Origin of the sequence: Cystobacter fuscus DSM 2262, from assembly GCF_000335475.2 — a bacterium.
GTDB classification, from domain to species: Bacteria; Myxococcota; Myxococcia; order Myxococcales; family Myxococcaceae; genus Cystobacter; species Cystobacter fuscus.
On the sequence record NZ_ANAH02000001.1, the window covers coordinates 633412 to 1016131 of the forward strand.

Below are 382720 nucleotides of genomic sequence, written 5' to 3' on the forward strand. Positions count from 1 at the left end.
TTCACCTACCTGTCCACGGATGATCAGCTGCGCACCCTCACCTTCTGGCAGCTCGGCTCGCTCTCGGGAGCGAGGTGGGAGACGGTGTCCACGCTGGCACCGCTCGTGCTGGTGTGCGCCGTGGGCGTGACGCTGCTGTCCAACCCGCTCAACGCCTTGATGCTGGGCGAGTCGAACGCGAGCCACCTGGGCATCTCCGTGGAGCGGCTCAAGTGGCAGCTCGTGACGCTCGTGGCCCTGGGCGTGGGCGGGGCGGTGGCCTTCTCCGGGATGATCGGCTTCGCGGGGCTCGTGGTGCCGCACCTCATCCGCATCTGCCTGGGACCCAACCACCGGGTGCTCCTGCCCCTGTCGGCGCTGCTCGGCGCGACGCTCCTGGTGCTCTCGGACCTGGTCGCGCGCACCGTCGTCATCCCCTCCGAGCTGCCCATCGGCATCGTGACCGCGCTCACCGGCGCCCCCTTCTTCCTCTACCTGATCCTGAGACAGCGGAGGCTCCCCGTCGCATGACCGCGGCCCTCGAAGTCCATCAACTGCACTGCCAGCTCGGCACCACCCCGCTGCTCACCGGAATCGACCTGGCCCTGGAACCGGGCGAGTTCCTGGCCATCATCGGGCGCAATGGCGCGGGCAAGAGCACGCTGCTCAACCACCTGACGGGGGAGATGGTCGGCCAGCGGGGCGAGGTGCGCGTCTTCGGCGCGCCCCTGGTGAGCCAGCCGCGCGAGGAGCTGGCCCGGCGGCGGGCGGTGGTCCCGCAGAGCACGACCCTCCCCTTCGCCTCCGAGGTGCTGGAGGTGGTGATGCTGGGAAGGATTCCCCACCTGCGCCACCGGCCGGAGTCGCGCGAGGACGTGCGCATCGCGCGCGACTGTCTGGCGCGGGTCGGACTGGGCGGCTACGAGGGGCGCGACTACCTGACGCTGTCCGGAGGAGAGCAGCAGCGCGTCCACCTGGCGCGCGCGCTCGCCCAGCTCCACGGCTCACCCGGCCAGCGGCTCATCCTCCTGGACGAGCCCACGAGCGCCCTGGACGTCGCCCACCAGCACCGCACCCTGCAACTGGTGAAGGAGCTGACCCGGGAAGGCGTGGCGGCGCTGCTCATCCTCCACGACTTGAACCTCGTCTCGCAGTACGCGGACAAGGTGCTCGTGCTCGCCGAGCGGCGTGTGCTCGCCTTCGGCACGCCGCACGAGGTGATGACGACGGAGGTGCTCACCCGGGCGTTCGGCTACCCCATGACGGCCCTGCCCCACCCCTGGCTCGAGTGCCCGCTCATCATCTCCGGAGAGCAGCACGCGCACGCCCCGCGCGCGCACGTCCCGAGGGCCTAGAGACTCGCGAGGGCCACGCGGTAGAGCGCGCGGTAGCCCATGCGGGGCGCCGGCTCGAAGCGATCCGCGGCGAAGAGACCCTCCAGCAGGCTCCGGCCCTCCTCGCGCTCGTGCAGCCCCAGGAAGGCGCGCTCCAGCAGCCCCACGAGCTCGGGCGCCACGCCCATGCCCACGGACACCCCGTCATTGGGCGCTTCCTCCGTGTAGGCGAGCAGCGAGAAGGCCCCGCCGTGGCCCGGCAACACCACCTCCACGCCATCCGCGTGCGTGAGGCCGGTGGACTCCGGCGGGCAGAACACACTCGCCACGTCCGCGTGGCCCTCGCGCACCGCCTCCAGCGCCGCCCGGTACGAGCCGGTGAAGAGCTGCGAGGAGAACACCTTGGCGGGCTCCAGGCCCCGGGCCTTCAGGTACGCCGCCGGCAGCAGATAGCCGCCCACCGAGTCCCGGTCCACCCACGCCACGCGCTTGCCCCGCAGCCCCTCCATCGTGAGCCCCGCGTCCGCGCGCGCCACCAGCGCCGAGCGGTAGGAGGAACGGCCGCGCCGCACGCCCCGCGCCAGCACCCGCACGCCCAGGGCCTCCACGCGCGCGCACACGAAGGGCGGCGCCCAGATGGCATCCGCCCGGCCCGCGAGCAGATCCTTGGCGAGCGCCTCGTAGCTGGCCGCCACGCCCACCTCCACCTTGCGGCCCAGCGCGCGCGCGAGGAACGCGCCGAGGGGCTCGGCCCGCTCGAGGGCGGGCGCGTTGCCCAGCGAGGGAGGCAGACCGAACCGGAAGGCAACGCGGCTGTGCGCGGGAGGCGGAACGGGCATGTCGGGCGGGGCTCCTCGCTCAGGCCTGCCGGTCCAGCCGTGCCACCTCGTCGTCCGCCAGCCCGAAGGTCGCCTGGAGGATGTGGAGGATGCGCTGCTCGGCCGCCGTGGGCTCCTGCCCACCCGCGTGCGCGATCTTCGTCGCCAGCCGGTAGGCCTTGAGCCGCTGGGCGTGCGTCGTCAGCCCGTGCGCGAGCACGTGCAGCCGCTGCGGCAGCCCCTCGGCCACCAGCGCCGACACCGCCTCGCTCACGAAGTCCTGCGCCCGCTCGGGGCTCACGTTGTGGAAGAGCGGATCCGACGCGAAGCTCTCCACCAGCTCGCGCGCCTCCGCCTCCTTGAGCTTGCCGTCCGCGGCGCTCACCAGCACCATCACCTCGGCATACAGACGCTCGAGCGGCTCACCCAGCGCCTCGGACAGGCTGCCGCCGCCCTCGATGACGTCGATGATCTGCGCCACCTCGTCCTCGGAGATGCCGAGCGCGGCCTGGAAGAGCTTGAGCAGGCCCAGCTCCGCGCGCGTGGCCCGGTGGTCCGCGAACGCGATGGACGCCGCCAACCCGAAGCCGAGCATCCGCGACTTGTGGCCCACCAGGCGCTCGCGCAGCGAGGTGAGGATCTCCTCCAGGTCATGCGCCTTGGACAGCCGCTTGGCGCTCGCCTCCACCAGGGCGTTGAGCTCCTCGGGTTTGGTGCCCTCGAACTCGGGGCGCTCGATGACGCGGCGGAGCAGCGTCTGCAGCTCCAGCTGCGTCACCTTTCCATCGGCCATGGCCGCCAGCAACATCACTTCCACCAGAGCCGCGTTGCGCTCCTTGCGCGTCTTCACTGCCTGTTCTCGAGGCATCCGCCCACCCTCCCTTCGTTCGTGCCACCGTCGTGTTGTTCCCGCGCGTCCACGGGCGAAACACCCTCGGACGCGAGCGCCGAGAAATCGAAGAGCTCCCGGTCCATCAAGTGGCTCGGGCGCACGTTGCTCATGGCCGACAGCACGCTCTGGCGCACGTTGGGGATGTCGCGGCCCAGCTCCTCCACCAGCTTCTGCATGCGCTTGCGCTGCAGGTTCTCCTGCGAGCCGCACAGGTCGCACGGGATGATGGGGAACTGCTTGAGCGCGGCGTACGCGGCGATGTCCTTCTCCGGCGCGTAGCACAGCGGGCGGATGACGGTGTTGCGGCCATCATCGCTCTTGAGCACCGGCGGCATCGCCTTGAGCGAGCCGGCGAAGAAGAGGTTGAGCAGGAGCGTGTGGACGAGGTCGTCGCGGTGGTGGCCGAGGGCAATCTTGTTGCAGCCCAGCTCCACCGCCGCCGTGTAGAGGATGCCGCGGCGCAGGCGCGAGCACACCGTGCACTGCGTCTTGCCCGGCGGCGTCTTCTCGAGGACGACCGAATAGGTGTCCTCCTTGAGCATCTTGTAGGCGAAGCCCTCGCTCTGGAACCACCCCTCCAGCACGTGCGCCGGGAAACCCGGGTGGCCCTGATCCAGGTTCACCGCGAGCAATTCGAATTTCACTGGGGCGCGGCGCTGCAGTTCGCGCAGCAGGTAGAGCAGGGTGTAGGAATCCTTGCCTCCCGACACCCCCACCATGATGCGGTCTCCCTCGGAGACGAGGGAGTAGTCCGAAATGGCACGGCCCATGTGGCCGAGCAGGTTCTTTTCCAGGCGGAGCACATCGGGATTCATTGGGTGTCATCCTAGCGGCGATGGCGGAAAAAACACCCTCCACGTGGAGGGCCGGTCCGCTAGCCTGCTTTCCGCCATGCCGACCTTTCCCACGGGAGCACAGGACATCGAGGACGCCGAGGCGGCGCAAGCGGCCGCCCGCACGCTGGAGCAGGCGCGCGAGCTGTCGGTGGACGTGGAGACGGACGCGATGCACTCCTTTCGCGCCCGCCTGTGTTTCCTCCAGCTCGCCACGGACACGGACGTCTTCCTGTTCGACACGCTCCAGCCCGGCGTGCACCCCTCCCTGCTCGCGCGGGTGATGGAGGACCCCGAGCGCACCAAGTTCTTCCACGCCGCCTCCGGAGACCTGCCCTTCCTGGCCGAGGCGGGCGTGCGCGTGCGCGGCCTCTTCGACACGCACCGCGCCGCCACGCTCTTGGGCTGGCCCAAGGTGGGCCTGGCGGATCTCGCGCGCGAGCGGCTGGGCGTGGAGCTGCCCAAGGAGCACCAACAGTCGGACTTCGCCCTGCGGCCCCTGCCCCCGGGGATGCGCGACTACATCGCCAACGACGTGCGCTACCTCGTGGAGCTCGGCCGTCAGGTGCGCGAGGAGTGCCGCAAGGCGGACGTGCTCGAGGAGGTGCTGCTCGACTGCCAGCGCATGTGCGACGAGGCCGCGGCCCGTCCCGACGTGGGCGCGGAGTTCAAGCCCAAACTGCCCAAGGGCGGACTGACCCCGGCGCAGTTGCTGCTCGCCAACACCATCGCCCAGGCCCTGCACAAGAAGCGCCTGGAGTGGGCCGAGGCGGAGAACGTCCCCATGGGGCGCACGCTCTCCAACATGGCCATCACCGACATCGCGATCAAACCTCCCGGCAACCCCAAGGAGCTGGCCCGGGCCGCCGGCGTGCGCGGGGCCTTCGTGCGCGCGCACGGCGAGGAGGTGATCTCCCTGGTGCGCGAGCTGCTCGAGAAGTCCCGCCAGGGCGAGCTCAAGCCGGACGTGGAGGAGCGGGGCCCGCGCGACGCCAACCGGCGCAAGCGCGAGGACGCGCTCAAGGCCTGGCGCTCGGAGCAGGCGACGGCGCGCAAGGTCACCCCCTCCGTGGTGTTGCCCAACGCACTCTTCGATGCCCTCGTGTCCCGTCCCCCGGCGAGCCTCGACGAGCTGCGCGCCCTGCCCTACCTGGGCGACAAACGCGTGGGTCTCTATGGCGAGGGCATCCTCGCGGTGCTATCGCAGTACCCCGTCCAGGCGTGACTCCCCCGGGTACGCGGATGTGTGCTCCCAATGGACGGGCCGAGGGCGCGGCGGCGGTGTGTGTGAAGGAAAGCGGACATGTCGGTCGCTGAACGTCGGACCGGTTGCGGCCTCGGGGAACGTGCGTAGCTTGGGAGCGGTCGTGGAGGTGGCGGGCATGTCTGGAGTGCGACTCGGTGGCGCGACGGTGGACATCAATCAATGCATCGTGGCGAGCCAGAGCTGTCAGGCATCCTGCGAGGCGGCGATGAAGCAGTTGGTGGCGAGCGGCATGCGCGCCGACAGTGAGCCCATGCGCCTGCTGCGCCAGTGCGCGGAGCTGTGCGATCTGAACGTGCGGGCGCTGCGCAAGGACAGCCAGTTGTCCCGGCGCACGGCGACGCTGTGCTTCGAGCTGAGCAACCAGGTGGCGCGCGCCGCCTGGCTGGACGGGAACGTGGCCAGTCACGGCCTCGCCCGTGACGCGCTGCGATTGGCCCGGGCCTGCCGGCCGCTATTGTTCACCTGAGGAAGTTCTCCCTTCCGCGAGGCCGCGCCCGGGCACCATGATGGCCCGGCGGAGGGGAGGACCCACCCACGAGGGCGAGCATGGCGGAGGAAGAGGCGCGGAACCTGGCGGAGGTGGTGCGGCGGCTGGAAGAGACGGTGTCCCGGCTGGAGAACCGCATCGCCCACCTGGAAGCGACGGCCGCGCCCCCGCCGCCCCTCGTGCCTGAAACACCTCTACCCGCTGCCGAATCCGGCTCCGCGCCGGAGACGCGTGATCTAGAAGCGCACCTGGGCACGTACTGGCTGAGCCGGGCGGGCATCGTGGCGCTGATCCTCGGCTTCTCCTTCCTCATCATCTACCACTTCGGGGACCTGGGCGTGCTCGCACGCGTGGGAGCGGGCTACCTGCTGAGCGCGGGACTGTCCGCGCTGGGGCTGTGGCTGTCACGGCGCCACGAGCTCTTCGGGCGCATCGTCTTCGGTGGGGGGCTCGCGCTCGCCTACTTCGTCACGTACGCGTTGCACTTCGTGCCCGCGGTGCGCGTCATCGACAGCGAGGTGCTGGCGCTGGTGCTGCTGGCGCTCAACACCGTGGCCATCGTGGTGATCGCCCAGCGCATGCACTCGGAGACGGTGGCGGGCATCGCGCTCTTCCTCGGGCTGCACACGGGGATGCTCAGCGACATCACCCTCTTCACCCTGATGTCCACCAGCCTGCTGGCGGCCGGCGCGCTCTTCTTCCTGGTGAAGAACCGCTGGGTGATCGTCCCCCTGTCGAGCCTGGTGGCCGTCTACTCCACGCACGTCGTGTGGGCCATGCGCACGGAGGCCATCGCCCCGGGACAGCCCACCCACGAGCGGCTGGCGTTGAGCCTCGCCTTCCTGGTGCTCTACTACGTGCTCTTCTCCGTGGCGCTGCTGCTCTACCCGCGGGAGTTGTCGCGCAGGGCCGGGCTCGCCTTCGCGCTGCTCAACTGGGTGGGGCTGCTCACCCTGGGCGCCGTGGAGGTGGAGCGCTGGGACCGGCCCCGCCTCTTCGCCTTCTTCGTCGCGGTGGCGCTCGCCCAAGGCGTGGGCGGCATGGCGGCCCGGTGGCGCGGCGCCTCCTCCGCGCTCTTCCAGGCCTACCTCGCCACGGGGGTGCTCACCCTCGCGATGGGCGTCCCCACGGAATTCGAGGACGCCACGCTCGTGCACACGTGGACGGCGGTGGGGCTCGCGGCGGGGCTCGCCGGACGCGCGCTGGGCGCGGGGGCCTTGCAGGCGGTGGCGGTGGCCCTGCTCTACGTGGCCCTGGGCGCCACGTGGCTGCCGCCCTCGGGCCGCGCGCTCCTGGATGCCGCGCTGATCGTGAGCTTCACGCTCGTCGAGCGCGCCACCGTGGTGCCCCTGGACGGCCGTCTGCCCGCGCCGGTGACGGGAAGGGGCCGCACCGCGCTCCAGGCCCTGTGCGCCGTGGGCGCGGGACTCGCCGGAGTGTGGCTGCTGGGCGAGGTGATGCCGGGGGAGCTCACCACGCTCGGCTGGGGCGTGGCCGCCTCGGGCTTGTTCCTCCTGGGCTTCGCCGTGCGCGAGCGCTGGTACCGCTTCGTGGGCCTCGGCGTGCTGGCCTTCACCCTCGGCCGGCTGATGTTCGTGGACCTGTCGGGACTGCCGCCCGACCAGCGCATCCTCACCTTCCTGATGCTCGGGGTGATGCTGCTGGCCGTCTCGTACGTCTACACCCGGGTGCGCGCCCCGCGCGGCTGAGTTCCCTCCGGCTACTGGGTCAGGTCGTCCAGCACCTCGGAGAGGGTGGTGGCTTTCAGGGAGAGATCGAGCCAACGGTCGAGGGTGGCCATATCCGAGCACGAAAGAATTCGCTGCCGGGCAGCCTCGTCGACCTGCACGCCTCGCATGGTGAGAATCCGCAGGATGTCCTCGGCACGCCCTTGGCGCAGGCCCTCTTCCCGGCCCCTGACCAGGCCCTGCTGGAGTCCCCGTTCGATGAGTTGCTCGCCATAGCTGCGCATCAGCTCCTCCGTCCTTTGCCTGCCCAGCACCGAATGTAACACCTGCCCAGCGGCCTCATGCACGGGCTCGCCCCCCACCCAGAGCAGGTAACGGATGACCACCACCAGATGCTCGGACCCTTCGTTGTCCGCATGCACCTGGGCGAAGAGCTCCTCCCACTCCAGCAGCCTCCGGGCCAGCTCCCCGCTCCGCCCATGGCGCAGCACCAACCACGCCAACCGTGCCAGCGGTGGGCCGGAGCGCGCCTTCAGTGCTTCTTCCCGCTCGGCCGTCAGGTCATCGAGCAGATACTCGAAGCGCGGCAACAACGCCCGCCAGCGCGCCCGCTCCTCCTCTCCTTCCGGCAAGATGAAGAGTTCTTCCACCCGACGTGGCGCCGTCCAGGCGCCCTCGGGCCCGTGGTACATGACGAGCGGGAGGACGAGGGGCAGCCCCGTGCTGTCCGGGTGCTCCTGGCGCCAGCGCTCCATGTGGCGAACCACGTAGCGCAGCATTCTCAGCGCCATCCACCCATCCACCGACGACTGGTGCTCCAGCAGCACGTACAGCAACAGGGGCTGACCCGTGCGCAAGCGCGCCGTGAAGAGCAGATCGCTCTCGGTCTCCCGCAGCTCCGGGTCCACGACGGAGCCAGGCTCCCGCCTCAGGGATGACCAGTCCACCTCGGAGACGACATGCGCGGGCAGCACCGCGCGCAGTTCGGCGGCGGCTCGCTCGGGGTGGCCGAAGGTGTAGCGGGCGAAGAGGTCATGCGGTCCGGACATGGTGAGCCGCGCCCCAAGCACGCGACGGGCCAGGGAGGCAGAACGACCCCTCGGAACGAGTCCTCTGACACCTTTCCTGGGACTACACTCGCGCCCATGATGAGCCAGGATCTCCAAGCGCTCCTGCTGTCCTATGGCTACGTGGGCGCGTGCGTGCTGGTGGGCGAGGTGGCCGCGCGCCGGGGTGTTCCCCGCGAGCTGGCGCGCAAGTTCATCCATGTGGGCGTGGGCCTGTGGATCTTCGGCATCCTCGCCCTCTTCGAGCACCGGGAGTGGGCCGTGCTGCCCTCGCTGACGGCGGCGGTGGGCAACTACGTCATCCACCGCAAGCGTCTGCTCCAGGCGGTGGAGGCTCCGGCGGACAACCTGGGCACGGTCTGGTTCGCCCTGTCCTTCTCCGCGCTGGTGTGGGGGGCCTGGGATCGGCCCGCCGTGGCGGTGGGCGGCGTGCTGGCCATGACCATCGGGGACGCGCTGGCCTCGCTGGTGGGTCGGCGTTTCGGGCGCCACCGCTATGAAACGCTGGGAGGGGAGTTCAAGAGCCTGGAGGGCTCGCTGGCCCTGTGCGCGAGCACCTTCCTCTGCGTGCTGGCCGCGCTCACGTGGCTGCCCGGGCTCCCCCCCGACATGCCCCGGGTGACCCTGGCCCTGCTGGCGGCGGTGGTGGCCACCTGCGTCGAGGCGCTCGGCATCCGGGGACTGGACAACCTCTGGGTGCCGCTGGCCACCGGCGGAGTGCTCGCGTGGACCCCCGCCGCGAACGCCTGGGGACTGGGCATGGGCGCGGGCATCGCCCTGTTCATCGGCGTGGCGGCCTGGGCCCGAGGCTCTCTCAGTCCGAGTGGCGTCCTCGGCGCGATCCTCATCGGCACGCCCGTCTTCGGTCTGGGAGGCCCGGCGGGAACCGTGGCCCTGCTCGGCTTCTTCTTCTCCTCCAGTGCCCTGTCCAAGATGTTCCGCGCGCGCAAGGCCGACGTGGAGGCCGAGTACGCCAAGACAGGGACGCGTGACCTGGGGCAGGCCCTGGCCAACGGGGGCGTGGCGGCCGTGGCCGCCGTGCTCCTGGCCGCTACCGGCGACTCGCGCTACCTCCTGGCGATGCTGGGCGCCCTGGCCGCCGCCAACGCGGACACGTGGGCCACCGAGCTGGGGGTCCTCTCCCGCTCGCCTCCCCGGCGGATCACCACCCTGCGGCCCGTGCCGCCCGGCACGTCCGGTGCCGTGTCGGCGATGGGGCTGCTCGCCTCCACCGCGGGTGCCGCCTTCGTCGCCCTCATCGCCCTGCCCACTGGCCTGTCGTGGAGGCTCGTGCCGTGGCTCGTCCTCGCGGGAGTCGTGGGCTCGTTGAGCGACAGTCTCCTGGGCGCCACCGTGCAGGACGTGCGCTGGTGCGAGGCCTGTGCCCGGGAAACAGAGCGCCGCGTCCACCGCTGTGGCCGTCCCACCCGGAGCCTGCGGGGCCTCGGATGGTTGGGAAATGACACCGTCAACGTGCTCGCCACCGTCACGGGTGCCGCGCTCGCCTTCTGGGCGTAAACCTCCAGGGAGGACTCCACCCCCCCCCGGAGCGACTCACATCCACCGCGGTCCCAGCGAGGAGACGAACATGACGCCCCCCGACGCCCCCCCTGCCATCCCCTGGTGGAAGGACGCCGTCGTCTACCAGATCTATCCGCGCAGCTTCCAGGACAGCAACGGGGACGGCATCGGCGACCTGCGCGGCATCATCCGGCGGCTCGACTACCTCAAGCGCCTCGGCGTGGACGTGCTCTGGCTGTCGCCGATCTTCGCCTCCCCCAACGACGACAACGGCTACGACATCTCCGACTACCGCGCCATCATGCCCGAGTTCGGCACCATGGCCGACTTCGAGGAGCTGCTCCGGGAAGCCCACGCGCGCGGCCTGAAGATCATGCTCGACCTCGTCGTGAATCACACCAGCGACGAGCACCCCTGGTTCATCGAATCCCGAACGGACCCGCGCTCCGCCAGGCGCGACTACTACATCTGGAAGAAGGGCCGGGACGGCCAGCCGCCTACCCGCTGGCAGTCCTTCTTCAGCGGTCCCGTGTGGGAGAAGGACGAGAAGAGCGGGGAGTTCTACCTGCACCTCTTCAGCCGCAAGCAGCCCGACCTGAACTGGGAGAACCCCGCGGTGCGGCGCGAAGTCCACGACCTGGTGCGCTTCTGGCTCGACAAGGGCGTGGACGGCTGGCGCATGGACACCATCAACATGCTCAGCAAGCACCCCGACTACCCCGAGGGCCGGCCCATCCCCGGAGCCACGCTCACCGACGGCGGGCCGTACTTCCTCAACGGCCCGCGCATCCACGAGTTCATCCAGGAGTTGCACCGCGAGGTGCTCGCCCACTACGACGTGATGACCGTCGGCGAGACGCCTGGTGTGACGCCCGCCGAGGGCGCCCTGTACTGCGGCGCCGAGCGGGGCGAGCTGAACATGATCTTCCACTTCGAGCACGTGTTCCTCGGCGACGACACCGTCGAGCACGGCAAGTGGAGCAACCCTCCGCTGACGCTGCCGGGCATCAAGCGCGTGCTGGCGCGCTGGCAGACGGAGCTGCACGGCCGCGGCTGGAACAGCCTGTACTGGGACAACCACGACCAGCCCCGCGCCGTGTCCCGCTTCGGCAATGACCGGGAGTACCGCGTGGAGAGCGCCAAGATGCTCTGCACCGTGCTGCTGTTCATGCAGGGCACGCCCTACATCTACCAGGGCCAGGAACTCGGCATGACCAACGTGTCCTTCGAGAGCATCGAGCACTACAAGGACATCGAGACCCTCAACGCCTACAAGGTGCTGCGCGACGAGCACGGCTGGGACACCGCGCGCATCCTCGCGGGCGTGTACGCCCGAGGGAGGGACAACGCCCGCACGCCCATGCATTGGTCCAGGGAGAAGAACGCGGGGTTCACCGAGGGCACGCCCTGGCTCGCCCTGAACCCCAACTACCCGGACATCAACGCCGAAGCGGCCGAGGCGGACCCCCGCTCCGTCTGGCACCACTACCGGGACGTCATCGCGTTGCGCAAGGCACTGCCCGTCGTCCGCGACGGCACCTTCACGCTCCTGGACGCCGAGCACCCCACCGTCTTCAGCTACATCCGGAACGACGGACACACCCGCCTGCTCGTCGTCGGACACTTCAGCGGTCAGCCCGAGACGTACCGGCTTCCCGAGGAGTTCGTCGGAGGTGAGGTGCTCAGCAACAACTACCCGTCCCTGGAGGGCACGCGGGAGTTGCAGCTGCGGCCCTACCAGGCGCTCGTCCTCCGCGCCCGCTGACCCGCGGCACCGCGGAAGGAGGGAGCGAGGACACTCGTCAGTGGACGGCGGGTGGGCACGACTCCTTGTCCGTCTCCTGGTTGCGCCCGGGCGGGGCCGGAACCCGAAGGGGCAACAGGACGGTGAAGCTCGCCCCCTCGCCCAGTCGGCTCTCGACGGAGACGCGACCCCCGTGCGCCTCCACCACGCGCCGGACGATCCACAACCCCACCCCATACCCGTTGACGTCCCGGTCGAGCCGCACGCGCTCGAAGCGCTCGAAGAGCCGCTCCTGGTCCTCGGGCGCGATGCCCACGCCCTGGTCCCGCACCACGAGCTTCGCCGTGGTGCCGTCCGTGCACACCGTCAGGTCCACGGGCTGGCCCTTGCCATACTTCACCGCGTTGGACAGCAGGTTGTCGATGACCTGCTCGAGCCGCAGTCGATCCCACGATCCCTCGACCCGGCCTTGCGCGTGGACCCGCATCCGCACCCCGCTCTGACGCAGCTCCTCGTCGAGCGTGCCCACGGCGCCGCGCACCAGCTCGACGATATCCACCGTCTGGCGCTTCAGCTCGAGCCGGCCCGCCGTCATCTGGCGTGCGCGGCGGCCCGTACCGCCAGCCCATCCGCTCCCTGGACGGCCACCGAGCACCAGTCCGCCATGCCGCGCACGGCGAGGCGAACCACCTCCTGCAGGGTCTTCTCGTATTCGAGCGAGCCGGTCAGCACCTCACCCGCCTCGGCGAGAAAGGCCTGGGCCTTCTCCACCCTCCTGCGCTCGGAGAGATCCCGCGCGATGTTGGAGAAACCACGCAGCCGCCCGTCCTGGTCGCGCATGGCGCTGAGCACCACGGTGCCCCAGAAGCGAGAATTGTCCTTGCGGATGAGCCACCCCTCGTACTCGGAGCGCCCATCCATCTCCGCCCGCTTGAGGATCCGCTCCGGCACCCGCTCCGCGTTCTCCTCCTCCGGGAAGAAGCGCGAGAGGTGCAAGCCGATGGCCTCCTGTGTCGAGAACCCCTTGAGGCGCTCGGCGCCGAGGTTCCAGTTGCTCACCCGTCCCTCCACCGACAGGGGAAAGACGGAGTAGTCCCGCAGGCTGTCGATGAGGAGCCGGAAGCGCTCCTCGCTCTCGCGCAGCGCGACCTTGGACTCCGGCTCCTCCTTTCGCTCACTGTCCGCGGACATGCATGTCCCCCATGGCTCACGAAGCCCCAGGACCAAGGTATGCCCGCCCCCGACACCGCTCGTGATGGCCTGCTCCCTCCCTCGCCGACGAGTCACCAGAGCACGCACGCCCGCCGCCGCCCAGGTGAGCCCTGTCTCCGAAGGCGAGGAAACAGGCGGGTGGCTGGCATGTCGGCAGCCTGACGGCCGGACCAGGCCCGACCTGGAAACGCCCCGGCGGGAGCGTCCTCCTCACTTCGAGTGGACGTCGCGAAAGGCGAGCATGTCGGTCAATCGCTGCTCACGGGCGTCATCGAAGCCACAGGCGGCCTCCCACGTGGGCGGGTTGTCGTAGGTGCCAAAGAGCATGTCCCACCAGACGATGTCGCCGTAGTTGTTGCGGTGCTTGCCGTACTCATGATGGATGCGGTGCATCTCCGGGCGCTGGAAGATGAAGCCCACCCAGCGGGGCGTACGCACGTTGGTGTGGTAGAAGAACTCGCCCAGCGCGGTGCAGGCGGTGTAGACGGCGCCCGCCGCCGGGCTCAATCCCAGCACGGTGTAGACGAGCAGTCCACCGATGAGCGAGTTGGCCACCATCTCCAGCGGGTGCTTGTAGAAGCTGGTGATGACCTCCAGTCGCTGGGGGCTGTGGTGAATCTGATGGAAGAGGCGCCAGAGCAGATCGCTCTCGTGCCGGGCCCGGTGCCACCAATAGAAGACGAAGGTGGCGATGACGTAGGCCAGCACTCCCCCGGGCAGCGGGGACAGGTGGCGCGACAGGTGGAAGAGAGAGGACGCCGACAGCCAGCGCTCCCAGGTGAAGCCCGCGAGCACGACGACCCCCACCTGCACCAGATTGATGACCACGACCCTCAGATGCCAGGAGCGCACGCGCGGCAAGCGCCAGCCACGGAAGAGGTGTTCGATGGCGAAACAGACAACGGCGATACCGAGGAGCAGCGGAAGCATTGAGGACCTCGATTGAGTGATGTGAGGTGTACGCGGAAAGGGCCCGCCGCTTCACGCCCCGCGTACAGACAATGTCACCTCGGTGCGGAAGGGTTAACCTGCCGCGATATGACCCGGACTCCCTCCCTCGCGGATCGCCTCGGACACGTCACGGCGCAGGCCACCTTCGTCCAGGCGGCGCTCCTGGCCGCGCATGGCGCTGGCGCCCGATCGGGCGGCTTCCGTGCCTCCGACGTGCGCTTCTTCTTCCTGCTCTTCACCAACTGGGCGGAGCACGACGTCACCCGGCCCTCGCAGGACATCGACCTCACCCAGGTACGCCGGACCCTGGAACGGTTGTGCCGGAGCCGGTGGGCCGAGCCCATGGACGGTGGAGGCCGCGGCGGCAAGGCGCCCCGGGGCCAGCGCTACGTCCTGACGGAGCTGGGAGTGGTGTCCCTCGCGGAGGAGCTGGCGGACCTGGACCGGGCTCCGCTCGACGAGGCGCTCTTCGTGGCCTGCTTCGCGTCCAGCTACCTGGAGGCCGTCCTCGCCCGTGTCCGGGGACAGGCTCCCGCGCTGAGCACCCCGGCACGGCGACGCGTGGCGCGGATGCTCGACCCCAAGCGGATCCTCCGTGAGGCGCGGCGGAGCACCGCAGCCGTCCTCGCGGATCTGGAGGAGCGCGTCCACGCCAGCCGTGTCATGGATGAGGCGGCACGCAACGCCCTGGCGAACGCGGCCTCCGCGGAAGAGGTGGCGCGGCGGTGGGAATCCCTCGGTTCCTACCAACTGCACCGGGTGCGCCCCCTGACGGAGGTGCTGCTCGGGCTGCCGGACGACCTGAAGCGCTTCGAGCTGGAGAAAGGCATGGAGGTGCGTGCGCGCCTGCTGTTCGTCCCCCTGGCCGAGCGCGCCCGCGCGGACCTGGCGCTGCTCGAGCGGCTCGAGCGGCAACTGCTCTCGGGAGAACCCGCCTGGAGATAAGGTTGTCCCGACGCGACCACGCCCGCGATCTCCGACCTCGAGGTCGCTCGGGTGGTCAACGCGGAGCGTCCTCGTCCTCACACTGGAGGATGGCGGCATTCAAGGCCTCCAAGGAGAGGCCTTGCTCGATTCGCGCCGGCCCCTTGATGGGTTCCAGGTTGAGCTCCGGGCTGAAGTTCAGCACCGCTCGGGGCCCGATCTCCAGGCGCAGCAGGTCCCTCGACTCCCTCCAGGGAAGATACGAATCCTGCGGGTAGGCCGCCCCCCCATACCAGGGATAAAGTGGACAGGAAAAAGGGAATATCATCTGATACTCACAGATACAGCAGGGTCTCAGCATGAGAGGTTCGCCCCCCCGTACATCATCCCGCGAGCCGGACTTCGTGTGAGAGATTCGAGTCTTCATGTCCGGCTTATTGACGTTCCAATATTCCACATAGCACTCAGAGCGAGGGGTTGTCTCCTTGGAAGAGGTAGGGTTCGGCTCATCGGCGCGCGCATAGCCGCCCCCTTGCCCTCCCATCGCAGTGGCCATCACCACAGCCCACAATCGCTCTCTCCAGCTGGCTCCCCACATGAGCATCTTCCCTGGACCTGACCGTGGGTCCGGAATCTGGGTGACGATCCAACATCCGTCAAACACGTATCACCGAGCCAGGGTTGACTGTCCCATGGCGCGGTGGATCTAATCTGAGTGACTACGTCCCAGACGGATGTCTTTTTCGATGTGGAGGTACCACGGGCTACCTGCCACGGCGGAAAGGGAGCGCACGAGCCGACCTTGAACACGCAAGGAGGCATCTTGCTCGTGGAAGCGAAAGCCAGTCCGCCCGAGGCCACGATGCCACTGGCTGGAGCGCGGGCTCGCTCCCTCTTCCATACAAGTCGCGCATGGCCTCTCTATCCTTCATGAACGCGCGCGCGGGGGCGTCTTCCTTGTGGAGGCGGAGGCCAGTCTGGCTGATGACCCTGTTATGCCTCTCGGTGGTGTGCGGGCAGGCACGAAACTCCATCGCGGCCAGCCTGAGTGGCAGCCCCATCTGGCCCGTTCCGATAGCGACCTCGCCGGCCACGCTCGTTCCCTGGGGAGATGAGCAACACGTCTGGGTAGTGGATGAGCACGGCGCCCGCGTCGTGGATCGACAAGGCAATACCACCCACGAACATGGCTCCTGGCTGGCGGACGGGTTCCGTGTCGTCGCATGGATTCAGACTCCGATTCCCGGGAGGGCCTGGGTCCTCACGAGCGCCCATCCGACGGGAGGCCCTACCGAACAAGCCCGACTCTACCTGGTGGAGGCGGGCCAGGGCTCGGTGACGGGGCGTGTCATCCTCGAGGCGGAGAAGCTCATGCAGCTCCGGCAGCAGCTCTTTCAATCACCCATCGATGTGTATCCCAATCATCTCCTCCCGGAACCACTGGAGCCGCATCAGCAAATCTGGGTGGTCATGGACCGCTCCGGCTCGGCGCGCATCTGCGTGATCGATGCGGAGGGCAATGTCACGCGTGTCATCCCTCTCTCGGCCCTGGATTCGTCAGGCGAGAATCCGTACGTCTGGTGGCAAGTGCTCCCGACAGGAAAGGAGCCCAGCGCCTGGCTCAAGGCAGGTCCACGACTCTTCTTCCTGGACACCAGGACTCGCTCCGAACGATGGCGGCCGCTGCTCAGCGGGGAGGGTCATAAGTTCTGGGTTGTTCCGGGCCCAGACGGACTGCGGTCCTGGGTGACGGCGGAGGTATACCCTCCAGGAAGCAACATCTCGAGACGACAGCTCTACACCCTCGACCCGCGAGCGACTCCTGGCACCCCTCCCAACCTCCTGCTTCGGGGAGCGTCCATCCAACAGCTCGTTGCCAGCGCGGATGGGACCAGAGCATGGGTCGCCGGCTCCTTGAGGGCCGCCGGAGAAGGCGGGCTCCATCTCATCGACATCAACGGCAAGTCCCTCTTGCCTGGGGGACCGCTCTTCAAGGGACAACGGCTGCTCATCTATAGGACGCCCACCGATCGGCTCTGGGCCCTGACCGAATCAGGGGGCGTTTTCCTGTTGGATGCGAATGGCAGGCTCCTCGCCGCGCAGGAGGGACTGCTCTCGTGGCTCATGCAGGAGGAGGGAGGTTTGAGCAGGCTCGTCACCTACCCCTTGGGAGCGGAAGACCTCCTGGTGAAAGCAACGAGCGAGGTCGTTCACGTGAAGCACCGGGCAGAGCGGGTAGAGGCCGTGCCACTGCTGGATGGTACACAGGTTTCCGTACGGGGAGTCGAGCCCGACGGCACGGGCGCGTGGCTCCAGAGCGAACGGGACGGCACACTGTCCTTCGTCTCCTTGGAGGAGCCGCACGACCCGGCGGCCCATCCCGTCATGAAGAGCACCGAGGTGTCGATCGTCATTCCCTCGGGTGAGCGGATGGGGGGATGGATCCAGATGGGCTCCGCCAGCTTCGTCACTGTTCCCCGGGAGAAGATGGGCGCCACCCTGAAGCTTCGCGACGGCACGCTGCTCGTCGAACCGGGAGGGCACGTCACGCTCGAGGGAAGACTCGACCTGAGGGCCCCGCTCCGCAAGGACGACGCGGGGAGTGTGGACCTGCGGTGGCCTGTTTCCTTTCCCGCCGACAAGATCGCGGGACGCCTGGAAGTCACGCTGTGGGACAGCACCAGGGCGGACCCCCTCGTGGCCTCGGTCACCCGCCAATATGCCCCGGGCACGCCTCCACCCAAGCTCAACTGGTACATGGACGAGCACTCCTTCGGAGGACGTCCCATCAAGGTCGTCTTCCTGTACCAGGACATGGCGGGAACGCAGGCGAAGCTGGAAGTGAGCGACGTGCTCTTTCATGCACCGCTCATCGAACAGACGTGGTTCCGCACGACGTTGGCCTGCCTCCTCGCGACGCTGCTCTTCGTCCTTCCCCTGATGCTCCTCCCCCGCCAGCGTCTGGCCCAGCGCTGGCTTCCCTTCCTGGGCTGGAGTGCGAACGTCCTGGGTGGCAGTGGGCTGTTCCTGGCCGGCATGGCCAACACCTGGAGGATTCATTTCCCCATCTTCGTGGGAGTGCTCTTCCTCGAGCTGCTCCTGGGGCTCGTCCTGGGACTCGTCTCGCCCGCGGCCTTCAGGCTGCTGGCCTCCACCCGGCCGTTCTGGTGGATGGTCCCCGTGGCGCTCGGACTGCCTTCCACGCGCAGGAACATCCAGGCCGAGTACGTGGCGCATGTGGGCCGCAAGGTGGAAGCCTGGCGCCACCAGGCCAATCACGAGCAATACATCTCCCTGCCCGCCCTCTTCCGCGAGGGAATGACGCCCGCGTCGCCCGCGGGGACACCGGCCCCCTCCTCTGCGACGTACCTGACCCGGGAACCACCGGAGGAGCGCATCGTCCGATTCCTCACCCAGCCGGCCGGAGGCCATGTCCTCATCGAATCCCCGGGAGGGCGCGGCAAGAGCGCGCTGCTGCGCGAGGTGGTGCGACGGATGCTCTCGGACTTCCTGGAGGATCCCTCCAAGCCCCTGCCCGTGCTGTGTGACGGGCGCGGACCCACGCTGGAGGGACTTGTCTTCCAGGCGCTGGCGTCCAATCCCCTTTCGAAAGACATCCACGAGTTCCTGTTGCTGCGCGGGGACTACGTCCTGGTGGTGGATGGCCTGACGGAATCAGCACTGAGCACCGAGTCCTTGAAGGCGTTCCTGGATGGAAGATATGGGCACTGCGTGAGGCTGCTGCTCACCTCGAGGCCCCACCTCGGTTTTCGACAGGCCGTGGAAGGCTCCAGTCACTGGATGATCGCGGAGCCCAGACGCCTGGATGACGAAACCCTGGGCCGCTTCGTCGCCGCCTACGCCCCCGAGGGACATCCCCAGGCCGAGAAGCGGCTGGAGGCCTGCCGGGGAGCCGATGGAACCTACCTGCCCATCCTGGTCCGGCTGGCGCTGCTGTTCGGTCACGGCTCGGAAGAGGGCATCGCCGCGCTCTACGAAGCGGCCTTCCGGGGTCTTCTGCGCCGGCAGGGCGTCTCGGGGGAAGAAGACACGGAACTGCTGGCCTGGGCGGGGGAGTTCTGTCTGCGGACGTACTGGATCCAAGGCATTCGCTCGCTGCGCTACCGGAATGCACCGGAGCAGGGACAGATGCAGAAACTACTCCACGCCGGACTCCTCGTCCCGGAGGACGCCAGCGTCACGCCAGGGCAGCCACCAGGACAGGTCCGCTTCTTCCACGACTCCATGCAGAGCTACCTCACGGCCCGCGGGCTCTTCACCCGGGTGCATGCGGAGCTGACCTGGGACATTCTCTGGCGCGCCGCCGCCGATCCCCTCTTCCGCACGGACCCTTCCGAACTCGACTCCGGGGCGGATTCGGAGCTGTTCCAGCTGTGTCTGCAAGTATTCGGCCCCGAGGAAAAACTCCGGCGGGAACTGCGCAGGCAGCTCCTGGAATGGGCGACACTCCATGACGATGACCTTTCCAAGCGGGACATCCTGAACACCGTGCCAGAGCACAAGCGGACCCACCTGGAAGCGCTGCTCCACACGGACGCCGAGCTGTCTCCACGAAGCGTCCTGCGGGCAGCCGTCTCCGTCTGCCAGGAGGACCTCGCCAGTCTGGGGACGCTCTACATGCGACTGGCCCAGCGGCTCTGGCCCTGGCATCACCCAGAGCCGGAAGAGACGTGGAGCATGGACTCCGGACAGGGCGCGCGGCCCCGAGCCCATTGACGAAGACGGCCTACTCCACGGCGGCGGGAGGCGGCGCGTTGCTCTTGCGCAGGGGAAGCTCCGGCAGCGCGAGGACGACGAGGAACGCCAGCGCGGCGAGCAGCAGGGTCACCAGGTAGAGGATGCGGACGGCCTCGGTGAAGGCCGTCTTGAAGGCCCGGGCCACCTGGTCCACGGCGGACTCGGCGGACTCACGCGCCCGTGCCAGGCCCTCGAGCTGACCCCGCGCCTGGGCGTCACCCTCCCCTACCGCCCGGGTGAGTGCCTCGCGCCGCCGGTCGAAGTCCACGGCCAGACGCGCCTTGAGGGCCGCCGCGTCGAACATCCGCCCTCCCACCGCGCCCTCCCCTCCCGCCTGCCCGCCCGCGTCCGAGGACGGAGCGAACTCCCGGCGCCACTCGGCCGGGACGTTCCGGGTGGCCTCGGTCATGTGCGTGGCCATGGAGGAGGCGAGTACCCCGCCGAACACCGTGCCCAACAGGGCCACGCCCATGGTGGAGCCCATCTGCCGGAAGAAGGTGGCGCTCGCGGTGGCCACGCCCATCTGCTGGGGCGCCACCCCGTTCTGGATGGCCAGCGTGAAGAGGGGAATCGAGGGCCCCAGTCCCAGGCCCACGAGGATCATCTTCAACGTCAGCTCGCCCTGGGTGGAGTCCGGCGAGAGGGTGAAGGCCATGATGCCAAAGCCCGTCATGAGCACGACCTGGGCGGAGAGCATCAAGGGCTTGTAGCGGCCCCAGCGCGACACGAGCTGGCCCGAGACGACGTTGCCCGTGACCACGCCCAGCGTCAGGGGTGTGAGGGTGAAGCCCGAGCGCGTGGCCGACAGCCCCACCACGTTCACCATGAAGAGCGGCAGGAAGACGATGGCGCCCAGGAACACCCCACCGTTGAGGAACGTGGCCAGGTTGCCCACGGCGAACACCCGGTTGCGGAAGAGCGACAGGTCGACCAGGGGCTCGCGCACGGAGCGCTCGACGAGGAGGAAGGCGATGAGTCCCACGACGGAGACGGCCAGCATGCCCAGGATTTGAGGCGAGCCCCACGCGTAGCCCACCTCGTCCGCGCTGGAGGCGGCGCGGCCCAGCGACAACGCCACGAGCAGGGGCACGGTGAACAGCGCCAGGGTGAGCGCCCCGCCCACGTCCACGGAAGGCCGTGCTCCCGGGCGGCGCAGGGGCGGCATGCGCGTGAGGATGAAGACGAGCGCCACCGCGCCCAGGGGCAGATTGACGAAGAACACCCAATGCCAGCTCAGGTGGTCCGTGAGGAAGCCGCCCACCAGGGGACCCACCACGCTGGACAGCCCGAACACGGCGCCGAAGAGGCCCTGGTACTTGCCGCGCTCGGCGGGCGGGAAGATGTCCGCGACGATGGCGAACGCGCTGGTGAAGAGCGATGCGGACCCGGCCCCCTGCACCGCCCGGGAGAGGATGAGCTGGAGGGTGGTGCGCGACAGGCCGCACAGCGCCGAGCCCCCCAGGAAGATGAGGATGCCGATGACGAGGATGCGCCGCCGGCCGAACCCGTCCGACAGCTTGCCGTACACGGGCACCAGCACGGTGGAGGCCACGAGATAGGACGTGGTGAGCCACGCGTAGAGCGAGGCGGGGATGTGCAGGTCACGCTGGATGGAGGGGCCCGCGGTGGACACGATCGTCTGGTCGAGCGCGGCCAGCAGCATGCCGAGCATCACCCCGGCGAGGGTGAAGAACTTCTGGGGTCGCGTCATCTCGAAGGTCTGCGAGGCGGCCATGCACCACGGCTTCTCACGAAGGGGGCACTCGCCACAACGCGAAGCGAGGTAGGGTCCCAGTGGGAGGCATCGTGAGTTCTCTAGTGGATCCCTTCGTGCGCGTGGCCTATCGCGGTGCCTACAATCTGGCACTCGTCTGGTGGTTCGTCCGACGTCCAACGACCGAGGGAACCCTCGTGGGGGTGTGGCGGGGCCGCGAGGTGTTGTTGTTGCAGAACTCCTACCGGCGCGACTTCAGCCTGCCGGGCGGTGGCCAGGACCCGGGGGAGAGCTCCGCGGAGACGGGCTCGCGCGAGCTGCGCGAGGAGGTGGGGCTGCACGTGCCACCCGAGCGGCTGCGTCCCGTCTTCGTGAGCCAGAACCGCTACGTGTACAAACACGACACCTGCCACTTCGTGGAGCTGGAGGTCGAGACCGAGCCCCCGCTGGTGCTCGACCACCGCGAGGTGGTGTGGGCCCGGTTCATCGACGTGGACACCGCGCTGCGCCTGCCCCTCGTGCGAGTCGTCCGCGAGTACCTGGAGGACGCCGCGCGGCGGCGTCAGAGCGTCACGCCGTAGAGGGCGCCGAACTTGGACTGGAGGTAGGCGAGGAAGTCCACGTCGGTGAGGCCCTGGCCCGTCACCTTGCGCACGAGCTCCTCCGCGGGCAGGCGGTAGCCCTCGGCGTGCACGTGGTCGCGCAGCCAGTCGCGCAGGGGCCGCAACTCGCCCCGGGCAATTCCCTCCTCCAGCCCCGGCAGGGCCCGCCGCGCCGCGGCGTAGAGGGACGCCGAGTAGAGGTTGCCCAGGGAGTACGTGGGGAAGTAGCCGAACTCGCCCCAGGCCCAGTGGATGTCCTGGAGCACGCCCTGCAGGTCATCCGGCGGGGTGATGCCCAGGAAGCGCCGCATGCGCTCGTTCCACGCCGCGGGCAGCTCGTCCAGGGGCAGCTCGTCGCGGATGAGCAGCAGCTCCAGCTCGTAGCGCAGCACGATGTGCAGGTTGTACGTCACCTCGTCCGCGGCCGTGCGGATGAACGAGGGCGTGACACGGTTGATGGCCGCGAGGAAGCCCTCCAGTGCCACGCCCGCGAGCCCCTCGGAGAAGGTGTCGCGCATGAGCGGGAAGTAGTGCGTCCAGAAGGGCCGGCCGCGCCCCACGAGGTTCTCCCACAGGCGCGACTGGGACTCGTGCAGGCCCATGGAGGGCGCGTTCGCCAGGGGCGTGCGGTGGTGGGCGGGCTGGAAGCCCTGCTCGTACAAGCCGTGCCCGCCCTCGTGCAGCGTGCTGAAGAGGCCCTCCAGCGAGTGCTCGTCCAGGTCCGTGGTGAGGCGCACGTCCGTGGGGTGCAGGCCGCTGGAGAAGGGGTGGATGCTCTTGTCCTGTCGTCCCGCGTCCAGCTCGAAGCCCATGTCCCCGAGCATCCGCAACGACACCCGCCACTGGGCCTCGGTGTCGAAGCGCCGGCCCTGGAAGAGCTCCGGCACCTGGCGCGGCGCGGCCTGGAGCGCCCCCACCAGGCGGATGAGCGTGTCACGCAGCGAGGCCAGCACCGGGCCCAGGCGCGCCACGCGCATACCGGGCTCGTACTCGTCGAGCAGGGCGTCATAGCGCTCGCCGCCATGGCCATACGCGTCCGCCTGCTCCCGGCGCAGGGCGAGCAGCCGGGAGAGGGCGGGCTGGAAGCGGGCGAAGCGGCGCTCCTCACGGGCCTCGCGCCAGGCGTGGAGGCCCTGGCTCTGGGCCTCGGCGAGCGCCTTCACCAGCGTCCGCGGCAGCTTCACCGCCCGATTCCGCTCGTGGGTCAGCACGCGCGCCATGGCGCGCTGGTCCGGGGTGAGCCCTGGAGCCTCCGAGGCCCAGGCGAGCAGCTCGCCCAGCCGGGGGTCCACCAGGCGCTCGTGTTGGATGCCGTGCAGGGTGGAGAGCTGGTGGGAGCGGGCCTCATGGGCGCGGGTGGGCAGGTAGGTCTCCCGGTCCCAAGAGGCCAGGCCGATGACCCCTCCCAGGTCGCGGAGTTCGTGCATCCGGGCGAGCAGCGCGTCGAAGGTCTTGTCCATGAAGGGAATCCTTAGGGGAATCCTTGGTCCAGCCCGGCTCGGACTTCCGCGCGGCCCGGCATTCGGTTAATGGGCCAACGCATGGCCACCCAGGTTCAGTTCTTCATGTCCCCCGACGACGAGGTCGCCTTCTTCCGCCACCTCGAGCGCTTCGAGCTGGAGGTATACCCCCGGCGCGTGCCACCCGACTGGGAGACCTTCCGGGCCTCGCAGGCGAACGTGCCCCGACTGCCCGAGGAGGACCTGTACCTCGTGGTGCTCGCCGCGGGCCCGGCCATCGTGGACAAGGTGAAGCGCGGCCCGGACAAGGGCTTCTGGCGCATCGACGAGGTGCGCTCGCCCGTCATCTTCTTCGAGCGCTGCCGGCTCAACGAGGAGGGCGAGCTGCTCAGCGGCCAGATGTGGGCGGAGATGGACGTCACGCCCCAGACGGGCCGCAAGGAAGCGGCCGCGGATATCTTCATGCGCACCTACCGCGAGGTGGAGGAGTACCTGAAGAAGACCTTCCGCAAGGGCGACCCCAAGCCCTTCCTCGTCGGCCCCAAGGCGGCGCGCCTCTACAAGGAGACGCGCCTGGTGCTGCGCGACTCGGCGCACCGGGGCGGCACGGTGGTGCCGTACAAGTAGCCCGCCCCGGGCGGCTCCGGTGCTTCAGCTCCCGGTCGCGGCGAGCTGGCGCAGCTGCGGCGCCGCCGAGAGGAACTTCAGCTCCGGGTGCTTCTCCTCGGCGTGCTGCAGCGCCCAGTCGTCCCGGAAGAGCACCAGGGGCAGGCCGTCGCGGTCCTGCACCGTCTGGCGATTGCCCTCCCAGTCGAAGGTCTTCGGATCGAAGTTCGGCCCCACCACCCAGCGGGCGTGGCTGAAGGGCAGCCGGTCCAGCATGATACGCGCCCCGTACTCGTGCTCCACGCGGAACTGGAGCACCTCGAACTGCAGGGCGCCCACCACGCCGACGATGGGATCCTTCATGCCCATGCCGAGCTGCTGGAAGATCTGCACCGTGCCCTCCTCGGAGAGCTGCTCCAGGCCCTTCTCCATCTGCTTGCGGCGCAGCGGATCCTTCGAGCGCACGATGGCGAAGTACTCCGGGCTGAAGCGCGGCACGCTCTCGAAGAGCAGATCCTCGCCCTCGGCCAGGGTGTCGCCGATGCGGAACATGCCGGGGTCGAACAGACCGATGACGTCTCCCGGCCACGCGTCCTCGATGGCCGTGCGCTCGGCGGCGAGGAACTGGCTGGGCTTGGCCAGCCGCACGTCCTTGCCCAGGCGCGAGTGGAACGCCGTCATCCCCTTCACGTAGCGGCCCGACACCACGCGCATGAACGCGATGCGGTCGCGGTGCGCGGGGTCCATGTTCGCCTGGATCTTGAACACGAAGCCGGCGAACTTCGGGTAGGTGGGCTCGCGCGGCCCGTCCTTCGTCGGACGCGAGGTGGGCGGCGGCGCCAGCTCCAGGAACGCGTCCAGGAAGGGCCGCACGCCGAAGTTGGTCATCGCGCTGCCGAAGAACATGGGCGTGAGCTGTCCCTCGGTCACCTTCTCCCGGGTGAACTCGTCCCCGCCGATGTCCAGAAGCTCGATCTCCTCCTTGAGCGTGGCCAGCTCACGCTCACTGAGCACCGAGTGGATTTCCTCGGAGTCGAGCGGCACCGAGCGCTCGGCCACCTCGGACTCGCCGTGGCGCCCTTCCGCGGAGAAGACGTGCACCACCTTGTGCTGCCGGTCATACACGCCCCGGAACTCGGGCCCCATGCCGATGGGCCAGTTCATCGGGTAGGCGCGCAGGCCCAGCACCTGCTCCAGCTCGTCCATGAGCTCCAGGGGCGCGCGGCCGAAGCGGTCCAGCTTGTTCACGAAGGTGAAGATGGGGATGCCGCGCATGCGGCAGACCTTGAAGAGCTTCTTGGTCTGGGGCTCCACGCCCTTGGCCGCGTCGATGAGCATCACCGCCGCGTCCGCCGCCGCCAGGGTGCGGTAGGTGTCCTCGGAGAAGTCCTGGTGGCCCGGGGTGTCCAGCAGGTTCACCGCGTGGCCCCGGTAGGGGAACTGCAACACCGAGGAGGTCACGGAGATACCGCGCTGCTTCTCCAGCTCCATCCAGTCGCTCGTCGCGTGGCGGCTGGCTCGGCGGGCCTTCACGCTACCGGCCAGGTGGATGGCGCCGCCGTAGAGCAGCAGCTTCTCGGTGAGGGTCGTCTTGCCCGCGTCGGGGTGGGAGATGATCGCGAAGGTGCGCCGACGGGCGACCTCCTGGTCGAGCTCGGATGCCATGGAGAGTGCAACTATCACGCGGCGTGTATTTTTTCGCGGGGCACAGATTGCGACATCGCCTTGCTGGAAGGCGTGCGGGGCTTCAAGCGTTCGGGTATGCCCCCGGGTACACTCACCGTGCACCCCTCTTCGCCAGGAGGCGGGGATCCGGGGCCACGACAGGAGCCGCCATGCAACGCAGCACGTTTTCGACGGGAACTCCTTGGGAAACGCAGGTGGGCTACTCCCGCGCGGTCCGGGTCGGACCGTTCATCTTCGTCTCGGGGACGACGGCCACGGACGGCTCGGGGCAGGTGGTAGGGGGTGGGGACGCCTATGCGCAGGCCCAGCAGGCGCTGCGCAACATCCAGGCGGCGCTCGAGGGCATGGGGGCCGGGCTGGAGCACGTGGTGCGCACCCGGATGTACGTGACGGACATCGCCCACTGGCAGGAGGTGGGACGGGCCCACGGCGCCGTCTTCGGCGCCATCCGCCCCGCCACCAGCATGGTGGAGGTCAAGCGGCTCATCGACCCGGCCATGCTGGTGGAGATCGAAGCGGACGCGCTGGTGCCCTGAAGCCGCGAGCGCCGGTGAGGCCGTGGAGCATCGCGGGAGACTTGAGCACCGGGGACTGTGGCGTGGACATGTCGCTGGCCCTACCACAGCGGTCACATGCGCCTCAAACGATCCATCCAGAAAGCATGGGGCTTCTCGCGCCGGTAGCTCCAGCCTTTGAGATGGAAGTGGAGGGCGTGGGGCGGCGGAGCGGCCTGCAGTTCCCACGAGCCGTACCAACCTCAAGGGGCTGCGCGCCCGCCGATCTCCGGGAAACGCTCGTAGGCCCGCTTGAGCGCGTCCAGGTGCGTGGAATCGTCCAGGTCGAGCGGCGCCTCCGTGAGCTGCACAACCCACCCACCGGTCGCGGTACACCGTGAGCGCGAGAGCAGTTCCGCGTCGTGGGCCGGGTCCGGGAACCCGATGGCTCGTGCGGCGGCAGCCGACCAGTAGTTCAGCCACCCGAGGCGACGCGGAATCTCAGGCGAACGAATGTAGTTTGGGAACCTGAGCGCGGGCAGCCCCCGTGGCGGAACTCCTGGCTTACGCACCGGATCGACCGTCTGCCGCGAAATTTCCACGGTCGCGTTGAAAGGCGTAGCGTGTCCCCAATACGCGCGTGCGCCCTCCCCAATCGCCGCGAGCACATCCGCTGCCGCCGCGATACCGGCTGCGTCGAATGGCAGTTGCGCATGAATTTCAAAATGCGGCGCTCCATCCGCGGCAAGACCATTCGGGTTTTCCCAACCGGAAATCGTCACCAAATGGGCATCGTCATCATTGCAGAGGAACGGAAACCCTCCGCCTGCCTTATTGGACGCGACCCATTCATCGCGGTGAGGCAGCGAGATGAGGTCTTCCTTCTCCGAAGTCGTCCACCCCAAGCGCAATCCAGGAAGTGCACGCTCCATTCCATGAACGATGGCAAGCGGGCGCCCATCGTCGCTCGTAAGCACAGGGGCGTATACGCTGATATTCATCTCATTTCGACCAAACGCCATGTCAGCACCAGTTCATGAGGACGACGGTGAGGGTATCATCCAAACTCTCCAGTATCGCCTGGTGTGCGGCGCTTTTGACGCCAACGGCGAAGTTGTATCCACATGCTTCCGCGAGTTTTTTCTCGCGCTGTATTTCCGGCAGTTTCATTCTGACAAGGAACTGCTGCGAGCGAGGCGGTTGTTTTTCAAAATCATCCGTTTTGACCTCCCACAGCGTGCGCGTGGCGAGTTGCAGCGCGTCGAAGTTCTTCCCATTCACGTACACATCCCCACCGGGGAAGCTGTTGTTCGGCATCTTGTCCGCGCACTCGTTGTGCGGGTCATGCCCGCCCAGGTGGCGCGGCAATGGGATGGGCTTGCATCTCGTGTCGTCTTCCTCGGTGAGGGCGGTCGCGGGCTGCTTCTGCGGCGAGGGCTCCCGGGCCGGTGCTTTCGCCGCACGAGGCTGGGCCTCGAGTTCCACCATGAGCTGCCGCGAGGCCTCCGACACGTCTCGCAGCCGTGCCTCGAACTCCCGTTGAGCATCGACCCAGGGTGGGCGGCTGTCGGACTCCAGCCCGGCGGTGCTGGAGGGCCAGAGCAGGACGAGGCCCACGAGCAACGGGCCCACCCGGGAGAGCGCCCCGGCGAACGTCCTGGCACGGCCCGTCTGAGCAAAACCCTCTGCGCCCCTCACCACCTCGGCGGCTTGCTCGCTCGTTTTCGCGGCTGTGGAAAAGCGCTCGAAGGCCCGTTCCGCCGCGGTCAGCTTGCGATCCAACGCCTCCCACTGACGCGGCTCCAAGTCATTACGCGCCCGAGACAGCAACGCCCGGACCCGGTCCAGGTCCGCCCTTCCAATCCGCGCCCCTTGCTGCACCGGCTCCATCGGCGAGGACACGAGACGGATGCTCGGGCCTGGGGGAAGAGTCGGGACGAAGACGTGAGGCCGAGGCATCGACGGTGAAGGGGGCGCGCTCGCGCAGGCGGAGAGAAAGAGCAGCAGTGAGAAGCAAGCGCATAGACGCATGGCCACGTTCTATCCCCCTGACCCTCACCTTGCGCAGGACGGCGCCGGTGAGGCCGTGGAGCATCGCGGGAAACTCGAGCACCGGGGGACTGTAGCACTCCGAAGGCGTGAACCCGTGCCTCAGCGCGCCGGGCAGGGATAGGCGGAGACGATGGAAGCGCGAATCAGGCCCGTCGTCTGGGGGTCGTCGGGGCCCACGGTGTTGTTGGTGAAGGCGCACCCGTACGAGGAGCTCGAGACCACGGCGGGGTCGAGCACCTCGTCCCCCTGGGGCTTGAGGCCCCGCTGCTCCCACTGGACCATGGCATCGAAGGCGGCGACCTGTTCGGCGGTGGTGAAATCGCAGTGGCTGACGCCGCGGATGGCGCGCTGGACGAGCCACTGGGAGGTGCCCTGGGCATCCGCGCGGCGCTTGAAGATCTGCTCCATGCTGAAGGGGACGAACAGATCGCCCAGCGTGTGGAGGCTGACCACGGGAACCGAGATGCGGGCATTCGTCTTGGGAATCCATCGGAGCCCATCGCGGCGGAGCCTGTTGGCCTCGGGGTCTCCGCGCACGCGGTAGATGGAGGCATTGAACGCCTGCTCCTCGGCGGAGAGGCTCGCGTCGGCATCGAACTGGAACTGGATGTCCACGGTGGAGATGCCGTCCCGGTTGAGGATGCCGTCCAAGGTGCCGGAGCCGCCGAAGGTGCCCCAGAGCAGGTCCTGGATGCTCCTGGCCAGGGGGCCACTGAAGCCGGGGTCGAACAGGGGCCGCTCGCCACCGGTCAGGTGCTTGACGACCTGCTTCACTTTGTCGCCCTGGGGAGTCACCTCGGTGGGGTAGGTCTTGAAGAGCGCGGCCTTCACGCCAGGTTGGATCAGCGCCCAGTCCTCCACCGGCCAGCCCGAGGCGGGGTAGCCCGCGAGCTGCTGGGCGGCGAGCCCGTAGGCGGCGAAGTAATTGAACAGCTCCGAGTCGCCCAGCACGCCGCACATGGGGACGGCGCCGTCGTAGCGGACCTTGTGGTTGGCGGTCTCGAGGGTCTCCGCGTCGATGGCGGCGGCGGCGACATGTCCGCCCATGGAGTGACCGATGATGTACGTCTTGCGAGGGGCCTCGAGCGGGCGGCCCCGCTCGGAGGCGATGCGCGTGAAGGCGAGCGCGAGGGCGTTGGTGTCCTCGATTCCCGCGCGCACGTCATAGGAGTTCTTCGAGTAGCTCGAAGCGGCCCAGGCGTACCCGTTCTCGAGGAGGTGGCGCCGGATGCTGGGGGTGCTGACGTTGAGGGTGCTCGCGGTGCCGGCGTACCCGTGCGCGTACATCACGAGCATGCCATTCCAGTTCTTGGGGACCTCGATGCGATAGCCGCTGCCCTCGAGGGTGCCCCACCAGCGGTCGCTCTCGGGGGCGTTGGACAGGGCGGTGAAGGGCAGGGCCGCCTCGTCGACCGTATAGGTGCGCGAGTCCTGGCCGCGAGTCTCCTCGGGATCCACGGGGGGTGGATTCTGCCCATCTGGCGGGTTGTCCGGGTGCTCACAGCCGTGCAGGACCAGACCGGCGAGCGCGAGCGCCGCCGTCATGCGAAGGGTTCTTCTCATCGTGTTGTCTCCAGCGAGTACTTCGGGGTCATCTGGCTCACGTCCCGCGATTCGCACTCTTTGACACCGCAGCCGGGAGGATCAGAAAACCCGTTCCGCTCCCTCGCCTCCTACGAGTCGTCCGCCTCCCTGGTTGGGCGAGCGCTCGGGTCGTCCCGCGGTGGGCACTGCGCGCCCAGGACGTTGTCGGAGAAGGTGTTGCCGTACTCGGCGCGGGTGAAGTCCGTGGTCACCTCGAGCGCGCGGAGGAGGCCGCAGCCGGAGGAGTGGGTGAACTCGCTCCGGGTCACGAAGGCGCCCAGCTCCTGGCGGACGGTCAATGCCGCCGGGCCGGCATGGGAGACGGAGACATGCTCGAGCCTGCTGCCCCCGGCATCGCCGAAGGTCAGACCCTTCCAGAAACCCGGTGAGGGCGTGGATGAGTGCGCCACGAAGCGGATGGGCCGCGTGGCGGTGCCCTGGGCCACGAGACTCCCTTGTTCGTCAACCCAGACTTCCTTGTCCGGGGCCATCCGGATCTCGGTCCCCGGGACCAGGGTGAGCACCGGCCTGGATTGGAGGTCCATTACGTAGAGGTCACTTCGCATGACATACGGCACCCCCAGGTTCGGCCACGTCTGACTGTGCTTGACGGAGCCCGAGACGAAGACCGCGTTGGACTGGTTGCCCGTGAATTCGCTGTCCGTGGGAATGGAGCCCACCGCATCGGCCCGGCTCGAGAGCGGATGGCCACACCCATTCACCCGGAGCTTCGTGGAGCCGGGGGCGAACGTGCCACCATCGAGCAGATAAGCACCTCCGAGACACCGGCGCACGGTGACGTTGTCGGCGAGGAGGGAGCCATTCACGTACAAGGCGCCACCCAGCGAATTCCCATTCACGCCTTCGATGACGGCGTGATGGAGGCGGAGGGAGGAGTGTTCGTTCACCAGGATCCCCGCCCAGGAGCGGGATTCAGAGGCGGTGTCTGGGTCATCGGAGGTGAGCAGTACGGGGCTCGCCTCGGTTCCTTCCACGGAGAGGATCCCGGTTTCCGTGCCACCCACATCCAGTGTCGCGAGGGGCTGGAAGCGGACCACGACGCCGGCTTCCAAAGTCAGTTGGGGAGCGTTGGCGCCAGCCACCGTCAGGAAGGTGCGCACCACGTGGGGGTTGTCCGCTGCCCGCCACGTTTCAGAGGCAGTGATGTTCCCCGAATGGATGAGGCCCTGGACGTTCAGCGTGGCCTCACCGGGGAGGACGTCATACCTGGTCGAGAAGGCCGTCGCCCGGATGGTGACAGTGCCCCTGGCGCGGGCCTCCACCCGCCCCGTCGAATCCACTCCCGCCAGCTCCCCATCGCTGCTGCTCCAGCTCAGGGAACCGACATCCGCGGGGCGTCCGTCCGGATCCGTCGCGTTCGCCGAACATTGGGTGCTTTTCATGACGTCCAAAGTGGCCGCCGCGCAGGTCACCGTGATTCGGACCTGCTCCTCGCTTCTTTCCTCCTCACAAGCGGACAGAACGAGCAGGAAGCAGGCAGACAGGCATCGATTCGTTTCTTTGATGTTCATGGGATTGTGGAGCGAGAGCATGCCGCCCCACTCCGAGGGTGGAAGGAGAAGCGGGAAACGGGCAGGTGGCGCGAACCTGGAGCCGGACCAGCGTTCTCTTGTGCGGCGAGGTCCTGATAAGCTGAGCGCCGTTGATTCGCGCCCTTTCGATCCATTTCCTGCCGGGCCTGGCCCTTGTGCTCTGTGCGGCGGTGTGCCCGCTGTCCGCCCACGCGGGCCCGCGGTCTCTTCTGGCGGGCTGTACGGCGGAGCCGTTCGGCGGTGAGGGGTGGAGCTACGAGTGCGGTGACTTCAGTGCCGTCCTCTCGGACCACGCGGGCGTCTCCGCCCAGAGGCTATGGCAGCGCAGCCGCCGCACCTTCCAGAAACAGGCCGCGGGGGGAGTGACCTTCAAGGAGGTGAAGGCCACGCTGGCGGGCCGCAAGGTGCGCCTCCTGAGCATGCGCCCGAAGGTGACCGAGGCGCAGGAGTCCTCGGTGTTCGCCGTCGTGCCGGTGAAGGGAAAGGGGGCGCGGCGGCTCCTCTGCAAGGCCCGTGGCACGCCGGAGCCTCAGGCCCGCTGTGGGCGGGTGCTGGAGCAGCTCGCGTCGCAACCGTGGAGGGCCCTCCCCGAGGAGGGGGTGGCCGTGGCGCAATCGGATGCCGCGCTCGCGGGCCGGGAGCTCGTCGCGCCCGACGGGTGCAACCTCACGGCGGAGAATGGCAGCGGCCGGATCGAGTGCGGCGACGGCTCACGGCTCGACTGGACCCGGCTCCCCGATGCCTCCCGCCTGCGAGACTCCGTGCGGGTGGGCATGCTGACGTTCAAGGACGTCCCCCGGGCGAGCTTCCTGGAGTCGCGCCTTCCCTGCGCCATCGACGGCGCCAGGACGGAGTGCACGTACCTGCGCATGCTCGGCCCGAGTGAACGGCGGGAAGCGTACTTCGCGGGTGCGGTGGTGCGCGGGATGCCGACGGTCATCTCGTGCATCGCGGGAAGGTCCTCGCGGCTGTTGCCCCAGGCGTGCCAGCAGGTACTCCGCATCCATTGAGATGGACGGGCGCCTCTTGCCGGGGTGTCCGGGAGCGGAGGGCGACGGTATAAGGTGCGCGGAAAACATGTCCCGAGAGCCGCTGGCCGCACCCATCCCCTCCGACGAGCCCTGGAAGACCGTCCTCCTGCTGGTGGCCTGGGGGGGCTTCGCCGCCTGGTGCGTGAGTGGCATTCCTCCCTCCGTGGATCTGCCCGCCCACGCGGCCCAGATGCAGACGCTCGCGGAGCTCGTCCGGGGTAATCCCCAGGTGTCCGCCGACTACGAGGCGCACCTCCCGCTCGGCTACGGGCTGCCCATCTGGCTCTTCCTGCCAGTGACGCTGCTGACGAATGGTGCCTTCGCGGCGCGGCTGGCCGCCTGGACGGCGCTGATGCTCCTTCCCCTGTCCCACCTGGCACTCGCGCGGGTCCTGCGCCGGCCCACGTGGACGGTGGTGTTCGGGTTGCCGCTCGCCTTCAACATCTCCTACTGGTACGGCTTCCTCCCGAGCTTCTTCTCGCTGCCGCTCGCCCTGCTCTCGCTCGCGCTCTACCTGCACGCCCTGCGCGGCCCGGGGCGCGCCGTGGGCGCGGTGGTGGGGCTCGCGCTCTTCTCCACGGCGACGATGCTCTCGCACCTCGTCGCCTTCGGGGCCCTCTGTGTCGGCGTGGCCGCGCTCGCGCTCACCTCCGAGTCCCGGCGCCGGGCGGTGGGGCTCGCCGCCGCGGGCCTCGCGCTCCCCCTGGCCCTCTGCGCGACCCGCGTGGTGACGCTCGCCTCCAGGGCCGTCACCGCCGGCGACCACATGGCCACGGACTACGGGTGGGGCTCGCACTTCAACTGGCTCCTGCGCAACTACCGCCCCGAGGGCCGTCTCGCCGTCGTGGGCCCGCTGCTGGTGACCCTGGTCTTCGTGGTGGCGTACCTGCGCCATCGGCGCGAGGAGCCCCGGGCGCCCTGGGTGCTCTTCCTCGCGCTGGGCGCGCTCTTCCTGGTGACGCCCAAGGCGCTCTCGGGCGCGTGGCTCATCCACGTGCGGCTGCCGGTGCTCGCGGGCGTCGTCGCCCTCGTGCTGGTGGACCCGGCATACATCGCCCGGCGGTTGCGGCTGCTGCTGATGCTCGTGGTGGTGGCCTCGCTCGCCGAGACGGCCCGCTACCACTGGCGCTTCAAGCAGGAGGTGGCGGGACTCGAGACACTGGTGGCGAGTCCTCCGCCCCAAGGGGTGCACGGCTACCTTTCGCTCGTCGGGAACCGGGCCCGGGACAGCCGCCTCGTCTACCTGGAGCACCTCGGCCAGTGGTGGACGGCCACCCAGGGCGGAGTGGGGCACCACTTCTTCGCCGATGCGGACCACCAGCCCGTGCGCTTCCGCCCGGGCCACTCGCTGCCGCAGGCGTTGGACGCGAATTCCGCGCGGCAGCTGGCTCCCTTCAACACCCTGCTGGTGTACGGGGATGCGCCGCTGCCCGGAACCCTCACGGACTTCGAGGAGACCGCACGCGCGGGCTCATGGCGCCGCCTGGAGCGGCGCTGACGAAGGTTCGCGTGCGGCCGGTTACGGGTTGAAGAGCTTCGACGCGTCGACGTATGCGTTGTACTCGGCCAGCTTGCCGCCTTCGAAGCGGGAGATGGTCGCCCACGGCACCGTGAGCTTGCTCCCATCCTTGCGCACGTAGGTCACCAGCCCGTTGGCGAAGGCGCGGTCCTCCAGAGTCCAGCAGTTCTGGAACTGGTGGCTGATGCCGCCGATGGCCGAGAAGAACCCGGCGATGAAGTCCTCGATGCGGCCGCGGCCCGAAACCGGCTCGTTGTTGCCAAAACGGAAGACGCCCCCCTCGGTGAAGAACGACGAGAAGCCGCGGGCGTCGAGCGCATCCACGTGCGCGAACATCTCGTCGAAGAATCGCTTGTGCTCCATGAGTGCATTCTCCTGGTGCGGCATCGTGGACAGGGGGGCCGCGCATGCCGACCCGAAGGTTACGTGGTCCCTCCCGGCAACGACAGCACCTCCTCGAGGGCGCTCTTCCAGCCACCGGCCTGCTTGCCCACGAGGGTGCCCTCGTCCGGATGGGCCTTGCCCCGGTGACGTGGGGCAGGCTCACTCTCGAACACCTCTCTCGGGATTTGTCGGGAGCGCAACTTGCTGGAAGATTTCATCCCAACCGGGTCGGGGATTGGTGAACGCTGAGGGCTCGGGGGAGCACTCTCGGCCATGCCGTCCCTTGCGGAACTCATCGAGCGGAATCGAGAGTCGCTGCTCCTGCGATACCTCGAGGAGGCCAGTCGGCTTCCGTCCGCCAGGGCCGTGAGCCCCCAGGATGTCATCGACAACCTCCCCGAGTATCTCGCTACCCTGCGCACATCCTCCCGCGATCAGCGCGAGGACCCTGGCTACACACGGCGGAGTCTGGAAGAGGCTCACCTCCGGCGGCGTCTGAGGTTGGGCTACACGCAGGAGGACGTGAAGGCCGAGTTCGCCCTCCTCGGGCGGCTCCTCTCGAGCCTCGGGACGTCCCTCCCTCCCAGCCAGCAGCCCCCTGCCGAGGACACCCAACGGCTCCACGACTGGCTGCGAGCCGCCCTGGAGCACACGGAGTCCGTCTTCGGCGAGCGCTCACCCGAAGCCAGCCACCGCATCCCACCCGGTCTCGGAGCACCGCAGCTGCGTGAGGCGCACCTGCGACTGGCGATCGAGGCCACTGGCCTGGGGACGTGGGACTACGACCCCCTCACCGACGTGGTGCACGCCGACGAGCGCTGCCTGCACCTGCTCGGCCTGCCTCCGGATGCCACCTTGGACTATTCCGTCCACCTCTCCGCGCTGCACCCGGAAGACCGTGAGCGCGTGCATCAGGTGGTGCAGCACTCCTTGAGTCCGACCGGCAGTGGCTCCCATCAAATCGAGTTCCGCACCGTGGGCCTGAGGGACGGTATCGAGCGATGGTTGTCCGGCAACGGGCGGGCCCTCTTCGATGAGAACGGACGGGCGGTGCGCCTCGTCGGCACGGTGCTCGACATCACCGAGCGTGTGCGCGAGCGCGAGGCCACCGAGCGAGAGAGGAAGCGGCTCACGGCCATTCTGGAGAGCATGTCCGAGGCCTTCCTCTCCTTCGATCAGGATTGGCGCTTCACCTATGTCAACCGCGAGGCGGAGCGCTTCATGGGAATGTCGCGCGAGCAGCTGCTGGGCCGCGACCACTGGGAAGTCTTCCCCGCTGCCCGGGGAACGAACGTGGAGCGCTACTACCAGCGCGTGGCCGCCGAGCGCATCCCGCTCTCCTTCGAGAACTTCTACATCCCCTGGCAGCGCTGGTTCGAGGTCCACGTCTACCCCATCGACGAGGGGATCGCCGCCTTCTTCCAGGACATCACCGAACGCAAGCACCGCGAGGAGGAGCGCGAGCAACTGCTACGTGAGCAGACCCGTCTGCGCGAGCAGGCCGAGCAGGCGCTGCTCCAGAGTCAGCGCGCGGCGGAGGTGCTGGAGCATGGGGATCCCTTCGTCCTGCTCGACAGGGACTTCCGCATCACCCAGGTGAACAAGAATCAGGAGCTCATCAGCCAGAAGAGACGCGAGGAGGAGCTCGGCCGTATCCTCTGGGATGTCTTCCCCGCCATCGACAATCCCGAGTCCGCGTACTGGCGTGAGTACCACCGCGCGATGAATGAGCGGGTACCCGTGCACTTCGAGGAGTACTACCCCCCGCAGGATCTCTGGGCGAGCGTGAACGCCTACCCCACCGCGGAGGGCGGGCTGGCCGTGTTCTTCCGGGACACCACCGAGAGCAAGCGCGCCGAGCAGTTCCGCGAGCGGTTGATGGGCATCGTCAGTCACGATCTGCGCAGCCCGCTCCACGCCATCACCCTGGCCGCCGAGACGCTGCTGCGCCGGGAGAGCCTCTCCGAGTCCGCGCTCGCCCGGGTGCGACGCATCGTCCAGAGCGGGGAGCGCATGTCGAGGATGATCACCGACCTGCTCGACTTCACCCGCGCCCGGATGGGCGGAGGCATTCCCCTGCAGCGCCGGCCCGGAGAGATGGTGGGGTTGGTTCGCACCACGCTCGAGGAGTTCGACATCACGCACCCGGGCCGCATCGTGTTCTCCCCTGGCCAGGGTCCCTACACCGGAGAGTGGGATCTGGATCGGCTCGCCCAGGTCATCTCCAACCTCGTGAGCAACGCGTTGAAGCACGGGGCCGGGAACACCCCGGTGACGGTGGACCTCCGCGAAGAGGGCCAGGAGATCGTCCTCGTGGTGAGCAACCAGGGCACGCCCATCCCCGAGTCGCTGCTGCCCCATGTCTTCGATCCCTTCCGCCGCTCCGCGGACAGCTCGCGCCAGGGGTTGGGCTTGGGGCTCTACATCGCGCAGCAGATCGTCCTGGCCCACGGGGGCTCCATCACCGCGAGCTCCAGCTCGGTCGCGGGCACGACCTTCTCCGTGCGGCTGCCCCGCGGCTCCGCCCCGTCCTGAAGCAGCCCGCCTTGCCAGGGGCGTCAGCGCCCGACGAGACCGTCCAGCAGGCGCCTGGCGAGGACCATCACGGTATCGCGGCGGGTCCCGTCGAGCCGTTCCCACCCGAGGAAAGCGAGCGACACGGGCTCTGTCGCCGTGAAGGCGGAGAGCGAGGTGATCAGCATCACCGCGCCCGCGCGCTCCTCCTCCCTCCCGGGGCGGCGCTGGCGAGCGATGGCCAGCAGGTCGGCGACGAGGCCGATGCCGGGGCTCCACAGCCCCTCGAACAGCAACGCATAGCCCGGGCCCTGCTCGCTCATCTCGCGCAGCACGAAATCGGTGGTGAGCCGTTGCTCGGCATCCGCTGCTCAAGGCCTGTCGGCCAGCATCCACGAACTTCCCTTGGAGGATTCATGTCTCAAGTCATGTCTCAAGACGTTGCCGTGGCACGCCCCAGTCTCCTGAGGACCCTTGCGCGCATCTGGCTGGGAGCCTCCTTGCTCCTCGCGGGTGCGGGCCACCTCACGTGGGCCCGCACCGAGTTCCTGGCCCAGGGAAGTGACACATCCCCACACCCGCGATGGGCTTTCCCCTTGCCCTATGCGTTGAAGGTGGGCGGGGTGGTCTCGGTCAGGGAGGGGACCGGCTTGTCGCTGGACATCGCCAGGAGTCCCTTGAGGCATTGGGCGGCGAGGAGCCAGTTCTTCGGTTGCTTCATGTCGAGGCCGCCGACGAGCTGCTTGAGGATGCTGAGGGTGTCGAAGTAGACGCGCTCGCAGACCAGCGTCTCGGTCGCGTCGAAGATGAAGTACGCCGTCATGCGCACCCGGAACGAGTTCCCGGTGGCGGGAATCTGGCCCAGCGGACCCAGGTGGGTGCCCATCAACCAGAATTCGACGATGACGGCGTCGTCGCTGTGCCGCAGCGCGATGATCTCGTGGTGCTGATCTGGGAACGCGATGCGGGTGTCGCGGTAGTACCTGCGCACCATGCTGTCGCCGTCGTGCACCGTCAGGGTGGGGATCAGCTCGTAACGGGGGTTCGGGAAGGTCGACAGGACGTCATCCCAGTTCTGCTTCACCTCGTCGTGGAAGTGGTTCAACACCAGCTTCTGCCGTGCCTCGCGGACTTGCTCGGTGGGCATGCGTACCTCTTTTCTTGGGGGGAAGGACTTCAGGGAATGGGGCGGTCAGCCCCGGTGATGGATGGCCCGGTGGCTGAACGTGGGGGCCGTGCCGGGTTGGGTCCATGACGCGGTGAGCTCGCTGGAGGGGAAGAACTGAAGGAACCGTTCGTCCGCCAGGGAGCGATCGACCAGCGTCTTCTCGAGGATCAGCGAGTTGTACTGGTCCGCGGTGGTCTCCAGGGTATTGGCATTGAGGATGACCTCCTGCCCCCAGGTGCGCGCCCACCGCGCGAGCCCTGGCATGCGCGAGTGCTCCGGGGTCAGGCACTCCGCGGCGATGGCATTCTCACTGCTGGCCCAGATGCCAGTGGACGTGTTCAGCACGAGGGACTGGTTGCCGAAGACGTGACCCGGCGTGGCGACCACGGCGACACCGGGCCCGAGGACGTGCCCTCCCTCGATGGCGAGGAAGACGTCGGGCCGGAGGTCCGCGAACGTCGCCGCCTGGTACCACGGCTGCTGCAGGGGATGCAGATCCGCCATGGCGGCGAGTTCATCGCGTTGAACGATGACCCGGGCATTGGGAAGGAGAGGCTTCACGACGCCGCCCAGGTCCTCCTGCGGGGCGGTCGTCCCCACCCAGCGCCTCAGGTCCTGGGTGTGCAGGTGGTCGAACATCAGGTAGTCGACCTCCTCCGGAGCGATCCGCAGGCGCGCCAGATGGTCCAGCACCGTGCCGTGTTCCTTCACGAGGAGGGAATGCAGAGGCCTGGGGACGCGCTCACCCAGCGCCGCGAAGTACGGCGTCTTGCGGCCGAGTTCGACGTCGCTCGGCTCGAAGAGCAGCACGCGCCGCCGGCCATCGGACTCGCGCCAGCGGATGACCAGCATGCGATTGGTGATGGACAGGAAGGGAGACAGCGCCGTGCTGGCGCGGAACAGTCCAAACGCCGTGGGGTACGGCATCGTGACCAGGTCACAGGTGTCCACGCTGTCAGGCGTTCCCGTCGACACGAACTCCGAGCGGAACCGGGCGGCCCGCGTCCGGGCCCAACGCAGCCTGGCTCCGGAGCCTCCCGGCACGCTCTCCATGCCGTCGAAGGTGTCGATGCGCGCGCCCATCCTGGACATGTCCGCGACATTGGAATCCAGCCACTCACGCCGCATCGGGCACCTCCCGCGTTTACCTACGCTGTAGACTGGAAATAATCCTACGACGTAGGTATTGTCAATGTCATGAAGCGTTCCGACGGGCGTGAACCCGACATGGAGCCGGAGGGCGCGGCGCCGCGGCGCGGACGGCCGAGGGGAGGTCCCCGGCTCACGCGGGAGAAGGTCCTCGAGGCCGCCTTGACGCTCGTGGACCGTGGCGGGACCGAGGCGCTGAGCATGCGGAGCCTCGCCGCGGAACTCGGCGTGGACGCGATGAGCCTCTACAACCATGTCGCCAACAAGGATGCGGTCCTCGACGGAATCGCGGAGCTGTTCCTGGGACGCATCGGCCTGCCCGAGCCTACCGGTGACTGGCGCACGGATGTCCGCGCGCTCGCGGCGGCCTTCCGCCACGCGGCGGCCCAGCACCCCCAGGCCGCCCCGCTGGTGCTCACACGTCAGCTCGAGTCCTTCAAGGGCCTCGTGGGCACGGAGTCAACGCTCGGACTGCTGCATGCGGCCGGTTTTCCACCGGAAGAGGCCGTCCATGCCCTGAGGACCGTCCTCGCCTTCCTGGTCGGGACGCTCCTGCGCGAGGTGTCCTCCGGGCCGACCTTCAGCGGCCAGAACCTCGAGGGCCTGGTGGAGCGCCGTGCGGAACTCGAGAATTCCGGCTTCCCCCACGTGGCCCGGGCCGCGCCCCACCTGGCCGCGTGCAATCACGAGGCGGAGTTCGACTTCGGCATGGACTTGCTGGTGGCCGCGCTCGAACAGCGGGCGCGCGCCCGACGACCCACCGCGACGAGCGCGGACCGCCGAACGCGGAAACCACGGTAGGCGTCTGGAGATAACGTCGGCTCAGGGGGTGAGAACCAGCCCATCCGCCACGCAGCGCTCCACCGCTGCGCGGATGTCGGATTCCGCCACTCCCGTGGCCACGGCCACCTCGGCCGGAGCCAGCCCCTCCACCGCTATCTTCAGGGCCAGCAACGCCACGTCATCCGCGGCCATATACAGGGACACCAGGTCTCGCGGGTGGCGCCACAGCAGCGCCAGCTCCTCGCCCGACCGCGGCTCGCCTTGCGCGCCACCTCGGACGAAGGCACATAGCCGACAGGAGTGCCGCAGCACCGCGAGCGTGGGATTGGGCGAGAGCCGCTCCACCGTCACTGGCACCCGCTCCTCCGAGGTGTACACCGCGAAGTCCGTCCACTCGAAGCGCGCCAGCTCCGGCACCCACGCGGGCAGCCCACGTTCCGGCGCCTTGTCCGAGAGGAAGTCCGGGAAGTGCTCTCCCAGGCGATTGAGTTCGTAGTGCCGTGCGGGCCCGGTGACGAAGTAACCCCGCACCAGTTCTTCCCAGGCGGCCTCGCCCACGCATCGCCGCACCAGTGGGAAGAGTTTCTCCACTCCATCCGCCACGTGGTGGCGCACGAAGCGCCCATACAAAGCCACCCGCGCGCGCGGTGCCTCCCACCCGGGGTGCGCCGCGTACAGCCGCTCCAGTCCCGTCGCACCGGGCTCCGCCAGGTATGTCCTCATGGACTCGAAGAAATGCTGGAGGCCCGGCATCACCGTTCTCCCAGGGCTCCGAGCACCGCACGCGCCCGGTCCGCCTCGTCCAGCACGGCCTCCAGCGACGGGATGTCCTGGTCCCACTCGATGAGCGTCGACACCGGGCCGGTGCGTGCCAGGAGATACTGGTAGAGCGACCACACCTCGTCGCGGACGGTGTCTCCGTGGCTGTCGATGAGCATGTCTGGCAATTCCGTGTGGCCGGCCAGATGGACCTGCACCACCCGCTCCAGTGGCAGTGCGTCCAGGAAGGCCCTCGGGTCGTAGCCGTGGTTGCGCGCGTTCACGTACACGTTGTTCACATCGAGCAGCAGGCCGCAGTCGGCCTCCTCGACCACTGCCCGGAGGAAGGCGGCCTCGGACAGGGTGCGCCCGGGCATGTGTGCGTAGTAGGTGATGTTCTCCAGCAGGAAGGGTCGCTCCACCCTCGCCATCACCTCGCGGACTCGTGGCACCACGTGCTCCACCGCCTCCTCGGAGAAGGGCAGCGGCAGCAGGTCGTGCAGGTACACCCCGCCCAGGCGCGCGTAGCACAGGTGGTCGGAGAAGAAGGGGGAGTCCACCCGCTCCACCAGCGCCGCGAGCCGGGTCATGTAATCCTCGTTCAGGGGCTCGGGCCCGCCGATGTCGAGTCCCACCCCGTGGGGAATCACTGGCCAGCGCTCGGCGCAGGCATCCAGCGCCCGTTGCGCGCGGCCGCCCAAGGTGAGGAAGCTCTCGGAGACGAACTCCACCCAGTCCAGTGCCCGCGCGGTGCGGGGGAGTAGCTCATGGAATTCCCGCCGCAGCCCGATACCGGCTCCCAGCGGCGTCAATCCATGTCTTCGTGCATGGCTCGTGGTCATGGGTGGAGTCTCCTGAGAGAGGGCTCTCCGCCATCAGCGCTGGCGCTACCTGCCACCACCGCAACCGCTCTCGCCGCAGCTCGCGTGGGAGCCCTTCTCCGGAGCCGTGGCCTTCTGGCCGCCGCTACAGGTGCCCTCCCCGCACGAGGCCTCGCCGCCCTTCTGGGTGGCCTTGCCGCTACAGGTGCCCTCCCCGCACGAGGCCTCTCCGCCCCGGGTGCTCCCAGCGCCCTGGGTGCCTTTCTCCGTGCCGGGCTCCGCCGAGCGGTGGGTGGTTGCACATCCCGCCGCGAGCGAGCCGAGGGACAGGGTGCCGACGAGTGCTGCCAGGGTCTTGACGTTCATGGAGTGTTTTCCTTGTCGTGTGAATTCTTGCTTTGCGTCATGTTCATCTTCCGGCCGTGAGCTGCATGGCGAGGGCTGCTAGCGCGGGGGGCTTATGCGGAATCGTTGATTGTCCTGGCCGGTGCACGCGGCCTGGATGAGCTTGGAGTCCTTGCCGGGTGAGGCCACCAGACATTTGCCGCTGAACTCGTTGCGAAGCTCCCGGTGCCCATCCGCGCCCCTGTCGCTCACGCGGAACACCTGGCAGTCCGCGCCATTGCACGGCTTCTGGATGATCGCGGCTCCGTCCTCACGGCTTCCGTTCTCGACGTCCACGCACAGTTGGTTCGCCTGGGAGACGATGTTGAACGTCTTGTCCTCGGGCTTCCCGACCGGCTTGAGCCAGAAGCCCTGGCCGGGCTGGGCCTTGTTGGGGGTCAGCACGACGGCCGCTCCCTCCTTCCCCTCCGGGCCACCGCCAAGGGTCACCACCTGGGGGCTGTCCTTCAGGGTGATGACGAGGGGAGTGGACTCGGCTCGTGCCGAGGTGCTGAGTCCCAGGGTCGTCATGGCGGCAACCACCGCCACCGACAGCATCCGGCTCATCATGTGTCTTCCTTTGGTGTGAAGGGTTGAGGCGCTCCACGGATTGGAGTGCGCTCTCCGCTCATGTGATGGTGTGTCAGGAACCACCGCCTCCTCGGAGCCAGCTCTGGAGCCATCCAGGGGGTTGCTCCCCTGCTTGTCGTTCCTGCTCCGCGGGCCTGTCCGCGCTGGCCTCCGGTCCAGGTCCCCTCGAGTCCTGCTCCGCGGGCTGTCCCTGCTCCAGGGGCCATCCCCGCTCGAAGAGCACCCGGCGGGTGAGCTTGCCTTCCTCATAGAGCTCGAGCGGACCCTCGGGCCTGTCCTCCTCGAGGGTGTGCTTCATCAGCGGCTGGCCATCCCGCCAGGCGAGCAGCTCGCCGTGCGTCCTGCCCTCATGGAATCCGAGCTGCATGCGGAAGCGCCCCTGCTCGTCCTGGAGTTCCGCCGGCCCGTGGAGCTGGCCGTCCGCGAACATGACCCGCTGCACCACCTGGCCGTCGGAGCCGTAGAGGCTCGTGGGCCCGTGCAGCAGGCCCGCGCGCCAGTGCGATTCCTGGACGAGCCGGCCGTCCTCGTCATAGGTGGCCGCCACTCCCTCCAGCCGGCCCTCGTCGTCCTCGAAGTAGCGCTCGCGCACCCGCCCCCGCTCGTCCTTCTCGATGAATTCCGTTGGCACGGGCTCATCCCTCCGCTCAGGGGGTGGGCGGAATCGGCGGGAGCGGAGGCCCTCCCATCGGAAGCGGAATCATCGGGCCCAGGATCATCAGGGGCGTCGCCTTGAGCATGTGCATGAGCTTGACGTTGCTGATCAACGTCTGGGCATCGGCCATCATCATGAGCTTGGAGCTGTGCCGCAGCAGCGTGCCCGCCGAGCTCTCCAGGGCCAGCTTCGCCTTCTGGGTGAGGTTCATCCCCGCGATGCTCTTGAGCGACATCTTCGCTTCCTGCGTGAGGTTCCTTCCCGCCTTGACGTCGATGGAGCCCCGCACGTCCAGGGTGAGGTTGCCCCGGACCCGGATGGTGCAGTTGCCCTGGATCTCCGTCACGCTGTCGCGCTCCACGGACACGTCCATGTCCCGGCGGGCGTGCAGATAGAGCTCCTCCGCGCCCTTCTTGTCCTCGAAACGCAACTCATTGGGCTGTCCCCCGCCGGAGGCATCCCCGCGTACGGTGCTCCGGGTCTGCCCGGCGGGCAACGGATAGGGCACCACCTGCTCGGCGTTGTAGACGGAGCCGGTGACGATGGGCCGATCCGGATCCCCATCCAGGAAGGTGACCAGCACCTCCTGGCCCACGTGTGGCAGGAAGAAGTGGCCCCAGCCCTTGCCCGCCTGGCCCTGCGCCACCCTCATCCAACACGAGCTGCGCTCGTCCTTCTGGCCCTCCCGATCCCAGTGGAACTGGACCTTCACGCGGCCGAACCGGTCCGTCCAGATCTCCTCGCCCGCCTTGCCCACCACCCGGGCGCTCTGCACGCCGTGAACCACCGGCCGCGGCGTGACGCGAGGCGGACGGTAGGGCGTGGCGGCGGGGATGGCCTCGAAGCTGTTGCTATAGGCCTCCACCGTCGCCAGGTGAGACACCCAGCACAGCACGTACGCTCCATTGATGTCCTGGCGCTCGTGCTCGGCGAGGGTGAAGCGGTAGCCAGGGATGAACCAGCGCACGTGACCCTGGCCTCGCAGCGTCCGGGCCTGCGCCTCGTGCGCCTCCAGGCGGATCCGGCCGCGCTGCTCGCCCACGTCCCGGCGGGTGAAGGCGCCGGGGTATTCGTACTGCTCCTGGCGCCCCTCCTTGCCCTTCACCCTGCCCTTCACCTGCGCTTGCAGCCGGGTGGACGGCGTCTCGAAGAAGTAGTCCCCCAGGGCGTAGCGTCCGGGTACCACCTGCTGCTCCAGCTCGCACCCGGTGATGGCGTCCTCCGTCCGCGCCTCACCCAGGTGCCCCTGGACCTTCGCCATCCCGGGACCCGGGCAGGGCTCATGGGCCGCCACATCGTCCGCCAGCACCAGCGTGTGCCGGTCCTTCGTGTGCTCGAAGAAGTAGAAGATGCCCTCGTCCTCCATCAGCCGTGAGGCGAAGTCGAAGGCGGACTCCTGGTGCTGCACGCAGTACTCGCGAGGCGTGTACGTGCGCCGCAACGCCAGCCGGAAGTCGGTGAAGCCCTGCTCCTGGAAGAGCTGCTGGAGGAGTTGCGGCACCGTCAGGTTCTGGAAGATGCGGCTGTCACGGTTGAGGGTGAGCAGCCAGAACCAGGGGCGCAGCTCGGCGATGTACCGGGTGAAGTCCCCGAAGGTGCCGGCCTGGACGAAGCGGGTGATGATGCCGTGGAAGAACCGCTCGCCGCCCGTGCGTTGCGCCAGGGAGATGGCGGCGCCCTTGCCCACCACCCGCGAGAAGTCCACGTCGAGCCGCTCGGAATGCAGCTCCAGCGTGAAGTGGAAGGGACGGGAGAGGGCCTCCTCGCCCTGGAAGCCGTGCAGCAGCAGCACGTCCTTGCCCAGGGGCGTGGTGACGGAGAGGTAGACGTTGTCCTGCGTGTATCCCGACCTCATGTTCCATCCTCCCGCGCGCCGTGCGCGGACATGTGACGGGGCGAAAGCGCCACCGCCTGGGTTCCCTGCCGGCCGGGCCTTGCCCTCAGCCAGGACGTCCACCCCAGGCGCGAGCCGCTCGGAGCGCCCAGGGGTTGCTCGGGGATGTCTCCGGAGCGCACCGCCAGCACCAGCCGCACCTCGGGCCCCGGGCCCAGCGCGAAGCGGGTGAGCGAGCGCAAGGTGCCCAGTCCCCGGCCACCGGGCAGCAGATCCACATAGCGGCGCCAGGAGAGAGGGCCCAGCTCCAGCTCCAGGCCCGCCTGCTCCAGCCAGGCGCGCCCGCCGAGCACCGCGCCCTGGCCGAGCCGCTGGTTGCGTCCGGTGGGGCCCAGGCGCGTGCGCTGCTCCTCCTCCAGTTCCATCCACGCGCCCCGAGGCGCCCGCGGCCTCACCCCCACGCCCAGCGCGTCCGAGAGCATCGCCCGCAGGGCCTCGAGGGACACGGGCCGGTGCGCCAGCAGACCCGCGTAGCGCAGCAGCCGCCGATCCTCCACCTCCAGCCGTCCGCGCGTGCCCCGGGTGCCCAGGCCCATGAGCGCATACAGATAGCGGGCCACGTCATGGGCCTCGGGCACGCCCGGCTCCAGCCACACCCGGCGCCGCACCCGCCCCTGGTACAGCAGCGACAGCAGCCGGTGGTGGAAGATGTCCAGGAAGTCGCGCAGGCCCGTGTCCCCCACGCGCGTCCTGTCCCGGAGCTGCTGGGCAAAGGGCCTCGGCAGCGGCCCCTGCACCCCGCCCAGGCCGAGGAAGGCCACCGTCATCTCCGGCGCGCCCCCGGGACTCGCGGGCGGCATCACCTGGACGATGTCGCTGGCGGGGAAGGCCAGCTCCACCGAGGCGCGCAGCCGCACCGGCTCCCTCGGGCGGAGCAGGCGCAGCAGGCGCATCGCCTGGAAGAAGTCGAAGCGGTGGCCAGACTCGAAGAGCTCCTGGGCTACACCAGGGGCGCGTCGCCGGCCATGGGGGGCCATCTCTTCCATGTGTCCTCCCGCTGCTCGCTCCTCGCGACGAGCTGGGTGAAGGAATCCACCGGGGCGTACAGGCCGAAGAAGTGGTGGAGCACCGCCGCGAGCAGCAGCGCACTGCCGCCCACGTAGAGGGACTCGTCGAAGGTGAGGGTGATCTCCTGGCCACGGCAGAAGCCCCGCCAGGCATCCCAGCCGCGCTGGCGCACCACCGGGCGGCACGCCAGCCCCGTCAGCCCCTGGAGCTGCTGCTCGCACACCTGGCCGCCGGAGAAGTCATGCAGCCGCAACAGCTCCTCGAGCGCCTCCAGCGCCTGGGGGCCGTTGGCGAGCGAGAGGTGGTTGAGCGACAGCAACGAGACGAGCTGCCAGAGCATGGCGCCCCGCTCCGGGGGCGCGCGGGGCGGCGTGGGACGGCGCAGGCAGCGGATGGCGCCCACGGGGACGCGCTCCTCCACCTGGAGCTCCGCACCGGGCCCGAGTTGCACGGGCAGCTCCCCATTGGTGCACAGCGTGTGCACGTGCAGCGTCTGCTCCGCCGGCAGGTGCGGGTCGAGCTCCAGGTCCACGAAGGACAGCAGCATCTGGGAGCCCGGTCCCTGCGCGCGGCCGGTGGGCTGACGTCGGGCGTACCAGAAGGCGCGCGGCTCCTGCCCGTCATCCCGGTGGCGCCAGGAGAAGAGCGGCTCCACCCCCCGCGTATGCCCGGCCCCCTCCGTGGCGGCGGTGACGGAGAGGATGGAGTGCAGCTCCAGCTCCTGCTGGCGACGGTAGTCGGGCACCAGCGGGTACTCGGTGCGGCGCTGATCCAACCGGATGGGCTCGGCCAGCTTGGGAAAGAGATTGATGATGGGGGTGCAGCCCAGCCGGAACGTCTCCGGCGTGAGCGCGAGCTGCTCCTCGGGCATGGCATCCAGCAGCACGAACACCTCGAGCGCCTGCTGCGACGCCTGGATGCACGCGCGCTCCAGCGCCAGCTCGAAGAAGAGGAACTTCTCGGGGAAGGCGAAGTACTCCTGCAGGAGGCGATAGCCGCGGTGCTGGTGGGGCAGCGAGGGCAGCACCGCCTCCTCGGGGCCGAAGCCGAGCTGCCGCAAGCTGTCCGCGGGTTGGAAGCGGGGCTCGCCCGGCGAGCCATCCGGCACGAGCGCCACGCTCCGGGCATGGCAGGTGAGCAGCTCGTAGAGGCGGAAGGTCAGCTCGGAAGGTCCGTCGAGGAAGAACTGGAGCCGCTCCAACTGGAGGTCCGCCAGCCGGGCCTCGCGGGCCGCCAGCCGCAGCCGGAGCACCGCCGACACGTCCCGCCTCCCGCGCAGCCAGCCGATGGAGAGTGGAGACTCCAGGCTCGCATCCGTCACCTGGATCGGCCAGAGCGTCACCGGGGCGCAGGTGCGGAAGCGGCAGGTCTGCCCCGGGCGTGGCTCGGCCAGGAGCTGTGTACCGCGCTCGATGCGGCTGCCGGCCAGGGGCAGGCCAGCCGCCGTATCCACCTCGAAGCAGGCGATGGACAGCGAGGGAAGGGACTCCACCAGGTGGGGGGCCAGCAGACCCAGCAGGGTGGTGGAGAGCTCCGGCAGATCGCTGTCGAAGGCATGCTGGACGCGCGCGGTGAGGAAGGCGAACGACTCGATGAGGCGCTCCACGTGGGGGTCTCCCACCTCGCTCGCGCCCAGCCGGAGCCTCGCGGCCAGCTTGGGGTAGCTGGCCGCGAACTCCGCTCCCGCTCCGCGCAGCCATGCCAGCTCCCGCTGGTAGGCCTGGAGCAACTCGTCCTGACTGCTGCCCATCGCTTGCCTCCACTCATCCGCCACTGCCGTGAACGTGTCTGTCTTCTGACTCAGGCCGACTTGTTGGTCTTGCGATCCCACTTCGTCGAGTTGCTGTCCCCTTCCTTCCAGGTGATGCTGGCGTAATCGAGCTTCACCGTTTCGACGGGGTCGCCCTTTCCCCCGGCCGAAACCGAGACACCGGTGACGACGACATCCGTCATCTCGTAGGTGAAGATCTTGCTGTCCTCGCTGCCAGCCACGGTGAGGGTGGCCGTGCCAACGCTCTCTCCCTTGCTGCAGGACAGGTAGAGATTGGGCGAGGCTTTATCCACCAACTTGGTGACGACGAGCTCTCCGTGGCTGGGCCGGCCCTGCCTCTTGACCTCACCATCGTTGGACCGCTCGTTGAGGCTCATGGGAAAGGAGATCTCGTAGCGGTAGGAGAGGACCTCGATCTGGCCCGTGTACGTCTGTACCTTCGAGCTGCCCTGCGCCTTGGCGATCTTGAGGTAGATACTTTCTGGCATGTCTGTCTATGCCTCGTGTGATGAGGGGGGGGTATTTCGCTCTCGGTTTGGGTGGAGATGGGCGCGGAGGAATGTGACAGGTGTCCGCGGTTTTTTCCGGCGCCCTCGTCACATCCTGGACCCGTCCCATCCAAGGCCAGGGTGGCTGAATTCAAAAAGAGATTGGAGACAGAATGCTCATCATCTGTACGAGGGACAACAGGGTTCGGAATTACCCCAACAGCGCGAACACCTGGGGCACGGTCGTCGCCATGAATAACGCGAACGGTCCACAGGCCGCGACGCAGGAGTTGCAGACGTTGATCGGTCAGCTCGGCCCGAACGAGCCCCTGTGCCTGTCAGCGCATGGCAATGACGAGGAGATCGGCGATGAACAGTCTGGAGGGAACAACTGGGGATGGTCGGTCAATGACATCGCGGGCATTTTGAGAAACTCTGCCCCGGCTGGGTACTCGGGTCCCATTCTCATCCATGCCTGCATGGAGAAGGTGGAGAACTTCACAGCTCGGCTGGCGCTGGCGCTCGAGGGGCAGAACGTCCTGAACGGTGTATGGATCTATGGCACCAACCGTGACATGGATTGTTCCGAGGGGTATCCACGCCCGACCAAACTGGATGACAACGCCGCGCTGCAGAGCACCCGGGTCGGTTCGCAGAGCACCCGGGGCAGTTGACACGTGCCGGCGGGGGTCTCTTAGCGGCCCCCGCCTCCTGCTTCACGCCGCGCCCCGGGAAGGCACGCGCTTCCCGTGCCATCCCGAAGCGTCTGGCTTTCCGGCCTACGTGGCCGCCTGGGGCAGATCGGACACCAGGCGAATGGAGGCAGTCAGTTCGTTGAGCTGGAAGTGGGGGCGGAGGAACACCACCGCGCGGTAGTTGCCAGGGTGACCCGGTACCTCGGTGACGTCCACCCGCGCCTCGCGCAGCGGCTGGCGGGCCTTGATGGAGAAGGACGCGTTCTCATTGATCTGCACGTACTGGCTGATCCACCGGTTGAGGTAGTCGGAGATCTCCTGCCGAGAGGCGAAACCGCCAATCTTGTCGCGCATGATGACCTTGAGGTAGTGCGCGAAGCGCGAGGCGGACAGGAGATAGGGAAGCTGGGAAGACAGCTCCGCGTTGGCGTTGGCCTGGGGCGTGTCGTAGCGGCGGGGCTTGTTGGCCGTCTGCGAACCGAAGAAGGCCGCGTAGTCGGTTCCCTTGCAATGACACAGGGTGATGAAGCCCAGGTCGCTCAATTCCTTCTCACGCCGGTCGGTGATGGCCACCTCGGTGGGGCATTTCTGGGCGATGTCTCCCTCGTCGGTGCGGAACGTATGGGTGGGCAGCCCCTGGACGATGCCACCTCCCTCCACCCCGCGGATGTTGGCGCACCACTGGTGCTGGGCGAAGGCGGAGGTGATGCGCAGGCCCAGGGCGTATGCCGCGTTGCCCCACAGATACTTGCGGTGATCGCGGCCATCCACGTCTTCCCGGTAGCCGAAGCCGTCCACGGGCACCGTGTCCTCACCATAGGGCAGCCGCGCCAGGATATGGGGCAGCACCAGCGCCACGTAGCGGGCGTCCTCCGAGTCCCGGAAGCTGCGCCAGCGGATGAGCTCGGTGCTCTCGAAGATGCGCGCCAGGTCTCTCGGGGCACCGATGTCCGTGAAGCTGTCCAGGTCGAACAGTGAGGGACTGGCCGCGGTGATGAAGGGTGCGTGGGCGGCGGCGGCCACGCGGGAGATGGACTCCAGCAGCGCCACGTCCCGCGGAACGCGGCCGAACTCATAGTCGCCGATGAGCACCCCATAGGGCTGTCCGCCGAAGGTGCCGTACTCCTCCTCGTAGACCTTCTTGAAGAGGGCGCTCTGGTCGAACTCGGGCGCCCGCTCCAGGTCATCCAGCAGCTCCTTCTTGGTGGCGTGCAGGACCCGCAGCTTCAGGTTCGTCCCTGTCTCGGTGCCATGGACCAGCATGTGCAGCCCCCGCCAGGAGGCCTCCAGCCGCTGGAAGGACTCGGTATGGAGCACCTCGTCGAGCTGCGCACCCAGCAGCTCGTCGATGCGGGCGATGCGCTGGTTGATGAGCGCGACCAGGTCCACGTCGCTCGGGATGGACTCGGTGGTGAGTGCCTGGTCCACGAGCTCGCTCACCAGCTCGCGGGCGCGGGGCTGCTGGCTGTCATCGCGCGCCAGCCTGCCCTCCTCGATGATGCGCGCCAGCAGTCCCTGCTCCGGCTCCGCCACCGCGGCCTGTACTCCCTGCGTCGCTTCTTGCGTTTCTTCCTCGAACATCTCTCTCTCCGTGTGGGATATGGGTGGATGGATGGGACCGGGTGCTCACGGCTCGCGCTTCGTCGCCAGCTCGGACTGGAGCGCCTGGAGCCGGGCCCTGTCGGCCAGCGAGGACCGCAGCACGTCCGCCAGCGCGTCATTGCCGTCCAGCTTGGCGATCAAGTCCACCAGCCGCTGGCGCGACTCCAGGAGCTTGCGCAGGGGCTCGATCTGCTCGACGAGCTGGCGAGGGTGGAAGGAGTCGATGCTCTTGAAGCGCAGCTCCACGGCCATGCGGCTGTCACCGTCACGGAGCTTGTCCGGCACGGACAGCCGCAGCAGAGGGCCGATAGCGGCCATGACATGGTCGAAGTTGTCGCGGTCGACCTCCACGAACTTGCGCTCCTTCAAGCGCGGGAGCTCCTTCTGCTGGCCAGCCAGGTCCGCGAGGACGCCAACCACCAGCGGAAGCTCCTTCTGCTCCACCGCGTCACCAATCTCCACGTCATAGGTGATCTGCACTCGCGGCGGCCGGACCCGGTCCAGGACGTGCTGGATACTTTCCTTTGCAGGCATGTCTTTCCTTCCTCTTGGCTATGTCTGGTTTTTGCTACGCACTGCGAGGATGGAGAGGGACGCGGAGAGATGTGATAGGCGTTGACTACTCGTCCACCTCCACCAGCCTTCCGCTCCGGTCCAGCCGCAGAGGAAGGGAGATGGGTTCGGTGATGGGGCCCTGCACCAGCCGGGCGGTGATCACCGCGATGGGGGAGCCTTCCTCCTCGGGAGGAAGCTGAACGGAGACCTGGAGTTGTCGCAGGCGCGGCTCATAGGCCTCCACCGCGCGGGCGATGAGCCGCTCCAGGAGCCGGGCATCCGCGGCGCTCGGGCCGAGAGGCCGCAGGTCCGGCAACCCGTAGTCCAGGGCCGAGCGCTCGTGCGGCTCGAGCGAGCTGGCCTGCTCCAGGGAGAGCGTGCAGCGGGTGTTCAGCGCGTGGGCCACCTCTCGCTTCACCGAGGCGAGCAATTCCTGCTCATCCATCCATGGGAAGCTCTCCACGTCCACCAGCCGGTCCAGCAGCGGTGCCGGGAATCCGTGTGTCTGCCTGTTCCATGACATGTCATTGCCTCACGAGGAGGGGTAGGCCTCACTGCTTCTCCGGCTTCATGCCGAGCAGGGACTGGATGGTTTCCAGGTTGGAGGAATCGGGGACGAGCTCCGCGAGGAGCTGGTGGAGTGGCATCTGGCCCCAGCTCACGGCGCGTTTGACCAGGTAGGCGACGGGACTGTGGGGCTCGGTGCGCCGCAGGTAGTCGGAGGCGAGGGTCAGGAGCTGGTACGCCTCCTCCCGGCTGCGGATGGCGCGCGGCGGCCGCCCGGTGCCCGAAGCCGCCGCGAGGGCCTCCGTGTCGGGCAGGGCCCCGGTCATTTCTCCAGGCTCCTCCCGCGAGGAATCCGCGCGCAGCGTGGCGGCCAGCGCCTGGATGTCACCGAGGACGGAGCGGGTGCGGTGGAGCACCGCGCTGGTGCGTCCCAGCCGCGAGTCGAGCGACTGCTCCAGCGCGTTGCTGGCCTCGAGCGCGGCGGCCACCTGCCGTGCGAGCGCGTCGACGGCGGAGGTGGGCATCTGGGCGGCGGTCCCCAGGAAGACGTCTCGAGTCAATGGACTGCTCGTGGCTTCGTTGGCGTTCGCTTCTCCCTCGGCCGGCGCCTCCTCGCGGGTACCCCGTTGTTTCTCGTGGTGGAGGATCCGCTGCCAGTCCGCGAAGTCATGACTCACGGCGCCGGGGGCTCGAGTCTTGACGAACGGCACCCTGGCGAGGACGAGGGGAAGCTTGTCGTCGAGCCACGCCAGGGGAGCGAGCCGGGCCTCTTCGTCACCTTCCTCGAGAGCGGGCCAGAGCGAGTCCCAGAAGCGCTCGACCAGCGCGGTGGTCAGCCGCAGTCCCCGCTCCACGCCCGGGAAGCCATGCTGTATCCCCCAGGCCTCGGTGAGCCAGGCGGCGAGCTGCAGGTCCTTTGATTCGTGTGCCAGAGCCTGTTGGCAGAGCTCGGCCACCTGGGCCCAGTTGGCGCGCTTGAGGGAGGTCTGCCAGACCCCCTGGGGCAGCGTGGGGTCATCCTCGCGGCGTGCCTCACGGATCTGATCGTAGAGCGGCTCGTAGCGCAGGCTGCGTCCCGAGGGCGCGTCGGGGGAGATCGGCCGCAGGAGCGGCTCGAGGTCCGGCGGAGCGGCGGAGAGCATGTCGTCCATGGCTAGGGGCTCGGGGAGGAAGGTGGGGGCGGAGGGTCGTCATCGAAGGGGGAGTCGCCCGCCCGGGTGGATTGGGGCGGAGGGGCATCGTCGAAGACGGTGGGCTGGGCCGGCCTGGGTGCCGGGCGGCGCCGGGCGGGAGCCTCCTTCCTCGGAGGAGGCGCCTCGGGCGGCGGTTCCGCCACCGGTTCCGCCACCGGTTCCACCACCGCCACCGGAGGCGGGACGGGAGGTTGCTCGCGGCCTCGCGCTCCCTTCCACAGCACGCCCAGGAAGAGCACCGCGAGCAGCACGCTGACGGCGAGCGCGCCCTGGAGCAGGCCGATGCCTCTCCGGTTGATGCGCGCGGCCTCTGCGTCCGGGCTGGCCAGTCCGCTCTCGGGGAAGGCCTTGCGCTCCAGCAGGTGGGTGATGAAGGCCGGCGAGCGCGGACTTCCTCCGGGACCCGTGGCGCCTTCCGCCTCGGGGTCCCCGCAGAAGTAGAGGCCGCGCAGCAGCGAGGGCTGGGTGAAGACGGAGGACTGGAAGAGGACGTCGAGCAGCCGCCGCACGGGCCCGGCCAGCGCACGCAACTCGGACGGGAAGAGGAATGCGGACTCCCGGTCCGGTTGCTTGCCGCGCCCGTCCGCGAGCAGCTCGAGCTGGAGTCCACACAACTCCCGGTGGATGACCTGGAAGGCCTCGTCCACCCAGGCGGGGGTGTAGGGCTCCTGGGGGGAGTACGGGCTGGACCACCCGAGCATCTCGTCCCGCCTGCGTGGCGGCAGCGACCGGCAGAAGGCGGTGAAGCCGGGGATGACGTCCGAGCGGGTGATGACGACGAAGACGGGCACGCGCACGCCCAGCTCGCGGCGCAGGGCCCGCAGTCCCTGGAAGAGGCCCTGGGCCATGCGCTCCAATCCGACGTCATCCAAGGCCTTGGGCCCGGTGAGGTGCGTGGCGGACACAGTCAGCATCAGCCCGTCGATGGGCCGCTGGCCGCGGACGCGTTTCAAGCGCTGGAGGACGGCCCGCCACTCCTCCGTGGGCTGTTCCGTCATGCCGGGCATGTCGAGCACGACGCCCTGATCGAAGAGCCAGACGCCCCAGCCGCCCGCCTCCATCTCCCCGCGGGTGGGCGAGCCGTAGGGTCGGCGAAGGTTGGCACCCGCGGCCAGCGAGGTGCGTCCCGAGCCGGGCTCTCCCACCATCATCAACCAGGGCACCTGGTAGCGCCGCTCCCGGTGCCGCCCGGTGGCGCCCAGCCGGTGAAGTGCCGTGTGGAGGGTCGAGGAAGGGTCGCTCATGGCCGGGTCTCCAGGTGAGAGGGAGTGATGACGGCGGGGGGAGTGGGAGGAGAGGGCCGCAGGAGGACGAGGCTGGTGGAGAGGGTGCTCACGAGCACGGCGGCGATGGCGGCACCCCAGGGCCAGCGGCGCGCGAAGCGACGATCCATCCGCTCGTCCCGGGTGTGGGCGTAGGCATCGTCCACCAGGCGGCGGGCGATGGTGTCCGGCTCCGCAGGCCGCTGGAAGACGAACAGGAAGAGCTGGCGTTGCAGATCCTGGAGCAGGGTCCCGGCCCCGAGTCCCCGGTAGCGGCCCTCGAAGCCGAGCGAGAGCGCCATCAGGTACACGAGGGCGAGTTCGGCGTGCGCTGGGTTGCGCTCGCGCAACAGCCGCTCCACGTCCGCGAAGATGCGGTCCCCGGCCTCGTGGGTGCCGAAGAGCTCGTCCTCCAGCAGGTTCGCCTGCCAGGCCTCGCGGCCGTACCAGGACGTGTGGACGAGCAGCTCATCGGCGAAGGAGGTGAGCACGTAGCGGCACTCCTCGAGGTCGCGCTCGAGGAGCGAGCCACGCGGGGTGCCCTCGGTACTGGTCTGCTGTTGGATGCGCTCGAGCAGCCGCCGCCAGATCTCCTCGACGGTGGGGCCCGGCGGGTCCTTCGCGGCGAAGCGGCTGGGGAGGGAGAGGGCCTGGAGCTGCTGGCGGAGCATGAGGAGCTCCGCGAAGAGGACGCGTGCCCTCTCGAGCAGGGGGGAGCCTCCGAGCATTTCGGAATCGGTGGGAAGGGCTGGATGTCGCATGGGAGTCAGGTGTCGTTGCGGATGAGAAGGAAGACCTCGGCGGGGGCATGCACCTCGCCCGGCTCGAGGAGGTTCTCCAGGAGAAGCCGCTCATGGGGGCGGATGAAGGTGGAGCTGGACTCCAGGGAGAACAGGAGCGAGCCGGAGCGGGGCACCAGGCCCGGGCGGCTGTCGATGAGCTCGCGGCGGGCCCCGAGCGTGCGCGTCTCGCGCATCACCCGGTGGCGGCTCTCCGAGCCGATGCGGCAGCCCGCCATCCATCCCAGCACCTGCTGGCGGGTGGTCCCGGGCCGGCCGCGCACCTCGAGCACCAGCTCCCGGTCCATCCATTTCGGGAGGAAGTGCGTGGTGAAGCCGCCCCCCTCGGACTGGAGCTGGACGCGGGTGTAGGCCTCGGAGACGCCTTGCTCCAGTGTGCTCTCGATGAAGGAGAAGACCGCCTGGAAGGAGAGCCAGGGCTCCAGGTGCTCGTAGGCGGGGAAGGCGGGAGGGATCTTGCCCTCGCCCAGGGGAGCAAGGTGGCCGGCCAGCGTGCACAGCGCCAGGTAGAGGCCGAAGGGATGGGGCATGCCCGAGCGCAGCATGGCCTCGAAGGCGGGGAGCCCGGCGACGAGCCAGCGCAGCAGTTGCTGACTCTCGGCGTGCTGCGTGGGCTCGGCGGTCCGGGCGCGCAGCTCCTCCACCACACTGGCGGCCTTCTGCCGGATGCGCAGGGTCAGCCGATCGCACCGCTCTCCGAGTGGAGAGTCGAAGGGCACCGCCAGCAGGGGTGGAAGATATTCCTCCACGAGGAAGGATTCATGGTCGCGGCGCAACTCGAGCAACGGGAGCGCGCTATAGCCGGCGGGGGGAGGGCCCGCGAACAGCTCGAGTCGTGGTTGGAGCTGGGCGATGCGCAGAGGCATGTCGCCGGTGCTCTCGTCGGCGAGCGGCTCGCTCGTGGTGGAGATGAAGCGGCTGGGGCCAGGGCCGCCTCCCGGCCCGGAGGCCACGGCCACATGCAGGCGCACCGGGCGTTGCCAGTCCACACCGTGCGGACTTCCGAGCGCGAGTTGCAGCTCGCTTCCCCTACCCGCCTGGTGGGAGACGATGAGCCCATCGGGGAGAATGGCCTCCAGCTCCAGCACCCGGAGCGTGCCCGCGAGCAACAGCGAGCGATCGTACTGGAATTGGCTCACGCCCCAGTGGAAGGGCATGGACAGGCCGAGATGGAGCTGGAGGAGCGCCTCGTAGCGGCGGTCCTGTTGTTGGAAGTGCTGAGGGGCGAGCAGCATTCCCTCGTGCCACTGCACGGCGGCGGGAAGATCGTGTGCGCGAGACATGAATGTATCCATTGGGGTCACTCGCAGTGAGTGGCGCCCATCGTGAGCGATGGAGATGGAAGCGGCAGGTTGTGACGGGTCGTGCCCGGCCCCTCGGCGTCCCCGAGCCGACTCACGGGGGATTGCGCGCCGCGCCATCCGGACAAAGAACCGTCAAATCGTCAAAACACGTCAGAACTGAAAGGGTCGATCATGATAAAATATTGCCTCCCCTACCCCAGGATCTCTCCATGTCGAAGCGGCTATTCGCAGGCGCCCCCCATGCACTTCTCACCCTGTCGTTGCTTGGCTGCGGAGGCGAGCCCCCGCCCGCGGAGGAGACACCCGTGGGGCAGGTGAACAGCGCGTTGACGCAGGTGACGAGCTTCGGCAGCAACCCCGGCAACCTGAAGATGTGGAAGCACGTGCCCGCCGACATGCCCGCCAACGCGCCCCTGGTGGTGGCCATGCACGGCTGTACCCAGACGGCCGCGGCCTACACCAACGCCGGCTGGAACGCCCTGGCCGATCAGCTCAAGTTCTACGTGATCTATCCCGAGCAACAGAGCGCCAACAACCAGAACGCCTGCTTCAACTGGTTCGAGCCGGGAGACATCGCGCGGGGCTCGGGCGAGGCGCTCTCCATCAAGCAGATGGTGGACAAGATGAAGGCGGACGTCTCCATTGATCCGAGCCGCGTCTTCGTCACCGGCCTGTCGGCGGGCGCGGCGATGTCGCACGTCATGGCCGCCACCTACCCGGACGTCTTCTCGGGGGCCGCCATCATGGCGGGCATTCCCTACAAGTGCGCCACCACGATGACCGACGCCTTCTCCTGCATGAGCCCGGGCGTGGGCAAGACACCGGACCAGTGGGCGAGCCTGGTGCGCGGCGCCTACTCCGGCTACACCGGCGCCTACCCGAAGATCTCCCTCTGGCACGGCACCTCCGACTACACCGTGAAGAACACCAACCAGGTGGAGGCCCTGGAGCAGTGGACGGCGGTGCACGGCATCGACATGACGGCGGACGTCTCGGACACGGTCGCCACCTACCCCCACAAGGTCTACAAGAACAGCGCGGGCAAGGCCCTCGTGGAGACGTATGACCTGACCGGCATGGGGCACGGCACCGCCATCGATCCGGCCACCCGGTTCCCCGGTACCTCCGTCGCGTGCGGCACCGCGGGCGCCTACATCCTGGACACCAACATCTGCTCCACGCTGGAGGTGGCGAAGTTCTTCGGGCTCGACAACTCCGACACGACCGCCCCCACGGTCAGCCTCTCCTCGCCCGCCAACGGCGCCACCGTGAGCGGCACGGTGACGCTGAGCGCCCAGGCCTCGGACAACGTGGGCATCACCGAGGTGGCGTTCCTCATCGACGGCGCCGTGGTGGGCACCGACTCCACCCCTCCCTTCACCTTCGCGTGGAACGCCACCGCCGCGGCCAACGGCATCCACACCCTGGCGGCCCGGGCCTCCGATGCCGCGAGCAATGCCACCACGTCCAGTTCCATCACCGTCACCGTCACCGGCGGCGTCTCCGACACCACCGCGCCAAGCGTGGCCCTCACCTCTCCGGCCGCCAATGCCACCCTGGCCGGCACCGTCTCCCTCACCGCCACCGCCACCGACAACGTGGGCATCACCCGGGTGGAGTTCCTCGTGGACGGCGCCGTGGTGGGCGTGGGCACGGCCTCGGGTAGCACCTACTCCTCCTCGTGGAACACCACCACGGCCACCCCTGGCGCCCACACCGTGCGCGTCCGGGCCTCCGATGCCTCGGGCAACACCACCACCTCCGCCGCCATCACCGTCACCGTGGACCAGAACTCGGCGCGCTTCACCGAGACCTTCTCCACCAACGGCCCCGACAAGACGGGCTGGACCCTGACCGAGTGGGCCCTGGACACCAGCGATCAGACGGGAGTGAGCGGGAGCAAATCCATCCTCGGCTCCGCCACGCCCTCCTTCAACACCGTCACCCGCACCGCCAGCGTCACCGTGGCCCTGTCCAGCGCTCCCACGCTCACCTACTGGCGCAAGCTGGATCTCTCCGGGGCCAATACCCTGGCATCGGTGTCCTTCAAGGTCGTCGTCAACGCCGGCAGTGACGTGGTGGTGGACTCCGTCACCAAGGGCCTCGGCACCGTCACCGAGTCCACCTGGACGCAGCGCGCCAATATCGATCTGTCCGCCTACGCCAACCGCACCGTCACCCTGAAGTTCATCGTCTCGGCCACGGACACCGCCTCCACGGTCAGCCGCGCCAGGGCCTGGGTGGACGGCATCTCGATCTCGCGAGCTGGCACGCAGTGATTCGGCTCCACCTGTCGCCTCCCTTCGCCGCCTGAGCTCGAGCACCGAAGGGAGGACCTGTCGGAGCAACCCTCTGCCCCGGGGGCTTCGCGGACACCGGGCCGCCGTCTATCCTCGGCGGCATGTCGAACTCCCCGCAGGTCCGTGTCGCCGTCGTCCAGGCGGCTCCCGTGCTCTTCAATCTCGAGGGAACGCTCGAGCGCGTCGCCTCGTGGACCGCCCGCGCCGCCAACACCGGCGCGCGCCTCGTGCTCTTCCCGGAAGCGTTCATCCCGGCCTATCCCCGCGGACTCGGCTTCGGCTTCATCGTGGGCAGCCGGAGCGATGCCGGCCGCCGACTCTGGCAGCTCTACAACGAGCAGTCCGTGGAGCTCCCCGGTCCGGCCATCGAGCGCCTCGGAGGCATCGCCCGCGCGCACGGCGTCTTCCTTTCCATCGGCGTCATCGAGCGGGATCGCCTCACGCGCGGCACGCTCTACTGCACGCAGCTCTACTTCGGGCCCGAGGGCGCGCTGCTCGCCAAACACCGCAAGCTCAAGCCCACCGGCTCCGAGCGCCTCATCTGGGGCGAGGGCGATGGCAGCACGCTCTCGACGGTGGACACGCCCTTCGGCCGCATCGGTGGGCTCATCTGCTGGGAGAACTACATGCCGCTCGCGCGGGCGGCCATGTACGCCAAGGGCGTCGACATCTACCTCGCCCCGACCGCGGACAGCCGCGACACGTGGCAGGCCACCATGCGCCACATCGGCAACGAGGGCCGGTGCTTCGTGCTCGGGTGCAACCAGTTCGTCACCCGCGACATGTACCCGCCCGAGGTCCTCCGCGAAGAGGCCCTCCCCGCCGAGACCCCGCACATCATGTCCCGGGGCGGCAGCGTCATCATCTCCCCGTTCGGTGAGGTACTCGCGGGCCCGCTCTGGGGCGAGGAGGGCGTGCTGACGGCCGACCTGGACCTCGGGATGCTGACGCGGGCGCGGCTCGACTTCGACCCCTGTGGCCACTACGGCCGACCCGACATCTTCCGCCTGGAGGTGGACGAGCGCGAGCGGCCCGGTGCGACGTTCCTCCGGCAGGAGGCTCCCGGGGACGCGGTCTCCCCCCTGCCCGCGCGCAGCAGATAGAGAGTGGATATCCGCCACCGTAAATACAACACCGCCCGGAGTGGGTCCGTGACGGCACTCCTCGAGGGAGATACCTGCGTCAAATAACAGTCGTGGGCTGGTGAGCCTGCCCCTGGCGTTCTAGTGACGCGGTGGCCGCGGCGCCCGTTTGCTCCGCGCTCCCATCGCTCCAGACGCGGCGGCCCGCAGGATGCGGCGGAAGGTGGGGCATTCCACGTGGCTCGGCGCGGGGCAGGCAGCGGCGTGCCGTAGGCCGTCGCGCATGGCGCTGAGTTCTCGGATCGTCCTGTCGAGTTCCTCCGCCTTGGCCGCGAGCATCTGTCGGTCGATGCGCGGCCGCCCGTCCGGAGCGAACATCAGCGCGATCTCATCGAGAGAGAAGCCGGCGGCGCGCCCCAGTGCGATCAGCGCCAGCCGTTCCAGCACACCGGGCTCGAACAGACGGCGCAGGCCCCGCCTGCCGATAGAGGCGATCAGCCCCTTTTCCTCATAGAACCGCAGCGTCGAGGCGGGAACGCCGGACCGCCGCGCCACCTCGGTGATGTCCAGGTCTCTCACGCTCTTGACCTCAAGTCGACTTGAACTGGCACAGTACTGCTATTCGATTCTCGAAGGCACTCGAAAGGAGCTGATCATGAATGTCGCGCACCAGGGCGATGACGGGCAGACGACGCTTTGGAATGGCCCCGCCGGACGCGCCTGGGTCGAGACGCAGGAGTTGCTCGACCAGATGTTCAAGCCGCTAGAAGACCTGCTCGTCGAAGCGGCCCTGGCCGGCGCCGGGCACCAGGTGCTCGACGTCGGCTGCGGTACGGGCGGCACGACGCTCGCCGTCGCGCGGCTGCTCGGCGCGAAGGGCCGCTGCACCGGCATCGACATTTCGGAGCCGATGATCACCGCCGCCCGGGCCCGCGCCGAACGGGAAAGCACGCCAGCGAGCTTCATCCGCGCCAACGCGCAAAACCACGCCTTCGAGCCCGCCAGCTTCGACATGATCATTTCGCGCTTCGGCGTCATGTTCTTCGACGACTTCGTCCGGGCCTTCGCGAACCTGAGGCAGGCCGCGAAGGATGGCGCCGAATTGCGGTTCGTCGCCTGGCGGAGTCCCTCGGAAAATCCGTTCATGACGACGGCCGAGCGCGCCGCGGCACCGCTGCTGCCGAACATCCCCGCCCGCCAGCCAGACGCGCCGGGGCAGTTCGCCTTCGCGGACCAGCGCCGGGTCCACCGCATTCTGGAGGAAAGTGGCTGGGCCGAGCTCGACATCCGGCCGATCGATGTGACCTGCACCCTGCCCGAGAAGGAGTTGGTCCGTTACCTGACCCGGCTCGGCCCCCTCGGTCTGATTCTTCACGAGGCGGACGATCGGACTCGCACCCAGGTCATCGAAACGGTCCGCGCCGCGTTTGAGCCCTATGTGCACGGAGCGGAAGTCCGCTTCAGTGCTGCCTGCTGGATGGTCGGCGCCCGAGCGCCGTCCGCGTTGCTCGGCAGGTAGGAGCCGTCTCCGAGGCGAACGGTTACCCGACCGTGCGCCCTGAACCATCGACGCCGGTTCCGGGGGTCCCGGCGAGCAGGAGCCGGGCCCTTCGTGCCTTCCGCCACCCGCGAACCACGGCCTCGGCAGCATACTCGCCCTTCCTGAAAACCCTTTCGGAGAAGGCGCGGAAAAATCCGATTCCAGGGAACAGCGCCCCGACAACCAGGCACCGAGCCATCCTCCGTGCACGGGAAGATGGGACAAGCTGCGGGTGTCTGTCTGGAGGATGTCCCTTGCAATAGCGCACACATCACGAGAGGCGTGCATGAAGAGAAATCTGGTTTCGGGCGGTGCGGGTCTGAGCGGATGGCGGAGCCTGTGTATGGCGGTCCTCTACCTCACGCTCCTCGGCGGATGCGGTGGCATGGAGGAGTCGTACCCTCCCGAGGAGCCCTCCATGACCGGGGAGACCGAAGCCACCACGCCGGAGGTGGAGAGTGTGGAGGCGCCGCTGGCCTCGCCCGTGGCCACGAATGGCAAGCTTCAGGTGGTGGGCAATCAGATTCGGAACCAGAATGGCGTGGCCATCCAGCTCAAGGGGATGAGCCTCTTCTGGAGCCAGTGGGGCGGCACGTTCTACAACGCCTCCGTCGTCAACTCGCTCGCGGACAACTGGAAGACCACCGTGGTGCGCGCCGCCATGGGGGTGGAGAGCGGCGGCTACCTCACCAACCCCGCGGCGGAGAAGGCCCGGGTGAAGACCGTCGTCGACGCGGCCATCGCCAAGGGCATCTACGTCATCATCGACTGGCATGATCACAACGCCACGCAGCACACCGCGCAGGCCAAGGCATTCTTCACGGAGATGGCGCAGCTCTACAAGAACACCCCCAACGTCATCTTCGAGATCTTCAACGAGCCAGATGGCGAGTCCTGGAGCGAGGTGCGAGCCTACGCCGTGGAAATCATTGGAGCCATCCGCGGCGCCGGTGCCCCCAACCTCGTGGTGGTGGGCACGCCAACGTGGTCGCAGGACGTGGACGTGGCCGCTGGCAACCCCATCACCCAGTACCCCAACGTGGCCTATTCGCTGCACTTCTACGCGGGTACGCACAAGCAGTTCCTGCGTGACAAGGCGGCCACGGCGCTGAACAAGGGCATCGCCCTGTTCGTGACGGAGTTCGGCACCTGCGACGCGTCCGGCAACGGCAACCTCAACCTCGCCGAGACCCAGCTGTGGATCGACTTCATGAACAGCCGCAAGCTGAGCTGGGCCAACTGGTCGCTCAACGACAAGGCCGAGACCGCCTCCGCGCTCGTCACCGGCTCGAGCACCACTGGGAACTGGCCCAGCTCGGCCCTCACGCAATCCGGCGCCTTCATCAAGCAGAAGCTGTTGCAGTAACCCGAGACGGGCGGGGGCGGGACTCCTCGAACCGGCCACCGCGGCCGACGAAGCGCTTCGCCCCCGCCCGTCCATCCAGCTCCAGCACGCTCGGAGGTGGTGAACGGACCCACTGCCATCTTTCCTATACTCCCGGAAAGCGGAAGGCCTTCTTCGAGGCGATTCGCCGTGGAGTTCCGGTATCCTCTGGGCCATGTCCGATCTCGAAAATCGCGCGCGTCATGCCCGCACGCTTCTCTTGAGCCAGCGCCATGGCGTGCTCGCGACCATGAGCCTCGAGCTGCCTGGCTATCCCTTCGGGTCGATTACCCCCTACACTCTCGACCATGCCGGCGCGCCGCTGATTCTCATCAGCACCCTGGCCCAGCACACGAAGAACATCCAGGCGGACGCGAAGGTCTCCTTGACGATTCACGATGCGACGAATCCAGACCCGCAGGCCGCCCAGCGCCTGACCTGGGTCGCGGATGCCAAGCCCGTACCGCTCGACGAAACCACCGCTCACGCCCGGTACCGTGCTTATTTCCCCCGATCGGCGGACTACCTCGACACCCACGACTTCGAGCTGTACCGACTCGTTCTGGTACGCGCCCGCTTCATTGGCGGGTTCGGGCGGATCTACTGGCTGGAGCGCGATGAATTGCTCGTCGCCAATCCCTTCGCCCAGAGCGAAGCCGACATCGTCGGGCACATGAACGAGGACCACGCCCACAACCTCAAGGCCTACTGTCAGGCCTTCAAGGGGGTCTCGGCGGAAAAGGTCGCCATGCAAGGCATTGATGCCGATGGCTTCGATGTGCTGGCGGATGAGCACCCCCTGCGCTTTACCTTCGACCAACCGATCGCGACACCGGATGAAGCGCGTGCCGCCATGGTGCGCCTGGCGAAAGCAGCCCGACAGTCCCTGAAGGGCTGACCCGGGACATCGCGAAGGGGTGTCCCGCGAAAGGGGAGAATCGAGGGGGGAGCCCGTGCCCCCCGCCGTTACACCACTCGAGGCAGTGCGAGCGGGATGAGCGCGGAGGGCGGGTCCACCATGTGGAGGACGCGCATCGTGCGCTGATGCGCGTCTGGATCGAAGGTGGCCCGGAACATGACCCTGTCTCCCAGGAGGCTGTTGAGCCTCATGGTCAGACGCTCCATGGCGCTCACGTTCTCCAGGGTGCACCCGGGCACGCGCAGGTCCTCGCCGGCCGCCGTGAGCCAGGGGCCCATGACGAGCTCGTCGAACCGCTTCTGCGAGGTCTTGCCCTCCTGGGCCATCTGCCGCCCAAGCTCGAGCGCCGACAGCAGGCTCACCGTCATTCCCTGCCCGTAGACGGGATTCAAGGCACACAGCGCATCACCCATCGTCACCAGGTTGTCGGCCTGGAACGCGGGCCGCAACACACGCGTGCCCGCCATCCTTCGGAAGCAGCGGATGGGGCCCACGAACTCGGCCTGGGACAGCACCTGGGCCACACAGGGATCTCGCAGGGAGCGCGCGTACTCCAGGAAGCCCTCCCTGTCTCCTGGAGGCATCTCGTGGCCGGCGCCAACCATCATCGCCAGGTGGAACCCATCCTCGATGGGATTGATGCCACCTCCGCGCAGGTGATGGGGCGCACACACCTGCACGTAGGCCTGCCGGAATGGCAGACGCTCCGCGTGGGGGATGCGCACCACGCACGTGGCATAGCTCGCCCGCGCATCCACCTTCTCGAGCACCGCCCGCGAGCGGAAGGGACCGTTGCGCCCCGAGGCATCCACGAAGAGCGAGGCCTCCACCTCTCGCCCATCACTCGCCTTCACCGCCAGGATGCGGCGCCGCGAGGAGTCCCACCGGAACGTCCCGGCCTCGAAACGCTCGATGAGCTCGATTCTCGGATTGCCCGCCAGGCGGGCGCGGACCGTCTTCTCCAGGAGCCTGCGGCTGCACAGACGCGAGGTGATGTCCGAAGGGGGGCGCGGGAAGGCCCCGAAGCGTCCCACCCAGTAGCAGTTCGCACCCCAGTCGACCTCCACGGCCCCGGCCCGGATGAGCGCCTCGCCAATGCCCGGGAAGAGCTCATTGAACGCCAACCAACCGCGCCGCATCAGCACGTGGAGGTGATCCACCTGCGGCACGCCCTCGCGCTCGTGTGCCACGTCCTGGCCATCCCTATCCACGAGCAGGACGCGCTCGAAGTGCTGGGACAGGACGTGCGCCGCCGACAAACCCGCGATACCACCGCCAATCACTACCGCTCTCGACATGACAAAGGCTCCTTGGGCTCGTTCGTCTGTATCCAGACCCCGCGCCAGCGTCATCACCCGGGAGGGGGAGAGCGCACTCCCCTCCCAGGGTTCCTCCATGTGCCAGATTCCCTCCATGTCCACGGCGCTCCCTGGGGAGTGCCTTGACCAGTCTACCCCCCGTTACGAGGAGCGCGCTGGCGCCCAGATGGCGCCGTGGGCATCCGGCGCGTCCGAGGACGCTTGCGCCGTATAGAAGTAGGCCGCGACCGCGGCTCGACCACGTCCCTCCGGACACGCCAGCGGGGATGGGTGGCCATGCCAGTGGTCATCGCCATGGGCCATCACCACCAGCCGATCGAGGAGCGGAGCGATTCGGGTCTCGCACCTGGAGAGCTCGGCATTCCACAGCTCGAGGTCGCCACCCCAGGCGGGTTCCCAATCGGGGTTGAGGTAGTAGAGGACGGTGAGCCGCCGCGAGAGCCCACGGTAGCGATCACGGTTGAAGTCCGCGTGAAGTGCCAGATGACCCCCACGAAGCGTGAGGTGCAGCCCGGCACCCCGGAAATGAGGATCCGCGATGAGCCCCTGAACTCCGGTGAGTGACTCCAGGAAGTCGAGGAACGACATGCTCGAGAACTCCGAGAGCAGGTGTCGCAGCGCTCCGTGCACACCTTCGAACGCCTTGCGCTGAAGCTGTCCCAGGCGCGCCGCCTGTTCCTGGTAATCGCGCCGCATCCAGTTGGCCTCGGATGCGCCCGGGAAGACCCCTGCCAGTCCGGACGCGAGTCGCGCGCCCAGGAAGCCATCGATGACGACGTGAGGATAGGGCCGTGCGGCGCCGTAGGTGTCACGATGGGCCAGCGCGAGCGAGCGGAGCGCCGTACGGGAAAGGAAGAAGCTCGGACCCGACAAGGGGCCTTCTTCGAAGGTCGCGACGCTCACTAGAGGCCTCTCTCCGCTTGAAGTTGCTGACCTTCAATGATGCGCGCGCCACGGAGCGAGTTGCTGGAGGATGTTCACCGTGGCCACCGCAGCGGTGGAAGGGGTGAGCGCCGTGTCCGCGATACCGGACACTACGCGGGTGATGTCGTGGTCCACCAGACCCTCTCGCGCCCAGGTGCCCACCGTGGGCGCGGTGATGTAGACGGAGTAGGCATGGTGCCCCGACCCGGGCCGCTCTCCGATGAGGTGCAGGAGGGCCCGGTGCGAACGCTTGTCCGGCAGCGAGCCGAACAGCACCTCGCCAATGTGGTAGCCGGCGCGTACCCGTCCCCGCGTCACCACGATGGGCTGGGGCGCCACCTTGTAGCCCGCGGCCGTCAGCTCCGTGCGCACCCGCTCCAGGTAGGGCGCGAGGTGCCCCTCGTCCGTGAGCGCCCAGGCGTTGAGCCCATCCGAGATGACGAGTTGCACGTCGTACTGGCCCGCCTGCGCGTCCCGTAGCGCCCGCAGCGAGGCCAGTGAGGACTTGGAGAGCTGCTCTCCCGAGGGCGGGTGGAGGATGTAGTCCACGCGATCCTTGGAGCGGGTGGCCACCGCCACCGCACCGGGCAGGGTATCGGTGAAGGTTCCAGGCAACTCGGCGAAGAGGCTCTTCTTCGCGTCCTCGTAGAGGGCGCGGATTTCGTGCTCCAGTGGAGGGTTGAGTTCCCACGCGCTGGCGCCGTGGCCCTCGGCGAGCCACACACCCCGCGCGCGCACCTCCACCATCCGCGCCCGACCCTCCGCGAGGATGTCCTCGTTCGAGCGCACGTCGCCCTTGTGCCTCCGGTACTGGAGGTACACCCAGGTGGGGTCGCCGAAGTGCTCGGTGGGTCTGCCGCCCTCGTCGATGACGCCGAGCCGCTGGAAGAAGGCCCACATCCGGTCATCCACCTTGTAGCCGAACCGCTCGCGCAGGCGGACGTGGTCCTGGAACGCCGTGGTCAGGTAGTTGAGCATCGGGTCGTTCTTGGTGGGCAGCGCCATGAGGTAGGCCGGGTTGGCCGGCATGAGCTGCTCCAGGCACCAGTCGAGGTCATCCAGGTCGACCTCCATGTGCAGGGTGGAGCAGACGTCGAGGCCAATCGTCAGGCCATGCAGCTTGCCCATGACGAGATCCTCGAGGCAGCAGCGCACGAGCTGCTCGCGGGTGCGGAACACCTCGGGGCCGATGAAGCCGGCGACGTCGTTGAGGTGCACCCAGGGCGCGGCGGGTTCACCAGCCCCGCGCCGCGCCCGGGCCACGCACTGCTGGAGCACACGCGCGAAGCCGTACTTGCGCGACTCGTGCACCACCATGTCGAAGCCCTCGCCGTGGCCGTTGGTGCCGTCGGCGCCCTGGCCCGTCTCGAAGTACAGGCCATACCTGCCGGTGCGCTTCGCCGCGTGCGCCAGCATCTTGGCCAGGGTGATGTCGAACGTCTGGTTGGCGCCCTCGGTGCCGCCGAGGCTCTGGAACCACAGAGCCGTGGAGCCGGGCTCCCGCTTCTCCACCTCGGCCTGGATGTCGATGTGGGACAGCACGCAGTGGGGCATCACCTCCGCGAGGCCGAACGTCTCCAGGGTGTCGCGCAGCACGTTCTCCACCGTGCGCACGGACTCCACCTCGCTGGAGACGGGGTTGGTGCCCAGCACCACGTCCCCCACGGCGAAGGCCCAGCCGTTGAAGACCTGCCAGCGAATGTCGTCCGGGTGGTCCGTGGGCGAGTTGGGTTGGAGGCGCGCGCCCAGGTAGCCCCTGGCGCCCACCTTGCTGCCTGGCAGCGGGTTGAAGACCTTGCGGCTGACGGCGATGAGCGCCTCGTTGCTCAGCAGCTTCACCACGCAGGCGATGAGGTCGCTGCTCAGCCCGGTCATGCAGGACTTGATGGCCTCCTCCGGTTGGTCGAGGAGGAAGTCCACGAGGTCGCTCATCTTCCAGCCGTCGAGGGTGGCGGCCCTCGCCGGGTCCACGCCCTGCTCGATGAGCGTGAAGAGACCATCCGCGAAGAGCGGGTGGGCGCGCAGCTCGCCGAGGCGGGTAGCGCGCAGCAGGAGTCGTGCATTGGCGCGCGAGGTGGCATCCGCGGCGGCCAGTCCCGCGGCCTCGTCGCCCTCCTTGTGCTCGTTGGCCGCGCCGATGAGCTGCCGGTAGAGGGGCAAGTCGAAGCCACCTCGGGTGCGCGCGAGGTAGCCGAAAACGCTCTCCCCCGCATCCACCGAGGGGATGTATACGCCCGGCGGGGGCGCGGACGGGTGGTCCTCCTCCTGACTCCCCAGGAGAGCGATTGGCGGGCCGCGTCGTCCCTCGAGCGCCAGAGCGAGGACTCGTGGCGGCGCACGCCGAGGCTCCATCCGATACATCGTCTTCATAGGGCCACCCCTCTGTGGACCAGAACGGGCCGCTGGGGTGCCGGTGCGGAGAGCCGCTCCAGCACGACCTCGCCACTCCCGGCCAGGATGCACACCTCTTCAACAGGGCCCCCACGCGGCCTATTCGCTGGTGCTCAATCACTCGCCTGGCCAACACCTCGGGCGTGCGCGCGGCGAAACCCCAGTGGTGTCAATGGCTACCACCCCGCTCAACCCCTGACTCAGGGGTGAGGCTTGCAGTGGCCGAGGAAGCGGACCAGCTCCGTGTGGAACCACTGGGGCGAGTCCAGCATCAGGAAGTGACTCGCGTGCGGCAGCACGGAGCGGGAGAGCGTGGGCCGCTGGGCCACCAGCGTCTCCGGGCCGGTGGCCGCCACCAGCGCGTGGGTGGGTCCCGTGAAGCGCTCGAAGGCCTCGTTCGGGTCGTGGCTGTAGAGCGACGCCAGGTTACCGGCGATGGCCTCCCGGCGCGAGGTACGTAGCGTCTTCATCACCAGCCCGCGCGTCGTCTCCTTCGCATTGAGGAGCAGCGGCGTGAGCCAGTGCTCGTGGAAGGCGCCATACTTCGCTCCGCTGAAGTTCTCGAGCCAGGCGTCCGCGTCGGCCTTCGGGACGCGGCGGAGATCTCCCGCCGCCTCGACGTAGAGGAGCCCGGCGAGCCGCTCGGGGTAGTACGCGGAGAAGGCGCCGGCCACCGCGGCGCCGAAGCCGTGGCCCACCAGGACGAACTTCTGGGGGAGGAGCGCGTCGGCGACGGCGGCGACATCCTCCACCGCCGCTTCCACGCCAAAGGGGCCATGGGCGCCGCCGCTCTCGCCCAGCCCGCGCAGATCGAAAGAGACGCTGCGGGTCGCCAGGCCGTGCTGCGTCTCCGCCCAGTGCGTCCGGTCGGCGGCGAGGTCATGCACGAAGAGGACGGGGATGCCGCCGTCTCCTTCGGTTGTCGCCATCAATCGTCCCACCGGTCCGGGGACGGTCACCATCGTCGGGTCCTTGTGCTTCATTCGCTCCGCTCCCGGCCCCCGTACGGGCACTGCCCGTCCGCCCCTCCGCGCTGTTCGCAGCGCCAGGGCCTTCCCCCGAGTCTGCGCTACTTCCAGGGACGGCGTGGGGCGGCCGGTTGCTGGCGTCCAGCAAACGTTCAGTGGCGTGGAAAGCCCCCGTCGGGCCCAGACGCTGTCGGAGAACGGCACCGGGAGACGTTCGCCGTGCTGGTGGAGCGCTACCTGACACGGCGCACCAGCTTCTGCGGGGTAACCGTTCACCGGCTCAGACAGGAAGAGAAGCCTGAGTGCTGGTGGCGAATGGGAGGAGGGAAGGCAAAGGCAGCCCGCGGCGATGTGCGTAGAGGAGGTCAGAGAGGTACTCCAACACATTGCGTCGTTGCAGGCCGAGAGTTGTCACGGCCGTCAAAATCCGCTCCACGAAGCGGCTACCTTCGGGCGACTGCGTCCCGAAGCTCGTCTTCCTGTACAGGACGCAAGGGCGGATAAGCCTCTCCGCGAAATTGTTGGTCGGCTCCAGGCCTTCCACGTGGACGAATGTCCACATGGCCTCCTCGAGCCGGAGAATCTGCTTCGCGATGCCGGCCGTCTTCTCCTCGGCACCCACCTCGGCCTCACGGAGCAGACGTCCCACCTTCTGCTCTACCTCTTTCATCCGGCGCTCGAATGCTTCACGTGCCAGCGTCCCATCCCGCACGCGGTGCCACCACTTGAACATCCGGTTGCGCTCGTCCATGAGTTCCTGGCCGATTCGGGCCCCCTCACCACCCCTGTCGATGAAGCCCTGGAAGTCCCTGGTGAGGTGGCTCCAGCACAGCTGTCGCAGGGCGGTGTCGTACCAGTTGTACGCGCTCCAGCGGTCGGTGGTGAGGAAGCCCGCGAAGTCCGTCCCCAGCAGCGCCTTGGCCACTTCACTGCCCCGGCTGGAGGTGATTCGGAATACCGCGACGAGCGCGGTGGCCGCCACCCACAGCCAGGCGCGGTGGTGGCTCCCCTCTCCCTTGCCCTCGTACCAGCCTGTTTCGTCCAGGTTGGCAGCGTCCTGGTCGCGCACGTACTCCTCCGCCTGTGCGACTGGGGCTGACAAGGCATCGCTCATTTCCTGCTCACGGTCGCGGATGGCGCCCAGCGACAGCTTCACTCCCAACAGGTCCGAGAGCGCCTCGCGAACCAGCCGCTTGGAGAGTCTGTACTTGCCCACCAGCAGGCACAGCATCGCCGACAAGCGCTCGCCAAACACAGGGCCGGCGGCTTCGGGCGTGAGCAGGGCCTTGTTCAGCGTGCCGCAATGCGCGCACTCCAGCGCAGGGCACCGCAACTCGCAGTGAGCGGTGGTATCTCCACCAACTGGTGCCGGAACACTTGCTGCTGCCCGCCCTCCAGCTTCTCGTCGCACCTGGCGCACCGCTCCGGGGCGGGCACGTCGATGAATCGGTTGACTTGCTCCGGCGGCAGCAGCTCCCGCTTGTGGTACTCGTGGCCGGGTTGGCCACCTGGACGGCGCCCCGTGGGCTTTCTGGGCGTCCGTCTTACTCCAGCAGGGTCCGACGACGGAGGCTTGGAGGAGTTGGTGGAATTCCGCTTCCACGATGCGGGCGTCCCGCGCGGCCACCTGCGCTTCCAGCTCCGCGATACGAATGCGGGCGTTTGTGGGGACCACTTCCATCATGGTACTGATACACTACGCCTCACGTCATGACGTCCAGCCCCACTTCTGCGGTCGTACCCATCCTATCCACGCCTCAACCCATCCCACCGCATCCTTCTCCTTGGTCGGCATCAACAACGTCGCGCCCCCGACACAGGCCCGCCATCCTTCGAACTGCGCATACCCGTCCGGATGCATCAACCCGGTGAACGGTTACTCCAAGATTTGTCGGGAGAGCGGCTCCGCTGGAAGATTCTACCCCAAATGGGTCAGGGATTGGTGAACGCTCAGGGCTCGGGGGACTCTCTCGGCCATGCAATCCCTTGCGGAACTCATCGAGCGGAATCGAGAGTCGCTGCTCCTGCGCTACCGCGAGGAGGCCAGCCAGCTCCCGTCCGCCAGGGAGGTGCGCCCCGAGGATGTCCTCGACAACCTCCCCGAGTATCTCGCGACCCTGAGCGCTCCCTGCCGAGGCGCGGGGACCCTGGCTACACCCGCCGGTGTCTGGAAGAAGCTCACCTCCGACAGTCCGTCTTCGGAGAGCGCTCACCCGAGCACATCCCGCCCGGTCTCAGGGCACCGCAGCTGCGTGAGGCGCACTTCCGCCTGGCGATCGAGACCACTGGACTGGGGACGTGGGACTACGACCCCATCACCGGAATGGTGCACGCGGACGAGCGCTGCCTGCACCTGCTCGGCCTGCCTCCGGATGCCACCTTGGACTACGCCGTCCACCTCTCCGCGCGGCACCCGGAAGACCGTGAGCGAGTGCATCACGTGGTGCAGCACTCCGTGAGTCCGGCCGGTGGCGGTGGACCTCCACGAGGAGGAGCAGGAGATCGTCCTCGTGGTGACGAACCAGGGCACGCCCATCCCCGAGTCGCTGCTGCCCCATGTCTTCGATCCCTTCCGCCGCGCCGCGGACAGCTCGCGCCAGGGGTTGGGCTTGGGGCTCTACATCGCGCAGCAGATCGTCCTGGCCCACGGCGGCTCCATCACCGCGAGCTCCAGCCCGGACGCGGGCACGACCTCCTCCGTGCGGCTGCCCCGCGGCTCCGTCCCGTCCTGAAGCCCGGGCCTGATGTCACGGGTGCTTGCCGTGCCCGCCTGGGCCAAGGCGCCCCCACCCCTGTGGCCAGGAGCCGTAAAGAATCCATGATATTCCTGTCATTCATGGCTCTAATGGACTATCATCCGCGCTTTCTCGGGGCTTGAGCGGCAAGCAAGGAAAACTGAAGGGCTTGCATGAAGAGGTCTGTCCTCCGGGGCGCTTCGGCCCTGGGTGTCAGCTCAATCGCCAGGGGGAGGGGAATATCCAAATGAGAGACACTCGAGTTCGCGCAATCAGCCCGGGAGCCTGGATGGGTCTGCTGGGTTTATGTCTGATGATGGGGTGCATCCCTCCAGAGGAGTGGGGCACGGAGGACGCGGGGCCTTCGAGGATTGAAGCCGCGTTGACTCCGCCGCCGCTCGGGCACGAGCAGGTCGCGGCCGGCGCCGCCCATTCGCTGATGTTGCGCTCCGACGGCACGGTGTGGGCCTGGGGCGACAACACCTATGGCCAGTTGGGCGATGGCACGGGCATCACCCAGCGCCTCCCCGTGCGGGTGCAGTCCCTCGACAGCGTGGTGGCCCTGGCGGTCGGCTACCAGCACTCGTTGGCCCTGCGCTCCGACGGCACGGTGTGGGCATGGGGCGACAACTTCTTCGGCCAGTTGGGGGATGGCTCGGATGCCCAGAGCCAGGTACCCATCCAGGTGTGGAGCTTGAACGGCGTGGTGGCCATCGCCGCTGGTGACCATCACTCGCTGGCCCTGCTCTCCGATGGCTCCGTGTGGGCCTGGGGCTACAACGCCCATGGCCAGCTGGGCGATGACACCACCGTGGCGAGCCCGCTGCCCGTGCAGGTCCAGGGCCTCTCCGGTGTCGTGGCCCTCTCCGCCGGCAGCACCCACTCCCTGGCCGTGCTCTCCGACGGGAAGGTCAAGGCCTGGGGCGACAACTACTACGGCCAACTGGGCGACGGCTCCAGCACCGAGCGTTGGACGCCCGTGCTCGTGTCGAGCCTCACCGGGGTGAAGTCCGTCGTCGCTGGCACCTTCCACTCGCTGGCCCTGTGCTCCGACGGCACGGTGCGTGCCTGGGGAGAGAATGGCTCCGGCCAGCTGGGAATCAGCTCCACCACCCGGCGTCCGGTGCCCGTCGTGGTGCCCGGGCTCACCAACGTCCAAGCCCTCGCGGCCGGCAGTGCCCACTCGCTGGCCCTGCGCTCCGACGGCACGGTGCGCGCATGGGGCAACAACGACCATGGCCAGGTGGGCAATGGCACCATCAGCCAGCAACTGACACCGGTCCAGGTGCCGGGAGTGGGCCGCATGAAGAGCATCGCGGCGGGAGGAGCCCACTCACTGGCCATGCGCGCTGACGGAATCACGTGGGCATGGGGTGATGACTCCCAGGGCCAGCTCGGCGATGGCCAGTCGAGCCAGCAGCTCAGGCCGGCGCGCGTGCTGGGCCAGCGGATCCGAATGCCCCTGGGGACCGGAAACCGCCACTCCCTGGCGTTGCACGCGGACGGCACGGTGTGGGCCTGGGGCGTCAACACCGCGGGCCAGTTGGGGGATGGGACGGACCTGCCACGCACCTTGCCCGTCCAGGTGCCCGGCCTGGCGGGCGTGCACACCCTGTCCGCGACCACGAGCCACTCACTGGCGGCGCGCGCGGACGGCACAGTGTGGGCCTGGGGTGACAACGCCTTCGGACAACTGGGCGATGGGACCACCACCCAGCGCCTGCTGCCCGTCCAGGTGCCGGGCCTGGCCGGAGTGGATACCGTGTCCTCCATGCACCAGCACTCGCTGGCCGTAAGCAGGGACGGCACGGTGTGGGCCTGGGGCTTCAACGGCTCTGGCCGGCTCGGGGATGGGACGACCCTCTCGCGTCTGACTCCAGTCCAGGTCCCGGGGCTGAGCAGCATGGTGGCCGTCGCGGCGGGGAGCACCCACTCGCTGGCGCTGCGCGCGGATGGAACGGTGTGGGCCTGGGGTGACAACTCCAACGGCGCGCTGGGAGATGGAACGACCCTCCGGCGGCTGTCTCCTGTCCAGGTGCCGGGCCTGAGCGGCGTCGTGGCCCTCGCGGCGGGCAATGGCTACTCGCTGGCCGTGGACGCGCAGGGGAGCGTGTGGGCCTGGGGCTACAACGGCATGGGCCAGCTGGGTGATGGGACGACGACGCCCCGCGTGACGCCGACCCAGGCGCCGGCCCTGAGCGGCGTCGTGGCCCTCGCGGCGGGCGACTCCCACTCGCTGGCGTTGCGCGCGGACGGAGTGGCGTGGGCGTGGGGCGGCAACGACCAGGGGCAGCTCGGCGATGCCACCACCCTCGAGCGCTCGACGCCCGCCGCGGTGCCGGGCCTGGCCCACGTGGTGGCCCTCGCGGCCGGAAACGCCCACTCCCTGGTGCTGCACGCCGATGGCACCTCCTCCTCATGGGGCAACAACGCGTACGGCCAGCTGGGGGATGGGACGTCCACGCTTCACCCGGTGCCCGTCCAGGTGCCGGGCCCGAGCGCGATGAAAGGCGTCGCGGCCGGGGGCTCCCACTCCCTGGCGGTGCGCTCGGACGGAACGGTGTGGGCCTGGGGCAACAACGGCTCCGGTGAGCTCGGGGATGGAACGGGCCTTCAACGCCCGCGGCCCGTCCAGGTGCAGGGCCTAGGTTCCGCGGTGGCTGTCTCGGCGGGAACCAACCACAGCCTGGCGGTGCAGTCGGACGGGACGGTGTGGGCCTGGGGCGGCAACTCCCAGGGCCAGCTCGGCGATGGGACGGGAATCACCCGCTACGTCCCGGTCCGGGTGTCGGGCCTGAACGGCGTCATGGCCGTCTCCGCTGGGAGCGCCCACAGTCTGGCCTTGCGCTCGGATGGGACGGTGTGGGCCTGGGGCTACAACTTCTATGGCCAGCTGGGCGATGCGACGTCCACCCAGCGCCTGGTGCCCATCCAGGTGCCGGGCCTGACCGGCGTGGTGTCCATCGCGGCGGGCACCCACCACTCCCTGGCGGTGCGCTCGGACGGGACGGTGTGGGCTTGGGGCTACAACTTCTATGGCCAGCTGGGCGATGGGACGAAGATCCAACGCTCGCCGCCCGTCCAGGTGCCGGGCCTGGCTGGCATGGTGTCCGTCGCGGCGGGCACCTACCACTCCCTGGCGGTGCACTCGAACGGGACGGTGTGGGCCTGGGGTTACAACAACCACGGCCAGCTGGGCGATGGGACCACCACCCAGCGCCTGCTGCCCGTGCCCATCTCCAGCTCCAGCGGCGTGATCGCCGCCGCCGCGAACTGGCACTCCCTGGTGGTGCGCACGGACGGGACGGTGTGGGGCTGGGGGAGCAACAACGCCAGCCAGCTGGGGGATGGAAGCACCAGCGATCGCAAGATGCCCACCCCGTCGTCCGTCCCGAACGGCGTGAGGTCCATCTCCTCCGGCGCCAACCACTCCCTGGCGTTGCGCTCGGATGGAACGGTGTGGGCCTGGGGCTTCGGCAACTCCGGCCAGCTCGGGGATGGAGTCATGTCCATGCGCCTGGTGCCAGCGGGTGTGTCCGGCTTCTGAGCGGCGGGGAGCGACCAGGACGCGCCCCGCGCCCCCTGTTCCCCTAGGGCTGGCCCAGCAGCGCGCGGCAGCCCGGATCGTTCAGGTTCCAGGTCACGCGCCCCTGCTCGAACCCCCCCAGGAGGCAGGCGACGTTGAGCGTGGTGGCGGCGTTCACGCTGGGCGCGCCCGGGTTGTAGGTGATGTAGACCAGCTCATTCTTGCCCAGGGTGAGCTTGTCGTAGTTGGCGCGAGGGGTGAAGGAAGCCGTCCGCTCGTCGGAGACCTGGCCGTTCACCGGCGGGGTGTACTTGCGCACCTCGTTGAACAGCTCCTCCTGGAGCCTGCGCTGGACGGCGCTCACCACGTTGGCGAAGGAGGCTTCACCGGGTGCCTGCGGGCCCCAGGTGCCGTTGGCCTGCGGGTACTCGATGCGAATACCGCACGTGTTTTCCGCGGCGCACGGCACCAGCTGCTCGAAGAAGGCGCGCACCTCGGCGTCCACGCACGAGTCGAAGCAGGTGGCGGCATGGGCGCCGGCCCGCTCGAGCAGCGTCTGCCAGTTCACGGAGAAGCGGGCCTGGCGGGAGAGCTCACTGGTCTTGATCTCCCAGTCGATCTTCGCCGTCAGCAGGTGGTCCCACTGGCCGCCGGTGGCCATCAGGAGCCGGAGCGCATCGGCCCATCCGGGCAGGGTGGTTGCCTGGAAGGAGATGTCTTGGGCCACCACGCTCCCACTGGAGGCGTTGGCGCTCGTGAACCTGTACATCACGTTGGTGTCCAGACCATACGGCTGGGTCGGATCCTGCCGGGTGTAACACTTCGGGACGGCCACCCGCCTGACACCGGTGGACGTCGTGACTTGGATGAACTCCCGCGTGCACGCCACGTCGATGCGCCCCTGCGTCACCTCGTAACCGGAGACGAGGAACCGGGTCCTGGCCTTCGCGGCCGGAGCCGGGGTGACATAGAAGCCCTGGGCGGTGGCCTCGTCCTGGAGCTGCTGGAGCACGCCCAGATGGCTGAGGGTGGAGAGCGTCCCGCTCATGTTGGTCAGCTCCGCCCCCGCGAAGAAACCCGAGGCCGGAGTGTAGGCGCCCACCTGGAAGCGCGGGGAGGGAGAGGTGCTCAGCGGGTACTGGACGGCCACGCCACCGCGGCGTGGGACGTAATAGATGAGCAGCGGATCCTCCGTGTCCGCCAGGAGGGTAAAGGCATCCTGGACGGTGGCCGAGAAGTGCTGTGCCACGGGGTTCGCGGAGGGGGACATCGGCGCGGCGGCCACCTGGCCGGAGGACGCCACGGAGACCACGGCCAACACTGCGGGCAGCAGCGACTTCTTCATGGTGTTTCCCTTTCAAACAGCGGAGCCCTGGGAACAGGCGTCGAGGACCTCTCTCCAGGTGTTCCGCGCCGCATCCATGGAGATACCACGGATTGAAGCAGACATCTCCCGGTGAGACCTCGTCAACTCTTCGTGACCCAGGTGCGTCTGCGTTCGGGTTGGCGCCTCCTCCTGAAGGTGGGGTTTCACTGAAGTGCTGCCCTCGCGGCTCTTTTTCTCACCTTCACATAGAGTATTGGTGTATAAAGAATCACGGTGCTGACTGGCGGCCGGCTTCCAACGCAGGGAAGGCCGTCACACCCATTCCCCGAAACCGGACTACCAGACGTCGCCGCGGTCGTTGCCGTGAAGGCCAGCAGACTCCACTGCGCTCGATCGAGACAGCCGGAGTGTGCCCACTGATTGGGAGGGAGTTCGACATGATGCCGTCCTGGAGAAAGCTGTTGTTGAGCGCGGTCGCGGGGGTGGTGGCGGGCTGCGGAGGTGAGAGCGCCTCACGTGAGCCGCGGGGCCCGAGCGAACTCGGCTCGCTCAGCCAGGGACTGCTCGCGAGCTGTCCCTTCACCTCTCCGGCCATCAACATGGACAAGGAGCTGGTGGTCCGCAACCTCTCCGTCGTGAATGACCCCTGCCGCACCCAGTTCAACGGCACGGGCTGCGCTTCCCCCAACTCCCGGGGCAAGTGGTCCTTCGGCTATCTGATGTCGCAGATCGCCGGTGGCAAGGATGCGGCGGGGACCTCGGAGTTCGTGTTGAACTGGCTGGGAACCTGGCAGACCGACCAGAACATCAACGGCCATCTGGTGGCCGCCCGAGCGGGGGTGTCCTCCGCGGGAGCACCCCTGGGGATGAACAAGTTCATCAATACCTGGAGGACGAAGAGCAACTGCCCGGCGACGGGTGCGTGCACGCTCGACTTCAACCAGGCTCCCTTCCGGCTGCTCGCCATCATCAACCGCGTCGACCTGAGCGGGAACGCGTATGGCTCCGCCAGTCCTGGCGAGCTGCGCTTCGTCTTCGGCTTCGTCGACCTCAACAAGCTTGGCGATGCGAGCAGCAACAACGGCGCCATGAAGGGCACGGTCATCTTCGAGTACAAGCTCACCCAGCACCTGGACACGTTCGGCTGGGCCGAGGAGTGGCATCGGCTGGCGACCTACGAGTTCAGTGAGGCCTACAACAGCAGGCTGGAGCAGCTCACGAACCTGGTGGCCACCTATAATCCGTCGTGGATTCCCGGGGGTTCCGCCATCAGCCAGATTCGCACCAACGAGATCGAGTTCGACACGGCGGCGCTGTCCAACCGGGTGTGGGAGCTGCGTGAGCAGACGCGAGACTGCTCGCAGGGGACCTGCAGGCTGCGGCCGGACACCGTGAAGCTGACTCCCGACAGCCGGTACAACAAGGGCGGCGAGGATCAGACGGATCCCACCTACAAGGGCAGCGACCTGGACAGCTACCTGTTGAACAACGCGCCCCTCATCGACGCGGAAGATCTCAGCACCCTGCCGCCGCACATGATTGGCGGAGCCTCGCGCTCCAAGTCGGCACTGGGACAGCAGCTCGTCTGGGACCTGTCTACCGAAAGCCAGAGCAGCTACGAGCAGAATGGCGGCGCCTTCAGGACGTCGACCCGGCACGTGTTCGCCCTGCAGACCTGCGGAGGCTGCCACTACGCCGAGACGGGGACGAGCAACTTCCACGTCGCCCCGCGTGGCATCAACCAGATGGCCCAGCTCTCGGGGTTCCTCGCCCCCTCCGGCTCGGAGTCGCTCCTGCCCAATACCGGGGATCCGACGCAGCCCTACTACTACACCTCGCCCACGGATCCGGTGGACTTCGAGACGCGGCAGTACAACGACCTGTGGCGCCGCAAGTGCGAGATGCAGCGGCTGCTCCACTTCGTGGAGACGCCGCTCTTCAAGCCAAGCGGCGCCCACTGAACGTGATGGGCCCGGCCAGCCGCCCGCACGGGTGGCTGGCCCTTCGGACGTGAAGGAAGGAGCACCATCATGATGGAGCGCATTCGCATGGGGCACGTGGCAACAGCGGCGGGCCTCGTGGGACTGGCCACGCTGGTCCTGCTGCTGCCAGGGTGTGAGCGGTCACCCGGAGGTGCTCCCCGGGAGCCCGTGCACCCGGAGATGTCCGTGGAGCGTGGGTATGTGGAGGGGGAGCTCCTGGTCCGGTTCCGGGAGCCAGCCCAGGCGGGCGCGTTGGCCGCGCTCGAGGCCGCCCCGGGTGCGCGGATCGTCCATTCCTACGAGTCCCTGCCAGGCCTGCGGGTCATCCGCCTGCCCAGGGGCGCGGACATGGAGCAGGCCCTCGCCGCCTACCAGCGGGATCCCCGCGTGCTCTACGCCGGGCGCAATGCCATCTACTCCATCGACAGCACGCCACGGACGCCGGGGGATCCACTCTTCGGTGGACTCTGGGGAATGAACAACACGGGTCAGGACGGAGGCTCCGCGGGCGCGGACATCGGAGCCCCCCAGGCCTGGGGTCTCACGACCGGCAGCAGCGAGGTCGTCCTGGCGTTGATCGACAGCGGCATGGACTACACCCACCCGGATCTGGCCGCCAACGTGTGGTGGAATCCCGGGGAAATCCCTGGCAACGGCCGCGATGATGACGCCAATGGCTATGTCGACGACGTGCATGGCATCAACGCCATCACGGGCACGGGCGATCCCCTGGATGATGGCAACCACGGGACGCACGTGGCGGGCATCCTGGGCGCGGCGGGCGACAACGGTCTGGGCGTCACGGGAGTCAACTGGAACGTCAAGCTCATCGCCTGCAAGTTCCTCGACAAGACGGGCAACGGGGCGGAGTCGGACGCGCTCAAGTGCATGGACTATCTCTGGCGCCTGAAGACACGCGCGCAGCATCCGGTCCACATCGTGGCGACCAACAACTCCTGGAGCTGCCGGTCGCAATCCTGCAACTCGGACCCCATGCGCCAGGCCATCCAGAAGCATCTGGGCGCGGGGATGTTGTTCGTGGCGGCCGCCGGCAACGTGAACGCCAACATCGACGTCGCCGAGAGCTGGCCCGCCAAGCACCAGCTGCCGAACATGCTCGTGGTCGCGGCCACCGACCGGAAGGACGCCCGGTGGAACCTGTCGAGCTACGGCCGACACACCGTGCACCTGGGCGCCCCGGGCGTGGACATCCTCAGCACCGTCCCTGGCAATGCCTACCAGAGCTTCAATGGCACCTCGATGGCCGCCCCTCACGTCACGGGGGTCGCGGGCCTGCTCGCGACCCAGGACCCCACCCGGGACTGGAAGGCCATCCGCAATCTCCTGCTCGCCGGGGGCCGCGCGATACCGGGCCTGTCGGGTGTCACCCTGACGGGCCGACGTCTGCGCGCCTGGGGCCCGGAGGGCAGTGGTGCGCTCAACTGCGAGGGTCAGAGCGTCACGCAGCGGATGAAGCCGGTGGTGAGCGCCGGCCGCATCGCGACCGTCGTCGGGTTCCCGATCTCCCTCGCCGTGCTGAACATCCGCTGCGCCGAGCCCGCCGGAGCCGTCTCCGTGGATGTCTCGGGCAGCGCGGAGACGACCCTCCCCCTCGGGGATGAGGGCGAGGCCGAGGACCTGGCCGCCGGGGATGGCATCTACTCAGGACGTTTCACCCCGACCACGCCGGGCACCTACACGCTCACCTTCCCGGGTGGAGAGTCGATCGCCGTCGACGTGTTCAATCACTATGGCCCCGCGCGGCAGCAGCCCTCCACCTACGAGGTCATGACCGAGGCGAACACCCATGTGGTGGGAGCCTCGGATGAGACGACCAGCATCCTCTCCACGCCCTTTCCCATCCGGTTCGCCGGGATGACTCCGGGCTTCTCCACCCTGTACGTGAACAGCAACGGGTACATCACCTTCGCGCCCGTGCCGTCGGCCTCGGGCAATACCCCCCTGCCCTCCACGTTCTTCCCGTCGGCGCTCCTTCCCCTCTGGCAGAACCTGGAGGTGCCGGGAGTCGAGCCCTCGGGTCTGTACCACGAGACCCTGGGCACCTCGCCCCACCGCAAGTTCGTAATCGAGTGGCGCGACGTGGCGATCTCTCCCATCTTCCCGACCCAGCCCCTGAAGTTCCAGGTGGTGTTCTTCGAGGACAGCTCGGACATCGCGTTCAACTACGCCAATGTCTTCTACGGCGACGAGGAGTTCCCGGAGCTGGACAACGGGGCCAGCGCCACGGTGGGCATCCAGTTGCTGCCCACGGTGGTCCAGCAGTACAGCTACCTGGAGCCCAAGCTGAACAACGGCACCTCGCTGCTGTTCAGGACGCTCGCGTCGTCGAACGTGCTGGAGGTCACCGCCCCGGTCCTCACGACCAGTTCCCCGAAGGAAGGCACCCCCGTCACCCTCCAGGCCTCCTTCAGCACGCCCAACGCATCAGACGGACCGTGGACGGTCGAGTGGAACTGCCAGCATCAGGGAGGAGTCTTCGTGGCCGAGTCGGAGCAGTCCCATCCCGAGCCGGGTCCCGTCACCCAGAGCTGCCACTACTCCGCCCAGGGAACCTACACCGTGGCCCTCAGGGTCACGAGCCGCTCCGGGGAGCACTCGGAGGTCCAGTCGACGACCTTCGACGTCGCCGACGTGAGCCCGAGAATCCTCTCGTTCACGGCCACTCCGCAGAGCGGAGCCGAGTCCCTGGAGGTGCGGTTCACGGTCGAGGCCACGACGGGCGCCGCGAACGGGCAGGTCGACGCGGTGGTCGACTATCAGTGGGACTTCGATGGAGACGGGACCTTCGACACGGTCACGACGGCGCCCCAGGCCCAGCACCTGTATGACGACAACCCCGCGACGGGGAGCACCTTCCGCGCCAAGGTCCGGGTCCGGGATCCGGACAGCGCCACCGACGCGGTGCTGCCGGTGACCGTGACGAACGCGCCGCCCGTGATCACCCCGATCACCAGCCAGAAGGCGGTCTGCGGGACGGAGTACACGCTTCAGCTCTCCGCATCGGACCCCGGCCGGGACACGCTCTCCTTCGCGTTGAATCAGTCTCCCTCGGGCATGACGATCACCCCCACGGGGCTGATCCGGTGGACTCCCAACTTGAGCCAGAACCAATGCGGGTGGTGGCAAAAGAGCCAGTCCCATGACGTGAAGGTCGATGTCTCGGATGGAGACGGTGCCACGACCCGCGCGGAGTTCAAGGTCCAGGCCTTCAAGCCAGCCTCCAGCTTCTAGTCAACTGCTCGCGGAGGTGTAGCGGCCGATGGAGTGCAACCACACCCGGCGCGAGAAGAACGCGAAGAGGAGCGAGGACTCGAGGCCCCGCTTCCAGCTCGGCATCATCAACTCCACCGGCGGGCCGATCTGGTAGCGGAAGGGCCACCAGTCCAACAGGCCGCGCAGTACGGGGAGAGCACGTTGGCCAGGAAGGTGATGAGCCGCGCTCAGGGAGCGAGTTCGACGTCTCCCCAGAAGCCAATCCAGTGGTCGACCCGCTTCATCGACGCCTGGGGCGCCTCGTAGGACCAGGCCGCGCGCTCGCTCCGGCCGCTCGCGTCCGAGACATCGTAGAACTGGACGCCATGCGGACACGCCCGGTCGCTGTCCGTCTTCGGCGCGGGCCGAAGCAGTTCCATCTGGACAGACGCACGCGGAAAGTAGTGGTAGCCGCCAACCTCGACGGTGTCGGCGCTCTCCGCGATCACCCTGCCTCGTAATGTCGCTCTCATGTCCCGTGTACCCTAACGCCTCGAGAGAAGACTCACCGATGAAACACCCGATTCGCTGTTGGCTGCCCCTGTGGGCCTGATGGCGCTGGTGCTCGCCGTGTCCGCCTGGGCCAAGGCGCCCCCACCAGGGCGGTGCTCGCGGAGAAGGTGCCCCCGAACAAGAACAGCGCCATGTTATGCGGCATGATGGCGCCCCAGGAGAACAGTTCGCCAGCGAGGAGGCGTACAAGCGGGAGGCAGCAGGGGCGTGGGCTACCACCTCGGGCGCACCCGGCACTGGCTCCGCGCCGAGCAGGTGGCATCCACATCCATCTGGATCTGCGCCTGCTTCGGTCGCCCCGTTGCAGGCAATCATCGTCGCGGGCGAGCGCCTCACTCGTAGGATGGCGGTAGCGACCACGGTGCTCCCCGCCCCGAATGCGAAGATCAACATGGCCCTGTTGCGTTTGCTCGCTTTGAGCGCATCCCATGCGTCAATGGATTCGCTGTGAGGGTAGCCGCCGCCTTGAGGGCTGGCAGCTTCCGGCGGTTTCCGGCGCCTGCCGCCTTTTGCAGCCTGGAAGTTACGGCCGCACTGGGGGCAGAACCTGGCATCGGCATGAAGAGGGCTGCACCGCCTCTCCACCGGCCCGGCGCACAGCTTCCGTCAGCTGCTCGCGGAGGTATAGCGGCCGATGGAGTGCAGCCACACCCGGCGCGAGAAGAACGCGAAGAGGAGCGAGCCGAGCAGCGCCCACACCAGCGCCGTCCACGGCAGCCGGCCGAGCATCGCCTCCGCGGGGAAGGTGGTCATCACCGCCAGGGGAATGACGAAGGTGAAGACGAAGGCGAGCACCCCGCGGAACACCGGCGCCGGCCAGCGTGCCGCGTCGAAGATGGACGAGAAGAGGTAGGTGAGGTTGTCCACCTTCACCACGTAGAAGGCGGCGCACACCGTGAGGATCCACAGCGAGTAGAGCAGGAGCACGCTCGTGCCCAGCAGCACGAGCGAGATGGCCACGCCCAACAGGGACGGTCCGCGCCCGATCAGGTGGAAGCCGTAGCCGAAGATGATCAGCGCGGCGACGAGGTTGATGGCGCGCCACGGCAGGAAGTTCTCGGTGGACACCAGGAACTGCGCATCCGCGGGCTTGAGCAACACGAAGTCCAGCGTCCCCTTGCGGATGTGCTCCACCACGCCCTGGAGGCTCGGGTTGATGGCCCCCTCGAGAATCCCCTGCAACAGGGTGAACCAGCCGATGACCAGCAGCGACTCGCCGAAGCTCCACCCCTCGATCTGGCGCTGCGCGCTCTGGAAGACGACGAACAGGGGCACCAGCGCGGAGGCCATCCAGAAGAGGGAGATGAGTCCATCGAGCAGGAAGTCCGCCTGGTACTGCATGGCGAGCAGGCTGGACGCCCGGAGGCGAACCTTCAACAAACGCAGATAGCGGCGGAACATGCCCCTAGCCTCCATAGGCGGCGAAGCGCTTGAGGCCCCGCTTCCAACTCAGGATGGACAAGCCCAGGAGCAGTGCCACCCACGACCACTGGAGGCCCAGCAATCCCAGCGCCTCGGTGAAACCGTGCGCGTTCGTCATCAACTCCGCCGGCAGGCCAACCTGGTAGCGGAAGGGCAACCAGCCCAACAGGCCGCGCAGCAGCGGGGGGAAGAGCTCCACCGGGTACAGGTAGCCGGAGCAGATCATGAAGAAAGCGAACCACAGGTCCATCAGCCGGTTGCTGCTCTCGATGTACAGGCTCAGGCTCCCGATGAGCACGTTGGCCAGGAAGGTGATGAGCCAGCCGCCCACGAGCGCCAACAGGAAGAACCCCCAGCCCCACGCGGTGCCAGGCACCGAGCGGGTGCCCAGGGTGAACACGGAGAAGAGCGTCAGCGGCACCACCAGCAGCAGACGCAGGGGGAAGGTGCCCAGGTTCTCCGCCGCGTAGCTCCACAGGGGCGAGATGGGACGCAGCAGGCGCATGGCCAGCGTGCCCTGGCGCACCTCGTAGTTGATCTGCCAGGCCGCGTACGCCCCCGTCATCTGCCGCACCACGAAGATGGCCAGGAAGTAGCGCACGAAGTCGTGGGAGTCATAGCGCCCCACGGGCTCGTAGCGGGCCACCGCCGTCCACAGCGCCATGGAGATGAAGGGCATGGTGGTGCCCAGCACCCAGACGAGCATCTCCGCCCGGTAGGCCACCGCCTCGGACACGCCCACCCGCAGCAGCGTGGGCAGGGCACGCAGCGTGCCGCGCACACTCATGTGCCCGCCTCCTGGCGCCGCGCCTTGCTCTCGGCGAACAGCTCGCTCATGACCTCTTCCAGGGGCGCGTTCTCCACCGTCAGGTCCATCACCGGCAGGGTGGAGAGCACCCGGCTCACGGTGGCGTTGACGGCCTCCTGTGACACCTGCAGGACCGCCGACAGCGCGTCGTGCGTCACCACCTTGCCCAGGGTCGCCAGGTCCGGCGCGTCCACCGGCTGGGACAGGCGCAACACCACCCGCTTCTCCGGCCGCACCCTCTTCACCAGCGCGTCGAGCCCCCCGTCATACGACACGATGCCCTTGTCGATGACGATGATGCGCGGGCAGAGCGCCGCCACGTCGTCCATGTAGTGGCTGGTGAGGATGAGCGTGGCGCCGTGCCGCTCGTTGTAGGCCTTGATGAAGGCGCGCATCGTGGCCTGCATGGACACGTCCAGCCCGATGGTGGGCTCGTCCAGGAAGAGCACCTTGGGACGGTGGATGAGCGCCACCGCCAGCTCGCACTTCATCCGCTCGCCGAGCGACAACTGCCGCGTCGGCTTGCCGAGGAGCTCGCCCAGGTCCAGCAGCGTCACCAGCTCGTCCAACGTCTGCTTGTACTGAGCGGTGGGAACGTCGTAGATGGCGCGGTTGAGCTCGAGCGTCTCCGACGGGGGCAGGTCCCAGATGAGCTGCTGCTTCTGCCCCGTCACCAGCATGATCTTCTTGAGGAAGGCCTCCTCGCGATGACGCGGGACATGACCGTCCACGCGCACCTCGCCGCTCGAGGGGTGCAGGAGCCCCGAGAGCACCTTGAGGGTGGTGGTCTTCCCCGCCCCGTTGGGACCCAGGAAGCCCACGCGCTCGCCGGGCTGGATGTCGAAGGAGATGCCATCCACCGCCTTGACGGAGGTGTAGGTCCGATGAAAGACCGAGCGGAGGGCGGCCTTGAGGCCGGGCGGACGCTTGTGGACCTGATAGTGCTTGCGCAGGTCGCGGACGGAAATCATTGAGTCGGGGTTTAACGCGGTTGCCCGTCAGAGGCGACCCTTCTATCGCGAAGGCAGGGTGGGGATGAGTGGCCCGTACGGCAAGGACTTGGAGCGTTGGATTCCGCGGCTCATCGCCGTCTGGAGGCAGGCGCGCGGCAGGGCGGACGGGCCCGAGACGCGCCTGACGCCACAGGAAGTGAAGGAGGTGGGCGCGGGAGTGAAACAGCTCTCGCTGGGACTCACGCGCGAGCGCAAACTCGCCGGGGCCCGCTACATGGACGACCCCAAGCTGCTCGGCGCCTACCTGCTCTTCTACTGGCCTGTCTCCTATGCGCAGGCCCGCGAGGCCCTGGGCGAGCTGTCCGCGAGGCCCCGCTCGGTGCTCGACCTGGGAAGCGGCCCCGCCCCGGTGGCCTTCGCCGCGCTGGACGCGGGCGCCGCCGAGGTGACGGCCGCGGACCGCAGCAAGCCCGCGCTGGCGCTCGCGCGCGCCCTCGCGACGGAGGCCGGTGAGGCGCTCGCCACCCGGGAGTGGGATCCGCTGCGCAAGGCGCCCCCTCCCGAGGGCAAATACGATCTCATCACCATGGGCCACGTGCTCAACGAGCTGTATGGCGCGGGGACGAGGCGGTGAAGCCGCGCGCGGCGTTGCTCGAGCAGGTGCTGGCGCAGGTGAAGCCCGGGGGCAGCCTGGTGGTGCTGGAGCCCGCGCTGCGCGAGACGTCGCGGCTCTTGCTCAAGGTGCGCGACGTCATGGTGGAGAAGGGCTACGCCATCCGCGCGCCCTGCATGTACCGGGGTGCCTGTCCCGCGCTGGTGAAGGAGAGCGACTGGTGTCACGCCGAGCGCACCTGGACGATGCCCCGGGTGGTGGAGGAGATCGCCCGCGCGGCGGGGCTGCACAAGGAAGCGCTGAAGATGAGCTACCTGGTGCTCGCGCCCGCGGGCGAGGGCTGGCCCGAGCCCCGGCCGGAGCGGCTCTTCCGCATCGTGTCCGAGTCGCTCGAGGGCAAGGGGCGCCAGCGCTTCATCGGCTGTGGGGCCGAGGGCCGCATGGGCCTGGCGATGCAGGACAAGCACCGCACGGAGAAGAACGAGCGCTTCTTCAAGCTGCACCGCGGCGACGTCGTCTCGGTGACGAACACCGAGGCCAAGGGAGACGGGCTCGCGCTGGATGACCGCTCGGAGGTGAAGGTGGTGGCCTACGCGGGCCAGGGCGTGCCCCCGGCCCCGAAGACGCCCGCGCCGCCCCCCGACGAGGGCCAGCGCGAGCCGACGTGATCAGTCGTGGTCGTGCCCGTGCTCGCCATGGGCGTGACCGTGCTCCAGCTCTTCCTTCGTCGCGGCGCGCACGTTGTGCACCTTGACCTCGAAGTGGAGCGTCTTGCCGGCGAAGGGGTGGTTGAAGTCGACGATGATCGTGTCGCCCTTCACTTCCTTCACCAGGAAGTCCACCTCGTCGCCCTCATGGTCGGTGGCGCTGAGGATGGCGCCCGGCTTGATCTCCATCTCCGCCGGGAACTCGCTGCGCGGAACCTCCTCCACGCCGTCCGGATCGATCTCCCCGTAGCCCTCCTCCGGCGAGACGACGACCTTCAGGGACTCGCCCTTGGTCTTGCCCTCCAGCGCCTTCTCCAGGCCCGGGACGATCTCATCGTGCCCGTGCAGGTACTCGAGCGGCTCTCCCGGCTCGCTCTCATCCACCACTTCTCCATCCCCCAGATGCAGCCGGTACTCGATGGAAACGACGCTGTCCTTGGCGATTTTCATGAAGCCCTCATAACAAGCGAAACGTCCCGGACGCTACTTCACGACTTCAGTACGACTTCAGTGCCTGGGCCAGCTCGGCGTACAGGTGGATGGCGCTGCGCACCGCCTTGTCCCAGTCACCCAGGTGCAGGCTCTCGTTCTCGGAGTGGGCATTGGTGTACGGATCCTCCACGCCGATGAGCAGCGCGGGCACCCCGCCCAGTTCCCGGGCGAACGGCTCCACGAAGGGAATGGACGCGCCACACCCGATGGCCACGGGCTCGGTGCCATAGCCCAGGCGCAGCGCGCGGAAGGCGGCCTGGAAGGCCGGATGCGACGTCTCCGTGAACCAGGGCCCCGCGGGCGCGTCCTGCTTGATGTGCAGTTCCAGCCCCCAGGGCACGCGCTGCTTCAGGTGCTCCACCAGCCGCCGCTGCACGTCCGCCGCGTCCAGGTCCGGCACGACGCGGATGCCCACGCGAGCCCACGCCACGTCGCAGATGATGTTGCGCGCGTCCTTGCGGCTGCTCGCCTGGATGGCATTGATGGCGAGCGCCGGCTGGCGCCAGTTCGTCTCCCACGGATGACGCCCACCGAGCAGCTCGGCGCCGGGCACCAGGCCCGCCTGCTGCTTGAAGTACGCCTCATCGCCCGGCAGCGACTGGATGCCGCGCCGCTCGTCCTCGGTGAGCGGACGCACGTGCTCGTGGATGCCCTCGATGGCGATGCTGCCGTCGGGGTGGGTCAGCGAGGCGAGCATCCGGCACAGCGCCATCACCGGATCCGGCACCGGCCCGCCCCACATGCCCGAGTGCACCGCCTGCCGCAGCGCGCGCACCTCCACGTCCACCGTCACCAGGCCGCGCAGCGCGGTGGTGATGGAGGGCAGCCCCGTGTCGAAGTTCGTCGTGTCCGTGAGCACGATGGCATCCGCCTGGAGCAGCGCCTTGTGCCGTTGCAGGAAGGTGCCCAGGTGCTCGCTGCCCACTTCCTCCTCGCCCTCGATGAGCACCTTCACGTTGAGCGGCAGCTCCCCGCCGCCCTTCAACCACGCGTCCACCGCCGAGGTGTGCACCACGATGCCCGCCTTGTCGTCCGCCGCGCCCCGCCCATAGAGGCGCCCGTCGCGCACCTGCGGCTCGAACGGCGGGCTCTTCCACGCCCCCTCGTCCCCCGCCGGCTGTACGTCATGGTGGGCGTACAGCAGGAGCGTGGGTTTGCCAGGAGCCTTCAACCGCTCGCCGTACACGTACGGATGGGCACCCTCCAACTCCAGCAAGCGCACGTTTTCGAACCCACGCGACTTCAACAGTGCCGCTGTGGCGTGCGCGCTCGCGCGCACGTGCGCGGGATCGAAGCCGTCGAAAGACACACTGGGAATGCGGATCAGCTGCTTCAAATCTTCGAGGTAGCTGTTCTTCTGGACGTCGAAGTGGGCGAGGGCCTGATCGGTGGACATGGCGCGTGCTTAGCCCACTTCCCGGGGTCTCCGCGCGAGTGATGAAAGCAATGAGAAAGCACGTCGAGACCATGGGCAATCCAGGGGTGGGCGCCTTATCATGGCGGGGACATGCCCCCCCCCACGCTTCTGCTGGTCGATGACGATCGCTTCGTGCGCCACCTCCTCAAGGATGCCATCCAGGAAAGTGGCCTCGAGGTGCGGATGCTCGAGGCGGCGGACGGGCGCGAGGGGCTGGAGGTCGCCGCGCGAGAGCAGCCGGCGTTGATGCTGTTGGATCTCTTCATGCCCCGGTGCAGCGGGCTGGAGGTGCTCGCACACATCAAGCAGTCCTCACCGGACACGCGGGTGCTCATCATCAGCAGCATGGATGCCGCTCCGGTGGTGCAGCAGGCCCTGTCCGCCGGGGCGGTGGGCTTCGTGGGCAAGCCCTTCCATCCGTTGGAAATCTCCCTGGCCATCCGCCAGGCCCTGGCCCACTGAACACAACCCGAGGAGAGCCCATGTCGAATTACTGGATTGGAGACTCCGTCGGACGCGTGTTGGGACCCCTGACGCTCCAGTCGCTGCGGGAACTGGTGAGCTCGGGACGTCTCAAGGCCGTCACCCGCGCTTCCCGCGATGGCGAAGCCTGGGAGCCCATCGCGCAGTTCAACGAAGTGAAGGATCTGTTCAACACCTTGCGGCCCGGCTCCGCCGACGAGTCCGGACAGGCCGCGCGCCTGCGCACGCAGTTGGGGCAGATGCAGTCGATGAGCGCGTGGCAGCTCTTCGGGCTGAAGCCGGAGGCGCCGCTGGAGGAGGTGCGCAGCGCCTTCTTCCGGATGGCGCGGCGCTTCGCCCCCGAGAACATGGCCCCGGACACCAGCCCCGAGCTGCGCAAGGTGCACGCGGACATCTTCGAGTTGCTCGCGCGCCGCATGCGCGAGGCGGAGGCCCAGCGCGCCACGGCCACGGCTCCAGCGGCGCCCGTGCCCGCGGGGCCCCGCCCGGTGACTCCCGCCGGCGGACGCCCCGCCGTGCAGGGCTCGGCCTACACCTACTCGGCCGAGGAGTTCGTGGGCCTGCGCACGCAGAACGACCGGACCCAGGTGGAAGTCCAGGTGAACGCGCGCAACATGGGCATCTTCACCGACCACCGCATCATCAACCTGCAGTCCGGAGCGCTCTTCATTCCCGCGTCCAACCCCTTGCGGTTGGGCACCCGGGTGGAACTGGTGTTGAATTTCGAGCAGCCTCCGCGGCAGCTCAAGCTGCGCAGCTCCGTCATCTGGGAATACACGCTCGACGATGGTAAGCAGCCGCGCGGCTATGGCCTCGGTCTGGCGGACTTGAGGCCCGAGGAGCGCACCTTCCTCGACGACTTCCTGCGCACGCACCGCATCCAGGCGCCCACGACCGCGGGCTGAGCCACATGGCGGTCCGCGTCCATCTCGGCCGCAGTCCCCCACCCCTCCGCCGGAAGGAGCAGGACGTGTCCGATCCGGCCGAGTACCAGGCCCTCGATGGACTGCCGGCGCCGGTGTTGGTGGTGCGTGGAGAGCGGACCGTCTACGCCAACCCGGCGTTGTTGAAGTTGTTGGGCATCGGTCTGCCCGAGGTGCTCGACACGCCCGTGCTGATGCTGCTCGCGCGCTTCTCGCCCGAGTATCAGCGCTGGCTGGAGCCGATGCACACCGAGTACACCCGTGGAAAGCAGACACCCGACAAGCTGTGGGTGCGCGTGCGGGTGGCGGAAGAGCAAGAATGGACCTACTGCATGAGTCGGGGAGAGGGAGTGCGGGCGGAGGACACCCTGTTGATGTTGGTGGACGCGGAGGGAGAGGCGAGTACGCGGCGGCTCACCGAGTCCCTCGTGGAAGCCGCGGGCGAGCTGTTACACTGCCGTGACGAGCAGAGCGTGCTGGAAATGGCGGTCGAGGCCATCCACCGGCACGGCTTCTCGGTGATGGTGCTGCTGCTCGAGGGCGACAGCCTGCGCTACGGGCCCCTGCGGCAGGACGCGGCGCAGGTGACCACGTGCGAGGTGCTCTACGGCAAGCCCCTGCAGGACATCCGCTTTCCGCGCTCCAGCATGCCGCACATCGACGAGGTGCTGGCGCGGCACAAGGCGGCCTTCCACTCGGACTTCCTCCAGGTGCTGGAGAACGTGCGCACCATGGAGCCGCTCGCGTGGCTGCGGCGCGCCTCCCCGAGCGTGCGCGCCCTGGACGCGCCCATCTTCGTGCAGGGCAAACCCTACGGAATCCTGTCCGTGCAGGGCGAGACGCTGACGCCCACGAGCGCGGCCACGTTGGAGCTGTTCGCACGGCAGATAGGAGGGGCGCTGGAGAACGTGCGCCACCACCGGCTGGCGGCCTCACGGCTGGCGGAGCTGTCGCGGCTGCAGTCGGAGCTGGTGGCGCAGGAGCGGCTCACCGTGCTGGGCGAGGCCGCGGGCGTGGTGGCCCACGAGGTGCGCAATCCCCTGGGCGCCATCCTCAACGCGGTGGCGGTGCTCAAGCGCGACCGGCTGGGCCCGGTGAGCACGAGCGCGGTGCGGATGCTGGAGGAAGAAGCCACGCGCCTGGACGCGATGGTGAGGGACTTGCTGGACGTGGTGCGGCCGATGGAGCCCCGGCCCCGCGCGCTACACCCGGGCGAGCTGGCCCGGCGCACCCTGGAGCTTTTGCGCCAGCGCCACCAGCTGGGCACGCTCCAGGTGGTCATGAACGAGGCGCCGGACCTGCCCCTGCTCCAGGGCGACGAGATGTTGTTGCAGCTCGCGCTGGAGAACCTGCTGCGCAACGCCGTGCAGGCCTCGCCCCCGGAGAGCCGGGTGACCGTGTCGGTGTCGCGCGTGCCCGAGGGTGTGCTGCTCGCCGTGGAGGACGAGGGCTCGGGCATCTCTCCGGCCGACATCCACCGCATCTTCGAGCCCTTCTTCACCACGCGCGCCACGGGCACCGGCCTGGGGCTGGCGGTGGTGCGGCGCGTGGTGCTCGCTCACGGCGGCACGGTGTCCGCGGGGCAGCGGCCGGGAGGCGGCGCGCGCTTCGAGCTGCGGCTGCCGCTCGCTCCCCCCGAGCCCCTGCCGGGCTGAAGCACGGGGGCCGCCTCAGGGAAGGGCGCTCAGGAGCAGCCGGCAGCGCAGCCCTCCATTGCGCACCGGCAGCTCGCGCGCTCCGGGCAGGGCGAGCGCGCGGATGAGGCCCGGCTCCTCGGGAACGAGCACCGCGGCGCGCCAACCCGCGAAGGCCCGCCGCAAGGTGGCCCCGAGCGCCCGGTACAACCCCGGCAGGTCCTCCCCCTCTCCCACCCGCTTGCCATAGGGCGGATTGGCCACCACCCACCCGGGCCCGAGCCCCGAGGGCAGCGTCAGCGTGCGCACGTCCTGGCGCTCCAGCGTGAGCGTCACGCCCGCCCGCCGCGCGTTGCGTCTGGCCGTCCCCAACGAGCCCGCGTTGAGATCATGCCCCCGCAGCACCGCGCGCGGGGCCGGCAGGGCCTGGGCCTCCGCGCGGGCCCGGCGCTCCGCCCAGGCCCCCGCGTCGAAGCCGGGAAAGCGCTCGAAGGCGAAGGGCCGTGCGAGCCCCGGCGCCCGCTGTTGGGACATCCACGCGCCCTCGATGAGGAAGGTGCCCGAGCCACACATGGGGTCCACCAACGGCGCCACGCCGTCGTACCCGGCCAGCACCAGGATGCCCGCGGCGAGCGTCTCGCGCAGCGGCGCCCGGCTCACCTCCTGGCGGTAGCCCCGGCGGTGCAGCGGCTCGCCACTGGTGTCCGCGCTCACCGTGCACGTGTCCCCCTCCACGCGCACGAGCAGGGTGAGGCCCTCGCCCGGCTCCTCGTCCAGGAGGCCCGCGCGCTCCACCGAGGGCAGCCCCCAGGCCCGGGCCGCGGCGGCCAGCACCGCGTCCGGCCCCTTGAAGCGCGCGCCATGCAGGACCACCGAGAGCCGGGGCACCGTCCGCCCGTCCCACACCGGCCGCAGGGGCAGGGCCGCGAGCCCCTTGGCGAGCGCCGCCGCGTCCGGCGCGGGAAAGCGTCCCAGGCGCAGCCACACCCGGCTCGCCGTGCGCAGGCGCAGGTTGGCCTCCTGGTGCAGCCCCGGGGCCCCCTCGAGCTCCACCCCCCCCTCCACGCGCCGGGGCGACAGGCCCAGGGCCTCCGCCTCGGCCGCCACGGCGGGCTCCAGGCCGGGCAGCGCCGGGATGAAGAGCCATTCCCTCTGTTGGACGTTGGTCACCTGGAGCGGCATTGTCCGCGCCCGACGCCCGGCCGCAATGCTTTCCTCACGGGAACGTCCACCCGGACGAAGGAGAGCACGCCATGAGCGACGTCGCGAGGAACGCCCGCGAGCGGCCACGGGAGTACGAGGTGACGGTGGACAGCGTGCGCTGGGACACGCCCGACACCGTCACGCTCCAGTTGGACTTCGGCCCCGAGCGCCCCGACTACCGCGCCGGCCAGTTCCTCAACCTGGACCCGCATCAGTTCCGCGCCCTCGGCCACCTCATCGCCTACTTCCAGCAGCACAAGGGGCGCAAGGAACCAGCGCGCGCCTACTCGCTCGCCTCCGCGCCGCACGAGAAGCTCGTGGCCATCACCGTGAAGGACGAGGAGTTCATCCCCGGCCTCACCCCCTACCCCCCCCTGCTCTCGCCCTACCTCGTGCACGCGCCCCTCACGGGCTCGCGCATGAAGGTGCTCGGCTTCATGGGCCCCTACGTGCTGCCGGACGACGTGGAGGAGCGCACGGACCACCTCGTCCATGTCGTCGCCGGCTCCGGCGCGGTGCCCAACTTCTCCATCCTCAAGGACGCGCTGCACCGGGGCCTCCGGCTGCGGCACACCCTGCTGTGCTCCAACAAGACGTGGGCGGACATCCTCTACCGCGAGGAGCTGGACGCGCTCGCGCGCGCGCACCCGGACCGGCTGCGCGTGGTGCACACCCTCACCCGCGAGACGGACGAGACGCGCTTCGGCCCCACCGTGCGCAAGGGCCGCATCGGAGAGGCCCTCCTGGAGGAGCTGCTCCCCGAGCGCGGCTCCTGCCTCGTCTACGTGTGCGGCCCGGCCATCACCCCGTGGGCCCGCAAGAAGGCCCTGGAGACGCGCACGCCCGCCACCCCGCGCTTCCTGGAGACGGTCATCGGCCACCTGCACACGCTCGGCGTCGACGACAAGCGAATCAAACGGGAGTCGTACGGGTGATGTCGGCGGCCGGGGGGGCCGGGGTGGAGCTCGCGGGCTCCACGCCGAGCAGCCGCGTGAGCTTGGGTCGCACCCCGTAGGCGCCCAGCATCGCCTCCAGCTTCGCGCGCGCCTGCCGGTTCTCCCGGTGCACGCGCCGGCCGAGGATCAGCTCGTTCTTGAGCGAGTGCTCCCAACCCGTCAGCTCCGTCACCGTCACCTGGTAGCCGAAGGACTCCAGCGTCAGCGCGCGCAGCACGTTGGTCAGGTGGCTGCCGAACTCGCGGCGGTGCCAGGGGTGCTGGTAGAGCAGCGAGAGCGTCGGCTCCACCGCGGCCCGGCCCTCCTTGAGCTGCGTGGCCACCTCCGCCTGGCAGCACGGCACCACCGCCACGTAGTCCGCGCCCTTCTGGATGGCCACCGCCAGCGCGTCATCCGTCGCCGTGTCGCAGGCATGCAGGGCCATGAGCAGGTGGATGCGCTCGGGCCACTGCGCGCTCTCCAGGTGCGCCGTCTGGAACTCCATCCGGGAGAAGCCCAGCCGCCCGGCGCGCTCCTTGGCCCGCTGCGTCAACTCCGGCCGGCCCTCCACGTTGAGCAGCACGCCGCCCTCGGCGTCCTTGAGGAACAGCTCGTAGAGGATGAAGCCCAGGTAGGCGTTGCCGCTGCCCGCGTCCACCACCACGGGCGAGGCGTGACGGCCCTGGATGTCCTCCAGCGCCGGCCGCAACAACCCCACCAGGTGGTTGACCTGCTTGAGCTTGCGCAGCGTGTCCGCGTTGAGGTTGCCCTCGCGCGTGAGCAGGTGCAGCTCACGCAGCAGCTCCCGGGACTGGTCCGGCAGGAGCTCGCGCTTGACCCGCGCGCCTTTGACCTGCCGCCTCAGACGGACACCACCTCGGTGACCTCGGGGACGAGCTCGCGCAGCCGCGTCTCGATGCCCATCTTCAAGGTCGCCGTGGAAGAGGGGCACCCCGCGCACGAGCCCTTCATGTGCAGGTAGACGATGCCTTCCTCGAAGCGGTCCAGGGTGATGTCGCCACCATCCTGCGCCACCGCCGGGCGGATCTCCGCGTCGAGGATCTCCTGGATGCGCGTCTCCACCGAGCCGCCCGCCGTGCCCGCCGCCGTGCGCGCCGCCGCGATCGCCTCCTCGTTCACCGCGGGCAGGCCCGCGCCGAGGTGCTCGTCCAGCGTGCCCATCACCGCGTCGTTCAGCTCGTCCCACTCGCCCGCGTCACCCTTGGTGACGGTGACGAAGTTGCTGCCCACCATCACCGCCGTCACGCCCTGGATGCCCATGAGCTTGGCGGCCAGCGGCGACTTCTCCTCCGCCGCCTGCGTACTGGTGATGCTCACCGCTCCCGACGACACGAGCCGCCGATCCACCACGTACTTCAGGGTGCTGGGGTTGGGGGTCCACTCGAGCTGGATGTTCACCGACATGTCGAAATCTCTCCGTTCCCTCTTCCTCTAAGCCCTTGGCTCCCGCCTGGCAACCACGTGCTCGCCCCAGGGCCCACCCCAGAAGTTGTTCTATCTGACAATGATAACTTTACCTGAATTCAATGAATCCCCGTAGAGGCGTGCTAGGCTTGGAGGACGGAGACGGAACAATGGGGAGAACGTCCATGGAAAGCACCAGCCTGCAGGCGAGGACCCCCACCTATGCCGCACCGCTCCGCATCCCCTCCTGTGTCTTCGAGGGGCTGTTCGTCCGGGGCATGCAGCCACACGCGGCCCTCGCCAAGGCCCTGGCCCTGGAGGGGTACGATCCCCGCTGCCCCGAGGTCGACTACCCCATCCAGGTGTGGAAGCGCTGCGTGTCCCAGGCGAGGTACCTAGCGTATGGGACGCTGAGCGATGACGAGGCCTATCGCGCGCTCGGACGCCAGCTCAGCGAGGGCTTCGCCAAGACGCCGCTGGGCCGGATCGCCGCGGTGGGGCTGCCGATGATGGGCCCCGCGCGCGCCCTGGAGCGGCTGCCGCGCTACCTGGGGATGATGGGCCGCGCGGAGGTCCAGGTGCAGTCCGTCAGCCTGGGCGAGCGCGCGCGGCGCGTCTCCATCGCCGACGTGCACAATCCCCCGGAACTCTTCGTCGGCGCGCTCGAGGTGGTGCTGGAATACGCCCACGCGCAGCCCATCATCCACGTAGACGATCGCTCACCGCAGGGCTTCCGCCTGCTCGTGCGCTGGTAGAACGCCGCATGGCCTACCCTCCCCGCCTGGCGCACCTGGCCACGCTCTCCGTCGTCGTGGCGAAGCTCGTGCCCACCTATTCGCGTGCCCACCACCTCGATGAGGAGGAGGCGGCGCAGCGCCTCTCCCAGGCGCTGCGCGGCCGGATGCTGCCGTCGCTGCTGGAAGAGGCGTGGACGGCCATGCGCGGCAAGAGCAAGCGGCTCGACGACGAGGGGCTCCTGGAGAAGGTGGCCACCACGCTGCGCGACCGGCCCCAGCGCCCCGGACGGGTGGTGGAGGTGACGGCCGCGTGGAGCGCCTTCCTCGTGCTCGCGGACCTGGAAGCGGGCACCGCCAGCGAGGCCGCGCGCCGGGTGATGGAGTCACCCGAGGGACAGCGGCGCGCCCAGGAGGGGCTCGCGGAGGTCGGCCGCTTCCTGGCCGCCGAACTCACCCGGGGGCGCTAGGCCGCCCGAAGCCGCCCGCACGGTTGGCGAGCGCCTCCTCCAGACGTTATAGGCTGGTGCCCGCCGTGATCTCCGCCCTCCAGCCGCCCACCTGCTCCGTGCCTTCCAGCGCCCCCACCTCCGGGCCGCGAGGCGGCCAGGCGGCGCGCGCCGAGGGCTCATCCACGGCACTCGCCGCTGGCTGGCCTGCTCCGTTAGCGGGCCTCCTCCCGTTCCAAGCGGGAGCCGTCCGCACCCCCTAATCATTAGAGAAAGCGCATGCCTCGAGAGAAGTCCGATCCGGATTCCAACGTCGTCACGGAGACGGTGCCGCAGAAGAAGCTCAAGCGGCCCACGCTCTACAAGGTGCTGTTGCACAACGACAACTACACGACGCGCGAGTTCGTGGTGGCCGTTCTCAAGGAGGTCTTCCACAAATCGGAGACGGATGCCGTGCAGATCATGCTGCACATCCATTACAACGGCATCGGCGTGGCCGGCGTTTATACGTACGAGGTCGCAGAGACGAAGGTACGCACCGTGGAGGCCGCGGCGCGGGAGAATGGCTTCCCGCTGCGCCTCTCGATGGAACCAGAGGAAGGTTGAGACCGTGGCAGGACCGCTGATTGCCAAGGCATTACAGGACAGCTTCCGCAACGCGCTGGAGGAGGCGCGACGGATGCGTCACGAGTACCTGACGCTCGAGCATCTGTTGCTCGCGCTCACCAAGGACACCCGCACCCGGGAAGTGCTCAAGAGCTGTGGCGCGCAGGTCAAGCGGCTCCAGGAACGCCTGGAGTCCTTCCTGGAGGAGACGGTCGAGCGTCTGCCCGAGGGGGTAGAGGCCGAGCCGCAGCAGACCATCGGCGTGGAGCGCGTGCTGCACCGCGCCGCCATGCACGCCCTGTCCGCCGAGCAGAAGTTCATCGATGGCGGCGACGTGCTCGTGGCCCTCTTCCGCGAGGAGGAGAGCCACGCGCTCTACCTGCTGCAGCAGGAGGGCATCACCCGGCTGGATCTGCTCAACTTCATCTCCCACGGCATCTCCAAGGACGCCTCGGATTCGGGAGACGAAGGGCCGAGCGGCGAGGCGCACCCGGGCGTGCCCGTGGGCGAGGACGAGGAGGGCGAGGGCAACACGCGCAAGAGCCCCCTGGAGGCCTACACCACCAACCTCAACGAGGAGGCCAAGGCGGGCCGCATCGATCCGCTCATCGGGCGGCAGAAGGAGCTCGAGCGCACCATCCAGGTGCTCTGCCGGCGGCGCAAGAACAACCCGCTCTACGTGGGCGAGACGGGCGTGGGCAAGACGGCCATCGCCGAGGGGCTCGCGCTGCACATCCACGAGGGCCGCGTGCCCGAGGTGCTCAAGAACTCCATCGTCTTCTCGCTCGACATGGGCGCGCTCCTGGCGGGCACCAAGTTCCGCGGCCAGTTCGAGGAGCGGCTCAAGGGCGTGCTCAAGGCGCTCAAGGAGCACCCGGACGCCATCCTCTTCATCGACGAGATCCACACCATCGTCGGCGCGGGCGCCACCAGTGGCGGCTCCATGGATGCCTCCAACCTGCTCAAGCCGGCGCTGGCCAGCGGCAGGCTGCGCTGCATCGGCTCGACGACGTACCAGGAGTTCAAGGCGTCCTTCGAGCGCGACCGGGCCCTGTCCCGGCGCTTCCAGAAGATTGAAGTGGGCGAGCCGAGCGTGGAGGACACCCTGCTCATCCTCGAGGGGCTCAAGAGCCGCTACGAGGAGCACCACGGGGTGAAGTACGCGCCGGAGGCCCTGCGGGCCGCCGCGGAGCTGAGCGCCAAGCACATCAACGACCGCTTCCTGCCGGACAAGGCCATCGACGTGGTGGACGAGGCGGGCGCGGCCGAGCGGCTCAAGCCCGAGGGCCAGCGCACCGGCCACGTGACGATGACCGACGTGGAGGCCGTGGTCGCCAAGATGGCGAAGATTCCGGCCAAGAGCGTGTCCGCCAGCGAGGGCGTGCAACTGCAGAAGCTCGAGCCCGAGCTCAAGCGGGTCATCTTCGGCCAGGACCCGGCCATCAAGTCCGTGGTGGACGCCATCAAGCTGGCACGCAGCGGTCTGCGCGCGCCGGAGAAGCCCATCGGCAGCTTCCTCTTCTCGGGCCCCACGGGCGTGGGCAAGACGGAGCTGGCCAAGCAGCTCGCCCAGGTGCTCGGCGTGGAGTTCCTGCGCTTCGACATGAGCGAGTACTCGGAGAAGCACACGGTGAGCCGGCTCATCGGCGCGCCGCCGGGCTACGTGGGCTTCGATCAGGGCGGTCTGCTCACCGACGCCGTGCGCAAGCACCCCTACGCGGTGCTGGTGCTGGACGAGATTGAAAAGGCCCACCCGGACCTCTTCAACATCCTCCTGCAGGTGATGGACCATGCGACGTTGACGGACAACAACGGCCGCAAGGCGGACTTCCGCAACATCATCCTCATCCTCACCACCAACGCGGGCGCCCGGGAGATGAGCACCAAGTCCATGGGCTTCGGCGACAAGCAGGCCCCGGTGGACACCCTGCGCGCGAAGAAGGCCATCGAGAACACCTTCACCCCCGAGTTCCGCAACCGCCTGGACGGCTGGGTGCTCTTCTCCGGCCTGCCCGCGGACATCATCCTCAAGGTGGTGGACAAGGAAGTGGGCCTGCTCCAGAAGATGCTGGAGGAGAAGCGCGTGAAGCTGGAGCTGACCCCGGCGGCGCGCGCGTGGCTCGCCGCCAACGGGTACGACCCGGCCTTCGGTGCGCGGCCCATGGCGCGGCTGGTGGACAACGCGCTCAAGAAGCCGCTCGCCGAGGCCGTGCTCTTCGGTGACCTGAAGGACGGCGGCACCGCGCGCTTCGACGTGGAGGGCGACGGCCTGAAGCTCCAGTCCGCCACCGCTCCGCAGCCCGCGCCCGCGGCCTGAGCACCCGGGCCCTCCCCCTCGAGGAAGCAAGAGGGGGAGAGCCCAGAAACGACGAGGGCCAGGTGGAGGGTTTCCCCCTCCCCTGGCCCTTCGTGCATTCAGCGGCTCGCGCGGACGACTACACGCGGTAGGCCTTCACCGCGCTGCTGAGCTGCTCGGAGATGACCTGCAGCGTGGTGGCCGCCTCGCCGGTGGCGCTGATACGGGCCACCGTCTCCTCCATCATCTTGGAGAGATCACCCACGGCGGTGCTGATCTGGCTGATGCCCACGTTCTGCTGACCCACGGCGGCGGCGATCTGCCGCACGGCGGCGGCGTTGTCCTGGTTGATGGTGGACAGCTCGCGCAGGCTCTTGCCGTAGGAGCGCACCTGCTCCAGGCCCATCTCCATGCGCTGCGAGCCGCGCTCGGTGGCGCGCACCGCGGTGGCCACCGAGTTGCCGATATCGTCCAGCAGCTCGCGCACGCGGTCCGTGGACTCGATGGACTGGTCGGCCAGGGCGCGGATTTCACGCGCCACCACGCCGAAGCCCTTGCCGTGCTCGCCCGAGCGCACCGCCTCGATGGCGGCGTTGAGCGCGAGCATGTTGGACTGGTCCGCCAGGTCCTTCACCGTCTGGGTGATGCTGCCGATCTGCACGGTGCGCTCGCCCAGCTCGAGGATCTTCTGGGCGATCTCCTGCACCTGGGCGCGGATGTCGTTGAGGCCCGCGAGCGTCTGCTCCAGGGAGGCCTCGCCCGTGCGGCTCAGCTCGTCGGCGCGCTCGGCCACGGAGAGCACCGCGTCGGCCTTCTGGGCGGCGAGGAGACTCGTCTGGCGGATCTCCTGGGCGGTGACCTGCGTCTCCTGGAGCGCGGAGGCCTGCCGGGCCACCGTCTGCGACTGCTCGGCGGCGGAGGCGTTGAGCTGCTCGGTGGAGGCGTTGAGGGCCTCGCTGGCCTGCTGGAGGTTCTGCGTCACCGAGCGCAGCCGCTCCACCATCTGAGAGAACGACACGGCCAGCTGGCCCAGCTCGCCGCCCGCGATGGCGGGGATGGGACGGGTGAGGTCGCCCGACTGGACGATGTGCGCGGCCGCGTTGGTGAGCTCGCGCAGCGGCCCCACGATGGAGCGGCTCAGCACGTACACCCCGAGCACGCCCACGGCCACGATGAGCAGGCCCAGCATCAGCATCTTGAGCCACAGCTGGCCCACCAGGACGCTCACGCTGTCGTGCATCATGCCCACGTGCAGCACACCCCGCGTCGCGCCCGACAGGGGCGCGGCCACGTCGGCGACGGCCACCCGCTTGTTGTCGACCGTCATCTCCACCATTTCCCGCGTCTGCGTGCGCTCACCATTGGCGAGGCCGTTGTCGGACAGGGGGTTGGCGGTGAGCAGCTCCACGGGCACATCGCCCGGGAAGGAGTGGGCGAGCACCGTGTTGCTCTCGTCCACCACGTAGAGGTAGCCCAGGCCCTGGGCATCCCGGAACGCGTCCACCAGGGGCTGCAGCGACGAGGTGCCGCCGGCGCGCTCGGCGGCGGCCGAGAAGCCCAGCGCGATCGCCTTGCCCTCGTTCAAGGTGCTCGACATGAGGCTGTCGCGCAGCTGCTGGGCCGCCATCATGGACAGCAGGATGGCGATGGCGACGCTGACGGCCGCGGTGGCGAAGACGAACTGGGCACCGATGCCTATGGATTTACGGGCGGGGCTCACGAAAGCACCTCAGTGAGGATGGAAAAGGGGTTCAAACCACGCCCTCCGGACCGGGAGGACGGTTCGGCATGGGACCGCGGCGGCAGCTCATGCGGATGATGTCGGGAATGGAGGACAGGGGAACGCCCCGGTCCGCCGCTTTCAGTTCCAGCGCCACCCGGGGCATGCCGAAGACGACGCACGTGGCCTCGTCCTGGGCGAAGGTGACGCCTCCCGCCTTGCGGATGTCCAGCAGGCCGCGGGCGCCGTCCTCTCCCATGCCGGTGAGGCCACCTCCGCCGGCGCGGCTGCCATAGGTGCGCGCCAGGGAGGACAACAGGAGATCTCCCGAGGGACAGGGGCCGCCACGCGTGCGCGTCATGCGCACCACGCCGTTGCCCTCGATGGTCAGGTCGTGACCGTCCGCCGGGAAGTACACCTTGCCCGCCTCCACGCGCTCACCCTCCCGGGCGATGACCACCTTGAGCGAGGTCACCTGGGAGAGCCAGCGCACCATGCCGGGGGTGAAGCCCTCGGTGATGTGCTGGGCGATGACGATGGGCACGGGCAGATCCGGAGGCAGGCGCGAGAGCACCTCGGACAGGGCCGGCGGCCCGCCGGTGGAGGCGGCGATGCCCATGATGTCCACCCGGGCGCCCGACACGGGCGGCGGCGGGCTGGAGACGCGCAGGCGCCGGGAGATGACGGGCACCTCCGCCATCAGACACACCGACTCGGCCAGCTGCCGGCCCCAACGCCGCAGCTCCTCGCCGCTGATGACGCTCGGCTTGCCGATGAGCTCCAGGGCGCCCGCGCTCATCGCCTGGAAGCACACCTCCAGGTTGCGCTGGTCCGCCACGGCGCTCACCACCAGGACGCGCGCGGGCGCCTCGGCCATGATCGCCGCGATGGCCGCCGGGCCATCCAGGTCCGGCATGAGCAGATCCATGGTGATGACGTCCGGGCGCAACAGGCGCGCCAGCGTCACCGCCCGGCTTCCCGTGTTGGCGCGCCCCACCACCTCGATGCGCGGATCATCCGTCAGCAGGGCGCTGACGGCATCCGCCATGGTGGGCGAGTCATCCACCACGAGCACACGGATGGGCTCCTTCCCACCACTCATGCCCGGGCCCCCCTGCGGCTCATCACGTCGAGCACCTCGGAGAGCAGACGGCCCGCCGCGCACTCGCGCTTGCTGAGGTAGCCATCCGCTCCCGCCGCCAGACCGCGGGAACGGGCGCTCGCACTGTCGTTGGCCGACACGAGGATGACGGGGATGTCCCGCGTGTCTGGCTGCCCGCGCAGGCGGGCGATGACCTCGGTGCCGTTCATCTCTTCCATCTCAAGGTCGCAGATGATCACGTCGTATTCTTCCGCCTGCAAACGCTCCAAGGCGCGTGCTCCACTGGCTGCCAGGTGGACGGTGAAGCCACCAGCCTCCAGCATGGCACGGTGCAGGGCGCGAGCGGTGAGAGAGTCGTCCACCACGAGCGCCCGGCGGCTCGTCGGCATGGCGACCGTCTGGGGGGCACTGTCGGTCACCACCCAGCCGGGGCGAAGGATGAGCAGCAGCTCACCACGGCTGAGGATGGCGGCGCCCTGGTAGGAGGGCACGTCACGCACCTCGGCGGGCAGCGGACGGATGACCAGGTCCCGGTCTCCGACCACCGCGTCCACGGCGAGTGCCATGCGCTTGCCGCCGCTCTGCACGATGATGAGGGGCTGGCCCTCGGAGGGAGGCGCCGCGGCGCGCAGGCCCATGCGGGCGCCCAGGTCGGTCACCGGCACGAGCTGGCCGTTGTAGTCCAGCTGCGTCTTGCTGCGGCCGATGCGCAGGTTGTCCGCGGTGGCCAGCTGGGTGGACTCCACCGCCAGCATGGGCAGACCCACCGAGGCGTCGATGGCGCGCACCGTGAGCACCGGCGAGCTGCCCAGCTCCATGGGGATGGTGAGCACGAAGCGCGTGCCGCTGCCCTTGGTGCTGAGCACCTCGATGCGGCCCTGCATGGACTCCACCGCGGCGCGCACCGCGTCCAGGCCCACGCCGCGGCCCGACGTGTCCGTCACGTCCGTGCGGGTGCTGAAGCCGGGGCGGAAGATGAGGTCGCGGATCTGCGTCTCGTGCATGCGCGCGCCCTCCTCCGCGGTGATGAGGCCCTTGCGCTCGGCCGACGCGCGCACCGCCACCACGTCGATGCCGCGCCCGTCGTCGATGAGCTCCAGGAAGAGGATGTTGCCCTGCTGCTCCACGCGCAGCGTGAGGGCGCCCTCGTGGTGCTTGCCCGCGCGCTCGCGCTCCTCGGGCATCTCGATGCCGTGGTCCACCGCGTTGCGCAACAGGTGCACCATGGCGCCCCGGAGCTTCTCGAGCAGCCGCCGGTCCAGCGACACCTCCGCGCCCACCACCGACAGGCGCGAGGACTTGCCCAGCTGGCGCGACAGGTCGCGCACCATGCGCTGCAAGGGCTCGAGGATGGTGCGCACCGGACGCGTGGTGATGGACTTGAGGCCCTCCTCCAGGCTGTCCACGATGTCCGACGCCTCGTGCCCGTCCGCGCGCACGCCCGCCGTCACCGACGCCAGCGTCGCGCGCGCCCGGGCCGTGGGCGCCAGCAGCTCGCGCGCCGACAGGAGCTCCACCACCTTGCCGATGTCGCGCAACCGGTCTTCCAGACGCATGCGGAACTCGCGCAGACGCTCCACCTCGCGCATGAGCGCCGTCACCTGGTGCGCGGCCACGCGCCAGCCCGCGTCCACGTCCTCGTCCGCCATGGCCGCGCTGGCGGCGGCGGCGGCGGCGTTCGCGGCGGAAGCGCTGGAGGGCGCGCTCGCCGGCGCGGGGCCCCCCGACGCGACCGCCGCGGCCTCCTCCGGGGGCGGGGCATCCGCCACGAGCTGGGCCAGGGCAGCCGCGGGATCCGGCAGCGCGTCGCCCCGGCCGTCCGCGTGGGCCTGGGCCCGCAGGAGGAAGAGATCCAACCCGTGCAGCAGCAGGTCCACCAGCGGCCGCGGCATGGGCTTGATGTCCTTGCGCAGCGGCGCGAGGGCATCTTCCAGCTTGTGCGCGATGGAGCTCAGGTCCTGCAGCCCGAGGCTGGCGGCGCTGCCCTTGAGGGTGTGCAGGTGGCGCGCCAGGCGCGTGTACACCTTGCCGAGGGCCTCGTTGTCCAGGCCTTCCCGCTCCAGCTCGAGCAGGTCCAGGGTGACCTTTTGACAGACTTCCTGCGCCTCGGACGAGAAGCCCGCCACGAGGCTCTGCAGCATGGGGTCAACCGACATTGCGTGTCCCGGAAGTGCTCGCGAACAGGCGCGGCAGATCGATGAGGTGGATGACTTGACGCGAGCCGCTCATGAGCACCTGCGTCACCGGGCCCTCGGTTTGCGCGCGCGCCGCCTCCACCGCCACGGTGGGCATGCTCAACGGACGGGGGATGGCCTCACAGTCCAGGGCGCACAGCTCTCCGTCACCCCGCTCCACCACGAGCAACACGGCGGGGTCCTGGCGCCAGCCGTGGCCACCCAGGAGCGCGGCGAGGCTGAGCGCGGCGAGCACCTGGCCCTGGTAGCGCAGCACGCCGATGACGTGCGGCTGGGACAGGGGCACCGGCGTCACCAGGCGCAGGGGCAGTGCCGCGCGCAGCGAGTCCAGGGGGATCGCGTAGCGCTCCTCGCCCAGGGGGAACTCCGCCACCATGAGCACGGATTCGTCGGTGGTGTTGTCGGAGCGTCCGCGCAGACGGTTCGCGCGCTCGTCCAGGAGGGTACGGACCTCCTGGTCCTGAACCTCCTCGGGGCCTCGGGGGGTGGATGTCATTCGATGGATCCCAACGTGAGGAAGGCGTCGGCGGACGCCCTGTAGAAGCGGGCAGGCAGCGGCTCAGGTCCCTCGATGACCTGATCCGGAGGGAGGCGGGAGGCGCAATCGCGCACACTGTGCATGAGCGCGAAGGCCGCTTCTCGCGCCCCGGCCCGCTCACGCAGCAGAGCCAACTCCAACATGCCCGGCAGATAGTCCCGGAACTGTTTCAGCAGGGCCTCCAGGGTGCTGGCCGCGCCGGACTCGTCGCCGCCCTCGATGCGCTGAAGCGCCTCGGTGTGCAGGCTCACGGGCGTGGGAGGCGGCGGCGCGGGCGCCGGGGCGGGCGGCGGCACGCGCAGGGCGATCCTGGGAGGCTCGGGAGGCGGAGGCTTGGGGGGAGGCGCCAGTTCCTGGGGCGTCGGGCGGCGGAAGGCCTGCAGCTCGGGAGGCCCCACCCGCACCAGCCCCGCGGGCGCGTTGTCCATCTCCACCGTGCCCAGCAACAGGTAGCCGCCCGGCACGAGCACCCGCGCCAGATGACGCACGGCCTGCTGCACCGCATCGGGCGAGAAGTACGTGAGCACGTTGCGGCAGAAGATGACGTCGAACTGGCCGTGCTTCTCGGCCAGGGGCTCCAACAGGTTCGCCTGGGCGAAGTGGGTGACGGCGCGCACCGAATCGATGACGCTCACCCGGCCCTCCGCCGTCTCCTGATAGACGGGATACAGCAGCGGCCCCGACTCGCGGCGCGACCAGTTGCCGTACACGCCCCGGCGGGCGAACGCCAGACGGCCCTCGTGCAGATCCGTGCCAAGCACCTCGACCTGCACGCCTGGCGTCACCATGTTCAGGAGACACGCGGCGATCGAATACGATTCCTCGCCCGAGGCGCATCCGGCGCTCCAGGCCCGCATCGTCGTGGTGCCCCGGCGCATCGCCGCGGACACCGTCTCGGTCGCCAGGAAGCGGAACTGCTCCGGGTGGCGGAAGAAGTACGTCTCGCCCACCAGCACCGCGTCCAGCAGCGCCCGCTCCAACGCGGAGCCCGGACGATGCATCTCCGCCATCAACTCCGAGGGCGAGCGGCCCCGAGACAGCTCCATGCGCACGACGCGATCCACCGCCGCGGGAGAGATCGCCGTGTCGCGGAAGCCCGTGCACGACGCGACGAACTCCCGCGCCCGCTCGAACACCAGCTGAGATTCCACCCCCACACCTCCACTCATGCGCTACGCGCCGGACGAAGCACGTCCACCGCCTCGCGCAAGAGTTCCTGCGTGGCGAATGCCTTGGGATCGAAGATGGGAACCGAGCGCTCTCCGCTGCGCAGCATGCCCATGAGGGCATCGCGCAGCTCGCCGTGGCCGACACCGCCCACGCGATCGCGCCGCTCGATGTCCGTGGCCGGGTACTCCTCGGGGTCCTGCACCGCGTCCACGCTCAGCGCCAGCTGCACCCCGCTGATCTCCAGGATGACCAGCTTGCGCTCCTCGACGGGCTCGCGGTGCTCGACCTCGAGCCGGCGCGCCAGGTCCAGCACGCACACCGGCTGGCCCCGCAGCTCGAAGAACTCGGAGATGTAGCCCGGCCCCAGCGGCAGGGGACGCGTGCTCGGCTGGAGGAGGACCTGACGCACGCCCTCCAGGGGGATGGCGAACTCCAGGCCGCCCACCGCCAGCCGCAACAGGGCCAGCGAACCCGCTCGCGCCCGGCGCCGCGCGTTCTCCAGCGCGTTCTCCACCGCGCTCAAGAGCTCGTCGGCCCGGAAGGGCTTGGACAGGAACAACTCCGCGCCCAGCGCCAGGCACGACTCCGCCCGGCTCGTCTCCGAGGAGATGATGATGACCGGAATGTCGGCGGTGGTGGGATCCGCCTTCACCCGCTTGAGCACCTCGTCCCCGTCCATCTCCGGCATGGACAAGTCCAACAGGATGGCGGCCGGCTGGACCCGGACCACCTTCTCCAGCGCCTCCCGGCCATTGCTCGCCGTGTTCAGCGCGTAATGGCCGGAGAGGATGGCGCGCTCGAGCGCGAGGATGGCATCACTGTCATCGACAAGGAGCAGGGACGGAAGACTCACGGCTCGACACTCAATTCTGGGTGAGGAATTTGCGCACGGTTTCCGTCAGGTCGTGATGGGAAACCGGCTTGTTGATGAAGGCATTGGCTCCGGCTTCGACACCGCGCTGACGCAGGTCGCCGCCGCGCTCACCCGTGAGGAGGATGACGGGCACATCGCGAACCTGAGACAGCGGGCTCGCTCGGACCTGCTTCACGAAGGTGATGCCGTCCATACCAGGCATATTGATATCGGCGATGACGAGCTTGACCGGCACCAGCCGGAGGAGCTGCAACGCCCGTGTCGCGTCTTCCGCTTCGACGAACCCCATCTTCAAATTCATGAGGTAGATCTTGAGGATGTTGCGAACGGTCGGGCTGTCATCCACGAGGAGGATGTTGGCGCTCAAACCCAGGGCTCCGCCCGGGCCACGAAGTTCGGGACCCGGTTGAAGGAAACGTTGGAGACTGTACCGTGACCTCGCCTCCCAGCAAAAGCCGGGGGGGGTCGAAACATGGAATTCGGGGGGAGGAGTGAGCTTCTCCCGCCGCACAGCAATCGACCAACCGAGGGTGTTCAGCCCGGCTGGCCGCTCTCCTCCTTTTCGTCCTCATGAGGGTCCACCGGCGGAGCACCGATCGCATGATAGCCGCCGTCCACATGAATCATCTCCCCCGTGGTGGAGGGCATCCAATCGGATAGGAGCGCACACGCCGTCCGCGTCACCGCATCATGGCTGTTGCGCGCATCCCACCCCAGAGGAGCCTGGCGACCCCACCCCTGCTGGAGGGATTTGAACCCGGGAATGCCCTTGGCCGCCACCGTGGCCAGCGGCCCGGCCGCCAGAGCGTTGACCCGGATACCCTTGGGCCCCAGATCCCGGGCCAGGTAGCGCACCGTGGCCTCCAGGCCCGCCTTGCACACGCCCATCCAGTCGTAGATGGGCCAGGCCACCCGGTTGTCGAAGTCCAGCGCCACGATGGAGCCGCCCTTGGGCATCAGGGGCAGCACCGCCACCGCCAGCTCCTTCAGGGAGAAGGTCGAGACGCGGAACGCCGTCTGGACGCTCTCCCAGGGAGTGTGGAGGAAGTTTCCACCCAGGGCGTTCTCGGGAGCGAAGGCGATGGCGTGGAGCACGCCGTCCACCCGGCCCCAGCGCTGGCGCAGCGCCTCGGTGAGGGCGGGGAAGTGCTCGGGATTGGACACGTCCAACTCCAGCACCTCGGTGCCCTCCTTGAGGCGTTTGGCGCTGCGCTCGGTGAGCGAGCGCGCCCGGCCGAAGCCGGTGAGGATGATCTCCGCGCCCTGCTCCAGCGCGTGCTCGGCGACCCCGTAGGCGATGGACTGGGGAGTGAGAACTCCGGTGATGAGGAGCTTCTTGCCCTGCAGCAACATGCGAAGGCCTTTCTGACGAAAGAAAGTGAGAGTGCCAGGGGGTTTACCACTCCCCGAGCCCCGGGTAAGCCAGGAACACGTCCGAATCCGGCGACCCCCGGGCCCTCCCGAGGTGAAGTTGTGCTCACGCCGCGCATGAAACCTGCTGTTCCCCGGAAACTCAATCGTAGGCGCGGGCGGGGGCACTCCCAATAAATCTTGCCGAAAACCCCCCAACGGGGCGGCCTTCCAGTAAAAGGCAGCACGCCATGGCGAATTTCCAGGACTCGTATCTTTCTGGCGGAAACATCGACTTCATCGAGGGGCTCTACGCGCGCTACCTCGAGGACGCTTCCAGTGTGGACGCGAGCTGGCGCGAGGTGTTCGAGCGCACCAACGGCGCCGGCCGTCCCATCTTCAACCCCACTCCCATCGAACCCCCCGCCCCCGCGGTGCCGGGCAAGGACGCCAAGGCCGGCAAGGCGGCTCCCGCCGCCGCCCAGGCGCTCGCCCCGCAGACGAGGCCCACGGTGGCCTTCGAGCAGGACATGAAGCTGCAGTCCCGGGTGGATCAGGCGATCTCCGCCTTCCGCCTGCGTGGCCACCTGCGCGCCAACCTGGATCCGCTCGGCCGTCCGCTCCCGCCCATGGAGCACATGGCCGACGTGGGCATGGCGGATGACAAGCACTTCTCCGCCGCCGAGCTCGAGCAGATGGTGGAGAGCTCCAACGTCTTCCCCGAGGCGCGCGTCAAACTCAAGGATCTGCTCGGGCGGCTGCGCCGCACGTACACGGGCTCCATCGGCGTGGAGTTCATGCAGATGCTCGACAGCGAGCGGCGCCGCTGGCTGATGAAGCGCATGGAGTACACCGAGAACCGCACCGACTTCCCGGTGGAGGAGCAGCGCCACATCCTCACCAAGCTGTCCTACGCCGAGGGCTTCGAGAACTTCCTGCACACCAAGTACATCGGCGCCAAGCGCTTCGCGCTCGATGGCGGCGAGGCGCTCGTGCCCATGATGGACGCGCTGCTCGAGGTGGGTGGTGGCATGGGTCTCAAGGAGGTCGTCATCGGCATGGCCCACCGCGGCCGCCTCAACGTGCTGACGAACATCCTGGGCAAGAAGCCGGATCAGATCTTCAGCGAGTTCGACGGTCCGCAGGATCCCAAGAAGCACATGGGCCGGGGCGACGTGAAGTACCACATGGGCTTCAGCTCGGACCACACCACGCGCAGCGGCCAGGGCATCCACCTGTCGCTGGCCTTCAACCCCAGCCACCTCGAGGCGGTCAACCCGGTGGTGGAGGGGCGCGTGCGCGCCAAGCAGGACCGCAGCGGAGATGGCTCGCGCACCCGGGTGATGCCGGTGCTCATCCACGGCGACGCGGCCTTCATCGGCCAGGGCGTGGTGGCCGAGACGCTCAACCTCTCGCGGCTGCAGGGCTACGAGACGGGCGGCACCGTGCACCTGGTCATCAACAACCAGGTGGGCTTCACGACCGACCCCGAGGAGTCGCGCAGCTCCATCTACTCCACCGCGCTCGCGCAGATGCTCGACGTGCCCGTCTTCCACGTGAACGGGGACGACCCCGAGGCGTGCGTCCACATCGGGCGGCTGGCGGCCGAGTACCGGCAGACGTTCAAGAGCGACGTGGTCGTCGACCTCGTGTGCTACCGGCGCTACGGGCACAACGAGGGCGATGAGCCGTCGTTCACCCAGCCGGAGATGTACGAGATCATCCGCAAGCACCCGACCGTGCGCACGCTCTACGCGCAGCAGCTCGCCAGCCAGGGCCGGGTGTCCGCCGAGGAGGCCGACACCCTCAAGCAGCGCTGCCTGCAGGAGTTCGACGCGGCGCTCACCCGCGCCCGCGCGGAGAGCCAGTTCAAGGAGCCCAACGCGCTCGACGGCCTGTGGAAGCCCTACAAGGGCGGACTCGAGGCGAGCGTGCCCGAGGTGCGCACCGCGGTGGACAAGGAGACCCTGCGCGGCATGCTCGGCAAGCTGGCCCACGTCCCCGAGGGCTTCAACATCCACCGCGACGTGGAGCGCACGGTCATCAAGAAGCGCCAGACCATGGTGCAGACCGAGGAGCTGCAGTGGAGCGAGGGCGAGTCGCTCGCCTACGCCACCCTGCTGTCCGAGGGCTACGTCGTCCGGCTGAGCGGCCAGGACGTGGAGCGCGGCACCTTCAGCCACCGCCACGCCGTGCTCCACGACGTGCAGACGGGCAAGGAGTTCGTGCCGCTGAGCCAGTTCCCCACCGGCAAGGCCCGCTTCGACATCCACAACAGCCCGCTGTCGGAGATGGGCGTGCTGGGCTTCGAGTACGGCTACAGCCTGGACGTGCCGGACGGCCTCACCATCTGGGAGGCCCAGTTCGGTGACTTCGCCAACGGCGCGCAGATCATCATCGACCAGTTCATCGCCGCGGGTGAGAGCAAGTGGCGGCGGCTCAGCGGCATCACGCTGCTGTTGCCCCACGGCTACGAGGGCCAGGGCCCCGAGCACTCCAGCGCCCGGCTCGAGCGCTTCCTGAACCTGTCGGCCGAGGACAACATCCAGGTCGTCTACCCCACCACGCCCGCGCAGATCTTCCACCTGCTGCGCCGCCAGGTGCTGCGCCCCCTGCGCAAGCCGCTCGTGATCATGTCGCCCAAGAGCATGCTGCGTCTGCCCGAGGCGACCAGCAAGCTGGACGAGCTCGCCACGGGCTCCTTCCAGGAGGTCATCGCGGACAAGGTGGACCCCGCGGGCGTGACGCGGCTGCTGTTGTGCTCGGGCAAGGTCTACTACGACCTCGTCAAGGAGCGCGACGCGCGCAAGGACACCTCCATCGCCATCGTGCGCGTGGAGCAGCTCTACCCCTTCCCCTTCGACGAACTGTCGGGCCTGCTGGCGAAGATGCCCAAGCTCACCGAGCTGTTCTGGGTCCAGGAGGAGCCACGCAACTCGGGTGCCTGGCACTTCATCTTCCCCCGCCTGCACGACCTCGTCGCCACCCGGGGACAGAACCCGGTGAAGTTGGGCTACATCGGCCGCGCGGAGGCCGCCAGCCCCGCCACCGGCTTCACCCAGACGCACAAACTTGAGCAGCAGCTCATCGTGGAGGAAGCCATCCTCCGAGGAACCAAGAATGGCCGTTGAATTGAAAGTCCCGCCCCTGGGCGAGTCCATCACGGAAGCCGTCGTCGGCAAGTGGAACAAGAAGAAGGGTGAGTCCGTCTCCGTGGACGAGCCCCTCGTCGTCCTGGAGACCGACAAGGTCACCATCGACGTGCCCGCCCCCGCCGCCGGCGCCATCGCCACCATCGCCTTCAAGGAAGGCGACAAGGTGCGCGTGGGTGATGTGCTCGGCACCATCGAGGCCGGTGGCGCCAGCGCCTCGGCTCCCGCGCCGCAGCAGGCCGCCGCTCCCGCTCCCGCTCCCGCCGCCGCGCCGGCCCCGAGCGCCGCCGCCGACACGCGCATCACGCCCACCGCCCGGAAGATCGTCGAGGAGAACAACCTCGACGTCGCCCAGCTCAAGGGCAGCGGCACCGGTGGCCGCATCATGAAGGAGGACGCGCTCGGTCAGCTCAGCCGTCCGGCCTCCGAGGCCCCCGCGCCCGCGCGCGCTCCGGCCCCCGCCGCTCCCTCCGGCCCCCGCCCCCGCGCGGACCGCGAGGAGCGCGTGAAGATGACGCCCCTGCGCCGCCGCGTCGCCGAGCGCCTGCTCCAGGCCCAGTCCAACGCCGCCATCCTCACCACCTTCAACGAGGTGGACATGGGCGAGGTGATGGACCTGCGCAAGCAGTACAACGAGAAGTTCCAGGCCAAGCACGGCGTGAAGCTCGGCTTCATGAGCTTCTTCGTGCGCGCCGCCATCGAGGCGCTCAAGACCTTCCCCCAGGTCAACGCGGAGATCGAGGGCGAGGACGTCGTCTTCAAGCGCTACTACGACATCGGCGTGGCGGTGAGCGGCGCGCGCGGACTCGTGGTCCCCGTGCTGCGCGACGCCGACACCCTGTCGCTCGCCGACATGGAGAAGAAGATCGGTGACTTCGGCGTCCGCGCCAAGAACGACAAGCTCACCCTGAGCGATCTGCAGGGCGGCACCTTCACCATCTCCAACGGGGGCACCTTCGGCTCCATGCTCTCCACCCCCATCCTCAACCCGCCCCAGACGGGCATCCTGGGGATGCACAACATCGTGGAGCGCCCCGTGGCCCGCAACGGCCAGGTCGTCATCCGGCCCATCATGTACCTCGCCCTCTCCTACGACCATCGCCTCATCGATGGCCGCGAGGCGGTGCAGTTCCTCGTGCGCATCAAGGACTGCATCGAGGATCCCACTCGGCTCCTGCTGGAAATTTGAAACAACGTCAGACGCCACTAGTCTGGAAAACGGGGCAACCGACTAGACAGCCCTTCGGCTGCCCGCCAAAAATATCCAGAGTCACCCGACGGACGGGGGACGGGCAACGAACCGGTCTCGATGGGACCGGTTCCTGACGAGGAAGCATCCATGGCAACTGGCACCGTGAAGTGGTTCAACGACGCGAAGGGTTTCGGATTCATCGTGCAGGACGCGGGGGGTGAGGACGTGTTCTGTCACCACACCGCGATCAACATGGATGGCTTCCGCACCCTCGCCGAGGGGCAGAAGGTGGAGTTCGAGGTGTCGCGCGGCCCCAAGGGCCTGCAGGCGCAGAACGTGCGCGCCGCCACCTGAAAGCCCTCAGCCACTGCTCACGGCAGGTGGCCTGAAGACAGAAGGCCCGGCCCCTCGAGAGAGGAGCCGGGCCTTCTGCTTTCCACGCGCGAGGGGAGGCGGCCGCCTAGCGCTGGAGGTGGCGCTTGAAGTGGCCCATCACCCACTCGTACTGGCGCTGGGTGACGAGCGGATCCGGCACCATGTGCGTCAGCCCGCTGAGCGGAAGCAGCTCGTGGTACTTGCCCGCGCGGAAGAGCGCGTCGGACAGCTTGAGCGTGTGGAAGAAGTACACGTTGTCATCCGCGGTGCCGTGGATGAGCAGCAGCGGGGAGATGGGCTTGTCCTCGGCGCGCGCGTAGGTGAGCAGCGAGCTCTTCTCGTAGGCCTCGGGGTGCTGCTGCGGCAGCCCCAGGTAGCGCTCGGTGTAGTGGGTGTCGTAGTCGAGCCAGTCCACCACGGGCGCCCCGGACACGGCCGCCTTGAAGACGTCCGGACGCTTGAGCGCGGCGAGCGCGGCCATGTAGCCACCGAAGCTCCAGCCCTCGATGCCCACGCGCGCCTCGTCCACCTCGGGCACCGCGGCGGCGAGCGCGTGGACGGCACTGGCCTGGTCCTCCAGCGTCACGGCGGAGAAGTCCAGGTGCACCGCGCGCTGCCACTGCGCGCCCCTGAGCGGCGTGCCCCGGCCATCGAAGCGGGCGATGAGGAAGCCCTGGTCCGCCATCCACTGCGACAGCAGGTGCGGCGCCATGCTCTTGTGGACGACGGTGACGGTGGGGCCCGCGTACACCTCGACGATGACGGGCAGCTTCTCCCCCGGCTTCGCGTCCCGCGGGCGCACCAGCGAGGACTGGAACATCAACGGGCCCAGCTCGCGGAACTCCACGCGCGGCGTGAAGGGCGGCTCCACGGCCACCGAGGGCAGCTCCCCCACCCGCGAGCCGTCCGCGCGCGCCACGTAGGTGCGCGGCATGGACGTGGGGCTCGAGTGGGTGAAGAGCAGCAGCGCGCCCGACTTGGACACCGTCCCCGTCTCCACGGCCTCGCCCGTGGTGCCCGGGCGCACCTGCTCCGGGGCCCCGCCGTCCTTCACGCGCCACAGGTAGCTCTCCGAGGGGTTGGGCCCGCCGTTGAAGTAGAGCGCGCCCTCCTTCTCCACGTAGCGCACGAACTCGCGCAGGCCCGCCTCCGGCTTCACGAGCGAGCGCGTGAGGGCGCCGTCCGCGCCGCGCAGCTCCACCTCGGGACCACCGTTGCGCTCCGTGTACCAGAGGAAGCCCGAGCCATCCTCGAGCCACTGCGGGAACGACTGATCCAGCTCGAGCCAGGCGTCATCCTTCTCCGTGAGCAGCTCGCGCGTGGTGCCGTTGGCCGGATCCACCGCGAGCAGCTTCTGCTCCGTCTGGGTGCGGTTCTGCACGAGCAGCGTGAGCGGCCCCTTCTTCGGCCACACCACCGTGGCGAGGTACGGGTAGGCCTGCGCGTCCCACTTCACCCAGACCGTGTTGCCCCCCCCGACGGGGATGACGCCCAGGCGCACCTTGGCGTTCTCCTTGCCCGGACGGGGATAGGCCGGGGTGTCCGCGCCCCGCTCGGGGTGCATCACGTCGATGAGCGAGAGCTTCTCCACGCCCGAGGTGTCCGACTCCGTATAGGCGATGAAGCGCGCGTCCGGGCTCCACCACCAGCCGGAGTAGCGGCGCATCTCCTCCTGGGCGACGAACTCGGCCAGGCCATGGGTGAGCAGGGGCGTGCCCCCCTTGGTGACCCGGCGCTCCGTGTTGGAGGCCAGCTCCAGGCGGTACACGTCGTTGTCGCGCACGTACGCCACGTGCTTGCCGTCCGGGGAGAAGCGCGGATCCACGACGCCCGCGCCCGTCTTGAGCTCCAGGGACTTTCCGCTCGCGCGCTCCACCAGGTAGAGCTTGCCGGACAGCGGCACGAGGATGTTCGAGCCGTCCTCGGACAGCTGGTACGAGGTGAAGCCCCGGGCGCTCACGCGCATGCGCTCGCGGCGGGCCTTCTCCTCGGGGGACAGGGTCTCCTCGGCCCCATTGAGGATGGACTCGGGGGTGAGCACCTCCCGGGCCTCGCCGCTCGCCACGTCGAAGGCGAACAGCGTCTGGATGGGCGCGCGGGGCTGGCCGCGCAGGAAGAGCACGGTCTTCTCGTCGGGGGTGATGCGGGCGGCCAGCGGACGGCCACTCATGAAGCGGCGCGTCTCGGCGTAGTCACGCAGGAAGGTGTCGGGGACGGAGGGCATGGGCTTGGTCGGGGGGTGCTGGGTCAGTGCGGGAGCACAGGAGACGAGCAACGCGGCGGCGAGCAGGAGTCGCATGGGAGCAAGGCGCATGGGAAGCAGGGCCATTCTTCCTTTGGGGGGAAAGGCGCGCGCAGCCTACACTCCCGTCGGCTCATGGACGATTCCCAGCGACACCTGCGTCTGGCGGGCATCATCCGGCTGGCGCTCGGTGGCGGGCGGGGGCCGAGAGATGCCTACGTGTTCGATCCGCACCGGCTGGCGCTCCCCGCCTGGGCCTGTGCCCTGGGCGAGGACGGACCCCCGGCGCTGCTCGTGACGTTGGACCGGCACCTGGACCTCGTGGTGCCGGCGGCGCCCGCGGCGGTGCCGGATCGCTCCGCGGGACTGCGCGCGCTGGATGAACACGCGCGCTGGCACCTCGACGTGCGCAACTACGATCACGTGCTGGCGGCCATGGAGGCGGGACTCGTGGGTGACGTCCTGGTGCTCGCGCGGGCGACCCCCCGCGGCGCGTCCACGGCGGAGCACTACGTCGACACGCGGGGGCGCTCGCACCGCCTGGTGGTGGTGCCCACGGTGGACCGGGCGGCGGAGGCCTGGGCCTCGCCCGCGCCGGGAGACCGCGTGCGCGAGGTGCTCGAGGCCGCCGAGCGGGTGCTGCTGGACGTGGACCTGGACTGCTTCACGAGCCTGAGCGACGCGGACCCCACCACCGTGCTGCCCTGGCCCCGGGACATCATCCGGGAGTACCTGCTCCCACCCGACTCGGAGCCCTTCTGGGAGGCCGTCCTGGGCCGCTGCGTCGCGCTGACCCTGGCGCGGGAGCCCCATCACTGTGGGGGACTGCTCGCCTCCGGCAGGCTCTTCCAGGACGTGGCCGAGGTGCTCTTCCGCGAGTTGCTGCGCACCGAGCCCCCCTGACCCCCGCGGCTCCGAGCCCACTTGCAGAAGCCCTCCTTTCGAAGCCCCCGACCCAGCTGGCGACCAAGTCGGGACTTCCCGATTAACATCCGCCCAGCAGGAGAGTATTCAAGCAGCCACGGGCGGCTCCGGGCGCGTCCCTGTCTTCCCCGCCCCTCTCTCTGGGAGAATGACCCGGTCTCATGAACGGCTCACACCCGCAGACGGTCATCCCTCCGCAGCTTCCTCACCGGGTGTTCCTCGTCATGGCGACGTGGAGCGCCCTCTTCTCGCCCGTCACCGCCTACCTGTTCGCGCTGGCGCTCGGGTTGTCGGCCGAGGAGATGTCCTGGAGCCTGCGCTACCTGCTGCCCCTCTTCATCCTGCTGGGCGCCGTGGGCGTGCCCTGGCTCATCGCGTTTCCGCAGCTCCAGCGCAACCTGGGCGCGCGCCCCGGAGAGGAGCCCCACCACTACCTCGTGCGCCTGTACAAGCTGCCCTGGAAGCTGGCGTTGCTGTGCGGCCAGGGCAGTCAGTTGTTCGGCGGTCTGCTCTTCAGCCTGATCCTCCTGGTGCGCTTCCACAAGGATCCGCTCCTGCTCGGGGCCGAGTGCCTCATCGCCGTCACCCTGGGGTACGCGATGGCCCTGCCCGCCGCCCTGCAGATCGAGGCGCTGTTGATGCCCTCGCTGCTCGAGGAGAGGGATCGGCTGCGCCTGCGCACCCAGAGCAAGGGCTTCTCCTGGATGCGCCAGAGCTGGCATCTGCCCTTCACGATCGGCTCCGTCGTGGTGAGCGCCCTGCTCATCATGGGCCTGCTGCTCGTCACGCAGACCGTCGCGCTGCGCGATGCCCGGATGAATGCGCTGCTGAACGACCCGACCCTCTCCGCGGCCCAGGCCGAGCGGATCGCCCAACACCTGGGAAGCTTCGTCGACAGCCAGACGTCCACGCTGGGGCCGCCCCTGATCGCGCTGGGACTGTTCGCCCTGATCATGTCCGTGTTCACCACCTGGATGCTCGCCAGGCGCCAGTCCCGGGCCACCACCGCGCTCCGGGCGGCCATCCAGGGACTGGCCAATGGGGCCCCGGTGGCGCCCGCCTGGGCCTCCACCGATGAGCTGGGCGATGTCGCCACCGAGATGGCCATCGCCCTGGACAAGCTCCAGGAGATCCCCACGCGCCTGCAGGCCTCGGCCAGCCTGCTGCTCGCCGCGAGCACCGGGCTCGGCTCCGCGAGCAACCAGCAGCGCCAGCGCCTGTCGGAACAGGCCGCCGTGCTCCAGCAGGCCCAGCTCACCTCCGAGGAGATCCGCACCACCTCCGAGCTCGCCTCCCACAAGGCCGAGAGCGTGCTCAGCGTCGCCGGCCACGCCGAACAGCTCGGCCAGTACGGGGAACAGGCCCTCGAGCGCACCTTGATGGGGTTGAGCACCATCGGCGACTTCGTGGATGGCATCCGCGGCAAGGTGCTGCGCCTGCAGGAGAGCGCCACGCAGATCGCCCACATCGCCGTCACCGTGAAGGACCTGGCCGACCAGTCGCACCTGCTCGCGCTCAACGCCTCCATCGAGGCGGCACGCGCGGGAGACCAGGGCGCGGGCTTCGCCGTGGTCGCCAGTGAGATCCGCAAGCTGGCCGATCAGACCATCCGGGAGAACGCCCTCATCCGCAAGAGCCTCCTGGACATCGGCACCGCCATCCGGGACGTGGTCTCCATGAGCGAGCAGGGCGCGCTCCAGGTCGAAGGTGGCCTCGAGCGCGTGAAGACCTCGGGCAACAACCTGCGCGAGATGTCGCTCATCATCCAGGAGAACGCCGCGGCCGTGCGGCAGATCGCCGCCGCGGTGAACCAGCAGAACGCGGGCATCACCCACATCTTCAACGCCATCGCCCACCTGTCCTCCGGCATGGACGAGACGATGAAGCGCCTGGACACGACGCTCCAGGCCACCGAGACGCTCCAGGCCGTCACCCGGGAAGTGACGGAGATCGCCCGCCGCTACCAGCTCAACCGCTAAGCCCTCCCAACTCATGGGGCGGGACCTATGACGAAGCGCCCGAGCAAGATGCCCAGGACGGTCGGCTCGAAGAAAGTCGCAGCGCCGCTGCGACAATCGCCAAGCACCGCCATCGAGAAGGCCGCCCCTGTGTCCGGCGCCCAGATCGAGGCCGACGTGGTGGGGCTCGTGCGCGACATCGGTGCGATGATCGACGCCGCGCGCAAGCAGGTGTCGGTCACCGCGAACGCCGCGCTGATGGGGCTCTACTGGCAGATCGGCCAGCGCGTCCACACGGAGGTACTCGAAGAGCGCCGCGCGGAGTACGGGGCCCAGATTGTCTCCGCGGTGGGGAGACAATTGGAGGCGCGCTACGGACGCGGCTTCGGCGAGAAGAGCCTTCGGCACATGATCCGGTTCGCGCAGGCACCCGCGCGGGCCTTCCGCGGGGGGGAGGTTCCATGATCGCCGCACCCGCCGTCCCAGAGGTACTCCCGCCACCCTCGCTCTACGCCCAACTGCTGGGCCCGGACTGGCAGCGGCTGCTCCCCCGGGTGCGCCAGCTCCACTCCGAGGGCATCGCCCACGGACGATTCCACGTGCGCCGGGCGCCGGGCCTGCTCGCCGCCCTGATGGGATGGCTCCTACGGCTTCCCCCGGCGGGCGAGGACGTGCCCACCCGGCTCGTGGTCCGGCGCGAGGGCGCCACTCAATTCTGGGAGCGCGCCTTCGGTGGCCATGCGCTCGTCACGAGCCAACACGTCTGGCCCGGGGGACTGCTCGCGGAGCGGCTCGGCGCCGTGGCGTGCGTCTTCCGCCTGCGCGTCGAGGGCCGGGGTCTGCGCTACGAGCAGGTAGGCGCCTGGGTGTGCCTCGGGGCCTGGCGCCTGCGGCTGCCCCGCCTGCTCTCGCCCCGCATCGAGGCCGAGGCCCTCGACGCCCCGGAGGCAATGCGCGTGCACGTGCGCATCGGAGCGCCGCTGCTGGGCCCGCTGCTGTCCTACGAAGGTTGGGTATGCCCCGAGGAGACCCCATGAGCACGGCGCTGTGGCTGCTCGCCATCCAGGGCGTGCTGGGCGCGTTCGACACGCTCTACTACCACGAGTGGAAGGCCCGGCTGCCCGCGCACGTCCCCGGCACCCGCCCCGAGCTGCTCCTGCACGCCGCGCGCGACTTCTTCTACGCGCTCCTCTTCGGCACCCTGCCCTGGCTCGCGTGGCGGGGCCTCTGGGCCGCCGTGCTCGCGCTCATCATCGCCGCGGAGATCCTCATCACGCTCGCGGACTTCGTGGTGGAGGACCGGGTGCGCCGGCCGCTCGGAGGAATCCTCCCCGGCGAGCGCTGCACCCACGCGGTGATGGGCATCCTCTACGGCGCGGTGCTCGCCCACCTCCTGCCCGCGCTGCTCGATGCCTGGCACCTGCCCACCCAGCTCGCCTTCGCCCCCCTCCCCCTCCCCGAGCCCCTGCGCGCCCTGCTCGGACTCATGGCGGTGGGCGTGTTCGGCTCGGGCGTGCGAGATCTCGCCGCCGCGCTCGGAGTGCCGGGCAGCCACTGGCCCTGGCCCGCCCAACCCCAGGTCCGGCCGTGAAGCGGCGCGCCTTCCACCGCGCCGTGTTCCTCCTCGCGGCCGTCTACAACGTCTTCTGGGGACTGCTCGCGGCGGTGGATCCCCAGTGGCTCTTCCGCTTCGCGGACATGCCGCCGCTCAACCAGCCCGCCCTCTTCGCCTGCCTGGGCATGGTCATCGGCGTGTACGGCCTGCTCTACGCCGAGGTGGCCCGGCGGCCCGAGCACGGCTTCGCGCTCGCGGCGGTGGGCCTGCTGGGCAAGGTGCTCGGGCCCATCGGACTCGCGGGGCTCATCCTGCGCGGAGAGTGGCCCCCGGCGACGCTCGTGCTCTGCCTCACCAACGACTTCATCTGGTGGGTGCCCTTCTCGCTCTACCTCTGGGACGCGTGGCCCGGCTACCGCCGCACCTTCGCCCCCGGAGCACGCGAAGGTTAGAGGGGTGAGTCCAGGAACGAGGGGCGGAACTCCGTCACCTGACCACCGCTGAAGGAGAAGCGCCCGCCGACGGGAGGACGCTCGCCATTGAGCACGTAGCCGAAGTCCAGGCGGAACGGGAAGGTGTTGAACTGGGGGAAGAGCAGCCGCACGCCCAGCCCCACCGTGTGCACGACGCTCGGCGCCTCGTCGAACGCCGTGCCCGCGTCGTAGAAGAGCACGCCGCCCAGGTGCACCGTGTAGAGCACGAGCGGCCGCGTGCGGTACTCCAGGTTGAGCAGCGCCATGCGCTTGCCCGAGTACGCCTCGGGGGACGCCCCGCGCAGGCCATTGCCCCCCCCGAGCAGCAGCACGCGCTCGTTCAGGTCATCGCGGTTCACGTCCAGCAGGGCCCGCGCCACGAAGCGTCCCCCGAGCACCTTGGGCGACACCTGCTGCACCTCCGTGGCCCAGCGGCGGTTGGCCCACTCGCCCCCGGCCTCCCCGCCGAGCCAGCGACGGATGGAGGCGGCGGTGGCCACGCTGGTGAGCGCGTCCCCCAGGCGCACGCGGTAGCGCGCGGTGACACCCACCTCGGCGAAGCTGCTGGACGAGGCCAGGAGCGCGGGCGCGTAGCGCGCCGTGGCCGTGACGTAGGGGCCCACCTGGAAGTCCTCGGAGAGGGCGTAGGTGTCCACGTCGCGCAGCACCTCGTAGCGCGTCTCCCACACGCGCGCGTAGGCGAGCACGTACGTCGCGTCCTCGCTGCGCGGCAGCAGCGTGTCGCGCAGCCACGTCCGCCGCGCCTCGTCCAGGTCCGCGTCCGCCGGAGCCCCATAGCGCCGGTGGTACACGCCCAGCCCTCCGCCCGCGTCCAGCTTGAAGCGCGTGCCCCAGGAGCGCAGGTACAGCGTGCTGCCGCTCAGCTCGCGGGCATCGTAGATGTAGGGCACCGTGCCGCCCTCGGGATAGGGCAACTGCCACACGTCCGCGCCCCGGAAGACGCGCACCGGCTGCACGCGCCACACCACCTGCGCCTGGAAGCTCCACGGCGTGCTCAACGAGTACAGGGGCCGCGACAGGAGCACGCTGCCCCGGGAGCCCTCGGGCTGGCCCGAGCGCGCGAGGATGACGGCGGCGCTCTCGGTGAGCGACCAGCGGCTGCCCCCCAGGCGAGGGTCCACGTACGTCTGCCCCAGGCTCAGCGAGTCGCGGCGCAGTTGGAAATCCAGCGCGACCTTCTTGTTGAGCCCGAGGAAGTTCTGCTCCGTGGCCTGCAGGCGCAGGGACTGCACGAGCGCGCCCACCAGTTGGAAGTCCTGGTTGAGCCGCAGCGACCACAAGTCCTTGGTGATGATGAGCAGGGACACACCGTCGGGAGCGCTGCCTCGCACGGGCACCACCCGCACCACCGCGAAGATGCCCAGGCGGCGCAGGTTGCGCGCCGTCTCCAGGGCCAGCGTGGGCGAGTACGGCTCGCCCGGCGTGAGGAGCACCTCGCGCCGGATGACCTGATCGCGCGTGCGCACGTGGAACACGTTGAGCAGGGACGGATACGGATCGCTCGGGGCGACGACGTCCTCGCTCGCCACCTCCACGGACTCCAGGCGCTTGCCCTCGGGCTCCGGCTCCAGCGTCCACCCGTGCTGCTCCAACCCCCAGCGCACGAGCTCGTCCTCGTAGCCCTCTCCCCCCACGGCGGGGTCCGCCAGCAGCAGGGACGCGGCGATCAGGGCGGGCCAGACGGACGGCATGTTCTCATCCTGTCACGCTCCCTCTTCACCGAATACGGTAGTGAACAGCTCCAGGCCCCGGGGGGGTGGGGGGGGATTCCCCCGTACGTCCAGAATGGAGACAGTGGGCCCGCCGAGAGTGGGTCTCCGCAAGGTCCGGACGCAAAGTGAAGATTCTCCTGGTAGAGGACAACGAGGACATCCGCGAGGGATTGACCGACCTACTGGAGAGCGAGGGCTACTCCGTTGTCGGCACTGCCTCGGCGGAAGACGGGTTGGAGCGTCTTCGCTCCGAGATGTTCCACCTCGTCATCACCGACTACATGCTGCCCGGCGAGAACGGCGGGTGGATGCTGGAACAGGCCGAGCGCGAGCAGCGGCTGCGTGACACACCCGCGGTGATGATCACCGCTCACCCTCGCGTCAAACCGCCCCAGGGCGTCACCCTGATGCACAAGCCCCTGGACATCGACGACTTCCTGCGGCTGGTGGACCACTGCGTGCGCCCGCCTCCGCGCGCCGTCGGCGCCTAGCGCGGCACCCGGCGCAGCTCGCCCGGGCTGGGAGCCGGAAGCGGCTCACCCCGGGCAATCGCCGCCACGATGCGCGCCAGTTCGTCCACCCCATCCGTCAGGGCCGCCGGCCCCGGCTGGAGGATGATCGGGCTCTTCACCTCGTAGAGTTGATCCTCCACCACCGCCGTCACGCGCTCCCAGCCGGGCCGGGAGACGATCTTCTCGCGCTTCGCCTTGCGGCCACACCAGCTCGCGATGACGCCCTCGGGATCCCTCCGGGCCACCTCGGCGGGCTCGAAGATGCGGCCCCTGGCGTCCTGGCGCTGACGCGACTCGCGGCACACGTCCTCTCCGCCCACCAGCTCCACCAGCTCCGAGCACCAGCGGATGCCGGAGATGAGCGGCTCGTGCCACTCCTCGAAGAAGACGCGGGGCCTGCGGGGCAGCCGCTCGGCGGCCTCGGCGTGGCGCGCGAGGTTGGCCTCGAGCTCCTCCGCCAGCCGCTCGGCCCGCTCGGCCAGTCCCACGAGCGCGCCCACCACGCGCACCGTCTGGAGGATCTCCGCGAGGGAGCGCTGGTTGAAGAGCACCACCGGCACCCCGCGCTTGCACAGCTCGCGGCCGATGTCCGCCTGGAGGTCCGAGAAGCCCAGCACCAGGTCCGGCTTCAGCTCGAGGATGCGCTCGAAGTTGGCGTCCAGGAAGGAGCTGACGCGCGGCTTCTTGCGCGCCTCGGGGGGGCGCACGGTGAAGCCGGAGACGCCCACCACCCGGTCTCCCGCGCCGATGCGGTAGAGCGTCTCCACGGTCTCCTCCGTCATGCACACGATGCGCTCGGGGTAGCGCGGCGCGGAGGAGAGCAGGGCCTTGAGCCGATCCGTCATGGGGCCGAGTGTAGCCCGGCCCCCCCAAGGCTCACGAGGTGTATGCGGCCTCGCCGTGCTGCGTGGAGTCCAGACCCATGCGCTCCTCCTCCTCGGTGACGCGCAGGCCCACCAGCTTGTCCACCAGCTTGAGCAGCACGAGCGTCACCACCGCCGTGTAGGCGCCCACCGCCAGCACCGCCAGCGCCTGCTTGCCGAGCAGCGCGGGGTTGCCCTGGAGGAGCCCGTCGGCGCCCGCGGGGTTGAGCGCCTGCTGGGAGAACACGCCCACCAGGAGCGCGCCGAGCAGACCGCCCACGCCGTGCACGCCCCACGCATCCAGCGAGTCGTCGTAGTGCAGCTTCTCCTTGACGAGCACCGCGCCGTAGCACACCACGCCCGCGATGATGCCAATGGCGAGCGAGCCGCCCGGCGACACGAAGCCCGCCGCCGGGGTGATGGCCACCAGCCCCGCCACCAGGCCCGACACGAAGCCCAGCAGCGTGGGGCGCTTGCGGAAGAACCACTCGGCCGTCGTCCACGAGAGCGCCGCCGCGCCCGCCGCCACGTGCGTGGTGACGAACGCCAGCGCCGCCAACGGCCCCGCCGACAGCGAGCTGCCCGCGTTGAAGCCGAACCAGCCGAACCACAACAGCCCCGCGCCCATGACGGTCATGGGCAGGTCATGCGGGATGAAGCGCTCGCGCCCGTAGCCCAGGCGCTTGCCCACGTAGAGGGCGCAGATGAGCGCGCTCAGGCCCGCCGTCCAGTGCACCACCGTGCCGCCCGCGAAGTCGAGCACGCCCAGCTTGAAGAGCCAGCCGCCCTCGGCCCACGTCCAGTGCGCCACCGGGTCGTACACGAGCGTGGTCCACAGGAGCGTGAAGATGACGTAGGCGCTGAAGCGCATGCGCTCCACGAACGCGCCGGAGATGAGCGCCGGGGTGATGATGGCGAACTTGAGCTGGAAGGCCATGAAGACCAGGTGCGGAATGCTGCCCTTGGGCTCCAGCGACACGTTGTTGAGCAGCAGGTAGTCGAAGCCCCCGATGAAGCCCCCGTGCGTCTTGCCGAAGGCCAGCGAGTAGCCGAACAGCACCCACTGCACCGTCACCAGCGCCAGGGCGAAGAACGAGTACATGAACGTGGCCAGCACGTTCTTGCGCCGCACCATGCCGCCGTAGAAGAGCGCGAGCCCGGGCGTCATGAGCAGCACCAGCGCCGAGGCCACCAGCATCCACGCCGTGTCTCCCGAGTTGGCCACGGGCTCGGCCGCCTGGGCATGCGCCAGCCCGGACGCCAGCACACCGACCACCGGCACGAGCGGCCGGATTCCTCTCACTCCTGAAGCATTCGCCATGGAGGGACAGCGTGCCGTGACGCAACGCGCAAGTCCATTCTCCCGTGCATGAATCCGCGAAGCGCAACTCATGACGCGCCGCAACAGGCGTGGGGGTGGAACCGATAATCTCCCGAAGCGCCGGGTTTTCGAGCGGTTCGCTTCTAGTGCTAGCATCCGGTACAACACACGTTTTCAGGTTTACACCCACCCCGTACCCCCGTCGGCGGAGGGCATCGCGCATGATCCACGGTAGCACCCAGGCGCAGAGCGCACCGACCGACCCCGGAGATCCCCTGCTGGGGCGGGTGCTCAACGACAAGTTCCGCATCCTGGAAGTGCTCGGCTCGGGAGGCATGGGCCGGGTGTACAAGGCCATGCAGTCACCGCTCGAGCGCCTGGTGGCGCTCAAGGTGCTCAACCCCCAGTACAGCGAGGGCAAGGATCCCGGCTTCCAGAAGCGCTTCTTCATGGAGGCGGCCGTCACCTCCAAGCTGCGCCACCCCAACACCGTCACCATCATCGACTACGGCAAGACGGACGACGGGGTGCTGTACATCGCCATGGAGTACCTGGAGGGACAGACGCTCGCGCATCTGTCCGCCCAGGTGGGCGCGCTGCCGTGGATGCGCGTGCTCAACATCGCCCAGCAGGTGGCGCGCTCGCTGCGCGAGGCCCATCGCGTCGGCCTCATCCACCGCGACCTCAAGCCCGCCAACATCATGGTCCTCAACCAGGAGGACGATCATGACGTGGTGAAGGTGCTCGACTTCGGCCTGGTGAAGTCCTTCCTGCCCGAGCGCGAGCGCCCACCCAACGCGGAAATCACCCAGGCGGGCGTCATCCTCGGCTCGCCGCTGTACATGGCGCCCGAGCAGGCGCGCAACGTGTCGGATCCGCGCAGCGACGTGTACTCGCTGGGCGTGGTGATGTTCCAACTGCTCGTCGGGCGGCCCCCCTTCCACGCCCCGCAGAGCATCGACGTCATCTTCAAGCACCTCAACGAGGCCCCGCCCACCTTCGCCTCCGTCTGGCCCATGCACGACGTGCCCCCGGAGGTGGAGGCCCTGGTGATGCGCTGCCTGAGCAAGCGCCCCGAGGAGCGCTTCCAGTCCATGGACGAGGTGCTCGAGGGCATCCGCCGCGCCGCCTCGGCCGCGGGCTTCAGCGGCGCCTTCTCCTCCTCCTCTCCGTCCCTGCTCACCGGCAACGGCATGAGCGCCGTGCCCAACACGGGCAGTGGTTCCTTCAGCGGACCGCGCACCGGGCCCCTGCCCGTGCCGAGCACCTCGGGCGCCAACACCCTGTCGCTGGGCGGCTCCACACCCGCGACCACGGCGAGCCCCCGGCGCACCCTTCCCCTCGCCCTCTTCGCCATCTCGCTGCTGCTGGGTCTGGGCGTGGTGGCGGCGGTGAGTCTGCGCTCGCCCGGACCGGACCCGGTCCCCGCCACCGTGGCCCGCGCTCCCGAGCCCGCGCCCGCCGCCCCGGAACAGGCCGCGGAAGAAGATGAGCTCGCACCGCTCGTGCCCACCAGCGACACCCCCGCCCGCGCGTCCATCCAGTTGCTGCTCGGCAGCGTGCCGGAGGGCGCGACGGTGACCTACGAGGGCGAGGTGGTGGGACGCACGCCGCTGGAGCTGTCCGTGCCACCCGATGCCCAGGGCCACGCGAGCGCCCACGTCACGTTCTCTCTCGAGGGCTACCAGCGCGCCTCCGCCTTCATTGGCGGTGAAGGGCCGGTGGTCCGTTTCAACCAGAAGCTGCAGAAGCAACAGCAGAAGAAGAGGAGCGGCTCCCGTTCGTCGGCGGGCAAGGACTCCTCCGGGTACAAGGACGACCCCTACTGAAAATGGTGAAGAACCCGACCGCCCTGAAGCGAGCCGGCACGCTGGCGCTGTTGTTGTGCGCGGGCACGGCCTTCGGCGACCCCCGCCTGGAGGCCCGCCGCCACTTCCGCAACGGAATGAGCCTCATCTCCCAGGGCAAGTACGACCCGGGCATCGCCGAGCTGCTGGAAGCCTACGCCATCAAGCCCCACGCCAACGTCCTCTACAACATCGCCCGCGCCTACCAGGACGCGGGCCGGGTGCCCGAGGCCGTGGAGTACTACCGGCGCTATATCGACGCCTCGCCCCCGGACGCCGCCCGCGTGCGCACCACGCTCGCGAAGCTCGAGCAGTCGCTCCAGGACCCCGAGGCCAGCGCGCAGGCCGGCGCGGCGGGCCCCTCCACGGGGAAGCCCGGGCTGCCTCCCATGCCCATCGCCCCCGGCCCCGAGGCGGCCCGGTCGCTCGCCGCGCTGGTGGAGCGCCTGGAGAAGGCCATCGCCCGCGCCGAGGCCCTGCCGGATGCCTCCGGGGCCGCCCCTTCCGCGCGGCCCTCGTCGGAGACGCCCTCCGCGGGTGACGCGGCCATGGCCTCCACCGACGACGAGGGCGCGGTGCCCTACGAGGAGCGCGTGGTGACGGCCAGCCGCCGTGCCCAGTCCTCGCTCGAGGCGCCCAACGCCACCACCGTCATCACCGCCGACGACATCCGCTTGTCGGGCGCCACCACCGTGCAGGACCTGTTGCGCCGCGTGCCGGGGGCCGAGGTGATGACGATGGGGGCGGGCAGCGCCAACGTGTCGCTGCGTGGCTTCAACCAGCGCCTGGCCAACAAGGTGCTCGTGCTGGTGGACGGACGCACCGAGTACCAGGACTTCCTCGGCATGACGCTCTGGTCCTCGCTCCCGGTGGAGCTGGACGACATCGAGCGCATCGAGGTCATCCGCGGCCCGGGCAGCGCGCTGTACGGCGCCAACGCCATGCTCGGCGTGGTCAACATCATCACCCGCGCGCCGGGCACCGGTCCCCGCGCGCGCTTCCAGGGCTACACCGGCACCGGCAACATGGCCGGCGGCCACTTCGTCACCCATGGCGGCGCGGGCGCGCTGCACTACCGCGCCTCGGCGGGCTACTCGCAGGCGGACAAGTGGAGCCGGGACTTCGCCGAGGATCGTCCCGACATCGTCATCCAGGACCCCGAGAAGGACCTGGGCGTGCGCAGCGCGCGCGCCACCCTGGCCACCGTCTACCAGTTCAAGCCGGGCACCGAGCTGGGCCTGTCCGGCGGCGTCAACCGCCTCTACACGGAGGCCTACCCACCGGGCGCCCTGCGCAACTTCTACGTGGACGGGGTGACGGGCTTCGTCAAGGCGGACGCGAACCTGGGCCCCCTGAAGGTGAAGGCCTTCTGGAACACGCTGTCGGCCGACGCGGGGCCGCAGTACCAGGCCCACGGCCAGCGCCCGCTCGCCACGCGCATCGACTCCAACATCTTCAACGCCGAGCTGCTCTACAGCCACAACTTCTCGCTGCTGGGCGAGCACCAGGTGAACGTGGGCGTGGAGGGGCGGCTCAAGCGCGTGGCGTGGGACTACCTGGTGACGCTGCGCGAGGAGCTGCACGGTGCCGCCTTCATCCAGGACGAGTGGAGGATCGCCCAGCCCTTCCGCATCATGGCCTCCTACCGCGCGGACCGGCACCCGCTGCTGGACAATGGCAAGCCGGGCCTGGCGCACTCCCCCCGCATCTCCGCGCTCTACATGATCCGCGAGGGCCATGCGCTGCGCGCCAGCGCCGCCTCCGCCTTCCGCGAGCCCACCTTCCTGGAGAGCTACGCCGCGCTCGCCTTCCCCGTGCCCGGAGTCAACGGCGCCAACCTGCTCACCCAGGGCAGCCGCACGCTCAAGCCCGAGCGGCTGCTGGCCTTCGAGCTGGGCTACCGCGGCGAGGCGCCCCGGCTCGGCATCGACTGGGACGTGGCCCTCTACCAGAACACCGTGTACGACCTCATCCAGCTGTCCGCCGTGCAGTCGGCGACGGCGAATGACTCGTGGGACACGACCACCGGCTCCTACCTGCTGGGCCGCTCGTACTTCCAGAACGAGGCGGCCGTCTACACCGCGCGCGGCGCCGAGGCCGGCGTGACGCTCGCCCCGGTGGACGGCCTGGGCATCAAGGTCACCGCCGCCTTCCAGAACCTGACGGCCGAGGGCGAGGACGGCCTGTGCGGCCCCTGCACCCAGGCGCCCCAGGTGAAGCTCTACGGCGGCGTCACCTACCGCACGCGGCAGAACCTGGAGCTGGGCATGGAAGTGGCCTGGTCGTCCGCCACCCAGTGGGTGGAGCGCGAGCCCGCGGCGGACGAGCCCACCCGCATCGACGCCATCGCCAATGCCCTGCCCTCCTACGCCGTCATCAGCGCCCGCGTGGGCTACATGCCGGTGAAGGACAAGGTCTCGGTGGCCCTCGTGGGCACCAACCTGGGCCCCCCCCATACCGAGCACCCCTTCGGCAACCGCATCCAGCGCCGCGTGCTCGCCCTCCTGACGGTGACTCCATGAGCGCCCTTCGCCCCACCCTCCGCTGGGGGCTCGTCCTCGCGGGCCTGCTGTCCCTCCACTGCGATCCCCCCCCCGTCGAGGCCACCGCGGATCACCGCCAGCGCCAGAACCTGTCGCGCATCGAGGGCCAGGTGGTGGTGCAGGGCCGCGTGCGCGGCAACGCCATCGTCCTGCTCTATGACGCCGCCCGGCCGCCGCCGCCCCAGGGCACGGGCCGCCCGCTGAGCTTCGCCGTCATCCCCCAGGAGCGGCTCTTCGGCCCGGCGGACGACACCTCCGCGGGCCCCTTCACCGCGCCCTACACCTTCAGCCTCGTGGCCCCGGGGCGCTACCTCGTGCGCGGCTTCATCGACGCGGACACGTGCCGCACCCTCCCCCAGCCCTGCCACACCCCGGACTTCATCCCCTGGTACACCGTCACCGGCGAGCCCAACGCCGGGGACATGGGCGGCGCCGCGGTGGACCCCGTCACGCGCGCGCCCCGCGTGCTGGAGATCGCCGCGCACGCGGACGGCACGCTCCCGGCCCTCACCGGCGTCAACGTGCTCTTCGGCGAGACGAGCACCGTGCCCGTGGATCGCCCCGCCTTCTGGGTGGACAGCTCCCCGCGCTTCGGCACGGCGAGCATCAAGCTGCTGGATCTCAAGCCGCTGCAGATCCACCAGGGCGCGGTGGACCAGCGGCCCACCGCCATGCTCGTGCGCTTCGTGGACGAGAACACGGACGGCCAGCCCGACGACGCCAACGGCGACGGCACGCCCGACCTCTGGCCCCGCGTCGTGGTGCGCAAGCTCGCCGAGGGCGAGTCGCTCACCGACGCGCAGCGGCTCGCCGACGAGAACGACCTGGACCGCAATGGCATCCTCGATGCCGAGGGCGTGGAGTACCCGCGGTTGGAGGGGCTGGGCGATGGACAGCCGGACCTGGTCGTGCTCGCCGCGGGCTTGGACACCGCGGTGCTCAACTCCATGCGCAAGCCCGACGGCGCCTGGAACATGGGCCCCGTGTTCGTGGACTCCCTGCGCCTCGTCGTCCAGGCCCGGGCGTTCGACGCGCGCAACCCCCAGCAGCCCCAGCCCCTGCGCGCCGTGCCCCCCGGACGCTACGCCATCACCCTCATCCACTTCACCGGCCAGACGTGGCGCGTGCCCAACGATCTCTCCCCGTCCGTGGCCACCACCCATGGCCTGCCCGAGGTGAGGAACCAGTCCTTCGCGCTCGAAGTTCCCTGAGAACTCGGATTCCCCACACCTCCCACCTCACAGGACTTTGACTTCGGGGTGTCCGTGGGCGAACATGGTCACCTGGTCTGGAGGTGTGTGTGGGGGGGGGACATTGCACGGAGATTCCCAATGAAGTCGGCCACCGTTGTGCCTGAAGTGATGGCGACGTCCACGTCACGTTCCACGTCGATCGCTCCCGAGTCGGCGCGTCCCACGGGTGTGTCCGCGGGCGCGGTGACCCGTCCCGGCCTGATGCCCGAGACGCCGCGGCCCTTTGGCACGCTCAACGCCGAGACGGCGCGCGCCTTCGCCGTGGCGGCCCACGAGACCCGCCCCTTCGCCCGTATCGAGCCGGGCGTGAAGCCCCAGCGCGTGCTGCTGGTGGACGACAGCCGCTCCATCCGCACGCTGCTGAAGATCTACCTGATGGCGCGCGCCTTCGAGTACATCGAGGCGGAGTCGGCCGAGGCGGCGCTGGCGGAGCTGGAGAAGCAGCCGGTGGACCTCATCCTCACCGACTTCCACATGGACGGGATGAACGGGGCGGACTTCGCCGCCGCGGTGCGCGCGCACAAGGACACGAAGGTGACGCGCATCCCCATCCTGATGATGACGGGCGACGCGAACGCGGCCGAGGTGCGCAACAAGGGCCAGAAGGCGGGCATCAACGCCTTCGTGCGCAAGCCGGTGAGCTGCGCCCAGCTCATGACGCTGGTGGACACCATCCTCCCGGCGCCGAAGAAGGAGTAGCCGGAGTTCCTCAGGTGGCCGACAGAGCCGCGCGAGCCCGGCGCTTGCGGACGGCCTCGGCCAGGCGGATGGCGAAGAGCAGCGCGAGCACCCCGCCATAGACGAGCGGCTCGGTCACGTCCTGCTTCACCCGCCACACGAAGTGCACCACCCCGAGCGACACCGCCACGTAGGCGAGCCGGTGCAAGCGCTGCCAGCGGGGAAAGCCCAGGCGGCGCACCATGCCCTGGGTGCTGGTGACGGCCAGGGGCACGAGCAGCACCAGTGCCAGCAAGCCCACGGTGATGAAGGGCCGCTTCGTGATGTCCTCGAGGAGCGCCCCCATGCGCAGGCCCTGATCCACCCCCACGTAGACGAGGAAGTGCAGCAGCGCGTAGCCAAAGCCGAGCAGGCCCAGCAGCTTGCGCACGCGCGGGGGCCACGTCCACCCGGTGACGAGCTTGAGCGGCGTGCACGCGAGCGAGGCCACCAGGACGAGCAGGGCGAGCATCCCCGTCTGGTTGAGCACGCGCTCGATGGGGTTGGCGCCCAGGGTGCCGCGCGCGAGCTCGAGCAGCAGCAGGGCCAGGGGGGACAGGCCTCCCACGAGGAAGGCCGGCTTGAGCCAGGGCAGCGGGGGCGAGGAGGCCATGGGCGTCAGAAGTACTTTCGCAGGTCCATGCCCGTGTAGAGGCTCGCCACCTGCTCGGCGTAGCCATTGAAGGGCAGCGTGGGACGGCGGCGCAGCTCGCCGATGCGGCGCTCGGTGGCCTGGCTCCAGCGGGGGTGCGCCACCTGGGGATTCACGTTCGCGAAGAAGCCGTACTCGCGCTCGTTGGCCAGGTTCCACGTGGTGGGCGGCTCCTTCTCCGTGAGCGAGATGCGGACAATCGATTTGATGCCCTTGAAGCCGTACTTCCACGGCACCACGAGCCGCAACGGCGCGCCGTTCTGGTTGGGCAGCACCTTGCCGTACATGCCCACCGCCAGCATCGTGAGCGGGTGCAGGGCCTCGTCCAGGCGCAGCCCCTCGACATAGGGCCACTCGAGCGTGTCCGTGCGCTGGCCGGGCATCTGCGTGGGATCCTTCAAGGTGGTGAAGGCCACGTACTTCGCCTTGCTCGTGGGCTCCACGCGCCGCAGGAGCCCCGCCAGCGGAAAGCCCAGCCACGGAATCACCATGGACCAGGCCTCCACGCAGCGCATCCGGTAGACACGATCCTCCAGGGGGAACCAGGCCTGCATCGTGTCCAGGTCCACCCGCTGCGGCTTGGCCACCTCGCCGTCGATGACGATCGTCCACGGGCGCGGCTTGAGCGTGTGCGCGTTCTCGGCCGGGTCGCCCTTGGCGGCGCCGAACTCGAAGAAGTTGTTGTAGGTGGTGGCGTCCTCGTAGGGCGTGGGCGTCTCGTCGGTGTCGTAGGGACCGCGGGGCCGCTTCGGCTTGGGCACCTCGCCCGCGACCGTGGGAGTCGAGCCCTCGAGTCCGCCCCCGCCCCCTCCGCCACCGCTCCCGGTAGGCCGTCGGCTGAGCAGTTGGAGACCCGTGCCCACGGCGGCGGCCGTCCCCGTGAAGAGCGCGGCGCCCTTGATGAACTCGCGACGGCGCAGATACAGCGACTCGGAGGTGATCTCGGAACCAAGGGGCTCGGGAGGCAGGTGGCGCATGGTGCCTTCCATAACGCCTCAACCCCCCCTCCGGTTACAAGCCCACGGCGCGCTCGGGGGGCGCCGCCGCGGCGCGAGCCCGGGCGTCCCGCATCCTCCACAACGCCCACCAGGGGGTGGAGGGAGATTCATGGTGCTCCCAGTGGTAGCCGAAGAAGTAGCAGGAGAGCATCGCCCACAGGTGGTTGCGCGGCAGGGAGCGCGCGTGGTGGGGCCGCATCTCCGGGGTGTCCGGGCGCCGGTGGGGCAGGTAGGTGCCGAAGTAGAAGAGCTGCACCGTGCCCATCACCGCGGGCGCCACCCAGAAGGCCCAGATGCGCCACGGCTCCACGCCCACCCACAGCAGCACGTTGAACTTGGCCGCCATGACGAGGAACTGCGGCCACGTCATGTAGCGCACCATGAAGGTGGTGAACCAGGGCCAGAAGGACTGGGTGCGGGTGGAGAAGTCCGGATCGTCCGGGCCCGTGGGGTCGCCGTGGTGGGCGCGGTGGTTGACCACCAGGCGCCGGTACGACAGCCCCGCGAAGAGGAAACAGGCGAGCGTGCCCACGGTCTCATTGAGCCACCGGTGGCGACTCACCGTGCCGTGCATGGCGTCATGGCCGGTGATGAACAGGCCCGTGCACAGGTAGGCCTGCAGCGCGATGTGCAGCCAGGCGAGCGGTGAGGCGAGCGACAGCCGCGTCCCCACGAGCAACCAGACGAGGTGACCCAACCACGCCCCGATGACGGTGAGCGCGATGAGGACACCCCAGGGACCGCGAGGAACGTGGCTGCGCATGGGACTCATGTCTCATCATGGCTCCACCCTCCGTGCACGGGAAAGTGCACACGGAGGGTAGGCAGCCAACACGACCAGCGGCCAGCCACGGCGGTGTTGCCCCACCCGACCGCGCTCCCCTCACGGCGCTCGCGCCGAGGCCCTGAGTCCGGACTCCAGAACGACACTCACGTGGGTGTGGCACGCATTGGCCGAGGGCTTCCAGACATCCAGTTGATGTCCTGATGTCAATCCAGGCACACGCGAACCTTCCCCGGAAAACGCGAACAAAATTTGTGCCAGAAATACTTTCTGTTGAACTTCCAGTCGGCCCTCCCTCACTATTCTTGAGAATGTTGGAAGGTAGGAATTACAGGGAGAGGCATGCTGAATGGTTCGTCGACTCTCCGAAGACCGTCGTTCCCGACCAGCCAACGAGGCCGGCCGCACTTCGCGCCTGGCCGCGCCCCGCGCGTCGTCGACGGCCCTGAAGACAATGACGACCGTGCTTCTCGCGCTGTCCGCGCGGGCCAGTGCGCAGACGGAAACGCCCGCGCGTCTCGATGACATGCTCAAGAGCATGACCGCGGCGAGGATCGCCTCGCCGCCAGCGATTGACGGACGGTTGGATGACGAGGCCTGGAAGACGCTCGTCGAGGACGAGCGGTTCACGCAGGCATTTCCCCAGGAGGGCGCGCCTCCCAGCGAGCGAACCTCGGTGCGCATCGGCTACGATGACCACGCGCTCTACATTGGCATCCGGGTGTACGAGTCCGACCCCGGGCAGATCGTCTCCCGCCTGGCACACCGGGATCGCGAGACCGAGACCGACTGGGTCAAGGTGTTGATCGACAGCCGTCATGATCGCACGACGGGATATTCGTTTGGCCTGAGCGCCGCGGGTGGCCAGCTCGACGGGATGATCTTCGATGACACGGAGTTCACCTCGGACTGGGACGCGGTATGGAATGGCGCGGTCGCGCACGACCCGTGGGGGTGGAGCGCTGAATTCCAGATTCCCTTTCAGGTCCTGCGCTTCTCCGAGGCCGCGAGCATGGATTGGGGCTTGCAGGTCGAGCGCTATGTCTCGCGCAACAAGGAGCGCGTTCAGTGGGCGCTCGTGCCCAGCACCGTTCGCGGCAAGGTGTCCCGCCTTGGGACGCTGCGGGGGCTCTCGAGCATCCAGCCCCATCGCTCCTTCGAGTTCAGACCCTTCCTGGTGACCCGGTTCGAGCCCGCCACGGAGACGGAGGGGCTGACGCTCCGCGAGTTCGCCACCCCCTCCCTGCGGCGACTCGCCATCAATGCCGGGGTGGACCTCAAGGTGGGACTCGCCCGGTCGCTCACGCTGGACGCCACCATCAACCCGGACTTCGCTCAACTCGAGGCCGATCAAGCCGTCCTCAATCTCGGCCCCAACGAGACATACTTCCCCGAGAAGCGTCCGTTCTTCCTGGAGGGGCTCGATCTCTTCGACAGTCCCTTGACGCTGTTCTACTCGCGGCGCATCGGCCGCGCCGTCTCCGGCTTGTCGCCCGGCGACCCGATCGAGGCCGCCGACGGCGGTCTGTCGAGGCTCCAGCGCACCTCCCCCACCGTCCCCATCTGGGGCGCGGCCAAGCTGACGGGCCAGATTTCAGAAAACCTGTCGATCGCGGCACTGGGAGCCATCACGGGCGCCGAGGAGGCGACGCTCCTCGGAGCGAACGGCACCCCCTCACGGCTGTCACTCGTCTCCGCGCGAAGCCACGGCGTGCTGCGCGGGCGCTACTCCACCGGGAACGCCACCTACCTGGGGTGGTTCCTGACCGCCGTCAATCGTCTGCAGGGGACGACCTATCTCGCGGATCTCGCTCACGACGCCTACGCCCAGGGCGTGGACGGCCAATGGCAGTCGGTGGATGGACGGTGGCGCCTGGGGGGCCAGCTGGCCCTCTCGCAGCGCGTCGGGGGGCCGAGTCATCGAACCGCGCTCGGGCGCGGCTGTTCCGACACCTCGCTCGAGGGCTGCATCCCCATCACCCGGGACGACGGCACCCGTGTCGGTCCCGGGGACCTGGGCGGCGCGGGACTGCTCTCGGCTGAGTACGAGGGGACCCACTGGCTCGCGGAGCTGTCCTATCAAGTGTTCTCCCCCCGGTTCGACATCCGGGCGATGGGCTTCCAGAACGACTTCGATGCCCACCGCCTCGTGCAAGCCACCGGCTACCGCGAGACACGACCCGGAGCCCTCTTCCAGAACTTCGAGATGGAACTCCAGCACGAGGCCACCATCACCTTCGCGGGCGTTCCAAGCTGGCTCACGAGCGAACTGACCTTCCAGGGCCAGTACCGCAATTTCATGCAGCAGTCCCTCTCTCTCGGAGTGGGTTACCCTTCCTGGAGGACCCGGGAGACGCACGGCGACGGGGGGCGGCTCCAGCGCCCCGCCTACACGTACGCCACCGCGAAGTTCCAGAGTGACACGCGAAAAGTATTGGAACTCAGCACCAGTCTCCTCGGGTACGTGGATGAGCAGAGGGGCTGGGGAGGAAGCCTGGAAGGACGGGTGTCGGCGCGAGTGCTACCTCAACTCGAACTCGAACTGGCGCCCATCCTCGGCTGGGATGCCAATGACATCCGATTCTTCGACTGCCGTGATGACGCGGGCGGCAACTGCAACATAGAGACCATCACGCGTCACTATCGGATTGGACGGCTGGATTCCGGTTCCCTGTCCTTCTTGATGCGTCTGGCCTACACCATCTCGCCCCGGCTCTCGTTGCAGGCCTACGCTCAACTCTTCATGTCCCAGGCTGAATTTTCGCGTTACAGCGAAGCGACGACGACGAGAGAGCACCCGGCCATTTCCTTTGGCCTCCTGAGGAGCTCGAGCTTCAACGGCGATCTCGATGGAGATGGCCTGCAGGACGATGATTTCGAGAATGCGCTGCTGAATGCGAATGTTGTCCTGCGTTGGGAGTTCATCCCCGGGTCGACGCTGATGGGTGTTTATTCGCGCACACAATCAGCGTCGCGGGACCTGCGCGGCGGTCCACCCCACTTCCGCGCGAGCACGCTGGAAAAAGCATCCCCCGAAGACAGGTTTTTCTTGAAAGTGGCTTTCTATAAAGGTTAGTAATCACATCCATAAAACGGCATCTCCTGACAGGGCGGGGAGTCCCCCACCCACCCGATCCACGCTCGTGCACGCGCACGAGTGAGCGGGAGTGCCATGGCTGTCGTACCGAGCAGTAGCAAGCAGTAGCAGTAGAGAGCATGCAGTGTCGTCGTCTTGCTGTTCCCGCCCCGAACACCCTGGAGTCGAACGCCATGATGAACAACGTTGCCGAGTTCTACGCCGCTCCCCAGATGGTCTCCGAGAACGCCTTCAACGACGCGGCCAAGGCACTGCGTGAGAAGGGCGTGCAGGAGAGCGAGGTCTCCGGATTCCTGATTGGCGATCAGACCGTGGAGGAGAAGCTCTCCTTCGTGGCCGGTATCAAGCAGGGTCCGGCGATGGACATCTTCAAGGTGCTCCCGACCGACGACATGACGGCGCTCATCTCCGCCGCGCGCGCGGCCGGCTACGACGTCGAGGTGAGCGAGCTGTAATTCCGCGCCATCGCTCTCCGTAGACATCAAGCCCGACCGCGGAGCCGGTAGTTGTCCGGCTCCGCGGTCGGGGCAGCCGCCACGTGCCCACCACCGCAGATGCGCGAGGTTCCAGACCCGTCATGAACTCCGAGCCCATGTCCATCCCGTTGAACAGCACCGAAGCGCTGCCCATCAAGGGCTTGCACTGGCAGCCACGCTGGCGCATGAACAACGGCCAGGACGACAGCTTCGTCGTTCCCTTCCCGACCAACAATCCGGCCAACATCGTCTTCCACGGCCACAAGAACTTCGACTACGGGCACTTCGGCATCCATCTGGGACAGGAAGATCGCCTCACCTTCATGGGTCCGGAGAACAAGCTCGTCCGCGCCGACTTCGTCGACTGCCGTGCCGGCTCCGAAACGCTGCACCGCCGTCTGAGCATCACGTTCCAGCCTGGGACCCACCGCACGCTGATCATCCCGCCGGGGGTGGCCCACACGTTCTTCGGACTGGAGGACGTCTACACCATCAACGAGTATGGTCTGTTCCTGCCTGATCCCCGGGCCTGGGTGAACCAGCAGACGAGCTGGACCATTGGCAACGACATCATGAACTTCGGGCTGGAGACGCCCGATGACAAGCTGCCCGTCGTCACGCCCAACACCTTCCCCGCCTCGGAGAAGTTCTACACCGAGGTCTTGCGGCGCCAGCAGGCCGCCATCCCGGCGCTCGACACCGAGTTCCCGATGACGCGCGATCTGGACACCGAGGGAAAGAAGGTGCGAGTCGTCCTGCGCAAGCGGGTGGAGAAGAAGGCTTCTCCGTTCCCCGAGTGGGAAGAGATCCAGGGCATCGAGGGCGTGGGCTGGCAGCGACACCTCACCGTGCTGACGGGAGACGAGAGCGGGATCGTTCCCCTGGCGGGTCCGGCCGCCCTGTACGTCGTGGATCACGGCGAGAAGAACTTCACCCACGACTCGTTCGGCATCCACCTGGGCCAGGAGGATCGCCTCACCTTCGTCGGTCCGAAGGATCAGCTCGTCACCCTGCACCTGCTCGATTGCCGCAGTGGCTCCAAGACGCTGCACAAGGCCGTGGACATCACCTTCCTGCCCGATCCCCGGCGATTCCTGCTCATTCCCCCGGGCGTGGCACATGCCTTCCGGCGGCTGGAAAACGTCTTCACCATCAACCGCCCGCGCAACTTCCTCAAGGCCGACGGCAGCTACCGGCCGGGCAGCGATGTGATCGACTGGCCCGTGGAGCGCACTCCGTATCCCGTCCTCGAGGCCAATACGATTCCCGCGGACGAGGCCTTCTACCGGCAACAAGCCATTGCCCAGAAGGATCTCTCCAAGGAGAAGGTCCGCTACGACACGCCCAAGGTCCAGGTGATCACCGATCCCAAGACCGGCAAGCAGTTCCGCGTCGCGCTGCGCCGCCGCGTGGACGCCGAGGAGGGTCCGACGTCGATGTACAACTGAGTCACGCCTCCTGTAGACTGCCACGGCGCCACACCCCGTGAAACCATGAGCACTCGTGCATTCCCGTTCGCCAAGCTTTGGCTGGGCCTCTTCAGTGTCTATCTTGGCGATCAGATCCTGCTCTTCGCCGTTCCACTCATCATCTGGAACATGACCGGCAGCATCGCACAAGCCGGGGTGGCCTATTTCATTGAATGGCTTCCCCGGGTGCTCTTCCTCCCCTATGGGGGCGTGCTGATTGATCGCTTCGGCGTGAGGAGGGTGCTCCTCAAGACGGACGCGGCGAAGGTCGTGAGTTGTCTGGTCGCGTTCTTCCTCGTGAAGGAGGAGGCCGGCTACCTCGCCCTGCTGCTGGGAATCTTCAACGCGGTGCTCTCCATTGGCAACGCGCAGACCGTCGTCGCGGCGGATGCCATCCTGGCGCAGACCTACTCGGGAGACGAGTTCTCACGCCGCCAGGCCTCGATCTCCAAGGCCGATCAGTGCTCCATGGTGCTCGGCCCGGCGTTCGCGGCGGGGCTGTCCCTGGTGATTGGCATCAAGCAGTTGCTGCTCGCCGCCGCGGTCTTCTACTTCTTCAACTACATCAACATCCGGTTCATCCTCAGGCACGTGCAGGAGGAGACCCGGCCGGAGTCGTCCCGCTCCGTGCTCGGAGATCTCCAGGTGGGCATCTCCGTCCTGGCGGAGCACAAGTTCCTGCTGCTGCTCACGTGCGTGGCCGCGCTGAACAACATGCTCATCGGCATGCTGGAAGCCGCCGGAGCGGCGATCATCACGGGCAGGCTGAACAAGCCAGACAGCTTCTTCAGCCTGATGAACGTCATCGCGGGATTGAACGGGGTCTTCGCCCTGTCGCTCGTGCCCCTGCTGCTCAAGCGGATGACGGTCCGTACCCTGGGAACCCTGTCGTTCTGCCTGCTCTGTCTCTCCGGAGTCATCGCCAACGTGGCCGACGGCTTCTGGTTCTTCCTGGTCGGCTTCGGGCTGATGATCGGCTCCTCGCTGCTGCTCGGGGTGTATTTCCGGACCGTCCGGGCCACCCTGATCCCACGAGAACACATGGGCAAGGCGGTCGGGCTCATCACCTGCCTGAACCAGGCCTCGCTCCCCCTGACCGGGCTGCTGTTGACGGCGTATGGGGACAGCGTCGGACCACAGCCCCTGGGGCTCATCATCACGGGAGTGCTCGTGCTCGTCGGCGGCGCGGTGCTGTCCCGGGATGCGACCAAGAAGGTGGAGATCGCCCCCGAAGGGGCGTGAATCACGCCTCGGGCCCTCGGCCCGAGGCGGCGCCAGAAGCCCCGGTCGTACTAGCGAGCGAGCGTGTCGGCGGTGACGTAGCGCGGCTCGATGTCCACGGGGACATTCTCCAGCTTGTCCAGCACGCGCTTCACCTCGGGACGCACCACGCCCCTGGTTTCGAGCAGCGACTCGGCGGCGGCGCGGTTGCCCGCGGCCTGCAGCTCCATGATCTGCTTCGTCAGCGCGGTGACGGACTCGCGGATCTTCTCCTTGACCACGGAGAAGGTGCCATCCTTGTTCACCACCACGGCGCCGGTGTCGAGGAAGTGGTTGAGCAGCACCGCGATGCCCTTGCCATGCGCCTCGCTGGTGCCGAAGCGGATGGAGCGGAACATGGACGCGAGGAACGTCGTGTACATGGTGCGCTCCATTTCCTTGCCAATCACCCCCTTGTCCACCAGGCGCTGGAGGGCCCACAGACCGGAGACATCCGCCTTGGCCTCCTCGAGGGGGCTGGAGGCCGCCTGGAGTGCCTGACGCACCGTGGTCTGCTTTCCCTCCACGGTGATGTTGTGGGGACCCAGGCCGTGCATCAGCTCGTGCATGAGGATGTGGGTGAAGAAGGCATCGAAGGAGACGTCCTTGCGATCCTTCGGCGTGAGCGCCACCTGGGCGATGGGCAGGAGCACGCGCTGGAACTTCGCCTCCTGGATGTTCTTGAGCATCACGCGCTTGGTGCCCTTCTCCGCCGCCACGCGCTCGTCATTGGGCAGGTTGTAGGCCGCCGTCTGCACGCCCCGGTTGCCATCTCCCGAGGAGAAGAGGCTGTTGACGACGCGGATGGGCGCGAGCGCGCCGAGCCGCGGATTGCGCAGCTTCGGCTCGATGGGGAGCGCGTTCTCCAACTCCTGCAGCTCGCCGCTGAACTTCGCGAGCTTCTGCGTCTCGGTGTCATCGCGCACGGTGATGAAGGCCTCGAAGGCGGCCTTGTAGTTGAACCACTCGTCCTCGTAGACCTCGTAGGGCCCGATGGTCGGCTCGATGCTCGCGTCGAGGTCCATCCACGCCACTTCGCTCGGGTAGTAGTCGTTGTTCAGGAAGCTGGCGGCGCGCTGGGTGAGGAACGCGCGGAGCGTGGGCTGGGTGGTGAGCTCGGCGGCCTCGAGCAGCAGGCGCGCGGCCTGGGAGAGTTCCCCCTGGTACTCGACGCTGTAGGGCACGGAGATGAAATTGCCGTCCGGACCCCGGCGCACGGTGGTGAAGAAACCCGTGGCCTGCCGCTGCTGGGCCTCGGGCAGGGACCTCACCCACGTCTCCACCTCGGCCTGGGTGGCGCCGGCCGGGTAGAAGTTGCCCTCGAGCGGCTTGGCGGGCACCCCGGGCACGAAGGGCGCGTTGTGGTCGAGCCGCGACCAGGGACCCTTGTTGAGCAGGAAGGCGTGCAGCCGCTCCTTGCCCAGCGCGGAGGTGTCCTGGAGCAGGGAGAGCAGCAGCGTCTCGTTGCCCGCCCAGGCCTGGCGCATGAAGAGCGGATCCATGATGCGGGCGGCCTGGAGGATCTTCGCGAGCGCACGCCGCTCGCTCTCCGGAAGCTTGGAGACATCCACCTGGATGTCGACGGGGGCGAAGCGCGCCGTCATGCGCTTGAGCTCGGCGGCCGTGGGCAGGCGGGCGGGAGCCGAGGCGGGCTCGGCGGCACCGGCGACTCCCGACAGGAGCAGCGCCGTGGTGGCGAGGGTGCGGAGGGTACGTTTCATGGCCGCCCTTTTACCCTCCCGCGCGCCGGAGTGGACAGCGGAGCTCCCGCCGTCATGAGGCGAACTTCACGGTACGGGACGGTAGGTGCCGAAGCTCCAGACATGGCCCTCGCAGTCGCGCGCCGCGTAATCCCGCGAGCCATAGTCGGTGTCGAAGGGCTCCCTCACGATGACGGCCCCCGCCGCCCGGGCCCGGGCACAGTGGGCGTCGATGTCGCGCACGTAGACGTACGGAGCCATGCCGGCGTTGCCGTAGATGTCGTCCTTCTGGCTGCCCAGCATGAAGATGCCCGTGCCGAAGCGCAGCTCGGCGTGGGCCACGGTGTCGTTGGGCCCGGGCACCACCAGGTGCTCCTCGAAGCCGAAGGCGGCCGCCAGCCACTTGATGGCCGCGGGCGCGTTCTTGTAGCGCAGCATGGGGTAGAAGGTCGGGGCGGCGGCGCTGGCGGTGGGCTGGCTCATGGCGATTCCCTCTCGAGGACGCGGGGTTGTGTCAGACGACTGGCAACAGCACGATGATGAGCACATCCCAGAGCGCGTGGCTCACCCACGGGGCCAGCAGGCCACGGCGCCACTCGGCGAGCAGGCCCCAGGCGAGCGAGGTGGGAAACGCCGCGAGCGCCAGCAGGGGCTCCTTGAAGAAGAGCAGCAGGAGGCTCGACAGGGCGGCGGCCACCACGACGCAGCCCCGGGCGCCCATCCTCGGCCGCAGGGCGCCCTGCACCACCCCACGCCAGAACACCTCCTCGGCGGGGGCGATGAGCAGCGCCAGCGTCACCGCGGAGAGCCACCCGCCCCGGCCAAAGCCCGTATAAACATCCAGCAGGGGCTCGCAGAGCACCCGCGAGAAGCCTCCGCACAGCGCCCACAACACGCCGCGCGAGCCCACGTACAGCACGCCCGCGAACGTCACGCCCCACAGCACGTCCTCGCCCCGGGGCACCAGCCGCGCCCGCCCCTCCCGGCCGAGCGCCAGCACCGAGACGGCCATCCAGAGCGCGCAGTAGAGCGCGGCCCACGCGAAGAAGTGGGGAGGGTTCCAGCGCACCAGGGCGGTCCACCCCACCACGCCCACCGCCGAGGCCACGAGCCAGCCCGGATGCGCACCCCGCGTCGGTTCATTCATCGTCATGGCGGGTCCAGCTCCCAGTCGCGCAGCAGGGCCTCGGCCGCGCGCCGTCCCGACGTCATCGCCCCGTCGATGGAGCCATTCTCCCGGTAGTCCCCACAGGCATACAGCCCGGGCGACAGCCGCACCCGCCGAGGGGAGTCCTCCCACGACTCGGGCGACTGCTCCGGCAGGGCCTGGGGAAGCTCATACGTGCGCAGATGCCGCCACCCCTTCACGCCTCCGCCAAACCACTCCGTGAGCTGCTCGCGCACGCGCGCCTCCAGGGACGCCGCGTCCTCCACCGGCTCCAGCACCGACACCGAGACGAGGGCCTGCCCGGCGGGGGCGTACTCGGGTGCCACCTCGCTCATCACCGCGAGGTTGTTCACCGGCCCACGCCCCTCCCCGTTGAGCACCAGGTAGGGCCCGCGCACGGGCGGCTCGGGGGCGGAGAAGTACAGGCACGTCACCGCGTTCATCCGCCGCGAGGGCATGCCGGGCAGGAGCTCCGCCGCCGCGGGCGCGTCCGTGGCCACCACCACCGCGTCACAGTCCTCGCGCGCCCCCGACGCCAGCCGCACCCGGTGCCCGAAGACCTCCTCCACCGGCGTGTTCAGCTTCAACGTGCCCTCGGGCAGCTTCGCGGCGAGCTGCGCGGAGAGCGCCCCCATGCCCCGCGCGGGCACCACCGTGGCCCCGGTGGCGAACATCCGGAAGACGAACTCCAGCATGCGGCTCGAGGTGCTCAGCGCCTTCTCCAGGAAGATGCCGCCGAAGAAGGGCTGGAGGAAACCCTCCAGCATCGCGTCGGAGAAGCCCACGTCGCGCAGGTACTCCCGCGACGTCTTCTGCGGGCGCTGGAACACCTCCTCCACCGAGCCGGCCTGCGCCTGCTTCCACAAGTCGAGAACGTGCAACTTGTCGGTGAACGAGCCCACGGGATTGAAGGCATGCAGCGCGGCGTGCAGCGGCCGGCGGAAGGGATCCGCCACCAGGTGCATTCCTCCCTTGCGCCAGACCCGCGCCCCGGGGAAGAAGCGCCGCAGCTCGAGTGCCCGGTAGTCCAACCACCGGGGAGGCTCCGGGTAGGCGGTGAGGAACACCTGGAAGCCTCGATCCAGCAGGAAGCCGTCCACCGCGTCCGTGCGCACCCGGCCCCCCACCCCATCCCCCGCCTCCAGCACGCGCACCTTCACTTTCGCCTGGTGAAGCAGCCGCGCACACGTCAACCCCGCCAGCCCCGCCCCCACCACGATGACGTCCGGCTTGCCCACGGCTCGAGCCTCCCTCGAAGTCCCCATTTCCCGTCCTACATTGATTCCCTGATTCGTCCCAGTCAGACTCGCCGGAAATCTGGAGACCAGCGGACACGTTCCTCACATCCGAGGCACTCCGCGTCCATCCAGATGACCCGCGGTCCCCAATCACCGGCACCTCTTTCCCAGGTGGCGGCACATCGGAGAATCACCAGCCATGTTGATCGTGATGCGACCAGACGCGACGGCCCAGGACATCGAGCGTGTAAACGACGAGATCCGCCGTCATGGCTGGCGACCGCACGCGATCTCCGGTGAGACCCGCACGACGGGCGTCCTGGGCCGTGACGTGGCGCGACTGGAGTAACCAGACATGACGCTCAAGGAAGCGCTGAGCCGGGTCGCCCACCGACGCGACCTGACGCGCGAGGAAATGGCCTCGGTGATGGGTCAGATGCTCGCGGGAGAAGCAACGCCCGCCCAGGTGGGCGGCCTCGCGGTCGCGTTGCGCATGAAGGGTGAGACGGAAGACGAGCTGCTCGGGGCGGCCGAGGCCATGCGCGCGTGCGCCACGCGCATCCATCCGCGCTCCGAGGTGGTGCTCGACACCTGCGGCACGGGTGGCGATGGCGCCAACACCTTCAACATCTCCACCGCCGTGGCCCTCGTGGCCGCGGGAGCGGGGGTGACGGTGGCCAAGCACGGCAACCGGGCGGTGTCCTCGCGCTGTGGCAGCTCGGACGTGCTCGCGGCCCTGGGCGTCCCCATGGACCGCTCGCACGAGCAGGTGACGCATGACATCGACGCGCACGGGGTGGGCTTTCTCTTCGCGCCCTCGCACCACAGCGCCCTGCGCCACGTGGCGCCGAGCCGGCGTGAACTCGGCCTGCACACCATCTTCAACCTGCTGGGCCCGCTGACCAACCCCGCGGGCGCGCGCTATCAGCTGCTCGGCACCTTCGCCGGGGAGCGCCTGGAGCAGACGGCGCGCGTGCTCTCGCGGCTGGGCAGCCGCAGGGCCTGGGTGGTGCACGGCCGCGACGGGCTGGACGAGCTATCGCCGTGCACGGCCTCGGACGTGGCGGAACTGCGCGAGGACGGCTCGGTGCGCCTGTTCACCCTCCACCCCGAGGACGCGGGGCTCGAGCGCGTGCCGCCCGAGTCCATCATCGGCGGAGACGTGGAGGACAACGCCCGGCGCTTCCAGGCGCTGCTCGCGGGAGAGCGCTCCGGAGTGCGCACCGCCGTGGTGCTCAACACCGCGGCGGCGCTCGTGGTGGTGGGCAAGGCGGCCAACCTGAAGGAAGGCGCCATGCGGGCGGTGGAGTCGCTCGACTCCGGTGCCGCGGCTTCCAAGCTGGCGTCGCTCGTGAAGGGCGGTGCGGCATGAGCGCGCCCGTGCCTCCCACCGACAAGCTCGAGGCCATCTTCGCGCGCAAGCGCCGGGAGCTCGCCGCGCGCGGGCCCCGAGTGGCCGAGCATCCCCGTCCCCCCGGGCGGGACTTCGCCGCCGCCCTCACCCGGCACCGTCCGGGCCTGCCCATCAACGTCATCGCCGAGGTGAAGCGCCGCAGCCCCTCGGGCGGTGACTTCCCGCACACGGACCTGGTCTCCGTGGCACGGGGCTACGAGGCCGCGGGCGCCTGCGCCATCAGCGTGCTCACCGACGACGTGGACTTCGGCGGGAGCCTCGAGGATCTGCTCCAGGTGCGCGCGGCCGTGTCCGTGCCCGTGCTGCGCAAGGACTTCCTCGTGGCGCCCCAGGAGATCGAGGAGAGCGCGGCGCTGGGCGCGGACGCGATCCTGCTCATCGCGGACGCGCTGGAGGATGGCGCCCTCGCGGAGATGGTGGCCACGGCCAGGGCGTGCCGGGTGGCGGCGCTCGTCGAGGCCCACACCCAGGAGCACGCCGAGCGAGCGCTCCAGGCGGGCGCGGAGCTGGTGGGCATCAACAACCGCAACCTCGCCACGCTGCGCACGGACATCGCCACCGCCCTGCGGGTCATCCCGCTCTTGCGCGGCCGGGCCAAGACATTCGTGGCCGAGAGTGGCCTCAAGACGCACGAGGACTTCGTGGCGGCCCGGTCGGCGGGCGCGGACGCGGTGCTCGTGGGGGAATCCCTCCTGCGCGCGCCCCATCCGGGTGAGGCGCTGGCGCGGCTGCTGACGCCTGGGAAGACGACATGAGCACACGGGTGAAGATCTGCGGGCTCACCCGCGTGGAGGACGCGCGCATGGCGTGGGCCGCGGGCGCGGACGCGCTGGGGCTCAACTTCTACGCGCGCTCGCCCCGGTACGTGACGCCCGAGGTGGCGGCGGCCCTGGCGCGCACCCGGCCCGCGTTGGGCGCGGTGGTGGGCGTCTTCGTCAACGAGTCCCCCGACGTCATCCGCGCCCGGGTGCGTGACTGCGGGCTCACGGCGGTGCAGCTGCACGGAGACGAGCCACCCGAGGCCTGCTCGGGCTACGGCGTGCCCGTCATCAAGGCCCTGCGCATCCGGGGCCCCGAGGACGTGGAGCGGGCGCGCGCCTACGTGGGCGTGGGCGACGTGGCGACGCTGCTCCTGGACGGAGCGGCGCCGGGCTACGGCGGAGGCGGCGTGGGCTTCGACTGGTCGCTGGTGGCGAGGCTGACGGACGCGGGCGTGCCGGTGCTGGTGGCCGGCGGGCTGAATCCGGGCAACGTGCGCGACGCCGTGCGCGCCACGCGGGCCTACGGAGTGGATGTGGCGAGCGGGGTGGAGTCGAGCCCCGGTATCAAGGACGCGGACGCGGTGCGTGCCTTCGTGCGCGCCGTGAAGAGCACCTTTTCGGAGTGAGGAAGACGACCATGGACACGAAAACCGCCCCGGGCCGCTTTGGCCGTTACGGCGGCCGTTACGTGCCGGAGACGTTGGTGCCGGCGCATCAGGAGTTGGAGCTCGCCTACGCCGAGGCCCAGAAGGATCCGTCCTTTGGCGAGCAGGTGGCGCAGGTGCTGCGCGAGTTCGTCGGGCGCGAGACGCCGCTGACGCCCGCGCGCCGGCTCACCGCGCTGTGGGGCGGCGCCGAGGTGTGGCTCAAGCGCGAGGACCTGGCGCACACGGGCGCGCACAAAATCAACAACACCATCGGCCAGGTGCTGCTGGCCAAGCGCATGGGCAAGAAGCGCATCATCGCGGAGACGGGCGCGGGCCAGCACGGCGTGGCCACCGCCACCGCGTGTGCCCTCTTCGGCCTGCCCTGCGAGGTGTACATGGGCGCGCTGGACGTGGAGCGCCAGTCGCTCAACGTCTTCCGCATGAAGGCCCTGGGCGCCACGGTGCACCCGGTGGAGTCGGGCTCGCGCACCCTCAAGGACGCGATGAACGAGGCCATGCGCGTGTGGGTGGCGCAGATTCATGACACCCACTACGTCATCGGCAGCGCGGCCGGGCCCCACCCCTACCCCACCATCGTCCGCGACTTCCAATCCGTCATCGGCAAGGAAGTGCGCACCCAGTCGATCGTCGCCTTCGGCCAGCTTCCCGACGCCATCATCGCGTGCATCGGCGGCGGCTCGAACGCCATCGGCATCCTCCACCCCTTCATCGGCGACAAGAACGTGCGGCTCGTCGGCGTGGAGGCCGGTGGCCACGGGCTCGACTCGGGCCAGCATGGCGCGTCCCTGACGCTGGGCACCGAGGGCGTGCTGCATGGCTCGCGCTCGCTGGTGCTCCAGGACGAGCACGGGCAGATCATCGAAGCGCACTCCATCTCCGCGGGCCTGGACTACCCGGGCGTGGGGCCGGAGCTGGCGTACCTGGCGAAGACGGGGCGGGTGGAGGTGCGCACCGCCACGGACGACGAGGCGCTCAAGGCCTTCTACGAGGTGTGCCGCAACGAGGGCATCCTCCCCGCGCTCGAGTCCTCGCACGCCTTCGCGCGCGCGGGGGAGCTGGCGCGCGAGCTGGGCAAGGGCAAGTACCTGGTCATCAATTGTTCGGGCCGCGGAGACAAGGACGTGGCCACCATCGCGGCGCGGGGCGTGCCTCCGGCCATCCGTCTGGAGGGAGCATGAGCGGGGCAATCGCGGACGCATTCGCCCGGGCCAAGGCCCGTGGAGAGGGCGCGCTGGTGGCGTACGCCATGGCGGGAGACCCGGACCTTCCCCGCTCGGTGGACGTGTTCGCCGCGTGCGTGGAGGGCGGCGCGGACATCCTGGAGATTGGCGTGGCGTTCAGCGACCCAATCGCCGACGGCCCCGTCATCCAGGGCGCCTCCGAGCGCGCGCTCAAGGCTGGCTCCACGCTGCGGCGCGTGCTGGACGAGGTGGTGCCCGCCGTGCGCGAGCGCTGCCCCCAGACGCCGCTCGTGGTGATGACCTACGTCAACGTCATCATGGCCCTGGGCGAGGAGCGCTACGCGAAGCTCGCCCGGGAGCGCGGCGTGTCGGGCACCATCCTGCCAGACCTGCCGCCCGAGGAGAGCGTCGACCTCCGCCAGGCGTTCGACCGCGAGGGAGTGGAGCTCATCCCCCTGTGCGCGCCCACCACGTCGCCCAAGCGGGCGGAGAGCATCGCCAAGGACGCGCGGGGCTTCGTCTACTGCGTGTCGGTGGCGGGCGTGACGGGCATGCGCTCGCAGCTCCCGGCGGACCTGTCCGAGCGCCTGGAGCTGGTGCGCCGCGTGTCCCCGGTGCCGGTGGTGGCCGGCTTCGGCATCTCCTCGGCCGAGCAGGCCCGGGTGGTGGGCGCCCACGCGGATGGCGTCGTGGTGGGCAGCGCCATCGTGCGCGCCGCCCAGGCGGATGGGCCCTCCGCGGCCCGTCAGGTGTGCGCCGACATCAAGCGCGGCCTCAAGCGCTGAGCGCGCTCACGGGGGCGACCCAAGCAGGTTTTGAGCCTGCCCTGGTTGCGATGGCGCACCGCTTGCCGGCTGACAACAGTCGGCCAGCGGCCTTTGCTGCACGCCGGCCTCGCTGCGCCAGCGAATCGAGCGGTCCAGACGCTCATCGCAAGCGTCGAACAGGCCGGCGTCGGTCGTCGCACCGAAGGGGTTGATTTCGATCAGCACCGCGCGCGCCGCCAGAGGGCTGGGCAAGGGCAAGCAGGCGTCGAAGACAAAGGAAGGCAGCGGCAGCCGCTGCAGCAATTGCGCGGCCAGTTGCAGCAGCGATGCGATGCCGGTGCGCTGCAACTGCGCGCAAGCGCCGCTGTCCAGCGCCTGCGCATGCCAGTACTGCGTAATGCCCAGCAACTGGCGTTCATGCACAAAGCAGCGCCATTCCTGCGCCGACGACATCGGCTGCCATTCACGTAGGAAGATCGAGGGCGTCCAGTGGTTCTGCATGCAGCGCCGGTAGTCGACGAACATCCGGCGTGAACCCGCGCTCAGCAGCGCGATCGCCTCGGCGCCGCTGTCGGCGCGCCCGCCGCTGAGCACAAAGCGCTCGGTGTCCTTGGGACTGCGCGAACCGAGACGCACGAAGGCGCCGGCAGGAAACTGTTGCAGCAGGCCGTCCAGTTGAGCCTGCAATGCCGTCAACGGCGCCGTCCCCACCGCATCGAACAAGCTGGCGGCGATGCCGTTGCGGCGCGCCAGCGCATGCAGTTGCGCCCGCGTCAACTCGATGCCTTGTTGCCGAAACGACAACGCCTGCACCTGTGGCGGCCAGCACTCGATCCACGTGCTTCGCTCGACATCAGCTTCAGTGCAGACGGTTGGCAAGAAAGTCATCGAAGCTGTCGGCGACAAAGCCGACGTTGTCCTCGGTCGGTGTTGTGCCTTCCTCGGCTTCCATTTCGCGCAGCCAGTAAAGCACCTCACCCACCCGCGAACCAGTCGTGCGCAGCAATAGCAGATTGCCACCCGGGTCGCGTCCGATCGCGACGGTGCCGGACGGCAAGCGGCCGCGAAAATCGACGCGGTTCGCCACCAGAAGGTTCTCCTCCCGTTCCTCATAAATAGAAAAGAACCAGGACAACAGCGAACTCTTGCCGGCCGCGGCAGCGGCTTGGCTCGCTTGCCAGCTGATGTCGAAGCGGTCCGGCTCCGGGCGGCCGCCGTTGTGTTGCAGCATGAAGGCGCGATAATCGGCTGGCAGGCGCACACCGAGCTGCTGCTCGGCGTCATCGAGCGCCGAAGTGGCCAAAGGCCCCAGGTCATCAAGAATCCGTGTGCTCATTGAGGAACTCCTGTGTTCAATAGCCTGGGTCGCGCGCCAGTGCGGCGCCGCCGCTGTGCGGCACATTGTTGTGCAAGGACGAGGGAATCAACTCCATCGTCACGCCGTCCGGATGGTGATGCCAGGTGTAGCCACGCGGTTCATTGAACTTCTCCACACCGAGACGCTCGGCCATCGCCTGTCGTGCGGCCGGGAAGTCGACGCCGTTGTCGCCCTTCATCGGAATCTCCACCCGCGCCGGCAGCTTGTTGCCAGCCGCATCGGTCAGTTGGTGAGTGTAGTCGGAAAAGTCCGGGTAGCCCTTCTCGAACGGGATGGGCTTGCCACCGGTCACCGATTCGATCGCTTTCAGACGATCCGCGTCCATGCCGGATGTGGCGGGATCCCAGGCGCTGTCGCCACGCTCGCCGGCCCAGCCATTGCGCGGTGATTGGGTGCCAAACCGGTTGCCACCAACCGGGCAGCCGTTGACCAAGCCATCCTCGATGCGCTCCGCTTTGGCCAGAGCCTTGTTCGCGCGTATCGAGGCGGCGTCGCTCTTCAGCGCATTGGTGACGACCTGCTTGGCGCGCACGAGGTTGTCGGCGATACGCTCCTTCAGCCTGGCCATCTTGGCGAGCAACTCGGCGCCCTTGGCCGTCTTGCCGATTGCATCTCCGGCGTAGGGAATCATCGAGACCAGCGACATGCCGGCGCCGAACCAGTCACCGCGGGCGGCGCTGAGCAGTGCGCCCGCGGCATCGCTAATCGGCGTCGGGTCGACCAGGCCCGCGGCATCGAGCGCCGCTTGCGCGATGTCGAGCTGCAACTCACGGCTAGCCGCCTTGGCATCGGCCTGAATTTCGTCGAGCTGTTGTTTGACCTGCGGGCTGTTGAGACTGGCTCCCATGAAGCTCAGTCCCCTTCGAACCAGCGCTGCTTGTGCAGCGTCGCTTCAACCGCGCGCCACACCGGCTCGGCCGTGTTCCTGGCGACGGCCTGCAGCCGCTGATGAGCGGGCAGCGACGTCTCGGTGAGCACAGCATGAATCGCCGGGTGCTCATGAAACTGGGGGCCAAACTCGAACATCAGCATCACGAACCCGGCGATGTCGGGCGGGTCGGCCATGCCGTAGCGTTTGGCCGCCGCGCAGGCCTGCCGCAACATCTCTTGCAGCAGCTCGGCTGGCAGGTCGGCCACCACCGCGGCATGCTCGCTGCGGACCAACCGCTCCAGCGCGGTCAAGAACATCGCCTCGCTGTTCTGCACCATCGCCTGCATCTGCTCGCGCGAAATCTTCAAACTCATGCGAGTGAGCCCCCAGCACCGCCGCCGGTCGAGCCCGCCAGCGCGCGAGCCGATCTGGCCACCGACTGAGGGCGCAGCACGGTCGCGGCATTGCGATGGCTCAGCAGCGGCGTCATGTCGGATTCGAGCATCGCTTGCGCCACCGGTTTGGAGTCACCGATCAACAGCAGCCGCATAGCGGCGGGCGCGGGGCTTGGCCTTGTCGCTGAACGGCCGAAGCCCAACTCGAAGTCCGAGCATCCTGACATGTTCTCCCCCCTGGTTCAGATGCACATGCCGCCTGACCACGAGGTTCCATCGCAGGCGGACAAGAAGAACACGGCCCATACGCGAAGGGCCTGATTCACGGAAAGTCAGGGTATGGGACGCACTAAAATCCGTCAACACGCGCACGATGCTCTGAACATCCCCCCGCCACGCCCGATGAGTTCGAGCGGCGAGTGGGCTGGAAACTCGATCCGGACCTGCGGGCCTTCCTTACCTGCACTGCAACAGTGCCGAGTTTTTGATCGACCCTGTCAGGTCGAGGAAGGCCGGACGTCTTCCTCCGGCTCCACCCCCTCGGGCAGCGGCAGGGACGAGAGCACGCCCTCGTCCTCCGCCACGGCGGCCGGCACACGGCGCTCCAGCAGCGCGAGCAGCGAGGGGAAGAGCACCGTCGTCCCCAGGAACGAGCAGCCCACGCCCAACAGCGCCAGCTCTCCGATGGAGTGCAGCCCCGGGTGGCGCGCCGTGAGCAGCGCGCCGTAGCCCGCCGCGTTGGAGAGCGTGGCCACCACCGCCGCCACGCCCGTGGTGCGCACCACGTGGGACAGCGAGCCCGGCCCCTCCTCGCGGTAGCGGTGGTAGAGGTGCACCGCGTTGTCCACGGCGATGGCCAGCAGGTTGGGCAGCACCACGGCGTTGATGAAGTTGAGCTTGAGCCCGTACAGGTGCATCGCCGCCGGCAGGCACGCGAGCCCCAGGTACAACGGCCCCGCCACCAACCCCGCCCGGCGCAGGCTGCGCAGGCTCAGGGTGATCATCGCGAACACCGCCAGGCTCGCCGCCAGCAGCAGCCAGGGGCCGTCCTTCTCCACCAGATCGAAGATGCGGTAGGCGATGAGGTTCGAGTCGAGCACCTGCACCTCCAGGCCCCGCGCCCGCGCCACCTCGCGCAACTCCTCCATCTGCGCGCCGAAGCGGTGCAGCGCGTCCGTGTCGGAGAGCGACTCGTTCTTGAAGGCCATCACGAAGCTGCCCTCGCCATCCAGCGCGGTGAAGCGGCGGCGCACCTCCGCGGGCAACGCCTCCACCCCATAGGGCTTCGCCGCGAGCAGCGCCTCCAGCCGCTCGAGCGCGGGACGCACCTTCTCCGATTCCCGAGCGGCCTCGGGCAGGCGGTCCACGAAGGCGCGCAGGGTGGCGCGCTCGGCCTCCACGTCCGCGCCCGTGCGCGGCAGGAAGTCGCTGAGCGACGCCACCTCCGAGAAGATGCGGTCCTCGCCGTGGCGGGCCTCCAGCTCGCGCAGCGCGCTCGCGAGCCGCTCCGCCTGCGCCACGTCCGGCGTGAGGAACACCGTGGGCGCGTGGCGCCGTCCGAGCTGGGCGATGATGTGGTCGTCCAGCCGGGTGGCGGCAAACTCCCCGCGCAGCTTGCGCATGTCGGGCTCGAAGCCGAGGGACCCCGCCACCGACGCCGAGTAGGCCACGAGCGCGCATACCCCGACGACCACGGCCACCAGCAGGGACCGGGGCACGGGCCCCCGCGGCGGACGCGGAGGCCGGGCCGGCAGGGGCTGTGCCGCGCGCAGGGGCCGCAGCCGCTCGGCCAGCGCGATGAGCGAGGGGCCCACCAGGTACGTGGCCAGCACCGTGGACAGCACGCCCGCGGCGGCGATCCACCCGAACTGGGCGAAGGCCTGGAACTCGGCGAGCGTGAGCGCGGCGAAGGCGGCGGCGTTGGTGCTGGCCGACGTCAGCGCGCCCGCCCACGTGCCCTGCACCGCCTCGCGCAGGGCCGCCTCGGCGGGCAGGCCCCGGCGCTCCTCGGCGTAGCGCATCGCCAGGTGCAGGCCGTACTCGATGCCCAGGCCGATGAGGATGGCCACGAGGAAGCCGGTGATGATGTTGAGGTAGCCGATGGTCACCTGCACCATCGCGAACGTGACGAGCAGGCCCACGCCCACGGGCGCTCCCACCACCAGCAGCGCCGTGAGGCGCCGGCACGACACCGCGACGATGAGCGCCGCGATGATGCCCGACAAGAGCGAGGCGCGCGTGAGGTCCTCGCGCATCCGCCGGTCCTCCTCCAGCCGCAACACGTGCGCGCCCGTCGCGTCCGTCTTCACCCCGGCGAAGCCACGCGCCACCTCGGCGCTCGTCTCCCGCACGCGCGTCACCAGCCGCTGGGCGAAGACCAGGTCTCCCGCGAGCCCCGCCGGCTTCACGAACAGGTACAGCTCCCGCCCATCCGGAGAGCTCAGGTACTCGCTCACCCCGAGCTTCGGCGCGTGCCGACGGGCAACCTCCTCGAACGACAGGGGCGGCGTGGTCTCCGCCCCCAGGTCCACGTAGAGCGGGTTGGCGGCGCGCTTGTGCTGCCGCACGGCCTCCTCCAGGTCCTTGCGCAGCGCCTGGAGCTTCGGCGCGGAGAGCAACAGGAGGGCCCGGTCCGAGAAGAAGCGCGTGTCATAGCGGTACTCGACGTAGCGCACCTCCTCCAGCGCCTCGAGCCGGGGCGCCAGCGCCTGGGCGAAGCGGCGCAGCTCCTCGGGGGAGGCCCCCATGGCGCGCAGGACGAGGTACCCATCGCCTCCGGCCTTCCGGGACACGGCCTCCAGGTCGCGCACCTCCACGGTGTTCGCCGGGAGCAGCTCCACGAACGAGCCATGGAAGCCCAGGCGCGAGGCCAGCAGCCCCGCCAGCAGCGCCACGGCCAGGACTCCCGCCAGGACCCGCCCGGGGTGGCGGTAGGACAACCGGGTGAAGTGCTCCATCCCCTTGCCGACATCCACTCGAAAGCGCACGACTCCTCACAGATGATGGGGTGGGCCCCGGCTCTGGCACACGGCTGCTACCGCGTTGTGTCATGAATGACTCCGCCCCCCAAGAGTCCTGGTCTTCCGTTAATACTTCTTAAAACCCCGAGCCTGCCTGCTTGCTCCTCCCCCCGGAGCACTCCCCCCGAGGTCCGCCGATGAATCAGTCCCTGCCGCTCGTCGTTCTCGTCCGCCACGGAGAAACCGCGTGGAGCCGCACCGGCCACCACACGGGCCGCACGGACCTGCCCCTGCTGGAAGAAGGGCGGCAAATGGCGCTCAAGCTGCGCGAGCCCCTGCGCCAGTGGGACTTCGCCGCCGTGTGGACCAGTCCCCTGCGCCGGGCGATCGACACGTGCGAATTGGCCAACCAGGGCCACGGCGCCGAGCAGCGCGCGGACCTGACGGAGTGGGACTACGGCACCTTCGAGGGCAAGACCAAGGCGGAGATCCGCGCCCTGGATCCGGACTGGGTCATCTGGAAGAAGGGCGTGCCGGGCGGAGAGAAGATCAAGGACGTGGGCCTGCGCGCCGACCGCATCATCGCCGGCATCTACAAGGCCAAGGGCCCCGTGCTCCTCTTCTCCCACGGCCACCTGCTGCGCGTGCTCACCGCGCGCTGGCTGGGCCTGGCGCCCACCGACGGACGCCTCTTCGTGCTGGGCACCGGCTCCATCAGCGTGCTCACCGTCCACCAGGATGACGCCAACCAGCCCGTCATCCAGCGCTGGAACGACACGCACCACCTCAACAAGTGACCTCCGGGACGGCCCCCCGTCCCCTTGCGCCCCGAAGACGCGCCCTGTTACAAGCGCGCCCACATGTCGATATTGCGAGTCAATTTCAACTCCCGCCCCTTCCCCCTCCTGCTGCTGGCGCTGCTGGGGGCGTGTGGAACGAGGGAGGAGGACCCGCCGGAGACAGACACGCAAGCGCCTCGCATCACGCTCACCACGCCAGGGGACGCGTCGCGCGTGGCGCTCGCGCGCTTCCAGGTGGCGGGCACGGTGGAGGATGACTCGGGGCTCGCGGAGCTGAGCTGGCGGCTCAACGAGGGCGAGCCGGTGGCGCTCGGCGCGGAGGGCGGGCAGCGGCGGGCACTGGACTTCGAGCTCCAGCCGCGTCCGGGCCGCAACGTCCTGGTGGTGCACGCGCGCGACACGCGGGGCAACGAGGCGACGTCCTCGGTGGGCTTCACCTTCGGCAACCAGACGGGCGCGGGAGCGCTGCACGGGGGCGCGGTGCGCGACGGCGTCCTCTACAGCTGGGGACGCAACAACCGGGGGCAGCTCGGGCTCGGGAGCACCACGAACAGCAAGAGCCCGGTGAAGGTGGAGGGGCTGACGGACGTGGCCGCCATCGCCTTCGCCCAGAACGACTCCCTGGCGATTCAGCGGGACGGCTCGGTGTGGACGTGGGGAGACAACGCGAGCGGCCAGCTCGGCCAGGCGGCGCCCGGCGCGTCCGACACGACGGTGCGCCTGGTGCCCACGCGCGTGCCCGGCATCTCCGACGCGGTGGCCGCCGCGGTGGGCTACAGGCACATGCTGGTGCTGCACCGGGACGGGCACGTGTCCGCCTTCGGCGAGAACGGCAACGGCCAGCTCGGCGACGGCACCACCACGGATCGGCACTTCCCCGTGCCCGTCTCCGGGCTCACCGACGTCGTCCGGGTCATCGGCGGCTCGCAGCACTCGGCCGCGGTGCGCGCCGACGGCACCGTCTGGGTGTGGGGCAACAATGGCTATGGCAACCTCGGCCTCGGCACCCACGACGACGAGCCCCACGCCACGCCCACGCGCGTGCCCGGCCTCACCGGCGTGGTGGACCTCGCCAACGGGCGCGACCACCTGCTCGCCCTGCACGAGGACGGCACGGTGTCCGCCTGGGGCCTCAACGCCAGCGGCCAGCTCGGCGATGGGCAGCCAGGCGCGGAGGACCAGCGCGACAGTCCCGTCCAGGTCCAGGGCCTCACGGAGGCCACCGCCGTCTTCGCCCAGGGCACCATGAGCTTCGCCCTCCGGCGCGACGGCACGCTGTGGGGCTGGGGCGAGAACGTCAATGGACAGCTCGGCACGGGAGACACCACCCGGGCCTCCGTGCCCACCACCCCGGTGCTGCTGCGCGTGGAGCCCCCCGAGCCCCTCACCGGCCTGGACGACGTGAGCCCCGGCGCCACCCATGTCATCGCCCACCACCGGGACGGGCTGCTGTTCGCCTGGGGCTGGAGCGTGGGAGGCTCGCTGGGCGGTGGCTCGGACCAGTTGGAGCAGTGGGCCTATCCCCTGCCCCAGCAGGTGGTGTTGCCATGAGCCCGAGAGCCGCCCTCCGCGCCGCGAGCCCGCTGCTCGCGCTGTGCGCCCTCGCCTGTGGCCACGAGCCCCCGCCCCCGGCTCCGCCCGCGCCCGACACCCAGGCCCCCCACGTGCGCCTCCTCTCCCCCGCCGAGGGGCAGGACGTCGCCGCCTTCCAGGTGCATGTCCGGGGAGCGCTCGAGGACGACCAGGGCGTGGTGCGCGCCTCCTGGTCCCTCAATGGCACGCCGTCCGTGGACTTCACGCCCTCGGCGACCTTCACCCTCGAGGGCCGCCCCCTCCCGGGCACCAACCACCTGCGCGTGGAGGCCGTGGACGCGGCGGGCAACACGGGCGTGGCCGAGGTGCGCTTCCGGTGGGGCACCTCGCTCGCCGCGGGGCTGTCGCACTCGGCGGCCCTGCGCGACGGCCAGCTCTTCACCTGGGGCGGCAACGACGCGGGACAACTGGGACGCCCGGACGCCGGGAACACGCCCCACCCCCTTCCCGTCCCGGGGCTCGCCCCAGTGCGCGCGGTGGTGGCCGGTCCCTCCTCGACCCTCGTCCTCCTGGAGGAGGGCGGCGCATGGGCCTGGGGCACGCTGCCCCGGGGACTCGTCCCGGCGCGGAAGGAGCCCTCCACGCCCACCCGGGTGGAGAGTCCCGGCCCGGTGGTGGACGTGGCGCTCGGCGCGAGCCATGCCCTGCTGCTGCTCGCCGACGGCACGGTGCTCGCGGTGGGAAGCAACACGAAGGGACAACTGGGGCTCGGCTCGACCGCGCCCGTGGAGGCCCCCACGCGCGTGCCCGGCCTGTCGGACATCGTCCGCGTGGCCGTGGGCACCGCGCACTCCGTGGCGCTGCGCCGCGATGGCACCGTCTTCACCTGGGGCGACAACGGCGATGGCCAGCTCGGCAACGGAGAGCTGGATGCCACGCCCCACCCCGAGCCCCTGGAAGTGGCGCACCTCGGCCAGGTGGTGGACATCGCGACGGGACGAGGCCATGTGCTGGCGCTCGGCGCGGACGGCCGCGTGCGGGCATGGGGCCTGGGCATGTCGGGACAGCTCGGCCATGGCAAGAGTGGGATGCTCGGAAGCCGGGCCCAACCCGTGGACGTGCTGGACGTGACGGACGCGGTGGCCGTGTCCGCCCTCAACAACGTCGGCTTCGCGCTCTCGGCCTCGGGGACGCTCTGGGCGTGGGGGCAGAACTCCAACGCGCAGCTCGGAGATGGCAGCCTCGCGGAGCGGCCAAGGCCCATCCAGGTCCAGGGGCTCGGGCCCGTGCGCGCCGTGGCGGCGGGCTCCCTGCACACGCTCGCCTGCACCCGGGACGGGGACTGCCTCGCCTGGGGCGCCAACCACGACGGGCAGCTCGGCGCGAGCACGCCCTCCGAGGGCTCTCCCCGCTCTCCGACTCCCCTCCCGGTGGTGTTCCCATGAAGCCCGCGCACGCGCTCGTCACCATCGGCTGGGGCCTGCTCGCCGCATGTGGCCCGACCACGCGGGCACCGGACGACGACTCCCACCCGAGCCATGCGGTGGTGGAAGTCGGCGAGGAGCGGCCCGGAGGCGGAGCCACGGTCCAGGACACGAGCGCACAGGCCTTCTCGCGTCCCGCGCCCTCGCTTCCCCTCTCGCGGCTGTCCGCGTTCGGCACGGGGGAGGCCCTGTTCGAGGCGGACTGGTTCGCGGCGCCCGACTCACGAGAAGATCGCGATGGCCTCGGCCCGCTCTTCAACTCCGTGTCCTGCGAGGCGTGCCACTTCCAGAACGGACGCGGCGCTCCACCCCAGGGCGCCGATCAGCCCACGGTCTCGCTGCTGCTGCGCCTGAGCGTGCCCGGCGAGGGCGAGCATGGGGGGCCCCGGCCCGAGCCCACCTATGGAGAACAACTCCAGACACGGGCCATTTCCGGAGTACCCGTCGAGGGACGCGCCACGCTCACCTGGGAGGAGCGCTCGGGCACCTTCGCGGATGGAGAGCCCTGGACGCTGCGCGCGCCCATCTATGTCCTCTCGCGGCTCGCCCACGGGCCGCTGTCGCCGGACGTGCGCCTGTCTCCGCGGGTGGCGCAGCCGCTGGTGGGACCGGGGCTGCTCGCGGCCGTGCCCGAGGAGCGTCTCCTCGAATGGGCGGATCCCGAGGACGCGGATGGAGACGGCATCTCCGGGCGGCCCAACCGGGTGTGGAGCGTGCGCCGGGGGCGGTGGGAGCTGGGGCGCTTCGGCTGGAAGGCCAACCAGCCCGACCTGGAGCAGCAGAACGCCGCGGCCATGAAGGGGGACCTCGGCATCACCTCGCCGCTCTTCCCCACCGAGTCCTGCACCGCCGCGCAGGCCACCTGCCTCTCGGCCTCCTCCGGCGGAGCCCCCGAGCTGGACGAGGGCAAGCTGGCCGCCCTCACCGCCTACACCGCCGCGCTCGCCGTCCCCGCCCGCCGTGGGCACGACCAGCCCCAGGTGCTCCAGGGCAAGGACGTCTTCCACCGCGTGGGCTGCGCCCGCTGCCACCGGCCCTCGCTCGAGACGGGAGAGGTAGAAGGCCGCCCGGAGCTGTCCCACCAGCGGCTGTGGCCCTACTCGGACCTGCTGCTGCATGACCTGGGGGAGGCGCTCGCCGACGGCTACGACGACTTCCTCGCCACCGGCAATGAATGGCGCACGCCCCCGCTGTGGGGCCTCGGCCTGACGCGCACCGTCAGCGGCCACACGCGCCTGCTCCATGATGGCCGGGCCCGCACGGTGCTCGAGGCCATCCTCTGGCACGGCGGCGAGGCCCAAGCCGCCCGCGACGCGGTGCTCCGCCTGTCCCGCACCGAGCGCGACGCCCTCCTCGCCTTCCTCGACTCGCTCTGAGCGGCTCCGGCGTCGCCTCCCCCGGATTCTTGGGGACCCACGTTTTGACAATGATTAGCAAATTCATTACGAAAGCACACTCGACGAGGGGGTTGGTCATGACGAAGCAGGGTTGGCTGGCATTGATGGCGGCGGGCACGCTGTTCACCGCGGGCTGTGGCACGAACGCGCTGGAGGAGTCGCGCGCGCGGCCGGTGGTGGAGCGCTACGCGGCGCTGACGTACGAGAACTACACGGATGTGGTGAAGCAGGCCGAGGCACTGCGCACGGCGGTGGAGGTCTTCGTGGCCAATCCGACCGAGGCGCGACTGGCGGAGGCGCGCAATGCGTGGCTCTCCGCCCGCACTTCCTATGGCCAGAGCGAGGCCTTCCGCTTCTACGGCGGCCCCATCGACGACGAGGACACCGGCCCCGAGGGGCAGATCAACGCCTGGCCGCTGGACGAGGCGTACATCGACGGCATCATCAATAGCCAGGAGCCGCTGACCCAGGAGCTGATCACCTCGATGAACGAGCGCGATGGAGAGACGAACATCTCCTCGGGCTACCACGCCATCGAGTTCCTGCTGTGGGGCAAGGACGAGAGCGACACGGGCCCGGGCAACCGGCCCGCTACGGACTTCGCCGACGAGGGCACGGCGCCCAACGCCGAGCGGCGCCGGCAGTACCTGAGCCTCGTGACGAAGCAGTTGGTGGAGGACCTGGAGTCGGTGCGGGACGCGTGGGCCCCCGGCCAGGACAACTACCGCAAGACGTTCGTGGCCGAGGCCCCCAAGGAGGCCGTGCTGAAGATTCTCACCGGCCTGGGCAGCCTGAGCGGCGCGGAGCTGGCGGGCGAGCGCATGACGGTGGCCTACGACAACAAGGACCAGGAGGACGAGCACTCCTGCTTCAGCGACAACACGCTCGCGGACCTGTACGGCAACGCGGTGGGCATCCAGAACGTGTACCTCGGGCGCTATGGCGGCACGGACGGCGCGGGTCTGGACGAGCTGGTGGCCGCGGTGGATCCGAAGCTGAACGACGAGATGAAGCAGCGGCTGCAAGCCAGCCTCGACGCCATCCAGGCAATCCCCGGCCCGTTCGATCAGGCTATCCTCGGCAATGACAGCAGCCCGGGGCGGCAGAAGGTGAAGGCCGCCATCGACGCGCTGCGGGCGCAGACGGAGACGCTCGTCGAGGTGGCCACCGCGCTCGGCATCCAACTCAACCTGGAGTAACCCGACATGCGGCGCGCGCTCATCCCCCTTCTGTGTCTGCTCGCCAGCGGCTGTGGTGACGACGACGCCCCCACGCCGGAGGAGGCATTGCCGGGCGGAGCGACGACGGTCCACGACACCACGCGCAACGCCTTCGCCCTGGCGGCCCGAAACCTCCAGGGCGAGCGGCGTGACGCCTTCTTCGTGGGCAACGCCCTGTTCAACCGCAACTGGGTGACGGCGCCCGCCTCCACCGAGGGCCTGGACGGGTTGGGGCCGACGTTCAACGCCTCCTCGTGCGCCGCATGTCATTTCAAGGATGGCCGGGGCAAGCCCCCGACCGAGCCGGGAGAGAAGCCCCTGTCGCTGCTCTTCCGGCTGAGCATCCCCGGCGTGGACGCGTCCGGGGGACCCCTGGCGGACCCCGTCTATGGCGGGCAGCTCCAGCCGCTCTCCATCCTCGGCGTCCCCGCCGAGGGGCAGGTGGCGCTCTCGTACAGCACCCACGAGGGCCAGTACGCGGACGGCACGCCCTGGTCTTTGGAAGAGCCCCACTACACCCTGGAGAACCTGGCCTTCGGCGCGCCCCACCCCGAGCTGAGGGTGAGCCCGCGCGTGGCGCCGGTGATGATCGGCCTGGGCCTGCTCGAGGCCATTCCGGACGCGGCGCTGGAGAAGCTCGCGGATCCCGAGGACCGGGATGGAGATGGCATCTCGGGCCGCGTCAACCATGTCTGGGATGTGCAGGCCCAGGCGGTGCGCGTGGGGCGCTTCGGCTGGAAGGCCAACCAGCCCAGCTTGAGCCAGCAGAACACGAGCGCCTTCCGGGGCGACATCGGCATCACCTCGGCGCTGTTCCCCGACGAGGATTGCCCCCCGGTCCAGACGGCCTGCCAGCAGGCGCCCAAAGGGGGCACGCCCGAGGTGGACGAGCAGAAGCTGGAGCAGGTGACGTTCTACTCGCGGATGCTGGCGGTGCCCGCGCGCCGGGACGCGGACGTGCCCGACGTGCTGCGCGGCCGGAGCCTCTTTCGCGAGGTGGGCTGCGCGAGCTGCCACGTGCCGCGCCACGAGACGGACACCCTGGAGGACGCTCCCGAGCTGTCCGGGCAGATCATCTTCCCGTACACGGATCTGCTGCTGCACGACATGGGCGAGGCGCTCTCCGACCACCGTCCCGACTTCGAGGCCACGGGCAGCGAGTGGCGCACGCCGCCGCTGTGGGGCATCGGGCTCGTGAAGACGGTCAACCGCCACACGCGCTTCCTGCACGATGGCCGTGCCCGCTCGCTGGAGGAGGCCATCCTCTGGCACGGAGGCGAGGGCGAGAAGGCCCGGGAACGCTTCCGCAACCTCTCCGCCACCGAGCGCGCCCAACTGCTGCGCTTCCTGGAGTCCCTGTGAACCGACTCTCGCGCCGTCTGTTGTCCGTTCCGCTCCTGCTGTCGCTCGCCCTCACGGGGTGTGGGGACTCGCAGGGCACTACCTTGCGCTCGGCCTTCCTCGGAGAGCTGGGCGAGAAGACCATCCTGCCCACCTACCGGGACTTCGACACGCGCACGGGCACGCTCGCCACCGCGCTCACGGAGTTGGAGCGCACGCCCACCGAGGCCACGCTCGCCACGGCCCAGGCCGCGTGGCGCGCCGTGCGCGAGCCCTGGGGCATCCAGGAGGCGCTCCACATCGGCCCCTCCGAGGAGTTGCACACGGGCGCCGCGGTGGATCAGGTGCCGTCGACGAGCGGCATCGACACCCTGCTCGCGGGCACGGCGCCGCTGACCGAGCAGAACGTCGCGGAGCTGGGCGCCAACCGCAAGGGCATGATGGCCATGGAGTACGTGCTCTTCGACTCGCAGGCGGGCAACGCGGCGGTGCTCGAGAGGCTCACCGCCCAGGGCGACGCCGGAGCGCGCCGCCGGGCCTACCTGCGGGCGCTCGGGGCCGTGCTGCACACCAACGCGGTGGAGGTCCACACCGCGTGGGAGCCGGACCAGGGCAACTACGTCGCGCAGCTGGCGAACGCGGGCACCAGCGGCAGCAAGTACGCCACCCAGAAGGAGGCGGTGGACGAGATCGTCAATCGCCTCATCGGCTCGGTGGAGGTGGCGGAGCTCAAGCTGTCCAAGCCGCTCGGGTTCGAGACCGGTGGCACCGTGCGCCCCGAGGAGGAGGAGGCACGACGCAGCGACAACTCGCTCGCGGACCTGACGCACGCGCTGGTGGGCATGGAGCGGCTGTGGACGGGGCCGGAGGGCAACGGAGGGCTCGCGCGCGTGGTGGCCGCCACCAACAAGAACCTGGACACGACGGTGCGCGAGGAGCTCGCGGCGGTGCGCTCGGCGCTCGAGTCCATTCCGCCCCCGCTGCGCACGGCCCTGCTGCAGAACCGCGAGTCGGTGGAGGCCGCCCGCGCCGCCCTCTCCAACCTGCGCGCCACGCTCGCCTCGGAGGTGGTGGCCAACCTGGGCGTGACGCTCAAGTTCAACGACAACGATGGGGATTGAGGCCGCGCCTGGTGTGCGAGAGCGGCTCGGTGCGGCGCTCTTCGCGCCCGTGGATCGCGCCTCGCTCGTGGCGTGGCGCGTCCTCTTCGGGCTGTTGATGACCCTCGCCGTCGCGCGCTTCTTCGCGTACGGGTGGATTCAGGAGCACTACCTCGCGCCCCGGGTGCTCTTCCCCTTCGCGGGGCTGGAGTGGATCCGCCCCTGGCCGGGCGTGGGCATGTACGTCCACTTCGTGCTGATGGGCCTGGGGGCACTGGGGATTGCCTTCGGCGTCGCGTACCGATTGAGCGCGCTCACGTTCGTGCTCACCTTCACGTACGCGCACCTGATCGACCGGACGTACTACCTCAACCACTACTACTTCATCTCGCTGGTGGGGCTGGTGATGGTGCTGCTGCCCCTGGATCGCCAGGGCCCCGTGCCCGCGTGGTGGCTGTGGCTGCTGCGGGCGCAGGTGGGCCTCGTGTATGTCTTTGGCGGGGTGGCCAAGCTCAAGCCGGACTGGCTCGTGCATGCCCAGCCGTTGAAGATCTGGCTCGCGGCGAGCACGGATCTGCCGGTGCTCGGGCGGTTCTTCGAGCTGCCCTGGGCCCCGCATGCCTTCAGCATCGCCGGCGCGGTGTTCGACCTGGGCGTGGTGCCCGCGCTGCTGTGGCGGCGCACGCGCGGGCCGGCCTTCGCGGCGGTGGTCGTCTTCCATGTCATCACCCGGCTGCTCTTCCCCATCGGCATGTTCCCGTGGGTGATGATCTCCGGTGCGCTGCTCTTCTTCCCTCCGGACTGGCCCCGGCGGCTCGGAGCCTGGCTGCGGCGGCTGCCCGCGTCGCTCCCGCCCCCGGCGGCACGCCCCTCCTTCCGCGCGTCGTGGACGGGCCCCGTGCTGGCCGCGGTGTTCCTCGGCGTGCAGGTGCTGCTGCCGCTGCGCCACCTGCTCTACCCGGGCGAGGTGATGTGGACGGAGGAGGGCTTCCGCTTCTCGTGGAACGTGATGCTGATGGAGAAGGACGGCATGGCGGAGTTCCGCGTCAGCGAGCCCGCCACGGGCCAGTGGTGGGTGGTGTCCCCGAGCAGGTACCTCGCGCCCTACCAGGTGAAGATGATGGCCACGCAGCCGGACATGCTGCTGACGTTCGCGCACTACCTGGCGCGCGACTTCGCCGAGCGGGGCCACCCGGACGTGGAGGTACGGGTCAACGCCTTCGCGAGCCTCAATGGCAGACCCCGGCAGCGGCTCGTGGACCCCACGGTGGACCTGACCCGGGTGGGCCCCTGGGACAGCGTGAGCGCGTGGGTGCTGCCCTTCCAGGACGTGGAGCCGCCCTGAGCGGATGACCCGCCGCGTCACCGAGGGTATTGCCGACGCGGAGGCGGTCATGCGAAGAGGCCCGGCATGACTTCTACGCGCCGCGTCATCATCCCCCTGCCGGACCGAGACTTCGATGTGACCGAGGTGGCCGTGCCCTGGCGCCTGCTGGTGGACGCGGGCCACGAGGTGGTGTTCGCCACCGAGCGGGGACAGACGCCCGCCGCGGATCCGCTGCTGCTCACGGGAGTGCTCTTCGGGAAGCTCGGCGCGGAGCCCGAGCCCAAGCGCTTCTACGAGCAGATGATCCAGAGCCCCGCCTTCCAGAAGCCCATCACCTGGGAAGCCATCGAGCCCGAGTCGTATGACGGGATGGTGCTGCCCGGGGGACATGCGCCCGGCATGCGGCAGTACCTGGGCAGCGAGGCGCTCCAGGCAAAGGTAGCGGCGTTCTGGAAGCTCGGGAGGCCGGTGGGGGCCATCTGTCACGGGGTGCTGGTGCTCGCGCGGGCGAAGGACGCGTCCACCGGCAAGAGCCTGCTGGAGGGCCGGCGCACCACGTGCCTGCCCAAGTACATGGAGCGCGCGGCGTACTTCCTCACCGCGTGGAAGCTGGGGCGCTACTACCGCACGTACCCCGCCTACGTGGAGGAGGAGGTCCGCGAGGCCCTGGCGCCCTCGGGCCAGTTCGAGCGGGGGCCGCGCGAGTACTCCCGGCGCGGCACGGCCACGGACCATGGGCCGGCCTTCGTGGTGGAGGATGGCGACTACGTCTCCGCGCGCTGGCCCGGGGACGCCTACCTCTTCACCGAGCGCTTCCTGGCGAAGCTCGCGGCCCGTACGGCCCGGGGTTGAAGTCCGCGGACGCGGGTAGCAGCCTGACGGTTGGGGAGTTCCCCGAGGGGGCTCTCCGGGCAGGCACGGCGTGTCGCGAGAACGAGGAGGGCAACGGATGAAGAACAAATACGGTTCGAGTTCCCTGGCCGGCTGGCAGCCCGCCAAGCCCAAGAAGCAGGGCAACCCCGTCTCGAAGATGACGCTGGTGGCGGGACGCCGCATCGGCGGGGCGCTCCGGGCGGAGCAGGCCCGTCAGCAGAAGCGGCGCGACACGAAGCGCTGAGCGGGCGGACGAGCGGGCCCCGGATTCGTTGGTTCGCTCGCACCAGGGGTATCATCCTGCGAGGGGCTCTCCCCTCCCGCCTATGCTCCGTTACGCCGCGACCCTCTTCCTCAGCTCGTTCCTGCTGTTTGGCGTGCAACCGCTGGCGGGCAAGTACTCCCTGCCCTGGTTTGGCGGCACTCCAGCGGCGTGGACGACCTGCATGCTGTTCTTCCAGGTCATGCTGCTGGGCGGCTACGCCTATTCTCACGCGAGCGCCCGGTGGCTCTCGTCGCGGCGGCAGGCGCGGGTGCACCTCGTGCTGCTGGGGGTGACGGTGGCGGTGCTGGGCGTGCGGGCCGTGGTGTGGGGCTCGCCAGTGGCTCCCGGGCCCGAGTGGCGCCCCACGGCGGAGGGCATCTCCAGCGCGCGGCTGCTGGCCATGCTCGCCTCCACGCTCGGCCTGCCCTTCTTCACCCTGTCCACGTCCGCGCCCCTGTTGCAGAGCTGGTTCAGCCGCGTGCGTCCGGGGACCTCGCCCTACCGGCTCTATGCCCTGTCCAACACCGGCTCGCTGCTGGCCCTGCTCACCTATCCCGTGCTCGTCGAGCCCTGGCTGGCCCGAGGCGTCCAGGCCTGGGTCTGGGCCGGAGGCTTCCTGGTGTTCTGCGTGGGCGGCGCGGCGTGTGCCTGGAGCGTGCTGCGCCTCGAGGACGTGCCCGCGCGGCCGCGCGAGGAGAGCGCTTCCGAGCCCGCTCCGGGCGTGGCGCGCACCCTGGCGTGGCTGGGGTTGAGCGCGTGCGCCTCGGTGTTGTTGCTGGCCACGACGAACCAGTTGTCGCACGACGTGTCGGCGGGCCCCTTCGTCTGGGTGCTGCCGCTGGCGCTCTACCTGCTGACCTTCATCATCGCCTTCGAGCGCGAGGCGCTCTACTCACGCCCCCTCACCGCGATCGCGCTCCTGGTCGCCGCGGCGGGGGTGGGCTACGTCACCTATCAGGGCTCGCTCGCGTCGCTGTCCTCGCTGCTGTTCTTCCGCGGCCTGGCGCTGCTGGCCGGTGCCCTGCTGTGCCACGGCGAGCTCTACCGGCTGCGGCCCGGTCCGCGCCACCTGGGTGCCTTCTATCTCTGGGTCTCCGTGGGCGGAGTGCTCGGAGCGGTCTTCGTCCACCTGGTGGCGCCCCGCATCTTCCACTTCTATCTGGAGTACCCGCTCACCCTGAGCGTGTGCTGCCTGCTCGCGGCGATGCTGCTGCTGCGCCGCGCTCCCGAGGAGACGCTCTCACGGGCCGCTCCGCGCTACGTCCCGGCCCTGCTGCTGCTGCTCATGTCGTTCGTGGTCACCCGGTCGTTCCTCGACGAGCGTCAGGCGCTCCAGTACTGGCGGGGCTTCTTCGGGGTGGTGCAGGTGTCGGAGGCGAGGAGCCGTGGCGACGTGGACCACGCCTTCATGCTGCACCACGGCGGCATCCTCCATGGCTTCCAGTACACCCGGCCCGAGCGGCGCGGGAGCCCCACGGCGTATTACACCGCCGACAGCGGGCTGGGGCTGGCGCTCGCCGAGCAGCGGCGGTTGCGGGAAGCCGCGGGCAAGCCCAGCGCGCTGCGAGTGGGAGTGCTGGGATTGGGCGTGGGAACGACGGCCGCGCTGGGGCGGGCCGGGGACACGCTGCGCTTCTATGAAATCGACCCCCAGGTCATCGCCCTCGCGCGAGGCCTGGGCGGCTACTTCTCGTACCTGGGTGACTCACCGGCCCGGGTGGAGGTGGTGGAGGGGGACGCGCGCATCATGCTGGAGCAGGAGCTGGCGCGGGGAGAGGCGCAGGGCTTCGACGTGCTCGCGCTGGACGTGTTCAGCTCGGACTCCATCCCGGTCCACCTGCTCACCGAGGAGGCGGTGGCCGTCTACCAGCGGCACCTGGCGCCGGGAGGCGTGCTGGCGATGCACATCAGCAACCTGCACCTGAACCTGTTGCCCATCGCCGTGGCACACGCCTGGGTCACCGGCCTGCACGCCACCCTGGTGAGTACCGAGACGAAGGGGGAGGCGCGCAACAGCAGCTGGATGCTCCTGAGCGCGGACGCCCACTTCTCCCGGGGAGACACCTTCCTGCGCGCGGGCGAGCGGGTGGAACGGCTCGCCTATGGCGGAGCGCCACCCACGCGGTGGACGGACGAGCGGAGCAGTGTGCTGCCCGTGCTCCGGGTGCTCGGCGGGAGCGAGGAAGGCATCTTCGAGGAGCCCGCGGGGCCACCCGCTCCGGTGGCGGCCCCCGCGAGCCCCTGAGCCCGTCAGAAGTGGCCGTCGAGGAAGTTGCGCACGAGCCTGGGCCCCTCGGGCGTGAGCACGCTCTCGGGGTGGAACTGCACGCCCACCACGGGCCGCTCGCGGTGGCGCAGCCCCATGATGAGGCCCTCGGGAGACCACGCCGTGGCCTCCAGTTCCGCGGGCAGGCTCGGCGCATCCACCACCAGCGAGTGGTAGCGCGCCGCCTGGAAGCCCACGGGCATGCCCGTGAAGATGCTCTGGCCCGAGTGGCGCACGACCACCGTCTTGCCGTGCACGGGCTCGGGGGCGCGCACCACCTGGCCGCCGAAGACGGCGCCGATGGACTGGTGTCCCAGACAGACGCCGAGCACGGGCACCTTGGCGCCGCGGATGGCCGCCATGCTCACCCCGGCCTCGGTGGGCGTGCAGGGCCCGGGCGACACCACCAGGTGCGAGGCGCCCGAGGCCGCCACGCCCTCGGCGTCGATTTCGTCGTTGCGAGCCACCTTCACCTCGGCGCCCAGCGTGTAGAGCAGCTGCACGAGGTTGAAGGTGAACGAGTCGTAGTTGTCGATGACGAGGATCACCGCACACCTCCCTCACGGGCCTGCTTCAGGGCCGTGGCGAGCACACGCGCCTTGGCCTCGGTCTCATCCGCTTCCTTCGAGGGCACCGAGTCGGCCACGAGTCCCGCGCCGGCCTGCCACATGGTGCGATCGCCATCGATGTAGAAGGTGCGCAGGGCGATGGCCAGGTCCAGCGCGCCGCAGAAGGACAGGTAGCCCACGGCGCCCGCGTAGGGGCCGCGGCGCATGGGCTCCAGCTCGTCGATGATCTGCATGGCGCGGATCTTCGGCGCGCCGGACACGGTGCCCGCGGGGAACGTCCACGCGAGCGCGTCGAGCGCGTCGTACTTCGCGTCGAGCCGGCCGCGCACCTGCGAGACGATGTGCATGACGTGGCTGTAGCGCTCGATGACCATGAGATCCTCGACGCGCACGGAGCCCGGAGCGGCCACGCGGCCCACGTCATTGCGGCCCAGGTCCACGAGCATCATGTGCTCGGCGCGCTCCTTCTCGTCGGCGAGCAGCTCCTTCTCGAGCGCCTGGTCCTCGGCCTCGGTGGCGCCGCGGCGGCGGGTGCCGGCGATGGGGCGCACCACCACGTCCCCGTCGCGCACCTGCACGAGCAGCTCCGGCGAGGCGCCCACGAGGGCCCGTGCCTCACCCATCTCGATGTGGAAGAGGTAGGGCGAGGGGTTGATGCGGCGCAGGGCGCGATAGAGGGAGAGGGGCGGCGGGGCGCCGCGGGCCTCGAAGCGGCGGGCGAGCACCACCTGCATGCAGTCACCGGCGCGGATGTATTCCTTCACGCGCTCGACGGCGGCCTCGTAGCCGGCGCGATCCCAGCCGACCTTCACGTCCAACTCGCCGCGCATGGGCGGAGAGGGGGCGTAGGCATCCGCGGAGATGGGCCGCAGCAGGCGCTGGGCGATCGCCTCGGCGCGGGCCTCGGCGTCCTGGAGGGCCTGGGCGACGCTGCCATGGCGCGAGGGCCGGGCGATGGCGGTGGCCTGGAGCGTCTGGGAGCGCGAGTCGAGGGTGACGAAGTCATCGCACACGAGCCACTCGGAGTCGGGGAAGGAGACGTCCGAGGGGTGGCGGTCGGGCACATGGCGCTCGAACCAGGACATGCAGTTGTAGCCGAGGTAGCCCACGAGGCCGCCGACGAAGGGAGGCTCACCGGGGAGCTTGGCCACGGCGTGCTCGCGCCACACGGAGCGCAGGACGTCGAGCGGCTTGCCCTCGAGACGCTGCGACTGTTCGCCGCGCCAGAGGGTGCCGCCGCGGGAGTCGAGCCTCAACCGGCCGCTGGGCGCGGTGGCGACGTGGCTGTAGCGGCCGAAGCGCTCGCCACCGTGGCAGGACTCGAGGATGAAACCGCGTGCGCCACCGAGCTTGAGGTAGGCGGAGAGCGGCGTGTCGAGGTCGGCGGGGAGCACGACGGAGACGGGGACCGCCTCGCCCTTCTCCGCGCGCTGGCGGTAGGCCGCCTTGCGCTCCTGAGCGTTCATCACATGCCTCTGGGTTGGGAGCCCCCGCTCATGACGAGGGTCCGCCCAGTTTATCTCCCGTCCCGGAAATCCGCGAAAGGGGGGGGTTGGTCGCCCTCCCCGGGAGGGAGTCCCCCCTCAGCGCGCGAGCGCCTCGCGCACGGGACGCCAGGCGATGAGCCCCAGCACGGCGGCGATGGCCCAGCGGCCCCAGTGCGAGCGCTCCGGCGCCAGGTGGTTGCGGGGTGCGTACTCGGCGAAGAGCGACACCATGCCCTTGATGAAGTGGCGCATGTCTTGAGGTCCACGGCTGGTGAACCACCGCCCGTCGAGGACCCCGGACTCATCGCGCCACTCGGCGCCCGCGTTGCGGATGTCATCCTTGATGCCCGGCCAGGACGACAGCCGGCGCCCGTTGGCGAGGCCCGCCGACACGAGCACCCAGGGCCCATGGCACAGCGTGGCGATGGGCCGGCCGAGCCGATCGATTTCCCGGACGAAGTCCAGCACCTCCTCGCTCTGACGGAGCGAGTCCGGATTCTGGAAGCCGCCGGGGATGAGCAGGGCGTCGAAGTCCCTGGGCCGCACGGTGTCCACCGTCTCGTCCACGGGGACCTTCTTGCCCGGCCACATCAGGTTGATGCCGCGAATCTTCCCCTTGCGGAGGGAGACGATGTCCACCTGGGCGCCGCGCTTGCGCAGGGCCTTCACGGGAATCGTGAGCTCCACCTGCTCGAAGCCATCGGTCGCCAGCACCCCCACGCGGATGCCCTTCAGTACCTTCCGTGCCATGTCGTATCTCCCGGGTGTTTTCCCTCCGGGGAAGATCGGCGCCCTTCCCCACTCCGCCACCCCCCGCTTCCCGGAGCGGGGGGGAAGCGGGGGAGCACGAGCTCCATCCAAAGGAAGGGCCTGCCCGGTTGCCTGTAGCTTCCTGGGAACTCCGGTCCTCGGAGAGAAGACGAATCATTATTGTAGGGAGGAAGACACCCGCGGCCTGGGAGCCGGAGCGGCGAGCCGGACAGGCGGCCAACCACGGAGGGAGCACATGTCGAAGGCTTTCACCAAGGAAGACGCGGGCGGAGAAGACGTCGTCCTGCCACCCCGCCCCCGCCCGGCATCGGGAGAGAAGCGCTACATCACCGCCGAGGGCTACCGGGCGATGCAGGAGGAGCTCGCGGCGCTCTCGGTCCCCCTGGCCCCGGAGGAGAAGGAAGCCCTGGCGCTCGGGGGAGAAGGACAGGCGAGGGAGCGGGCCCGCCGGGCACGGCAGCTCGCCGCCATCCTGGAAGAGGTGCAGGTGACCGAGGTGCCCGACGAGACGCGGGTCTTCTTCGGCGCCTGGGTGACGCTCGAGGACGAGGAAGGCGAGGAGACGACGTATCGCATCGTGGGTCCCGACGAGGCGGACGTGAAGGCGGGGCGGCTCAGCGTCGAGTCCCCCCTGGCGCGGGCCCTGCTCGGCAAGGAGGAGGGAGAGTCCGTCCGGGTGGAGCGCCCCCGTGGCGCCATCGACTACACCGTGACGCAGGTGTCCTACCGGCCCCCCACCTCCTGAGCGCGACGAGCGCCGTCAGGTGTTGTTGCCCGCGGCGTCGCTCTTGGTGTTCAATGAACACCAACCTGGGAGTGCAGCCGATGGATACCGTGCGCGGTGGGTTCACGTTCTTCTGGCGGTCGGAGTCACCGTTCTCGCAGTGGCATGACTCGGAGTTCGTGGTGGACGCAGAACGGTTCATCTGCGCCGAGCAGTACATGATGTACGGCAAGGCGCGGCTCTTCGGAGATGGGGAGACGGCGGCGAGGATCCTCGCGGCGCGCACGCCCAAGGAGCACAAGGCGCTCGGACGAGAGGTGCGTGGCTTCGAGGGCGCGCTGTGGGAGCGGGAGCGCGAGCGCATCGTGTACGAGGGCAACCACGCCAAGTTCACCCAGAACGCCGGGTTGCGCTCGGCGCTGCTGGCCACCCGGGGGACGCTCCTGGTGGAGGCCAGTCCGTTGGATCGCATCTGGGGCGTGGGGCTGTCGGCGGAGGATCCCCGTATCCAGGATCCGGCGAAGTGGCGGGGCCTGAACCTGCTGGGCAAGGTCCTCACGCGCCTCCGGGAGGACCTGCTCGCCGCGGCCTGACGGAGACGCGGCCGGGGCTCAGGGCGGAGCGTTCTTGATCTTCCACGCGGCCAACCGGTCGATCAACCCCGGCGCGAGCGCCTTGAGGGCCAGTATCACCCTCGGCACGGGCATCATCACCCACTCGCGATCCCGGCGCTCCATGGCGCGGAGGATGAAGCGCGCGCACGTGCGGGCGTCCATCACCCGCGCGCCCTTCTCCTCCGCGGCGTCCGCGTGCCCCGTCTTGCCGTCCGGGCCGAGCGCCCGGGCACGGATGGGGGTGGCGACGAAGCCGGGGGAGGCGACGAGCACGTCCACGCCGGTGCCGAGCAATTCGATGCGCAGGGAGTCGAAGAAGCCCTGCATGGCGTGCTTGCTCCCGGCATAGCCGGTGCGGCCGGGCACGCCGCTCTTGCCCGTCAGGGAGGACACGGCGACGATGAGGCCCCTGCGCGCCTTGAGGGAGGCGAGCGCGTGGTGGGTGCAGTAGACGGCGCCCAGGTAGTTCACCCGGAGGAGCCGCTCGAAGACGGACAGGTCCGTCACCTCCTCGAAGCGCCCGCGCATGGTGAGGCCGGCGTTGTTGACCAGGACGTCGATTCCGCCGAAGGCCTCCACGGCGCGAGCCATGAGGCGGCGGCAGGACTCGGGGTCGCTCACGTCGGTGGGCACGGCGAGCGCGTGGCCCCCGGCCTGTTCACACCGCTGCTTCACCCGGGCGAGCGCCACCTCGTCCCGCGCCGCCAGCACCACCCGTGCTCCTTTTTCCGCCAGAAGTACTGCCAGCTCCTCGCCAATGCCCGAGGAGGCCCCCGTGACGACCACTGTTTTGTCCTTCATGGACCGCCACTCTAACCGACCGGCCACCGGGCGCCTCGAGCCCGCTGGCACGTAGCGCTACATCTCTCTATAGAGATGAAGGTGAGCTTCGCCAGGCGCCGCCGCATCCTCGACATCGTGGCCACCGACGCCACCTTCGAGCGGACCGAGCACCGGGGCCAGGAGGTGTGGCTGGGCAAGTGCCTGCACTGCAATGCCTACCTCGTCATCGGCCTGGACGGCGAGCCCATCAGCCGCGCCACCATCGAGCACATCGTCCCCCAGGTCCATGGGGGGACGGATGACCTGGGCAACCTGGGCCTGGCGTGTGCGCGCTGCAATCAGGGAAAAGGCACCCGCCACGATCGTCACTTCCGCCGGGACGCCCGGGTGCGTGACATCGTGGATCGGCTGCTGGCGCGCCGCCGGGAGCGCTGGCGCGACCCGGACGAGGCCTGACCCTCGCACGGTTTCAACCTCCCTACCAACTTCCAGAAGAGATCATCATCGCCCGCGCTTTCTGATCGCGCCACGGCGCCGGAGTCGTGCTATCCCGCGCGCCAGCCCTATTCCCGGTGCGGAACGAGAAAGGTTGACAGTCTGATAATGATGCCCGATGGTCACGCGCCGCGTTGGACTGGGACGAGGAGGAGCGACCCTGTCCACGGCATCTCTTCATTCGGTCGGGGTCGGGTTTCTTCGCGAGTCTCCTGTCTGGGCAGGAGCCGCCGTAGCCATAGCAACGCCGTGAATGCGCATCTTGTCCCAATCTCCCCATACCCGTCTCCGGTCCGGTCGCACTGTGCTCCCGGTTGCGACCTCCGGAGCCATCCACTGATCAGCCCCTCGGTCCTGGTATGAGCGGTCCTCTCTTCCCACGTTGGACGAACACGGTGTCGCGCGCTTCGGTCGCGGCGCTCCTCGCATTCCCCGCGCTCGCGCTCGGCGGACTGATGGCGTACGTACGGTCTCCGTTCGTCACCAATCAGAACCGTCCGATCGAGCAGCCGATTGAGTTCGACCACCGGCACCACGCCGGTGACGAGCAGATCGACTGCCGCTACTGCCACTTCTCCGTGGAGAAGTCGCCGTCGGCCGGAATCCCCTCCACCACGGTCTGCATGTCCTGCCACGCGCAGGTGTGGAACCAGAGTCCGTACCTGGCGCTCGTGCGTCAGGCGTACTTCACGGACCAGCCGATCCCCTGGATCCGCGTCCACAACCTGCCGGACTTCGTCTACTTCAACCACGCCATCCACGTCGCCAAGGGCGTGGGCTGCGTGACCTGCCACGGGCGGGTGGACGAGATGGGCGCCATCGAGCAGGTAGCTCCGCTCACCATGGAGTGGTGCCTCGACTGCCACCGTGACCCCGGGCCCAAGCTGCGTCCGCAGGAGTTCATCACCAGCATGACCTGGAAGCCGCCCGCGGATCACGCCGAGGCGGAGAAGCTCGCGGAAACGCTGATGACAGAGAACGACGTTCACGGTCGCACGAGCTGCTCGACATGCCATCGCTGAAGCCCAAGCTCGACGGAGATTCTATGAAGGACACCCCCGCCTCCTTCGCCCTGCCGGTCGTCTCGGACACGGCCGCCCCGGCGCATGAGCATGACCACGACGCCGTCGGCGAGGCCCTCGAGCACGCCGCCACCCTGAGCGCCCACACCAAGGCCGCCGAGGGTGCCTATGGCAAGACCTATTGGCGCAGCCTCGAGGAGAAGCTCGGCCAGCCCGAGTACCTCGAGTCCGTGCGTCCCGAGTTCCCCGAGGGCGCGGACCTGCCGCCCACGGGCGTCGCCCGCCGCCAGTTCATGCAGCTGCTCGGCGCGTCGCTCGCGATGGCCGGCGCCACCGCCTGCTCCACCCGTCCGGTGGACGAGCGCATGGTGCCCTACACCCGCACGCCGCCCGAGATGGTTCCGGGCAACCCGCTGCACTACGCCTCGGGCATGACGTTCGGGGGCCACACCTCCGGCATCCTCGTCACCGCGCGCGAGGGCCGTCCGGTGAAGATCGAGGGCAACCCGCAGCACCCGGTGAACCTGGGCGCCGCTGGTGTCTTCGAGCAGGCCTTCCTGATGTCCTTGTATGATCCGCAGCGCGCCCGCGTGCTGCGCTACCGCAAGGAGCCGCGCTCGCTGCGCACCTTCGGCGAGGAGATCAGCAACACGCTCACCCGCTCCATCCAGGCCGATGGCGGCGCTCGCGTGCGCTTCCTTACCGAGCCGAACACCTCGCCGGTGCTCGGCCATCTGCGCTCGCGCATCCAGGAGCGCCTGCCCAAGGCCCGCTTCCAGAGCTACACCGCGCTCTCGCAGGATCCAGTCACCGAGGGCACCAACGCGGTGTTCGGCCAGGCGGCCCACCCGCTGTACGACTTCTCCAACGCGGACGTCGTCCTCTCCCTGGACGCGGACTTCCTGGAGAGCCGTCCCTCCAACCTGGCCCATGCCCGCGCCTTCGCGCGCCGGCGCGACCCGGCCGAGGGCAACCTCAACCGTCTCTACGCCTGCGAGCCGCGCTTCACCATCACCGGTGGCATGGCGGACCATCGCCTGCGCGTGAAGTCGCGCGACATCTTCGGCATCGCCGCCGCGCTCGCCATGCGCGTGGGTGGTGACGCGGCGGCGCTGGGTGCCGCCGGCAGCCAGAAGGCGCAGCTCGGCGCCGACCACCAGAAGTGGGTGGACGCCGTCGCCGCCGACCTGAGCGCCCACCAGGGCCGCTCGCTGGTGGTGGCCGGTGAGCGTCAGCCCGCCGCGGTGCACGCCCTGGCCGCCGCCATCAACGCGGCGCTCGGCAACGTGGGCCAGACGGTGCGCTACGTGGCCTCCGCGGTGAACGAGACCACCAGCGACGCCGGCCTGCGTCCGCTCGTGGAGGAGTTGAAGAACGGCGCGGTGGACGTGCTGGTCATCACCGCCTGGAACCCCGTCTACCGCGCGCCGGCGGACCTGGGCCTCCAGGAGCTGCTGGATCCGGCCAAGAACCCCAACCGCGCCAAGCTCACCGTCATCTACACCTCGCTCTTCGAGGACGAGACGAGCGCGTTCAGCGACTGGTTCATCCCGGCCGCGCACGAGCTCGAGGCGTGGGGAGATGGCCGGTCGATCGACGGCACGGTGTCCATCGTGCAGCCGCTCATCCAGCCGCTCTTCAACGGCGTGCCCACCTCGGAGCTGCTCGCGCTGTTCCTCGGTGAGCCGTACCGCGGCAGCTACCAGATCCTCCGGGACTTCTGGAGCCGCAGCAACCTGGCGGGCGCGGACTTCGAGACGGCGTGGGAGACGTGGGTGTCCGTGGGCATCGTGCCCGGCACCGCCACGACGGCCCTGACGGCGGCCCCCAACGCGGGCGCGGCCCGTGCGCTGGTGGACGCCTGGCAGCCGCCCTCCGCGGACGGCCTCGAGGTGAACTTCGTCCCGGACTACAAGGTCTACGACGGCCAGTTCGCCAACATCTCCTGGCTGCAGGAGCTGCCGGATCCCGTCTCGAAGATGACGTGGGACAACGCGGCCTACATCAGCCCCGAGACGGCCAGGAATCAGAACAATCTCCAGCCGGGCGACGTGGCCACGCTGACCTACGGTGGCAAGACGCTGGAAGTGCCGGTGTGGATCCTCCCGGGCATCGCCGACGGCGTGGTGGTGCTGCCCCTGGGCTACGGCCGCACGGGTCTGTTCGAGACGGTGGCCAAGGAAGTGGGCTTCAACGCCAACCGGGTGCGCAGCGTGAACGCGCCCTGGTTCGACGGCGGGGCCAGGCTGGACAAGACGCCCCGGACGCACAAGTTCTCCCTGACCCAGCAGCACTGGAGCATGGAGGGCCGCCCGCTCGCGCTCGACATGACCGTCGAGCAGTTCCGCAAGGAGCTCGAGGACGAGAAGCACGAGAAGAGCTCGGTGTTCGCCCGCGTGCGCGGCGAGCAGGCCAGCTTGATCGGGGAGTTCGAGTACAAGGACTACAAGTGGGCGATGGCCATCGACCTGGCGCGCTGCACGGGCTGCTCGGCGTGCGTGGTGGCCTGCCAGTCGGAGAACAACATCCCCGTCGTGGGCAAGGAGCAGGTGGCGCGCAGCCGCGAGATGCAGTGGCTGCGCATCGACCGGTACTTCACCGGCGATGACCTGCACGACCCGGAGATGGTGATGCAGCCCATCGCGTGCGTGCACTGCGAGAAGGCGCCGTGCGAGTACGTGTGCCCGGTGAACGCCACCGTCCACTCGGACGAGGGCCTCAACGACATGGTGTACAACCGCTGCGTCGGCACGCGTTACTGCTCGAACAACTGCCCCTACAAGGTCCGCCGCTTCAACTACCTGCACTACACCGCGGACAAGACGCCCACGCAGAAGATGCTGATGAACCCGGACGTCACGGTGCGCAACCGCGGCGTCATGGAGAAGTGCACCTACTGCGTGCAGCGCATCGAGCGCGTGCGCATCAAGGCGCGGGTGGAGAAGCGGCCCATCTTCGAGAAGGAGCTGCAGACCGCCTGCCAGCAGACGTGCCCCACCGAGGCCATCGTGTTCGGCACCCTGAACGATCCGAACGCCCAGGTGACCAAGCACCACCAGGACGAGCGCGCGTACAAGCTGCTCAAGGAACTGGGCACCTCGCCGCGCACCGCCCACCTCATCCGCCTGCGCAACCCCAATCCCGCCCTCGCGTCCGCCAAGCCCGCCGCTGCGAAGCCCGAAGGAGGCCACTGAGTCATGGCCGAGACCGCAATCCATCACCCACCTGGCGTCGATCCGCTCGAGCCGCGGATGCTCGTTCCGCCGCACCACGATGACGCCTCGCTCAACGAGACCCTGCTCGACCACGTCTGGGCCAAGCCGGGAAAGGGCTGGTTCCTGCTGTTCGGAATCGCCCTGGTCGGCCTGGGCATGTTCCTGGTCGCCGTGACGGTGACGCTCGCGCGCGGCATCGGCGTGTGGGGCAACAACCAGCCCAACGGCTGGGCGTTCGACATCGTCAACTTCGTGTGGTGGGTGGGTATCGGCCACGCCGGTACCCTCATCTCCGCCATCCTCCTGCTCTTCCAGCAGAAGTGGCGCACGAGCATCAACCGCTTCGCCGAGGCGATGACCATCTTCGCGGTCATCTGCGCGGGCATGTTCCCGATCCTGCACACGGGCCGTCCCTGGTTCGCCTTCTGGCTCTTGCCCTACCCCAGCACGCTGGGCGCCTGGCCCCAGTTCCGCTCCCCGCTGGACTGGGACGTGTTCGCCATCTCCACGTACTTCACCGTGTCGTTGCTGTTCTGGTACATCGGCCTGATTCCGGACCTGGCGGCGCTGCGTGACTCGTCCAAGAGCAAGCTGCAGCGCATCATCTACGGCCTGTTCTCCCTCGGCTGGCGCGGCTCCGGTCGTCACTGGCACAACTACAAGATCGGCTACCTGCTGCTGGCGGGTCTCTCCACCCCGCTCGTGCTCAGCGTGCACACGATCGTGTCCTTCGACTTCGCCACGGGCCTCATCCCCGGCTGGCACGCCACCATCTTCCCGCCCTACTTCGTCGCCGGCGCCGTGTTCAGCGGCTTCGCGATGGTGATCACCCTCATCGTTCCGGCGCGCAAGTACCTCAAGCTCCGGGACGTGATCACCGATCGCCACCTGGAGAACATGAACAAGGTCATCCTCGCGACGGGCCTCATCGTGTCCTACGGGTACATGATGGAGCACTTCATCGCTTGGTACTCCGGCAACGAGTACGAGATCTGGACCTTCTACGTGAACCGCGCGCGGGGTCCCTACGCGGGCGTGTACTGGCTGATGATCGCCTGCAACGTCATCACGCCGAACATCTTCTGGTTCAAGAAGTGCCGCACGAGCATCCCCATCATGTGGGTGGCCTCCATCGTCGTGAACATCGGCATGTGGTGCGAGCGCTTCATCATCATCGTGACGTCGCTGACGCAGGACTTCCTGCCCTCGTCGTGGGACCTGTACAGCCCGACGTGGGTGGACTGGTGCCTCTACATCGGCACGCTGGGCCTGTTCGGCACGCTCTTCCTGCTGTTCCTCAAGTTCGTCCCCGCGGTGGCCATCAGCGAGGTGAAGGAGCTCCAGCTGGAGCTCAAGCACGCCGCCCACCACGCCGCGCATGGCGCCGACACGGGCGCCGCCGGGACCCTCACCCACGGAGCGCACTGAACCATGTCCGCCGAAACCAAGGTCCTGGAAACCCTGGTCCTCGCCGAGTTCGCCACTCCCGAGGCCCTGGTGGATGCCACCCGGCAGATGCGGGAGAAGGGCTATGAGGGGATGGACACCTACTCGCCCTACCCGCTGCATGGCGGCTCCGAGGCGCTGGGTCTGCCCCCCTCGCGCGTGCCCTTCATCGCCCTGTGCGCGGGCCTCACCGGCACCGCCACCGCCATCTCGTTCATGGCGTACATGAACGGCTTCGACTACCCGCTCAACGTGGGTGGTCGCCCCATCTTCAGCCTGCCCGCCTACGTGCCCATCACCTTCGAGTTGACGGTGCTCCTGGCGGCCTTCGGCATCTTCTTCGGAGTCCTGGGGCTCGCCCGCCTGCCGCAGCCGTACCACCCGGCCTACGAGCATGAGGCGTTCCGCAGCGCCACCACGCACGGCTACTGGCTGAGCGTGCCGCAGTTCGCGACGCTCCAGGCGGATGCGATCATGGATCAGCTCAAGTCCCTGGGCGCGACCCAGGTGACCGTGGTGACGGGAGAGAAGGAATGAGGCGGCTCATCCCCCTGGCCGGGCTCGCCCTGGCCGCCTGCAACGTGCCCTCGGAGTTCCTCCAGCGCATGGAGGCCCAGGCCAAGTACGAGTACTACGAGACGAACGAGTTCTGGGCGGATGGCAAGGCCATGCGCACGCCCCCCGAGGGCACCGTTCCGCGCGAGCGCCTGGTGGGTGCTCCCGGTCTGACGACCGGCCGGGTCAATGGCGAGTTCGTCAGCGCCAACCCGCTCAAGCTCGACCGGGCCGTGCTGGAAGAGGGCCACAAGAAGTACAACATCGTCTGCGCCCAGTGCCACGGTCGGCTCGGCGACGGCAACAGCGTGGTCGCCGAGAACATGGCGCTGCGTCTGCCCCCGTCTCTTCAGGACATCGCCAACAAGCCGGACGGCCACTTCTACGCCGCCATCACCGAGGGCTACGGCGTGATGCCGTCCTTCTCGGGCGAACTCAACATCCAGGAGCGCTGGGCCGTGGTGGCCTACGTTCGCGCGCTGCAGACGGCTCGCGCCCCCAAGGCCGGCGGCCAGCAGCCCCTTCCGCAGGAGAACCGATGATTGCCGTGGATCGTTTCACGGGCGGCTCGAAGGCGATGACGGTGGCCGGAGCGCTGGGCGTGCTCGGCCTCGTGCTGACCATCGTCGGCTTCGTGCTCGACCCCCAGAAGGCCCTGTTCAGCTACCTGTTCGGCTTCAGCTACTGGCTGGGCATCGCGGTGGCCTCCATCATCATGGTGGCCATCTTCCACACCGCCAAGGTCAAGTGGATCACCGTGCTGCGCCGCACCATGGAGACCATGGGCTCGAGCGTGATCTTCTTCGCCGTGCTCGTGCTGCCCATCCTCGCGGGGGCCAAGTACCTCTTCCCCTGGGTGGACGCGCCCAACTGGGTGTTCCCCGGCACCGACGGGGTGAAGTTCACCGAGGTGGAGCTGCACCACCTGCACCACAAGCACCCCTACCTCAACCTCACCTTCTTCTACATCCGCCAGGCCATCTACTTCTTCACGTGGATCTTCGTGTCCTCGCGGCTGCGCGGCTGGAGCCTGCAGCAGGACACGTCGGGTGAGCTCGAGTTGACGGCCAAGCAGCGCCGGTTCGCCCCGGGCTCGCTCCCCTTCCTTGCGCTGACGATTACTTTTGCTGCTTTCGACTGGCTGATGACGCTCACGCCGCTCTGGCAGTCCACCATCTTCGGCGTCTATTACTTCTGCGGCAGCTTCCTGAGCGCGTTCTGCGTGGTGACGATCGCCACGGTGAACGCGCAGGGCAAGGACGGATACGGGTCGCTGGTGACGACGGCGCACTACCACAACCTGGGCAAGCTCATGTTCGCCTTCACGGCGTTCTGGGCCTACATCGCCTTCTCCCAGTTCTTCCTCATCTGGGCCGCCAACCTGCCGGAAGAGGCGGGCTGGTACCGGCTGCGCATCACGGGGCCGTGGCTGCCCGTGTCGCTCTCGCTGCTCATCGGCCAGTTCCTGCTGCCCTTCTTCACGCTGCTATCGCGCAAGCTGAAGCTCCAGCCCCGCCGACTGGCCGTGATCGCCGTCTACATCCTGGTCATGCACGCGGTGGACATGTACTGGCTCATCTGGCCGGCCGTCTCGCCCCAGGGCCCCTCGTTCCACTGGACGCTCCTCACCGCCTTCGTCGGCGTGGGGGGGATCGCGGTGGCGGGAGCTCTGTGGCAGACCCGCGGCCGGTATACGGTGCCGGTGAAGGACCCCTACATCTCCGAGTCGCTGAGGTACGTGCAGCCATGAGCAACAAGAGCAAGGTGGAGGTCGAGTCGCGCGTCGTCCACGGTGCGCATGGCGTGTCGTCCGAGGAAGACCACATCGACACCGGCAAGGTGATTCAGGTGGGAGTGGGCTCCATCATCATCTTCATCGTGGGCGGAATCTGGGCCTGGCGCCTGCAGGTGGCGACCACGCACGAGTTCGTCCCCGAGGGAGCCGCGCCCATCCCGGCTCTGATCACCCCGGACAAGGATCACCGCACGGCGTACGAGATCGGCATCGTCAACCAGCGCCTGTTCCAGCAGGACACGCACGCCGAGGAGAAGATCCGCTCCCAGCAGGAGGCGCTGGACAAGGGCTACGCGGAAGATCGTAACGTGGTATCCCGCACCCCGTTGAATCAGGCGATGGACCAGGTCATCGCCCAGCAGGCGGCCGCGCGCCAGCAGCCCGCGGCGCCCGCGCCCACCCCCGAGCCGCAGCCCACGCCGGCTCCCCAGCCGTAGTGTCTCGGCAGTAGAGGAAGAAGCACGATGTACACCCCCTCTTCGTCCATGCCCCTGCGCGCCGCCACGGCGGCGCTCGTCCTGGCGCTCGGCGTCGCGGCCCCCGCGTCCGCGCTGCCGGGCGGCGGTCGCACGCCCCAGAGCATCATTGATGCGCAGTCCGACGCTCCGCCGCAACTCAAAGGCGTGGACGTGCAGGAGCACCTGGGCGAGCTGGCGGCGCTGGAAACGGCGTTCACCGACTCGTCGGGCAGGCCGGTGCAACTGCGCGACGTGTTGCCGCGCACGCGCCCGGTGCTGCTCACGCTCGTGTATTACAACTGCCCGCTGCTCTGTAACCTCGTCATCAACGAGCAGATCCGCACCATGCGCGAGCTGGGCCTGGTGCTGGGCAAGGACTACGAGGCGGTGACGGTGAGCATCGATCCGCAGGACACGCCCGCGCAGAGCCTCGAGCGGCGCCGGCGCCACCTGCAGTCCATGGGCCTGCCGGAGACGGCCCCCTGGCACTTCCTCACGGGCACCCAGGAGAACATCCAGCAGCTCGCGGACGCGGTGGGATATAAGTACACCTATGACGCGTCGACGCGGCAGTATGTGCACCCGGCCGTGGTGATGGTGCTCACCCCCGAGGGAGCCATCTCGCGCTACCTCTACGGCACGTCCTTCCAGCCCAAGGACATGAAGCTCGCCCTGCTCGAGGCCGCGGGGGGCCGGGTCGGCACCAGTTTTGATCGCATCGTCCTGACCTGCTTCAAGTATGACACCGCCACCCGGCGGTACGGCTTCTACATCTTTGGATTCCTCCGGATAGGCGCGCTCATGGTGTTCGGCGCGCTCGCGAGCATGCTCGCCTACTACTGGAGGCGTGAGCTGAAGAAAGGCACAGCAGCATGAACGAGTTGCTGAACAACATCCTGTTCCTGCCGGAGCAGGCCTCGACCTTCGCGGAGCGTGTGGACAGTCTCCACATCTTCGTCGTCACCGTGACGATGCTCAGTTCGTTCGCGGTGGGCACGGCGGCGCTCTACTTCTTCTTCCGCTACCGGCGCCGCACGCCGGAGCAGCTGACGGAGTACGTCATCCCGTCGGTGAAGACGGAGTTCCTCTTCGTCTCGCTGCCGCTCATCTTCTTCCTCACCTGGTTCGTCATCGGCTTCCGGGACTTCGTCTTCGTCACCACGCCGCCCAAGGACGCGATGGACGTCTACGTCATGGGCAAGCAGTGGATGTGGAAGTTCGCCTACCCGGAGGGCCCCAACGGGGTGAACGTGCTGCACGTGCCGGCCAACCGTCCGGTGCGTCTGCTCATCACCTCGCGTGACGTCCTCCACTCCTTCTTCGTGCCGGCCTTCCGCATCAAGATGGACGCGGTGCCGGGGCGCTACACGCAGACCTGGTTCGAGGCCACCAAGCCCGGCACGTACCAGATCCTCTGCACGGAGTACTGCGGCCTGTCGCACTCGAAGATGCTCGGCGAGGTCGTGGTTCTCTCGCCCGAGGAGTGGGACGCGTGGCTGAAGGAGCAGCGCCGCGGCGACCTGGCCAACCGCCAGGACGCGCTGGCGGACCTGAGCCTGGCGCCGCAGCCGGCGCGCATGGCCGAGCAGGGCCAGAAGGTGGCCGCCGAGGTGGGGTGCTTCAAGTGCCACACCGTCAATGGCGAGCCGCACATCGGACCGACGTTCCTGGGGCTGTACGGCCGTCAGTCGACGCTGCAGGACGGCGGCGCCATCCGCGCGGACGAGGCGTACATCACCCAGTCCATGATGGACCCGGGAGCCCACCTGGTGACGGGCTACGCCAACGCCATGCCCACCTTCCAGGGCAAGCTGACGGGGCCGCAGACCGCGGCGATCGTCGAATACATCAAGACTTTGCGCACTCCGGACATCCGCACCACCGGCGCTTCTCAAGGACCTGTCTATGAGCCCATCCAGCAGTAGCATCGCAGCCGAACCGGGCGCCGTGCCCGCGCCGGGTGGTGAGCATCACGATCACCACCCGAGCTACCTCGTCGATGGCACCACGGTGAAGTCGTGGCTGCTGACGCTCGACCACAAGCGCATCGGGGTGATGTACCTCATCTGGGTCCTGCTCTTCTTCCTCGTGGGCGGCATCTACGCGATGGTGGTCCGCCTGGAGCTGTTGACGCCGGGGCCGACCATCGTCGACGCGATGACGTACAACCGCGCCTTCACCATGCACGGCGTGGTGATGATCTTCCTGTTCATGATTCCGGCCATCCCCGGCGCCTTCGGCAACTTCATGCTGCCCTTGATGCTGGGCGCCAAGGACGTGGCCTTCCCGCGGCTCAACCTGCTGTCGCTCTACCTGCTACTGTCCGGCGCGGCGATCGCCATCTGGGGCATGCTCAACGGCGGCATGGACACGGGCTGGACGTTCTACACGCCCTACAGCACGCACACGACGACGACGGTGGCGCCCATCCTGTTCGGCGCGTTCATCATCGGCTTCAGCTCCATCGCCACGGGCCTCAACTTCATCGTCACCACGCACACCATGCGCGCCCCGGGCATCACCTGGTTCCGCATGCCGCTGTTCGTGTGGGCCATGTACGCCACCGCGTGCATCCAGGTGCTGGCGACGCCGGTGCTCGGCCTCGTGCTGCTGCTGGTGGTGGGTGAGCAGCTCTTCCAGTTCGGCATCTTCGATCCGGCGCGCGGCGGAGACCCGGTGCTCTTCCAGCACCTGTTCTGGTTCTACTCGCACCCGGCCGTGTACATCATGGTGCTGCCTGCCTTCGGCGTGATGAGCGAGATCGTGGCCGCCTACAGCCGCAAGAACATCTTCGGCTACCGCGCGGTGGCGTTCTCGTCGCTGGGCATCGCCTTCGTGGGCTTCTTCGCCTGGGGCCACCACATGTTCGTGTCGGGCCAGTCCACGTTCAACGCGGGCGTGTTCGCGGTGCTGACGATGCTGGTGGGCGTGTTCACCGCCATCAAGGTCTTCAACTGGGTGGGCACCGTCTACAAGGGCGCGGTCGACTTCAAGACGCCCTTCGCCTACTTCTGCGGCTTCCTCTACTTCACCGTGTTCGGCGGCATGACGGGCGTGGCGTTCGCCACGGCATCCCTGGACGTGCCCTGGCACGACACCTACTTCGTGGTGGCGCACTTCCACTTCATCATGGTGGGCGCGACCATCATGGCCTTCATGGCGGCGCTCCACTACTGGTTCCCGAAGATGTTCGGGAAGACGTACCACGAGGGGTGGGGCCTGGTGTCTGCGGCGCTCATCATCCTGGGCTTCAACGCCACGTTCATCCCCCAGTTCCTCCTGGGCAACGCGGGCATGCCGCGGCGCTACTACGAGTACCCGGAGCGCTTCCAGACGCTCAACGTGGCCTCCACGACGGGTGCGTCGCTCCTGGCGCTCGGCTTCCTCATCACGGCCATCTACCTCACCTACTCCCTGGTGTACGGTGAGAAGGCCTCCGCCAATCCGTGGAACAGCCGCGGCTACGAGTGGCTGACCGAGTCCCCTCCCCCCACCCACAACTTCATTGGTCCGCAGCCCGTCTACACGGAAGAGCCGCACTTCTACGTGGACCGCGAGAAGGCCGAGGTGCCCGATGCAGTCTAGTTCCACCGCCCCGGCGCACTCCGCGCCCGGGGTGCCCCCCGTGCCGACCGTCGCCGCCCACTTCGCCTCGCTCGACGTGCAGCAGCACGCGGCGCGGCTGGGCATGTGGCTGTTCCTCGCCACGGAAATCCTGCTCTTCGCCGGTCTGTTCGTGTGCTACGCGAACTACCGCTTCATGTTCCCCGACGGGTTCGCGGCGGCCAGCCGTCACCTGAACCTCACGCTGGGCACCGTCAACACCCTGGTGCTCATCACCTCGTCGTTCACCGCCGCCATGGCGGTGCACTACGCCAAGGAGGCGAAGAACAAGCAGGTGGTGGTGATGTTCATCCTCACCATCCTCATGGCGCTCGGCTTCCTCGTCATCAAGTACTTCGAGTACTCGCACAAGATCCACGTGGGGCAGCTGCCCGGGCCGTACTTCACGGATACGGAGCCGTCGCTGCAGGTGCCCGGCGTGCCGATGTACTTCACCATCTACTTCCTCTCGACGGGCCTGCACGGCTTCCACGTCATCATCGGAATGATCGTGCTGGCGTGGGTGGGCTTCAAGGCGAACCGCAACGAGTTCAGCGCCCGGAACTACACCGCCGTCGAGCTGGGCAGCATGTACTGGCACCTCGTCGACCTGGTGTGGATCTTCCTCTTCCCCATGCTGTACCTCATCTAAGGGAGGCTTCCGCTCATGTCCTCGATAGCCAATGAGTCATCCAAGGAAGCGCAGAACATGCATGAGGAGCACCACGGTGGCGCGGCCAAGTACGCCATCATCTGGCTGGCGCTCATGGTGCTCACCGTCGTCACCGTCGTCACCGGCAAGATCCACCTGCCCAACTGGGGTCTGGCGCTCGCGCTCATCATCGCCTCGGTGAAGGGCGCGCTCGTGGCGCTGTACTTCATGCACCTGGCGGATCACCAGGGCGCCAACCGGGTCGTGTTCGTCACGTCCATGGTGTTCGTGGTGCTGCTGCTGCTCTTCACCCTCTTCGACATCGGCACGCGCTTCCGGCCCACGCTGGCCGCCAGCGGCACGCCGGTGGCCTGGCCGGTGCAAACGGGCCAGTCCATGCCCTACAACACCACGGGCACGAACGAGGCCCCCGAGCGGCGCTCGCACGAGTAGTCGCCCGCCCACCGTCTTCCCCGAACGCGGCGCCGTGGACCCCGTCCCCGGTGCCGCGTTTTTCTTTGTCCGGGGTTATCCTCCCCCCTTCATGGACTGCACCCGCTGTGGCGCCTGCTGCGTGGCGCCCGACATCGCCGCGCTCGACAAGCCCCTGGGCCTGCGCTGCCCGCACCTCGGCGCCGACAACCTGTGCACCGTCTACGAGCGGCGCCCCCAGGTGTGCCGCGACTACCAGCCCGACGCGGTGTGCCGCCTCATCGAGGCCCCCACGCTCGAGGAGCGCGTGCACAAATACCTCGCCCTCTTCGAGCTGACGGCCGAGGCCGACGACGTGCGCCAGCGCGGTTGTTACTCGATGCGTCACGCCCGCCGCGGGTGATATCTGCCCGTCCGTGTCCTTCCAACCCACCGAGCCCTTCGCTCCCGCGCGCTTCCTCGCGTCCCCCCACGCGCAGACCATCTACGCCTCGCTCGTGCGCCCCACGCACGCCCCGCCCCTCAAGCGCGAGCGCTGGGAGCTGCCCGATGGGGACTTCGTCAACCTCGACTCCTTCGACGGGCCCCCGGGCGCCCCCCACCTCGTGGCCCTGCATGGCCTGGAGGGCTCCTCGCGCTCGGGCTACATGAACGTCACCCTCACCGGTGCCCAGCAGCTCGGTTGGGGCGCCACCGCCCTCAACTTCCGCTCCTGCGGCGGGGAGACCAACCGGCTCGCGCGCTCCTACCACTCGGGTGACATCGAGGACGCGCTGTCGGTGATGCGGCACCTGCGCCAGCGCCACACCGGCCCGCTCTACGCGGTGGGCTTCTCGCTCGGCGCCAACGTGCTCTTGCGGCTGCTCGAGGACACCGGGGACGACGCGCCCGTGGACGCCGCCGCCGCCGTGAGCGCGCCCTACGACTTGAGCATCTGCTCGAAGGCGATCGACGGGCCCGGGCCCTTCCAGAAGCTCTACCGCGACCGCTTCCTGCGCACCCTCAAGCAGAAGGCCCGCGAGAAGCTGCGCCTGTTCCCCGGCGCCTTCGACGGCGAGGCCCTGGAGCGCGCCCTCACCCTGCGCGCCTTCGACGACGCCGTCACCGCGCCGCTGCATGGCTTCCGCGACGCGGCCCACTACTACGAGGTGTCCTCTTCCGGCCCCCAGCTCCACGCCATCCGCCGCCCCACCCTGCTCTTGAGCGCCGAGGATGATCCCATCATCCCCGCCTCGACGATTCCCAAGGACGTGTCCGGCAACCCCCACCTGCACCGCGTGGTGACCGCCCAGGGCGGCCACGTCGGCTTCGTCGCCGGCGGCGCCCTCACCCCCCGCTTCTGGGGTGAAGCCCAGGTGCTGGCCTTCCTGTCCGCGCGAAAATGAAGCAGCCCGACCGGCCCCCACCGGTCGAGCTCCCCCTCGGGCCCCCCTCCCTCCCGACCCCCCTTCTTCCCCCCCGTGACGGCCTGGTCCCCCCTTCCAGGCCCTCCCGTCACGAGCTCCCCTCCCGGGGCCGCGTCCCCCTACCCGCGCGGCCCCGTCCCCCCGCTCGCGACAGGAAGCCTTAGCAGCCGCCGTGCCGAGCCCACGCGGCGGGCGCGCCCTCGACTTTTCAAGGGGTTGGCGCCACGGCCTCGAGGACGAGGGAACGCGTCGGCCCTCGGAGGGAAAACTTCTTCCCTCTTCGGAGCGCGGCCTTCTCCCCGTCTCGCGTCAGGCGGCGGGCTCAGGCCTCGCCGGTGGGAGGACGGAGGACACGCAGCAGGTGCTGGGCGAGCAGGTCGCGCGTGGCGCGTTGCAGCTCCCCGAGCAGGACGTGGAGTCCCTCGGCCGAGCCGTCCTGCTGCACGTCACGCACGCGCTCCTCGTGGCCGTCGAAGACCCGCAGGCGCCCGGGCACCAGGGTGATGAGGGGCTGACGCGGGTAGCGCCGCTTGAGCAGGCCCAGCATCAGCGGATGGTCCTCGTCCGGCCGGCGCGCGTCCACCACCACCAGGGCCGGCTCCTCCTCGGCGAGGGTGTCCAGCACCTCGTCCGCGTCCGACAGGGCGGTCACCCGCAGGTCGGGCTCCGCCAGGAGGCGGGACAGCAACTCCCGGGAGGGCCGATGGGGGCTGAGGATGACGAGGCGGCGCATGAAGGCGCGCAGGCTAGAGGCTTCCGGGCATGAAGAGGAGCCTCTCGACGCCTTCGTTCCGCCGTCGACCTCCGGTGTACACTCCCCTCCTCGCCCGGCGGGCGAGCCTGCGTGGGCCCTGGAGCCACCCCACCCTACATCGTCCCGCCAGAGGGAGGCGCGTCCGCGCTCCCCGAGCAGCCAGCACGCGACTTGGAAGGTCCTATGCTGGCGTGGGTTCGTAAATCGGGTTACTCCGAACTTCCCCCCTCTGCCGATGGCGACCGAACTCCACTTCGACTGCGGCACCCTGGTGGCGCCCACCCTGCCGGACGATGGCGCCCTGCGCGCCCTGTTCCAGCGGGATGCGCGCACGGGTGTGTACCGGAGCGAGGCGCGGCACTACCGGCGGGTGGTGTTGCGGCTGCGCGAGCTGGGCGAGGCGTACGAGGACCGGGCCCGGCGCTTCGAGCCGCTGGAGGTGGACCTGACGGCCCCGGTAGAGCCGTTCCCCCACCAGAAGGCCGCGCTGGAGGCCTGGCTGAAGGCCGGAGGGCGCGGACTGGTGGAGCTGCCCACCGGGGCGGGCAAGACGCTGCTGGCGGTGCTCGCCATCGTCCAGGTGAAGCGGCCCACGCTGGTGGTCGTCCCCACGTTGGATTTGATGACGCAGTGGCAGGGGGTGCTGTCGCGGCACCTGGGCCAGACGGTGGGCATGCTGGGCGGCGGGGTGAGTGATCGGCAACCGCTCACGGTGACGACGTACGACTCCGCGGCGATGCAGACGGAGTTCCACGGCAACCGCTTCGGGCTGCTCGTGTGCGACGAGTGCCACCACCTGCCCGCGCCGAGCTACCGCTTCATCGCCGAGGGCTCGCTCGCGCCCTACCGGCTGGGCCTCACCGCCACCCTGGAGCGCACCGATGGGGGCGAGCGCGTGTGCGAGGAGCTGCTCGGGCCGCTGGTGCACCGCACCGACATCCGCGAGCTGCAGGGGCGATTCCTCGCCCCCTACGAGGTGCGCCGGATTGAAGTCCCCCTCACGCCCGAGGAGCAGACGCGGCACGACGAGGCGCGCAAGCTCTACCTCGGCTTCATCCGCCAGCGCGGCATCCGCTTCGACGTGCCCGAGGGCTGGGCGCGCTTCCTCGCGGAGAGCCAGCGCACCGAGGAGGGCCGCGCCGCCTACCGGGCCTACCGCGAGCAGCGCCGCATCGCGCTCACCTCCAGCGCGAAGCTGGACGTGCTCTGGCGCGTGCTGCTCGAGCACCGCGAGGATCGCACGCTCGTCTTCACCGACGACAACGAGACCGTGTACACGCTGGCGCGGCGGCTGCTGCTGCCCGCGCTCACGCACCACACGCCCGTGCCCGAGCGCAAGGCGCTGCTCGCCGCGTTCTCGAGCGGAGAGCTGCCCGTGCTGCTCACCTCGCGCGTGCTCAACGAGGGCGTGGACGTCCCGGAGGCGCGCGTGGGCGTGGTGCTCAGCGGCAGTGGCAGCGTGCGCGAGCACGTGCAGCGCCTGGGCCGCATCCTGCGCCAGCGCCCCGGCAAGCGCGCCCTGCTGTACGAGGTGTGCTCGGCGCAGACGGCCGAGTCCTCCATCAGCGAGCGGCGGCGCCAGCACCGCGCCTACCAGGAGGAAGGGGGCGAGGCATGCTGACGCGCGAGCTGCTCCTCTTCCGCACGAGGGACGCGAAGCTGCGGCCTACCTTCGTCCGGCGCGACGAGCCGGCGCTGCTCGCGCTCGCGGACGAGCTCATCGCCAGCGTGGAGGCGGGGCGGGGCCACTCGCGCGACGAGGTGGAGGAGACCCTGGCGCTGCGGGCCGGCGCCCATGCGCGCCCCAAGGTGGCGCGGGGACTCGTGAAGCTGCTGGTGGACCGGATGCGCTTCGACGAGCCCGCCGAGGGGGCCGTGGAGGCGCGCGCGGCGGCCTTCCGGGAAGCGGCCCGGGTGCGGCTCGCCCTGCCCGCGGGCGCCTCCGTGGAGCACTACGAGGAGCGGCTCGCCGCGCTGCTGCCCAAGCCCCTGCCCGAGCTGCGCGAGGCCCTCTATGCCGACCTCCCAGGTCACCGCGCCCTGCTGGACTGGGAGGCGCTCGGCCCCGCGGAGCTGTTGGATCGCTACAACCTCGCGCTCGCCCAGGGCCCGCTGTTCGACGCGCGGCGGCTGACACTGCGGGCGCGGGCGCCGGAGCTGCTGCGGGTGCGCAAGGTGCTGCGCTGGCTCAAGTTCTGCCGGCTCGTGGCCGAGGTGCGGCGCGAGGGCGAGGACTGGATATTGGAGGTGGAGGGCCCAGGTGCCATGCTGTCGCTGCAGAAGAAGTACGGACTGCAGCTGGCGAGCTTCCTGTCGGTGGTGCCGGTGCTCACCCGCTGGCAGCTCACCGCCGCCCTTGAAACGCCCCGGCGCCGGGTGACGCTCGTGCTCGACGAGAAGGACCCCCTCGTGTCACCTCATGGGTCCGCGCTCGGACACATCCCCCCGGAGGTGGCATCGCTCGCCGAGGGCTTCGAGGACGCGGAGTGGGAGTTGGACCTGCTGCCCCTGCCACGCAACGTGGGAGCCACGGGCCTGTGTGTACCGGATGTCACCTTCCGCCACCGCCAGACGCGGCGCGAGGTGGCGCTGGAACTCTTCCATGCCTGGCACGCGGGCCCGCTGGCGCGGAGGTTGGAGGAGTTGCGCTCGCGGCCAGATGAGGGATTGTTGCTGGGAGTAGACCGAGCGCTCGCCAAGGGAACCCAGGAGCGCGAGACACTGGAGGCACACCCACAGGTGGTGCTCTTCCATGGTTTTCCATCGGCGAAGAAACTGCGCGCGAGGCTCTCCCCGTGAGACGACGCTGCTGCCTACCCGTGCTTCTGCCCCAGGTGCGCGGCCACCAGGCTCAGCACGCGCAGCGAGTTGCGATCCAACTGGCGGGCACGCCGCATGAGGCGGCGCAGCTCCGCGGGCTCACTGGCCTCGGGAGGCGGCGCGGGAGGTGTCCAGGAGGCGGGACCCTCGGCGGAGGCCAAGCCCAGGGCCTCGTCGGCGGACAGGGACAGCACGGCACACAGCTTGCGGAAGGTGGGGACGCTCGGAAGCATGTTTCCCCGCTCCAGGCGCCCGTACACCTCCGTGGCGATGCCGACTCGCTCCGCCACGTCTTCCTGTGTGAGGTTGAGGCGCTGCCGGGCTGCGCGCGCGCACTCTCCCAGCCTGGTTGCCAGCTTTTTTGCCATTGTCCCGGGACCCGAGTGGTTCACCGGTGGCAATATGACTCGGGAGGTTGGTTTCCCAGGACGACTGGGGTAGTATGTCCGTCCGAGGACCCATCACGTTACATGCCCAGCCCGGGAGGTCCTGGATGACCGCGGACGCCACGCCCTCCTATCTCTTCGTCGACGAGGATCCGCTCCAGCTCTCCGCGCTGCGCCGGCTCCTGCGGGACGTGCCCGGCACCAAGCGCTCGGCGACGAGCGCGGAGGAGGCGCTGCGCATGGCGGAGGAGGAGCCTCCCTCGGTCGTCATCGCCGCGTACATCCTGCCCGGTATGGATGGGTTGTCATTGATCGCGGCCTTGAGGAGCCGCACGCCTGGGGTGCTCTGCGGTCTGCACACCACGCAGCTGCCGGGACGCGACATCATTCCGCCCGGCATCACCATCCTGCTCAAGCCCTGTCCTCCGGAGCGCCTGCGGGCCTTCCTGTTGTCGGGCTCGGGCGGCACGCCGAAGTGAAGGGCCCCGGAGAGCCGCCTCAGGACTTCTTGGCCGCCTCTTCCATCTTCTTGCGCAGGCTCAAGGGGCGCATGTCCGTCCACACCTCCTTGATGTACTCGAGGCACTCGGCCTTCTGCCCCTGCTTGCCGGCCTCCTTCCAACCCAGGGGAAGCTCGCGGTCCGCGGGCCAGATGGAGTACTGCTCCTCGTGGTTGACCACGACCTTGTAGACGGTGGTGTCTTCGGTGTCGCTCATGCGATGCATTCCACCCCGCCGGACCGGCGGGGGTCAATGGCCACGTGAACCGCGCCGTGAAGTGGTGGGCACAACCTGTGGAGTCGGAAGGCGGGACTCGCGGGAGAGGGCCCGCGCGTACGCCAGGGCCACCCGGGTGAAGCGCGCGCCGGACAGGCCCGTCACGTACTGGCGGACCATGGCGCGCGTGGCGCCCACGTAGAAGAGGGCGCGGCGCGTGCGCTCGAGTTCCCGCTCCTGGCGTCCCGGCCGGCCCTCCATCCACGCCATGTCGTCCAGCGCGTCCACGCCGCAGAAGAACACCACCGGGCTCTCGTGCCCCTTGCACGAGAAGGCCGTCGTCACCCGGAGGTAGTCCACCTTGCCCACGCTGAAGCCCGCCACGTCCTCGCCGCCCCGGCCTCCGAAGGCCACCGCCTTGAGGCCCTCGCGCTCGAGCGCCTCGGCCAGCCGCGCGGGCCGCACCGGCGCCACCACCAGCACGTCCGCGGGCCGCACGCCCTCGTGGGCTCGCAGCCGCTTCACCTCGCGCACCAGCCACGCCTCCTCCGCCTGGGGCGAGTCGAAGGCACGCACCACCGGCACCAGCCCCTCGCGCTCGCTGCTCTGCAGCCGGTACAGCCCGTCCACCCCCGCCACCGGCTCCTCCAACAGGCCCTGCTCGCGCAGCTCGCTGGCGCGCATGAACTCGCGCATGCCGGGGTTGCCCACCCGGTGCAGCCCGAGCGGATCCAACACCACGTTGAAGGCCAGCTCGGACACCTGGCGCGTGGAGCGGAACGTCTCGCGCAGCACGCGCACCCGGCCGGTGAAGTCGAGCCCGTCCGGCAACTGCTGGCGCAGGGCCTCCACGGGGCTGTGGCCGTAGACGTTCTGCGAGTCGTCCGCGAAGAGCAGGAAGGCCTTGAGGGGAGCCCCGCCCTCGCGGGACAAGGGACGGGCGAGCCCGTAGAGGTGGGCGAGCTCCTGGGCGCTCAGGTCCTGCGCCTCGTCCACGAACACGGCGTCGAAGCTCTCCGGGGCATAGCCGCCCGTGCCCGTCATGTGCATGAGCGTCACACGGTGGAGCATGAACGAGGCACGCCGCCCGAGCCGCCGCCGCAGCGCCGCGTCCACCAGCCGCGTGAGCAGCGTGGTGAGCGCCTTGTTGAAGAAGGACACCAGCACGCGCGCCTCGGGGTGCTCGGCGAGGTAGCGCGCCACCCAGTGCGCCAGCACGTACGTCTTGCCGCTGCCCGCCACGCCCCGCACCAGGTGGTGCCCCTCGTCGAAGCGGCGCTCGAAGAGCGACACCTGCTCCTGCGTGAACAGGGGCCCCATCTCCTTGAGCGAGTCGATCTCCTGGCCCAGCGCCTCGGGCCGCCGCGCCGCGCGCGCGCGCACCCCCGGCATCACCAGCAGGGGCTGCAGCGCGAAGCGCGGCTCCAGGCGCGGCGCCACCGGGGTGAGCAGCTCCAGCAACTGCGAGGGAATGGCCGCCTCGGACTCGGCGCGCGAGGACAGGACGAAGAGGTACTCGCGCGCGCGGCTGGCCGCCACGTTGAGCATGGGTGTGAGCTCGCTCGGGGCGAAGGGGCGCCCGGCCGCCACCGTGTCCACCACCACCACGTCGTACTCGGTGCCCTGCTGCCGGTGGATGGTGGACGCCTGGAAGCGCGACTCGTGCCACCCCTTCTCCTCGGCCATCGCGCGCAGGAGCGCCGCCTGGGCCCGGTAGGGCGTCACCGCCAGCACCTTGAGGCCCGCCTTGAGCGCCGGCGCGGCGATGGCCATCACCAGCTCCGCCGAGAAGGGCCGCCGGTAGCCATGCCCCGAGTCCCCGCGCTCGTGGCACACCCGGCGCGCATCCCGCGTGGCCTCGTCCAGCACCACCCAGCACGCGCGCGCCGCCGGGAAGGCCTCCACCTTCTTGGGCTCCCGGGTGCGTGGCCCCTCGCCATCCTCCAACATGCCCGCGTAGCTGAAGTGGCTCACCACCGCGCCAATCTGCGGGTGCATGCGGTGCTGCGTGCGCAAGAGCAGCACGTGGGGCAGCTCCGCCGCCGCGCGCGCGTCCTCCAGGTGCGACAGGGGCGAGCTGCGCATCCACGTCTGCACCGGCCGCTCCACCCCCTCCAGCGCCCGGCTCACCGGGCCAATCTGCTTGGGATCTCCCCCCAGCAACACCTTGCGCGCCAGCGGCGCGAGCAGCCCCACCGCCGCGCGCGACACCATGCCCGCCTCGTCCACCACCAGCCTGTCGAAGCGCTCGGCGCCCTCCAGCTCGGAGACGAGCCGCAGCGCCCGGTGCACGGTGAGCACCATGAGGGTGGCATAGCCCTCGCGCGCGACGAAGAGCGTCTCGTCGGTGAGCCCGTCGCGCACCTTGCGCAGCTCCGCCTTCACCACCGCCAGGCGCGAGGACGAGGCCCCCTGGAGGTACTCCTCGCGCACGCGCTCCTCCATGTGCGCGATGCGCGCCGCGTGCTTCTGGTAGCTCGAGTCATGGAGCACGGCGGGAAAGGCCCGGGTGAGCTCCTGGCCCACGCCCAGGCCCCCGCGGAAGACGCGGCAGGTGGTGTCCGGCGCATGCAGGGCCCCGGCCTTGGACAGCATGCGCGCCACGCGCAGCGCGAGCGTGTCGGCGGCGCGGTTGGTGGGCGCCACCGCGAGGATGCGCTCGCCGGGATTGTTCTGCACGGCCTGGGCGAGCAGCCGCGCCATCGTCTCCGTCTTGCCCGTGCCCGGGGGGCCCCAGAGCAGGGCCCAGGGCTTGTCCCACAGGTGCTCGGGGCCCTGGCTGGGGCCGGTGCCATCGTCCGGAACGAGGCCGCGCACCCTCTCCAGGGCCTCGCGCACCCGGGGGCCCCGCGCGTCGTAGGCCTTCGAGGCCGCCAGCAGCGCCTCGGAGAAGTCATAGGGCTGGAAGGCCCAGCGCTCCGCGGAGAGCACCTCGGGCTTGATGTGGCCCAGCGAGCGCGTGGAGAGGAAGACGCGCCCCGTGGTCGGATCCAGGTGGACGATCTCCCCCACGAAGCGGCGCTCGTCCGGGAGGAAGCCGATGAGCTGACCGCCGCTCCAGCTCGGGTCCGCCGCGGGCAGGGGCGTCAGGCCGAGCATCGACTCGTCCTCCAGCCGCACGTCCACGGCGCCCTTGAGCATCACCCACCGGTACTGCGCGCGCTCGCTCTCCAGGGCGGACAGCAGCTCCTCCGGCAACACCGAGCGCACGACGAGATCGCCGGATTCGGCAGCGGCCGCCGGAGCGCGGGCCGGCGAGGTCTGTGCGGACTCTTTCCCCATCATGCGGGCCGGACGAGAAGGGGCCTCATGCTGCCTGGAGCAGGCGCGAAGGAAAAGCCACCTCGCCCGTCCTTCCCGGCGCATGGCTGGTTGCTTCCACCCCCCACGAGAAACGGACCCCGGGCCGGAGCGTCCGTTACAGTGGATGGTACGGCCCCCCATGAAGCTCTACGCCCTCAGTGTTCTCCATCTCCGCCACGAGCACAACCGGAGGGCGCTCGAGTCGCTCCCCCCCCATCCCGAGGACTGGCTCATCGTCGCGGGCGACGTGGGGGAGCGACTGGAGGAGCTCGACTTCGCCTGGCGCACGCTGACGGCGCGCTTCCGCCAGGTGCTGTGGGTGCCCGGCAACCACGAGCTGTGGACGGTGTCACGCGAGCCTTCCGCCCTCCGGGGCGAGGCGCGCTACCAGCAACTGGTGGCGCTGTGCCGCGCCCACGGCGTGCTCACTCCGGAGGACCCCTACCCGCGCTGGCCGGGAGAGGGGCCTGCCCGCATCCTGGCGCCGCTCTTCCTGCTCTACGACTACTCGTTCCGGCCGGACGACGTCTCCGAGGAGGGCGCCGTGCAGTGGGCCATGGACAGCAACGTGCTGTGCACCGACGAGGCCCTGCTCCACCCGGACCCCTACCCGTCGCGCGCCGCCTGGTGCGCCGCGCGCGTGGAGCACACCCGCGCCCGCCTGGAGGCCCTGCCAGGCGACTGCGCCACGGTGCTCATCAACCACTTCCCGCTGCGCTACGAGCACGTGCGCCTGCCGCGCATCCCCCGCTTCTCCCTGTGGTGCGGCACGAAGAAGACGGAGGACTGGCACACGCGCTTTCGCGCCGAGGTGGTCGTCACCGGCCACCTGCACATGCCCGCCACCCTGTGGCGCGATGGCGTGCGCTTCGAGGAGGTGTCGCTCGGCTACCCACAACAGTGGACGTGGCGCGGCGACATCTCGCGCTGCCTCCGGGAGATCCTCCCCGGCACTCCGCCCTGATTCGGGTGCTATACCCGGCGGGCAATGGCCCTCCTTCCGCCCCGGGCTCCCGCCCGCTTCTTCGCTCCCGGCGTGTTGCTGCTCGCGTCCCTGGCCCTCTTCGGCGAGGGGCTGCTGCCAGGCCGGGCGTTCTTCTTCCGCGACGTGCTGCACTACTACTGGCCCATGCAGGCCACGCACTGGCGGCTCGGGGTGGTGCCGCAGTGGAACCCCTTCCACCAGGGCGGACTGCCCTTCCTCGCGGACATCCACTCGGGCGTGCTCTACCCGCCCAACCTCCTCTTCGCCGTCCTCTCCTTTCCCACCGCCTACGCGCTGCTGCTCGTGCTCCACCACTTCGTGGGGCAGCTCGGGCTGTACGCCTTCCTCCGGGGCAAGGGCTTCGAGCGCCCCGCCGCGCTCACCGGCGCGCTCGCCTTCGGCCTGTCCGGCTACGTCGCCGGCCTGTGCAACGCCGGCCCGCTGATGCTCGGACTGGCCTGGATGCCATGGGTGCTCGTCGTGCTCCAGTCCGGGCTCGTGCCCCTGCGCAAGCTCGCGGTGCTCGCGGTGCTCATCGCCCTCCAGCTCCTCTCGGGAGATCCCCAGTCCGCGCTCTACTCGGCCATCGCGTCCGCGGCGCACGTCGCCTGGTTCGCCGAGCGCCGGCCCCAGCTGGTGGCGCTCTCGGGAGCCGGCGCGCTCGGCCTGCTGCTCGCCGGAGTCCAGGTGTTCCCCACGCTCTGGCTGCTGACGGAGTCGACGCGGGGCACCGACGCCCCCACCTACCTGGCGAGCTGGAACCTGCCTCCGCCGCGGCTGCTCGAGTTCGCCTTCCCCTACCCCTTCGGTGAGTACCTGGGGCAGCCCCAGTTCTGGGCCTGGGGGATGATCCGCGGGCCCAGCACCGTGCCCTTCGCGCTGAGCGTCTACCTGGGCATCACCGTGCTCGTGCTCGCCGCGCTGGGCGTGCGGCGCGAGCGCTTCAGCGGCTTCGCGCTCACCCTGTGCGCGGTGGGCGTGCTGCTCGCCCTGGGGCAGAAGTCCCCGCTGTCCTTCCTGCTCGCCGCGCCCCCGCTGAGCTTCTTCCGCTACCCGGAGAAGTACGTCGTCCTGGTGGCGCTCGGGTGCGCGGGGCTCGCCGCGTCCGGGGCGAGGGCCGTGCTCGCCGGAGTCTCGCGGCGCTGGCTGGCCGGGCTCGGCGCGGGGGCCCTGCTGCTCGTGGGCCTGCTCGGGTTCACCTGGGCCCAACCCTCCACCGCCGTGACCTGGGCCACCGGTCTGATGGGGCTGGCCACCGGGGACGGCTCGCACCATGCGGTCATCGCCGGGCTCGCGGCCCGCTCCCTGGGCACCTCGCTGTGCTTCCTGACCGGCATGCTCGCGCTCGCGGCGCTGGCATCGCGCCACCCCACCCACCCGGCCCTCCCCGCGGCCCTGCTCCTGCTGGTGGCGGGGGATCTGCTCTGGACGGCGCGGGCGACGGTGTTCGTGGGCCCCACCTCGCTCTACCGCGAGCCGGAGATTATCGGGCGGCTGCGCGAGGAGGTGGGCTCGCCGCCCACGCGGCTGTTCCGCCAGGACAAGCCGCTCAAGGCCAACGCCCCGCCGAGCCGCTCGCTCGAGGGACTCATCAACCTGCGCCACTACGAGCTGGCGACGCTCAAGAGCAACCTGGCCGGTGTCTTCGGCCTGGAGGAGGTGACGAGCTACGGCGCGGTGGAGCTGTGGCGCTATCGGGCCTTCATGGACGTGCTCGCCGCGCGCCCCGAGCTGGCGGCACGGCTGTATGGGGCGTGCTTGTGGACGACCTCGTCCGCGCCAGGGTCCACCCCCGGCGAGGGCCTGGTGAGTGTCCTCCAGGGGCCGAACCGGCTCGACGTGAAGCGGCTGAGCGACTGTCCCCCGCGCCTGCGCACGGCCTCGCGCACCACCGCCGTGCCCGACCAGAGCGAGGCCCTCCGGGCGCTGAGCACGGGAAGCGTCGACGGGCTTGAGAACGTGGCCGTGGAGGGAGGAACGTCGAGGAGCTACGCGCCCGCCCAGGTGGACGCGGTGGAGCTCGGCGCCCGGGACGCGCGGGCGCGGGTGGTGGCGGGCGCGGGTGGCACCTTCCTCGTCTTCGCGACCACGAGCTACCCGGGGTGGGCCGCCACGGTGGATGGAGAGGAGACGCCCGTGCTGACCGTCGATGGCGCGCTCATGGGCATCGAGGTGCCCGAGGGCACCCACCAGGTCGACTTCGAGTTCACCGACCCCGGCCTGTCCTCGGGAATCCAGGCGAGTGTCGCGGCGGCCCTGGTGCTCGCGCTGCTCCTGGTCCTCTCCCGGCGTTCGACCGGGGTGGCGGATCAGGCGGAGGCCACCCCCCGGCCGGTGGAGCCCTGAAACGACGAGGCCGCCCGGGAGTCAGTGCTCCCGAGCGGCCTCGCTCACGGACTCGGTGGACTAATCAGTTGAGCTCGATCTTGCAGATGCTGCTGCAGCCGTCGCCGCTCTTGTTGTTGCCATCGTCGCACGTCTCGCCCTGGTCCTTCTGGATGGTCTTGTCGCCGCAGCGGGGACCCCAGACGCACCCGCGGGCGCACTGGTTGTAGCCACCAGCGTTGACCCCGTCATCGCACTCCTCGCCCTGGTCGACGACCTTGTTGCCGCAGGTGGCGCGGCACTCGTTGCGCTTGGTGTTGAAGCCGTTGAGCGTGAGCCGGTAGTTGGAGCCCGTGGTGTGGCGCTCGGCCTGGAGCACCACCACCTCGTAGATGCGGCCCTTCACCAGCTTGAGGTTGGTGGCCGCGGTGGTGTCCAGGGTGATGGACTGCTCCTCGGGCCCATGCACGCCGCCGATGTCGAGCGCCAGACGGCCATTGATGTACACCCACACGTCGTCGTCACCGCGGAAGGTGAGCTTCTCGCCGCCCTTGTACTCGAACCAGTAGCGCGCCTCGCTCGTGAAGTTGAAGTTGTGGCCGCTGCGCACGGGCTCGTACTGGCTCCCCTTGCCCACCCACCCCAGGTTGTCGAGGTGGAAGAACGCGGTGGAGTCGAGTTCGTAGGCGCCGGAGCCGTCCGTCTTCTTCGGCAGGGACAGGGTCTTGACCACCGTGATGTTGACGTTGAGCGTGTCGCGGTACCACTGATCGAACGCGGCCTTGCCATGGGTGGTGGAGCTGCTCACACCCTCCTTCGCGTACACGGGCTTGCCATTGCTGTCGAGCTGGCTGGTGTACAGGGCGCCCAGGATTCCCTTCTCACTGCCGTTGGCGTTCTCGAAGTCCTCGTGGCCCCTCGGCAGACCGAGGCTGGTGTTGGCCTGCAGATCCCAGCCGCGGAAGTCACGGAAGACGAAGGGGATTTCCACCTTCGCCGGCGGAGTGGTCTCGATGGTCGAGCAGACGAAGCCCGGCTCGAACTTGCACTCCGCCGAGCAGCCATCGTTGGAGCGGGTATTGCCGTCATCGCACTGCTCGTTGGTCCCGGGGAGGATCACGCCATCACCACACACCGCCTGGCAGAGGCCCTCGCGATTGCAGTTGGGCTCACGCACGCACAGGGGCGAGCACCCATCGCCCATGTCGTTGTTGCCATCGTCACACTGCTCGGTGCCCTCACGAACCTTGTCGCCACAGACGGTCTTCGTGCAGGGCTTGTTGATGGTGTCGCACTTGTACCCGGCCTCCAGACGGCAGACCTCGCTGCAGCCATCGCCCTTGGCGGAGTTGCCATCCTCGCACTCCTCGTCACCGGCGATGATGAGATCACCGCACTTGGCGGCCTGGCAGCGCCCGCCGCTCTGCGGGCAGTTCCAGCCATCCTCCACCGTGCAATTGGCATTGCAGCCATCGCCGCCCGTGGCGTTCCGATCGTCGCACGTCTCACCGCCCTCGACCTTGCCATCACCGCAGACCACCGCCCGGACACAAGGAGCGCCCGGGGTCTCGCACACGTAGCCCGACTCGATGTTCGCGCAGTTGGCGACGCAACCGTCTCCGCTCACCGTGTTGCCATCGTCACATGCCTCGGTGCCCGTCTTCTGCCCATCTCCACACCGGCCACCAGGGCCCGGGTCGACGGGGCAAGAACCACCGTCGCAGTTCGTGGGCGGCGTGCCAGAGTCCGGATCCGAGGGCTCGATAACACCGGGACAGGCCGTGAGAGACAACACAAGCGAAGCGAGGGCGAGGCCCGCGAATCGCGATCGAATTGGAGTATTAACCATTTGGGGTAGACCGAGCATGAAGAGGGGAGTTCAACAAACCAATTGTACCTCGTCCGCTGACGGCGGGTGACCTTCCATGCTCAAAGGAAGAAAACAGCCCTACCGTCAGGGTTCGACAGGCCTCCTGCTCTCGCGGTGAATGTCGTTCAGACACACAGGCGAGTCACTCCCAAACTGTTTGTCGTTCATGATGGCGCCCTCCATGGCTCACCCCCACCCCGCTGTCGCCTCGCTGTTCGGGAAGACTCTCGCCGATTTATTTTATCAAAACATGCGAAAGCCGAATGGAGTGCCGCCGCGCTGCCCATCACGTTCGACCCGCACGCCCCCCTGACGGCGTTGTCCGACACCGAGGTCCCCACCCATCCGAGTGGGCAAACCTCCTGGGACACCAGCACATGGCGGGCCCCCACTTCACTCGGAGCGTATCCCAGGGCGCACGCAAGGCCCGCTGCGTGGTGACACGCTTCATTCCGGCGCCCCGCGTCCAGGGGAAGTAGGCAGCCGCCCATGACTGGAGAAGTGGGGCCGGGGATTCGCCTTGGCGCGCGTGCTGCAAGACAATGGGGCGGTCCATGCTCTCCTCCAACCGCTCAGGACACGTCGCGCCCCTCGGCAGCAAGCTGCTCGCCGAGCACTTCCGGACGGATGCCGCCGCCCGGGAAACCTCCGTGGCGCAATTCAACAGCGTGGTGACCCTGGTCTTCCTGGTCTCGGGGCTGGGACTCGGCAATCTGCTCGGCTGGCCGCGGGCCATGTGCGTCGTGGTCATGTGCGCGAGCTACTCCGGCTACTACGCGCTGCTCTACCGGGTGCTGCGCCGAGGCTGGTTCCATCCGGCCATCTGCTGGTTCAACGTCTGCCTGGAGAACACCGCCGTCGGGGCCCTCTTCGTCTTCGACATCATCTTCGCGGACGCCGAGCAGGCCCTGTCCAACCCGTCGGCGGTGCTGTGGAGCGCCATCATCGTGCTCGCGGCGTTGCGCTCCAACCTCAAGCTGGCGCTCTTCGCGGGCGGGCTGGTGGCCGCGGAGATGCTGGCGCTCTACTTCTTCGTCGCCCTGCCCCGGCTGAGCGAGCCCATTCCGCTGATGTTCACGCCGGCGCTCATGGGGCAGCGCGCCGCCTACTACTTCATCACCGGGTGGATGGCGGCGCTCGTGGCCAGCCACCTGATGCGCAAGGCCGAGGAGGCCCTGCGCGCCATCCGCGCCAAGGATCTGCTGGGCAAGTACTTCCTGCACGAGCGCATCGGCGTGGGCGGCATGGCGGAGGTGTTCCGCGCCACCTACAGCCCGGAGGGCGGCTTCGAGAAGGTGGTGGCCATCAAGCGCATCCTCCCGGCCTATGCCGAGGACAAGGACTTCGTGACGCTGTTCCGGCGGGAGGCGGAGCTGGTGTCGCTGCTCAACCACCCCAACATCGTCCAGGTGCTCGACGTGGGCCGCTTCGAGGACACCTACTTCATGGCCATGGAGTACATCGAAGGGGTATCCCTGCGCGAGCTGCTCAAGCTGTGCGGCCCCCTGCCGCCCGCCGCGGTGGCCCTCATCGGAGCGGAGATGGGCCAGGCGCTCGACTACGTGCACCGGCGCACCGCGAGCGACGGCACCCCGCTCAACCTCGTGCACCGGGACGTGAATCCGCCCAACATCCTGCTGTCGCGCATCGGCGAGGTGAAGCTGGGGGACTTCGGCGTGGCCCGCGCGGCCATCCACGTGCGCCTCACCCGGGCGGATCGCGTCCGAGGCAAGCTGGGCTACCTGGCCCCGGAGCAGGCCCGCGGGGAGTCCTTCGATGGGCGCGCGGATCTCTTCGCGCTCGGCCTGTCGCTGCACGAGGCCCTCACGGGCCGACGCGTCTTCGCGGGGGAGGATGCCTCCGACACGATGCGCAGCGAGCCGCCCGTCTTCCTCCTGCCCCCCTCGGGCTACCGCCCGGACATCCCCCCCGCGCTGGACGCCGCCATCATGGGGCTGCTCGATTGGAAGGTGGCGCGGCGCACGCCCCGGGGGCTGAGGTTGCGCGAGCAGCTGTGTGAACTGACCGGGCCCTTCGCCCCCTATCCGCAAGGCCAGGAGGCGCTGGCCCGGCTGGTCCAGGAGGCGATGGCGCGCAAGCGCGAGCTGCTTCCGGTGGAGCCCTCGGAACGGGGCACCGAGCGGGAGGGCACCCTCTTCGCGAGGAGCGAGGAGCCCACGGCGGTGCTGTCGGGAGACCTGTCGGGAGGGGGGAGGTCGAGCCCCACCGGCAGGCGCACCGGCGAGGGCTGACGGAAGTCCGCGGGCTACGGCTTCGTCGGAGTGGCCGGAGGCGTGGTCGTGGCCGGAGCCGTGGTGGCCTCCTTCTTGTTGAAGGCCGAGGCGCCCTTGGACACGCCTCCCGCCGCCGCGCTCGCCGCCCCGAAGTAGTCCCCCTCCTGGAGGCTCTTGGCCGTGTTGGCGCCCGCCCCCATGAGGTCCGCGCCGAGCGCCACGTTGTTCCAGCGGCCGGCCGAGGCATTGGCCTGGTTCTGCGCGGTGCTGCCCTGCGGAGCCGCGTTCGCCCGGGCCGTCCGCCGCTCTCCCATGGCCGAGGCGCCCTTGGACACGCCTCCCGCCGCCGCGCCCGCCGCCCCGAAGTAGTCCCCCTCCTGGAGGCTCTTGGCCGTGTTGGCGCCCGCCCCCACGAGGTCCGCGCCGAGCGCCACGTTGTTATAGCGGCCAGCCGAGGCATTGGCCTGGGTCTGCGCGGTGCTGCCCTGCGGAGCCGCGTCCGCCCGGGCCTTGCGCCGATCCCCCATGGCCGAGGCGCCCTTGGACACGCCTCCCGCCGCCGAGCCCACGGCTCCGAAATAGTCGCCCTCCTGGATGCCCTTCGCCGTGTTGGCACCCGCCTCCACGAGCCCCGCGCCAAGCGCCACGTTCTCCCAGCGCGAGGCCGCGGCACCACCAGCCGCCGTGTTACCCGCCGCCGCCGTGCCACCCGCCGCCGGTGCGCTTCGGGCCGCCGCCGAGCCGCTCGCCGCGGCCGCACCACCCGCCGCGGGTGCGCTTCGGGCCGCCGCGCCTCCCGCCGCCGCCGCCCCACCACTCGCCGCCGGCGCGCTTCGAGCCGCCGCGCTTCCCGCCGTGGCCGCGCCCGAGGCGCCTCGGGCCGCCATGGCGCCCGCGCCACCCGCCACACCGCCCGCCAGCGAGGCCACGACGCCCAAGGTATCCCCGCGCTGACCCGCTTCCACCGCGCCCTTCACCGAGGAGGCGACGGCGAGGGGGATGGCGATGGGCTGGAGGCCCGGCACGAAGGCCGCCGCGGTGGCGATGAGGGGCAGACCGTCATTGACCGTCTTGAAGCCCGTCTCCGCGGCGTTCTTCACGCCCTTGCCCACCTCGCCGAAGGCCCCGGCCACGTCGCCCTTGAGCAGCTTCCCGGCGCCGTTGGCGAGCCCCTGGGGAATGGACGTCACGGTGTCGAAGGCTCCCTTGGCCAGGTTGCCCACGCCATCGACCAGACCGGTGGTGAACCCGTTGATCTTCTCCCCCAGCTTGGGGCTCACGAAGGAGACCAGGTTGCCGAGGTTGGACACGGTCGCCTTGGCCCCATCCACCAGGTTGCCGATGCCCTTCTTGACGCCCCCGAACGCGGAACTGAAGGCCCCGCCGATGTCGCCCTTGAACAGCTTGCCGACGCCCTCGGCGACGCCCTTGACCACGTTGCCGATGGCCTTGAAGGGCGCCGCGATCGCCTTGCCGATGCCCTTGAAGAAGTTGCCGACCTTCTCGAAGAAGCCGACCTTGCGGAAGGAGTTCCAGAGGGTGTCGCTCTGGGACTTCAACATGTCCTTCTGCTGGTCGTAGAGGCCATCGGCGCCCTTCTTCTGCGCCTCCAGCGCCTTGACCTGGGGACTGTCCTTTCCGTAGACCTCCTTGGCCTGCTTGATCTGCCCATCGAGCTGCTTCATGTGGGACTTCTGGAGGTCCCCCACACGGTCCTTGCTCTCGCTGGTCTTCGTGGACAGATGGCGGGTCATCGTGTCCATGGACATCGAGCCGCCGTGCTCCGGCAGGTCGTACTTCTTGCGGATGTCGTCCAGCTTTCCCTTGCGATCCTTTTCGGGAATCTGGGGATCGTTCATCACCGCGTCGATCTCGGAGGTGATCTTCGCCGGGTCGAACGGGGGCTTGAGCTCGCCCGCGACCTTCGTGCGCTCCTCCTCCATCTTCTTGAGCTTCTTGCTGTCCCCTCCGCCCGCGCGCTCCGCGGCGATGTCCGCGTCCAGCTTCGTCAGCTTCTCCTGGACCTTGGCGTTCTTCTCGCCCAGCTTCTGGTTGTGTTCAACGGCCCCCTCCTTGATATGGGGAGGGAAGTCGTACTTCTCGCGCTGCAGACGCTGCTGCTCCTGGGCGAGCGCCCCCTGGGCCTGGCCCATGGGAGTCGCCGCGAGCCCGGCATCCGCTCCACCCGGAGCCGAAGCACCCCGCACACCCGAGGCGGCCGACACGGTGCCTGGAGCGGACGTGGGCGCGAAGCTCGACACGCCGGCCTGGGCCTCTCCCGCCGGCCCCTGCGGCACCGCCGGGCCTTGTCCCCCAGCCGGAGGCAGGGCCCCCAGCGCCGTCTTGAGCGTCTCCATCGCCACCGCCAGCGCGGTCAGCTGGGCACTGGCCGAGGACGGGGGGGCCGTTGTCGAGGACGACGAGGCGGTGGGCGTCGTGGGGTAGTTGGGCGAGGGAGGCGTTCGGACGTTCACGGACATGGGGCAGGCCTCTTCAACCGGGAGACGGAGACTTCCAGAATATCCCCTGTTGCGTCTGGCGTGCCAAACACCCCCGCCCCCACCTCGCGCGCTCACCCCAACGCGCGAACCCCATGCACACATGCCCCCTGGTGACAACAGTCACCGCCTCCTGGTGACAACAGTCACCAGGGGGCGAGGGCGGGACGTCCCCGTTACTGCGCGCGCAGCGCGACCTCGAGCGTCTCCATCCTGCGGATGACCGGATGGGGAGCGAACGTGGGCGGGCTCACCAGCTGCATGTCCGGGTAGCGCCGCAGGAGCGTGTCCACGGCGAGCTGCACTTCCAGCCGCGCCAGGTTCGCGCCGAGGCAGTAGTGCACGCCGTGGCCGAAGGCGATGCTCGCGTTCGTGTTGCGGCGCACGTCGAAGGTATCGGCCTTGGGGAAGACGGCCTCGTCGCGCAGCGCGCTGTTGAGCAGGATGAGCACCATCTGCCCCTTCTTGATGGTCTGCCCGCTCAGCTCCACGTCCTCGAGTGCGTAGCGCGCGACGCCGACCTTCCCGAAGTTGTCGAAGCGCAGCACCTCCTCGATGACGTTCTTGAGCAGCTCCGGCTCGGTCTTGAGCTGGGCGCGCAGCTCGGGCCGCTGCAGCACGTTGTACGTCGTGAAGCCGATGAGGTGCACCGTCGTCTCGAAGCCGCCCACGATGAGCGCGGCCACCAGCGACAGCAGCTCGTTGGTGCTCAGCCGGTCCCCCTGCTCCTCCGTCTGGATGAGCGTGGTGAGGATGTCGTCCGGCAGGGGATTCTTGCGCCGGTCCTCGATCGTCTCTCGCACCAGGTCGATGCCCTCGCGGATGTCGGCGCGCAATCCCTCGACCTCCTCCGGGCGCAGCAGGCCGGGCAGGAAGTTCTTGATCGACGCCTCCGTGAAGCGCTGGAACAGCGTCTCGCGCCCCTTGGGAATCTTCAGCATGGAGCCAATCACCCGGGCGGGGATGCGGTCCGAGATGTCGCTGACCACGTTGATGGTGCCCTTGACCGCCGCCTCGTCGATCACCTCGTCGATGAGCGCCTGGACCTCCGGCTTCAGCCGCTCGATGGCGCGCGGGGTGAGCGCCGGGCTGACGAGCTTGCGCACCCGGGCATGGTCCGAGCCGGAGAGCGCGAACAGCCCCGTCCTGCTCAGCTCCACCAGCTCGGGGATCATCGCCGCGTTGCCCAGCACCGAGGCGAACTCCCACATGTCCCTGTTGGGGGTGAAGCGCTTGGCGTCGCGCAGCACGGCGATGGCGTCCTCGTACCGGGACAGCAGCCAGCCACGGCCCTGCTCCCAATAGACGAGCGGCGTCTTCGTGCGCAGCTCGTCGAGCATGGGGTAGGGATTGGCGTCGTAGCCGGGGGCCTGGGGGTTGAACGGCACGGCGGGAGAATTCTGCTTCGTTGTCTCGAGCGACATGGACTGCCTCCTGAAACACGGGGGTACGGATGGGGTTGCGGACGGAACTCCGGGCTCAGTCCTCGCTCAGCGACAGCGCCTGCTTCGGGCACTCGCGCACGGCCTGCTCCACCTGGGCGCGCCGCTCGGGGGTCACCGTCTCCGCGAGCACGTGCAGCTGATCCTTCTCATCCAATGAGAAAGACGTCGGCGCCGCGCGCACGCACACCCCGTTGGCCTCACAGCGATCCCAATCCACCACGATCTTCATGCGCTTCTCCTCGTGCTCCCCGGGACGAGAACAGGGGAGCCCGGAACTTTGATTGATTATCCTATCAACCCATAAATCCCTGGAAAACGCTACTTGTTCCGCCCCCCGGGTGACGGGCGTTTCACGGGAAAACCGGGACCTGGAGAGGCGCGACGTGAAGACCCGGGTACAATGGGTTCATGGACTTTTCCGCCTGGCTGGCGAACTTCCGCGACCTGCATGAGCGCGCGCGCCGCAAGCTCCTCACGAGCGAGGAGTACACGCGTTACCTGGAAGACCGGGAGCAACTGGCGCGCACGCTCCTCAAGGCGCAGGGACAGACGGCCGTGAAGGGCATCAGCGCCCGGCGCACCTTCCGGGTCCCCAAGGGCCTGCCCGTGGACGTGTGCTTCCGCGAGGCGGCCCTGCGCAGCCGCACCCTGGATCTCTCCTCGGGGGGCTTCTCCTGCACGCTCAACCAGCCGCCGGACGCGGGAGGCCAGGGGGGATTCGTGCTGTGGCTGCCAGGCGAGAACGAGGCGCCCGTGGTGGGGCGCGCGCGCATCGTCGCCCGGGCGCCCGGCGAGAAGGATCCCCGGCGCGTCTCCTTCTCCTTCGAGGACGTGAGCGAGGAGGATCGCGAGCGGCTGGAGATGATGATCTTCGATCTGGCGCTCGGCTACATCCGCGCCTGAGCGGCTCGCTCCTCCCAGGTTTCGGGAAAAAGCGCACCCCTCACGCAACAGCGCGTGAGAGTTCCCGATAACTTAGAAAACGCTTCTCAAAGGAGTACCTCGGTGCGCATCGACAACGGAAATACCCGGGCCACCCGGTCCTCCCGCTCCCCGTCGACGACCCACTCCACGCCCCCCGTGCCCACGCCCCGGCCCGAGCCGCGGCCGACCCAGGCCACCGCGCAGCGCCGGGACAGCTTCGAGTCGCAGGCGCGGAACACCTCCCGCTTCAGCTCGGGCGCGGGCAACGACATGCGGCGCCTGGCCCGCTCGCCCAGGGCGACGATCGCCACCAACCGGGACGGCTCGGTGACGCGCTCGCAGTCGAACACGCGCGGGCAGACCACGCGGACCCAGGAGCTCACCACCGCCCAGGGCCGGTTCAGCGGCACGCAGCTCAAGTTCACCACGAACTCGAAGACGGGCGGCCGGGAGACGACGAACACGTACTCGGCGCGCACCGACGTGTTCGGCCGCACGCAGTCCTCCCACCAGCGCGAGTCGTCCTTCGAGCGCGGCGACGTGAAGCAGACCCGGTCGCGCACGACGACCGTCGACTCCCGCGGCAACCAGAAGGACACGCGCGCCGAGAGCCGCCAGGTGACCCAGGGCGAGCGCTCCGAGACGACGTCCCACTCGACCACCACCGACTCGCGCGGCAACCGCGCCTGGACCCAGGGGAGCTCGACGGCCACCACGTCCGGCAACACGACCACCACCCGGTCCACCACGCGCTCCGGTGGCACCGAGCGCACGACGCGGGACAACCAGTCGTTCACGGCCGATGCGTTCTCCCTGGGCCGGACGACGGAGCGCAAGAACACCCCCTTCAACACCCAGCACAACGTCACCCGTGAGCGGCAGATCCGGCCGGGCACCGCGGACGACGGCTTCACCCAGGCCAACAAGAAGGACCGGCTGGGCACGGCGCAGAAGGGGGGAGATCTGCTGGCCCAGGCGGGCGCCAAGAAGGAGTGGAAGAACGAGTTCAACCACGTCACCGAGCACAACACCTCGACGGATCCCAACTCCTTCGTGGGCTCGCGCGTGGGCACCTCGGGCTCCGAGAGCTTCAGCGTCGGCACCGATGGCCTGAACGCCTCCTACAAGCGCGAGGCCAAGGCGGGCGTCTACGCCGAGACGAAGGGCGAGACGAAGGGCAAGTACGGCGAGGCGTCCTACACCGCCGGCGCCAAGGCGGAGGCCAAGGCCGGCGTGGATGGCAGCGCCAAGCTCAACCTCAATGGCCTGGAGGCGACGGGGCGTGTCGGCGCGAGCGCCTCGGTCGAGGCGTCCGCCACCGGCAAGCTGGCGACGAAGAGCGTGAAGGTGGCGGGCGTGGACGTGAACGCCGCCGTCGAGGGCAAGGTGCGCGCCTCCGCCGAGGTCTCCGCCGAGGCCGAGGGCACGGTGAAGGTGACGCGCAACCCGCCCACGGCCATCGCCGAGGGCAGCGCGGGCGCCTCCGCCGTCGCCAAGGCCGAGGCCGAGATCAAGGCCTCCGCGGGCCCCTTCTCCGTGAAGGTGGACGCGTACGCCAGCGCGGGCGCCGAGGCCAAGGCCACCGGCGTCATCGGCTACGAGGACGGCAAGCTCAAGATTGGCGGCGGCCTGGGTGCGGCGGTGGGCCTCGGCGCGGGCGCCTCCGGTACGGTGGAGGTCGACGTCAAGCAGCTCGGCAACATGGCCAAGAACACGGCCGTCAAGGTGGCCGATGCCAACGGCGACGGCAAGCTCGGCCTGGATGACGCGAAGACCGTCGTGGACGGCGCCAAGAACGCCGTGAACGACGCGAAGGACAAGGTCGCCGACTTCTTCGGCTTCTGATTCAGCCCCATTCAGAGGGAGCATTCCGCCCCATGACCCAGAGCGATCTCCAGCAACGTGGGTATGAGCAACTGAGGGCGGGCAACTACGAGGAGGCGAAGCAGCTGTTCCGCGAGCACGAGGAGCGCGCGGGCACCGCCGCCGGGACGAGGACCCAGTTGCGGCAGGCGGAGGCGCGCCTGGCCGCGGGAGACTTGAAGGACGCGGCCGAGCGCTTCGAGCAGGTGCTCGAGCGCAATCCATGCCTCGCCGATGTCTACCTGGGCCTCGCGCGCATCAGCCTGCTCACCGGGCAGCTCGACAGCGCGCGCGTCCACGCCACCGCGGCCATGCGCCTGGGGCCGAACCTGGGCCTCGCCTGGGCCCTGCTGGGGCTGGTGCACGAGGCGCAGGGCGACGAGGAGATGGCGCTGGACCACCTGCGCGAGGCCGTGGCCCTGTCACCCTCGGTCTTCCTGTGCCAGTACAACTACGGGCGGCTGCTCGCCGTGTCGGGCCGCCCCGCCGAGGCGCTCGCGCCGCTCCTCCAGGCCACCGAGCTCGAGCCGCGCAACCCCGACGGCTTCTCCGCGCTGGGCATCGCCTACAAACAGGCGGGCCAGTACGCGAACGCGCTCCGGGCGCTCGAGCGGGCCACGTCCCTGGCCCCACGCTCGCTGGATGCCTGGGCCACGCTCGCCGACGTGCGCTTCGCGGCCGGGGAGTACAAGCCGGCGCGCGAGGTGCTCGATCAGGCACTCGCGGCCTGCGGCGACCACCCCGCGTTGCTGGAGAAGGCGCTCGCGGCGGCGATGATGCTCTCGGACACCCCGGGCGCCATCGCCTACGTGGAGCGCGAGCTGCGGCTCGTGCCGGATCACGCGCAGGGCTGGCTCAACCTGGCCCACCTGGCGCTCCAGGCGAGGGACTTCGAGAAGAGCGAGTCCGCGGCGCGCGAGCTGCTGCGGCGCGATCCGAAGAACTGGCAGGCGTGGTTCCACCTGGGCAACCTCTTCGACGCGGTGCCCCTCGAGCAGGACGCCGAGCAGGCCTATCGCGAGGCCATCGCGCTCGCCCCGACGCAATGGAAGCCCCTGGCCAACCTCGCGGGGCTGCTGCTGCAGATGAAGGCGCGGGACAAGAACGCCGAGGCCCTCCCGCTGCTGGAGAAGGCGCTCACGCTGGTGCCGCCGGGTGAGTGGCTCGTGCACTACAACCTGGCGCTCGCCCACACGAGGCTCGGCCACCCGGAGCGCGCCCTCGAGCTGGCGCGCCGCATCCAGCGCGAGGCCCCTCCGGCGGACCCCATGGTCGCGCAGGCCCGGAAGCTCGAGTCCAACCTCCAGGAAGCGGCGACACGCCGGAATTGAGCCCGACCCCCCGCCCACCAGGCGGAACGAGCCCCGCGTGTTCGTGAAGACAAGGGGCCACACTGTCCTGGGGTACAGTGGACGGACACAGCTCAGGGGGGGCTCCCCCCCAGGGGTTCCGCCTGCCTTCCAGGAACCCCGCCCCATGACAGCCCCGTCCGCATCCGCTCCCCGCCCCAGCCAGTGGCAGGAGAAACTCGGCGTCGTCCTCTTCTTCCTCCTCTGCGCGCTGCTCACGCGGCGCGTGGGGCTCGCGATGGGCGCACAGACCTTCTGGGTGCTGGGAGTGAGCGGGGTGCTGGGCTTCGTCACCTCCGATCTCGTGTCCGGACTGGTGCACTGGCTGTTCGATACGTGGTTCAGCCGGACCACGCCCGTGCTGGGCAAGACCTTCGTCACGCCCTTCCGGGTGCACCATGAGGATCCGCTCGACATCACCCGGCATGGCTTCATCGCCACCAATGGACACAACTGCCTGGTGAGCGTGCCCGTGCTGGGGCTCGCGCTCCTGCTGCCCTCGGGGCCGGAAGCGCCGCTGGCCTCGGCCGCGCTCATCTTCGTGCTCACCCTGTGCCTGGGCGTCTTCGGGACCAACCAGTTCCACAAGTGGGCCCACTCGGCGAGCACCCCCCCCGGAGTGGCCTGGCTGCAGGCCCGGGGCCTCATCCTCGGCCGGGAGCACCACGACGTGCACCACACCGAGCCCTATACCCGGCACTACTGCATCACCACCGGCTGGCTCAACCGGCCCCTGGCGGCCCTGGACTTCTTCCGCCGCCTGGAGCACCTCATCACCGCGCTCACCGGGCAGCGACCCCGCGAGGAAGCATTGCACGCCGTGAGCACGGAACAGCAGGCGCCCCCCGTGCCCACCCTCGCGACCCCGTGAGCCCGGGCCCGAGCCAGGCGCCCCCCGAACAGCCCCGCTCCTGAAGGCGCGGCGGGCGCCTCCCACGTCCCGCCTGGCTCGTCCGGTGAATGGATTACTGCAGCCGCACCAGCGTCGCGTACACCTTCACGTGGATCTCTGACTTCTCGAAGAGACCACCGTTCGCGGTCACCTGCAGGTGCACGGTGTTCTTGTTCGCCGAGAGCGCCAGGGTGCGCTCCATGTGCCGCTGGTAGTCGATCTGGAGCTTCTTCTGGACCTCGATGTCGGCGGCCTTCGCGGCCAGCTCGAGGGCGACATTCCACTTGTCGCCGATCTCCTGGACGTTGAAGTTGAACTGCCCGCCCTCCGCCAGCGTGTTGTACGTGTAGCTGCCGCGCCCGTTGCGGTTCTGGAGCACCTCCAACCGGACGCTCTCGATGCCCCAGCCGTACTCGGTCGCCTGGTAGACGCAGTCGCGCGTCACGCCGCTGTTGAAGGTCCCCGCGCCCTGCGACACGTAGGTGTCACACGCGACGATTTCCTTCGTCGTCCGCAGCTCGCTCGGGTTGGTGAAGCCCGCCTGTGACAGGTAGTTGAGGTAGCGAGCCCGCTGCTCGAGTTCCTCGGGCGTGGGGAAGGGGAAGGGCCAGGCCAGTTCCTGCTCCGCGGTGGCCGTGCTCGTGGTCACCGCCTCCGGCATTCCCTCTCCACAACCCGTGAGGGCGGCGCAGGTCAGCGACATCAGGCCAAGGGTCTTCAGGGTGAGATTGCTCATGGGTCTCTCTTTGGAAGGGATTGATGGGGAAAGTGATTGAGAGCCGCGAGGACTCGCGGAAATATGTCTACCATGCGCGGCCCCAATGTCAATCCATCCAAGGAAAACGAGCAACAGCCAACATCACGTCATTTCACTCTCAAGCCGTGAAGATTTCACCCAAAACCTGACGTCCGAATCATGACCAGAGCATGACTGGGAAATGACTGCTCATGATTGGAAGATGACTGGAGAATGACTGCATCGTGACTGGAGCGGGATCGAGGGAGGACCACATCGGCCCATCACCCGGAGCCCGCTCCGCCGCCCGGCGGGCGGGGAGCCAGACATGACTCCGCGGGCGAGGCCTCACCCCGGCGTGGAGGAGCGGGCCTCGAGCTCCCGCGCGAAGTCCATGAGCGCCCGGACGATGTCCTCCCGGGAGTCGGTGAGCAGCAGGTAGCGCGCGTATTCATGCCCCTCGGCGAGCTGCGCCAGCAGGGGGTAGACGGGCCGGGTGCGGGTCCAGAACTCGCGGCCCAGGAAGATCATCGGGCTGATGACGCCCACGGTGTTGTAGTGGTTCTGACAAGCGTCCTGGAAGATCTCCTGGACGGTGCCCGCGCTGCCGGGCGAGTAGATGACGCCTCCTCGCGCGATGGTGAGCAGCCCCTCTTCCCGCACGCTGTTGGCGAAGTACTTGGCGACGCGCGTGGCGAAGGGGTTGGGGGGCTCATGGCCATAGAGCCAGGTGGGAATGCCCAGGCTGTCGGCCCGGAGGCGATCCTCGTCCCGCAGCGGCCAGGTGGCGCGCACCTCGAAGGCCCGGGAGAGCCACTCGCGGTGGGTGTAGGACGGCGCGAGGGCGAGCACCTCGAGCGCGGCGTCCAACTCCGCGTCGCTCCGTCCGGAGAACCACGCGCCCAGGTGCGTGGCTTCCATGGCGCCCGGACCGCCGCCGCTCACCAGGAAGAAGCCCTGACGCGCCAGCTCGCGCGCCAGTTCCGCCACCGCGCGGTAGTCGGGCTGTCCCCGGAGCATGGAGTGTCCGCCCATGATGGCCACCACCCGGCGGGGATTGCCCTCGTGGACGAGCACCTCCTCCAGCGCATCGGTGATGGCCTGATCATGCAGCCGCTGCGCCAGCGCATCCAGCATCGACGTGGGGTGGGCGCCGCCCCCCGAGTGCCAGTGGGCGTAGATGCGCGCATCCGGCGTGTCCGCGTAGCTCTCCGGGCGCGACGGATCGAAGCCCGCGTACAGTTCCTCCGGGGTGTAGAGCTGTGGCCGGTAGGGGAAGTAGGGCAGACCCGAGAAGGGCGGGAAGATGATGGCACCCCGCGAGCCCACCGCCGCCAGGGTGTCCTTGTCGAGCAGACAGCCCAGGAAGACGGTGCCGGTCAGGTCCGCGCTCAACAGCGCGCGACCCTGGCCCGACAGATCCAGCCCCTGGAGGATGACGTTGGAGAGGCCCTTGCCAGCCGCCAGGTGCTGCTCGAATGCCACGATGCTCTCGATCTCGATCAACGGGACCTCCGCGGGGGACGCATGCGCCGGGGAGCATGCCGGAGCGTCCCCTCCCCCGTCACGGACCGATGGGGAGATTGCTCAGGGTGTGGCCGCCGCTCCACTCCCGGTTGAGGGTGATCCACACCCGCTTCGTGACGTCATCGTAGGACGCGAAGTAGTCCACGTCCGCCCTCAGGGCCACGCCATCCAACGTGAGGCGCGAGAGCGGCGCATACATGTCGCGGATGAGGAAGATGGGGTTGTGCAGCGCGCCGCCCGCGGCGTTCAGACCCACGGAGAAGCTGCCATCCGTATCCGCCTTGAACTCGTGGACGCCGTAGACGCCGTTGTAGCCGGGCACGGCGTACTTCTCGCTGTCGGAGCGGGCCACTCCACCCGGCCCATACGCCACCACCTGGCCACGGCTCGCGGACGGCTGCGCCTTGAGCGCGCGTTCCACTTCGGAGATCTGCGCCTGGACCGTCCCCTCGCTGGGCCGTCCGAGCACCGTGAAGACGGAGTAGCTGTGGTAGGGCAGGCTCGACCACTGCTTCTCATAGCCATAGCCCCAGTAGGTGGCGCGTCCCACGGCGCCGGACATCAATCCCCAGGCGACACGCTTGCTGGTCGTCGGCTGGTTGAGCTTCATTTCGTATTGGCAGAGCTGGTAGGGCCAATTCCAGTTGGGCGGCATCACCCACTTGTCGGCCGTATCGCCGTCGATCTGGTTCTCGGAGTCCTTGCCCCAGTTGTTGTTGAGCCAGGTCCCTCCCGTGTTGTGTTGCAGCCAGGACAGGGTTTGCACGATGCCCATCTCCGCGTCGGCGGTCCGGGAATACGTCGAGGCATAGGGCACCACGTTGGGCGTCTTGTAATCCCACCTGCTCGCGGACGTGAAGGGCTCGTCCCGGGTGTAGAACTGATACTTGTCTCCCCACTTCACGCCATCCACCGTGGCCAGGGTGCCATCCCCATCCCAGGCGATGTCCCCGTAGGGGGTACGGGAATCCGGCTGGGTGCTCAACCCCTGCGGGAGCGCCGCGCTGCTGTCGAAGGTGATGGCATAGACCGGATGGTCACGTCCCGTGGCGAAGAACCACTGCACCGTGGCCTTGATGGGAACCCATTTGGGCACCTGCGCGGTGCCGTCGTTGAAGAGCAGGTTCCAGGAGAACTCGTGGAGGGCGTGATGCCGGCCCATCAGGGCCTGACGGTACTGGCCCGTGACGTCCGCGGAACGGGCCACCAGGGAGTTGCCGCTCCCGTAGTGGCTCACCACGTAGCCCCACCCATTGTATTTCACGGCGCCGCTGCTGGCGCCCGTGCCGGTGGCGACCCGCGCCTTCGCCCCCGAGCCGTAGCGGAACTGCCGCAGCATGCCGCCGTTGGTTCCACCGGGATCCCTGGCGTCGTTGCGGGTGAGCACCGCCGTCCGCTGCTCGCCCTTGGAATCCAACCACCGGTAGACGTCCGAGTTGTACCCACCCGGCAGCTCGTTCCCCCAGCTCATGGAAGCCCAGGCCGGCTCGATCACCCCCACCGTCACCGTCGCCGTGGCGCTTCCCCCCTCGCCCAGGGCCGTCAGCCGATAGGTCGTCGTCGCGAAGGGCCGCACGGAGAGCGAGGAGCCCGTCACGACGCCGAGGTCCGGTTCAATCCGCACCTCCGTCGCGACCGCGACCTCCCACTCCAACACCGCGCTCTGCCCCCTCTCGATTTGCGACGGAGTGGCGAGAAAGCGCGTGATCACCGGCGGCGGCGGAGGCGATCCGGCGTCCACCCCGGTGCCGGCGTCCTCGATGGGCCCCGCGTCCGGGAACACCAGCTCCTCTTCGGAACCGGCATCCTCGACAACGCCCGCGTCCTCGGCGGTAACGCCCGCATCCTCGACAACGCCCGCGTCCGCGACAACGCCCGCGTCCGCGACAACGCCCGCGTCCTCGACAACGCCCGCGTCCTCGACAACCCCCGCGTCCTCGACAACGCCCGCATCCTCGGCCCCGCCCGCGGCTTGCCGCACGGGGTCATCGTTGATGCCGCAACCTGGCGAAAGCACCAGACACAACGTCAACCACGCTGCCAGCAGAGTCCAGCGCATCATTTGTCTCCAAACTTCTCGGAAGCCGGGGAAGGGAAATTGACAGGGTGTGTCATGTTTCGATGCCGAGGCCAGACAGCGGGGCCGCGAGCACGAAGACGCGCTTGTCTTCAACCATTCGAGCTGGAAACTCAAACACGAGGCGCTCGGAGCCTCTCTCGAAGAGCAAGCTGTCCAGTGGCCCCACAGGGGGTGCGCAGTCAGACTCCGTCAGGATACCGCATTCCGGGGGCTCGTGAATGCCACCCCCTCCGCCCTGGATTCAGTGACGCTGTTCCTTTGCACGTCATCTTGACCACCGCGCGGGAAACCCAGGGCCTCCCGTGATTCGCTCCTTGACAGCCATTAGATTGGCGAATATCAGGATTTTCCAGATAAACCCCAAAGCCGCGAACGACCCATGAAAACTCTCGGACCCGCCCTCGCCATCGCCCTGCCATTGCTCTCTTCCGCGCCGACGTGGGCGCAGACCGCGCCCGCCACCTGGACGGAGCACTGGTTCGAGCACAACCAGACGGTCTCGCGGGTCTATCAAGACAAGGACGTGGCCGTGTATTTCGACTCGGCCGTGAACCGGTCGATCACCTGGCCCAACGGCTTCGTCGGCGACGTGTGGAGGTACACCCGGAGGACCTACGGGCAGTTCGGCACGGACGCGCAGCTCTACGCCATCTTCCACACGGCCAAGTACAGCGGGGGCCATCCGTCCACGTACTTCGACCCCAGCCATGACAGCCGCAACGTCATCGACGTGGGCTCCTCGTCCACCACCGCCTGGACGAGCGGGACCGGCAACGACCTGGACATCGTCACCCACGAGGTCGCGCACATCGTGGAAGGAGCCTCCAAGGGCGTCCGTGAATCCCCCGCCTTCGGCCTGTGGAGGGACAGCAAGTGGGCGGAGATCTTCGTCTATGACGTCTACGTGGGGCTGGGCCGGACCAGTGATGCCAATCGCTGGTACAACCTGATGCTGAACACGACGGACGGCTTCCCCCGGAGCAACACCCACTGGTTCAGGGATTGGTTCTATCCCATCTACAAGAATCACGGCGGGGCCACGGTGCTCAACCGCTACTTCGCCCTGCTGGCGCAGTACTTCCCGAAGAACGGAAGCAGCTACGCGCGAGGCCTGAACTGGGGCGAGTTCATCCACTTCTGGAGCGGCGCGGCGGGCGTGAATCTGAAGACCCTGGCCACCTCCGCCTTTGGCTGGCCCGCCGAGTGGGAGACCCAGTTCGTCCAGGCGCAGAGCAGCTTCCCCTTCACCTACGCGTCCCCGGGGCCCAACGCCACCACCCTGTACCAGGACATCAACCATGGCGGCTACGCGGCGGCGCTGCCCGTGGGCCGCTACAACCTCGCCACCTTGAAGGCCTGGGGCGTGCGCGACAACGACATCACCTCGCTCAAGGTCGCCAGCGGCTACAAGGTCACCCTCTACGCCGATGACAACTTCACCGGCGCCAGCCTCACCAAGACGGCGGACGATGCCTCGCTCGTGGATGACAGCTGGAATGACGTGGTGACGTCCATCATCGTGCAAGCCGCGAGCGCGGCGAGCCCCCCGCCGTCCATCCAGGCGGAGCCCGACAACAGCACGCTCGATGCGGCGGACTGACTCAGGCCCCAGCCGCACGACGGGTTGCCGCCGCGGTGCGAGTCGCTATCGCACGGGCTGGACCCCGAGGGGGGAGCCCGCGCTCCCCTCCGGAGGCTAACCGAGGCGCAGCCGTACCCGCTGGGAGTGCTCGACCAGACCGTTGTTGTCCAGCCGATCCGCCGCCCACGACACCGCCGCCGGCCACGAGGCCAGGATGGAGTACGGCACGACGGAAGGCTTGATGCGGTGGACGATGACCCTCGCCATCAGCGCCAAGGTCGGAGAGTTGATGAGCGCCACGATGCCCATCGACCACTGGCGCATCGGGCCTGTCTGCTGACGCAGGAACAGCCACTGCTGCTCGCGCTGCTCGAAGGTGAAGGATTGGAGCTGGCGGATGTCCACCAGGGAGACGAACCGCTCTCCCCGCCGCAGATAGGACCGGATGCGCGCGAACAGCTCATCCTGCTGCTCGTTCGTGATCACCCGCGGGAACGTCACCCGCAGCAGGGGCCAGAGCGAGTCATCCACGAGGATGGAAGTTGGCGAGCCCATGCGCGGGAGGTGATACCCGCCAGCCATGGTCCCCGGAGGCGGCTGCTCGACGCCAGCGACGCTCCGTTCCATGGCACCAGGGGGGGGACGGTAGTGCATGACGCACCGTACCATGACGCGGGGTCGTGTGAGCGCCTCACCCTCCGGCGGGGGGCTCGAAGCGCCGCGGACCCCCGTGGAAGTGCTCATCCAGGAAGGCCTCGGCCCGCTCCCGGGCGGCGTTCGTGCTGGACGAGGACCCGTCCACGCCCCCCCAGGAGGCGAAGCGCGCGCGCTCCAGCACCGACGAGAACCGGTCCGGTTCGGGCTCCAGCCCCCGCTCCACTTCCGCGAGCAGGGCGTGCGCCCGCTCCACCACCGCGAGCGCCTCCTCGAGGGAGACCGTCTGGCGGGTCAGCGCGCCGAGCAACCGGCAGCCATAGCGGCGGCAGCCTTCCGGGCGGGCTCCGTAGACGGAACACTGGCGCGCGTGGAGGGCCGGACAGCATTGGCGAAGGGCGGGCGCGCCCCCCGCGAGCCGGACCACCTCGAGCCCGTGGCGCCGGGCCGCGTCGACCTCGGCGTGCTCGAGGGGCACGTGGCTGAAGAGGTTGCCGTCGCAGCACAGGCCACAGCGACGGCACAGGTCGGACGAGGACATGGGGCCTCCAGGCGTCGCGCCGCGGCGGGCATGCGCGTGCAGCGCATCTTGCGACGATTCCGGGGCCCCTGCACGCGCACCGCCCGGGTCAGTAGTTGACCTGGAGCTGGATGCGCGTCACGTCGCCGCGCTGCTGCTGGTAGGGCGCGCGGGACGAGGTGCGATCCGAGACCAGATACGCCGCCGTCACCTCGAGCGCCTTGAGGATCTGCCACTCCACGCCCATCTCCAGCTCGCGCACGTCGTAGCGGGGGGCGTTCGTCTCGAACTTCTTGCCACCCTCGTAGAGCGTGCCGCGGACGTAGGGGATGAGCGACACGCCAGCCACGTTGTCCAGCTTGTACATGAGCTGCGCGTAGCCGCCGCGCAGCGGGCGGCTGTCGATGGTGAAGTCCCCGAAACCGCCCGTGGAGGGCCCGCGGCCCACGTTGTACTCGGCCATGAAGCCAATCGGCTGCGGGTAGATGACCAGGCTCACGTTGGCGCGGGCATCCACGAGATCATTCTCCCCGCCGGCCAGCGCATACGGCGCCGACGCGCTCGGCGAGGCGGTGACGTTGAATCGGCCGTAATAGCCTCCCGCGCCGACCTCGACGAACTGCTTGCCGAAGAGGAAGGGCCAGGTCACGCGGCCCACCACATGCAGGTTGTCATTGCGCTCGGGCCGGTTGGCGGTCTGCCCGTTGTAGACCCCCAGGCCCACCACGCCGTAGTCGCCCGAGCCCTTCAGGTTGTTGTCGACCAGATCCTTGAAGCGCTTGCGAATCTCGCTCGGCGCCCAATAGAAGAAGATGCCCAGGTCGCGCTCGTCCTTGACGGCGCTGTTGATGGCGTCGTTGCGGTCGAAGGCCAGACGGTTCTGGCTCGACTGGAGGTTCTCGAAACCATACGGCACCTTGGACTGGCCCACGCGCAGCCGGAACTCCTTGGCCGAGTCCAGGAAGATGTCGGCGTACCAGTCGCGCAGGATGGCCACGTTGTACTGGTCCGAGATGACCGAGGCGAAGTCGGGTTGCAGGTAGATGGACACCCGCTCGTGCACGTCACCGAAGATGATGAGCCGCGCGCGCCGGATGCCAAAGCCGTTGTTCTTGCCCAGGAAACGGTCGCCCTGGTCGTTGATGAGATCCTCGTTGACGCGGAAGCTCGGCAGCCGGTTGTAGCGGAACTGCGTGTAGCCCCGGAGGCGGATCTTCTCGTACCAGTGGGTCTCCTTCTTGGGAGCCTCGGCGGGCGGCGTCACCGCGGCGGGCGGAGCGCTGGGGGCGGCCGGCTCGACATTCGTGGGCGTCGTGCTGGGAGAGGCCGGCTCGGGGTTCGCCGCCGGAGCGTCGGCGGCCGCCGGGGTCTCGGGGCTGCCGGTCTGCTGGGCCTGGGCCAGCGGAGACAGGAACAGCGTGGCACCAGGCAGCAGCGACAGGAGGACGGATCGGGAAGAAGCAGTGAGGTGCATGGCGGGGCTCGACACGCGGGCGGGAGAACCCCGGGCTCGCGTGTGGCGCACCCCGTACCCAATCGGCCGCACCCCGACAACAAAGGGCGGGGCCCGTCGCGAAAGTGTCACAGGGTCACGGCCCCGTGTCGCAAGTGTCACCCAGGCGTCACGAAATCAGGCCCCCGCCCCCGATTCTTTGACCCGAAATTCTGGGATTCGCTCTCTTTCAGGGCGTTCTCGAAGGAGCGGTCTTGCACAAAGCATTCGAACTCAGAAGTCTGGCGGTCGGAGCCCTTCTCACCACCCTGGTGGCCTGCGCGGGTCAGCCCGATCCCTCCGAGGTGCTGGACGAGCCCATGCGTTCCCAGGAGGCCAAAGCGCTCTCCACCCGGGTTGTCGGCTACTTCCCCACATGGCAGGGAGACGTCAACGCCATCCAGTACGACAAGCTCACCCACATCAACTACTCCTTCCTGTTGCCCACGGCGCAGGGCGGGCTGACGGGGTTGAGCAGCGGGGACGCGCGGCTGCGCTCGCTGGTGCAGGCGGCGCACGCCAAGGGCGTCAAGGTGCAGGTGGCGGTGGGCGGCTGGATGGATGGCAATGACGCGCCCTTCGAGCAGATGGCCGCCAACGCCTCGGCGCGCACCACCTTCGTCAACAACGTGCTGGCCTTCGTGGAGCAGGCCGGACTGGATGGCGTGGACATCGACTGGGAGTGGCCGGAGCCCGGCGCCTCGGCGCAGAACTTCGGCGCGCTGATGAACCAGCTCGGCACCGCGCTGCACGCGCGGGGCAAGATCCTCACCGCCGCGGTGCTCGCCACGGGCGGCGACGGCATCCCCACCTCGTCCTTCGCCGACGTGGACTTCCTGAACATCATGGCCTACGACATGGGCTATCCCCACTCGTCGTATGACATCGCCGTGCAGTCGATGAACTACTGGCTCGGCCGCGGGCTGCCCGCGAGCAAGGCGGTGCTGGGCGTGCCCTTCTACGGCAAGGACTCGGGGAACGGGGCCTATACCTACGCGCAGCTCGTCGCCATGGATCCCCAGGCCCCCAACAAGGACGTGGTCAACGGCATCTATTACAACGGCATCCCCACCATCAAGGCCAAGGCCCAGCTCGCGCTGCAGCGCGGCGGCGGCATCATGATCTGGGAGATCTCCCAGGACACCTCGGGCACGACGTCGCTGCTCAACGCCATCTCCCAGGTCGTCGGCGGCGGCACCACCAACCCGGCGCCGTCCGTGAACCTCACCTCCCCCGCCAACGGCACGACCTTCACGCCCGGCAGCACCATCACCGTGAGCGCCAACGCCTCGGACTCCAACGGCCGCGTCACCCAGGTGGTCTTCTACGCGGGTGCCCAGAAGCTGGGCACGGTCACCTCCGCGCCCTACAGCCTCGCCTGGCTCAACGTGGCGGCGGGCAGCTACACGCTGACGGCCGTGGCCACCGACGACGGCGGCGCGACCACCACCTCGGCGGCCGTCTCCATCACCGTCACCAGCGGCACCGGCGGCTCCTGCGCCGGCGTGGCCGCGTGGGACGCGACCAAGGTCTACGTGAAGGGAGACCAGGTCACCTCGGGCGGCAAGCTGTGGCGCGCCCAGTGGTGGACCCAGAACGAGGTCCCCACCCAGAGCGACTGGGGCGTCTGGGTGCTGGTCAGCAACTGCTGAGCGGCGCATGAGTCACCCGGAAGAGGGACTTCCGGGTGATATGGTCCGCGCGGAAATCCCATGAGCACCTCCGCCTCGGACGACATCCGCATTGGCAGCATCCTTCGCGACACCTACGAAATCGTGTCCCTGCTGGGCACCGGAGGCATGGGCAAGGTCTTCCTCGCCCGGCACCTGCGGCTGCCCGGCAAACAGGTGGCGGTGAAGGTCCTCCTCAGTGACGAGGAGGTGACGGCCGACCAGTACGCGCGCTTCCGCCGCGAAGCGGAGATCACCTCGCGGCTCGGGCACCCCAACATCGTCGGGGTGCTCGACTTCCACGGCCCGGAGGGAGAGGGCAGTGCCCCCTTCCTGGTGCTGGAGCACCTGAGCGGGGAGACCCTGTCCCGGCGGCTCAAGAAGGGCCCCCTGCCGCTGCCCGAGGCCCTCTTCGTCGCGCGGCAGATCGGCGCGGCGCTCCACGCGGCCCACCAGGCGGGCGTCATCCATCGCGACCTGAAGCCCGGCAACGTCTTCCTCGTGCCCACCGAGTCCTGGGACGTCGCCGACTACCAGGTGAAGCTGCTCGACTTCGGCATCTCCAAGCTCGTCTCGGCCCAGACGGTGCGCACGCAGGACGACGTGCTGATGGGCACCCCCCGGTACATGTCCCCCGAGCAGGCCCGGGGCCAGAACACCAAGGTGGACGCGCGCTCGGACCTCTTCGCGCTCGGCGTCATCGTCTACGAGATGCTCTCCGGCAAGTCGCCCTTCGCCGACGAGTCCGTGGTGGGCATCCTCTACCGCATCGTGAACGAGCCGGTGGACCCCCTCGCCGCCATCTGTCCGCACCTGCCCGCGTCCGTCTGCGCCGCGGTGGACAAGGCCCTGTCGAAGCAGCCCGGCGACCGTCAGCCGAGCATCGCGGCCTTCATCGAGGAGCTGACCGGCACGGCCCCCAGCCTCTCCTCGGCGCGGCCCGAGCCCCAGCCGGCCAGCCAGGACGTCCCCCTGACGCCCGTGAGCGCGGGGGTGGTCGCCGCCACGCCCGCGACCGTGCCCGGACGCAAGGCGCCCTCCGCCCAGGAGGCGGTCGCGACCGTGCGCCCCGGGGCGGTGCGGGCGGCGCCTGCCTCGGAGCTGGAGGCGCCCCCCTCGATGATGGAGGCCCCCCCACCCTCGATGGTGGGGCCCGCGCCCTCGCTCCCGGGTAGCGCGATGCCGCCGAAGTCCTCGCGGACCGTCCTCGTCGGCGCCGTCCTCGCGCTGCTCGTGGGAGCCGGGGGCGTCGTGGCGTTCCTGTCGCGTGGAACGCCTCCCGCCTCCCCTCCCGTGACGCGGTCCCCTCCGGAAGTCGCCACCACCACCGCCACCCCGCCTCCCGCGCCTCCGCCCGCCCAGGAGACGCCTCCCGCTCAGGAGACGCCTCCCGCCGAGACCCCCGAGCCCGCCTCCTCGGCCACCGCCCCCCAGCCCACCGCTCGTCCCGCGGCTCGGGCGCAGGCCCCCGAGGTCCTGCCCGCCGGTGTGCGCGAGACACTGGAGCAGGCGGAGCAGGCGTTGAAGGCGAACCAGGCCACCGAGGCCATCCGGCTCGCCCGCCTCAGCCAGCGCACGAAGGTCACCGGGGCGTCCTTCTCCCTGCTCACGCGCGCCCATTGCCAGCAAGGCGACCTCGCCAACGCCCGCGCGCAATGGAGCCGGGTGCCCACCGCTCAGCGCGCCCTCGTCCAGAAATACTGCAAACAACACGATATCGAGTTCTGACCTCGCATGTGCTCCGAAGGCGTACCCTCCGCGCCGGGAGTACGGATGCGTTGACACGCCCCTCCCCCACTTCCAGCATCCGTCTCCATGCGGAGTGACCTTCCTGGTGGAGTGCGATTCACGGGCCTCGTGCTCGTCTCTTTTCTCGTGTCGATGCTGGCCTCCGGCTGTGGGGGGGGTGGAGGGGGCGAATGTGGAGACGGGGCACGCCAGTCGGCGGAGTCCTGCGACGACGGCAACACGGCGGACGGCGACGGCTGCGCCGCGAGCTGTCGCGCGGTAGAGGAGGGCTGGGCATGCGACACGCCGGGCCAGGCCTGTGTCCGCACGACCTGTGGCAACGGCACCCGGGACAACACCGAGGCCTGTGACGATGGCAACACCACCGCGGGTGACGGCTGTGACACCCGCTGCCTGGTGGAAGAGGGCTGGAGCTGCACCGCGCAGGGGGATCGCTGCTTCGCCGCGACCTGTGGCGATCGCATCATCGCCGGGGACGAGGAGTGCGAGGACGGCAACGCCCTGCCTGGCGATGGCTGCGGCGCGACCTGCCGGCTGGAGTCCGGCTACAAGTGCCCGGCGGCCGGCGAGCCCTGCATCCGCACGGTCTGCGGGGATCGCGTCGTCGAGGGCACGGAGCAGTGCGACGACGGCAACAACAACCTGGGCGATGGCTGCTCGCCCCTGTGCACCACCGAGCCCCGGTGCTCCGGCGGCACCTGCGCGAGCAGCTGCGGGGACGGCGTCCTGTTGCCCAACGATCCGAAGGAGCAGTGCGATGACGGCAACACGCGCGCCAACGACGGCTGCTCGCCCACGTGCACGCTCGAGCCGGGCTTCAGCTGCCAGGCCGTCGACTCAGCCACGCCCGAGAAGGTGTCCATTCCCGTCGTCTACCGCGACTTCCGCGGCAATGATCTGACGAACCCGAAGGGCCACGCCGACTTCGAGAACGCCAATGGCGAGGAGCGCGGCATCTGTGGGCCGCTCTATTCGCCCCTGTCTCCGGACGGCAAGCCCGTGTACGCGAAGGAGGGCGCGACCAGCACCACCACCCATGGCCGGGCGGCGTTCGATCAATGGTACCGGGACGTCGAGGGCGTGAACCTGGCGGTGGCGGGCTCGCTGGAGCTGCTGAAGGACGCCACCAACGGCTCATACGTGTTCGACGACCAGAGCTTCTTCCCGCTCGACAACCTGGGCTGGGTCGCCCAGGGCAAGGAGCCCACGCGCAAGGACAACGGCGGGGTCTCTCACAACTTCAGCTTCACCAGCGAGGCCCGCTACTGGTTCGAGTACAAGGGCACCGAGGTGCTCACCTTCCGGGGGGATGATGACGTCTGGGTGTTCATCAACGGCCGGCTGGCGTTGGATCTCGGCGGTGTCCACGGAGCGGAGTCGGGCACCATCACCCTGAAGAACCAGGCCACCAACCTCGGCCTCCAGGTGGGCGGCATCTATGAGGCGGTGGTGTTCCAGGCCGAGCGCCACACCTCGGCCTCCTCGTACCAGCTCACGCTCACCAACTTCGTCACCCGCCGCACCCAGTGCACGCCCACCTGCGGCAATGGGACGGTGGACCCGGGCGAGGAGTGTGACGAGGGGGCGAGCAACGGCTCCGGTCAGTGCACCCGCGCGTGCGTGTTCGGTCCCCGCTGCGGCGACAACGTCGTCCAGCCCGAGGCCGGCGAGCAGTGCGACGACGGCAACACCGTCAGCGGCGACGGGTGCAGCGCCCTCTGCAAGGCGGAGATCAAGTAGGCCAGGGCACGGCGGCGCCTGGGCTATCGTTGCTCCCCGCTGACGAGGGAGGACACCATGGCGCCGAACCCGCTGGACGAGCAGCAGCAACAGACCCCTGCCCAGGCCCTGGCAGAGGCCCCCTTCGGGGGGCCCACGGTCCTGGACAAGGAGAGTCTGGAGTTCATGACCCGGGCCCATGCCGTCTACGCCGAGCTGCGCGACAAGGGCCCCGTCGTGCGTGTTCCCTCCGGGCTCGGCATCGTGGACCGGGCGAAGGCGGAGCGCGCCCCGACGAGCGGGTCCACCCCGGAGCAGTACTTCGTGACCCGGTACGACGCGGCCGTGTCCATCCTCATGGAGGAGCGGCTGTCGTCGGACGTGCTCAAGGCCATGCCCCCCGAGCAGCGCGCGCGCATGGAGGCCGCCCTGCCCGAGGAACTGCGCCCCATCGTGCGCAGCATCCTGGTGCTGGATCCCCCGGACCACACGCGGCTGCGCAAGCTCGTGCAGCCCAACTTCACCGCGCGCGCCATGGAGGCGCTCAGGCCCCGCATCCAGCGCATCGTGGAGGACCTGCTCGACAAGGCCGAGCGCGAGGCGGCCGCGCGCGGTGAGGTGGCCCCCGGACGGCGGTTGGACCTGGTCGAGTCCTTCGCCTACCCCCTGTCCATCACCGTCATCAGCGACATGCTCGGCATTCCCGTGGAGGAGCGCGAGACCGTCTATCCCTGGGCGGAGCGGCTCCTGCGGGCCAAGGGACCCGAGGGCATGATGGATGGAGAGACGCGCGCGGGCTTGAACGCCTTCGCGAACTACCTCGAGTCCCTCTTCGAGCGGAAGCGGCGGGCGCCCACCGAGGACATGATCAGCCAGATGGTCCAGGTCCAGGAGGACGGAGACATCCTCACCCCCCAGGAACTGCTGTCGATGGTGTTCATCCTCTTCTTCGCCGGGCACCTGACGACCGTCAACCTGATCGGCAACGGCGTCGTCGCGCTCTTGAGCCACCCCGAGCAGCACGCCCGCTTCCTCGCGGACCCCGCCGCCTGCGTCAAGGGCATGGTCGAGGAGACGCTGCGCTACTGGGGGCCGGTCGACTTCATCGGTGGCCCACGCATCGCGATGGAGGACCTCGACGTGGGGGGAACACGCGTGCCTCGCGGAGCGAAGGTGGCGGTGGGACTCGCCTCGGCCAACAGGGATCCCCGGCGCTTCGCCCACCCGGACGCGTTCGACATCTCGCGGCCCGATGCCCACCGGCACATCGCCTTCGGCAAGGGCATCCACGTCTGCATCGGAGCCCCCCTGGCGCGGCTCGAGGCCGAGCTGGCCTTCGAGACCCTGTTCCGCCGATGGCCGGAGCTGCGGCTGGCCGACCCCGCCGGACAGCTCGAACTCAGCATGGGGGCCGCTCTGCGCGGCTTCAAAAGGATCCCGGTCGTGTTTTAAGTGCGGCCATGACCTTCTGGAGAGTCTCGAGACACGCTTCACGCTCCCCCCTCCTCGCCGCGCTCGCCCTGCTGCTGGGCGCGAGGGAGGGCCGTGCGGAGGAGCCGGTGACGATCGATCCGGCGCGGCTGTCGGAGATCACCAAGACGCTCGCCTCGGACGAGTTCGCGGGCCGGGCACCGGGAGGGCCCGGCGAGGCCAGGACCGTCGAGTACCTCATCCGCCAGTTCAAGGAGGCGGGCCTGGAGCCCGCTGGCGAGAAGGGCGGTTGGACGCAGAAGGTCCCCCTGGTCCGCTTCCAGGTGCGGGAGGACGCCACCGTGAACCTGTTCGCCGGGGGCGAAGCAACGCCGCTGCGCCAGGGCCAGGAGGTGGTGGTCAACACGCTGCGCCCGGTGAGCCGCGTGAAGATCGACAAGGCCCCGCTGGTGTTCGTGGGCTACGGCGTCTCCGCGCCCGAGCGGAGATGGGATGACTTCAAGGGCGTCGACTTGCGCGGGAAGATCGCCGTCTTCCTCATCAACGACCCCGACTTCGAGGCGCGCGAGGGAGAGCCCGTCAGCGGCAAATTCGGCGGCCGGGCGGCCACGTACTACGCCCGCTGGACCTACAAGTACGAGGAGGCGGCCCGGCGGGGCGCGCTCGGAGCGTTGATCATCCACGAGACCCCGGGCGCGGGCTATGGCTGGTCCACGGTCCAGGCGGGCCACGGAGAGACCTACGACATCGTCCGGGCCCAACCCGCCCGGGAGAAGGTGCTGATGCAGGGGTGGCTCCACCGCGACGCCGCCACCGCGCTGTTCACGCGCGCGGGGTTGGACCTGGAGCAGCTCGAGAACGAGGCACGCACCGCGGACTTCAAGCCCATCCCGCTCGCGGGCGCCCACCTGAGCTGCGACTACCGCGTGACCCACGCGCGCGCCGACAGCCACAACGTGCTGGGCAAACTGCCCGGCAAGCAGCGCCCCCGCGAGGCCATCATGTACGGCGCCCACTGGGACGCCTACGGCATCGGTCCGGCCGATGCCTCCGGCGATACGGTGCGCCATGGCGCCGTGGATGACGCCATCGGGCTGGCCGGCATGATCGAGATCGCGCGCGCGTTCCAGCGCGAACCGAGGCCCGCGCGCACGGTCCTCTTCGCCGCCTGGACCGCCGAGGAGCGGGGCCTGCTCGGCTCGGAGTACTACGCCGCGCATCCGCTCCAGCCCCTCGCCACCCTGGCGGCGAACCTGACCATGGACGTGCTGCAGACCGCCGGGCCCGCCCGCGACGTCGTGCTCGTCGGCCATGGGCAGAACGAGCTCGAGGACGACCTCGCCCGGGCCGCCGCGAAACAGGGCCGCACCGTCACCCCCGATGCGAAACCCGAGCGGGGCCTGTTCTACCGCGCGGACCATTTCTCCCTGGCCCGGCGCGGCGTGCCGGTGCTCCTGCTGATGGGGTTGGGCGGCGGCCACGATCTGGTGGAAGGCGGCCGGGAGGCCGGCGACAAATGGGTCGCGGACTACACCGCGCGCTGCTACCACCAACCCTGCGATGCCTGGAGCGCCAACTGGGATCTGCGCGGCGCCGCCCAGGACGTGCAGTTGCTGCATGACATCGGCCGGGAGCTGGCCACGTCCAATCGCTGGCCCCAGTGGAAGCCCGGCTCGGAGTTCAAGAGCGTCCGCGACCGCTCGGCGTCCGCCCGCAGGTGAAACCAGCGCCCTGGGGTGGAACACACCCGTTCCACACTCTCAGCATTTGAGCGGACAGGCTCTCGGTCCCTGGTAGTCGATCCCCTGGAGTCGAGGGGGGGATCGGCCGACGAGAGAGGGTCCGGAGTTGTTCTATGATCGGTGGGTCCCCATGCTTCAGTTCCCTGGCTACTCCCTGCTTGGACTCCTGCAGTCCACCTCTTCCAACCTCCTGTACCGTGCATTGCGCGAGGTGGATGGCCAGCCCGTCATCCTGAAGACCCCCCGTTCCGACTTCCCGGGTGCCCGCGAGCGCGCCCACCTCCAGCACGAGTACACGCTGCTGCAGCGGCTGCGGAACACGCCCGGTGTCGTCCAGGTGCACGCCTATGAGTTGCTCCAGGAGCGACCCGTGCTCGTCCTCGGCAACGAGGGCGGCACCTCGCTCTCCGAGCACCTGGACCGACCCTTCCCTCTCAAGCGCTTCCTGCCCATCGCCCTGGACCTGTGCACCACCCTGGCCGAGGTGCACCGCCGGGGCGTCATCCACAAGGACATCAAGCCCGGCAACATCCTCCTGTCCGCGTCCGGGCAGCCCTGGCTCATCGACTTCGGCATCTCCACCCTCCAGCGAACGCAGCACGTGGAGGCGGCCCCGGCCCCGCTCGTGGAGGGCACGCCGGCCTACATGTCTCCGGAGCAGACGGGGCGGATGAACCGGGCGCTGGACTACCGCACCGACCTCTATTCCCTGGGCATCACCTTCTACCAGTTGCTCACGGGGCGTCTGCCTTTCACGGGCAGGGATTTGCTGGAGTGGTTTCACGCCCACCTGGCCCAGGCCCCCGTGCCCCCGCACCAGATGGTGCCCGGCCTGCCACCAGCCCTCTCCGCGCTGGTGATGAAGCTTTTGTCCAAGCGCGCCGAGGATCGCTACCAGGGAGCGGAGGGCCTGCGCTTCGACCTGGAGCGCATCCAGAACGGAGAGCGGGACTTCCCCCTGGGGCAGAAGGACGTGCCCGCGCGCTTCCTGCTGCCGCAGCGGTTGTATGGCCGGCATGCCGAGGTGGCGACGCTGCTGGAGGCGTTCGAGCGCGTGGCCCGGACGGGCCGACCGGAGTGGGTGCTGGTGCGCGGCTACTCGGGCATCGGCAAGTCCTCCGTCGTGAAGGAGCTGCACCAGCCAGTCCTCCGCAGCCGAGGCTTCTTCCTCCGGGGCAAGTTCGAGCAATACCAACGGGACAAGCCCTACGCCCCCCTGGTGCAGGCCCTGCGGGGCCTCATCCAACACCTGCTGGCCGGCAGTGACGCGGAGCTGGCCGCCTGGCGCCAACGCCTGCTGGAGGCCCTGGAAGGACAGGGCGAGGTGTTGCTGGAGATGGTGCCCCAGTTGGAGCTCGTCCTGGGCAGACAGCCCGCCGTGGAGGACCTGCCGCTCGAGGCGGCCCAGCACCGCGTCCACCACCTCTTCCAGCGCCTGCTGAGCGTCTTCGCCACGGGGGAGCACCCCCTCGTCCTCTTCCTGGACGACTTGCAGTGGGCGGACGCCCCCTGCCTCGCGTTCATCCAATACCTGATGACCCACCCGGACACGCCCCCCGTGCTGTGGGTGGGGGCCTACCGGGACAACGAGGTGAATCCCACGCATCCGCTCCTGTTGACGCTCGCCACGGCGCGCAAGGAGGGGACGCGGTTCTCGGAGATCCACCTGGGAGCCTTGTCGCTCGAGCAGACGCACCAGCTCGTGGCGGATGCCCTGCCCGGGGCCCAGGAGGACATGGTGCGGCCCCTGTCCGCGCTGGTGTGGGAGAAGACGGCGGGCAACCCCTTCTTCCTGTTGCAGCTGTTGCAGACCCTCCACCAGGAAGAGCTGGTGACGCGCGCGCCCGAGGGTGGCTGGCGCTGGAACGAAGCGGGCGTGAAGGCGTGTGGCTACGCGGACAACGTGGTGGACTTCATGGCGGACCGGCTGCGCCAGTTGCCACCGGACACGCAGCACCTGCTCCAACTGGCCGCGGGCGTGGGCAGCTCCTTTCCGCTCTCCCTCCTCGCCCTGCTGTCCGAGCGGGAGGCCCCCGACGTGGAGCGCTGTCTGGAGCCGGCCCTGATGGAGGGGCTGGTGGTCCAGGCCGGTCCCCTAGAGCTGAGGTTCCTGCATGACCGCATCCAACAAGCCGCCCATGGCCTCACCCCCAAGGAGCAACGCGCGCACCTGCACCTGCGCATCGGCCGCCTGCTGCTGCGGGGCCTGTCCCCCGAGGAGCTCGAGGAGCGCCTCTTCGACGTGGTGTCCCAGCTCAACGCGGGCGTGAAGTTGCTGGACGACGTCGAGGAGCGTACGCGGCTGGCGCACCTCAATGCCCGGGCGGGCTTCCGGGCCAGGAACTCCACGGCCCATCAATCCGCCGTGGGCTATCTCGACCTGGCCTTCTCCCTGCTGCCCGGAGATCCGTGGGAGACCCACCCCGAGCTGGCCTTCAACCTGCGCCTGGCCCACGCCTCCAGCGAGATGGTGCTGGGCCATTCCTCCCAGGCCATCCAGTTGGTGGACGAGGCGTCACGCCATGCCCGGACGCGCCTCGACACCATCTCCGCGTACATCATCAAGAGCCGCCTCCTGCTGCTCATGGGCGACGCCCAGGCCAGTCTGCGCAACCTCCTGGAGTGTCTGGAGAAGTTTGGACTCCTGCTGCCGCTCGACCCTTCCGCCGAGGAGCTGAACGCCGCGGAAGCGGAGCTGGAAGGATTGCTGGAGCGGCACTCCGTCGAGAGCCTGCTCGACCTGCCCGCCATGACGGATCCCGACGTGACGGCGACCCTGAATGCCTTGGCGAGCCTGTGCACCCTGGCGCTGTTCACCAGGCCCAGCCTGGCCACCATCGCCGCCCTGCGCGCCGTGGTCCTGAGCATCCACCATGGCAACGCGGAAGCCTCGGCGAACGGCTATGTCCTCTGCGCGACCTGGTATTGCATCGTCCGCCGACAATACGAGAAGGCCCATGCCCTCGGCAAACTCGCCCACGAGCTGAGCGAGCGCCATCCCACGTCCATCTACCGTGGCCGGGTCCTCGCCTTCTACGCCGCCCTCGCCTGTCTTCGCGAGCCCTTCTCCCAGACCCACAAGTACTGCCTCGCGGCCTTCGAGTATGCGCTCCGGTTGGGGGACTCTCCGGCCGCCTGCGTTCACGGCTTCTCCATCAGCCGCACCCTCCTGGTCGAGGGCCGTGAGCTCTCCGAGACGCACCAGGAGATCCAGGCGTTCGTCGAGTACTCGCGCAAGTCCAACTTCCGGCTCTTCGAACTCCTGACGCGCTATTACGAAAGGCTCGTGCAGCAACTGCGAGGGCTCACGCCCTCCTTCTCTTCTCCAGATGGAGACGGGTTCGATGAAGCGAGCGCCGAGGCGGTGATCGTCGGCGGCCGCTCGGCGCAGCACTACAACATGTTTCTCTTCATCAAGCTCCAGTCCCGCTACATGTGTGGCGACTACGAGCAGGCGCGCCAGGCGCGCGCCCTCGCCACTCCGGAGGCGCGCCGGGTCCCCGGAGATACCGCGGCGTTCGCCTACCATCTCTACGGAGCGCTCACCCTCGCCGCCTGCTACCGCAACGCCTCCGCCGAGGAGAAACGGGAGTTCCTCGCCGACATCGAGGCCCACCGCCAACAGCTCGCGGGTTGGGCCAGCGGCTGCCCGGCGAACTTCGTCGCCGCCAAGCGGCTGGTGGCCGCCGAGCTGGCCCGGCTCTCCGGCCACACCGAGCAGGCCCTGCGCGCCTACGAAGCCTCCCTGTCCGCCGCGCGCGAATACGGTTCGAACCACCTCGTGGGCCTCATCTGCGAGCTGGCCGCCCGCTATTGCAAGGACCTGGGCCTGCCCTCGCTCACGACCGCCTACATCCGTCAGGCCCACGAGGGCTACATCCAGTGGGGCGCCCATGGAAAGGCCCGCCAACTGGAGGAGCAGTGGCCCCAGCTCCTCGTCGTCGACTCCCGGCAGGACACCACCACCACGGGGACGGGCGTGCAGCGCATCGACGCGCTCGCCGTCATCAAGGCCCAGCAGGCCATCTCCAGTGAGATCGTCCTCGAGCGGCTGGTGGCCACGCTCATGAGCGTCGCCCTGGAGAGCGCCGGAGCACAACGCGGCGCCTTCCTCCTGCTCCAGGACGACGCGCTCCATGTCGTGGCGCTCCAGCCCTCGTCGGAGCGCCAGGGCGAGGCCCCCCAGCCCCACGAGCTGCCCCTGTCCCTCCTGGCCTACGTGCGCCGCAGCGGCGAGCACGTCCTGCTCGACGACACCACCCAACCCCACCCCTTCTCCTCCGACGTCTACTTCTCCTCGTCCTCCGTCCGCTCCGTGCTGTGCCTGCCCGTGCGCCGCCAGGACACCCTCCAGGGCCTGCTCTACCTGGAGAACTCCCTCTCCTCCGAGACCTTCTCCCACGGCCGGCTCTCGCTCCTGGAGCACCTCGCCTCGCAGGCGGCCATCTCCATCGAGAATGCCTGCCTCTACGCGAACGTGCGCGAGGCAGAGACAGCCCTGCGCCGCGCCAACGAGGAGCTGGAGGCGCGCGTCCAGCAGCGCACCCACGAGCTGCGGCAGGCCCAGGCCCGGCTGGTGGAGACGGCGCGCCGGGTGGGCATGGCGGAAGTCGCCTCCAGCGTCCTGCATGACGTGGGCAACGCCCTCACCAGCATCGTCGTGGACACCGCGCTCATGCGCGGCGCCGCGGCCACCTCCCGCGTGAGCCGCTTCCGGCAGGCCACCGCCCTGCTGGAGGACAACCGCTCCCAGCTCGCGGAGTTCCTCACCCAGGATGACCGCGGCCGCCACATGGTGGACTACCTCATCCGCCTGTCCGAGGAGCTGGAGCAGGAACACACCTCGCTCTCCAAGAACCTGGAGGCGCTGGACTCCAACGTGGCGCGGGTACGCTCCATCGTGGAGAGCCAGCAGGCGCATGCCACCTCCACCCTGTTGATGGAGGAGTGTGACCTGGGCGAGTTGGTGGACGAGGCCCTGCGCCTGCAACAGGGCGCCCTGTTCCAGGCGGGCATCACCGTCTCCCAGGAGGTGCCAGCGCTTCCGCCCGTGAAGACAGACAAGCACAAGGTGCTCACCATCCTCATCAACCTGCTCAGCAACGCGCGTCAGGCCATGGAGGCCCACCCCCAGGAGGAGCCCCACCTCACCGTCCGCGCGACGCTCGAGGACGGCTGGGTGCGCCTGCAAGTGGTGGACACGGGGGTGGGCATCGCCCCGGACATCCGCGAGCACCTCTTCACCCAGGGCTTCACCACCCGCGCCGAGGGCCATGGCATCGGCCTGCACTCCAGCGCGCTCGCCGCGCAGCTCATGGGCGGCCGCCTCACCCTGGACAGCGAGGGGCTCGGCCACGGCACCACCGCGACCCTGCTCATTCCCTTTCATACCCGGCGCGCCGTGGCGGCCCAGCGATGAACTCGGCGCAAGAGCGCCTTGCACCCGGCGTGGAACAGGGATAGGGAGGCGCTCCCCCCGCCCCCTTGCCGTCGGAGCCCGCCCCCCCGTGTTGGACCCCCGAGACCGCCGAGACCTGGCATGCCTGGGCCTGGTGGTCCTGGTGTACGGGCTCGCGTTGGCGCCGGTGCTCCACGCGACGGTGGGCCATGGCCACTCCCATTCCCGGCGCCAGGCCCCCGCGGCCCTGGAGGCGCGCGGCCACGAGCGGCAACCCGTCCTGGGCGCCGTGCAACACCAGCACCCGGTGGGCTCCGTGGAGCACCTGCTCGCGCTGGCCGTGGCCCGCGTGGAGATACGCGCCCCCGCGGTCCGCTGGACGCCCCTGCGGTGGGAAGTCTCCCGGGGGCCCTTGTCGCTGCCAGGTGAGCCACTCCGCCCGACGGCGATGCCGCAAGGCCCCTAGTCCCGGCCCCCCTTTCTGAAGTCAGTCACAAGCGTGCGCCCCGCGAAGGCGGGAGCGTCAGGCATTGGTCTGTCCGAGCCCCCCGTGATTCCACTCTGTCTGTTGCTCTGTGCCTCCCTGTCCCCCTGGGACGGTGGAGGAATGGAAGACGTCCCACCCTTGTCCGAGGAGCGGCGCGAAGAGGCGCCAGCTCCGCCCATCGAAGCGCCTCTCGAAGAGCCTCCCCCCGAGGAGACGCCGCCCCCGCCCGCCGCGAACACCACGGTGCGCGCGGCGCGGCCGGCGCATGGCGCGTCCGAGCTCACGATCGACCGGGAGGTGATGGACGCGGCGCCCCGCAGGGGCGCGGTGGACGTGCTGCGGCTGGTGCCGGGGCTCGTCGCCTCGCGGCATGGCGGCGAGGGCAAGGCCCAGCAGCTCTTCCTGCGCGGCTTCGACGCGCTCCACGGACAGGACGTGGAGCTGAACGTGGGGGGCCTGCCCGTCAACGAGGTGAGCCACATCCACGCGCTGGGCTACGCGGACATGAACTTCATCATCCCCGAGGTGGTGCGCGAGCTCCGGGTGACGGAGGGCTCCTACCGGGCCGCCCAGGGAGACTTCGCGGTGGCGGGCACGGTGCGGCTGGAGCTGGGGCTCGAGGAGCCCGGCGTGCTGCTGTCGGGGAGCCTGGGCCAGTACGGCCAGCACCGGGTGGTGGCCGCCTTCCGCCCGGGAGATGACGCGGAGACCTTCGCCGCGGTGGAGCTGGGCGAGGGCCAGGGCTTCGGACCGGGGCGGACCTTCGGACGGGCCTCCCTGCTCGCCCAGGCGGTGACGAGCGTGGAGACGGGCGCGGGCCGAATGCGGCTGCGAGCGCTCGCGGGCAGCTACACCACGCGCTTCGACTCCCCCGGCGTCGTGCGCGAGGACGACCTGCTCTCGGGCAAGAGCGGCTTCTTCGACGCCCCCTTCGCCCGGCAGGGTGGCGCGGCGACCCGGCACCAATTGCTGCTCGGCATGGAGCTGCCGCGGCAGGGCACGGCGCGCACGCTGCTGGAGGTCTTCGGTCTGCTGACGGATCTGCGCCTGCGCAACAACTTCACCGGCTTCCGGGTGGACGCGCGCGGGGACGGGCTGGAGCAGACGCATGACGCGCGGACGCTGGGCGTGCGCGCGGAACACCGGCGGCACGTCGAGGTGCTCGGCGAGGACGTGGCGCTGGAGCTGGGCCTGGGCGCCCGGAGGGATGGCGCCACCCAGACCCAGCGCCGCTACCGGGAGACGGACGGCACCTTCTTCGCCAACGAGGTGGACGCGCAGTTCGTGCAGACGAACGCGTGGGGCTACGCGGAGGCGCGGCTCGTCCTGGGCGCCTGGAGCCTGATGCTCGGCGGCCGGGCGGACGCGTTGGGCGTGGAGGTGTTCGACACCCTCGCCTTCCAGGATCCCCGCTACACCGACGGCCAGGGCTACTCCCGCGGGGCCTTCGGCACGCACCTGGGCGCGAAGGCGGGGCTCGAGCTCGCCCTCGCCGAGTACTGGCGGCTGTTCGCCAACTACGGAGACGGCTTCCGCTCCCCGCAGGCCCGGAGCCTGTCGGAGGGCGAGCGCACCCCCTTCGTCTCGGTCCGCAGCGCGGAGCTGGGCGCCCGGCGGGAGGGAGAGCGGGTGGCGGCGCAGCTCAGCCTGTTCGGCTCGCAGGTGGAGGATGACGTCTTCTTCGACCACACGGTGGGCACCACGTCCTTCACCGGCGAGACGGTACGCGCGGGGCTGTCGGCGGCGCTCCAGGCCCGCCCCCTTCCCGGAGTGCTCGCCGCGCTGAGCGCGACGGTGGCGCACGCGCGGGTGCTCGCGACGAACACCTTGCTGCCCTACTTCGCGCCCCTGGTGGCCCGGGGCGACTTGGGCTGGAACCGGACCGTGTCCGTAGGGGGACAGCCCCTGGCGCTCACCGCGGGACTCGGCATGACGCTCCTCGGGCCCAAGCCCCTGCCCTTCGACGAATACAGCCGCACGGTGTTCCTCGCGGACGTGCTCCTGGGCGCGCGGCTGCGCGGCGTGGCCCTGCGGCTCGAGGTGCAGAACGTCCTGGATGCGCGGTGGCGCGACGGCGAGTTCGTGTACGGCTCGCGCTTCGATCCCCAGGCGCCCGCGAGTCTCGTCCCCAGCCGACATTTCACCGCGGGGCCGCCACGAACGGCCTCGCTCACCCTGGAGGTCCATCTGTGAAACGCGTGTCCCTTCCCCATGCGCTGCTCCTGCTCGTGTTCCTGGCGAGCTGTGGCACGGGAGCCCAACGGCGCACCTTCCCCGTGGAGATGACGCTCCAACCGATGACGGGCCCGAACGAGCGGGGCTGGACGGTGACCCCGGAGGCCCTCCATGTCTCCGTGGGCCCCGTGCGCTTCTACGAGGGGCACGTGCTGCTCTCCCGCCGCGCGCCCCGCTTCGATCCCTTCCTCTTGCTGGGCGGCACGGCCTGGGCCCACCCGGGGCACTACCTCCCCGGCGACGCAATGGGCGAGGTCCTGAGCACCACGGTGGTGGACCTGCTGGCGGCCTCTCCCACGGTGCTCGGCGCGGCCAACGCGGTGACGGGAGACTACGGCTCCATGGAGCTGACGCTGCCGGTTCCCCCGGCGACGGGTGACGCGCAGGCGCCCCTGGGAGGCCACGCGGTGCGCGTGCGCGGCACGGCGACGCACACGGATGGACGGCGGGTGCGCTTCGACGCGGCCCTGGACCTGCCCAAGCCCATCGAGGGCATCCGCTTCGAGCGGGCACTGGCCGAGGAGGTGGGCCGGGTGCGCATCACCGTCGACTTGAACACGTGGTTGGGCCGGATCGACTTCGCCACGGTGTCCCCCACGGATGCCGGAGGCGTGTCCACGTTCCCCGCCGGTAGCCAGGCGATGAACGCCCTGGTGCGAGGCGTGGAGGACACGGGTGCCTACGTCGTGACGTGGGTGGAAGGAGCAACGCAATGAAGAAGCTGATGCTGGGATTGGGCTTGCTGGGGCTGGCGTCGTGCGGTGGGGGCTCGGGAGACCTGACCATCACCACCTACGGGGAGGACTACATCGAGAAGGAAATCCCCGCGACGGCGTTCGCGGACGGCTGGTCGGTGAAGTTCTCCAAGTTCCTGGTCACCGTCGGCGAGGTGAAGGTGGCCTCCCACGATGGAAAGGTGGCCGCGGAGTCCATGGGGGCCAGGGTCTTCGACGTGCACAAGCCCGGCCCCGTGACGGTGCAGAGCTTCACCGGACTGCCGGCGGCGGACTGGGACACGGTGAGCTATGCCATCGCCCCGTCGACGAGCGCGGAGGCGGGCAACGCGAGCGCCGAGGACGTGGAGCTGATGAAGACGAACGGCTGGTCCGTGTTCGTGGAGGGCGTGGCGACGAAAGGGACGGAGACGAAGCGGTTCGGGTGGGGTTTCCCGACCAACACGCTCTACGAGAAGTGCGAGCACCCGGACCTCGGCGCGGGCGTGACCGTGCCCAACGGCGGTGAGGAGATGTTGCAGTTCACCATCCACGGGGACCACCTGTTCTTCGATGACCTCCAGTCGTCGGACGCGAAGATGCGCTTCGACGCGCTCGCCGCCGCCGACAAGGTGGGCATCATCGGCGCGGACGGGCAGATCACCCTCGAGGAGCTGGCGCAGGTGGACCTGACGCAACTGCCCCCGGACCAGTACAACACCGGCGGTGCCTCGAAGGTGCGCAACCTGCGCGACTTCGTCACCGCCCTGGTCCGCACGGTGGGTCACTACCGAGGCCAGGGCGAGTGCGCGCCGCGCGTGCGCTGAACGCCCGGGGCCACCTCCCTGTGGAATGCCGCCCCCTCACGAGGTAGAGGGGGAGGCGTGACCAGGAGGTCGCCGTGAAGACACTGTTGGGTGGCATCGAGGCGGGAGGCACCAAGTTCGTATGCGCCGTGGGGACGGGCCCGGACGACATCCGGGCGCTCGTGCGCATCCCCACCACGACCCCCGAGGCCACTATCGGCCAGGCCCTGGCCTTCTTCCAGGAGCAGACGCGCCAGCACGGCCCCCTGGCCGCCCTGGGCATCGCGTCCTTCGGCCCGGTGGAACTGCATCCGGACTCGCCGGCGTACGGCTTCATCACCTCCACGCCCAAGCCGGGCTGGAGGAACGCCGACCTGGCCGGTCCATTCCGCCGTGCCCTGGACATCCCCGTCGGCTTCGACACCGACGTGAATGGCGCGGCCCTGGGCGAGAAACAGTGGGGCGCGGCCCAGGGGCTCGACACGTTCATCTACCTCACCGTCGGCACGGGCATTGGCGGAGGAGCGCTCATCAACGGCCGGTTGTTGCACGGCCTGCTCCATCCGGAGATGGGCCACTTCCGCCCGCCCCGCGACGCGAAGGCGGATCCCTTCCCTGGCTGCTGCCCCTACCATGGCGACTGCTTCGAGGGGCTCGCGTCCGGTCCCGCCCTGGAGAAGCGCTGGGGCCAGCCCGCCGAGTCCCTGCCTCCGGAGCACCCGGCCTGGGCGCTCGAGGCGCACTACATCGCGCAGGCCCTCGCCAACTACGTCTGCGTCCTCTCCCCCCAGCGCCTCATCCTCGGCGGAGGGGTGATGGCCCAGGGGCACCTCTTCCCGCGGGTGCGCGCCGAGGTGCTCCGCCTGCTCAACGGCTACATCCAGGCGCCTGCCCTGCTCGAGCACCTGGACTCGTACATCGTGCCCCCGGGGCTGGGAGACCGCGCCGGGGTGCTGGGCGCCCTCGCCCTCGCCCTGGACGCGGCGCGTCCGGGGCGGGGCGGCTGAAGCCTCAGGGCTGGAGCTGCGCGGACGCGCAGGCGGCCGCGTAGGCGCCCTCGCAGATCTGCGCGGGCGTCCAGAAGCCGTCGGCGACGACGGTGCTCTTCACGTTGTCCTTGGTGACGACCTGGGCGGGCAGGAGGATGGACGGCACGTCCTTCATGCCGTTGTTCACCTTGCCATTGATCCGGCCCGCCGGGGGCTGGCCCGTGCGCAGCAGCGCCACGGCGACCTCGGCGGCGATCTCTCCCTCCGTCTTGATGGCCTTGTAGACGGTCATGTACTGATCGCCGGTGAGGATGCGCTGGATGGCGGCCAGTTCCGCGTCCTGGCCGGTGACGGGCGGCAGCGGATTGAGGCCCGCCGCCTTCATCGCCGCGATGGCGCCGCCGGCCGTTCCATCATTGGCCGCGTACACGCCCGCGATGTTCTCCTTGCCGAGCCGGGTGATGGCCTGCTCCATCTGCTGCTGCGCCTTGTCCGGGCTCCAGTCCGGGGTGTCGTACTCGGCGCCGACCTTCAGGCCGCTGCCGTCGATGACGCTGTGCGAGCCCTTCTTGTAGAGCGTCGCGTTGTTGTCCGTGGGCGAGCCGTGGATCATCACGATGGAGCCCGAGCCCTTGCCGTCCGCCTTCAGCTTGTCCGCCAGGGCCTGACCCTGGAGCTTGCCCACCTGCTCGTTGTCGAAGGAGATGTAGTAGTCCACGTCCGCGTTGAGGATGAGGCGCTCGTAGCTGAGCACCGCCACCTTCGACTGACGGGCGCGCGCGACGATGGCCGCCGAGGAGGCCGAGTCCACCGGATCCAACACGAGCACCTTCGCCCCGTTGGTCAGGGCCGCCTCGGCCTGGTTCTGCTGCTTGGCGGCGTCCTGGTCGGCGTTGCTGTAGAGGATCTCGCAGTCCGGACACAGCTCGCGCACCTTGCGCTCGAAGTGCGGACGGTCATGGGTCTCATAGCGCGCCGTCTTCGACTCGGGCAGCAGCAGGGCGATCTTCCCGCCCGAGGCCGCGGCGGCGGGAGCTTCGCCCTCTTTCTGGGCCGTGGCGGGAGTGCCCTTGGCCTCCGGGTTGTCGCGCTTGCAGGCGGGGGCCACGAGCAACAGCGCGGCGAGCATTCCGGCGGTGCGAATCGGGGACGACGATGAATGCATGTGCATCCGTCCTTCTTCAGAGGAGAAGATCTCCTCGGGGGGTAAGGAGCGGCATCCTGGCGCCGTCCCGGAAGGGACGACAAGTTTTCGAGTGAGGCCCCCGCACCGCCTCTCGGGGAGAGGAGGCGGCCGGGAAAATTCTGACGAGGGTGCGTCCCGGACTGTCTACCTGCGGCCAGTCAGGGCCACGAGCAGCGGATTCTCCCGGTACTCCCTCCAGAACTCCGCGCCGAACTTCTCCACCGCCTCGGGAGGAATCTCGAAGTGCCGCCACTCGAGCTGCCGGAAGCCGGCCTGCGTCATGGCCCACTCATAGGTGGAAGTGGACCAGCGGAAGTATTCGATGTCCGCGGGGGGAACCGAGTGGAAGCGCGCCTGGGCCACGTGGCGCTCCCCTTCGAGCCGCTCACCGAGCACCTCGAAGCCATACTTTCCCCAGTGGCCCTTCTCCAGCACGAAGTCCGGATCGATGGTGAAGGCGATGAAGCGCCCGCCCTGCACGAGATTGGAATAGGCCCCGCGGCACATGCTCAGCAGCTCGTCACGGGTGCTCGCGTAGTTGAGCAGGTAGATGGCCGTCACCACGTTGAACTCTCCCAACTGGGGGAGCTGGGCGGCATTGGCGACCTGGTATTGGATGCCCTGCCGATGCTCCTGCTCCCGCTGCCGGGCGATCGCCACCATCTCCGGGGAGACGTCCACCCCGATGACGTTCTCGGCCCCCTGTTTTTTCAACAACCGCGTGTAGTAGCCGGCGCCGCAGGCCAGATCCAAGGCCCGCTGGCCGTGCAGCTCCCCCACGAGCTTCAAGAACGTATGACGCTCCGGGATGGGCAGGGCCGCCGTGTCCTTGAATTGCTCGTACTTGTTGCCCACGGTGTCGTATTGCTCCGCCATGTCGCATGCTCCCCACGGACGCCCCTGCATGGGGTGGAATCCGCGCGAGCCATTCTGCCCTGGAACCCACTCGAATGACCCTGGAAGAAGAAAGACAACACGCCCAGCTTTCCTTCCTCGCCAGCGGCCAGCCGCTCGAGGTGGGCAGTCGTTCCACCCTGCCCTTGCCCCTGGAAACCCTGGTGGCCACCACGGCCCAGGACGCGCACGTGGTGCAAGCCATCGAGTCCGGACTGACCGCCTCCGTCTATCGGCTCCAGACGGGCGGCCAGCATTGGACGCTCAAACGCAAGCGGCCCGAGAGCCGGGTGAAGAACGTGGATGGACAGACCTCGTTCCTCAACGAGGTCCAGCGCCGGAGAGACTTCACTGAACTCAAACGCGATGCGTCAAGCGCGCCACTCTTCACGCATATCGTCGAGACGCACTACGCCTCCCTGCTCGAGGGGGTGATCCTCTCGCCCTGGATCGAGGGCGAGCGGCTCCAGCACTACGACGGACGGGTCTACGAGCAGCTCTTCGGCACCATCGTGAACCTGGAGCTGAATGGCTTCTTCGAGTGGGACTTCTGCCCGGGCAACGTCCTGGATGACGGCGAGCGGGTGACGCTCTTCGACTTCGGCTACATGTACCGGTTCGAGCCGCGCCAGCACTACAACAACAACGGGCTCGCGACGCCCCTGTTCCATGGCATCGAGCGCTTCGAGACGCGCAACTTCTTCGACCACCTCCTGCGCAATCCCCAGGGCCTGGACGAGCGACAGCTCCTGTCCGCATACCGGGAGGAGAAGACGTACGCGCTCAGGCACTACGAGGACAAGCGAGCGCGGCTGGAGGCCATGGGCACCGGGGAACACGTGCTGTCCTGGCAGCGAGGCATCAACGAGCGCTGGCAGCGGGCCTTGAGGGGTGACGAGGACTTGCGGCGCCTGTACCTCGTCGAGGGTTTCCGCTCCCACGTGCTGGACCTGTTCGATGACCTGCACGGCCAATCCTGCACGCCGACCACCGTCCAGCGGGCCGATTGGGCCCTGGGCGCCCTCCGGGAACACTTCACCCTGCTGCGTGAGGAGCAGGGGTTCTTCTTCGGGGACGAGGCGCTGACCCAGCCAGAGTTGCTGCGCAAGTACGAGCAACTCCGGGAGAAGGCCCTGGAATACCAACTGCGGCCCTGACCCGACGAGTTGCCACCCTGTCCGAGAAGTTGGACCCGAGAGGGAGTCTCACCAGGTAGGTATGCGCCCCGCGGAGCTGCTAGCGTGTGGCGCCATGAACGAGCGGGACACGCCGGACCTGCCGCCCGGCACGAACGTCAACGGCGCGATCATCGAGGAGCTGGTGGAACGTGGGGGCTACGGCACCGTGTACCGGGCACGGGACAAGCTGACGGGCATCCTGTTCGCCCTCAAGTTCGTCCCGCTCCACCGGGCCAGGCAGTGGGCCGAGCGCGAGGGCATCCTCGCCATGCCTTTCCAACACAAGAACCTCGTGCAGCAGGTGGGCTTCAGCTACTGGCCGCCCGTGCTGCCCGAGTTCTTCTGCTTGAAGATGATTTACGTCGAGGGCCGCCCGCTCGACGTGTGGGCCTGGGAAGAGAACCCCGATACGTGGGCCGTGGTGGGCAAGGTGGTGGGGGTGGCGCGCGGGCTGGCCGTGGCGCATGACAAGCAGGTGGTCCACCGGGACGTGAAGGAAGCCAACATCCTCGTGCGCGAGGAGGATGGGGAGCCGGTGCTGGTGGACTTCGGGGCCGCCAGGCGTGAGGGGCAGACCACCCTCACCGAGGGCCTGTTCCCCCCGGGGACGCCCCACTACCGCAGCCCGGAGGCGTGGCGTTTCGGCCTGGAGCACTGGGACGACCGGCGAGTCACCTACCGGCCCGGCAAGGCGGACGACCAATACGCGCTGGGCGTGGTGCTCTACCGGTTGCTCACCCGTCGTTTTCCCTTCGAGGTGGCGTGGGAGGACGAGGCCTCGGTGCAGGCCATCATCCACCAGGAGCCCCTGCCGCCGCACATCGTCAACCCCAACGTGCCGCTGGTGGTGAGTGACGTGTGCATGAAGCTCTTGGAGAAGACGCCGGAGAAGCGCTACCCGAGCGTCCTGGAGTTGGTGAAGGAGCTGTCGCACCTGCAGGCCCGTGCGGATGCGTCCTGGCAGGTGCCCCTGCATGACGGCCCCCATGGACCGAGGCGAGGCCGCCGGGCAGCCGCGGCGCGGAAGAAGCCCGAGGCGGCCGAGCCCTCCGTGGAGCCCACTCCGGCGACACCGACTCCGGCCACGGTGGCGCAGGTGCCCGTGCAGGCCATGGCGCTCCAGGCGCTTCGGCGTGCGGCGGTGTGGATGGCCGTGCTGGTGGGCGTGGCCCTCGCCGGGGGGTGGCTCGCGCGACGGTGGACGCCCGAGTCCCCATCCGTGGCGTCCTCCGCCCCCTCCCCAACGTGGAAATCACTTCCTGGTCAGGAAGTGGCGCCCCCGTGGTCGCCACCGGAGATTGAGCGGGCCGCAGCTCCGCCCCCGGCGAAGCAAACCCCTGCGGTCGTCGCCTCGCTGGTGACGCGACCCAAGGACGACGCCTTGAAGAAGCCGCAGGCTCCCAGCCCCCCGGGGGACAAGAAGCAGAAGGGGACCCTCTCAACCGTGGCCAGGTGGTGTGTCGGTGCCGCCGCTGCCGCCAACACGGCGTGTCCTGGTGCTCAGGTGCGTCCCGCCCCCGAAGCCGAGCCGTGCCCGGCGGGTGCCGTCGAAACCATGGAAACGCTCGACATCGGCATTGGGAGCACGGGCCTCGTCACCCTCACCCTCGAAGACGCCCAACCCATCACCGTACGCGAGGGCGTCACATCCGCGTGGTTGGTTTATGGGGGCAGTCCCCGATCAGTGCCAGGTACTCATTGGAAGTTGCCAGAGAAGACCATCCTCTCTGGCCGACTCCATTTCGGAGACGGTCGCGCCTATGTCCGTTACACCGAGGCCCGAACACCCACGGGGGACACGTTCAAGGTCTGCCTGGAGGCGGGGGCCGAGGGTAGAAGTGGCGTCCCAGTGAAGCCTGATGGCGGACCAGAGACCGCCAAGGTCTACTCCTCCATAGCCGTGGAGGCGGTACGCCGTTTCGAGTAGCGCTGTCCGAGCGGTTCGCGGGCAGGGGCTTGGGAGCGCTCCTGCCCTACCGGGCGGGAAGGTGTGGTAGAGGCCCACTTCTCCAGTCTCTACCCCATCTGCTGGAGGTCCCCGCTCCGTGCTCACCTCGTCCCCCGCCGTGCTCTTGCTCCTGGCGCTCCTCGCGGATGTCAGCGCTACCACGCAGCCATCTCTCCCGGACTGTGAGGCGTCGCCACACCGGCTCGAGCTGTTGGCGGCTCCCACCGACAAGGTGCCAGAGGTGTGCGTCAGCCCCGACCTTCCCACCACCTTTCGGTTCGACTCGCCGCTGCCACCGGGTGGGGTGGAGTTGCAAGAGCGAGAACGCTTCGAGGACGTGTCAATGGGGACGCGAAGCCTCACCGTCATCCCCCCGGAAGATCTCCGGTCCGGGGAACGGCTCAAACTGGTGGTGCGATTCACGGATGGTGCCGCCCCAAGGAGCGCCACCTTCGAGCTGGTGAGCCACCCGGCACGGGCCGCGCGGCAGGTGGAAGTCTTCCGCAATCGGCGCACCGTTGAGGACTACCAGCAAGAGGTCAAGGAGAAGGAGGCCCGAATCCGGCAGCTTCAAACGGAGTTGGTGCGAATGCAGGCGGAAGGGTGCGGGCTGGGCATCACGGGGTTGATCGCCAGCGGGCTGTTGAAGGTGGACGAGCAGAACGCGCAAGGCGTCATGGCCAAAATCCTCATGAACGTCAGCACCAGCCCCTCGGCCAACGCGCTCATCGAGCGAACCGTCATCAGCTACCGCTCCACCACCATCGCGCGCGGGGAAAAAGACAAAGACGTGATGCGGGTGGCCGTGGCGATGCTCATGGAGAACCGCGGCACGGAGCCCTGGACAGCGAAGGATGCGGCGTTGCTGGTGGGAAAAGGCCAGGACGTGAAGGAGGCGAAGGTGTGGCAGCTCGCGCCGATTCCGCCGGGCCAGACGGACCTCGTCATGGTGGAGACGGAGATGCTGGCGCAGGAGGCGCGGGGCACCTTCACCCTCAAGCTGTGGGACGAGAACGGCGACCGGCTTGTCACCCGGGGCGGAGTGACCTTCCCGTGAACCCCGCTCCGGTGGTTTTCGTACCCATTGGGTATTCTTCCGGACTGGCTACCCAAGGAGGGGTGGCCGGGAGGAATCCCCATGAAGCTGTGCGGCACGGCTGTGATGCTGGTTCTTCTCGTCGGGTGTGGCACCGCCTCCCGGGTCGTGAGCCTGGACACGGGGCAGACCGACCCCATTGTCTTCACCCCTCGTTCCGGCGCCAGACCGGTGGCACTGGGCAACGGCGAGTTCAAGAAGGCCGTGTCGGAACTGGCTCGGGATGTGCGGCCCCCCACGCGGCCCCAGGAAGCAGCGCGGCGGCTGTTCGAGGTGGAGGCACGGAGCGGTTCGTACACGTACGAGCCACCTGGCCACCGCATCACTCCGCTCGAGCCGGGCGAGCATCTCGAGGGGCAGTCAACAACGGCGGAGGTGGAGTTGACGCGCGCCTACTTGCGCTGGTGCGAGCGCACTGGCAGGCCCGGGGACTGTCTCCGCCTGCTGACGGAAAGCCCCATCATCAACGGGGACGGTCGTTTCGCGCTCGCCATGGCCATGGCCAAGGGCGCCGTGCTGGACGAGATGCTGGAGGCGTTCAAGGACATGGCTGACCCCCACGCCATGGTGGCGTCGGTGCTCTGGACCTGGACCACGTACATGGTCCTCATTTCCATTCCCGATGTGACGATCTCCAAGGGCCTCGCGGCGGTAATGACCGCCACGATCATTTCCTACGTGGGCGTCGAGACCTTCTGGGGCCTCGTCGTGGGCTTCAAGCGGCTGATGGACGAGGCGGACCGGGCCACCACATTCAACGAGCTGCGCGCAACGGGCGAGCGGTACGGCAAGCGCATGGGCCGGAACGCGGCGCGAGCGTTCGCCATGCTGGCCATGGCGGCCATCGGCAACACGGCGCCAGGGCTGGCCGCGAAGGTGCCGAAACTGCCCGGCTCCATGCAGGCGGCCGTACAAGCCGAGACGCAGGTGGGCATCCATCTCGCGGCGGTGGGGGAAGTGGAGACGATCGCCGTGAGTGCCGAGACCGTCACTATCGCCCTGGCGCCGGGTGCGGTGGCGATGACGATGCGAGGGCGCCAGACAAGCTCCAACCCATCGGAGTCGATCAAGTCCCTGAAGGCACGACTGGCGGAGCACCGCCAGAAGCTGGCGGACTACAAGGCCAACCCCGATGCTTTCGACAATCAGGGCATCTTGAGGAACGCCCCCTCACCAGAGGTCCGGCAGAGGATCATCAACGGCCGGATCAAGCACCTGGAGGACGAGATCAGGGCGTTCGAGAAGGCCATCAGAGACTTGGGAGGAGCACCGTGAAGATTCAGCTTTCCGACCTGCGACGGGCAGCAAATGCCCTGTTCGACCATCTGGAGCGAACTGGCCGTACGGAGATCGAAGTCACCGAGGACTTTTACTGGAGCATCCCGGAGAAGCACCTGTACTCGGTGTACACTCCCCCACCCGAATCCGAGCTGACAATGGGGCAGTTGTCCGATGACTGGAACGAGGTGGAGAAGATCGCATCCGGCCAACATCCCCCGACCGCCTATGCCCTGGTCTGGCTCTCGTCGCTCCTGCGCTTCATCGGATCGAAGCTCATCTCCTGAAGGAACCACGGGGCTGTCAGCAGGCACTGAAGTGGTGGGAGGAAGGCACCTGGGCCCTTGACCCTTGGTAGCCCCTTCATTACGGCGAGATCGGCAGGGAAGATCAGGAGGGACAAAATGGAGTTCAAGCTGGCGAAGGAAGAGAGCGGCGAGAAAAAGGTCGAACGGCAACAGCGGTCGTTCAACACCGGGACAATTGTGGACGCCTCTGTTGGGACGGTCTGGGACGGGAACAGCTCGTACACGCACATCGCCTTCGAGTCCGGAAGCGACCAAGAAGCGCGCGTATGAGTGCAGGAGAGCGGCCCGAACCACGGCTCCAAGTTGGAGATCTTCATTGAAGGAGAGTGGGAGGCGAATGCGATGGCCCGGGCAATGGAGTGGGCGGCCCAGCGCATCCTGCGAGAGAAGCAGGCGCAACTCACGCACGAGCAGGCAAGAGCCTTCCTTGAAGCCCTCTGCGGTACAGAAGTGCTCGAAGGCGGAGAGCGCCGCCCGAAATCCCGCGCAGTGCACACGCATCTGGCCGCCGTTCTCGGTCTGGACCGATTGCCACCCGATGCCAAACTGAGCGCTGGCTGGGACGTAGATCCGGGTGGGCGTGTACAAGGAGTGGCCGATTACCTGATTGCCGCAGGGCTCGCCCTTGCAGATGCGCTAGAGCACGAACGGGATAGGCTGTTGAATCAGCGCTTGTGACCTCGGCTCTTTACCCAAGTCGTACCCAAGAAGGCCGGACGCGGGTGGACTCCCACGGACGCGGCGCCCACCCCGCTCCAGAGGGAAGCCGACCCCCACGAGGACCCCGCCGAGCCGGGCGGCGGGGCTTCAAAACCGGTGGGGGCATGGAGTCATGTCCCGAACGGGTACGTAGGCGTCCAGTCGGTTACGTCCCGTTCAAGACCAACCGCAGCCCTGACGCGGCGGACTACCTACCGAGCAGTTCGATCTCCGCCAACTGGGTGATCGTGTCGCCGTGGGTCTCGTTGATCTGCAGCCGGTACTGGCTGTAGGCCGTGTTGTTGTTCACGGCGAACGCCCGGGTCTGGTACCGCCAGGGGAAGTCCTGCCCCGTGCGCGTATCCAGGGTGACCCAGGTGGAGCCATCATTGGAGGCCTGGAGCGACCAACTCCGGGGATCCCGCCCGGGGAAGTCATTGGCGGACGTCAGCGTGTACATCTTCACCGTCTTCGCCCCGCCCGTGAGCTGGTAGCGGATCCACGGGGTGGACTGGAAGGCGAGCCACTTCGTCAACGAGTCGTCGTCGAAGCCCTGGGCAGCGCCTTCACCACTCCCGGCGTTCTCCGCGCTGGCGGAGAGGGTTCCCCCCTTGGCGACATCGGCCAGCGGTTGCGGCGCGGCGCTGCCCGTGGTGAGCGAGGGAGGAAGGTCACTGGCGCCCGAGCCCCAGTTCGTCGCGGACGCGCCCATCGTGAAGTCCAGCGTGCCGCCGTTCACGAGGGCCGAGTGGGGCAGGTAGTTGCGGGTATACGCCTGCCCGTTCAGGGAGACGCCCTGGATGTACCGGTTCGTGTCGCTGACGTTCGGGGCGTTGATGACGAGGTCCTTCCCGTTCTCCAGGTGGACCGTCATCTTCGTGAAGTACGGAGCGCCCACGGCGTACTCCGGCCGGCCCATGCTCACCGGATAGAAGCCCATCGCGCTGAAGAGGTACCACGCGGACAGCTCGCCGTTGTCCTCGTCGCCCAGGTAGCCATGGCCGTTGCCGAGACCGGACTTGTACTGGGTGTTCAAGACGTCCCGCACGCGCTGCTGGGTCCGCCACGGCGTCCCCGCGTAGTTGTACATGTAGAGCGTGTGGTGCGCGGGCTGGTTGGAGTGGCCGTACTGGCCCATGTTCACGTCGTAGGCCTCGACCATCTCGTGGATGACGCCGCCGTAGCAGCCCACGTCGTAGTCCCGGGCCGCCGAGAACAGGGCATCGAGCTTGTTGGCCAGCCCGCTCCGGCCCTGGTAGAGATTGGCGAGCCCCTGCCCGTCCTGGGGCGCGAGCACGCTGTAATGCCAGGCATTGCCCTCGGTGTACTCACAGCCCCACCGGTTCGCCTTGAAGTCCGCGTCCGAGGTCCGCCACGTGCCATTGGTGTTCTTGCCCCGGAAGAACCCCACCGAGGGCGAGAAGAGGTTGACGTAGTTCAGGGAGCGGTTGAGGAAGTATTGCGCGTCCTCGGTCTTCCCCAGCGCCTGGGCGAGCTGGCCGATGCCGAAGTCGTTGAGGTAGCCCTCCAGGGACCAGGACGTCGACTCGCCCACGCGATCCTGCGGCGTGTAGCCGAGGAAGATGGAGCGATCCATTCCCTTGCGGCCCCGGGCCGGATCGCTGCTGTACGTCGCCGCGTTGCGCAGCATGGAGTCATACGCCGCGGCGACGTCGAAGTTGCGCACCCCCTTGAGGTAGGCGTCGGCGAAGATCACGTCCGAGTTCGTCCCGACCATGATGTTGGCGTAGCCCGGCGCGGACCAGCGCGTCACCCATCCCCCGTCCTTGTAGCCATTGACGAACCCGTCGATCATCTCGCCGGCCCGGGTGGGGATGAGCAGGGAGTAGTAGGGCCAGGTCGTGCGGTACGTGTCCCAGAACCCGTTGTTGACGTACACCTTGCCCGTCTTCACCGGATGGCCACTCGCGTAGGGCGAGGCGTAGCGGGGCGTCCCTCCCACGTTCTCCCAGGCGGAGTTCGGGTACAGGAACGTCCGGTACATGTTGGAGTAGAAAATCGTCTTCTGATCCTCGGTGGCCCCCTCCACCTCGATCTTGCCCAGCAGCGCGTTCCAGGCGTTCTGCGCCTCCTGCTTGACGGTGTCGAAGCTCTTGGTGCCAATCTCCTGCGCCAGGTTGTCCTGGGCCTGGGCCACGCTGAGGAAGGAGGTGGCGATCGCCATCGTCACCTTCTCGCCCGGAGCGGTGCTGAAGCGCACCCAGGACGTCACCGCGCGCTGTCCCGTCATCTTCTGGGACTCCGCGATCGCCTTGCTGAACCTCGCGTAGAAGTACATGCGGGGCGCGGGACCCCACCCCGTCGAGTGGTCGGTGTAGCCAGACACCACGCCATTGGCCTGATCGATGGTGAGCGAGCCACTCTTGCCATCCACCGTGTCGAACAACACGTAGGAGCTGGTGCTCGGGAACGTGAAGCGCCAGGACGCGCCGTGGTCCGTGGGCGCGATCTCCGTCTGGAGGCCGCTGTTGAACCTCACGCTGTAGTAGTGCGCCCGGGCAATCTCGTTGGCGTGGCTGAAGGCCGCGCCCCGGCTCGCGCGGTCCGCCGTCACCGAGCCCGTCTGGGGCATCACCTGGAACGTCTGCCGATCCCCCATCCAGGGGCTCGGCATGTGGCTGATGGTGAAGGCCTGGATCGCGCTCCGGTTGTAGTCGTAGATCCAGCTCGTCGAGTTCGCATCCGTCATCGGCGTCCAGAAATTGAAGCCGAAGGGCACCGCCGTCGCCGGGAACGTGTTCCCCCGCGAGTAGCCGCCACCGGAATTGCTCCCTCGCACCGTGTTCACGTAGTCCGAGGGAAGCGCCAACGCCTCCCCCGCCCAGAGCGGACACAGCAGGAGCACGCCCAGCATCTTCTTGCTTGAAATCACCAAGGCACCGCCTTTCATGTGATGGTCGGGACCAGCAATCCCGGCATAACATGGATACCTTGATCTTCCTCCTGGAGTCCGCGACTATTCACGGGTCGTCGGCGAGCGCATGCTCCACACGCACCGCGTCACCATGGCGGCTCAAACCAACCCGCACGTGGGCCGGGGGGAAAGCTCCCCCCGGACCCGGATGGCTCAGGTGCGCAGGAAGGCGCTCGCGTCGGGCAGCCCGCTGCCGGAGGTGTCGACGCCCATCGCGGTGAGGATGCCCGAGAAGATGTCGGGCTCGTTCGACTCCACCTTGCCGGGCTGGGGCGCGCCGGTGCGCGGGTCGAAGCCGTAGGTCAGCGTCGTCTTCGGATCCACGCCGCCGAGCACCGTGTTGCCCCGGACCTTCGGCGAGAGAATCATGAACCCGTTGTTGAGGTCATGCCCGGTGCCGAAGACCTCCACGCCCTCCGTCCGGTTGCGCGTGCGCCCGAACTCGGTCGCCATGTAGATCAACGAGCGATCCCACAGGCTCTCGCCGCTCGAGTCGAAGGGCTCCGACTTGAGCAGCTCGATGAGCTTGTCGATCGTGCCCATCAGGCGCGACCACACGAAGGCCTGGATGGCGCGGTGATCATTGTGGCTGAAGTCGAAGGCCAGCGGCGGGTTGGTGAACGTGAACGGCGGGGTCAGCCCCACGTTGAACGACGGACCCAGCGTCACCGTCACCGACACCCGGTGCTTGAGCAGCAGGAACGCCAGCGCCGCCTGCGCCTCCACGGGATCCGTCTCGAAGAACGGGAAGACCGCGCGCAACCGCTCCGCGTCGGCGGAGTTCGACAGGCCGTACTCCGACAGCGGCGTCTTGGACGGATCGTCGCGCATCACGTTGAGGCGGCTGATCAGATCCTGCGCCTCCAGCGCGGGCTGCCCCACGGTGCGCTGCTCGTTCCACAGCTTGAGCATCGCCGCGTCGTCGAAGGTCTTGCCGAAGACCGACTGGGCATCGAGCGAGTTGCGCACGCTCCGGGCCAGGGCCATCACGTCGCGGGAAGGCGCGCCCTTGAGGCCCTTGATGCCATCCAGGCCCAGGGGCCAGAGCGAGGGGTTGGCCACCACCTCGCCGTAACAGTGCGCGGGCAGGGAGCTGTCGGTGCCACGCTCGGAGAAGCCCGAGTTGCCCATGTTCACGTTGGGAATGGGGAAGCCCGCGCCGTACTGGAGGGCCACGCACTCCTGCAACGTGCGGCCACGCCAGGCGCCGTTGCCGGTGAGGCTGCGCTTCTGCGCGATGACGTGGTTGACCGACGTGCCCACCGTGGTGGCCACCAGCATCGAGTCCTTGTACTTCTTCACGAAGGCCGACTGGTCCGTCTTCACCGGATAGGGGATGTTGCCCAACTGGCCTTGCACCTTCACGGCGCGGAACGGAGAGCCATCCACCAGCTCGATCTGCGAGTCGGCGAAGGTGTTGAGCTTCGCGGCGTTGCCGCCCGCGGCCGTCGTCTCCGCGGAGCGCACCGCCAGCATGCTGTCGATGATGGAGGCGCCCCCCACGGCGCCCACCACGATGAGGAAGCGGGGCTTGCCATCCAGGCGCGCCTGGCGCACGCCTCCGAGTTGCTCGAGTGCCGCCGGGGTATTGAGCCCGTCCCGGCAGCCCGTCAGCAGGGGCCCCATGGCGGAGCCCGCCGCGCACATCGACAACGCCTTCAACATTTCCCGGCGCGAGAGCCGTCCATTATTACGCAGTGACATGACGTTCCCTTAGAAGAAGACGGATTCGGCGGAGGAAAGGACGGCGAAGCAGGACGCGATCATCCAGTCGCGGCCCGGCGTCTGGGTGCCCTTGGACTCGATCTCGGTGGCCAGTTGCGACAGGGCGCCCACCTCGGTCTCCTTGGGGTCTCGCAACAGGGCGCGCTGGTAGAGCGAGGTGATGGCGTCGCGGACCGGCGCGCCTTCCCGGTTCGCCAGGCGCCCCTGCGCGTCGAGCTCGAGTCCCTTGAAGACGCTCGCCTCCCCGGGGGTGGCGAGGTCGAGCGAGACGCGCTGGACACAGGCCGCCAGCGCCACGCGATCGATGACGATGGGGGTCGTCACGCCCGTGGACGTCAGGGGCTCGTAGAGGCCGACGCCGTAGGGCTCGACACCGCCCAGGGCCACGCTGTGCACGTACGTGGTGCAGGGGTACAGGCCCAGCTCGTTGCACACCTGCTCCGGCGGCAGGGACAGCGCCGCGGCGACGTGGGCCGTGAGCTGCTCCGGATTCTTGAAGCGCAGGCTGTTGCGCGAGGAGGGCGCCACCTCCCCCGTGGAACCCGTCCCGGCATCGTCGGGCGGCGTACCGGCATCCGGCCCCGAGGGCGAGGAGGCGGGGCACGCGGAGAGGACACAGGCGGAGGACAGCAGCAACACGCGAAGGAAATCAGGGCGCACCGTAGGCCTCCGTGCGGATCAGGTCGTGAAGCATGCGCTGCACGCGGTACTGATGCGTGCCCTTGAAGCGCTTCCAGGTGGCGACGAACTCGGCGTGCTCCTCGGCGGTGGGGGGGTGGCCCACGAGCAGCTTCCAGTAGTCGGTGACGGCGGCGATGGCGAAGGCATCGCTGTTGGCTCCGACCTGCGCCCACTCGACGAGGTTGCTCACCGGCTGGCCGAAGAGGTAACCGGTCTCCGGCATCTGGGTGATGATGGGCGTGGCGTTGGGGAAGCGCTTCTCGATGCGGCCGGGCACGTAGCTCGCCCAGGGCACCTCGGGGTGGCGCGGGAAGGACAGGCCCTCGTAGTTGCGGAAGGGGTAGCTGAGCGGATCCAGCGTCGCGTGGCAGGCCGCGCAGGCGGGCGCGTCCACCCCCTTGCCGTCGTAGTCGCGGGGCTCACCGGGGATGCTGAAGAGACCCTCCTGCTTGGCGATGTCGAGGCCCAGGTACGCCCGGTAGGCCTGGGACGCGGCGTTGCGCGGCAGCGCGCTGAACATCACGAAGTAGATGAGGCTCCACGCGGAGGTGATGTTGCCCGCGCGGTGCAGCTCATCCACGGCCTGCATCGGCAGCGTCTGCGTCACCGAGTAACGGGTGGGGTGGGTCTCCCGGAGCACGAAGTGCTTCGCCGTCATCACCTCGCGCGCGTCGTGGTCGTCCAGCTGCGCGTAGGCGTAGAGCGCGTAGTCGTCATAGTAGTCGGCGAGGGGAACGACACCCTTGTCCTCCCCGGCCTTGAGCGAGCCCACCGGGCGGACCTTCGGGTGCGCCAGCTTCCACAGCTGCCCGTTCTTGCCGCGCCAGAACTCGCTCTGGGTGCACCGGTCCAGCTCGGCGTCCATCCGGGCGAGCTTCGCGTCGGCGCTCAACGCGTTGAACTCCTTGAGCTGCGCGTAGGTGGGCGGCGTGCCGCAGAAGTCGAGCAGGAGTCGGTTGTAGGCGAAGCGCGCGTCGTAATGGCACACGTCGTACTGGGGATTCTCACCCGCCTGGCAGCGGCCGGTCTCCGTGGGCACGCTGTTGGGATCGGCCGGGAAGGTGCCGCGCTGGATCTCCACGAGGTTGGGCACGCCGTCACCGTCGGCGTCCTGCGCCTCGACGGCCTTGAGCGCCGAGGGAAGCGCGGCCGCGAAGTCCCCGTCGGACAGGGGACGCGCCGCGTGGGGCACCAGGTGGGGCTCCAGGCTGGCACCGAAGACGTTGCGCTGCGGCGGCGCGACGTGACAGTACGTGCAGGCCGGCTGCTGGCCCGCGCACACGGGCGCCGTGGGATAGGTGGAGCAGAACGCCCCGCCCGCGGGAGGTTTGGCCAAGGCCACCCCCGATAGGAACACCGCGGCCCCTACAATGAGTCGTCGAAGCACGAGAACACCTCGTCAAAACAGTCGTTCATGAATGGGACGACACATCAGCGACGAAAAAAGCAAAAGGTCGCGTGAAGATTCCGTCGAAAAGCGCAGCGGGCGCGTCGTTTGACGTTCTCGATCCACGCCGGACGGATGCAAGGAATTCTACCCGGATTCCCCGTGGCCCTCAATCTCCAGGAGCAACTGGAAAAATTTCATTTGACCGGTTGGACAGGGAGTGGGCGGCCTACAGGAACGTGCGGACCTCGGCCAGGACGCGCTCGGCGTGTTGCTCGGGGAACCAGTGGTTGACGTCCTCGAAGAGGCGGAAGCGGCAATCCTCGCGCTCCCGCACCGCGCGTTCGAAGGCGTCCGTGGAGGCCATCCGATCGAAGGGGCTGCGGATGTAGAGCACGGGGAAGGGAAAGTCCGTGTACGGCTTCTGGTACTCGGCGCCCAGCAAGGCGAAGGGCCAGCGCACGAGCCAGAGCGGACCGTGCCAGTAGTGGTAGCAGTCCTGGTGGAGCTGGTCGGCCCGTTCGCCACGATAGCCCGCGGAGCGCTGGAGGGCCTCGGACACGGCGCGCTGGAGCAACGGCACGCGCACGTAATACGGCAAGCTGAAGAACAGGGAGTAGAACCACCCCAGGGCCCGGAGGCCGTGCTCGCCCAGGTCGTAGCGGAACGAGGAGCCCACCGACAGGGCCACCAGCTTCTCGATGGGCGCCTGGGGGTGGCGGGCCCGGGCATAGGCCCACGTGTAGGTCGCGCCCCAGTCATGCGCGATGACCACCAGCTTGCCCGTGGGGCTCGCGGCGGCGAGGTCATCGAACAGACGCGTCACCTCCTCGCGCAACACGTCCCCCACCAGTTCGCTCAGCTTGGGGAAGTGGGGATGGGTGAGGCGATTGGGGAAGGCGATGGCGTAGATGTCACGGCCCCGGAGCCACGGCTGCTCGCGCTCCCCGGCCCGCACGTATGCGTCGTACATCCGGGGCGAGTCCGGGAAGCCATGCAGCAACACCAACGGGCTGCGCGTCGCGTCCGGTTCCTCGTGAAGGTGCTCGAGCATGCAGTACATGGGCGTCTCCGTGGACCGTCACCCCATGGACGGCCGCGCCCGGCACATTAACCCTGCCCTCCCACGCCGTCCGTGCCCGGGTAGGCTCCCACGCCATGCCCTCCCTCTTCTCGAAGCGTCTGGCCGCAGTGGGTGCCGCCGCCGCGTGGCTCGCCTGCAAGGGCGATCCCCAGCCCGGCCCCGTCACGCCCCCCACCCCACCGCCGCCTCCACCCGTGGATTCGCTCCACGTGCCCTCTCCGGACTGGAGGGATCAGATCCTCTATTTCGTCATGACCGACCGCTTCGCCAACGGCGATCCGGGCAACGATGACCAGGGCGCTGGCGAGTACGACCCGGCGGATGGGGCGAAGTACAGCGGCGGTGACTTGAAGGGCCTGCGCGAGCGGCTCGACTACATCCAGGGCCTGGGCGCCACGGCCGTGTGGCTCACCCCGCCCGTGGCGAACCAGTGGTGGGATCCGCTCGTCAACTACGGCGGCTATCACGGCTACTGGGCGCGGGACTTCAAGCAGGTGGACCCGCACCTGGGCACGCTGGAGGACTACCGGAGCCTGTCGCGGGAGCTGCACTCGCGCGGCATGTACCTGGTGCAGGACATCGTCCTCAACCACATGGCCAACTGCTTCCGCTACACGCGCTACGACCCCGCGGACGTGTCCGCCCACGTGGAGCTCAACACCGGTGCCAGGCCCTCATGTGGCCCCACCCAGGCGCCCTTCGATCAGTGGGATCCCACCCGTCCCGCCCACCGCGACGCCCACGTCTTCCACTGGACGCCCACCATCCAGGACTACGGCGTGCGCGACCAGGAGCTGAACTGGCAGCTGTCGGACCTGGATGACCTCGACACCGAGAACCCCGCCGTGCGCGCGGCCCTCCGGGACAGCTACGACTTCTGGATCCGCGAGGTGGGCGTGGATGGCTTCCGCATGGACACGGTCTTCTACGTGCCCCAGGACAGCATCAAGGACTTCCTCTACTCCACGGACGCGGCCCACCCGGGCGTCGTCCCGTTCGCCCGGAGCCTGGGCAAGGAGGGCTTCCTCGCGTTCGGCGAGGGCTACGCCACCGATCTGCCCTTCCAGGACACCGCGACCCGGAAGATCGCCTCGTACCTGACGGAGGAGGCCACGGGTGACGCCCTGCTGCCGGGCATGCTCGACTTCCCGCTCTACCGCACGACGGGCGATGTGTTCGCCCGGGGAGCCCCCACGTCCCAGCTCGGCTACCGGATGACGCGCTCGGGGACGGCGTTCCCGCGTCCGCACCTGATGCCCACCTTCCTGGACAACCACGACGTGGACCGCTTCCTCAAGGGAGGCTCGGAGGCGGCGCTCCGACAGGGGCTGTTGTTCATGATGACCGTGCCGGGCATTCCCGTCCTCTATTACGGCACCGAGCAGGGCTTCACCGAGCAGCGCGGCGCCATGTTCCAGAAGGGGTTCGGCGCGGGAGGCAAGGACCGCTTCGACACCACGGCGCCCTTGTACGCCCTCGTCCGCGAGTTGACGGCACTGCGCAAGACGCACGCCGTCTTCCGGCATGGCACCCCCACGGTGCTGCGGCAGAACGAAGCACGCGCCGGAGTGTTCGCCTACAAGATGGAGGACGCGGGACAGGTCGCGTTCGTCGTCTTCAACACCTCGGACGAGGAGGCGTTGCTGGACAACCTGCCCACGGGCCTCGCCGCAGGCAGTGGGCTGAAGGTGCTCGCGAGCCTGGATCCGGAGGCCCGGGAGGTGCGCACCGGAACGGACGGACGGCTGTCCCTGAAGCTCCCCGCCCGCGCGGCCCGGGTCTACATGCCCTCGGGCGACGTCGTCCCGCCTCCCGCTCAGAGCGCCCGTGTCACCCTCTCCAACGCCAGCGGCGGCACCGTCCCGGGCGACTTCGAGCTGTCCGGCACCGCCACCGGCGTGTCCTCGTTCCGCCTCGTGGTGGATGGCGTACTCGGGAGCGCTCCCCTCGTGACGGTGAAGGCGGATGGCACCTGGAGCACCCTCGTCGGCACCCAGGGCATGACGGACAGCACCCTCCAGCACTCGCTCGTCGCGTGGGCCGGGGAGGACCAGGTGCTCTCCGACACGTGGACCTTCCGCGTGGAGCGCGTCTTCACGGCCCTGCTCACCCACGACGATCCCGAGGGCGATGACGTGGGCCCCACGGGCTCCTATCACTACCCCACCGATGAGACCTGGGGCGTCAACCACCAGGGAGACCTGCGCCGCGTCACCCTCCTGGGCTCGGGCAACACGCTCAAGCTCGCGCTCCAGACGAAGACCGTCACCACCATCTGGAATCCGCAGAACGGCTTCGACCACGTGGCCTTCACCGTCTACATCGACGTGCCCGGACGCTCGGGTCTCACCGTGATGCCCCAGCAGAACGCGTCGCTTCCCTCCGGCATGGCGTGGGACTACCGCGTGCGCGTCCACGGCTGGTCCAACGCCTTGTTCGCGCCCCAGGGCGCCTCCGCCACCGAGGAGGGCACCCCGGTCTCTCCCACCGCCGCCATCGAGGTGGACAAGAACACCCGCACCGTCTTCCTCACCCTGTCCGGAGAGTTGTTCGGCGGGCTGTCGACGCTCCAGGGCGTGAAGGTCTACGTCACCACCTGGGACTACGACAACGGCTACCGGCCCCTCGTCCCCGCTTCCGAGCAGTGGAAGTTCTGGGGAGCGGATGGCGCCACGTCGCCTCTCGTCCTCGACGACACGCCCGTGCTCACCGTGCCCTGAGGGCCTGGCCCGAGGAGAACGGCATCGTCATATTTCCCGTGAGGCCCGCTGGTGCGGCCGACCGCACCGGCTCTGTCCCGGCCCAGGAGAGGCCCGATGCAGTCGACTCCGGATCTGATGACGCTCGCGCACCGCCTGAATCCCTATCCCCTGTACGCGGAACTCAGACGCAACCATCCGGTCTGCCGGGTCGAGCCCGGCGGACTCGTGGCCGTCAGCCGGTACAAGGACGTGGAGTACGTCCTCAAGCATCCGGAGTTCTTCTCCTCCCACGGCTTCCGGATCGCGTGGCAGCCCGAGTGGGCGGGAGACAACCCGCTCGCCCAATCCCTCGCCGCGTCCGATGGCAAGGAGCACGCCCGCCTGCGATCCCTGGTCAGCCGTGCCTTCACCCCCGTGGCCATCAACCGCCTCGACGAGAAGGTCCGCGCGAACGCTGCCCGGCTCGCGGAGGGCCTGCACGCCCGGGGCGAGGTGGACTTCATGGAGGAGTTCGCCACCCCGCTGCCCGCTCGCACCATCAGCGACCTGCTGGGAATCGATCCCACGCTCGAGCGCCACTACAAGCGCTGGACGGAGGTCCTCGTCAGCATCGCGCCCGTTCCCGAGAACGACGAGCACGTGACCCGCACGCGCGACACCATCGCCGAGTTGAAGCACTACGTGCAGCAGATCATCGACGCGCGGCGCTCCCAGCCGAGCGACGACGTGATGGGCCTCATCGTGCGGGGCGGCCCCGACGGGCAGCGGCTCAGTGACCAGGAAATCATCGGGCTCGCCTTCACCCTGCTGGCAGCGGGACTCGAGACGACGAGCTTCTTCTTCGCCCACGCGCTGCCGTTGCTGGCCGAGCGCCCCGACGTGTTCGAACGGCTGCGCGCCGACCGCGAGCTGCTGCCGAAGTTCATCGAGGAGATGCTGCGCTACGACGGCCCGGTGCGGGGGCTGCCACGCATCGTCACGGCCGACGTGGAGCTGTCCGGCGTGCGCATCGAGCGGGGCGCATGCGTCCTGTCGCTCATCGCCTCGGCCAACCGCGACGAGGTCCGTTTTCCCCACGCCGACCGCTTCGACCTCGATCGGGAGCAGACGGGCATCTCCTTCGGGGCTGGCAGCCACTTCTGCCTCGGGGCCTTCCTGGCGCGGCTCGAGGCCCGGGCGGGCCTCGGCGCACTGCTCGACCGGTTCAGCGGCTTCTCGCTCCTCCCCGAGGGCGTGGTGTGGAACCGGAGCCTCGTCACGAGCGGACCGTTGAAGATGCCGGTCCGCTTCCTGCCGGCCTGAGAGCCGCCAGCGTCACGGGCTCACACGGATGTGCTGGAACAGGGCCGTGGCGTCGTGGACGTTGAGCCCGAAGCGCCCGCTGACATAGGCGGTGTCGGTGGCGTCGATGATGGGCGTGGTGCCGTTGTCCAGGTACACCCGGAAGCGGGAGCCCGTGGCGATGACCTTCAGGTGGTACGTGCGCCCCGCCAGGATGGGCGTGTGGTACACGGCGATGTCCTTCCCCGGACGCCACAGCTTGACCATGCCCAGGGTGTCCACGTTGAGCGTGTAGTGTTGCGTCGCGTTGGCGTTGGCGCGGAACGTCAGCGCCGCCGCGCCTCCGTAGGCCAGGCCCCCGTTGATCACGCGCACATCGCCCTCGTAGGTGAAGTCCGTGCCCGTCTGCGAGCTGAGGTAGAAACCGTCACCCACCACCGAGCCCTGCTTGCCACCAAGCGGCTCGGTCCAGGTGCCCACGGTGGAACTCCACGGCCCGGCGAGGTTGGAGCGGAAGCTGGTGGCGTTCACGCGAATGTTCTTCAGGAGTCCCGTGCCCGAGTAGACGTTGAACCCGAAGCGCCCGCTGACATGGGTGGTGTCGGTGGCGTCGATGACGGGCACGGCGCCGTTGTCCAGGTACACCTTGAAGTTGGACCCCTGGGCGACCACCTTGAGGTGGTACGTCCGTCCCGCAACGATGGGCACGGGATTCACGGCGATGTCCCGCCCCGGACGCCACAGCTTGACCCCCGCCTGGGTGTCCAGGGTGGCCGTGTAGTGCTGGGTCGCGTCGGCGTTCGAGCGGAAGGTCAGCGCCGCGGCCACCCCGCTGACCACGAGCACGTCGCCCTCGTAGGTGAAGTCCGTGCCCGTCTGCGAGCTGAGATAGAAGATATCGGTGGCGCTCGCCGCCGTGCCCTGCTTGCCCCCCGTCACGTCCGACCAGGCGCCGCGCACGGCCGTCCAGATCCCGGCGAGGTTGGTGTCGAGCGTGGGCTCGCCACCGGCCCAGGCGGAGCCCAGCCGGTAGAGTTGCAGCGAGACCAGCTTCACGCTGCCGCCTTCCGCATAGAGGCGGATGCCCTGACTGGTCGTGGCCGAGTTGAACTTGATGTTCTCGGTCAAGGACACCCGGCCGTCGTTGCCGAACACCTCCAACTGTCCCCGGTCGACGAGCAGGCGCATCTTCACCCGGCCATTCACCGGCGACATCGCGGCCCCGGCCAGCATCTGCGCGACCCGGTCATACACCACCACGCGATCCGCGGTTCCATCGCTCCGGGCATGCAGCTTGAAGCCGAAGCGCGACGCCGTGGCGCCCGTGAGATCGAACTCGGCGAGCAGCTCGTAGGTGTCGGCGAGGATGCCCGTGAGCGGATCCGTCGCCGGGTCGGTGGTGAGGGTGCGGCTGGTCCATGACGCGCTCGAGGTGCGCAGGGACTCGATCTCCGCGACGGGGTAGCGGGTGAGCCGCACGCCCTCGGGGAACGTCCGCAGCTTCAGCTCGGCGGGAAAGGAGGCACTGCCCGTCCAGGTGCTTCCGGAGTTGCCCGGCATCCACACCATCTGCACGGTGCGCCCGTCGGGCATGTTGCTGAAGACGAGCCCCGCGTAGAACGAACCATCGAAGCTGTTGCGCCCCATGTCCATCCGCTGGGGCACGCTCCACTCCGGCGTGAACGTCAGGCCATTGAACGAGCCGAGGACGTACTCGCCACTGGCATCCGTCATGACCCACTTCGTGTTGGACGCGTTGCCGTCCACCGCGAGCGGAAAGAAGTCCGGGCACTCGAAGAGCCAGTCCGCCTTGTACCGGCTGCTCCACGTCCAGTGCAGCAGGTCCGGCGAGGTGTACAGCTCCACCCCGTTGCCTCCAGCGTCGGACCAGACGACCATCACCCACCGCGCCGTGGGTGCGTGCCAGAACACCTTGGGGTCGCGGCTGGTGCCCGCGGGGGTGACGACCTTGCGGCCACCGTCATAGGTCTGGAACGTCCGGCCCGCGTCGTTGCTGTAATGGACGATGACGCCGTTGGTCCCGGAGAACACGACGATGGGCTGCTCGGTGCCGGTGCGCAGGCCCGAGGTGTTGTTCACGTCCACGACCCCGCCACCCGACCACAGGTCCCCAGGATGCACACCGGGCTCGAGCGCCATCGGCAGCTGGGTCCAATGCACCAGGTCCGGGCTGGTGGCGTGGCCCCAATGCATGGTGTCCCACGCCAGTCCGTGCGGGTTGTGCTGGAAGAAGAGGTGGTACGTGCCCTGGTAGTACAGCGGCGCGTTGACGTCGTTCATCCAGCCCCACCGGGAGCTGAAGTGGAACTGGCCCCGATAGGGCTCGGAGTACGCGGTGGAGGGATAGGGAAACTCGGGGTACTCGGCCACCGTCCCCGCCCGGCTCGCCGCGCCCGGCAGGACGACGGCGAGCGCCGTGAGCAATGGAAGGACGACGGTACGGGTGGAGATAGGGTTCATGGCGGATGAACCCTATCTATTTCTTTTTTTCGTGTAAAACCTGTTTAAGCTGAAGCTCCGGTGCAAGCGTCGGGTGCCCTAGACTTCCGGCAGCCCCAGTCTCCGCGCGGCCTCATCCATCATGCGCTGCCGGGCTTCTTCCGACGCGCCCGCATCGCCTCGCGCGCCATTCACGCCCACGTCCTCGGCCAGGCCACTTCCCCGCCAACTCTCCGCGGGGACGTCGCGGCCCACGTCCATCCCCAGCGACGGCGCCACGGCCTTCGAGCGCCGAAGTGGAGCGGCCCGCGTCAGGGCGGCGTAGAGGTCCACGATCGTCACTCCGGCGACCGCGGCGGTGAGGACGCCTTGCCAGACGCGGCTCGCGCGCGGCTTGCCGAAGGTCACCGCCAGGAGCGTGAGATCCATGGCATCCCCCGCCACGCGCGCCCAGACCCAGTCCCGCCGCTGGGGCTCACGCAAGAGGCCCCATCCGCTGGCGAGCTCCCGAAGGCCCAGGGCCCGCACCCGGTCGGCGCGGTACTTCGACAGGCCCAGCACGCGGCAGATGCCCTCCGCGAAAGCCAACTCCGTCAGTCCAATTCCCAGGCTCGCCCATCCGAGAGCCCACGGCAGACGCTCACGCTTCATCGCGATGACCTCCATTTGAGGGAAGGTGAGGACGCGCCTGGAACCGGGACAAGCGCATCGGGGAACGGGCCCGTGTCTGGCCGTTCCCCCACCCCGCGAGCGGTCAGGCGGGCAAGCCCTTCACCAGCTCGTGTAGCTTCAGCACCGTCCTCCAGTTGCGCGCGGTAACGGGGGAGCCCACGGCCTTGTCGAGCACCGCCGGGCCGAGCTTCGTCCCAGCCACGCCGTTGGAATACAGCACCCAGAGCGCGTCGCCCGCGGCCTCGATCAGCTCGCCAGCACTGGCGCGCTCGCGAAGCGCGGCGACCGCGCCCGGCCTGGGCTTCTGCTTGGACAGCGCCAGGTGCAGGAGGTTCGGCTGCTTCTCGGCGGCGTCCGGGAAGGGGCTGCCGGCGGCATAGGCCGCCCACTGCCGGGCGGTCCGGGCGATCACATCCACCGCGAAGCCGAAGCGCTGTTGCAGCGCCGCCTCGAGCATCGCGGCGGCTTCATCCGCGCCCCCAGGAGCGGTGACGACGAGGTTGCCACTCTGGATGTAGCTCTCGACGTCGCCGAAGCCGATGTCGCGGCACGTCTGACGGAGCTGCTCCATGGGCACCTTGCGATGACCGCCCACGTTGACGCCGCGAAGAAGCAGGATGATCCGGGACATGGGTGCAAGCGTGCCACTCCCATGTGCGCGAGGGGAACTCCTCAGTGCGGCGCCACCGCGTCGCTGGAGGGAAGCGTCGTGGGCGTGGGGCGCCGGGTCCGGGGGAAGAAGAGCCCGGCGGAGAAGGCGCCCAGGGCCGAGGCGCAGATGAGCCAGAAGTTGAGGGACAGGCCGCGGCCGAGCGCATCACCGAGCGTGCGCAGAACCTCGGGCGCGAGGCCCCGACCATGATCGGGACTGAGGATCTGATTGGCCGCGGACAGGGGAATGTGGGGATCCTCCATCAGCTTGGACACCATCACCCCGCCCATCAGTCCCACGCCCAGCGCCCCGCCGATGGTGCGGAAGAACATGTTGCTCGCGGTGGCCACGCCTCGCAGCTCCCAGCCCACGCTCGTCTGCACCGCGATGAGCAGCGACGTGGAGGCGAAGCCCAGGCCGAGGCCGAACACCCCCATGGCCACCTCGGGGACGAGCAGGGACGCGCCCGGCTTGAGCAGCAGCGCCATCAGCGCCGTGCCCGCGCCCGCCATCCCGAAACCGCCGATGATGAGCGGGCGGAAGCCCATCCGGAGGATGAGCCGCCCCGCCAGGAGGCTCGCCAGGGGCCAGCCGACGATCATCGGGGTGATCATCCCTCCGGCCAGCGTGGGCGAGCCGCCCAGCACGGCCTGCACGTACAGCGGCACGTAGGTGGTGGCACCGAACTGCGCGGAGGAGAAGAGCGCTCCGGCCACCGAGGAGATGGCGATGGCGGGAATCCGGAAGAGCGACATCGGCAGGAGGGGCTCGGCCGCCCGGAGCTCCACGAACACGAAGGCGGCGAGCAGCACCCCCGCCCCCAGGAGCGCGGGGAGCTGGTGCTCCATGCCCTGCACCCCGATGAGCAGCAGCACCACGCCCGCGGAGAGCAGCACCGCCCCCGCGATGTCCAGCCGCTGGGGTTTGCGCTCGACGCGCTCATGGAAGAAGACGCCGAGCAGGAACATCGCGCCCACGCCGATGGGGACGTTGACGAAGAAGATCCAATGCCAGGTGAGGTACTTCACGATGAGCCCGCCGGTGAGGGGACCCACCAGGCCGGCGATGCCCCACACGGCGCTGAAGGCCCCCTGGACGCGGGCGCGCTGCTCGAGCGTGTAGAGGTCCCCCACCACGGTGAGCGCCACGGGCTGCATGGCGCCCGCCCCGAGCCCCTGGAGCGTGCGGAAGGCGATGAGCATGCCCATGGACGTGGCCAGGCCACTGGCGATGGAGCCCACGAGGAACAGGCCCACGCCGAAGAGGAGCACGGGCTTGCGGCCGTAGAGATCCGAGAGCTTGCCGTAGATGGGGACGGTGATGGTGGAGGCGAGCATGTACGCGGTGAAGACCCACGCGTAGCTGTGCAGCCCGCCCAGGTCGCTGACCACCGTGGGCATGGCCGTGGAGACGACCGTCATCTCCAGGGCCGCCATGAAGAGACACAGGGCGAGGGCCAGGGTAGTCAGGGGGCGTTGCGTGGTCCGCATCCGCCCTGCCTAGCGGGTGGGCCGCCAGGGCGCCACCTCAAATGAACCCCGGCTCCACCCCGAGTCCTGCTCGACTCCACCGCGGTGATGAGCGTGCTCTCCGCGAGTCGTTGGACGCGCTCGCGGTGAGGGTCCGCCTGGCCTTCAGCCGACCTTGGCGATCTGCGGAGCGACGTTGCCCTGGGGAGCGGCGTAGCCCGAGAGGATCAGGGCCTCCGCGATGGCCTCGCCCATGCCGCCCGACACCGGGCCGAACGACGCGTTCTGGCACCACGCCTGGACCATCAGCACGGGGCCCTTCACGGTGAAATCCGCGAAGCCGATGGAGAGCGCGGGCTGAGCCAGCACCCCCGGCACCGCGGCCACCCGCTCCTCCAGGGCCCGCTTGATCGCGGCGACGTCGGCCCCGTGCCGCAGCGGCACCTTGATGGAGACCTGCCGGTTGGCGTGGTGGCTGTAGTTGACGATGTTGTCGCCGAGCAACCGGCTGTTGCCCACGATGATGCGCAGGTTGTCCGGCGTCTCGAGGACGGTGACGAACAGACCGACCTCCTGGACCGTGCCCGCCACCCCCGCCGAGGAGATCGAGTCTCCGACGCGGAAGGGCCGCAGCACGAGCAGGAAGACGCCCGCGGCGAAGTTGCCCAACAGGCCCGCCCACGCCGAGCCGATGGCGACGCCCGCCGCCGCCAGCAGCGCGGCGAACGAGGTGGTCTCGATGCCCATCATCCCCAGCAGCGCCAGCAGCAGCAGGATGGTGAAGGCACCCGAGAAGAGCGACTCGGTGTAGCGGATGAGCGTGGCGTCCAGCTTGCGCTTGTTGAGCGCGATGTTCAGCACGCGCTGGAAACCGGCGATGAGTGAGCGCCCCACGAACCAGAGGACGATCGCGGCACCCAGCTTCATGAAGAAGGGGAGGGCCTGCGTGAGGGCCAGGGTCTTGAGCTGCTCGATGAGTGATTCCATGGGAACGGGGATGCCTTTGAGGATGGGGCCGCCGTCCTTGGGGCGGCGGCTCCGCGCACATTAGCAAGCCTCATGCCCATGTGTCTGGCCCCCCCCGGGGCAGGGCCTGTCAGGGCCCATGCCTGACGTGTCAGCACGGGGTGTTGACGCGTCAGGCGCGGCTCAGCCGCCCTTGGGGAAGGAGGTGCAGGCCTCGCCGTACTCGCGCCACCAGCCCTCCAGGGCCTTGAGGTCGGTGGGCCGGGGCTCGTCGCCCGCGCCCGCCATGTCCAGGTAGGCGTGCAGCAGCGGACGGAAGTGCGGGTGCGCGCACTTGTCGATGATGTCCACGGCGCGGCGCTTGGGCGAGCGGATGTCCATGTTGAGCGCGTAGCCGTGCTCAGTGACGACGCACTTGATGTCGTGCTCGGTGTGGTCGATGTGCCGCACGTACGGCATCACGCAGCTCACCGTGCGCCCGTCCTTGAGCGGCCGGGTGGACGGCGTGTGCACGATGCTCACGTAGGCGTTGCGGAAGAAGTCTCCCGAGCCCCCCAGCCCATTGACGATGCGCGAGCCGTCGATGTGGGTGGAGTTGACGTGGCCGTAGATGTCCACCTCGATGGGGGTGTTCATCGCGATGACGAACAGGCGGGAGATGATCTCCGGGCTGTTGGACAGCCACATGGGCCGCAGCACCAGCTTGTCCCGGCAGCGCTCGAACAGCTCCATGAAGCGCCGGCGCCCGTCCGCCGAGAAGGACACCGCGGTGGCCGAGGCGTTCTCGAACTTCGCGTCGTCCTCCAGGTAGCGCAGCATTCCGTCCTGGAAGACCTCGGTCCAGAACCGGATCTTCTGGAAGGGGGACGTGTAGAGCTCGCCGATGATGGCGTTGGCCACGTTGCCCACGCCGGACTGGATGGGGGGCAGGCGCTCGCCCCAGCCGAACTGATCGCGGCACTGGAGCAGGAAGGCGATGACGTTCTGCGCGATGCGGCGGTCCGTCTCGCTCGTGCCCTTGAAGGGCACCGGATGGTCGGGCGTGCGCGACTCGACGACGGCCACCACCTTGCGGTGATCGAACTCGACGTTGGGCGTGCCGATGCGATCACGCACGTTGAGCAGCGGCAGCGGCCAGCCCACCTTGGGGTGCACCGCGGGCAGGGCGATGTCGTGGAAGCCCGTGTAGTCCGGCACCGCGGTGTTCACCTCGAGGATGACCTTGCGCGCCCGGAAGAGCGCCTCGGCGGAGATGCCCACCGACGAGGAGAGGATGACGCTGCCGTCCGCGAGGATGCGCGACACCTCGACGACGGCGACGTCGATCTCCCCATAGAAGCCGTACATGAGGTTGCGCGCGAAGGCGGACAAGTGCACGTCGGTGAAGTCCATCTCCCCCGAGTGGATGAGCTTGCGCGAGGCGGCCGAGGACATGTACGGCCCGCGCTTGCGGATGAAGGGCGCCATGGGCCCCTCCACGTCGTCGGCGAGCGAGGCACCGCTGAGCAGCGTGATGCGCGAGGCGGGGGCGGTCTCGGTGAAGTGCCGGGCCAGGGCCGGGAAGAAGGTCTTCGGCTCGCCCGACTTGGTGAAACCACTGATGGCCACGGTGTTGCCGTCGGTGACGTGCTTGACCGCCTCTTCCACCGGGACGACCTTGGCCAACAACTCCGCGTTCTCGATCCGCTTCTGCAGTGAGCTCATGGCGAGCAGCATCCAATGCCCCGGAATCGCTCCCCGCCACAAGCACACCGGCCCACAAGAAAAAGTCGTCGGAGCATTCAGCTGACAACGTTGGAAACCCGTCGCCTACCGAGCACCCCGGCGCGACGGCTTCACGTTCCCCCCGGCTTGACTACAACCGTAGTCAGGGCGTACCTTGCTTCGTGACGACACTTGTAGTCACGCGGGCGGGAACATGAAGAAGCCGGTGGGAGAGCAGGAGTTGACGCTGCTGCGCTGGGTGGCGGAGCACGGCCCCGTCACCGTGGGGGAGGCGGCGGAGAAGTTCGGCGAGCCGCAGGGGCTGGCGCGCTCCACCATCCTCACGGTGATGGAGCGGCTGCGGGGCAAGGGGCACCTCACCCGGCGCAAGGTGGAGGGCGTCTACCAGTACAGCTCGAGCATGCCGCTGGCGGAGCTCCTGCGGGGCGTGGTGGGGGACTTCGTGAAGAAGTCGCTGGCGGGCTCGCTGTCGCCCTTCGCCACGTGGCTGTCGGAGACCGACGAGGTCAGCGACGAGGAGCTGCGCCAGCTCGAGGACGCCGTCGCCCGGCTCAAGTCGAAGAAGGAGGGGGAGTCATGAGCGCGCTGGACTGGAACATGAGCAGGGAGTTCGCGCTCGCCGTGGCGCGGACGCTGTGGCAGGTGTCCTGGCAGGCGGCCCTCTGGGCGCTGGGGGTGTGGGCCCTCACGCGCGTGTGGCCGAGGCTACCCGCCTCCGTGCGAACCACGCTGTGGTGGCTCGTGGCGCTCAAGTGCCTGGTGGGCCTGTGCGCGGTGGGAGCGGTGCGCCTGCCACTGCTGCCCGCGCCCGAGACGTCCACGGCGCGCGGGGAGGCGGTGGCCCCCGGGCTCGCGCTGCCTCACGACGACGCGCGGCCGGTGGACGCTCCGCACGCGCCCGTGCGCGAGGAGACGCCCACGGAGGGTCCGCCCTGGAAGGAGGGGGTGCTGCTGCTGTGGCTCGGGGGTCTCGCATGGCAGGGGCGGGAACTGCTCCAGGGACTGGTGCGCCTGCGCCGCATCCGGCGCGAGGCCCGGCCGCTCGAGGACGACGCGCTCCACCAGGCCGCGATGACGCTGGGGCGGGAGCTGGGCCTCGCACGGGTTCCCCCCTTGCTCGTCTCCGAGCAGGCGCCGAGCCCCCTCGCGCTCGGCCTGCCGCGCCCCGAGATCATCCTGCCGCGCCGCGCGCTGGAGTCGCTCTCTCCCCTGGAGCAGCGCATGGCGCTCGCGCACGAGCTCGCCCACGTGCGGCGCCGGGACCTGTGGCTCGGCTGGGTGCCGGCGCTCGCGCGGGCCGTGTTCTTCTTCCACCCGCTCGTGCGGTGGGCCTGCCACGAGTACGCGCTCGCCCGTGAGGAAGCCTGTGACGCCGCCGCGCTCCAGGCCACCGGCGCCGAGCCCCACGACTATGGACGCCTTCTGCTCCTCTTTGGTGTCGCCCGCGCGCCGGCCGCGGCGGCGGCATCCGGTGCACCGTCACACCTCGCGGCCCTGAAACGGAGAATCGCCATGCTGGAACACGCGGATACTGATTCGAAGCGTCACCCCCACTGGGCCCGCTGGGTGCTGGGAGGACTCGCCCTGGTGGCGCTCGTCCCCTTCCAGGTGGTCGCCCGCGAGGCCCCCGTCACCGCCACGGCTCCCGGTGTCTCGGGCAACCTCGCCGTGCCCCTTCCCGCGCTGAGCGCCCCGCGAGGGGACGACGGTTCCGCACTCTCGTATGTCCTCATCGATCCTCCCCACCACACGACCATGTCCGGCTCGACGGAGGACTTGAGGGTGGCACGCGCGCTGGCGGGAGGGGGAAAGGAGCCCCTCCTCTATGTGCGCCGGGACGGCCAGGAGTACATCATCCGGGACGCGGCGACGTTGAAGGCCACCCTGGAGTCGTTCGACACGCAGCGGGCCATCGGCGAGAAGCAATCCGAGCTGGGCCACAAGCAATCCGAGCTGGGCCACAAACAATCCGAGCTGGGCCACAAACAATCCGAGCTGGGCCAGAAGCAGGCGACCATCGGAATGAAGATGGCGGCAGTGGCGCAGAAACGAGCCAATCTCGCCCTGGAGCGGCATCGGCTGGAGAGAACGAACGCGCCGGCGTCCCCGGAGTTCGAGCGCCGGGAGCAGGAGCTGGAGCGCGAGATGGAGCCGCTCGAAAAGCAGATGGAGGAGCTCGGCCGGCAGATGGAGGTCTTCACCCAGCCGATGGAGGAGCTTGGCCGGCAGATGGAGGAGCTCGGCAAGCCGATGGAAGAGCTTGGCCGGCAGATGGAGTTGGCCAACCAGGAGGCGCAGAAGAAGGTGCGGACCCTGTTGGACGACGCGATCCGCAAGGGCCTGGCCGAGCCCGTGAAGCGCTGACACCGCCGCTCGGAAAGCCAGGCCCTCCCCTGCTCACCCTCCCCATGGCTCAGCCAGCCGGGCGGACGACGATGCCCGTGAGCAGGGCGAGCACGGCCAGCACCGAGATGATGATGAGCGCCTCGGTACTGCCCCGGAAGGCGGTGCCGAACCCCTCCACGTCCTCACGTCCAGCGCTCGGCGTCTTCCGGCCGACCGCGTGGTCGATGACGAGCACCGTCAGGCTGATCGCGAGCCAGGCGCCCAGGGCCAGCCACGGCACCGAGTCGGCCAGGAGTCCCACGAAGAGCGCCACCACGGAGAGGGCGTATCCAATGGCATACGCCACATGGGATGGAGGGTAGAAAGCACGTCCAGGGGTTCCGGCGACCATGACACACACTCCCTCCCTCCCCTTTTAGAGTGAGACGCCCCCCGCTCCCGTCAACCGGGTCGAAGCGACCACTCCGGCAATCGCTCGCATCGGCCCCTCGTGGACCTCAGGCCCGTTCGCGTGACAACGTCTTCGGCTCGAACTTCGAGAACGCCGGGAAGCGCAGCGGCTCCGTCGTCTCCAGCGAGACGAGCCGCTGGCCATAGGCTTCGAGGTAGCGGGCCCTTGCCTCCTCCGCGACATGCGCGACGCTCCAGGCGGCGAACGGCGGCAGGACGTCGAACCCCGTGAAGCGGAAGATGCCGTGATGGATGGGGAAGAGCAACTGCTCCAGGGGACCGGACAACCCGCCCTCGGAGAACTGGCTCTCCGGGCCTCCCGTCGTGAACGAGAGCATGGCCCGCTTTCCACGCAGCACCCCGGTGTCGAACCACCGGCCGCCGCCGTAGATGGTCCCCATGGCGAACACCCGCTCCACCCACCCCTTGAGGATGGCCGGCAGGGAGAACCACCAGAGGGGGAATTGAAAGATGAGCACATCGCACCGCAGGAGCTTCTCGAGCTCGGCCTTGATCTCCGGCACGAAGCCCCCGCTCTCCGCCGCGTGCAACTCCTCCAACTGCTGCTTGAAGTAGGTGGGATCCTTGCGTGACACGAAGTTGCGGCGATCCGACACGGGATCCCACCCCATGGCGTAGAGATCGGACACCACGACCTGGTGCCCCTGTGCGCTCAGCACCTTCTGGGCATGACGGGTGAGCGCCCCATTGAAGCTCTGGGGCTCGGCGTGCGCGTGCACGATGAAGACATTCATGGAGACCTCTCGGTTGGAGGCTCCTCTTATTCACCCACTCTCTGCTGGATTCAAGTACTCATGATTTTCGCATATAGTCAGTAAAAGTAGAGTGTGGAGGACGGATGAAGAAACAACGCAAACCCTCGGACTTCTGCTGCCCGGTGGAATTGACCCTCAACGTCATCGGCGGGAAGTGGAAGAGCGTCATCCTCTTCTATCTGATCCAGAAGGGAACGCTGCGCTTCAACGAGTTCCGGCGGCTCATGCCGCGCATCACGCTGCAGATGCTCACCAACCAGCTGCGCGAACTCGAGATGGACGGGGTGGTGCACCGCGAGGTCTACCCGCAGGTGCCCCCCAAGGTGGAGTACTCGCTCACCCCGTTCGGCAAGAGCCTCGAGCCCATCATCCTCCTCATGATCGAGTGGGGACGGAGCAACGAGAAACGCCTGCTCGCGGGTACGGGCGAGGGGGCGGCCGCCCCGCTGGAGGAGACGTGCGCCCCGGTCGAGGCGCCCATGCGCCCACCCCGGCGGGCTCACCCGGGACGTGCGTAGACGCCCACGGTCTCGCCGAACGCGAGCACGTGCCCTTGCACGGCCCGGAAGAGTTGCTGGCGTCCGAAGCCCGGCTCGAGTTCGAGGCGGCGGTCGAGTGCCAGCACCTGGAGGTGGTAGCGGTGCGGGATGTCGCCCCAGGGCGGAGCGCAGCCGGTGTAGCCCACGCGCAGGAAGCTGTTGCGACCTTGCACCGCCACGTCCACCCCCTGCGCCGGGATGCCCTCGGGCAGGGAGTCGCGCCCGGCGTCCAGGTCCGCGACGAGCCAGTGGACGAACGGCTCGGGAGTGGGCGCGTCCGGATCCTCCATCCAGACCACGAAGGATTCAGTGCCCGCGGGGCCCGCGCCCCAGCGCAACGGCGGGCTGAGCCCCGCTCCATCGGCGGTGTAGTGCACGGGGATGTCGCGCCCCTTCACGAAGGCGGGACTCATCACCACCAGGGGAGCCACCTGGCTCAAGTCCAGCCGGTATTGGGCGAGCCGCTCTTCCCCCGCTCGCTCGCCGGGACGTCCGCGCAACATCCGGGGCATGCCCAGGACGAGGCTTCGCAACGTGTGGTTCAGGTTCATCCGCCGAAGGTAGGAACGGGTTCCCCTCCAGGCTTGAGCGGGCACTCGCCCGGCTGCTTCAGCTCGGCGGGAAAAAGACATCGGCTCGAAACGGCCTCGGGTTGTCCCCCTCCGGGGTTCACGTTAAGGTCGCGCCCCTTCTGGCCACTTGGCGTTCCGATGGCGGCTCGGGCACTCACTGCCCGGTCGTAGGGCGCCCGGGTGGCACCTGTTCACGGCCCAGACCCCCCGGCTCTCCACTGGTCGCGCGAACGGCGGACCCCATGGCGTTCCTCGAAATCGAGCTGCTCCGGGCCACCGCCGAGCGCATCGATAGACGGGGCCCCGGGCCCGGGAGGAACGTATGGAAGTGATCATCGTGTCGCTGTTGGGGATCCTGGCGTTTGGTGGCGTCTTCCTGCTTCTGGGCCCGGAGTGGTGGAGTTCCAGCCTGGGGACGCTCAAGAACAAGAAGAAGCCCGGCGAGGACGGCCCCTCCAAGGGTGGGTCCCAGCAGGACAAGTCCCAGAAGGGTGGGTAGTCGCGAGGCCCTCACGACAGGAGGGCAATGTGCGCAGCGAGCGCTGCCGCCGCCAGGAGATTTCCATGCTGGCGAGCGAGCACCCAGCGTACTCTCCCCCGCCCCCCTACCCCAGGAGAACGGCACATGAGCGACGAGATCGTCTTCTACCACAACCCCAAGTCGCGAGCGCAGATGGTGCACTGGATGCTCGAGGAGCTCGGTGGTGTCCCCTACCGGACCGTGCTCATCGACATGGAGAAGAAGGAGCACAAGACGCCGGAGTTCCTCGCCATCAACCCGATGGGCAAGCTGCCGACGCTCGTGCACGACGGCACCGTCATCACCGAGACGGCCGCGATCATCACCTACCTCGCCGACACGTTCCCCCAGGCCGGGCTCGCCCCGCTGCCGGGAGACCCGCGCCGCGGCACCTATCTGCGCTGGCTCTTCTTCGGCGCGGGCTGTTTCGAGCCGGCGCTGCTCGACACCATGTTCAAGCGTCCGCCGGTCGAGAGCAAAGGTGCCCTGGGCTACGGCAGCTACGAGGACACGATCAACGCGCTCAAGAAGATGCTCGTCCCCGGCCCCTACATCCTCGGGGAGCAGTTCAGCGCGGCCGACGTCTACGTCGGGGCCTCGCTGAGCTGGGGCGCGAAGTTCGGCGCGCCCGGTCTGGACGAGCCCATCTTCAAGAATTACATCGAGCGCATCACCTCGCGCCTGGCCTACAAGATCACGTCGGGCGGCTAGAGCCGTGGGCGGCAGCCGCCCCGTCAGTGTCCATTGGCCGGGGGCACCGCTCACGCACCAGGTGATAGCGTCGGACGAGCGAGCCATGGGCCCCGGGTTCTCCCGGGGAGAGGGAGGTCCGAGCCTCCTGATCGTCTGACCGTGAAAGGATGAAGAGATGGCCCGCATCCGGGTGAGCGCGTTTCGTTGGGTACCGCCTTTCGCGCAGGGAGTGGTGCGCGAGTTTCGTGTGCGCTGGGCGCTCGAGGAGGCGGGCCTCGCCTATGAAGAGCTGTTGATCGGACCGGAGGATCAACCGACCGAGGCCTATCGTCGTCTTCAGCCTTTCGGGCAGGTGCCCGCCTACGAGGAGGACGGGCTGGTGCTGTTCGAGTCCGGAGCCATCGTGCTGCACATCGCCGAGCGGTCCGAGGCACTGATGCCCCCCGAGCCTCACGCCCGGGCGCGCGCGAAGACCTGGATGTTCGCGGCGCTGAACACGGTGGAACCGGCGATCCAGAAGCTCGCCGAGATTGATTTGTTTCACCCTGGCGAGGAGTGGGCGAAGCAGCACCGGCCCCAGGCGGTCGAGGCGGTGAGGCAGCGGCTGGCGGACCTGGCGCGCTGGATGGAGGGGCGCGACTACCTCGAGGAGCGCTTCACCGCGGCGGACCTGCTCATGACGACGGTGTTGAGCATCCTGCGTCACACGCAACTGGTCGCGGAGCAACCGGTGCTCGAGGCCTACCACGCACGGTGCGCGGCACGGCCCGCGTACCGGAAGGCGATGGCCGACCACCTGGCACCCTTCGCCAGGAACGCACCACCAAGCGTCTAGCCATACCCGCACGAAGCGTACGAGCAGGCGGCCCTGGCGCGTCGCGTCATGATGCTTACCCATTGCGCCATGGACGCCATCTCTCTACTCAAACAGGACCACGCCACCCTCCGGAAGCTGTTCAAGCGCTACGAAGCGCTCAAACACGGAGGGGACGTCAGCAAGAAGCAGGAGATCTCCCGGCGCATCATCCTGGAGCTTTCCATCCACGCCGCCATCGAGGAGCAGGTCTTCTATCCCTCGGTGAAGGCTCACGATTCGAGGTGGATCGAGCGGATCGACGAGGCGCTCGAGGAGCACCGGGTCGCGAAGTGGGAGCTCGCCGCGATCGAGCGGATGAGCCCGGAGGAGCCGCGGTTCGACGCCCGGTTCACCGTGCTGGTGCAGAACGTGCTGCATCACATCGAGGAAGAGGAGAACGGGCTGTTCGCCCGCATCCACCAGACGTTCACCCAGGGGGAGCTCGACGCCATGGCGGACGCGCTCACCTTCGCGAAGCGCGCGGTGCCGACGCACCCACACCCGATGCTCCCGGATGAGCCGCCCGGCAACCTGGTGATGCCGCTGGTGGCGGTGTTCGACCGGGGCCGGGACCTGGTCACCGAGCTGGTGGAACGCGGCCTGGAGTGGGCACGGCAGCTCGGCGAGGTGGGACGCGAGCGCGCGGAGGAGGTGGGCGAGAAGGCACGCAAGTGGACGCTCGAGGCCCCGGGCCGGGGACTGAAGGTGTCCAGCGACGTGCTCGAGGAGACCCGGGGCATGGCGCGCGACGCGAGCCGGAATGCCCGGCGCATGGCGGAACAGGCGGCGAGTGATGTCACCCCCAGGACGGGAAACGGGGAGCCACGCCGCAATGGCGCGAGCGCCCACCGAGCGAAGGCGTCCCATCCGCCCAGGCAGCGGGGAAGCGTGAGCCGTCAAGCGAGCGCCCCCGCCGGGAAGACCGCGCGCAAACACACCACGAGCGAGAAGGGGAACTCCGCCGGGAAGTCCGCCCCGCGAGCGTAGGGGCGCCGCGGAGGTGAAGGTAGCGGGTTGCGCGCGCGTACCCGCTACCGGGCGCGGGCCTTCCTCGCCTTGCGAGTGGCGTGGACGCGCCGTTCTGCCCGGCCATGGCGGCGTGACGCACCTCCACGTTCCCGAGGAAGTGCGCCAGGGCCCCTCCCCTACGCCACCGAGAGCTGGAAGCTCGCGTCGAGCGAGCCCAGCTCGTTGGAGACCGTCACCGTGTAGGAGGTGGCCGGCATCGGCGAGGGATCCGTGTCGGGCACCTGGGTGATGGTGCCGCTGTCCTCCAGGAAGCGAAGGAAGGAGGGCAGCGCCGGGCGGATGATCCACTTCACCTTGTCACCGCGCTCCAGGCCCAGGGGGATGTTCAGCTCACGGTCGCTCACCTGGAGGTCCAGGCGCGCGGGCACCGTCAGCGCCTCGGGCTTGCTGTCCTGCACGCTGACGCACCAGAGGAAGGGCGTCCCCGACACCTTCAGCGCGTCGCCCTCGCGGCACAGGAAGCGCACCTGCCCGCCCACCTGGACGGAGATGTGCGCCTGGGCCGCGCGGGCCGTCTTGTCCTGGTCCATCTCCACTCCACCCGTCACCTCCACCGTCCAGACCTGGCGACTGGCGTCATTGCCCGGCAGCCGCTCGCCCACGAAGCCCACCGTCCCGTCGGCCTCCGCGGTGAGCAGGAAGTTGGCCAGCAGCGCCCCGGAGTGCGGGGCCTGGGCGTAGAGGAGCGCGCCGCTGTCGCCCTCGGCCAGGAAGCCCAGCACGGTGTGGTGGTCGTTCTTCGCCGCGCCCAGGCTGGCCGCGCGCCGCGGCGGCGGGGGAGGCTCCACCGGCTGCGCCGGCTGCACGGGGGTGTCGGAGATGGTGACGAAGCCGTTGGCGTCCCCCACCACCTGCAGCCCCAGGCCGCGTACCAGCACCTGCTTGCGGTCCAGCGACTCCTTGATGGCGAGGTTCTCGATGGAGGCCTCGTGGGGCATCTCCAGGCCCACCGCGCGGGCCCGCTCGCCGAGGAACTCCTCCACCGCCGTGGGCCGCGGCCGCGTGAAGATGATGATGAGGGTGATGATGCCGCCAATCGCCGCCAGGATGGCCAGCGCGCCGAACACCATCGACATCGCGCTGAGCACCGTGCCCAGCGTGGTGGCCCCCACGACGAAGGCGGCGATGTCGAAGCTGATGGCGAGGATGTCCAGGATGGCGCCGGCCACCATGAAGCTGTGCAGCACCTTCTCCTCGGTCGTCTTGGCATCCTTGAGGTCCATGGCGCTGGTGACGAGGTTGAAGATGGCCAGCCCCATGCCCACCACCCAGGTGGCCACGCGCCGCAGCCCAGCGCCGAGCAGCCGCTTGATGGCGCCCGGCTCCACCATGTGCTTCGCCCAGAAGCTGGGGACCGTGGCCATGGCGCTCGCGGCGGCCTGCGACGCGCGGGTGGTGCCCACCAGGTAGCGCGCCATGCTGTTGGCGTAGGCTCCTTCAATGGCCCGGGCATCCACCTTCTCGATGCCCACCCAGTGCTTGAGCGCGCCGCCCGCCGTGCCCGTTACCCGGTAGGCGGCCCGCAGCTCCACGGAGCCCAGCACCACCTCCACCATCACGGGGGCGAACATGCCCACGGCCACCGCGAGCGCCTGCGCCTTCTGTCGCTCCGTCATGGTGTTCCACTGCCCGGTGGCGGCGTTGACGATGACGCCCACGAAGCCCGCGGCCCCCATGCCCACCATCACCACGCGCGAGATCGTGGTGCACAGCGTGCGCAGCGCGCTCTCGGAGAAGCTGGCGAACCTCGGGAAGCGGTTGCGCAAGTCCCACGCCACGAAGTAGCCCACCGCCGCCACCGAGCCGGCCAGCTCCGAGAGCACCCGGGGCAGCTGGATGCGCTTGCCCGTCACCTCCCAGATTTTCTTGCCCAGCTCCGTGCCGGCCTGGCCTGCGCCCATCAAGGTGAGAAGCACCTCCATCACACCGGAGACGATGGTCGCGGCCTTCTCCGTCCCCTTGGCATTTACGTACTCCTGCAGGTGCTGGAGCACCTCCTTCACCTTCTCATCCTGCACCGCGCCCGGGTTCTCGCAGTACTTGTGGATGAGGTCGACCATCACCTTGCGCAGGTTGTCCACGTTGGCCGACAGGTCCATGGTGCCGGTGAGCACCTCCAGCAGGTTGAAGAGCTGGAGCGTCTCGGAGAACTTCCGGGCGAAGTAGCCGCTCGGGTCGAGCAGGCCCAGCAGCGTCACCACGCCCTGCACCGCGTAGAGCGACTCCATGCTCTTGGTCTTCTTGAGCTGCAGCCGCAGCTGGTTGAGGAAGCCCTCGCGGGTGACACGGCGGTAGACGACGTAGGCCCAGTAGCGCTTGTCCTGGCCCTTGGCCGCCACCTCCTTGATGTCATCGAGCATCGCCTGGAAGGCGTCGCGGGTGGGCTGGTCGGGAGCCGCCTTGAGCCGCCGCGTGATCTCCTCGGCCCACTTCGCGGCGTCGGTGGCGATGTGCGCCGCATGCGCGGTGGCGTTCTGCTCCTGGTCATTGAGGTAGTCGGCGAACTCCTTGAAGCGCATGCGGAAGCGGCGCGCATAGAGCAGCGGCGCCTGCTGCGCGTAGATGTCCGATTGGGAGATGCGCGACTTGAGCATCTGCTCGGCGCGCAGCAGGTTGAGCTTGCGCAGCCCCTTGTCGCTGCTCTGCGAGCGCATCGCCGCGGCGAGGTAGGGCGTACCCAGGCCGCGGTAGAATTCGCGCACCTCCTTGACGCCCTCCTCGCCGTCCTTCTTGCCGCCCTTCTCCGCGATGAGCCGCAGCTCCCCCTCCAACTCGATGGGCGCCTGGCTGATGTAGCGCTCGCGCAGTGCCGGCTCCATGTAGAAGTGGATGATCTGGAAGAGGTCGCCGCGCACCTCCTCCTGCACCACGTCGCGCGTGATGCCCTTGTCGTCGGCGGCGTAGGGCATCATGTTCATCAGCGCGTCGAGGTCCAGCTGCGGCGCGGCGGTGGCGGCGGCCAGGCGCCGCGCCGTCCAGTCCACCGTGGCCATGGCGGTGTCCGCGACGGTGGCCCCGTCCGCGGCGGCGAGCACGGTGTTGCGCTCCGCCACGAGCGACAGCACGGCCGAGCACCGGCGGCCGTTGCCGCCCTCGAGCACCGTCTCGCCGTCATTGGAGAAGCGCAGCATGCCGGTGGCGGGCAGGCCCGCCAGCTGGGCCAGGTGCCCGGGCAGCCCCGTCCAGTGCAGCTCGTCGCCCAGGCGCTGCACGGCGGCGCGGGCGCCGGCCACCTCGAGATGCTCGCCATGCACCAGGAAGGGCAGCCGCGTGCCCTCCAGCTGGTAGAGGCCGACAATCGCGTCGTTGTCCGCCACGCCCCGCACGGCGTACGCCACGCTCTGCCCGTCCACCTTGCAGGCGATGGCCCCGCTGAGCTTGTCCGCCCACTGGTTGATGTGGAAGGCGCCCAGGAAGGGAAAAACGGTGGCGATGCCGCGGTCGTCCGGGGCGAGCCCGCTCCGGTCGTCCTCGGCAATGGCCTCCACGTCATCGATGCTGAAGTCGAAGCGCAACCGCCTGATGGTGCGCTCGCCCACCTTCACCGTCTCATCCACGAGGGTGGAGGCGAAGTCCTCGCCGTCCCTGCCCGCCTTCCAACCCACCTGCGTCTGCAGGTCGCTGAAGCTCATGTCGATTTCACGGGTGTGGGCGCCAACCTCCTCGGAGTCCACCACGCGCAACGTCCAGCGCAGGGCCTCGCCGCTCCAGGTGGCCTGCTTCCACGCGGCGCTGTCCTCGCTCCAGAAGAGCGACTGCTCGCGCTGGAGCACGGCGCCCGCGTTGCGCGAGAGGGTGCAGCGGAAGTGGCTCTCGGTGACGATGGACACGGGCGCCTCGGTGGCGCCGAAGGTGACGTGCCCCATGCCGCTGCCGCGGTGGGAGGCGAAGCGCAGGCTGCCGGCCCGGCGCGCCTCGCCCGCGCCCTGCGCCCAGGACAGACCCAGCCCATCGCTGGCCACCCGCAGGTGCTCGGGACGGATTTCCACCGCGTCCACGAAGAGGCGTGGCTTCTGCCCGGCGCGGTTCGGCCACAGCACCGTCACGGCGTGGGTGCCAAGCCGCGCGTCGTGCGTGGACTCCGCGCTCTGGAGGCGGTAGCGGCGGGCGCCACCGGCAAGGGAGGACAGCAGGTTGTCGGTGCGCTCCTGCGCGCTCTCGCGGCCGAAGCGGGGGTGATGGTCAGGCATTCTCATGGGTAGACGACCTCGCGTGGGGGTGAAGGGAAGACGACAGGAGGTGGGCGGCGAGCCGCGCCAGCCGCTCGGCCAGCACGGCGCCCAGGGCGGAGCCCAGCGCCACGGCTGGAGCGGGCCCGGAAGACACGGTGGCGCGCAGCTGCTCGGCCCCGGCGTCGGTGGTGGACAGCCCGCGCACGTCCAGGGAGAGCGTGGCCACCGTGCGGCCGTCCCCGGAGCGCAGCGGGACGTCCGCGCGCCGCAGCCGCGTGGGCCCGGCGGACAGCGGCAGTTCTGCCGTGGCGCCCCGGCCATCGCGCACGCGCAGCACCGGCGCGCCCTCGCCACGCGGCCACGGCGCGTAGAGCACGCGGTCCAGGGGCTGGAAGAAGGCGGTGGCGGCGCGTGAGCTGGCGGGCGTGACGGGGACGAAGGGCGCGCCGGGCAGCGCCACCTCCAGCGCCACGGAGCCGGGCAGCCCCCGCGCGCCCCAGAGGGCGCCCAGCGTCACCGCGAGCACCTCGGGGGCCGGCTCCGCCCGCGCGGGCACGGCGCGCCAGAAGAGGGCGAGCGCCGTCTCCAGGTCCGCCATGAGGTAGCCCACGAGCGACTGCACGAGCTGGCCGAGCCGGCGCTCATACGGGCCCTCCGCGTGGAGGAGCGAGGCGAGCGCCGCGGCGGCCTCCAGCGGCTCCTCGGGGAGCGCGGCGGGGGCCTCGGCGGGGGCGTGCGCCAGGCGGGCGAGCGCCTTGGGCACCAGGTCCTCCATCAGCTCGGGGGCGGCGGCTTCCAGCACGGTGTCCTCCGGCAGCACCTCCAACCGGGCGAGCACGGTGGCCAGCGCGTGCGTGAGCGCGGTGGTGGCGCGCGGCCAGGGGGCCAGCTCGGGAAACTCCGGCTGCACGAGGAACTGCCGCTCCGCGGTGCCGATGAAGTAGCCGGGGCAGCCCTCGCGCTCGAAGTCGAGGATGAGGTCGAACACCGGCTCGCTGGCGTCCCCGGACGGCTCGGGCACCAGGTGCTGGACGCGCCAGGGCACGAGGCCGTGGGCCTCACGGGCCTGGAGCGCGCACCCGGGCGCGAGCGGCCCCACGCCGTGGCGCACCAGCGTGGGCACGGCGAGCCGGGCCGCCTCGGGCAGCACGGCGAGGAAGCCGGGGGCGTCCGGCGCGCCGGGGTGGGCGGCGAAGGGGTGCGAGCCGCTGAAGCGGAAGTCCAGCCCGTCGATGCGGAAGAAGGGACGGCGGGCGCGCGCCACCGAGGCCACCACTCGCACCGTGCGCGGCCCCGCGGGCGTGTCCACCCGGTCGCCGGGGCGCACGTCGCGGATGGGGAGCGTGGTGCCGTCGGCCATGCGCACCCGGCTCTCGCCGCCGAAGCAGCTGCTGGGCGGAGGCGTCGGCCGAGGCCGCTGGAAGCGCCCCCCCTGCTGCGCGACGAAGGCCTGGGACCAGCGCTCGGGGTCCGGCGTCGCCTGTCCGCCGAAGGAGAACATGCCCTCGGCCTTGAGGCCCAGCGTCAGCTCGCCCTCGAAGTCCTGGAAGCGCAGCGGCTGGTTGAGCGGGGCCCGGGCGAAGACGCGCCACGCGGCCGACCCCACCTCGGAGGGGTAGTTGAGGCGCGCCTTCACCCTGTCGGCGAGCGCATCGATCTCGAAGTGCGCCAGGCCGAGCGCATTGAGCTTCACCCAGTGGTGGAACATCTCCCAGGCGGCCCCCTCCCAGCGGTTGGGCGGGGTCATCTGCTTGATTTTGAAGGTGGTCCAGTTGTCGCTGAGCAGGGCCTGGGCGTAGCGGGAGCGCGCGGCTTCCAGCGCGCCGAGCCGCTGGAGCCGGGCGAGCACCTCACCAGTGCGCGGGTGCGCGCGGGGCAGCATCGTCGCGTAGACGCTCACGAGGCGTGGCGCGGCCGCCTCCGCGCAGCTCTGGAGCCACTGAGTCACCAGTTCCGGCGCCAGCTTCTCGCGGGCCTTCTGCGTCACGGCGAGGATGCCCTCGCAGATGACGGAGGAGGCGTACACCGTCCACCCCGGCGTGCCCACCTCGATGCCCTCGATGCGCACGCCGATGTCCGGCACCGCGTCCTGGTTGCCGAAGCGCGCGCGCTCGGGGAAGAAGACGTCGGCGAAGGAGCGGAAGTCCATCGCCCCGCCCGTGAAGGTGGCGCGGTGCGCGCCGCCCTCGGCCACCGCGTGACGCAGGCGGCTCTTGAGCGCCTCACGGCTGGCCACGCCCACGGGATTGGTGACCTCGTCGGGCTGCAGCGCGAACAGCTCCTCGGTCAGTACCTCCACTTCGGTATCGCTCACGGATGAGTACCCCCGCTGACTTGGGCCGGGCATCAAGGCCGCGGCGCGGGGGCACTCAGCACCCCTCATGCCACGCGACCCGAGGCGGGGCTTCCGAGGGAGACGCCCTCGGCGAGCGTGGGGGCGGTGCTCCGGCCAGCGTCACGGCGCGACGCATGCGCGTTCCACCCGGACGCGGGCATACGGGGAAGCCGCCGAGCGTCTCGGCGCGCCTGGGTGGACTGGCTCGCCTGCTCAGGCGTCAGCAGTGAGCGAGTTCGCCCCAAGCAGGCGAAGAAGGATCTGCTGGTTGGCCGGAGGGCTCCGGGAAAAAAACAAAAGCCCTGGAGTTTCAACGGAGGTCCGCGAAACTCCAGGGCTTTTAATGGTCGGGGAGACAGGATTCGAACCTGCGACCCCTTGGTCCCGAACCAAGTGCTCTACCAGGCTGAGCCACTCCCCGTTACCGGTACGACCTCCGCCGGGACTGCTCTCGGGCCGACGAAGTGGGCGGGGATGTACCCGACCCACCCGGCTGAGTCAACGCCCAACGCACTGCTTTCCATTCCCTCGTGCACTCCTGGAGTCCCCAACGACCCATAGGTCATGAAACACCCATGGCTCCACCCTCCAACCCCCTCATCTTGCAGGAAATCCGCGCCGGAACGCCGCTTGCTTCGAGCATCCACCGAACCGCGCCATCCACCAGGGTACCATGCCTTCTCCGGTTGTCCTCATTTCCGACGACGAGCCGCTCGTCGTGTCCGCGCTCGCCCGGGAGGCCCGTCGCTCTGGCCTCACGTCCGTGGCGGACACCACCTCCCGGCACGTGATGGAGCTGGCCCGGCGGCACCGCCCCGCGGTCATCATCCTGGACATCCACCAGCACGAGGATGGAAGGGACCTGCTCGCCCAGCTCAAGCAGGACCCCCAGACACGGGACTGCAAGGTCATCATCCTCAGTGGCGTGGAGGACCAGTTCACCCGCCATGTGTGCTTCGAGCTGGGCGCGGACGCCTACGAGGTGAAGCCCTTCGATCACACCTTCATGACCCGGGTGGCGAGGATGGCGGGCCTCAAGAGCGTCTCGCCCGGGGACCTGTGCTCAGGAGCGTAGGGAGTGGATGGCGGCGGCGTAGTCCTTCGCGCCGAACACGTACGAGCCCGCCACCAGCACGTCCGCCCCGGCCGCCACCACCAGGCGCGCCGTCTCGGAGTTGATGCCCCCATCCACCTGGATGTGCGTGGTCAGCCCGCGCGCCTCGAGCATCGCGCGCAACCGGCGCACCTTGTCCACCGTATGGGGAATGAAGCCCTGGCCTCCGAAGCCCGGGTTCACGCTCATCAGCAGCACCATGTCCACCTCGCCCAGCACCTCCTCCACCGCCGACAGCGGCGTGGCCGGGTTGAGCACCACCGCCGGCCGGGCCCCCGCGTGGCGGATCTGCTGCAACACCCGGTGCAGGTGCGTGCACGCCTCCACGTGCACCGTGAGGATGTCCGCCCCCGCCTTGGCGAACGCCTCGACGTACTTCTCCGGCTCGACGATCATCAGGTGCACGTCGAGCGGCCGGGTCGCCACCTTCTTGATCGCCTGCACGATGACCGGCCCCAGGGTGATGTTGGGCACGAAGCGCCCGTCCATCACGTCCACGTGGATCCAGTCCGCGCCCGCGGCTTCCACCGCGCGGACCTCCTCCGCCAGGCGGCCAAAATCCGAGGACAGCAGCGAGGGCGACACGAGCACACGGCGGGTCATGGGCGCTACTTAGCCACTTCCCCACCTGATGGGTACTGGCTCGGTTGGAGAGCGAACAGACGAAGAAGGGGTTTCACTCGGAGGGGAAGCATCCGGCCCGGGAGGAAGCAGTGGCTCCCGAGGCCGTGGTAAGAAGCACCGTTACAGTCCGCGCGCCGTTTCCTCTCCGGAGCCTTCCCTGGTGCTTCCACAGACCCAGCCATCCGAGCCCGTCGATCTCAACCGGCGCCTCAAGAAGCTCACGTCCATCCTGGACGTCACCAAGGCGATGAGCGCCGAGAGGGATCTGGATCTGCTGCTGCCCCTCATCCTCTACGAGGCCAGCAAGGTGGTGGAGGCGGATCGCTGCTCGCTCTTCGTGCTGGACCGCGAGCGCAACCAGCTCTGGAGCAAGGTGGCCCAGGGCTCCAAGAGTGAAATCCGCCTCCCCATGGGCAGCGGCATCGCCGGGCGGGTGGCGGAGACGGGCGAGGTCATCAACCTGCCGGACGCCTACGCCGACGAGCGCTTCAACCGCACCTTCGACAGCATCAGCGGCTACCGCACCCAGAGCGTGCTGTGCGTGCCCATGCGCGACGCCAACGGCGAGGTCACCGGCGTCATCCAGGCCCTCAACAAGCTGAGCGGCGGCGCCTTCGACTCCGAGGACGAGGAGCTGCTGCTCGCGCTCGGCGCCCAGGCGGCCGGCGCCATCGAGAACGCCCTGCTCCACGAGGAGATCAACAGCCTCTTCGAGGGCTTCGTCTCCGCCTCCGTGGTGGCCATCGAGTCGAGGGATCCCACCACCGCGGGCCACTCGGGCCGCGTGGCCAACCTCACCGTCTCCCTGGCGCGCGCGCTCGAGCACGTGCACACCGGGCCCTACGCCCACACGCGCTTCAGCGCCACCGAGCTGCAGGAGGTGCGCTACGCCTCGCTCCTGCACGACTTCGGCAAGGTGGGTGTGCGCGAGCCGGTGCTCGTCAAGGCCGAGAAGCTCTACCCCCATGAGCTGGAGGGGCTGCGCTCCCGCTTCCAGCTCGCGCGCAAAGACTTGCAGCTGCAGAGCTACCGCCGGCGCATCGCCGCCGTGAAGCTGCGCGGCACCCCGCACCTGGCGGAGATCGAAGCCGAGGAGGAGGCGCGGCTCGCCCAGGAGTCCAAGCAGCTGGACGAGGTGCTCGAGTTCGTCCTCACCTGCAACCGGCCCAGCGTGCTCGCCCAGGGCAACTTCGAGCGGCTGCACGAGCTCAAGCTGCTGCGCTTCCAGGACGGGTTCGACCAGAATCAGCCCCTGCTGCTCGAGCGGGAGATCCAGTCACTCTCCATCCTCAAGGGCACGCTCTCCGAGGCGGAACGCCAGGAGATCGAGAGCCACGTGGAGCACACCTACCGCTTCCTGTCGCAGATTCCCTGGACGCGCACCCTGCGGCGCGTGCCGGAGATCGCCTACGCGCACCACGAGAAGCTCAATGGGACGGGCTACCCGCGCGCCATCCCCGACGCCGGCATCCCCGTGCAGTCGCGGATGATGGCCATCGCGGACATCTACGACGCGCTCACCGCGAGCGACCGTCCCTACAAGAAGGCCGTGCCGCACCCGCTCGCGCTCGACATCCTCCAGCGCGAGGTGAAGAGCGGACAGCTCGACGCCGAGCTGTTCCGCATCTTCGTCGAGGCCGAGGTGCCCCAGCGTGCCCAGCAGCCCAAGCCCGAGTAACCCGGCCACGCCCCGGCCCCGGTCGCCCGGGGCAAGGGCCGTGCGCCTCAGCTCCCGATGACGTGCAGCCGCAGGCTGTTGATCTTCCCGGGCTGGCCCACGGGCGCGCCGTAGACGATGACGACGCGGTCACCCTTGCGCGCGAGGCCACGGGCGACGAGCTCCTCCTCCACCCGGCGCACCATCGCCTCCGTCTCCTGGATGGGCTCGAGCACGCGCGGCACCACGCCCCAGAGCAGCGCCAGCCGGCGGCGCACTTCCTGGTTGGGGCTGAAGGCCACGATGGGCACCGGGGGCCGGTAGTGCGCCAGCAGGCGCGCCGTCACACCCGACAGCGTGAAGGCCGCGATGAGCGAGGCCCCGGCCTGCTTGGCCGCCTGGCACGCGCTCGCGGCGATCACGTCCGGGAAGTGCGTGGGCAGACCCACGGGCGACGTGGGCGCGCGCAGCAGGTCCTGCGCGCGGATGGTGGACTCGGCCGCGAGCACGATGCGGTCCATCATCTGCACGGACTCGATGGGGAACTTGCCGCTGGCCGTCTCGCCCGAGAGCATCACCGCGTCCGCCCCGTCGAAGACGGCGTTGGCGACGTCGCTGGCCTCGGCGCGCGTGGGCCGCGGGTTGTCGATCATCGAGTTGAGCATCTGCGTGGCCACGATGACCGGCAGGCCGCGCGAGTTGCAGCGCCGCACGATGTCCTTCTGCACCGAGGGCACCTCCTCGGGCGGAATCTCCACGCCGAGGTCACCACGCGCCACCATCACCCCGTCCGTCTTGTCCAGGATGGCGTCCAGGCGGGCGATGGCCTCGGGCTTCTCCAGCTTGGCGATGATGGGCACCGACTGGCCGAGCTGCGCCATGGCCGCGCGCGCCATGTCGATGTCCGCCGGCTGGCGCACGAAGGACAGGGCGATGAAGTCCACGCCCTCCTTGATGCCGAACACCAGGTCCTCGCGGTCCTTGGGCGTGAGCGCATCCGCGCGCACCGCCACGCCCGGCAGGTTGATGCCCTTGTTGTTCTTGAGCGTGCCGCCGTGGATGACCTTGGTGCGGATGAGCTGCTTCTTGTCCGTCTCGATGACGCGCAGCTCCAAGAGGCCGTCATCCAGGAGGATGCGGTCGCCCGGGTTCACGTCCGACGCCAGGTGCGCGTAGGTGGTGGACACGATCTCATCCGTGCCCTTCACGCTCTCGTCCGTGGTGATGTGGAACTCGCCGCCCTGCTTCAGCTCGGTGCTGCCGGTGATGAAGCGGCCGGTGCGGATCTTCGGGCCCTGGAGGTCGCCCAGGATGCCCACCGCCTTGCGGCACTTGAGCGAGGCCGCCCGGAGCTTGGCGATGTTCTCGGCGTGCTGCTCGTGGCTGCCGTGAGAGAAGTTGAGCCGGGCCACATCCATTCCGGCTTCGATCAGGGCCTCGAGCATCTCCTGGCTCTGACTCGCAGGGCCCAGGGTACAAACAATCTTCGCGCGTCGCATGGCGCGGGAGAATCAATCCGAGCCACGCATAGGGTCAAGCAGCGACAGCGTGACCGCGTCGATCGGTAAATCCGTAAAGCAGCCCCCCTCAACCGCGCAGCAGCAGGTTGAGGTTCTCGCGCTCCCAACGCAGTGCGGCAGCGTAGAGCGGAAAGGCCTTCTCCCGCTCCCGGAACGCCCGCGGGTGGTGCACCCGGCGGCCCGTCGCGTTGGAGCTGGGAAAGAGCTGGTGGAGCATCTCGTGGAAGAGGATGAACTCCACGAAGAAGGCGGGCACCTCGGGGCGATCCAACGCGGGGTGGATGCGAATTTCCCGCGTCTGATGATCATAGACGCCCAAACGGATGGACTTGCGGCGTCGGCGAGGAGGCAGGCGGCCCCAGCCCACGCGGGCCCGGATGGTGTCCTGGAAGTAGGTGCGGTTGAGCTGGTTGAACATCTCCTGCAGATTGAAGCAGCGGCCCTGGGGATCCAGGTCGGCCTCGGCCGCGTGGCGCTCCTGGCGGATGCGCGGCTGCTGGCCCCGGATGTAGTCGTCCAGGACGACGCCGGCCATGCGGTTGCCGCGGCCCGCGTAGTCCGCCACCGCGCGCACCACCTCCTCCGGCGCATCCAGGAACATGTGGTGCAGCCGCAGTTGCAGCGCATGGGCGGTGCGGCGGAAGGACACCATGGTGGAGCGGTTGTCCGTCACCGACAGGCGCACCGGAATGCGCAGGTTCGCCGACAGCCAGTAGGCGAGCGTCTCCGCCCGGGCCCACAGCTCGTCCCGGGTGGGATGGGGAGCAATCGGCCATTCCTCGGGAACCACCGCCTCGGGCGGGACGTGCGCCACGAGGGGTGCCTGCTCGCGTGGGAGCGTGGCCAGCCGATGCGAGGCCTCCACGGCCCGATGGCGCGCGGGCTGCGACTCGGCGCCCTGCTCGGAGGGCGCTCGCGGAAGGAGATAGAGGGTTTGGGTCGGGAGCGACGACACGCGGGGGGTATCGTACCCGGCGGCTCCCGGGACTCAAGACCGGCGGCACCTGCCCGCCCGCCCAGCGTCGCCCCGTCAACCCCGGCCGTGTCGTCCGCTCTCCTCCGCGAGCCGGGCCCCCAACGCCTCCACCGTCTCCGGCGTGGTGTTGAACGCCGCCCACACCGCCTCCATATCCCCCGCCTCTTCCACGGCCAGGCAGGCGTCCCCCCCCGCCCGGGCCTGCTCCAGGTCCCCATAGCGCCCCATCTGCACGCTCCAGCTCCCATCCGGCCAGCGCTCGAAGGGGTAGAGCCGGCACGCCAGGGGCCGCACCTCGGGGGGCAGGCCACACCCCTGGCCCCGCTCGTGGAAGACACAGGCCCCCGCGCGCACGAGCAGCGTCAGCCGCACCGGCCCGCGACGGAAGTAGCCCCGGTAGAGGGGACGGCGCGCCTCGTAGCCGGCCGCGTCCTCCTCGGTGAGGTACTCCTCGGCGACGAAGCGCCGGGGGGACAGTCCCGTGTGCGCGGCGATGCGCTCCACGTCCGAGCGCGTGAGGGTGGCCAGTTGCTCCCCCGGCTTCACCTCGCAGCAGGAGCTGCCCAGCAGCCGCGGACAGCGGGCGCAGACCGGGCCCATGGGAGGAGGCGAGTCCGTCATGGGACGGCGGGCGCCTCGCCCCCGCGCGTCTTGAGCAGCCGCTCCAGGCGCTCCGGCTCCAGGCGCACCACCAGCGTCTTCTCCCGGCTGTAGAGGACCTGCCCCGGCGCGCCCCCCTTCACCTTCTTCACGAACTTCACCGGCACCCAGCTCACCTCGCCGCGCGGCTCGCCCTTGGCCCCCGAGTGGTGCAGCGCCAGGTGCGCCGCGTCCAGGAGGACTTCCTGCGCCACCTCCACGCCCTTCTCCAGGGGCACCACCACGTGGCTGCCGGGCAGTCCCCGGGCGTGCAGCCACAGGTGGCCCGGACGCGCCACCTTGAAGGTGAGCGTGTCGTTGTCCTCGCCGCCCTTGCCCACCCAGATGCGCTGGCCCCCGTGCCCCACGTATTCCTTGAAGGGCCGTGCCTCGGGCGGGCCATCCTCGCCCACGCCCTTGCGCAGCACCTCCACCTGCGCGAGCAGCGCCGCCTCGTCCAGCGCCTCCAGCTGACGCAGCGCCAGTTGCGCGTGCTCCACCTCCCGCGCCAGCTCCGCCTCGCGCTGCCGCGCATGCTCCACGCCCCGCAGCAGGCGCCGGTACTGGTGGAAGTGCCAGTCCACCTCCTCCTTCGGCGTGCGCTTGGGGTCCAACGTCACCTTCACCTCCTCCACGCCCTGCTCGGTGTACGCGGTGAGCGTCACCTCGGCCACCCCGCGCTTGAGGCGGTGGAGGTTCTGCGTGAGCAGCTCGCCCACCTGCCGGTGACGCTCGGCCTCCGGAACCCGCGCGGCCTCCGCGCGCACCTTCTCCAGCGTCCGCCCCGAGCGCTTGAGGCGCGCCCGGTACGGCAGCGTCAGCCGCCGACGGATCGTCTCCGCGCGGCTCGCCTTGTCCCGCGCGCCCAGCAGCCGCTCGGCCGCCTCGGCCAGGGGCAGGAAGTCGCCTTCCGCGGGCAGGAGGCGCGAGGGCTGGCCCCGCGTCCGCTCGAGCACCTCGGAGGAAAGAGGCTCGGGAGGCAACCACTGGGCGCCCGGGTGCAGCGAGCGCCGCTGCGCGAGGCCCTCGCCCGAGAGCATCAACACCCTTCCCGCCTCCGTCGTCAGCACCAGGCCCCCGGGCGAGCCCAGCTCCAGCACGAGCCGCCGCCGGGACTCGTCGCTCTGCAGCTCGAGCACCACCAGTCGCTCGGTGTCCCGCCAGGCGAGGCCCGCGAGCTTCAAGCCCACCAGTTCCTGACGCAACCAGCGCTGGAAGGGGGCGGGCTCGCCCGGCGTGGGAAAGCGATCAGCAGCCACGGAGACCCGCGCCAGCTCTCCCTCGGCGCACAGGCACAGGAGCACCGAGCGCCCCGGCACGCGCAGCTCCAGGTAGGCGAGGCGCGGCAGGGGACACCACGCCTTCTGCACCACCGCGCCCGTCAGCCGCGCGGCCACCTCCGTCACCACCTGCTCCAACTCCGAGGGACGCAGCGACACCTCAGCCTCCTCACTGGCGCGAAAAACACGAACGGCCCGGCGGGAAGTCCGCCGAGCCGTTCAAATTGCGCCAGGTGACTGGCTTGAGTCTAGCCCTCGTCCTCGGACGGGGCGGCCTCGGTGGTGGTCTTGGCCGTGCGCTTGCGGGCCGGAGCCTTGCGGGTGGCGGTCTTCTTGCCAGCGGCCTTCTTGGCCGTGGTCTTGCCCGCCGCCTTCTTCGTGGCGGTGCGGGGAGCGGCGCTCTTGCGGGTCGTCTTCTTCGCGGCGGTCTTCTTCGTCGCGGCCTTCTTCGCGGTCTTCTTCTTCGCGGCCATCTAAAGCCTCCGTGGGTTACCGCCACTCGCTAGGAGTGGGGCCTGCACTCGCATGGGGAGTGCTTGTGGTGAAGAGTAGAGATGCCTTGCCAGTGTGTCAACGCATGGTGATGTAGTGCAACGCGTGGCGAGCCGATTTTTCGGCATCTCGCGCGCGATGCAGGACGCTCCGGACGGTGCTACAGGCCGCGACCACGGCGCTCCGGAGCCGATTTTCCGGCCTCCGCCGCGCTCCGGGCGTGCTCGCGGCGCCCGAGGCAGTGTCACCCCGCGCGCACTCGCGCGCGAAACAGCGCGAACTTCGCGGAGTTCGACGGTGCGAGCGGGCACGTACGTGCTTACCGTGGCCTTCGCGATGAATGCTCACGTGAGAACCTTTCCTGACTCCTTCACCTTCGGTGTCGCCACATCCGCGTACCAGGTGGAGGGTGGCATCGAGAACGACTGGGCCGAGTGGGAGCGGGCCGGGAAGCTGAAGGAGCCGCACGTGCGCTGCGGCCGCGGTGTGGACCACTGGAACCGCTACGAGGAGGACTACGGCCTGGCGCAGGACGTGGGCGCGAGCGCCTTCCGCATGTCGCTGGAGTGGGCGCGCATCGAGCCGGAGCGCGGGCGCATCGACGGCGCGGTGCTCGAGGCCTACCGCGAGCGGCTCTTGAAGATGAAGGCCCGGGGCCTGCGGCCGGTGGTGACGCTCCATCACTTCACCCACCCCACGTGGTTCCACCGCGACACCCCCTGGCACCTGCCCCAGAGCGTCGAGGCCTTCCGTGCCTACGTGCGCGCCTGCGCCCCCATCCTCCGGGGACTGGACGCGCTCGTCATCTCGCTGAACGAGCCCATGGTGCTGCTGCTCGGCGGCTACCTGCAGGGACTGATGCCGCCGGGCATCTGCGACGGGGCCAAGACGATGGCGGCCCTGGGCAACATGGTACGCGCTCACGTGGTCGCGCGCGAGGAGCTCCAGGCGGCGCTCGGCCACGTGGAGATCGGCATCTCGCAGAACACGCTCGCCTTCGCGCCGGACCGCGCCTGGAATCCCCTGGACCGCGCGCTCGTGCGCCTGGGCGCCCAGGCCTACAACCACTCCTTCCACGAGGCGCTGGTGTCCGGAAAGCTCCGGGTGAACATGCCCGGCATCGGCTCCACGAAGCAGGACATCCCCGGGGCGAAGGACTCGTGCGACTTCATCGGGGTGAACTACTACACGCGCGCCCACCTGCGCTTCCTGCCGCGCGCCCCGTTCCTCTCCTTCCAGTTCCGCGACAAGCACGGCCGGGGCCTCACGGACATCGGCTGGGAGGTGTGGCCCGAGGGCTTCGGCCAGGTGCTGCGCGAGCTCAAGCGCTACGGGCTGCCGGTGTGGGTGACGGAGAACGGCATCGATGACCGCAGCGGGGAGCGCCGCCCGGCCTACCTGCGCGAGCACCTGGAGCAGGTGCTCACCGCGCGCGCCGAGGGCGTGGACGTGCGCGGCTACCTCTACTGGAGCCTCCTGGACAACTTCGAGTGGCTCGAGGGCTGGGGGCCGCGCTTCGGCCTGTACCACGTGGACTTCGAGACGCTCGAGCGCCGCCCCACCCCCGCCTGCCAGTTCTACCGGGAGGTGGCCACCACGCGGCGACTGCCGAGCCTCGTCCCGCCGGGCCCCGTCGCCCAGCCCAACAACCTCATCATTCAGCCGAGCGCGGCGCGGTAGTCCACGTCCTGCTCCTCGCCGGGCCCCTCGGGGTCCGCGCTCGCCGAGCCGAAGAAGCGGCGCACCGCGTCGCGCACCTCGTCGGGCGAGTCGAGCTGGTTGACCTCGGAGCGGAAGAGGGCGGCGCCGCGCAGGCCGTGGCCGTACCAGGCCAGGTGCTTGCGGAAGGAGCGCACCGCGGCGAGCTCCAGCCCCGCGCCCACGAAGTCCAGGTGGGCGGCGAAGTGCCGGAGCACCCCCTCGCAGCGCTCCTCGGGCTCCGGGGGCGCGCCGCCGAGCAGCTCGCGGAAGAGCCACGGGTTGCCGAGCGCCCCGCGGCCCACCATCACGAAGTCACACCCCGTGGTCTCCAGCATCCGCCGCGCGTCCTCGGGCGTCTTCACGTCGCCGTTGCCGATGATGGGCCGGTCCGGGAAGTGCCGCTTGAGGTCGGCGATGACGCTCCAGTCCGCCTGTCCCGAGTAGCCCTGGGCACGGGTGCGCGGATGGATGGCGAGCCCCGCGCACCCGGCGTCGAAGAGCGCGTGGGCCACCTGGAGGTAGTTGCGCTGGTGCTCGTCCCAACCCGAGCGGATTTTACAGGTGACCGGCAGGCCCGTGGCCGCGTGGATGTCGCGCACCAGCGTGGCCGCCCGCCCGGGCTCGCACAACAGGGCGCTGCCCGCGCCGTTGCGCGTCACCTTCTTCACGGGGCAGCCCATGTTGATGTCGATGATCTGCGCCCCATGGCTCTTGCCCACGAGGGCCGCGCGCACCATGGCCTCCGGCTCTCCTCCGAAGATTTGAAGGCTGTAGGGCCGCTCCACCTCCGGGTTGAAGCGCAGGTACTTGAGGGTGCGCTGGTTGGCGCGCATGAGGCCCTGGGAGCTCACCAGCTCGGTGGGACAGAGCGCCGCGCCCAGCTGGAAGGCGATGACGCGGAACGGCATCTCGCTCACCCCCGCCATGGGGGCGAGGATGTAGGGGTTGGGCAGGGTGTAGGGACCGAGGCGCGGCATGATGGGGGCGAGAACCTAGCGGATTGAATGGATTGTTCCAGGGGCGGCCGGACACTGCGCGCGGACGAACCTTTGGTTAAGGTTCCGCCCCATGCTGCGCTTCAGGCTCGGAGACATCCCCGTCGAGATCCGTTTCTCGCACCTGCTCTTCTCCGCGCTCCTGGGCATGCTGCTGGCGAGGGATCTGCCAGGAAGCGACCTGGGCGTCTGGCCCTACCGTGAACTCCAGGACGCGAGCAGCCCGGGCCACACCCGCACGGCGCTGCTCGTCGCGCTTGCCTGGATGGCAATCGTCTCCGTGACGGTGTTCGTCCACGAGGCGGGCCACGCGCTCGTGCTCCGGGCCTTCGGCCACCGGCCCGGCATCCAGCTCGTCTGGCTGGGAGGCCACACGCGCCCCCGGGGCCGCTCGCCCCTGCCCTGGCATCAGCACGTGCTGTCCACCGCGGCGGGGCCATTCGCCGGACTGCTCGTGGGGCTGGGCGCCCTGGCCCTGTGGCACCACGGCGTGCCCCCCGGCGCCGAGGTGGCGCGCTTCCTGCTCGACGGGCTCTTCGCCACCAACATCCTCTGGAGCCTCTTCAACCTGCTGCCCGTGCCCAGCCTCGACGGGGGCGTGCTCGTGAGCGCCCTGGCCACGCGCCTGTTCGGCAAGTCGGGCTTCCTGGGCGCGCAAGGACTCGCGCTCGTGCTGTGCGTGGCCCTGCTCGCCTATGGGCTCGGCCATGCGCCCGTGCTCGGCATCCTCTTCGGGCTCTACGGTCTGCAGGCGCTGCGGCTGCTGCTGGCCGCCGCGCGGGGTGAGCTCCAGGTGTCCTCGGGCGTGGCGCCGCGGCCCTTCGTCGAGGAGCTGAACCAGGCCCGGGCGGCGCTCGACGACGGACGGCTGGACGAGGCGCGGCAGCGGGGCACGCGCGTGCTGGAGGCCAAGGAGACCACCGCGGAGCTCGCCTCGCGCGCCCACCATCTGCTCGGCTGGGTGGCCCTCAAGGAGGGACAGGGGCGCCTGGCGCTCGCGCACTTCTCCCAGGCGAGGCGCCAGCCGGTGGAGACCCACGCCGTGGCGGCGGCCTTCTCCCTGGTGGGCGACGAGCCCCGGGCGCTCGCCTTGTGGGAGATGGCCTGGAACGAGACGGGCGACCGCACGGTGCTGCACGAGTACGCCGGCTCGCTCATCCGCGCCGCGCGGGTGCACAGCGCCCTGCGCCTGCCCGGCGTGGAGGCCGAGACGGCGTTCCTGTGTGCCGGACGACCCCTCTTCACGCGCGGGGCCTACTCGGAGGCGGCGGCGATCGCCGAGGCGGGACTCGAGCACGCGCCAGCCGCGCGCCTCGCCTATGACGCGGCATGCGCCCATGCGAGGGCGCGTCATCCGCTCGACGCGGTGCGCATGCTGCGGCGGGCCACGGAGCTGGGCTTCCAGGACGTGCACTACGCGGCGTCCGACGAGGACCTGGCCCCCCTGCACGGGCATCCGGATTTCGAACGCTGGCTCGGGGAGCTGCGGAAATCTCTCCCCGCCTGACACGGCCATGACACGGGGGAGTGTTGATGGGGCTCGAGACTGAGCACCTTCCGGCTCGGTCTGACTCCTGGTCCGAGGGCTCCCTTGACTGCTTCCTCTCCCGCGTCCGTTCAAGAAGAGAAGATCAACTGGGTGGCATCCATCCCCTTCATCGGCGTGCACCTGATGTGCCTCTTCGTGTTCGTCACGGGGGCGCGGCCGGTGGACGTGGCGGTGTGCGTGGGGCTGTACGTGCTGCGCATGTGGGGCATCACCGCGGGCTTCCACCGCTACTTCAGCCACCGCGCCTATCAGGCGGGCCGGGGCTTCCAGTTCTTCATCGCGCTGGTGGGCACGCTGGCCATGCAGAAGGGCCCCTTGTGGTGGGCGGCGCACCACCGCCACCACCACCGCTACTCGGACCAGGAGCAGGACATCCACTCGCCCCTGCAGAAGGGCTTCTGGTGGAGCCACACCGGGTGGATCCTCTGCGACAAGTACGGGGACACCCGCTACGAGAGCATCAAGGACTTCGCGCGCTTTCCGGAACTCGTGTGGCTCAACAAGCTGCACGTGCTGCCGGGCGTGCTGCTCGCCGCGGCGCTCTACCTGCTCGGCGGCTTCTCGATGCTCGTGTGGGGCTTCTTCGTGAGCACCACCCTGCTCTACCACGGCACCTTCACCATCAACTCGCTCAGCCACGTGTTCGGCTCGCGCCGCTACAAGACGACGGACACCAGCCGCAACAACTGGCTGCTCGCGCTCATCACCCTGGGCGAGGGCTGGCACAACAACCACCACTACTACCAGAACACCGCCAACCAGGGCTGGTTCTGGTGGGAGGTGGACCTGAGCTACTACTCCCTCAAGGTGCTCTCCTGGGTGGGGCTGGTGAGCAAGCTGCGCACCCCCTCCGAGCAGGTGAAGAACGTCTACCTGAAGTACACCCCCGAGGAGCGCGCCGCGCTCAACACCCCCGTCTTCTCGTGGTCGGCTCCCCTGGCCGCCCGCCGGAAGGCCGCCGGGCAGACCGTCAAGGCCGCCGAGGAGAAGGTGCGCGAGGCCCTCGCCGCCGCGGCCGACAGCCTGCCCTCCGCCCAGGAGCCCCAGGGCCTGTTCAAACCGTGAGGTAGGCGGCTTCCCTACGCCCCTGGACGGCCCACGTCCTTCCCGTCCAGGGCCCTCGTCTCCCCGCTCGCCCGAGGAGAGTGTTCCTTTGTACGCGAAGCACCTTGAAACCACCGGGGGGTGGACGTTTATTGGGAACACCAATGAAGGACGAGCCCCCGCCGGTTTCCCGATTCGCGCTGCGCGCGCAGTTGGAGCGCTTCACGCATGCCTCCCTGCAGGCCTTCAACCGGATCCGCCTTCCAGGCCCCTCGGTGCTGCCGGTGGCCGGGGCGGTGGTGGGCCTGTACAGCGGACTGGCCGCGGGCATCTTCTCCAACCTGATTGGCGTCATCCGCGGCGCCGCCTTCAACGTCGCCTGGCTGATGGATGCCATGCGGCAGCCCGGCTCGCGCATGCTGCTGTCCGCCTGGGACATGCTGCGCACGGCGCGCTGGCACCTGGAGTACATCATCATCGGCGCGCCCCTGGTGCTGGGCGCCCTGCTGCTCGCGCGCGTCATCGAGCCCGGAGGCCCGCGTGACGAGGTGAAGCGCCGGCTGCGCCTGCTCGCCCTGCTGGTGCTCGGCGCGCTCGCCCTCTACTACCCGCTGGTGGCGCTCACCGCGCTCAACCGCGTCTTCAATCACGGCCAGTCCACCCCCGAGGTGCTCGCCCATCTGCCCTGGTGGATCTACCTGCTGATGCCCACCCTGGGTGGGCTCGCGGTGGGCCGCCTGCTGCGCGACTACCCGGACACCCGCGGCCACGGCCTGCCCGAGGTGATCAAGGCGGTGAAGGGCAACCAGGCGCTGCCCGGTGGGTTCGGGCTGCTCAAGCTCGTCGCCAGCGCGCTCACCATCGGCACGGGAGGCTCGGCCGGGCGCGAGGGCCCCATCGTCTATGGCGGCGCCGCGTTCGCCTCCACCGTGGGCCGCACCCTGGGCTTCTCCCGGCGCGAGCTGGCCATCCTGCTCGCCTGCGGCGCGGGCTCGGGCATCGCCGCGTCCTTCAACGCCCCCATCGCCGGCGCCGTGTTCGCGATGGAAATCATCCTGCGCGAGTTCGAGCTGCGCGTCTTCTCGCCCATCATCCTCGCCAGCGTGGCGGGCACGCTCGTGGGCCGGGGCACCGTGGGCACCGAGTCGATGATCCACCGGCTCGGCTACCAGATGGTGAGCGGCTGGGAGGTCATCTGCTACGTGGGACTGGGGCTGCTCTGCGGGCTGCTCGCGTATGCCTTCGTGCGGCTGCTGCACCACGCGGAGGACTTCTTCGGCGGCCGGTTCGAGGGACGGCTGTCGGCGTGGCTCGGCCAGCGCACGCTGCCCAAGCGCGCCGCCCTCGGCGGGCTGTGCTCGGGCGTGCTCGCCATGATCAGCCCCACCGTGTGGGGCAGCGGGCATGACTACATCAACATGGCGGCCATCGGGCAGCTGAGCCTCGTCTTCCTCGTCACCGCGTGCCTCGTGAAGCTCGTGGCCACCGCCATCACCCTGGGCTCGGGCGGCTCGGGCGGCACCTTCTTCCCGTCGGCGCTCATGGGGGCGATGCTCGGGGGCGCCTTCGGCACCGTGGTGCACTACTTCTTTCCCACCAGCACCGGGCCCAGTGGCGCCTACGCCATCGTGGGCATGGGCGGCGCCATGGCGGCGCTCACCCGCGGGCCGCTCACGGGCATGATGATGCTCTACGAGCTGAGCGGCAACCACGCCATCATCCTGCCGCTCATGGTGACGTGCACCATCTCCTCCGCGCTCTGCCACTACCTCATCGAGCGCCGCGCGCCCAAGCCGCAAACGGACGCGGAGCTGCTGTCCACCACGCCCGTGCGCGCGCTGATGCGCGAGCTGGCCCCGGTGCCCGCCGACATGCACCTGCGCCCGCTGATGGACCAGGTGTTCACCACCGAGAACGGCACGCTCCCCGTGCTCGATGGCGACGGCAAGCTCTACGGCATCGTCCAGGCGGACCAGTTCCAGGACATCTGGCGCGACGAGACGCTCTACCCGGTGCTCGTCGCGAGCGACGTGGCGCGCAAGGTGCCCCTGCTATCGCCGGACACGGACCTGGCGCAGGCGCTCTTCCTGATGGATCAGGAGGACGTGGACGCCCTGCCCGTGCAGGGACCGCCCGGTGGCCAGACCTGCGGGCTGCTCACGCGCACCCGCGTGCGGCGCTTCCTCAACTCGCATCACACCGGCCAGAAGAGCGCCCGGCCCGAGCCGGAGCACCTCGTGGCGCCGACGGAAATCCGGAACTGAAGGACGGGGCGGGCCTCGTCACGCGGGGCCCGCGCCGCCCAGGGGTTGCCTGGCGCTCGCGGCCGTAATGCCATTCATTGCCATCCATCTTCCTCCGCCTGGGAATGGGCAATCCAATACCCTTCACGCCCGCGGGTTGAAGACAGTCCATTCCGCCCTCGTGGCGTCGAAGGCTCCCGGTCGTACGAGTCCAACGAGGAGGATCCCTCGAAGTTTGGAAAACAAACTAAATTTGCTTTCCTCGAATTTCATTGATTCAGTGGTTTCCCTCGACTACGCTGGATGACAGCTCCGCTGTTCCTCGAAAAAGATGCCGCGGTGTTTTGTTTCAGCACCTTCAAACACCCGGCTTCTTAATTTCCAAGGAGATGAAATGAACTTCCTCGGTGTCATGAAGAAGCAGTCGTTGGGGTGCGTGTTGGGCACCGTCGCTGGGTTGCTCTTGTCCTCCTGCGGCCCGGGTGAGTTGTCGGACGCGAAGAACAGCCCCGAGTCCACGGGGCAGGTCGCCGCGGAGCTCGCCAGCACGATTTCCTGGAAGGGCTATACGTGGCGGGTCACCAACGGCGGCATGGCCGGCGTTGCTCCCGGCAGCCCCAGCAACGTCTTCGTGGATGCGAATGGCTACCTGCACCTGAAGATCACCAAGTCCGGTAGCTCGTGGACGGCCGCCGAGCTGTTCACGACGACCAATCTCGGCTTTGGCACCTACCGGTGGCAGATCGATGGCGCGGTGGACAAGCTGGACAAGAACGTCGTGCTGGGGCTGTTCCCCTACGGTCCCGCCGGGGGGATCGGCGGGGACGGCACCAACGAGATCGACATCGAGTACGCCCGCTGGGGCAATTCCGCCTGGCCCAATGGCAACTGGACCATCTATCCCAACTCGGGGACGAAGGTCGGATCGAGCACCTTCAACTTCACCCTGGGAAGCACCTACACGACCTCGACCTTCGTCTGGAAGAGCAGCAACATCGCGTTCTCGTTCCAGGAGGGCTTCAAGGCGAACGGGGACACCAGCGGCCTCATCAAGAGCTGGACCTACGCGCCGACGAGCCCCACCACGAACATTCCCCAGCGGGCCATGCCGCTGGGCATGAACCTGTGGTGCTTCGGCGCGCCGCCCTCGAATGGGCAGAACGTGGAGATCGTCATCCGCGACTTCCAGTTCATCCCCCAGTAATCGGGCGGGTCGTCACTGCGCCCGGAGGGCTGGGAGCGAGCCTCCGGGGCGAAGGGAACGTGAGCGCGACCCAGGCCACCGCCACGCCACAGAGGGCCGCCGCGAGCGTGAAGTGCCAGGCGTAGCCGAGCGCCTGGGCGCTGAAGCCACTCACGGCCGCGGCGCCTCCGGTGGCCATGACGACGAGCGAGGCCTGCACCGTGTAGTCGGACGCGGCATGCTCCGCGCGGCACAAGCCCATCATCCCCGTGAAGAGCGCCGCGGTGGCCATGCCGCTGGTGAGGTGCTCCACGCCACACACCAGCGTGAGCACCGCGAGGCCCGCGCCCCCGCGCGCGGCCCATGCGTAGAGCAGCACCGCGCCGGCCTGGAGGGTGCCGAAGACGAGCAGCGCGCGCCGCTGCCCCAGCCGGTGGACGAGCGCCCCTCCCACGAGCGCGCCGAGCAGCCCGGTGGTGAAGCCCACGAACCCGAGCATCCAGCCCACCTGCGACAGGCCCAGCCCCGCGTCGACCAGGAAGGTGCGCAGCATTCCCGTCGCCAGGCTCTCCCCCGCCTTGAAGAGCACGAGCAGGAGGAACCACGTGCCGGCGCCCGGGCGGCGCACCCAGTACAGCAGGGCCTCGCGCAGCCAGCGTCCCAGGCTCCCCTCGGTGCTCCGCGGCGCGCGCGAGGGAGGCTCGCGGAAGAGCGCCACCGGCACCGTGGCCACGAGCAGCAGTACGCCCAGGCTCACCAGGGTGGGCCGCCAGCCCAGCGCATCGAAGATGAGCAGCATCACCCCGCCGCCGACAATCATCCCCACCCGGTAGCCCGCCACCTGGATGCCGTTGCCCCAACCCAGCTCCTCGGGCTCGAGCAGATCCACCGCGAGCCCGTCCGTGGCCACGTCCTGCGTGGCCGCCAGCAGGTTGACGAGCAGCATGGCCACCAGGAGCGTGGGCACGCTCGCGCTCCCCTCGGGCAGGGCGAGCCCCAAGAGCAGCGCCGCCGAGAGGAGCTGGAGCGGGAGGATGTAGCCGCGCCGCCGTCCCAGCCGCTCCGAGCCATACCGGTCCATCACCGGGGCCCAGAGAAACTTGAGCGCCCACGGCAGCGCGAGCAGGTTCGCCAGCCCGATGGCCGGCAACGACAGGCCCTGCTTGCGCAGGAGCACCGGGAGCGCCTGGGTGAAGAAGCCGAAGGGCAGTCCCTGCGAGAAGTAGAGACTCGTGAGCAGTCCGAGCTTCATGGAGGACTTCAGCGCGGTCTTCATGGGCCCCTGTTTCCTGGTTGGTCGACCAACTTATAGAGCCCGGAAGGAACTGCGTCAACAGCAAGCGCCCCGGGCCAGGCCAGGCGCCTATTCTTCCAGCCCTCCCTCCGCTCTCCTCTTGCGTCGCGCATGGAGCCTCTCCACGAGAGAGAAAGGGAACATGGCTCGGTGATTGATGTTCCGGTAATACACCGCGAGGTAGTGCTCGCCGCCAATCTGTCTGAATGACGGTCTGGGCCGGGGGCTCGGCCTGACTGTTGAGCCAGGCGTCCGCTTCGTCACGCGTGTTGAAGGCGGCGATGACTCGGTGGGGAGCGTTGGCTTCGACGTCATTGAGATAGCTCTCGAACTCATATGACTGACCATTCCTCCAGACGAACCAAAGCGCTTCAATGGCGAGGCAATACAAAAGCGGAAAGCAAGCCACACCGCCCATTCCCATCCACCAGAAGAGACGGGACATGGGCCGCACCACGCCGTGTGGCCACTGAGGGTCCTCGGGCGGCGAGAAACAGCAGCGCGGCCCCCTCCTCCGACCCCCTCCCGGTTGAGGGACAGCCGCTCCCGGCCAGGGCATCTGTCAGGCAGCACTGTGCCAGCAAACCATGTCCAAAAACGTGGACTCTCCACTAACGTGCCCCGGGACACTTGGAGCCCCCCGCATGCACCGGGCTCCCTACCCATGAGATGGACCGTGCGAGACGCCGCGCCCCTCTGTGACAATGCCCCCTCGCGCAGGCGGGCCCTGGCCGAAGCGGCGCTCGTGCTCGCCACCGTGTTCCTCCCGGCCAACCTCGCCGATTTCGGACGCGGGGCCCTCATCGCCGCCACCGCGCTGCTGGCCCTCTGGGGGCTCGCCCTGCTGCATCCCTGGACGCAGTGGCGCGCGGGGCAACGGGGACGGGCCGTGGGCACGCTGCTCCTGTGGCCCCTGGCGCTCGGCGCCTCGCTCGGGAGCGCCTGGTTCATGGAGCGACCCACACCTCCTCCCCGCCTCGGGGTGAGCCACACCCGGCCCGCCTCCGGCGCGGGCCTCGAGCTCACCCACGTGAAGCCGGGACTGCCAGCCGACGGACGGCTGCAAGTGGGCGACCGCATCCTCGCCGTGGACGGCACGCCCCTGTCCACGAACGAGCCCGAGCTGGACTTCCAGACACACGTGAGCGAGGCCGGAGGCGGCCAGCCGACCACCCTCCGCTTCACCCTGGAGCGCGCGGGCGAGACGCACGAGGTGAGCGTCCCCGTGGGCCCCACCCCGCCCAAGCCCCGGCCCTTCCAGGGCGAGGCGATGACGTGGCTGTGCGTGCGGGCGCTCGGGATGAGCCTGCTCGTGGCCCTGCTGCTGTGGCGCAACGGCCAGGGGCCCGCCCAGGTGGGGCTCGTGCGCGCGGGGCTGGGGCGCGAGCTGCTCTGGGGCCTGCCCGTGCTCGTCGGCACGTATGCCGTCCACATCGCCGCGTCCCTGCCCCTGGCCTTCCTGGGCGCGCTCCTCCACCTGTCCGGCAAGGAGATGGCCGCGCGCAAGGAGGTGGCCACCGGGCTCTTGGAGACGGGGCTGGGCGTGCCCGCCTTCGCCCTGATGATGGTGCTCGTCACCGGCTTCGAGGAGCTCACCTTCCGGGGCTTCCTCGTGCCGAGGCTCCGGGTGGTGCTGGGCCACTGGTACACGGCGGTGGGCGTGGCCGCCGTGCTCTTCGGGCTGGGGCACGTCTACGAGGGCACCCTCGCCGTCTTCCAGACGGCCGTGCTCGGAGCCTGGTTCGGCCTCGTCTTCGTCCACCGCGCGCGCCTACCTTCCGTGATGTTGGCCCACGCGGCCTTCAACACCCTCAACTTCACCCTCATGCTGTGGCTCCAGCGCTCGGGCCTCCTCGAGAAGTTCATGCAGCAGGTCCCCAGGTAATCCCGCCATGCTCTCCCACCTGCTTCGCCTCTCACGGCACACCCCCGCGGTACACATGGAGACTGTCTCCCGGGAGGCGTTCTCCCCCGAGTTCCTTCGCGAACTGCATGCGCTCGCCAACGGCCTGATGGCCGAGGACGAGGAGCACTTCCGCGTGCACGCCCTGACCAACGATCTCGTCCATGTGTTCCGCCGGCGAGACACGGGGGTGGCGGTGGGCTTCCAGTTCTGGAAGGCGGTGCCAATGAGCCTGCCCCGCGCCCGCGCCATCGTCGGGGGCAAGCTGCGAATCCAGCCCACGTTCCGCCAGCGCGGCCTGCACCTGCTCTCCGGCCTGACGTTCTTCTTCCAGGACAAGCTCCAGCATCCGCGCAGCCGCCACTACCGGCTGTCCATCGCCAGCCCGTTCGGCTTCGTGTCCATCACCGAGGCCCTCGCCCGCTACCACCCCTTCCAGCCCCAGCCCCGCACCCTCGAGGAGCAGGCCCTCCGGGACGCCTTCCTGGCCCTGGCCCGGGAGAGCCACTTCCAGGTCGATGAGGACAGTGGCGTCTTCTTCGTCGGCATCTTCATGACGCCCGAGACGCTCGGCCGCTATCCGCCGGCCTACTTCGAGCGGCCCTCCGCCCGGGCCTACGCCGCCATCAATCCCGACTTCCGCACCAATGGCAGCTACGTGGGCTTCTGGTTCCGCTTCACGCCGGACAACCTGGCCTCGCTGACCCGCGCCACCGTGCGCAAGCTGCTGCGGCCTCAGGACGCGGACGTCTGAGGCGCGGAGGCAGGGCCGCTCGCGCGCCACGCTCGGGCGAACCCTCCCGACAGCACGAAGCGGGGGAACGTCACCCACTGCTCGGCGAAGATGCGCGCGAGGACGTCCCAGGGGCCCCGGAAGGGCACGGGCGCGACGCTCTCCATCCGGTGACCGCGACCCTGGGCCGCCATCGCCCCCACCATGGCCACGACGCCGGGCAACGCCCAGGCGACTGACGTGAAGGGCGCGGCCACCAGGCACAGCGTGCCGAGCTGGAACACGGGCACCGACACCCCGTGCAGCAGCAGGTTGCGGCGCGCGGCGTGGTTGTCCGGGTAGAGGTTCCACTGCCAGGGGAGGAGTTTCTCGGAGCGTTCCATCATGGGGGAAACCTACGCGCGCCGGGCGCCCCCGTCTTGAACGAGCTGGCTACGGCGAGCGCCTCGCAACGCCGACGGCGGCATGCCCAGCATGCGCCGGAAGGTGCGCGACATGTGGGCGGAGTCGGCGAACCCGGCCGCGTGGGCCGCTTCCCCCAGGGGCATGCCCGAGACGATGGCGGTGGCGGCCCGCTGGAGCCGCAGCCAGGCGAGGTAGGGCCGCAGGGGCAGTCCGATGGACTCGGTGAAGGCGTGCATCAGCCGGCCGGGGGACAGCCCCACCTGGGCCGCGAGCGTGGCGAGCGAGTCGTCCTCCCCCGGGGGCAGCGCGTGCAGCAGCCGGAGCACGCGCCGCACGCGGGGGTGGATGGAGCGAGGAGGAGGAATGACTCCGGCCCCCAGCACCTCGACCACCCGCCGGGTCCACGCCACCCCCTCGGGACCCATGAGGCGCGAGGGCTCGGCGTCCTGGGCGAGGGTGTCACGCTCGGCGACGGAGAGCGCCCGGAAGGGTCCGGTCAGGGTGGCGGCGAGCGCGGCACCGGCCTCGCTCTCCGGGTCGAGGAAGACGAGCAGCACCTGTCGGCCCTCGGCGTCCAGGGAGTGGGGCACGTCGGGCGCCGTCAGCACTCCGGCCAGGCTCGTCCAGGGCGCATCGGCGGCCCGCATCCGCACGGGCCCATCCAGCCCCAACACGAGGTGCATGGCGTGGTGGGAATGGCCGGTGCTGCGCGCACCGGGGCCTCGCGTGGCCAGCAGGGGCGGCCAGAGCGGCGGAGGTCCCCCGAATGGGAGGTGGGGCACTTCTTCGGAGAGGCGCACCCGGCGATGCTACCTCCAACCGCCTCAGGCCATCACCCACCAGCTCCCGAGACAGAGCGAGCCCACCGAGGCCACCGCCGGCACATGGCGCAGGAGCGCGTCGGGCCTGGGCAGGGCCCGCGAGCCAGCCGCCAGCGCCGCCGTCAGTGCCGCCATGGCCAGCGTGCTCCCCAGGGCGAAGCCACCCAGGTAGAGCGCCTTCCAGACGGCCGAGTTGGCGAGCGCCGCGGGCAGCAGCAGGAGCACCGCCGCGGCACCCGACACGCCATGCAGCAGGCCGATCGACAGCACCTCCCAGGAGGAGACCTTACCCTTGCTCGCCGGGGTGGCCTCCTTGGGGGCGGCACGGAGGGCGCGCCAGCGGCGCAGACCCACCACGCCCATGACGAACAGCGCCCCTCCCGCGAGGCGGTCGCCCCAGGAGCTCACCAGCTCCAATTCGAGCATCGAGGCCAGGGCCAGCACGGCCGCCGCGCACACGAGCGTGCCCAGCGCGTGACCCAGGCCCCACAACAACCCCACACGCCAGGCCTTCCGGCGCATCCCCAACGACAAGGGCGCCAGACTCAACAGATGATCCGGCCCGGAGACCGCATGAAGCGCACCCGAACCCAGTCCGACGAGAGCTGCGACCATGACATTCCATCCCATCCGTGGCGGAGCGGCTCCCGCCGCCCTGCCACGGAGAGAAAGATGCGTCCCGGGCGCTGATAGTGCCAAGACAAAGTCCGAATCGGACTGAAAACGCTTGCCTATCAGCGCCGGGAATACAACCACGAGCGCCTCGAGGGTGCCCCGCCCCCCTTGGGACGGAGCCCCGCGCTCACGGAGTCATATAACGGCCGAGGAAGAGCACGTTCCGGGTGGACACATGCTCGATGAGGAAGAGGAACGGCCGGTCCACGAGGAAGGGCGCGGGCATGGAGGGAGGTCCCGCCACCACCGCCGTGGCCGCGGCCGCCTCCGTTCCCTTCTCGTTCACGGACACGAAGGCCTTGTGCTCGATCGACGAGATGACGAGGGACTCGGCACTCGACAGGCCCGACAGATCGGCGTGCTCGTCGAACAGGTCCCGGATGCCGAGCTGCAACAGTTTCGGAATCAGCGGCGCCGACGTCTCCACCTCGAAGCGCGGCAGGTGCACGTCCTCCTGATGACCCGTCAGTGCCCCGCGGATGCCATCCAGGAAGTTCGCCGACAGCCGCGATTCGATCTCCTCGAACCGGCCCGAGTCCGGAAGGACGATGAGCATGCGGAAGCCGCGCCCCACGTAGTCGAGCGCGAGGGCCTGGAAACCCTCGCCCTTCATGTGCCGGGCCCTGCCCCCCCACATCATCGGCACCTGCCGGGTCGCGCCGTCGAGCGTATGGAACGGCGCATCCTGGGTGCCCTTCTCCCTGAAGGGCGACTGCCACGCGCCCTTGAAGTGCAGCGCGTTGACGAGGATGAGCCGCGTCAGGGGAGTCACCGCGGTGGGAGGCAGCAGATCCTTGATGCGCTGCTCGGTCTGCTCCCAGACCCAGGCGTTGATGTCCTCGCGGATACCGGACGGGTTGGCGGAGAAATCCACCACGTGCATGCCCGAGCCGTAGTGCAGGGCGAGCACGTCGAGGAACCCGGGCTGGAAGGCGAAGCCCTTCTGCCCCCAGGTGGCGTTCACCCCGTGGAACTGGGGCGGCGTCGCCTGCCCCGTGTCTCCCGCGGGGACGAGCAACGCCTGGCTCAGGGCATTCATGGCCGGATGGAACCGGTCCTGGGGCAGGGAGAAACGAAGTCCCTGGCCCATCTGGCGCTCGGTCTCCCCGCGCGCGCCCGCGTACACCATGGCCAGTGCCTGCGAGACGCTGTACGGCGAGAAGAAGAGGTTCTTCCCGGGCTCGCGCAGCTCCCGGTACAACGCGGCCCCGAAGTCGGTGTTCCCCGCGGCGACGAGCTCGAGGTCCGAGGCGGGGACCACGGGGTTCGCCACGCGCTCCTTGCCCGCGGAGATGAACTCACCGGGCGCGCTCGCAGCCTCCGCGGGGCCCGGCCCGGGTCCCTGCCCGCCACCGAGCGGCTCCCCGGAGGAACAGGCACAGGCCGCGAGCAACCACCCGGTGGTGAGACGGCCCATCAATCCTTGACGCAGTGCAACCATATGATTCTCCCTGGGACAGCGTGTTCGTCCGGTCCGATAGCAAGAGGCATGCGCGCGCGGCCCACCAGGAACTTCAATGCCTTACAGGGCAGCCTCTGGGTCCCCCTCGGATTTCCGAGGTGGATTTCATGCCTTGACGCATCCCTGCAAACCCGAATAATAACGTTATTGTAGTTTAAACATTAAAACCCGATAGGCAGGTCTCGATGAATTCCCGCCGAACCCCCTTCCGCCCGTTCCTCGCCGCCGCGCTGACACTGGCGTCGGCCCTCGTCTCGGCTTGTATCCAGGAGCCCGACTCCCTCACGGGCGAGGAGTCTCCCACGGAGTCCGCGAGCCAGACGGAGGCGCTCACCGAGCTCATCGTCAACGGAAACTTCAACGCGGGGAGCACCACGCCCTGGTGGAATGGCGCCAACACGCAGTCGCGTGTCGAGAACGCCCAGTGGAGGATCGATGTCACCACCGGCACCGCCAACCCCTGGGACGCGATCGTCGGCCAGAACGGCATCCGCCTGACGAGCGGACAGAGCTACACCCTGTCCTTCACCGCATCGGCCTCGGCGGCCGGGGCGCTGGTCACCACGGTGCAGACGGAGGTTGCCCCGTACACCGCGACGCTGAACCAGCGGGTCACGGTCGACGCCACGCCGCGCCGCTACTCCTTCCCCTTCACCTCGTCCCTGAGCACGGCGCAGGGCCAGGTGACCTTCCAGCTCGGCGGCGCGGCGGCCCGCACCCTCCGGCTCGATGACATCTCGCTCACGACGGGTTCGGGCGGCGGCACGGATGGGGGCACCGGCGGGGGCTCGGACGGAGGCACGGACGGGGGCACCGGTGGGGGCTCGGGACCCCTCGCCATGACCAATGGCTTCTACGTGGATCCGAACTCCAACCCCGCCGCCTGGGCGAGGGCCAACAGCGGCGACTCGCGCGCGGCCAGCATCCAGTCGGCCATCGCGAGCAAGCCGATGGCGCGCTGGTTCGGCAACTGGAACAGCGACATCACCGCGGAGGCGTCGAGCTACGTCGGCGCGGCGGCGGCCGCCGGCAAGCTGCCCGTGCTCGTGGCCTACAACATCCCCGGCCGGGACTGCGGCAGCCACTCGGGAGGTGGCGCGGGCAGCCCCGAGGCCTACCGGACGTGGATCTCCGGCCTCGCCTCGGGCATCGGCAACCGCCCCGCCATCGTCCTCATCGAGCCGGATGCCGTCGCCCAGCTCGACTGCCTGCCCGACGACACCGCCCGGCAGACCCGCCTGGGCCTGCTGCGCTACGCCACCGAGCAGTTGCGTGACCGTGCCCCCAACACGTGGGCCTATCTCGACGGTGGCAACGCGCGGTGGATCGCCGCCGACACCATGGCCCAGCGGCTCCAGTCCGCGGGCGTGAGCAACATCCGGGGCTTCGTCATCAACATCTCCAACTTCTACACCACCGCCGAGTCCATCTCGTATGGCAATGCCGTCAGCGCCGCGCTGTCCAGCCGCTATGGCTACGGCAAGCCCTTCGTGGTGGACACCAGCCGCAACGGCAACGGCTCCAATGGCGAGTGGTGCAATCCCGCCGGGCGCAAGCTCGGCACCCCGTCCCAGGTGGGCGGCGGCGCCGAGTTGCTCGTGTGGGCGAAGATCCCCGGGGACTCCGACGGCTCGTGTGGCACCGCCCCGAGCACGCCCGCGGGCCAGTTCAGCCCCGACCTCGCCATCCGCCTCATCAACGGCACGTAGTCCCCTCGGGCGCGTCCACGCGCGGGGCGCGGCTCAGAAGGGAGCCCGCCGCTCGAAGTGGACGCGCCCGCCCGTCTCCGGGTGCGTGAACTCGAGCGCCTCCGCGTGCAGCATCAGGCGCGCGTCCTCGTGCCCGTAGAGGCGGTCTCCGACGATGGGCGCGCCCAGGCCGAGCGGGTGCGCCGCGTGGACGCGCAACTGGTGGGTCCGCCCGGTGAGCGGGAAGAAGGCCACGCGGGTGCGCGTCCCAGTCCGCTCGAGCACCCGCCAGCGGGTGACGGCGGCCTTGCCATGCACGGGATCGTGGATCTGCCGGGGCCGATCGTTCAGGTCCACGCGCAGGGGCAGCTCGATGGTGCCCTCCTCGCCCCGGACCTGGCCCCGCACCCACGCCACGTAGCGCTTGTGGACGTCTCGGTGGAGGAACTGCCGCTGCACGGCCGCATGTGTGCGCGAATCGAGCGCCGCGACGAGCAGCCCCGAGGTGTCCAGGTCGAGCCGGTGCACCAGCAGCGGCCCCGTGGCCCGGGGATACCGGGCACGCAGCCGGGCCAGCACCGAGTCCGTCACCGCCTCGTCCCTGGCCGGCACGGACAGCAGACCCGAGGGCTTGTCGATCACCACGAGCCAGGCGTCCTCGAAGACGACGGACAGCTCCCCGGCCACGCGTGCGGGGGGAGCGAAGCGCCGGGGAGGCGCGACCTCGAGCCCCTCCAGCATGAAGGGCAACAGGGGGCCACACTTGTCCCGGCAGGCGGCGTAGAAGGCCCCCGCGACACGGCCGCCCGAGGACGGCGGCGCGCCCCACCAGAGCTCGGCGAGCGCCAGGGGTGTCAGGCCGTGCGCGAAGGCATGGGCGAGCAGCTTGGGGGCGGCGCAATCGGCGGCGCCCGAGGGAGGCTCGCCCGGGGCGTAGAGCGCCCGGAGGGGTCGGCGCTCTCCCCGCGCGTTGACCACCCCGTAGGTGTCGTGCAGGCGCCGCATGAGCGCGCGGCAGAACATGTGCCGCAGACGTTCGAGCGCCCGCCCCCGGCGTTCGAGCCGGGCGAGCCTCGGAGCGAGTTCCCGGCGCTCGGCGTCCTGGGCCGTGTCCTCGCGACGCCGCTCCGCCTTGTCGCCCCGGCTCTCCTGGTCGAGCCGGTGGAGGGCCTCGCGCCGCGCGTCCCCGGAGAGCACCCCCGGGGCCTCGAGCTCGGCCCGCCGGACATGGCGCAAGCGCCGCCGCTCCTCGTGCGCGAGGCGAAGCTCCTCCCTGCGCCGGGCATGGCGCGCTTCCTGGCGCGCGTGGGCGTCGCGGAGCGCGCTGAGCTCGGACGAGGACTGGAAGGCCTCGGCGCGGGCGATCAGCCGCTTCACCTGGGCCTCGCCCGGGGACTCGATGAGGGAACGGGCCTCGGCATCGAAGAGCGGCGGGACGTAACCCGGCAGGTTCCACCGGCCCCCGAGCATGCCGGAGAAGGCGCGCAGGAAGCCGATGCGGCCCCCGGGCTCGCGCACCACGAGCACCCCGAACATCTTGCCGCCCTCGGCGCCCTCGAGCGGGCCGGTGGGGACGCCGGGGGCCACGAAGCCCGAGCGAAGCTCCGCCCGCATCACCTCCGCGGCCCGTTGCGCCAGGGCGTGCGGGCCCTGTTCGTCGAAAGGACTCGGGAAGGCCGCGGGAAGCTCGTCCGGGGCTGGCTGCGACGCCAAGGGGGTGAACCACGTCTCCACGGTGTCGCGCTATCACGAAACCCAGCCCATCCGGGAGGCGGTGGAGCAACCAGGCGGGTCTGGGGACGGGTGGCCCCCAAGGAGGGGTGGATCCGTTAGACTCGGGCCCTCATTCCGGCGGTGAAGGCGCATGACCCCAAGCGAGTACAAGGTCAAACCGGGCGACACGCTGTCCGCGATCGCCCGACATCATCACGTCACCGTCGACGACATCGCCCACGTCAACGGCATCAAGGACGTCAACCGCATCCGGGTCGGTCAGTCCCTGCGGATTCCGGTGAAGAGCACCCCGGCGGCCCCGTCCGCGCCCATGGCCCCGCCCCCGGCCCGCACGCTCCCACCCCTGCCCTCTTCCGTGAGGCCCCGGACCCATCGCGTCCGCCTGTCGGAGACCCTGCCCCAGATCGCGCAGCGCTACGGGCTCTCGGCCTCGGAGCTGGCGAAGGCCAATGGCCTCGCCGATCCCCGCCTGCTCTGGGTCGGCCAGGAGCTGAACATCCCCCCCGCGAGCGCGGCGCCCCCGCCCGCCTCCGCCCCTCCTCACCCGGCCAACGAGACCGCGCCCACCAGCGCTCAGTCCTCGCCGCCCAAGGCCTCCTCCCCACCTTCGGCGAACGCCATCCGGGAGGTCGCCTTCCGGGTCACCGGCTCCTTCGAGGGAGGCAAGGCCAGCACCTACCAGACCAAGGACAAGGGCATCGTCAGCTACGGTAAACACCAGGCCACCCTGGCCTCCGGCACGCTCGGAACCATCATCACCCAGTACGTCCAGCAATCCAGCTCCGAGGCGGCCAAGGGCCTGGCCAGGTACAAGGACAAGATCAGCAAGAAGGACACCTCGCTGCGCACGGACGCGACCTTCAAGAAGCTGCTCCTGGAGGCGGCGACGGATCCGCTGATGAGCACCATCCAGGACTCGGTGTTCGCCCAGAACTACTGGCCCACGGCCGAGCAGAGCGCGAAGAAGGACAAGCTCAAGACTCCGCTCGCCCTGATCATGTACTACGACACCAACATCCAGGGCGGACTGTCCTCGGTGCGCGAGAAGACCCTGGCGGCCCTGAAAGGCAAATCATACACGGAGGCGGAATTCCTCTCGGAATTCAACCACCAGCGCAAGGCGCGGTTGACGAGACTCGCGAAGGACGCGAGGGATGAGGGCAACGAGGACCATGCCAGGATGCTCGAGGGTTCGCGCAGCCGCGTGACCGCCCTGCAGACACTGGTGGACGCGAAGGACTTCCAGCTCCGGGGTGATCCGCATGGAATGCTCACCCTCAATGACCACAAGGTGCGGGGCCTGGGTTCGTCCTCGGCCACGGCGTCGTCCTCCTCGGGAAGCAGCGCCTCGTCCTCGGCGAAAGGCCCGTCCGGAAACCAGCGGACCCTCACCGGTTCGGTTGGCACGGGAGGCCACAACGCGGACGCCGATGTCCGGCTGGTCCAGACCCTGCTCAACGCGCACCGTCTGCCGCCACGCACGATGCTGCCAGTCAACGGCCGGGTCGACCCGCAGCTGGTCGGGGCCATCACCGAGTTCCAACGCTCGATGGGCATGCAGAATCCAGACGGCCGCGTCGATCCGGGAGGCGGCACGTTCAAGGCCCTCTGCGCGGGCAGGGGCGCCTCCGTCACATCGAAGCAGCCCAACCCCTGGGATGTATCCCTGCCCATCGGGCCCTCGGGAGGCGGGAACAGCGCCCCGGCCCACGGCCCGACGTCATCGACCCAGGGGCATACCGCCACCCTCGCGAAACTCGCGAAGGCGGCCCGCCAGAGGTTCAAGCTGAAGAACCTGGGAGCCTGTGCCCGGGGCGTGAGCGAGTTGCTGCAAGCCGCGGGGTACACCTACGCGGGGAGCCGGCCCCGCGTCGCGGATGGAATCATCAAGAACCAGGCGTATGACTACAGCACGGGCACCTGGGTGTCGGGCACCACCACGGGCTACTACGTGAGCAGCCGGAGCGCCATCGGCGAGGGGGGCAGGGTCGTTCCTGGCAAGCAGAAGTCCGCGGCCGCCAACGTGAGCGCCAAATTCTTCGCCCACACCTTGCGGATGCTCGGCTTCGCCGATTGCACGAAGTGCCTGCCCGGCAATGGCAAGAGCGGAGCGGTCGCCCCGGAGAGCGTGAAGGCGCTCCGGGCCCTGCCGGACGGCGCCGTGATTGTCTTTGGTCCCGCCCTCAACCGCAGCGTCCAGAAGACCGGCGGGCACTACACCGTCGGGGGGCATGGCCACGCGGGCCACGTGGGCGTCCTGGTGCACGAGGGCGAGGAGGCGCTCGTGGTCGCGGATGGCCTGCTGGCCAAGGGGGGCGTGCGCTACACGGTGGAGTCGTGTCTGTCGAACTACGCCTGGGCCATTGGCTTCGTCCCCACCACCGCCGGCAAGGCCCTGACCGCGAAGGACCAGCCCAAGAGCTCGCTTCTGTAGCCCCAGACGGACAGCAACCCGATACTCCCTCTCCCGGAGCGCCAGACGTGGAATTCAATCTCGCGGAAGAAGTCAGACGGCAGCTCGAGGAGGCCCTGCGCAAGCGGGGTCGCGTCAACATCGTCATCGCGGGCCGCAGCGGCGTGGGCAAGAGCACCCTCATCAACGCCGTCTTCCAGGGCAACCTCGCGGAGACGGGCCAGGGGCGCCCCGTGACCCAGAATGCGCGCGAGTACACCAAGGATGGCATTCCCGTCGCCCTGCTCGACACGCGCGGACTGGAGATGGAGCGCTACCGGGAGACCGTCGAGCAACTGGAGCGCGAGGTGCAGTCCCGCTCCCAGGATCCGGACGCGAGGAACCACCTGCACATCGCCTGGGTGTGCGTCTCCGAGGACTCGCGCCGCGTGGAGCCCGGCGAGTCCGCCATGGCCGCGATGCTCGCCCGGCACATGCCGGTCGTGGCCATCATCACCAAGGCGCGCACGGACGGGGGCTTCCGCGACGAGGTCCAGAGGCTGCTGCCCATGGCGCGCAACGTCGTGCGCGTACGCGCCCTGCGCGAGCAGGACGACGAGGGGCATGTGCTCGAGCCCCGCGGCCTGGTGGAGCTGATCGATCTCACCATGCAGCTCGTCCCCGAGGGCCAGCGCGATGCATTAGCCGCCGCGCAGAAGGTCAGCGTGGCGCAGAAGAAGACGCGCGCCCGCCTCATCGTCGCGGGAGCCGCCACCACGGCCGCGCTCACGGGGGCCTCGCCCATCCCCTTCTCCGACGCGCTCGTGCTCGTGCCCATCCAGATCGGCATGCTCGCCAGCATCAGCGCCACCTTCGGACTGTCGCCCAGCCAGCTCTTCCTGACGACGCTCATCAGCGCGGCGAGCGGCGGCTTCATGGCGACCGTGTCCGGCCAGTCCATCGTCTCGGGCCTGCTCAAGTTCGTGCCCGGCGCGGGCACCCTCGCCGGGGCGCTCATCTCCGGCACCACGGCGGCGTCCATCACCACCATCTTCGGCGAGGCCTACGTGTCCGTGCTCACCCGCCTGTTCGAGCGCGACCGGGAGCGCGCCCCCTCGGAGCAGGAGATCGCCGAGGCCTTCCGCGAGGAACTGACCCGGCCCCGCTCCACGCACTGATTCACGGGCTCGGCCTTGATACCCGCAGCAGCGAAAAGGTCCGGACGGGTCAGCCTCCGGGTAGACAGCGGCGGACTTCCTCGACGAATCCAGGAACGGACTTCGCCAATCCATCCAAGAGCTGGGTGAACGTCAGTGGAGGTTTCCTCAAGGCCTGGGCTTGCGCATGCAACACCTCCAGCATGACGAGCCGGTTCTGGTCGAAGAGGTGCTGGAGGAACGTGTCCGGGTCCTGAGCCTGAATGCTGGGCGGCAGGTGTTCCTTGCGAAAGTCACGCAGGTTGTTCGTCACGATGGTCTGGGCCCCCACGTGCACCGCCGCGGCGAGGACGTGCCTGTCCTTGGGGTCGTTGCGCATCGCGGCGATGAGCCCCTCAATGCCCGGTGACCATGGCTTCGGGAAATGCCGCCTGCATCGTCGTGATGAGCCTGGCGGCCTTCTCTTCCGACATGCCGAGAGCCAGAACGAGGTTGCGTCGAACCTCTTTCAGAATCTCCTCCGACCAGTAGATCTGGATGAGCCCCTCGTTGGAGGCACGCAACAGCGTGTCACGGACGCTGAACGGGATGAGCACGTTCGCATCGAGGACGACCGCGAATGGAGCAGGGAACACGGTGCTCGCGCCCAGGTCTCATTCCAACTCGGGATACCCACCCGCTTCTTGCGTCTCCTCGCTCATCGCATCGAGTTGTGCGCGCCGTTCTTTCTTCCGCCGTGCCCGGAACTCCAGGACGTCCTTGCTGTAGAGCCGCCGGTGCGTGCCCGTGCGATGGAAGGGGATCTTCCCCTCATCGAGCAACTGAACCAGATACTGCCGTGACACGTTGAGCAGATTCGCGGCCTCTTGAGTGGTGAGCTCCTTGTGCACGGGCATGACCGTGACGGCTTCTTCAGAAGCCAAGGTGGCCAAGAGCTGCTTCAAGAGCATGAGGACATCCGTGGGAATCAGCGCGGACTCATGAGTGGGCCCGATCAAACTGAATCGAGGCCGCTCCCCTTCGTCGCGGAGCCCTCGGTCGACAAGTTGCGCGAGCCGCTGAACTTGAAGCAAAGCAGCCCCGGTTACGGCAACAGGTTCCAAAGCCCGCGGAGCATCCAGGACGTCAGAAGAGTGTTGTGCGGTCATGGGCCCCTCCATGGGCGGACGGCACGTGTAACTTGCTGGTTACATTGACAAATATGGACGTATTCGACGTAAACGCAAGCCGTTTTCGACCTCCAGGTTCATCAGCCCCCTGCTCACGCCCAACCTTTTGAAATCAGGTGTCTTTCTCCTAATTCGCGACCTCGCTCGCCTGCTCGGGTGCAAGGCGTGAATGACGCAAGTGCAACTTGGGCTTCCTCCCCCGCTCCCTCCGCGAGGAGCTGACCCGGCCCCGTTCCACGCACTGAGGAGCCGGAGCACCGGACCCGGGAAGCAGGCGGGCCGAGGGGCCTCCACCTCCCGGGTCCATGGGCCGAACCGCTCGACTCAGGGAGCCCAGGGCGCCACGACGTTCCAGGTCGCGTCCGCGTTGAAGCCACCGGCCGAGTCCCAGCCCGTCCCATACCCCGACGCGATCCACGCCTCGGCGGCGTAGTGGCGCAGGTAGCGTCCAGGGAAGTTGAAGGACTCGAACGAGACACCGGTGCCCGACAGACCCGGCCGGGCACAGAAGGTGGCGTCCTGCTTGAAGAGCGCCGTGCCGTCGGAGGCATCCCTGCGGATGCGGCTGTTGGAGTGGCGCAGGTAGCTGCCGGGGAAGTTGCGCGACTCGAAGGAGTAGCAGCTCGACTCGGCCAGGCCGGGCACGAGCTTGAACGTCGCGTCCTGCTTGAGCGTGGCGTTGCTGTTGCCATCCACCACCTCGGTGTGGCCCAGGCTGTCGTAGTGGCGCAGGTAGCGGTTGGTGTAGTTCGGCGTCGTCACCTGGATGGACTGGAACGCCCCCATGGGCACGTTCGCCTCGCTCTGCCACCACGCCGACGCGATGCCCCACGACGCGTCCTGACGGAAGCCCGTGGTGTTCTCGAGCGCATCCACCCACACCTCGCCGCCGCGGTGACGCACGTAGGAGCCGGGCTTGTTCTTGGGCTCGAACGACACGCCCTGCGAGCCGTCGAGCGCCGCGCGGGCGCAGAAGGTGGCGTCCTGATCGAAGAGCGCCGTGCCATCCCTCGGGTCCCGGCGGATGCGGCTGTTGAAGTGACGCAGGTAGCTGCCGGGGAAGTTGCGCGGCTCGAAGGAGTAGCAGGAGGCGTCCGCCAGGCCGGGGACGATCCTGTACGTCGCGTCCTGCTTGAGCGTGCCGGTGCTGGCGCTGTCCACCACCTCGGTGTAGCCCAGGCTGTCGGAGTGGCGCAGGTAGCGGTTGGTGTAGCCGGGCGTCATCACCTGCAGGGAGCGGTGCTGGCCCGAGCCCAGCAGGCCCTGGCTGTTGAGCTGGCGCGAGGCGGCGATCAGGTTCAGGTGGGCCGTGCGCACCTGGGCGGCGTCCACCTTGAGGATGGCGCGGTCATAGGTGAAGAAGCCGTTGATCTCCCCCTCCACGTCGGTGATCTCCGTGTAGACGGACGCGTTCAGGCCCGGCCGGTTCATCAGGGTCCGCAGCCCCTGGACGAGCCCCAGGTAGCGGCTGGTGAGCGTCGCGCTGTCCGGCACACCCTCGTAGTAGAAGAACGGGCCGTTGGGGTTCCACACGTGGCCCTCGTACTTCAGGCCCAGACCGCCGAACTCACCCAGCACCGCGGCGCGCGTGGCCGACGCGGGCGGGGAACCCGGGCCCACGTAGACGTGCCAGTCCGCCAGGTCCCCGTTGCCACCATCCACGGCGCCGCAGCAGTTGATGCCGCTCATGTTGTCCACCAGACGGCTCGAGTCCCAGCTCTTCGCCAGGGCGGCCAGCCGGTTCTGGTCGTACTGGCCCCAGCCCTCGTTCTGGATCACCCAGGTGATGACGGAGGGCGAGCTGCGGTGCTCGTCGATCATCTCGCGCATCTCCAGCTCGAACTGGGTGCGCGCGGCGGTGGTGGGCGTCTTGCCCGAATCCATGCAGGGCATGTCCTGCCACACGAGGATGCCCAGCTTGTCCGCCCAGTAGAACCAGCGCTGGGGCTCGACCTTGATGTGCTTGCGGATGAGGTTGAAGCCCAGCTCCTTGTGCTTCTCGATGTCGAACTTGAGCGCCGCGTCCGTGGGCGCGGTGTAGATGCCGTCCGGCCAATAGCCCTGATCCAGCGTGCCCACCTGGAAGACGAACTGGCCATTGAGCACCGGGCGCAGCACGCCGCCCACGAGCTTGAGGGCGACGGAACGCATGCCGAAGTAGCTCGTCACCTGGTCCACGGTGCTGGTGCCGCTCTTGAGCGTCACGCGCAGATCGTAGAGGAAGGGGCTCTCGGGAGACCACAGCTTGGGAGCGGGCACGGAGAGGCGGAGCTCCGAGCCCACGGCGCCGGTGGCGCTGCCCACCTGCGTGGAGCCATCGAAGGCCACGGCCTCGACGGTCTGACCGGCGATGCCCGCGCCCTGCACCGTGAGACGGAGGGCGGAGCCGGCGACGTCCGGCGTCATGTCCAGCCGGGTGATGCGCGCGGAGGACGTGGGCTCCAGCCACACCGTCTGCCAGATGCCCGAGGCGCCCGTGTACTCGATGCCCTGCGGATTGTTGGTCTGCTTGCCCACCGGCTGGCTGCCCGCGTCGGTGGGATCATAGACACCGACGATGAGCTCGTTGGTGCCGCCGTTGAGGAAGTTGGTGATGTCGAAGCTGAAGCCGTCGAAGCCACCCTGGTGGGTGCCGACGAGCTGCCGGTTGACGTAGACGGCGGCCTCCCAGTCCACGGCTCCGAAGTTGAGCTGGACGCGACGGCCGCTCCAGGCGGTGGGCACGGTGAAGGTGCGGCGGTACCACATCCGGTCCTGGTGCCGCTTGATGCCGGAGAGCCCGGACTCGATGGGAAAGGGAACGAGGACGCTCTCGGCGAGGTTCTGGCCGAAGGGAGGTGTCTGGCCGGCGGTGGCGTTGCCGAACTGCCACTCCCCATTGAGGTTGAGCCAGTCGGCGCGGACCATCTGGGGCCGGGGGTATTCCGGCAGGGCGTTGGTGGGGGAGACCTGCGCGGTCCACTGCGTGGCCAGGGGAGGCGCCTTGGGCGCCCAGGCCGCCTGAGCGCCATGCAGCGGAAACAGGCCACACAACAGGGGTAGCAGCCGCAGGGCGGCGCTCCCCACACGCGAGAGTCCAGGGTATCGGGTCATGGTTTTCTCCACGGAACCGGCATGAGGGGGCGTTCGGCACGGGTCCGCTTCACGCTCCGTCTACCTGAACTTTCCGCGAATTAACATGAAAACCACTATTCCTCATTACTGGATGGAATAGACGGCCTAGAATTCGTAACGTGCGGTGGCCGTGGAGTCAGCGAAGCGCAGCTCGATGATCCCGTGCTCGCGGCGATACTGCTCCCGCCAGCTCTCCTTCATGGGCGTCAGGTCGACATGCAGTTCCTCGTGGAGGAGCGCCAGACACATGTCGTCATACGACTCGTGGAGGAGGATGAGCCGCGCCTGGACGGGGTTGGATTCGGCGAAGCTTCCGTCCCACGAGAGCCCGAACGTGTGCTCCGCACAACCTCCTCCGTGGGAGAGGTCCAGCACCAGCTCGTCCCCCGAGATGGAGACGCCCTCGATGGAGACGGAATCCCGCGCTCCCGTCGGAGTCTGCTCTATCGTCAGGGAGACGACCCGCTCAGGCCTCCTGTCGGGGGGCTGAACGCCACACCCGCCCAGGCACATCAAAACGACCGCGAATACGATCAGACGCGACATGCAACCTCCTGGTGATTCGAATCCAGGAGCGAGCATCAGCAAGTCTGGGACCACCACGTGGCCCCCGGCACGACACGCCCGTGCCCCACGAAAATCCGAGGAGCCCATCAAAAAAACGCCACGCGGAGGAAACCGTGTCCTTCCGCGGTCCCCGCGTCAGCCGGTCATCGCGATGGGGACATAGGGAAGCTCCAGGGTGAAGGTGGCACCCCGGCCGGGCCCATCGCTGTGCACGGTCAAGGAGCCATCCATCTCCTGTGCCGCGATGGCACTGGAGTGCAGACCGAAGCCGTGTCCCTCCTCCCGCGTGGTGAAACCGTACTGGAAGATGCGCGTGAGCATCTCCGGCGCTATCCCCATGCCATTGTCATGGATGGACATGTGCACCCGTCCGGCCACCTCCTCCAGCTTCACCGTCAGCAGCCGCTCGCTCGGTGCCACCTCGTCCATGGCGTACTTGGCATTGCTCACCAGGTTCACCAGGATCATCAGCGTCTTGTGCTTGTCGGTCATCACTGGCGGCAGGGGCGCGATGTCCCGCTGCACCTTCACCTGATGGCGCACCAACCCCGCGAAGTTGATGCGCAATGCGTCCTCCAGCAACCCCGGCAGCGACACCTGCTCGTGCACGCGGGGAATCCGGGCGTAGTTCTGCTGCACCTTGACGATGTCGCCGATGTGCTCGGTATAGCGGCCCACGTCATCCAGCAATGACACCACCTCCTGGCGATCCTCGACCAGGCTCTGCCCCAGCTTGTCCAGGAAGGGCATGAGGTGGCGCCCCCGCCCGTCCTGGGTGAGGAAGGTGGACAGGTCCTCCTGGTGCTCCTGGATGAGGTGGGCCACCCGTCCCACGTGCTCCAGCCTCATTCCACTCATCCGCTCCTTGGCCATCTGCGCGGAGGTGTAGACGCTGTTGAGCACGTTGCCCACGTTGTGCAGCACGTTGGTGGCGATCTCCGCCATGCCCGCGCGCCGGGCTGTCTGCACCAGTTGCAGGTGGACGTCCTTGAGCTCGCGGGTGCGCTCCTCCACGCGCTGCTCCAGTCCCTCGTTGGCCTGGCGCAGGGCCACCTCGCGCCGCTGCACCTCGTCGGCCATGAGCCGGAAGGACTGGGCCAGTTGTCCCAGCTCGTCGCGGCGCGCGGTGTCCAGCGCCACCTCGAAGTCACCCGTCGCCACCTTGTCGGTGGCCTGGATGAAGGCATGCAGGGGCTGGGTGATTTGCTGGCGAAGCACCTGGTACATGATGGCCAGCTCCAGCAGCAGCGACAGGATGCCCAGCAGCAGCACGTAGCGCGCCGCGAGCAGAGCGGGCTGGGACACCACCTGCTCGGGCAGCACCGTGGCGAGGTTCCACCCGGGGCCACGCAGTTGGGTGACGGCGACATACTCGCCGTACTCCGGCAGTTCCAGGAGGGTCTGGCCAGGCTGGCGACTCTTCACCCGCTCGAAGATGGCGCGCAGGTGGGTCGCCTTCTCCGCGGAGCCGAGGAGTCTGGCGGCGGCTTCGGGCTGCCCGGTGTTGCTCGGGATGTTGTAGGCACTGGTGGCGCCCTCCAGCTTCAGCTCGGGATGGGCGATGAGCTGCCCATCGTCTCGGAAGAGCAGGTTGTAGCCACCCGGCAGGTGATCATTGATGGTGCGAGTCATCAACTCGCCGAGCAGGACATCGTGGCCGACCGAGGCGATATGGCGGCCGTCCAGATCCACCGGCGTGGTGACCGAGGTCATCCAGAGATTGGAGACGACCTCCTTGAAGATGCCGGTCCAGGCGGTGCGCCGCTGGGGGTTGTTCTCGGGCAGAGCGAGGGAGAAATCCTCGTAGGAGGCCACCGAGAAATCGGGCGGGAGCTCCTGGATCCAGGTGGGGAGCGTCGGCCAGAAGCCCGCGATCGCGCCCTCCGGAAAGGTCACGTAGGTCGTCGAGAAGCGGACGTGGAAGACGGGGGCATACCAGGAGAGCACGTCGTACACGGCCAGGAACCGGGTACGAAACCCGATGTCGAGGCTCACCCTGGGTGGAATGAAGGCCTGAACCATCCTCGTGCCATCGGTGGTTTCAGGCGGGCTGCGGACCGTGCCATCGGGCCGCCGCACGAAGAGCTTGTCGAAGCGCGCACTCACCTCTTCTTCGTGTTGCTGGAGTTCCCGGACCCGCTCCTTCAGGGCCTTCTTGAAGAGGGCATGGTTGTCCTCCGCCAGCAGGAAGATGGCCTGCTCGTGCTCGCCGCGCTCCACGACATGCTGCTGCATCCGCTCGAGGACCTCGGTGCGCAGGGTGTGCAGCATGTGGAGATAGCTGAAGAGCGTGGAGAGGGCGATGATGACGCCGATGCGCGCCCCCATCTTGAGGAGCGTCGAGCGGGCCAGGGGAGCGCGGAGATTGGACGATGGCTGCATGGTGACTGGCTGACCTGGCTTCACACGTTGTGGTCAGCAGGTCAGACATTACCTACACGGGCGAGGCGGTTTGGTGTGCCCGCAAAGACATCAAGCAGGTCAAAGGAATTCCCCCGAGGATCCAATCGGATACTTCACGACACGCCTCGGGAGTCCTGCGCGACGGGGACATAGGGAAGCTCCAGGGTGAAGGTGGCACCCCGGCCGGGCCCATCGCTGTGCACGGTCAAGGAACCGCCCAGTTCCTCCCGGGCCGCGATGGCACTGGAGTGCAGACCGAAGCCGTGTCCCTCCTCCCGCGTGGTGAAACCGTACTGGAAGATGCGCGTGAGCATCTCCGGCGCTATCCCCATGCCATTGTCATGGATGGAGATGCGCACCCGTCCGGCCACCTCCTCCAGCTTCACCGTCAGCAGCCGCTCGCTCGGTGCCACCGCATCCATGGCGTACTTGGCATTGCTCACCAGGTTCACCAGGATCATCAGCGTCTTGTGCTTGTCGGTCATCACTGGCGGCAGGGGCGCGATGTCCCGCTGCACCTTCACCTGGTGACGATTCAGCCCCGCGAAGTTGATGCGCAATGCGTCCTCCAGCAGATCCGGCAGCGACACCTGCTCCTGCACGCGGGGAGTCCGGGCGTAGTTCTGCTGCACCTTGACGATGTCGCCGATGTGCTCGGTATAGCGGCCCACGTCATCCAGCAATGACACCACCTCCTGGCGATCCTCGACCAGGCTCTGCCCCAGCTTGTCCAGGAAGGGCATGAGATTGCGCCCCCGCCCGTCCTGGGTGAGGAAGGTGGACAGGTCCTCCTGGTGCTCCTGGATGAGGTGGGCCACCCGCCCCACGTGCTCCAGCCGCATTCCGCTCACCCGCTCCTTGGCCATCTGCGCGGAGGTGTAGACGCTGTTGAGCACGTTGCCCACGTTGTGCAGCACGTTGGTGGCGATCTCCGCCATGCCCGCGCGCCGGGCCGTCTGCACCAGTTGCAGGTGGACGTCCTTGAGCTCGCGGGTACGCTCCTCCACGCGCTGCTCCAGTCCCTCATTGGCCTGGCGCAAGGCCACCTCGCGCCGTTGCACCTCGTCGGCCATGAGCCGGAAGGACTGGGCCAGTTGTCCCAGCTCGTCGCGGCGCGCGGTGTCCAGCGCCACCTCGAAGTCACCCGTCGCCACCTTGTCGGTGGCCTGGATGAAGGCATGCAGGGGCTGGGTGATTTGCTGGCGAAGCACCTGGTACATGATGACCAGCTCCAGCAGCAGCGACAGGATGCCCAGCAGCAGCACGTAGCGCGCCGCGAGCAGGGCGGGCTGGGACACCACCTGCTCGGGCATCACCGTGGCGAGGTTCCAACCAGGGCCACGCAGTTGGGTGACGGCGACATACTCGCCGTACTCCGGCAGTTCCAGGAGGGTCTGGCCAGGCTGGCGACTCTTCACCCGCTCGAAGATGGCCCGCAGGTGGGCCGCCTTCTCCGCGGAGCCGAGGAGTCTGGCGGCGGCTTCGGGCTGCCCGGTGTTGCTCAGGATGTTGTAGGCGCTGGTGGTGCCCTCCAGCTTCAGCTCGGGATGGGCGATGAGCTGCCCATCGTCTCGGAAGAGCAGGTTGTAGGCACCCGGCAGGTGATCATTGATGGTACGAGTCATCAATTCGTTCAGGAAGACATCGTGGCCGACCGAGGCGATATGGCGGCCGTCCAGGTCCACCGGCGTGGTGACCGAGGTCATCCAGAGATTGGAGACGACTTCCTTGAAGATGCCCGTCCAGACGGTGCGCCGCTGGGGGTTGTTCTCGGGCAGAGCGAGGGGGAAATCCTCGTAGGAGGCCACCGAGAAATCGGGCGGGAGCTCCTGGATCCAGGTGGGGAGCGTCGGCCAGAAGCCCGCGATCGCGCCCTCCGGAAAGGTCACGTAGGTCGTCGAGAAGCGGACGTGGAAGACGGGGGCATACCAGGAGAGCACGTCGTACACGGCCAGGAACCGGGTACGAAACCCGATGTCGAGGCTCACCCTGGGTGGAATGAAGGCCTGAACCATCCTCGTGCCATCGGTGGTTTCAGGCGGGCTGCGGACCGTGCCATCGGGCCGCCGCACGAAGAGCTTGTCGAAGCGCGCACTCACCTCTTCTTCGTGTTGCTGGAGTTCCTGGACCCGCTCCTTCAGGGTCTTCTTGAAGAGGGCGTGGTTGTCCTCCGCCAGCAGGAAGATGGCCTGCTCGCGCTCGCCGCGCTCCACGACATGCTGCTGCATCCGCTCGAGCGCCTCGGTACGCAGGGTGTGCAGCATGTGGAGATAGCTGAAGAGCGTGGAGAGGGCGATGATGACCCCGACGCGCGCCCCCATCTTGAGGAGCGTCGAGCGGGCCAGGGGAGCACGAAGGCTGGACGAAGGCTGCATGGTTGCAAGGTAACTGGCCGACCACTGAGTGGACGGTGACCGGCCGGTGTTGACACGAGTCGGCGGACGAAAATTCCTCCACGAAGCTTGCAAGGGATTGCTCGCCTGGCTCCGTGAACGCCGAGCCCCATGGCCGCGTCGCCTCGGGGGTTCCCGACGGGCCCGGGCCGGGAGGGTCAATCACCCTGGAGGGCAGGTGCTCCGTTGTCTGGATTCGGCGTCCTATTGCCTTCCGGACAGCACGGGCGCGCATGGGTTTACATAAACCCCCTTGAATAGGAACAATCGAGCGGTCTCGAGGCAAACACTCACTCCCCTCGAAGGACGTGTTCAATCGGCTCGTAGAGGTCGGGGGGCCTCGCAGAGCCCTCGGAGCTGGTCGATGAGACGCGTCCTATTGCTGGTCTGGGTATTGTGCACGAGCGCGTGCGCATGGGGCCCAGGCATGTATATGGACGAGGGTGCCATCCGGGAACGATACGCCGGGAAGGCCGACGCGGGCACCGGCGACGATTTCAAGGTCGTCCCCATCGACGTGGCCCTGTTGGAAGAACAACAGAAGTCACGTCTGGAGACGCGACCCGCCCCGCTCCGGGATCCGCTGGCGGAGTTCGCGGCGAACTACAACTACCGGGTGACCGCCCATGACGTGCTGAGTGTCATCGTCTGGGACCACCCCGAACTCACCATCCCCGCGGGCGAGTTCCGCTCCGCCGAGGCCACCGGCCACCCGGTGTCGACCGATGGGACGATGTTCTTCCCCTACGCGGGGATCCTCCAGGTCGCCGGCAAGACGCTGCCCGAGATCCGGGAACTGCTGACGCAGCGGCTCAACCACGTCATCGAGAAGCCCCAGCTCGACGTGCGCGTGGTGGGCTTCCGGGGGCAGAAGGTGCAGATCACCGGGGAGGTGGTCGCCCCCAGCAGCCTGCCCATCACGGACGTGCCCATGCGGGTGCAGGACGCCATCAGCCAGGCGCGAGGGCCCACCCCCGAGGCCGACCTGCGCGGCGTCACGCTCACCCGGGGCGGAAAGACATCCACCCTGGATCTCCAGGCGCTCTACGAACAGGGGGACATCAGCCAGAACTGGCTCCTCCAGGACGGAGACATCCTTCACGTCCCCGACCGCAACCGCAACAAGGTCTTCGTTCTCGGCGAGGTCCGCAGGCCTTCGTCTCGCATCATGGTGAAGGGCCGGATGACACTCGCGGAGGCGATTGGCGACACGGAGGGTTTCGATCCGGTCAGCTCCAACCCGGCGAAGGTCTATGTCATCCGCGGCAACTTCGACCAGCCCACCATCTACAAGCTCGATGCCCGGTCACCGGACGCGCTCCTGCTCGCCACGCAATTCCAACTTCGACCCCATGACGTTGTCTTCGTCTCGGCGCACAACTTGACGCGCTGGAATCGCATCATCACTCAAATCCAGCCAACAGTTCAGATGCTCTGGCAGGCAGTAGATATCGGTAACAGGTCCGTCGTATTCCCATCCCCATGACGAGCGCTCCCAGCCGCGAGGACCCCGCTCGCTCCAACCCCGGGGCACCTGAAGACGAACTCGACCTGCACGGCCACCTGGGCATCCTGCTGGAGTCCCGCGGATCCATCCTCGTGACGCTCGTCCTGACGCTCGTGGCGGGCTCGCTGTACCTGCTCGTCGCGCCCCCCGTCTATCGCGCGAACACCGTCCTCCAGATCGACAAGAAAGGCAGCCGGCTCGGGGAACTCGACGAGCTGCTCGCGGAGCTCTCCGGGGAGGTGTCCACGGAGATCGAGATCATCAGTTCGCGCACGCTGCTGGGAAAGGTCGTCGACGAACTCCAGCTGGACGTGGAGGCCGGTCCGCGGCACCTCCCGTTCACCGCGGACGAAGGGCGTCTTCAGGTGAAGCAGGTGAGCGTGCCTCCGGAACTGGAGGAGCTGCCGCTCACGCTCGTGGCGGGCGAGGCCGGTGCCTACACGCTGCTCGATCCGGACTCCCAGCCGATCCTCGACGGGCGCGCCGGTGAACCCGCCACGGCGCCGTCAGGCTCCCGCTGGCAGGTGGAGCTCCTCGTCTCCGAACTCGACGCCCGCCCGGGCACGCGGTTCCAGGTGATCCGTCGCTCGCGCCTCGAGGTGGTGGAGGAACTCCAGCGGACGCTGCGCCTGAGCGAGAAGGGCACCAACACCGGCGTGCTCTCCGTGGTCCTCGAGGGAGAGGATCCCCCGCGGCTCTCCGCGACCCTCGGGGCCATCGCGCGCCACTACGTCCGGCAGAACGTCGAGCGCAGGAGCGAGGAGGTCGAGAGGACGCTAGCGTTCCTCGACACCCAACTGCCCGGGCTGCGCAAGGAGCTCGAGCGGGCGGAGGGAGCCCTGAGCGCCCACCGCGCCGGGAGCGGAATCGTCGATCTCGGGCTGGAGGCCCAGGCGATCCTGGACCGCGGCGTCGACATCGAGAAGTCGATCTCGGCGCTCACGCTCGAGCGCTCCGAGCTGCGGCAGCGCTTCACCGGCAAACACCCGGTGCTCATCACCACGAGTCACAAGCTGGAGCGGTTGCAAGCGGACCGGGCCGCCATCAACGCCCAGCTCAAGGGCCTGCCGAGCGCGGAGCTCAAGTCGGCCCAGCTCCTGCGGGACGTGACGGTCGCCACCGAGCTTTTCCTCCAGCTCAACAACAAGGCCCAGGAGTACCGGGTCCTCAAATCGAGCATCGCCGGCAACGCGCGGATCCTCGATGAGCCCGTGGTGTCCCGCCTGCCGGTGCGCCCCAGCAAGCCGGGCGTGATCGCGCTCAGCCTGGTGCTGGGGCTGACGCTCGGCGTGGCGCATGCCTTCGCCCGGCAGGCGCTGCGCAAGGGCGTCTCGGATCCCGCCGTGGTCGAGGCGCGGCTCGGGGTGCCCATCCACGCCACCCTCCCCCTCGCGTCCAACCGCGAGGCGAGCGCCCTCCTGGCCCAGCTCCATCCGCGCCACCCGGTCACCGAGAGCCTGCGCGGCCTGCGCACCCGCCTCCAGCTCGCGCTGCGGGACTCGCCCAACAACGTGATCGCCCTCACCGGGCCGAGTCCCGGAGTGGGCACGTCCTTCGTCGCCCTCAACCTCGCCTGGGTGCTGGCGGACTCCGGCAAGCGCGTCCTGCTCGTGGACGCCAACCTGCGCGGGGGCACGCTCCACCTCGGCTTCCGGGCCGAGTGCGCCCAGGGCCTCTCCGAGATCCTCGGCGGCACGGTCGGCCTGGAAGAGGCGGTGCGGCGCATCCCCGGCCAGAGCCTGTCCTGGCTGTCCACGGGCGCCCTCCCGCCCAACCCCGCCGAGTTGCTGCAGAGCGACGCGTTCACGGCGCTCGTGGCGCGGATGTCGGCCGGGTACGACCTCGTCCTCATCGACACGCCCCCCATCCTCGCGGTGACCGACGCGGCGCTCGTGGGCCGACATGCGGGCATGAACCTCGCCGTGGTGCGCGCGGGCGTCCACCCGATGAGGGAGCTCGGCGCGGCCCTCCACCGGCTCGAGCAGAACGGAGTCCCGGTGCGGGGAATCATCTTCAACGGAGTGCCGCGCTCCTCGGCGGGACGCGTGGTGAGCGGCATCTACCAGTACGACTACCCGACCACCGACTGAGTACGAGCGAGCGCCACTCCATGACATGGATCCGATGCTCAGGACTGGGGTTCATCGCCGCGCTCTACGTGCTCGCGGGGCGCTGGGGCTTCCATCGGTTGGCCAACGCCGACCCCGAGCCGGACCCGTTCCTGGAGCTGCGACTGTGGATCGTCCTGGCCAGCGTGGTGCTCGCCACCCTGGGACTGCTCCACCGCGCCCACCGCGCGGCGAGGCCCGGAGAGAGCCGGCCCGACACCCGGCTCGCGATGGCGCTGCTGCTGTTCCTCGGCTACCTGTGCACCAGCGCGCTCTGGGCGCCCGACGCGGAGTTCGCCCTGGGAAAGCTCTACGATCTCGCCCTCGTCGGGGTGATGAGCGTGGGCTTCGGGCTCGCCGCGCTCCGGCAGCCGGCGATGCGCGTGCTGGATGCGTTCTGGGGCGTGGTGCTCCTGGCCACGGGGCTGCTGGCGCTCACCGGCGTGAGCCAGTTGCTGGGCGGCGGGGGCGGCGCGCGGCTGGCGGTCCTGGGAGGAGGACCGAACATCTTCGCCCGGCTCATGGGGCTGTTCGCGCTCGGCGCTCTGTACTTCTGGCGCCGGCAGGGACAGACGTGGCTCTGGGTTCCGATGGCGGCCGCCGGCGTGCTGCTCGCGCTGCTCACCGGCTCCCGGGGAGGCACGGCCGCCATCCTCGCGGGCGTCCTCACCTTCCTCGTGGTGGGGCGCATCCCCTTGCGCCAGCTCGCGCTCCTGTCGGTGCTCGCCACGGCCGCCGTCCTGGTGGTGATCACCTTCACCCCCCTGGGCAAGGCGCTCAGCCGGTCCATGGAGGAGCGCTTCCTGCGCCTCACCCTGAACTACGAGGGCGGCAGCGACACGGAGAGCAAGGTGTACCTGTCGGGACGCGAGTCCCTCTATGCCGCCGCGTACGAGCTCGGGCTCGACAACCCGGTGGCGGGAGCGGGGCTCGCCGCCTTCCCCGCGCTCGGGCTGGGCGTCTACCCCCACAACCTCTTCCTCGAGGTGTTCTGCGAGGGCGGCGCACTGGGCCTCGCCCTGCTCGGCTGGACCCTGCTCGCCTTCCTCCGCTCGGCGTGGCGAGGCCGCCACCGCATCGACGGCGCGACCGTCGGCGCGGTGGTGCTGGTGCTGCTCGGCAGCCAGTCCAGTGGCGACCTCTACGACACCCGGGCCCTCTTCCTGCTGATGGTCATGTCCTCGTGCACCCTGGCCACGAGGACCGCCTTCGTTCCCTCCCGTCCCATCGTCCATCCCGCCGTCCACGGAGCCACGACATGAAGATCATCTACCTGCACCAGTACTTCACCACGCCCACCATGCACGGCGGGACGCGGTCCTACGAGCTCGCCCGCCGCCTGGTCGGCATGGGACACGACGTGCACGTGGTGACCTCGGACACCGAGCCTCGCCAGGACGCGAAGGGCTGGCGCGAGACGAACGAGAGCGGCATCCACGTGCACTGGCTCCCGGTGCCCTATTCCAACTCGATGAACTACGCGGACCGGATGCGCGCCTTCAGCCACTTCGCCCTCAACTCCGCGCAGCGGGCGATGCGGCTGTCGGGGGACGTGGTCTTCGCCACGAGCACCCCGTTGACCATCGCCGTCCCGGGCATCCTCGCCTCGCGCTGGAACAACAAGCCCATGGTCTTCGAGGTGAGGGATCTCTGGCCCGCCCTGCCCATCGCGGTCGGCGCGCTCAAGAGCCGTCCCGCCATCCTCGCCGCCCAACTGCTCGAGCGCGCCGCCTACGCGGGAGCGGCGCACATCGTCGCGCTCTCGCCGGGGATGAAGGCCGGAGTGGAGGCGGCGGGCGTGTCCCCGGAGAAGATCACCGTCATCCCCAACCTCTGCGATCCGGAGCGCTTCCAGGTCCCGGCCTCGGCGGGCGAGAAGTTCCGGAGCAAGTACCCGTGGCTCGGGGACCGGCCCATGGTCCTGTACGCGGGCACCCTCGGCCTGGTGAACGGGGTGGACTACCTCGTGCGGGTCGCCGCGGACATGCTGAAACGGGACCCGGAGGTGCGCTTCGTCGTCATGGGACACGGCCGCGAGGAACAGGCCCTGCACGGGCTCGCCGAGCGGCTGGGCGTGCGCGACCGCAACCTCTTCTTCCTGCCCAGCGTGCCCAAGGCGGACATCCCCGCGGTGCTCTCCGCGGCCACCATCGCCACCTCGCTCTTCACCGACGTGCCGGGCATGCAGGACAACTCCGCCAACAAGTTCTTCGACGCGCTCGCCGCCAGCCGGCCCCTGGCGCTCAACTACGGCGGCTGGCAGGCGGAGCTGCTCGAGCGGGAGCGCTTCGGCCTGTACCTGCCCCCCAAGGACACCGCCGCCGCGAGCGATCTGCTGGCGAGCAGGCTGCGCGACCCCCAGTGGCTCGCCGAGGCGGGGGCGCGGGCGGGACGGCTCGGCCGGGAGAACTTCTCCGCGGACTCCGCGGCCCACCGGCTCGCCGAGGTGCTCCAGCGCGCGGTGGCCAGCGCGTGACGCGACGGTCGCTGGGAGGCAACTTCGCCTGGACGCTCTCGTCCGGGCTCGTGTACGCGCTCGCCCAGTGGGGCGTGCTGGTGGCGTGTGCACGGCTCGGCACCATGGAGCTGCTGGGCGAGTTCGCCCTCGGCCTGGCCCTCACCGCCCCGGTGATGCTGCTCGCGCGGATGAACCTGCGCACGCTCCAGGCCACCGACGCCCGGGGCGCCCATGGCTTCGAGCACTACCTCGGGTTGATGGTGCTCAACGTGCTCGGGGGCGTGCTGCTGTGCTGCGCCCTCGGCTGGCTCGGGGGGTATCCGGCGCGCACCGGCCTCGTCATCGCGCTGCTCGCGCTGGCCAAGGGCTTCGAGGCCCTCAGCGAGGTGTTCTACGGCGCCCTGCAGAAGGCCGAGCGGATGGGCCTCATCGCCCGCTCGATCATCGCCAAGAGCGTGCTCTCCGTGGTGCTCGTGGCGCTCGCGCTCGTGCTCACGAGGAGCGCGGCCGCCGCGGCCGCCGCCCTGGGGCTGTCCTGGGCGCTCGTGCTCGTCCTCTTCGACGCCCAGGCGTACCGGCGCGTGTTCGGCGGGGAGTCTGCCTGGGGCCGGGTGTGGCGCACACCGTGGCGGGACGAGGGCGCGCGCCTGAAGAGCCTGCTGGGACTCGCCTACGCGCTGGGAATCACCGCCCTGCTGGGCTCGCTGCGCCCCAACGTGCCCCGCTACCTCCTGGAGGCGCACGCCGGCCAGGCCGAGCTGGGCATGTTCGCCGCGCTCGCCTACTTCACCGCCCTGGGGGGCCGGGTGGTCCATGCGCTCGGGCAGGCGGTGAGCGCCCGGCTGGGGCGCTACCACGCGGCGGGGGACGCGGCGCGCTACGGCCGGGCGCTCGCGGGCTTCACCGGAGGGGCGGCCCTGGTGGGCGTGTGCGCCATCGCCGGCGCGGCGTTGCTCGGACGCCCCGTGCTGACGTTCTTCTATGGGGCCGCCTACGCGCGCAACCTCGAGCTGTTCGTCTGGCTCATGGGCGCCGCCGCGCTGGAGTACGTCTGTGTGAGCCTGCAATTCGGGCTCACGGCGGCGCGGGAGCTGAAGGCGCAGGCGCCGCTGCTCGTCCTCTCCGTCCTGGTGGTCGCGCTGGGCAGCGCCTGGTGGGTGCCCACCGTGGGGACCGTGGGCGCGGCCTGGGCCCTGGCGCTGGGCTGGCTCGTCGAGCTGAGCGGCGGCGCGTGGCTCGCCGTGCGCGCCTGGAGGCGCCTCGCGCTCCAGGAGGCGGCAGCCGGCGGATGCGCGCACACCAACACAAGGCCCGGGCTCCGGGGTGATTGGTGAGCAACCAGGGGGGCCTCTACCCTGGAATTCGAGCGGGTGCGTGCGCGCGGGTTCAACTCCCTCCACCCGGGAGAGAGTCGAGCACGGAGCCCCCCGCCGGAAACCGGAGCGAGAACACATGCGGCGACAGAATGGAGCGGGGCTGTTCCTCAAGCGGTGCATCGATCGGCTATTGGCGGCCGTGGGGCTGGTGTGCCTCGCCCCGGTGATGGCCATCACGGCGCTGGCCATCCGGGTCTCGATGGGCGGACCCGTCCTCTTCCGGCAGGTGCGCCCGGGCCGCGGAGGGAGGACGTTCCAGCTCGTGAAGTTCCGCACCATGCTCGATGCGTATGACGCGGACGGCGAGCCGCTCCCCGACGCGCAGCGCCTCACGCGTGTCGGCAAGTTCCTGCGCGCGACGAGCCTGGACGAGCTGCCGCAGTTGTGGAACGTGCTGCGCGGCGACATGAGCCTGGTGGGGCCCCGGCCGCTGCTGGTCGAGTACCTGCCCCGCTATTCCTCCGAGCAGGCGCGGCGCCACGACGTGCTCCCGGGCATCACGGGCTGGGCACAGGTGAACGGGCGCAACTCCCTGGAATGGGAGGAGCGCTTCCGGCTCGACGTCTGGTACGTGGACCACTGGAGCCTGGCGCTGGACACGCGGATTCTCGCGATGACCCTCCTGCGTGTCGTGCAGCGCCAGGGCATCTCCCACGCGGGAGACGCGACGATGTTCAAGTTCCTCGGCAACGAGACGCGTGCACGGCCCGCACCACCTCCACCACCCGCGCCAGGTCGTCTGGAGTGAGGTTGGAGCCGGACGGGAGGCAGAGCCCATTCTGGAACAGCTCCTCCGCCACCTCTCCTCCCCTCCGCTCGAAGGCGGCGAAGACCGGCTGCAGGTGCATGGGCTTCCACACGGGCCGGGCCTCGATGTCCTCCCGCTCGAGCGCGAGCCGCACCGCCTCCCGGTTCGCGCCGAAGCGCGCCGGGTCGATGGTGAGCGTCGTCAACCAGCGCGTGTGGCGTCCCCAGGGCGCCTCGGGCATGAAGGTGATTCCGGGCACCTCGGCGAGCGCCCGCACGTAGAAATCGTGGTTCCTGCGCCGCGCGGCGACCCGGTCCTCCAGCACCCGGAGCTGTCCGCGGCCAATCGCCGCCAACACGTTGCTCAGGCGGTAGTTGTAGCCAATCTCGGAGTGCTGGTAGTGCGCCGCGGGGTCGCGCGCCTGGGTGGCGAGCTTGAGCGCGTGGCGGACGAGCTCCTCGTCCGGCGACACCAGCATCCCTCCTCCCGAGGTGGTGATGATCTTGTTGCCATTGAAGGAGTAGATGCCGACGCGGCCCAGCGTGCCCGGAGTCCGCCCCTTGTACGTGCTGCCCAGGGCCTCGGCCGCGTCTTCCACCACGGGCACGCCATGGCGGTCGCACGCGGCCAGGATGGGCTCCAGATCGGCGCACTGCCCGTAGAGGTGGACCACGACGACCGCGCGGGGCAGCCGGCCGGAGCGGGCGCGCGCCTCGAGCTCCTCGCTCAGCAGGGTGGGATCCATGTTCCAGGAGGCGCGCTCACTGTCGATGAAGACGGGAGACGCGCCCAGGTAGCGAATGGGGTTCACCGAGGCGGAGAAGGTGAGCGTGCTGACCAGCACCTCGTCTCCGGCGGAGACACCGACGAGTTGCAGCGCCAGGTGGAGCGCGGCCGTGCCGGAGCTCAGCGCGAGCGCGTGCGGTGCGCCGACGCACCGGGCGAACTCCTCCTGGAATGCATCGACGTGCGGGCCCAGCGGAGCGATCCAATTGCTCGCGAACGCATCGTCGACGAAGCCGCGCTCCAGGGAGCCCAGGTGGGGGGATGACAGGTAGATGCGTGGGGGCATTCGAGGCTCCTGGGGAAAGAAAAGGGGCGTGCCGGACACTCGTCCGGCACGCCCAGGAGCCTGCCCACCCACTGCCTGTCGCGCACTCGGGCGACAGGGAGGGGTGACTGTTGCCTACCGCGCCGACAACCGCGCCGCCTCGGACAGCAACCGCACGTTGAGCGCGCCATTGCCGAAGAACTGGGTGTTGTTGCCGACCGAGTGCGTCTCGAGCCGCTTCTGGAGGTTGGTGTCATAACGGCCGAGCTTCATCAGACCGTCGTTGAACCAGCCCGTTCCGCTCCCCGAGCCGTCGACGTACTCGGCGTACTTGCCGGCCGAGGGCCAGATGACGGAGCCGAGCGTCGCGGTGAAGGCGCGGACGTCCTGATCCGTCCACTCCATCTTCGCATCGCGCGCCTCGACGATGAAGGCCATCACCCCGTTGCCGTGGGCCACGTCCTGACCGGGGCGGGCGCGGGAGGCCCACTGGTCGCTCCAGAAGTAGGCCGAGGCGTTGAGGGGGTTGGGCGCCAGCTGCTCGCGCAGGGACGACGCGGCGTTGGGCAGGTCCCGGTTGATGTTGTTGAAGACGGCCATGTAGTTGGTCTTGCGCGCCGAGTCCGTCGTCATGAGCGACAGATCCATGGCGATGTAGGCCCAGTGCGCGGCCATGTGCGTCCTGTTGCGGTAGATGTAGCTGTTCGCCCCGCGCTTGGACCACTTCTCGAAGATGTTCTTCTCGGAGAACGCCAGCAGCTTGTCGTACTGCGCGCGGTAGTTGGTGTTGCCGTAGACCTCGGGCGTCTCACGCATGGCGCGCAGCAGGCGCGTCACGTACCGCCAGCAGTAGCTCTCGAACAGCGGCACCTCCTGCCCCAGCGTGTCCGAGCGCGCCGAGGCCCAGCCCAGGTACACGTCCTTGAACTGGCTCTTCGGGAGGGACGCGGAGCTCTTGGCGTTGTTCACCATGTTGTTGACGTAGAGCAGGGCGCGGTCGAGGTACTCCGTCTTCCCCGTGGCCCGGAACATCGCGGTGTTCCCATCGATGCCGTAAGCCAGGTCATAGAACTGCCAGCTGTCGAGCGAGGTGCTCTTGGGCAGGAAGCTCGAGGTGTGCTCCGAGTTCCAGTTCTTCCGGAACAGCGTCTCCCAATCAGCCACGGAGCGCAGGCCAGCGGGCGTCGGGAGGGCGGCGAGCGCGTCCGAGCTCGAGGTCAGCTCCTGCGCGAACTCCTCACCGGAGGCAGGCAGCTCCTGCGCGAACTCCTCACCAGAGGCGTCCAACCCAGCGTTGGGATCACAGGCCGCTCCGAACAGCACGGAGAGCAACATCAGCGAGGACACAGCGAGGCCACGGGTGCTTCGATGACTAAAACCAGACATCAATGGCGTCCTTTGGGGGAGTAACCCGACGCTCGACCGGAGGGTTACCCTGTGATGGGAACGCTGAATTGCGTTCTGTTAACGGCAGGAAAGAACGTGCGTAAACGAATTGAATTCCGGCATGGGCCTTGGGTCGTGACAGACAGGTTGCTCGCTCCATGGTGCGAGCCGACATGGGCCTGGCTCTCAGGCGACCCTGGTAGGAGTTCGTGGGATGGGGGGAGGCGGCCATGACAACGGCGGAGCACATGACAACGACGACCCGGCTGAAGGCAGTCCTGGTTCCCGACGCGGGAAAGCTCGCCCTGTCGGAGGACTATTTCCGCTCGGAGCACCATCTGCGCGCGGAAGGTGTGACCCACACGCTCGTCATCGACGGAGCCGGAGCAGGCTCCCTGCGGATTCCGCTCATCGTGCGGCCCATCGAGCGGACGCCCTACCGGGATGCCGTCTCGCCGTATGGCTACCCGAGCGGGGTGATGGACGGGCTGAGCGAGGTGCCGAAGGAGGCGGTGGACTGGCATGGCACCGAGCTCGTCAGCATCTTCGTACGTGACCGACTGACGGGTCCCCAGTGCTTCGCGGGCGGAACGGGACGCAACCAGGTGTTCTTCATCGACCCCCGCCTGCCCGTCGAGTTCCGGGAGATGCACCGCCGGCACATCCAACGCAACCTCCGACAGGGCTTCGTGAGCACCTACGGCCCCGCGCGCGAGGCCTCGCTCGAGGACCGGGAGGGATTCAAGGCCGTCTACCGGCAGACCATGGTCCGGGATGAGGCGAGCGCCCGGTACTTCTTCCCGGACACCTACTTCGAGCAGTTGTTCTCCTCGCCCGCCGCCTGGCTCGCGACGACCCGCGCACCGAGCGGCGACATGGCGTCCGCGGCCATCGGCGTCTCGAGCGACGGCGTGCTGCATTACTACCTCGGTGGAACAGCCGACGCCTACCTGCCACGCTCGCCCGCGAAGAACATCTTCACGATGTTGCTCGAGCTCGGCAGGCAGCTGGGGATGCCACTCAACCTGGGGGGAGGAATGCAACCGGGTGACAGCCTGGAAGCGTTCAAGCGAGGCTTCGCGAACGCGAGCTTCCAGCTCTACACCCACGAACTCATCTGCGATCCCGCGGTGTATGCCCAACTGTGCGAGGGTGGCCTCGCCTCGGATTACTTCCCCGCCTACCGGGCATCCCGACGCTGAAACGGGAGCCGGGCCCCGAAACCGGGCCCGGCACCAAACACTCACCGCTGCTCGGACGGCTCACCCACCCCGAGCCTCGCCGGCTTGTACGTCGGGATGAGGTGGCGCAGGGCGAGCAGCACTCCGGTCGAGTCACCCGACTGCGCTACCCGCCGCAGCCGCTCGAGCTGGAGCTGGAAGTCCGCGGGGGGCAAGGGGCTCCGGGCCACCTTGATGCGGTTGCGGACCTGCTGGGTGAGTTCCTCCTCCTCGCTCAAGAGCGTCTCCTCGAGCTTCTCGCCCGGACGCAGTCCGGTGTAGACGATGGGGATGTCCTTGCCCGGCACCAGGCCCGACATGGTGATCATGTTCGCGGCGAGTTCGGCGATGCGCACGGGGGTCCCCATGTCGAGGATGCACAGCTCTCCATAGCCCGCCAGCCCCGCCTGCACCACGAGCCCGACGGCCTCGGGGATGACCATGAAGTAGCGGGTGCAGTCCGGGTGCGTCACCGTGACCGGCCCGCCCCGCTGGATCTGCTGCTTGAAGAGGGGCACCACGCTGCCCGCCGAGCCGAGCACATTGCCGAAGCGCACGGCGGTGAAGGAGGTATGTGAACGGGCCGCGACGTCCCGGATGACCATCTCGGCGAGCCGCTTGGAGGCCCCCATGACCGAGGTGGGATGGACCGCCTTGTCGGTGGAGATGAGCACGAAGCGCTCCACGCCACAGACATCGGCCATCCGCGCGACGTTCAGGGTGCCGAAGACGTTGTTCTTGATGGCTTCCTCGGGCGAGTCCTCCATCAAGGGCACGTGCTTGTGCGCGGCCGCGTGGAACACGTACTCCGGGGCGTGCTCCCTTCCAATACGCATCAGCCGTTCCTGGTCTCGGATGTCCGCCACGATGGCGCTCACCGACAGTAGCGGGTAGCGCTCCTGGAGCTGGCGCACGAGGAAGTAGAGCTCGTTCTCGTTGATGTCGAGCAACACGAGCGAAGCGGGCCCATGCGAGGCGATCTGACGGGCGATCTCGCTGCCAATGGAGCCCGCGCTCCCGGTGACGAGGATGCGGCGGCCCGCGACGCGCCTGCGCACCTCCTCCTGGTCGAAGGAGACCACGTCCCGGGGCAGCAGGTGCTCCGGGCTCAGCTCGTGCAACATCGCGGCGGTGATCTTCTGATCGAGATAGGCGAAGGAGGCGGGAATGATCTTGAAACCAACGCTCTGGTTCTTGCACAGGCCGAGGATGTGGCGGATGCGCTCGGGAGGCAGGCGGGGGATGGCGATGAGCACCTGGGTCACGCGGTGCCTGGCCACCAGCTCCGGCAGGGCGTCGATGGGGCCGAGCACCTGTTTGCCATTGAGGAAGGTGCCGTGCTTGGCCGGGTCGTCGTCCACGAGCCCGATGACATGCCAGGAGCTGTTCGGGGTGCGCAGCAGGTCATGCAGCAGCAGGTCCCCGGCGCTACCCGCCCCGACGACGATCGTCCGCTGCGTGCCCTGGGCCCGGGAGCGCTTCTGCTCGAGGTACCACAGCCGGGCCGTCCGCGGGACGAAGCGGTAGAACCCCAGCAGCGCCGTGGAGAGGATGAACTCGATGGCGACCACCGAACGCGGTGGGGCCTCGAAGAAGGAGAACAACCGGAGCGCCTCGAACACGAGGGTGGCGGACGCGATGGCCAGGACGAGCCGGACCGCCTCGTTGAGACCGGCGCTGCGAAACGACCAGCGCTGCAACCCGAACCGCGCCAGCATGACCAGACGCACCAGGAGCAGCAGCGGCAAACCCTGCTCGAACGCAGTACACCACTGCTTGGGCAACACCCCCTCGAAGCGCAACAGCATCGCGCACAAGAGCGCACTGCCCGTGAGGACCGCATCCGCCAGCAACATGAGCAACGAACGCAGGAGAGGGAAATACCGCTGGCCACCTTCCGCTTGCGCCATCGGGCGCCCGGCAAATAAAAGAACTCCCCCACTCATTCCACGAGCCATCAGCTCTCCTCACTCTGAACTCATGCGGGCAGCGCGCGCGGCGTCGTCGTCCCGCTTAGGTTGACAGTGGAAGATGAACAGAAATGAGATTGATTGATAGCTGCCCTCGAGCGCATGGCACTGTCACCAGAGACACATGAAAGGCAATGAGCCCGCGCCTCGTCCTGTCGGGCAAGTCGCGGGGCGCGCCGCGCCGCGCCACATCTGCATGGCCACGGGCGCGAGCCGCGCACGTGCAGCCCCCACGAAGACTGTTCACGCAGCATCCCGGGAGGTGTGAGGCATGCGTTTCAATGACGAGGTGGGTGGTGCCAATTGCCCATCCAAGCCATATCTTCCGCTCCGGTGAATGCCTGTGCCACAAACGAAAACAAAACCCAAGCTGGTTATCTATGGGTGTGGGGGCCACGGAAAGGTGGTCGCCGACATCGCGTTGGCCCGCGGCATGACCGTCGCGGGTTTCCTCGACGACAGAGCGCTCGAAGGGCAACGGGTCTTCGACCTTCCCATCCTCGGTGGGCCCGCCTGGCTCGAGGTGTGCCGGTCCGAAGTGAGTGTCGCGCTGGGGATTGGAGAGAACCGCGCGCGGTGCCGCATCTACAAGCTGTGCGAAAGGCTGGGAGTGACGCTGGTCACCTTGATCCACCCCACCGCCACCGTGGCGGCGTCCGCCCAGCTCGGAGCGGGCGTCGTGGTCATGGCCCAGGCGGTCATCAACCCGGACGCACGCGTCGCGAATGGGGCGATCATCAACAGCGGCGCCATCGTCGAGCACGACTGCGAGATCGGCGCGTTCGCCCACCTCTCCCCCAACGCGACACTGGGGGGAAACGTGAGGGTCGGCGCCCTCACGCACCTCGGCCTCGCGGCCTCGGTCCTGCCTGGCAAGGCCGTCGGAGAGGAAACGGTGGTCGGCGCCGGCGCGGTGGTCACGTCCGACGTCCCCTCCCGAGTGGTGGTGGCCGGCGTTCCCGCGCGCATTCAACGCCAGCGCGAGGAGCCCTGAGCCCCGCCGCCACCCCGTTCATTCGTCAGGGAGAAGAGAGTTCCGACGGATCCGCGCGGTAGAGCCCGTGCGAGCGCGGTGTATGCCCGGAGCAGGGCTCCTCCGCTGGAGCGGGAACCTCCGCGCGTACCGTGGGTGGGGTCCGGTAGGCCGGGAAATAGAGCTCGGCGAGTGGCTGGGCATGGTGATGCTTCCAGTTCTCGACCAACCGCTCGTACACCTCGTGATGGTGCACCTTCTTCCCATGGTTGAGCGGCAGCGTTCCCTCCGGGTTGAAGCGGTGCTTGAACTGGAAGAGGGAATCCCTCCCCCGGTGGCCCCCGCCGAGGTGGAAGACACACAGCCCGTTGCGCCGTGCCCACAGTGCGATGTGATGGAATTGGAAGGTATTCGTCCCGAGGTTCAACGACGCCGTCTCCGAGGCGCCCAGATGATAGGTGAGCACGTCCCCCTCGCGCAGGCACAGGGCGGCGGAGATCATCCGTCCGTCGAGGAAGACCGCTCCGAGCAGGGCGCTCCGGCCCAGGCTCGAGAAGAGCCGCTCCAGGTACTCCGTCGAGAAGTAGTAGTACGGAAGCGCTCCCACCTTGTCCATCGTGGCCCGGTAGAGGCGATAGAACACCTCCAACTGCTGGAGCGCCTCGTGCCCTTCGAGCACACGAAACTCCAGCCCGCTCTTCAGCGCCTTGCGGATGTTGCGCTGGTGGCTGGGATGATAGCGCTCGAAGAGCTCCTCCTCCGTCCGGATCAGGTCGATGAAAACGCTCTCCCGGTCGTAGACGATGTCCATCGTCCCCTCGAGCAACCGGTGGATGCCCGACAGGGGATGGAAGCGCACGAACTCGCTGACGATGTTCGCGCCGCGGCACCAGGCCTCGAACTCCGCCCGGAACTCCCAGAGGAGTTGCTCGTGGGGCTCCGCGCAGAGAGGGCTCCCATAACCGTAGGTGGGGCTGATGATGTCGTACCACTCCCCCTCGAGCCCCACGTCGCGGGCGAAGGGCAGTGCATGGAGCGGCCTGCGGATGAAGGCATAACACACCGTGCGGCCCTCCTCGTCCTCGTAGACGAAGAGGAGGGGTTCACCATCTCCCATGCAATGGCACAGCTCCGCATAGGCGTGGCGGTAGTAGATGTCCTTGCATGAAGCTCGCGCGTACGCGCGCTCCCACCGCTCCGGTTCGGAGAACGAGATGATCTGGTGCATGGTTCACTGGACTGTGCAGCGTGCATGGAAACGCGGCAAGCAGGCTGTCAGGCGGAGGGGATGAACCACCACTGAACAGCCGGACGCATCAGCGAGCGGAGCAGACGACCCCGACGCAGGCGCCCGCGCCATTGCCTCGCGCGACGTTGCCGCCGCCGTCGCTCACGCCCGGCACATGAAAACCCCAACCCGTGTTGTCGATCGCGACGTTGCGGGACACCGTGAGGGTGCTGGGAACCAACACCCGGAGACCATCCCCCTGGTTGCGCAGGAAGAGATTGCCACTCACCTCGCCGGTGAGCGCGGGTGGCACATACTCCGGCAGATCGGCCAGCGACAGGCCGCTCCCGTTTCCCCACCAGGTACTGCCCTGGACGTCGACCGTCCTGGCCCGGACCAGGAGCTCCCCTCCATTCTCGATGACCCATGAGTCACGCAGCACGAAGTTGAACGGCTCCCAGACCGGCGCGTCGGTGGCGGCGAGTGAGCCGTTGCGCGCGAGCACCGTCTGGACGAACGAAGCCTCCCGGCAGGCACCGTAACCAAACTGGCCGAGCCGCAGGTCGCCCACGACCGTGTTCTGTACGATCGAACTCGACGAGAAGGAGACATCGCCATCCGGGCACCAGATCACGGTCTCGTTCTGGAGGAAGGTCGAGCCCACCACGTCGACGGAATGGCTGTTCGCGGACAACGCGAGCCGGTTGCCGAGGAAGAACGAGGACCGCACCTCGAACACGCCCCTGCTCGCGTCCTGCTCACTGCCCAGTCCCGAGCCATTCCTGATCAGCCGGCAGTCCGTGACCGTCAACGTCGTGTCGCCTCCCCGGTTGTAGACGGCGACCGTGTTGTCGATGAACGTGAGCCCGGACAGCCCCACCCGCTCCGGGGAAGGCAGCGACTCGCCGCCGACGACATAGCCATGGTCGAACCCCCGGATCGTGCCGTTCCTCACCGTGCTGTTGGCCGAGACCCTGAGGCCCTCGGACACGCCCGTCTCCGGGCCCACGCGGCGCACGGTGTGGCCGCCGAGATCGAGGATGACGCCCGCCCCGGCGATTCGAAGCGCGGGGACCTCCGTGCCCGGGCACGAGAGATCGCGAGTGAGCCGGGTGCTCGCGGTGAGGGTGTCACCGCATTGGACACCGGCCTGCTTCGCCTCCGCTTCCCCGCTCCGCACGGTGGCTGCGCCCGAGAGAAGCATCATCAGACCCATCGCCACGGTGACAACACCTTGTGCCTGACCCATGATGCCCCCCGGTCCATGGACCCTTGCCCAGCCCATGGACGCTAAACACCCACCCGTCGGCGGACAAACCGTACCGGAAGGCGGACAGGAGTGACGTCCCGGACAAAGATGGGGCGGATGTCCATCACATCACGAGCACTGCGACTCCAGGGTGGATCCACCGCGAGCGCGCCGCTCCGTCGTGGGCGCATGCGGCTGCCCGTGTCCGTCGTTCCGGTCTGAGCGACAGGAGCGCCTCACTCCTCCACGGTGGAGAAGATCCGGGCGCGGATGTCGTTGGGCGTGTCGGAGGCCATGTCCCACAGGTTGATCATGATGATGCCCGCGAGCTTGTGTTCGGGATCGACCCAGGCGTGGCTCTTGAAGATGCCAGGCCAGAAGTAGTTGCCCACCGGGCCCTGCGCCTTCACCAGAGCGGGGTCCTCCTGCACCCCAAAGCCCAGACCGAAGCCGGTGCCGTAGAAATCCGCTCGCAGGGCGCCAATCTGGTTCCGGGTCATCTGCTCGACCGTCTCCCGCTTCAGCAGGCGCGCGCCCGCGAGTTCGCCACCGTTGGCCATCATCTGGAGGAAGCGCGCATAGTCTCTCGCCGTGGACACCAGCCCCGCGCCGCCCGAGCGGTAGGATTTGGCGCCGGTGGTCTGGAAGTCCGGCGCGTAGGAGAAGAAGCCCTCGACCACGTTGGTGCCCGTCTCGGGCACGCGCTCGAGCGCACCCGAGGAGGCGCGCCGGTACAGGGCGACCAGGCGGGAGGCCTTGTCCTCTGGAGGGAAGAAGGACGTGTCCTTCATCCCCAGGGGCGTGAAGATGCGCTCCTGGAAGAACCGGTCCAGCGGCACTCCGGAGACCTGCTCGACGAGGTAGCCGAGGAGATCCGTGTTGAGGCCGTAGGTGAAAGCCGCGCCCGGCTGATGCTCGAGCGGCAGCGAGGCCAGGGCGCGCGACTGGTCCGCGAGCGTCCATGAGGTGTGCTCGAAGCCGTCGACGATGCCAGTCTTCTGGTAGAGCGGACCGAGCGGCTCGCCCATGAAGCGATAGGAGATGCCGGAGGTGTGCGTCAGCAGGTGCCGCACGGTGATGGGCGTCTGGGCCGGCACGGTACTGGAGGCTCCGCCAGAAGCCGACGGAGGAGAGGCCAGCACCTGGACGCTCCCCCACTCGGGCAGATACTTCGAGATGGGCTCCTCCAGGCCGAGCTTGCCCTCCTCCACCAACATCATCACCGCGACGCTGGTGATGGGCTTCGTCATGGATGCGATGCGGAACAGGGCATCCTCCCGCAGCGCCTTGCCCTGCTCACGGTCCATCTGGCCGATGGCCGTCACATAGGAGTCCGAACCATCGGTGCGCTGGAGGAGCACGACCGCTCCCGGAATCTTCTGGGTGTCCACCTGCTCCCGAAGGAGCGCCTCCACCGGCCGCATCCGCCGCGCGAGCGGAGAGGCGCACGCGGACAACAGCAAGGCACTGCACACGAGGAGGAACTTCGACCACGACCTTCCTGACAACCGGACCATGACGGACGCTCCTGACGGGATGAAAGGCGAGGGCATTCCATTCGTCTTCGGTCGTCTCCGCCACCGGAAAGCCCCAAGTGTTGGCCGAGCGGCGCGCTCCGGCACCAGCGAGCAATGGCTGTCCGGTGCACGGTGGCGCATATCCTACGAGCCCCAGGGAATAGCTCCCGGCCTCGCCAGGCGACCGAGACCAGGCCCACCTTCGCACTCCATCCCGAGCAAGCACCACCTCTTGCGTCATCCCCTCTCTCCGGGCAGTCGCGACCCGTTGCAATGCCAGCCGCTTTCCGGGGAGCGGCGGGGGAGTCATGACGCCCATGCGATTCACGTTCCTTGAACCCTTCAGGAGGAATGCGTGGTCGTTCGCACTGCTCTTCCTGGTGGCCGTGGCCCTGCCAACCGACTGTCAAACAGACGCGCCGCCGGGCGAGCCACCCACACCGCAAGCGCGGCCCCTGCGCAACAGCACCGCCTGGGTCTTCCTGCGCCAGAAGGTGGACCTGAGCCCGGCCTTCGAGATGAAGGACTGGGGTGCGCGCGGACGCTTCGTCGTGGAGCAACTCCAGTCCGTGGCCCGCGCCAGCCAGGGCGATCTCCGCACCCAGCTGCGGAGCCAGGGCGTGGAGCACCAGCCCTACTGGCTCCTCAACGCCATCCGCGTGAAAGCGGACGACGAGACCCTCAAGGCCCTGGCCCGGCGGCCCGACGTCGAGCGCATCCTCCTGGAGGAGAAGTACCGCATCCCGACGCCACGCCCCGGGGTGAGGCTGCAACCCACGCCCGGAGCCCTCGAGTGGAACGTCGCCCGCGTCCGCGCCCCCGAGGTCTGGTCCACCTTCGGCATCCGCGGCGAGGGCATCGTCATCGGCAGCATCGACACCGGCGTCCAGTTCGACCACCCCGCGCTGGCCCGGCAGTACCGCGGGCGTCTCCCGGATGGGAGCCTGGCTCACGACTACAACTGGTTCGATCCCTCCCAGGTCTGCGGAAGCCCCTCGCTGGCGCCCTGCGACAACATCGGCCACGGCACGCACACCCTGGGCACCATCGCGGGGGATGATGACGGCGGCAACCAGATTGGCGTGGCGCCGGGCGTGCGGTGGGTGGCCGCCAAGGGCTGCGAGGAGCTGAGCTGCTCGACCGAGGCGCTGCTGGCCGCTGGCCAGTGGATGCTCGCCCCCACGGATCTGAGCGGCAACAACCCGCGGCCGGATCTGCGGCCGCACATCATCAACAACTCGTGGGCAGATGGGCCGACGGATCCCTTCTTCCGGCCCATCGTGCAGGCCTGGGTCGCCGCGGGCATCTTCCCCGTCTTCTCCGTCGGCAACCCCGAGCCGGCCACCTGCGGCAGCGTGGGCGTGCCGGCCGCGTACCCCGAGAGCTATGGGGTCGGCGCCTTCGACAGCAACGGGAACATCGCCTCCTTCTCCGCCCGGGGCCCCTCGGCTTTCGAGGGCCTCACCCGGCCCGACATCGCCGCGCCCGGCGTGGACATCCGCAGCAGCATGCCGGGCAACGGCTACAGCTCCTTCAGCGGCACCTCCATGGCGGCGCCTCACGTGGCGGCCACGGTGGCGCTGATGTGGTCCGCGGCTCCGTCGCTGATGGGCGACGTGGCGGCCACCCGCGCGCTGCTCGATGCGTCGGCGGTGGACCGGGAAGATCTGAGCTGCGGAGGCACGCCGGGAGACAACAACGTCTGGGGGGAGGGCCAGCTCGACGCCTTCGCCGCCGTGGAGCGCTCTCCCGTCGGGCCCACCGGCATCGTGAACGGCGTGGTGACCGATGCGTCCACCGGGGCCCCCCTGGCCGGCGCGCGGGTCGTGGCCGAGGGACCCATCTCACGGGAAACGCTCACGGATGCGGAGGGCCGGTACTCCCTGACGCTGCCGGTGGGGACGTATCGCGTCTCCGCCACCCTCTTCGGCTACGAGCGCCAGAGCGTGGAGGGCGTGGTGGTGACCGAGGGCGGCGTCGTCCGCCTGGACTTCGCGCTGCGCCCGGTGCCGGTGCACACCGTCTCGGGCCGGGTGCTCGACACCTCCGGGGCCCCCATCGCCTTCGCCCGCGTCACCCTCCTGAACACGCCCCTGCCCACCGCCCTCACCGACGCGGCCGGCACCTGGCGCATCGAAGACGTGCCGGAGGGCGAGTACGACGTGCGGGTGGAGGCGGACGGCTGCTTCCTGCCGCGCACCGAGCACCTGGTCGTCGACGGCGACGAGTCGCTGGACCTGGTGCTGGAGTCCCGGACGGACGCCCACGGTTACTCCTGCCGGTACGAGCCGCCCACCTATGTCGAGGCCACCACGCCCCTGCCGCTCAGTGGTGATGACAGCGGGGTCCAGGTGACCCTGCCCTTCGCCTTCACCCTCTACGGCCAGACGTACGGTGCCGCCTACGTCTCCACCAACGGCCACCTGAACTTCCTCGAACTCAACACGAGCTTCGTCAACGAGCCCCTCCCCAGCCCGCTCCCGCCCAACGCCGCCATCTATGCCCTCTGGGACGATCTCCTCGTCGACGGGGAATCCAGGGTGCTGACGCTGACGAGGGGCTCGGCCCCCGAGCGTGAGTTCGTCATCGAGTGGCGCAACGTGGCCTTCCTCAGCGACGTGTCCCAGCGCGTCGACTTCGAGATCATCCTCTCCGAGCGGGGAGACATCCTCCTGCAGTACCGCGGCATCTCCGACGCCGGGTTCGAAAGGGGAGAGTCGGCCACGGTGGGCATCGAGAACGAGACGGGAACCGTCGGGTTGCAGTACTCGTTCAACACGCCCACGCTGAGCGATGAGCGGGCGATCCGCTTCACCCTGCCCCCCAACGGCTTCATCGAGGGCGTGGTGACCGACGCCAATGACGGCCTGCCACTCTCCGGCGCCACCGTGCGCGCGCTCGAGGGGGACCAGGAGGTGCGCGCGGTCACCACCGGCGCGGACGGCCGCTACCGCATGCAGCTCTTCCTGGGCACGTACACGCTGGAGGCCTCCGCGCCGAACTACGTCACCGAGACGGACACGGTGACGCTCTCCACGGACGGCCAGGTGGTGGAACACAACTGGGTGCTGCGCACGGCGCGCGCCGTGCTCGAACCCACCGTGCTCGAGTTCATCGTGCCGCGAGGCGAGCGGCGGACCCAGGACCTGACCCTGCGCAACACGGGCTCCGCGCCCCTCGGGTGGACGTTGCAGGAGGCGGGCGGCGACCGGGTGGGCGTCGTCTCCCGGCGCGGGCTCACCCGCGGCCTGAAATATGACCCGAACAGCCACACCACGCGGGAGGTCTTCGGCGCCGGGGCACGGCCCGGCTGGGCACCGACGCTGGCGGGAGACGTCCTGAGGAGCTGGCCGGCCACGGGGCTCGGGCTGCCCTGGGGCGTGGGCTACACGGGCAACGTCTGGCTCTCGGATGCTCCCGGCAAGAGCAACCACGAGTTCACCGTGGACGGGATGACCACGGGACGCAGCTGGCTGGCACCGTGGGCGGGGGACTGGCTGGCGGACATGGCCCACGACGCGGGCCGCGGCCTGATGTGCCAGCTCAACGTCGGAGGTGACAACGGCATCTACTGCTGGGAGCCGGACACCGGCGACGTGGTGGACTCCATCACGGGCGAGTTCCCCTGGACCGCGATCTCGCAGCGAGGCCTGGCCTACCGGCCCGATGACGACACCTTCTACGTCGGTGGCTGGAACGAGGGCATCATCTACCACGTCAAGGGGCTGTCCCATCCGGACAGGGGCGCGGTGATTGGCCAGTGCGGCCCGCCGGATGGCAGCATCTCCGGCCTGGCCTGGAATCCGTCCTTCCAAGTGCTCTGGATGGCCACCAATGGCCCGAGCGACACCCTCTACGAACTCAACCCGGAGACCTGCACGGTGCTGGCGACCCTGGCGCACCCCACTCCCGGCTTCAGCGGTGGTGGCCTGGAGCTGGATGAGCGAGGCAACCTGTGGATGGTCAGTCAGAGCACCTCCCAGGTGTACCTCGTCGAGAGCGGCGTGCCGGTCTTCTCGGACGTGCCCTGGCTCTCGGAGAGCCCCGAGCGCGGAAGGCTGTCCGTTGGCCGCGAGCAGCGGATCGCCGTCACGGCCGATGCCTCGGGCCTGGAGCCGGGCGTCTACCACGCCACGCTGTACCTCCAGGGCAACAGCGGGCGCGAGCCCACGCTGCAGGTGCGCGTCGTCCTCATCGTGCCGGAGTACTACCAGGGCGTGAACGCGGGAGCTGGCTCCCATGTCGACCGCGCGGGCAACCTCTGGGCGCCCGACCGGCGGTACGACCGAGGGAGCTGGGGATACGTCGACTCGTCCCGGGAGGTCCGGACCGGCTCCTCCATCCGCGGCACGGACGAGGATCCGCTCTACCAGACGGGGCGGCGTGGCTTCTTCGAGTACCGCTTCGATGGCCTGCCGCCGGGCGTGTACCAGCTCGACCTGCGCTTCGCGGAGATCCAGGACAAGCGGCGCCGGGAGCGCCTCTTCGACGTGGTGGCGGAGCAGACCCTCCTGCTGCCGGCGCATGACATCGCGGGCGAGGTGGGCAGGTTGACGGCGGATGACCACGGATTCTTCCTCGAGGTCACCGACGGCCAGCTCAACCTCCGATTCATTCCGCGCGAGGGTTACGGGGAGCCGCTCGTCAACGCCCTGCGGATCATCCACCGGCCGGATCGATAGGACCCGGCAGGCTCCCCAGGCAAGGTGTCAGACGATTCGTAGGGGACCAGGCCCCAGGCAAGGTGTCAGACGATTCGTAGGGGACGAATCCTCGGAGACGAATCCTCTGACACCTTCCCGGACGAATCCTCTGACACCTTCCCGGGGGGGGACACCTTCCCGGGGCGCCTCGTGGGGGCGGGGGTATGCTGGCCCGCCACCCCACAGAGAGGACGGTTCATGCTGGAAGCAGTCCCCGCGGAGGAGAACGAGAAGAACGCCGCCACGGCCACGCTCCGCGCGCTGATCGCGAGCGAGTGGCAGTACCAGCTCGAGCACTGCCCCACCTATGCGTCGGTGCTGGGCGACCGCCGCTGGAACGACCGCTGGGACGACCGGAGCCTCACCGCCATCGAGGCGGACCATCAGCACAACCTCCAGATTCTCGCGCGGCTCCAGGAGTTGGATCGCCAGCGGCTCCCGGCCGAGGACCAGCTCACCTACGACCTGTTCCGCCGCGACTACGAGCTGTGGATCGAGGAGCACCGGCTCAAGTGGCACCTGCTGCCCACCAACCATATGGGAGGAATCCCCGAGGGCATCAAACAGCCTCCGGGCCTCCAGACGGCCTACCAGCTCGCCGACACGCTGCGCTTCTCGACGACGCAGGACTACGAGGAGTGGATTGCCCGCCTCGACGGCTTCGGCACCTACGTGGACCAGATCGTCGCGCTCATGCGCGAGGGCATGAGTGAGCGCCTCATGTATCCCCGGGTCGTCCTGCAGCGCATTCCGCCCCAGCTCGAGAAGCAGCTGGTGGACGACCCCACGAGGAGCGGGTTCTACGGTCCCTTCACGCGCTTTCCCGCCAGCATCCCCGCGTCCGAGCAACAGCGGCTGTCCGCCGCCGGCCATGCCGCCATCGCGCGCGGGGTGCTGCCCGCGCTCACGCGCTTCCACCAGTTCCTGACCTCCGAGTACCTCCCCGCCGCGCCCGAGCAGGTGGGCGCCTGGCAGTTGCCGGAGGGGCAGGCGCTGTATGGCTTCTTCGCTCGCAAGTACACGACGACGAACCTGCTGCCGGAGCAGATCCACGAGCTCGGGCTGGCCGAGGTCCAGCGCATCCACGCCGAGATGGAAGCGGTGAAGGAGAAGACGGGCTTCCGGGGCGCGCTCCACGAGTTCTTCCAGTTCCTGCGCACGGACCCCCGCTTCTATTGCAAGAGCGGCGAGGAGTTGCTGCTGCGCTATCGCGCCCTCGCCAAGCAGATCGACCCGCGCATGGTGAAGCTGTTCAAGACCCTGCCGCGGCAGCCTTATGGCGTCGAGCCGACCCCGGAAGCCATGGCCCCGGATGCCACCACGGGCTTCTACTACCCCGCCGCGTCCGACGGCTCGCGCCCTGGCACGTACCTGGTGAATCTCTATCGTCCCGAGACGCGGCCCACCTGGGAGATGGTGCCCCTCACGCTGCACGAGGCCATGCCCGGACACCACCTGCAGACGTCACTCGCCGCCGAGCAGGAGCAGCTCCCCGACTTCCGGCGCTACGGCTACCACGTGGCCTACGGCGAGGGCTGGGCGCTCTACTGCGAGACGCTGGGAGACGAGCTCGGTTTGTACGACGATCCGTACGACAAGTTCGGCCAGCTCTCCTACGACATGTGGCGCGCCGTGCGGCTGGTGGTGGACACCGGCATGCATGCCCGGGGCTGGAGCCGGCAGCAGGCCATCGACTACTTCCTGGAGAACGCACCGCGTCAGCCCCTGGACGTCATCAACGAGGTCGACCGCTACCTCGTCTGGCCGGGTCAGGCCCTGGCCTACAAGGTCGGACAGCTCAAGTTTCGCGAGCTGCGCGCGCGGGCCGAGCGCGAGCTGGGCGCGCGCTTCGACGTCCGCGAGTTCCATGACGTGGTGTTGCTCGGCGGCTCCCTCCCGCTGGACATCCTGGAGCAGCGCGTCGAGGCGTGGGTGGCCAGGACCCGCCTCGCCTTAAAGGGAGGATGAGCCCCGTTGCGCCCTGGCGGCGAGCGGCACGACGGGTCGCGTGGTCGTTCCCGCGACTCGGGTTAGGGTGGCGCCCCTTTCGTGGAGGATGTCACATGAGACGAGTACTGCTCACCGCCGTGATTCCCACCCTGCTGCTCTCCGGTTGCGCCAGCACCACCGCCGCGACGCCCACGGAGCGCCCCACGTCGGCGGCCACCCCCCCCACCGTTGCCGCGCTCGACGAAGCGCTCTCCGGCGCCTGGCGAGATCCGAAGAATGTCGCCCGTGACGTGCACCGCCATCCGAAGCAGACGCTGGGATTCTTCGGCGTCACGCCGGACCAGACGGTCATCGAGATCACCCCCGGCGGTGGCTGGTACAGCGAGATCCTCGCGCCCTACCTGCGCGACAAGGGCCACTACGTCGCCGCGGTGTGGGACGACGCGATCCCCGGTCAGCCCAAGTACCGCTACGAGTCCAACCAGAAGCTGCGCGAGAAGTTCGCCGGCAACGCCGCGGTCTACGGCACGCCCGACGTGCGCGTGTTCGATCCCGCGAAGCCGGACTTCGGCGCCGCCGGGTCGGCCGACACGGTGCTCACGTTCCGCAACGCGCACAACTGGGTCAGCGACGGCACCGCACCGGCGTACTTCAAGGCGTTCTACGACGTGTTGAAGCCAGGAGGCACCCTGGGCGTCGTCGATCACCGCGCCAAACCGGGGACCGACCTCGAGGAGATGAAGAAGTCCGGCTATCTGACCGAGGAGCTGGTCATCGAGCTGGCCCAGGGCGCTGGGTTCGTGCTCGCGGACAGGAGCGAAATCAACGCCAACCCGAAGGACACCACCGACCATCCCAAAGGCGTGTGGACCTTGCCGCCCAGCAACAGGCACGACGCGGCCGACGATGCGAAGTACCAGGCCATCGGAGAGAGCGACCGCATGACGCTGCGCTTCACCAAGCCCACCAGCGCCCGGTAATGAACGGGTGAAGGCGGGGGGGAAGGTGTCAGAGCATTCGAGCCTCCCCCTCCCACGAGGCACCTGACCTCCTGCCTGCTCGGCGGCGCGCGGTCACGACGCGCTCCTACGAGTCGTCTCCTACGAGTCGTCTGACACCTTGTCCTCGGTTTTGGAGTCCCCCCAACGCTGGCGGGCCAGCTCGAGGGTGCGGGCATTCTCGGGCACCTGGCGCAGGAAGCGCTCGCGCGCGGTGGTGTCGGGAATATCGGAGGCGCGCTCGTGCACATACCTCGAGGCCTGGCGCAAGGCGGACTCTCCCGCGCTGACCTCGCCCAGGGCAAGGCAGGCTTCCGCCAGCGCCAGGTACAAGGACACCGCATACACGCCCGTGGTGCCCATCCGCTCCATCTCCTGGACGCCGAGTTGCGCCACCTGTCGCGCCTCCTCGGCACGCTCCTGGGACAGCAGGATGGAACTGAGAACGCCGCGCGCGAAAAGCAGGCAGACCGCGAAGGGAGACAGCAGCTCACACGCCTTGCGTGCAAACGATTCCGCCTCGTGGAACTCGCCCTGAGCCCTCACCACCTGAGCCACGGTGGCGTACCCCATGCCTCGTCTGTAGACCGGGGCGTCCTCACTGTCCACCCACTCGTGCGCCAGCGAGTAGGCCTCCTGCTGGTGTATCGGCTCGGAGCTTTGGGAGAGCGCATGGAGCAGGAAGTAGCGGCCATGGGGTGCCATGAGGTGCTGCTCCGTCCGAAGCGTGGTGGCCAGGGCCTCCCGGAGAAATTTCACGGCGCGGGGCTGGTCGCCCAGAGCGGTCAGACAGTAGCCCGAGACGATTTGCATCATGCATGCATCGCGCTCCGTGCCCACCTCGAGGAAGTCGCGCATCGCCAACTCCGCGAGCGAGAAGGCCTGCCACGGCTTGTTCTCGAAGAAGTGGATGAGCTGGCTCTTCAACGACCTCACCCAGCCACGCGTCATGGCGTCATGCGCCATGACGTCGGCCCCCGCCTCCAGGATGCGCCCGAGCATGGCTTCCGCCCCCTGGTACCCGCCATTCCAGGACGACGTGGAGCCCAGTTCGGCGAGGGCCTCCGTGTAGACCGCCACCGCCTCGGGCTCCGGCCTGGTGAGCAGCAGCTGTCCACCCAGCCGAGCCGCCTCCTCCTGGTTCCCGGAGAAGCCGTTCGCGAGAATCAACCCCCCCGACAGCCAGCACCACAGGGTGCTGCCCGCCTTGAGCGCGGGAAGCACCGGAGTGCCGAGCTCCAAGGCCCTTGGCAACTGCTCCATCCAGAGGGCCACCAGGGCCTGGAGCGCACGCAGGCGGGTGAAGACCTCGCCGCTCACCCCGCAGGCCAACGCCGCGTCGGCGCACCGCATCGTCCCCTGCAAGTCATGGCGCTCGAAGAATTGCTCGGCGGCCTGGGTATGGAAATGGGCGGCGCGCTCCGGCCGTTGGCCGAGCTGGTAGTGGTGGGCGAGCACCATCGCATCGGACTCGCCCCCGCGCTCCAGCCAGGCGCCGGCCAGCCGGTGGCCCACGGGCCGATGGGCCTCGGGGACCAGGCCATGGGCCGCGTCCACCACCAGGGCGTGGCGAAAGCGGTACTCTGCCTCTGAGGAGAAACGGCTCTCCGGCTGTGGCTCGATGACCTCCTGATCCACGAACCGCCGCAGGTGCTCCTCCAGCTTGCCGTCCGGCATCTGCTCTCCCAACAACTCCCGCACGCCCCCTGACCAGAAGGTACGTCCGAAGAAGCTGGCGGCGAGCAGCACCTGTCTGGCTTCCGGCTCCATCCGCATCAGCCGGGCCTGGAGCATGGCGAGGACCGTCTCCGGTGGCGCCTCCCCGCGCCCCTCCACCTCCATGCGGATGAGCTCCTCCAGGAAGAGGGCATTGCCATCGGACTGCTCCACCACGCGCCGCACGACGGAGTCGGTCGCCCGCGGTCCCAGCACCTCGCGCACCAGTTGGGCACCGGCCTTGGGGCTGAGCCCGTTGAGCGGCATCTCCAGCACGCGCCGGGCCCAGAGGCCGGGGAAGAGCTCCTTCACCTCCGGCCGCGCCAACGCCAGCACCATGAAGGGGTGCTCGGCCAGCGCCCGCAGGGCCTCGTCCACCAGCTTCACGGTGAGCGCGTCACTCCAGTGCAGGTCCTCCAGCACCAGCAGCACCGGATCGTGGGCGCACTCGGCCCGGAGGAAGTTCACCAGCGCCTTGCCCACCAGGGCGCTCATCAGTCGTGGGTCCTGCCGGGCCGCGCGCAACCGGGGGCTCTCCTCCTCGGGGAAGGGGATGGCGCAGAGCTCACCCAGGAACTCGGCCGTCTCCCGCGCTTCGGGGAGCGGCAGGTGCCGGGCCACGCGCTCGTACAACCGCGTACGGCGCGCCTCCAGGTTGGCCACCTCCACGACGCCACACAGCCGCCGCAGCGCCTGACCCAGCAGATTGGAGGCGGCTCCGGTACTCATCGGATCGCCGCGCCCCAGCAGCACCAGGGCCTGGGGGGCCTTGCGCTCGATACGGCGGAGGAACTCGTGGCGCAGCCGGGACTTGCCCGTGCCCGGCGGAGCCATCACCAGCAGGGCACGGGCGGCGGGCTCCTCCATGCAGGAGGTGAAGGTGAACTCGAGCAGGGCCAGCTCCTGGGCGCGGCCCACGCAGGGGGTGGGCTTGCCCAGCAGGGGGCGGGACTCGTCGGTTCCGAGCCGCTCACCGTGCAGCAGGTAGGTGCCCGCGGCGGAGCGGGACAGCTGGAAGCCGGGACCGAGCAGCCCGGCCGTCACCTCGTCCAGCACGACGAGGGACGAGGAGGCGCCTGGCCCCTCCACCTCGCGCAGCAGTTGCCCCGCCCTGTCCATGGCGGAGCCCACCGGCAGGCGCTGGTTCAGGACCCCGAGCCCGGTCACCAGAACCACCTCGGCGTCCGGCCAGCGCTCCTTGAAGGTCAGGGCGCAACGGCCCGCCAGGGCCGCCTGGTCCGTGGCGGTGTCGCGCTCCAGCACCAGCGTGGCCGCCAGCGAGCCGTCCGCCAGCAGTTCCACCCGGCCTCCATAGGGCATCAGCATCGTGCGCAGCGCATCGCGCAGCGAGCGCCCGTGGGTCTCATCCTCCTCCAGCGTGCCCGTTGCCAGGGAGCGGAGCGACACCAGCAGGATGCTCACGAGCTGCTGTTCCACGCCGACGAGCTGTTGCTCGTCCGCGGCCTGGACGGGTGGTGGCTCCGAGGCGGGGGCAGGCGACGACAGCAGCGTGGGGGCGGAGTCCAGGGCCGCGAGCGACTCCAGAAGCGCGGCGGCATCCGGCGGCCGCCGCCGCGGGTCCTTGTCCAGCATGCGGTCCACGAGCACCTGCAGACCTGGAGGCAGGCCAGGGCGCAGCGTGTGAAGACGGGGCGGCTCGGCCATGAGGATCTTGGCCAGCACGGCGGCGAAGTGGGGCGCGGCGAAGGGGGGCTGGCCGGTGAGGCACTCGTAGAGCACGCACCCCAGCGAGAAGATGTCGGCGCTGGGGGTGATGTGAGGCTGGCTGGAGGCCTGCTCCGGGGCCATATAGCCCGGAGTTCCCAGCACCGCGTTGGTGCCCGTCAACGCCACCAGGGAGGGAATGGCATGGCGGGCCAGCCCGAAGTCCAGCAGCACCACGTCCTCGGGGCGCCGCCCTCGCAGGAAGAGGTTGGAGGGCTTGATGTCGCGGTGGACGATGCCCTGGCGGTGGGCGGTGGCGAGCGCCTCGGTGACACGGCGCAGCAGGGCCAGGCTCTCGGAGAGGCCGAGGTGCCGACGACTCAGACGACGGGCCAAGTCCTCCCCCTCGAGCCACTCCATGACGAGGAAGGGCTGACCCTCTTCGATGACGCCCTGGTCGATGTAGGAGACGATGGCGGGGTGACGCAGCTCGGAGAGCAGGAAGGCCTCACGCTTGAAGCGGTGGGCGGCCTCCGGAGAGGTGATGGCCTGCATCAGCTTGAGGGCGACATGCTGGCCGGTGCGCGAGTCGATGGCCCGGTAGACGAAGCCCATGCCGCCGCGGCCGGCCAGCTCTTCAATGGTGAAGCGGCCAGCGATGATGGCGCCCCGACGGAGCGTCATCTCCGGAATGTATTCCGAGGGAGACGTGTACGTGTCGCCATCTTCCATGTCGTCGCCGTGCCCCATGAAGTGCGTCGGAGCATAGCCCTGGGAACGAGTGCTCTCAAACCCGCCCTGGAAGGCTCTCACGCGCCCGGGTTCGTCTCAGCGAGGCCTGCTTCAGCGGCGCGCGATCACGACGGGCTGATAGAAACCCGACTCCTCGGGTAGGTGCCACCGGAGGTGCGTGAAGCCCGCCGCGCCGAGCGCCGCGTCCAGTTCGGCGCGCCGGAGCGCGCGGTACACCGTCCCGTGCTGGCTCGTCTCCCAATGCCCATAGAAGTCGAGAACGGAATCGGCCATGTGCGCTCTCCCTTGGGATTCCTACCGCCACCTCTGAATGGAAGCACCTCCAGCCTTAGGGGTGCCGCAAAGCCATAACACACTGCGTAAAAAACGTTTTCCAAGACATCCGTGCCAAAACGTGGTAGAATGCATTGAGGCGACAGCACCGCATACACCACTGCTGGGAGTGTTCTGGGACTGGAGTCCGAGGCGTTCCCACACGTCGCCGTCGGGCGCTGCTCGGTCCAAGCAGATGCACGCCCCTTTCTGCTCGAGAACAACCGCGGTTTCCTGACGGAGAAAGAAAGCCATGAGATTGAGAGCCCAGAAGCAGGGAGTGGTGTCTTCGGCTGTGTTTCTGGCGGTTGCCCTGGCATCGGCCTGTGGAGGGGCCGACAGTCCTGTCACGGCCTACGACACGGACAGTGAGCTGAGCGCCACCTCCGCGCCCCTGGCCGTGATTGACGCGAAGACCCTGACGGACACCACGGCGCCGCTGCTGCTGCCGCTGGCCGGGACCCGGACCTACAGCGCTCCGGTCGAGACGTCGAGCGGGCATGAGCCCTCCAATTACAAGGCGGCGCCCGTGGTGCCGAGCATCGTGCCGGCCAAGAGCGATCCGACAGGAGGCGTGCTGACCTTCGAGCGTGAAACGGCGCCCCTGGAAGGGTGGCATGCCTGGGCCCGTGACGGAGCGGCTGGCAAGCATCGCCAGGTGCTGGTCTCCGGCGGTTCCTCGGCGGCGGCCAACCGTATCTACACCGTGTACACCAAGGAGCAGCTGGTCAATGCCATCCGCGAGGCCAGGAACGAGCCCAAGATCATCCGGGTGGTCGGGCACATCGACTTCCGGGTGGATGGTGGCGTGTTCAAGGAATACACCAGCTATGACGACCTGAAGAGTGGCGGCTCCCTCTTCATTCCGTCCAACACCACGCTCGTGGGAATCAAGGACGCGAATGGCAAGCCCGCCAGGATTTCCGGTACGCAGCTGCTGATCGGCAACGAGAACGGCAACTTCGAGGTGGACTTCAAGGCCTGGGTGGCGGCGGGAAAGAACCCGGATGCCTTCCCGGGTTGGACCCGCAACGTCATCGTCCGCAACCTGGCCATCGACACCATGTGGGACGTGAACCCGGAGGATTCAGCCAACGCCTATGCCGACGGCATCTGCGTCGCCTGGGCCCAGAATGTCTGGATCGATCACATCACCCTGACGGATCTCCCGACGCCGTCGTCCCTGTCCTCGGATACCCGCCATGACGGAGGCCTGGACGTGGTGCGTGCCTCCGACTACGTCACCATCTCCAACAGCTACTTCACCGTGCACGGCAAGACGACCCTGGTGGGCAACAGCGACGCCGGGCGGCAGTGGAGCGATGAGGGCCGCCTCCATGTCACCTTCACCGGCAACCACTGGCAGGGCGTGAACAGCCGGACGCCGCGCGTGCGCTATGGTCAGGTGCACATCTACAACAACCTGGTGACGGGTGACACCAACCCGAGTGCCGCCAATGGCACCATTCCCGCCGGAGCGGCCGCGTCGGACGTCAAGTTCGAGAGCGCCATCGGCGTGGGCTACAAGGCCGACATCCTGGCGGAGAACAACTACTACAACATGAAGACCCTCAAGCCGAAGGAGGTCTGCGGCAAGCTCGTGACCGATCACGGCAAGGGGGTGAGCTTCCGCAGCAGCGGGGCCCGCTTCATCAGCAACAAGGACGACGCCGGCAAGCCCATGACGGCCACGATCGACGTGCAGTTGCAGGGCTGCGATGGCATTCCGGTGGCCACCCTCTGGACCCCACCCTACGGCTACACGCTGAAGACAGCGGACACCGCCAAGACCGCGGTCCTGGCGAACGTCGGCGCGGGCAAGCTGTAATCCACCCGCCGACGCCCCGGCCGTGAGGCGAGAACAGGGACTTCTCCCATGGGAGAAGTCCCTGTCACTCAGGCGCGAAGCTCGCGAGGGGCCAACGGACGCCCCGTGTAGCCGAGCACCTGCTCCACCTGCACCGCCCGGTGCGCGTAGGTGTGCTCGGCCAGCACCCGGCGGCGTGCCGCGTCGCCCAGATCGCGCACCCCCTCGTCCGTGAGGCACAGCACGGCCTCGGCCACTTCCAGCCCATCCCGGGCCACCAGGCACTCCCGCCCGGGCTCCAGGAACAGCTCGATGCCCTCCCAGGCATCGGTGATGAGGCACGCGCCCGCGCCCGCGGCGGCGAACAGGTGCGCGGTGGGTGAGAAGCCAAAGCGCGCCATTCCCTCGCGGCTCACGTCGAGCACCGCGCGCGCCGAGCCCCGCATGACGTTGTGCTCGCGCGGGGTGAGGTCGCCCAGGTAGCGCACGTTCGAGGGGCGCGGCCGGTCCGCCCACCCCGCCCCCCCGAGCAGGAAGTGTTTGTCCGGCAGCAGGTCCGCGGCCCGCAGGAAGAAGCACTCCACGCGCTGATCCAGATCCGGCAGCCGATCCTCCAGCAGCGCCAGGGCACAGCCGAAGCGTGGATCCGCGGACACCGGGTAGTGCAGATCCGGATCCACCGCGCTGTACACCGGTACGCAGTCGCGTGCCCCCAGGTCCCGGTAGGCCAGCACCACCCGGTCTCCCCCGCCCTGGGTGAGGATGAGATCGTAGAGCGGCACCAGCGCGCGCAAGCAGTCCCCCGGCTCGCGCAGCAGGCGCTCCAGGGTCACCGGCGCGTCCAGGTCCCAATACACCACCTGGGTGCGGCCCGAGCGCAGCTCCAACACCCGGTGGTTGAGCCACTCGTCGTGGAAGCCCCCGCCGCTGGCCTTCACCACCACGTCCGCGCCCCGCGCCTGCTCCAGACACCGCTCCAGCCCCGAGGTGTCCTCCACCGGGTACACCACGACGCGCGCCCAGGGCGGCGTCGGCATGTCGTGCTGGAGCCGATGGCCGGCGGGCGCTGGCTCGTAGCAGGTGATGTGGTGCCCGCGCGCGTGCAGGGCCCGGAGAATGCCGCGGTAGTACATCGAGGCCCCGTTCCACCACGCCGAGGCAAGGCTCGAGCCAAAGAAGACGATCCGAAGTCCCTGGCTGCGCATGTCCGCTCCTTTTCCCGCGCCCACCTGCCCCCCAGACGGGTGTCGACGCGGGCTACCCCCTCAAAGAACCCGGGAGCGGCCCCAATCCGCCCCCGCTTTCGCCCGTGCCAGCTGGGGCTGGGAGGGCGGACTCCGCTGGGAGACCTCCCCCATGCGGCCGTAGAGTGCAACGTAGGCATCCGCCATGCGCTCTGGGGAGAACTCCAGTGCCCGCGTCCGTGCAAGGGTGGACATCCGGCCCCGCAGGACAGGCTCCGACACCAGCCGGCGCAGCGCCCGCCCCCACATCTCCGTGTCCTCTGGAGACACGAAGACGGCGGCGTCCTCCCACATCTCCCGCAGGGAGGGGATATCACTCAACACCAGGGCACACCCGGCGAGCGCGGCCCCCAGGGCGGCCAGGCCCGAGGGCTCCTCGCGCGAGGAGAGCACGAACAGGGAGGCCCGGCCGAGACGCTCCGCCAGCGCCGCGCGGGGCAGCTCCCCCAGCAGGTGCAGGGCGCGCGAGCGCACGAGGCCGCCAGCGGGGTGCTCGCGGGAGCCGGCCACGAGCACGGGCCAGGCCAGCCGGGGCGTCACCGCCTCCAGCACCTCCAGGTTGCGCGCCTCGTCCCCCGGCGCCCCCAGGGTGAAGAGGAAGGGCTCGCGCACGGCGGAGGGCGGGAAGTCCACATGGCGGCGAGCGGGCGGGATGACGCTGGTGGAGGACAGGGGCCCGGCCTGAAGCTCCAGGGACTCGAGCAGCGCGTGGGAAGGCGCCACCACGTGGCCCGCGGCCCTCAAGCCCCGCGTCACCTCCGCGAGATAGCGCGGCTCGCGCCGTGCTCGCGCCAGGGGGCACGCATGGCCCACCACCAGCGGCTTGCGCTTCCAGGGCAGCGCTCCGTGGCAATAGCCGTTGAGATGGACCACGTCCGGCAGGTACCTGGCCTCCAGTTCCAACAACCAGGCCCCCGCCTCGGCGACATCGTCCCAGGCGTCCGGCATGTCCTCGGAGCGCCAGACGCTCTGCTCCACGCGCAGCCCGGGCACGTCACGTGCCTCGGCCCATTGAGCCAGCGTGAGCGGAGCGCCCAGGGTGGCCAGCGTCACCTTCAGGCCCCGCTCGCCCAGGGCCCGGCTCAGCTCCAGCGCGCACGTCCACTCCCCTCGCGAGGACTGCGTGCTCATGAGCACGTGACGCACCCGTCCCTTCCCGCTCGGCGGCTCGGGAGAGGAAAACGGGGACGAAGGACGCTCACGCATGGATCAAGAGGTAACACAGCCTCTCCAGCCCACCAGACGGGGGGCCACCTGCTTCCGGGCTGGTGAACGGAGCAGCCCCCGCGACGATGACTCGTCAACGCACGGAGTGCCCGGGGGCGGACAGCACGCCCTGACACGCGAGAACGTACTTGTCAGGCGGTGCACCCTGGGTGGGGGAAGGCGGCACGTGTCGTCGAGATGCCGCACCGCGCAAAGCATATCTCCAGTCGTCTGGGCCCGGACTTTTCCCGCACCACGGGTGGCGAACGGATGCGGAGGGGCCGACAAGTGTTGCTGACACGAGTCGCCAGGGTTCACAGGACAGGGCCCCTCGAGGCGGTAAAGCCTGACGTTCAATGCCCAAGACTCATGACGCAGCAGGACAAGGCAACTCATCACATCACGCCCTCCGCGGGACCTCGCACCCAACTGACTTTTCGGGCTACCCAAGCGAACCCAAGGAGGCTATATCCCCCTGGAAAACGTTTTCCTCGATGAACACGAGTCGCGAGCCCGCGTGCTACCCCCACGCGAGCAAGCGGCCCTGTGGTGTTCCGGTGCTTGTACCCGACAACAACGCGAGACTGGCACGGCATGACGAGCCGCGCCACGCACGGAGACACTCATGCAATCAGCCGTCATCGCCAGCAGCGCTCGCGTCTCCAGCCGCTACCGCTGGACCGTGTGTGCGCTGCTGTTCTTCGCGACCGTCATCAACTACATGGATCGGCAGATCCTCGGTCTGCTCGCACCAATCCTCCAGAAGGACATCGGTTGGACGCAGGTGGAGTACGGCCGCATCGTCATCGCGTTTTCGGCCTTCTATGCGGTCGGGCAGTTGTGTTTTGGCCGCATCGTCGATTGGCTCGGCACGCGTGTTTCGTACGCGGTGGCGATGGTGATGTGGAGCGCGGCGGCGATGCTGCATGCGGCCGCGGGCACGGTGGGCGGCTTCGCGTTCATGCGGGCCTTGCTCGGACTCGGTGAAGGCGGCAACTTTCCGGCCGCGATCAAGGCGACCACCGAATGGTTCCCGCGCCGCGAGCGTGCGCTCGCCACGGGCATCTTCAACTCGGGCGCGAACATCGGCGCGGTCTTCGCGCCGGCCATCATTCCGCCGCTGGCGCTCGCGCTCGGCTGGCGCGCCGCGTTCGTGATCATCGGCGCGATCGGCATCGTGTGGCTGATGTTCTGGCTCACCATCTACCGTCCGGCCGATGCCGCCACGCAGGCGGCGTACGAGGACGCCCAACCAGCGCACGCCGACACGGGCACCGGTTCCCCCGGCTGGGGCGTGCTGATCCAAAAGCGCCAGACCTGGGCGTTCCTGCTCGGCAAGTTCCTGACCGATCCGGTGTGGTGGTTCTATCTGTTCTGGCTGCCGAAGTGGCTCAACGAGGCGCGCGGCATGGACCTGCAGCACATCGGGCTGCCGCTCGTGTGCATCTACGCGCTGACGACGATCGGCAGCATCGGCGGCGGCTGGATTTCGTCCACGCTGCTGAACCGCGGCTGGAACGTGAATCGCGCGCGCAAGACGGCCATGTTGATCTGCGCGTGCTGCGTCTTGCCCATCGCCTTCGTCTCCCAGGTCGACAATTTGTGGGTCGCGGTGGTGATCATCGGACTGGCGGCGGCGGCGCATCAGGGCTGGTCGGCCAATCTCTACACCATCGTGTCGGACCTCTTCCCGCAGCGCGCCGTCGCCTCGGTGATCGGCATCGGCGGAATGGCGGGCGCATTCGGAAGTGTGCTGTTTTCCGAGGTCATCGGACAGGTGCTCCAGCGCACCGGCCACTACTGGGCGCTGTTCGTGATCGGTGCACTCGGCTATCTGCTCGCGCTCGCGATCATGCATCTGCTGGTGTCGGACATGAAGCCCGCCAACCTCAATGCGTGAGCACCGGGCGGCGAGTCCGCACGCCGCCCATCGCCCCCGCGCGGCCACCGCTCGTGACGCGGCTCAGCCGCGCCGGGCGGTGGACTCGCGCACGATCAGCCGCGGCTCGAAGGTCGCGTACCCACTGTCGGAGCCGCCGCCCAGTGCGTCGAGCAGTTTGAGCATCGCGAGCTCGCCCATCTTCTCGCTCTGGATGTCCACCGTGGTGAGCGACGGTGCCGAGAACTCTCCGTATGGCACGTTGTCGATGCCCGTCACCGACACGTCCTGCGGCAGCCGGAACCCGAGCGAGGCCGCTTCCTTCATGAAGCCGAGCGCGATCAGATCGTTGTAGCAGATGACCGCCTCGGGCCGGTTCGGCCCCAGCATCACGCGCGAGCACGCGCGTTCGCCGGCCTGCGCGGTGGGTGCATTCGCATCGTGGACCTCGAGGGTCAGGCCGGACTCGGCGAGGCACGCGCGGGCGCCGCGAATCCGCTCGTCGTTGATGCGCGCCTGCCCGAAGCCGAGGTAGGTGATGCGCCGATGTCCCTGGTTCAGCAGATGCTGCGCGAGCATGTAGGTCGCCAGCTGGTTGTCGATGCCGACGCTGGGAATCGGCAGCCGCTGGCTGCGGCGCAGCAGCACGACGGGCTTGTTGAGCTCGAGCAACCATTGCAGGGCCTCTTCGGGCATGCGCGAGCTGACGATCAGACCGTCGACGCGCTGGGCGAGCGCCTCGATCAACGGCCGCTCTCGCGCCTGGTTCTCCTCGGTATCGACGAGCAGCAGCGTGTAGTCGTGCTGCAACGCGACGCGGTTGGCGCCCTTCACCACACTGGTGAAATGCGGGTTGCTGATGTCGAGGATCGTCAGGCCGATGGTGCGCGTCTCCCCGGTAATCATCGAGCGCGCCAGCGGATTCGACCGGTAGCCGAGCTTCTCGATGGTCGCCTTCAGCTTCGCTTCGACCGGCGCGGAAAAGCGCTGCGCGCCGTTGATGTATTTCGACACCGTGGCGACCGACACGCCCGCGGCGGCCGCCACGTCGCGAATGGTCGGTGATGTTTTTTTCATTCGGAAGGTAACGTTTCCTCGCAGTGTTAACCAATTTTCGCAGGAAAGCAGCCAGCGTGGTACGGCAAAAGTCGGTGACCCCGGGCCGCACACGCCCGCGAGTCACTGCTCCGGCCGGAAAACGTTTTCCCCGCAGGCGTTCTCCGTTAAAGTCCGGCTCGATTATCCCGCCCGGGCTGGCGAATCGCCCCACCCCGGGCGAACCTGTCCGCAGTCCACTTTGAGTATGAGGTGCTCTCGATGAACAACCCCTCCGCGCCAGGCAAACCCTTCCGGCGACTGCTTCTGACCGGCGCAGCCGGCAACCTCGGCCGCCAGTTGCGCGGTGCGCTCGCCCAATGGGCGGACATCGTCCGCGTCACCGACCTCGCCCCGCTCGGCGAGGCCGCCGCACACGAGGAAGTCGTGCAGGCCAACCTGGCCGATCGGGAAGCCGTTTACCGGTTGCTGCAGGATGTGGATGCGGTGGTGCACCTGGGCGGCATCTCGGTCGAGGCGCCGTTCGACGATCTGCTCGAGGCGAACATCCGCGGCACCTACAACCTGTACGCGGCGGCACACAAGCATGGCGTGAAGCGGGTGGTCTTCGCGAGCTCGAATCACGCGATTGGCTTTCATCCGGTCACCGAGGTGCTCGACGCCGATTCGCCGCTGCGGCCCGATTGCCTGTACGGCGTGACGAAGTGCTTCGGCGAGTCGCTGTCGCGCTACTACTTCGACCGCTTCGGCATCGAGACGGTGTGTCTGCGCATCGGCTCTTCGTTCGAGGAGCCCAGGAACGCGCGAATGATGGTCACCTACCTGAGCTACCGGGACTTCATCGAGCTGGTGCGCTGCTCGCTGTTCACCAATCGGGTCGGGCACGCCATCGTCTATGGCGTGTCGGACAACCCGATGAAATGGTGGGACAACACCAAGGCGTCGTTCCTCGGCTTCCGGCCGAGGGACAGCTCGCAGCAGTTCGCCGAGCGCTTTCCGCCGAGCGCGCCGACCGCGGATCGCGAGGATCCGGCACAACGGTTCCAGGGAGGCGCGTTCGTGATCGGCGAGCCGATGGAGCGCAAGCGATGAGCATGAAGGTGAGCGTCGAGCGCATCGACGCGGCGGGGCGCGCGCAGGTAGGCGAGTGCCCGGTATGGCGCGCGTCGGAGCAGGCGCTGTACTGGGTGGACATCCCCGCCTGCCGGATCGTCCGGCTGCACATTGGCTCGGGCCTCCGTTCCGAATGGGTGCTGCCGGAACACGTGGCGTGCCTCGCATTCGACCGCGGCGGGACGGTGCTCGCCGGGCTCGAGACGGGACTCTTCGCGGTGACGCTTGCCGCCAGCGGAGCACCCGGCGCAACGGCCGAGGCACGGCTTCGCCCGCTCGCCGCGCCGGCCTTCCCCGCCCCCGGCATGCGTTTCAACGACGGGCGCTGCGATCGCCAGGGGCGCTTCTGGTCCGGCACCATGGTGAAGGACATGTCGCTCGCCAGCCCGGCGGGCGCACTGTTCCGCTTCGACGCGCGGGGCACGCTGTCGGCGCCGATCGTCGACGATCTCATCACGCAGAATGGGCTGGCATGGTCGCCGGACGGCGCGACGATGTACTTGTCCGATTCGCATCCGACACGCCGGACGATCTGGGCCTTCGATTTCGACACGGAGACGGGCACGCCACACAACCGGCGCCTGTTCGCCGATCTGCACCACTACGCCGGCCGACCCGATGGCGCCGCCATCGACGCCGACGGCTGCTACTGGACATGCGCGAACGACGGGGGGCAGCTGTTGCGCTTCACGCCACAAGGCAAGCTGGACCGGGAGATCGCGGTGCCCGCCGTGAAGCCGACGATGTGCGCGTTCGGCGGCAACGATTTCGATACGTTGTTCGTGACATCGATCCGCCCGGCGGGCAGTGCTTCGGATGACGACGGCGCGGTGTTCGCCGTGAGGCCGGGCGTCCGCGGCCTACCGGAGCCGGAGTATGCCGGCACGCTGTGAGGGCCGGACGTGGCGGCATGGATCGAGAAACAATCCATGCCGCCACGCCCCTCCGCGCACCAGCAACGCATCCGGGCTTCTTTCGCGGAAGACCTCATGGACACTCGTTGGGTGCGAGTCGTCACCCCGGACGTTATTGACATACGGAAGGCCAATTCGAGATAATCATGTAATACATGAAATCACGAAAACTTTCCATTTTGAGTGTACCGCGTGAAGGAACCCTCGAGACGAGGCCTCCCACACGCACCGCTCCCGTCCGCGTGCCGGTCGTGCTGGCGCTCGCCGCCACCACGCTGACGTGGGTTCCGGCCCCAGCCCTGGCCCAGGCGCCCGAGCAGATCATCAACGGCACCTTCGACTCCGGCCACGCTCCCTGGTGGGGCACCAGCAACATCACTCTCGACTCGAGCAGCGGTGAGCTGTGCGCCGACATCCCCGGGGCGACCGTGAACCCCTGGGATGTGATCATCGGCCAGGACAACGTGTCGCTCGTCGCGGGCGAGACGTACCGGTACAGCTTCGTGGCGACCGCGACGTCTGACTTCTCTGGCAGGGCGCTGATCCAACTTCCCGCCGACCCGTGGACACAGTACCTGGCCGTCTATCCGCAGATGACCGCGGAGGCCAATACATACACCTATACCTTCACCTCGCCGGTGAGCCTGCCCAACGCGCAGGTGGCCTTCCAGATGGGCGGAAGTGCCACGCCGTGGCGCTTCTGTGTCGACAACGTGTCCCTGCAAGGGGGAGCCCCACCTGATGTCTACAAGCCGGATACCGGCCCCCGTGTCAGGATCAACCAGGTGGGCTATCTCACCCACGGTCCGAAGAACGCGACCGTCGTCACCGAGGCCACGAACGCGTTGCCGTGGCAGCTCCTCAACGGCGCCGGTACGGTGGTGGCGAGCGGCTCGAGCATCCCTCGCGGCGTGGACGTCAGCTCTGGCCAGAACGTCCACTCCATCGACTTCAGCGGATACGTCGTGGCCGGAGCTGGCTACACCCTGGTCGCCGATGGTGAGACCAGCCGCCCGTTCGACCTCGGCGGCAATCTCTACGGGCAGCTGCGCGATGACGCCTTGAAGTTCTACTACCCGCAGCGCAGCGGCATCGAGATTCTCGGGAGCCTGAGGCCGGGCTATGCCCGTCCCGCCGGGCATCTCGGGGTCGCGCCGAACACCGGGGATACCGCCGTGCCGTGTCAGCCGGGCATCTGTGATTACACGCTCGACGTCTCCAGTGGATGGTACGACGCGGGCGACCATGGCAAGTACGTGGTCAACGGCGGAATCTCGGTCTTCCAGCTCATGAATGCCTTCGAGCGGACGCGATACGCCCGGGCCGCGCAGCCGTTCACGGACGGGCAGCTCGCCATCCCGGAGAGCGGAAACGGGGTGCCGGACATCCTCGATGAGGCACGCTGGGAGATGGAGTTCCTGCTCCGCATGCAGGTGCCCGCGGGCAAGCCGCTGGCCGGCATGGTCCACCACAAGATGCACGACAATGAATGGACCGGCCTGCCGCTCCTTCCGCACCTGGACCCCAAGCGGCGCGAGCTGCACCCGCCGTCGACGGCGGCGACGCTCAACCTCGCCGCGACCGCCGCGCAAGCGGCACGTCTGTTCGCCCCGTATGATCCGGCTTTCGCGCGGCGGAGTCTGACGGCGGCGCGGGCAGCATGGGCCGCGGCGCTCGCCCACCCGGCACTCTACGCCAGCCCATCCGACAGCACCGGTGGAGGCGCCTACGAGGACTTCGACGTCAGGGATGAGTTCTACTGGGCCGCCGCGGAGCTCTTCCTGACCACGGGCGAGGCGCCCTTCCGTGATTTCGTGCTGGGTTCTCCGCTGCACACCGCCGACATCTGGACCGAGCAGGGCATCAACTGGCGGGAGGTCGCCGCGCTGGCACGCATGGACCTGGCGATGGTGCCGAGCAACCTGCTGGACCGTACCGCGGTGCGGCAGTCCGTCGTGACGGGCGCCACGAAGTACCTGGACACACTCAACGCCCATGCGTACGGGCTGCCCTACGCGCCCGCCGACAACATGTTCGCGTGGGGATCCACCAGCCAGATCCTCAACAACATGGTCGTCATGGCGACCGCGCACGACATCACGGGCGACAAGCGCTTCGCCGACGGCGTCGCGCAGGGCATGGACTACATCCTGGGCCGCAACGCCCTGAACATCTCCTACGTCACGGGCTACGGCGAGGTGAGCGCCGAGAACCAACACAGCCGGTGGTACGCGCACCAGCTCAACCCGGCGCTGCCCCACCCGCCACGGGGCACCCTGTCGGGGGGTCCGAACTCGTCCCTCCAGGATCCGATCGCCCAGCAGAAGCTGAAGGGCTGTGTGGCCCAGTTCTGCTTCATCGACGACATCGAGTCCTATTCCACGAACGAGCTGACCATCAACTGGAACGCCCCGCTGGCCTGGATCGCCGCGTTCCTCGCCGGTCAGGGTGACGGATCGGCCGCTCCCGCCACCTCTTGTCAGGTCAGCTACGTCAAACAGGACGAGTGGAGTGACGGCTTCAACGTCCAGGTCACCCTCCACAATACCGGCGCCAGCGCCATCAACGGCTGGACCCTGCGCTGGTCATTCCTGGGCGGACAGACCGTCACCCGGGCGTGGAGTGCGAACGCCTCTCAGTCCGGCTCCACGGTCAGCGCGACCCACCTGCCCTGGAATGCCCTCATCCCACCGGGTGAAGCGGTTTCCTTCGGCTTCCTCGGAGCTCCGGCGGCGGGACCGAATCCCACCCCGGCGCTGTTCACCTTGAACGGCGCCGCCTGCCTGACCAGGTAGGGAGCACCCAGAGAGGGTGGCCCAGCGCCGGAGGATGCATGAGATACACCTCCACGAACGAAGGTGGGCCATGAAGGCCACCTTCCTCGTGGAGAGAGCAATGCATCTGGTTCGAATGAGATGGCTGGCGGCGGCATCGGTGCTGTGTGGATGCAGCGCCGGGATCATGGAACCCGAGTGGGAGGCACCGGCGTCGCGAAGCCAGGCCCTGGTTCCCACCGAGCAATTCCGGGACACCTTCAACGGTGCCAACAACGCCAACGGCACGGGGCTCAACGACAACCTGGCGGGCAGGCAGTCCGGCTCGCTCGCTCCGGCGACCTATACGCGCCTGTCGGGCTTGTGGTACCCCGCGCCCGCGCCCAGTCTCTGGGTGGCCCAGGTCAACCACGTCTGGAGCCCGGATACGCTGTCCTTCCATTCGTCCACCTCGGCGCTGCGTATGGACAAGCCCTTCTCGCGTGATGCCTCGGGGGCCTTCCGTCTCTCCTTCGTCGCCGAGCCCGTGGTCTCCGACGCTCGCGACGGCGGCAACTGGGTGTCCGTCATGCTCGGCGGCACCGCGTCCTCGAGCGGCTACGTCAGCGGCGCGGACATCGACTTCGGCTTCCTCATCCGCTCCAACGGTGGGCTGGGCATCTTCGACAATGGCCAATCCATGACGGTGACTCCGGGGAGCGTCCCCGCGGCGGACAAGTACTCGGTGAGCCTCGCCGTGCGAGATGGACAGGTGCTTGGCACCATCAACGGAGTGTCCTTCTCCGCCCGGCTGAGCGGTCCGGTCGCGCTTCCCTCCTCGGCGTACCTGTACCTGGGGGCGTACCTGGAGAACGAACAGGTGTCCCGCTTCGATGACGTGGCGGTTTCCCCGGTGGTGAACCACCTGAAGCACTATGGCTACTATTGGGCGCAGTCCGGGAGTTACGGCCCCCACCTGGATGAGGTGACGGCCCATACCAACCTCAACTTCGTTCAGCACCCCGAGGACCTCGCCGCTTGCGCCGCGCGCGGAGTGAAGTGCCTGCTGGAGACTCGCTGGCAGTTCTTCAACGGCTCGACGCTACGCCCGGATTACGCACAGGCCTGGAACCAGCTCGTCACTCAAATCACCCCGTATCTGGGGAGTGTGGGGGGGTTCTACGTCATCGATGAGCCCTACTGGGTAGGCGTATCCGTGAGGGACCTGGAGACGTGCGTGAACACCCTCAAGGACACGTTCCCCTCCATCCCGGTGATGGTGGTGCATGCGGTGCCCTCGCTGTCGCCGTCACTCGTCACTCCCGCGCGCGCGGACTGGGTGGGCTTCGACCACTACGGCCCTCTGTCCGAGGTGGTGGGCCATCTCAACACGCTGCGTGCCACCCTGACTCCCTCCCAGAAGCTCTGGCTGGTGCCACAGTCCTATCTGGTCGGCGCGTACAGCGATGACGCGGCGCTCGCCCGCGCGAACTGGGAGTATTACGACCTCGCCCGCAGCGACCCACGCATCCACGGCCTGCTCAACTTCGGCCTGTGGACACACCAGGCGCCCTCCTCCGTTCCCAGGACGTTCGAGGCACAGCGGGCCATTGGCAACGAGCTCCTGCGGCGGTGATCCGCCCTGCTCACGCGGCCTCGTCGCTCCGAAGGGGCTCGGTCCGGAGGTCGCGCAGCACGGTGAGGACAGGCCGCGATTGTGCCAGCGAAGGGGCAAAGAGGGAGGGCTGCCCGGGATCGGCGAACACCGTCGCGAAGTCCTCGGGGGTCAGCGCTCGCACGAGCCGCGCCGCGAACGTCTCGCGCAGCAGCCGGGCATAGAACTCGCCATCGTAATCCCGAGGCTCACTCACGGCGCCGTCCTCGGCTCCGGGACTCCGGGCGCTGCCGTCATCGTCCGTCTCCGGGTCGGGCAGCAGGCCCGCACGTCCTCCCACGGCGCGATAGATCCGGACCCGCTCGCCAACAGTCCAGTGGCTTCTCCCGCTCGCGAGCATGGCCTCGTAGGGCAGCTCTCGCCGGCGCCCGCGCGTGGCCAGGTACTGCTCGGGCGTCTTCGTCAGCCGGACCTGGGCCGACACCTCGAAGGTGCGGACCTCTCTCCGGCGCAGCGCCATCACCGTCGCGACGTAGGCCTCTCTCAGTCCCGGAATGTCACCCGCCAGGAGACAGCCCAGGGCCAGGCGCAGAAAGCTCTCGCCGAAGGGCTCTGCCCGGCTGGAGCGAAACGCCACCCCGCGCAGGACGAGGGGCCCCGCGTAGGGCTGGAGCACGTAGTTCTTCGGCTCGTGCGAAAGCATCGCGGCATAGCGTCCGTCGAACTCGAGCTGCACCTTGGGCGGGAGCAGGGCCGCGACCTCGGAGACCACCCGACGCTCGTCGGCCTCGCTCCAGTCCTCTGGCACGGCGAAGTACACCCCATCCGTGTCGGCCTCCAGCAGCATGACGCCGCGCCGTGCCAGCTCGTTGCACAGCAGCTCCAGCACCTCGCGCCCGCGCCGTGTCACCTCGTTGGCGGCGTGGACATCCGAGAAGCGGGTGAGGCTTCCCGCCCCCAGATAGCCGTAGGCCGAGTTGACGACGATCTTCATGGCCGCGGAGATTGCCTCCTGACCGTGTCGCTCCGGTGAGCCGGGCGCCCCGGCACGCGCCCGTGCCTTGGCCGCCAGCCGCTGCTCCACCAACCGGTCGACCAGCGCGAGCAGGACGCCGAGCCGATCACGCCGGGGGCCGATCCGGTACTCGCGCATCAGTGAGGGATACAGGCTGGCGACGTCCGCCTTCACGACGTGCCGTGCCACCCCCGTGGCGAACAGGTGGAGCCCCGCGCCGCTGTGGGGCGTGCCGTCACCAGGCTCATGGGCGGGCAGCGCGGCCCCCGCTCGGAGGTAGGCGCGCACCAGCAGCGGATCGATCACCCCGGTGGCGGGACCCGCGTCCGCGAGGCGCTCGTAGCGGCGTGGTGCCATGCGGGCGAGCGCGAAGGCGGCCCCCCCCAGCATGCGCGCGACGCCCGCGGCCTCCGTCACGTCGTCGCGGGCGTACCGCCGCACGCGTTCGGGGGCATGGCGGAAGAACTCGTGCACCCGGGCCCCCGGGATGTACTCCCGCTCCGGGCCCGCGAGTCCGAGGTGGCGTGCGACGGCCTTGAGCCCATGGCCCGGCAGATCCCGGGCCGAGAAGTCGTGCCGCAGGACGGCATCCAGCGTGTCGATCAGTTCGCGCCCGGGCACCGTGTGCCGTACGCGACGCGCCGCTTCGCTGGAGTTCCCCCGAGTACCACGTCCGAAGGAAGCACCTCGGGCCGCGGGGCGCTGCCGAAGACCTGGAGCTCCAGCACGCCCGAGCGCCAGCGGTACGCCGAGCACCCGCGCCCGGTGGGCGAGGAAGGGCAGGTCGAAGCCGTGCAGGTTGTGGTTCTCGATCACATCGGGATCGCAGACCTGGACCCGCTCGACCAGCCGGCGGAGGAGGTCTGCCTCGGCATCGTCACCCTCACCGTGGATCTCGAGTACCTCCGTTCTGCCCTCGGGGTCTCGCAGGGCCACGAGGAAGATGCGATCACGGCTGGGATCGAGCCCGGTGGTCTCGAGATCGAACTGCAGACGGCGCAGATCGTCGAAGTCGAGCTCACGAAAGTACGTGCGCCCCGAGGCGATGAGGTACTGCTCCTCGGGAGGCAGCACGAGCGCCGTCTCCGCGCCCAGCTCTCGTAGGTGCCCGAGCGGGCGGCCGAGACGCCGGGAGGCGCCATGGAGCACGGCTGAATTCAGGGCTCGCCCATCGTCCGCACGGAGCAGGTAGCGCAGCGCGCCCGGTCCCTCGAGCTCCCGCCACGTCACCCGGTTGGGCGCGGGTCCCTCGCGTTCGGGAAGAAGCCTCGCACCGAGGTGCGCCACGTCATCCAGGGAGGAGAGCAGCAGCCAGGGGCGGAAGCGCAGGTCCTCCCGCACCAGCTCGCCACGCCTGGGGAGCCGGCGCCAGACGAACGCGCGGCCGTCAGGCTCCGCCCAGACCGAGACGATACCTGGTGTCGAGTCCCAGCCCCAGAGCCATTCGTCCTCCCGTGAAGTGGTCATCGTGATGGCTTCAGTGGCGCGTGAAAGCGGGGCGCGTGGAGCGACGCTCCCACATCCCTGACGGCGAAGGAAGGCTCCTGCGCCAGCCCAGGCTCCCCGCCCAATTGACAACCCATTGTCATATGGACAATAACCTGTCCATGGTAAAGCTGACCGAGGGGGGAGAGGCGTTCACGGAGCTGGTGCTCGAGGTCTTCCGACTCAATGGCCTCGCGCTCGCGGCGGGGGATCGCTTGACCGAGCCCATGGGGCTCAGCAGCGCCCGGTGGCAGGTGCTGGGGGTGGTGGAGCACGCTCCGGCGCCCGTCGCCAATGTCGCTCGAATCATGGGGCTGAGCCGCCAGGGCGTGCAGCAGACCGCCGATGCCCTCGAGAGAGATGGCTTCATCGAGTACCTCGAGAATCCCCACCACCGCCGCGCGAAGCTCATCTCGATGACGACCAAGGGTCATGAGGCACTGCGGCGCGTCGAGGGACTCCATGCGCTCTGGGCGAACCAGCTCGGCGCCGGGATGAACCCGCGGCAGCTCCGCGCTGTCGTGAACGGCTTGAAGCAAGCGCGGCAGCTCCTCGAGACGGACGCATCCGCCTCGGACGAGGCATGAGCACACCCCAGGAGACACGCGTGACCTACACGATGACGATTCCGGTGCTTCCCTGTGTTTCCCTCGACGAGTCGCTGGAGTTCTACCGGCGCCTCGGGTTCCAGCAGACCTACCGGCAGACCACGCCGAATCCGTATGCAGTCGTCGAGCACGATGGGGCTCAACTTCACTTCGCTGGCGTGAAGGGGCTGAAGCCATCGGAGGCGTACACCACGTGCCTGGTGATCGTTCCGGAGGTCGAGCGGCTGCATCAGGTCTTCGCCGAGGCGCTCCGCGCTGTCTTCGGCAAGCTGCCGGTCTCGGGGTTCCCGCGCATCTCGCGCATGAGGAAGGGACAGAGTCGTTTCACCGTGGTCGATCCCTCTGGCAACTCCGTCATCTTCATCCGGCGGGAAGCGCCAGACGACTACGACGAGGGCCAGAAGCCACACTCCTCATCACGTCTCGGCAAGGCACTGCGCGCCGCGGCGCGGCTGCGTGACTTCAAAGGAGACGATCTCGCCGCCGCGAAGGTCCTCGATGTGGCGCTCGCTCGAAAGGAGCCGGCTCTACCCATTGAACGCGCGCGGGCGCTCGCCGCCCGGGCCGAGTTGGCCATCGCACTCGGGGACGAGGCATGCGCCCGGACCGCGAGGGAGGAGCTTCAGCGGCTCTCGCTCTCCGATGAGGAGCGCGAGCAATTCCGCGAGGAGCTCGAAGCAGCAGACACCCTGGCGCGAACGCAGCGTTGACCGTCCGCTTCACTGGGTGGACGGACACTTCCCGCAGCCGGCGTGAGGAAGCGGAGCGAGCTGCCTGGCGCTAGGCACTTTCCACCGCGACCTCAAGCCCTCCAACCTCTTCCTGCGCCATGGCCGCCCCGAGGACGTGGTGCTGCTGGACTTTGGATTGGCCCGTCATGCCAATCCCACCCTGGTGGGGGTGACGAGCCACAACGCCGTGGTGGGGACTCCCGGCTACATGGCGCCGGAGCAAGCCTCCAGCGCGCCCCACCTCACCCCCAGCGCCGACATCTTCTCGCTGGGGTGCGTGCTCTACGAGTGCCTCACCCGCCGACCCCCCTTCGCCGCGCCCCACTTCACCGCCGTGCTGGCCAAGATTCTCATGGCCGAGCCCCCGCGCCTCCACACCCTGTGCCCCAGGCTGCCTCCCGGCCTGCAGGTGCTCGTGGACCGCATGCTTCACAAGGACAGAATGCCGACGCGCAGGAGGTGAACGAGATCCAGAAGTTCACCCTGAGCGAAGCGCTGCGCACCGCCCTTTCCCCGTATGGGGGACGGGTGGAGCTGCTGGTGGACGGCTCGACAGGCGTATACCTGCTGCACGGCGAGCAGCTCGGGACCGACGAGTCCCGTCCGCTGTTGGGCAAGCCCACGCCCTGTGTGGGCCGCGCCCAGGAGCTGGCCCTCCTCGACTTCACCTTCACCTCCAGCATCGAGGAGCCCGGCGCCCGCGCCCTCCTGGTGACGGCGCCTCCAGGCACGGGCAAGTCCCGGCTGAGGCACGAGTTCCTGCGCCGCATCGAGCGCAAGGCGCCCGAGACCCTGGTGCTGCTCGGACGCGGCGACCCCATGAGCGTCGGCGCCACCACCAACCTGATGGGACAGGCGCTGCGGCGCCTGTGTGGCACCTCGGAGGCGTCCAACCTGGAGGTGCGCCGCCAGCGGCTGTACCAGCGCGTGTCGCGGCACGTGCACCCCTCCGAGGCCCAGGAGAACGCCGATTTCCTCGGAGAGCTGTGCGCCATTCCCTTCCCCGAGAAGCAAAGCCCCCGGTTGCGCGCGGCCCGGCAGGATCCTCGGCTGGTGACCATGTACCTGGCACAGGCGGAAGCCTATCTGGCCCAGGACGACGTCGGCGCGGGAGAGTCCGCCCTGCGCCAGGCCATCCGGTGTGTGTACACGCGCGCCTCCGACATCCCCGACCCCACCGCGCGAGAGCGCTTCCTGCATCAGGTGCCCGAGAACGCCCGCGCCCTCGAGCTGGCCCGTCAGCGCTGGGGCGACTCCGAACCAGGCTGAGCGTCACTCCCAGCAGGCGTATCCGGCGCACCCGGTGATGGGTTGTCCGCGCCGCGCCGTTCTACCTGGATCAAGCTCTTTCTCTCCATCTCGAGAAGGCACCTTCTCTTTATTGGAAATAGTGGCTCATGAATTCGCACCATACGTTGGTGCATGGAACAAACTCGCACGAGGAACATACGGAGCCTTCAGTGGGATGATCTCAAGATATTTCTCGCCATCTCGCGAGAGGGCTCCCTGATCGCGGCGGCGCGGGTCATGGGGCTGACGCAACCCACGATGGGCCGCCGCCTCCAGTCGCTGGAGAAGCTCGTGGGCTGCAAGTTGTTGAGGCGGACCTCCATCGGTTACATCCTGACGGAGGAGGGCATGGCGGTGTTGTCCCATGCCGAGCGCATGGAAGAGGAGGCCCTGGCCTTCGAGCGCCAGCTCGCCGCGCATGACGGTGAAGTCAATGGGACGCTGCGCGTCTCCGCCTTGGATTGGCTCGCCAGCCATGTCCTGGCGCCCGTCATCGCCCGGCTCCAGCAGCGGCATTCACGCATGGTGGTGGAACTCAGTACGGAGCCCCGTCTATTGAGTCTCGACCGGCGGGAAACCGACCTTGTCTTCTGTTTCAACCGTTTCGAGGAAGCCTATGTGGTGCAGAGGCGGCTCACACTCGCTCACTACGGGGTCTATGCCTCGCGCGCCTACCTGGAGCAGCGAGGGGAGCCGCATCCGTCCACGGGTGGCGCGGGCCATGGTTTGATTACCATGGACGCAGCGCTCAGCCACCAGGCGGACGTCGTCTGGCTCACGGAGCGGCTGCCCAAGGCACGTATCATGGGGTGTAGTAGCAGCCGCCACGTGCAGGCGCGGATGTGCGCCGAGGGAGGAGGACTCGCGGTGCTGCCCCTTCAGGTGGCGGAGTCCACTCCCGGCCTGGAGCAGGTGGATCTCGGCGAGCCACCTCCCGACCGGGATATCTGGCTGGGCTACCATCGGGACTTTCAACACCATCCCCGGCTGCGGGTGCTGCTCGACGCCGTCGAAGCCGCCCTCTCGTTCGAGCTTCCCAAGAGCATGAATAGGGCTTTTCCGACCCGGGCGTCGTGACCCCCGGGGGAGAACCCGCGCGCGGCTGTAATGCAGGCCGGGCTGGACACCTTTCTGGGTGTCGCGGCGAAAACCCGGCCACTTCCGGCCGCTCCCACCGCACGCTGGAGAACACCATGTCCCGCATGTCCGCCCCCACTCCTGACTCCGCCCCCTCCGCCACCCAGTCCCTGCTTCAGTCCCTCCAACGCAAGCTCGGCCGCGTGCCCAACCTCTACGCCACCATCGGCCACTCGCCTGGTGCGCTGCAGTCCATGCTCGCCTGGGAAGAGGCGCTGTCGCGGAGCCACACACTCTCCCGGCGCGAGCGGGAGCAGCTCAGCCTGCACGTCTCGGAGCTCAATGGCTGCGGCTACTGCATCTCGGCCCACTCGGCCATCGGCAAGTCGCTCGGATTGAGCGAGCAGGACATCGAGGCGGCACGCGTGGGCGCCGGCGCCAACGCGCGCGAGAATGCACTCCTGGCCCTGGCGCGCCGCGTGGTGCGCACCGGCGGCCACGGCGCGGGAGGCGAGCTGGCCCGCGCGCGCGAGGCGGGCCTCACCGACGCCGAGGTGGTGGACGTCATCGCCGTCGTCACCCTCAGGAGCTTCACCAACGCCGTGGCCGTCGTCGCTCAGACCGAGCTCGACTGGCCCAGGGCCCCCGCCCTTCCGGAGGCTTGAGTCCCACCGGGCGCGTTGCACCGGGCCCACATGCTTTTTCAGGTATTCCAGTAATATCCTGGTTTAGACTGTCCCGCCAGGAGGGAAGTGGAATGAGCGCTCGTCGTAACGGAGTGCGCACCTGCGTCACTGGAATCCTGATGGTGCTCGGCGCGTGCACGCAGCCCCAGAAGGGGCCGGACGCCTCGGACGGCGGAGGACCTTCCGCCGATGGCGGAAGCGTGGGCAGCGAGCTCTCGCCGAACCTGATTCCGCAGGAGGAGCTCTTCGACTGCCGCGGGGCCGACTCCGACGCTCCCACCCGCATTCGCCGCATCAACCGATGGCAATGGACCCGCAACGTTGGCGGCTCCGTGACGCGCGGATGGACTGGCTTCAGCTTCTACGACAATCCGCTCGATCCGGATCCACGCTCGCCCTACGGCAGCTACGCCGCCGACGACACGGTGGATGAGTCCATGGTCGAGATCATCCTCCCCATCGTGGACGAATACGGCGCGACGTGGGCCGGCCCCTACACCGGCTCGAACAGACTCGATCTGCTCCGCGAGGACAAGTCGTTGCGTTGCATGTGGGAGCAAACGCAGCCGAGCACCGCGTGTATTCGCAACTACCTCGCCACACTGCTCGAGCGGGGCGTGATGTACCGGCCGGCGCGCGCGGATGAGTTGGACCGATTGACGGCCTTCACCCAGTCGGTGCTCGCGCAGGAATCCTCCGATGGAGGCGGCGGCACACGTACCCACAGCCTCTCACGCGTCGTCACCGCGGCGACCTTGATGAGCGGGGCGTTGTTCCGCGAGGAGCTGGGCACACCGAGCGGCGACGGCCGGGTCGAACTCGGTGAATGGGAGCTCGCGCAGCAACTCACCTATGCGCTGGGAGAGCGTGGCCCGGGCGCGGTTCCCACCTGGAGGTGGCCCGACACCTCCGCCTCCTCCAAGGGCCACTACGGAGACATCGCGGACGCGGCGCGCGATGGAGGGATTCGCTCAGCGGAGGTCGTGGGCTCGCTGATCGATCAGCACCTCGGCGGCGTGGATTCCACCCGCTTCGATCTGGTCCAGGACTTCGGCGAGCCGGAGCGTCCCCGCCGGGGCGAGTTCTGGCTCTCCGATGGTGTGGCGAACTTCTTCCGCCAATGGCTGGGCTACACGCGGGTGGAGGCGATCTTCAAGGAGCGTCCGGAGGCGACCAGCGCCTTCGATGATGGGGAGCTGAGTAGCTACCGCGCGCAGGCCGCGGCCTGGGAGAACCTGCTCTCCGGCTACTACGGCGACGAGTCGACGTTGATCCAGCAGATGGACGACTTCGTCGCGCGCGCGGTGGTGAATGACGTCGCGGTGCTCGAGACCTTGTTGACCTCCCGGCGGTTCTTCCTCGCCGCGACCCGGGACTCGGGCTTCGACGGCAACGCCACGCGGTACACGGGCCAGCCCTACGGAACCAACGCGGAGATCGCCGCGACCAACGACGCGCGCTGGCGGACGCTCCCGGAAGCGGAGCGCGCCGGAGTGCTCACCCACCCGGCGTGGTTGGCCTCGCATGGAGGAAACTTCGAGGACGATCCGTCCGCGGTCCACCGGGGCAAGTGGGTGCGGGAGAACCTGCTCTGCGGCTACGTGCCCCCCCTCAGCTCGGTGCGCGTGCTGGCGCAGGTGGGGCCCCACGCGCCGGACAAGAACGCGCGTGCCCGGCTCGAGGACGCCACCGGCAAGAGCGAATGCCAGGGCTGTCACTCGCTGATGAACCCGCTCGGCCTCACGTTCGAGATCTACAACCATGCCGGCTACCTGCGGACGAGGGACCACGCGCCCGACGGTGGATGGATGGCGCCCAATGGGCAGGTGATGTTGAGCCATCTGCCAGACCCGGGCTTGAACGGACCCGTTCGGGACGCGGTGGAGCTCAGCGAGAAGCTCGCCGCCTCGGGCCACGTGAAGCGCTGCTTCGTCCGCCAGACCTTCCGCTACTTCATGGGCCGCGACGAAAACCGGAGCGATGCCTGCACGCTGGCGCGGATGGAACAGGCCTACGACGCACACCAGGGCTCGTTCAAGGCCCTGCTGACAGCCCTGATGACCAGCGACACCTGGACGACGCGCCGCGAGCCGGCGCGGGGAGAGTGACCATGCTGACCCGACGCGCGTTGCTCAAATCCGCCGTGGCCGCTGGCGTGTTCGCGCCGTTCTACCGCGAGGTGCTCGCCCAGACGGCGAAGCCCATGCGGCTGGTGCTGGTGCTGGAGTGCAACGGCATCTATCCCGAGGCGTTCCTGTCCAGCGGGACGCGCGCGGCCCTCGGCCCGAAGATTGGCACGCGGCACAACTTCCGCGACGTGTATCCCGAGACGCCGCGGGTCCACACGAGTGATGGCCTCTCCAGCGCGTTGTGCCTGGGGCCGCTCGCCGGAAGCAGCGGAGCGCCCTCCATGGAGAACCGGGCGGCGGTGTTGCTTGGGCTGTCGTCGACGATCGCCGGCGGTGGGCACTCGACGGGAACGGGAGCGCTGAGCTGCGCGGTGCATGGCTCGGCCGCCACCCTCGATGCGGTGCTAGCGCCGAGGCTCAAGCGCACCGCGCCCTTCGACGCCATCCGGCTTGGCACCAGCTCCGCGAGCACCCCCATCGTCTACGAGACGTGCGCGTACGGTCCGCGCAAGCCCGCCGGCATCCTGGTGAACCCGATGCTCGCGTACAACACGATCTTCGGCTCGCTCTCGGCCAGCACGGCGGTGGGACAGGAGCGCCGGATGCTCTTCGACTTCGCCCGTGAGGACGCGAAGGCCGCGCTCGGAACCTTCAAGGGCAACTCCCACGAGCGCACGAAGCTGGAGCGCTACCTGACCTCGCTCGAGGCACTGCGTGCGAGAGAGACGCAGTTGCAGGGAATGGCGGCGCGGGTAAAGCCGCTGCTGCCCCCGGACCCGTCCGTGAATCCGTTGCTTCAGGGAGGCAGCACTCCGCCCGACTCACTCAAATGGCTCGAGGCGCAATTCGAGATCGCCACCACGGCGCTGCTGGGCGGACTGACGAACCTGGTGGTGCTGGCGGCGGGAACCTCGGGTTTCGACGTGGCCTATGACCCGAGCATCTCGCAGGTCGGGCGGCACAACCTCCAGCACGGTATCGACAACGCGGCCAACTGGACCGGCATCGCGGCGGTCACCCGGAAACACGTGGCCCTGGTGGCGAAGCTCGCCCGCGCGCTGGCGGCCACGCCGGAACTCAACGCATCCGGCTCGATGCTGGATCACACGGTGATCGTCCTGATGTCCGACAATGGCGAACAGCACCACTCGGAGGCGCGGGAGTGGCCCAAGCTCGTCCTCGGTGGCAATGCGCTGGGGCTGAAGACGGATGGACGGACCGTGGTGTATCCGGCCGAGGGCACGGCACGCAATCGTCAGGTCTCCAACCTGTTCAACACCCTGGGCCACGCCTTCGGGGATACCGGCTTCAACACCTTCGGAGCGGAAGGACCGACGAGAATCGCCGAGGGCCCCCTGTCGGAACTGCTCGGGTAGGGGTGGACAGGCAGTTGAGGCCTTGCTCGCTCACGACGGCAGACGGCCCGGCCCCTCACCTCCCTCCACCGGCACCAACCGCGCGAACCATTCCCACGCCTTCCGCCAGCTCGCGCCCCGTGCCATGACAAGCTCGCGCAGGAACTCGCCCAGCCACCCGGGCATGGAGGCTTCGCGCCGGAGGACCTCCTCCACCAACGTGTCGAGCATCGCCACGGCGTGCTCCGCCGGCGCCCCCTGGACGAACCCACGAGCCGTCATCCAGTCAGCCCGGGCGAGGTAGGCCCGGAGCGCCTCCAGGGCCAGCTCGGGAAAGCGCCGCAAGAGCACCTCGCGGACATGGGAGTCGTCCAATCCCTGAAGTATCGCGGCGAGCGCGTGCTCCCGGGGAATGTGGTGCCAGGCATGCATCCTCCTTAGTTCCGCGGACATGAAGTCCTGATTCCGTTTGGGCCAGAGCGTGAGGAAGGCTCGCCAGTGCTCGGGGCCGAAGTGCTCATAAGGAACCCTGGGATCGGACAGCATGTCCTGGAAACGCTCGTCCGCGACGACCTCGGGGGGCAATACCTTCCAGAGCGACTCCGCCCACGGGTGGCTCGGAGCGAATGCACTCGGAAAGCCGTTCGATGAGGCGAGCCACGCCCTCCAGAGTGCCTCGGCGAAGGCCAGCCAGCTCTCGCCGTGGCGTTCGAGATAGGACGGCAACTCGGGCATCAGCACCTTCCATGGCGCCTTGGGAAACCACGAAAGTGAGTCGCGCTGGAAGCCTTGGAGCAGGAACGCGGGGAATTGCAGCCACGAGATGGGATTGCCCCGCTCGCCGCGCTCGAACAGGCGGCCACCGAGGTCGAGAGCGGCGGCTCTCCCGCGAGCCATGGCTGGTTTTAGCAATGCAGTCCATGCCTCCTCCTGCACGAGTTGCGTCTTCACCGCGGGCGCGCCCACCCACGGGTCGAGCCCCGAATGGAGCGGCGGAACGTCCTTCCCCAGGGACTCGCTCAGCGCGAGCGCCGCGAGGTACCACATGCCCTCCGCGAGGAGATGCGTCCCCCCGAGAATCCGCCGGCGCGGGAGTTCCCGGCCCACCTCCGGGACCTCTGGCCCCTGTAACATGAGCCGTCGTTGCCACTCGTAGAGTTCACGCCCGAGGTCGGCTGGAGCCCTGGCCCCCTCCAGCACGGCGAGCCCGAGTGCGAGGAACGCTCCCTCGACGGCGGCCACCCACTCCGGTGCCGCCGGCGCGAGCGCTTGCAGCAGTCTCGAGAGCGGCTCGAAACGTGAGGTGCGGAAATGTTCGAAGAGCCCCTCCACCACATAGTCGGCACTCGGCGGCAACAGCAGCGCGGCGCCCCACACCTCGGCGGGCTCCTCCCTGGCCATCCTGGTAGCGCTCTCCTGGAGGCTCGTCTCCAGGAGCCAGGGGGGACGCAGCGCGAGCTCGGCCGACCGTGTCTCCCGTAGGAGGTGAAGCGTTCGCAGCGACTGCACCACCTCGAATCCATCCGGGGGCAGGCGCTGGCTGGCGCGCTGGACGGCTGCCCTCTCCAGGCCGAGCAGGCCGGCTTCGTGCAGCCAGCGCGCATCTGGCCCCTCGCCCCTCGCCAGCGCGTACCAATGGACAAGCGGCCGGGACTCCCAAGGCGGGTGCTCTCCATCCAGGAGAAGCCCCCGCGCGAGCCGCTGGAGCCCCTTGTCGAGTGCGTCACGCCGGAGCACCTTGCCCGCCGAAGCGAGGCGGTCCAGCCGCAGTTGGAGGAAGCCCCGGATCAGCCGCTCCGGGGCCGCGTCGCGGGTTCCCCGCGTCCCGTGCTTCACGAACAGCCCAACGAGCCCGAGCACGCTCCCGAATCCGTCGAGGGCGCTGCTCGCCCAGGGGTCGTCGCGCAGCCAGCGCAGGCAGACCTCGCGGTCGAAGCCGTCCTCTTGATCGAGACGCGGCTCGAGCCAGGCCACCAGTGCCTCCAGCCAGCTCTCCACCGGAGCGCACTCCACGAGCGGCCAGGGCTCGGAGGTAGGTTCGCCGGTCGCATCTGTCGGTGGATCTGGAGGCCTCCAGTTCGCGGCGATACAGAGCGACCGCGAGGGAGGTGTGGGTGGCACGTCCTCGCGGCCCGCCCCGGTCAGCTCCACGAAGATGGCGCCACGCTGGGGCAGTTTCTCCCGAGCCTCCGACCACGTCCTGGCCTGAATGAACGTGGCGAGTCCGCGTGCTTCCAGCCATCGGCCCACGAGCGTCCGGCCCGAGCCACCAGGGGCGCTCCACCAGCAGGGCCACCCGCGTGGGTCCTGCACCTCGGAGGGGATGCCGGGCGGCAGCGGCTCCTCACGCAGCTCGAGGGGCCGTGCATCCACATCCCAGAGCTCGAGCCGCGTGGCGGTCCTCGGGCGCTCTCCGCTGGCGGCCGGGTCGAGGCGCGCGTCCAGCTCTTCCGACGACAGGCCCAACAGCTCCGCGAGTGCCTCCCACGCCTTCGGATGCTTGAGCAACGCCGAGGCATCCCCCTTGTCCAACTGACCCAGGTAGGTGGCCAACGACTCCCGGGTGAGCGCGCGCAGGGATGGGTTGCCCTGCTTCAGGCGCCGCGCCAGGGCGGAGTAGCTGGTGGCTCGCGGCTCCAGTGCTTCCATCTGGCTCTTCAGCCATCCCATCGGCTCGGTGCTCCTTCAATTGAAGTCCAATTGGACCGGGTTGGGCGGGAGGTCTCCGGACAACGTATATCCAACGGCACCTCTCAAGGAGAAAACATGGAGCGCATCGACCATCCCCCCCTTCCCCCCCGGCCCGATTGGATGTTCGAGCTTCCGGTCCGGGCGGCGAGCTTCCTGTCCCAGGTCTACGCCGCGATGGACGCGGGAGCGCCGGACCTGGCCGTGCTGGGGCTGCGCAGTCTGTTCGACGTGACCGCGCTCGAGTTGGTGGGCGATGTGGGGACGTTCACGGAGAAATTGAAGGCCTTGATGGCCCAAGGCTTCATCAGCGAGCAGGACACCCAGACGCTCGCGGTGGTGATCGATGCGGGGAGCGCCGTGGCCCACCGGGGACACAGCTTGCAGGTGGAGCACGTCCACCTGATTCGCACCTGCATCGAGGGCCTGCTCTTCCAGCGCTTCGTCGCCCCCAAGCGCGTCCGCGCGCTCCAGCGCGCCATCCCCAAGAGGTCTCGCCGCAAGCGCCACGGCCACTCGCGTGGTTGAAGGGGAGCCGGACACCTTCCGAGCGCAACGTCTCCTCGATGGCGTTGCGCACGAGGGAGGTGTTCTCGCGCAGCTCGTCCCATGCGCCGGGGTGCATCTTCTCAAAAAAGCGACACTCGAGGAAAACCATGGAAAAATCGCTTTCGCCGTGTTTCCATGCTTTCCCATGAGCGAGATTGATTTGAACCGTCGTGGATTCCTGCGTCTTTCCAGCCTGGGCGTCATGTCCATGTATCTGGACAAGGGATTCGCCCCGGAGCTGTTCGCAACGCCGACGGAATATTTCATCTACGTGGGCACCTACACTTCGTCGGGTGGAGAGGGAATCGTCCTGTGCCGTCTGTCCATGGCGACGGGAGCCCTGCAGAAGGTCGCGGTCACCCGGAACGTGTCGGAGCCTTCCTTCCTGGCGATGGACCACACGGGCCGCTACCTCTACGCGGTCAATGAGTTGGGGTCCTTCCAGGGGATGTCCAGTGGGGCCGTGAGTGCCTTCTCCGTGAATCCCACCACCCGGGCGTTGACCCTCATCAACCAGCAGGCCTCCCTGGGGAGCTCCCCCTGCTTCGTGAGCGTGGACGCCACGGACAGGTTCGTGATGGTCGCCAACTACGGGGGCGGAAGCGTCTCCGTCTTCCCCATCCGGAGCGATGGCGGCCTGGGCGCGTCCACCGACAAGGAGCAGTTCCTGGGCTCCGCCCCGCATGCCCACCAGATCATGACGGACGCCGCCAACCAGTACGCGCTGGCCGCGGACCTGGGGACGGACAAGGTCATGCTCTACCGGTTCGACGCTCAGTTGGGCCGCCTGAACGCCAACACCCCGGCCTCGTTCTCCACGAAGCCCGGCGCGGGCCCGCGCCACTTCGCGTTCCATCCCAACGGGCGGTTCGTCTTCCTCATCAACGAGCTCAACTCGACCGTCACCTCGCTCGCCTACGATCCCACGCGAGGCACCCTGACCGAAGTGCAGACGGTGTCGACGCTTCCCGCCGGGTACACCGGAGCGAGCTACTGCGCGGAGGTTCGCGTCAGTCCTGATGGCCGGTTCCTCTATGGCTCCAACCGGGGCCACGACAGCATCGTCGTCTTCGCCGTGAACACGGACGGGCGGCTGACCCTCGTGCAGCACGCGTCCACCCAGGGGAGCTGGCCTCGGGATTTCATCCTGGACCCGACGGGGACCTACCTGCTGGTGGCCAACCAGAAGAGCAACAACGTCGTGTCCTTCAAGCGGGACGCCACCACCGGACGGCTGACCGCGCTCGGTCCCGCCCTGTCCCTGACGGCGCCCACCTCCCTGTTGGTGGCGACGTCCCCGGCCTGACGGAAGAGAGTGCACGACCTCACGCCTCCCGAGCCGTACCTGTCGGGTAGACCGGGGCAGTTGCC

The 382720-nt window shown here is 68.9% G+C and carries 307 protein-coding genes, 1 tRNA gene and 4 pseudogenes (1 of these 312 cut by a window edge); 165 read left to right on the forward strand and 147 right to left on the reverse strand.

The genetic code is table 11. The annotated features are described in order from the left end of the window. Both D187_RS02400 and D187_RS02405 read left to right on the forward strand, forming a co-directional pair. A protein-coding gene (locus D187_RS02400; RefSeq protein ID WP_020917735.1) for a FecCD family ABC transporter permease crosses the window boundary here: on the forward strand, positions 1 to 510 show its end. 570 nt of this gene lie to the left of the window's left edge; only the last 510 of its 1080 coding nucleotides appear in the window; its start codon lies off the left edge, out of view; the stop codon is at positions 508 to 510. After that, entirely contained in the window at positions 507 to 1334 is an 828-nt protein-coding gene (locus D187_RS02405; RefSeq protein ID WP_002623083.1) for a heme ABC transporter ATP-binding protein, read from the forward strand. The genes D187_RS02400 and D187_RS02405 overlap by 4 nt, the downstream gene beginning before the upstream one ends. Here D187_RS02405 and D187_RS02410 read toward each other — a convergent pair. The 3 genes from D187_RS02410 to ttcA are packed head-to-tail and all read right to left on the reverse strand — an operon-like array spanning position 1331 to position 3838. Beyond that, a complete protein-coding gene (locus D187_RS02410) occupies positions 1331 to 2152 on the reverse strand; it encodes a phosphate/phosphite/phosphonate ABC transporter substrate-binding protein (protein WP_002623082.1) in 822 nt (273 codons plus the stop codon). The two genes, D187_RS02405 and D187_RS02410, sit on opposite strands and share 4 nt — an antisense overlap. A gap of 19 nt (positions 2153 to 2171) precedes the next feature. After that, positions 2172 to 2999, reverse strand: coding sequence for a TerB family tellurite resistance protein (locus D187_RS02415; RefSeq protein ID WP_002623081.1), 828 nt, complete (start codon positions 2997 to 2999; stop codon positions 2172 to 2174). Beyond that, positions 2978 to 3838 (reverse strand): tRNA 2-thiocytidine(32) synthetase TtcA, encoded by an 861-nt coding sequence (gene ttcA / locus D187_RS02420; RefSeq protein WP_002623080.1) that lies wholly within the window; start codon positions 3836 to 3838, stop codon positions 2978 to 2980. Before ttcA ends, D187_RS02415 begins: the two co-directional genes overlap by 22 nt. Before the next feature lie 76 nt (positions 3839 to 3914). On the opposite strand from ttcA, the gene D187_RS02425 reads away from it, so the two are divergent. From D187_RS02425 to D187_RS02435, 3 genes are all read left to right on the forward strand, one after another. Continuing rightward, positions 3915 to 5081, forward strand: a complete 1167-nt coding sequence (locus tag D187_RS02425) for a ribonuclease D (protein ID WP_002623079.1) — start codon at positions 3915 to 3917, stop codon at positions 5079 to 5081. 157 nt (positions 5082 to 5238) lie between these two features. Next, the gene (locus tag D187_RS02430) at positions 5239 to 5589 is read left to right on the forward strand and encodes a four-helix bundle copper-binding protein (protein ID WP_051256201.1); all 351 of its coding nucleotides are present in this window, start codon (positions 5239 to 5241) and stop codon (positions 5587 to 5589) included. An 80-nt stretch (positions 5590 to 5669) separates the two neighbouring features. Continuing rightward, a complete protein-coding gene (locus D187_RS02435; protein WP_002623077.1) occupies positions 5670 to 7319 on the forward strand; it encodes a DUF2339 domain-containing protein in 1650 nt (549 codons plus the stop codon). Positions 7320 to 7330: 11 nt separating this feature from the next. On the opposite strand, the gene D187_RS02440 is transcribed toward D187_RS02435, so the two are convergent. Beyond that, positions 7331 to 8347 carry an Rpn family recombination-promoting nuclease/putative transposase gene (locus D187_RS02440; protein WP_002623076.1) on the reverse strand — a complete coding sequence of 339 codons (1017 nt, stop codon included), beginning with the start codon at positions 8345 to 8347 and terminating at the stop codon, positions 7331 to 7333. A 96-nt stretch (positions 8348 to 8443) separates the two neighbouring features. On the opposite strand from D187_RS02440, the gene D187_RS02445 reads away from it, so the two are divergent. Both D187_RS02445 and D187_RS02450 read left to right on the forward strand, forming a co-directional pair. Continuing rightward, positions 8444 to 9883: a DUF92 domain-containing protein gene (locus D187_RS02445; protein WP_002623075.1), complete on the forward strand. Its 1440-nt coding sequence runs from the start codon at positions 8444 to 8446 to the stop codon at positions 9881 to 9883. A 70-nt stretch (positions 9884 to 9953) separates the two neighbouring features. Beyond that, positions 9954 to 11651 carry a glycoside hydrolase family 13 protein gene (locus tag D187_RS02450; RefSeq protein WP_002623074.1) on the forward strand — a complete coding sequence of 566 codons (1698 nt, stop codon included), beginning with the start codon at positions 9954 to 9956 and terminating at the stop codon, positions 11649 to 11651. Between the two features lie 37 nt (positions 11652 to 11688). Here the strand turns inward: D187_RS02450 and D187_RS02455 are convergent, their stop codons facing one another. The 3 genes from D187_RS02455 to D187_RS02465 form a co-directional block, all read right to left on the reverse strand. Continuing rightward, entirely contained in the window at positions 11689 to 12225 is a 537-nt protein-coding gene (locus D187_RS02455) for a sensor histidine kinase (protein ID WP_002623073.1), read from the reverse strand. Further along, the gene (locus D187_RS02460) at positions 12222 to 12821 is read right to left on the reverse strand and encodes a PAS domain-containing protein (RefSeq protein ID WP_002623072.1); all 600 of its coding nucleotides are present in this window, start codon (positions 12819 to 12821) and stop codon (positions 12222 to 12224) included. Before D187_RS02460 ends, D187_RS02455 begins: the two co-directional genes overlap by 4 nt. A 231-nt stretch (positions 12822 to 13052) precedes the next feature. Beyond that, a complete protein-coding gene (locus D187_RS02465) occupies positions 13053 to 13772 on the reverse strand; it encodes a sterol desaturase family protein (RefSeq protein ID WP_002623071.1) in 720 nt (239 codons plus the stop codon). A 108-nt stretch (positions 13773 to 13880) separates the two neighbouring features. Here D187_RS02465 and D187_RS02470 point away from each other — a divergent pair, with 108 nt between their 5' ends. After that, positions 13881 to 14738, forward strand: a complete 858-nt coding sequence (locus tag D187_RS02470) for a hypothetical protein (protein ID WP_002623070.1) — start codon at positions 13881 to 13883, stop codon at positions 14736 to 14738. A 55-nt stretch (positions 14739 to 14793) separates the two neighbouring features. Here D187_RS02470 and D187_RS58645 read toward each other — a convergent pair whose 3' ends face one another. Continuing rightward, on the reverse strand, positions 14794 to 14922 hold the full coding sequence (locus tag D187_RS58645) for a hypothetical protein (protein WP_002623069.1): 129 nt from the start codon (positions 14920 to 14922) through the stop codon (positions 14794 to 14796). Between the two features lie 1709 nt (positions 14923 to 16631). Between D187_RS58645 and D187_RS02475 the strand changes: the two genes are divergently transcribed. Continuing rightward, positions 16632 to 19454: an NACHT domain-containing protein gene (locus tag D187_RS02475; RefSeq protein WP_155893119.1), complete on the forward strand. Its 2823-nt coding sequence runs from the start codon at positions 16632 to 16634 to the stop codon at positions 19452 to 19454. 10 nt (positions 19455 to 19464) lie between these two features. Here the strand turns inward: D187_RS02475 and D187_RS02480 are convergent, their stop codons facing one another. Next, positions 19465 to 21210, reverse strand: a complete 1746-nt coding sequence (locus tag D187_RS02480) for an MDR family MFS transporter (RefSeq protein WP_002623067.1) — start codon at positions 21208 to 21210, stop codon at positions 19465 to 19467. A 71-nt stretch (positions 21211 to 21281) separates the two neighbouring features. Here D187_RS02480 and D187_RS02485 point away from each other — a divergent pair, with 71 nt between their 5' ends. Continuing rightward, positions 21282 to 21770, forward strand: coding sequence for an NUDIX hydrolase (locus D187_RS02485; RefSeq protein WP_155893120.1), 489 nt, complete (start codon positions 21282 to 21284; stop codon positions 21768 to 21770). Here D187_RS02485 and D187_RS02490 read toward each other — a convergent pair. Continuing rightward, positions 21752 to 23251, reverse strand: a complete 1500-nt coding sequence (locus D187_RS02490; protein WP_002623065.1) for a carboxypeptidase M32 — start codon at positions 23249 to 23251, stop codon at positions 21752 to 21754. The two genes, D187_RS02485 and D187_RS02490, sit on opposite strands and share 19 nt — an antisense overlap. Before the next feature lie 81 nt (positions 23252 to 23332). Here D187_RS02490 and D187_RS02495 point away from each other — a divergent pair, with 81 nt between their 5' ends. Beyond that, entirely contained in the window at positions 23333 to 23878 is a 546-nt protein-coding gene (locus tag D187_RS02495) for a hypothetical protein (protein ID WP_002623064.1), read from the forward strand. Between the two features lie 24 nt (positions 23879 to 23902). On the opposite strand, the gene D187_RS02500 is transcribed toward D187_RS02495, so the two are convergent. Further along, positions 23903 to 25522: a peptide chain release factor 3 gene (locus D187_RS02500; protein ID WP_002623063.1), complete on the reverse strand. Its 1620-nt coding sequence runs from the start codon at positions 25520 to 25522 to the stop codon at positions 23903 to 23905. Between the two features lie 170 nt (positions 25523 to 25692). On the opposite strand from D187_RS02500, the gene D187_RS02505 reads away from it, so the two are divergent. Beyond that, positions 25693 to 26079: a RidA family protein gene (locus D187_RS02505; RefSeq protein ID WP_043427818.1), complete on the forward strand. Its 387-nt coding sequence runs from the start codon at positions 25693 to 25695 to the stop codon at positions 26077 to 26079. 221 nt (positions 26080 to 26300) lie between these two features. Here the strand turns inward: D187_RS02505 and D187_RS02510 are convergent, their stop codons facing one another. The 4 genes from D187_RS02510 to D187_RS02525 all read right to left on the reverse strand — a co-directional run bounded on the left by D187_RS02510 (position 26301) and on the right by D187_RS02525 (position 31226). Next, positions 26301 to 27059: a DUF5953 family protein gene (locus D187_RS02510; RefSeq protein WP_043427819.1), complete on the reverse strand. Its 759-nt coding sequence runs from the start codon at positions 27057 to 27059 to the stop codon at positions 26301 to 26303. Between the two features lies 1 nt (position 27060). Continuing rightward, the gene (locus D187_RS51565; RefSeq protein ID WP_002623060.1) at positions 27061 to 27939 is read right to left on the reverse strand and encodes a DUF6310 domain-containing protein; all 879 of its coding nucleotides are present in this window, start codon (positions 27937 to 27939) and stop codon (positions 27061 to 27063) included. A gap of 249 nt (positions 27940 to 28188) precedes the next feature. After that, a complete protein-coding gene (locus tag D187_RS02520) occupies positions 28189 to 29652 on the reverse strand; it encodes an alpha/beta hydrolase family protein (protein ID WP_002623059.1) in 1464 nt (487 codons plus the stop codon). A gap of 110 nt (positions 29653 to 29762) precedes the next feature. After that, positions 29763 to 31226, reverse strand: coding sequence for an Ig-like domain-containing protein (locus tag D187_RS02525; RefSeq protein ID WP_020917740.1), 1464 nt, complete (start codon positions 31224 to 31226; stop codon positions 29763 to 29765). 110 nt (positions 31227 to 31336) lie between these two features. Here D187_RS02525 and D187_RS02530 point away from each other — a divergent pair, with 110 nt between their 5' ends. Together D187_RS02530 and D187_RS02535 are read left to right on the forward strand one after the other, a co-directional pair. Beyond that, positions 31337 to 32236 (forward strand): hypothetical protein, encoded by a 900-nt coding sequence (locus D187_RS02530; protein ID WP_002623057.1) that lies wholly within the window; start codon positions 31337 to 31339, stop codon positions 32234 to 32236. Between the two features lie 67 nt (positions 32237 to 32303). After that, positions 32304 to 33755: a hypothetical protein gene (locus tag D187_RS02535; protein WP_002623056.1), complete on the forward strand. Its 1452-nt coding sequence runs from the start codon at positions 32304 to 32306 to the stop codon at positions 33753 to 33755. Between the two features lie 21 nt (positions 33756 to 33776). Here D187_RS02535 and D187_RS02540 read toward each other — a convergent pair whose 3' ends face one another. Further along, positions 33777 to 34139 carry a nuclear transport factor 2 family protein gene (locus D187_RS02540; protein WP_002623055.1) on the reverse strand — a complete coding sequence of 121 codons (363 nt, stop codon included), beginning with the start codon at positions 34137 to 34139 and terminating at the stop codon, positions 33777 to 33779. Between the two features lie 59 nt (positions 34140 to 34198). Next, complete coding sequence (locus tag D187_RS56305) at positions 34199 to 34360, reverse strand: hypothetical protein (RefSeq protein WP_162159612.1); 162 nt, start codon at positions 34358 to 34360, stop codon at positions 34199 to 34201. 73 nt (positions 34361 to 34433) lie between these two features. On the opposite strand from D187_RS56305, the gene D187_RS49330 reads away from it, so the two are divergent. Continuing rightward, the gene (locus tag D187_RS49330; protein ID WP_002623053.1) at positions 34434 to 36695 is read left to right on the forward strand and encodes a sensor histidine kinase; all 2262 of its coding nucleotides are present in this window, start codon (positions 34434 to 34436) and stop codon (positions 36693 to 36695) included. Positions 36696 to 36718: 23 nt separating this feature from the next. Here D187_RS49330 and D187_RS02550 read toward each other — a convergent pair whose 3' ends face one another. The 3 genes from D187_RS02550 to D187_RS02560 all read right to left on the reverse strand — a co-directional run bounded on the left by D187_RS02550 (position 36719) and on the right by D187_RS02560 (position 38970). Beyond that, positions 36719 to 37009 carry a hypothetical protein gene (locus tag D187_RS02550; RefSeq protein ID WP_002623052.1) on the reverse strand — a complete coding sequence of 97 codons (291 nt, stop codon included), beginning with the start codon at positions 37007 to 37009 and terminating at the stop codon, positions 36719 to 36721. A 266-nt stretch (positions 37010 to 37275) separates the two neighbouring features. After that, complete coding sequence (locus tag D187_RS02555) at positions 37276 to 37821, reverse strand: ester cyclase (protein ID WP_002623049.1); 546 nt, start codon at positions 37819 to 37821, stop codon at positions 37276 to 37278. A gap of 45 nt (positions 37822 to 37866) precedes the next feature. Continuing rightward, a complete protein-coding gene (locus D187_RS02560) occupies positions 37867 to 38970 on the reverse strand; it encodes an MBL fold metallo-hydrolase (RefSeq protein ID WP_002623048.1) in 1104 nt (367 codons plus the stop codon). A gap of 69 nt (positions 38971 to 39039) precedes the next feature. On the opposite strand from D187_RS02560, the gene D187_RS02565 reads away from it, so the two are divergent. Continuing rightward, complete coding sequence (locus D187_RS02565; RefSeq protein WP_211241434.1) at positions 39040 to 39792, forward strand: TetR/AcrR family transcriptional regulator C-terminal domain-containing protein; 753 nt, start codon at positions 39040 to 39042, stop codon at positions 39790 to 39792. 21 nt (positions 39793 to 39813) lie between these two features. On the opposite strand, the gene D187_RS02570 is transcribed toward D187_RS02565, so the two are convergent. The 9 genes from D187_RS02570 to D187_RS02610 form a co-directional block, all read right to left on the reverse strand. Continuing rightward, positions 39814 to 40527, reverse strand: coding sequence for an HvfC/BufC N-terminal domain-containing protein (locus D187_RS02570; RefSeq protein ID WP_002623046.1), 714 nt, complete (start codon positions 40525 to 40527; stop codon positions 39814 to 39816). Further along, positions 40527 to 41375 (reverse strand): MbnB/TglH/ChrH family RiPP precursor modification enzyme, encoded by an 849-nt coding sequence (locus D187_RS02575; protein ID WP_002623045.1) that lies wholly within the window; start codon positions 41373 to 41375, stop codon positions 40527 to 40529. The genes D187_RS02570 and D187_RS02575 overlap by 1 nt, the downstream gene beginning before the upstream one ends. A gap of 45 nt (positions 41376 to 41420) precedes the next feature. Continuing rightward, positions 41421 to 41720: a hypothetical protein gene (locus tag D187_RS02580; protein ID WP_002623044.1), complete on the reverse strand. Its 300-nt coding sequence runs from the start codon at positions 41718 to 41720 to the stop codon at positions 41421 to 41423. 78 nt (positions 41721 to 41798) lie between these two features. Then, positions 41799 to 42308, reverse strand: coding sequence for an RICIN domain-containing protein (locus D187_RS02585; protein WP_002623043.1), 510 nt, complete (start codon positions 42306 to 42308; stop codon positions 41799 to 41801). A gap of 73 nt (positions 42309 to 42381) precedes the next feature. Next, positions 42382 to 42960, reverse strand: coding sequence for a toxin-antitoxin system YwqK family antitoxin (locus D187_RS54625; RefSeq protein WP_002623042.1), 579 nt, complete (start codon positions 42958 to 42960; stop codon positions 42382 to 42384). 16 nt (positions 42961 to 42976) lie between these two features. Beyond that, a complete protein-coding gene (locus D187_RS02595; RefSeq protein ID WP_002623041.1) occupies positions 42977 to 44839 on the reverse strand; it encodes a type VI secretion system Vgr family protein in 1863 nt (620 codons plus the stop codon). Beyond that, positions 44836 to 45864 carry a type VI secretion system baseplate subunit TssG gene (gene tssG, locus D187_RS02600; RefSeq protein WP_002623040.1) on the reverse strand — a complete coding sequence of 343 codons (1029 nt, stop codon included), beginning with the start codon at positions 45862 to 45864 and terminating at the stop codon, positions 44836 to 44838. The genes D187_RS02595 and tssG overlap by 4 nt, the downstream gene beginning before the upstream one ends. Continuing rightward, positions 45819 to 47636: a type VI secretion system baseplate subunit TssF gene (gene tssF / locus D187_RS02605; RefSeq protein ID WP_002623039.1), complete on the reverse strand. Its 1818-nt coding sequence runs from the start codon at positions 47634 to 47636 to the stop codon at positions 45819 to 45821. Before tssF ends, tssG begins: the two co-directional genes overlap by 46 nt. A 50-nt stretch (positions 47637 to 47686) precedes the next feature. Next, on the reverse strand, positions 47687 to 48145 hold the full coding sequence (locus D187_RS02610) for an Hcp family type VI secretion system effector (protein ID WP_002623038.1): 459 nt from the start codon (positions 48143 to 48145) through the stop codon (positions 47687 to 47689). 173 nt (positions 48146 to 48318) lie between these two features. Here D187_RS02610 and D187_RS02615 point away from each other — a divergent pair, with 173 nt between their 5' ends. Beyond that, positions 48319 to 48819: a hypothetical protein gene (locus D187_RS02615; protein ID WP_002623037.1), complete on the forward strand. Its 501-nt coding sequence runs from the start codon at positions 48319 to 48321 to the stop codon at positions 48817 to 48819. Between the two features lie 105 nt (positions 48820 to 48924). Here the strand turns inward: D187_RS02615 and tssC are convergent, their stop codons facing one another. The 7 genes from tssC to tssK form a co-directional block, all read right to left on the reverse strand. Beyond that, the gene (gene tssC, locus D187_RS02620; RefSeq protein WP_002623036.1) at positions 48925 to 50421 is read right to left on the reverse strand and encodes a type VI secretion system contractile sheath large subunit; all 1497 of its coding nucleotides are present in this window, start codon (positions 50419 to 50421) and stop codon (positions 48925 to 48927) included. Between the two features lie 45 nt (positions 50422 to 50466). Then, positions 50467 to 50976 carry a type VI secretion system contractile sheath small subunit gene (gene tssB / locus D187_RS02625; RefSeq protein ID WP_002623035.1) on the reverse strand — a complete coding sequence of 170 codons (510 nt, stop codon included), beginning with the start codon at positions 50974 to 50976 and terminating at the stop codon, positions 50467 to 50469. 85 nt (positions 50977 to 51061) lie between these two features. Further along, positions 51062 to 51520: a type VI secretion system baseplate subunit TssE gene (tssE, locus tag D187_RS02630; RefSeq protein WP_002623034.1), complete on the reverse strand. Its 459-nt coding sequence runs from the start codon at positions 51518 to 51520 to the stop codon at positions 51062 to 51064. 28 nt (positions 51521 to 51548) lie between these two features. Next, the gene (gene tssA / locus D187_RS02635; RefSeq protein ID WP_002623033.1) at positions 51549 to 52655 is read right to left on the reverse strand and encodes a type VI secretion system protein TssA; all 1107 of its coding nucleotides are present in this window, start codon (positions 52653 to 52655) and stop codon (positions 51549 to 51551) included. 2 nt (positions 52656 to 52657) lie between these two features. Further along, positions 52658 to 53941 (reverse strand): type VI secretion system protein, encoded by a 1284-nt coding sequence (locus D187_RS02640; protein WP_002623032.1) that lies wholly within the window; start codon positions 53939 to 53941, stop codon positions 52658 to 52660. Beyond that, entirely contained in the window at positions 53938 to 54630 is a 693-nt protein-coding gene (locus D187_RS49335; RefSeq protein ID WP_162159613.1) for a DotU family type IV/VI secretion system protein, read from the reverse strand. Before D187_RS49335 ends, D187_RS02640 begins: the two co-directional genes overlap by 4 nt. A gap of 95 nt (positions 54631 to 54725) precedes the next feature. Beyond that, a complete protein-coding gene (gene tssK / locus D187_RS02650) occupies positions 54726 to 56042 on the reverse strand; it encodes a type VI secretion system baseplate subunit TssK (protein WP_002623030.1) in 1317 nt (438 codons plus the stop codon). A 230-nt stretch (positions 56043 to 56272) separates the two neighbouring features. Here tssK and D187_RS02655 point away from each other — a divergent pair, with 230 nt between their 5' ends. Together D187_RS02655 and D187_RS02660 are read left to right on the forward strand one after the other, a co-directional pair. After that, positions 56273 to 58342, forward strand: a complete 2070-nt coding sequence (locus D187_RS02655) for an extracellular catalytic domain type 1 short-chain-length polyhydroxyalkanoate depolymerase (RefSeq protein WP_002623029.1) — start codon at positions 56273 to 56275, stop codon at positions 58340 to 58342. Positions 58343 to 58464: 122 nt separating this feature from the next. Further along, complete coding sequence (locus tag D187_RS02660; protein ID WP_002623028.1) at positions 58465 to 59466, forward strand: carbon-nitrogen hydrolase family protein; 1002 nt, start codon at positions 58465 to 58467, stop codon at positions 59464 to 59466. Between the two features lie 120 nt (positions 59467 to 59586). Here D187_RS02660 and D187_RS02665 read toward each other — a convergent pair whose 3' ends face one another. Further along, a complete protein-coding gene (locus tag D187_RS02665) occupies positions 59587 to 60024 on the reverse strand; it encodes a helix-turn-helix domain-containing protein (RefSeq protein ID WP_002623027.1) in 438 nt (145 codons plus the stop codon). A 76-nt stretch (positions 60025 to 60100) separates the two neighbouring features. Here D187_RS02665 and D187_RS02670 point away from each other — a divergent pair, with 76 nt between their 5' ends. From D187_RS02670 to D187_RS02680, 3 genes are all read left to right on the forward strand, one after another. Continuing rightward, positions 60101 to 60964 carry a class I SAM-dependent methyltransferase gene (locus D187_RS02670; RefSeq protein ID WP_002623026.1) on the forward strand — a complete coding sequence of 288 codons (864 nt, stop codon included), beginning with the start codon at positions 60101 to 60103 and terminating at the stop codon, positions 60962 to 60964. Positions 60965 to 61328: 364 nt separating this feature from the next. After that, on the forward strand, positions 61329 to 62351 hold the full coding sequence (locus D187_RS02675; protein WP_002623025.1) for a glycoside hydrolase family 5 protein: 1023 nt from the start codon (positions 61329 to 61331) through the stop codon (positions 62349 to 62351). Between the two features lie 193 nt (positions 62352 to 62544). Beyond that, complete coding sequence (locus D187_RS02680; protein WP_002623024.1) at positions 62545 to 63267, forward strand: HugZ family pyridoxamine 5'-phosphate oxidase; 723 nt, start codon at positions 62545 to 62547, stop codon at positions 63265 to 63267. A gap of 68 nt (positions 63268 to 63335) precedes the next feature. Here D187_RS02680 and D187_RS02685 read toward each other — a convergent pair whose 3' ends face one another. The 5 genes and pseudogenes from D187_RS02685 to tnpC all read right to left on the reverse strand — a co-directional run. Further along, positions 63336 to 64586, reverse strand: a complete 1251-nt coding sequence (locus D187_RS02685; RefSeq protein WP_020917742.1) for an FAD-dependent oxidoreductase — start codon at positions 64584 to 64586, stop codon at positions 63336 to 63338. A 162-nt stretch (positions 64587 to 64748) separates the two neighbouring features. Further along, on the reverse strand, positions 64749 to 65510 hold the full coding sequence (locus D187_RS02690) for a 2OG-Fe(II) oxygenase (protein ID WP_002623022.1): 762 nt from the start codon (positions 65508 to 65510) through the stop codon (positions 64749 to 64751). A 33-nt stretch (positions 65511 to 65543) separates the two neighbouring features. Then, positions 65544 to 67901: an ethanolamine ammonia-lyase subunit EutB gene (gene eutB / locus D187_RS02695; RefSeq protein ID WP_245591584.1), complete on the reverse strand. Its 2358-nt coding sequence runs from the start codon at positions 67899 to 67901 to the stop codon at positions 65544 to 65546. A gap of 221 nt (positions 67902 to 68122) precedes the next feature. Beyond that, positions 68123 to 68905, reverse strand: coding sequence for an alpha/beta fold hydrolase (locus tag D187_RS02700; RefSeq protein WP_002623019.1), 783 nt, complete (start codon positions 68903 to 68905; stop codon positions 68123 to 68125). Positions 68906 to 69170: 265 nt separating this feature from the next. Beyond that, positions 69171 to 70486 (reverse strand): annotated as a pseudogene (gene tnpC / locus D187_RS02705) (IS66 family transposase); the annotation flags it as partial. Positions 70487 to 71358: 872 nt separating this feature from the next. On the opposite strand from tnpC, the gene D187_RS02715 reads away from it, so the two are divergent. Together D187_RS02715 and D187_RS02720 are read left to right on the forward strand one after the other, a co-directional pair. Continuing rightward, positions 71359 to 71622 carry a sensor histidine kinase gene (locus D187_RS02715; protein WP_002623017.1) on the forward strand — a complete coding sequence of 88 codons (264 nt, stop codon included), beginning with the start codon at positions 71359 to 71361 and terminating at the stop codon, positions 71620 to 71622. Between the two features lie 292 nt (positions 71623 to 71914). Next, positions 71915 to 75172: an RCC1 domain-containing protein gene (locus D187_RS02720; protein ID WP_002623016.1), complete on the forward strand. Its 3258-nt coding sequence runs from the start codon at positions 71915 to 71917 to the stop codon at positions 75170 to 75172. Positions 75173 to 75215: 43 nt separating this feature from the next. Here D187_RS02720 and D187_RS02725 read toward each other — a convergent pair whose 3' ends face one another. After that, entirely contained in the window at positions 75216 to 76496 is a 1281-nt protein-coding gene (locus tag D187_RS02725; protein ID WP_002623015.1) for a hypothetical protein, read from the reverse strand. A gap of 419 nt (positions 76497 to 76915) precedes the next feature. On the opposite strand from D187_RS02725, the gene D187_RS02730 reads away from it, so the two are divergent. Together D187_RS02730 and D187_RS49340 are read left to right on the forward strand one after the other, a co-directional pair. Beyond that, positions 76916 to 78439, forward strand: a complete 1524-nt coding sequence (locus D187_RS02730) for a hypothetical protein (protein WP_002623014.1) — start codon at positions 76916 to 76918, stop codon at positions 78437 to 78439. A 69-nt stretch (positions 78440 to 78508) separates the two neighbouring features. Then, positions 78509 to 81712, forward strand: coding sequence for a S8 family serine peptidase (locus D187_RS49340; RefSeq protein WP_002623013.1), 3204 nt, complete (start codon positions 78509 to 78511; stop codon positions 81710 to 81712). On the opposite strand, the gene D187_RS54630 is transcribed toward D187_RS49340, so the two are convergent. From D187_RS54630 to D187_RS02755, 5 genes are all read right to left on the reverse strand, one after another. Beyond that, positions 81713 to 81868, reverse strand: coding sequence for a hypothetical protein (locus tag D187_RS54630; RefSeq protein ID WP_002623012.1), 156 nt, complete (start codon positions 81866 to 81868; stop codon positions 81713 to 81715). Between the two features lie 53 nt (positions 81869 to 81921). Then, positions 81922 to 82206, reverse strand: a complete 285-nt coding sequence (locus tag D187_RS02740) for a DUF427 domain-containing protein (RefSeq protein ID WP_043427836.1) — start codon at positions 82204 to 82206, stop codon at positions 81922 to 81924. A 646-nt stretch (positions 82207 to 82852) separates the two neighbouring features. Beyond that, a complete protein-coding gene (locus D187_RS02745; protein WP_002623010.1) occupies positions 82853 to 83647 on the reverse strand; it encodes an ABC transporter permease in 795 nt (264 codons plus the stop codon). Between the two features lie 4 nt (positions 83648 to 83651). Then, a complete protein-coding gene (locus tag D187_RS02750) occupies positions 83652 to 84455 on the reverse strand; it encodes an ABC transporter permease (protein WP_002623009.1) in 804 nt (267 codons plus the stop codon). Then, positions 84452 to 85447, reverse strand: coding sequence for an ABC transporter ATP-binding protein (locus D187_RS02755; protein WP_002623008.1), 996 nt, complete (start codon positions 85445 to 85447; stop codon positions 84452 to 84454). The genes D187_RS02750 and D187_RS02755 overlap by 4 nt, the downstream gene beginning before the upstream one ends. A gap of 64 nt (positions 85448 to 85511) precedes the next feature. Between D187_RS02755 and D187_RS02760 the strand changes: the two are divergent. Then, positions 85512 to 86710: pseudogene (locus tag D187_RS02760) on the forward strand (small ribosomal subunit Rsm22 family protein). On the opposite strand, the gene D187_RS02765 reads toward D187_RS02760, so the two are convergent. Further along, positions 86711 to 87199: an FKBP-type peptidyl-prolyl cis-trans isomerase gene (locus D187_RS02765; protein ID WP_002623005.1), complete on the reverse strand. Its 489-nt coding sequence runs from the start codon at positions 87197 to 87199 to the stop codon at positions 86711 to 86713. Between the two features lie 46 nt (positions 87200 to 87245). After that, positions 87246 to 88637: a M20/M25/M40 family metallo-hydrolase gene (locus D187_RS02770; protein ID WP_002623004.1), complete on the reverse strand. Its 1392-nt coding sequence runs from the start codon at positions 88635 to 88637 to the stop codon at positions 87246 to 87248. Positions 88638 to 88748: 111 nt separating this feature from the next. Between D187_RS02770 and D187_RS02775 the strand changes: the two genes are divergently transcribed. The 3 genes from D187_RS02775 (at position 88749) to D187_RS02785 (ending at position 91719) form a co-directional block, all read left to right on the forward strand. Further along, positions 88749 to 89120, forward strand: coding sequence for a response regulator transcription factor (locus D187_RS02775; protein WP_002623003.1), 372 nt, complete (start codon positions 88749 to 88751; stop codon positions 89118 to 89120). Between the two features lie 20 nt (positions 89121 to 89140). After that, on the forward strand, positions 89141 to 90046 hold the full coding sequence (locus D187_RS02780) for a PilZ domain-containing protein (protein ID WP_002623002.1): 906 nt from the start codon (positions 89141 to 89143) through the stop codon (positions 90044 to 90046). A 65-nt stretch (positions 90047 to 90111) separates the two neighbouring features. Next, entirely contained in the window at positions 90112 to 91719 is a 1608-nt protein-coding gene (locus D187_RS02785) for an ATP-binding protein (protein ID WP_002623001.1), read from the forward strand. A 15-nt stretch (positions 91720 to 91734) separates the two neighbouring features. Here D187_RS02785 and D187_RS02790 read toward each other — a convergent pair whose 3' ends face one another. Then, entirely contained in the window at positions 91735 to 92880 is a 1146-nt protein-coding gene (locus tag D187_RS02790; protein ID WP_002623000.1) for a THUMP domain-containing class I SAM-dependent RNA methyltransferase, read from the reverse strand. 71 nt (positions 92881 to 92951) lie between these two features. Between D187_RS02790 and D187_RS02795 the strand changes: the two genes are divergently transcribed. Further along, positions 92952 to 93836, forward strand: a complete 885-nt coding sequence (locus D187_RS02795) for a ferredoxin reductase domain-containing protein (protein WP_002622999.1) — start codon at positions 92952 to 92954, stop codon at positions 93834 to 93836. Here the strand turns inward: D187_RS02795 and D187_RS02800 are convergent. Both D187_RS02800 and D187_RS02805 read right to left on the reverse strand, forming a co-directional pair. Next, a complete protein-coding gene (locus D187_RS02800; protein WP_281171753.1) occupies positions 93814 to 94584 on the reverse strand; it encodes a class I SAM-dependent methyltransferase in 771 nt (256 codons plus the stop codon). The two genes, D187_RS02795 and D187_RS02800, sit on opposite strands and share 23 nt — an antisense overlap. 113 nt (positions 94585 to 94697) lie before the next feature. Next, on the reverse strand, positions 94698 to 95261 hold the full coding sequence (locus D187_RS02805) for a NifU family protein (protein WP_002622997.1): 564 nt from the start codon (positions 95259 to 95261) through the stop codon (positions 94698 to 94700). Between the two features lie 185 nt (positions 95262 to 95446). Between D187_RS02805 and D187_RS02810 the strand changes: the two genes are divergently transcribed. The 4 genes from D187_RS02810 to clpA all read left to right on the forward strand — a co-directional run bounded on the left by D187_RS02810 (position 95447) and on the right by clpA (position 99367). Then, a complete protein-coding gene (locus D187_RS02810; protein ID WP_002622996.1) occupies positions 95447 to 96016 on the forward strand; it encodes a DUF2378 family protein in 570 nt (189 codons plus the stop codon). Positions 96017 to 96024: 8 nt separating this feature from the next. Continuing rightward, positions 96025 to 96465: a hypothetical protein gene (locus tag D187_RS02815; RefSeq protein WP_002622995.1), complete on the forward strand. Its 441-nt coding sequence runs from the start codon at positions 96025 to 96027 to the stop codon at positions 96463 to 96465. Positions 96466 to 96723: 258 nt separating this feature from the next. After that, positions 96724 to 97050, forward strand: a complete 327-nt coding sequence (locus tag D187_RS02820; protein ID WP_002622993.1) for an ATP-dependent Clp protease adaptor ClpS — start codon at positions 96724 to 96726, stop codon at positions 97048 to 97050. Between the two features lie 4 nt (positions 97051 to 97054). Then, complete coding sequence (clpA, locus tag D187_RS02825) at positions 97055 to 99367, forward strand: ATP-dependent Clp protease ATP-binding subunit ClpA (RefSeq protein WP_002622992.1); 2313 nt, start codon at positions 97055 to 97057, stop codon at positions 99365 to 99367. A gap of 118 nt (positions 99368 to 99485) precedes the next feature. Here clpA and D187_RS02830 read toward each other — a convergent pair whose 3' ends face one another. From D187_RS02830 to fabI, 8 genes are all read right to left on the reverse strand, one after another. Beyond that, positions 99486 to 101066 (reverse strand): methyl-accepting chemotaxis protein, encoded by a 1581-nt coding sequence (locus D187_RS02830; protein ID WP_002622991.1) that lies wholly within the window; start codon positions 101064 to 101066, stop codon positions 99486 to 99488. A 31-nt stretch (positions 101067 to 101097) separates the two neighbouring features. Then, positions 101098 to 102168, reverse strand: coding sequence for a chemotaxis protein CheB (locus D187_RS02835; RefSeq protein WP_043427840.1), 1071 nt, complete (start codon positions 102166 to 102168; stop codon positions 101098 to 101100). After that, positions 102165 to 104324 carry a hybrid sensor histidine kinase/response regulator gene (locus D187_RS02840; protein WP_043427842.1) on the reverse strand — a complete coding sequence of 720 codons (2160 nt, stop codon included), beginning with the start codon at positions 104322 to 104324 and terminating at the stop codon, positions 102165 to 102167. Before D187_RS02840 ends, D187_RS02835 begins: the two co-directional genes overlap by 4 nt. Next, the gene (locus D187_RS02845) at positions 104314 to 104859 is read right to left on the reverse strand and encodes a chemotaxis protein CheW (RefSeq protein ID WP_002622987.1); all 546 of its coding nucleotides are present in this window, start codon (positions 104857 to 104859) and stop codon (positions 104314 to 104316) included. Before D187_RS02845 ends, D187_RS02840 begins: the two co-directional genes overlap by 11 nt. Next, positions 104856 to 106070, reverse strand: a complete 1215-nt coding sequence (locus D187_RS02850; RefSeq protein ID WP_043427845.1) for a CheR family methyltransferase — start codon at positions 106068 to 106070, stop codon at positions 104856 to 104858. Before D187_RS02850 ends, D187_RS02845 begins: the two co-directional genes overlap by 4 nt. Then, positions 106067 to 106924, reverse strand: coding sequence for a response regulator (locus tag D187_RS02855; protein ID WP_002622983.1), 858 nt, complete (start codon positions 106922 to 106924; stop codon positions 106067 to 106069). Before D187_RS02855 ends, D187_RS02850 begins: the two co-directional genes overlap by 4 nt. A 10-nt stretch (positions 106925 to 106934) precedes the next feature. Next, positions 106935 to 107312: a response regulator gene (locus D187_RS02860; RefSeq protein WP_002622982.1), complete on the reverse strand. Its 378-nt coding sequence runs from the start codon at positions 107310 to 107312 to the stop codon at positions 106935 to 106937. Positions 107313 to 107479: 167 nt separating this feature from the next. Beyond that, positions 107480 to 108298 carry an enoyl-ACP reductase FabI gene (gene fabI / locus D187_RS02865; protein ID WP_002622980.1) on the reverse strand — a complete coding sequence of 273 codons (819 nt, stop codon included), beginning with the start codon at positions 108296 to 108298 and terminating at the stop codon, positions 107480 to 107482. 248 nt (positions 108299 to 108546) lie between these two features. On the opposite strand from fabI, the gene D187_RS02870 reads away from it, so the two are divergent. The 3 genes from D187_RS02870 to D187_RS02880 all read left to right on the forward strand — a co-directional run bounded on the left by D187_RS02870 (position 108547) and on the right by D187_RS02880 (position 112993). Then, a complete protein-coding gene (locus D187_RS02870; protein WP_002622979.1) occupies positions 108547 to 111426 on the forward strand; it encodes a 2-oxoglutarate dehydrogenase E1 component in 2880 nt (959 codons plus the stop codon). Then, on the forward strand, positions 111416 to 112636 hold the full coding sequence (odhB, locus tag D187_RS02875; RefSeq protein WP_002622977.1) for a 2-oxoglutarate dehydrogenase complex dihydrolipoyllysine-residue succinyltransferase: 1221 nt from the start codon (positions 111416 to 111418) through the stop codon (positions 112634 to 112636). Before D187_RS02870 ends, odhB begins: the two co-directional genes overlap by 11 nt. Before the next feature lie 150 nt (positions 112637 to 112786). Continuing rightward, complete coding sequence (locus tag D187_RS02880) at positions 112787 to 112993, forward strand: cold-shock protein (protein WP_002622975.1); 207 nt, start codon at positions 112787 to 112789, stop codon at positions 112991 to 112993. Between the two features lie 106 nt (positions 112994 to 113099). Here the strand turns inward: D187_RS02880 and D187_RS02885 are convergent, their stop codons facing one another. Next, positions 113100 to 115313 carry a S9 family peptidase gene (locus D187_RS02885; protein WP_043428212.1) on the reverse strand — a complete coding sequence of 738 codons (2214 nt, stop codon included), beginning with the start codon at positions 115311 to 115313 and terminating at the stop codon, positions 113100 to 113102. Positions 115314 to 115391: 78 nt separating this feature from the next. On the opposite strand from D187_RS02885, the gene D187_RS02890 reads away from it, so the two are divergent. The 6 genes from D187_RS02890 (at position 115392) to D187_RS02915 (ending at position 120145) form a co-directional block, all read left to right on the forward strand. Continuing rightward, complete coding sequence (locus D187_RS02890; protein ID WP_002622972.1) at positions 115392 to 116159, forward strand: UPF0489 family protein; 768 nt, start codon at positions 115392 to 115394, stop codon at positions 116157 to 116159. Positions 116160 to 116341: 182 nt separating this feature from the next. Beyond that, entirely contained in the window at positions 116342 to 118159 is a 1818-nt protein-coding gene (locus tag D187_RS02895; RefSeq protein WP_002622970.1) for a methyl-accepting chemotaxis protein, read from the forward strand. A gap of 27 nt (positions 118160 to 118186) precedes the next feature. After that, positions 118187 to 118603 (forward strand): DUF1016 N-terminal domain-containing protein, encoded by a 417-nt coding sequence (locus D187_RS56925; RefSeq protein ID WP_081713532.1) that lies wholly within the window; start codon positions 118187 to 118189, stop codon positions 118601 to 118603. Further along, a complete protein-coding gene (locus D187_RS02905; RefSeq protein ID WP_002622967.1) occupies positions 118600 to 119175 on the forward strand; it encodes a DUF4166 domain-containing protein in 576 nt (191 codons plus the stop codon). The genes D187_RS56925 and D187_RS02905 overlap by 4 nt, the downstream gene beginning before the upstream one ends. Continuing rightward, complete coding sequence (locus D187_RS02910) at positions 119172 to 119729, forward strand: hypothetical protein (RefSeq protein WP_002622965.1); 558 nt, start codon at positions 119172 to 119174, stop codon at positions 119727 to 119729. The genes D187_RS02905 and D187_RS02910 overlap by 4 nt, the downstream gene beginning before the upstream one ends. Next, the gene (locus D187_RS02915; protein ID WP_002622962.1) at positions 119726 to 120145 is read left to right on the forward strand and encodes a hypothetical protein; all 420 of its coding nucleotides are present in this window, start codon (positions 119726 to 119728) and stop codon (positions 120143 to 120145) included. Before D187_RS02910 ends, D187_RS02915 begins: the two co-directional genes overlap by 4 nt. Here D187_RS02915 and D187_RS02920 read toward each other — a convergent pair. After that, entirely contained in the window at positions 120142 to 121878 is a 1737-nt protein-coding gene (locus D187_RS02920) for a BamA/TamA family outer membrane protein (RefSeq protein ID WP_002622960.1), read from the reverse strand. The genes D187_RS02915 and D187_RS02920 overlap by 4 nt on opposite strands. A 146-nt stretch (positions 121879 to 122024) precedes the next feature. Here D187_RS02920 and D187_RS02925 point away from each other — a divergent pair, with 146 nt between their 5' ends. Next, positions 122025 to 122390, forward strand: a complete 366-nt coding sequence (locus D187_RS02925) for a response regulator (RefSeq protein ID WP_002622957.1) — start codon at positions 122025 to 122027, stop codon at positions 122388 to 122390. On the opposite strand, the gene D187_RS02930 is transcribed toward D187_RS02925, so the two are convergent. After that, positions 122387 to 123256, reverse strand: coding sequence for a cobalamin-binding protein (locus D187_RS02930; protein ID WP_002622956.1), 870 nt, complete (start codon positions 123254 to 123256; stop codon positions 122387 to 122389). The two genes, D187_RS02925 and D187_RS02930, sit on opposite strands and share 4 nt — an antisense overlap. 31 nt (positions 123257 to 123287) lie before the next feature. After that, positions 123288 to 124556 (reverse strand): ammonium transporter, encoded by a 1269-nt coding sequence (locus tag D187_RS02935; RefSeq protein WP_002622954.1) that lies wholly within the window; start codon positions 124554 to 124556, stop codon positions 123288 to 123290. 260 nt (positions 124557 to 124816) lie between these two features. On the opposite strand from D187_RS02935, the gene D187_RS02940 reads away from it, so the two are divergent. From D187_RS02940 to D187_RS02955, 4 genes are all read left to right on the forward strand, one after another. After that, entirely contained in the window at positions 124817 to 126424 is a 1608-nt protein-coding gene (locus D187_RS02940) for a serine/threonine protein kinase (protein ID WP_002622952.1), read from the forward strand. A 2-nt stretch (positions 126425 to 126426) separates the two neighbouring features. Further along, the gene (locus tag D187_RS02945; RefSeq protein WP_002622950.1) at positions 126427 to 128964 is read left to right on the forward strand and encodes a TonB-dependent receptor domain-containing protein; all 2538 of its coding nucleotides are present in this window, start codon (positions 126427 to 126429) and stop codon (positions 128962 to 128964) included. Then, positions 128961 to 130196, forward strand: a complete 1236-nt coding sequence (locus D187_RS02950; RefSeq protein WP_002622949.1) for a hypothetical protein — start codon at positions 128961 to 128963, stop codon at positions 130194 to 130196. The genes D187_RS02945 and D187_RS02950 overlap by 4 nt, the downstream gene beginning before the upstream one ends. Positions 130197 to 130316: 120 nt before the next feature. Beyond that, complete coding sequence (locus tag D187_RS02955; RefSeq protein ID WP_002622946.1) at positions 130317 to 130937, forward strand: response regulator; 621 nt, start codon at positions 130317 to 130319, stop codon at positions 130935 to 130937. A 10-nt stretch (positions 130938 to 130947) separates the two neighbouring features. Here D187_RS02955 and msrQ read toward each other — a convergent pair whose 3' ends face one another. The 3 genes from msrQ to D187_RS02970 are packed head-to-tail and all read right to left on the reverse strand — an operon-like array spanning position 130948 to position 133368. Next, positions 130948 to 131568, reverse strand: coding sequence for a protein-methionine-sulfoxide reductase heme-binding subunit MsrQ (gene msrQ, locus D187_RS02960; RefSeq protein WP_002622944.1), 621 nt, complete (start codon positions 131566 to 131568; stop codon positions 130948 to 130950). 5 nt (positions 131569 to 131573) lie between these two features. Further along, positions 131574 to 132584 (reverse strand): protein-methionine-sulfoxide reductase catalytic subunit MsrP, encoded by a 1011-nt coding sequence (gene msrP, locus D187_RS02965; RefSeq protein ID WP_043428223.1) that lies wholly within the window; start codon positions 132582 to 132584, stop codon positions 131574 to 131576. A 34-nt stretch (positions 132585 to 132618) separates the two neighbouring features. Next, the gene (locus tag D187_RS02970; protein WP_002622940.1) at positions 132619 to 133368 is read right to left on the reverse strand and encodes a fatty acid desaturase; all 750 of its coding nucleotides are present in this window, start codon (positions 133366 to 133368) and stop codon (positions 132619 to 132621) included. 475 nt (positions 133369 to 133843) lie between these two features. On the opposite strand from D187_RS02970, the gene D187_RS02975 reads away from it, so the two are divergent. The 4 genes from D187_RS02975 to D187_RS02990 all read left to right on the forward strand — a co-directional run bounded on the left by D187_RS02975 (position 133844) and on the right by D187_RS02990 (position 139673). Further along, positions 133844 to 136465 (forward strand): DUF5916 domain-containing protein, encoded by a 2622-nt coding sequence (locus tag D187_RS02975; protein ID WP_002622938.1) that lies wholly within the window; start codon positions 133844 to 133846, stop codon positions 136463 to 136465. Between the two features lie 194 nt (positions 136466 to 136659). Next, on the forward strand, positions 136660 to 136941 hold the full coding sequence (locus D187_RS02980) for a hypothetical protein (protein ID WP_002622936.1): 282 nt from the start codon (positions 136660 to 136662) through the stop codon (positions 136939 to 136941). A 137-nt stretch (positions 136942 to 137078) separates the two neighbouring features. Continuing rightward, positions 137079 to 138410, forward strand: a complete 1332-nt coding sequence (locus tag D187_RS02985) for a dTDP-4-dehydrorhamnose 3,5-epimerase family protein (protein WP_162159614.1) — start codon at positions 137079 to 137081, stop codon at positions 138408 to 138410. A gap of 45 nt (positions 138411 to 138455) precedes the next feature. Then, a complete protein-coding gene (locus tag D187_RS02990) occupies positions 138456 to 139673 on the forward strand; it encodes an MFS transporter (protein WP_002622933.1) in 1218 nt (405 codons plus the stop codon). 50 nt (positions 139674 to 139723) lie between these two features. Here the strand turns inward: D187_RS02990 and D187_RS02995 are convergent, their stop codons facing one another. The 4 genes from D187_RS02995 to D187_RS03010 all read right to left on the reverse strand — a co-directional run bounded on the left by D187_RS02995 (position 139724) and on the right by D187_RS03010 (position 143824). After that, positions 139724 to 141412, reverse strand: coding sequence for a DUF8614 domain-containing protein (locus tag D187_RS02995; RefSeq protein ID WP_002622930.1), 1689 nt, complete (start codon positions 141410 to 141412; stop codon positions 139724 to 139726). A gap of 66 nt (positions 141413 to 141478) precedes the next feature. Next, on the reverse strand, positions 141479 to 141874 hold the full coding sequence (locus D187_RS03000; protein WP_002622928.1) for a VOC family protein: 396 nt from the start codon (positions 141872 to 141874) through the stop codon (positions 141479 to 141481). A 31-nt stretch (positions 141875 to 141905) separates the two neighbouring features. Continuing rightward, positions 141906 to 142544: a CPBP family intramembrane glutamic endopeptidase gene (locus D187_RS03005; protein ID WP_002622926.1), complete on the reverse strand. Its 639-nt coding sequence runs from the start codon at positions 142542 to 142544 to the stop codon at positions 141906 to 141908. Beyond that, complete coding sequence (locus D187_RS03010; protein WP_051256178.1) at positions 142541 to 143824, reverse strand: NAD(P)/FAD-dependent oxidoreductase; 1284 nt, start codon at positions 143822 to 143824, stop codon at positions 142541 to 142543. Before D187_RS03010 ends, D187_RS03005 begins: the two co-directional genes overlap by 4 nt. A 172-nt stretch (positions 143825 to 143996) precedes the next feature. Here D187_RS03010 and D187_RS54640 point away from each other — a divergent pair, with 172 nt between their 5' ends. The 6 genes from D187_RS54640 to trpA are packed head-to-tail and all read left to right on the forward strand — an operon-like array spanning position 143997 to position 148606. Continuing rightward, the gene (locus D187_RS54640) at positions 143997 to 144146 is read left to right on the forward strand and encodes a hypothetical protein (RefSeq protein WP_020917746.1); all 150 of its coding nucleotides are present in this window, start codon (positions 143997 to 143999) and stop codon (positions 144144 to 144146) included. A gap of 6 nt (positions 144147 to 144152) precedes the next feature. Continuing rightward, positions 144153 to 145169: an anthranilate phosphoribosyltransferase gene (trpD, locus tag D187_RS03015; protein WP_002622922.1), complete on the forward strand. Its 1017-nt coding sequence runs from the start codon at positions 144153 to 144155 to the stop codon at positions 145167 to 145169. Further along, on the forward strand, positions 145166 to 145966 hold the full coding sequence (locus D187_RS03020; protein WP_002622921.1) for an indole-3-glycerol phosphate synthase TrpC: 801 nt from the start codon (positions 145166 to 145168) through the stop codon (positions 145964 to 145966). The genes trpD and D187_RS03020 overlap by 4 nt, the downstream gene beginning before the upstream one ends. Then, complete coding sequence (locus D187_RS03025) at positions 145963 to 146598, forward strand: phosphoribosylanthranilate isomerase (RefSeq protein WP_002622920.1); 636 nt, start codon at positions 145963 to 145965, stop codon at positions 146596 to 146598. Before D187_RS03020 ends, D187_RS03025 begins: the two co-directional genes overlap by 4 nt. A gap of 11 nt (positions 146599 to 146609) precedes the next feature. Beyond that, positions 146610 to 147818, forward strand: coding sequence for a tryptophan synthase subunit beta (trpB, locus tag D187_RS03030; RefSeq protein WP_002622919.1), 1209 nt, complete (start codon positions 146610 to 146612; stop codon positions 147816 to 147818). Beyond that, the gene (trpA, locus tag D187_RS03035) at positions 147815 to 148606 is read left to right on the forward strand and encodes a tryptophan synthase subunit alpha (RefSeq protein WP_002622918.1); all 792 of its coding nucleotides are present in this window, start codon (positions 147815 to 147817) and stop codon (positions 148604 to 148606) included. Before trpB ends, trpA begins: the two co-directional genes overlap by 4 nt. Before the next feature lie 6 nt (positions 148607 to 148612). Here trpA and D187_RS03040 read toward each other — a convergent pair whose 3' ends face one another. From D187_RS03040 to D187_RS03055, 4 genes are read right to left on the reverse strand one after another with little or no spacing between them, the layout of a single operon-like run. Further along, positions 148613 to 149476, reverse strand: a complete 864-nt coding sequence (locus tag D187_RS03040; protein ID WP_081713534.1) for a cell division cycle protein 123 family protein — start codon at positions 149474 to 149476, stop codon at positions 148613 to 148615. After that, on the reverse strand, positions 149448 to 149924 hold the full coding sequence (locus tag D187_RS03045; RefSeq protein WP_002622916.1) for an SMI1/KNR4 family protein: 477 nt from the start codon (positions 149922 to 149924) through the stop codon (positions 149448 to 149450). Before D187_RS03045 ends, D187_RS03040 begins: the two co-directional genes overlap by 29 nt. A gap of 16 nt (positions 149925 to 149940) precedes the next feature. Then, positions 149941 to 150813 carry an HNH endonuclease gene (locus D187_RS03050; protein ID WP_002622915.1) on the reverse strand — a complete coding sequence of 291 codons (873 nt, stop codon included), beginning with the start codon at positions 150811 to 150813 and terminating at the stop codon, positions 149941 to 149943. A gap of 5 nt (positions 150814 to 150818) precedes the next feature. Further along, the gene (locus tag D187_RS03055) at positions 150819 to 151211 is read right to left on the reverse strand and encodes a hypothetical protein (protein WP_002622914.1); all 393 of its coding nucleotides are present in this window, start codon (positions 151209 to 151211) and stop codon (positions 150819 to 150821) included. 404 nt (positions 151212 to 151615) lie between these two features. On the opposite strand from D187_RS03055, the pseudogene D187_RS57385 reads away from it, so the two are divergent. Next, positions 151616 to 151719, forward strand: a pseudogene (locus D187_RS57385) (SMI1/KNR4 family protein); the annotation flags it as partial. A 10-nt stretch (positions 151720 to 151729) separates the two neighbouring features. Here the strand turns inward: D187_RS57385 and D187_RS03060 are convergent. After that, positions 151730 to 154219, reverse strand: a complete 2490-nt coding sequence (locus D187_RS03060) for an efflux RND transporter permease subunit (protein ID WP_155893124.1) — start codon at positions 154217 to 154219, stop codon at positions 151730 to 151732. Positions 154220 to 154389: 170 nt separating this feature from the next. Here D187_RS03060 and D187_RS03065 point away from each other — a divergent pair, with 170 nt between their 5' ends. The 11 genes from D187_RS03065 (at position 154390) to D187_RS03110 (ending at position 167777) form a co-directional block, all read left to right on the forward strand. Further along, the gene (locus tag D187_RS03065) at positions 154390 to 154989 is read left to right on the forward strand and encodes a histidine phosphatase family protein (RefSeq protein WP_043427856.1); all 600 of its coding nucleotides are present in this window, start codon (positions 154390 to 154392) and stop codon (positions 154987 to 154989) included. 63 nt (positions 154990 to 155052) lie between these two features. Then, the gene (locus tag D187_RS03070; protein WP_002622908.1) at positions 155053 to 156543 is read left to right on the forward strand and encodes an RCC1 domain-containing protein; all 1491 of its coding nucleotides are present in this window, start codon (positions 155053 to 155055) and stop codon (positions 156541 to 156543) included. Further along, complete coding sequence (locus tag D187_RS03075) at positions 156540 to 157970, forward strand: RCC1 domain-containing protein (protein WP_002622907.1); 1431 nt, start codon at positions 156540 to 156542, stop codon at positions 157968 to 157970. The genes D187_RS03070 and D187_RS03075 overlap by 4 nt, the downstream gene beginning before the upstream one ends. After that, positions 157967 to 159385 (forward strand): di-heme oxidoreductase family protein, encoded by a 1419-nt coding sequence (locus D187_RS03080; protein WP_002622906.1) that lies wholly within the window; start codon positions 157967 to 157969, stop codon positions 159383 to 159385. The genes D187_RS03075 and D187_RS03080 overlap by 4 nt, the downstream gene beginning before the upstream one ends. A 98-nt stretch (positions 159386 to 159483) precedes the next feature. After that, positions 159484 to 160605, forward strand: coding sequence for an imelysin family protein (locus D187_RS03085; protein WP_002622905.1), 1122 nt, complete (start codon positions 159484 to 159486; stop codon positions 160603 to 160605). A gap of 6 nt (positions 160606 to 160611) precedes the next feature. Further along, complete coding sequence (locus D187_RS03090) at positions 160612 to 161988, forward strand: di-heme oxidoreductase family protein (RefSeq protein ID WP_002622904.1); 1377 nt, start codon at positions 160612 to 160614, stop codon at positions 161986 to 161988. After that, positions 161985 to 163088 (forward strand): imelysin family protein, encoded by a 1104-nt coding sequence (locus tag D187_RS03095; RefSeq protein ID WP_002622903.1) that lies wholly within the window; start codon positions 161985 to 161987, stop codon positions 163086 to 163088. The genes D187_RS03090 and D187_RS03095 overlap by 4 nt, the downstream gene beginning before the upstream one ends. A gap of 13 nt (positions 163089 to 163101) precedes the next feature. After that, entirely contained in the window at positions 163102 to 164412 is a 1311-nt protein-coding gene (locus D187_RS03100; protein ID WP_002622902.1) for an HTTM domain-containing protein, read from the forward strand. Positions 164413 to 164478: 66 nt separating this feature from the next. Then, positions 164479 to 165246, forward strand: coding sequence for a type 1 glutamine amidotransferase domain-containing protein (locus tag D187_RS03105; RefSeq protein WP_002622901.1), 768 nt, complete (start codon positions 164479 to 164481; stop codon positions 165244 to 165246). A gap of 97 nt (positions 165247 to 165343) precedes the next feature. Beyond that, on the forward strand, positions 165344 to 165511 hold the full coding sequence (locus D187_RS54645; RefSeq protein ID WP_002622900.1) for a hypothetical protein: 168 nt from the start codon (positions 165344 to 165346) through the stop codon (positions 165509 to 165511). A gap of 82 nt (positions 165512 to 165593) precedes the next feature. Beyond that, complete coding sequence (locus tag D187_RS03110) at positions 165594 to 167777, forward strand: spermidine synthase (RefSeq protein WP_002622899.1); 2184 nt, start codon at positions 165594 to 165596, stop codon at positions 167775 to 167777. A gap of 5 nt (positions 167778 to 167782) precedes the next feature. Here the strand turns inward: D187_RS03110 and D187_RS03115 are convergent, their stop codons facing one another. From D187_RS03115 to D187_RS03125, 3 genes are all read right to left on the reverse strand, one after another. Beyond that, complete coding sequence (locus tag D187_RS03115; RefSeq protein WP_002622898.1) at positions 167783 to 168346, reverse strand: anthranilate synthase component II; 564 nt, start codon at positions 168344 to 168346, stop codon at positions 167783 to 167785. Continuing rightward, the gene (locus D187_RS03120; protein WP_002622897.1) at positions 168343 to 169833 is read right to left on the reverse strand and encodes an anthranilate synthase component I; all 1491 of its coding nucleotides are present in this window, start codon (positions 169831 to 169833) and stop codon (positions 168343 to 168345) included. Before D187_RS03120 ends, D187_RS03115 begins: the two co-directional genes overlap by 4 nt. Positions 169834 to 169950: 117 nt before the next feature. Beyond that, positions 169951 to 170604, reverse strand: a complete 654-nt coding sequence (locus D187_RS03125; protein ID WP_002622896.1) for a type 1 glutamine amidotransferase domain-containing protein — start codon at positions 170602 to 170604, stop codon at positions 169951 to 169953. Positions 170605 to 170860: 256 nt separating this feature from the next. Here D187_RS03125 and D187_RS03130 point away from each other — a divergent pair, with 256 nt between their 5' ends. Next, positions 170861 to 171370 (forward strand): GreA/GreB family elongation factor, encoded by a 510-nt coding sequence (locus tag D187_RS03130; protein ID WP_002622895.1) that lies wholly within the window; start codon positions 170861 to 170863, stop codon positions 171368 to 171370. A 53-nt stretch (positions 171371 to 171423) separates the two neighbouring features. Beyond that, the gene (ybiA, locus tag D187_RS03135) at positions 171424 to 171942 is read left to right on the forward strand and encodes a riboflavin biosynthesis intermediates N-glycosidase (protein ID WP_002622894.1); all 519 of its coding nucleotides are present in this window, start codon (positions 171424 to 171426) and stop codon (positions 171940 to 171942) included. A gap of 18 nt (positions 171943 to 171960) precedes the next feature. On the opposite strand, the gene D187_RS03140 is transcribed toward ybiA, so the two are convergent. Continuing rightward, a complete protein-coding gene (locus D187_RS03140) occupies positions 171961 to 172764 on the reverse strand; it encodes an SDR family oxidoreductase (protein ID WP_043427859.1) in 804 nt (267 codons plus the stop codon). A gap of 81 nt (positions 172765 to 172845) precedes the next feature. On the opposite strand from D187_RS03140, the gene D187_RS03145 reads away from it, so the two are divergent. The 15 genes from D187_RS03145 (at position 172846) to D187_RS03215 (ending at position 187804) form a co-directional block, all read left to right on the forward strand. Continuing rightward, positions 172846 to 173202: an HNH endonuclease gene (locus D187_RS03145; protein ID WP_043428236.1), complete on the forward strand. Its 357-nt coding sequence runs from the start codon at positions 172846 to 172848 to the stop codon at positions 173200 to 173202. 398 nt (positions 173203 to 173600) lie between these two features. Next, positions 173601 to 174263 carry a cytochrome c3 family protein gene (locus D187_RS03150; RefSeq protein WP_043427861.1) on the forward strand — a complete coding sequence of 221 codons (663 nt, stop codon included), beginning with the start codon at positions 173601 to 173603 and terminating at the stop codon, positions 174261 to 174263. Beyond that, entirely contained in the window at positions 174251 to 177457 is a 3207-nt protein-coding gene (locus tag D187_RS03155; protein ID WP_043427862.1) for a TAT-variant-translocated molybdopterin oxidoreductase, read from the forward strand. Before D187_RS03150 ends, D187_RS03155 begins: the two co-directional genes overlap by 13 nt. Before the next feature lie 3 nt (positions 177458 to 177460). After that, positions 177461 to 178906, forward strand: coding sequence for an NrfD/PsrC family molybdoenzyme membrane anchor subunit (nrfD, locus tag D187_RS03160; protein ID WP_002622889.1), 1446 nt, complete (start codon positions 177461 to 177463; stop codon positions 178904 to 178906). 3 nt (positions 178907 to 178909) lie between these two features. Then, positions 178910 to 179461: a DUF3341 domain-containing protein gene (locus tag D187_RS03165; protein WP_002622888.1), complete on the forward strand. Its 552-nt coding sequence runs from the start codon at positions 178910 to 178912 to the stop codon at positions 179459 to 179461. Beyond that, positions 179458 to 180021, forward strand: a complete 564-nt coding sequence (locus tag D187_RS03170; protein WP_002622887.1) for a c-type cytochrome — start codon at positions 179458 to 179460, stop codon at positions 180019 to 180021. Before D187_RS03165 ends, D187_RS03170 begins: the two co-directional genes overlap by 4 nt. Further along, positions 180018 to 181229 carry a hypothetical protein gene (locus D187_RS03175; protein WP_002622886.1) on the forward strand — a complete coding sequence of 404 codons (1212 nt, stop codon included), beginning with the start codon at positions 180018 to 180020 and terminating at the stop codon, positions 181227 to 181229. The genes D187_RS03170 and D187_RS03175 overlap by 4 nt, the downstream gene beginning before the upstream one ends. Further along, positions 181226 to 181711, forward strand: coding sequence for a hypothetical protein (locus D187_RS03180; RefSeq protein ID WP_002622885.1), 486 nt, complete (start codon positions 181226 to 181228; stop codon positions 181709 to 181711). The genes D187_RS03175 and D187_RS03180 overlap by 4 nt, the downstream gene beginning before the upstream one ends. 27 nt (positions 181712 to 181738) lie before the next feature. Further along, entirely contained in the window at positions 181739 to 182608 is an 870-nt protein-coding gene (locus D187_RS03185) for an SCO family protein (RefSeq protein WP_002622884.1), read from the forward strand. Then, positions 182605 to 183657, forward strand: coding sequence for a cytochrome c oxidase subunit II (gene coxB / locus D187_RS03190; protein ID WP_002622883.1), 1053 nt, complete (start codon positions 182605 to 182607; stop codon positions 183655 to 183657). The genes D187_RS03185 and coxB overlap by 4 nt, the downstream gene beginning before the upstream one ends. After that, the gene (locus D187_RS03195) at positions 183638 to 185317 is read left to right on the forward strand and encodes a cbb3-type cytochrome c oxidase subunit I (RefSeq protein WP_043427865.1); all 1680 of its coding nucleotides are present in this window, start codon (positions 183638 to 183640) and stop codon (positions 185315 to 185317) included. The genes coxB and D187_RS03195 overlap by 20 nt, the downstream gene beginning before the upstream one ends. Beyond that, on the forward strand, positions 185307 to 185987 hold the full coding sequence (locus D187_RS03200; protein WP_043427869.1) for a cytochrome c oxidase subunit 3 family protein: 681 nt from the start codon (positions 185307 to 185309) through the stop codon (positions 185985 to 185987). Before D187_RS03195 ends, D187_RS03200 begins: the two co-directional genes overlap by 11 nt. A gap of 15 nt (positions 185988 to 186002) precedes the next feature. Next, positions 186003 to 186440, forward strand: a complete 438-nt coding sequence (locus tag D187_RS03205) for a cytochrome C oxidase subunit IV family protein (RefSeq protein ID WP_002622880.1) — start codon at positions 186003 to 186005, stop codon at positions 186438 to 186440. 91 nt (positions 186441 to 186531) lie between these two features. Next, positions 186532 to 186822, forward strand: coding sequence for a YkgJ family cysteine cluster protein (locus D187_RS03210; RefSeq protein WP_020917748.1), 291 nt, complete (start codon positions 186532 to 186534; stop codon positions 186820 to 186822). Between the two features lie 13 nt (positions 186823 to 186835). After that, a complete protein-coding gene (locus D187_RS03215) occupies positions 186836 to 187804 on the forward strand; it encodes a YheT family hydrolase (RefSeq protein WP_002622878.1) in 969 nt (322 codons plus the stop codon). Positions 187805 to 188147: 343 nt separating this feature from the next. Here the strand turns inward: D187_RS03215 and D187_RS03220 are convergent, their stop codons facing one another. Continuing rightward, a complete protein-coding gene (locus D187_RS03220) occupies positions 188148 to 188558 on the reverse strand; it encodes a response regulator (RefSeq protein ID WP_002622877.1) in 411 nt (136 codons plus the stop codon). Between the two features lie 256 nt (positions 188559 to 188814). Between D187_RS03220 and D187_RS03225 the strand changes: the two genes are divergently transcribed. Next, complete coding sequence (locus D187_RS03225) at positions 188815 to 190200, forward strand: DEAD/DEAH box helicase (protein WP_002622876.1); 1386 nt, start codon at positions 188815 to 188817, stop codon at positions 190198 to 190200. After that, on the forward strand, positions 190194 to 191378 hold the full coding sequence (locus D187_RS03230; RefSeq protein WP_002622875.1) for a DUF790 family protein: 1185 nt from the start codon (positions 190194 to 190196) through the stop codon (positions 191376 to 191378). Before D187_RS03225 ends, D187_RS03230 begins: the two co-directional genes overlap by 7 nt. Positions 191379 to 191392: 14 nt before the next feature. Here the strand turns inward: D187_RS03230 and D187_RS03235 are convergent, their stop codons facing one another. Continuing rightward, positions 191393 to 191767, reverse strand: coding sequence for a helix-turn-helix transcriptional regulator (locus tag D187_RS03235; protein WP_043427871.1), 375 nt, complete (start codon positions 191765 to 191767; stop codon positions 191393 to 191395). 125 nt (positions 191768 to 191892) lie between these two features. Here D187_RS03235 and D187_RS03240 point away from each other — a divergent pair, with 125 nt between their 5' ends. After that, complete coding sequence (locus D187_RS03240) at positions 191893 to 192264, forward strand: response regulator (RefSeq protein WP_002622873.1); 372 nt, start codon at positions 191893 to 191895, stop codon at positions 192262 to 192264. Positions 192265 to 192283: 19 nt separating this feature from the next. Here D187_RS03240 and D187_RS03245 read toward each other — a convergent pair whose 3' ends face one another. Continuing rightward, positions 192284 to 192502 (reverse strand): MbtH family protein, encoded by a 219-nt coding sequence (locus D187_RS03245; RefSeq protein ID WP_002622872.1) that lies wholly within the window; start codon positions 192500 to 192502, stop codon positions 192284 to 192286. 33 nt (positions 192503 to 192535) lie between these two features. Continuing rightward, positions 192536 to 195712 carry an AAA family ATPase gene (locus tag D187_RS58650; RefSeq protein WP_020917749.1) on the reverse strand — a complete coding sequence of 1059 codons (3177 nt, stop codon included), beginning with the start codon at positions 195710 to 195712 and terminating at the stop codon, positions 192536 to 192538. A gap of 232 nt (positions 195713 to 195944) precedes the next feature. Between D187_RS58650 and D187_RS03255 the strand changes: the two genes are divergently transcribed. Further along, positions 195945 to 196769, forward strand: coding sequence for a metallophosphoesterase family protein (locus D187_RS03255; protein ID WP_002622870.1), 825 nt, complete (start codon positions 195945 to 195947; stop codon positions 196767 to 196769). Between the two features lie 24 nt (positions 196770 to 196793). Next, entirely contained in the window at positions 196794 to 199136 is a 2343-nt protein-coding gene (locus D187_RS03260) for a YfhO family protein (RefSeq protein ID WP_002622869.1), read from the forward strand. A 64-nt stretch (positions 199137 to 199200) separates the two neighbouring features. On the opposite strand, the gene D187_RS03265 is transcribed toward D187_RS03260, so the two are convergent. Next, positions 199201 to 200964: a DUF4215 domain-containing protein gene (locus D187_RS03265; RefSeq protein ID WP_043427873.1), complete on the reverse strand. Its 1764-nt coding sequence runs from the start codon at positions 200962 to 200964 to the stop codon at positions 199201 to 199203. Positions 200965 to 201539: 575 nt separating this feature from the next. Between D187_RS03265 and D187_RS03270 the strand changes: the two genes are divergently transcribed. Next, positions 201540 to 203237, forward strand: a complete 1698-nt coding sequence (locus D187_RS03270) for a serine/threonine-protein kinase (RefSeq protein ID WP_002622867.1) — start codon at positions 201540 to 201542, stop codon at positions 203235 to 203237. Between the two features lie 14 nt (positions 203238 to 203251). Here the strand turns inward: D187_RS03270 and D187_RS03275 are convergent, their stop codons facing one another. From D187_RS03275 to D187_RS03285, 3 genes are all read right to left on the reverse strand, one after another. Then, positions 203252 to 205699 carry a hypothetical protein gene (locus D187_RS03275; RefSeq protein ID WP_020917751.1) on the reverse strand — a complete coding sequence of 816 codons (2448 nt, stop codon included), beginning with the start codon at positions 205697 to 205699 and terminating at the stop codon, positions 203252 to 203254. Positions 205700 to 205893: 194 nt separating this feature from the next. Then, a complete protein-coding gene (locus D187_RS03280; protein WP_002628875.1) occupies positions 205894 to 207141 on the reverse strand; it encodes a cytochrome P450 in 1248 nt (415 codons plus the stop codon). Positions 207142 to 207196: 55 nt separating this feature from the next. Further along, the gene (locus D187_RS03285) at positions 207197 to 207391 is read right to left on the reverse strand and encodes a ferredoxin (RefSeq protein ID WP_002628874.1); all 195 of its coding nucleotides are present in this window, start codon (positions 207389 to 207391) and stop codon (positions 207197 to 207199) included. Between the two features lie 179 nt (positions 207392 to 207570). Here D187_RS03285 and D187_RS03290 point away from each other — a divergent pair, with 179 nt between their 5' ends. From D187_RS03290 to D187_RS03305, 4 genes are all read left to right on the forward strand, one after another. Next, complete coding sequence (locus tag D187_RS03290; RefSeq protein WP_002628873.1) at positions 207571 to 208065, forward strand: PilZ domain-containing protein; 495 nt, start codon at positions 207571 to 207573, stop codon at positions 208063 to 208065. Between the two features lie 102 nt (positions 208066 to 208167). Next, the gene (locus D187_RS03295; protein ID WP_002628872.1) at positions 208168 to 209931 is read left to right on the forward strand and encodes a hypothetical protein; all 1764 of its coding nucleotides are present in this window, start codon (positions 208168 to 208170) and stop codon (positions 209929 to 209931) included. 32 nt (positions 209932 to 209963) lie between these two features. Further along, on the forward strand, positions 209964 to 211280 hold the full coding sequence (locus tag D187_RS03300; protein WP_002628871.1) for a tetratricopeptide repeat protein: 1317 nt from the start codon (positions 209964 to 209966) through the stop codon (positions 211278 to 211280). A gap of 145 nt (positions 211281 to 211425) precedes the next feature. Next, a complete protein-coding gene (locus D187_RS03305) occupies positions 211426 to 212169 on the forward strand; it encodes a fatty acid desaturase family protein (RefSeq protein ID WP_002628870.1) in 744 nt (247 codons plus the stop codon). Between the two features lie 94 nt (positions 212170 to 212263). Here D187_RS03305 and D187_RS03310 read toward each other — a convergent pair whose 3' ends face one another. From D187_RS03310 to D187_RS03320, 3 genes are all read right to left on the reverse strand, one after another. Continuing rightward, complete coding sequence (locus D187_RS03310; protein WP_002628869.1) at positions 212264 to 212926, reverse strand: hypothetical protein; 663 nt, start codon at positions 212924 to 212926, stop codon at positions 212264 to 212266. 348 nt (positions 212927 to 213274) lie between these two features. Beyond that, entirely contained in the window at positions 213275 to 214432 is a 1158-nt protein-coding gene (locus D187_RS03315; RefSeq protein ID WP_002628868.1) for an LOG family protein, read from the reverse strand. Between the two features lie 58 nt (positions 214433 to 214490). Then, complete coding sequence (locus tag D187_RS03320) at positions 214491 to 216515, reverse strand: hypothetical protein (RefSeq protein ID WP_051256180.1); 2025 nt, start codon at positions 216513 to 216515, stop codon at positions 214491 to 214493. Between the two features lie 397 nt (positions 216516 to 216912). On the opposite strand from D187_RS03320, the gene D187_RS03330 reads away from it, so the two are divergent. Beyond that, positions 216913 to 218133 carry a beta/gamma crystallin family protein gene (locus D187_RS03330; protein ID WP_002628865.1) on the forward strand — a complete coding sequence of 407 codons (1221 nt, stop codon included), beginning with the start codon at positions 216913 to 216915 and terminating at the stop codon, positions 218131 to 218133. A gap of 96 nt (positions 218134 to 218229) precedes the next feature. On the opposite strand, the gene D187_RS03335 is transcribed toward D187_RS03330, so the two are convergent. The 3 genes from D187_RS03335 to D187_RS03345 form a co-directional block, all read right to left on the reverse strand. Next, positions 218230 to 218742, reverse strand: coding sequence for a hypothetical protein (locus D187_RS03335; protein ID WP_155893127.1), 513 nt, complete (start codon positions 218740 to 218742; stop codon positions 218230 to 218232). 64 nt (positions 218743 to 218806) lie between these two features. Beyond that, positions 218807 to 219310 (reverse strand): YkgJ family cysteine cluster protein, encoded by a 504-nt coding sequence (locus D187_RS03340; RefSeq protein WP_002628863.1) that lies wholly within the window; start codon positions 219308 to 219310, stop codon positions 218807 to 218809. Between the two features lie 88 nt (positions 219311 to 219398). Beyond that, positions 219399 to 220763 (reverse strand): porin, encoded by a 1365-nt coding sequence (locus D187_RS03345; protein ID WP_002628862.1) that lies wholly within the window; start codon positions 220761 to 220763, stop codon positions 219399 to 219401. 233 nt (positions 220764 to 220996) lie between these two features. On the opposite strand from D187_RS03345, the gene D187_RS03350 reads away from it, so the two are divergent. The 11 genes from D187_RS03350 to D187_RS03400 all read left to right on the forward strand — a co-directional run bounded on the left by D187_RS03350 (position 220997) and on the right by D187_RS03400 (position 239738). Next, positions 220997 to 222433 carry a glycosyl hydrolase family 18 protein gene (locus D187_RS03350; RefSeq protein WP_002628861.1) on the forward strand — a complete coding sequence of 479 codons (1437 nt, stop codon included), beginning with the start codon at positions 220997 to 220999 and terminating at the stop codon, positions 222431 to 222433. Positions 222434 to 222493: 60 nt separating this feature from the next. Continuing rightward, positions 222494 to 224179 carry a serine/threonine protein kinase gene (locus D187_RS03355; protein WP_002628860.1) on the forward strand — a complete coding sequence of 562 codons (1686 nt, stop codon included), beginning with the start codon at positions 222494 to 222496 and terminating at the stop codon, positions 224177 to 224179. Positions 224180 to 224266: 87 nt separating this feature from the next. After that, positions 224267 to 225940, forward strand: coding sequence for a DUF4215 domain-containing protein (locus D187_RS03360; protein ID WP_002628859.1), 1674 nt, complete (start codon positions 224267 to 224269; stop codon positions 225938 to 225940). 57 nt (positions 225941 to 225997) lie between these two features. Further along, a complete protein-coding gene (locus D187_RS03365; protein WP_002628858.1) occupies positions 225998 to 227371 on the forward strand; it encodes a cytochrome P450 family protein in 1374 nt (457 codons plus the stop codon). 8 nt (positions 227372 to 227379) lie between these two features. Next, on the forward strand, positions 227380 to 229071 hold the full coding sequence (locus tag D187_RS03370; RefSeq protein WP_002628857.1) for a M28 family metallopeptidase: 1692 nt from the start codon (positions 227380 to 227382) through the stop codon (positions 229069 to 229071). 151 nt (positions 229072 to 229222) lie between these two features. Continuing rightward, positions 229223 to 234511, forward strand: coding sequence for a trifunctional serine/threonine-protein kinase/ATP-binding protein/sensor histidine kinase (locus tag D187_RS03375; RefSeq protein WP_002628856.1), 5289 nt, complete (start codon positions 229223 to 229225; stop codon positions 234509 to 234511). An 88-nt stretch (positions 234512 to 234599) separates the two neighbouring features. Beyond that, entirely contained in the window at positions 234600 to 234956 is a 357-nt protein-coding gene (locus tag D187_RS03380) for a hypothetical protein (RefSeq protein ID WP_155893128.1), read from the forward strand. Positions 234957 to 235097: 141 nt separating this feature from the next. Next, the gene (locus tag D187_RS03385) at positions 235098 to 237170 is read left to right on the forward strand and encodes a TonB-dependent receptor (protein WP_211241436.1); all 2073 of its coding nucleotides are present in this window, start codon (positions 235098 to 235100) and stop codon (positions 237168 to 237170) included. Next, positions 237167 to 237928 (forward strand): hypothetical protein, encoded by a 762-nt coding sequence (locus D187_RS03390; protein ID WP_002628853.1) that lies wholly within the window; start codon positions 237167 to 237169, stop codon positions 237926 to 237928. The genes D187_RS03385 and D187_RS03390 overlap by 4 nt, the downstream gene beginning before the upstream one ends. Then, positions 237925 to 238752 (forward strand): hypothetical protein, encoded by an 828-nt coding sequence (locus tag D187_RS03395; RefSeq protein ID WP_002628852.1) that lies wholly within the window; start codon positions 237925 to 237927, stop codon positions 238750 to 238752. Before D187_RS03390 ends, D187_RS03395 begins: the two co-directional genes overlap by 4 nt. A 74-nt stretch (positions 238753 to 238826) precedes the next feature. Beyond that, positions 238827 to 239738: an ROK family protein gene (locus D187_RS03400; protein WP_002628851.1), complete on the forward strand. Its 912-nt coding sequence runs from the start codon at positions 238827 to 238829 to the stop codon at positions 239736 to 239738. A gap of 4 nt (positions 239739 to 239742) precedes the next feature. On the opposite strand, the gene D187_RS03405 is transcribed toward D187_RS03400, so the two are convergent. Both D187_RS03405 and D187_RS03410 read right to left on the reverse strand, forming a co-directional pair. Continuing rightward, entirely contained in the window at positions 239743 to 240885 is a 1143-nt protein-coding gene (locus D187_RS03405) for an ABC transporter substrate-binding protein (protein ID WP_002628850.1), read from the reverse strand. 165 nt (positions 240886 to 241050) lie between these two features. Further along, complete coding sequence (locus D187_RS03410) at positions 241051 to 241782, reverse strand: class I SAM-dependent methyltransferase (RefSeq protein WP_002628849.1); 732 nt, start codon at positions 241780 to 241782, stop codon at positions 241051 to 241053. Between the two features lie 74 nt (positions 241783 to 241856). On the opposite strand from D187_RS03410, the gene D187_RS03415 reads away from it, so the two are divergent. From D187_RS03415 to D187_RS03440, 7 genes and pseudogenes are all read left to right on the forward strand, one after another. Beyond that, entirely contained in the window at positions 241857 to 242957 is a 1101-nt protein-coding gene (locus D187_RS03415) for a protein kinase family protein (protein WP_002628848.1), read from the forward strand. Between the two features lie 61 nt (positions 242958 to 243018). Beyond that, positions 243019 to 244905, forward strand: a complete 1887-nt coding sequence (locus tag D187_RS03420; protein ID WP_020917753.1) for a serine/threonine protein kinase — start codon at positions 243019 to 243021, stop codon at positions 244903 to 244905. Positions 244906 to 245023: 118 nt separating this feature from the next. Beyond that, positions 245024 to 245983 carry a DUF2381 family protein gene (locus D187_RS03425; protein WP_002628846.1) on the forward strand — a complete coding sequence of 320 codons (960 nt, stop codon included), beginning with the start codon at positions 245024 to 245026 and terminating at the stop codon, positions 245981 to 245983. An 81-nt stretch (positions 245984 to 246064) separates the two neighbouring features. Then, positions 246065 to 247058: pseudogene (gene sitA5 / locus D187_RS03430) on the forward strand (SitA5 family polymorphic toxin); the annotation flags it as partial. Positions 247059 to 247293: 235 nt separating this feature from the next. Next, positions 247294 to 247587, forward strand: a complete 294-nt coding sequence (locus D187_RS03435; RefSeq protein ID WP_002628844.1) for a hypothetical protein — start codon at positions 247294 to 247296, stop codon at positions 247585 to 247587. Positions 247588 to 247704: 117 nt separating this feature from the next. Further along, positions 247705 to 247878 carry a hypothetical protein gene (locus D187_RS54650; RefSeq protein ID WP_002628843.1) on the forward strand — a complete coding sequence of 58 codons (174 nt, stop codon included), beginning with the start codon at positions 247705 to 247707 and terminating at the stop codon, positions 247876 to 247878. Next, positions 247879 to 248286 carry a hypothetical protein gene (locus tag D187_RS03440; protein WP_020917754.1) on the forward strand — a complete coding sequence of 136 codons (408 nt, stop codon included), beginning with the start codon at positions 247879 to 247881 and terminating at the stop codon, positions 248284 to 248286. A 229-nt stretch (positions 248287 to 248515) separates the two neighbouring features. On the opposite strand, the gene D187_RS03445 is transcribed toward D187_RS03440, so the two are convergent. The 5 genes from D187_RS03445 to D187_RS03465 all read right to left on the reverse strand — a co-directional run bounded on the left by D187_RS03445 (position 248516) and on the right by D187_RS03465 (position 256098). Next, on the reverse strand, positions 248516 to 251200 hold the full coding sequence (locus tag D187_RS03445; RefSeq protein WP_245591593.1) for a GH92 family glycosyl hydrolase: 2685 nt from the start codon (positions 251198 to 251200) through the stop codon (positions 248516 to 248518). A 195-nt stretch (positions 251201 to 251395) separates the two neighbouring features. Continuing rightward, positions 251396 to 252946 (reverse strand): DUF1501 domain-containing protein, encoded by a 1551-nt coding sequence (locus tag D187_RS03450; RefSeq protein WP_002628841.1) that lies wholly within the window; start codon positions 252944 to 252946, stop codon positions 251396 to 251398. Between the two features lie 9 nt (positions 252947 to 252955). Then, positions 252956 to 253627: a hypothetical protein gene (locus D187_RS03455; RefSeq protein WP_002628840.1), complete on the reverse strand. Its 672-nt coding sequence runs from the start codon at positions 253625 to 253627 to the stop codon at positions 252956 to 252958. After that, positions 253617 to 254984, reverse strand: coding sequence for a hypothetical protein (locus D187_RS03460; RefSeq protein WP_438356938.1), 1368 nt, complete (start codon positions 254982 to 254984; stop codon positions 253617 to 253619). Before D187_RS03460 ends, D187_RS03455 begins: the two co-directional genes overlap by 11 nt. Before the next feature lie 280 nt (positions 254985 to 255264). Then, positions 255265 to 256098: an alpha/beta fold hydrolase gene (locus tag D187_RS03465; protein WP_002628837.1), complete on the reverse strand. Its 834-nt coding sequence runs from the start codon at positions 256096 to 256098 to the stop codon at positions 255265 to 255267. 95 nt (positions 256099 to 256193) lie between these two features. Here D187_RS03465 and D187_RS03470 point away from each other — a divergent pair, with 95 nt between their 5' ends. Together D187_RS03470 and D187_RS03475 are read left to right on the forward strand one after the other, a co-directional pair. Further along, positions 256194 to 258839, forward strand: coding sequence for an alpha-amylase family glycosyl hydrolase (locus D187_RS03470; RefSeq protein WP_002628836.1), 2646 nt, complete (start codon positions 256194 to 256196; stop codon positions 258837 to 258839). Positions 258840 to 258935: 96 nt separating this feature from the next. Next, positions 258936 to 260123 carry a cytochrome P450 gene (locus tag D187_RS03475; RefSeq protein WP_002628835.1) on the forward strand — a complete coding sequence of 396 codons (1188 nt, stop codon included), beginning with the start codon at positions 258936 to 258938 and terminating at the stop codon, positions 260121 to 260123. Positions 260124 to 260135: 12 nt separating this feature from the next. Here the strand turns inward: D187_RS03475 and D187_RS03480 are convergent, their stop codons facing one another. The 6 genes from D187_RS03480 to D187_RS03505 all read right to left on the reverse strand — a co-directional run bounded on the left by D187_RS03480 (position 260136) and on the right by D187_RS03505 (position 268025). Next, positions 260136 to 262583: a glycoside hydrolase family 32 protein gene (locus tag D187_RS03480; RefSeq protein ID WP_002628834.1), complete on the reverse strand. Its 2448-nt coding sequence runs from the start codon at positions 262581 to 262583 to the stop codon at positions 260136 to 260138. A gap of 78 nt (positions 262584 to 262661) precedes the next feature. Continuing rightward, positions 262662 to 263213, reverse strand: coding sequence for a hypothetical protein (locus D187_RS03485; protein WP_043427885.1), 552 nt, complete (start codon positions 263211 to 263213; stop codon positions 262662 to 262664). A 103-nt stretch (positions 263214 to 263316) separates the two neighbouring features. Next, on the reverse strand, positions 263317 to 263865 hold the full coding sequence (locus D187_RS03490) for a DUF1697 domain-containing protein (protein ID WP_002628832.1): 549 nt from the start codon (positions 263863 to 263865) through the stop codon (positions 263317 to 263319). A gap of 41 nt (positions 263866 to 263906) precedes the next feature. After that, a complete protein-coding gene (locus D187_RS03495) occupies positions 263907 to 265376 on the reverse strand; it encodes an MDR family MFS transporter (protein ID WP_002628831.1) in 1470 nt (489 codons plus the stop codon). 144 nt (positions 265377 to 265520) lie between these two features. Beyond that, positions 265521 to 266342 carry a mechanosensitive ion channel family protein gene (locus tag D187_RS03500; protein ID WP_002628830.1) on the reverse strand — a complete coding sequence of 274 codons (822 nt, stop codon included), beginning with the start codon at positions 266340 to 266342 and terminating at the stop codon, positions 265521 to 265523. A 162-nt stretch (positions 266343 to 266504) separates the two neighbouring features. Further along, positions 266505 to 268025, reverse strand: coding sequence for an acetyl-CoA hydrolase/transferase C-terminal domain-containing protein (locus D187_RS03505; protein WP_043428261.1), 1521 nt, complete (start codon positions 268023 to 268025; stop codon positions 266505 to 266507). 214 nt (positions 268026 to 268239) lie between these two features. Here D187_RS03505 and D187_RS03510 point away from each other — a divergent pair, with 214 nt between their 5' ends. Both D187_RS03510 and D187_RS49345 read left to right on the forward strand, forming a co-directional pair. Beyond that, complete coding sequence (locus D187_RS03510; RefSeq protein ID WP_002628828.1) at positions 268240 to 268626, forward strand: BlaI/MecI/CopY family transcriptional regulator; 387 nt, start codon at positions 268240 to 268242, stop codon at positions 268624 to 268626. Further along, positions 268623 to 270410: a M56 family metallopeptidase gene (locus tag D187_RS49345; protein WP_002628827.1), complete on the forward strand. Its 1788-nt coding sequence runs from the start codon at positions 268623 to 268625 to the stop codon at positions 270408 to 270410. The genes D187_RS03510 and D187_RS49345 overlap by 4 nt, the downstream gene beginning before the upstream one ends. A 49-nt stretch (positions 270411 to 270459) precedes the next feature. Here D187_RS49345 and D187_RS03520 read toward each other — a convergent pair whose 3' ends face one another. Further along, positions 270460 to 270783 (reverse strand): hypothetical protein, encoded by a 324-nt coding sequence (locus tag D187_RS03520; protein ID WP_155893131.1) that lies wholly within the window; start codon positions 270781 to 270783, stop codon positions 270460 to 270462. Between the two features lie 106 nt (positions 270784 to 270889). Then, the gene (locus D187_RS03525; protein ID WP_002628825.1) at positions 270890 to 271597 is read right to left on the reverse strand and encodes an NAD(P)H-dependent oxidoreductase; all 708 of its coding nucleotides are present in this window, start codon (positions 271595 to 271597) and stop codon (positions 270890 to 270892) included. A 104-nt stretch (positions 271598 to 271701) separates the two neighbouring features. Here D187_RS03525 and D187_RS03530 point away from each other — a divergent pair, with 104 nt between their 5' ends. Further along, positions 271702 to 272136, forward strand: a complete 435-nt coding sequence (locus D187_RS03530) for a winged helix-turn-helix transcriptional regulator (RefSeq protein ID WP_002628824.1) — start codon at positions 271702 to 271704, stop codon at positions 272134 to 272136. On the opposite strand, the gene D187_RS03535 is transcribed toward D187_RS03530, so the two are convergent. After that, the gene (locus D187_RS03535; RefSeq protein WP_245591586.1) at positions 272118 to 272690 is read right to left on the reverse strand and encodes a YbhB/YbcL family Raf kinase inhibitor-like protein; all 573 of its coding nucleotides are present in this window, start codon (positions 272688 to 272690) and stop codon (positions 272118 to 272120) included. The genes D187_RS03530 and D187_RS03535 overlap by 19 nt on opposite strands. Positions 272691 to 273051: 361 nt before the next feature. Here D187_RS03535 and D187_RS56685 point away from each other — a divergent pair, with 361 nt between their 5' ends. The 4 genes from D187_RS56685 to D187_RS49350 all read left to right on the forward strand — a co-directional run bounded on the left by D187_RS56685 (position 273052) and on the right by D187_RS49350 (position 275785). Then, positions 273052 to 273228 carry a hypothetical protein gene (locus D187_RS56685; RefSeq protein ID WP_169433411.1) on the forward strand — a complete coding sequence of 59 codons (177 nt, stop codon included), beginning with the start codon at positions 273052 to 273054 and terminating at the stop codon, positions 273226 to 273228. A gap of 126 nt (positions 273229 to 273354) precedes the next feature. Beyond that, positions 273355 to 273960, forward strand: a complete 606-nt coding sequence (locus D187_RS03540) for a glutathione S-transferase family protein (protein WP_002628821.1) — start codon at positions 273355 to 273357, stop codon at positions 273958 to 273960. A gap of 157 nt (positions 273961 to 274117) precedes the next feature. Then, positions 274118 to 274777 carry a glutathione S-transferase family protein gene (locus D187_RS03545; RefSeq protein WP_002628820.1) on the forward strand — a complete coding sequence of 220 codons (660 nt, stop codon included), beginning with the start codon at positions 274118 to 274120 and terminating at the stop codon, positions 274775 to 274777. Positions 274778 to 274825: 48 nt separating this feature from the next. After that, the gene (locus D187_RS49350; protein ID WP_081713540.1) at positions 274826 to 275785 is read left to right on the forward strand and encodes a hemerythrin domain-containing protein; all 960 of its coding nucleotides are present in this window, start codon (positions 274826 to 274828) and stop codon (positions 275783 to 275785) included. A gap of 158 nt (positions 275786 to 275943) precedes the next feature. Here the strand turns inward: D187_RS49350 and D187_RS03555 are convergent, their stop codons facing one another. From D187_RS03555 to D187_RS03565, 3 genes are all read right to left on the reverse strand, one after another. Further along, positions 275944 to 280023: a hypothetical protein gene (locus tag D187_RS03555; protein WP_002628818.1), complete on the reverse strand. Its 4080-nt coding sequence runs from the start codon at positions 280021 to 280023 to the stop codon at positions 275944 to 275946. Next, positions 280010 to 282313 carry a Hint domain-containing protein gene (locus D187_RS03560; protein WP_043427893.1) on the reverse strand — a complete coding sequence of 768 codons (2304 nt, stop codon included), beginning with the start codon at positions 282311 to 282313 and terminating at the stop codon, positions 280010 to 280012. The genes D187_RS03555 and D187_RS03560 overlap by 14 nt, the downstream gene beginning before the upstream one ends. 365 nt (positions 282314 to 282678) lie before the next feature. After that, a tRNA-Pro gene (locus D187_RS03565) sits at positions 282679 to 282755 on the reverse strand. 252 nt (positions 282756 to 283007) lie between these two features. Here D187_RS03565 and D187_RS03570 point away from each other — a divergent pair. Beyond that, positions 283008 to 283409, forward strand: coding sequence for a response regulator (locus D187_RS03570; RefSeq protein WP_002628816.1), 402 nt, complete (start codon positions 283008 to 283010; stop codon positions 283407 to 283409). Here the strand turns inward: D187_RS03570 and rpe are convergent. Then, positions 283398 to 284051 carry a ribulose-phosphate 3-epimerase gene (rpe, locus tag D187_RS03575; RefSeq protein WP_043427898.1) on the reverse strand — a complete coding sequence of 218 codons (654 nt, stop codon included), beginning with the start codon at positions 284049 to 284051 and terminating at the stop codon, positions 283398 to 283400. The genes D187_RS03570 and rpe overlap by 12 nt on opposite strands. A 181-nt stretch (positions 284052 to 284232) precedes the next feature. Between rpe and D187_RS03580 the strand changes: the two genes are divergently transcribed. Beyond that, complete coding sequence (locus D187_RS03580) at positions 284233 to 285750, forward strand: GAF and HD-GYP domain-containing protein (RefSeq protein WP_002628814.1); 1518 nt, start codon at positions 284233 to 284235, stop codon at positions 285748 to 285750. Positions 285751 to 285797: 47 nt separating this feature from the next. On the opposite strand, the gene pyk is transcribed toward D187_RS03580, so the two are convergent. From pyk to D187_RS03605, 5 genes are all read right to left on the reverse strand, one after another. Continuing rightward, positions 285798 to 287228, reverse strand: a complete 1431-nt coding sequence (gene pyk / locus D187_RS03585) for a pyruvate kinase (protein WP_020917756.1) — start codon at positions 287226 to 287228, stop codon at positions 285798 to 285800. Between the two features lie 88 nt (positions 287229 to 287316). After that, the gene (locus tag D187_RS03590; protein WP_002628812.1) at positions 287317 to 288204 is read right to left on the reverse strand and encodes a SprT family zinc-dependent metalloprotease; all 888 of its coding nucleotides are present in this window, start codon (positions 288202 to 288204) and stop codon (positions 287317 to 287319) included. A 75-nt stretch (positions 288205 to 288279) separates the two neighbouring features. Further along, a complete protein-coding gene (locus D187_RS03595; protein ID WP_002628811.1) occupies positions 288280 to 288846 on the reverse strand; it encodes a YkgJ family cysteine cluster protein in 567 nt (188 codons plus the stop codon). After that, the gene (locus tag D187_RS58655; RefSeq protein ID WP_002628810.1) at positions 288843 to 290303 is read right to left on the reverse strand and encodes an NFACT RNA binding domain-containing protein; all 1461 of its coding nucleotides are present in this window, start codon (positions 290301 to 290303) and stop codon (positions 288843 to 288845) included. Before D187_RS58655 ends, D187_RS03595 begins: the two co-directional genes overlap by 4 nt. Before the next feature lie 89 nt (positions 290304 to 290392). Further along, a complete protein-coding gene (locus D187_RS03605) occupies positions 290393 to 290617 on the reverse strand; it encodes a hypothetical protein (protein ID WP_002628809.1) in 225 nt (74 codons plus the stop codon). Between the two features lie 355 nt (positions 290618 to 290972). Here D187_RS03605 and D187_RS03610 point away from each other — a divergent pair, with 355 nt between their 5' ends. Beyond that, positions 290973 to 292316 (forward strand): glycoside hydrolase family 1 protein, encoded by a 1344-nt coding sequence (locus tag D187_RS03610; RefSeq protein WP_043428270.1) that lies wholly within the window; start codon positions 290973 to 290975, stop codon positions 292314 to 292316. Here D187_RS03610 and dusB read toward each other — a convergent pair. Then, positions 292295 to 293314: a tRNA dihydrouridine synthase DusB gene (gene dusB, locus D187_RS03615; RefSeq protein ID WP_002628806.1), complete on the reverse strand. Its 1020-nt coding sequence runs from the start codon at positions 293312 to 293314 to the stop codon at positions 292295 to 292297. The two genes, D187_RS03610 and dusB, sit on opposite strands and share 22 nt — an antisense overlap. A 91-nt stretch (positions 293315 to 293405) precedes the next feature. Here dusB and D187_RS03620 point away from each other — a divergent pair, with 91 nt between their 5' ends. From D187_RS03620 to D187_RS03635, 4 genes are all read left to right on the forward strand, one after another. Further along, positions 293406 to 294839, forward strand: a complete 1434-nt coding sequence (locus D187_RS03620) for a TPR end-of-group domain-containing protein (RefSeq protein WP_002628805.1) — start codon at positions 293406 to 293408, stop codon at positions 294837 to 294839. An 84-nt stretch (positions 294840 to 294923) separates the two neighbouring features. Beyond that, positions 294924 to 295946 carry an acyl-CoA desaturase gene (locus D187_RS03625; protein ID WP_002628804.1) on the forward strand — a complete coding sequence of 341 codons (1023 nt, stop codon included), beginning with the start codon at positions 294924 to 294926 and terminating at the stop codon, positions 295944 to 295946. Positions 295947 to 296089: 143 nt separating this feature from the next. Continuing rightward, on the forward strand, positions 296090 to 298189 hold the full coding sequence (locus tag D187_RS03630; protein ID WP_002628803.1) for a chloride channel protein: 2100 nt from the start codon (positions 296090 to 296092) through the stop codon (positions 298187 to 298189). Positions 298190 to 298562: 373 nt separating this feature from the next. Continuing rightward, positions 298563 to 299372 (forward strand): glycoside hydrolase family 16 protein, encoded by an 810-nt coding sequence (locus D187_RS03635; protein WP_002628802.1) that lies wholly within the window; start codon positions 298563 to 298565, stop codon positions 299370 to 299372. Here the strand turns inward: D187_RS03635 and D187_RS03640 are convergent. Further along, on the reverse strand, positions 299359 to 300627 hold the full coding sequence (locus D187_RS03640; RefSeq protein WP_002628801.1) for an MFS transporter: 1269 nt from the start codon (positions 300625 to 300627) through the stop codon (positions 299359 to 299361). The two genes, D187_RS03635 and D187_RS03640, sit on opposite strands and share 14 nt — an antisense overlap. Before the next feature lie 694 nt (positions 300628 to 301321). Between D187_RS03640 and D187_RS03645 the strand changes: the two genes are divergently transcribed. Both D187_RS03645 and D187_RS03650 read left to right on the forward strand, forming a co-directional pair. Then, positions 301322 to 302530, forward strand: coding sequence for a CPBP family glutamic-type intramembrane protease (locus D187_RS03645; protein ID WP_002628799.1), 1209 nt, complete (start codon positions 301322 to 301324; stop codon positions 302528 to 302530). A 55-nt stretch (positions 302531 to 302585) separates the two neighbouring features. Beyond that, a complete protein-coding gene (locus tag D187_RS03650; RefSeq protein WP_002628798.1) occupies positions 302586 to 303302 on the forward strand; it encodes a hypothetical protein in 717 nt (238 codons plus the stop codon). Here the strand turns inward: D187_RS03650 and D187_RS03655 are convergent. From D187_RS03655 to D187_RS03675, 4 genes are all read right to left on the reverse strand, one after another. Next, positions 303284 to 303667 (reverse strand): hypothetical protein, encoded by a 384-nt coding sequence (locus tag D187_RS03655; RefSeq protein WP_002628797.1) that lies wholly within the window; start codon positions 303665 to 303667, stop codon positions 303284 to 303286. The genes D187_RS03650 and D187_RS03655 overlap by 19 nt on opposite strands. A gap of 9 nt (positions 303668 to 303676) precedes the next feature. Further along, positions 303677 to 304486, reverse strand: coding sequence for an AraC family transcriptional regulator (locus tag D187_RS03660; RefSeq protein WP_002628796.1), 810 nt, complete (start codon positions 304484 to 304486; stop codon positions 303677 to 303679). A gap of 24 nt (positions 304487 to 304510) precedes the next feature. Continuing rightward, entirely contained in the window at positions 304511 to 305122 is a 612-nt protein-coding gene (locus tag D187_RS57410) for a hypothetical protein (RefSeq protein ID WP_020917758.1), read from the reverse strand. A 187-nt stretch (positions 305123 to 305309) separates the two neighbouring features. Further along, positions 305310 to 306623: a serpin family protein gene (locus tag D187_RS03675; protein ID WP_002628793.1), complete on the reverse strand. Its 1314-nt coding sequence runs from the start codon at positions 306621 to 306623 to the stop codon at positions 305310 to 305312. Between the two features lie 206 nt (positions 306624 to 306829). On the opposite strand from D187_RS03675, the gene D187_RS03680 reads away from it, so the two are divergent. After that, complete coding sequence (locus D187_RS03680) at positions 306830 to 308353, forward strand: glycoside hydrolase family 6 protein (protein WP_002628791.1); 1524 nt, start codon at positions 306830 to 306832, stop codon at positions 308351 to 308353. 33 nt (positions 308354 to 308386) lie between these two features. Here the strand turns inward: D187_RS03680 and D187_RS03685 are convergent, their stop codons facing one another. Beyond that, positions 308387 to 310045 carry an RluA family pseudouridine synthase gene (locus D187_RS03685; RefSeq protein ID WP_438356939.1) on the reverse strand — a complete coding sequence of 553 codons (1659 nt, stop codon included), beginning with the start codon at positions 310043 to 310045 and terminating at the stop codon, positions 308387 to 308389. A gap of 151 nt (positions 310046 to 310196) precedes the next feature. Between D187_RS03685 and D187_RS03690 the strand changes: the two genes are divergently transcribed. Then, on the forward strand, positions 310197 to 312500 hold the full coding sequence (locus D187_RS03690) for a LysM peptidoglycan-binding domain-containing protein (RefSeq protein WP_002628788.1): 2304 nt from the start codon (positions 310197 to 310199) through the stop codon (positions 312498 to 312500). 47 nt (positions 312501 to 312547) lie between these two features. Further along, positions 312548 to 313636: a YcjF family protein gene (locus tag D187_RS03695; RefSeq protein WP_002628787.1), complete on the forward strand. Its 1089-nt coding sequence runs from the start codon at positions 312548 to 312550 to the stop codon at positions 313634 to 313636. Positions 313637 to 313685: 49 nt separating this feature from the next. Here D187_RS03695 and D187_RS53610 read toward each other — a convergent pair whose 3' ends face one another. The 7 genes from D187_RS53610 to D187_RS03725 form a co-directional block, all read right to left on the reverse strand. Beyond that, complete coding sequence (locus D187_RS53610) at positions 313686 to 313994, reverse strand: VapC50 family PIN domain-containing toxin (protein ID WP_002628786.1); 309 nt, start codon at positions 313992 to 313994, stop codon at positions 313686 to 313688. A gap of 16 nt (positions 313995 to 314010) precedes the next feature. Continuing rightward, positions 314011 to 314211, reverse strand: a complete 201-nt coding sequence (locus D187_RS53615; RefSeq protein ID WP_162159615.1) for a PIN domain-containing protein — start codon at positions 314209 to 314211, stop codon at positions 314011 to 314013. 57 nt (positions 314212 to 314268) lie between these two features. Beyond that, positions 314269 to 314763 carry a helix-turn-helix domain-containing protein gene (locus tag D187_RS54655; RefSeq protein WP_155893132.1) on the reverse strand — a complete coding sequence of 165 codons (495 nt, stop codon included), beginning with the start codon at positions 314761 to 314763 and terminating at the stop codon, positions 314269 to 314271. A 345-nt stretch (positions 314764 to 315108) separates the two neighbouring features. Beyond that, positions 315109 to 317877 (reverse strand): AbfB domain-containing protein, encoded by a 2769-nt coding sequence (locus tag D187_RS03710; RefSeq protein ID WP_002628783.1) that lies wholly within the window; start codon positions 317875 to 317877, stop codon positions 315109 to 315111. A gap of 126 nt (positions 317878 to 318003) precedes the next feature. Continuing rightward, positions 318004 to 318444, reverse strand: coding sequence for a hypothetical protein (locus tag D187_RS03715; protein WP_002628782.1), 441 nt, complete (start codon positions 318442 to 318444; stop codon positions 318004 to 318006). Between the two features lie 156 nt (positions 318445 to 318600). Further along, positions 318601 to 320847 (reverse strand): ATP-binding protein, encoded by a 2247-nt coding sequence (locus D187_RS03720; RefSeq protein WP_020917760.1) that lies wholly within the window; start codon positions 320845 to 320847, stop codon positions 318601 to 318603. A 134-nt stretch (positions 320848 to 320981) separates the two neighbouring features. Then, the gene (locus tag D187_RS03725) at positions 320982 to 323243 is read right to left on the reverse strand and encodes an ATP-binding protein (RefSeq protein ID WP_020917762.1); all 2262 of its coding nucleotides are present in this window, start codon (positions 323241 to 323243) and stop codon (positions 320982 to 320984) included. 382 nt (positions 323244 to 323625) lie between these two features. Between D187_RS03725 and D187_RS03730 the strand changes: the two genes are divergently transcribed. The 6 genes from D187_RS03730 (at position 323626) to D187_RS03755 (ending at position 331458) form a co-directional block, all read left to right on the forward strand. Further along, complete coding sequence (locus D187_RS03730) at positions 323626 to 324747, forward strand: polysaccharide export protein (protein ID WP_043427907.1); 1122 nt, start codon at positions 323626 to 323628, stop codon at positions 324745 to 324747. Beyond that, positions 324744 to 326858 (forward strand): polysaccharide biosynthesis tyrosine autokinase, encoded by a 2115-nt coding sequence (locus D187_RS03735; protein ID WP_002629519.1) that lies wholly within the window; start codon positions 324744 to 324746, stop codon positions 326856 to 326858. Before D187_RS03730 ends, D187_RS03735 begins: the two co-directional genes overlap by 4 nt. A 20-nt stretch (positions 326859 to 326878) precedes the next feature. Then, positions 326879 to 328138 carry an O-antigen ligase family protein gene (locus tag D187_RS03740; protein WP_002629520.1) on the forward strand — a complete coding sequence of 420 codons (1260 nt, stop codon included), beginning with the start codon at positions 326879 to 326881 and terminating at the stop codon, positions 328136 to 328138. Beyond that, entirely contained in the window at positions 328135 to 329352 is a 1218-nt protein-coding gene (locus D187_RS03745; protein WP_002629521.1) for a glycosyltransferase family 4 protein, read from the forward strand. Before D187_RS03740 ends, D187_RS03745 begins: the two co-directional genes overlap by 4 nt. Next, on the forward strand, positions 329349 to 330668 hold the full coding sequence (locus D187_RS03750; protein WP_002629522.1) for a lipopolysaccharide biosynthesis protein: 1320 nt from the start codon (positions 329349 to 329351) through the stop codon (positions 330666 to 330668). The genes D187_RS03745 and D187_RS03750 overlap by 4 nt, the downstream gene beginning before the upstream one ends. A gap of 118 nt (positions 330669 to 330786) precedes the next feature. Beyond that, positions 330787 to 331458: a sugar transferase gene (locus tag D187_RS03755; protein WP_051256182.1), complete on the forward strand. Its 672-nt coding sequence runs from the start codon at positions 330787 to 330789 to the stop codon at positions 331456 to 331458. Here D187_RS03755 and D187_RS03760 read toward each other — a convergent pair. Continuing rightward, complete coding sequence (locus tag D187_RS03760; protein WP_002629523.1) at positions 331385 to 332530, reverse strand: DegT/DnrJ/EryC1/StrS family aminotransferase; 1146 nt, start codon at positions 332528 to 332530, stop codon at positions 331385 to 331387. The genes D187_RS03755 and D187_RS03760 overlap by 74 nt on opposite strands. A 114-nt stretch (positions 332531 to 332644) precedes the next feature. Further along, positions 332645 to 333895, reverse strand: coding sequence for a hypothetical protein (locus tag D187_RS03765; protein ID WP_002629524.1), 1251 nt, complete (start codon positions 333893 to 333895; stop codon positions 332645 to 332647). Positions 333896 to 334143: 248 nt separating this feature from the next. Between D187_RS03765 and D187_RS03770 the strand changes: the two genes are divergently transcribed. Beyond that, the gene (locus D187_RS03770; protein WP_155893133.1) at positions 334144 to 335097 is read left to right on the forward strand and encodes a GNAT family N-acetyltransferase; all 954 of its coding nucleotides are present in this window, start codon (positions 334144 to 334146) and stop codon (positions 335095 to 335097) included. A 41-nt stretch (positions 335098 to 335138) separates the two neighbouring features. On the opposite strand, the gene D187_RS03775 is transcribed toward D187_RS03770, so the two are convergent. Next, complete coding sequence (locus D187_RS03775) at positions 335139 to 336971, reverse strand: polysaccharide biosynthesis protein (protein WP_043428290.1); 1833 nt, start codon at positions 336969 to 336971, stop codon at positions 335139 to 335141. 451 nt (positions 336972 to 337422) lie between these two features. Here D187_RS03775 and D187_RS03780 point away from each other — a divergent pair, with 451 nt between their 5' ends. Beyond that, entirely contained in the window at positions 337423 to 338079 is a 657-nt protein-coding gene (locus tag D187_RS03780) for an acetyltransferase (protein WP_043427912.1), read from the forward strand. 25 nt (positions 338080 to 338104) lie between these two features. Here the strand turns inward: D187_RS03780 and D187_RS03785 are convergent, their stop codons facing one another. The 3 genes from D187_RS03785 to D187_RS03795 all read right to left on the reverse strand — a co-directional run bounded on the left by D187_RS03785 (position 338105) and on the right by D187_RS03795 (position 342052). Continuing rightward, a complete protein-coding gene (locus D187_RS03785) occupies positions 338105 to 339286 on the reverse strand; it encodes a lipid II:glycine glycyltransferase FemX (RefSeq protein ID WP_002629528.1) in 1182 nt (393 codons plus the stop codon). Positions 339287 to 339374: 88 nt separating this feature from the next. Next, on the reverse strand, positions 339375 to 340535 hold the full coding sequence (locus D187_RS03790) for a hypothetical protein (RefSeq protein ID WP_002629529.1): 1161 nt from the start codon (positions 340533 to 340535) through the stop codon (positions 339375 to 339377). Between the two features lie 236 nt (positions 340536 to 340771). Further along, positions 340772 to 342052 carry a serine hydrolase domain-containing protein gene (locus tag D187_RS03795; RefSeq protein WP_002629530.1) on the reverse strand — a complete coding sequence of 427 codons (1281 nt, stop codon included), beginning with the start codon at positions 342050 to 342052 and terminating at the stop codon, positions 340772 to 340774. Positions 342053 to 342369: 317 nt separating this feature from the next. Between D187_RS03795 and D187_RS49365 the strand changes: the two genes are divergently transcribed. The 3 genes from D187_RS49365 to D187_RS03810 all read left to right on the forward strand — a co-directional run bounded on the left by D187_RS49365 (position 342370) and on the right by D187_RS03810 (position 349685). Continuing rightward, positions 342370 to 346734, forward strand: coding sequence for a carboxypeptidase regulatory-like domain-containing protein (locus D187_RS49365; RefSeq protein WP_002629531.1), 4365 nt, complete (start codon positions 342370 to 342372; stop codon positions 346732 to 346734). A gap of 219 nt (positions 346735 to 346953) precedes the next feature. Next, positions 346954 to 348723: a DUF885 domain-containing protein gene (locus D187_RS03805; RefSeq protein WP_002629532.1), complete on the forward strand. Its 1770-nt coding sequence runs from the start codon at positions 346954 to 346956 to the stop codon at positions 348721 to 348723. 95 nt (positions 348724 to 348818) lie between these two features. Further along, positions 348819 to 349685: a class I SAM-dependent methyltransferase gene (locus D187_RS03810; RefSeq protein ID WP_002629533.1), complete on the forward strand. Its 867-nt coding sequence runs from the start codon at positions 348819 to 348821 to the stop codon at positions 349683 to 349685. A 120-nt stretch (positions 349686 to 349805) separates the two neighbouring features. Here D187_RS03810 and D187_RS03815 read toward each other — a convergent pair whose 3' ends face one another. Both D187_RS03815 and D187_RS03820 read right to left on the reverse strand, forming a co-directional pair. After that, positions 349806 to 353816, reverse strand: a complete 4011-nt coding sequence (locus D187_RS03815) for a serine/threonine-protein kinase (protein ID WP_155893134.1) — start codon at positions 353814 to 353816, stop codon at positions 349806 to 349808. Positions 353817 to 353927: 111 nt separating this feature from the next. Beyond that, the gene (locus D187_RS03820; protein ID WP_002629535.1) at positions 353928 to 354110 is read right to left on the reverse strand and encodes a hypothetical protein; all 183 of its coding nucleotides are present in this window, start codon (positions 354108 to 354110) and stop codon (positions 353928 to 353930) included. 292 nt (positions 354111 to 354402) lie between these two features. Between D187_RS03820 and D187_RS03825 the strand changes: the two genes are divergently transcribed. After that, entirely contained in the window at positions 354403 to 355977 is a 1575-nt protein-coding gene (locus D187_RS03825) for a pectate lyase family protein (protein WP_155893135.1), read from the forward strand. Positions 355978 to 356045: 68 nt separating this feature from the next. Here the strand turns inward: D187_RS03825 and D187_RS03830 are convergent, their stop codons facing one another. Both D187_RS03830 and D187_RS03835 read right to left on the reverse strand, forming a co-directional pair. Then, positions 356046 to 357161 carry a CgeB family protein gene (locus D187_RS03830; RefSeq protein ID WP_002629537.1) on the reverse strand — a complete coding sequence of 372 codons (1116 nt, stop codon included), beginning with the start codon at positions 357159 to 357161 and terminating at the stop codon, positions 356046 to 356048. Between the two features lie 60 nt (positions 357162 to 357221). After that, complete coding sequence (locus D187_RS03835; protein ID WP_020917764.1) at positions 357222 to 358346, reverse strand: glycosyltransferase family 4 protein; 1125 nt, start codon at positions 358344 to 358346, stop codon at positions 357222 to 357224. A 685-nt stretch (positions 358347 to 359031) separates the two neighbouring features. Here D187_RS03835 and D187_RS03840 point away from each other — a divergent pair. After that, on the forward strand, positions 359032 to 360306 hold the full coding sequence (locus D187_RS03840; RefSeq protein ID WP_002629540.1) for an MFS transporter: 1275 nt from the start codon (positions 359032 to 359034) through the stop codon (positions 360304 to 360306). Positions 360307 to 360369: 63 nt separating this feature from the next. On the opposite strand, the gene D187_RS03845 is transcribed toward D187_RS03840, so the two are convergent. Beyond that, a complete protein-coding gene (locus tag D187_RS03845) occupies positions 360370 to 361362 on the reverse strand; it encodes a LacI family DNA-binding transcriptional regulator (protein ID WP_002629541.1) in 993 nt (330 codons plus the stop codon). Between the two features lie 240 nt (positions 361363 to 361602). On the opposite strand from D187_RS03845, the gene D187_RS03850 reads away from it, so the two are divergent. The 4 genes from D187_RS03850 (at position 361603) to D187_RS03865 (ending at position 367757) form a co-directional block, all read left to right on the forward strand. Then, positions 361603 to 362433, forward strand: a complete 831-nt coding sequence (locus D187_RS03850; RefSeq protein WP_043427916.1) for an NAD-dependent epimerase/dehydratase family protein — start codon at positions 361603 to 361605, stop codon at positions 362431 to 362433. After that, complete coding sequence (locus D187_RS03855) at positions 362430 to 363347, forward strand: SMP-30/gluconolactonase/LRE family protein (RefSeq protein ID WP_002629543.1); 918 nt, start codon at positions 362430 to 362432, stop codon at positions 363345 to 363347. Before D187_RS03850 ends, D187_RS03855 begins: the two co-directional genes overlap by 4 nt. A 263-nt stretch (positions 363348 to 363610) precedes the next feature. Then, positions 363611 to 366163, forward strand: coding sequence for a glycoside hydrolase family 9 protein (locus D187_RS03860; RefSeq protein WP_043427918.1), 2553 nt, complete (start codon positions 363611 to 363613; stop codon positions 366161 to 366163). Positions 366164 to 366263: 100 nt separating this feature from the next. Next, positions 366264 to 367757 carry a hypothetical protein gene (locus D187_RS03865; RefSeq protein WP_155893136.1) on the forward strand — a complete coding sequence of 498 codons (1494 nt, stop codon included), beginning with the start codon at positions 366264 to 366266 and terminating at the stop codon, positions 367755 to 367757. A 10-nt stretch (positions 367758 to 367767) separates the two neighbouring features. On the opposite strand, the gene D187_RS03870 is transcribed toward D187_RS03865, so the two are convergent. Beyond that, positions 367768 to 370218 (reverse strand): ribonuclease H-like domain-containing protein, encoded by a 2451-nt coding sequence (locus D187_RS03870; protein WP_002629546.1) that lies wholly within the window; start codon positions 370216 to 370218, stop codon positions 367768 to 367770. A gap of 140 nt (positions 370219 to 370358) precedes the next feature. Between D187_RS03870 and D187_RS03875 the strand changes: the two genes are divergently transcribed. From D187_RS03875 to D187_RS03910, 8 genes are all read left to right on the forward strand, one after another. Continuing rightward, positions 370359 to 370823: a MarR family winged helix-turn-helix transcriptional regulator gene (locus tag D187_RS03875; RefSeq protein ID WP_002629547.1), complete on the forward strand. Its 465-nt coding sequence runs from the start codon at positions 370359 to 370361 to the stop codon at positions 370821 to 370823. A gap of 20 nt (positions 370824 to 370843) precedes the next feature. Beyond that, complete coding sequence (locus tag D187_RS03880) at positions 370844 to 371554, forward strand: DUF8817 family protein (protein WP_002629548.1); 711 nt, start codon at positions 370844 to 370846, stop codon at positions 371552 to 371554. 112 nt (positions 371555 to 371666) lie between these two features. After that, a complete protein-coding gene (locus D187_RS54660; RefSeq protein ID WP_245591595.1) occupies positions 371667 to 372038 on the forward strand; it encodes a protein kinase domain-containing protein in 372 nt (123 codons plus the stop codon). Further along, entirely contained in the window at positions 372035 to 372844 is an 810-nt protein-coding gene (locus D187_RS03890; RefSeq protein WP_002629550.1) for an AAA family ATPase, read from the forward strand. The genes D187_RS54660 and D187_RS03890 overlap by 4 nt, the downstream gene beginning before the upstream one ends. A gap of 153 nt (positions 372845 to 372997) precedes the next feature. Next, positions 372998 to 373942: a LysR family transcriptional regulator gene (locus tag D187_RS03895; RefSeq protein WP_051256188.1), complete on the forward strand. Its 945-nt coding sequence runs from the start codon at positions 372998 to 373000 to the stop codon at positions 373940 to 373942. Between the two features lie 116 nt (positions 373943 to 374058). Then, the gene (locus D187_RS49370; protein WP_002629552.1) at positions 374059 to 374607 is read left to right on the forward strand and encodes a carboxymuconolactone decarboxylase family protein; all 549 of its coding nucleotides are present in this window, start codon (positions 374059 to 374061) and stop codon (positions 374605 to 374607) included. A 92-nt stretch (positions 374608 to 374699) separates the two neighbouring features. Continuing rightward, positions 374700 to 376736, forward strand: a complete 2037-nt coding sequence (locus D187_RS03905; RefSeq protein ID WP_155893139.1) for a DUF1588 domain-containing protein — start codon at positions 374700 to 374702, stop codon at positions 376734 to 376736. A gap of 2 nt (positions 376737 to 376738) precedes the next feature. Beyond that, the gene (locus tag D187_RS03910; RefSeq protein ID WP_002629554.1) at positions 376739 to 378133 is read left to right on the forward strand and encodes a DUF1552 domain-containing protein; all 1395 of its coding nucleotides are present in this window, start codon (positions 376739 to 376741) and stop codon (positions 378131 to 378133) included. 30 nt (positions 378134 to 378163) lie between these two features. Here the strand turns inward: D187_RS03910 and D187_RS03915 are convergent, their stop codons facing one another. Further along, entirely contained in the window at positions 378164 to 380782 is a 2619-nt protein-coding gene (locus D187_RS03915; RefSeq protein WP_002629555.1) for an amino acid adenylation domain-containing protein, read from the reverse strand. Between the two features lie 96 nt (positions 380783 to 380878). On the opposite strand from D187_RS03915, the gene D187_RS03920 reads away from it, so the two are divergent. Together D187_RS03920 and D187_RS03925 are read left to right on the forward strand one after the other, a co-directional pair. Continuing rightward, complete coding sequence (locus D187_RS03920) at positions 380879 to 381328, forward strand: DUF4145 domain-containing protein (RefSeq protein WP_002629556.1); 450 nt, start codon at positions 380879 to 380881, stop codon at positions 381326 to 381328. Between the two features lie 181 nt (positions 381329 to 381509). Further along, the gene (locus D187_RS03925) at positions 381510 to 382655 is read left to right on the forward strand and encodes a lactonase family protein (protein ID WP_245591587.1); all 1146 of its coding nucleotides are present in this window, start codon (positions 381510 to 381512) and stop codon (positions 382653 to 382655) included. Positions 382656 to 382720 lie beyond the last annotated feature (65 nt).

What these genes read in the sequence shown, in the direction of transcription:
- D187_RS02405 (WP_002623083.1), top strand. Translation starts at nt 507, where the DNA reads ATGACCGCGGCCCTCGAAGTCCATCAACTGCACTGCCAGCTCGGCACC.
- D187_RS02410 (WP_002623082.1), bottom strand. Translation starts at nt 2,152, where the DNA reads ATGCCCGTTCCGCCTCCCGCGCACAGCCGCGTTGCCTTCCGGTTCGGT.
- D187_RS02415 (WP_002623081.1), bottom strand. Translation starts at nt 2,999, where the DNA reads ATGCCTCGAGAACAGGCAGTGAAGACGCGCAAGGAGCGCAACGCGGCT.
- ttcA (WP_002623080.1), bottom strand. Translation starts at nt 3,838, where the DNA reads ATGAATCCCGATGTGCTCCGCCTGGAAAAGAACCTGCTCGGCCACATG.
- D187_RS02425 (WP_002623079.1), top strand. Translation starts at nt 3,915, where the DNA reads ATGCCGACCTTTCCCACGGGAGCACAGGACATCGAGGACGCCGAGGCG.
- D187_RS02430 (WP_051256201.1), top strand. Translation starts at nt 5,239, where the DNA reads ATGTCTGGAGTGCGACTCGGTGGCGCGACGGTGGACATCAATCAATGC.
- D187_RS02435 (WP_002623077.1), top strand. Translation starts at nt 5,670, where the DNA reads ATGGCGGAGGAAGAGGCGCGGAACCTGGCGGAGGTGGTGCGGCGGCTG.
- D187_RS02440 (WP_002623076.1), bottom strand. Translation starts at nt 8,347, where the DNA reads ATGTCCGGACCGCATGACCTCTTCGCCCGCTACACCTTCGGCCACCCC.
- D187_RS02445 (WP_002623075.1), top strand. Translation starts at nt 8,444, where the DNA reads ATGATGAGCCAGGATCTCCAAGCGCTCCTGCTGTCCTATGGCTACGTG.
- D187_RS02450 (WP_002623074.1), top strand. Translation starts at nt 9,954, where the DNA reads ATGACGCCCCCCGACGCCCCCCCTGCCATCCCCTGGTGGAAGGACGCC.
- D187_RS02455 (WP_002623073.1), bottom strand. Translation starts at nt 12,225, where the DNA reads ATGACGGCGGGCCGGCTCGAGCTGAAGCGCCAGACGGTGGATATCGTC.
- D187_RS02460 (WP_002623072.1), bottom strand. Translation starts at nt 12,821, where the DNA reads ATGTCCGCGGACAGTGAGCGAAAGGAGGAGCCGGAGTCCAAGGTCGCG.
- D187_RS02465 (WP_002623071.1), bottom strand. Translation starts at nt 13,772, where the DNA reads ATGCTTCCGCTGCTCCTCGGTATCGCCGTTGTCTGTTTCGCCATCGAA.
- D187_RS02470 (WP_002623070.1), top strand. Translation starts at nt 13,881, where the DNA reads ATGACCCGGACTCCCTCCCTCGCGGATCGCCTCGGACACGTCACGGCG.
- D187_RS02480 (WP_002623067.1), bottom strand. Translation starts at nt 21,210, where the DNA reads ATGGCCGCCTCGCAGACCTTCGAGATGACGCGACCCCAGAAGTTCTTC.
- D187_RS02490 (WP_002623065.1), bottom strand. Translation starts at nt 23,251, where the DNA reads ATGGACAAGACCTTCGACGCGCTGCTCGCCCGGATGCACGAACTCCGC.
- D187_RS02495 (WP_002623064.1), top strand. Translation starts at nt 23,333, where the DNA reads ATGGCCACCCAGGTTCAGTTCTTCATGTCCCCCGACGACGAGGTCGCC.
- D187_RS02500 (WP_002623063.1), bottom strand. Translation starts at nt 25,522, where the DNA reads ATGGCATCCGAGCTCGACCAGGAGGTCGCCCGTCGGCGCACCTTCGCG.
- D187_RS02505 (WP_043427818.1), top strand. Translation starts at nt 25,693, where the DNA reads ATGCAACGCAGCACGTTTTCGACGGGAACTCCTTGGGAAACGCAGGTG.
- D187_RS02510 (WP_043427819.1), bottom strand. Translation starts at nt 27,059, where the DNA reads ATGGCGTTTGGTCGAAATGAGATGAATATCAGCGTATACGCCCCTGTG.
- D187_RS02520 (WP_002623059.1), bottom strand. Translation starts at nt 29,652, where the DNA reads ATGAGAAGAACCCTTCGCATGACGGCGGCGCTCGCGCTCGCCGGTCTG.
- D187_RS02525 (WP_020917740.1), bottom strand. Translation starts at nt 31,226, where the DNA reads ATGCTCTCGCTCCACAATCCCATGAACATCAAAGAAACGAATCGATGC.
- D187_RS02535 (WP_002623056.1), top strand. Translation starts at nt 32,304, where the DNA reads ATGTCCCGAGAGCCGCTGGCCGCACCCATCCCCTCCGACGAGCCCTGG.
- D187_RS02540 (WP_002623055.1), bottom strand. Translation starts at nt 34,139, where the DNA reads ATGGAGCACAAGCGATTCTTCGACGAGATGTTCGCGCACGTGGATGCG.
- D187_RS49330 (WP_002623053.1), top strand. Translation starts at nt 34,434, where the DNA reads ATGCCGTCCCTTGCGGAACTCATCGAGCGGAATCGAGAGTCGCTGCTC.
- D187_RS02555 (WP_002623049.1), bottom strand. Translation starts at nt 37,821, where the DNA reads ATGCCCACCGAGCAAGTCCGCGAGGCACGGCAGAAGCTGGTGTTGAAC.
- D187_RS02560 (WP_002623048.1), bottom strand. Translation starts at nt 38,970, where the DNA reads ATGCGGCGTGAGTGGCTGGATTCCAATGTCGCGGACATGTCCAGGATG.
- D187_RS02565 (WP_211241434.1), top strand. Translation starts at nt 39,040, where the DNA reads ATGAAGCGTTCCGACGGGCGTGAACCCGACATGGAGCCGGAGGGCGCG.
- D187_RS02570 (WP_002623046.1), bottom strand. Translation starts at nt 40,527, where the DNA reads ATGCCGGGCCTCCAGCATTTCTTCGAGTCCATGAGGACATACCTGGCG.
- D187_RS02575 (WP_002623045.1), bottom strand. Translation starts at nt 41,375, where the DNA reads ATGACCACGAGCCATGCACGAAGACATGGATTGACGCCGCTGGGAGCC.
- D187_RS02580 (WP_002623044.1), bottom strand. Translation starts at nt 41,720, where the DNA reads ATGAACGTCAAGACCCTGGCAGCACTCGTCGGCACCCTGTCCCTCGGC.
- D187_RS02585 (WP_002623043.1), bottom strand. Translation starts at nt 42,308, where the DNA reads ATGATGAGCCGGATGCTGTCGGTGGCGGTGGTTGCCGCCATGACGACC.
- D187_RS02595 (WP_002623041.1), bottom strand. Translation starts at nt 44,839, where the DNA reads ATGAGGTCGGGATACACGCAGGACAACGTCTACCTCTCCGTCACCACG.
- tssG (WP_002623040.1), bottom strand. Translation starts at nt 45,864, where the DNA reads ATGGAAGAGATGGCCCCCCATGGCCGGCGACGCGCCCCTGGTGTAGCC.
- tssF (WP_002623039.1), bottom strand. Translation starts at nt 47,636, where the DNA reads ATGGGCAGCAGTCAGGACGAGTTGCTCCAGGCCTACCAGCGGGAGCTG.
- D187_RS02610 (WP_002623038.1), bottom strand. Translation starts at nt 48,145, where the DNA reads ATGCCAGAAAGTATCTACCTCAAGATCGCCAAGGCGCAGGGCAGCTCG.
- D187_RS02615 (WP_002623037.1), top strand. Translation starts at nt 48,319, where the DNA reads ATGCTCATCATCTGTACGAGGGACAACAGGGTTCGGAATTACCCCAAC.
- tssC (WP_002623036.1), bottom strand. Translation starts at nt 50,421, where the DNA reads ATGTTCGAGGAAGAAACGCAAGAAGCGACGCAGGGAGTACAGGCCGCG.
- tssB (WP_002623035.1), bottom strand. Translation starts at nt 50,976, where the DNA reads ATGCCTGCAAAGGAAAGTATCCAGCACGTCCTGGACCGGGTCCGGCCG.
- tssE (WP_002623034.1), bottom strand. Translation starts at nt 51,520, where the DNA reads ATGTCATGGAACAGGCAGACACACGGATTCCCGGCACCGCTGCTGGAC.
- tssA (WP_002623033.1), bottom strand. Translation starts at nt 52,655, where the DNA reads ATGGACGACATGCTCTCCGCCGCTCCGCCGGACCTCGAGCCGCTCCTG.
- D187_RS02640 (WP_002623032.1), bottom strand. Translation starts at nt 53,941, where the DNA reads ATGAGCGACCCTTCCTCGACCCTCCACACGGCACTTCACCGGCTGGGC.
- D187_RS49335 (WP_162159613.1), bottom strand. Translation starts at nt 54,630, where the DNA reads ATGCTCCGCCAGCAGCTCCAGGCCCTCTCCCTCCCCAGCCGCTTCGCC.
- tssK (WP_002623030.1), bottom strand. Translation starts at nt 56,042, where the DNA reads ATGTCTCGCGCACACGATCTTCCCGCCGCCGTGCAGTGGCACGAGGGA.
- D187_RS02655 (WP_002623029.1), top strand. Translation starts at nt 56,273, where the DNA reads ATGTCGAAGCGGCTATTCGCAGGCGCCCCCCATGCACTTCTCACCCTG.
- D187_RS02660 (WP_002623028.1), top strand. Translation starts at nt 58,465, where the DNA reads ATGTCGAACTCCCCGCAGGTCCGTGTCGCCGTCGTCCAGGCGGCTCCC.
- D187_RS02670 (WP_002623026.1), top strand. Translation starts at nt 60,101, where the DNA reads ATGAATGTCGCGCACCAGGGCGATGACGGGCAGACGACGCTTTGGAAT.
- D187_RS02675 (WP_002623025.1), top strand. Translation starts at nt 61,329, where the DNA reads ATGGCGGTCCTCTACCTCACGCTCCTCGGCGGATGCGGTGGCATGGAG.
- D187_RS02680 (WP_002623024.1), top strand. Translation starts at nt 62,545, where the DNA reads ATGTCCGATCTCGAAAATCGCGCGCGTCATGCCCGCACGCTTCTCTTG.
- D187_RS02685 (WP_020917742.1), bottom strand. Translation starts at nt 64,586, where the DNA reads ATGTCGAGAGCGGTAGTGATTGGCGGTGGTATCGCGGGTTTGTCGGCG.
- eutB (WP_245591584.1), bottom strand. Translation starts at nt 67,901, where the DNA reads ATGAAGACGATGTATCGGATGGAGCCTCGGCGTGCGCCGCCACGAGTC.
- D187_RS02700 (WP_002623019.1), bottom strand. Translation starts at nt 68,905, where the DNA reads ATGAAGCACAAGGACCCGACGATGGTGACCGTCCCCGGACCGGTGGGA.
- D187_RS02720 (WP_002623016.1), top strand. Translation starts at nt 71,915, where the DNA reads ATGGGTCTGCTGGGTTTATGTCTGATGATGGGGTGCATCCCTCCAGAG.
- D187_RS02725 (WP_002623015.1), bottom strand. Translation starts at nt 76,496, where the DNA reads ATGAAGAAGTCGCTGCTGCCCGCAGTGTTGGCCGTGGTCTCCGTGGCG.
- D187_RS02730 (WP_002623014.1), top strand. Translation starts at nt 76,916, where the DNA reads ATGATGCCGTCCTGGAGAAAGCTGTTGTTGAGCGCGGTCGCGGGGGTG.
- D187_RS49340 (WP_002623013.1), top strand. Translation starts at nt 78,509, where the DNA reads ATGATGGAGCGCATTCGCATGGGGCACGTGGCAACAGCGGCGGGCCTC.
- D187_RS02740 (WP_043427836.1), bottom strand. Translation starts at nt 82,206, where the DNA reads ATGAGAGCGACATTACGAGGCAGGGTGATCGCGGAGAGCGCCGACACC.
- D187_RS02745 (WP_002623010.1), bottom strand. Translation starts at nt 83,647, where the DNA reads ATGTTCCGCCGCTATCTGCGTTTGTTGAAGGTTCGCCTCCGGGCGTCC.
- D187_RS02750 (WP_002623009.1), bottom strand. Translation starts at nt 84,455, where the DNA reads ATGAGTGTGCGCGGCACGCTGCGTGCCCTGCCCACGCTGCTGCGGGTG.
- D187_RS02755 (WP_002623008.1), bottom strand. Translation starts at nt 85,447, where the DNA reads ATGATTTCCGTCCGCGACCTGCGCAAGCACTATCAGGTCCACAAGCGT.
- D187_RS02765 (WP_002623005.1), bottom strand. Translation starts at nt 87,199, where the DNA reads ATGAAAATCGCCAAGGACAGCGTCGTTTCCATCGAGTACCGGCTGCAT.
- D187_RS02770 (WP_002623004.1), bottom strand. Translation starts at nt 88,637, where the DNA reads ATGTCCACCGATCAGGCCCTCGCCCACTTCGACGTCCAGAAGAACAGC.
- D187_RS02775 (WP_002623003.1), top strand. Translation starts at nt 88,749, where the DNA reads ATGCCCCCCCCCACGCTTCTGCTGGTCGATGACGATCGCTTCGTGCGC.
- D187_RS02780 (WP_002623002.1), top strand. Translation starts at nt 89,141, where the DNA reads ATGTCGAATTACTGGATTGGAGACTCCGTCGGACGCGTGTTGGGACCC.
- D187_RS02790 (WP_002623000.1), bottom strand. Translation starts at nt 92,880, where the DNA reads ATGCCGCTCCAGGTGACCAACGTCCAACAGAGGGAATGGCTCTTCATC.
- D187_RS02795 (WP_002622999.1), top strand. Translation starts at nt 92,952, where the DNA reads ATGAGCGACGTCGCGAGGAACGCCCGCGAGCGGCCACGGGAGTACGAG.
- D187_RS02805 (WP_002622997.1), bottom strand. Translation starts at nt 95,261, where the DNA reads ATGTCGGTGAACATCCAGCTCGAGTGGACCCCCAACCCCAGCACCCTG.
- D187_RS02810 (WP_002622996.1), top strand. Translation starts at nt 95,447, where the DNA reads ATGGAAAGCACCAGCCTGCAGGCGAGGACCCCCACCTATGCCGCACCG.
- D187_RS02815 (WP_002622995.1), top strand. Translation starts at nt 96,025, where the DNA reads ATGGCCTACCCTCCCCGCCTGGCGCACCTGGCCACGCTCTCCGTCGTC.
- D187_RS02820 (WP_002622993.1), top strand. Translation starts at nt 96,724, where the DNA reads ATGCCTCGAGAGAAGTCCGATCCGGATTCCAACGTCGTCACGGAGACG.
- D187_RS02835 (WP_043427840.1), bottom strand. Translation starts at nt 102,168, where the DNA reads ATGAGTGGTGGGAAGGAGCCCATCCGTGTGCTCGTGGTGGATGACTCG.
- D187_RS02840 (WP_043427842.1), bottom strand. Translation starts at nt 104,324, where the DNA reads ATGTCGGTTGACCCCATGCTGCAGAGCCTCGTGGCGGGCTTCTCGTCC.
- D187_RS02845 (WP_002622987.1), bottom strand. Translation starts at nt 104,859, where the DNA reads ATGACATCCACCCCCCGAGGCCCCGAGGAGGTTCAGGACCAGGAGGTC.
- D187_RS02850 (WP_043427845.1), bottom strand. Translation starts at nt 106,070, where the DNA reads ATGAGTGGAGGTGTGGGGGTGGAATCTCAGCTGGTGTTCGAGCGGGCG.
- fabI (WP_002622980.1), bottom strand. Translation starts at nt 108,298, where the DNA reads ATGTTGCTGCAGGGCAAGAAGCTCCTCATCACCGGAGTTCTCACTCCC.
- D187_RS02870 (WP_002622979.1), top strand. Translation starts at nt 108,547, where the DNA reads ATGGCGAATTTCCAGGACTCGTATCTTTCTGGCGGAAACATCGACTTC.
- odhB (WP_002622977.1), top strand. Translation starts at nt 111,416, where the DNA reads ATGGCCGTTGAATTGAAAGTCCCGCCCCTGGGCGAGTCCATCACGGAA.
- D187_RS02880 (WP_002622975.1), top strand. Translation starts at nt 112,787, where the DNA reads ATGGCAACTGGCACCGTGAAGTGGTTCAACGACGCGAAGGGTTTCGGA.
- D187_RS02885 (WP_043428212.1), bottom strand. Translation starts at nt 115,313, where the DNA reads ATGCGACTCCTGCTCGCCGCCGCGTTGCTCGTCTCCTGTGCTCCCGCA.
- D187_RS02890 (WP_002622972.1), top strand. Translation starts at nt 115,392, where the DNA reads ATGGACGATTCCCAGCGACACCTGCGTCTGGCGGGCATCATCCGGCTG.
- D187_RS02895 (WP_002622970.1), top strand. Translation starts at nt 116,342, where the DNA reads ATGAACGGCTCACACCCGCAGACGGTCATCCCTCCGCAGCTTCCTCAC.
- D187_RS56925 (WP_081713532.1), top strand. Translation starts at nt 118,187, where the DNA reads ATGACGAAGCGCCCGAGCAAGATGCCCAGGACGGTCGGCTCGAAGAAA.
- D187_RS02905 (WP_002622967.1), top strand. Translation starts at nt 118,600, where the DNA reads ATGATCGCCGCACCCGCCGTCCCAGAGGTACTCCCGCCACCCTCGCTC.
- D187_RS02910 (WP_002622965.1), top strand. Translation starts at nt 119,172, where the DNA reads ATGAGCACGGCGCTGTGGCTGCTCGCCATCCAGGGCGTGCTGGGCGCG.
- D187_RS02920 (WP_002622960.1), bottom strand. Translation starts at nt 121,878, where the DNA reads ATGCCGTCCGTCTGGCCCGCCCTGATCGCCGCGTCCCTGCTGCTGGCG.
- D187_RS02930 (WP_002622956.1), bottom strand. Translation starts at nt 123,256, where the DNA reads ATGACGGATCGGCTCAAGGCCCTGCTCTCCTCCGCGCCGCGCTACCCC.
- D187_RS02940 (WP_002622952.1), top strand. Translation starts at nt 124,817, where the DNA reads ATGATCCACGGTAGCACCCAGGCGCAGAGCGCACCGACCGACCCCGGA.
- D187_RS02945 (WP_002622950.1), top strand. Translation starts at nt 126,427, where the DNA reads ATGGTGAAGAACCCGACCGCCCTGAAGCGAGCCGGCACGCTGGCGCTG.
- D187_RS02950 (WP_002622949.1), top strand. Translation starts at nt 128,961, where the DNA reads ATGAGCGCCCTTCGCCCCACCCTCCGCTGGGGGCTCGTCCTCGCGGGC.
- D187_RS02955 (WP_002622946.1), top strand. Translation starts at nt 130,317, where the DNA reads ATGAAGTCGGCCACCGTTGTGCCTGAAGTGATGGCGACGTCCACGTCA.
- msrQ (WP_002622944.1), bottom strand. Translation starts at nt 131,568, where the DNA reads ATGGCCTCCTCGCCCCCGCTGCCCTGGCTCAAGCCGGCCTTCCTCGTG.
- msrP (WP_043428223.1), bottom strand. Translation starts at nt 132,584, where the DNA reads ATGCGCCACCTGCCTCCCGAGCCCCTTGGTTCCGAGATCACCTCCGAG.
- D187_RS02970 (WP_002622940.1), bottom strand. Translation starts at nt 133,368, where the DNA reads ATGCGCAGCCACGTTCCTCGCGGTCCCTGGGGTGTCCTCATCGCGCTC.
- D187_RS02975 (WP_002622938.1), top strand. Translation starts at nt 133,844, where the DNA reads ATGACGACCGTGCTTCTCGCGCTGTCCGCGCGGGCCAGTGCGCAGACG.
- D187_RS02980 (WP_002622936.1), top strand. Translation starts at nt 136,660, where the DNA reads ATGATGAACAACGTTGCCGAGTTCTACGCCGCTCCCCAGATGGTCTCC.
- D187_RS02985 (WP_162159614.1), top strand. Translation starts at nt 137,079, where the DNA reads ATGTCCATCCCGTTGAACAGCACCGAAGCGCTGCCCATCAAGGGCTTG.
- D187_RS02990 (WP_002622933.1), top strand. Translation starts at nt 138,456, where the DNA reads ATGAGCACTCGTGCATTCCCGTTCGCCAAGCTTTGGCTGGGCCTCTTC.
- D187_RS02995 (WP_002622930.1), bottom strand. Translation starts at nt 141,412, where the DNA reads ATGAAACGTACCCTCCGCACCCTCGCCACCACGGCGCTGCTCCTGTCG.
- D187_RS03000 (WP_002622928.1), bottom strand. Translation starts at nt 141,874, where the DNA reads ATGAGCCAGCCCACCGCCAGCGCCGCCGCCCCGACCTTCTACCCCATG.
- D187_RS03005 (WP_002622926.1), bottom strand. Translation starts at nt 142,544, where the DNA reads ATGACGATGAATGAACCGACGCGGGGTGCGCATCCGGGCTGGCTCGTG.
- D187_RS03010 (WP_051256178.1), bottom strand. Translation starts at nt 143,824, where the DNA reads ATGGGGACTTCGAGGGAGGCTCGAGCCGTGGGCAAGCCGGACGTCATC.
- D187_RS54640 (WP_020917746.1), top strand. Translation starts at nt 143,997, where the DNA reads ATGTTGATCGTGATGCGACCAGACGCGACGGCCCAGGACATCGAGCGT.
- trpD (WP_002622922.1), top strand. Translation starts at nt 144,153, where the DNA reads ATGACGCTCAAGGAAGCGCTGAGCCGGGTCGCCCACCGACGCGACCTG.
- D187_RS03020 (WP_002622921.1), top strand. Translation starts at nt 145,166, where the DNA reads ATGAGCGCGCCCGTGCCTCCCACCGACAAGCTCGAGGCCATCTTCGCG.
- D187_RS03025 (WP_002622920.1), top strand. Translation starts at nt 145,963, where the DNA reads ATGAGCACACGGGTGAAGATCTGCGGGCTCACCCGCGTGGAGGACGCG.
- trpB (WP_002622919.1), top strand. Translation starts at nt 146,610, where the DNA reads ATGGACACGAAAACCGCCCCGGGCCGCTTTGGCCGTTACGGCGGCCGT.
- trpA (WP_002622918.1), top strand. Translation starts at nt 147,815, where the DNA reads ATGAGCGGGGCAATCGCGGACGCATTCGCCCGGGCCAAGGCCCGTGGA.
- D187_RS03040 (WP_081713534.1), bottom strand. Translation starts at nt 149,476, where the DNA reads ATGACTTTCTTGCCAACCGTCTGCACTGAAGCTGATGTCGAGCGAAGC.
- D187_RS03045 (WP_002622916.1), bottom strand. Translation starts at nt 149,924, where the DNA reads ATGAGCACACGGATTCTTGATGACCTGGGGCCTTTGGCCACTTCGGCG.
- D187_RS03050 (WP_002622915.1), bottom strand. Translation starts at nt 150,813, where the DNA reads ATGGGAGCCAGTCTCAACAGCCCGCAGGTCAAACAACAGCTCGACGAA.
- D187_RS03055 (WP_002622914.1), bottom strand. Translation starts at nt 151,211, where the DNA reads ATGAGTTTGAAGATTTCGCGCGAGCAGATGCAGGCGATGGTGCAGAAC.
- D187_RS03065 (WP_043427856.1), top strand. Translation starts at nt 154,390, where the DNA reads ATGAATCAGTCCCTGCCGCTCGTCGTTCTCGTCCGCCACGGAGAAACC.
- D187_RS03070 (WP_002622908.1), top strand. Translation starts at nt 155,053, where the DNA reads ATGTCGATATTGCGAGTCAATTTCAACTCCCGCCCCTTCCCCCTCCTG.
- D187_RS03075 (WP_002622907.1), top strand. Translation starts at nt 156,540, where the DNA reads ATGAGCCCGAGAGCCGCCCTCCGCGCCGCGAGCCCGCTGCTCGCGCTG.
- D187_RS03080 (WP_002622906.1), top strand. Translation starts at nt 157,967, where the DNA reads ATGAAGCCCGCGCACGCGCTCGTCACCATCGGCTGGGGCCTGCTCGCC.
- D187_RS03085 (WP_002622905.1), top strand. Translation starts at nt 159,484, where the DNA reads ATGACGAAGCAGGGTTGGCTGGCATTGATGGCGGCGGGCACGCTGTTC.
- D187_RS03090 (WP_002622904.1), top strand. Translation starts at nt 160,612, where the DNA reads ATGCGGCGCGCGCTCATCCCCCTTCTGTGTCTGCTCGCCAGCGGCTGT.
- D187_RS03105 (WP_002622901.1), top strand. Translation starts at nt 164,479, where the DNA reads ATGACTTCTACGCGCCGCGTCATCATCCCCCTGCCGGACCGAGACTTC.
- D187_RS54645 (WP_002622900.1), top strand. Translation starts at nt 165,344, where the DNA reads ATGAAGAACAAATACGGTTCGAGTTCCCTGGCCGGCTGGCAGCCCGCC.
- D187_RS03110 (WP_002622899.1), top strand. Translation starts at nt 165,594, where the DNA reads ATGCTCCGTTACGCCGCGACCCTCTTCCTCAGCTCGTTCCTGCTGTTT.
- D187_RS03120 (WP_002622897.1), bottom strand. Translation starts at nt 169,833, where the DNA reads ATGAACGCTCAGGAGCGCAAGGCGGCCTACCGCCAGCGCGCGGAGAAG.
- D187_RS03125 (WP_002622896.1), bottom strand. Translation starts at nt 170,604, where the DNA reads ATGGCACGGAAGGTACTGAAGGGCATCCGCGTGGGGGTGCTGGCGACC.
- D187_RS03130 (WP_002622895.1), top strand. Translation starts at nt 170,861, where the DNA reads ATGTCGAAGGCTTTCACCAAGGAAGACGCGGGCGGAGAAGACGTCGTC.
- ybiA (WP_002622894.1), top strand. Translation starts at nt 171,424, where the DNA reads ATGAACACCAACCTGGGAGTGCAGCCGATGGATACCGTGCGCGGTGGG.
- D187_RS03140 (WP_043427859.1), bottom strand. Translation starts at nt 172,764, where the DNA reads ATGAAGGACAAAACAGTGGTCGTCACGGGGGCCTCCTCGGGCATTGGC.
- D187_RS03150 (WP_043427861.1), top strand. Translation starts at nt 173,601, where the DNA reads ATGAGCGGTCCTCTCTTCCCACGTTGGACGAACACGGTGTCGCGCGCT.
- D187_RS03155 (WP_043427862.1), top strand. Translation starts at nt 174,251, where the DNA reads ATGCCATCGCTGAAGCCCAAGCTCGACGGAGATTCTATGAAGGACACC.
- nrfD (WP_002622889.1), top strand. Translation starts at nt 177,461, where the DNA reads ATGGCCGAGACCGCAATCCATCACCCACCTGGCGTCGATCCGCTCGAG.
- D187_RS03165 (WP_002622888.1), top strand. Translation starts at nt 178,910, where the DNA reads ATGTCCGCCGAAACCAAGGTCCTGGAAACCCTGGTCCTCGCCGAGTTC.
- D187_RS03170 (WP_002622887.1), top strand. Translation starts at nt 179,458, where the DNA reads ATGAGGCGGCTCATCCCCCTGGCCGGGCTCGCCCTGGCCGCCTGCAAC.
- D187_RS03175 (WP_002622886.1), top strand. Translation starts at nt 180,018, where the DNA reads ATGATTGCCGTGGATCGTTTCACGGGCGGCTCGAAGGCGATGACGGTG.
- D187_RS03180 (WP_002622885.1), top strand. Translation starts at nt 181,226, where the DNA reads ATGAGCAACAAGAGCAAGGTGGAGGTCGAGTCGCGCGTCGTCCACGGT.
- D187_RS03185 (WP_002622884.1), top strand. Translation starts at nt 181,739, where the DNA reads ATGTACACCCCCTCTTCGTCCATGCCCCTGCGCGCCGCCACGGCGGCG.
- coxB (WP_002622883.1), top strand. Translation starts at nt 182,605, where the DNA reads ATGAACGAGTTGCTGAACAACATCCTGTTCCTGCCGGAGCAGGCCTCG.
- D187_RS03195 (WP_043427865.1), top strand. Translation starts at nt 183,638, where the DNA reads ATGAGCCCATCCAGCAGTAGCATCGCAGCCGAACCGGGCGCCGTGCCC.
- D187_RS03200 (WP_043427869.1), top strand. Translation starts at nt 185,307, where the DNA reads ATGCAGTCTAGTTCCACCGCCCCGGCGCACTCCGCGCCCGGGGTGCCC.
- D187_RS03205 (WP_002622880.1), top strand. Translation starts at nt 186,003, where the DNA reads ATGTCCTCGATAGCCAATGAGTCATCCAAGGAAGCGCAGAACATGCAT.
- D187_RS03210 (WP_020917748.1), top strand. Translation starts at nt 186,532, where the DNA reads ATGGACTGCACCCGCTGTGGCGCCTGCTGCGTGGCGCCCGACATCGCC.
- D187_RS03220 (WP_002622877.1), bottom strand. Translation starts at nt 188,558, where the DNA reads ATGCGCCGCCTCGTCATCCTCAGCCCCCATCGGCCCTCCCGGGAGTTG.
- D187_RS03225 (WP_002622876.1), top strand. Translation starts at nt 188,815, where the DNA reads ATGGCGACCGAACTCCACTTCGACTGCGGCACCCTGGTGGCGCCCACC.
- D187_RS03230 (WP_002622875.1), top strand. Translation starts at nt 190,194, where the DNA reads ATGCTGACGCGCGAGCTGCTCCTCTTCCGCACGAGGGACGCGAAGCTG.
- D187_RS03235 (WP_043427871.1), bottom strand. Translation starts at nt 191,767, where the DNA reads ATGGCAAAAAAGCTGGCAACCAGGCTGGGAGAGTGCGCGCGCGCAGCC.
- D187_RS03240 (WP_002622873.1), top strand. Translation starts at nt 191,893, where the DNA reads ATGACCGCGGACGCCACGCCCTCCTATCTCTTCGTCGACGAGGATCCG.
- D187_RS03245 (WP_002622872.1), bottom strand. Translation starts at nt 192,502, where the DNA reads ATGAGCGACACCGAAGACACCACCGTCTACAAGGTCGTGGTCAACCAC.
- D187_RS03255 (WP_002622870.1), top strand. Translation starts at nt 195,945, where the DNA reads ATGAAGCTCTACGCCCTCAGTGTTCTCCATCTCCGCCACGAGCACAAC.
- D187_RS03260 (WP_002622869.1), top strand. Translation starts at nt 196,794, where the DNA reads ATGGCCCTCCTTCCGCCCCGGGCTCCCGCCCGCTTCTTCGCTCCCGGC.
- D187_RS03265 (WP_043427873.1), bottom strand. Translation starts at nt 200,964, where the DNA reads ATGGTTAATACTCCAATTCGATCGCGATTCGCGGGCCTCGCCCTCGCT.
- D187_RS03270 (WP_002622867.1), top strand. Translation starts at nt 201,540, where the DNA reads ATGCTCTCCTCCAACCGCTCAGGACACGTCGCGCCCCTCGGCAGCAAG.
- D187_RS03275 (WP_020917751.1), bottom strand. Translation starts at nt 205,699, where the DNA reads ATGTCCGTGAACGTCCGAACGCCTCCCTCGCCCAACTACCCCACGACG.
- D187_RS03280 (WP_002628875.1), bottom strand. Translation starts at nt 207,141, where the DNA reads ATGTCGCTCGAGACAACGAAGCAGAATTCTCCCGCCGTGCCGTTCAAC.
- D187_RS03285 (WP_002628874.1), bottom strand. Translation starts at nt 207,391, where the DNA reads ATGAAGATCGTGGTGGATTGGGATCGCTGTGAGGCCAACGGGGTGTGC.
- D187_RS03290 (WP_002628873.1), top strand. Translation starts at nt 207,571, where the DNA reads ATGGACTTTTCCGCCTGGCTGGCGAACTTCCGCGACCTGCATGAGCGC.
- D187_RS03300 (WP_002628871.1), top strand. Translation starts at nt 209,964, where the DNA reads ATGACCCAGAGCGATCTCCAGCAACGTGGGTATGAGCAACTGAGGGCG.
- D187_RS03305 (WP_002628870.1), top strand. Translation starts at nt 211,426, where the DNA reads ATGACAGCCCCGTCCGCATCCGCTCCCCGCCCCAGCCAGTGGCAGGAG.
- D187_RS03310 (WP_002628869.1), bottom strand. Translation starts at nt 212,926, where the DNA reads ATGAGCAATCTCACCCTGAAGACCCTTGGCCTGATGTCGCTGACCTGC.
- D187_RS03320 (WP_051256180.1), bottom strand. Translation starts at nt 216,515, where the DNA reads ATGATGCGCTGGACTCTGCTGGCAGCGTGGTTGACGTTGTGTCTGGTG.
- D187_RS03330 (WP_002628865.1), top strand. Translation starts at nt 216,913, where the DNA reads ATGAAAACTCTCGGACCCGCCCTCGCCATCGCCCTGCCATTGCTCTCT.
- D187_RS03335 (WP_155893127.1), bottom strand. Translation starts at nt 218,742, where the DNA reads ATGGAACGGAGCGTCGCTGGCGTCGAGCAGCCGCCTCCGGGGACCATG.
- D187_RS03340 (WP_002628863.1), bottom strand. Translation starts at nt 219,310, where the DNA reads ATGTCCTCGTCCGACCTGTGCCGTCGCTGTGGCCTGTGCTGCGACGGC.
- D187_RS03345 (WP_002628862.1), bottom strand. Translation starts at nt 220,763, where the DNA reads ATGCACCTCACTGCTTCTTCCCGATCCGTCCTCCTGTCGCTGCTGCCT.
- D187_RS03355 (WP_002628860.1), top strand. Translation starts at nt 222,494, where the DNA reads ATGAGCACCTCCGCCTCGGACGACATCCGCATTGGCAGCATCCTTCGC.
- D187_RS03360 (WP_002628859.1), top strand. Translation starts at nt 224,267, where the DNA reads ATGCGGAGTGACCTTCCTGGTGGAGTGCGATTCACGGGCCTCGTGCTC.
- D187_RS03365 (WP_002628858.1), top strand. Translation starts at nt 225,998, where the DNA reads ATGGCGCCGAACCCGCTGGACGAGCAGCAGCAACAGACCCCTGCCCAG.
- D187_RS03370 (WP_002628857.1), top strand. Translation starts at nt 227,380, where the DNA reads ATGACCTTCTGGAGAGTCTCGAGACACGCTTCACGCTCCCCCCTCCTC.
- D187_RS03375 (WP_002628856.1), top strand. Translation starts at nt 229,223, where the DNA reads ATGCTTCAGTTCCCTGGCTACTCCCTGCTTGGACTCCTGCAGTCCACC.
- D187_RS03385 (WP_211241436.1), top strand. Translation starts at nt 235,098, where the DNA reads ATGGAAGACGTCCCACCCTTGTCCGAGGAGCGGCGCGAAGAGGCGCCA.
- D187_RS03395 (WP_002628852.1), top strand. Translation starts at nt 237,925, where the DNA reads ATGAAGAAGCTGATGCTGGGATTGGGCTTGCTGGGGCTGGCGTCGTGC.
- D187_RS03405 (WP_002628850.1), bottom strand. Translation starts at nt 240,885, where the DNA reads ATGCATTCATCGTCGTCCCCGATTCGCACCGCCGGAATGCTCGCCGCG.
- D187_RS03410 (WP_002628849.1), bottom strand. Translation starts at nt 241,782, where the DNA reads ATGGCGGAGCAATACGACACCGTGGGCAACAAGTACGAGCAATTCAAG.
- D187_RS03415 (WP_002628848.1), top strand. Translation starts at nt 241,857, where the DNA reads ATGACCCTGGAAGAAGAAAGACAACACGCCCAGCTTTCCTTCCTCGCC.
- D187_RS03420 (WP_020917753.1), top strand. Translation starts at nt 243,019, where the DNA reads ATGCGCCCCGCGGAGCTGCTAGCGTGTGGCGCCATGAACGAGCGGGAC.
- D187_RS54650 (WP_002628843.1), top strand. Translation starts at nt 247,705, where the DNA reads ATGGAGTTCAAGCTGGCGAAGGAAGAGAGCGGCGAGAAAAAGGTCGAA.
- D187_RS03450 (WP_002628841.1), bottom strand. Translation starts at nt 252,946, where the DNA reads ATGTCACTGCGTAATAATGGACGGCTCTCGCGCCGGGAAATGTTGAAG.
- D187_RS03465 (WP_002628837.1), bottom strand. Translation starts at nt 256,098, where the DNA reads ATGTACTGCATGCTCGAGCACCTTCACGAGGAACCGGACGCGACGCGC.
- D187_RS03470 (WP_002628836.1), top strand. Translation starts at nt 256,194, where the DNA reads ATGCCCTCCCTCTTCTCGAAGCGTCTGGCCGCAGTGGGTGCCGCCGCC.
- D187_RS03475 (WP_002628835.1), top strand. Translation starts at nt 258,936, where the DNA reads ATGCAGTCGACTCCGGATCTGATGACGCTCGCGCACCGCCTGAATCCC.
- D187_RS03480 (WP_002628834.1), bottom strand. Translation starts at nt 262,583, where the DNA reads ATGAACCCTATCTCCACCCGTACCGTCGTCCTTCCATTGCTCACGGCG.
- D187_RS03485 (WP_043427885.1), bottom strand. Translation starts at nt 263,213, where the DNA reads ATGAAGCGTGAGCGTCTGCCGTGGGCTCTCGGATGGGCGAGCCTGGGA.
- D187_RS03490 (WP_002628832.1), bottom strand. Translation starts at nt 263,865, where the DNA reads ATGTCCCGGATCATCCTGCTTCTTCGCGGCGTCAACGTGGGCGGTCAT.
- D187_RS03495 (WP_002628831.1), bottom strand. Translation starts at nt 265,376, where the DNA reads ATGCGGACCACGCAACGCCCCCTGACTACCCTGGCCCTCGCCCTGTGT.
- D187_RS03500 (WP_002628830.1), bottom strand. Translation starts at nt 266,342, where the DNA reads ATGGAATCACTCATCGAGCAGCTCAAGACCCTGGCCCTCACGCAGGCC.
- D187_RS03505 (WP_043428261.1), bottom strand. Translation starts at nt 268,025, where the DNA reads ATGAGCTCACTGCAGAAGCGGATCGAGAACGCGGAGTTGTTGGCCAAG.
- D187_RS03510 (WP_002628828.1), top strand. Translation starts at nt 268,240, where the DNA reads ATGAAGAAGCCGGTGGGAGAGCAGGAGTTGACGCTGCTGCGCTGGGTG.
- D187_RS49345 (WP_002628827.1), top strand. Translation starts at nt 268,623, where the DNA reads ATGAGCGCGCTGGACTGGAACATGAGCAGGGAGTTCGCGCTCGCCGTG.
- D187_RS03520 (WP_155893131.1), bottom strand. Translation starts at nt 270,783, where the DNA reads ATGGTCGCCGGAACCCCTGGACGTGCTTTCTACCCTCCATCCCATGTG.
- D187_RS03525 (WP_002628825.1), bottom strand. Translation starts at nt 271,597, where the DNA reads ATGAATGTCTTCATCGTGCACGCGCACGCCGAGCCCCAGAGCTTCAAT.
- D187_RS03530 (WP_002628824.1), top strand. Translation starts at nt 271,702, where the DNA reads ATGAAGAAACAACGCAAACCCTCGGACTTCTGCTGCCCGGTGGAATTG.
- D187_RS56685 (WP_169433411.1), top strand. Translation starts at nt 273,052, where the DNA reads ATGGAAGTGATCATCGTGTCGCTGTTGGGGATCCTGGCGTTTGGTGGC.
- D187_RS03540 (WP_002628821.1), top strand. Translation starts at nt 273,355, where the DNA reads ATGAGCGACGAGATCGTCTTCTACCACAACCCCAAGTCGCGAGCGCAG.
- D187_RS03545 (WP_002628820.1), top strand. Translation starts at nt 274,118, where the DNA reads ATGGCCCGCATCCGGGTGAGCGCGTTTCGTTGGGTACCGCCTTTCGCG.
- D187_RS49350 (WP_081713540.1), top strand. Translation starts at nt 274,826, where the DNA reads ATGATGCTTACCCATTGCGCCATGGACGCCATCTCTCTACTCAAACAG.
- D187_RS03555 (WP_002628818.1), bottom strand. Translation starts at nt 280,023, where the DNA reads ATGAGAATGCCTGACCATCACCCCCGCTTCGGCCGCGAGAGCGCGCAG.
- D187_RS03570 (WP_002628816.1), top strand. Translation starts at nt 283,008, where the DNA reads ATGCCTTCTCCGGTTGTCCTCATTTCCGACGACGAGCCGCTCGTCGTG.
- rpe (WP_043427898.1), bottom strand. Translation starts at nt 284,051, where the DNA reads ATGACCCGCCGTGTGCTCGTGTCGCCCTCGCTGCTGTCCTCGGATTTT.
- pyk (WP_020917756.1), bottom strand. Translation starts at nt 287,228, where the DNA reads ATGCGACGCGCGAAGATTGTTTGTACCCTGGGCCCTGCGAGTCAGAGC.
- D187_RS03595 (WP_002628811.1), bottom strand. Translation starts at nt 288,846, where the DNA reads ATGACGGACTCGCCTCCTCCCATGGGCCCGGTCTGCGCCCGCTGTCCG.
- D187_RS03605 (WP_002628809.1), bottom strand. Translation starts at nt 290,617, where the DNA reads ATGGCCGCGAAGAAGAAGACCGCGAAGAAGGCCGCGACGAAGAAGACC.
- D187_RS03610 (WP_043428270.1), top strand. Translation starts at nt 290,973, where the DNA reads ATGAATGCTCACGTGAGAACCTTTCCTGACTCCTTCACCTTCGGTGTC.
- dusB (WP_002628806.1), bottom strand. Translation starts at nt 293,314, where the DNA reads ATGCCGCGCCTCGGTCCCTACACCCTGCCCAACCCCTACATCCTCGCC.
- D187_RS03620 (WP_002628805.1), top strand. Translation starts at nt 293,406, where the DNA reads ATGCTGCGCTTCAGGCTCGGAGACATCCCCGTCGAGATCCGTTTCTCG.
- D187_RS03630 (WP_002628803.1), top strand. Translation starts at nt 296,090, where the DNA reads ATGAAGGACGAGCCCCCGCCGGTTTCCCGATTCGCGCTGCGCGCGCAG.
- D187_RS03635 (WP_002628802.1), top strand. Translation starts at nt 298,563, where the DNA reads ATGAACTTCCTCGGTGTCATGAAGAAGCAGTCGTTGGGGTGCGTGTTG.
- D187_RS03640 (WP_002628801.1), bottom strand. Translation starts at nt 300,627, where the DNA reads ATGAAGACCGCGCTGAAGTCCTCCATGAAGCTCGGACTGCTCACGAGT.
- D187_RS03650 (WP_002628798.1), top strand. Translation starts at nt 302,586, where the DNA reads ATGGAGACTGTCTCCCGGGAGGCGTTCTCCCCCGAGTTCCTTCGCGAA.
- D187_RS03655 (WP_002628797.1), bottom strand. Translation starts at nt 303,667, where the DNA reads ATGATGGAACGCTCCGAGAAACTCCTCCCCTGGCAGTGGAACCTCTAC.
- D187_RS57410 (WP_020917758.1), bottom strand. Translation starts at nt 305,122, where the DNA reads ATGGTCGCAGCTCTCGTCGGACTGGGTTCGGGTGCGCTTCATGCGGTC.
- D187_RS03675 (WP_002628793.1), bottom strand. Translation starts at nt 306,623, where the DNA reads ATGGTTGCACTGCGTCAAGGATTGATGGGCCGTCTCACCACCGGGTGG.
- D187_RS03680 (WP_002628791.1), top strand. Translation starts at nt 306,830, where the DNA reads ATGAATTCCCGCCGAACCCCCTTCCGCCCGTTCCTCGCCGCCGCGCTG.
- D187_RS03690 (WP_002628788.1), top strand. Translation starts at nt 310,197, where the DNA reads ATGACCCCAAGCGAGTACAAGGTCAAACCGGGCGACACGCTGTCCGCG.
- D187_RS53610 (WP_002628786.1), bottom strand. Translation starts at nt 313,994, where the DNA reads ATGCGCAACGACCCCAAGGACAGGCACGTCCTCGCCGCGGCGGTGCAC.
- D187_RS54655 (WP_155893132.1), bottom strand. Translation starts at nt 314,763, where the DNA reads ATGACCGCACAACACTCTTCTGACGTCCTGGATGCTCCGCGGGCTTTG.
- D187_RS03710 (WP_002628783.1), bottom strand. Translation starts at nt 317,877, where the DNA reads ATGACCCGATACCCTGGACTCTCGCGTGTGGGGAGCGCCGCCCTGCGG.
- D187_RS03715 (WP_002628782.1), bottom strand. Translation starts at nt 318,444, where the DNA reads ATGTCGCGTCTGATCGTATTCGCGGTCGTTTTGATGTGCCTGGGCGGG.
- D187_RS03720 (WP_020917760.1), bottom strand. Translation starts at nt 320,847, where the DNA reads ATGCAGCCATCGTCCAATCTCCGCGCTCCCCTGGCCCGCTCGACGCTC.
- D187_RS03725 (WP_020917762.1), bottom strand. Translation starts at nt 323,243, where the DNA reads ATGCAGCCTTCGTCCAGCCTTCGTGCTCCCCTGGCCCGCTCGACGCTC.
- D187_RS03730 (WP_043427907.1), top strand. Translation starts at nt 323,626, where the DNA reads ATGAGACGCGTCCTATTGCTGGTCTGGGTATTGTGCACGAGCGCGTGC.
- D187_RS03735 (WP_002629519.1), top strand. Translation starts at nt 324,744, where the DNA reads ATGACGAGCGCTCCCAGCCGCGAGGACCCCGCTCGCTCCAACCCCGGG.
- D187_RS03740 (WP_002629520.1), top strand. Translation starts at nt 326,879, where the DNA reads ATGACATGGATCCGATGCTCAGGACTGGGGTTCATCGCCGCGCTCTAC.
- D187_RS03745 (WP_002629521.1), top strand. Translation starts at nt 328,135, where the DNA reads ATGAAGATCATCTACCTGCACCAGTACTTCACCACGCCCACCATGCAC.
- D187_RS03755 (WP_051256182.1), top strand. Translation starts at nt 330,787, where the DNA reads ATGCGGCGACAGAATGGAGCGGGGCTGTTCCTCAAGCGGTGCATCGAT.
- D187_RS03760 (WP_002629523.1), bottom strand. Translation starts at nt 332,530, where the DNA reads ATGCCCCCACGCATCTACCTGTCATCCCCCCACCTGGGCTCCCTGGAG.
- D187_RS03765 (WP_002629524.1), bottom strand. Translation starts at nt 333,895, where the DNA reads ATGTCTGGTTTTAGTCATCGAAGCACCCGTGGCCTCGCTGTGTCCTCG.
- D187_RS03770 (WP_155893133.1), top strand. Translation starts at nt 334,144, where the DNA reads ATGACAACGACGACCCGGCTGAAGGCAGTCCTGGTTCCCGACGCGGGA.
- D187_RS03775 (WP_043428290.1), bottom strand. Translation starts at nt 336,971, where the DNA reads ATGTTGCTGGCGGATGCGGTCCTCACGGGCAGTGCGCTCTTGTGCGCG.
- D187_RS03780 (WP_043427912.1), top strand. Translation starts at nt 337,423, where the DNA reads ATGCCTGTGCCACAAACGAAAACAAAACCCAAGCTGGTTATCTATGGG.
- D187_RS03785 (WP_002629528.1), bottom strand. Translation starts at nt 339,286, where the DNA reads ATGCACCAGATCATCTCGTTCTCCGAACCGGAGCGGTGGGAGCGCGCG.
- D187_RS03790 (WP_002629529.1), bottom strand. Translation starts at nt 340,535, where the DNA reads ATGGGTCAGGCACAAGGTGTTGTCACCGTGGCGATGGGTCTGATGATG.
- D187_RS03795 (WP_002629530.1), bottom strand. Translation starts at nt 342,052, where the DNA reads ATGGTCCGGTTGTCAGGAAGGTCGTGGTCGAAGTTCCTCCTCGTGTGC.
- D187_RS49365 (WP_002629531.1), top strand. Translation starts at nt 342,370, where the DNA reads ATGCGATTCACGTTCCTTGAACCCTTCAGGAGGAATGCGTGGTCGTTC.
- D187_RS03805 (WP_002629532.1), top strand. Translation starts at nt 346,954, where the DNA reads ATGCTGGAAGCAGTCCCCGCGGAGGAGAACGAGAAGAACGCCGCCACG.
- D187_RS03810 (WP_002629533.1), top strand. Translation starts at nt 348,819, where the DNA reads ATGAGACGAGTACTGCTCACCGCCGTGATTCCCACCCTGCTGCTCTCC.
- D187_RS03815 (WP_155893134.1), bottom strand. Translation starts at nt 353,816, where the DNA reads ATGGAAGATGGCGACACGTACACGTCTCCCTCGGAATACATTCCGGAG.
- D187_RS03820 (WP_002629535.1), bottom strand. Translation starts at nt 354,110, where the DNA reads ATGGCCGATTCCGTTCTCGACTTCTATGGGCATTGGGAGACGAGCCAG.
- D187_RS03825 (WP_155893135.1), top strand. Translation starts at nt 354,403, where the DNA reads ATGAGATTGAGAGCCCAGAAGCAGGGAGTGGTGTCTTCGGCTGTGTTT.
- D187_RS03830 (WP_002629537.1), bottom strand. Translation starts at nt 357,161, where the DNA reads ATGCGCAGCCAGGGACTTCGGATCGTCTTCTTTGGCTCGAGCCTTGCC.
- D187_RS03840 (WP_002629540.1), top strand. Translation starts at nt 359,032, where the DNA reads ATGCAATCAGCCGTCATCGCCAGCAGCGCTCGCGTCTCCAGCCGCTAC.
- D187_RS03845 (WP_002629541.1), bottom strand. Translation starts at nt 361,362, where the DNA reads ATGAAAAAAACATCACCGACCATTCGCGACGTGGCGGCCGCCGCGGGC.
- D187_RS03850 (WP_043427916.1), top strand. Translation starts at nt 361,603, where the DNA reads ATGAACAACCCCTCCGCGCCAGGCAAACCCTTCCGGCGACTGCTTCTG.
- D187_RS03855 (WP_002629543.1), top strand. Translation starts at nt 362,430, where the DNA reads ATGAGCATGAAGGTGAGCGTCGAGCGCATCGACGCGGCGGGGCGCGCG.
- D187_RS03865 (WP_155893136.1), top strand. Translation starts at nt 366,264, where the DNA reads ATGCATCTGGTTCGAATGAGATGGCTGGCGGCGGCATCGGTGCTGTGT.
- D187_RS03870 (WP_002629546.1), bottom strand. Translation starts at nt 370,218, where the DNA reads ATGACCACTTCACGGGAGGACGAATGGCTCTGGGGCTGGGACTCGACA.
- D187_RS03875 (WP_002629547.1), top strand. Translation starts at nt 370,359, where the DNA reads ATGGTAAAGCTGACCGAGGGGGGAGAGGCGTTCACGGAGCTGGTGCTC.
- D187_RS03895 (WP_051256188.1), top strand. Translation starts at nt 372,998, where the DNA reads ATGGAACAAACTCGCACGAGGAACATACGGAGCCTTCAGTGGGATGAT.
- D187_RS49370 (WP_002629552.1), top strand. Translation starts at nt 374,059, where the DNA reads ATGTCCCGCATGTCCGCCCCCACTCCTGACTCCGCCCCCTCCGCCACC.
- D187_RS03905 (WP_155893139.1), top strand. Translation starts at nt 374,700, where the DNA reads ATGAGCGCTCGTCGTAACGGAGTGCGCACCTGCGTCACTGGAATCCTG.
- D187_RS03910 (WP_002629554.1), top strand. Translation starts at nt 376,739, where the DNA reads ATGCTGACCCGACGCGCGTTGCTCAAATCCGCCGTGGCCGCTGGCGTG.
- D187_RS03915 (WP_002629555.1), bottom strand. Translation starts at nt 380,782, where the DNA reads ATGGGATGGCTGAAGAGCCAGATGGAAGCACTGGAGCCGCGAGCCACC.
- D187_RS03920 (WP_002629556.1), top strand. Translation starts at nt 380,879, where the DNA reads ATGGAGCGCATCGACCATCCCCCCCTTCCCCCCCGGCCCGATTGGATG.